Source organism: Erwinia piriflorinigrans CFBP 5888 (assembly GCF_001050515.1).
GTDB classification, from domain to species: Bacteria; Pseudomonadota; Gammaproteobacteria; order Enterobacterales; family Enterobacteriaceae; genus Erwinia; species Erwinia piriflorinigrans.
The window spans coordinates 1-359,859 of sequence record NZ_CAHS01000013.1 but is presented as its reverse complement, the minus strand read 5'-3'; the positions used below and the strand labels follow the sequence as shown (position 1 = coordinate 359,859).

349 protein-coding genes, 15 tRNA genes, 1 rRNA gene, 6 other RNA genes, 5 pseudogenes, 1 riboswitch and 1 other annotated feature are annotated in these 359,859 nt (G+C 52.7%); of the genes and pseudogenes, 169 read left to right on the top strand and 207 right to left on the bottom strand.

Going from position 1 to position 359,859, the window contains the following annotated elements; all coding sequences use genetic code 11:
• Nucleotides 1-42: 42 nt before the first annotated feature.
• The 28 genes from EPIR_RS06165 to sdhC all read right to left on the bottom strand — a co-directional run bounded on the left by EPIR_RS06165 (nt 43) and on the right by sdhC (nt 20,275).
• A tRNA-Val gene (locus EPIR_RS06165) sits at nt 43-115 on the bottom strand.
• 32 nt (nt 116-147) lie between these two features.
• Nucleotides 148-264, bottom strand: a non-coding RNA gene (locus EPIR_RS18115) — RtT sRNA.
• A 13-nt stretch (nt 265-277) separates the two neighbouring features.
• Nucleotides 278-402, bottom strand: a non-coding RNA gene (locus EPIR_RS18110) — RtT sRNA.
• Nucleotides 403-415: 13 nt separating this feature from the next.
• Nucleotides 416-491 (bottom strand) — tRNA-Lys (locus tag EPIR_RS06160).
• A gap of 4 nt (nt 492-495) precedes the next feature.
• Nucleotides 496-571, bottom strand: a tRNA-Val gene (locus EPIR_RS06155).
• Nucleotides 572-603: 32 nt separating this feature from the next.
• Nucleotides 604-728: non-coding RNA, RtT sRNA (locus EPIR_RS18105), on the bottom strand.
• A 13-nt stretch (nt 729-741) separates the two neighbouring features.
• Nucleotides 742-865: non-coding RNA, RtT sRNA (locus tag EPIR_RS18100), on the bottom strand.
• A 13-nt stretch (nt 866-878) separates the two neighbouring features.
• Nucleotides 879-954: transfer RNA gene (locus tag EPIR_RS06150), tRNA-Lys, on the bottom strand.
• A 22-nt stretch (nt 955-976) separates the two neighbouring features.
• A non-coding RNA gene (locus EPIR_RS18095) (RtT sRNA) lies at nt 977-1,101 on the bottom strand.
• Nucleotides 1,102-1,113: 12 nt separating this feature from the next.
• Nucleotides 1,114-1,189, bottom strand: a tRNA-Lys gene (locus EPIR_RS06145).
• A 163-nt stretch (nt 1,190-1,352) separates the two neighbouring features.
• Nucleotides 1,353-2,162: a cell division protein CpoB gene (gene cpoB / locus EPIR_RS06140; protein ID WP_023654454.1), complete on the bottom strand. Its 810-nt coding sequence runs from the start codon at nt 2,160-2,162 to the stop codon at nt 1,353-1,355.
• 9 nt (nt 2,163-2,171) lie between these two features.
• On the bottom strand, nt 2,172-2,690 hold the full coding sequence (pal, locus tag EPIR_RS06135; protein WP_023654453.1) for a peptidoglycan-associated lipoprotein Pal: 519 nt from the start codon (nt 2,688-2,690) through the stop codon (nt 2,172-2,174).
• 44 nt (nt 2,691-2,734) lie between these two features.
• Complete coding sequence (gene tolB, locus EPIR_RS06130; protein WP_023654452.1) at nt 2,735-4,027, bottom strand: Tol-Pal system beta propeller repeat protein TolB; 1,293 nt, start codon at nt 4,025-4,027, stop codon at nt 2,735-2,737.
• Between the two features lie 109 nt (nt 4,028-4,136).
• Nucleotides 4,137-5,387, bottom strand: coding sequence for a cell envelope integrity protein TolA (tolA, locus tag EPIR_RS06125; RefSeq protein WP_023654451.1), 1,251 nt, complete (start codon nt 5,385-5,387; stop codon nt 4,137-4,139).
• Between the two features lie 29 nt (nt 5,388-5,416).
• A complete protein-coding gene (gene tolR / locus EPIR_RS06120; RefSeq protein ID WP_023654450.1) occupies nt 5,417-5,845 on the bottom strand; it encodes a colicin uptake protein TolR in 429 nt (142 codons plus the stop codon).
• 12 nt (nt 5,846-5,857) lie between these two features.
• Nucleotides 5,858-6,544, bottom strand: a complete 687-nt coding sequence (tolQ, locus tag EPIR_RS06115; RefSeq protein WP_048697007.1) for a Tol-Pal system protein TolQ — start codon at nt 6,542-6,544, stop codon at nt 5,858-5,860.
• On the bottom strand, nt 6,541-6,945 hold the full coding sequence (ybgC, locus tag EPIR_RS06110; RefSeq protein ID WP_023654448.1) for a tol-pal system-associated acyl-CoA thioesterase: 405 nt from the start codon (nt 6,943-6,945) through the stop codon (nt 6,541-6,543). The genes tolQ and ybgC overlap by 4 nt, the downstream gene beginning before the upstream one ends.
• Before the next feature lie 243 nt (nt 6,946-7,188).
• Nucleotides 7,189-7,296 (bottom strand): cytochrome bd-I oxidase subunit CydX, encoded by a 108-nt coding sequence (gene cydX, locus EPIR_RS18090; protein WP_023654447.1) that lies wholly within the window; start codon nt 7,294-7,296, stop codon nt 7,189-7,191.
• A gap of 15 nt (nt 7,297-7,311) precedes the next feature.
• A complete protein-coding gene (cydB, locus tag EPIR_RS06105; protein ID WP_023654446.1) occupies nt 7,312-8,451 on the bottom strand; it encodes a cytochrome d ubiquinol oxidase subunit II in 1,140 nt (379 codons plus the stop codon).
• Nucleotides 8,445-10,025, bottom strand: coding sequence for a cytochrome ubiquinol oxidase subunit I (gene cydA, locus EPIR_RS06100; protein ID WP_023654445.1), 1,581 nt, complete (start codon nt 10,023-10,025; stop codon nt 8,445-8,447). The genes cydB (EPIR_RS06105) and cydA overlap by 7 nt, the downstream gene beginning before the upstream one ends.
• Nucleotides 10,026-10,641: 616 nt before the next feature.
• Nucleotides 10,642-11,514: a succinate--CoA ligase subunit alpha gene (gene sucD / locus EPIR_RS06095; protein ID WP_023654442.1), complete on the bottom strand. Its 873-nt coding sequence runs from the start codon at nt 11,512-11,514 to the stop codon at nt 10,642-10,644.
• Nucleotides 11,514-12,680: an ADP-forming succinate--CoA ligase subunit beta gene (sucC, locus tag EPIR_RS06090; protein WP_023654441.1), complete on the bottom strand. Its 1,167-nt coding sequence runs from the start codon at nt 12,678-12,680 to the stop codon at nt 11,514-11,516. Before sucC ends, sucD begins: the two co-directional genes overlap by 1 nt.
• A 96-nt stretch (nt 12,681-12,776) precedes the next feature.
• The gene (odhB, locus tag EPIR_RS06085) at nt 12,777-13,994 is read right to left on the bottom strand and encodes a 2-oxoglutarate dehydrogenase complex dihydrolipoyllysine-residue succinyltransferase (RefSeq protein ID WP_023654440.1); all 1,218 of its coding nucleotides are present in this window, start codon (nt 13,992-13,994) and stop codon (nt 12,777-12,779) included.
• A gap of 13 nt (nt 13,995-14,007) precedes the next feature.
• Complete coding sequence (sucA, locus tag EPIR_RS06080) at nt 14,008-16,815, bottom strand: 2-oxoglutarate dehydrogenase E1 component (RefSeq protein ID WP_023654439.1); 2,808 nt, start codon at nt 16,813-16,815, stop codon at nt 14,008-14,010.
• A gap of 229 nt (nt 16,816-17,044) precedes the next feature.
• On the bottom strand, nt 17,045-17,761 hold the full coding sequence (locus EPIR_RS06075; RefSeq protein WP_023654438.1) for a succinate dehydrogenase iron-sulfur subunit: 717 nt from the start codon (nt 17,759-17,761) through the stop codon (nt 17,045-17,047).
• Between the two features lie 17 nt (nt 17,762-17,778).
• Nucleotides 17,779-19,545: a succinate dehydrogenase flavoprotein subunit gene (gene sdhA, locus EPIR_RS06070; protein ID WP_023654437.1), complete on the bottom strand. Its 1,767-nt coding sequence runs from the start codon at nt 19,543-19,545 to the stop codon at nt 17,779-17,781.
• Complete coding sequence (gene sdhD, locus EPIR_RS06065; protein ID WP_023654436.1) at nt 19,545-19,892, bottom strand: succinate dehydrogenase membrane anchor subunit; 348 nt, start codon at nt 19,890-19,892, stop codon at nt 19,545-19,547. The genes sdhA and sdhD overlap by 1 nt, the downstream gene beginning before the upstream one ends.
• The gene (sdhC, locus tag EPIR_RS06060; RefSeq protein WP_023654435.1) at nt 19,886-20,275 is read right to left on the bottom strand and encodes a succinate dehydrogenase cytochrome b556 subunit; all 390 of its coding nucleotides are present in this window, start codon (nt 20,273-20,275) and stop codon (nt 19,886-19,888) included. Before sdhC ends, sdhD begins: the two co-directional genes overlap by 7 nt.
• 626 nt (nt 20,276-20,901) lie before the next feature.
• Between sdhC and EPIR_RS06055 the strand changes: the two genes are divergently transcribed.
• Nucleotides 20,902-22,185 carry a citrate synthase gene (locus EPIR_RS06055; protein ID WP_023654434.1) on the top strand — a complete coding sequence of 428 codons (1,284 nt, stop codon included), beginning with the start codon at nt 20,902-20,904 and terminating at the stop codon, nt 22,183-22,185.
• A gap of 80 nt (nt 22,186-22,265) precedes the next feature.
• On the opposite strand, the gene nei is transcribed toward EPIR_RS06055, so the two are convergent.
• From nei to EPIR_RS06005, 10 genes are all read right to left on the bottom strand, one after another.
• Nucleotides 22,266-23,060: an endonuclease VIII gene (gene nei, locus EPIR_RS06050; protein ID WP_023654433.1), complete on the bottom strand. Its 795-nt coding sequence runs from the start codon at nt 23,058-23,060 to the stop codon at nt 22,266-22,268.
• A gap of 17 nt (nt 23,061-23,077) precedes the next feature.
• Complete coding sequence (gene pcp, locus EPIR_RS06045) at nt 23,078-23,719, bottom strand: pyroglutamyl-peptidase I (protein ID WP_023654432.1); 642 nt, start codon at nt 23,717-23,719, stop codon at nt 23,078-23,080.
• A 7-nt stretch (nt 23,720-23,726) separates the two neighbouring features.
• Nucleotides 23,727-24,716 carry a DUF979 domain-containing protein gene (locus EPIR_RS06040; RefSeq protein WP_023654431.1) on the bottom strand — a complete coding sequence of 330 codons (990 nt, stop codon included), beginning with the start codon at nt 24,714-24,716 and terminating at the stop codon, nt 23,727-23,729.
• A gap of 1 nt (nt 24,717) precedes the next feature.
• Nucleotides 24,718-25,446: a DUF969 domain-containing protein gene (locus EPIR_RS06035; protein ID WP_048697004.1), complete on the bottom strand. Its 729-nt coding sequence runs from the start codon at nt 25,444-25,446 to the stop codon at nt 24,718-24,720.
• Nucleotides 25,447-25,505: 59 nt separating this feature from the next.
• A complete protein-coding gene (gene pxpA, locus EPIR_RS06030; protein WP_023654429.1) occupies nt 25,506-26,243 on the bottom strand; it encodes a 5-oxoprolinase subunit PxpA in 738 nt (245 codons plus the stop codon).
• The gene (pxpC, locus tag EPIR_RS06025; RefSeq protein ID WP_023654428.1) at nt 26,227-27,165 is read right to left on the bottom strand and encodes a 5-oxoprolinase subunit PxpC; all 939 of its coding nucleotides are present in this window, start codon (nt 27,163-27,165) and stop codon (nt 26,227-26,229) included. The genes pxpA and pxpC overlap by 17 nt, the downstream gene beginning before the upstream one ends.
• The gene (gene pxpB / locus EPIR_RS06020) at nt 27,159-27,815 is read right to left on the bottom strand and encodes a 5-oxoprolinase subunit PxpB (RefSeq protein ID WP_023654427.1); all 657 of its coding nucleotides are present in this window, start codon (nt 27,813-27,815) and stop codon (nt 27,159-27,161) included. The genes pxpC and pxpB overlap by 7 nt, the downstream gene beginning before the upstream one ends.
• Before the next feature lie 124 nt (nt 27,816-27,939).
• The gene (locus EPIR_RS06015) at nt 27,940-28,683 is read right to left on the bottom strand and encodes a type 2 GTP cyclohydrolase I (RefSeq protein WP_023654426.1); all 744 of its coding nucleotides are present in this window, start codon (nt 28,681-28,683) and stop codon (nt 27,940-27,942) included.
• Nucleotides 28,684-28,685: 2 nt separating this feature from the next.
• Nucleotides 28,686-30,119, bottom strand: a complete 1,434-nt coding sequence (gene phrB, locus EPIR_RS06010; RefSeq protein ID WP_023654425.1) for a deoxyribodipyrimidine photo-lyase — start codon at nt 30,117-30,119, stop codon at nt 28,686-28,688.
• Nucleotides 30,120-30,133: 14 nt separating this feature from the next.
• Nucleotides 30,134-31,090, bottom strand: a complete 957-nt coding sequence (locus tag EPIR_RS06005) for a YbgA family protein (RefSeq protein ID WP_023654424.1) — start codon at nt 31,088-31,090, stop codon at nt 30,134-30,136.
• 264 nt (nt 31,091-31,354) lie between these two features.
• On the opposite strand from EPIR_RS06005, the gene kdpE reads away from it, so the two are divergent.
• Complete coding sequence (gene kdpE, locus EPIR_RS06000; protein WP_023654423.1) at nt 31,355-32,035, top strand: two-component system response regulator KdpE; 681 nt, start codon at nt 31,355-31,357, stop codon at nt 32,033-32,035.
• Between the two features lie 51 nt (nt 32,036-32,086).
• Here kdpE and pgm read toward each other — a convergent pair whose 3' ends face one another.
• Together pgm and seqA are read right to left on the bottom strand one after the other, a co-directional pair.
• On the bottom strand, nt 32,087-33,727 hold the full coding sequence (gene pgm, locus EPIR_RS05995; RefSeq protein ID WP_023654422.1) for a phosphoglucomutase (alpha-D-glucose-1,6-bisphosphate-dependent): 1,641 nt from the start codon (nt 33,725-33,727) through the stop codon (nt 32,087-32,089).
• Between the two features lie 24 nt (nt 33,728-33,751).
• Entirely contained in the window at nt 33,752-34,282 is a 531-nt protein-coding gene (gene seqA / locus EPIR_RS05990; RefSeq protein WP_048697041.1) for a replication initiation negative regulator SeqA, read from the bottom strand.
• Nucleotides 34,283-34,547: 265 nt separating this feature from the next.
• Between seqA and ybfF the strand changes: the two genes are divergently transcribed.
• From ybfF to fur, 4 genes are all read left to right on the top strand, one after another.
• Nucleotides 34,548-35,312, top strand: coding sequence for an esterase (gene ybfF / locus EPIR_RS05985; protein ID WP_023654420.1), 765 nt, complete (start codon nt 34,548-34,550; stop codon nt 35,310-35,312).
• 149 nt (nt 35,313-35,461) lie between these two features.
• Nucleotides 35,462-35,743 (top strand): LexA regulated protein, encoded by a 282-nt coding sequence (ybfE, locus tag EPIR_RS05980; protein WP_023654419.1) that lies wholly within the window; start codon nt 35,462-35,464, stop codon nt 35,741-35,743.
• Between the two features lie 139 nt (nt 35,744-35,882).
• The gene (gene fldA / locus EPIR_RS05975) at nt 35,883-36,413 is read left to right on the top strand and encodes a flavodoxin FldA (protein ID WP_023654418.1); all 531 of its coding nucleotides are present in this window, start codon (nt 35,883-35,885) and stop codon (nt 36,411-36,413) included.
• A 393-nt stretch (nt 36,414-36,806) separates the two neighbouring features.
• Nucleotides 36,807-37,250: a ferric iron uptake transcriptional regulator gene (gene fur / locus EPIR_RS05970; RefSeq protein WP_023654417.1), complete on the top strand. Its 444-nt coding sequence runs from the start codon at nt 36,807-36,809 to the stop codon at nt 37,248-37,250.
• Nucleotides 37,251-37,304: 54 nt separating this feature from the next.
• On the opposite strand, the gene mtr is transcribed toward fur, so the two are convergent.
• The 4 genes from mtr to nagE all read right to left on the bottom strand — a co-directional run bounded on the left by mtr (nt 37,305) and on the right by nagE (nt 42,935).
• Nucleotides 37,305-38,549 carry a tryptophan permease gene (gene mtr, locus EPIR_RS05965; RefSeq protein ID WP_023654416.1) on the bottom strand — a complete coding sequence of 415 codons (1,245 nt, stop codon included), beginning with the start codon at nt 38,547-38,549 and terminating at the stop codon, nt 37,305-37,307.
• Between the two features lie 116 nt (nt 38,550-38,665).
• Nucleotides 38,666-39,055 (bottom strand): hypothetical protein, encoded by a 390-nt coding sequence (locus tag EPIR_RS05960; protein WP_023654415.1) that lies wholly within the window; start codon nt 39,053-39,055, stop codon nt 38,666-38,668.
• A 114-nt stretch (nt 39,056-39,169) separates the two neighbouring features.
• On the bottom strand, nt 39,170-40,837 hold the full coding sequence (gene glnS / locus EPIR_RS05955; protein ID WP_023654414.1) for a glutamine--tRNA ligase: 1,668 nt from the start codon (nt 40,835-40,837) through the stop codon (nt 39,170-39,172).
• 157 nt (nt 40,838-40,994) lie between these two features.
• On the bottom strand, nt 40,995-42,935 hold the full coding sequence (gene nagE, locus EPIR_RS05950) for a PTS N-acetyl glucosamine transporter subunit IIABC (protein WP_023654413.1): 1,941 nt from the start codon (nt 42,933-42,935) through the stop codon (nt 40,995-40,997).
• Between the two features lie 334 nt (nt 42,936-43,269).
• On the opposite strand from nagE, the gene nagB reads away from it, so the two are divergent.
• The 11 genes from nagB (at nt 43,270) to EPIR_RS05895 (ending at nt 50,072) form a co-directional block, all read left to right on the top strand.
• Complete coding sequence (gene nagB, locus EPIR_RS05945; protein WP_023654412.1) at nt 43,270-44,070, top strand: glucosamine-6-phosphate deaminase; 801 nt, start codon at nt 43,270-43,272, stop codon at nt 44,068-44,070.
• A 96-nt stretch (nt 44,071-44,166) separates the two neighbouring features.
• Nucleotides 44,167-45,315 carry an N-acetylglucosamine-6-phosphate deacetylase gene (nagA, locus tag EPIR_RS05940; RefSeq protein WP_023654411.1) on the top strand — a complete coding sequence of 383 codons (1,149 nt, stop codon included), beginning with the start codon at nt 44,167-44,169 and terminating at the stop codon, nt 45,313-45,315.
• 7 nt (nt 45,316-45,322) lie between these two features.
• Nucleotides 45,323-46,543, top strand: a complete 1,221-nt coding sequence (gene nagC, locus EPIR_RS05935) for a DNA-binding transcriptional regulator NagC (protein WP_023654410.1) — start codon at nt 45,323-45,325, stop codon at nt 46,541-46,543.
• 22 nt (nt 46,544-46,565) lie between these two features.
• Complete coding sequence (locus EPIR_RS05930) at nt 46,566-47,318, top strand: HAD-IIA family hydrolase (protein ID WP_048697002.1); 753 nt, start codon at nt 46,566-46,568, stop codon at nt 47,316-47,318.
• Nucleotides 47,319-47,582: 264 nt separating this feature from the next.
• A complete protein-coding gene (gene asnB, locus EPIR_RS05925; protein ID WP_023654408.1) occupies nt 47,583-49,247 on the top strand; it encodes an asparagine synthase B in 1,665 nt (554 codons plus the stop codon).
• 219 nt (nt 49,248-49,466) lie between these two features.
• Nucleotides 49,467-49,543: transfer RNA gene (locus EPIR_RS05920), tRNA-Met, on the top strand.
• Nucleotides 49,544-49,556: 13 nt separating this feature from the next.
• A tRNA-Leu gene (locus tag EPIR_RS05915) sits at nt 49,557-49,641 on the top strand.
• Nucleotides 49,642-49,660: 19 nt separating this feature from the next.
• Nucleotides 49,661-49,735, top strand: a tRNA-Gln gene (locus EPIR_RS05910).
• Between the two features lie 37 nt (nt 49,736-49,772).
• Nucleotides 49,773-49,849: transfer RNA gene (locus EPIR_RS05905), tRNA-Met, on the top strand.
• A gap of 7 nt (nt 49,850-49,856) precedes the next feature.
• Nucleotides 49,857-49,931, top strand: a tRNA-Gln gene (locus EPIR_RS05900).
• Nucleotides 49,932-49,997: 66 nt separating this feature from the next.
• A tRNA-Gln gene (locus tag EPIR_RS05895) sits at nt 49,998-50,072 on the top strand.
• Between the two features lie 143 nt (nt 50,073-50,215).
• Here the strand turns inward: EPIR_RS05895 and ubiF are convergent.
• Nucleotides 50,216-51,394, bottom strand: coding sequence for a 3-demethoxyubiquinol 3-hydroxylase (ubiF, locus tag EPIR_RS05890; RefSeq protein WP_023654406.1), 1,179 nt, complete (start codon nt 51,392-51,394; stop codon nt 50,216-50,218).
• Between the two features lie 190 nt (nt 51,395-51,584).
• Between ubiF and miaB the strand changes: the two genes are divergently transcribed.
• From miaB to EPIR_RS05845, 9 genes are all read left to right on the top strand, one after another.
• Nucleotides 51,585-53,012: a tRNA (N6-isopentenyl adenosine(37)-C2)-methylthiotransferase MiaB gene (gene miaB, locus EPIR_RS05885; RefSeq protein ID WP_048696999.1), complete on the top strand. Its 1,428-nt coding sequence runs from the start codon at nt 51,585-51,587 to the stop codon at nt 53,010-53,012.
• Nucleotides 53,013-53,271: 259 nt separating this feature from the next.
• Nucleotides 53,272-54,321, top strand: a complete 1,050-nt coding sequence (locus EPIR_RS05880; protein WP_023654404.1) for a PhoH family protein — start codon at nt 53,272-53,274, stop codon at nt 54,319-54,321.
• Complete coding sequence (ybeY, locus tag EPIR_RS05875; protein ID WP_023654403.1) at nt 54,318-54,785, top strand: rRNA maturation RNase YbeY; 468 nt, start codon at nt 54,318-54,320, stop codon at nt 54,783-54,785. The genes EPIR_RS05880 and ybeY overlap by 4 nt, the downstream gene beginning before the upstream one ends.
• A gap of 147 nt (nt 54,786-54,932) precedes the next feature.
• Nucleotides 54,933-55,811 (top strand): CNNM family magnesium/cobalt transport protein CorC, encoded by an 879-nt coding sequence (gene corC, locus EPIR_RS05870; protein WP_023654401.1) that lies wholly within the window; start codon nt 54,933-54,935, stop codon nt 55,809-55,811.
• A gap of 8 nt (nt 55,812-55,819) precedes the next feature.
• The gene (gene lnt, locus EPIR_RS05865; protein WP_023654400.1) at nt 55,820-57,358 is read left to right on the top strand and encodes an apolipoprotein N-acyltransferase; all 1,539 of its coding nucleotides are present in this window, start codon (nt 55,820-55,822) and stop codon (nt 57,356-57,358) included.
• A 450-nt stretch (nt 57,359-57,808) separates the two neighbouring features.
• A complete protein-coding gene (locus tag EPIR_RS05860; protein WP_023654399.1) occupies nt 57,809-58,738 on the top strand; it encodes an amino acid ABC transporter substrate-binding protein in 930 nt (309 codons plus the stop codon).
• 324 nt (nt 58,739-59,062) lie between these two features.
• Complete coding sequence (locus EPIR_RS05855; RefSeq protein ID WP_023654398.1) at nt 59,063-59,800, top strand: amino acid ABC transporter permease; 738 nt, start codon at nt 59,063-59,065, stop codon at nt 59,798-59,800.
• A complete protein-coding gene (gene gltK / locus EPIR_RS05850; RefSeq protein WP_023654397.1) occupies nt 59,800-60,477 on the top strand; it encodes a glutamate/aspartate ABC transporter permease GltK in 678 nt (225 codons plus the stop codon). The genes EPIR_RS05855 and gltK overlap by 1 nt, the downstream gene beginning before the upstream one ends.
• Before the next feature lies 1 nt (nt 60,478).
• A complete protein-coding gene (locus tag EPIR_RS05845; protein WP_023654396.1) occupies nt 60,479-61,204 on the top strand; it encodes an amino acid ABC transporter ATP-binding protein in 726 nt (241 codons plus the stop codon).
• Nucleotides 61,205-61,310: 106 nt separating this feature from the next.
• Here the strand turns inward: EPIR_RS05845 and EPIR_RS05840 are convergent, their stop codons facing one another.
• On the bottom strand, nt 61,311-61,793 hold the full coding sequence (locus EPIR_RS05840; protein WP_023654394.1) for a zinc ribbon-containing protein: 483 nt from the start codon (nt 61,791-61,793) through the stop codon (nt 61,311-61,313).
• Between the two features lie 217 nt (nt 61,794-62,010).
• On the opposite strand from EPIR_RS05840, the gene leuS reads away from it, so the two are divergent.
• The 13 genes from leuS (at nt 62,011) to lipA (ending at nt 75,633) form a co-directional block, all read left to right on the top strand.
• Nucleotides 62,011-64,593 carry a leucine--tRNA ligase gene (gene leuS, locus EPIR_RS05835; RefSeq protein WP_023654393.1) on the top strand — a complete coding sequence of 861 codons (2,583 nt, stop codon included), beginning with the start codon at nt 62,011-62,013 and terminating at the stop codon, nt 64,591-64,593.
• Between the two features lie 14 nt (nt 64,594-64,607).
• Nucleotides 64,608-65,207, top strand: coding sequence for an LPS assembly lipoprotein LptE (gene lptE / locus EPIR_RS05830; protein WP_023654392.1), 600 nt, complete (start codon nt 64,608-64,610; stop codon nt 65,205-65,207).
• Nucleotides 65,204-66,235: a DNA polymerase III subunit delta gene (gene holA / locus EPIR_RS05825; RefSeq protein WP_023654391.1), complete on the top strand. Its 1,032-nt coding sequence runs from the start codon at nt 65,204-65,206 to the stop codon at nt 66,233-66,235. Before lptE ends, holA begins: the two co-directional genes overlap by 4 nt.
• Nucleotides 66,228-66,908 carry a nicotinate-nucleotide adenylyltransferase gene (gene nadD / locus EPIR_RS05820; protein ID WP_023654390.1) on the top strand — a complete coding sequence of 227 codons (681 nt, stop codon included), beginning with the start codon at nt 66,228-66,230 and terminating at the stop codon, nt 66,906-66,908. The genes holA and nadD overlap by 8 nt, the downstream gene beginning before the upstream one ends.
• 111 nt (nt 66,909-67,019) lie before the next feature.
• The gene (gene rsfS / locus EPIR_RS05815) at nt 67,020-67,337 is read left to right on the top strand and encodes a ribosome silencing factor (RefSeq protein WP_023654389.1); all 318 of its coding nucleotides are present in this window, start codon (nt 67,020-67,022) and stop codon (nt 67,335-67,337) included.
• A gap of 3 nt (nt 67,338-67,340) precedes the next feature.
• Entirely contained in the window at nt 67,341-67,811 is a 471-nt protein-coding gene (gene rlmH, locus EPIR_RS05810; protein ID WP_012442067.1) for a 23S rRNA (pseudouridine(1915)-N(3))-methyltransferase RlmH, read from the top strand.
• Between the two features lie 34 nt (nt 67,812-67,845).
• Nucleotides 67,846-69,750, top strand: coding sequence for a peptidoglycan DD-transpeptidase MrdA (mrdA, locus tag EPIR_RS05805; protein WP_023654388.1), 1,905 nt, complete (start codon nt 67,846-67,848; stop codon nt 69,748-69,750).
• Between the two features lie 6 nt (nt 69,751-69,756).
• Nucleotides 69,757-70,869, top strand: a complete 1,113-nt coding sequence (mrdB, locus tag EPIR_RS05800) for a peptidoglycan glycosyltransferase MrdB (protein ID WP_023654387.1) — start codon at nt 69,757-69,759, stop codon at nt 70,867-70,869.
• Nucleotides 70,870-70,880: 11 nt separating this feature from the next.
• Nucleotides 70,881-71,993, top strand: coding sequence for an endolytic peptidoglycan transglycosylase RlpA (gene rlpA, locus EPIR_RS05795; protein ID WP_023654386.1), 1,113 nt, complete (start codon nt 70,881-70,883; stop codon nt 71,991-71,993).
• Nucleotides 71,994-72,092: 99 nt separating this feature from the next.
• Nucleotides 72,093-73,307 (top strand): D-alanyl-D-alanine carboxypeptidase DacA, encoded by a 1,215-nt coding sequence (dacA, locus tag EPIR_RS05790; RefSeq protein WP_048696995.1) that lies wholly within the window; start codon nt 72,093-72,095, stop codon nt 73,305-73,307.
• Nucleotides 73,308-73,472: 165 nt separating this feature from the next.
• Complete coding sequence (gene ybeD / locus EPIR_RS05785) at nt 73,473-73,736, top strand: DUF493 family protein YbeD (protein WP_023654384.1); 264 nt, start codon at nt 73,473-73,475, stop codon at nt 73,734-73,736.
• 79 nt (nt 73,737-73,815) lie between these two features.
• A complete protein-coding gene (gene lipB, locus EPIR_RS05780) occupies nt 73,816-74,487 on the top strand; it encodes a lipoyl(octanoyl) transferase LipB (RefSeq protein ID WP_048696994.1) in 672 nt (223 codons plus the stop codon).
• Nucleotides 74,488-74,667: 180 nt separating this feature from the next.
• A complete protein-coding gene (gene lipA / locus EPIR_RS05770) occupies nt 74,668-75,633 on the top strand; it encodes a lipoyl synthase (RefSeq protein WP_023654382.1) in 966 nt (321 codons plus the stop codon).
• Between the two features lie 52 nt (nt 75,634-75,685).
• On the opposite strand, the gene tatE is transcribed toward lipA, so the two are convergent.
• From tatE to ltnD, 10 genes are all read right to left on the bottom strand, one after another.
• A complete protein-coding gene (gene tatE / locus EPIR_RS05765) occupies nt 75,686-75,889 on the bottom strand; it encodes a twin-arginine translocase subunit TatE (RefSeq protein WP_023654381.1) in 204 nt (67 codons plus the stop codon).
• Between the two features lie 106 nt (nt 75,890-75,995).
• The gene (locus tag EPIR_RS05760) at nt 75,996-76,781 is read right to left on the bottom strand and encodes a deaminated glutathione amidase (RefSeq protein WP_023654380.1); all 786 of its coding nucleotides are present in this window, start codon (nt 76,779-76,781) and stop codon (nt 75,996-75,998) included.
• Nucleotides 76,782-77,134: 353 nt separating this feature from the next.
• Nucleotides 77,135-77,344, bottom strand: a complete 210-nt coding sequence (gene cspE, locus EPIR_RS05755; RefSeq protein WP_004156612.1) for a transcription antiterminator/RNA stability regulator CspE — start codon at nt 77,342-77,344, stop codon at nt 77,135-77,137.
• A gap of 150 nt (nt 77,345-77,494) precedes the next feature.
• A complete protein-coding gene (gene pagP, locus EPIR_RS05750; protein ID WP_048697039.1) occupies nt 77,495-78,064 on the bottom strand; it encodes a lipid IV(A) palmitoyltransferase PagP in 570 nt (189 codons plus the stop codon).
• A gap of 889 nt (nt 78,065-78,953) precedes the next feature.
• Nucleotides 78,954-79,037, bottom strand: coding sequence for a small membrane protein YohP (locus EPIR_RS19330; RefSeq protein ID WP_023654377.1), 84 nt, complete (start codon nt 79,035-79,037; stop codon nt 78,954-78,956).
• Between the two features lie 103 nt (nt 79,038-79,140).
• A complete protein-coding gene (locus EPIR_RS05745) occupies nt 79,141-80,490 on the bottom strand; it encodes a GntP family transporter (RefSeq protein ID WP_023654376.1) in 1,350 nt (449 codons plus the stop codon).
• Nucleotides 80,491-80,635: 145 nt separating this feature from the next.
• A complete protein-coding gene (locus EPIR_RS05740) occupies nt 80,636-81,412 on the bottom strand; it encodes an HPr family phosphocarrier protein (protein ID WP_023654375.1) in 777 nt (258 codons plus the stop codon).
• A 2-nt stretch (nt 81,413-81,414) separates the two neighbouring features.
• Nucleotides 81,415-82,038, bottom strand: coding sequence for a 3-oxo-tetronate 4-phosphate decarboxylase (gene otnC, locus EPIR_RS05735; protein ID WP_023654374.1), 624 nt, complete (start codon nt 82,036-82,038; stop codon nt 81,415-81,417).
• The gene (otnK, locus tag EPIR_RS05730) at nt 82,035-83,297 is read right to left on the bottom strand and encodes a 3-oxo-tetronate kinase (protein ID WP_023654373.1); all 1,263 of its coding nucleotides are present in this window, start codon (nt 83,295-83,297) and stop codon (nt 82,035-82,037) included. Before otnK ends, otnC begins: the two co-directional genes overlap by 4 nt.
• Nucleotides 83,297-84,211 (bottom strand): L-threonate dehydrogenase, encoded by a 915-nt coding sequence (gene ltnD / locus EPIR_RS05725; protein WP_023654372.1) that lies wholly within the window; start codon nt 84,209-84,211, stop codon nt 83,297-83,299. Before ltnD ends, otnK begins: the two co-directional genes overlap by 1 nt.
• 311 nt (nt 84,212-84,522) lie before the next feature.
• On the opposite strand from ltnD, the gene ygbI reads away from it, so the two are divergent.
• Nucleotides 84,523-85,284 (top strand): DNA-binding transcriptional repressor YgbI, encoded by a 762-nt coding sequence (gene ygbI, locus EPIR_RS05720; RefSeq protein WP_023654371.1) that lies wholly within the window; start codon nt 84,523-84,525, stop codon nt 85,282-85,284.
• A 163-nt stretch (nt 85,285-85,447) separates the two neighbouring features.
• Nucleotides 85,448-85,693, top strand: coding sequence for a hypothetical protein (locus EPIR_RS05715; protein ID WP_023654369.1), 246 nt, complete (start codon nt 85,448-85,450; stop codon nt 85,691-85,693).
• 154 nt (nt 85,694-85,847) lie between these two features.
• Here EPIR_RS05715 and EPIR_RS05710 read toward each other — a convergent pair whose 3' ends face one another.
• Complete coding sequence (locus EPIR_RS05710; protein ID WP_023654367.1) at nt 85,848-86,939, bottom strand: hypothetical protein; 1,092 nt, start codon at nt 86,937-86,939, stop codon at nt 85,848-85,850.
• A 948-nt stretch (nt 86,940-87,887) separates the two neighbouring features.
• Here EPIR_RS05710 and EPIR_RS05705 point away from each other — a divergent pair.
• From EPIR_RS05705 to EPIR_RS05695, 3 genes are all read left to right on the top strand, one after another.
• The gene (locus tag EPIR_RS05705) at nt 87,888-89,312 is read left to right on the top strand and encodes a cytochrome ubiquinol oxidase subunit I (RefSeq protein WP_023654365.1); all 1,425 of its coding nucleotides are present in this window, start codon (nt 87,888-87,890) and stop codon (nt 89,310-89,312) included.
• Nucleotide 89,313: 1 nt separating this feature from the next.
• Nucleotides 89,314-90,321, top strand: coding sequence for a cytochrome d ubiquinol oxidase subunit II (gene cydB, locus EPIR_RS05700; protein WP_023654364.1), 1,008 nt, complete (start codon nt 89,314-89,316; stop codon nt 90,319-90,321).
• Between the two features lie 186 nt (nt 90,322-90,507).
• On the top strand, nt 90,508-90,762 hold the full coding sequence (locus EPIR_RS05695; protein WP_023654363.1) for a glycine zipper domain-containing protein: 255 nt from the start codon (nt 90,508-90,510) through the stop codon (nt 90,760-90,762).
• Nucleotides 90,763-90,855: 93 nt separating this feature from the next.
• Here the strand turns inward: EPIR_RS05695 and fetB are convergent, their stop codons facing one another.
• The 9 genes from fetB to arnB are packed head-to-tail and all read right to left on the bottom strand — an operon-like array spanning nt 90,856 to nt 99,674.
• Nucleotides 90,856-91,614, bottom strand: a complete 759-nt coding sequence (fetB, locus tag EPIR_RS05690) for an iron efflux ABC transporter permease subunit FetB (protein WP_023654362.1) — start codon at nt 91,612-91,614, stop codon at nt 90,856-90,858.
• Nucleotides 91,601-92,266: an iron efflux ABC transporter ATP-binding subunit FetA gene (fetA, locus tag EPIR_RS05685; protein ID WP_023654361.1), complete on the bottom strand. Its 666-nt coding sequence runs from the start codon at nt 92,264-92,266 to the stop codon at nt 91,601-91,603. The genes fetB and fetA overlap by 14 nt, the downstream gene beginning before the upstream one ends.
• Nucleotides 92,267-92,311: 45 nt before the next feature.
• Nucleotides 92,312-92,695 (bottom strand): 4-amino-4-deoxy-L-arabinose-phosphoundecaprenol flippase subunit ArnF, encoded by a 384-nt coding sequence (gene arnF, locus EPIR_RS05680; protein WP_023654360.1) that lies wholly within the window; start codon nt 92,693-92,695, stop codon nt 92,312-92,314.
• Nucleotides 92,695-93,021 carry a 4-amino-4-deoxy-L-arabinose-phosphoundecaprenol flippase subunit ArnE gene (arnE, locus tag EPIR_RS05675; RefSeq protein WP_023654359.1) on the bottom strand — a complete coding sequence of 109 codons (327 nt, stop codon included), beginning with the start codon at nt 93,019-93,021 and terminating at the stop codon, nt 92,695-92,697. Before arnE ends, arnF begins: the two co-directional genes overlap by 1 nt.
• Entirely contained in the window at nt 93,018-94,679 is a 1,662-nt protein-coding gene (gene arnT / locus EPIR_RS05670) for a lipid IV(A) 4-amino-4-deoxy-L-arabinosyltransferase (protein WP_023654358.1), read from the bottom strand. Before arnT ends, arnE begins: the two co-directional genes overlap by 4 nt.
• Before the next feature lie 10 nt (nt 94,680-94,689).
• Nucleotides 94,690-95,580, bottom strand: coding sequence for a 4-deoxy-4-formamido-L-arabinose-phosphoundecaprenol deformylase (arnD, locus tag EPIR_RS05665; RefSeq protein WP_023654357.1), 891 nt, complete (start codon nt 95,578-95,580; stop codon nt 94,690-94,692).
• Nucleotides 95,577-97,559 (bottom strand): bifunctional UDP-4-amino-4-deoxy-L-arabinose formyltransferase/UDP-glucuronic acid oxidase ArnA, encoded by a 1,983-nt coding sequence (gene arnA / locus EPIR_RS05660; RefSeq protein WP_023654356.1) that lies wholly within the window; start codon nt 97,557-97,559, stop codon nt 95,577-95,579. Before arnA ends, arnD begins: the two co-directional genes overlap by 4 nt.
• The gene (gene arnC / locus EPIR_RS05655) at nt 97,556-98,533 is read right to left on the bottom strand and encodes an undecaprenyl-phosphate 4-deoxy-4-formamido-L-arabinose transferase (protein WP_023654355.1); all 978 of its coding nucleotides are present in this window, start codon (nt 98,531-98,533) and stop codon (nt 97,556-97,558) included. The genes arnA and arnC overlap by 4 nt, the downstream gene beginning before the upstream one ends.
• Before the next feature lies 1 nt (nt 98,534).
• Nucleotides 98,535-99,674 (bottom strand): UDP-4-amino-4-deoxy-L-arabinose aminotransferase, encoded by a 1,140-nt coding sequence (gene arnB, locus EPIR_RS05650; RefSeq protein ID WP_023654354.1) that lies wholly within the window; start codon nt 99,672-99,674, stop codon nt 98,535-98,537.
• A 588-nt stretch (nt 99,675-100,262) separates the two neighbouring features.
• Here arnB and EPIR_RS05645 point away from each other — a divergent pair.
• Nucleotides 100,263-100,730 (top strand): pyridoxamine 5'-phosphate oxidase family protein, encoded by a 468-nt coding sequence (locus EPIR_RS05645; RefSeq protein WP_048696981.1) that lies wholly within the window; start codon nt 100,263-100,265, stop codon nt 100,728-100,730.
• A 44-nt stretch (nt 100,731-100,774) separates the two neighbouring features.
• On the opposite strand, the gene EPIR_RS05640 is transcribed toward EPIR_RS05645, so the two are convergent.
• Complete coding sequence (locus EPIR_RS05640) at nt 100,775-103,156, bottom strand: glucose/quinate/shikimate family membrane-bound PQQ-dependent dehydrogenase (protein ID WP_023654352.1); 2,382 nt, start codon at nt 103,154-103,156, stop codon at nt 100,775-100,777.
• Between the two features lie 166 nt (nt 103,157-103,322).
• Nucleotides 103,323-105,464, bottom strand: coding sequence for a TonB-dependent receptor PqqU (gene pqqU, locus EPIR_RS05635; protein ID WP_023654351.1), 2,142 nt, complete (start codon nt 105,462-105,464; stop codon nt 103,323-103,325).
• Nucleotides 105,465-105,888: 424 nt separating this feature from the next.
• Here pqqU and EPIR_RS05630 point away from each other — a divergent pair, with 424 nt between their 5' ends.
• The 3 genes from EPIR_RS05630 (at nt 105,889) to EPIR_RS05620 (ending at nt 108,859) form a co-directional block, all read left to right on the top strand.
• Nucleotides 105,889-106,320, top strand: a complete 432-nt coding sequence (locus tag EPIR_RS05630) for a hypothetical protein (protein ID WP_023654350.1) — start codon at nt 105,889-105,891, stop codon at nt 106,318-106,320.
• Nucleotides 106,321-106,376: 56 nt separating this feature from the next.
• Nucleotides 106,377-107,153 carry an SDR family NAD(P)-dependent oxidoreductase gene (locus EPIR_RS05625; protein WP_023654349.1) on the top strand — a complete coding sequence of 259 codons (777 nt, stop codon included), beginning with the start codon at nt 106,377-106,379 and terminating at the stop codon, nt 107,151-107,153.
• Nucleotides 107,154-107,389: 236 nt separating this feature from the next.
• On the top strand, nt 107,390-108,859 hold the full coding sequence (locus tag EPIR_RS05620) for a leucine-rich repeat domain-containing protein (RefSeq protein ID WP_023654348.1): 1,470 nt from the start codon (nt 107,390-107,392) through the stop codon (nt 108,857-108,859).
• A 236-nt stretch (nt 108,860-109,095) separates the two neighbouring features.
• On the opposite strand, the gene EPIR_RS05615 is transcribed toward EPIR_RS05620, so the two are convergent.
• The 9 genes and pseudogenes from EPIR_RS05615 to EPIR_RS05575 form a co-directional block, all read right to left on the bottom strand.
• Nucleotides 109,096-110,697: an ABC transporter ATP-binding protein gene (locus EPIR_RS05615; RefSeq protein WP_023654347.1), complete on the bottom strand. Its 1,602-nt coding sequence runs from the start codon at nt 110,695-110,697 to the stop codon at nt 109,096-109,098.
• Nucleotides 110,698-110,700: 3 nt separating this feature from the next.
• Entirely contained in the window at nt 110,701-111,510 is an 810-nt protein-coding gene (locus EPIR_RS05610; RefSeq protein WP_023654346.1) for an ABC transporter permease, read from the bottom strand.
• A gap of 68 nt (nt 111,511-111,578) precedes the next feature.
• Nucleotides 111,579-112,568 carry an ABC transporter permease gene (locus tag EPIR_RS05605; RefSeq protein ID WP_023654345.1) on the bottom strand — a complete coding sequence of 330 codons (990 nt, stop codon included), beginning with the start codon at nt 112,566-112,568 and terminating at the stop codon, nt 111,579-111,581.
• A 6-nt stretch (nt 112,569-112,574) separates the two neighbouring features.
• Entirely contained in the window at nt 112,575-114,119 is a 1,545-nt protein-coding gene (locus EPIR_RS05600) for an ABC transporter substrate-binding protein (protein ID WP_023654344.1), read from the bottom strand.
• A gap of 57 nt (nt 114,120-114,176) precedes the next feature.
• A complete protein-coding gene (locus tag EPIR_RS05595) occupies nt 114,177-115,079 on the bottom strand; it encodes a homocysteine S-methyltransferase family protein (protein ID WP_023654343.1) in 903 nt (300 codons plus the stop codon).
• Nucleotides 115,080-115,213: 134 nt separating this feature from the next.
• Entirely contained in the window at nt 115,214-115,570 is a 357-nt protein-coding gene (locus tag EPIR_RS05590; RefSeq protein WP_023654342.1) for a hypothetical protein, read from the bottom strand.
• A gap of 272 nt (nt 115,571-115,842) precedes the next feature.
• On the bottom strand, nt 115,843-116,262 hold the full coding sequence (locus tag EPIR_RS05585; RefSeq protein ID WP_023654341.1) for an RcnB family protein: 420 nt from the start codon (nt 116,260-116,262) through the stop codon (nt 115,843-115,845).
• A 172-nt stretch (nt 116,263-116,434) separates the two neighbouring features.
• Nucleotides 116,435-116,866, bottom strand: a complete 432-nt coding sequence (locus EPIR_RS05580; protein WP_023654340.1) for an OsmC family protein — start codon at nt 116,864-116,866, stop codon at nt 116,435-116,437.
• A gap of 67 nt (nt 116,867-116,933) precedes the next feature.
• Nucleotides 116,934-117,080 (bottom strand): annotated as a pseudogene (locus EPIR_RS05575) (gluconate 2-dehydrogenase subunit 3 family protein); the annotation flags it as partial.
• Nucleotides 117,081-117,194: 114 nt separating this feature from the next.
• Between EPIR_RS05575 and EPIR_RS18675 the strand changes: the two are divergent.
• Nucleotides 117,195-117,293, top strand: a complete 99-nt coding sequence (locus EPIR_RS18675; RefSeq protein ID WP_023654338.1) for a YoaK family small membrane protein — start codon at nt 117,195-117,197, stop codon at nt 117,291-117,293.
• A 60-nt stretch (nt 117,294-117,353) separates the two neighbouring features.
• Here the strand turns inward: EPIR_RS18675 and ymcF are convergent, their stop codons facing one another.
• The gene (gene ymcF, locus EPIR_RS19280; RefSeq protein WP_420834757.1) at nt 117,354-117,494 is read right to left on the bottom strand and encodes a cold shock small protein YmcF; all 141 of its coding nucleotides are present in this window, start codon (nt 117,492-117,494) and stop codon (nt 117,354-117,356) included.
• A 207-nt stretch (nt 117,495-117,701) separates the two neighbouring features.
• Between ymcF and EPIR_RS05570 the strand changes: the two genes are divergently transcribed.
• Nucleotides 117,702-117,775, top strand: a tRNA-Gly gene (locus EPIR_RS05570).
• Nucleotides 117,776-117,808: 33 nt separating this feature from the next.
• Here EPIR_RS05570 and EPIR_RS05565 read toward each other — a convergent pair.
• Nucleotides 117,809-118,105 (bottom strand): hypothetical protein, encoded by a 297-nt coding sequence (locus EPIR_RS05565; protein WP_023654335.1) that lies wholly within the window; start codon nt 118,103-118,105, stop codon nt 117,809-117,811.
• Nucleotides 118,106-118,309: 204 nt separating this feature from the next.
• Here EPIR_RS05565 and EPIR_RS05560 point away from each other — a divergent pair, with 204 nt between their 5' ends.
• Nucleotides 118,310-118,615, top strand: coding sequence for a hypothetical protein (locus tag EPIR_RS05560; RefSeq protein ID WP_023654334.1), 306 nt, complete (start codon nt 118,310-118,312; stop codon nt 118,613-118,615).
• Nucleotides 118,616-118,734: 119 nt separating this feature from the next.
• Here the strand turns inward: EPIR_RS05560 and EPIR_RS19020 are convergent, their stop codons facing one another.
• Complete coding sequence (locus tag EPIR_RS19020; protein WP_023654333.1) at nt 118,735-118,995, bottom strand: hypothetical protein; 261 nt, start codon at nt 118,993-118,995, stop codon at nt 118,735-118,737.
• 568 nt (nt 118,996-119,563) lie between these two features.
• On the opposite strand from EPIR_RS19020, the gene EPIR_RS05555 reads away from it, so the two are divergent.
• Complete coding sequence (locus EPIR_RS05555; protein WP_023654332.1) at nt 119,564-121,711, top strand: glycoside hydrolase family 3 C-terminal domain-containing protein; 2,148 nt, start codon at nt 119,564-119,566, stop codon at nt 121,709-121,711.
• A gap of 578 nt (nt 121,712-122,289) precedes the next feature.
• Here the strand turns inward: EPIR_RS05555 and EPIR_RS05550 are convergent.
• The 10 genes from EPIR_RS05550 to EPIR_RS05505 all read right to left on the bottom strand — a co-directional run bounded on the left by EPIR_RS05550 (nt 122,290) and on the right by EPIR_RS05505 (nt 131,996).
• Nucleotides 122,290-122,880: a tyrosine-type DNA invertase gene (locus EPIR_RS05550; RefSeq protein WP_023654331.1), complete on the bottom strand. Its 591-nt coding sequence runs from the start codon at nt 122,878-122,880 to the stop codon at nt 122,290-122,292.
• A 496-nt stretch (nt 122,881-123,376) separates the two neighbouring features.
• The gene (locus EPIR_RS05545; protein ID WP_048696976.1) at nt 123,377-124,084 is read right to left on the bottom strand and encodes a helix-turn-helix transcriptional regulator; all 708 of its coding nucleotides are present in this window, start codon (nt 124,082-124,084) and stop codon (nt 123,377-123,379) included.
• Between the two features lie 207 nt (nt 124,085-124,291).
• Entirely contained in the window at nt 124,292-125,233 is a 942-nt protein-coding gene (locus EPIR_RS05540) for a fimbrial protein (protein ID WP_023654329.1), read from the bottom strand.
• Between the two features lie 17 nt (nt 125,234-125,250).
• The gene (fimG, locus tag EPIR_RS05535) at nt 125,251-125,754 is read right to left on the bottom strand and encodes a type 1 fimbrial minor subunit FimG (RefSeq protein ID WP_023654328.1); all 504 of its coding nucleotides are present in this window, start codon (nt 125,752-125,754) and stop codon (nt 125,251-125,253) included.
• 12 nt (nt 125,755-125,766) lie between these two features.
• Nucleotides 125,767-126,291 carry a type 1 fimbrial adaptor subunit FimF gene (fimF, locus tag EPIR_RS05530; RefSeq protein WP_023654327.1) on the bottom strand — a complete coding sequence of 175 codons (525 nt, stop codon included), beginning with the start codon at nt 126,289-126,291 and terminating at the stop codon, nt 125,767-125,769.
• A 22-nt stretch (nt 126,292-126,313) separates the two neighbouring features.
• Nucleotides 126,314-128,905, bottom strand: coding sequence for a fimbrial biogenesis usher protein (locus tag EPIR_RS05525; protein ID WP_048697033.1), 2,592 nt, complete (start codon nt 128,903-128,905; stop codon nt 126,314-126,316).
• 127 nt (nt 128,906-129,032) lie between these two features.
• A complete protein-coding gene (locus tag EPIR_RS05520; protein ID WP_048697030.1) occupies nt 129,033-129,719 on the bottom strand; it encodes a fimbria/pilus periplasmic chaperone in 687 nt (228 codons plus the stop codon).
• 108 nt (nt 129,720-129,827) lie between these two features.
• Complete coding sequence (gene fimI, locus EPIR_RS05515; RefSeq protein WP_023654324.1) at nt 129,828-130,367, bottom strand: type 1 fimbrial minor subunit FimI; 540 nt, start codon at nt 130,365-130,367, stop codon at nt 129,828-129,830.
• A 68-nt stretch (nt 130,368-130,435) separates the two neighbouring features.
• Nucleotides 130,436-130,984 (bottom strand): type 1 fimbrial major subunit FimA, encoded by a 549-nt coding sequence (gene fimA / locus EPIR_RS05510; RefSeq protein ID WP_023654323.1) that lies wholly within the window; start codon nt 130,982-130,984, stop codon nt 130,436-130,438.
• A gap of 451 nt (nt 130,985-131,435) precedes the next feature.
• Nucleotides 131,436-131,996, bottom strand: coding sequence for a tyrosine-type DNA invertase (locus tag EPIR_RS05505; protein ID WP_023654322.1), 561 nt, complete (start codon nt 131,994-131,996; stop codon nt 131,436-131,438).
• A 2,194-nt stretch (nt 131,997-134,190) separates the two neighbouring features.
• On the opposite strand from EPIR_RS05505, the gene EPIR_RS05500 reads away from it, so the two are divergent.
• From EPIR_RS05500 to EPIR_RS05485, 6 genes are all read left to right on the top strand, one after another.
• Nucleotides 134,191-135,516, top strand: coding sequence for a tyrosine-type recombinase/integrase (locus EPIR_RS05500; protein ID WP_023654321.1), 1,326 nt, complete (start codon nt 134,191-134,193; stop codon nt 135,514-135,516).
• Nucleotides 135,517-135,629: 113 nt separating this feature from the next.
• Complete coding sequence (locus tag EPIR_RS18070) at nt 135,630-136,088, top strand: hypothetical protein (RefSeq protein WP_084007837.1); 459 nt, start codon at nt 135,630-135,632, stop codon at nt 136,086-136,088.
• On the top strand, nt 136,085-136,309 hold the full coding sequence (locus EPIR_RS18065) for a helix-turn-helix transcriptional regulator (protein ID WP_072066013.1): 225 nt from the start codon (nt 136,085-136,087) through the stop codon (nt 136,307-136,309). Before EPIR_RS18070 ends, EPIR_RS18065 begins: the two co-directional genes overlap by 4 nt.
• An 83-nt stretch (nt 136,310-136,392) precedes the next feature.
• On the top strand, nt 136,393-137,142 hold the full coding sequence (locus EPIR_RS05495; protein WP_023654319.1) for a hypothetical protein: 750 nt from the start codon (nt 136,393-136,395) through the stop codon (nt 137,140-137,142).
• Between the two features lie 151 nt (nt 137,143-137,293).
• A complete protein-coding gene (locus EPIR_RS19015; protein WP_048696973.1) occupies nt 137,294-137,848 on the top strand; it encodes an ECF-type sigma factor in 555 nt (184 codons plus the stop codon).
• 275 nt (nt 137,849-138,123) lie between these two features.
• Complete coding sequence (locus EPIR_RS05485) at nt 138,124-138,738, top strand: inovirus Gp2 family protein (protein WP_023654318.1); 615 nt, start codon at nt 138,124-138,126, stop codon at nt 138,736-138,738.
• A gap of 43 nt (nt 138,739-138,781) precedes the next feature.
• Here the strand turns inward: EPIR_RS05485 and EPIR_RS05480 are convergent, their stop codons facing one another.
• The 5 genes from EPIR_RS05480 to EPIR_RS05460 all read right to left on the bottom strand — a co-directional run bounded on the left by EPIR_RS05480 (nt 138,782) and on the right by EPIR_RS05460 (nt 149,329).
• On the bottom strand, nt 138,782-139,693 hold the full coding sequence (locus tag EPIR_RS05480) for a hypothetical protein (RefSeq protein WP_023654317.1): 912 nt from the start codon (nt 139,691-139,693) through the stop codon (nt 138,782-138,784).
• Nucleotides 139,694-139,872: 179 nt separating this feature from the next.
• Nucleotides 139,873-140,154, bottom strand: coding sequence for an AVAST type 1 anti-phage system protein Avs1c (avs1c, locus tag EPIR_RS05475; RefSeq protein ID WP_023654316.1), 282 nt, complete (start codon nt 140,152-140,154; stop codon nt 139,873-139,875).
• A complete protein-coding gene (gene avs1b / locus EPIR_RS05470; RefSeq protein WP_048696970.1) occupies nt 140,154-145,973 on the bottom strand; it encodes an AVAST type 1 anti-phage system protease Avs1b in 5,820 nt (1,939 codons plus the stop codon). The genes avs1c and avs1b overlap by 1 nt, the downstream gene beginning before the upstream one ends.
• Nucleotides 145,958-147,118, bottom strand: coding sequence for an AVAST type 1 anti-phage system MBL fold metallo-hydrolase Avs1a (gene avs1a, locus EPIR_RS05465; RefSeq protein WP_023654314.1), 1,161 nt, complete (start codon nt 147,116-147,118; stop codon nt 145,958-145,960). Before avs1a ends, avs1b begins: the two co-directional genes overlap by 16 nt.
• A 444-nt stretch (nt 147,119-147,562) precedes the next feature.
• Complete coding sequence (locus tag EPIR_RS05460; RefSeq protein ID WP_023654313.1) at nt 147,563-149,329, bottom strand: hypothetical protein; 1,767 nt, start codon at nt 149,327-149,329, stop codon at nt 147,563-147,565.
• Between the two features lie 371 nt (nt 149,330-149,700).
• Between EPIR_RS05460 and EPIR_RS05455 the strand changes: the two genes are divergently transcribed.
• Nucleotides 149,701-151,728 (top strand): ATP-dependent nuclease, encoded by a 2,028-nt coding sequence (locus EPIR_RS05455; RefSeq protein ID WP_023654312.1) that lies wholly within the window; start codon nt 149,701-149,703, stop codon nt 151,726-151,728.
• 5 nt (nt 151,729-151,733) lie between these two features.
• Nucleotides 151,734-153,728 (top strand): UvrD-helicase domain-containing protein, encoded by a 1,995-nt coding sequence (locus EPIR_RS05450; RefSeq protein WP_023654311.1) that lies wholly within the window; start codon nt 151,734-151,736, stop codon nt 153,726-153,728.
• Nucleotides 153,729-153,937: 209 nt separating this feature from the next.
• On the opposite strand, the gene EPIR_RS19325 is transcribed toward EPIR_RS05450, so the two are convergent.
• The gene (locus tag EPIR_RS19325; RefSeq protein ID WP_476729622.1) at nt 153,938-154,039 is read right to left on the bottom strand and encodes a hypothetical protein; all 102 of its coding nucleotides are present in this window, start codon (nt 154,037-154,039) and stop codon (nt 153,938-153,940) included.
• On the opposite strand from EPIR_RS19325, the gene EPIR_RS05445 reads away from it, so the two are divergent.
• The 13 genes and pseudogenes from EPIR_RS05445 (at nt 153,995) to EPIR_RS05390 (ending at nt 161,197) form a co-directional block, all read left to right on the top strand.
• Complete coding sequence (locus EPIR_RS05445) at nt 153,995-154,831, top strand: GTPase family protein (RefSeq protein ID WP_476729623.1); 837 nt, start codon at nt 153,995-153,997, stop codon at nt 154,829-154,831. The genes EPIR_RS19325 and EPIR_RS05445 overlap by 45 nt on opposite strands.
• A 212-nt stretch (nt 154,832-155,043) precedes the next feature.
• The gene (locus tag EPIR_RS05440) at nt 155,044-155,745 is read left to right on the top strand and encodes a WYL domain-containing protein (protein WP_023654309.1); all 702 of its coding nucleotides are present in this window, start codon (nt 155,044-155,046) and stop codon (nt 155,743-155,745) included.
• A 4-nt stretch (nt 155,746-155,749) separates the two neighbouring features.
• Nucleotides 155,750-156,382 (top strand): hypothetical protein, encoded by a 633-nt coding sequence (locus tag EPIR_RS05435; protein WP_023654308.1) that lies wholly within the window; start codon nt 155,750-155,752, stop codon nt 156,380-156,382.
• A 31-nt stretch (nt 156,383-156,413) separates the two neighbouring features.
• Complete coding sequence (locus tag EPIR_RS05430; protein WP_023654307.1) at nt 156,414-156,866, top strand: YfjS/YafY family lipoprotein; 453 nt, start codon at nt 156,414-156,416, stop codon at nt 156,864-156,866.
• Nucleotides 156,867-156,904: 38 nt separating this feature from the next.
• Nucleotides 156,905-157,315, top strand: coding sequence for an IrmA family protein (locus EPIR_RS05425; protein WP_048697028.1), 411 nt, complete (start codon nt 156,905-156,907; stop codon nt 157,313-157,315).
• A gap of 111 nt (nt 157,316-157,426) precedes the next feature.
• Nucleotides 157,427-157,535 (top strand): annotated as a pseudogene (locus EPIR_RS18060) (DUF932 domain-containing protein); the annotation flags it as partial.
• Nucleotides 157,536-157,647: 112 nt separating this feature from the next.
• On the top strand, nt 157,648-158,118 hold the full coding sequence (locus EPIR_RS05420) for an antirestriction protein (protein WP_023654304.1): 471 nt from the start codon (nt 157,648-157,650) through the stop codon (nt 158,116-158,118).
• A 9-nt stretch (nt 158,119-158,127) separates the two neighbouring features.
• A complete protein-coding gene (gene radC / locus EPIR_RS05415; protein WP_023654303.1) occupies nt 158,128-158,601 on the top strand; it encodes a RadC family protein in 474 nt (157 codons plus the stop codon).
• Nucleotides 158,602-158,610: 9 nt separating this feature from the next.
• Entirely contained in the window at nt 158,611-158,832 is a 222-nt protein-coding gene (locus tag EPIR_RS05410) for a DUF987 domain-containing protein (protein ID WP_023654302.1), read from the top strand.
• A gap of 31 nt (nt 158,833-158,863) precedes the next feature.
• Nucleotides 158,864-159,232, top strand: a complete 369-nt coding sequence (locus EPIR_RS18865; protein WP_023654301.1) for a type IV toxin-antitoxin system YeeU family antitoxin — start codon at nt 158,864-158,866, stop codon at nt 159,230-159,232.
• 54 nt (nt 159,233-159,286) lie between these two features.
• Entirely contained in the window at nt 159,287-159,670 is a 384-nt protein-coding gene (locus EPIR_RS18860; protein WP_023654300.1) for a TA system toxin CbtA family protein, read from the top strand.
• Nucleotides 159,667-160,173: a DUF5983 family protein gene (locus EPIR_RS05395; protein ID WP_048696967.1), complete on the top strand. Its 507-nt coding sequence runs from the start codon at nt 159,667-159,669 to the stop codon at nt 160,171-160,173. Before EPIR_RS18860 ends, EPIR_RS05395 begins: the two co-directional genes overlap by 4 nt.
• 172 nt (nt 160,174-160,345) lie before the next feature.
• The gene (locus EPIR_RS05390; protein ID WP_023654298.1) at nt 160,346-161,197 is read left to right on the top strand and encodes a DUF4942 domain-containing protein; all 852 of its coding nucleotides are present in this window, start codon (nt 160,346-160,348) and stop codon (nt 161,195-161,197) included.
• 101 nt (nt 161,198-161,298) lie between these two features.
• On the opposite strand, the gene EPIR_RS05385 is transcribed toward EPIR_RS05390, so the two are convergent.
• Nucleotides 161,299-161,375, bottom strand: a tRNA-Arg gene (locus EPIR_RS05385).
• A gap of 181 nt (nt 161,376-161,556) precedes the next feature.
• Between EPIR_RS05385 and folD the strand changes: the two genes are divergently transcribed.
• The 3 genes from folD to adhP all read left to right on the top strand — a co-directional run bounded on the left by folD (nt 161,557) and on the right by adhP (nt 163,847).
• Nucleotides 161,557-162,423, top strand: coding sequence for a bifunctional methylenetetrahydrofolate dehydrogenase/methenyltetrahydrofolate cyclohydrolase FolD (folD, locus tag EPIR_RS05380; RefSeq protein WP_023654297.1), 867 nt, complete (start codon nt 161,557-161,559; stop codon nt 162,421-162,423).
• Entirely contained in the window at nt 162,423-162,635 is a 213-nt protein-coding gene (ybcJ, locus tag EPIR_RS05375; RefSeq protein WP_023654296.1) for a ribosome-associated protein YbcJ, read from the top strand. The genes folD and ybcJ overlap by 1 nt, the downstream gene beginning before the upstream one ends.
• 195 nt (nt 162,636-162,830) lie before the next feature.
• Entirely contained in the window at nt 162,831-163,847 is a 1,017-nt protein-coding gene (adhP, locus tag EPIR_RS05370; RefSeq protein WP_023654295.1) for an alcohol dehydrogenase AdhP, read from the top strand.
• An 83-nt stretch (nt 163,848-163,930) separates the two neighbouring features.
• Here the strand turns inward: adhP and cysS are convergent, their stop codons facing one another.
• Nucleotides 163,931-165,319 (bottom strand): cysteine--tRNA ligase, encoded by a 1,389-nt coding sequence (gene cysS, locus EPIR_RS05365; RefSeq protein ID WP_023654294.1) that lies wholly within the window; start codon nt 165,317-165,319, stop codon nt 163,931-163,933.
• Nucleotides 165,320-165,555: 236 nt separating this feature from the next.
• Here cysS and ppiB point away from each other — a divergent pair, with 236 nt between their 5' ends.
• The 4 genes from ppiB to purK all read left to right on the top strand — a co-directional run bounded on the left by ppiB (nt 165,556) and on the right by purK (nt 168,479).
• Nucleotides 165,556-166,050: a peptidylprolyl isomerase B gene (ppiB, locus tag EPIR_RS05360; protein ID WP_023654292.1), complete on the top strand. Its 495-nt coding sequence runs from the start codon at nt 165,556-165,558 to the stop codon at nt 166,048-166,050.
• The gene (lpxH, locus tag EPIR_RS05355; RefSeq protein ID WP_023654291.1) at nt 166,050-166,766 is read left to right on the top strand and encodes a UDP-2,3-diacylglucosamine diphosphatase; all 717 of its coding nucleotides are present in this window, start codon (nt 166,050-166,052) and stop codon (nt 166,764-166,766) included. The genes ppiB and lpxH overlap by 1 nt, the downstream gene beginning before the upstream one ends.
• Before the next feature lie 139 nt (nt 166,767-166,905).
• Nucleotides 166,906-167,415, top strand: coding sequence for a 5-(carboxyamino)imidazole ribonucleotide mutase (gene purE / locus EPIR_RS05350; protein WP_023654290.1), 510 nt, complete (start codon nt 166,906-166,908; stop codon nt 167,413-167,415).
• A complete protein-coding gene (purK, locus tag EPIR_RS05345) occupies nt 167,412-168,479 on the top strand; it encodes a 5-(carboxyamino)imidazole ribonucleotide synthase (RefSeq protein WP_023654289.1) in 1,068 nt (355 codons plus the stop codon). Before purE ends, purK begins: the two co-directional genes overlap by 4 nt.
• A 60-nt stretch (nt 168,480-168,539) precedes the next feature.
• On the opposite strand, the gene ybbP is transcribed toward purK, so the two are convergent.
• Nucleotides 168,540-170,957 (bottom strand): putative ABC transporter permease subunit YbbP, encoded by a 2,418-nt coding sequence (gene ybbP, locus EPIR_RS05340; protein WP_023654288.1) that lies wholly within the window; start codon nt 170,955-170,957, stop codon nt 168,540-168,542.
• Nucleotides 170,954-171,640: a putative ABC transporter ATP-binding protein YbbA gene (ybbA, locus tag EPIR_RS05335; RefSeq protein WP_048696963.1), complete on the bottom strand. Its 687-nt coding sequence runs from the start codon at nt 171,638-171,640 to the stop codon at nt 170,954-170,956. The genes ybbP and ybbA overlap by 4 nt, the downstream gene beginning before the upstream one ends.
• Between ybbA and tesA the strand changes: the two genes are divergently transcribed.
• From tesA to EPIR_RS05310, 5 genes are all read left to right on the top strand, one after another.
• Nucleotides 171,608-172,261, top strand: coding sequence for a multifunctional acyl-CoA thioesterase I/protease I/lysophospholipase L1 (gene tesA, locus EPIR_RS05330; RefSeq protein ID WP_157037499.1), 654 nt, complete (start codon nt 171,608-171,610; stop codon nt 172,259-172,261). The two genes, ybbA and tesA, sit on opposite strands and share 33 nt — an antisense overlap.
• 107 nt (nt 172,262-172,368) lie before the next feature.
• Nucleotides 172,369-173,142, top strand: coding sequence for an SDR family oxidoreductase (locus EPIR_RS05325; RefSeq protein ID WP_023654286.1), 774 nt, complete (start codon nt 172,369-172,371; stop codon nt 173,140-173,142).
• Between the two features lie 69 nt (nt 173,143-173,211).
• Nucleotides 173,212-174,069 (top strand): co-chaperone YbbN, encoded by an 858-nt coding sequence (locus EPIR_RS05320; RefSeq protein ID WP_023654285.1) that lies wholly within the window; start codon nt 173,212-173,214, stop codon nt 174,067-174,069.
• Nucleotides 174,070-174,192: 123 nt separating this feature from the next.
• Entirely contained in the window at nt 174,193-175,107 is a 915-nt protein-coding gene (locus tag EPIR_RS05315) for an SPFH domain-containing protein (RefSeq protein WP_023654284.1), read from the top strand.
• Nucleotides 175,107-175,559, top strand: coding sequence for an NfeD family protein (locus tag EPIR_RS05310; protein ID WP_023654283.1), 453 nt, complete (start codon nt 175,107-175,109; stop codon nt 175,557-175,559). The genes EPIR_RS05315 and EPIR_RS05310 overlap by 1 nt, the downstream gene beginning before the upstream one ends.
• Here EPIR_RS05310 and cueR read toward each other — a convergent pair.
• Entirely contained in the window at nt 175,556-175,966 is a 411-nt protein-coding gene (gene cueR / locus EPIR_RS05305; RefSeq protein WP_023654282.1) for a Cu(I)-responsive transcriptional regulator, read from the bottom strand. The two genes, EPIR_RS05310 and cueR, sit on opposite strands and share 4 nt — an antisense overlap.
• Nucleotides 175,967-176,061: 95 nt before the next feature.
• Between cueR and copA the strand changes: the two genes are divergently transcribed.
• The 3 genes from copA (at nt 176,062) to ybaK (ending at nt 180,114) form a co-directional block, all read left to right on the top strand.
• Nucleotides 176,062-178,569, top strand: coding sequence for a copper-exporting P-type ATPase CopA (gene copA / locus EPIR_RS05300; RefSeq protein WP_023654281.1), 2,508 nt, complete (start codon nt 176,062-176,064; stop codon nt 178,567-178,569).
• 80 nt (nt 178,570-178,649) lie between these two features.
• Nucleotides 178,650-179,453 (top strand): TraB/GumN family protein, encoded by an 804-nt coding sequence (locus tag EPIR_RS05295; protein ID WP_023654280.1) that lies wholly within the window; start codon nt 178,650-178,652, stop codon nt 179,451-179,453.
• 178 nt (nt 179,454-179,631) lie between these two features.
• Entirely contained in the window at nt 179,632-180,114 is a 483-nt protein-coding gene (ybaK, locus tag EPIR_RS05290) for a Cys-tRNA(Pro)/Cys-tRNA(Cys) deacylase YbaK (protein WP_023654279.1), read from the top strand.
• 9 nt (nt 180,115-180,123) lie between these two features.
• On the opposite strand, the gene EPIR_RS05285 is transcribed toward ybaK, so the two are convergent.
• Complete coding sequence (locus tag EPIR_RS05285; RefSeq protein WP_023654278.1) at nt 180,124-180,990, bottom strand: LysR family transcriptional regulator; 867 nt, start codon at nt 180,988-180,990, stop codon at nt 180,124-180,126.
• Nucleotides 180,991-181,078: 88 nt separating this feature from the next.
• Here EPIR_RS05285 and EPIR_RS05280 point away from each other — a divergent pair, with 88 nt between their 5' ends.
• Nucleotides 181,079-181,528 (top strand): multidrug/biocide efflux PACE transporter, encoded by a 450-nt coding sequence (locus tag EPIR_RS05280; protein ID WP_023654277.1) that lies wholly within the window; start codon nt 181,079-181,081, stop codon nt 181,526-181,528.
• Between the two features lie 66 nt (nt 181,529-181,594).
• Here EPIR_RS05280 and ushA read toward each other — a convergent pair whose 3' ends face one another.
• Nucleotides 181,595-183,298 (bottom strand): bifunctional UDP-sugar hydrolase/5'-nucleotidase UshA, encoded by a 1,704-nt coding sequence (gene ushA / locus EPIR_RS05275; protein ID WP_023654276.1) that lies wholly within the window; start codon nt 183,296-183,298, stop codon nt 181,595-181,597.
• A gap of 169 nt (nt 183,299-183,467) precedes the next feature.
• Here ushA and EPIR_RS05270 point away from each other — a divergent pair, with 169 nt between their 5' ends.
• On the top strand, nt 183,468-184,667 hold the full coding sequence (locus EPIR_RS05270; protein ID WP_023654275.1) for an MFS transporter: 1,200 nt from the start codon (nt 183,468-183,470) through the stop codon (nt 184,665-184,667).
• Between the two features lie 289 nt (nt 184,668-184,956).
• Entirely contained in the window at nt 184,957-186,639 is a 1,683-nt protein-coding gene (ybaL, locus tag EPIR_RS05265; RefSeq protein ID WP_023654274.1) for a YbaL family putative K(+) efflux transporter, read from the top strand.
• A gap of 176 nt (nt 186,640-186,815) precedes the next feature.
• Here ybaL and EPIR_RS05260 read toward each other — a convergent pair whose 3' ends face one another.
• The 5 genes and pseudogenes from EPIR_RS05260 to EPIR_RS05240 all read right to left on the bottom strand — a co-directional run bounded on the left by EPIR_RS05260 (nt 186,816) and on the right by EPIR_RS05240 (nt 191,592).
• Entirely contained in the window at nt 186,816-188,120 is a 1,305-nt protein-coding gene (locus EPIR_RS05260; protein ID WP_023654273.1) for an inosine/guanosine kinase, read from the bottom strand.
• A 91-nt stretch (nt 188,121-188,211) separates the two neighbouring features.
• Nucleotides 188,212-189,171 (bottom strand): ferrochelatase, encoded by a 960-nt coding sequence (gene hemH, locus EPIR_RS05255; protein WP_023654272.1) that lies wholly within the window; start codon nt 189,169-189,171, stop codon nt 188,212-188,214.
• Between the two features lie 117 nt (nt 189,172-189,288).
• A complete protein-coding gene (gene adk, locus EPIR_RS05250) occupies nt 189,289-189,933 on the bottom strand; it encodes an adenylate kinase (RefSeq protein ID WP_023654271.1) in 645 nt (214 codons plus the stop codon).
• A 94-nt stretch (nt 189,934-190,027) separates the two neighbouring features.
• A pseudogene (locus EPIR_RS05245) lies at nt 190,028-190,698 on the bottom strand (DMT family transporter); the annotation flags it as partial.
• 18 nt (nt 190,699-190,716) lie between these two features.
• Nucleotides 190,717-191,592: a DUF6024 family protein gene (locus EPIR_RS05240; RefSeq protein WP_023654269.1), complete on the bottom strand. Its 876-nt coding sequence runs from the start codon at nt 191,590-191,592 to the stop codon at nt 190,717-190,719.
• Between the two features lie 485 nt (nt 191,593-192,077).
• Between EPIR_RS05240 and EPIR_RS18050 the strand changes: the two are divergent.
• Nucleotides 192,078-192,385 (top strand): annotated as a pseudogene (locus EPIR_RS18050) (type 2 periplasmic-binding domain-containing protein); the annotation flags it as partial.
• 132 nt (nt 192,386-192,517) lie between these two features.
• On the opposite strand, the gene htpG reads toward EPIR_RS18050, so the two are convergent.
• The 6 genes from htpG to EPIR_RS05205 all read right to left on the bottom strand — a co-directional run bounded on the left by htpG (nt 192,518) and on the right by EPIR_RS05205 (nt 198,721).
• The gene (htpG, locus tag EPIR_RS05230; protein ID WP_193387536.1) at nt 192,518-194,386 is read right to left on the bottom strand and encodes a molecular chaperone HtpG; all 1,869 of its coding nucleotides are present in this window, start codon (nt 194,384-194,386) and stop codon (nt 192,518-192,520) included.
• A 106-nt stretch (nt 194,387-194,492) separates the two neighbouring features.
• A complete protein-coding gene (gene recR / locus EPIR_RS05225) occupies nt 194,493-195,098 on the bottom strand; it encodes a recombination mediator RecR (RefSeq protein ID WP_023654265.1) in 606 nt (201 codons plus the stop codon).
• The gene (locus EPIR_RS05220; protein ID WP_023654264.1) at nt 195,098-195,427 is read right to left on the bottom strand and encodes a YbaB/EbfC family nucleoid-associated protein; all 330 of its coding nucleotides are present in this window, start codon (nt 195,425-195,427) and stop codon (nt 195,098-195,100) included. Before EPIR_RS05220 ends, recR begins: the two co-directional genes overlap by 1 nt.
• 58 nt (nt 195,428-195,485) lie before the next feature.
• Nucleotides 195,486-197,411 carry a DNA polymerase III subunit gamma/tau gene (gene dnaX, locus EPIR_RS05215; protein WP_023654263.1) on the bottom strand — a complete coding sequence of 642 codons (1,926 nt, stop codon included), beginning with the start codon at nt 197,409-197,411 and terminating at the stop codon, nt 195,486-195,488.
• Nucleotides 196,086-196,147: a sequence feature (DnaX frameshifting element), on the bottom strand. It overlaps the preceding gene by 62 nt.
• Before the next feature lie 227 nt (nt 197,412-197,638).
• A complete protein-coding gene (apt, locus tag EPIR_RS05210; protein WP_023654261.1) occupies nt 197,639-198,190 on the bottom strand; it encodes an adenine phosphoribosyltransferase in 552 nt (183 codons plus the stop codon).
• Between the two features lie 153 nt (nt 198,191-198,343).
• Nucleotides 198,344-198,721, bottom strand: a complete 378-nt coding sequence (locus EPIR_RS05205) for a DUF454 family protein (RefSeq protein WP_023654260.1) — start codon at nt 198,719-198,721, stop codon at nt 198,344-198,346.
• 66 nt (nt 198,722-198,787) lie between these two features.
• Between EPIR_RS05205 and priC the strand changes: the two genes are divergently transcribed.
• The 3 genes from priC to rsmS all read left to right on the top strand — a co-directional run bounded on the left by priC (nt 198,788) and on the right by rsmS (nt 199,865).
• Nucleotides 198,788-199,324 carry a primosomal replication protein PriC gene (gene priC / locus EPIR_RS05200; RefSeq protein ID WP_023654259.1) on the top strand — a complete coding sequence of 179 codons (537 nt, stop codon included), beginning with the start codon at nt 198,788-198,790 and terminating at the stop codon, nt 199,322-199,324.
• Between the two features lie 106 nt (nt 199,325-199,430).
• The gene (locus EPIR_RS05195; protein ID WP_048697023.1) at nt 199,431-199,676 is read left to right on the top strand and encodes a GlsB/YeaQ/YmgE family stress response membrane protein; all 246 of its coding nucleotides are present in this window, start codon (nt 199,431-199,433) and stop codon (nt 199,674-199,676) included.
• Between the two features lie 39 nt (nt 199,677-199,715).
• Nucleotides 199,716-199,865 carry a pleiotropic regulatory protein RsmS gene (gene rsmS, locus EPIR_RS18045; protein WP_023654257.1) on the top strand — a complete coding sequence of 50 codons (150 nt, stop codon included), beginning with the start codon at nt 199,716-199,718 and terminating at the stop codon, nt 199,863-199,865.
• Nucleotides 199,866-199,872: 7 nt separating this feature from the next.
• On the opposite strand, the gene acrR is transcribed toward rsmS, so the two are convergent.
• A complete protein-coding gene (acrR, locus tag EPIR_RS05190) occupies nt 199,873-200,511 on the bottom strand; it encodes a multidrug efflux transporter transcriptional repressor AcrR (protein ID WP_048696959.1) in 639 nt (212 codons plus the stop codon).
• A 140-nt stretch (nt 200,512-200,651) separates the two neighbouring features.
• On the opposite strand from acrR, the gene EPIR_RS05185 reads away from it, so the two are divergent.
• The 4 genes from EPIR_RS05185 (at nt 200,652) to ykgO (ending at nt 205,562) form a co-directional block, all read left to right on the top strand.
• Nucleotides 200,652-201,845: an efflux RND transporter periplasmic adaptor subunit gene (locus tag EPIR_RS05185; protein ID WP_023654255.1), complete on the top strand. Its 1,194-nt coding sequence runs from the start codon at nt 200,652-200,654 to the stop codon at nt 201,843-201,845.
• A 16-nt stretch (nt 201,846-201,861) separates the two neighbouring features.
• Nucleotides 201,862-205,008, top strand: a complete 3,147-nt coding sequence (gene acrB, locus EPIR_RS05180) for a multidrug efflux RND transporter permease subunit AcrB (RefSeq protein WP_023654254.1) — start codon at nt 201,862-201,864, stop codon at nt 205,006-205,008.
• A 140-nt stretch (nt 205,009-205,148) separates the two neighbouring features.
• The gene (locus EPIR_RS05175) at nt 205,149-205,409 is read left to right on the top strand and encodes a type B 50S ribosomal protein L31 (RefSeq protein WP_023654253.1); all 261 of its coding nucleotides are present in this window, start codon (nt 205,149-205,151) and stop codon (nt 205,407-205,409) included.
• Between the two features lie 9 nt (nt 205,410-205,418).
• Entirely contained in the window at nt 205,419-205,562 is a 144-nt protein-coding gene (ykgO, locus tag EPIR_RS05170; RefSeq protein WP_023654252.1) for a type B 50S ribosomal protein L36, read from the top strand.
• A gap of 104 nt (nt 205,563-205,666) precedes the next feature.
• Here ykgO and EPIR_RS05165 read toward each other — a convergent pair whose 3' ends face one another.
• Genes EPIR_RS05165 through EPIR_RS05155 form a run of 3 tightly spaced genes read right to left on the bottom strand, consistent with a single transcriptional unit; the run spans nt 205,667 to nt 208,097 of the window.
• The gene (locus EPIR_RS05165) at nt 205,667-206,545 is read right to left on the bottom strand and encodes a metal ABC transporter substrate-binding protein (RefSeq protein ID WP_023654251.1); all 879 of its coding nucleotides are present in this window, start codon (nt 206,543-206,545) and stop codon (nt 205,667-205,669) included.
• Between the two features lie 2 nt (nt 206,546-206,547).
• Complete coding sequence (locus EPIR_RS05160) at nt 206,548-207,411, bottom strand: metal ABC transporter permease (protein ID WP_023654250.1); 864 nt, start codon at nt 207,409-207,411, stop codon at nt 206,548-206,550.
• A complete protein-coding gene (locus EPIR_RS05155) occupies nt 207,408-208,097 on the bottom strand; it encodes a metal ABC transporter ATP-binding protein (protein ID WP_023654249.1) in 690 nt (229 codons plus the stop codon). The genes EPIR_RS05160 and EPIR_RS05155 overlap by 4 nt, the downstream gene beginning before the upstream one ends.
• A 409-nt stretch (nt 208,098-208,506) precedes the next feature.
• Between EPIR_RS05155 and EPIR_RS05150 the strand changes: the two genes are divergently transcribed.
• From EPIR_RS05150 to EPIR_RS05140, 3 genes are all read left to right on the top strand, one after another.
• The gene (locus tag EPIR_RS05150; protein ID WP_023654248.1) at nt 208,507-208,860 is read left to right on the top strand and encodes a hypothetical protein; all 354 of its coding nucleotides are present in this window, start codon (nt 208,507-208,509) and stop codon (nt 208,858-208,860) included.
• 144 nt (nt 208,861-209,004) lie between these two features.
• Nucleotides 209,005-209,385 (top strand): Hha toxicity modulator TomB, encoded by a 381-nt coding sequence (gene tomB / locus EPIR_RS05145; RefSeq protein ID WP_023654247.1) that lies wholly within the window; start codon nt 209,005-209,007, stop codon nt 209,383-209,385.
• 29 nt (nt 209,386-209,414) lie between these two features.
• The gene (locus EPIR_RS05140) at nt 209,415-209,633 is read left to right on the top strand and encodes an HHA domain-containing protein (RefSeq protein ID WP_012442201.1); all 219 of its coding nucleotides are present in this window, start codon (nt 209,415-209,417) and stop codon (nt 209,631-209,633) included.
• A gap of 67 nt (nt 209,634-209,700) precedes the next feature.
• Here EPIR_RS05140 and ffs read toward each other — a convergent pair.
• An RNA gene (ffs, locus tag EPIR_RS18040) (signal recognition particle sRNA small type) lies at nt 209,701-209,797 on the bottom strand.
• A 133-nt stretch (nt 209,798-209,930) separates the two neighbouring features.
• Here ffs and EPIR_RS05135 point away from each other — a divergent pair.
• Nucleotides 209,931-210,245 carry an MGMT family protein gene (locus EPIR_RS05135; protein ID WP_023654245.1) on the top strand — a complete coding sequence of 105 codons (315 nt, stop codon included), beginning with the start codon at nt 209,931-209,933 and terminating at the stop codon, nt 210,243-210,245.
• 25 nt (nt 210,246-210,270) lie between these two features.
• Here EPIR_RS05135 and EPIR_RS05130 read toward each other — a convergent pair whose 3' ends face one another.
• Nucleotides 210,271-210,828, bottom strand: coding sequence for a YbaY family lipoprotein (locus tag EPIR_RS05130; RefSeq protein WP_023654244.1), 558 nt, complete (start codon nt 210,826-210,828; stop codon nt 210,271-210,273).
• Between the two features lie 223 nt (nt 210,829-211,051).
• Here EPIR_RS05130 and tesB point away from each other — a divergent pair, with 223 nt between their 5' ends.
• On the top strand, nt 211,052-211,912 hold the full coding sequence (gene tesB / locus EPIR_RS05125) for an acyl-CoA thioesterase II (RefSeq protein WP_023654243.1): 861 nt from the start codon (nt 211,052-211,054) through the stop codon (nt 211,910-211,912).
• Nucleotides 211,913-211,987: 75 nt separating this feature from the next.
• On the opposite strand, the gene amtB is transcribed toward tesB, so the two are convergent.
• The 5 genes from amtB to EPIR_RS05100 form a co-directional block, all read right to left on the bottom strand.
• Complete coding sequence (amtB, locus tag EPIR_RS05120; RefSeq protein ID WP_023654242.1) at nt 211,988-213,274, bottom strand: ammonium transporter AmtB; 1,287 nt, start codon at nt 213,272-213,274, stop codon at nt 211,988-211,990.
• Between the two features lie 32 nt (nt 213,275-213,306).
• Entirely contained in the window at nt 213,307-213,645 is a 339-nt protein-coding gene (gene glnK / locus EPIR_RS05115) for a P-II family nitrogen regulator (RefSeq protein ID WP_012442206.1), read from the bottom strand.
• Nucleotides 213,646-213,902: 257 nt separating this feature from the next.
• Nucleotides 213,903-215,657, bottom strand: coding sequence for a SmdB family multidrug efflux ABC transporter permease/ATP-binding protein (locus EPIR_RS05110; protein ID WP_023654241.1), 1,755 nt, complete (start codon nt 215,655-215,657; stop codon nt 213,903-213,905).
• Nucleotides 215,650-217,419: a SmdA family multidrug ABC transporter permease/ATP-binding protein gene (locus EPIR_RS05105; protein WP_023654240.1), complete on the bottom strand. Its 1,770-nt coding sequence runs from the start codon at nt 217,417-217,419 to the stop codon at nt 215,650-215,652. The genes EPIR_RS05110 and EPIR_RS05105 overlap by 8 nt, the downstream gene beginning before the upstream one ends.
• A 45-nt stretch (nt 217,420-217,464) precedes the next feature.
• Nucleotides 217,465-217,938 (bottom strand): Lrp/AsnC family transcriptional regulator, encoded by a 474-nt coding sequence (locus tag EPIR_RS05100; protein WP_023654239.1) that lies wholly within the window; start codon nt 217,936-217,938, stop codon nt 217,465-217,467.
• Between the two features lie 104 nt (nt 217,939-218,042).
• Between EPIR_RS05100 and EPIR_RS05095 the strand changes: the two genes are divergently transcribed.
• Nucleotides 218,043-218,969, top strand: a complete 927-nt coding sequence (locus tag EPIR_RS05095; protein ID WP_023654238.1) for a DMT family transporter — start codon at nt 218,043-218,045, stop codon at nt 218,967-218,969.
• 70 nt (nt 218,970-219,039) lie between these two features.
• The gene (queC, locus tag EPIR_RS05090; RefSeq protein ID WP_023654237.1) at nt 219,040-219,735 is read left to right on the top strand and encodes a 7-cyano-7-deazaguanine synthase QueC; all 696 of its coding nucleotides are present in this window, start codon (nt 219,040-219,042) and stop codon (nt 219,733-219,735) included.
• A gap of 33 nt (nt 219,736-219,768) precedes the next feature.
• Here queC and EPIR_RS05085 read toward each other — a convergent pair whose 3' ends face one another.
• The 6 genes from EPIR_RS05085 to clpX (EPIR_RS05060) all read right to left on the bottom strand — a co-directional run bounded on the left by EPIR_RS05085 (nt 219,769) and on the right by clpX (EPIR_RS05060) (nt 227,137).
• Entirely contained in the window at nt 219,769-220,167 is a 399-nt protein-coding gene (locus EPIR_RS05085; protein WP_023654236.1) for an acyl-CoA thioesterase, read from the bottom strand.
• Between the two features lie 105 nt (nt 220,168-220,272).
• Nucleotides 220,273-220,605, bottom strand: a complete 333-nt coding sequence (locus tag EPIR_RS05080; RefSeq protein ID WP_023654235.1) for a helix-hairpin-helix domain-containing protein — start codon at nt 220,603-220,605, stop codon at nt 220,273-220,275.
• 139 nt (nt 220,606-220,744) lie between these two features.
• Nucleotides 220,745-222,616, bottom strand: coding sequence for a peptidylprolyl isomerase (gene ppiD / locus EPIR_RS05075; RefSeq protein WP_023654234.1), 1,872 nt, complete (start codon nt 222,614-222,616; stop codon nt 220,745-220,747).
• A gap of 218 nt (nt 222,617-222,834) precedes the next feature.
• Nucleotides 222,835-223,107: a nucleoid-associated protein HU-beta gene (gene hupB, locus EPIR_RS05070; protein ID WP_023654233.1), complete on the bottom strand. Its 273-nt coding sequence runs from the start codon at nt 223,105-223,107 to the stop codon at nt 222,835-222,837.
• Between the two features lie 210 nt (nt 223,108-223,317).
• Nucleotides 223,318-225,672, bottom strand: coding sequence for an endopeptidase La (gene lon / locus EPIR_RS05065; RefSeq protein WP_048696951.1), 2,355 nt, complete (start codon nt 225,670-225,672; stop codon nt 223,318-223,320).
• Between the two features lie 190 nt (nt 225,673-225,862).
• Nucleotides 225,863-227,137 (bottom strand): ATP-dependent protease ATP-binding subunit ClpX, encoded by a 1,275-nt coding sequence (clpX, locus tag EPIR_RS05060; RefSeq protein WP_023654231.1) that lies wholly within the window; start codon nt 227,135-227,137, stop codon nt 225,863-225,865.
• A 311-nt stretch (nt 227,138-227,448) separates the two neighbouring features.
• Here clpX (EPIR_RS05060) and EPIR_RS05055 point away from each other — a divergent pair, with 311 nt between their 5' ends.
• Nucleotides 227,449-228,045, top strand: coding sequence for an ATP-dependent Clp protease proteolytic subunit (locus EPIR_RS05055; protein WP_023654230.1), 597 nt, complete (start codon nt 227,449-227,451; stop codon nt 228,043-228,045).
• Nucleotides 228,046-228,116: 71 nt separating this feature from the next.
• On the opposite strand, the gene clpX (EPIR_RS05050) is transcribed toward EPIR_RS05055, so the two are convergent.
• The 4 genes from clpX (EPIR_RS05050) to bolA form a co-directional block, all read right to left on the bottom strand.
• Entirely contained in the window at nt 228,117-229,391 is a 1,275-nt protein-coding gene (clpX, locus tag EPIR_RS05050) for an ATP-dependent protease ATP-binding subunit ClpX (protein ID WP_023654229.1), read from the bottom strand.
• Between the two features lie 98 nt (nt 229,392-229,489).
• A complete protein-coding gene (clpP, locus tag EPIR_RS05045; protein ID WP_012442221.1) occupies nt 229,490-230,113 on the bottom strand; it encodes an ATP-dependent Clp endopeptidase proteolytic subunit ClpP in 624 nt (207 codons plus the stop codon).
• A gap of 332 nt (nt 230,114-230,445) precedes the next feature.
• On the bottom strand, nt 230,446-231,750 hold the full coding sequence (tig, locus tag EPIR_RS05040) for a trigger factor (RefSeq protein WP_023654228.1): 1,305 nt from the start codon (nt 231,748-231,750) through the stop codon (nt 230,446-230,448).
• A 357-nt stretch (nt 231,751-232,107) separates the two neighbouring features.
• Nucleotides 232,108-232,422 (bottom strand): transcriptional regulator BolA, encoded by a 315-nt coding sequence (gene bolA, locus EPIR_RS05035; RefSeq protein ID WP_023654227.1) that lies wholly within the window; start codon nt 232,420-232,422, stop codon nt 232,108-232,110.
• Between the two features lie 268 nt (nt 232,423-232,690).
• Here bolA and EPIR_RS05030 point away from each other — a divergent pair, with 268 nt between their 5' ends.
• The 8 genes from EPIR_RS05030 to EPIR_RS04995 all read left to right on the top strand — a co-directional run bounded on the left by EPIR_RS05030 (nt 232,691) and on the right by EPIR_RS04995 (nt 241,588).
• Nucleotides 232,691-233,269: a lipoprotein gene (locus tag EPIR_RS05030; RefSeq protein WP_023654225.1), complete on the top strand. Its 579-nt coding sequence runs from the start codon at nt 232,691-232,693 to the stop codon at nt 233,267-233,269.
• Between the two features lie 44 nt (nt 233,270-233,313).
• Nucleotides 233,314-234,795 carry a muropeptide MFS transporter AmpG gene (gene ampG, locus EPIR_RS05025; RefSeq protein ID WP_023654224.1) on the top strand — a complete coding sequence of 494 codons (1,482 nt, stop codon included), beginning with the start codon at nt 233,314-233,316 and terminating at the stop codon, nt 234,793-234,795.
• A 532-nt stretch (nt 234,796-235,327) separates the two neighbouring features.
• The gene (gene cyoA, locus EPIR_RS05020; protein WP_023654223.1) at nt 235,328-236,266 is read left to right on the top strand and encodes a cytochrome o ubiquinol oxidase subunit II; all 939 of its coding nucleotides are present in this window, start codon (nt 235,328-235,330) and stop codon (nt 236,264-236,266) included.
• 4 nt (nt 236,267-236,270) lie between these two features.
• Entirely contained in the window at nt 236,271-238,262 is a 1,992-nt protein-coding gene (gene cyoB / locus EPIR_RS05015; protein WP_023654222.1) for a cytochrome o ubiquinol oxidase subunit I, read from the top strand.
• Nucleotides 238,252-238,866: a cytochrome o ubiquinol oxidase subunit III gene (locus EPIR_RS05010; protein ID WP_023654221.1), complete on the top strand. Its 615-nt coding sequence runs from the start codon at nt 238,252-238,254 to the stop codon at nt 238,864-238,866. The genes cyoB and EPIR_RS05010 overlap by 11 nt, the downstream gene beginning before the upstream one ends.
• Nucleotides 238,866-239,195 (top strand): cytochrome o ubiquinol oxidase subunit IV, encoded by a 330-nt coding sequence (locus tag EPIR_RS05005; RefSeq protein ID WP_023654220.1) that lies wholly within the window; start codon nt 238,866-238,868, stop codon nt 239,193-239,195. The genes EPIR_RS05010 and EPIR_RS05005 overlap by 1 nt, the downstream gene beginning before the upstream one ends.
• Nucleotides 239,196-239,208: 13 nt before the next feature.
• Nucleotides 239,209-240,096, top strand: a complete 888-nt coding sequence (cyoE, locus tag EPIR_RS05000; protein WP_012442230.1) for a heme o synthase — start codon at nt 239,209-239,211, stop codon at nt 240,094-240,096.
• Nucleotides 240,097-240,226: 130 nt separating this feature from the next.
• Nucleotides 240,227-241,588, top strand: coding sequence for an MFS transporter (locus tag EPIR_RS04995; RefSeq protein WP_023654219.1), 1,362 nt, complete (start codon nt 240,227-240,229; stop codon nt 241,586-241,588).
• Nucleotides 241,589-241,677: 89 nt separating this feature from the next.
• On the opposite strand, the gene EPIR_RS04990 is transcribed toward EPIR_RS04995, so the two are convergent.
• Nucleotides 241,678-242,169, bottom strand: a complete 492-nt coding sequence (locus EPIR_RS04990) for a YajQ family cyclic di-GMP-binding protein (RefSeq protein ID WP_023654218.1) — start codon at nt 242,167-242,169, stop codon at nt 241,678-241,680.
• 137 nt (nt 242,170-242,306) lie between these two features.
• Between EPIR_RS04990 and panE the strand changes: the two genes are divergently transcribed.
• Together panE and yajL are read left to right on the top strand one after the other, a co-directional pair.
• The gene (gene panE, locus EPIR_RS04985; RefSeq protein WP_023654216.1) at nt 242,307-243,227 is read left to right on the top strand and encodes a 2-dehydropantoate 2-reductase; all 921 of its coding nucleotides are present in this window, start codon (nt 242,307-242,309) and stop codon (nt 243,225-243,227) included.
• Nucleotides 243,181-243,777, top strand: coding sequence for a protein deglycase YajL (gene yajL / locus EPIR_RS04980; protein WP_023654215.1), 597 nt, complete (start codon nt 243,181-243,183; stop codon nt 243,775-243,777). The genes panE and yajL overlap by 47 nt, the downstream gene beginning before the upstream one ends.
• A 150-nt stretch (nt 243,778-243,927) precedes the next feature.
• Here yajL and thiI read toward each other — a convergent pair whose 3' ends face one another.
• Nucleotides 243,928-245,376, bottom strand: a complete 1,449-nt coding sequence (gene thiI, locus EPIR_RS04975; protein ID WP_023654214.1) for a tRNA uracil 4-sulfurtransferase ThiI — start codon at nt 245,374-245,376, stop codon at nt 243,928-243,930.
• 252 nt (nt 245,377-245,628) lie between these two features.
• Here thiI and xseB point away from each other — a divergent pair, with 252 nt between their 5' ends.
• From xseB to dxs, 3 genes are read left to right on the top strand one after another with little or no spacing between them, the layout of a single operon-like run.
• The gene (gene xseB, locus EPIR_RS04970; protein WP_023654213.1) at nt 245,629-245,871 is read left to right on the top strand and encodes an exodeoxyribonuclease VII small subunit; all 243 of its coding nucleotides are present in this window, start codon (nt 245,629-245,631) and stop codon (nt 245,869-245,871) included.
• Nucleotides 245,871-246,770, top strand: coding sequence for a (2E,6E)-farnesyl diphosphate synthase (ispA, locus tag EPIR_RS04965; RefSeq protein ID WP_023654212.1), 900 nt, complete (start codon nt 245,871-245,873; stop codon nt 246,768-246,770). The genes xseB and ispA overlap by 1 nt, the downstream gene beginning before the upstream one ends.
• An 18-nt stretch (nt 246,771-246,788) precedes the next feature.
• Nucleotides 246,789-248,654: a 1-deoxy-D-xylulose-5-phosphate synthase gene (dxs, locus tag EPIR_RS04960; RefSeq protein ID WP_023654211.1), complete on the top strand. Its 1,866-nt coding sequence runs from the start codon at nt 246,789-246,791 to the stop codon at nt 248,652-248,654.
• Between the two features lie 46 nt (nt 248,655-248,700).
• On the opposite strand, the gene pgpA is transcribed toward dxs, so the two are convergent.
• The 6 genes from pgpA to nrdR all read right to left on the bottom strand — a co-directional run bounded on the left by pgpA (nt 248,701) and on the right by nrdR (nt 252,763).
• The gene (gene pgpA / locus EPIR_RS04955; protein ID WP_048696947.1) at nt 248,701-249,180 is read right to left on the bottom strand and encodes a phosphatidylglycerophosphatase A; all 480 of its coding nucleotides are present in this window, start codon (nt 249,178-249,180) and stop codon (nt 248,701-248,703) included.
• Between the two features lie 4 nt (nt 249,181-249,184).
• Nucleotides 249,185-250,162 (bottom strand): thiamine-phosphate kinase, encoded by a 978-nt coding sequence (gene thiL, locus EPIR_RS04950; RefSeq protein ID WP_023654209.1) that lies wholly within the window; start codon nt 250,160-250,162, stop codon nt 249,185-249,187.
• A gap of 50 nt (nt 250,163-250,212) precedes the next feature.
• Entirely contained in the window at nt 250,213-250,632 is a 420-nt protein-coding gene (gene nusB, locus EPIR_RS04945) for a transcription antitermination factor NusB (protein WP_012442241.1), read from the bottom strand.
• Between the two features lie 15 nt (nt 250,633-250,647).
• Nucleotides 250,648-251,118, bottom strand: a complete 471-nt coding sequence (gene ribH / locus EPIR_RS04940) for a 6,7-dimethyl-8-ribityllumazine synthase (RefSeq protein WP_023654208.1) — start codon at nt 251,116-251,118, stop codon at nt 250,648-250,650.
• Between the two features lie 87 nt (nt 251,119-251,205).
• On the bottom strand, nt 251,206-252,309 hold the full coding sequence (ribD, locus tag EPIR_RS04935) for a bifunctional diaminohydroxyphosphoribosylaminopyrimidine deaminase/5-amino-6-(5-phosphoribosylamino)uracil reductase RibD (protein WP_023654207.1): 1,104 nt from the start codon (nt 252,307-252,309) through the stop codon (nt 251,206-251,208).
• A 4-nt stretch (nt 252,310-252,313) separates the two neighbouring features.
• Nucleotides 252,314-252,763 (bottom strand): transcriptional regulator NrdR, encoded by a 450-nt coding sequence (gene nrdR / locus EPIR_RS04930; protein ID WP_023654206.1) that lies wholly within the window; start codon nt 252,761-252,763, stop codon nt 252,314-252,316.
• Between the two features lie 174 nt (nt 252,764-252,937).
• On the opposite strand from nrdR, the gene lysM reads away from it, so the two are divergent.
• Both lysM and EPIR_RS04920 read left to right on the top strand, forming a co-directional pair.
• The gene (gene lysM, locus EPIR_RS04925; protein ID WP_023654205.1) at nt 252,938-253,381 is read left to right on the top strand and encodes a peptidoglycan-binding protein LysM; all 444 of its coding nucleotides are present in this window, start codon (nt 252,938-252,940) and stop codon (nt 253,379-253,381) included.
• Nucleotides 253,382-253,406: 25 nt separating this feature from the next.
• Nucleotides 253,407-253,964 (top strand): SadB/YajI family lipoprotein, encoded by a 558-nt coding sequence (locus EPIR_RS04920; RefSeq protein WP_023654204.1) that lies wholly within the window; start codon nt 253,407-253,409, stop codon nt 253,962-253,964.
• A 44-nt stretch (nt 253,965-254,008) separates the two neighbouring features.
• Here EPIR_RS04920 and secF read toward each other — a convergent pair whose 3' ends face one another.
• Genes secF through tgt form a run of 4 tightly spaced genes read right to left on the bottom strand, consistent with a single transcriptional unit; the run spans nt 254,009 to nt 258,340 of the window.
• Nucleotides 254,009-254,977 carry a protein translocase subunit SecF gene (gene secF / locus EPIR_RS04915; protein WP_023654203.1) on the bottom strand — a complete coding sequence of 323 codons (969 nt, stop codon included), beginning with the start codon at nt 254,975-254,977 and terminating at the stop codon, nt 254,009-254,011.
• A gap of 10 nt (nt 254,978-254,987) precedes the next feature.
• A complete protein-coding gene (gene secD, locus EPIR_RS04910; protein ID WP_023654202.1) occupies nt 254,988-256,835 on the bottom strand; it encodes a protein translocase subunit SecD in 1,848 nt (615 codons plus the stop codon).
• A 27-nt stretch (nt 256,836-256,862) separates the two neighbouring features.
• Nucleotides 256,863-257,192, bottom strand: a complete 330-nt coding sequence (gene yajC / locus EPIR_RS04905) for a preprotein translocase subunit YajC (RefSeq protein WP_023654201.1) — start codon at nt 257,190-257,192, stop codon at nt 256,863-256,865.
• 17 nt (nt 257,193-257,209) lie between these two features.
• A complete protein-coding gene (gene tgt / locus EPIR_RS04900; protein ID WP_023654200.1) occupies nt 257,210-258,340 on the bottom strand; it encodes a tRNA guanosine(34) transglycosylase Tgt in 1,131 nt (376 codons plus the stop codon).
• A 328-nt stretch (nt 258,341-258,668) separates the two neighbouring features.
• On the opposite strand from tgt, the gene EPIR_RS04895 reads away from it, so the two are divergent.
• Both EPIR_RS04895 and EPIR_RS04890 read left to right on the top strand, forming a co-directional pair.
• A complete protein-coding gene (locus tag EPIR_RS04895; protein WP_023654199.1) occupies nt 258,669-259,028 on the top strand; it encodes a GtrA family protein in 360 nt (119 codons plus the stop codon).
• Nucleotides 259,025-259,951, top strand: a complete 927-nt coding sequence (locus EPIR_RS04890; protein WP_023654198.1) for a glycosyltransferase family 2 protein — start codon at nt 259,025-259,027, stop codon at nt 259,949-259,951. The genes EPIR_RS04895 and EPIR_RS04890 overlap by 4 nt, the downstream gene beginning before the upstream one ends.
• A gap of 455 nt (nt 259,952-260,406) precedes the next feature.
• On the opposite strand, the gene queA is transcribed toward EPIR_RS04890, so the two are convergent.
• Nucleotides 260,407-261,477 carry a tRNA preQ1(34) S-adenosylmethionine ribosyltransferase-isomerase QueA gene (queA, locus tag EPIR_RS04885; protein WP_023654196.1) on the bottom strand — a complete coding sequence of 357 codons (1,071 nt, stop codon included), beginning with the start codon at nt 261,475-261,477 and terminating at the stop codon, nt 260,407-260,409.
• 103 nt (nt 261,478-261,580) lie between these two features.
• Between queA and EPIR_RS04880 the strand changes: the two genes are divergently transcribed.
• Entirely contained in the window at nt 261,581-262,162 is a 582-nt protein-coding gene (locus EPIR_RS04880; RefSeq protein WP_023654195.1) for an ACP phosphodiesterase, read from the top strand.
• Nucleotides 262,163-262,352: 190 nt separating this feature from the next.
• Complete coding sequence (locus EPIR_RS04875; protein ID WP_023654194.1) at nt 262,353-262,955, top strand: peroxiredoxin C; 603 nt, start codon at nt 262,353-262,355, stop codon at nt 262,953-262,955.
• Between the two features lie 238 nt (nt 262,956-263,193).
• On the opposite strand, the gene proY is transcribed toward EPIR_RS04875, so the two are convergent.
• The 6 genes from proY to phoB form a co-directional block, all read right to left on the bottom strand.
• Nucleotides 263,194-264,546 carry a proline-specific permease ProY gene (gene proY / locus EPIR_RS04870; protein WP_023654193.1) on the bottom strand — a complete coding sequence of 451 codons (1,353 nt, stop codon included), beginning with the start codon at nt 264,544-264,546 and terminating at the stop codon, nt 263,194-263,196.
• A 52-nt stretch (nt 264,547-264,598) separates the two neighbouring features.
• Nucleotides 264,599-265,921: a branched-chain amino acid transport system II carrier protein gene (gene brnQ / locus EPIR_RS04865; RefSeq protein ID WP_023654192.1), complete on the bottom strand. Its 1,323-nt coding sequence runs from the start codon at nt 265,919-265,921 to the stop codon at nt 264,599-264,601.
• A 458-nt stretch (nt 265,922-266,379) separates the two neighbouring features.
• Entirely contained in the window at nt 266,380-267,480 is a 1,101-nt protein-coding gene (locus EPIR_RS04860) for a cobalamin-independent methionine synthase II family protein (protein WP_023654191.1), read from the bottom strand.
• A gap of 269 nt (nt 267,481-267,749) precedes the next feature.
• Entirely contained in the window at nt 267,750-268,673 is a 924-nt protein-coding gene (locus EPIR_RS04855; RefSeq protein ID WP_023654190.1) for a PstS family phosphate ABC transporter substrate-binding protein, read from the bottom strand.
• A gap of 18 nt (nt 268,674-268,691) precedes the next feature.
• Nucleotides 268,692-270,008 carry a phosphate regulon sensor histidine kinase PhoR gene (phoR, locus tag EPIR_RS04850; RefSeq protein ID WP_023654189.1) on the bottom strand — a complete coding sequence of 439 codons (1,317 nt, stop codon included), beginning with the start codon at nt 270,006-270,008 and terminating at the stop codon, nt 268,692-268,694.
• A 22-nt stretch (nt 270,009-270,030) separates the two neighbouring features.
• A complete protein-coding gene (gene phoB, locus EPIR_RS04845) occupies nt 270,031-270,720 on the bottom strand; it encodes a phosphate response regulator transcription factor PhoB (protein ID WP_012442259.1) in 690 nt (229 codons plus the stop codon).
• A 176-nt stretch (nt 270,721-270,896) separates the two neighbouring features.
• On the opposite strand from phoB, the gene sbcD reads away from it, so the two are divergent.
• The 3 genes from sbcD (at nt 270,897) to EPIR_RS04830 (ending at nt 276,597) form a co-directional block, all read left to right on the top strand.
• A complete protein-coding gene (gene sbcD / locus EPIR_RS04840) occupies nt 270,897-272,120 on the top strand; it encodes an exonuclease subunit SbcD (protein ID WP_023654187.1) in 1,224 nt (407 codons plus the stop codon).
• On the top strand, nt 272,117-275,476 hold the full coding sequence (locus tag EPIR_RS04835) for an SbcC/MukB-like Walker B domain-containing protein (RefSeq protein ID WP_023654186.1): 3,360 nt from the start codon (nt 272,117-272,119) through the stop codon (nt 275,474-275,476). Before sbcD ends, EPIR_RS04835 begins: the two co-directional genes overlap by 4 nt.
• A 353-nt stretch (nt 275,477-275,829) precedes the next feature.
• A complete protein-coding gene (locus EPIR_RS04830) occupies nt 275,830-276,597 on the top strand; it encodes a hypothetical protein (protein ID WP_048696940.1) in 768 nt (255 codons plus the stop codon).
• Nucleotides 276,598-276,772: 175 nt separating this feature from the next.
• Here the strand turns inward: EPIR_RS04830 and qhpR are convergent, their stop codons facing one another.
• Together qhpR and EPIR_RS04820 are read right to left on the bottom strand one after the other, a co-directional pair.
• The gene (qhpR, locus tag EPIR_RS04825) at nt 276,773-277,840 is read right to left on the bottom strand and encodes an AraC-like transcriptional regulator QhpR (protein WP_023654182.1); all 1,068 of its coding nucleotides are present in this window, start codon (nt 277,838-277,840) and stop codon (nt 276,773-276,775) included.
• A gap of 147 nt (nt 277,841-277,987) precedes the next feature.
• Nucleotides 277,988-278,992 (bottom strand): phosphotransferase enzyme family protein, encoded by a 1,005-nt coding sequence (locus tag EPIR_RS04820; RefSeq protein ID WP_023654181.1) that lies wholly within the window; start codon nt 278,990-278,992, stop codon nt 277,988-277,990.
• A gap of 216 nt (nt 278,993-279,208) precedes the next feature.
• On the opposite strand from EPIR_RS04820, the gene eat reads away from it, so the two are divergent.
• Nucleotides 279,209-280,573, top strand: a complete 1,365-nt coding sequence (gene eat / locus EPIR_RS04815) for an ethanolamine permease (RefSeq protein WP_023654180.1) — start codon at nt 279,209-279,211, stop codon at nt 280,571-280,573.
• A gap of 172 nt (nt 280,574-280,745) precedes the next feature.
• Complete coding sequence (gene rdgC, locus EPIR_RS04810; RefSeq protein WP_023654179.1) at nt 280,746-281,657, top strand: recombination-associated protein RdgC; 912 nt, start codon at nt 280,746-280,748, stop codon at nt 281,655-281,657.
• 97 nt (nt 281,658-281,754) lie between these two features.
• On the opposite strand, the gene ppnP is transcribed toward rdgC, so the two are convergent.
• The 7 genes from ppnP to aroL all read right to left on the bottom strand — a co-directional run bounded on the left by ppnP (nt 281,755) and on the right by aroL (nt 287,484).
• Nucleotides 281,755-282,045, bottom strand: coding sequence for a pyrimidine/purine nucleoside phosphorylase (gene ppnP, locus EPIR_RS04805; protein ID WP_023654178.1), 291 nt, complete (start codon nt 282,043-282,045; stop codon nt 281,755-281,757).
• 86 nt (nt 282,046-282,131) lie between these two features.
• Nucleotides 282,132-282,818 carry an AroM family protein gene (locus tag EPIR_RS04800; protein ID WP_023654177.1) on the bottom strand — a complete coding sequence of 229 codons (687 nt, stop codon included), beginning with the start codon at nt 282,816-282,818 and terminating at the stop codon, nt 282,132-282,134.
• 5 nt (nt 282,819-282,823) lie between these two features.
• A complete protein-coding gene (locus EPIR_RS04795; protein WP_023654176.1) occupies nt 282,824-283,753 on the bottom strand; it encodes a DUF1177 domain-containing protein in 930 nt (309 codons plus the stop codon).
• Between the two features lie 22 nt (nt 283,754-283,775).
• On the bottom strand, nt 283,776-285,335 hold the full coding sequence (locus tag EPIR_RS04790; protein WP_023654175.1) for an OPT/YSL family transporter: 1,560 nt from the start codon (nt 285,333-285,335) through the stop codon (nt 283,776-283,778).
• A gap of 197 nt (nt 285,336-285,532) precedes the next feature.
• Nucleotides 285,533-286,324, bottom strand: coding sequence for an IclR family transcriptional regulator (locus EPIR_RS04785; protein WP_023654174.1), 792 nt, complete (start codon nt 286,322-286,324; stop codon nt 285,533-285,535).
• A 301-nt stretch (nt 286,325-286,625) separates the two neighbouring features.
• Entirely contained in the window at nt 286,626-286,817 is a 192-nt protein-coding gene (locus tag EPIR_RS04780) for a YaiA family protein (protein ID WP_023654173.1), read from the bottom strand.
• A gap of 142 nt (nt 286,818-286,959) precedes the next feature.
• Complete coding sequence (aroL, locus tag EPIR_RS04775) at nt 286,960-287,484, bottom strand: shikimate kinase AroL (RefSeq protein ID WP_023654172.1); 525 nt, start codon at nt 287,482-287,484, stop codon at nt 286,960-286,962.
• A 306-nt stretch (nt 287,485-287,790) separates the two neighbouring features.
• On the opposite strand from aroL, the gene EPIR_RS04770 reads away from it, so the two are divergent.
• Nucleotides 287,791-288,468 carry a DUF2076 domain-containing protein gene (locus EPIR_RS04770; protein ID WP_023654171.1) on the top strand — a complete coding sequence of 226 codons (678 nt, stop codon included), beginning with the start codon at nt 287,791-287,793 and terminating at the stop codon, nt 288,466-288,468.
• 55 nt (nt 288,469-288,523) lie between these two features.
• On the opposite strand, the gene EPIR_RS04765 is transcribed toward EPIR_RS04770, so the two are convergent.
• Nucleotides 288,524-288,973, bottom strand: a complete 450-nt coding sequence (locus tag EPIR_RS04765) for a YaiI/YqxD family protein (RefSeq protein ID WP_023654170.1) — start codon at nt 288,971-288,973, stop codon at nt 288,524-288,526.
• Between the two features lie 215 nt (nt 288,974-289,188).
• Here EPIR_RS04765 and proC point away from each other — a divergent pair, with 215 nt between their 5' ends.
• Nucleotides 289,189-289,998 (top strand): pyrroline-5-carboxylate reductase, encoded by an 810-nt coding sequence (gene proC, locus EPIR_RS04760; RefSeq protein WP_023654169.1) that lies wholly within the window; start codon nt 289,189-289,191, stop codon nt 289,996-289,998.
• Nucleotides 289,999-290,136: 138 nt separating this feature from the next.
• On the opposite strand, the gene EPIR_RS04755 is transcribed toward proC, so the two are convergent.
• Together EPIR_RS04755 and EPIR_RS18855 are read right to left on the bottom strand one after the other, a co-directional pair.
• Entirely contained in the window at nt 290,137-290,442 is a 306-nt protein-coding gene (locus EPIR_RS04755) for a PsiF family protein (protein WP_023654168.1), read from the bottom strand.
• A 277-nt stretch (nt 290,443-290,719) separates the two neighbouring features.
• Nucleotides 290,720-290,872, bottom strand: coding sequence for a hypothetical protein (locus EPIR_RS18855; RefSeq protein ID WP_023654167.1), 153 nt, complete (start codon nt 290,870-290,872; stop codon nt 290,720-290,722).
• A gap of 282 nt (nt 290,873-291,154) precedes the next feature.
• Between EPIR_RS18855 and EPIR_RS04750 the strand changes: the two genes are divergently transcribed.
• Nucleotides 291,155-294,235, top strand: a complete 3,081-nt coding sequence (locus EPIR_RS04750; RefSeq protein WP_023654165.1) for a beta-galactosidase — start codon at nt 291,155-291,157, stop codon at nt 294,233-294,235.
• A 143-nt stretch (nt 294,236-294,378) separates the two neighbouring features.
• On the opposite strand, the gene cspE (EPIR_RS04745) is transcribed toward EPIR_RS04750, so the two are convergent.
• The gene (cspE, locus tag EPIR_RS04745; RefSeq protein ID WP_012442280.1) at nt 294,379-294,591 is read right to left on the bottom strand and encodes a transcription antiterminator/RNA stability regulator CspE; all 213 of its coding nucleotides are present in this window, start codon (nt 294,589-294,591) and stop codon (nt 294,379-294,381) included.
• Between the two features lie 541 nt (nt 294,592-295,132).
• On the opposite strand from cspE (EPIR_RS04745), the gene EPIR_RS04740 reads away from it, so the two are divergent.
• Nucleotides 295,133-295,378 (top strand): biofilm development regulator YmgB/AriR family protein, encoded by a 246-nt coding sequence (locus tag EPIR_RS04740; RefSeq protein ID WP_023654164.1) that lies wholly within the window; start codon nt 295,133-295,135, stop codon nt 295,376-295,378.
• 103 nt (nt 295,379-295,481) lie between these two features.
• On the opposite strand, the gene EPIR_RS04735 is transcribed toward EPIR_RS04740, so the two are convergent.
• Nucleotides 295,482-295,778 carry an I78 family peptidase inhibitor gene (locus EPIR_RS04735; RefSeq protein ID WP_023654163.1) on the bottom strand — a complete coding sequence of 99 codons (297 nt, stop codon included), beginning with the start codon at nt 295,776-295,778 and terminating at the stop codon, nt 295,482-295,484.
• Between the two features lie 150 nt (nt 295,779-295,928).
• Here EPIR_RS04735 and EPIR_RS04730 point away from each other — a divergent pair, with 150 nt between their 5' ends.
• The 7 genes from EPIR_RS04730 to EPIR_RS04700 all read left to right on the top strand — a co-directional run bounded on the left by EPIR_RS04730 (nt 295,929) and on the right by EPIR_RS04700 (nt 303,455).
• On the top strand, nt 295,929-296,585 hold the full coding sequence (locus tag EPIR_RS04730) for a CPBP family intramembrane glutamic endopeptidase (protein ID WP_023654162.1): 657 nt from the start codon (nt 295,929-295,931) through the stop codon (nt 296,583-296,585).
• A 139-nt stretch (nt 296,586-296,724) separates the two neighbouring features.
• Complete coding sequence (locus tag EPIR_RS04725) at nt 296,725-298,293, top strand: ABC transporter substrate-binding protein (protein WP_023654161.1); 1,569 nt, start codon at nt 296,725-296,727, stop codon at nt 298,291-298,293.
• Nucleotides 298,293-299,348: an ABC transporter permease gene (locus tag EPIR_RS04720; RefSeq protein WP_023654160.1), complete on the top strand. Its 1,056-nt coding sequence runs from the start codon at nt 298,293-298,295 to the stop codon at nt 299,346-299,348. The genes EPIR_RS04725 and EPIR_RS04720 overlap by 1 nt, the downstream gene beginning before the upstream one ends.
• Nucleotides 299,345-300,196: an ABC transporter permease gene (locus tag EPIR_RS04715; RefSeq protein WP_023654159.1), complete on the top strand. Its 852-nt coding sequence runs from the start codon at nt 299,345-299,347 to the stop codon at nt 300,194-300,196. Before EPIR_RS04720 ends, EPIR_RS04715 begins: the two co-directional genes overlap by 4 nt.
• Nucleotides 300,186-301,034 (top strand): ABC transporter ATP-binding protein, encoded by an 849-nt coding sequence (locus EPIR_RS04710; protein WP_193387535.1) that lies wholly within the window; start codon nt 300,186-300,188, stop codon nt 301,032-301,034. Before EPIR_RS04715 ends, EPIR_RS04710 begins: the two co-directional genes overlap by 11 nt.
• Nucleotides 301,027-301,692 carry an ABC transporter ATP-binding protein gene (locus EPIR_RS04705; RefSeq protein WP_023654157.1) on the top strand — a complete coding sequence of 222 codons (666 nt, stop codon included), beginning with the start codon at nt 301,027-301,029 and terminating at the stop codon, nt 301,690-301,692. Before EPIR_RS04710 ends, EPIR_RS04705 begins: the two co-directional genes overlap by 8 nt.
• 182 nt (nt 301,693-301,874) lie before the next feature.
• Nucleotides 301,875-303,455: an ABC transporter substrate-binding protein gene (locus tag EPIR_RS04700; protein ID WP_023654156.1), complete on the top strand. Its 1,581-nt coding sequence runs from the start codon at nt 301,875-301,877 to the stop codon at nt 303,453-303,455.
• Between the two features lie 47 nt (nt 303,456-303,502).
• Here EPIR_RS04700 and EPIR_RS04695 read toward each other — a convergent pair whose 3' ends face one another.
• Nucleotides 303,503-303,697, bottom strand: a complete 195-nt coding sequence (locus tag EPIR_RS04695) for a hypothetical protein (protein ID WP_012442290.1) — start codon at nt 303,695-303,697, stop codon at nt 303,503-303,505.
• Between the two features lie 637 nt (nt 303,698-304,334).
• Here EPIR_RS04695 and EPIR_RS04690 point away from each other — a divergent pair.
• Entirely contained in the window at nt 304,335-304,589 is a 255-nt protein-coding gene (locus EPIR_RS04690) for a hypothetical protein (protein ID WP_023654155.1), read from the top strand.
• A 125-nt stretch (nt 304,590-304,714) separates the two neighbouring features.
• Nucleotides 304,715-305,701, top strand: a complete 987-nt coding sequence (locus tag EPIR_RS04685) for an acyltransferase (protein ID WP_048697018.1) — start codon at nt 304,715-304,717, stop codon at nt 305,699-305,701.
• A 76-nt stretch (nt 305,702-305,777) separates the two neighbouring features.
• On the opposite strand, the gene EPIR_RS04680 is transcribed toward EPIR_RS04685, so the two are convergent.
• Both EPIR_RS04680 and EPIR_RS04675 read right to left on the bottom strand, forming a co-directional pair.
• Nucleotides 305,778-306,008, bottom strand: coding sequence for a hypothetical protein (locus tag EPIR_RS04680; protein ID WP_023654153.1), 231 nt, complete (start codon nt 306,006-306,008; stop codon nt 305,778-305,780).
• Between the two features lie 75 nt (nt 306,009-306,083).
• Nucleotides 306,084-306,671: a class I SAM-dependent methyltransferase gene (locus EPIR_RS04675; RefSeq protein WP_023654152.1), complete on the bottom strand. Its 588-nt coding sequence runs from the start codon at nt 306,669-306,671 to the stop codon at nt 306,084-306,086.
• 236 nt (nt 306,672-306,907) lie between these two features.
• Here EPIR_RS04675 and EPIR_RS18035 point away from each other — a divergent pair, with 236 nt between their 5' ends.
• Nucleotides 306,908-307,096: a hypothetical protein gene (locus EPIR_RS18035; protein WP_023654151.1), complete on the top strand. Its 189-nt coding sequence runs from the start codon at nt 306,908-306,910 to the stop codon at nt 307,094-307,096.
• Here EPIR_RS18035 and iraP read toward each other — a convergent pair.
• On the bottom strand, nt 307,093-307,386 hold the full coding sequence (gene iraP, locus EPIR_RS04670) for an anti-adapter protein IraP (protein WP_023654150.1): 294 nt from the start codon (nt 307,384-307,386) through the stop codon (nt 307,093-307,095). The two genes, EPIR_RS18035 and iraP, sit on opposite strands and share 4 nt — an antisense overlap.
• Nucleotides 307,387-307,688: 302 nt before the next feature.
• On the opposite strand from iraP, the gene EPIR_RS04665 reads away from it, so the two are divergent.
• Nucleotides 307,689-307,886 (top strand): hypothetical protein, encoded by a 198-nt coding sequence (locus EPIR_RS04665; protein ID WP_023654149.1) that lies wholly within the window; start codon nt 307,689-307,691, stop codon nt 307,884-307,886.
• Between the two features lies 1 nt (nt 307,887).
• Nucleotides 307,888-308,658 (top strand): hypothetical protein, encoded by a 771-nt coding sequence (locus EPIR_RS04660; protein WP_023654148.1) that lies wholly within the window; start codon nt 307,888-307,890, stop codon nt 308,656-308,658.
• Here the strand turns inward: EPIR_RS04660 and crcB are convergent.
• Entirely contained in the window at nt 308,644-309,021 is a 378-nt protein-coding gene (gene crcB, locus EPIR_RS04655) for a fluoride efflux transporter CrcB (protein ID WP_023654147.1), read from the bottom strand. The two genes, EPIR_RS04660 and crcB, sit on opposite strands and share 15 nt — an antisense overlap.
• An 80-nt stretch (nt 309,022-309,101) precedes the next feature.
• A riboswitch (Fluoride riboswitch) is annotated at nt 309,102-309,173 on the bottom strand.
• Between the two features lie 87 nt (nt 309,174-309,260).
• Between crcB and EPIR_RS04650 the strand changes: the two genes are divergently transcribed.
• The 4 genes from EPIR_RS04650 (at nt 309,261) to EPIR_RS04635 (ending at nt 311,420) form a co-directional block, all read left to right on the top strand.
• Nucleotides 309,261-309,692 (top strand): YbaN family protein, encoded by a 432-nt coding sequence (locus EPIR_RS04650; RefSeq protein WP_023654146.1) that lies wholly within the window; start codon nt 309,261-309,263, stop codon nt 309,690-309,692.
• An 85-nt stretch (nt 309,693-309,777) separates the two neighbouring features.
• Nucleotides 309,778-310,605 carry a shikimate 5-dehydrogenase gene (locus tag EPIR_RS04645; protein WP_023654145.1) on the top strand — a complete coding sequence of 276 codons (828 nt, stop codon included), beginning with the start codon at nt 309,778-309,780 and terminating at the stop codon, nt 310,603-310,605.
• Between the two features lie 138 nt (nt 310,606-310,743).
• Nucleotides 310,744-310,995, top strand: coding sequence for a type II toxin-antitoxin system prevent-host-death family antitoxin (locus EPIR_RS04640; protein ID WP_023654144.1), 252 nt, complete (start codon nt 310,744-310,746; stop codon nt 310,993-310,995).
• Nucleotides 310,995-311,420: a type II toxin-antitoxin system VapC family toxin gene (locus tag EPIR_RS04635; RefSeq protein WP_023654143.1), complete on the top strand. Its 426-nt coding sequence runs from the start codon at nt 310,995-310,997 to the stop codon at nt 311,418-311,420. Before EPIR_RS04640 ends, EPIR_RS04635 begins: the two co-directional genes overlap by 1 nt.
• A 13-nt stretch (nt 311,421-311,433) precedes the next feature.
• Here the strand turns inward: EPIR_RS04635 and EPIR_RS04630 are convergent, their stop codons facing one another.
• From EPIR_RS04630 to proB, 3 genes are all read right to left on the bottom strand, one after another.
• Nucleotides 311,434-312,012, bottom strand: a complete 579-nt coding sequence (locus EPIR_RS04630) for a LysE family translocator (protein WP_048697015.1) — start codon at nt 312,010-312,012, stop codon at nt 311,434-311,436.
• 67 nt (nt 312,013-312,079) lie between these two features.
• Complete coding sequence (gene proA / locus EPIR_RS04625) at nt 312,080-313,333, bottom strand: glutamate-5-semialdehyde dehydrogenase (protein ID WP_023654141.1); 1,254 nt, start codon at nt 313,331-313,333, stop codon at nt 312,080-312,082.
• A gap of 9 nt (nt 313,334-313,342) precedes the next feature.
• Complete coding sequence (gene proB / locus EPIR_RS04620; protein ID WP_023654140.1) at nt 313,343-314,446, bottom strand: glutamate 5-kinase; 1,104 nt, start codon at nt 314,444-314,446, stop codon at nt 313,343-313,345.
• 297 nt (nt 314,447-314,743) lie between these two features.
• Here proB and EPIR_RS04615 point away from each other — a divergent pair, with 297 nt between their 5' ends.
• Nucleotides 314,744-315,898 carry a porin gene (locus tag EPIR_RS04615; protein ID WP_023654139.1) on the top strand — a complete coding sequence of 385 codons (1,155 nt, stop codon included), beginning with the start codon at nt 314,744-314,746 and terminating at the stop codon, nt 315,896-315,898.
• Between the two features lie 119 nt (nt 315,899-316,017).
• Here the strand turns inward: EPIR_RS04615 and crl are convergent, their stop codons facing one another.
• From crl to gpt, 3 genes are all read right to left on the bottom strand, one after another.
• The gene (gene crl / locus EPIR_RS04610; RefSeq protein WP_023654138.1) at nt 316,018-316,419 is read right to left on the bottom strand and encodes a sigma factor-binding protein Crl; all 402 of its coding nucleotides are present in this window, start codon (nt 316,417-316,419) and stop codon (nt 316,018-316,020) included.
• 56 nt (nt 316,420-316,475) lie between these two features.
• The gene (frsA, locus tag EPIR_RS04605) at nt 316,476-317,726 is read right to left on the bottom strand and encodes an esterase FrsA (RefSeq protein WP_023654137.1); all 1,251 of its coding nucleotides are present in this window, start codon (nt 317,724-317,726) and stop codon (nt 316,476-316,478) included.
• 116 nt (nt 317,727-317,842) lie between these two features.
• On the bottom strand, nt 317,843-318,301 hold the full coding sequence (gpt, locus tag EPIR_RS04600) for a xanthine phosphoribosyltransferase (RefSeq protein ID WP_023654136.1): 459 nt from the start codon (nt 318,299-318,301) through the stop codon (nt 317,843-317,845).
• A 262-nt stretch (nt 318,302-318,563) separates the two neighbouring features.
• On the opposite strand from gpt, the gene pepD reads away from it, so the two are divergent.
• Nucleotides 318,564-320,021: a beta-Ala-His dipeptidase gene (gene pepD / locus EPIR_RS04595; RefSeq protein WP_023654135.1), complete on the top strand. Its 1,458-nt coding sequence runs from the start codon at nt 318,564-318,566 to the stop codon at nt 320,019-320,021.
• Between the two features lie 728 nt (nt 320,022-320,749).
• Nucleotides 320,750-321,694, top strand: a pseudogene (locus EPIR_RS04590) (chitinase); the annotation flags it as partial.
• 119 nt (nt 321,695-321,813) lie between these two features.
• On the opposite strand, the gene dinB reads toward EPIR_RS04590, so the two are convergent.
• Nucleotides 321,814-322,869, bottom strand: coding sequence for a DNA polymerase IV (gene dinB, locus EPIR_RS04585; RefSeq protein WP_023654133.1), 1,056 nt, complete (start codon nt 322,867-322,869; stop codon nt 321,814-321,816).
• A gap of 214 nt (nt 322,870-323,083) precedes the next feature.
• Between dinB and dpaA the strand changes: the two genes are divergently transcribed.
• Entirely contained in the window at nt 323,084-323,818 is a 735-nt protein-coding gene (gene dpaA / locus EPIR_RS04580; protein ID WP_023654132.1) for a peptidoglycan meso-diaminopimelic acid protein amidase, read from the top strand.
• Here the strand turns inward: dpaA and EPIR_RS04575 are convergent.
• Both EPIR_RS04575 and lpcA read right to left on the bottom strand, forming a co-directional pair.
• Complete coding sequence (locus EPIR_RS04575) at nt 323,789-324,556, bottom strand: class II glutamine amidotransferase (RefSeq protein WP_023654131.1); 768 nt, start codon at nt 324,554-324,556, stop codon at nt 323,789-323,791. The two genes, dpaA and EPIR_RS04575, sit on opposite strands and share 30 nt — an antisense overlap.
• A gap of 233 nt (nt 324,557-324,789) precedes the next feature.
• The gene (lpcA, locus tag EPIR_RS04570) at nt 324,790-325,368 is read right to left on the bottom strand and encodes a D-sedoheptulose 7-phosphate isomerase (RefSeq protein WP_023654130.1); all 579 of its coding nucleotides are present in this window, start codon (nt 325,366-325,368) and stop codon (nt 324,790-324,792) included.
• Nucleotides 325,369-325,575: 207 nt separating this feature from the next.
• On the opposite strand from lpcA, the gene fadE reads away from it, so the two are divergent.
• Entirely contained in the window at nt 325,576-328,020 is a 2,445-nt protein-coding gene (gene fadE, locus EPIR_RS04565; protein WP_023654129.1) for an acyl-CoA dehydrogenase FadE, read from the top strand.
• Nucleotides 328,021-328,052: 32 nt separating this feature from the next.
• Here fadE and mtnK read toward each other — a convergent pair whose 3' ends face one another.
• Nucleotides 328,053-329,252, bottom strand: coding sequence for an S-methyl-5-thioribose kinase (mtnK, locus tag EPIR_RS04560; RefSeq protein ID WP_023654128.1), 1,200 nt, complete (start codon nt 329,250-329,252; stop codon nt 328,053-328,055).
• 114 nt (nt 329,253-329,366) lie between these two features.
• Between mtnK and mtnA the strand changes: the two genes are divergently transcribed.
• Nucleotides 329,367-330,398 (top strand): S-methyl-5-thioribose-1-phosphate isomerase, encoded by a 1,032-nt coding sequence (gene mtnA, locus EPIR_RS04555; protein ID WP_023654127.1) that lies wholly within the window; start codon nt 329,367-329,369, stop codon nt 330,396-330,398.
• A gap of 51 nt (nt 330,399-330,449) precedes the next feature.
• On the opposite strand, the gene EPIR_RS04550 is transcribed toward mtnA, so the two are convergent.
• The 5 genes from EPIR_RS04550 to EPIR_RS04530 form a co-directional block, all read right to left on the bottom strand.
• Nucleotides 330,450-330,992 carry a 1,2-dihydroxy-3-keto-5-methylthiopentene dioxygenase gene (locus EPIR_RS04550; RefSeq protein WP_012668978.1) on the bottom strand — a complete coding sequence of 181 codons (543 nt, stop codon included), beginning with the start codon at nt 330,990-330,992 and terminating at the stop codon, nt 330,450-330,452.
• Complete coding sequence (mtnC, locus tag EPIR_RS04545; protein WP_023654126.1) at nt 330,989-331,678, bottom strand: acireductone synthase; 690 nt, start codon at nt 331,676-331,678, stop codon at nt 330,989-330,991. The genes EPIR_RS04550 and mtnC overlap by 4 nt, the downstream gene beginning before the upstream one ends.
• Nucleotides 331,675-332,289 carry a methylthioribulose 1-phosphate dehydratase gene (locus tag EPIR_RS04540; protein WP_023654125.1) on the bottom strand — a complete coding sequence of 205 codons (615 nt, stop codon included), beginning with the start codon at nt 332,287-332,289 and terminating at the stop codon, nt 331,675-331,677. Before EPIR_RS04540 ends, mtnC begins: the two co-directional genes overlap by 4 nt.
• A gap of 420 nt (nt 332,290-332,709) precedes the next feature.
• Nucleotides 332,710-332,997, bottom strand: coding sequence for a type II toxin-antitoxin system RelE family toxin (locus EPIR_RS04535; protein WP_023654124.1), 288 nt, complete (start codon nt 332,995-332,997; stop codon nt 332,710-332,712).
• A gap of 5 nt (nt 332,998-333,002) precedes the next feature.
• A complete protein-coding gene (locus EPIR_RS04530; RefSeq protein ID WP_023654123.1) occupies nt 333,003-333,245 on the bottom strand; it encodes a type II toxin-antitoxin system Phd/YefM family antitoxin in 243 nt (80 codons plus the stop codon).
• A gap of 422 nt (nt 333,246-333,667) precedes the next feature.
• Between EPIR_RS04530 and EPIR_RS04525 the strand changes: the two genes are divergently transcribed.
• Nucleotides 333,668-334,828, top strand: coding sequence for a pyridoxal phosphate-dependent aminotransferase (locus tag EPIR_RS04525; protein WP_023654121.1), 1,161 nt, complete (start codon nt 333,668-333,670; stop codon nt 334,826-334,828).
• A complete protein-coding gene (locus tag EPIR_RS04520; protein WP_023654120.1) occupies nt 334,816-335,589 on the top strand; it encodes an amidohydrolase in 774 nt (257 codons plus the stop codon). Before EPIR_RS04525 ends, EPIR_RS04520 begins: the two co-directional genes overlap by 13 nt.
• On the opposite strand, the gene EPIR_RS04515 is transcribed toward EPIR_RS04520, so the two are convergent.
• The 10 genes from EPIR_RS04515 to hpxU form a co-directional block, all read right to left on the bottom strand.
• Nucleotides 335,573-336,898 carry a nucleobase:cation symporter-2 family protein gene (locus tag EPIR_RS04515; protein WP_023654119.1) on the bottom strand — a complete coding sequence of 442 codons (1,326 nt, stop codon included), beginning with the start codon at nt 336,896-336,898 and terminating at the stop codon, nt 335,573-335,575. The genes EPIR_RS04520 and EPIR_RS04515 overlap by 17 nt on opposite strands.
• Before the next feature lie 32 nt (nt 336,899-336,930).
• Nucleotides 336,931-337,266 (bottom strand): hydroxyisourate hydrolase, encoded by a 336-nt coding sequence (gene uraH / locus EPIR_RS04510; RefSeq protein WP_023654118.1) that lies wholly within the window; start codon nt 337,264-337,266, stop codon nt 336,931-336,933.
• Entirely contained in the window at nt 337,263-337,757 is a 495-nt protein-coding gene (uraD, locus tag EPIR_RS04505; protein ID WP_023654117.1) for a 2-oxo-4-hydroxy-4-carboxy-5-ureidoimidazoline decarboxylase, read from the bottom strand. Before uraD ends, uraH begins: the two co-directional genes overlap by 4 nt.
• On the bottom strand, nt 337,754-339,013 hold the full coding sequence (hpxK, locus tag EPIR_RS04500) for an allantoate amidohydrolase (RefSeq protein ID WP_023654116.1): 1,260 nt from the start codon (nt 339,011-339,013) through the stop codon (nt 337,754-337,756). The genes uraD and hpxK overlap by 4 nt, the downstream gene beginning before the upstream one ends.
• On the bottom strand, nt 339,013-340,248 hold the full coding sequence (locus EPIR_RS04495; RefSeq protein ID WP_023654115.1) for a pyridoxal-phosphate-dependent aminotransferase family protein: 1,236 nt from the start codon (nt 340,246-340,248) through the stop codon (nt 339,013-339,015). The genes hpxK and EPIR_RS04495 overlap by 1 nt, the downstream gene beginning before the upstream one ends.
• Nucleotides 340,249-340,280: 32 nt before the next feature.
• Complete coding sequence (locus EPIR_RS04490; RefSeq protein ID WP_023654114.1) at nt 340,281-341,018, bottom strand: amino acid ABC transporter ATP-binding protein; 738 nt, start codon at nt 341,016-341,018, stop codon at nt 340,281-340,283.
• Nucleotides 340,999-341,655 (bottom strand): amino acid ABC transporter permease, encoded by a 657-nt coding sequence (locus EPIR_RS04485; protein WP_023654113.1) that lies wholly within the window; start codon nt 341,653-341,655, stop codon nt 340,999-341,001. The genes EPIR_RS04490 and EPIR_RS04485 overlap by 20 nt, the downstream gene beginning before the upstream one ends.
• Nucleotides 341,655-342,320: an amino acid ABC transporter permease gene (locus EPIR_RS04480; protein WP_023654112.1), complete on the bottom strand. Its 666-nt coding sequence runs from the start codon at nt 342,318-342,320 to the stop codon at nt 341,655-341,657. Before EPIR_RS04480 ends, EPIR_RS04485 begins: the two co-directional genes overlap by 1 nt.
• 10 nt (nt 342,321-342,330) lie before the next feature.
• On the bottom strand, nt 342,331-343,116 hold the full coding sequence (locus EPIR_RS04475) for a transporter substrate-binding domain-containing protein (RefSeq protein ID WP_023654111.1): 786 nt from the start codon (nt 343,114-343,116) through the stop codon (nt 342,331-342,333).
• A 261-nt stretch (nt 343,117-343,377) separates the two neighbouring features.
• Nucleotides 343,378-344,217 (bottom strand): MurR/RpiR family transcriptional regulator HpxU, encoded by an 840-nt coding sequence (gene hpxU / locus EPIR_RS04470; RefSeq protein ID WP_023654110.1) that lies wholly within the window; start codon nt 344,215-344,217, stop codon nt 343,378-343,380.
• Between the two features lie 224 nt (nt 344,218-344,441).
• Here hpxU and EPIR_RS04465 point away from each other — a divergent pair, with 224 nt between their 5' ends.
• The 5 genes from EPIR_RS04465 to hpxZ all read left to right on the top strand — a co-directional run bounded on the left by EPIR_RS04465 (nt 344,442) and on the right by hpxZ (nt 349,258).
• Nucleotides 344,442-345,500, top strand: a complete 1,059-nt coding sequence (locus EPIR_RS04465) for a hypothetical protein (RefSeq protein WP_023654109.1) — start codon at nt 344,442-344,444, stop codon at nt 345,498-345,500.
• A 189-nt stretch (nt 345,501-345,689) separates the two neighbouring features.
• Complete coding sequence (locus EPIR_RS04460; protein WP_048697014.1) at nt 345,690-347,276, top strand: gamma-glutamyltransferase family protein; 1,587 nt, start codon at nt 345,690-345,692, stop codon at nt 347,274-347,276.
• A gap of 12 nt (nt 347,277-347,288) precedes the next feature.
• Entirely contained in the window at nt 347,289-347,477 is a 189-nt protein-coding gene (gene hpxX, locus EPIR_RS04455) for an oxalurate catabolism protein HpxX (RefSeq protein WP_023654107.1), read from the top strand.
• Nucleotides 347,474-348,868 carry an AtzE family amidohydrolase gene (locus EPIR_RS04450; protein WP_023654106.1) on the top strand — a complete coding sequence of 465 codons (1,395 nt, stop codon included), beginning with the start codon at nt 347,474-347,476 and terminating at the stop codon, nt 348,866-348,868. The genes hpxX and EPIR_RS04450 overlap by 4 nt, the downstream gene beginning before the upstream one ends.
• 6 nt (nt 348,869-348,874) lie before the next feature.
• Nucleotides 348,875-349,258, top strand: coding sequence for an oxalurate catabolism protein HpxZ (gene hpxZ / locus EPIR_RS04445; RefSeq protein ID WP_023654105.1), 384 nt, complete (start codon nt 348,875-348,877; stop codon nt 349,256-349,258).
• A 76-nt stretch (nt 349,259-349,334) separates the two neighbouring features.
• Here the strand turns inward: hpxZ and puuE are convergent, their stop codons facing one another.
• Genes puuE through EPIR_RS04430 form a run of 3 tightly spaced genes read right to left on the bottom strand, consistent with a single transcriptional unit; the run spans nt 349,335 to nt 351,794 of the window.
• Entirely contained in the window at nt 349,335-350,294 is a 960-nt protein-coding gene (puuE, locus tag EPIR_RS04440) for an allantoinase PuuE (protein WP_023654104.1), read from the bottom strand.
• 43 nt (nt 350,295-350,337) lie between these two features.
• Nucleotides 350,338-351,081, bottom strand: a complete 744-nt coding sequence (hpxA, locus tag EPIR_RS04435; protein ID WP_023654103.1) for an allantoin racemase — start codon at nt 351,079-351,081, stop codon at nt 350,338-350,340.
• Complete coding sequence (locus tag EPIR_RS04430) at nt 351,078-351,794, bottom strand: GntR family transcriptional regulator (RefSeq protein ID WP_023654102.1); 717 nt, start codon at nt 351,792-351,794, stop codon at nt 351,078-351,080. Before EPIR_RS04430 ends, hpxA begins: the two co-directional genes overlap by 4 nt.
• A gap of 145 nt (nt 351,795-351,939) precedes the next feature.
• Between EPIR_RS04430 and EPIR_RS04425 the strand changes: the two genes are divergently transcribed.
• A complete protein-coding gene (locus EPIR_RS04425; protein ID WP_023654101.1) occupies nt 351,940-353,436 on the top strand; it encodes an NCS1 family nucleobase:cation symporter-1 in 1,497 nt (498 codons plus the stop codon).
• A gap of 44 nt (nt 353,437-353,480) precedes the next feature.
• Here the strand turns inward: EPIR_RS04425 and EPIR_RS04420 are convergent.
• Both EPIR_RS04420 and dnaQ read right to left on the bottom strand, forming a co-directional pair.
• Nucleotides 353,481-353,557: transfer RNA gene (locus EPIR_RS04420), tRNA-Asp, on the bottom strand.
• A 110-nt stretch (nt 353,558-353,667) separates the two neighbouring features.
• Nucleotides 353,668-354,417 carry a DNA polymerase III subunit epsilon gene (dnaQ, locus tag EPIR_RS04415; RefSeq protein WP_023654100.1) on the bottom strand — a complete coding sequence of 250 codons (750 nt, stop codon included), beginning with the start codon at nt 354,415-354,417 and terminating at the stop codon, nt 353,668-353,670.
• On the opposite strand from dnaQ, the gene rnhA reads away from it, so the two are divergent.
• Nucleotides 354,410-354,937, top strand: a complete 528-nt coding sequence (rnhA, locus tag EPIR_RS04410) for a ribonuclease HI (RefSeq protein ID WP_338043463.1) — start codon at nt 354,410-354,412, stop codon at nt 354,935-354,937. The two genes, dnaQ and rnhA, sit on opposite strands and share 8 nt — an antisense overlap.
• A gap of 53 nt (nt 354,938-354,990) precedes the next feature.
• On the opposite strand, the gene EPIR_RS04405 is transcribed toward rnhA, so the two are convergent.
• Complete coding sequence (locus tag EPIR_RS04405) at nt 354,991-355,692, bottom strand: class I SAM-dependent methyltransferase (protein ID WP_023654098.1); 702 nt, start codon at nt 355,690-355,692, stop codon at nt 354,991-354,993.
• Nucleotides 355,693-355,738: 46 nt separating this feature from the next.
• Between EPIR_RS04405 and gloB the strand changes: the two genes are divergently transcribed.
• The 3 genes from gloB (at nt 355,739) to EPIR_RS19275 (ending at nt 358,317) form a co-directional block, all read left to right on the top strand.
• Nucleotides 355,739-356,494 carry a hydroxyacylglutathione hydrolase gene (gene gloB / locus EPIR_RS04400; RefSeq protein ID WP_048697011.1) on the top strand — a complete coding sequence of 252 codons (756 nt, stop codon included), beginning with the start codon at nt 355,739-355,741 and terminating at the stop codon, nt 356,492-356,494.
• A gap of 71 nt (nt 356,495-356,565) precedes the next feature.
• Nucleotides 356,566-357,948, top strand: a complete 1,383-nt coding sequence (mltD, locus tag EPIR_RS04395) for a murein transglycosylase D (RefSeq protein WP_023654096.1) — start codon at nt 356,566-356,568, stop codon at nt 357,946-357,948.
• 237 nt (nt 357,949-358,185) lie between these two features.
• Entirely contained in the window at nt 358,186-358,317 is a 132-nt protein-coding gene (locus EPIR_RS19275; protein ID WP_157037500.1) for a transposase domain-containing protein, read from the top strand.
• A 56-nt stretch (nt 358,318-358,373) separates the two neighbouring features.
• Here EPIR_RS19275 and EPIR_RS04390 read toward each other — a convergent pair whose 3' ends face one another.
• The 3 genes from EPIR_RS04390 to rrf form a co-directional block, all read right to left on the bottom strand.
• Nucleotides 358,374-359,159: an endonuclease/exonuclease/phosphatase family protein gene (locus tag EPIR_RS04390; protein WP_048697008.1), complete on the bottom strand. Its 786-nt coding sequence runs from the start codon at nt 359,157-359,159 to the stop codon at nt 358,374-358,376.
• A gap of 178 nt (nt 359,160-359,337) precedes the next feature.
• Nucleotides 359,338-359,414, bottom strand: a tRNA-Asp gene (locus tag EPIR_RS04385).
• Nucleotides 359,415-359,514: 100 nt separating this feature from the next.
• Nucleotides 359,515-359,630 (bottom strand): 5S ribosomal RNA (gene rrf, locus EPIR_RS04380).
• Nucleotides 359,631-359,859: the final 229 nt, after the last annotated feature.

Below are 359,859 nucleotides of genomic sequence, written 5' to 3'. Positions count from 1 at the left end.
TTCAATCCCCTGCTCTACCGACTGAGCTAACGACCCGATAGGTGGGTGATGACGGGCTCGAACCGCCGACCCCCTCCGTGTAAAGGAGATGCTCTACCAACTGAGCTAATCACCCATATCGAAACTATTTATTCAAACTGCTTGCTGTAACCGGTGGTACAACATGACTCGGCTAAGCCTCGCCCTGCGGGTCGTTGCCTCTGGCAACGCTGTCTCGCTCCCGCTCGACTCGACCGTTCGAACCCTGCACGGTTTATACCGTTTACTGCTTTGAATATGGTGGGTCGTGCAGGATGACTCGGCTTCGCCTCGCCCTGCGGGTCGTTGCCGCTGGCAACGCTGTCTCGCTTTCGCTCGACTCGACCTGCTGCAGGTTCGAACCCCGCACGGTTTACACCGTTTACTGCTTTGAATATGGTGGGTCGTGCAGGATTCGAACCTGCGACCAATTGATTAAAAGTCAACTGCTCTACCAACTGAGCTAACGACCCGATATGGTGGGTGATGACGGGCTCGAACCGCCGACCCCCTCCGTGTAAAGGAGATGCTCTACCAACTGAGCTAATCACCCATATCGAAACTATTTATTCAAACTGCTTGCTGTAACCGGTAGTACAGGATGACTCGGCTACGCCTCACCCTGCGGGTCGTTGCCTCTGGCAACGCTGTCTCGCTCCCGCTCGACTCGACCTGCTGCAGGTTCGAACCCTGCACGGTTTATACCGTTTACTGCTTTAAATATGGTGGGTCGTGCAGGATGACTCGGCTACGCCTCGCCCTGCGGGTCGTTGCCTCTGGCAACGCTGTCTCGCTCCCGCTCGACTCGACCTGCTGCAGGTTCGACCCTGCACGGTTTATACCGTTTACTACTTTAAATATGGTGGGTCGTGCAGGATTCGAACCTGCGACCAATTGATTAAAAGTCAACTGCTCTACCAACTGAGCTAACGACCCGAAATTCTGTAAATCTTTAAAGTGGTGGGTCGTGCAGGATGACTCGGCTACGCCTCGCTCTGCGGGTCGTTGCCTCTGGCAACGTTGTCTCGCTTTCGCTCGACTCGACCTGCTGCAGGTTCGAACCCTGCACGGTTTTCACCGTATACTACTTTAAAGTGGTGGGTCGTGCAGGATTCGAACCTGCGACCAATTGATTAAAAGTCAACTGCTCTACCAACTGAGCTAACGACCCACTTTTGTGCTGCTGGAGCCTCTGAACATATCCCCCGGCAACGGCGGCATATATTACTGATTTGAATTTCCAGCGCAACCACTATTTCAATACTGAGAGTCCAACTGCTTAGCTTTCATGCGGTAAGAGCATAATTCAGGCAAAAACAGGCCCTTTAGCGCTTTTAAAGCGTTGCAGATCGCTTCTCAGACAGTTTCGCGGCCTCGCTATTCGGATACAGCTTTATGACCTGCTGATAAACCGCTTTCGCTTTCGCCTTATCACCCTTTTCCTGCATGATCACCCCAACCTTAAACAGAGCATCAGCACTTTTAGGTGACTTAGGATATTTTTTTACCACGGTGGCGAAATAGTACGCCGCATCGTCTTTTTTGCCTTTGTTGTAATTCAGCTGCCCCAGCCAATAGTTAGCATTGGGTTGGTAGGTTGAATCCGGGTAATTCTTAACAAAAGCCTGAAAAGCCGAAATAGCACTATCGTATTGTTTTTTCTCCAGCACCAATGCAACCGCAGCATTATAGTCAGTGTTGGCATCGCCGCTCTGAACAGGTACAGACGCTGCTGCGGTGTTGCTACCCGCTTTGTTATCTGTTGTGGCGCTGTCCGTTGCAGATGCAGCCTTATCAACGTTTCCCGACGGTGCCGCAGCGGCATTTGAAGCGCCGCTGGTCAAACTGTCAATCTGCTGATATATGCCTTTCTGACGTTCAACCACCTGATTAAGCTGATAGCTGTTTTCCTGGATCTGCCCGCGCAAAGCGTCAATATCGTTTTGCGTTTCGGAAAGCTGCTGTTGAAGTTGCTGGAGGAGTTGAGCCTGAGCGTTCGAAATACGCTCAAGGGTAGTGACACGGTCTTCAACCGAGCCGGAGCCAACGCTACTGATTGATGCCTGGGCATTAGCGGCCCAGGGGGCCGCTACGCCAATCAGTAACGACAGACTCAGGAGATGAGTTCTGAAGCTACTAATCATGTGACTCTCTTAGTATACCAGTACGGCACGACGGTTTTTAGCATACGCTGACTCGTCGTGACCCAGTACTGCAGGTTTTTCTTTACCGTAAGAAACGATAGAGATCTGATCTTCAGCAACGCCTTTACCCTGCAGGTACATTTTGACCGCTGAAGCACGACGTTCGCCCAAGGCGATGTTGTACTCAGGGGTACCGCGCTCATCCGCATGACCTTCAATAGTCACTTTGTAAGATGGGTTGCTACGCAGGAAATTAGCGTGCGCATCCAGCATCCGAGCGAAATCAGACTGGATGTCATACTTGTCCAGACCGAAATAAACGATGTTGTTTTTCTGCAGTTCCTGCATTTGCAGGCGAGCCTGCTCATCAGAAGACATGTTGCCGCTGTTCATACCGCTGTTGGCAGAACCGTCCAAGCCCATTCCGTTAGTCTGGTCGCTGTTGTTGTTTTTGTGAGAGCTACATGCCGCTACTGCGATAACTGGCAGTGCCAGCATGAAGCCTTTCAGCACTTTATTCAGTTGCATTTTTTAATTCCTATTATAGTTTGCCATACATATTTACACATGCATCACAGATACGGCGACCAGGCAGGAAATTTTACCTGTCCATCAGTTGCCGGAAGACGCGCTTTGAAACGCCCATCCGTCGAAACCAACTGCAATACGGAACCCATGCCCTGAGTGGAGCTATAGATTACCATTGTGCCGTTAGGTGCGAGACTTGGCGTCTCATCCAGGAACGTGTCCGTTAGTTTTTGAACGGCTCCGGTTACCAGATCTTGTCGAGCGACGTGTTGAGCGCCGCTATTGGTGCTAATCATCACCATAGATTTGCCATCGGAGCTAACGTCCGCATCCTGGTTTTGTGAACCTTCCCAGGTAATGCGTTGGGCAGTGCCGCCGTTAACGCCGATTTTATAAATTTGTGGCCTGCCTGCCTGATCGGAAGTGTAAGCCAGGCTCTGACTATCCGGGAACCATGTAGGCTCTGTGCTGTTGTAACGGCCGTCGGTAATTTGACTAATCTGACCAGATCCAACATCCATTACATAAATATTCAGGCTTCCGGTTTTAGACAATGCAAACGCCAGCTTGCTGCCATCCGGTGAAAATGACGGTGCGCCATTGTGCCGTGGGAAAGAGGCGACCTGCCTGATTGCACCATTTGCCAGAGTCTGAATAACTAGCGCAGACTTGCCGCTTTCAAAGGTCACATAAGCAACTTTGCTACCGTCAGGCGACCAGGCCGGAGACATCAACGGCTGTGGCGAGCGGTGCACAACAAACTGGTTGTAGCCATCATAATCAGAAACACGCAGTTCGTATGGGAACTGACCGCCGTTAGTCTGCACAACATAGGCGATACGGGTACGGAATGCACCTTTAATTGCTGTCAGTTTTTCAAAACTCTCATCGCTGGCGCTGTGCGCAGCATAACGCAACCACTGCTTGGTGACTTTGAACTGGTTCTGAGCCAGCACCGCCCCCGGATTTCCAGATGTATCAACCAACTGATAAGAGACCGTATAGCTGCCGTCAGCCCCTGGCTGAACCTGCCCAACAACAACCGCATCAATGCCCAGCGCGGTCCAGGCCGCAGGCTGCACTTCCGCTACCGAAGTGGGCTGTTGCGGTAAACGTGCACGATCGATTGGATTAAATTTACCACTATTACGTAAATCCGCAGCAACGATGCCACCAATGTCTTCCGGCGCGGCACCTGGGCCGTCCCATTTAAATGGCACAACGCCAATAGGACGAGCGGTGTTCACACCCTGAGTAATTTCAATGCGTACTTCTGCATGCGCAACCGCCACAAACAGCATTAAAACGCTCAGCGCTACACGAAATGCCTGCTTCATTATTTCTCCCTTATCTGGGTATCACACCCACGATAATTAGCTATTTATCAACTATCCTAAGAGTACGACCTGTTTAACATAGTTCAACAGCACACAGGTTAGCAAAATCTTACGGCTTAAATTCGAGAGTGGCCTCTTTCACCGCCTGCCAAACATCCTGACTCGGGGGTTTGGGGATTTTAGCCATACGCGCCGCATTAATTGCCGCCTGACAAAGCGCTGAATCGCCTCCTGCCCCAGTGGCAGAAATGAGCAGTCCGTCAGGAGCCAGTTTAATGTGTACATCACAGGTCTTGCCTGCAAAGGTGTCAGCGTCGTAAAACTTGCTTTCGATCGCGCCTTTCACCTGACCCAGATAACTGTTAATTTCGGCACCCGATGCGCCCGCTTTCTTCTGCTGGCCCTGCCCTGCGGCACCGCCTCCGCCGGCAGCCTTGCCCGACTTCGGTGCGTTTTTGCCCGCGGTGAGATCGCCCAGAAGGTCACCGACGTCGCCGGATTCTTTCGCCGCTTCAGCAGCCGCTTTCTTTTTCGCATCCGCTGCGGCTTTTGCCTTCGCGGCAGCATCAGCTTTTGCCTTCGCGGCGGCTGCCGCTTTCTCTTTCGCGGCTTCCGCCGCTTGCGCTTTGGCCTCGGCAGCGGCCTGCTCTTTCGCTTCCTGAGCCGCTTTCGCCTCTGCCGCCGCTTTAGCTTTCGCGTCGGTAGCTGCTTTTGCTTTAGCGGCTTGTGCGGCCGCCTGTTTAGCTTCAGTCTCAGCCTGTTTCTTAGCGTCAGCCGCTACTTGTTTAGCTTCTTCTGCCGCTTTTTTCTGTGCATCAGCTGCAGCTTGCTTAGCTTTTTCCGCCGCCTGTTTCTGTGCTTCAGCCGCCGCTTTTTTAGCCTCTTCCGCCGCCTGTTTCTGCGCTTCAGTAGCCGCTTTTTTAGCGTCTTCCGCCGCCTGTTTCTGTGCTTCAGCTGCGGCTTGCTTAGCGTCTTCCGCCGCTTGTTTCTGTTCGGCAGCCTGCTGCTTCGCCTCTTCCTGAGCCTGAAGACGCTCTTTCTCGACCTGCTTCAGACGCTGCTGTTCAGCGGCCTGCTTCTGCTGCAACTCTTCCGCCTGCAGTTTCGCCTGCTTATCACGCTGTTGCTCTGCACGCTGGCTGTCGCTTTGCTGATTTTTCTGACGATTATACTGCTCTACCACTGCGCCCGGATCAACCATAACGGCATCGATATCGCTACCGCCGCCGCCACCGCCACTGGCATCTATATTTTCGTCAAACGAGCTCCATATCAGTAGTGCAATCAATATGATATGCAGGATCACTGATAGGGTTATGGCACGTTTTAACTTATCGTTTTGCTCGGTTGCCTTCGACACTGTCGGTTCCCAAAAACGGTTCGTATGAATTAAATCGGCTGCGTCATCAATCCAACAGACTTCACGCCCGCCTGATGCAGCAAGTTCAATGCCTTAATGATTTCCTCATAAGGAACCTCTTTGGCTCCGCCAATAAGGAATACCGTCTTAGGATTAGCCGTCAGGCGGCTCTGCGCTTCGGCAACGACCTGTTCTGCCGGCAACTGCTCCATCCGGTCATGATCGACAACCAGGCTGTACTGCCCTACGCCAGAAACTTCCACAATGACCGGTGGATTATCATTACTGGAGACGGTTTTAGAATCTGTTGCGTCCGGTAAATCGACCTCAACGCTCTGGGTGATAATCGGCGCTGTTGCCATGAATATCAGCAACAGTACCAACAGCACGTCCAGCAGCGGCACAATATTGATCTCGGATTTGACTTCGCGGCGACCGCGACCACGTCTTCTGGCCATATAACCTCCGACTTACTTGCCGACGTCGCTAGAAAACGCCTGACGGTGCAGGATAGCCGTGAACTCTTCCATAAAGTTATCGTAGTTCTGTTCCAGCTTATTCACGCGCAGAGTCAGTCGGTTATAAGCCATAACCGCAGGGATAGCCGCAAACAGACCGATGGCAGTGGCGATCAATGCTTCGGCAATCCCCGGAGCGACCATCTGCAATGTGGCCTGTTTGACCGCGCCCAGCGCGATAAACGCATGCATAATCCCCCAGACCGTACCAAACAGACCAATATATGGACTGATGGAACCGACGGTGCCAAGAAAAGGAATATGGTTTTCCAGCGTTTCCAGCTCACGGTTCATGGAAATACGCATCGCACGCGTCGCTCCTTCCACCACGGCTTCTGGAGCATGATTGTTAGCACGATGCAGGCGGGCAAACTCTTTAAACCCCGCATAGAAAATTTGTTCCGACCCGCCTAATTCATCCCGACGAGCCTGGCTTTCCTGATAAAGACGCGACAGCTCAATACCGGACCAGAACTTATCTTCGAATGCGTCTGCATCACGCACGGCCGCATTGAGGATACGTGTACGTTGAATGATCACTGCCCAAGAGGCGATAGAAAACCCGATCAAAATCAACATAATAAGTTTGACCAGAAGGCTCGCCTTCAGGAACAAATCAAGAATGTTCATGTCAGTCACTGCTTGAACTCCGCGACAATAGACTTAGGAAGCGCTATCGGCTTCATTAGATGTGGATTGATGCAGGCGATCAAAACCTCTGCCTCATTGAGCACACGCCCTTCTGCATTTATGATGCGTTGTGCAAATGTCATAGTAGTTCTGCTCATGGCAACAACCTCGCTTTGCACGTCAAGTAGCTCGTCAAGACGAGCAGCAGCCAGGTAATCGACCGTGATCCGCCGCACAACAAAGCCCACCTGCAGTTCAAGCAGAGCCTGCTGACTGAAATGGTGCTGGCGCAGCATTTCAGTGCGTGCCCGTTCATAAAAAGCGACATAGCTGGCATGGAAGACCACACCGCCGGCGTCAGTGTCTTCATAATAGACACGTACCGGCCATCGAAACAGCGTTGTACTCACTCTACATCCCGATATTGCTAAACGTTGGTCAGGAAAACGTTGCTACTATACGCAAGAGCATACGCCTTGGGAATGGGTTGCCATAGGGGAGTGAAAATAATTATTACACGCTTACAACTTCGTTAATTTTAGCATATTTGTTAAACAATCATTAACAAACAATCTAGCCACTTCCATAGACAGGGGCCCTGTACGGGCCCCGTTATACTTGCTAAAGACGAGAGCTAACCTTTGTCATCAGGATTATTCGTCACTCCCGGTCTGTGCTTCTGCTTGCTCCAGCGCCAGAGCCGTAATAATTCCGCAGCCGCAGGCCAGTAACGTGCCAAGAACCCAGGCAAAATACCACATAATGACGATCCTTTTTTAGTAGAGGGAATGGCTGTTATTTTCAATTTGCTCTTTCGTCAAACGACCAAACATCTTGTAGTAACACCAGGTTGTATAAGCCAGGATAATCGGTACGAAAATGAGCGCTGCCACGGTCATCACTTTCAACGTCAACAGGGTTGAAGTCGCATCCCACATGGTCAGACTCATCGCGGGGGACAGGCTGGAAGGCATGACAAACGGAAACATTGCCACGCCCGCAGTCATGATCACGCAAGCCAGCGTTAACGAAGAAAAGATGAAAGCCGCAGCGCCTTTTTCATATCGTGAACAGATGATGGTGAATACCGGCAATACCATCCCCAACATCGGGATGGCCCAAAGAATCGGAGTTGCATTGAAGTTCAGCATCCAGGCTCCGGCCTGGCGTGCGACTTCTTTCACCAGCGGGTTGGATGGCGCATTATGATCCAATGCTGACGTCAATAGATATCCATCGATGCCATATCTCACCCAGATCCCCGCCAGCGCAAAGCACAGCATCATGACCAGCGCCGCAATTTGCGCAGTCTTACAGGAGCGCTGATGCAGTTCGCCAACGGTACGCATTTGCAGGTAGGTTGCTCCCTGGGTCAGGATCATCGTCACACTCACTATCCCTACCAGCAGCCCGAACGGGTTCAACAGCTGAAAGAAGTTACCGCTGTAGAACAGACGCAGATCGTTATCGATATGGAAAGGCACCCCTTGCAGCAGGTTGCCAAAGGCAACTCCAATCACTAACGGGGGGACAAAGCTGCCAATAAAAATGCCCCAGTCCCACAGAGTACGCCAGCGCATGTCTTCAATTTTCGAACGATAATCAAAACCGATCGGACGAAAGAACAGTGCAGCCAGCACCAGTATCATCGCCACATAGAACCCAGAGAAAGCAGCTGCGTAGACCATCGGCCAGGCCGCAAACAGCGCTCCTCCAGCGGTAATAAGCCATACCTGATTCCCGTCCCAGTGCGGAGCGATGCTGTTGATCATAATCCGGCGTTCGGTATCGGTGCGCCCAAGAATACGCGTCAACATTCCTACGCCCATATCAAAGCCATCGGCGACGGCAAAACCAATCAGTAGAATGCCAATTAACAGCCACCAGATAAACCGCATCAGTTCATAAGTTAACATTTATAGGCTCCTGACTTAGCGTGGAGAGGGCTGGAAAGCTCGTAGTGATAACGTCCAGTTTTCAAGCTGCTCGGTCCCAGGCGGGCAAATTTAAACATCAGATACATTTCGGCGACCAGGAACAGCGTATAAAGACCGCAAATCAGCCCCATTGAAAAGAGCAGGTCACCCACCGTTAGGGAGGAGTTTGCTACTGCCGTCGGCAGAACTTCACCGATCGCCCACGGCTGGCGACCGTATTCAGCAACAAACCAACCCGATTCAATCGCAATCCAGGGCAAGGGAATGGCAAATAACGCGCACTTCAACAGCGTTGGACGCTGACCAATACGGTTACGTATCACTGACCAGAATGACAGGGCAATAATCAGCAGCATCAGCACGCCACATCCCACCATAATACGGAAGGAGAAATAGAGCGGAGCCACACGCGGGATAGAATCTTTTGTCGCTTGTCGTATCTGCTCCTCACTGGCAGCGGCCACATCAGGGGTATAACGTTTCAGCAGCAGCCCGTAACCAAGATCCTGTTTCGCAGCATTAAACGCAACACGCAAGGCGGGATCCTGATTTCCGCTGCGCAATTCCTGCAACATCACCCAGGCCTTGATACCATTACGGATACGTACCTCATGCTCTTCCATCAGTTGTTTAAGGCCGGTGACCTGCTTATCCGTGGAACGCGTCGCCACCAGGCCAAGCGCCCAGGGGATCTGTACCGCATAGTGATTCTGTTGCGCATTCTGGTCAGGTAAACCGAACAGGGTGAAAGCGGCAGGGGCAGGCTGGGTTTCCCATTCGGCTTCTATCGCTGCGAGTTTCGTCTTTTGTACGTCACCCACTTCATAGCCAGATTCATCGCCAAGCACAATCACAGAGAGGATCGCGGCCATGCCAAAACTGGCGGCAATGGCAAATGAACGTTTAGCAAAAGCCGTATCGCGGCCACGCAGCAAATAATAAGCACTGATGCCAAGAACAAACATAGCGCCGCAGGTATAACCGGCGGCAACGGTATGGACAAATTTCACCTGTGCAACCGGATTCAGCACCAGTTCAGAGAAGCTGACCATCTCCATACGCATCGTTTCGAAGTTAAATTCCGACGCCACCGGGTTCTGCATCCAGCCGTTGGCCACCAGTATCCATAATGCCGAAAGGTTAGAGCCGAGAGCGACCAGCCAGGTGACCGCCAAATGCTGTACTTTACCCAGCCTGTCCCAGCCGAAAAAGAACAATCCGACAAAGGTGGATTCAAGGAAAAAGGCCATTAAACCTTCGATGGCCAACGGGGCGCCAAATATATCCCCAACATAATGCGAGTAATAGGACCAGTTAGTGCCAAACTGAAACTCCATAGTGAGTCCGGTTGCCACGCCCAGGGCAAAGTTAATACCAAACAACTTGCCCCAAAACTTGGTCATGTCTTTATAAATTTGCTTGCCGGACAAGACATAGACACTTTCCATAATGGCTAATAAAAATGCCATGCCCAGCGTCAAAGGTACAAACAGGAAATGATACATCGCTGTTAATGCAAACTGTAAACGCGACAGTTCGACAATATCCAACATATTAACTCCTTGCTTAGCAAGTGGGTGCTGTCAGAAGCCATGCTGAGTCAACCACCTCAACAATATTCGGTGACTTCACAATGAATAACGAGAATTTTGTATTTTATAGTCGTTCCTGACCCAAAACAGAAAGCCTGAGCCAGATAACTCAAGAGCAACTTAATATTTCAAACCATCACTGTATCAATCATGATCTTCTCAGGACTCTGCCAGCCCCTGATTAAGCTATTTTATGAAGACCGTCTTATTTCTAACTAAATATATTAATTATTAATGAATTAATACCCCGATAATTATCACGACCCCATTTAATCGAATTAAGCGGTAATACGCCAGAAATATAGCCAATAAATAACTGGCGCAACATTGATATAGAACAATATTTGACGGGACAGATGTATGATAGCGCGAAGGTAATGTTAAGCAGGCGTGTACCTTATCTTACTCAAATGAAAAAAAATCAACGCAAAAAAGTTAAGAACGAAATTCCCGGCATGCATCTATTTTTATTCATCCCAGATCGGCAGTCTGATATGAATAATAATATGGCAGAGATTGACGTAAAAAAGCCACCCGAAGGTGGCTAATTGTTAAATATTTTTAATACCAGGCGAATTTACTGTGGTAGTACCGCTTTCACAGCATCACCGATATCGGCAAGGCTACGGACGGTTTTCACACCGGCCGCTTCCAGCGCAGCGAACTTCTCGTCTGCCGTGCCTTTACCGCCGGCGATAATGGCACCGGCGTGGCCCATACGTTTGCCCTTCGGCGCGGTCACACCAGCGATATAACCCACCACCGGCTTGGTGACGTGCTCTTTAATAAATGCTGCCGCTTCTTCTTCAGCACTACCGCCGATTTCCCCGATCATCACGATCGCTTCCGTCTGCGGGTCATCCTGGAACAGCTTCAGAATATCGATAAAGTTTGAACCGGGGATCGGATCGCCGCCAATACCCACGCAGGTTGACTGGCCGTAACCGATATCAGTGGTCTGCTTGACCGCTTCATAGGTCAAAGTCCCTGAACGGGAAACGATACCGATGCGGCCCGGCTGGTGAATATGGCCAGGCATAATGCCAATCTTACAGGCACCAGGTGTGATCACACCCGGGCAGTTTGGACCGATCATCCGCACACCGGCTTCATCCAGTTTCACCTTCACCGTCAGCATATCCAGAGTCGGAATGCCTTCGGTAATGGTAATGATCAGCTTGATGCCCGCTTCAATGGCTTCCAGGATACCGTCTTTGCAGAACGGAGCCGGAACGTAGATGACCGATGCGGTTGCGCCCGTCGCGTCGACCGCTTCGCGCACGGTATTAAACACCGGCAGACCAAGATGCTCAGTACCGCCCTTGCCGGGAGTGACGCCACCCACCAACTGAGTACCGTATGCCAGCGCCTGCTCGGAGTGGAAAGTCCCCTGGCCACCGGTGAAGCCTTGGCAGATTACCTTCGTGTTTTTATCGATCAAAATAGACATTATTTACCCTCCGCTGCGGCAACAACGCGCTGCGCCGCGTCGCTCAGGCTGGTTGCTGCAATAATATTCAGGCCGCTGTCGGCCAGTTTTCTGGCACCCAGCTCGGCATTGTTCCCTTCCAGACGAACCACCACCGGCACGTTAACGCCCACTTCCGCCACGGCACCGATGATCCCATCTGCGATCAGGTCGCAGCGCACGATACCGCCGAAGATGTTAACGAACACCGCTTTTACCGCGTCGTCAGACAGAATGATTTTAAAGGCTTCGGTCACGCGCTCTTTGGTCGCGCCGCCGCCAACGTCGAGGAAGTTCGCTGGCTGTCCACCGCTTAGCTTCACGATATCCATCGTGCCCATCGCCAAGCCTGCACCGTTTACCATGCAACCAATGTTACCTTCCAGCGCAACATAGTTCAGTTCCCACTGGGCAGCATGTGCTTCACGCGAATCTTCCTGACTTGGATCACGCATTTCGCGCAGATCCGGCTGGCGGAACAGCGCATTACCGTCGGCCGTCAGTTTTCCGTCCAGACACACCAGATCGCCCTGCTTGGTGATCACCAGTGGGTTGATCTCAACCAGAGCCAGATCGCGCTCCAGGAACAGCGTAGCCAGACCCATAAAGATTTTGGTGAACTGACCAACCTGCTTACCGGTCAGACCCAGCTTGAACGCCAGCTCACGCCCCTGATAAGGCTGCGGGCCGGTCAGTGGATCGAGCGCCATTTTGTGGATCAGGTGCGGGGTTTCTTCCGCTACCTTTTCGATTTCTACCCCACCCTCGGTGGAAGCCATAAACACCACGCGGCGGGTACCACGATCGACAACTGCGCCAAGATACAGTTCTTTGTCGATATCGGTAGCGGCTTCAACCAGGATCTGGTTAACAGGCTGACCGTTGGCATCTGTCTGATAGGTCACCAGACGTTTACCCAACCAGTTTTCGGCAAAAGCACGGATATCTTCTTTACTGTTTACCACCTTCACACCGCCCGCTTTACCACGGCCACCGGCATGAACCTGACATTTCACTACCCACGGGCCAGCACCAATCTTGGAGGCGGCTTCTTCTGCTTCGCGTGGCGTTGTGCAGGCATAACCGGTGGGTGCCGGTAAGCCATACCGTGCAAACAACTGCTTTGCCTGATACTCGTGTAAGTTCATGATGTTCTATCCATTCAGATCTGAAAAGACGGAGCTGCCATAAGCAGCCATACATAGGGTTGGGTGCGGCATCATTGCATGCCGCACGCCGGGTATTTAGACGTCCAGCAGCAGACGGGTCGGATCTTCCAGCAGCTCTTTAATCGCTACCAGATAACCGACAGATTCACGCCCATCGATCAGACGGTGATCGTAAGAGAGCGCCAGGTACATCATTGGCTGGATCACTACCTGTCCATTGACCGCCATCGGGCGATCTTTGATTGCATGCATACCGAGGATGGCGCTCTGTGGCGGGTTGATAATTGGCGTGGACATCAGCGAACCAAATACACCACCATTGGTGATAGTGAAGTTACCACCGGTCAGTTCATCAACAGTCAGCTTACCGTCACGTCCTTTCACCGCCAGCTCTTTGATTTTCTTCTCAATGTCGGCCATAGTCAGCGCATCAACATCCTTCAGCACCGGGGTAACCAGACCGCGCGGCGTTGAGACGGCAATACTGACGTCAAAGTAGTTATGATAAACCACATCCGTACCGTCGATTGAGGCATTCACTTCCGGATAACGCTTCAGCGCCTCAACAACGGCCTTGATGTAGAAGGACATAAAGCCCAGGCGAACGCCGTGACGTTTTTCGAATGCTTCACCATACTGCTTACGCAACGCCATAATCGGCTGCATATTCACTTCATTGAAAGTGGTGAGCATCGCGGTGCTGTTTTTCGCTTCCAGCAGACGTTCGGCTACGCGTTTGCGCAGACGGGTCATCGGCACGCGTTTTTCACTGCGATTCGCCAGCCCCACTGGCGCGGCGGCTTCTGCCGCTTTTGGTTCAGCTTTTGCCGCCGGGGCCTGCGCCAGATGCTTCTCCACATCTTCACGCGTGATGCGTCCACCGACACCGCTGCCTTTGATTGCTGCCGGATCGAGGCTGTGCTCGGCAATCAGACGACGGATTGCCGGGCTGAGAGCATCATTGCTCTCTTCTTCCAGTGAAGCCGTCTGCCGCTGGGCTGGTGTCGATTCATTGGCTTCGACTTTGGCAGAGGTCTCTTTGCCAGCGCTGTTGCCCTCTTTCAGACGACCCAGCGCCTGACGAGAAATGACCGTAGCACCTTCGTCTTCAAGGATGGCTTCCAGCACGCCATCGGCAGAAGCCGGTACTTCCAGAACTACCTTGTCGGTTTCAATTTCCACCAGCACTTCATCACGCTTGACGCTGTCGCCGGGTTTTTTATGCCAGGTGGCGACGGTGGCATCAGCCACGGACTCAGGCAGGTCAGGAACAACGATATCTACGCTACTCATTTTCTTTCCTTAATTATTCAACGTTCAGCGCGTCATTAACCAGGTCTTGCTGCTGCTGCTGGTGAACGGACATATAACCCACTGCCGGTGATGCTGAAGCAGGACGACCGGCATAACGTAATGAAGCCCCAAACGGGACGATTTCACGGAAGTGATGCTGACTACAGTACCATGCACCCTGATTAAGTGGCTCTTCCTGACACCAGACAAAATCATGTACGTGGGAGTACTGCTTCAACACATCCTGAACCGCTTTGTGTGGGAACGGATAGAGCTGTTCGATACGCACGATAGCGACATCGGTTTGCTCATTCTTGCGGCGCTTATCCAGCAGATCGTAGTAAACCTTACCGGAACAGAGCACCACGCGTTTCACCGACTTCGCATCAAGCGCGTCGATTTCGCCAATCGCCGGCTGGAAAGCTCCCTCAGCCAACTCTTCCAATGAAGAGACCGCCAGCGGATGACGTAACAGTGACTTCGGTGACATCACCACTAATGGGCGACGCATCCCACGCAGCGCCTGACGACGCAACATATGGTAAACCTGCGCGGGGGTAGAAGGGACGCAAACCTGCATATTCTGCTCGGCGCAAAGCTGAAGGTAGCGCTCGAGACGCGCGGAGGAATGCTCCGGCCCCTGCCCTTCGTAACCGTGAGGCAGTAGCATCACAAGGCCACACATACGGCCCCATTTCTGCTCACCGGAGCTGATGAACTGGTCAATGACCACCTGAGCACCGTTGGCGAAATCACCGAACTGCGCTTCCCAGATGGTCAATGTACGCGGTTCTGCGGTCGCGTAGCCATATTCAAACGCCAGTACCGCTTCTTCAGAAAGCACGGAGTCCCATACTTTAAAGGTGCCCTGACCGTTATGAACATGCTGTAGCGGGGTGTAGGTCGATCCATTGGATTGATTGTGAATCACCGCATGACGGTGGAAGAAGGTGCCGCGACCCATATCCTCGCCGGAGAGACGGCATGGAATGCCTTCATCCACCAGCGTGGCATAGGCGAGATTTTCCGCCGCGCCCCAGTCGAACGGCTTGTTACCAGCGGCCATTTCTGCACGATCGTTATAGATTTTGGTCACGCGCGACTGCATTTCTACCGCTTCCGGCACGGTGCTGATGCGCTTAGCCAGCCCTTGCAAGCGCTTGAGTTCAATGCGCTCGGGATAACTCTCATCCCAGTCGTGATTCAGGTACGGTGACCAGGTAAAGGAGTGCTGACTCATAGGACGCCATTCCGGCACCACACATTCGCCTTCATCCAGGGCATCACGGTACAGGTTGACCATTTCCGTGGCATCTTCCAGGCGGGTAACCTGCTCGGCTTCCAGCTTGTCAGCATAGATTTTACGCGGCGTAGGATGCTTTTTGATTTTCTGGTACATCACCGGCTGCGTGGCGCTTGGCTCATCGGCTTCGTTATGGCCATGACGGCGATAGCAAACCAGATCGATAAACACATCGCGTTTGAAGGTGTTACGGAAATCTAACGCCAGACGGGTGACAAAGGCTACCGCTTCCGGATCGTCAGCGTTGACGTGGAAGATAGGTGCCATCACCATTTTACCAATGTCGGTGCAATACTGCGTAGAGCGCGCATCTTTGGGATTTGAGGTGGTGAAACCGATTTGGTTATTGATCACGATACGCACCGTACCGCCCACTTCATAACCGCGCGCTTCGGACATATTAAGGGTTTCTTGCACTACGCCCTGTCCGATAACCGCAGCATCACCGTGGATGGTAATCGGCAACACTTTATTACTACCCGGCTGATCGAGCCGATCGAGACGGGCACGTACCGACCCCATGACCACCGGACTGACAATTTCCAGATGCGAAGGGTTAAACGCCAGCGCCAGGTGAACCATGCCGCCTTCGGTTTCCACATCGGAAGAGAAGCCCATATGGTACTTAACGTCACCCGTACCGAGATGTTCTTTATGCTTGCCGGAGAATTCGTCGAACAGATCCTGCGGCTTTTTGCCCAGTACGTTGATCAGCACGTTCAGGCGGCCACGGTGCGCCATACCCAAAACCACTTCGCGCGTGCCGCTTTTACCTGCATGGCGGATCATCTCGTTCAGCATCGGCACCAGCGCATCACCGCCTTCCAGCGAGAAGCGTTTCGCACCGGGGAATTTTGCCCCCAGATAACGCTCCAGACCTTCTGCGGCGGTCAGCTGCTTGAGGAAACCTTTTTTCTCTTCAACAGAGTAGGAAGCCCGCCCCACCACCGATTCAAGACGCTGCTGTATCCAGCGCTTTTCATCGGTGTTGGTGATATGCATATATTCTGCACCAATGGAGCCGCAGTAGGTTTGCTTCAGCGCATCGTACAGATCGGCCAGCTTCATCGTCTCTTTGCCGATGGCAAAAGAACCCACGTTGAAACTTTCCTGGAAATCAGCATCGCTCAGGCCATGATAGCCCGGATCAAGATCCGCTACTGATTCCTGTTTCCAAAGCCCGAGCGGGTCAAGGTTGGCCTGCTGATGGCCGCGAAAACGAAACGCGTTGATCAGCTGCAAAACCTTAACCTGTTTGGCGTTGGTTGCAGGGTCGCTGACGGAGGTGTTGTAACGCGAAGCATCTTTCGCCAGACGGCGGAAATATTCGCGAGTGGTGGAGTGGATTTGTTCAGGTCTAACCCCAGTTCCAGGAAGCTGCTGGAAGAGAGACTTCCAGGCCACATCGACAGAATCAGGATCGGTTAAAAAGTCCTCATAGAGCTGCTCTATGTAGGACTGGTTCGCGCCGGCCAGCCAGGAGGAGTCCAGCCAGGGTTTCATCGCGCTGTTCTGCATTGTGATCCCTTAAGCATATTTGTGCTTTTTTTCGCCGTGGTTGTTTAATGGAACCTTTGCAAGTCCCGCGCCGCGTTAACGGCTTACCGTGATACGGTTCTTCGATACGAGCGACCGGCCCGTAAGGGAACCTTTGTAAAAGGTTTCCGCTAACTTTCGTCTGGCGAACACCCCTTACAAAGATGGCCTGATAAAACGCCGGGAACCTTTGACTCCCGGCGTTTTGGCGTTAAGCACCCCGCTGCAGCAACATCGACTTGATATGGCCAATCGCCCGGGTTGGGTTCAGCCCTTTCGGACAGACGCTCACACAGTTCATGATACTGTGACAACGGAACACGCTGAAAGCATCATTCAGATTGTCAAGACGCGCATCTGTTTCGGTATCACGGCTGTCAATCAGGAAACGATAAGCTGCCAGCAGGCCAGCCGGGCCAATAAACTTGTCCGGGTTCCACCAGAATGACGGGCATGAGGTGGAACAACAGGCGCAAAGAATACATTCGTACAGGCCATCCAGCTTTTCACGCTGTTCTGGCGGCTGAAGATGCTCCCTTGCTGGCGGTTTCTGCCCATTATTCAATAGGTAAGGCTTAATCTTCTCATACTGCGCATAGAATTGCCCCATGTCTACTACCAAATCGCGGATCACCGGTAAACCGGGTAGCGGACGGATAACAATTTTCTTTTTGCCGTTGCCTAATGCAGAGACTGGCGTAATACAGGCCAGGCCATTTTTACCGTTCATATTCAGGCCATCAGAGCCACATACACCCTCACGGCAGGAACGGCGGAATGCTAGCGTCGGATCTTTCTCCTTCAGACGCATTAGCGCGTCCAGCAGCATCATGTCACGACCGTCTTCCGACTCCAGCTGATAATCCTGCATGCGCGGAGCATCATCGACATCCGGGTTATAACGATAGATGGAAAATTCGAGTCTCATGGTGTTATCTCCGCAAACTAGTAGGTACGCGCTTTCGGCGGGAAGGCCTCACGCAGTTTTGGCTGCATGTTTACCTCACGGCGCGTCATGCTTTCACTTTGCGGCAGATACAGGCTGTGACATAACCAGTTTGCATCGTCACGTTCAGGATAGTCAAAGCGGCTGTGAGCACCACGACTTTCGGTACGGAAGTTAGCCGACACGGCGGTGGCATAGGCCGTTTCCATCAGGTTGTCCAGCTCCAGGCACTCAACGCGCTGGGTGTTGAAGTCGCTGGAACGGTCATCCAGACGGGCATTTTTCAGACGCTCACGCAGCACCTTCAACTCGGCCAGGCCTTTTGCCATTGCATCGCCTTCACGGAATACCGAGAAGCTATGCTGCATACAGGCCTGTAGCGCTTTACGCAGCTCTGCCGGGTCTTCACCCGTGGTATTGTTATTCCAGCGGTTCAGACGCGCCAGTGAAGCCTCAATTTCTTCTTCCGTTGCATCCAGCAGTGCGCCCTGCTCCTGGATAGACTCCTGCAAATGCAGCCCAGCCGCGCGGCCGAAGACCACCAGGTCGAGCAGTGAATTCCCCCCCAGACGGTTAGCACCGTGCACCGATACGCAGGCAATTTCGCCTACGGCAAACAGGCCAGGGATCACCACATCTTCCCCCTGCTCGTTTACCGTCAGTGCCTGACCACTGACTTTAGTCGGGATACCGCCCATCATATAGTGACAGGTGGGTATGACCGGAATAGGTTCTTTTACCGGGTCTACGTGGGCAAATGTGCGAGAAAGTTCCAGAATCCCGGGCAGACGTGACTCAAGCACCTCTTTGCCCAGATGATCCAGCTTCAGCTTGGCGTGTGGTCCCCACGGACCGTCACAACCACGGCCTTCGCGAATTTCGATCATAATTGAACGAGCCACTACGTCACGCCCGGCTAGATCTTTCGCATTCGGCGCATAACGCTCCATAAAGCGCTCACCGTGTTTATTTAACAGATAGCCGCCTTCACCACGACAGCCCTCCGTCACCAACACGCCTGCACCGGCAATGCCGGTTGGGTGGAACTGCCACATCTCCATGTCCTGCACCGGTACACCGGCACGCAGCGCCATGCCAACCCCATCGCCGGTATTGATATGCGCATTGGTGGTCGACTGATAAATGCGCCCTGCACCGCCGGTAGCCAGTACCGTTGCGCGCGCTTTGAAATAAACCACTTCACCATCTTCGATGTTAAGCGCGGTGCAGCCAACGATTGCCCCGTCGGCGTTCTTCACCAAATCCAGTGCGTACCATTCGGAAAAAATGGTGGTTTTATTTTTCAGGTTCTGCTGATAAAGCGTATGTAGCAGCGCATGGCCGGTACGGTCAGCGGCAGCAGCAGTACGTGCCGCCTGCTCACCGCCGAAGTTTTTCGACTGCCCGCCAAATGGGCGCTGATAGATGCGGCCATCATCAAGGCGTGAGAATGGCAATCCCATATGCTCCAGTTCCAGAATCGCTTCCGGGCCGGTTTTACACATATACTCAATCGCGTCCTGGTCGCCGATATAATCGGAACCCTTGACGGTGTCATACATATGCCATTCCCAGTTATCTTCATGAGTATTACCCAGTGCAACGGTAATCCCCCCCTGAGCGGATACCGTATGGGAGCGGGTTGGAAAAACTTTCGATAACAGGGCGCAAGTCTGGCCCGATTGGGAAATCTGTAATGCGGCACGCATACCTGCACCGCCTGCGCCTATCACAACGGCGTCAAATTCTCTGACTGGCAAATTCATTACGCACCCCACACAACAACAGTTCCATAAATGGCATACACCAACAGTGCAACCACGATAACCAGCTGCAACATCATGCGCAGCGCCAGTGGTTTGATGTAGTCGGTCAGTACCTGCCACATCCCAATCCAGCCATGCACCAGGATGGAGAACAGCGTCAGAAGGGTGAAGACTTTAGTAAAGGAGGAAGCGAAAAAACCACGCCAGATATCAAAGGTCAATGGCCCGGACATCACGATAAAAGCGAGAATATAAAACACGTAGAGGGTCATTATCATAGCGGCGGCACGCAGCAGCAGCCAGTCATGAATGCCGTTGCGCCCCAGTGCAGAAGCGTTGCTTACCATACGAGGACTCCAGCCAGAATTGAAAGCACGACAGTGATACCGAATGCAATTTGCGCGGAAAGTTTGCCTGTTTCTAAGGTTTCACCCAGCAAGCCAAAATCCATCATCATATGGCGAATGCCACCGGCAATATGGTAAGCCAGTGCAGTCAAAATGCCCCACATGATAAATTTGGCAATAAAGCTATCCATCACGGCAGAAGCCTGGAGGAAACCTTCGGGAGAAGAGAGCGACAAACCCAGTAACCAGAGCAAAATTCCGATCGACACAAAGGTAATGACGCCGGAAACGCGGTGGAGAATGGACGCAATTGCAGTTAAGGGAAACCGGATCGTAGAGAGATCCAAGTTGACAGGTCTTTGTTTTTTCACGGTTTTGCCCACACAGCCTTTCTTATTTTGCTTCCTCCGGTCCTGAAGGGGGTCAGACAGCGTTAATGAAGGCAAGCATTCGCGACAGGCACTTAAACTTCAACGTCCAGTGTCAAACGGCGCGTATGAAACGCTGGGTGGCTCCTACGGCAGGGTATTTCCGGAGACCTGGCCGCAGTATAAGTGGATCACAATCTCATTACAATTCCCCTACAAACTCTTTGGTGAACTTTCGGCCGAACAGTGATCACCCTCACAATTTTGACAAAATAAGCTAATTTAATTATCTGATTTGACAAAAGTTAAACAATTTTGCTACAAACTTGGGGCTAAAGTTTTATGATGCACAAAAGTTATGGGGATACCCTTTCCCGTAAGCACAAGTTATGTAACATTGGTTAAGATTATCAAGAGTCTCAGATATTGGCTTTCACGTAAGCTATGTTCAGACCGGATCTTGTCATAACATGATACTCATCAGGTTGTTACCATCCCGGCCAGCATGCGCCCGTCACTCTGTACCCTGCACACAATAAGATGCCACAGAGTTGATTACCTTTTGCGTCAGGCAAGAGGCTGGGGAGATGTGGCTTTCCCGGTGATAAAGATCCCTCATTAAGGCGCTAAGGAGATTGTAAATGGCTGATAAAAAAGCAACGCTAACCCTCGATGGTGAAGCTCCGATCGAGCTCGATGTGCTGAAGGGCACACTGGGCCCGGAAGAAATTGATGTCCGTGCACTCGGCGCAAAAGGCTACTTCACCTTCGACCCAGGGTTTACTTCTACTGCCTCCTGCGAGTCAAAAATTACCTACATCGACGGTGACGAAGGCATCCTTCTGCACCGTGGTTTTCCCATTGACCAGCTGGCCTTACACTCTAACTATCTGGAAGTTTGTTATATTCTTCTCAATGGTGAAGCACCGAGCGCAGAACAGTTCCAGGAATTCAAGGTGACGGTAACGCGTCATACCATGCTACATGAGCAGATTCACCACCTGTTTCGCGGCTTCCGTCGTGACTCCCATCCGATGGCGGTGATGTGCGGCGTTACCGGGGCACTGGCCGCATTTTATCACGATGCCATGGACGTCAATATTGAACGACATCGTGAAATTGCCGCTTTCCGCCTGCTGTCGAAAATGCCCACTATGGCGGCTATGTGTTATAAATATTCTATTGGTCAGCCGTTTGCTTATCCGCGTAACGACCTGTCGTACGCCGGAAACTTCCTGAATATGATGTTTTCCACCCCTTGTGAAGAGTACGTGGTGAACCCAGTTCTGGAGCGTGCTATGGATCGCATTCTGATCCTTCATGCCGACCATGAACAGAACGCCTCCACCTCGACCGTGCGTACTGCCGGCTCATCCGGAGCCAATCCGTTTGCCTGTATCGCGGCGGGGATTGCGTCGCTGTGGGGCCCTGCTCACGGCGGAGCAAACGAGGCTTGCCTGCGCATGTTAGAAGAGATCAGTACCGTCGAGCACATCCCTGAATTCATCCGCCGTGCTAAAGATAAAAACGATTCGTTCCGTCTGATGGGCTTCGGCCACCGCGTGTATAAGAACTACGATCCGCGTGCGACCGTTATGCGCGAAACCTGCCACGAAGTCCTGAATGAGCTGGGTATGAAAGATGACCTGCTGGAAGTGGCGATGGAGCTGGAGCACATTGCACTCAACGACCCTTACTTTATTGAACGCAAACTCTATCCTAACGTCGACTTCTATTCAGGCATCATTCTGAAAGCAATGGGGATTCCGTCCTCCATGTTCACGGTGATTTTCGCGATGGCACGAACCGTTGGCTGGATTGCTCACTGGAAGGAAATGCACGATGATGGCGTGAAAATTGCCCGTCCGCGTCAGCTTTACACCGGCTACGATCAGCGTGATTTTACCTCAAAAATTAAAAAGTAAACCGTTGGCGATAAGGCCCGTTAACACATCCGGGTGCAACCACTAACCGTGGCCGGGCTGGTTTAATCAGTCCGGCCTTTTTATTTCTGACAGCCGGGACACTGGTAAAAAGGTCGGGAAGAGAGCATGATTTTTATAATGGTCTCACCGCAACGTTCACACGCTTTTCCCGCGCGATGAAAGACTTTAAAGCTGAACAGCGCGCCGTGATGATGGTTTTCATCCCCCCGGCCACGGGTGCGATAAGAAAGACGTGGGACTGACAGCAATGCTTCAGCAAGCACATCCAACTGCTTATCACTTAACGTTTCGGCTTTATGCTGTGCGGCAAGCCGCGCCTGCCAGAGAATTTCAACACGCAGATAGTTGCCCAGTCCGGCGAGAAATCCCTGGTCCAGCAGCAGCGCGCTGAACTGGCGGCGGCGGAAACGTTTCGACAACAGGCGCTCACGCACTTGCTCCACGGTGAGCGTCATATCGAGCACATCGGGGCCGACGCGCGCTAAAAAAGGATGTTCGGCCAGCCCTTGTGCATCAAGTAGCTGAATCTCCGAAGCGCTGTACAGCAACAGCGTCTTATCCGCCGCCGCCAGCCGTACCCGCAGTACGCGTTTGCTTTGCGCAGGTTCGCTGCCGCTGTTGATAATCCGCCAGACCCCGTAAAGCTGATTATGGCTGTATAACGTCAGACCATTAGAAAAATGGGTTAACAGCGCTTTACCACGGGTTTCAATAGAAATGATCCGTTCACCAACCAGCATCTGCTGATAAGTCTGCAATGTCGGGAAAGCGAACCAGACATCGGTCAGCACTTTCCCTTTTATCGCCTCTTCCAACCGATCTGCCGCCCGGCGGATCTCAGGACCTTCAGGCATCCGACGCTCCTTTAACCTTAATGATTCGCCCCGCCCTCAAGACGAATATCCTGTTCGACCGCCACGGCAATGCTCACGGCCATCTCCAGCGCCAGGGTTACCGTTGCCAGCGACATGCTGGCTGCCCCCGGATGATGCAGCGCCTGTTCGGGCAGATAAGGGATATGAATAAATCCGCCGCGCGTTTTGCGCCGGCGCAAATAGTGCAACAGTCCGTACATAACGTGATTACAGACAAAGGTGCCGGCGGTTTGCGAGACCGATGCGGGAATACCGGCTTCACGGATACCCGCCACCAGCGCCTTAATTGGCAAAGTGGAAAACAGGGCTGCCGGGCCGCCGACAACCACAGGCTCATCGATGGGCTGTGCTCCCGCATTATCCGGGATACGCGCATCGTCAACGTTTATCGCCACGCGCTCAATGCTGATATCGGCGCGTCCACCGGCCTGCCCCACTGCAATCACCAGGTCGGGCTTCACCGCTTCAATCGTGGCATATAGCACCTCCAGCGAGGTGCCAAATGCGCAGGGCAGCTGTTTAGCGACGAGCCTGACATCGCCAATCAATCGGTTATGCAGTTGGCTGACGGCTTCCCACGAGGGATTAATCCGTTCGCCGTCGAACGGCTCGAAAGCTGTGATCAATACCTTTTTCATTGTTCCCTCACAAAAACATCATGAAATACAAAAGGAAGATATTGGCAGTTAACAGTAGCACGCCGGTGGGGATCTGAGCCTTGATCACCGCATTCCTGTCCGGCAGCTCCAGCAGCCTGGCAGGCACAATATTGAAATTTGCCGCCATCGGCGTCATCAGCGAACCGCAATAGCCGCAGAACATGCCGATTGCCGCCATCACCGCCGGGTTGCCATGATGTTGCAGCACCAGAATGGGAATGCCAATCCCGGCGGTGACAATCGGAAAAGCGGCAAAGGCATTGCCCATGATCATGGTTAACAGCGCCATGCCGACGGCATACAGCACCACGGCGACGAAACGGTTATCCACCGCCAGCCAGCTCTCGGTCAGGTGGGCAATAGCGCTACCCACGCCAGCGCTGGTAAACAGCAAGCCCAGCGTGGCAAGAATTTGCGGCAGGATAAACGCCCAGCCAATCGAGTCCAGCAGGCGGCGGGACTCCTGAAGGGACTGTATGGGACTTTCCCTTGTCATTTTCAGCGCGACCAGCCAGGCCAGCAGGGAGCCTAGCGTCATGGAGAACAGGGTGATCAGCGTCGCATAGTTGCCCTCACCGAAAACCATCTGTTGCAGGCCGGGAATGTGATTAAACGCCAGCACGCCAATCACGGTGACCACAGGGATCATCAGCGCCGGTAAGAACAGGCGGTTGCCGAGGCGAACCGCGCTCTGTTCCCGCTGTTGCTCTGAGCGCTGAGAATAGCTGCCGAGCCTGACGCCACCGCAGCCGGCAATCAGCGCCATGACCACCACGCCAACGCCGACGCTGATATGCAGCGTGCGAACATTGATAAAGGCGGTTACCCAGTCGCCAATAAAAAACACCAGGCCATACAGCGCCCAAAATAGCCCGGTGGTCAGGCGTCGTGGATTGCTTTTGTCACACCATGACAGCAGCGCCACCACCAGCAGGACAGTACCGGCCAGCCAGAAAAGATAAGCCTGTTGAAACATATTATGCCTCCCTCTTCTGTTTCAGGGCGCTGGCATTCAGATCATCCAGCTCGGTAGCGAGGCGTTTATCCATACGATGCAGACGCACCGCGTGGATTAGAAAAGCACAAACGGCGGTAGGGATCCCCCACAGGGCAATGTGCAGCGGCTCGGTCTGGATCCCCGCCGACTCCTGCATAAAATTATGCATAAAGATGATTGCCCCGAATGCTACAAAAATATCTTCGCCAAAAAACAGGCCCACATTATCCGTCGCTGCGGCCATTGCCCGTAGCCGGTAACGCACCGCATCGGGAAGCTCGCCATAGCGATTGCCTGCCGCGCCTTCGGCCATCGGTGCCAGCAGCGGCCGCACCATCTGCGGATGTCCGCCCAGACTGGTTAACCCCATTGCCGCTGTAAGCTCTCGTGCCAGCAGATAAATAATCAATAACCGTCCGGCGGTGGCGCTGCGAATGCGCGCAATCCACGCCTGCGCGCGCTCTTTCAGACCATGACGCTCCAGCAGGCCAACGATCGCCAGCGGCAGCAGCAGGATAAACGGTAAATTGCGCGTATTAAGAAAGCCGGAACCGAGCTTTTCCAGAATATCGCCAACCGGCATCCGTGCCGCCAGCCCGGTGACGATACCGGCCACCACCACCACAATCACCGGATTAAAACGTAACAAGAAACCGACCACGATAGTGGCAATACCCACCAGCGGCCAGAGATTAACGGCAACATCCATTGTGACTCCTTCATCAAAAAAAAGCCCCAACGCCTGTCGGGACATGAAAACATGCGGGTTTAGCGGCTGCTGACTTCGATACCTTGCAGGCTGAATGCCTGACGCAGCTGGCGGGCAAAATCGAGCGCGTGAGGGCCGTCACCGTGCAGGCAGATACTGTCTGCCTGAACCTTCACCCAGTCCCCGCTTTGGCTCTGTACCTGCCCTTTTTGTATCATCCACAGCGTTTGTCTGATGGCCTGTTCATCGCTTTCGACCAGCGCACCGGGTTGACCGCGAGCAACCAGCGATCCATCGCTCTGATAAGCACGGTCGGCAAACACCTCCTGGCGCGTGGTTAACCCGTGGCGTTTTCCGGCGCGTATTGACTCACTGTTCGCCAGCCCAACCAGTATCAGCGCCGGGTCAATCGCTCTGACCGCGAGAGCGATGGTGTCGGCCAGTGCCGGATCTTTTGCCGCCTGGTTATACATCGCGCCGTGCGGTTTAACGTGTACCAGTTTCCCCCCCTCACCTTCTGTCAGCGCTTTCAACGCACCGACCTGGTAAACCAGCTGGGCGTAAAGGGTTTCCGGCGGCAGCTGCTGCGGGCTGCGGCCAAAGTTTTCGCGATCGGCAAAGCCTGGATGCGCGCCAATCGCCACGTTGCATTCCAGCGCCCACCGTACCGACTGCAGCATGGTTGTGGCATCACCCGCATGAAAGCCACAGGCGATATTGGCAGAGGAGATCAACTGCAACAGCGCACGATCGTCAGCACAGCCTTCTCCGAGATCGGCATTAAGATCGACTTTCATTGGCTAATCCCCACGCCATTTGTGCCAGCGTTCTCTGCTGCTCGCGTTTTGCCTGAAGCGCTTCCTCCAGCGTACAGTGAACAAAGTGAACCGGCTCGCCGAGACGCAGCTGGGCCAGATGGTAGAGATCGGCTTCGATCACACAGGCAATACGCGGATATCCTCCGGTCGTCTGCGCATCCGCCATCAGGACAATGGGCTGTCCGCCCGGCGGAACCTGTACCACGCCGGGAACAAGACCATGCGACAGTAAATCGCGCGTGTCATCGCGGCGCAGTTGACGCCCCTGCAAACGGTACCCCATACGATTGCTTTGTGGATTAAGCCGCCAGGCCGTTCGCCAGAAGGCTTCCCGGCTCTCTACACTGAATTGGTGATATTCAGGGCCGGGCATGGCACGCACCCGGTTGCCCCATAGCAGCTGGCGCACGCCGACAGGCTGATGAAATTCACCTTCGGGCCTGCCGAGCGCCAGGCGGTCACCGTCCTGTAGTTTACGCCCGGCGAACCCACCAAACCCGGCTTTCAAATCGGTGCTGGCAGATCCCATGACGGCTTCGATCCTGTAGCCACCGTTGACCGCCAGATAGCTGCGCATTCCGCGCTGGGGCACACCTAGCGTCAGCCGCTGCCCTTTTTTTACCGCAAAGCGCCAACCGGTCCAGACCGCTTTACCGTCCAGCTCGGCGTGGCAGCTGGTGCCCGTCAGCGCTATCCAGCCATCGCGCTCAAACTCGGCGCAAAAACCGCCAAGCGTGATTTCCAGCACTGCGCTGTCAGGCGCGTTACCCACCAGCATATTGGCGGTTTGCATGGCCGGATGATCAAGTGCGCCACACTGACTGACGCCAAATTGACGCCAGCCCGTGCGGCCCGCGTCCTGAATACTGCTGCTGATCCCTGCGCGGATAATATTCAGCATATGCCCTCCTTTTGCGGGACAAAACGCACGCGATCGCCGGGACGCAACAGCACCGGAGGCTGCTGTTCAGGGGTAAACAGCGGGATCTGCGTCTGACCAATCAGCTGCCAGCCGCCGGGAGCGGCCACGGGATATACCCCGGTCTGACTGCCGCCAATCCCCACCGAACCCGCAGGCACCTGCACGCGCGGTTCGGCACGGCGTGGCGTATGGAGTCGTTGATCCAACCCACCGAGATACGGAAACCCCGGTTGGAAACCAATAAAATACACCACGTAATCCATCGATGCGTGGCAGGCCACCACCTGAGATGCGCTCATGCCGCTGTGACGCGCCACCTCGTCCAAATCGGGGCCTGAATGACCGCCATAGACCACCGGAATGTCGACCAGGCGCGACGTCAGATCCAGCGCTTCACTCTCTTCCCAGTGCTGCTGTAACCACTCAATAGCCGCATGCGCATCCTGCTGTGGATCGCGCAGCAGGATGGTAATATTGTTCATTCCGGGGATAATTTCGAGGGTTTCGCGGCAATCCCGCAGGCATTGCGTCAACCCCCAGATACGTTGCTGGCTGGCAAGGGATATTGGAGGGTCTAATTCCAGTACCACCGCGCGTTCACCCAACAGGTAACAACGTGCTTGTTGCAAAAGAGGCCTCCTGAAACAGATATAAGTTAATCAGGTAGTTATGCGCAATTGTGTTGGGGCTGTCAACCACCAGCCAGGCCGAGCCGGCCGTGCTGATGGCAGAATTATGGCGTTTAAGCAGGGATCAGGCAGGGTTATCGATATCAATAAAAGTGACATCCAGCCCGTGCTGCGTGGCCAGCCAGTCACCCAACGCTTTGATGCCACCACGCTCGGTGGCGTGATGTCCGGCAGCGAAGAAATGAATCCCCTGTTCACGGGCGCTGTGTATCGTCTGTTCAGAGACTTCGCCGGTGATAAAAGCATCAACGCCGAAAGCGGCGGCGGCGTCAATAAAGCCCTGTCCGCCGCCGCTGCACCAGGCGACGCGTTTAATCACCGATGGGGCATTGTCGCCACAGTGCAGCGGTACACGTCCCAGCGCCTGGCTGATATGCTGCGTCAGCCCGGCTGCACTTATCGGCTGTGTTAATTCCCCCCAGGGAACCAGCGGCAACACCTCGCCCTTCACCTCAATGCCAAACAGCTCTGCCAGCATGGCGTTATTGCCCAACTGCGGGTGTGCGTCCAGCGGCAGGTGCCAGCCAAACAGGTTAATATCGTTTGCCAACAGGGTTTTGAGGCGCTGGCGTTTCATGCCCTTAATCGCAACCGCTTCATTTTTCCAGAAGTAGCCGTGATGAACCAGCACCGCATCTGCCTGGCGACGCACGGCTTCATCCAGCAGTGCCTGACAGGCGGTGACGCCGGTAATCACTTTTTTAATTTCGCTGCGCCCTTCAACCTGCAACCCATTCGGCGCATAGTCGCTAAAATCGGCGCTGCTAAGAAGCTGGTTAACCCGCTGTTCAAGTTCAGTATTTCGCATAATCAGTCCCGTTTTTTTCGTGCCGCCTCAAAAGCATCCAGCGTTTGCTGGCGTGCCTGCTTATGATCCACGATCGGCTGGGGATAATCGAGCGTTTGCTGATTTTTCCGCGCCCACTGATGCGGCTGATGAATATATTCCGGCGGGACCTGACGCAACTCCGGTAGCCACTGGCGGATAAACTCGCCCTCTTTATCGAAGCGCTCTCCCTGAGTGGTGGGATTGAAAATACGGAAATAAGGCGCGGCGTCGGTTCCGGTAGAAGCCGCCCACTGCCAGCCGCCGTTATTCGCAGCCAGATCGCCGTCCAGCAGCTGCGACATAAAATAGCGCTCGCCTTCACGCCAGTCGACCAGCAGATCTTTCACCAGGAAACTGGCGGTGATCATGCGCAGACGGTTATGCATCCAGCCCAGGCTGTTGAGCTGACGCATCGCCGCATCGACAATCGGATAGCCGGTTTTCCCCTGCTGCCAGGCGGTCAGATGTTGTGGTTCTTCGCGCCATTTCACGTTTCTGGTCCAGCGGGTAAACGGCTGATGGCGACACAGCGCGGGAAATGCCACCAGCAAATGGCGATAAAATTCGCGCCAGATCAGTTCGTTAAGCCAGACAAAGACCTTGCCGTCTTCCAATCCGCCCGGATGCTGTTTCAGCAGGCGATGCAGACACTGGCGTGGTGACAACACGCCAGTGGCGAGATAAACCGACAGGCGGCTGGTGCCGTCGCTGGCCGGTAAGTTGCGCTTGTCCGGATAATCGGTGACCGCCTGCTGGCAGAACTCGCGCAGCCGGGCAATCGCTGCTTTTTCGCCGCTGGGAAACAGGCTGGAATCAATGTCTTCACGCGGATAGTCAAATGGCTGCAGAGAATTTTTACCGGCTTCAATCGCCCCTCCCTGCCGCACGTCAGGTGCTGGCAGGCACTCCGGCAAGCCTTGTTGCAGGCGTTTGACGAAAGCTTTACTGAACGGGGTGAACACCTTGTACATTTCACGATTACCGGTCAGTACGCTGCCGGGCGGCAGCAGCAGGCTATCGTCAAAGCCCTGTGCCACCACGTCATCATCGAAGAGCGCCTGCTCGACCGCCGCATCACGCTGCCGTTCGTTGACTTCGTACTGATAGTTGTAAAACAGGCGGTCGACGCGGTGCTCACGGCAGAAAGCCTGTAGCAACGGGACGCTGGCGTTGAAGTCATCGCACTGTGCAACGTGCAGGGCAATTCCCTTTGCTGCCAGCGACTGCTGTACATCCTGTAAACTTTGCCAGATAAATTCGGCCTGCTTCGGTGCCATATGGTGCGCTCGCCACTGCTCCGGCGTGACAATAAATAGCGCAATGACCTTAGCCTGTTGAGAACGGCAGGCGGCATACAGGGCGTGGTTATCATTGATGCGCAAATCGTTGCGCAGCCAGACCAGATGAGTTGTCATAAAGCTCCCTGAAATTAGTGTCCGTAACGCAGACGCAGCGCTTCCGGGTAAGGCGCAAAATAGCGCTGCCCGGCCAGCCACGGATGTGGGAATTCTGTCATATAGTGTTTCAGCAGAGTGATGGGTGCCAGCAACGGTAGCAGCCCCTGACGATAGTCATCAATCACGCCGGCCAGCTCCTGACGCTGTGCGGAAGTCAGCTCACGGCGGAAGTAGCCCTGCACATGCATCAGCACATTGGTATGGTTAGTGCGCGTTGCCGGCTGCTGCATCAGATCCATCAGCCTCTGCCGGTATTCGTGGGCAAACGCCTCCAGCGATGCCCACTGGTCCATTTTGGCCACAAAAGGCCCTATCTGACGATAAGCAGGCTGGGAGTGGGCCAGCAGCAGCAATTTATATTGGGTATGAAACGCCATCAGACTGGCGCGCGTCAGCCCGGCGCTCCACAGCTGATTAAATTCGTGCAGGGCATAGACGCGTGCAACAAAATTCTCGCGCAGCAGCGGATCGTGAAGACGCCCGTCCTCTTCCACCGGTAGCCACGGCATCTGCTCCATCAGTTCGCGAGTAAACACTCCGGTTCCGGCCTTGCGGTTATTGTTATTATCTGGCTGATAGATACGTACCCTTTCCATGCCACAGCTGGGGGATTTAGCGCAGACAATATAACCACACAGATGATGCAAATGGCCCACTTTTTGCCGTGAGAATGCCTGCATCTTTTCCGTGACGGGTAAATCATTGCCGTTGCTGAAACAGAGTGATATCTCGCCCTGCGCCGCTTCGGTCAGACGCAGCGCGGGACGCGGAGTGGGCAGCCCAATCGCCATCTCCGGGCATACGGGTTCATAGTGAAGATAAGGTGCCAGCTGCTGCGCGGCAAATTCACTGCGTTTATGGCCACCATCAAAGCGTACGCGCTCGCCCAACAGACAGGCACTGATACCAACCGGGATCTTTTTATCCATAGTTATACAACCTCAAAAAACCTGTACACATTTAAGTGTAGCTCAAAACTCTGCCTCTCTGGCAAAAATATCCCACCCTTTGGCAGAGTTTTCGCTTTTAGCTGATATGCGGTCAGGTCAGTATCGCGGTTTCGTGAAGTCACAATGTGACAAACAGGGACAATATGCCCGGATGAATATCACAGACGCCATCCTCCCTTTTTTGCTAAATTAGGGTGGGTATGCGCTACGCAGTGCTGAAAATTGACCGATTGCCGAGGTTTTGTGACCACCATTCTGATTGTTGAAGATGAAAAAGAGATCCGCCGTTTTCTGCGCGTTGCGCTGGAGGGTGAAGGCTTTCGCATTGTCGATGCAGAAACCCTGAAACGTGGGCTGATTGAAGCAGCAACGCGTAAACCGCAGCTGGTTATCCTCGACCTGGGACTGCCTGATGGTGATGGCAGCCAGTTTATTCGTGAAATTCGCCAGTGGAGCCAGATACCGGTGATTGTCCTTTCGGCGCGCAGCGATGAGCAAGATAAAATCACGGCGCTGGATGCCGGCGCCGATGACTTCCTGACCAAGCCTTTTGGCGTGGGTGAACTGCTGGCAAGAGTACGGGTTGCTTTACGCCATCACCCGCAGAACGGGGAAAACAGGCAGGAGCGCATCGATTTTGGTAGCGTCAGCGTTGATATCACCGCTCGCCGCGTCACGCGCAACGGCGAGGCTCTGCACCTGACGCCGACGGAGTTTCGCCTGTTGGTAAGCCTGCTAAATCATCCTGGCAAAGTGATGACACAGCGCCAGCTACTGATACTGGTATGGGGGCCTAATGCGGTTGAACATCACCATTATCTGCGTATTTATATGGGCCATCTGCGGCAAAAGCTGGAACATGATCCGGCACGCCCCCAGCACCTTCTGACCGAAACCGGGGTTGGCTATCGCTTTATGCCATAAAAAAAAGGGCATTCACACCGGGTGAACGCCCTTTTTCACAACCTGTCAAATTCAGGCGTTGTTCAGCACCGCACTGACAATTTCTACCGCTTCTTTCTCAATTTTCTCGCGGTGTTCGGCACCGAGGAAACTTTCGCAGTAAATTTTGTAAGCATCTTCCGTGCCGGACGGACGCGCGGCAAACCAGCCGTTTTTGGTCATCACTTTCAGACCGCCTATCGCCGCGCCGTTACCCGGAGCCGCCGTCAGGCGAGCGGTGATAGCATCCCCTGCCAGCGTGTCTGCACTGACCATATCCGGTGACAGTTTTGACAAGGCGGTTTTCTGTGCCGATGTGGCCGGAGCCTGCAAGCGGTTGTAGCTGGGTGCGCCAAAGCGCGCGGCCAGCTCATCATAGTGCTGCTGCGGATTCTTGCCGGTTACCGCGGTAATTTCCGCTGCCAGCAGACACATGATGATCCCGTCTTTATCCGTAGACCACGGCGTGCCGTCGAAGCGCAGGAATGACGCGCCCGCGCTCTCTTCGCCACCAAAGCCGAAGCTACCGTCAAACAGGCCATCAACAAACCATTTGAAGCCGACCGGCACTTCCACCAGCTTACGCCCCAAATCATCCACCACGCGGTCAATCATTGCGCTGGAAACCAGCGTTTTACCGACGGCAACGTCTTTGCCCCACTGCGGACGGTGCTGGAACAGATACTGAATTGCCACCGCCAGATAATGGTTAGGATTCATCAGCCCAGCAGGGGTGACGATACCGTGACGGTCATAATCCGGATCGTTGGCAAACGCCAGGTCAAACTCATCGCGCAGCGCCAGCAGACCCGCCATAGCGGATTCCGATGAGCAGTCCATGCGGATCACACCATCGTGGTCCAGATGCATAAAGCGGAAAGTCTGATCTACGGCATCATTAACAATGGTCAGGTCAAGCTGGTAAAAATCAGCAATACGCTGCCAGTAAGCCATACCGGCACCGCCCAGCGGGTCGACGCCAATCTTCAACCCGGCTTTCTGGATTGCTGCAATATCAACGATTTGTGCCAGACCTTCGATATAGGGCTGGATCAGATCTTTTTCCTGCAAATGACCACTGGCCCAGGCCTGATCCAGCGTCACGCGCTTAACCTCTTTCAGGCCATCTTTGATCAGCGCGTTGGCGCGGTCTTCCACCACTTTAGTGACGTTGGTATCGGCCGGACCACCGTTAGGCGGATTATATTTGATCCCACCATCTTCCGGCGGGTTATGGGACGGCGTGATCACAATGCCATCGGCCAGTGGCCCGCCATTTTTATTGTGCTCAAGAATAGCATTCGAGATAGCTGGCGTTGGCGTATAACCATTATCCTGCTGCACGATTACATCCACGCCGTTAGCCGCAAGCACTTCCAGCACCGAGATAATTGCCGGTTCTGACAGCGCATGGGTGTCCTTGCCGACATAACAAGGCCCGGTCACCCCATTCTTTTTGCGTTCTTCAGCAATGGCCTGCGCAATCGCCAGAATGTGCATCTCATTAAAGCTATGACGACCTGCGCTACCGCGATGGCCGGAGGTGCCAAATTTTACCGCATGCTCCGCATTACCCTGTTCAGGTTGCAGGACATAATACTGCGAGGTTAATTGTGCAACATTAATCAAATCGCTCTGCTGGGCGGCTTGCCCGGCACGGGGGTGATTGGCCATTGGCGCTTCTCCCTGACGCTAAAGTTAGAGGGTACCGCAAACTTTTTCAGCCAGTTCCGCCGGGAACTGCATTGATTGCATGATGTGTTCCACCATGCTGCGTTTACGATCGGTATTTGTATTGGTGATCACCCAGTACGGCGTGCCGGGAACATGCTGCGGCTTAGTATGGGTACCACTCTCCAGCAGCGTTTGCTGATTACCCGCAAAGTAAACGCGGGTACGTCCATGCAGTGACTCTGTCGCTGCACCAAACGCTTTGGCATCCAGACTGTACAAAGTCGATAAAATCAGCATGAAGCGGTTCACTGCTCTTTTTTGCTCGGCATACTCATCAGACAGCAACAGCTCACGCACCGCGCGCACAGGGTTCTGCGGACGCACCTCCGCTTTAGCGGACGGTGAAGTGGCAGATATTGCGGCTGTCAGCGGGGCGCTTTGACCCGCAGTGAACTTCAGCATCCGGCGCAAGATATCCGATGCGCTTTCACCAATATGCTGAGTGTGGCTGGCAATATAGCGGTATAGCTCTTCGTCGACTTCTATCGTTTTCATCTTTATCCAATACGGTTTTTGCTTATCAGAACCCGGGTGGCCAGAGCCGAACATGAGCCTCATCGTCGTATTGAGAGCGCCAGCCCAACCTGTTCCAACATCAGGACTATAAAGTTAAATACTGCCAGAGTGTAGCGCCAGGCCCGTTTAACGGCAAAAGTCAGATTATGCCTTAATAAAGTCCGGAAGCACTCCCTCTGCCAGCAGAAGAAATTGTGGAATTCATGATACCCTAACCCCTCCTCTCAACTGTAAGAACTTCGCTATGAATTTGAATTTCCGCGTGCAATCTGAACAAACTGTGACCAACGATCTCCCGCTGGTGCTTATTCACGGCCTGTTTGGCAGCCTGGATAATCTCGGCGTGCTGGCGCGGGGATTGAAGGACGATCGCCGTTTGATCCAACTTGATGTGCGAAATCATGGCGTTTCCGGGCGCGCAGCCGAAATGGATTATCCGCTGATGGCACAGGATATCCTCGATACGCTTGACGGCCTACAGGTCGAACGCTTCGGGGTGATCGGTCATTCTATGGGCGGGAAGATCGCCATGACGCTTGCAGCACTGGCCCCCGAGCGCGTGGCGGGCATGGTTGTGATCGATATTGCGCCCGTTGCGTACCGCACTCGTCATCACGATCAAATATTTACCGCGCTACGGGCCGTGACGGTCGCCGGTATCACCCGGCGTAGTGATGCCGCCAAGCTGATGCGTGAAACCCTCGCAGAAGAAGGCGTTATTCAATTTCTCCTCAAATCATTTCATGAAGGCGAATGGCGCTTCAATGTCCCGGTGCTCTGGGAGTGCTACGACCGTCTTATCGGCTGGGGGGCGCAGCCAGCATGGCCCCATCCGGTGCTGTTTATTCGTGGCGAATTATCACCTTATCTGGACGATGAATATCGTGACGAGCTGCTGGCGCAGTTCCCACAGGCACGCGCGCATGTGATTGCAGGTGCCGGACATTGGGTTCATGCGGAAAAACCTGATGCGGTTTTGCGCGCAATTCGCCGCTTTTTTGCGCTGTAAAAACAATTATTTCCCGCTGCGGTGAAATGATTGTCGTCACCACTTTCGCTGGGGTATGATGGCGCGCTAAAATTTTGCCGCTGCTGATTTTTCAGGCGGCATGACGGACTCATTCATCAGAAATCCAGCCTTTCAGTATTACGATTCCTATGGCAAAAGAGAACACCGACCGCACAACGCTCGATCTGTTTGCAGATGAACGTCGCCCGGGACGACCTAAAACGAATCCGCTCACGCGTGATCAACAGCTGCGTATCAATAAACGCAACCAGCTTAAACGCGATAAAGTACGCGGGTTGAAGCGTGTCGAACTAAAAATGAACAGCGAAGCGGTCGAAGTGCTTAATCAGCTGGCTGAAGAACGCAACATGAGCCGCAGCGAACTGATTGAAGAGATGCTGCTTGATCAGTTACAGCGCCACCAAAGCTGAACGGTAGCGGGTGAGCACTCAGCAACAAATGTTGCCGTATTATAGATTTATCCGCCCGCGGCAGTCTGTTATCATTACGTCTATCTGCTTGTCATTCAGCAGTCACCATATCATTAAGATTCAAGAGGTTATTAAACTCATGGCACTTGTCGGCATTTTCTTTGGCAGCGACACAGGTAATACAGAAAACATTGCAAAGATGATCCAGAAACAGCTGGGTAAGGACGTTGCAGAAGTTCATGATATTGCCAAAAGCAGCAAAGAAGATCTTGAAGCCTTTGATATTTTGCTGCTGGGCATCCCTACCTGGTATTACGGTGAAGCGCAGTGCGACTGGGATGACTTTTTCCCTACCCTTGCCGAAATCGATTTTAACGGTAAGCTGGTTGCCCTGTTTGGCTGCGGCGATCAGGAAGACTATTCCGAGTACTTCTGTGATGCATTGGGGACCATTCGCGATATCATCGAGCCTAAAGGTGCAGTGATCGTCGGTCACTGGTCAACAGAAGGTTACACCTTTGAGGCATCAAAAGGTATGGCGGACGAAAACCACTTCCTCGGCCTGGCTATTGATGAAGACAGACAGCCAGAACTCACCAACCAACGCGTTGATCTGTGGGTCAAACAAATTTTTGATGAACTTCAGCTGCAAGAGATTATCGAAGCCTGAACAGTGTGATCTGGTGGGGGGTTAACTCACACCACTTTCACGGTTTTTGCTATAGATGCAATAGATTCAAATTTGTACCTTTCACCTGCGAAACGGTATAATACCCTTATCGGTTATCGGCTCTCTAAGCGCCCGTCTCATTTTTGACGACCCAGTCGGCTAATGAAAGATCGGTAGTGGCAGTTCGAAATGTTAACTTTGCACCACCCGGGCGCTAACTCCCTTGGAGGTAACGAATTTTATTCTTACCTCTGTCAGCGGTTTCTGGCATCCCTTTTGGTTTTCATTTCGACGTATCAGTTCTATACTGACTTTTATTCCGCTTTAGCGTCGACCGATGTTCAGGGCTTTACAGCCACTAAGTGACGAGCAAAGTAACAGGACAAAATCCGCATGACTGACAATAACACCGCATTAAAGAAGGCCGGCCTGAAAGTCACGCTTCCCCGACTGAAAATTCTGGAAGTGCTTCAGGAGCCCGAAGGCCATCACGTCAGTGCGGAAGACTTATATAAACGTCTGATCGACATGGGCGAAGAAATTGGTCTGGCCACGGTTTACCGCGTGCTGAACCAGTTCGACGACGCGGGGATCGTTACCCGCCACAACTTCGAAGGCGGAAAATCCGTTTTCGAATTGACGCAGCAAAAGCATCACGATCATCTGATCTGCCTGGATTGCGGTAAGGTCATTGAATTTAGTGACGAATCCATTGAGTCACGTCAGCGCGATATCGCCAAGCGTCACGGCATCAAACTGAGTAACCACAGCCTGTATCTGTATGGACACTGTGCTTTGGGCGACTGCCGTGAAGACGAGACCCTTCACGACCAGTGATCGTGCTTTCAAATGTTAAAACGGTGGCCTCTGTGCCACCGTTTTTTTTCCCTGCTACTGGGTATAAACCGGTAACCATCCGCCGTAAGACAGTATTGATACCACCGCATTCAAGGCCCCGAACACCAGTACCAGCACCACAGGCAACACGCCACCTCTTACCCGCCATGACGCCGTGACGAAGCGCTGACGCGCCCGCAAGGCGAGCAGTGCCGGAGTGATCACCGCCCAGACCGTTGCTGCCAGCCCGGCATAACCGATTGCCAGCAGAAAACCATTTGGCCAAATCATCGCAGCCGTTAACGGCAGGATAAACGTCAGAACCGTGGTTTTCAGCCGCCCGGTGGCTGAATTGTCCAGGCGGAATAAATCAGCAAGATAATCAAAGAAGCCGAGGCTGACGCCAAGAAATGAACAGGCGACGGCGAAATTAGAAAAAATGTCCAGCAGCAGATTCAGATTACGACTCTGCAACACGCCTGACAGGGCCGAGACCAGCACGTCAATATTGCCGCCCTGCGCGGCAATCGCCTTAAAATCAGCACGCGGAATATTGCCCATCGTGCCAATAATCCAGACAAAGTAAATCACCAGCGCCAGCAACGTCCCATAGAGCAGGCAGCGACTGATGCGACCAGCATCTTTGCCATAGTAGCCGATCAGACCGGCAATATTGCCGTGGTAACCAAAAGAGGCAAGGCAAAAAGGCACCACTATCCACAAATAGCGCAGGTAGTGACTCTCACCCGTGCCGCTGTCCAGCAGATTGGCCGGCTGGATATGCCATAGCAGCCCGCCGAAAATCATCAGAAAAGTGATCACCTTTGCGCCAAGAAAAATTAGCGCCATACGGCTCACTACGGCGGTCCCCAGCCAGATAAACAGCGCGACAAACAGCGTGAATAACAGCCCGGCGACGCGCGCCGATATGCCCACATTCAGCTGATTCAGACTGTGTTGAATGATTGCACCGCTGGCCGAGATATAGGCGTAAGTCAGGATGCTGAGGACAAATACCACCGAAAGGCCATTAAAGGCATTCCAGCCGCGCCCCATCAGATCGCGAGTGACGGTATTGAAACTGGCTCCGGCAGGATAGTGCAGGCTGGCTTCAAGATAGAGCAGCCCGGATAGCAACATGCAAAACCAGGTGACGATTAACATCATTGATGACCAGAGAAACCAGGCACCGGACATCACCACCGGCAGAGAAAACATACCGGCACCAATAATGGTGCCGCCGATAATTAGGGTACCCCACAGCGTGGAGGGGAGAGCAGCAGAAGCGGGTGCAGCCATAGCAAATCCTTAGCGAAAAACAGAATAAAAACGCCCTCGCCGGGATATTCCACTGGCTAAACGGCATTAACGCCGCACAGTTTACCTGCAATCACACCATCGAACTAGTACAGTAATTAGTTGACAACCATTGTTTCTTGTAAATAGTGCCAGCGCGGTGGATTGCAGGCGCAATCAATCACCGCTAAGGAAACACGATCGGTGCAATGATCCCCCTGCTGCTGTAGCTCGTGATACTGAATGACCGCCTGCTGGCCAAACTGCGCGATAAGCTGGCACCGCTCAATGGTGATAACCACACCCTTTCGTTCTCCTGACAAACGTGTAAACAACGCGGCAACCTCATCCAGCGACAGCGTTTTACCGGCCGGGGTAATCATGGTGAATTCTGGCGCGAAATGACCGAGCAGCTGCGGAATTTTACTGCCGTCGCCATTGAATACATCGGTAATGATCTCATGCAGCACGATAACGCTGTGACTGGCTTGTTCAGTTAATTCTGACATGTCATATCCTTAATTCCGGAGCGGTGAAGACAACGATATCAATCACAAGGACACCATGAGCAATGAACGAAAAAAAAGGGCGAATCATCGCCCTTTTCACACATGAAATCCGACTTATTCGCCGTTTTTAGCCCAGGTGTCGCGCAGACCCACGGTACGGTTAAATACCAGCTTAGTCGGGCTGGAATAAACGCTGTCAGCGCAGAAATAGCCTTCACGCTCGAACTGGTAAGGAGCAGATGCCTGCGCTTGTTGCATACCTGGCTCAACAAAGCCCTGGCGGATAACCAGCGAGTCAGGGTTAATGGTGGTGAGGAAATCCTCCGCCGCCGCCGGGTTAGGCACGTTGAACAAGCGATCGTACAGGCGAAATTCTGCCGGCAGCGCGTGTTCTGCTGAAACCCAGTGGATGACGCCCTTCACTTTGCGGCCATCGGCCGGGTCTTTGCTCAGGGTATCGATATCGCAAGAGCAGAACAGGCAGGTAATATTGCCCGCTTCATCCTTCGCTATCCGCTCGGCTTTAATAACGTAAGCATTACGTAAGCGCACCTCTTTACCCAATACCAGACGCTTATAGTGCTTGTTCGCTTCTTCGCGGAAGTCGGCACGATCGATATAAATCTCGCGGCTGAACGGTACCTGGCGCATACCCATCTCCGGCTTATTGGGATGATTCGGCATGCTAATCGTCTCTTCATGATGAGCAGGCAGATTTTCAATCACCACTTTGACCGCATCCAGAACCGCCATCGCACGAGGTGCGTTTTCGTTGAGATCGTCACGAATACAGCTTTCGAGCGCGGCCATCTCCACGATGTTGTCCTGCTTTGTCACGCCAATACGGCGGCAGAACTCACGAAGAGATCCTGCGCTGTAGCCACGGCGGCGCAGGCCGGAGACGGTGAGCATACGCGGATCGTCCCACCCCTCCACCACCTTCTCCGTCACCAGCAGGTTCAGCTTGCGCTTGGACATGATGGCGTACTCAAGATTGAGGCGTGAAAACTCATACTGGCGCGGGTGTACCGGAATAGTGATGTTATCCAGCACCCAGTCGTACAGACGGCGATTATCCTGGAACTCCAGGGTACACAGTGAGTGCGTGATCCCTTCAAGCGCATCGGATATGCAATGGGTAAAGTCATACATCGGATAGATGCACCACTTGTTACCGGTCTGGTGGTGGTCTGCAAACTTGATACGGTAGATAACCGGATCGCGCAGCACGATAAAATGGGAAGCCATATCGATTTTGGCGCGCAGGCAGGCGGTGCCTTCGGCAAACTCACCGTTACGCATTTTCGCGAACAGTTCAAGATTCTCTTCCACGCTGCGGTCGCGGTACGGGCTGTTTTTACCTGCTGATGTCAGGCTGCCACGGTATTCACGGATCTGCTCAGGTGACAGTTCGTCTACGTAAGCCAGACCTTTACCGATCAGCTCAACGGCATAGTTGTGCAACTGTTCAAAATAGTCAGATGAGTACCGTATTTCACCGCTCCACTGGAAGCCAAGCCACTGCACATCACGTTTAATTGACTCAACAAATTCCAGATCTTCTTTCACCGGATTGGTATCGTCAAAACGCAGATTACACTCTCCCTGGTAGTCTTGCGCAATACCAAAATTCAGACAAATCGATTTGGCATGGCCAATATGCAGATAGCCGTTTGGCTCAGGCGGGAAACGGGTGTGCACCGTGCTGTGCTTACCGTTCGCCAGGTCTTCGTCAATGATCTGACGAATAAAGTTAGTTGGGCGGGCTTCAGCCTCACTCATCTCAATTTCCTCAACAATGCATGGCATAAATTAGCGTCGAAATAACGGGGTATGATCCACCAAGCAAGAAAGTGAAACAACCGTTTGTTGCGGGAAATTCATAAAAAAAGGCGGGGAATGGCTCCCCGCCCTGCAACAACCGCCTTAACCGCGCGGCTTAGCCATTAATTTCATACAGACGCGTCTCACCGGCTACCACCGTTTCACCGGCAAGCAGCGTTAAACCAGCAAAATCATCCATGTTGCTGACCACGACCGGACTGACCATTGAGCGCGCATGCTCATTAAGGAATGCGAGGTCCATTTCCAGTATCGGTTGTCCGGCCACCACCTCTGCCCCCTCTTCAGCCAGGCGAGTGAATCCTTTACCCTGTAGCGCCACGGTATCCAGCCCCATGTGTACCACCACTTCTACCCCTTTAGCCGTTTCCAGGCAGAAAGCATGGTTGGTATTGAAGATTTTCACCAGGGTGCCGGCTGCCGGCGCGACAACGGTGCTGCTGGTTGGCTGAATAGCCAACCCATCGCCGACAGCTTTACTGGCAAAGGCTTCGTCCGGCACGCGATCGATAGCCACCACCGTTCCGCTGACCGGAGCCACCAGGGTCGCAACGATGCCTTTGGCGCTATTGGGTACAGCCTGTGGCGCTACTTGTGCGGTAACCGTACCACTCGTCGCTGCGACAGGCCCCCGATCGATCAGTTTTTTCATCTGTTCGGCGATCGATTCGGCTTTCGCGCCAACAATTACCTGAATCGTCTGCTTGTTCAGCTTCACCACGCCTGAAGCTCCCAACCTTTTGCAGGCGGCATCATCCACTTGTGACGCGTCTTTTACAGACAGACGCAGGCGGGTAATACAGGCATCAATGACGTTGAGGTTATCTGAACCACCTACCGCCCCAATATACTGGCGGGAAAGCTGGGCCAATCCTTCTTCGGTATTACTGTTGACACCTTTCATATTTGTCTGCTGTTCAGAAGTATCGTCACGCCCCGGCGTTTTCAGGTTGAAGATACGGATAACCGCACTAAACAGTAAGAAATACACCATGAAAGCAATCAGGCCCATCACCAGCAGAAGCCAGACGTTATGGCTCGCGGCAGGCAGCTTATACATTAATGCGTAATCAATCGCGCCTGCCGAGAAAGAGAACCCGCCATGAATGCCCAGCGCGGTTGCCGCAAACAGACTGATGCCGGTCAACAGGGCATGGATTAAATATAGCGCCGGGGCCAGGAACATAAACAGGAATTCCAGCGGCTCGGTTACCCCGGTCAGAAACGCGGTTACCGCCACGGAAAGCAGCATTCCACCAACCATCGACCGGCGTGCTTTAGGTGCTGCCAGGTACATTGCCAGCGCTGCGCCCGGCAGACCAAACATCATGATCGGGAAGAAGCCAGACATAAACATCCCCGCCGTACCGTCTCCGGCATAGAAGCGGTTGATGTCGCCGTGGAATACCGCACCGGCAGCATTGGTGAACTCACCAATCTGGAACCAGGCAATCGTATTTAATACCTGATGCAGTCCGGTTGGGATCAGAAGACGGTTAACCAGGCCGAAAATACCGGCACCCAGCGCACCTTCTGACACAATCCACTCACCGCCGGCATGAATAGCGGCCTGCACCGGAGGCCAGACGTAGCCGAATACCGCAGCCAACACCAGACAAAAGAAGCCGGTCGCGATCGGCACAAAACGTTTGCCACCAAAGAAGCTGAGGAAATCAGGGAGTTTAATATCAGCCCAACGGTTGTAGGTCATACCGGCAATCAGACCGGTAATAATTCCCGCTAAAACGCCCATATTTACTGTCGGGCTGATCGTCACCATCGCTTTTGTCATGATGAAGTAACCCACTGCACCAGCCAGTGCGGCCGCCCCAGCGTTATCTTTAGACCAGGTAGAGGCCACCCCGATAGCAAAGATAAGCGGAAGATTGTCGAAAATCGCTCCGCCGCCCTGAGCAATAAATGACATATTGAGTAAATCAGGCTGACCAAAACGCAGCATCAGCGCAGCCACTGGCAGTACCGCTATCGGCAGCTGTAATGACCGCCCTAATCGTTGAAAGAATCCCAGAATATTCACTTTTCCCCCCGCTGTGCCCGCTTAATTCAGGCGACATAAAACTGCATTAATTGCTGTGTGTTTTAACAACCCGTTTTACCATACAAAATACGAAACAGAGTCTAGAAACAATAAATTCGCATCGCAAATTAAATCACCGCTTATGTGATTTTAGTCACTCTAAAAGCCAACTCAATGGGTGAAGAGGCTGGCAAATAAGGCTCACTTATTTTATGATTCGAAAAATCAAAACAGATGTTCACTTCTTTCTGAAGGTTATAGCATTACGCTTTTTCAACAACAGTTTGAGCATCGGTTTTACACTTACCACCCTACTCTCAAAATGAGGTGCAAAATGAGACTGATCCCTCTGTTAACACCAGACCAGGTAGGCAAATGGGCTGCACGCCATATTGTCAACCGCATCAATGCGTTTAAACCCACTGCCGAGCGCCCGTTTGTACTTGGCCTGCCCACCGGCGGTACGCCGCTGCAAGCCTACAAGCATCTCATCGACATGCATAAATCGGGCCAGGTCAGCTTCAGACATGTTGTCACATTCAACATGGATGAATATGTCGGGCTGCCAAAAGAACACCCGGAAAGTTATCATAGCTTTATGCATCATAACTTTTTTGATCATGTTGATATTCCAAGTGAAAACATTAATCTTCTCAATGGCAATGCTGCCGATATTGACGCAGAATGTCGCCAATATGAGGAGAAAATCCGCGCTTATGGAAAAATACACCTGTTTATGGGAGGAGTCGGTAACGATGGCCATATCGCGTTTAACGAACCGGCCTCATCGCTGGCCTCCCGCACACGTATTAAAACGCTGACTCATGATACGCGCATTGCCAATTCACGCTTTTTTGGCGGTGATGTCAACCTGGTTCCTAAGTACGCCCTCACCGTGGGCGTGGGAACGCTGCTGGATGCCGAAGAGGTGATGATTCTGGTTACCGGTCATCTGAAAGCGCAGGCGCTGCAGGCAGCCGTAGAGGGCAATGTCAACCATATGTGGACCATCAGCTGTCTGCAGCTGCATGCTAAAGGCATCGTGGTCTGTGACGAACCCGCGACGATGGAATTGAAAATGAAAACCGTGAAGTATTTCCGTGAAATGGAAGCGGAAAATATTGAACATCTGTAGTGAGCGTCGGGCAATATCGTTATAACAGACCCACTCCTGCCGTGACCATCCGCTACCCGGCAGGAAAGGAATATGAGTAGAGTCAGGAGAATAATTATGTACGCTTTAACCCAGGGCCGAATTTTTACCGGCCACCGTATTCTTGAGCGACATGCGGTAGTGATTGCCAATGGCCTGATTGAACGTATTTGTCCGCTGGAAGAGCTCCCGGCCGGGATTGAAATTCATGAGGTGGGTGATGCCATTATTGCCCCTGGCTTTATCGACCTACAGCTTAATGGCTGCGGCGGCGTACAGTTCAATGATGATATGGCGGCGATCGGTGTTGAAACGCTGAAAATCATGCAAAAAGCCAACGAAAAATCTGGCTGCACCAGCTTTCTGCCGACGTTGATCACCAGCAGTGATGAGTTAATGATGCGTGCGGTAGAGGTGATGAGAGCCTGGCTGGCGCAGAACGCTAATCAGGCGCTGGGCCTGCATCTTGAAGGCCCCTGGCTCAATCCGCTGAAAAAAGGCACCCATAACCCGGATCTGATCCGCTCCCCCAGCCATGAACTCGTTGAATTCCTTTGCGCTAACGCCGATGTGATTAGCAAAATTACTCTGGCCCCCGAAAAAGTTGACGCTGCGGTTATTCGTCAGTTACGTGATGCGGGCATCGTCATCTCTGCTGGCCACTCAAACAGCACCTATGAGGAAGCCTTGAACGGGATTGATGCCGGGGTGACGTTCTCCACTCATCTTTATAATGCCATGCCCACCACCAGCGGTCGCGCCCCCGGTTTGATTGGTGCACTGTTCGATTCGCCTGACGTGTGGTGTGGCATTATCGCTGATGGTTTGCATGTCCATTACACCAATATTCGTAATGCTAAACGTATCAAAGGCGACAAGCTGATACTGGTCACGGACGCGACCGCCCCCGCAGGAGCTTGCATTGATCGGTTCATTTTTGCTGGCAAAACAATATACTATCGTAATGGGTTATGTGTTGATGAAAACGGCACTCTCAGTGGTTCGGCGCTGACTATGATCGAAGCTGTGGCTAACAGCGTCGAACATGTCGGCATCCCCCTTAATGAGGCGCTGCGCATGGCAACGCTATACCCGGCGCGTGCAATTGGCGTGGATAAAACACTGGGGACGATTGAAGCTGGAAAAGTGGCCAATCTGACCGTGTTTACCCGCGACTATAAAATCACCCGGACCATCGTTAATGGTAACGAGGTCTTAAGCGAGTAGATATTTAATGACCACCGGCGGCCAGGCTCAAATTGGAAATGTTGATCTTGTTAAACAGCTTAATAGCGCGGCCGTCTATCGGCTCATCGACCAGCAGGGCCCTATATCACGGATTCAAATCTCTGATCTTAGCCAGCTTGCGCCCGCCAGCGTCACCAAAATCACCCGCCAACTTATCGAACGTGGGCTGATCCGTGAGGTCGACCAGCAGGCTTCAACCGGAGGACGCCGGGCCATCTCCATCATCACTGAAACTCGCGGCTTTAATACCGTAGGCGTCCGTCTGGGACGAAGTGATGCCACAATAATGCTTTTCGATCTTAGCGGTAAATCACTGGCAGAAGAACGGTATCCCCTGCCGCAGCGCACGCAGGAAGCGCTGGAAGAGGCGCTGTTTAAGGCGATTGCCGACTTCTGCGAACAACATCAACGTAAGCTGCGTGAGCTTATCGCTATTTCGGTGACTTTACCGGGTTTGGTCGATCCGTTTAACGGTATCATCCGCTACATGCCGCACATCAGCGTCAACTGCTGGCCGCTGGTTGCTCATCTGGAAAAACGTTTCGGCTTAGCCAGTTTTGTCGGGCACGATATCCGTAGTCTGGCGCTGGCCGAGCACTATTTTGGTGCGTCACGCGACTGTTCGGACTCCATTCTGGTGCGTGTACATCGTGGTACCGGTGCCGGTATCATCGCCAATGGCGGTATCTTCCTCGGCAGCAAGGGTAATGTCGGTGAGATTGGGCATATTCAGGTTGATCCCTTAGGCGAACGCTGCCACTGCGGGAACTTTGGCTGCCTGGAAACCATTGCAGCTAACAACGCAATTGAGCACCGCGTGCGTCATCTTCTCACCCAAGGTTACCCGAGTACTCTTACGCTGGAACGCTGCCAGATGCCGTCGATTTGCCAGGCGGCCAATCGCGGGGATGCATTGGCCAGTGAAGTGATCGAGCATGTTGGCCGCCATCTCGGCAAAGCTATTGCCATCGCCATTAACCTGTTCAACCCACAAAAAATCGTTATTGCTGGCGATATTATCGCAGCTGATAAAGTGCTGCTGCCAGCGATTGAAGGCTGCATTAATGCGCAGGCTCTTAAAGCCTTTCGTAAAGACCTTCCGGTGGTACGATCTCAGATTGACCACCGCTCGGCAATCGGCGCTTTTGCTCTGGTAAAACGTGCGATGCTGAACGGTATTCTGCTGCAACGCCTGTTGGAAAGTTAATTAATAGATGGACTCTGAACGCATGACAATAAAGAACGTAATCTGCGATATAGACGGCGTGCTGATGCACGATAATACCGCCGTACCCGGTGCTCGCGAGTTTTTACAACGCATCCTGGGCAATGATATGCCGCTGGTGGTGCTGACTAACTACCCATCACAAACCGCAATGGATCTGGCTAACCGCTTTGCCTCCGCTGGCATTGAACTTCCTGACAGCGTGTTTTATACCTCCGCAATGGCTACTGCCGACTTTTTGAAACGTCAGGAAGGTAAGAAAGCCTTTGTTATCGGTGAAGGAGCGCTGATCCACGAACTCTATAAAGCGGGATTCACCATTACCGATATCAATCCTGATTTCGTTATTGTCGGAGAAACGCGCTCATTCAACTGGGATATGATGCATAAAGCAGCCAGGTTTGTTGCCAACGGGGCGCGTTTTATTGCCACCAATCCCGACAGTCATGGCCACGGGTTTTCACCAGCCTGCGGCGCGCTCTGTGCCGGCATTGAAAAAATTTCCGGCCGCCAGCCCTTCTATGTTGGTAAGCCCAGCCCGTGGATAATGCGTGCGGCGCTCAACAAGATGCAGGCGCATTCCGAAGAGACGGTTATCGTTGGCGATAACCTGCGCACCGATATTCTTGCCGGGTTCCAGGCTGGGCTGGAGACTGTTTTGGTGCTGTCGGGGGTTTCCACACTCAGTGATATTGACGCCATGCCATACCGCCCAACCTGGGTTTATCCTTCCGTCGCTGATATTGACATTTTCTAGCACACTGCCCGGTTCGCCGGGCATCGCCATGCCTCTTCGTACAATTTTCATCCTCACCTTGCCCTAAAATGAAGATTCATCAATTAAATTACCTAAAAATTGCATATCCGCTAATATTTCCATCCGGTCAACAGGCTAATTTTCATCAATTCGTTAAAATACTTGCATCACCTGCCGCGTTAGCGCATTTTCATAGACATCACGCGATCACTGTCGCGTAAACCCCATATTTTCACCGCAAATTAAGTCGTTAGGGAGCTGCATATGTGTTCTATTTTTGGTGTACTGGATCTGAAAAGCGATCCTGCTGAACTTCGTAAGAAAGCGCTTGAGCTATCACGCCTGATGCGTCACCGTGGCCCGGACTGGTCCGGCGTTTACGCTGACGACCATGCAATCCTCGCTCACGAACGCCTGTCTATCGTCGACGTTAACAACGGCGCACAGCCGCTTTACAACGCAGCACATACCCACGTTCTTGCGGTGAACGGTGAAATTTATAACCATCAGGCGCTGCGCGCTGAATTGAGCGACCGCTATGAGTTCCAGACCGATTCTGACTGTGAAGTGATTCTGGCTTTGTACCAGGAGAAAGGCATCGACTTCCTGGACGATCTTCAGGGAATGTTCGCCTTTATCCTGTATGACAGCGTGAAAAACACTTACCTGATTGGCCGCGACCATATCGGCATCATTCCACTGTATATGGGCAATGACGAGCACGGAAACCTGTTTGTTGCTTCAGAAATGAAGGCGCTGGTTCCGGTGTGCCGCAGCATCAAAGAATTTCCGGCGGGCAGCTACCTGTCCAGCACCGACGGCGAGATCCACCGCTACTGGCAGCGTGACTGGTTTGACTATTCGGCTGTCGAAAACAACACCACGGATGCTCATGTGCTGAAGAATGCGTTGGAGGAGTCGGTTAAAAGTCACCTGATGTCGGATGTTCCTTACGGCGTATTGCTTTCTGGCGGGCTGGACTCTTCTATTATCTCCGCAATCACTAAGCGTTATGCAGCGAAGCGCATAGAAGATGAAGATAAAAGCGAAGCCTGGTGGCCTCAACTGCACTCATTTGCCGTGGGCCTGGAAGGATCGCCGGATCTGAAGGCTGCGAAAACGGTGGCTGAACATCTGGGTACGGTACATCACGAAATCCATTTTACCGTGCAGGAAGGTCTGGATGCCATCCGTGATGTGATTTACCACATCGAAACTTATGATGTGACCACCATTCGCGCCTCCACGCCGATGTATTTGATGTCACGTAAAATCAAAGCGATGGGCATCAAGATGGTGCTGTCTGGCGAAGGTGCAGACGAAGTCTTTGGTGGCTACCTCTATTTCCATAAGGCCCCGAACGCCCGCGAATTCCATGAAGAGAACGTACGCAAACTTCATGCCCTGCATATGTTTGACTGTGCGCGCGCTAACAAAGCGATGTCCGCCTGGGGTGTTGAAGCGCGCGTTCCTTTCCTGGATAAAAAGTTCCTTGATGTGGCGATGCGAATCAACCCACAGGACAAAATGTGCGGCAGCAATGGCAAAATGGAAAAACATATTCTGCGTGAATGCTTTGCCTCCTACCTGCCAGAAAGCGTGGCATGGCGTCAGAAAGAACAGTTCTCTGACGGCGTTGGCTACAGCTGGATAGATACCTTGAAAGAGATGGCCGCAGCACAAGTTAGCGACCAGCAGCTGGAGACCGCGCACTTCCGTTTCCCTTACAACACGCCAACGTCGAAAGAAGCGTATCTGTACCGCGAAATCTTTACAGAGCTGTTCCCAATACCTAGCGCAGCAGAGTGCGTGCCGGGTGGGCCATCGGTGGCCTGCTCTTCGGCGAAAGCCATTGAGTGGGATGAAGCCTTCAAAAACATGGACGATCCGTCAGGGCGTGCCGTAGGCGTTCACCAGTCCGCTTATTAATAAGCAGCAGATTATCAAACCGATACGGGCGTTATCGCCCGTTTTTCTTTCTCTTTGCCCTGACCAACCCCATAATCCGTTGCTTTTATGGTCATGATGGTTACAAGGCAGTCAATCAGCACGGATCTGGTAAAAAACGGGAAAAAACTAGTTGACGCATTTGGGTCAACTTAGCATAATGCGCCCCGCAACGCCGATGAAGGTGACGCAAAAAAAGAAGGCTACTTAGCTCAGCTGGTTAGAGCACAGCACTCATAATGCTGGGGTCACAGGTTCGATTCCCGTAGTAGCCACCATCTTTTTTTTTGCGCGGGAGTGGCGAAATTGGTAGACGCACCAGATTTAGGTTCTGGCGCCGCAAGGTGTGCGAGTTCAAGTCTCGCCTCCCGCACCATTTCAGAAGCTTGCACGGATGGGGTATCGCCAAGCGGTAAGGCACCGGCTTTTGATGCCGGCATTCCCTGGTTCGAATCCAGGTACCCCAGCCATTTTTTTAGATTGATTTGTAGTACGCAGTAAAATTCAGGCTACTTAGCTCAGCTGGTTAGAGCACAGCACTCATAATGCTGGGGTCACAGGTTCGATTCCCGTAGTAGCCACCAATTTTATTGGGGTGTCGCCAAGTGGTAAGGCTCTGGTTTCTGATACCAGCATTCCGGGGTTCGAATCCCTGCACCCCAGCCATATTAAGACGGCTGGTTTTACGAGTCGCAAAGAAAAAGACGCCTGGTTCGCCAGTCGCATAAAAATTGGGGTGTCGCCAAGTGGTAAGGCTCTGGTTTCTGATACCAGCATTCCGGGGTTCGAATCCCTGCACCCCAGCCACAAAGTAAAAAAGCCCGCTTTCGCGGGATTTTTTACGTCTGCATGTCGGATAAAGAAAGACGAGCCTACTGTTTTGAACTGCCCCCAAAGGTAGGACACCCAATTGATTAAGGTGCAGTTCATTTCGCGGGCCTGCCGGAAACTTACAATCCCAACGCGTAGCGCAAAGCCTGACGTTTCAACACTCCCGAATGCTGCGCCACTATCAGCCCCAGGTTACGTACCACCTTCAACGGCGCCAGCTGATTGCTAAAAGTGAAATAAAACAGATCCATTCCGCTTTGCATCAGCAGGTTATCTTTAAGACGCTTACGTTGATAACGCATCAATACCGCAGCGGACGACCAGTCCTCCGCGCGCGAACGTGACTCGCTCAGCACCGCAATCAGGGCATCCACATCACGATAACCCAGGTTTACCCCCTGACCGGCTAATGGATTAATGGTGTGTGCCGCGTCGCCCACCAGGGCCAGCCCCGGCAGGATATAACGCGTCGCGTGCCGACGTACCAGCGGGAACGATCCCGCAACCAACGGCGTCACTTTGCCAATACGCGCCGGAAAATGCGCCTGAATCTCTTTTTTTAACTGCGGCATACTCATCGCCTGTAATTGGCGAATACGCGCTGGTGTGTCATACCAAACCAGCGAGGCCCAGCGATCAAACAGCGGCAGAAAGGCGCGTGGCCCCTGCGGCGTAAACTGCTGCCAGGTGGTATCCCCCGCCGGATGCTCACAGCGCACGCTGATTAGCATGCACGATTGCGCATAGTTCCAACCATGAATACCAATACCTGCCAGCTGGCGCACCTGCGAATTAGCCCCGTCAGCCCCAACGACCAGCCGCGCCTGCAACGCCTTGCCATTATCCAGCGTCATCTGCCAACCGCCATTTACCTGCTGTAAATCCAGCAAGCGCGTCGGGCAAAGCAGGTTTACGTCCTGCTGCTGCAAACGTTGCCACAGCGCACGCTGTAAGACGCTGTTCTCAACCATAAAGCCTAGTTCAGGTAAGCCCAGCGACTCAGCGTCAAAGCTCACCTGGGCCGTTTGCCACTCCCAGGTTTCCAACTGACGATAGGCGGCGCAACGCATATTCAGCACCTGCGGCCAGACTTCCAGCTGCCGTAGTAAGCCAACTGAAGCTGCACCGATCGCCGAGATACGCACATCAGGGTCGGCAGATGAATCAAATTCAGGCGGCTCCTCCTGTTCCAACACAGCCACCTGAAAGCCATGTTCCGCCAGGCCGCTCGCTAACGCTGCTCCCACCATGCCACCGCCGACTATCGCCACATCGACCTTTTGCTTTATTTCCATCATTTTTCCCTCACCGGCTGCATCAGACGCACCCTGCAGCTACACCTCACCGGCCGAATTCTGTTATCCTGAATGTTATTAAGTGTACCGGATTTTTCAGTAATATTCTGAACCCCGCTGCATCGGTTTAACAGGCTGCGCAAGACGACAATACGCGCCCTGCACTTCATTCTGCATGACAAATGGCAAGTCAATGACAAAAAAACTGCATATCAAAACCTGGGGCTGTCAGATGAATGAGTATGACTCATCCAAAATGGCTGACCTGTTAAACAGCACTCACGGTTACACACTGACTGAACAGGCAGAAGACGCCGATGTGTTGCTGCTCAATACCTGTTCAATTCGTGAAAAGGCCCAGGAAAAAGTTTTCGCTCTGCTTGGCCGCTGGAAAAAGCTGAAAGAGTCAAATCCCGACGTGATCATTGGCGTTGGCGGCTGTGTGGCATCGCAGGAAGGGGCTCAAATCCGCCAACGAGCCAGCTGCGTGGATATCGTCTTTGGCCCACAAACGTTACATCGCCTGCCGGAAATGATTAATAGCGTTCGCGGTACCAGAAGCCCGGTGGTCGACGTGAGCTTCCCTGAAATTGAAAAGTTTGATCGGATGCCAGAACCCCGCGCTGATGGGCCGACGGCTTTCGTCTCAATTATGGAAGGCTGTAACAAATATTGTACCTTCTGCGTAGTGCCTTATACCCGTGGTGAAGAGGTCAGTCGGCCTTCAGACGACATTCTGTTCGAGGTTGCCCAGCTGGCAGCACAAGGCGTACGTGAGGTCAATCTGCTGGGGCAGAACGTCAACGCCTATCGCGGAGAAAACTTTGATGGCGGCATTTGCTCATTTGCCGAGCTGCTGCGTCTGGTGGCTGCGATTGACGGTATCGACCGCATTCGTTTTACCACCAGTCACCCCATTGAATTTACTGACGATATCATTGAAGTCTATCGTGATACGCCAGAGCTGGTCAGTTTCCTGCACCTTCCGGTACAGAGTGGTGCTGACCGCATTCTGACGCTAATGAAACGTGCACATACTGCGCTGGAATATAAGTCTATTATTCGTAAGCTATTGGCGGCGCGTCCGAATATCCAAATCAGTTCAGACTTTATTATTGGTTTCCCGGGTGAGTCCCAGGCGGATTTCGAGCAGACGATGAAACTGGTAGGCGAAATCAACTTTGATACCAGCTACAGTTTTATCTACTCTGCCCGGCCCGGAACCCCGGCGGCCGATCTGCCGGACGACGTTTCGGAGGATGAGAAAAAGCAGCGTCTGTATATCCTGCAAGACCGCATCAACCAGCAGGTCATGGCATGGAGCCGCCGTAAACTCGGCACTATCCAACGTATTCTGGTTGAAGGTACTTCACGTAAGAATGTGATGGAACTCTCTGGTCGTACCGAATGTAACCGCGTGGTCAACTTTGAAGGGTCGCCGGAACATATCGGTAAATTCGTCGATGTGGAGATAACCGATGTCTACGCCAACTCGTTACGCGGTATTTTACTGCGCGGGGAACATCAGATGGATCTGCGTACCATAGAGACTCCGGCATCTGTGATTGCACGCACCCGTAAAGAGGATGAGCTGGGCGTTGCCACCTGGCTCCCTGAATAATGTGGATGACAGGAAGGCGGTGAATGGTGACATGCTGATAAACCCGCTCGGATGAGTGATGCGGATAAATGCGGCGAGGGTTCAGCTTTCGCCGCATGATTTCATGACAGGGCACTTGCTTTCTGAACGCCGCGCCCAAATAGTTATCCAGACGATTGCAGCTTTGCACTGCCTGCATTAATTTCCTCATGGCTCCGGCAATAAGCCTGGACTGACATTCATTTTCTCAACCTGGCCCTGTGTGACCCAAAGGATTAGTTTGAATATTGAAACGCGTGAAATAACCCTGGAACCTGTAGACAACACGCGGCTGTTGAGCCTGTGCGGCCCGTTTGATGACAACATCAAACAGCTTGAGCGCCGTCTGGGCATAGAGATAAACCGCCGCGATAACACCTTTAAACTGGTGGGTCGTGCGCTGTGCGTCCATGCTGCCGTTGATATTCTGCGCCATCTTTATGTTGATACTGCCCCGGTACGCGGCAACATTCCGGATATTGACCCGGAACACATTCACCTTGCGATCAAAGAGAGTCGTGTGCTGGAGCAGACTGCCGAAAGCGTTCCGGAATATGGCAAAGCGATACATATCAAAACCAAACGTGGGGTGATCAAACCACGCACGCCTAATCAGGCACAGTATCTGGCGAATATACTTGACCATGACATCACCTTTGGCATCGGTCCGGCGGGTACAGGTAAAACTTATCTCGCTGTAGCGGCTGCCGTTGACGCACTGGAACGCCAGGAAATTCGGCGCATTCTGCTAACGCGTCCGGCAGTTGAAGCCGGTGAAAAACTCGGCTTCCTGCCAGGCGATCTCAGCCAGAAAGTGGATCCCTATTTGCGCCCGCTTTACGACGCGCTGTTTGAAATGCTTGGCTTTGAGCGGGTTGAAAAGCTGATGGAGCGTAACGTCATCGAAGTTGCCCCCCTCGCCTATATGCGCGGCCGCACGCTGAATGATGCGTTTGTTATCCTTGATGAAAGTCAGAACACCACCATCGAGCAGATGAAAATGTTCCTGACGCGTATTGGGTTTAACTCCAAAGCGGTGATCACCGGTGACGTCACGCAAATTGACCTGCCGCGCAATATGAAGTCCGGGCTGCGCCATGCGGTGGAAGTGCTATCCGATGTGCCCGATCTGAGCTTTAATTTCTTCCACAGTGAAGACGTGGTACGGCATCCTGTGGTAGCAAAAATTGTTGTTGCCTATGAAGCCTGGGAAGCCGCCGACCAAAAAAAACGTGAAGCACAGGCGGAAGAACGTAAACGTGAAGCCCTGGCTATACAGGAGAATAAATGACCCAAGTAATTCTGGACCTACAGCTCGCCTGCGAAAGCGAACAGGGTCTGCCAAATGAAACCGACTTTCAGCGCTGGCTGGAAGCGGTACTGCCGCAGTTTCAGCCGGAAAGCGAAGTGACTATCCGGCTGGTGGATGAAGCGGAAAGCCATGAGTTGAACCACACTTATCGCGGCAAAGATAAACCGACTAACGTTCTGTCTTTTCCTTTTGAGGCACCACCAGGCATCGAGCTACCGCTGCTGGGCGATCTGATTATTTGCCGTCAGGTCGTCGAACAGGAAGCGGTTGAGCAGGGAAAAACGCTGGAAGCTCACTGGGCGCATATGGTTGTCCACGGCAGCCTGCATTTGCTGGGCTATGATCACATTGAAGATGATGAAGCTGAAGAGATGGAATCACTGGAGACCGAGATAATGCTTGCTCTTGGTTATCCCGATCCGTACATTTCGGAGAAAGAATGAGTTGTCTTTTACGGCGACTCAAACCGCGCTCCCTGCCATAATGGCGGGGATACGCTGATATCCGGCTGGTTCACCAGCCACTACGCCTGCCTTGGCTTTTGCCGTGGCAGCCGATCCCATTAGAAGAGAGACAAACTCAAAAACGCCATGAGCGATGACCATTCACAAAACAACGACAGTCCCGCGAGTAAAAAGGGATTTTTCACTCTGCTTCTCAACCAGCTGTTCCACGGTGAGCCAAAAAACCGCGACGACCTGCTGGAGCTGATACGCGACTCAGAACAGAACGATCTGATAGACCCGGATACCAGGGACATGCTTGAGGGGGTGATGGATATTGCCGACCAGCGTGTACGTGACATTATGATCCCCCGCTCCCAGATGGTCACCCTCAAGCGTAACCAGACGCTGGAAGAGTGCTTGGGCGTGATTGTTGAATCTGCCCACTCGCGTTTCCCGGTCATCAGTGAAGATAAGGATCATGTTGAAGGCATCCTGATGGCGAAAGATCTGCTGCCGTTTATGAGCAGTGGTTCAGAACCTTTCAGTATCGAAAAGGTGCTGCGCGCGGCCGTGGTCGTCCCCGAAAGCAAGCGTGTTGACCGTATGCTCAAAGAGTTCCGTTCACAACGCTACCATATGGCGATTGTGATTGACGAATTTGGCGGCGTCTCCGGGCTGGTCACGATTGAAGATATTCTTGAGCTGATCGTCGGGGAAATCGAAGATGAATATGATGATGTAGAAGATCGCGATATTCGTCAGCTGAGCCGCCACACTTACACCATTCGCGCCCTCACGCCAATCGAAGACTTCAATGAGGTTTTCGGCACACAATTCAGCGATGACGAGGTGGATACCATCGGCGGGCTGGTGATGCAGGGCTTTGGCCATCTGCCTGCTCGGGGTGAAAGCGTTGAGATTGATGGCTACCAGTTTAAAGTGGCGATGGCAGACAGTCGGCGCATCATACAGGTCCACGTCAGAATACCGGAAAATTCGCTTCAACCGACTCTGGAAGAATAATAAACGCTATGGCAATCGCCTCTATTTACCAGCGCCAGTGGGTTCGCCTGCTTTTCGCGTTGATGACGGGTGCCATCGGCACCCTCAGTTTTTCCCCCTACAACTTCTGGCCAGCCGCTCTTATCTCGCTGTTTGGCCTACAGGCGCTAACGCTTAACCGTAAAACACGTCAGGCATGCGCCATCGGCTTCGCGTGGGGTTTCGGGCTGTTCGGCAGTGGGATTAACTGGGTCTATGTCAGTATCGCCACCTTTGGCGGTATGCCCGGCGCAGTTAACGTCTTTCTTGTCATACTGCTGGCGGCTTACCTGTCGTTGTACCCCCTGCTGTTTGCCGGATTACTCAACCGCCTGTGCCCGAAGACTTCGTTACTGCGTCTCGCGCTCGCTGCACCAGTACTCTGGCAACTCACGGAGTTTTTACGAGGCTGGATACTGACCGGATTCCCCTGGTTGCAGTTTGGCTACAGCCAAATCAGCGGCCCGCTAAAAGGGCTGGCACCTTTGCTCGGGGTGGAAGGGATCACTTTTCTGCTGATGGTCATTGCCGGACTGGCAGTACATGCCGCGTTTCAGCGCCGGCTTACCGTCGCCGTGGCCGCGCTGGCATTTCTGTTACTGCCGTGGCCACTGCGCAATATCATCTGGTTCCAGCCGCTGCCGAAGCGAGCGGTCGAGGTGGCTTTAGTGCAAGGTAACATTGAGCAATCGTTGAAATGGGACCCAAATCAGCTGGTCAATACTCTGAAAACTTACACCAGACTCAGCCGCCCGTATGTCGGTAAAGCGCCAATTATTATCTGGCCGGAATCGGCTATTCCCGATCTGGAAGCCAATCAGCAACCCTTCCTGAAAACCATCGATGAACAGCTACGTGCGTCCGGCAGTAGCCTGGTGACCGGCATTGTTGATTCCCGTCTGGAGAGCAACCGTTACCACGATTACAACTCGATCATCGTGTTGGGCGGTACGCAGCCGTACAACTATTTCAGCGGCAGTCGCTATCAAAAAAATCATCTGGTGCCTTTTGGCGAGTTCGTGCCGTTAGAATCACTGCTGCGCCCGCTGGCACCCTTTTTCGACCTGCCTATGTCTTCATTCAGCCGTGGGGCATATGTCCAGCCCCAGCTACAGGTTGCAGGCTATAATCTGACGGCAGCCATCTGCTATGAGATTGTGCTGGGCCAACAGCTTCGTGACAACTTTCGTCCGAATACCCATTTCCTGCTAACGATTTCCAATGACGCATGGTTCGGTCACTCAATTGGTCCGTGGCAACATCTGCAAATGGCGCAGATGCGCGCACTGGAATTGGGCCGTCCCTTATTGCGCAGCACCAACAATGGTGTGACGGCGGTTGTTGATGCGAGTGGTGATATCACACAGATCATTCCACAATTCGAATCTGGTGTGTTGGCAGCAAAAGTCACTCCAACTACTGGTCTCACGCCCTATGCACGAGTCGGCAACTGGAGCATCTGGGTGATTTCGCTGTTGTTTGCTGTCACTGGCCTGCTCTGTGCCAGGTACTCACGCCGAACCCCATGATCCTCACCGAGCGCGCTTAATACGGTTCTACGCCGTATTAAGCGCATCTTTATCTCCGCAAACCTGACATTCTCCTCCCCTGATAACTCTCCCCTCCCCTTGCCAACTCAATGTCTCTTCCTGTTACAAAATTTAAAAATTGGCATGATGTTTGCTAAAAATAACGTGAAAACTGGCGCTGTCCGGACTGAACCTGCGGAGAAATAACTATCGCACCTTTAAAGCGCATCGTTCGCACCGTGACGAAACATTACCAGCAACGCTGCGCAAAATTGGTGCGGCTTAGCTCTCAAAAAAGAAACCTTTTTGTTTCATAACATTAACATTCAGTTATGTTGGTTGGGGATCACAGCGCTTTTAGTTCGAATTTAAAACAGATAATCAAACGCAAAATAACCATATCTCGTCGGCGTCGATTTAGTTAGCGCCATAACTGAAAGGAGTTTAAATATGAAATTTCGGAAACTGGGACTTTGCCTGGCTCTGGCAGGCGTTGCCTCCGGTATTGCTCATGCGGAGGATGCGAAAACACAAGCCGCGACCGATGGGCAGCAACAAACTTCCACTTTGGAGAAAATTGCTAAAACTGGCGTGATTGTGGTTGGCCACCGTGAATCGTCCGTTCCCTTCTCCTACTACGATAATCAGCAAAAAGTGGTGGGTTACTCTCAAGATTATTCCAACGCGATCGTAGCAGCCATTAAGGCAAAGCTGAACAAACCCGACCTACAGGTAAAAATGCTGCCTGTTACCTCACAAAACCGTATTCCTTTATTACAAAATGGAACCTACGACTTCGAATGCGGCTCCACCACCAACAATCTGGAGCGCCAGAAGCAGGCAAGCTTCTCAAACAGTATCTTTGTCGTCGGTACCCGTCTTTTGGTTAAAAAAGGCGGTGCAATTAAAGACTTCGCAGACCTGAAAGGGAAAACGGTTGTCGTCACCTCTGGCACCACCTCTGAAATTCTGCTGAACAAACTGAATGACGAACAGAAAATGGGCATGCGTATCATTAGCGCCAAAGATCACGGTGATTCTTTCCGCACGCTGGAAAGTGGTCGCGCGGTGGCGTTTATGATGGACGATGCTCTGCTGGCTGGCGAACGCGCTAAAGCGAAGAAACCGTCTGACTGGGAAATTCTCGGGACGCCTCAATCTCACGAGGCCTACGGCTGCATGCTGCGTAAGGGCGATAGCGAATTTAAAAAGCTGATGGATGACGCCATCGTTCAGGCGCAAAACTCCGGTGAAGCGGTAAAATGGTTCGATAAATGGTTCAAACAGCCTATTCCACCGAAAAATATGACCATGAACTTCGATATGTCAGATGACATGAAGACACTGTTCAAAACACCTAACGATAAGGCAATGAATTAATAACAAAAAAATCGCCCAATATAACTGGCGTGGCCACGGATTATCATACCCGTAACCCGGAATTATCAGTAAGGGGTTGCTGGGGATGGCGTCCTTTACACGTCAAGTATCGCGGGTTAAAGGGTGATACTTCGCCCTGCGATTGTTGAACTCGGGCTCGGACAGACACCGTCCGGCTGATATTGCTCAAGCCATACGGCCGGGCGAAGATGCAAACCGGTCGTTCCCCGGTGCGCATAGCTACCCTGACAGACGTAAGGGTATTGGAGCCGCTCATCAATCTTCAGGGTAGCCCTCGCTACCCTTTTTTTACCGGAGTGTTTTATGTCTATCGATTGGAACTGGGGAATATTTCTTCAAGAAGCCCCGTTCGGAAATACAACCTATCTTGGGTGGCTTTGGTCAGGTTTTCAGGTGACTATCGCCGTTTCAGTCTGCGCCTGGGTCATCGCCTTGTGCGTTGGCTCATTGTTCGGCATTTTACGTACTGTGCCCGGACGCCTGCTATCTTCTCTTGGTGCCTGTTACGTTGAGCTGTTCCGCAACGTGCCGCTTATCGTTCAATTCTTTATCTGGTATCTGGTCATACCCGAACTGTTGCCAGAAAAGATTGGCATGTGGTTTAAATCGGAAATCGACCCGAATATTCAGTTTTTTACCTGTTCGGTGCTTTGCCTGGGCCTGTTTACCGCTGCCCGCGTTTGCGAACAGGTGCGTGCAGCCATCCAGTCCCTGCCCAGCGGACAGAAAAATGCTGGCCTGGCGATGGGGTTAACCCTGCCACAAACCTATCGTTACGTCCTGCTACCTAATGCTTATCGGGTCATCGTACCGCCTATGACCTCGGAAATGCTTAACCTGGTGAAAAACTCGGCCATTGCTTCTACCATCGGCCTGGTCGATATGGCCGCTCAGGCGGGCAAGCTGCTGGACTACTCTGCTCATGCCTATGAATCTTTTACTGCGATTACCCTGGCTTATATCGCCATCAACGCGGTTATTATGCTGCTTATGGGGCTGGTTGAACGTAAAGTACGCCTGCCAGGCACGGGAGGTAAGTAATGTACCAATTCGACTGGAGTACGATTGTCCCTAATCTGCCGTGGCTATGGAACGGTATGGTGATAACGCTGAAAATTACTTTTACAGCGATAGTTTTTGGCATTATCTGGGGCACTATGCTGGCGGTTATGCGCCTGTCGTCATTTAAGCCGATAAGCTGGTTTGCCAAGATCTACGTCAACCTGTTTCGCTCCGTACCGCTGGTGATGGTGCTACTGTGGTTCTATCTGGTGGTCCCAAGCTTCCTGCAACAGGTGCTGGGGCTTTCACCCAAAACCGATATCCGCCTTATCTCGGCAATGGTTGCCTTCTCTCTGTTTGAAGCCGCCTATTACTCTGAAATTATTCGCGCCGGCATCCTTAGTATCGCTCGCGGTCAGGGTAATGCGGCCCTGGCGCTCGGCATGACCCGCTGGCAGTCTATGCAGCTGATTATCCTGCCACAGGCGTTCCGGGCTATGGTTCCGCTGCTACTGACGCAGGGTATCGTGCTGTTCCAGGATACGTCACTGGTGTATGTATTGAGCCTCGCCGACTTTTTCCGTACCGCTGATACCATCGGCGTCAATAACGGTACTGAGATTGAAATGGTGCTGTTTGCCGGTGCAGTTTACTTTGTTATCAGCCTTAGCGCGTCGCTGTTGGTCAGCTACTTAAAGAAAAAAAGGACTGTTTAAAATGATTACCCTGAAAAACGTTTCTAAGTGGTATGGTCACTTTCAGGTGCTGACCGACTGCACAACCGAAGTTAAAAAAGGGGAAGTCGTCGTCGTTTGCGGCCCTTCCGGTTCCGGCAAATCGACACTGATCAAAACCGTTAACGGACTGGAGCCGGTTCAGCAGGGAGTGATCGAAGTCAACGGCACGGCGGTTAATGATAAAAAAACCAATCTGGCGCAGCTGCGTTCTAAAGTTGGCATGGTGTTTCAGCATTTTGAACTGTTCCCTCATTTGTCTATCGTCGATAATTTAACGCTGGCGCAGGTGAAAGTACTGAAACGTGATAAGCAGGAAGCGCGCAGTAAGGGGTTAAAATTGCTGGAGCGTGTTGGTCTTGCTGCCCATGCCAATAAGTTCCCGGGGCAGCTATCCGGAGGGCAGCAGCAACGCGTGGCCATCGCCCGTGCACTTTGTATGGACCCTATCGCCATGCTGTTCGATGAGCCAACGTCCGCTCTTGATCCAGAAATGATCAACGAAGTGCTGGACGTCATGGTTGAACTGGCAAACGAAGGCATGACCATGATGGTGGTCACTCACGAAATGGGCTTTGCACGTAAGGTGGCTAATCGGGTTATCTTTATGGACGAAGGTAAGATCGTTGAGGATTCCCCTAAAGATGAGTTCTTCAATAATCCGCAGTCGGAGCGCGCAAAGGACTTCCTGGCGAAAATCCTGCATTAAGGTTGCCTGCTGCGGTGTGAGTTAGCCGCAGAAAAAATGTCAACGGTAGCCTGTACGTAAGGTATTTTCCGCACAGGCTGCACGCGATGTTGGGCAACCCGCAAAGCTAAGGTTCAAACGGCTGGCGCGCAAATTGGTCATGTCCACACTGCGCACAACGTGTCAGTACTTCCGGCGTATAAATGGCACGGGTAAACTGACACTGTTCGCAGACCAGATTCCCCAGCCCCACAACCTCACCACTGTGATACACCCCGTGGTGATTCAGATCCTGAAACACTTCGCGCCACTCAAGCTGGCTTCTGTCTGTAATATCCGCCAACTCTTTCCACAGACTCTGGCGGATAACCCGCATAAACACGCTTTCGCCGAGCTCCTGCTGATGCTCCGCGTAGCTACGGGCGAACTCTTCCAAATCGCGACGCACCGCATGAGTCACCTCATCAATTTCGTCGCGGGTTAATTCCCCACGGTTATACATACGCTGACGCGCACTTTCGACCAGAGCATCTATATCACGCTCTCCGCGCTCCAGGCGCACCGTCATCGAAGACACAAGCTCACGATAATACTGAGCGACCTTGTTCATAGACACTCCTTTTATGAATAGCGAAAGCGTTTCTACTCATTCTAGCGCCCGTGAGAAATTTTCAGTGATTTTGCATTCATAATTGCCAGCGTGATTCCAGCTTACAGAGAAATGCCCTTTAGCTGGCTGCTTCCTGTTGTTGCGCTGGGGACGGATCGGCTATGCTATGTGGATCTGAATGAACATAAAAAATTTATACAAAGGACCACTGGCTAACATGCAAGAGCAATATCGCCCGGAAGAGATAGAATCCAACGTCCAGCAGCACTGGGATGAGAAGCAAACGTTCAAAGTGACCGAGGAAGAAGGTAAAGAGAAGTACTACTGCCTCTCCATGCTGCCCTATCCTTCTGGCCGCCTTCATATGGGCCATGTGCGCAACTACACCATTGGCGATGTGATTTCACGTTACCAGCGCATGCTGGGTAAAAACGTGCTACAGCCCATCGGCTGGGACGCTTTCGGTCTGCCTGCAGAGGGCGCTGCGGTGAAAAACAACACCGCGCCGGCCCCCTGGACCTATGCCAATATCGACTACATGAAAAACCAGCTAAAGCTGCTGGGCTTTGGCTATGACTGGAACCGTGAACTGGCAACCTGCCAACCGGAGTATTACCGCTGGGAGCAGTGGTTCTTCACTAAGCTGTATGAAAAAGGCCTGGTCTATAAGAAGACCTCAGCAGTTAACTGGTGCCCGCATGATATGACGGTACTGGCTAACGAGCAGGTTATTGACGGCTGCTGCTGGCGCTGCGATTCCAAAGTTGAGCGTAAAGAAATCCCACAGTGGTTTGTTAAAATTACCGACTACGCTGACGAATTACTAAACGATCTCGACAAGCTGGAAAGCTGGCCGGAGCAGGTGAAGACCATGCAACGGAACTGGATTGGTCGCTCCGAAGGCGTGGAAATTGAGTTCACGGTTATCGATAGCGAAGAGAAGCTGAGCGTCTACACCACCCGTCCAGACACCTTCATGGGCGTCACCTATCTGGCGGTAGCCGCGGGCCATCCATTGGCCGCGCAGGCAGCGATGAACAATCCGGCGTTGGCAGACTTCATTGCTGAATGCCGCAATACCAAAGTTGCCGAGGCAGATATGGCAACGATGGAGAAGAAAGGCATGGCGACCGGCCTGTTTGCAGCACATCCGCTGACGGGTGAAAAAGTGCCGGTCTGGGTGGCAAACTTTGTGCTGATGGAATATGGCACCGGTGCCGTTATGGCCGTTCCAGGCCACGACCAGCGTGACTGGGAATTTGCCAGCAAATATAACCTGCCGATCAAACCGGTTATTCTCGCCACTGACGGCAGCGTGCCGGATCTTAGCGAATCAGCGATGACCGAAAAAGGCGCGCTGTTTAACTCCGGTGAATTTGACGGTTTGTCGCACGAAGCGGGCTTCGACGCCATTGCGGCTAGGCTGACAGATAAAGGCGTCGGCGAACGTAAGGTGAATTATCGCCTGCGTGACTGGGGCGTGTCACGTCAGCGCTACTGGGGTGCGCCAATCCCTATGGTCACGCTGGAGGATGGCACGGTGATGCCGACGCCGGAAGATCAGCTGCCGGTTATCCTGCCGGAAGATGTGGTGATGGACGGTATTACCAGCCCGATCAAAGCCGATGCTGAGTGGGCGAAAACTGTCGTTAACGGCCAGCCTGCGCTGCGTGAAACCGATACCTTCGATACCTTTATGGAATCGTCCTGGTATTACGCGCGTTACACCTGCCCTAATTATGATAAGGGCATGCTGGACCCGGCTGCGGCTAACTATTGGCTGCCGGTAGATCAATATGTAGGTGGCATCGAACACGCTATCATGCACCTGCTCTATTTCCGCTTCTTCCACAAACTGCTGCGTGATGCAGGCTTGGTCAACTCTGACGAACCCGCTAAACGTCTGCTGTGCCAGGGCATGGTACTGGCTGATGCGTTCTATTTCACCGGTAGCAACGGCGAGCGTAACTGGGTCTCCCCTACTGACGTTAACGTTGAACGCGATGAGAAGGGGCGTATTACCAAAGCCACTGATAATGACGGCCACGAACTGGTCTATGCTGGCATGAGCAAAATGTCGAAGTCGAAAAATAACGGCATCGATCCGCAGGTGATGGTTGAGCGCTATGGTGCCGATACCGTACGTCTGTTTATGATGTTCGCCTCTCCGGCAGAAATGACCCTTGAGTGGCAGGAATCTGGCGTCGAGGGGGCTAATCGCTTCCTGAAACGCGTGTGGAGACTGGCCTTTGAACACACGGAAAAAGGGGCTACAGAGGCCATTGACCCGGATGCACTGAACGATGAGCAGAAAACTCTGCGTCGCGACCTGCATAAAACCATCAGCAAAGTCTCCGATGATATCGGTCGCCGTCAGACCTTTAACACCGCCATTGCGGCAATCATGGAGCTGATGAACAAGCTGGCGCGCGCACCACAGGAAACTGAACAGGACCGTGCGTTAATGCAAGAAGCGTTACTGGCCGTCGTTCGCATGCTTAACCCGTTTACCCCCCATGCCAGTTTTGTTCTATGGCAGGCGCTGGGCGGCGCAGGAGACATCGACAATGCACCGTGGCCTCAGGCAGACGCAGCGGCAATGGTGGAAGACTCCCTGCTTGTCGTGGTTCAGGTTAATGGTAAAGTGCGCGGAAAAATTACCGTCGCCGCTGACGCGACTCAGGAACAGGTGCAGGCTCGTGCTGCGCAGGAGCATCTGGTGGCCAAATATCTTGATGGCGTCACCATTCGTAAAGTGATTTATGTACCGGGCAAGCTGCTTAACCTGGTTGTTGGTTGATGTCAGGAGGAATTGTGCGACATCCGATAGTCTCTCTGTTACTTAGCATGGCGGTGTTGATCACCGCCGGATGTGGTTATCATCTGCGCGGCACAACTTCGGTGCCGCCAGAAATGAAAACGCTGATTGTGGATACATCAGACCCTTATGGCCCACTGACTCGTGCGGTGCGTGAACAGCTGAGGCTGAATAACGTCACGATCCTCGACAAGCCGGGCATTCGTCAGGACGTGCCTTCGCTGCGCCTGCAGGGAGAAACCGTTAGCCGTGATACCGCTTCTATTTTCCAGGACGGTAAAACGGCGGAATATTCAATGATGATGGTTGTGCGTGCTCAGGTACTGGTGCCTAATAAAGGTATCTATCCGATCAGCGCCACCGCGTATCGTTCATTCTTCGATAATTCTCAGGCTGCTCTGGCTAAAGACTCCGAGCAGGATATCATCGTGAATGAAATGCGCACCCAGGTGGTAGAGAAGCTGGTGCGTCAGCTGTTAACGGTTCACGTTGCAGAAGCTAACCCGGCAGTCAACACACTCGACCATACACCGTCAGCCGTTGATCGCCTGCCCGCAGATGCGAACACCATCTCGGACAGCTCTTACACACGATGATCAGGATTTACCCTGAGCAACTCGGCGCGCAACTTCGTGAGGGGTTGCGCGCCTGCTATCTATTAAGCGGTAATGAGCCTTTACTGTTGCAGGAAGCGCAGGATACGATTCGTACTGCTGCCCAACAGCAGGGATTCACCGAACACTTTAGCGTGACGCTGGAAACCGGAACCGACTGGCAGGACATATTCTCGACCTGTCAGGCATTGAGCCTGTTCGCCAGCCGCCAGACGTTATTGCTTATTCTGCCCGAAAATGGTCCGAATGCGGCAATGAGTGAGCAGCTGCTCACCCTTTCTACCCTGTTGCACAGCGATATCCTGCTGATCCTGCGTGCATCCCGGCTGACCAAAGGGCAAGAAAATAGCGCCTGGTACAAAGCATTCAGTACCAATGCGGTCGCGGTTCCCTGCCAAACACCTGAGCACGCACAGCTACCGCGCTGGGTTGCCACCCGGGCTAAAAAGCTGAACCTGACCCTGGATGATGCGGCAAATCAACTGCTGTGTTACTGCTACGAAGGGAATTTACTGGCTTTGTCGCAGGCGCTGGAGCGGCTTTCGCTACTGTGGCCGGATGGCAAATTGACGCTGCCACGCGTCGAGCAGGCGGTCAACGATGCCGCTCACTTCACTCCGTTCCAGTGGGTGGATGCTTTGCTGGCGGGCAAAAGCAAACGGGCGCTGCACATTCTGCGCCAAATGCATTCTGAAGACAGTGAGCCGGTGATCCTGCTGCGCACGCTGCAACGCGATCTGCTGCTGCTGTTAACATTACAGCGTCAGATGTCACATACCCCGCTGCGTACTCTGTTCGATCAGCACCGGGTCTGGCAAAACCGTCGGGCGCTGTTTGGCGATGCCCTACAGCGTCTCAGCGCCTTACAACTGGCACAGGCGTTAAGGATGCTGACTCAGACAGAACTGACGTTGAAACAGGACTATGGCCAGTCAGTCTGGCCAGAACTGGAAACGCTGACGCTGATAGTATGTCTCCCCACTTTTCCGGCGAGTTTTTGTGATGTGTGACCTCAATACGCTACACGCGCTGTATGGCGGTACTTTTGATCCCATTCATTACGGTCATTTGCGTCCGGTAGAAGCGATGGCCGCCGTGGCAGGTCTGCAAAAAGTGACCCTGCTGCCCAACAATGTCCCACCCCACCGCCCACAGCCGGAAGCGACGCCGACTCAAAGGGCTGAAATGGTCAGGCTGGCTATTGCCGATAATCCGCTTTTTGATCTCGACCTGCGTGAAATGCAGCGTGAAACGCCCTCTTACACTATCGACACGCTGGCAGCCATACGCGCCGAGCGTGGAGACAGGCAACCGCTCGCTTTTATTATTGGTCAGGACTCGCTGTTGACCTTACACAAATGGCATCGTTGGCAGGATATTCTGTCGCTGTGCCATCTGCTGGTTTGCCAGAGGCCGGGATATCGCAACACGATGGAAACCGCAGAGTTGCAGCGCTGGCTGAACAGTCATCAGACGCATTCCCCTGAAGAACTGCAACATATTCCCGCTGGTAAAGTGTTTCTCGCGGCAACCCCACTGGTGGCCATTTCCGCCACGGAGATCCGTGCGCTGCGTCATCGCGGGGGATCCGATGCCGACCTGCTGCCGCCTGCGGTTAGCGCTTATATCGATCGCGAGGGTTTATATCGCAACCCTGCACGGCATGATATACTGCGCCGCTGATTTTTCTGGGGCATCTTCAGCCCTTTAAACACACAATGTTACGGTTATCATTTCAGCTCGCGTCGCGAATATGAGATAAACCCGCAGACTTAAATCCCAAGGGGGAACCTTTTGCAAGGTCAAGAACTCCAAGACTTCGTTGTTGATAAAATTGACGATTTAAAAGGCCAGAACATCGTCGCTATCGATGTACACGGCAAATCCAGCATCACCGATTGCATGGTAATCTGCACCGGTACTTCTACGCGTCATGTCGTATCGATTGCCGAACATGTGGTTCAGGAAGCCCGCCTCGCCGGTTTACGCCCGTTTGGCGTTGATGGCCGTGCTGCTGCTGACTGGGTGGTGGTTGATCTGGGCGAAGTGATCGTTCATGTGATGCAGGAAGAGAGCCGTCAGCTATACGAACTGGAAAAGCTCTGGAGTTAAGCCGTGAAGCTGCAACTGGTTGCCGTTGGCACCAAAATGCCTGACTGGGTACAAACTGGCTTTATGGAGTATCTGCGGCGCTTTCCGAAAGATATGCCCTTCGAACTCACGGAAGTGCCCGCTGGAAAGCGTGGAAAAAACGCAGATATCAAGCGCATCCTGGAGAAAGAAGGCGAAATGATGTTGGCTGCCACTGGTAAAGGTAATCGCATCGTCACGCTGGATATACCCGGCCAGCCGTGGGAAACACCGCAGCTTGCCAGCCAGCTGGAGCGCTGGAAACAGGATGGCCGTGACGTCAGCCTGTTGATCGGCGGCCCGGAAGGATTGTCACCCGCCTGCAAGGCAGCAGCGGAGCAAAGCTGGTCACTCTCAGCGCTCACCCTGCCCCATCCGCTGGTACGCGTGTTGGTCGCAGAGAGTTTGTATCGTGCATGGAGCATTACTGCGAATCACCCTTATCACCGAGAATAACCGATAAGGTCAACCGGACTGACACAGACAGCGGATGAAATTACAACGTAACTCCTTTCGTGACTACACTGCCGAGCAGACGCTGTTTGTTCGCCGGGCGCTTGTCGCCTTTTTCGGCATTCTATTGCTCTCCGGTATACTGGTGGTCAATCTCTACCACCTGCAAATTATCCGCTTTGACGACTACAGTACGCGTTCTAACGCCAACCGTATCAAACTCGTCCCGGTGGCCCCGAGCAGGGGTATCATCTACGATCGCAGCGGAACGCCACTGGCGCTGAACCGTACCATCTATCAGCTTGAACTGGTGCCGGAAAAAGTCGACAACCTGCAAGAAACCCTGCAACAGCTCAAATCCGTTGTCGATCTGAGCGATGACGATCTTGATGCTTTCCAAAAAGAACGTAAGCGCTCACGCCGCTTCACCTCTATTGCGCTAAAAACCAGTCTGACTGAAGTTCAGGTTGCTCGCTTTGCGGTCAATCAATATCGCTTCCCCGGCGTAGAAGTGAAAGGTTATCAACGTCGTTACTATCCTTACGGCTCCGCCCTGACCCACGTATTGGGTTACGTGTCCAAAATTAACGATCGTGACGTCGAACGCCTTGATAAAGAAGGTAAGTGGCCAAACTACGCAGCCACTCATGACATTGGCAAGCTGGGCATCGAGCGATATTACGAAGATGTGCTGCATGGCAAAACGGGCTATGAAGAGGTTGAGGTTAACAACCGAGGCCGTGTTATTCGCCAGCTGCATGAGCAAACCCCGCAGGCCGGGCGTGATATCCACCTAACTATCGATCTTAAACTGCAGCAGTACATTGAAACCCTGCTGGCAGGCAGTCGTGCTGCCGTGGTAGTGACCGATCCGCGTAATGGCGAAATCCTGTCGATGGTCTCTATGCCGAGCTACGATCCCAATCCGTTTGTTGGTGGCATCTCAAGCAAGCAGTACAACCTGCTGATTAATGACGAGAACCGCCCACTGATTAACCGTACGACTCAGGGAGCTTATCCTCCGGCGTCAACGGTGAAACCCTATATTGCCGTTTCCGCCCTTACCGCAGGGGTGATTACACGTAATACCAGTCTTTTCGATCCCGGATGGTGGCAACTTCCCGGTTCTGAAAAACGCTTTCGCGACTGGAAACACTGGGGTCACGGTCACCTCAACGTAACGAAATCACTCGAAGAATCCGCTGACACCTTCTTCTACCAGGTCGCCTATGACATGGGTATCGATCGCCTGAGTGAATGGATGGGCAAGTTTGGTTATGGGCAGCTGTCCGGCATCGATTTGACGGAAGAAACACCCGGCATCATGCCCACGCGTGAATGGAAAATGAAGCGCTTCAAGAAACCCTGGTATCAGGGGGACACGATCCCGGTCGGAATCGGACAAGGGTACTGGACCGCCACCCCTGTGCAGATGAACAAGGCGCTGATGACCCTGATCAATGACGGCGCCATTAAAACGCCTCATCTGATGATGGATACCATGCAGGGGGAAAGTAAAGTACCGTGGCGTCAGCCTCCAGGCGCCCCGGTTGCAGACGTTCATAGCGGTTACTGGGAAATAGCTAAGGATGGGATGTATGGCGTGGCAAACCGCCCTAACGGCACCGCACGTAAGAGCTTTGCGGATGCACCGTATAAAATTGCCGCCAAGTCCGGTACAGCACAGGTGTTTGGTTTAAAAGCGAATGAGACCTATAACGCTCACAAAATCACAGAGCGTCTGCGTGACCATAAGCTAATGACCGCTTTTGCTCCTTATGATCAACCGCGTGTGGCGGTAACCATCATCCTTGAGAATGGCGGAGCGGGTCCGGCAGTCGGCACCATTATGCGCCAGATCCTCGACCATATTATTCTTGGCGATAATAATACCAACCTACCTGTCGCGCCGCCAACGCCGCCAGGCTACGAGGGTGAATAACCGGTTATGAGTAGTAGCCATCAGAAAAAAACAATCTGGACCCGCATCCATATTGATCCCCTGTTTTGTCTTATTATCGCTGCGCTGCTTGTCTACAGTGCGCTGGTCATGTGGAGTGCCAGCGGGCAGGATCCGGGCATGATGGAGCGTAAACTGGTTCAGATTTGTATGGGTGTTGTAGTGATGCTGGTGATGGCGCAGATCCCGCCCCGCGTTTATGAAGGCTGGGCCCCCTATCTGTACATCGTGTGCGTTGTCCTGCTGATTGCGGTTGATACCTTTGGCCAAATCAGTAAGGGCGCTCAGCGTTGGCTGGATCTCGGCGTGGTCCGTTTTCAGCCTTCGGAGATAGCCAAAATTGCCGTGCCGCTGATGGTGGCACGCTTTATCAACCGCGATGTCTGTCCGCCAACGCTAAAAAATACCGCTATCGCCCTGGTATTGATCTTTATGCCGACCTTGCTGGTTGCGGCACAGCCCGATCTGGGTACTTCGATTCTTATCGCTGCTTCTGGCCTGTTTGTGCTGTTCCTCTCAGGAATGAGCTGGAAACTGATCGCGGTGGCGGTGCTGCTGGTAGCGGCGTTTATCCCTATTCTGTGGTTCTTCCTGATGCACGACTACCAGCGTGACCGCGTGATGATGCTGCTGGACCCGGAAAGCGATCCGCTCGGTGCCGGTTATCATATTATTCAGTCAAAGATTGCTATCGGTTCTGGTGGGTTACGCGGTAAAGGCTGGCTGCACGGCACTCAATCCCAGCTGGAATTTCTGCCCGAGCGCCACACCGACTTTATCTTTGCCGTGCTGGCGGAAGAATTAGGATTGGTCGGTGTGCTGGTTCTGCTGATACTCTACGTACTGCTGATATTGCGTGGCCTGATGATGGCTGCACGCGCACAGACCACTTTTGGCCGCGTGATGGCAGGTGGTATGATGCTGATCTTCTTTGTCTATGTTTTTGTTAACATCGGCATGGTGAGCGGCATTTTACCGGTGGTCGGTGTACCGCTGCCGCTAGTCAGTTACGGGGGATCGGCACTTATCGTCCTGATGGCCGGATTTGGCATCATCATGTCGATTCATACCCATCGAAAACTGTTGTCAAAGAGTGTTTAAGAGGCATTAACATGCGTAAGGATTGGCTTTGTATTGCGCTGGCATCAGCTTTGCTGACAGCCTGTACGACTGACAACGATCGGCAGGCGCCCGTTACACGGCAGCAGCCGGCTTATAACGGCCCGGTGGTAGAGATCGGCGGTGCTGAGCCGCGTTATGAACCGTTTAATCCGGCAACCTCTCAGGATTATAAGGTTAATGGTACTAGCTGGAAAATTGTTAAAGATCCGTCAAACTTTAGTCAAACCGGACTCGCCACCACCTACGGTGAAGAGATGGGTAGCAACCAAACCGCAACGGGTGAGCCCTTTGATGCCAATGCGTTGACTGCGGCACATCCTACGCTGCCGTTACCAAGCTATGTGCGCGTCACTAACCTGGCCAACGGTCGTATGATTGTCGTACGCGTTAACGACCGTGGTCCTTATACATCGGGACGCATTATCGATCTGTCGCGTGCTGCGGCAGACCGCCTCAATACCTCGAATAATACCCGGGTGCGCGTCGACTATATCAACGTTGCGCCGGACGGCACGCTTTCCGGCCCCGGCACCATCGGTACGACCGTGGCGAAACAGACTTATGCCTTACCACCGCGCCCGAATATTAGTGGCGGCATGACGGCGATGGGCGGCAGCGCGGCAGCATCTGTACCGGTGTCACCGCCGCCGCAAGATCCTGGCATGCAGCCGGTCGCGTCACGTCCGGTTGACAATTCAACGCTCAACACTCGTGATGGCGCTATGGGTGCCCCGGTTCGCAGCAGCGGCTTCCTCGGTGCTGCGCAGCCGTTGCAAGGCGGTGTGCTTGAAAGCAGCGAGCCAGAAGTCGCTACGCCCGCCCGCAACGTGCCCACTGCGAATGCTGCCCCGGTGGTCGCGGCGGCAGACGGCAACTATGTGGTTCAGGTTGGCGCACTCAGTAATGCCGACAAGGCCCATGAGCTGGCGACCCGTTTAGGCAAGCGCTTTGGTGTTCAGGGCGCGGTCGACGGCCGAGGCAACATTTATCGCGTACAGCTGGGCCGTTTCAGCTCACGTCAGCAGGCGGCTGCCCTACAGCTGCGGCTGGCGAATGAAGCACAGCAACAGTCATTTATCACCGTCGCACCTGCTGCAATGTAATTCTCCCGGCCTGCAAGATTTAAGCAGGTCGCGAATGGATGATTTTGCTATAGTGAGTCACTTTTATTAACCTGGCCAATGGATGTTATCGTCCTTAACATGAACACTTTGAACCCGTCCCGACTGCTTAAACGCCTGACCGTAGGCTCGCTGATTGCTCTCAGCCTCAACGTTGTCGCCTATGCTGACGATGTCAACATTAAAACCATGATCCCAGGCGTGCCGGAAATTGACGCAGAAGCCTATGTTCTGATCGATTATAACTCCGGGAAAGTGCTGGCAGAAAAGAATGCCGATGCGCGCCGCGACCCGGCAAGCCTGACCAAAATGATGACCAGCTATGTCATCGGCCAGGCTATCAAAGCGGGTAAAATCCATCAGGACGATATTGTTACCGTGGGTAAAGACGCCTGGGCTACCGGTAATCCGGTATTCAAAGGTTCTTCCCTGATGTTCCTGAAACCGGGTGACCGGGTGCCGGTTTCTCAGCTGACGCGCGGCATCGTGCTGCAATCAGGTAACGATGCCTGTGTGGCAATGGCCGATTACGTTGCCGGTAGCCAGGACACGTTTGTTGGTCTGATGAACAACTATGTTAAGGCGCTGGGGCTGCAAAATACGCATTTCCAGACGGTACACGGCCTTGATGCTGAAGGTCAGTACAGCTCCGCGCGCGATATGGCGCTTATCGGTCGCGCTCTCATTCGTGATGTGCCAGATGAATACGCCGTTTATCACGAGAAAGAGTTCACCTTCAACAATATTCGCCAGATGAACCGTAACGGCCTGCTATGGGATACCAGCCTGAACGTTGATGGCATCAAAACGGGCCATACCGAGTCAGCGGGCTATAATCTCGTCGCTTCAGCGACTGAAGGCCAGCAAATGCGCCTGATATCGGCAGTCATGGGCGGTCACACTTATAAAGGCCGCGAAACTGAAAGCAAAAAACTGCTGACCTGGGGCTTCCGTTTCTTTGAAACTGTAGCGCCGCTGAAGGCGGGTAAAGAGTTTGCTTCCGAGCCGGTATGGTTTGGCAACAGCGATCGTGTTCAGCTTGGCGTAGAGAACGATGTTTATCTGACCATTCCGCGCGGCCGGATGAAAGATTTGAAAGCCAGCTATACGCTTAGCAACACCGAGCTACATGCTCCGCTACAGAAAAATCAGGTCGTCGGCACAATCAACTTCCAGCTGGATGGCAAAAATATTGAACAACATCCGCTTGTGGTTCTGAATGAGATGCCGGAAGGCGGCTTCTTTGGCCGCATCGTTGACTACATCAAGTTAATGTTCCATCACTGGTTTGGTTAATCAGTCGGCATAAACAGGGCCGATCCGCGATCGGCCCTGTCTTAGCATCAACGTTCATCGCTTGAAATTAATCGCCTGTATCCCCATATTGTGAGTTATCAATCCCAGTTTATTATCTGCAACTCCCGCTAAAGCGGGGGGCTTAGTGGTGTCACCGGAGTCTATATGAAAACCAATCTTAAAGAACTGCTCGAATTCCCGACGTCTTTTACCTATAAAGTAATGGGTCTGGCACAGCCAGAGCTGGTCGATCAGGTGGTTGAAGTGGTGCAACGTCATGCCCCAGGTGACTACTCGCCGGAGGTCAAGCCAAGCAGCAAAGGCAACTACCATTCTGTGTCCATCACCATTAACGCAACACACATCGAACAGGTGGAAATCCTGTATGAAGAATTGGGTAATATCGAAATTGTGCGTATGGTGCTGTAACCGATAACAGGGGCAAGCTGGTTCTTGCCCTGTACCAACGTTATACTGCCCCCCTGTTTATCCAACCGGATTGCCCGTTTTGTCTCCAGATACTCTGATTATCCGCCAACTGGGCCTACAGCCTTGGGCTCCCGTTTCCCTCGCCATGCACCGGTTTACCGACCAGCGTCATGATGAAACGCCAGATGAAATCTGGCTGGTGGAGCATCTACCGGTGTTTACCCAGGGACAAGCGGGAAAAAGCGAGCACCTGCTCATGCCCGGCGATATTCCCGTCATGCAGAGCGATCGTGGAGGCCAGGTCACCTATCACGGCCCGGGGCAGCAGGTCATGTATGTGATGATCAACCTGAAACGGCGCAAGGTTGGCGTGCGCCAGCTGGTTACCGCGATTGAACAGACGGTCGTTGATACGCTGGCTGCGTTTTCCGTTAGCGCCAATGCACGCAGCGATGCACCGGGCGTATACGTGGATGGGAAAAAAATCTGTTCACTTGGCCTGCGCATTCGTCAGGGCTGTTCATTTCATGGTTTGGCGCTCAACGTCGATATGGATCTGGCCCCGTTTCTGCGTATTAACCCCTGTGGTTATGCCGGCCTGGAGATGACACAGCTGACGCAACAGCACCCGGGCGCGACGCTGGCTGCGGTGCAGCCGCTATTAATAGCCAGCTTTGCCCGGCATCTGGCTATTACCGACATTGACTGGAGCGAAGATTCGCCACTGCGGTTTTTGTCGGAAAGGCATTGAAGCTGTTTTACAATTCTGTAACCCTTTCTCGCAAGGGCAGGCTGAATCTGCCGCGAGGAGATGATATAATTTGCGCGCTTTATCAAAAAAAGTTGAAAATCACCAACTCATTGAGTGTTATGCGGCTGCGCTTTTTTAAAGTGAGCGACGACCGCATTCCAACCTGGAACCAACAAGAATATGAGTAAACCTATCGTGATGGAACGCGGCGTTAAATACCGCGATGCAGACAAAATGGCGTTGATCCCGGTGAAAACCGTGGTAACCGAGCGTACGGAAGTTTTACGTAAGCCGGAGTGGATGAAAATCAAGCTGCCCGCCGACTCCAGCCGTATCCAGGGTATCAAAGCTGCGATGCGTAAAAATGGTCTGCACTCCGTTTGCGAAGAGGCCTCCTGCCCTAACCTTGCTGAGTGTTTCAACCACGGTACAGCCACTTTTATGATCCTCGGCGCAATCTGCACCCGCCGGTGCCCATTCTGCGATGTGGCGCACGGTCGCCCGATGACGCCGGACGCCAACGAGCCGGGTAAACTGGCACAAACTATCGCCGATATGGCGCTGCGTTATGTAGTCATTACCTCGGTCGACCGTGATGACCTGCGCGACGGTGGAGCCCAGCATTTTGCTGACTGTATCAGCGCCATTCGTGAAAAAAGTCCGACGATCAAAATTGAAACCCTGGTACCCGATTTCCGTGGGCGTATGGATCGCGCGCTTGAAATACTCAACGCCACACCGCCAGATGTGTTTAACCACAACCTTGAAAACGTACCACGCGTTTATCGTCAGGTGCGCCCCGGCGCAAACTACGACTGGTCCCTGAAATTGCTGGAGCGATTTAAAGAAGCCCACCCGGAAATCCCCACCAAATCAGGTCTGATGGTTGGACTGGGCGAAACGAATGCTGAAATCGTAGAAGTGATGCGCGATTTACGTCGTCATGGCGTCACTATGCTGACTCTCGGCCAATATTTGCAGCCCAGCCGCCATCATTTACCGGTTCAGCGCTACGTCAGTCCGGCAGAGTTTGACGAAATGAAAGCAGCAGCCATAGATATGGGCTTTACTCATGCTGCCTGCGGGCCGTTTGTACGCTCCTCATATCACGCCGATATGCAGGCGAAAGGGCTTGAAGTCAAATAACGCCCGTCGTAAAAAAACGGATGGCTGGGTCATCCGTTTTTTTCCTAACCCACTACTCTTTATGAACAGTCGGCCCGACATGTTTATCTTCTGGCGCAGTTTTGCTCGTTGAGCCGCCATCGTCATTCATCGCCTTTTTGAAGCCTTTAATCGCCGATCCCAGATCCCCACCAAGAGTACGCAATTTTTTGGTCCCAAATAAAAGGACGATAAGTGCACCCACAATCAGCAATTTAGCAAGACTGATACCTTCCATTTTTACCTTCTGTCATCAACCTGACCGCAATGCGATCTTCACACGTACTGTATTAACGCCCGCTTCAGGAAGCAATTCAAGCCGATGCTGTAACAAAACATGTTGATCAAAGCTGCGGTGGAGCAAAACGCCGATTAGCCAGCACTGGCAGTACGCGACGAGCTTCGGCGATACGCTCCGCATCGATTTCAGCTAACACCAGCGCCGGTCCCTCCGCCGCTTTGGCAATGGCGACACCCAACGGATCAACCACCATGCTGTTACCAATGTTGCGCGGCCCGCACTCCCCTACTGCCACCACATAACAGGTGTTTTCCAGCGCGCGCGCGGTGACCAACACCTGCCAGTGCATCTCTTTAAGCGGTCCTCTTACCCAGGCAGAAGGCAGCACCAACAAATCAGCGCCGTCTAACGCCAATCGACGTGCCAATTCAGGAAAACGGATGTCATAGCAGGTCATCAGACCGACCTTCATCCCGTCGACATTCACCAGCGGAGGTATGCGATCCCCCGCATTAACATGAAGTGATTCCTGAATGGCAAAAGCATCATAGAGATGCAACTTATCATAGCGGGCGATAATCTCGCCTTTACGCATGGCTACCAGCACGTTAAAAACGCGCCCCTTGTCATCCGGCACGTGAATAGTCAACACCGTCGTCAGGGTGTTATGCAGGCTGGCAGCCAGTAGTAAAGTCAGAAAAGGGCCATCGAGAGGCTGAGCGGCTTTTATTCCCCATTCAGGGTCGGCGATATCACGCGCTAACACCGCCTCTGGCAATACCAGTAAGTGAGCACCCTGCCGGTAAGCCTGATCCATCAGGCTGATGCAGATATCGGCATTTTTCTGCCACTCACGACCTACCGCGAATTGTCCTAAGGCTACTTTCATAATTCATCCCCCCAGCCACGCTTACTGGACTTGTTAACATTTCGGCGCCGCCTCTCATTGACTGAAGAGCACGTAGCACGCTCAAACATCGCTTTAATGTTTCCTTAATCTTGTCGCCCTACACTGGATGCCATTTGACAAAAAAGGATAAGAGAGATGGTCTGGCTTCCCCGTAAACGCAACGAATATCTCGCGGTAATAATAACATGCGCGGTGACGGTTAGCTGGCTGATACTCTTCTTTAGCCGCTAACGTGAGTGATGGGTAGTCTTTCAACAATGGGCACCGTTTGACGGAGCGCAGGTAAAAAAAAACCCGCCATAAGGCGGGTTTTAAGAATTCTGTCTGATAACTTAAATAGCGGCAACGTTAGCAGCAGATGGGCCTTTGGCACCGTTAGTGATTTCGAACTCTACGCGCTGACCTTCAGCCAGAGTTTTGAAACCATTGCTCTGGATGGCAGAGAAGTGTACGAATACATCTTTGCTACCATCTTCAGGAGTAATGAAACCGAATCCTTTGGACTCATTAAACCACTTAACGCTACCTTTAATCTTAGACATCTATATTACCTTTACATGAAAAATGGACACTAAACTGTGTCGAGGGTTAGTACAGCAATTGCGAAGGCTTTTGTCCAGTCGCCAGGGGCGAAAAAGTGATAAATATCGTTTTTTTTTACCATACATTAACTTCTCGCCTCTGACGTGACGTCAGAACTGCCAGCGCAGCCAGGCAAAATATACGTTTCCGTTATTATAAGTTCCTGGAATGTAAGTCATCTGGAAAGAAGCGGAACCATAACCTATTGAAGCCAAGGGTAATATCACCGGAATAGGAATATAGTTCCAGTTATCGCGCATCGTCACTGCTGCGGTGTAGCCCAAACCGAGATGAAAATCAGGTTCAGCTAACGGACGCCAGGTTTTTTCCCAACCATAACCCCCTATTGGCTCCCACTTGTTAAAGGAGTCTTTAAAAGCCATCAAATAGATGCCGTTCCAGTTTCCCTTTTCGTTGTAGCGTGAGATGCCTCCGCCAGCCCCCCAGGGATGTTCGTTATATTTATCCGTCTTATCTGAATCGTATGCCCATCGGTTGTGCCAGGTGATTACCGGGACGTACAGGTCGAATGTTTGCGGTTCATTCCACGTCTGACTGACATTATCGCTGAAGCTGTGCCAGCCGTTGGCAACGCCATCTGCCAAAGTGGCCGCATGCACACTCGCTATGCACAGGTAGCAAGGCAGCATCAAAAAGTACAAGACAAGTTTACGTTTCATCGTCATTTTCACAGCTCCCTGATTAATGTGCGACATAGCGCACTTGAAATAGCCAGCCTGTTTCGACGGGCTCAAAGTATCAATTATAAAAGTTTTACTTCAACAGCCATTCAATGGCCGATTTTAAGACCATTACATGCATGCTATTTGATGATAAATCAATCGGCTCAACGTTAACGTTATGTAAAATCAATCAAATTAAGAAAAGCTGATATGACTGTAATTCTAAACCATCAGAAAAAAGTTTCCAAATAACGCGATATTTGTCCCCTTTGGAGCCCCTTTCCTCCACGCTACCCCCAACAAAATGCCCTTGTTCCAGATCATAAAACCTCACTTTTTTTATGTTAGACACCATCGATATTGAGGCATACTGCCTAATTAATTTAAAAAACACATAATAAACAACAAATTAAATGAGTTATGCGAAAATAATTTTGGTTAACATTATTTATGGATATCCACATAAATTTTGTTAAAATATTTCTAACGTAATAGTTCTCAGGATGAGTAAAGGTGATAAAGATGCTGAGATGTAGCAGATGTGGATGTCGCAGGTTTGTTTTTACGATACGTGGTGATAAATATGGTGAGCATCACGGTGCCATCTGTGCAGCATGCCGTAAGCGTCTGAATACGAGCGACCTTTTCGTTTTCGCATCAGGCATGAAAGTAAGCTGCTGCAAAAAAGAGGTGGTCAATATGACGAACGCCTGCTTCAAAACTAAATCGCAGCATCCGCGATGATACAGAGTGCCGGTGCAGACACCTGCTGAACGCCATCGTTGAAGAGTCGCCGGGCGGGTGAGCGTTAGCAAGCCGCACACTTTGCAGAAGGAAAAATGCGGGTTGAGACTGTATATGACACAACAGCCTTCCCGCATCAACTTTAGAAAATAAGTTTAAACACACCCGTAATTGTCAGCAAACCGACAATAAAAATAATCGCAATAATCCACAGAAAAATCTTCATTTCATCACCTCAAATCAATAAAAAGCCACGACAAAGTAGTCACCCAAGTGTAGAAGAATAATAGAGTTTTGCTCAATTGCTTTTTTTTCTGTCGGTACTTGCTCTACGTGAGCAAAGAGACGAGCCATACCAGCGCAAATCCGCTAAGTGCCATCACCGTGGTCAGCACTGTCCAGGTTTTAAGCCCATCAGCAACGGACAGGCCAAGATAACGCGTTACCACCCAGAACCCTGCGTCATTCACATGTGACAGTCCCAGGCCGCCAAAGCAGGCAGAGAGCGTGACCAGCACCAGCTGCCACTCACTGACTCCGCTAACCGCCTCAGCCAGCAAGCCGCTGGTCGTCAGTATCGCCACGGTGGCAGAACCCTGTGAAGCGCGTAGCGCCAGAGACAAAAGAAATGCGGCTGGGATCAGCGGCAGATGAATATTTTCCAGCGATAAAGCCAGCGCTTTACCCACGCCAGATTCTACCAGAACCTTACCAAATGCCCCTCCCGCACCAGCGACCAGAATGACGCCAGCTGAGCCGGGTATTGCGCGATCCAGCAAATCACTCAGCTTATCTTTACTCCAGCCCCGACGCAGCCCCAGCAGCCAGGCAGACAGCGCCAGGGCGATCAACAGGGCAATCGCCGGAGTCCCAATGAGCGTGAGCAGCTGGCGCAACGCATTCGACGGTGGCAAGGCGCTGTGAGCCAGCGTGCCGACGACAATAAGGACTATCGGCACCAGGATAAGTGATGAAATCAGCCAGGCTCCCGGCGATTGCTGCTGCTGGCGGACGCCATCTTGCTTTGCAAGCTGTAGCTGCTCCAGTACGGCGAGGGAGAGCTGATAATGCCGACGGTTCATTCGCTGGGCGATAACATAGCCCGCCACACTAACCGGAATGGAAATCGCGATCCCTGACAACATTAGCCACCCCATATCACTATGCAGCAACCCCGCCGCCGCCGCCGCTCCCGGATGAGTGGGTAGAGCAACATGCACGGTCAGCATCACTCCCGCCATCGGAAGCCCATATTTAAGCGGGGAAACGCGTGCCACTTTGGCAAAACCATAAATTAGCGGGATCACAATAATAAACCCGACTTCAAAAAAAACGGGAATTCCCAAAATAAACGCCGCTATCGTCAGCGCTGCAACGCTACGTTGTTCGCCCAGGCGATGATTTAGTCGCTGCGCCAGCGATTCCGCACCGCCGGAAGATTCAATGATGGCTCCCAGCATTGCACCCAACACAATGATAATGGTTATGGACCCCAGCAGACCGCCCATACCGGCTACGATCGTCGGCATGATTTTATCGGTCGGAATACCGGTTACCCATGCAACCAGCAGACTCACCACCAGCAGAGCAACAAAAGGATGGACTTTGGCTTTAATCACCAACAGCAGCAACATCAGTACGCTAGCTACGGCAATAGTTAATAACAGGGCGGTAGACATGATATTTAGCCTCGTCGGATTTTATTGTTTTTGCGCCTGAAGCGCGTTGATTGACAGCCTGTTTCCCGGCGTTGTGGCCTGTTTCAGGCCGCAAAAAACCGCGTAGCGAGCCAAAGCCCGCAACGTTAATCGTTATGCATTGTGCTTAATTAAATGCGGACAACCACCCCAATCCTGCCTGGGTTGTCGTGCGCGGAATATACTCGCAGCCAATCCAGCCCTGATATCCGCTGCGATCGATCAGCTCGAAGAGCCACGGATAGTTAATTTCACCTTCATCCGGTTCATGGCGAGCGGGCACTGAAGCAATTTGGATGTGTCGATACTGCCCAATGTAATCAGCGATCAGGTGAGTCAGATTGCCGTCTACCAGCTGTGCGTGATACAAATCGAGCTGGCTGAAAACGCCCGGACGATCGATCCGCTTTACCATTTCCAACACCTGATACTGACTGGAATAGAGATAGCCTGGTTTGGTTGCAGGGTTAAGTGCTTCAAGCAAAATGCGGATATCGTGTTGGGCAAAACGCTCTGCCGCATAGCGCACGTTGTCGATCAAGGTTCGACAGTACACTTCACGATCTGCAGCGGTTGGAACCACGCCTGCCATGATGTGTACCTGGCGACAATCGAGAACAAGTGCATATTCCAGCGCACGGTCAATATCACGTCGCGCATCGGCTTCACGGCCAGGAATAGCGGAAATTCCCCATTCCCCCGCTCCGGTATCGCCGGGTGCGGTATTAAACAACACCAGCTCCAGGTGATTACGGGTTAACGCCTGTTTCAATACTGCTGGCTCATACTCATAGGGAAACAGGCATTCAACCGCGCGAAACCCGGCTTGTGCCGCAGCATCGAAACGTTGCAGAAACGGCATTTCGTTAAACAGGGTCGATAAATTGGCAGCAAACTTGGGCATATTCAGCTCCGTAATTCGGCGACTTCGTCATTGTGAAGATAGCGTATCGGGCGATCGCCCAGGGTAAATATCAGTCGTGCGGTCTCTTCCAATTCTTCGGTATTCTCCGCTGCTTCACGCAGCGTTTTCCCCACGACAACCGGGCCGTGATTGGCCAACAGAAAAGCCTTATGGTGAGGAGCCAACTGTGCGAGATCTTTAGCAAGACGCGTATCGCCAGGACGGTAATAAGGCACGACGGGCACTGTGCCAACTCGCATCACCACATAAGGCGTGAACGGGCGAATGCAGTTTTTCACATCCAGCCCCTGAAGACAGGAGAGCGCGGTTAAATAGTGAGAGTGCAGATGGACGATGGCCCCGCAGGCAGGATTATTGGCATAGATGGCGCGATGGAAGCTTATCTCTTTTGAAGGTTTATCACCGGAAAGCCACTCCCCCTGCTCCGTCACTTTTGATAATCGCTGCGCCACCAGTTCACCAAGACAAGATCCGGTTGGCGTCGCCAGCAGCGTCCCGTCGGAAAGTCGCATTGAGAGGTTGCCAGCCGAGCCGGTGGCGTACCCGCGCTGGAAAAAAGAGGCACCCAGCCTGACTATCTCTTCCCGGGCTTGCTGTTCAGTCATACGGAGAATTCCTTTTGTGCTCGGGCGAAGAAATCCTCATCGCCAAAATTGCCTGACTTTAGCGCCAGTGATATTGGCTGCTGAACCGCGCGCACCCAGGGTACGCCGGGTGAAATCGCCGGGCCGATATGGAAAGCATCAATACCCAACGCCTGCGTCACCACGCCAGAAGTTTCCCCCCCAGCCACGATAAAGCGCTGCCAGCCACGCTGCTGTAACTCGCATGCAACGGTAGCAAACAGCCGTTCGACCGCTTCACTGCTACGTTGCACACCGTAACGCTGCTGGACGGATTGCAGCCTGTCCGGCCCTGAGGTGGCATAAAGCAGGGGTGCCAGCGCGTCCTGTTTATGTAAAGAAACCCAGTCACAAAGTTCACGCGCATACCGCTCCTGCTGGTAAAGGGCGCGCTCAATGTCGATACTTTGCGCGGCCGCCTGCTGACGATAGCGATCCACCTGGCGCTGCGTCATCTCCGAACAGGATCCTGACAGAACCACGGCATATTGCCCTTGCGGTGCGCCTGCGGCCTGTGAAACATCACTATCCTGCGTAGCATTTGCCCACTGACGGGCCAGGCCAATCGCCAGGCCCGCTCCTCCGGTCAGCAACCGCATATCTTTCAGCGCCTCACCCTGGATTAACAGATGCTGTTCATGGAGCGCATCGAGAACCACATAGTTTATGCCCTGCTCGCTCAGTGCACCCAGAGCCGCCTGAACCGCCGGTGCGCCCCGATCGAGCGTCTGGCTGCCGATCAGTCCCGCTTTACCGCTGGCCTGCCTTTCCATCAGGCGTAGCAGGCTGCTATCCGTCATTGGCGTTACCGGATGATGGCGCATCCCCGAGTCACACAGCAGCCTGTCCATCACAAACAGATGTCCCTGATACACCGTTCGGCCATTAACCGGTAACGCGGGAGAGATAACGGTTTGTGATTCGCCAAGCGCTTTCAGCAATGCATCGGTCACCGGACCAATATTACCTTTAACCGTACTGTCGAATGTCGAGCAGTACTTAAAGTAGAAGCGCTCACAACCCTGTTGTTGTAACCAGCTCAGCGCCAGAAGCGAATCGGCTACCGCTTTTTCCGGCGGGCAGGAGCGTGATTTCAGGCTGACGACCAAAGCGTCCGCACTCAGCTGGCGAGTTTCAGCAGGCACACCGTTTAACTGCACGGTGGACATCCCGTTTTGCACCAGGAAGCTGGCAATATCGGTCGCTCCGGTAAAATCATCTGCAATGACTCCCAGACGCATTATTCACGCTCCTGTTTACATGGCAGAGTGATCCCGCTGAAGATTTTGATGACCGCACTGTCATCTTCGCGTCCATAGCCCGCATTGCTGGCAGCGGTAAACATGTTTAAAGCCGTTGATGCCAGCGGCAGCGGGAAACGCAGCGCCTGGGCCGTGTCGGCCACAAGTCCGAGATCCTTCACAAAAATATCCACCGCCGAGGTTGGCGAATAGTCGCCATCAACCACATGACGCATACGGTTTTCGAACATCCATGAATTGCCGGCCGCGTGAGTCACCACTTCATACAGGGTAGCAAGCGAAATACCGGCACGGGCAGCGAGCGCCATCGCTTCCGCACCGGCAGCGATATGCACACCGGCCAGCAGCTGGTGAATAATCTTCACCGTCGAGCCCTGACCAATTTCACTGCCGATACGGTAGACTTTAGCCGCCACCGCATCCAGTACCGGCTGCAACAGCGCAAAGGCGCGATCGCTGCCTGATGCCATTACCGTCATTTCGCCCTTTGCCGCTTTCGCGGCTCCGCCGGACACCGGGGCATCCAGCATAACCAGTTGATAAGTATTGAGTTGTTTTTCAATATCTTGCGCATCCAGGGAAGAAAGAGTAGAAGAGACCATAACCGCCGTACCAGGGCTTAATCGTGCTGCAAGCCCGTTTTCTGCAAACAGGATCTGTTTGACTTGGGCCGCATTAACGACCAGCAGCAGCACCGCATCGAGTTCGGCGGCAAATGCATCGGCGCAAGTGTCCGCCGCCTGTGCTCCGCTGTCGCGTAGCGTTTGCAAAGCCTGCTGATTAAGGTCCACGCCCCATGTTTTCAGGCCAGCTTGAATACAGGATTGCGCCGCCCCCATTCCCATAGAGCCCAGGCCAATCACACAGACCGACATTGATGTTGCAGTTGTCATACGCCTCCATGTTAACTCTAGTGATTATTTGTTTATTATTGTTAACTATAACGGCGTGGTACGCTGTTTTTAGTGACAGTAATCACAACAATGAACAAACAACGATATTTTTCACAATAAATAACAATACTAAATTTGGCACAATCAGAATTTTTTCTGCGGTAATTCAGAGGGATAGAACATATACCTGACGGCAACACATCCTTTTTCCTACGCTGACACGCGACAATTAGCTAAAAATTGTGATGCACTGCGCAGGATGGCTCTTTACACTTTGACTCAGTTTCCCTGCTGAATTTTCAGGAGTAGTCATGATCCCGGTTGAACGTCATCAACAAATAGTCTCGCTGGTGCAGCTTCGTGGCGTGGTAAGTATTGCCGAATTGTCCGATCGGCTGGCCGTATCCCACATGACGATCCGCCGCGATCTGCAAAAGCTGGAAGAACAGGGGATGGTTCAGCTAGTTTCCGGTGGAGTGCGATCGACCGAGCGGCTCTCCAGCGAGCCATCACATCAGGACAAAACCGGTATGTGTAGCCTTGAAAAACAGGCCATTGGTACTGCCGCCGCGCGCAATATCCCGCTCAATAGCTGTATTTACCTTGATGCCGGCACCACCACTCTGGCGCTGGCTCGTGAGCTGGGAATGCGTGACGACCTGCTGATCGTCACCAATGATTTTGTTATTGCCAATTTCCTGATTGATCATAGCCAGTGTCAAATGATCCATACCGGGGGAAAGGTATGTCGGGACAATCGTTCCTGCATTGGGGAGGCGGCGGCTCAGACTTTACGCGGGCTGTCCCTGGATATTGCGTTTATCTCCGCTTCTTGCTGGGGTACGCGGGGGATATTTACACCGGATGAAGATAAAATTGCCATCAAGCGCACGGTGAGTGATATCAGCAGCAAACGCGTGCTGCTGGCCGATAGTTCAAAATATAATAAGTTAGCCACATTCCTCGCTCTGCCGTTGGGGAATTTTGAAAATATCATCACCGATGCACAGTTGACTGATAACGCACGGCAGGAGTTAAAAAGTCATAAATTTGAGGTAACGTTTGCCGGGTAATTTACCCTGTCTGCACAATAAAAATATTTATGCGACAGCGGTCAAAATTCTCTCTTTTTCTACCGCGCATAATGAGAGAAGTGTGAGCTAAGTAGCTCGGATGGGTTATGGATTCCACTTGCTGTCTTTTACGATTTTGACGGAAACGTTATCAGGACATCCTATGAACACTATCAACACCAGTATGGGTCGTTACTGTATCAAAGCGGATAACGCTGGCGACCATATCCAGGGATCGATTGCCATTAATGATGAAGGAGGAACTCAATTGACGCGCCTGGAATTCAGTGAAGATGATCTGGATGACGTTATTAATAACGTCATTTTTCCGGTGACAGGCGGTAATCGTCTTATCGCCAGCGCGATACGAGAAAAAATGATCGATGCAGGGTTTACGCGATCGCATTGAGAATGAGATTGCAATGAGTGATGCCGGGCGTTATCCCCTGCCCGGCAAGCCGTTCAACCTGGCCCCTCTTCACCGATGTCACCACCAATCAACTGAATCGAACCAAGAGTAACGCGTTATTCTGACGAGAAAACGTCCATCAACTATCCGTCTGCTACGCGATGTCTGTCGGTGGCTTCGCCGATTCCGGTGAGGGTTCATGTACAGGCTGTGCGTCCCGGCTCGCTGGATGCTTTGCTACGCGAAAAATTGGGGCGACCAGCATCAGCAGCAGACTGCCTGACATTGCACAAATCAGCAGACTGATCAACCCTACCCAGCCTTCTCCCACCGTCATCCCGGCAGCCACCAGTGAAAGTAGAAAAAAGAACATCAATGTGAAGCTCACCGCACCAAGGTTAACGATATCCATATCACCGATTGCCATTTTTTTTGGCTGCGCTGTTAACCTGGCTGCCTGCTGTTCGGCTGCAATCTTCTGCTGAAGCACATGTAGATCGATGCAGGGCGCAATAAATTCCTGCACAGGCTGCGGGTTATGCAGCTCGGCAAAGATGAGGTCAGTTGCCGGAAAGATGAGTGGCCAGCTGGTGCTGTGAACTCCATAACGGGCAAGTGCGGGCAACGTGATGCGCGGCCATTGAACCGCCTGTAGATAACGATCGTTCAACACCACCCAACTTTGTCGTGTAGCACCTTTAGAGACATGGTAAAGCTTAAAACGGTCAGCCGGCGGATAAGGCAGTTCTGTCACTCTGGCAGTGATAAAGGGGATATCACGCTGTCGGCAGTAATTTACCCGGCTTTGTCCCTGTGCCGCCAGCAGCAGCCCAAGCGCAGAAATAAAATAATAACAGGTGCCGTCGGCAGCATTGCCTGCGGCGAGATACTCACGCAATTTCTCTTCGCTACTGGCAGAGAGGTGTTCGGGCCACCAGCGCCAGCTGCGACCAATGACTCGCTCAACAGGCACCCGCCAGATACCTACAGGCGCAGTGTCAGAGGGAAGAGAAACAAAGGGAAAAATTTTGCTAAAGAAGGTCAACGCATCGTCCGGGCCATTCCACTCACCGCTGGCCTCCAGGCCGTGCAGGTTGCCCGTCAGTTCCCCCCAGCCCTTTTTTCCCAGCAGATCGATCTGATATTTTGTATCTGCCAGCCGTTTTCCGAGCAGCAGCATATCGCCTGGAACGGCGGTTAAATCCAGTAATGGGACAGGAGCGATGGTGCTGTGGTCACTTTCCATACTGCTTTTTATCCTGGAGGGGCGATTTTTAACTAAACGAAAATTTGACTTTAGTCAAAAAACACATGTATATCAATGGGATAATATACATAGCATCGGCCGAACTTAGCAATATCTCTGCGTAAAAACAGAGCCAATATGCCCTCAATTCTCCATCAACATGTAACATATTCCCTAAACATCAATGCGTAACCGCCAAACACCAGCAACGCCCATCATCGCGAACCACTGATGACGTCGGCCGCCAGTACCCGCATAAAAAATAATGCAACGTCACAATTTTTGATTTCCAACAGATAAAACTCAAATACTCTCGATTAATTTGTAACAAAATAATTCAAATTACACATTTTCGTTTATTACATCCTTAACATTTCAGGGCCAATTCTTAGCCCCCTGTGCATCGAAGAATTTTAAACAGAGGAAGAGAGGCGAAAATAAAAAGGAGATGTTTTACCGTCAAAAAAATAACAACCGGGCAACACGGTTGCCATAAAACAGTATAAATCGCAGGGTGAATATATCATTCTGGCGTTAGCATTCGATTTTAATAACTGACCACCCAAGAAAAAAAATAACCATGACGGGAATTACTTAAAAATCATCACTCCAGCTCACGGTGAAAAGAGTTTGATTGATGAGGCAATATGGGATTTAAACACCTGAAATAAACAAGCTGGTTACATTTTATCACCAACAGGTCAAGCCGCATTAACACAACGGCGCTCTGTTTTAACCTGTAAACGAAACAATTACCTGTATTAATCGCTACTGTTATACCTCGGATCAATATTATTGTAGCTACTTCTCGACCGTCTTTAGTTTTAAGATCGGAACTTCGATGAGAAGTCCCTGGTTAATAACACCGCTTATGCTGAATATGTCATAAACTTGTTAACCGTGGGTAAAAAAAAATAAAAGGCAGTTTATGTTAGAACGAGGTAAGCAATGTTCGGATTAGATGCGTTTCATCTGGCAAGGATACAGTTCGGTTTCACTGTCGCCTTCCACATTCTCTTCCCGGCCATCACTATCGGCCTTGCCAGCTTTCTGGCCGTGCTGGAAGGTCTTTGGCTGAAATCAAAAAATGAGGTATATCGCGACCTCTACCACTTCTGGTCGAAAATCTTTGCCGTCAACTTCGGCATGGGCGTGGTTTCAGGGATAGTGATGGCCTATCAGTTCGGCACCAACTGGGCCGGCTTCTCGCAGTTTGCCGGTAGCATTACCGGACCGCTGCTGACCTATGAAGTGCTTACCGCGTTCTTCCTTGAGGCTGGCTTCCTCGGCGTGATGCTGTTCGGCTGGAACCGTGTCAGTCGGGGCCTGCACTTTTTTGCTACCTGTATGGTGGCACTCGGCACCATTATTTCCACTTTCTGGATACTGGCTTCAAACAGCTGGATGCAAACGCCTCAGGGTTATGCTCTGCAAAATGGCATCGTGGTACCGACTGACTGGCTGGCGATTGTCTTCAATCCTTCCTTCCCGTATCGCCTGTTCCATATGTCCATTGCGGCATTCCTGGTCACCGCTTTCTTCGTCGGTGCTTCTGCTGCCTGGCATCTGCTGCGCAAAAATGACACGCCAGCAGTACGCAAAATGCTATCAATGGCTTTATGGATGGCACTGATCGTCTCCCCCATTCAGGCAATGGTCGGTGATGCACACGGTTTGAACACGCTTGAACATCAGCCAGCGAAAATCGCGGCAATTGAAGGTCACTGGGAAAACCCACCGGGCGAAGCCACCCCGCTCATCCTGTTCGGGATACCGGATATGCAGGAAGAGCGTACCAAATATGCGCTGGAGATCCCCTATTTGGGCAGTCTGATCCTGACCCACAGCTTGGATAAACAGGTTCCGGCCCTGAAGAGCTTCCCGCCAGAAGATCGCCCCAACTCTACCGTGGTGTTCTGGTCATTCCGCGTTATGGTCGCCCTGGGGATGTTAATGATCCTGGTCGGGGTGCTTAGCCTGTGGATGCGTCGTGGTCAGCGTATTTATACCTCGCGTCCGTTCCTGTGGTTCGTACTGCTGATGGGGCCATCGGGCCTGATTGCGCTGGTAGCAGGCTGGATAACTACCGAGATAGGTCGTCAGCCGTGGGTCATTTATGGCCTGTTGCGCACCCGGGATGCCGTATCCCTGCACAGCAATCTGCAAATGGCTATTAGCCTGATCGTATTCCTGGTGGTCTATTTCAGCGTATTCGGTATTGGCTACACCTATTTGGCTAACCTGATCAAAAAAGGCCCGCAGGAAGGTGAAGGTGGACACACGCCAGAAGGCGGTCCCGGTACATCCCATACCCCTTCACGCCCGCTGTCTGCGGTGCAGGAAAAATTAAATTCGCCGCAGGAGGATAAGTAAAGTGGGCATCGATCTCTCAGTTATCTGGTTTACTATCATCATCTTCGCCACCCTGATGTATATCATCATGGATGGCTTCGATCTCGGGATCGGTATTCTCTTTCCATTCAATAAAGATCCGATCGAGCGCGATATGATGGTGAATACCGTTGCCCCGGTATGGGACGGTAACGAAACCTGGCTTATTCTCGGCGGTGCCGCGCTGTTTGGCGCTTTCCCGCTGGCCTACGCGGTGATCACTGATGCGCTGGCCGCCCCGCTGACGATCATGTTGATCGGCCTGATATTCCGTGGCGTGGCATTTGAGTTTCGTTTTAAGGCCACCGAAGAGCACCGCCCCTTTTGGGACAAGGCGTTTATCGGTGGGTCTTTCGTTGCCACCTTCAGCCAGGGCGTCGTATTAGGATCCGTGATTAACGGCCTGGAAGTCACTGGCCGCACCTACAGCGGCCCGGAGCTGGTGTGGCTGACGCCGTTTAACCTGTTCTGTGGCGTGGGCCTGGTGCTGGCATATGCCCTGCTGGGTAGCACCTGGCTTATCATGAAAACGGAAAATGAGCTGCACCGCAAAATGACCGCGCTCACCAAACCACTGCTGATCGCCCTGCTGGTGGTGATCGCCGTCGTCAGTATCTGGACGCCGCTGGCGCACGCGGAGATTATGCAACGCTGGTTTAGCCGACCTAACCTGTTCTGGTTTATGCCGGTGCCGGTACTGGTTTTAGCGGCAGCCTGGGGGCTTTGGCGCGCGCTAAACCGCCACGCGCACTATACGCCATTCCTGCTGACGCTGGCGCTGGTATTTCTCGGCTTTACCGGTCTGGGCATCAGCATCTGGCCGAATATCATTCCACCGGCCATCACTATCTGGGATGCCGCATCTCCGCCGCAGAGTCAGGGCTTTATGCTGGTGGGTGGACTGCTGATCATCCCGGTTATCCTGGTGTACACCTTCTGGAGCTACTACGTGTTCCGTGGAAAAATTAAACCTGACGAAGGTTACCACTGACAGTTATTGGGCAGACCGCGAGGTCTGCCCTTTTTCTTCCCGCCGAATTCTCTGTAACAAACCGCTCTAACCAACAAAGTTCTTCTATCCATTCATATCTTTACACAAAATATCGCGGCAGAATCCCTGTGGTGGTCTACGCTTATAGTTCTGATTTAGAGAAGCCATGCCATCCAAGGAGGCACAATGAGTCTGTTTGATAAAGCTAACGATAAAGCACAAGAAGCCGTCGGCAAAGGTCAGGAAGAGTTGGGTAAAGCCGTAGACTCGCCAGAGCATGAATTCAAAGGCAAAGTACGCCAGCATGCGGCAAAAGCCTCATATGCGGTGGATGATGCGCTAGACTGCGTTAAGAATAAAACTCAGGATGCACCGCTGGTCTCACTGGCCATCGCCGCAGGCGTGGGCTTCCTGGCAGCGAAACTGCTCGGTCGCCGTTAAGCTCAACACGCTGTGATGATAAACGCCCTCATACGGGCGTTTTTTTTGCCCTTTATTTGCCTGCCGCCCGGCAGGATCATTCTCTTTAAGAGGCTATCGAAGCTGATCCCGCTGGTTGAAAAAGCGCTTAATCGCCATATAGCCTGCAATCATAGTCGACAGGCTGGCCGTGCCCAGCAACATAAAAGTCACCATAATTTGATACTTAATAGCTTTAACCGGGTCGATTCCGGCAAAGATAAGCCCGGACATCATGCCGGGTAAACTCACCAGCCCAACGGTTTTGGCCGCGTCGACGGTTGGGATCAACGCGGCACGAATACTGTCACGCACGATCGCCGCTGATGCGCGCCGGGTGCTGGCGCCAAGACTTAGCATCTCTTCAATGCGCTGACGGTTGTCGCTGACGCGCTGATTGAGATGAGTGAAACATAAACCGACCGCGACCATGGCGTTACCCGCAATCATTCCTGAAATTGGGATCACCTGCATCGGTATAAAGGCAATGGAGCCGGTCAACAGCAGAATAATCAGCGTCAGGATCGTGCCCAGGGTGATAGCGATAAACGCAATAAGGAAACCTTTGTCGATAGCCTGGCTGCGCTTTTTGGCATTCAGCGCCGCATTGACGCAAATAAACAACACCATCAGCAGCGTTAGCCAGCGGTTATCGAGGTCAAAAACAGACTTCAGCACATAGCCGACGATGACCAGCTGAACGATTGCTCGCAGCACACTCCAGACAATATCCTTTTCCAACCCCAGTCGCTCTCGATTGCTGAGTAGCAGCGCAATCAGCACCAGCGCCAGCGCCATTCCCAGAGACTGATTACTGATATTATGCTGGTCCATCATCACTCCCGTTAGCGACGGAGGGCAAGGTCAGTACGCGATGCCCACTGCGGATTTGATGCCCGTCGTGGCTTATCCAGATAGCCGCTGTCCCCAGTAGCAATTGCTGCTCAATCAGTTGCTGCACCGCCTGTTTATTCACTTCGTCTAGCGCACTGGTAATTTCATCCAGCAGCAAAACCTGCGGCGTAAACTGCAGATTACGCAGCAGCGCCACGCGCTGTTTTTCACCGCCTGAAAGCTGGTCAACAGGCCTGTCGAGCACCTCGGCGGGCAGGTTGAGCTTTTCCAGCCACGCATATAATCCCTGTCGATCGACAGGATGCTGGCGGATCTCATAGGGAAACGCCAGGTTGTCATAGACCGTGCGGCCAAAAAGCTGTGGTGTCTGAAAGACATAGGATACGCGCTGACGCCAGACTTCGGCCCTCATCCCGGCCGCACGCTGCCCGTCTAAGCACACTTCACCCGACGAAGGGGTGAGTAAAGAAGCGATGATTTTCAGTAAGGTGCTTTTTCCCGCCCCGGAAGGCCCGGTTAGCCAGAGAAATTCACCTTTGTTCAGATTCAACGAGACAGGTGCCAACAGGGTTTTTCCCTGTAGGGCAAAAGAGACCTCTCTGACCTGTAGGAGAGGGAAATGAGCGTTCATTTGTTGCGCTTAATCCTGGTGTTTAAAGGCGAGATAATAGCAATATTAGCGCCTTTTTGCCGCAGGCCAGCATATCAGCAGCAGCCCGCCAACGATCAGACTTGCTCCCGCTAGTTTGCCCCAATGAAAGGCTTCATTCAGGCCCGGCAACCAAAGCGCAGCCAGCCATACCAACAGATAGCTCAGACTCAGTAACGGGTAAGCCCGGCTTAGCGGTAAACGTTTAAGCGCCAGCAGCCAGCAAAGCATCGACAGTGCATAGGCCAACAGCCCCAGCAACAGAGCCGCTGTCGGCAAGGGTAGATGACTTAAGGAAGAAAGAAACTGCGGCAGCCGACTGATATTAGGCAGCTGCATCATTGCCCATTTCAGTAACAGCTGTGCGGCACTCACCAGCACTACGCTGCCTAACGCAAACAGCAGCCCCATCAGGTATAGCTCCCCATGATGGCGACGCCTGCGACAATCAGTACCACCCCCAACGCATGGCGCAATGACAGGGTTTCACGCCATAGCCAGCGTGCGGCGAGAGTCACGAAAATAAAATTGAGGCTCAGCATCGGATAGGCCACGCCAACCGGCACCGTCTGTAACACCCGTAGCCATATCACCATTGCCAACCCCAGCATCAGAATGCTGCCCCCCAACCACAACAACAGAGGGCGGCGACCCCCGCTCACGGTGGTCGCCTGCTTTTGGCACAGTTGCCCGGCGCAGCTCAACAGACTGGCCAGTATGATCAGCAGGATACTCATGGCTGCTGCGAATAGTACCAGAGCACCAGTCGGCCACGGTGATACTTCTGATCGGGCACCGGTATACGCTCATCAATATACTGGTCATCATTAGACAGCTTCATAAGCAGAGAGACGCCGCCCTCGCGCCGATGTGCACTCAACCAGTGGCTAAACGCTTCGAGGCCAACAAAGCGCCCTTTTGCATCAGGATAACTGAGTCCATACTCCAGTTCGCCATGACGATCGAAAAGCAGGATATCACTGCGTTTCAACTCCCATGCCACTGTGGAAGCCAGGCCAACTTCATTGGCCAGCACAAAGCGGCTGTGCTGTAGCGTTTCATCGTTAGCGGCAATGAACGACTGTGGCTGTTTTGAGTCGATAACCTTATCAGGAATGACCGCACCAACCAACAACGCCAGCCCGAGAGGACACAGTGCCGCCAGCCGCCAGTGCCTTGCGCCAGCAACCAGACTTGCCACACCAACCGCCGCCCAGAACAGAAACGCGCTCGCCCCCAGCAATACCTTGATGATTTCCGACTTAGCATAAAGCGGATGATGAGCCCATCCCCACGGCGCGAGCACCAGTATCACCGCCAGTGTCGCTATCACGCCGAAAGCGATATTTATTATCGCATTAGCTTTTAACGCCTTTCCTCCGGCGGACGCGGCTTTTATGCCGTGATGCGCCAGTAATATCGCTAATGGAGCAAAACAGGGCAGAATATAGGTCGGCAGCTTGCCTTTTGCCAGGCTGAAAAACAGTAGCGGCATCAACGTCCAACAGAGTAAATAGAGCGAGCCGCTGTTTTCGCCACGTTCCCGCCAGGCGCGCTGAAGAGCACCCGGCAAAAGCCCCACCCACGGCAGCGTCCCGGCGAGCAGCATTGGCAGGTAATACCAGAACGGTGCCTTATGCTGCGCATCGCTCTGTGCAAAGCGCTGAATATGCTCCACCCAGAAGAAATAATGCCAGAAATCAGGCTCCTGACGGGCGATGCTGATTGCCCAGGGAACGGAGATCAAAGCCGCACTGAGCAACGCCAGCGGCCCGAACAGCAACAGCTCTTTAAAACGCCGCTGCCAGATCATCCACGGCACGATAGCCACCACGGGAACCGCCAGCGCCAGGAATCCTTTGGTCATCATCCCCATGCCGCAGGCCAGCCCAAGCAATAACCAACCCGATACCTTCTGCAGCCTGCCCGCGCTTTGCGCCGCAAACCAGAAGCTGCACATTGCCGCCACCAGCCACAGCGTGACCATCGGATCAAGCACCGCATAACTGCCCACGCCATAGACCAGCAGGCAGGTCAGAAACACTACCGCAGACAGCAGTGCACTGCTGCGCTGCTGCCAAAGACGCAATGCCAGCCAGTAAACCAGCAGCGCGCTCAGTGTGATCGAAAAAACCGAACCGATACGCACGGCAAAGTTGTTACTGCCAAACAGCCACTGCCCGATGCTGTTAATCCAGTATCCGGCTATCGGCTTTTCGAAATATCGCAAATCGAGGAAGTGCGGCACGACCCAGTTGCCGTTCACCAACATTTCACGGCTGATCTCGGCATAACGAACTTCATCTGGCTGCCACAGCGCACGTATTTCCAGCGGAATTAAGTAATACAGCGCATAGAAAAGTGGCAATAAAAGTGCATAACGGGTGTATTTCATTGTTAATCACTCAGGATAGTTGCTGGCATCCAAGCCAACCTTCACGGCCGGGCAAATGCCCCCGTACAATTTTACCCACCGGCAGCTGCGTGATGTCCTGCGGCAGTAACTCGCTCAGTGGACAAAAACGAATACCCCGCTTTTCAGCCTCTACCAGCAGATTCTCGAACATCTCGCTGAGCACAATGCCTTCCACCTCTGCATGAATGGTGTAGACCGGCACGCCCTGATGATGGGTGATTTGATCAAGGATGAAATCGTTGTACCCCTCGCGCGTCACGTCGCTGCCAATCACCTCGTCCCATGTTGGCAAGGTCACCGGGATTTGTACCGTACCCAGACTGCCATCCGACAACTGCGGCCGAAACGGCCGGACGCCGCGACAGTCGCTGTTGTAGGTGAAGTCAAAAGGCTGCTTAGCGGCAACCACCTGACCATCCGCACGCCAACCCGCCACCGCCGAACAGTCAATCGGCTGACCCACGATGTGGGCCAAAGCGTCCACACCACGCCGGATTTCAGCGCTCAGGCGTTCAGCAGGCCAAACCCCTGCCCAGGTTTGCCAGGCAAAATGATCCCAGGCATGCAGACCAATTTCATGCTGCCGGGCAGTCGCGCGGATCACCTTAGCCAGCCCCTGACCAATACGCCGGCCAGGCCACGCCGTACCGGCCAGCAGAATGTCCCAGCCATACAGAGAGGCAGCATTCGAACGCAACATCTTCCAGAGAAAACGCGGTTTTAACAGCCGCCATAAATGGCGGCCCATATTATCCGGCCCGACGCTGAAGAAAAAGCTGCCGCGAGTTTGCTGACGTTGCAGTATAGAGAGCAGGCGTGGCACCCCGTCACGCGTACCGCGCCAGGTATCGACATCGATACGCAGGCCAACATCGATCATGCTTCAGCGTCTCCTGATTCAACGCTTTGCAAAAAGAAGTCAAGCGTATCGTCGATGGTCTTATCCATCACGACTTTTGGCTGCCAGTTCAGCAATCGCTTCGCATTACGAATAGAAGGCTTACGGTGTTCAACATCCTGATAGCCTTTACCGTAGTAGCTGCTGCTTTCCACTTCGCGGAAACCGGCAAACGGCGGGAATCGATCGCGTAACGGATGGCGCTCAAAACTTTCCAGCAGCTGTTCGGCCAGTTGTTTAATGCTGGCTTCATTTTCCGGGTTACCGATGTTGATAATCTGTCCATCACAGTTTTGCTGCTTGTTCTCGATGATAAGGAACAAGGCTTCAATACCGTCGTGGATATCGGTAAAGCATCGCTTCTGACGCCCTCCGTCAATCAGTTTGATCGGTGAGCCTTCCACCAGATTGAGGATCAGCTGGGTAATAGCGCGCGAACTGCCGATACGTGCCGCATTCAGGTTATCCAGTCGTGGCCCCATCCAGTTAAATGGACGGAAGAGGGTGAAGCGCAACCCTTCTTTATCGCCATAGGCCCAGATAACCCGGTCAAGCAGTTGTTTAGATACCGAGTAGATCCAGCGCTGTTTATTGATCGGCCCGACCACCAGATTGGAACTATCCTCGTCAAAGGTTGCATCGGTGCACATACCGTAAACTTCAGACGTGGAGGGGAAAATGATACGCTTTTTGTATTTCACACAGTCGCGGATAATTTTCAGGTTCTCTTCGAAATCCAGTTCAAACACGCGCAGTGGATTACGGGTATATTCTATTGGCGTAGCAATCGCCACCAGCGGCAGCACAACATCACATTTCTTAATGTGATATTCGATCCACTCCGAGTGGATGCTGATATCGCCCTCGACGAAGTGGAAACGCTCGTGGCCAATAAAGCGACCGATCGCATCAGACCCGATATCCAGCCCGAACACTTCAAAATTATCGTCTACCAGAAGACGCTCGGTCAGATGATTACCGATAAAACCGTTCACGCCGAGGATCAGAACGCGAGTGCGGCGTTTCGCCACGGCGGCGGGATGATTGTGTAGCAGTCCACCAGCGACCAGACCCAGCGTTTGAGCCAGCTGACTGCCCTGCATATACACGCCGCTATCGCTTTGTCCGGTCACAATTTCCAGCGCGCCTTCTGCGCAAGCCACCACGAACGGCGCGACAGAAAGTATCGTACCCGGCTTCGCTGCCGGACGGTCGTGATGCACTTTTGCCTGCCAGACGATAAATTTACCGGTTCCCACGTAGCTGAATGCACCCGGCCACGGATCGGTCACCGCACGCACCAGGTTGTAAATTCGCTGGGCCGGGAGATGCCAATCTATACGCCCATCTTCCGGGGTACGGCGGCCCACATAGCTGGCCTGGCTCTCGTCCTGCGGATGCTCACTAAAATCGCCTTTCTGAATGCCCGGCAGCGCTTCAGCCAGCAGTTCGCCCGCCGCTGCGCAGACTTTGCGATGCAACGTCAGTGCATCATCATGTTCGGCAATCTTGACTTTTTTCTGGGCAATAATCGCACCGGCATCGGCACGCTTCACCATACGATGCAGCGTGACGCCGGTTTCCTGCTCACCGTTGACTAATACCCAGTTCAGCGGTGCCCTGCCGCGATACTTAGGCAGCAGTGAGGCATGCAGATTGAAGGCGCCGAGGTTGGCACTGTTAATGATGTCGTCATTCAGCATATGCCGATAGTGGAACGAGAAGATGGCATCCGGGTTCATTTCCCGAATGCGCTCAATCCATAACGGATGGTTAGCATCTTCAGGCGCATAAACGGGAACACCTAACTCGGCAGCAGTGCGTGCTACCGAAGCAAAGAAGTGATTTTCTGCGGCATTGTCCGCATGGGTGAAAATAGCAGCGATCTCATAACCGGCTTCAGCCAGCGCGCGGATCCCGGTGCAACCAATGTCATGGTAGGCAAATACCACAGCTTTCATAATTTCTTATCCTTTGTGCAGTCTGCGTCGCGACTAACAACGCGTTGAATAAAATAGCGGGGGCGAGCGCGGACATCGTTATAAATGCGCCCGATATACTCGCCAAGCAGGCCCATACCGACAAACTGTGCGCCGATAAAAATAAACAGCACGGCGAACAGCACAAACACGCCGTCCCCCGCCCATTCCGCGCCGAGGAACAGGCGCAGGGCAATCAGTAACAGTGAAAAAGCAAAGCCCATTAAAGCGATGACGCTACCGAATACGCTGAGCAGTCGCAGCGGCGTGGTGGTCAGACAGGTGATCAGGTCGTACATCAGATTGATCAGGCTCATCAGACTGTATTTCGAGTCACCAAATTCACGCTCGGCGTGCAATACCGGGATTTCCGTCGCCTGACGGGCAAAGGTATTCGCCAGAATGGGAATAAAGGTGCTGCGCTCGTGGCAGTTCAACATGGCATCAATAATATGACGTCTGTAGGCGCGTAGCATGCAGCCGTAATCACCCATCGCTTTGCCGGTAGCACGCTGGATAAGGTGGTTGATCATCCGTGAGGCAAGTTTACGAAATCCGCTGTCCTGTCGATTCTGGCGCACGGTTCCCACAACGTCATAACCCTGTTGCGCGGTTGCCACCAGACGCGGGATCTCTTCCGGCGGATTCTGTAAATCCGCATCAAGGGTAATCACCAGATCGCCGCTAACATGGCTGAAGCCCGCCATAATCGCCGAGTGCTGACCATAGTTGCGGTTGAGCAACACGGCCACAATATGGCTATCAGGGGCTTCAGCGGCTGCCACCAGCATCGCGGCAGAATCATCGCTGCTGCCGTCATCTACCAGCAGAATTTCATAGTCGAGCGCCAGCTGTGCGCACGCAGCATCGGTGCGGCGCATCAGCTCGGGCAGGCTTTGCTGCTCGTTATAAACCGGGATCACTATCGAGACTTTTTTTATCAATTGTTCTGTCATATCAGCGCCCTGCCAGCGTGCGTAAGGCGGCAATGACGCGATCGCAGTCGCCATCGCTCATGCCTGGAAATAGCGGAATCGAGCAGATTCGCTCGGAATTCCATTCCGTCTCCGGCAGTGATAACTGCGGGAAGCGATCTCGATAATATTTCTGGGTATGTGCCGCCCGGAAGTGCAACCCGGTACCAATGCCCTGCTCTTTCAATTGCTGCATCAGCTCATCGCGGCTCAGGCCGCAAGACTCACGGTCAACGCGCAGAATGAACAGGTGCCAGGCGTGTTGATGTGGCCAGGCGGGACGTGCCAGCGGCAGGAACGGCGTGTCAGCCAGTTCACTAAGGTAGCGCTGGGCGATCTGCTCACGGCGGGCATTGTGCGCAGCCAGCTTATCCAGTTGCACCAGCGCAATCGCCGCATTGATATCGGCAAGGTTGTATTTGTACCCCGGCGTCAGGACTTCGGCCTGCGGCGCACGGCCATGCGTCTGACGGTCGAACGCATCCACGCCCAGCCCATGAAATTTCAGGCTGCGCATCCGGTCTGCCAGCGCATCATCATCGGTCACCACCATACCGCCTTCGGCACAGCTCATATTTTTGATCGCGTGGAAGGAGAAAATAGCAGTACCACTGTCACCAACATGACGGCCACGGTAGTAAGTTCCCGCCGCATGTGCCGCGTCGTCGATGACCGCGATACCGTGCCGTTTACCCAGCGCATGGATCGCATCAATATCCGCCGGAGCACCCGCATAATGCACCGGTACAATCGCGCGCGTGCGCTCGGTCATCGCCGCCTCAATACGTTCCGGAGTGACCATTAGCGTGTCGCGGTCAACATCGATCATCACCGGTGTCGCCCCCAACAGTACAATCATATTCAGGGTTGATACCCAGGTTAGCGATGGCGTGATCACCTCATCGCCAGGACCTATCCCCAGGGCCATCAGTGCCACATGCATACCTGCCGTTGCCGAGCAAACGGCAATCGCGTGACGGTTGCCGGTCAGTCGACAAAACGCCTGTTCAAGTTGCTGATTTTTCGGACCGGTAGTGATCCAGCCCGAGCGCAGTACTTCTTCGACTGCCGCCAGCTCTTCTGAACCCATCGCCGGGCGCGAGAAAGGCAAAAATTCCGACATTAATTAACCTTTTTAAACAGTTAAAAGTACTCACAGAGAGAGCTTCCCTTCTGCTATCTATAATCGGTGTGAAAAATGACAACAACATTTCCGTTAAGAGGAAACCATCCCTTACGCCTCTCACCGCACAAAAAACAAACACCCCTGCAGCATAAACGCTAAACCTAACTCTTTAAGGTTAGCAATATCCTGTTATATAGAGTCTAAATGAAATTGCTTAGGGCAAAATTAAGATATTCGTCAGCAGAAATAAGTACCATGAATCGGTTTAATAACCGTTTAACTAAAGTAAAGATACACAACTGTTTGAGAGCATAAAATCCTAAAATATAAATAAAACTAACAATTACGTTGTGCAGACAGCAGCCAGAGCACAGGCATCACTTTTGGCCTTACCCGATGATTGAGGTTGAATATTCGGATGACTGACGATGTCGGGTATTTTTTGACATTCCTCATGCGCACCTCAGATAAAAATGGCGCAGAAGGACAAGCCGGAGGTCATAAATGCTAAATCAGCGAAAGCGATGCTGCGAAGCCTCTTCAACACAGGATAAACTGGACGCCTCATTGCATAAGGAAAGAGATATGACTGATAACGGCACTCTGCCTACCAAACTGATGGAGCTACTGGACGGTTCGTTACCCGACAGTCACCTGCACCAGGCTATCCGCCTTTCGAGCGTGGGCGAGGATGGCTGGCCTTACGCTGCTCAACTCAGCCTGGGCGAGATTATCGCCCGCTCCCCCAATGAATTGCTTTTTGCCATCTGGCCGGACTCAACCACCACCCGCAATCTGAAGCGCGACGGTAAAATCACCCTGGCCCTGGTGCTGGACGGTGCCGTGCTGGAAATTCAGGCACGGGCGGCTTTGCGCCCGGAAACGTTGACGGCGTTAAAACTGGCGGTTTTCCGCGCCGATGTTAAACAGGTTCGTTTCCATCGTGCGCCCTATGCCACGGTAGTGAACGGCTTAACTTTTTGCCTACAGGATGAAGCTGCCGCTGTCGCCCGCTGGCGTGAACAGATCGGCGCACTCAAAACGCTGGCATAAAAAAAGGGCGACCCGTGTGGGTCGCCCTTGTCAGCCGTCAGCGTTTACTTGCTGTCCGGCAGTGCATAAGCCTTCACATAGTCGCCCATTTTGGTGCCGAATGAGCCATGCCCACCGGCAAAAATCAGTACGTACTGCTTGCCGTTAACTTCATACGTCATTGGCGTAGCCTGACCACCTGCGGGTAAACGTGCTTCCCACAGCTGTTTGCCGTTACTGACGTTAAACGCACGCAGATAGTTATCCGCCGTTGCCGCAATAAAGAACAGGTTGCCAGCCGTGGCAACGGGTCCACCCAGCATTGGCATGCCCATTTTAAACGGCAGCGGCAGTGGCGAACTGTCGCGCACGGTGCCGATACGTTTCTTCCACACGATGTCGTTGGTCTTCAGATCAACCGCAGAAATATAGCCCCATGAAGGCTGCTTGCACGGTAAACCGATCGGCGACAGGAACGGATTCAACGTCACGCCGTACGGCAGTCCGTACTGCGGCTGAATGCCTTTCTCACTACCGGTACCGCCTTTGTCATTCTCGTCCGGCTCAATCGGATTACCCGGCCCACGCGGGATCAGTCGGGAAACGAACGGCAGCGCCATTGGGTTAGCGATGGCAACCTGACGATTGCCATCCACCGCGATGCCGCCCCATTCAAACATACCGAGATTGCCCGGGAACACTAACGTGCCCTGCTCGGATGGCGGAGTGAATGGACCTTCATAACGCAGCTGGTGGAACATCACACGACAGACCAGCTGATCGTAGATGGTCGCGCCCCACATATCTTTACCCGCTAGATGGGCTTTCGGACGGAAGCTCAGTTCAGAGTATGGCTGAGTCGGCGAAAGACGATCGCCCTTAGCAGGGCCACCCGGCACCACCATTTCCGGCGCTGGCACCACGGGTTGACCGTTGGTACGGTTCAGCACAAAGATATCGCCGGTTTTGGTCGGGATATAAATCACCGGAACCTTGTGGCCATCTTTGTCGTCGATATCCGCCAGGGTAGGCTGTGCGGGAACGTCCATATCCCACAGATCGTGATGCACGGTCTGATAGAACCATGCCAGCTTGCCGGTGGTGGCATTCAGCGCCAGCATGCCGTTGGCGAAACGCTCCATTTCCGGGGTGCGGTGACCGCCCCAGATATCAGGCGTCGATACGCCCATCGGCAGGTACACCAGATCCAATTTGGCATCGTAAGCTGCCGGTGCCCATGAGTTAGGTGAGTTCGGCGTGTACTTCTGCTCGTCATGCGGCAGCAGATTCGGATCTTTCGCTCCGCTATCAAATGCCCACAGCAGTTTGCCGGTGTTCACATCAAACCCACGCACCACGCCGGATGGCTGTTTGGTGGAGTAGTTATCGGTGACCGCGCCCGCCATCACAATACTGGTGGCCGTGACGATCGGCGGTGAAGTCGGCTCGTAAGAACCCACTTTTGCATAAGGCATATTGCTCTGTAGGTTCAATCGGCCTTTATCGCCGAACTCTTCGCACAGAGCACCCGTTTCAGCGTCCAGCGCATACATGCTGCCGTCATTGACCGGCAACAAAATACGGCGAGAACAGAGAGCAGGCTCGGTTCCGGCCGGAGTCGCAGCCGCCTGCGGGGTTTGATAATAAGAAACGCCGCGACAGGTCACGTGCTGGAAGGTTGGATTCGGCTTCAACTTCGGATCGAACATCCACTTCTTCTTACCGGTGGCCGCATCCAGCGCGAACAGCTGCTGATGCGCGGTACACAGATAGAGTGCATTACCGATTTTGATCGGGGTTGCCTCATTGGTAAGCTCACCCGGATCGCTTGGGGATTTCAGATCGCCGGTCTGGAAGGTCCAGGCTTCCTGTAGTTCACCCACGTTTTTATCGTTAATCTGCTTCAGAGGAGAGTAACGCGTCCCGCCCTGGGTACGACCATAGGCCGGCCAGTCGCCTGGCGCCACGCCGTCTTCAGCAGGCACCGCTTCCGCCTGTTCAGCATTGAGCGACCCGTTGATTTCCTGCGGGTCGTTAAATACCGAATAGGCCAGAACCGCTACGACAAAGACCAGCACGGCAGAGAGAGCAACGCGTGAGAATGCCCCTTTGCTATTCAGCTCACGCCAGATAAACGGCAATACCAGCCATAGGCCGAGGAAGAAGGTGATATCCAGACGCGGAGTCAACGCCCAGAAGTCAGAACCCACTTCCCACAGCGACCATACTGTCGTGCCCAGCAGGAACAGCGCGTACAACAGTAGCGCTGAACCGCGACGGCGGTGCAGCAGGAATGCGGTGATCAGCAGAACCACACCAGCGATGATGTAGTAGAGAGAACCGCCAAGTTTAGCCAACCAGATACCGCCGATTAACAGATATAAGCCACTCAGCGCGGCGAATATAACCGTTAGCAGGATCAGTATTCTTGATGCTTTACTATGCATAGTTTGAACCTTATCCAAATTAAAAGTCTTCGTTGAAGCGTAAAGCGCGCCTGTAAAACCCGCATTTATGCTTACTTATCCATCCAGTATTGTTATTACGGGACTGAAGCAGGTGTCCCTGGCAGGCACCTGCTGGATTTATTGCCGGGCTGCGCCCGACGAAAATTTAAAACTGATAGCTTACGTTGGCGCCGCCACCCCAGTTACGCCCCGGTGCTGGTTCGAAGTAGCGGTTATTGCCTTCATTAACGATAACCGAGCCAATGTACTGGCGGTCGAACAGGTTATCGACGCGACTAAACAGATCCAGTGACCAGCGTTCCCAGTTAAAGCGGTAACCGCCGTTCAGGCTGGCAACGGTGTAAGACGGTGCCTGGGCATCGTTAGCATCGTTGGCCTGAATGTGACTCATGTAGCGGATATCCGCCCCGGCGTGCCAGCCGCTTTCCGGCGCATATTGCAGTGAAGCGTAGCCCATATTACGCGCGATACCCGGCAGACGGTTGCCCGCTGGAGTACAAACGCTTTTCGCACTACAGGTTTCATTGCGGTAGGTGGCATCCAGCAGCGTCCAGGCGAGCTTCACACGCCAGTCCGTGGCAAACTGCTGGTCAAAGCCCAGTTCCAGGCCACGGCGGCGCGTCTCCCCGGCGTTTTTGTATACGCTGCGGCCAGACTGACTTTGATCCACCACCAGCTCATTGTCGGTATCGGTCTGGAACAGCGCGGCGGTCAGCAGCCCGTAGCCGATGCGGGTTTTGCTGCCCAGTTCAATCGTATCGCTGGTGGCCGGTTTTAATCCGAGATTCAACCCGGTAACGCTGCCGTTAATTGAACGATAGGAGAGTTCGTTAATCGTCGGCGTCTCGAAGCCGCGACCGGCGGAGAGATAAACATTCCATGCGTCACTGACCGCATAATTCAGCGAGCCCATCGGCAGCAGTTTGTGATAGCGCGCGCTGCCGCTGTCGTCGCCGTTGCCCGTCGTGATGTAGTAATCGGTGGAATCAAAACTGACGGTGCTGTAACGCAGCCCGGCATCCAGCGTCCATTGCGGCGTTAACCGCCAGCTGGTCTGCAAATAAGGGTCCAGGTTCCACATGGTATTTTTTTCATTGCGCCGCTGTGCCCCTTTCTCACCGAAAGCAGGAACGCCACCCACCAGGTTGTAATTCTGGAACCCCTGGCGGCGCTCGGTCATGGTTTCATAGTCCACCCCACCGATTAGCGTCACCGGCACTGCGCCCAGCTGGCCGTCATGCTGCCAGCGGGTATCAATGCCCTGATATTTGCGCTCCAGCACAATCACGCCACCCGGATAGGCAGGGTTAAGCTGCGGTGCCTGCGGGATCGACTGATACTGGGTGGTGTGGCGTTCGCCGTGCCACGTGGTGAGCGTCAGCCGGTCGCTGTCGCTGAACTCGCGCTGATAGCGCAAACCCAGCTGCGTCTGGTCGAGGCTCTTGCGCGTATTAAATGCATCACCACGCGGCGACTGGCGCGGGTTAGCGCGGTACTCTTCTGCGGTCAGTCCGCCGGGATCGTTGGCATCCACCGATACGCTGTTAAACATCAGCGTCAGAGTGCTGACATCATCAAGCCGCACGCCGAGCTTGCCATTACCGAGGCTTTTCTGCGTGCCGCTGTGGTCGCGATAGCCGTGGGTGGTGAAACGCGATCCGGACAGGGTGTAATTGACATCTCCTGCCTGGCTGCCGTCGCCGGTTGCACCGCTGGCTTTTATGCTGTTACGCCACGAACCGTAGCTGCCGAAATAGGTTCCCGCTTCCAGCGTGGTGGGCTGGCTGCCAGTAAAGGTATCAATATTGACCACGCCGCCGGAAGCATTACCGTACAACGCGGAATAAGGCCCACGCAGTACTTCGACCTTGCCCACCGAATTCATATCAATATTTGACGTCTGCCCCTGGCCGTCCGGCATAGTAGCGGGGATGCCATCGACATACAGCCGCACGCCGCGCACGCCATACATCGAACGACTGCCAAAGCCGCGCACCGACAGCTGTAGATCCTGCGCATAGTTCTGGCGATTCTGGATTTGCAGCCCCGGAACGCTGCCTAAATTTTCAGAGAGATTAACCTGCGCGCTGGCGCGGCGTAGCTCGTCGCCGTCCACCACGCTAACCGCAGCAGGCGTATCCAGCTCGGACAATCCGCCACGTTGCTTTATCACCATCAGCGACGGTTCCTGCCCCGTAGTGATAGCAGAATCAGATTGCGCATAGCTGACAGCAGCAGGTGCCAGCGAAAAAGAGGTCAGAAAAAAACGTAAGATTTTATTATTCACGGAGATGATTCGATAAGTCTGTTTAGCACCCGAAAAAAAGCTTATCCAGCCCTACCCAATAAGCTCCCCTCTTCCCGAAGATCCACCAGCATCAAAGGCCGGCAAAGCTGAAAAAAGTATATACTCCGCACAATATTTTGCGCGTAAAAACACCAATTTTGAGTTTCTTGTAACATGAGGTTGCCCCGATGAAACGCGTCACTTTGGGGAAAAATCATTCAACAGTTGTGACACAGATCTCAATCTATTGGCGATTGTAACACTCATTAGTGAGCTTGCGAACTCGTGTTAACAAATTAGCTGAATTGATTCAGTTATTGTTATACCCATGAAAATAATAGGGTTAGGGAATGAACGGCTGCTATGCAAAATGCATGACGACGATAAGCTATACTCAACCGAATTTAACCCTACAGGATGTGCTATGCGCTGTTCAGGACTTTGGCCAATGCCCTATCGCTTCTCTCGTCCTGCTATCCAGCGGCTGCTGCTGGCTATTCTGACATTGCTGCTCAGCGCCTGTTCCTCCGACCAGCGGGGTGAAAAATGCTTCGGCGAGGTTAGGACATTGAGTGGCCAACCATTGGGAACGCTCCAGGCAAGAGTGGTTGACCGCTTCAACGCCTTTTCAATTTTTATGCCGTCACTGGAACTCGACAGCGGTCCCCTACATTCTAACGATCGCCAGTTGTATATCCCTTCGGCGGTAACTCGTGATGGTTGGCTGGTACAACGTATCTCCGGGCATCAGTTCAGCATCATTAACGCCCCCGGCGACCAGGCTATTACTTTCATCTGCCCTGTAACATCAGCAAGCGACTCAAACCAGCGTCGGTTACTTCCACCTTTGAGATAACCCGCAGCGAGATCCTGTCTACACTTATCCTGCTTAAGTAAAAACAGGAGAAAAAAATGCAGATCGATCTTCATGGCAAAACGGCCATCGTAACTGGCTCAACCAAAGGTATCGGTAAAGGTATCGCCCAGGGATTGACCGCAGCCGGTGCAACGGTAGTCATCACTGGGCGTAACCAACAGCAGGTTGATGGACTAATCGCAGAACTCGGTGGCGATGCACGCGGTTACGCATTTGACCTGGCAACGGATGCAGGTTGTAAAGCCTTGCTGAAAGCAGAGCCGCAGTGCGATATCCTGGTCAACAACGTCGGTATCTTTCCCGGCGGTGACTTCTTTGAGACGGATGATGAGCTGTGGCAAAAAATCTGGGATGTTAATGTGATGTCGGGAGTGCGACTCAGTCGCGCGTATATGCCGCAGATGATCAAATCTGCCTGGGGGCGGGTGGTGTTTCTCTCTTCCGAATCTGCCATCAATATTCCGGCAGATATGATCCATTACGGCGTGAGTAAAACCGCCCTGTTGGCACTGTCACGCGGGCTGGCGAAATCCGCAGCGGGAACCGGCGTAACGGTGAATGCCGTACTACCGGGACCCACGCTTTCTGACGGCTTTGCCGATAACGTCAAACAAAGGTTGGCAGAGGGCGAAAAGCTCGAAGACCTCGGCGTCGAGTTTGTCAAAGCCAACCGACCCTCCTCAGTGATCCAACGCGCCGCCAGCGTTGAAGAAGTCAGTAACATGGTGGTCTATGTCTGCTCTCCCCTCTCTTCTGCCACCTCCGGCGCGGCGTTACGCGTAGACGGCGGCGTGGTAGAAACGCCATTCTGATCGTCAGGCACCGCTGGTTGTGGTGCCAACATCATATTCCAAATAATCGTATATCATTTCTGATAAATCGGTTTAATATAGAAAATAACATAAGAAATTAACGCGTCAGAAATATATTCTGATGTCTTTACCTGAAAATATGACTTGTTCCCATCATCTTACCCCTTATATATTTAATGGGAGGTGAAATCACACCTCGCTTAGGAAAAACCATCATAATATATAAGGAATTACTCATGTCAGAACATACTAAAAACCCTGCATTTCTTTTAAGCACAGAACAGAAAATCGAATTTAATGATAAAAACCTTGAAACTGCCATCAAGGATTCATTGAAATTGGGGAGCAATGAAAACATTACCGCTCTCAATATATTGAAACTGACTCATTTCAGAGCTTTGGAAAAAAATATCTCAGACTTATCCGGTCTTGAATATGCAGAAAACCTGCAATTAGTAACGCTAACGGGAAATAAAATAACCTCTCTTGATCCCCTGAGGAATCTCAACCAACTTTATAGCGTTGGTTTTGCCTATAACCCCGACCTAAAAATGGAGGAAATCCTTAAGCTGGAACATCTCACTGAACTTGATCTGTCTGGCAATCAATATAGTGCTAAAGAGTTTACCCAGCTGGAAAAATATTCCGACATGGTCATTCTCTGGCTGAACTCGTGCCAGCTGGACTCTATCTCATTTATGTCAGGAATGAAAAAACTGGTTCAACTCCAGGTTCAAAATAATAATCTGACAAATATTGATGAGTTAGGCAGCAGCAGTCTGATCGGTATTTGGGCGATGAATAATCGTATAAAATCCCTGAAAAACGTGAGAAACCTGACAGGTTTGAAAAGACTGTGGATTGATAATAATAAGCTAACATCGCTGGACTGGTTGAATAAGTTGGATAATGTTTCACATGTGTATGCCAGCTACAATCAAATCGAAAAAGTGGTAATCTCAGGCCATAAGCAGATCTACCTCCTGCAGCTGGATAATAGTCAAGTTACTGATGTCGAACTGCATGACTTACCTTCACTGATGCAAGTTAGCCTGGACTACAATAAGCTAACCTCTTTTAATAAAGTCACTAACCTGCCCGCGCTACAATCATTAAGTTTAATCGACAACACTAAATTGACTGATATTGATGGCATTAGCGTAGCAACAAAACTGGTACGTTTAGTTCTACAGGGATGTACTGGCATCTCGGATTTCTCCCCAATTTCATCGTTGAAGAAAATCGTAGCGCTGTATTGTAACCATACCGACATGACTGATGAACAAATTAATGATATTGGTGTTCAGAATCAGCTTAGCCTTCTGGCCGTTGCTAATTGCAAACTCACCAATATCGATTTTATCTCTCATTTCCCTGCTCTTAAGCAATTTGCTTTAATGAGCAACCACATCTCCAATATCAGTCAAATGGGTGACAATATTTCTACCTATTCCGCAATTAATCAGACAATCAGTCTTGGCGATGTCGCGCTGGGTGAAAAAACGGAAATTCAGCTGAAGGGCAGGAATTCACAACGCGTTGACAATATTGAGTGGTTGACAGAGGGCAGTATCACCGCCGAAGGGGATAAGCAGAATCTGGTTTGGGCGAATAGCGGCGAGAATCAACTGACTTTCTCATGGCAAGAGGACACGGGTACAACCCCGGCATTCAGTGGGACAATCACTCAAACCGTCAATAAATAAAAGTGAATGTTTGCCAATGGTGACAACGATTTTGACGCTTTAGCATAAGACTCATGCTATTGGAAAACAGCCATATTTCAAACGGCTTGCATTAAAACCCGTCGGGTAACAGGGTGTTACCCGACAATCCATTGCCATCAAAGGGCTTAACACGCCTGCTTTTTCCTCACTGACAGAATACACCGCTCGAAAACAGGAAAAACAGAGCGCACATCCTTACCCTGTGCTCCAGCTTCCTAAATTAATGGCGTTAATACATCGTCAGTACTGACTTCTTGTAACCAGCCGGGCCGCATTTGCGGCACCGATGTCAGTAACCGCGCGGTGTAATCATCAAGCGGAGCGCTGAACACCTGCTCCAGCCCCCCTTGCCGCACCACGTTCCCATGACGCAATACCATCACCTCATCCGCAACTGCCTTTACGACATGCAGATCGTGAGTGATAAACAGCAGAGAAACACCGGTTTCCTGCTGTAATTTTTTCAGCAGGATAAGCACCTCACGCCCAACCAGCGGATCGAGCGCAGAGGTTGGCTCATCACAAACGATCAGCTCCGGCTCCACCGCCAGCGCACGGGCAATACAGACACGCTGTTTCTGGCCACCAGACAGCGCGTGAGGATAGCGGTCGGCGAGCAGCGGTGAAAGCCCTACCTTCACCAGCAGCTCATCAACACGTGCCTGCCGCTGTGATGCGGAGAGCCCGGTCAGACACACCATCGCCCGCTCAATTTGTAGACGGATGGTCAAACGCGGATTGAGCGCGGTATCGGGATGCTGATGGATCAGCTGCACTCTTTGCAGCTGCTGGCGCGTGCGCTGACGCAGCAGGGCGGGCAGCGGCCGATCGTTAAAATGGATTTCTCCATGAGATGGGGCAACCAGACCACATACCGCACGCCCGAGCGTTGATTTTCCTGCGCCGGACTCACCGATCAATGCCAGCGTTCGCCCACGACCAATGCTCATAGAGACCGTATTCAGCACCGTATCGCCATGATACTCAACGCTGACCTGCCGGGCGGTCAGTAATGGTGGCGTGGCACTGCGTGGCTGATGGGGTTTACCATGGCTGTGCAGCAGTTCGCGGGTGTAATCCTGCTGCGGCTGTCCCAGCAGCGCCTCCGTGGTGCCTGTTTCCACCTGTCGCCCACGGCGCAATACCATAATGCGTTGACTCAGCTGGGCGACAACCGCCAGATCGTGGCTAATATATAGCGCGGCAACGCCCGTTTGTTTGATAACCTGCTGGATAGCCTTCAAAACTTCCAGCTGGGTTGTAACATCCAGGGCGGTGGTAGGCTCATCGAAAATTATCAGTTCTGGCCCGGCGCAAATCGCCATAGCAATCATGGCGCGCTGGAGCTGCCCGCCCGAAACCTGATGCGGATAACGGTGGAAAAAACCCTCCGGCTGTGGCAGCTGTAGCTGGGAAAAAATCTCAATAGCGCGGCGGATTGCCTCACGGCGTCCCAGTAATCGGTGGCGGACGGCACTCTCTATGACCTGTTCACCGATTTTTTTTGCCGGATTAAACGCCGCACTGGCTGACTGCGCCACATAGGCAATTTTCGCGCCGCGAACCTTGCGCCACTGTCGCTCTGACAGCGCGGTTAGTTCGCGCCCGGAAAGGCGGATCTGCCCGCCGCTCAACGTCATACCGTGTCGACAATGACCGAGGATCGCCTGGCCTATAGTGGATTTCCCCGCACCAGATTCACCAATCAGCCCCAGTACCTCGCCCTTACGCAGGGTAAAAGAGATATCATCGACCAATACCGCGCTGCCTGCCGTCACCCGCAGATTTTCCACGCTTAACAACGGTTTATCGCTCATATTTTACTCCTGCCAGCTACGGGTATGCTGGCTTAACAGCGAGTCGGCCACGCTGTTTAACGCCAGCGCCAGCAGAGCAATTGCCGCGCCGGGGATCAGAGACGCCCATACGCCAAACAGAATGCCGTCTTTGTTATCTCGCGCCAGGCCGCCCCAGTCGGCGGTAGGCGGCTGGATCCCCAGCCCCAGGAACGAAAGCGCCGACAAAAACAGCAGGATAAAGATAAAGCGTAAGGCGAATTCCGCGACCAGCGTGGTGAACGCATTCGGCAGGATCTCGCGCCACAAAACCCAGCCTAGCCGTTCCCCACGCAGGCGAGCCACTTCAATAAACTCCTGTGCCGCAATATCCAGCGCCAGAGAGCGTGCAACGCGCAGCACACGGGTTGATTCCAGAATACCCAGCACGGCAATAATTACCGGCATGGTTTTCGGTAGCATTGCCAGAATCACTAAAGCGAGGATCAACGTTGGGATTGCCATAAAAATATCGTTGACGCGCGAGATCAGCGTGTCGACCCATCCACGGGCGTAACCGGCCAAAAAACCCAGAAAAATACCGATGGCAAAAGCCAGCAACGTCGCCAGGGCGCTCACGCTCAGCGAGGTACGGGTGCCCCAGATCAACCGGGAAAGCAGGTCGCGGCCAAGATTATCCGTCCCCAGCCAGTTTTGCGGCGTCATCCCGCTCCAGGCGCTGCCGACCACCTGGTCAGGTGCCCAGGGTGCCAGCCACGGGGCCAACAGTGCCACTAAAATAAACAGACTCAGTCCGATGGCTCCGGGGAGTACGGCAAGTTTTACTCTCAACATCCACGACAATTCCTGGTAACATCCCGGCGGCCTGTGTCAGGCCCAGGGATAAAAAACCACACCGCCAGTTAGCGGCCGTGACGCAGACGTGGGTTAGCCAACAGGGCTACCACATCTGCCAGAAGGTTTAGCAGGATATAGATACCTGCCAGCAGCAACGCGCAATCCTGGATCACCGGAATATCGCGTTTACTGATGCTGTCCACCATATATTGGCCCAGACCGGGATAAACGAAGACGTTTTCGACAATGACCACCCCCACCATCAGCCAGGCCAGGTTGAGGACAATCACGTTGATAATCGGCCCCCAGGCGTTGGGCAGCACATGTCGGAACAGGATCGCTGAGGGCGACAGCCCTTTCATTAAAGCAGTATCGACCCAGGCAGCATTCTGCGCGCTGACTAGCGCCGCGCGTGTCATATTGCTCATGTGTCCAAGAATCGCCAGAATCAGCGTTATACAAGGCAGGGCAACGGCCTGTAGTCGATCGCCGAGCGGCATATCGTCAGAGATACTGCTGTTGCTGGGTAGCCAAAATAGCGTGATGGAGAAAATCAGGATCAGCAAATAACCGGAGAAGAATTCCGGTAAGGAGACGGCGGCGCGTGTAAACAGGTTGAGCAGCCGATCGATCCAGCTGCCGTGATAACGTGCGGAGATAAAACCAATCACCAGCGCCAGCGGCACCGCGACGATTGCGGTAAAAAAGGCCAGCGACAGCGTGTTAGTCAGCCGGTCGATCAGCACCGGGGCAATCGCTTCACGGCTGGTGAAACTCTGTCCAAAATCGCCGTGTAGGACGCCAGCCAGCCAGGCAATGTAGCGGCTGAGCGCTGGCTGATCCAACCCCAGCTGTTGATTTAGCGCCGCCACCGCCTGCGGCGTTGCCGTTTGCCCCAGAATGGCGGTTGCCGCGTTACCCGGCAGCAGCTGAATGCCGATAAAAATAAGCATTGAGACCACCAGCAGCATAGCCAGCCCAGCCAGCAGACGCAGACCGATCAATTTTAACAGGGGAAAGTCTTCTTTCCCCCTACGTTCCCGAAATAGACTCATGGGGGATTATGCAAACCACACTTTTTCCGCTGCGCGGTTACCACTCATTGTGAAGCCCGGAATGGCAACGAACCCACGAATTTTACTGCTGGCTGCATCCAGCGCATCGGCATACAGCGGGATGATTTCGCTGCCCTGCTCCACCAGCATCACCTGAATATCGTGGTATATCTGGTGGCGTTTCTGCTCATCCTGTTCAGCGCGCGCCGCTTTGACCAGCTGATCGAACGCTGGCTCTTTCCACTGTGACTCATTCCACGGAGCGTTACTGGTGAATACCAGCGACAGCAGCGCATCTGCCGTTGGGCGAAGTGCCCAGTTGGAAGAGACAAAGGGCTTCTTCATCCAGACGTTGTCCCAGAAAGCATCATCCGGCACGCGCTCCACCTGTAGCGGAATACCAGCACGGGCGGCGGAGTTTTGATATAGCTGGCCTGCATCAACCGCGCCAGGGAAACCGGCTTCGGCGACCGACAGTACCAGGGGTCCATCAAAGCCGCTTTTCTGCCAGTGGAATTTGGCTTTATCCGGGTCATAGGGACGCTGCGGAATATCCTTAGCAAAGTACGGACTCGATGGGAAAATCGGATTGTCATTGGCCACACTACCGTAGCCGCTGAGGACGGTACTGATAATCTGCTGACGGTCGATAGCATATTTCAGCGCCAGGCGACCGTCCAGGATGTTAAAGGGTGCCGCTGTGGCTAAGCCTGGGAAGGTAAAGATCTGACTGTCGCGCGAGCGCAGCAATTGAATGGTCGGCATCTTTTTCAGACGATCGACAATACGCGGGTTGACGCGGTTAATCAGGTGCGCGGAACCGCTGGCCAATGCCGCAACGCGTGCCGTGGAGTCGTTCATTGCCAGCGTTTCAACAGAGTCAACATGACCACGCGCCGGGTTCCAGTGATTCGGGTTGCGCTTCACCAGCGTACGCACGCCGGGCTTGAAGTTTTCAAGAATAAAAGCACCAGTACCAATACCTTTGTCAAAGCTCTCGTTTTCGGCAGTAATCGCGAAATGAACATCGCTAAGCAGCGCGATAAACTCAACATTTGGCTCTTTCAGCTTGATGGTCACCTGATTTGGCGTCGTCGCTTCCAGAGATATCACTGGCTCCAGATAGCCTTTGACCGAAGAGCTGGATTTCTCATCGCGATGATGATTAAGCGAATAAACCACATCCTTCGCACTCAGAGTACGGCCATCATGGAACTGTACGCCCTGACGAATATTTACCAGCCAGGTTTTACTGCCGTCATGAGCTTCCCAGCTTTCCGCCAGCGAAGGGATAATCTTGCCCTGTTCGTCCACCTCGACCAGGCAGTTAAACAGCTGCGAACCGACGAAGTACATATAGGATTCAAACCAAAATGCCGGGTCCAGGCGATCGGTACTGGACGCATTATCGATGCCAACGATCAGGTGACCGCCCTTTTTGGCGGTCTCCGGTGCGGCTTCAGCCGCCCACAGTGAGGATAAAGGCCAGCCGCCGCAGGCAGCGGCAACCGAAAGTGCACCGGTAGTTTTGATAAAATTGCGACGATTCATGACGTTGTGTTTCCCTGTTTTTATTTTTTTTCCGCTGCGCGGTTGAGGAATGGGCGTTTATTTTAATGTACTTGCCAGGCGCTGGATATGTTCAGGGCCAATGCCGCAACAGCCGCCGATCAGAGTCGCGCCTGCCGCCACCCACTCTTGCGCCCAGCGTAAATAGCCTTCCGGGTGGGTATCCTGACGTAAGCCGCTCAGTCCTTCATTGGCACCACCATCATTGCTGTGGTGCTCAAATGCGTTGGCGTAGACACCAATCCCGGCCTCAGAGCCGAGGTGACGCAGAGTGGCAGCCGCTTGCTGCACCGCCGATAGGATCACTTCCGGGCTGCTACAGTTAAACAGAATATTAGCCGCGCCTGTCTCTACCGCCAGCGCAACAGCATCAGAGACACTTTCACCCGAACGCAGCGTGCTGTCTTGTCGTGTCTGGTCAGGATCATCCTGCAGGCTGAAAGAGAGCCATAATGGATGAGGCTGGTTTGCTACCGCCTGGTGGATTGCCCGCGCTTCGGCCAGTGAGCTAATGGTTTCACCGAGCCAGATGTCAACATAAGGAGCCTGCGCCGCCACCAGTACCTGATAGATCTTCAGCGCCTCCTGAGCATCAAACAGATCGGGCCGATATGAGCCTAAAGCGGGCGGCAGGCTACCCGCCACCTGCACCGGATGCCCGGTAGCTTCGGCGGCCTGGCGCGCCAGCTGACCTGCCAGTGTCGACAAGCGTTCAGCATCAGCGTTAAAACGCGCTTCGCCGATGTGGAAGGGAACGATGGCATAGCTGTTGGTGGTGATGATGTCAGCCCCGGCAGAGATAAAGCAATCGTGAACTTCGCGTACCCGTTGCGGAGCCTCATACAGAGCCAGCGCCGACCACTCTGGCTGACGGAAAGGGGCACCCACTCTGGCCAGTTCACGCCCCATTCCCCCATCCAGGATCTTAATCTGCTGCGTCATTGGTCTGTTCCCTTAAAGAAAAGTCTGATGCCGCCATGCTACATAAGTTGATGGCTACATGTCCAGACGTCCATAAGGTTTAATGCTGGATTGTTTTTCGTGCGGGCGAAATGAGTGGAGGCGATCTGCTGGGATCAGAAGAGGAGTTTCGCCAAGCCAAGCCCCAGGGCAAGTAATCCTAACTGCGATGTGGCAAACCACTTGGTTTGTGCGGCCAGAGACTGGTGAATCTCGCTACGCAGGCTCTCCATTTTACTGTCAAGGCGGAAGAAATCTTCTTTGGTCGCATAATTAGACTTGATTACCCCCACGTCAATCTTCAGGACGCCGACATCATCCTTCAGCTTACCGACGTCTTCTTTCAGCGTGCCAACATCATCTTTCAACCGGTCGACATCGACTTTGAGCATCCCTACATCTGTTTTTAACATCCCCACATCGGCCTGTAACAGGCCAACATGCCCTTCCAGTTTATCCATGCGATTTTCCATGTTCTATCCTTAGTCAGGTTTATATTTGCACTCTATTCATTCAGTTCGGCGTGACTCATCATAATTGAGAGAATGTCGGGTTAACAAGCCAGATACAGGCGATATTTTGCGGCCTGTGCCGAATAAATAAGATGTAACGGAATGCAAAATAACTGGCTGAAAAAAATAATAATTGAACGATTAAGTTGATCTGTTTAGCGTGATTAGGCGATTGAGAAAAGAGAAATGCCGGTGGCGGAAGCCACCGGCAGAGGGGGGGGTAGAGGGGGAGTTTAGTGCTGGCCTAACAGGCTGCCGACAATGATTGCAGTAACCACACCAGTGGCTGCCGCAATCAGCACATAATTGCCGTCAATGTAAGCCCAGTGAGCGCCGCGTGGAGGCATATCCAACCCACGATCGCGCCAGTCATTAACGCGGTAGTCGTCGCCGCGATAGCGCGGGGCAACGGCATGCCCACGGCGAAAATCATCACCTCGCCAGGTGAAATGATTACGCTCACTGCGGCCTGCCCGGTCATCATGACCGCGATTGTGGAAGTGGCGATCGTCACCACGATTATCGTGTCCACCCTCCTGCTGGTGCCACGACCTGTCCGGGCCATCGCCCGGACCTTGCGCATGCGACAGGTTAATAAAGAAACTGCTTGCTGTGAAAACGCTAATCATGACTGCAAGTGTTGTTTTTTTCATCTTGATATCCTCATTTAGTCCACGGCCTGCAAACTGCCGTCACGTCACTATCGGGGATAGCACAACACTTCCCTATCTCTTCAAATCCGAAATCAGGGAGATTAGCGCGTTATTTTCACATCCTTAACGGTTTCCTTACCTAAACCATCGCCCCCCTCACACTGAACCAGGATTAGTTATCAAGCTGGTAGTCGAGAGTGATTTCGGTGTTAAGCAGTTTAGATATTGGGCATCCTGCTTTTGCCTGTTGAATAATTTCATCAAAGGTGGGTTTATCAATACCCGGCAGTTTTACCTTGCTTTGTAACGCCACCTTGGTAATGGCAAAGCCACCATCCACTTTGTCCAGTGAGACATCGGCAGTGGTATCGATGCTTTCCGGCGTATGTCCGGCGTCACCCAGCATCAATGAAAGCGCCATCGAGAAACAGGAAGCATGCGCCGCGCCGATCAGCTCTTCAGGGTTAGTGCCCGGTTTGCCTTCGAAACGCGTATTAAATCCGTATGGCTGCTGGCTAAGTGCGCCGCTTTCGGTGGAAACCGTGCCTTTACCCTGCTTAATGTTGCCTTCCCAGTGTGCCTGTCCTTTCTTATGAATGGTCATTGTTCTCTCCGCTTGTTTAACATCAGCTACCAGTATAGACGCTGTGACAAAGCGTGCCGGTCGGGTGGTCGATAAAGATCGGTACGCAGGTTTCCAGCGCGCCAGGCGCTTTGCCTCCAGCGGAGAGCAGGTTGTCACAGGCGGCGAAGATAAACGGCCACCGATCGCGGGTGAAGAAGATTGGCTGATAGTCCATCAGTTCTGGAGCGGCCATTCCTGCCGCCTGGGCTACACTCTGCCCTTTAAGTACCCTCTCACCTGTCAGGCAATCTGCTGGGTATGTTACACTTTGCGCTTGGCGTTTATTGCAATGACAAGGTGACATAACGTGAATAAGAGAGCGATTGCTCCCGCGCTGATCTTTCTGGCTGCGATGGTGTTTTTAGTCTGGTTTATTGCCTCTGGCGCGGCAATGCCCGGGGGCTGAGGGGCGGGAAAAACAGAGGAAAAAGTCAACCATCGGCAGCAAGCCGACGGCAATTAATGATCAGCTGGCAAATGCCTTGTAGCTAACTATCATTTGAGCTTTACAGAAAATACAGTTGGCACCGTGAGGATTCTTAGCGGTAATGTTGAAGACAGAAAAGCGGAACTGGCATCCGTGACAAGACGGACACTGATATTTGATATTTTGGATGATAGACCTGCTTACTTTTAATAATTAGAAAGGCCAAGTTAACACGGCTTTCACATTCTGTCAGATTTATTTACGTTGGTCTTTGCTTCCGAACGGCATCAAGGCTTGCCAGCCCGGAAGATAGCCGCACGGTCGCGGCGGTTTAGCAGTGCGGAGTTCAGCAATTTTTATTAGCTGTGTTACACTGCGCCACACAATGCGGCCATCGTATAATGGTATTACCTCAGCTTCCCAAGCTGATGACGCGGGTTCGATTCCCGCTGGCCGCTCCAGCAATGCTAAAGGATCATCCGCAAATAACCCGCTCAACTTTGGCTGGCCGTGTAGCTTTTTACCTTGCCATGAAGTAGACGTATGGTTAGCGTTCTCCCTTGCGTGGTACTCATTGCCTTCGCCTGACTCCAGGTCCACATCATAATACTCTGCCCCTGCGGAAAAGGCGTTTCAGAAGAGGGCTGACCAAACAAGGCGATCAGATCCTGCTTTGTCGTGACGTCATTTTTTATCTGAGCCAGTTTGGCATCATCAAAATTCTGTCCCACCGAAGCCGTGCACGCGCTTAACAACGCCCATATCAGGCACGAAAACATTGTTTTTCTCATATCTAGCTTCTCTGCCGTTTTGTTCTATCCGAAGCTGCCTAAACTACAGTAAAAACCCCTAAAATAGCGATCGCTCCGAGATTATCGGTTATGACATTCAGTGCGCCATAGCCGCCGCCGACAGTAGATAATTCATTAGCAACACGAGCGGAATGAGCAGCATTGACTATAATAATTATTCATTATACCGATTGCAGGTGGTCTATGTTGTGGCTTGAACAAGGTTTATATCTGAGAGTGCATGAAATGGAAAATGGCCCGCGCCCGCTTCCTTTACAGAGTGGTTTCAGTAGTCACACGGCGTACCGCGCATTAGGCTGCTTCAACCCATCAGAAACATCTGACGCCTACTATATTCTTTCTAACGACCGTGATGAAATCTGGTTCATCTGTAACCGCCATTTGCGAACCGTATGTTTAATTAATGAGGGTAATGATTTCAGGGTTCCTCTTGCCGCCACCCCACAGATTTACAGTCGGGAACAGAATGGCTCTTTGACCTCTAACTGAACATCTCCATTTTCTTAAAAGAGAATGAGATTAAATATGACAGCGAAGAGCACTGTCGTTCGCTTCTGCGGGGGCCATTAAATTGGCCATCCGTTATCTCGAACTGATGATATAGCACGCTAGTTATTTTCAGCTTCATCCACAATTTCTACCAATACTAACGGACATTTTTTTACCTTGCAGGCCTGTGAGTATGCCAGACAGCATACGGAACAGAGATCCTTCGCCTCCGTTTCATATTGATACTCCATAAAGTAACGGAATCTCCCGCCACATGAATCTGTCCGGCAGAAATGTTGCGGCTCAAAAATCTCATTAAGCTGCCTGAATGTCAGGGCTGAAGGGTTATGAAACCCGACTCTTACGCGATATGTTGTCATACTACGATTATTTTCCAGCAGCGCCCCAGGTGCAAAACGTTGTTAATTCTCGCTGAGATAGGAAAAACCTTCACCAAAGCCTGACGCATAGCGGGCATATCCGCTCTGAGTTATGCCACACCCGCAATGATATTAACGGCACATGTGACATATTTTTTTATTTAAAAAAAACCAATTTTTATAAATAAATTCGTTTCGCCATTATAACGTTTTTAAAAGAATAGAAATGCACGCTCGGAAAGCGGGGTCAGTTGCCAGCCTATTTCGAAAACCGGATAAAAAGTGCCCTGTATCTGCCACGCTTTCGATTTTTTACTACCTTTGCTACGGGCACTCATTTTTGGCAAAGGGATATATCGCAGCCTTTGAACACCGTGAATTTACCCGGCCTTATGATGCCCCTTACGCGCGCGCGCATGTTAACTATGCGCTGGCGACAACAGATCACGGTTCATTCCGGCCCCGCAGCAGATACCGAACGCCGTTTTTTTCGGCCCGTATGGCCGTGAGACCTCCACCGCACGCCTGGCGTATCCAATCGGACAGCGCCGCCATATAAGGAGAAAGGATGACACATAACTGGCAAAGAGATGGCCTGACGGCTGATGAAAAAGCTGACATCGTGGTGAATGCGATGACGGAAGATGAGAAGTTTTCCTGGCTATCCGCACCGATGGCTATCCCCCTTGACGGTGAAGCGCTGCCGCCAGAGGCGATCGGCTCGGCGGCATGGTACCCGGCGATCCCCAGGCTGGGCATTCCAGCGATGCAACAGAGTGACGCCAGTCTCGGTATCACCGCGTTGGGAAATGTCCGACCTGGGGACAACGCCACCGCGCTTGCCTCAAGCCTGCTGCTCGCTTCAACGTTCAACCCTGAAATGGCCGAGCTGACCGGTAAGCTGGTAGGGCATGAGGCCTTTGCTAAAGGGTTTAATGTACAGCTGGCAGGAGGTGCCAACCTTATACGTGAGCCACGAGGAGGCCGTAATTTCGAATACCTTTCAGAAGATCCGCTACTGACGGGTGTGATGGCGGGAAATTCTGTGCGCGGTATCCAGTCAAAACACGTTGTTTCAACCGTAAAACACTTTGCCCTCAATCCTCAGGAAACCGGGCGCGTATTAATAAGCTCAGATCTCAAAGAAGCGGCCATGCGCGAGTCAGACCTGCTTGCTTTTGAAATCGCAATTGAAATAGGTCAACCGGGAGCAGTTATGCCGGGCTATAACCTGGTGAATGGTGACTGGGCATCCGAAAATTCCTTTTTGTTGAATGACGTCCTTAAAGGCGACTGGCAGTATCCCGGCTGGGTCATGTCCGACTGGGGCGCAACCCATTCAACCACCAAAGCGGCTCTGGCCGGGTTAGACGTACAGTCCGGCGCAAACCTGGATAATAAGGTTTGGTTTGGCCCGCTGTTGAAGCAGGCGGTCGCTGCGGGTGAAGTGCCGCAAAGCCGCATTGACGATATGGTGCGGCGCATTCTGCGCAGCCTGTTTGCCGTGGGTTCACCAGAGCAGCCGCCGCAGCCGCTTGGTGACATTGATTATATGGCGCACCGGCTCACCGCACAGCGTGAAGCTGAACAAGGCATTGTGCTACTGAAAAATGAAAATGAGACGCTGCCACTGCCACGGGGTTCACGCAGATTACTGGTCGTCGGCGCTCATGCCGATAGTGGTGTGCTCGCGGGCGGCGGCTCATCGGCAGTAACGCCCGTCGGCAGCCTGCGACTGCCGGGCGTCGATTTTATGGGTATTCAGACAGATAAAGTCATTCATCCCTCTTCGCCACTGTGGGCTATCCGCGCTGAATCGGGGGCGAGAGAAGTCAGCTTCCTCGATGGGGAAAATATTGCTCAAGCGGTCAGCCAGGCGCATCGTGCTGACGCAGTGATTGTTTTTGCCGAAGAATGGCGTTCAGAATCGCTTGATGCACAGGGTCTTTCACTCCCCGGGGAACAAAATGCGCTGATCCAGGCCCTTGCAGAAGCAAATCCCCAAACTATCGTCGTGCTGGAAACCGGCGGCCCGGTCACCATGCCGTGGCTTGATAACGTCTCTGCGGTGCTGGAAGCCTGGTATCCGGGGTCTGGGGGCGGTGAGGCGATTGCCGGAGTACTGTTTGGCCGGGTAAACCCATCTGGCAGGCTGCCGGTCACCTTTCCTGTGGCCGAAGCGCAGCTACCGCATCCGCAACAGACCGATCCCGAAACCACTACCTCACTCCCCGCCACCCCGCTTAAAGGTGGCATTATTCACATGGATTACAACGTGGAAGGTTCTGATGTGGGTTACCGCTGGTTTGCTCGCACTGGCCAGACCCCGCTGTTCCCGTTTGGATATGGCCTCAGCTATACCTCTTTTTGTTATACGGATCTGTCCGCCACCATCAATAACGGAAATATCCATGTCACGCTGACGGTGACCAACAGCGGTCAACGTGCCGGCGCTGATGTACCACAGATTTATATTCAGCCGGTAAGCCGCAGCTATGTCGCACGTCTGGCCGCATTCAGGCGGGTTTATCTACAGCCGGGAGAGAGTTGCCAGCTGGAACTAATGCTGGAACCCCGGGTTATTTCGTGCTGGAACTCGCAGAAAGCACAATGGGTAACTGAAGCGGGATGCTATAACATTCTGCTCGGCAGGAATGCGACAGATTATGTTTTACAGGCTCAAGTGGAACTGACTGCAACCGCTAAAGGCTACTAAAAAAAAGTACAGGCGGGCACAAGGGTGCCCGCCTGTTATCAGGCAGTGACAGATTATTAGCGGCAATATCAACACTCACTGATAAGGTCACCGGAGTAAAAACAAGATGAATTAACACAGACGTTCTATAGTGAATTTTCCTCTCGCCCTGAATTCCCGCCTGACAATCATAGCTATGGCTAAATTTTTTCAGCGCAGACCTGTTTCTGAAGCAGACTTTGGCTGGTGCGGCGGAGTGGCAGAAATTTATTTTAACAAGGTGACTGCAGAGGCAGTTTATTTTACATTCACAGCGCTAATTATTGTGCACTAAATAATTTTAGCCATTGCAACCAGGCGATAAAAGCGCAGCGAATCTGTCTTTAATACATTAGCTGTACAAGAGATTACAACGATAAAATAATCTGCATCTCATTTACCCGACAGGATTGGCTTCAATACATCGCAGATATATCGACTTAGTTTACTTCCCGTTTAGATTTCTCGATATTTTTTGGCGAAAACATTCTATCTGAAAGAGCGGTAGCCATGAAAAAACATAGGGGTGTGAATGCAACACTTCAATCCAGCCCGGACTTCTATTGGCCGTTTAACTCAAAAATGAAGCTTTTTTTCCACATACCGACAAACCTTGCGGAATTACTTGCCGTATATAAAACCGTATGGTGGATATTTCTATGCCCCAGGTAATCTTGTATCAGCCGAGTGTCAGCACCATTATTAGCCAATGCATAACCACATGAGTGTCTTAGCATATGGGGATGAAGGGGGACAGTGATCCCTGCCACATGGCCGTACTTGCGTAACAGGGTATAGACCTGCTGCCGCGATATTGGCCCTCCCTTTTGAGATAAAAACAGCTCTGAACAACTGCCCCCTGACCATGAATTTCTGACATTCAACCATTTCTTTAATAGAATGATCTCATTGGGTAGCAGTGGCTGCGTTGTTGCCAGCCCATTTTTAAGCCTTCTGATATGAATAACGCCATCTTCCAGATTGATATCTGATACCCTGAGCTGACAAATTTCACTTACTCTAAGTCCGTGAATGAAACATAAATTAATGAAGCACTCATCTCTCTCGGCGTAGCGTCCAGTTCTGGCAGCAGCCATCACATTTAGCAATTCACCCTGCGTCAGATATTTTCTTTTTAATGTATTACCCATTTAAATCACCCCCAAATGAAAATCGTTCAACATTCTAAGATAATCCCAGGAAAGAAAAACCATTGCAACAACAAATGAGATTATTCTTAAATTCACCAACCCATAAGAACGATTAACTACTATTCAGGATAAATCCCACCCAAAAAACAGAGTAAAAATCAATAAATTTGATTTTAGTAAGCACAAAAAAATGACCAATATAAAAAACCTATAAAGACAGAGCCATCCTTGTTTGCTAATTTAAGGTGGAAATTTGAACGTTTTTTTCAATTAAGAAAGAATAATTCTAATACAATAAATCATTATTCTGGGGGGATTAAAAGGTAGCTTTTACCGACGCAAATAGACCGTTGATGCGCATGGATGAAACGATTTTCTGTCTATCCCACTCTCCGTTAATCGGCTGTAAAAATGTGCACAGATTCGAGAAACCCGCTTTGCCTGTATGCCTGACCAGATAAACTTAGACTACAAGTAGCATAAGTGTCGTTTTTTCTTATAACCATACAGGTTCAGATATGTTAGTGATGTTGGGGAAACAACCCACTTCAGCGTTACTCACAGGGCATCCGCCCGTGAACAGGCTTCTGAGCTCTGCTGTCGTTGACAGATTCAGCTTAACCATTGCATTACGCTTGTGGGTGTATACTGTTTTACGACTAACGCGATATTCATTTGATAGTGCTGAAATGCTATATCCGTCCAGAATTCCGCTAATAATCGTAATTTCACTGTGGGTCAATGCGGGTAATTTTGATTCTGAATGCTTATTGATATGCATGGGAGACAGCACCTCCATACCAATTACATTAGAAAAAATCTGCAAAAAATGCTCTCTCTCTATTTTTTTATCAATCTGTAGAGGACGAATCTGCATATTTAAACTAATGAACTTGCTAATAAAAATACCTGGCTTTGATGACCAAATCAGACAAAATGAAGAGGGCGAGCTGATGGCTATAAAATCGGTAAACGCTCCCCAGTTTTTATAATTCTCTGACTCACCGAAAACTTCGGATAGAATGATATCCACGGGGTAATGGATGATGGATAGCCGCATAAGCTCCGATAGTTCTCCCGTGACGCCAACAATATCTATTTGGGAATCAAAGTAATCCACCAGCAACTCGACCATGCTATGGCGCAAAAATGCCACAGGCTCCATCACAATAACCTTTTTCTTTCGTTCTTTTAAAAAATCCATGAGGCACACCTTTGAACTGACGTTATTAACAATCAGTTCTTAATATCAATAATCTTTGATTACCCATAAATAATTAACGACTTAAAGCAGGGAGTGATTTCCATGCGATAAATTAGAGTAATTAAATTAACATCAGTTAATATATTCTATTAACAAGTCGAACACACGAACTCCTGCAATAACGCTTATTTCTCGACCTGTTCGCATTTATTCATAAACGAATGTGACACCAATCAGCGACTGAACATTTCCTGCCACTACCTGCCCTGTGGTACGGGCATAGGAAGCCGTTAATCCCAGGCTAACAGGATTGGTTCCGACAGTTCCTAGCGACACATTTTTGTTACTGGCAATAATACCGTTTCGGTTTGATAGCTGAACACCTATACCTTCAGCGGGATTTGAAGATGACGTGTTGGAAAAAACAGTGTTGGCGGTATCAGCAGTGGCTCCGGTTAAATAATATGACAGCTTCAGATTTTCCCCACAATGTACGGTCAACGGGACCTCTGCGGTTGCTGGATAATCAGGAAGTGTCACCGTGACATTGCGTGCAGACACATCACAACCACCGGTAGGAACAACCACAGAGTTTAGCGCGTATATGTTCCAAATATATGAATTGGATTCACCATAGTTGTTAGTCTGATGCATATTCAATATTGCCACTAAAGTACCTGCCTTAATCGCAACACCGTCCGCAGCAGACCCGATTGCCGTCAGGTAGAGCTTGGTGGGCCAGGGTGTTTCGGTCTTCGACTTATAGGTTATGTTTTTGGTTTCTGAGTCGGTAGGAAAAGGATAAGAGCTACCGGAATAATTGATACTCCCCTTGAAGTTTTCCAGCGCTCCGCCGTAGGCAGAGCCCTTTAAAAGAGAAACGTAGTCTGTGTGCGTGTTAGGGTAATCATTACGACAGGCGATCTGGGTTGAAAGATCAACGACCAGGTTTTGCCCAATGCCGACGGATGGCACTAAGTCAACATACACATTTTCGCTCCCCCCACCAATTGGGATCTCTGCACCAGCAGCGGTTTTGCAAGCGAATGCGTTTGCACCTGTTGAAAACATCATCAGCGAACACGATGCTAACAATGCCACAGCCTCTTTTCTTTTAAGTGTGCTTTTAATTTTGCGAGTAAGCTTCATGAGCAATTCCTTGATATTTAGGCATAGGTATACGTGACATTAATCACCGCCCGGATGCTGCCTTGTTCCGCATTACCATTGACCGACAACGCGCGAACCCTAAGTGGCATACTCGCCGATTGCGCGGAGTCGTCAACCTGAACGGTTTGTGTCTTGCCGTTATTCAGGTTATTACCACTGGTGTCCTGTAGCTCCAGCTGGAGGTGAGTTGCATCCCCCTGATTTTTGTAATAGCCCGTGCTGTCCGTTATACCGGTATAGGTCGCCGTCACTCTTGATGTGCCTATAGGACAATCCGTCAAATTTAGCGTAACCGGATACCAGGCAGATCCCGATCCCGCCTGCACAAAATTGAAGGCAAAAAGGTCACCTAAATTAACCGTTGCCGAAGGCGTCGATACCGTACAGGGCTTAGCCACGACGCGGCCATTGACCGTAATGGTGACATCAGCCGCATGAGCACTCAGTATTCCGTTGAACATTAAAATTACCGCCAGCAGCGCGGTGTTTATCCTGGTCATTTCCTGATTTCCTTATTGAAACTCTAAGGTGAAGTTCGCCGTGGCATTCACCAGCCCCGCCGTCACGGGGGTGCGTGTTGCCATCAGGCGCGCATGAAAAATCAGGGTGTTGGACTGGCCAGGCGTCAACGTGATCCAGTTGAGAGCTTCCTGAGCTGCATTTAACGGAATAGCGCCCCGATCTTTGTCCAGTATCTGAATTCCCATGCCGCTCGCGGCGTTATCTCCCGCATCGAGTTTTAGCAGAGCGGTGTTATCACTGTCGGAAGTCCCCGTATAACCGACTCTCAATCCCGTTACCGATTCGCCGCACGCATCGAGGACAATGTTGAAGGGAACGGCGGGAGTGACCGCTCCTGGACGATAAAGCTGCCTGGCGGCATTGCTCATCAGATCCACGGTAAAATCTTGCGAGTCCACCGCGACTGAACAGCCGCCGTCTTTTAAATATCCTGTAATCGTGATCGTACTGTCTGCCGCGTGGGTATCCCACGCCAAAAAAGAGAGTAAATACAGGATTGAAAGGGATTTAGTCATTGATTCATTTTCTCCTGTCCGATCACCGGCACACGGCTGAGGTATAGCTCAGCGCCTTTTTCTCGCTGTCTGCTGGCAGACTGTAAGTAGCCGTACAGCTCTCATTGGCATCATCACCCCACTTCACTTTGATTTTCCCATTGGGTGAAAGCCCGGTCAGATAAACCTGACCACCATCGGCAACAATACTGCCCGACCGCCCATCCCCGTAAGATGCAATGGAGCCAAAGGGAACGGGTTTTCCGTTATGAGTCAGCGTCATCAGGACTTTTAATCCGACCCGTGCTTTGAAATCAGCACGCACAACGGCACCGCGTGTTGGCACCACGCTCAATACAGCCTCATCGAGCTCGACATTATTTGCCAAAGAGTCCGTGTTAAGCGCTATTCGGTTCTCACGATAGTCCATGGCATAAGGGAGCACGGCATATCCTCGCCAGTCTGTACGCACGCCCGTCTGATTCTCTACGGCAACGTGTTTAGCCCCTGGCGCTTTTATCAATACCATGGTGTCGTTGAGGGGCTGGCTAAAGGTCACACCATCTTCATGTGCCAGTACGCCGCCACTGATACCGTAATAGAGCTGTTTGTAATTGCTACTGTGGCTGTAACCGATGTTGCTATTACCGTATGTACCCCGGTAGTTAAGAGCCGTATTGCCGGTTGCCCCTGTTCTACCCGATCCTCCGTTGGCATAACCTGTTTGTACGCTGTAGCTCAGGTTATTGTCTTCAAGCAGCGTTCCATAAAGTCCCGCAGTACCTGTCGTACGGCCTTTGAAGTCGGTTGATGTGTTGTAGCTGGCGTTGGCGTTTTTAAATGCTGAACGCGTGTCCGATCGCATCCAGTGGCTGAACGGGATGTTCATGTTGAATGCTAGCTGCTGATCTTTACCATCGGCCCATGCGTTTCTGGAAAGGCTATAACTCAAGCCCCAGCTGATATCCTTTATCGTGCTGTTATATCCGATCTGTAGCTGCTCATCCGAACGCCCCGTTTTCCAATAGCTTTGGTGGCTACCGGTCAGGTATACCGTCGATGTACGCCCGACTTGCTGCGTTAACGTTGCCTGCAGACGTCCGCGCTTACTGTAATTAAGGTTGTAGTAATCCGTTAATTTCGGCTCTACGTTGACAATGCCATCCTCACCGACCACGGTGTAACCGTTCATGCGGCGCCATGCGGTATCAGCCAAGGAGTAATACCCTTGTGTTGAATAGCGATATCCCACCAGCTGGAGATTGGTTCCCAGATCGTTAAGTGATTTACTGTAAAGAAAACGCAAAGATTGCCCTTGATGCCTGCTGTCATCGGGAAGGGTGGCGTTAGCCTGGGTGATATCGGTCGAAATCGCGCCCAGAGATCCCAAATTTTTGCCTAAGCCGAAATTGAATGAGCGGTAATCGTTGGATGCACGCGTGCCGCCATAAACTGTCCAGCCATCGGTCAGCCCCCAAAGGGCCGTTCCCTGGAAAAATGCCGGTTTGTCCTGTTGATCGCTCCCACTGCGATACTGCCCTGCCGTGAACGCGAACTTGACCTGTCCTTCTCGTTGCAGCATAGGAACTGACGAGAACGGCACCGTAAATACCTGGACTGAACCGTCCGCCTCTTTTACGGCCACCTGTAGGTCGCCACTGTTTCCAGCCGCGTAAAGGTCGCCGATGGTGAATGCACCCGGCGGTACGGTAGTTTGGTAGATTTCATAGCCATTTTGCTTAATGGAAACGCGCGCCGTACCGCGGGCGATACCATGAATAACAGGGGCAAATCCACGCTGACTGTCGGGAAGCATATTATCGTCCGAAGCCACCTGAATACCGCGAAAGTTGATACCTTCGAAGATATCGCCCGCCGTATAGCTGTCACCTATAGTCAGGCGGCTGCGCCAGGCAATGATGTCGCGCTCAAGCCACGTATTGACGTGCTGCCAACGATTTTCGTTATATCCTGCACCGCTGCTGTAGCTCCAGGTAGAGTTATCTCGCAGCCGCCACGCGCCGAGGTTGAGACCGCTTTGCAGATTGAGGTAAGAGTAGTTGCGCGTCCCGCCATTCCTGCTGCGCACTTCGCTACCGGTATAATTATAATTCAGCAAACCAGCGGGGATGCCATTATCCCAAAGTTCTGGGGCTATGTAGCCTCGGGCCTGGTTGCCCATAAATGCCTGGGGGATGCTAATATCCAGCCGCTGACGGCCCACGTCAAATGCACTTGATGATTCAGCAATCAGCCGCGTAAATGGCACACATGCCGTGCTCTTTATGGTGGCAATATCGGGCAGGATTAAAGTATTAACCCCCAGTGACGCCAGTTGGGAACGAGTCAGGCAGGGCTCCAGACGCATCCCATCATCCGAATGTTCGAAAGTGACATCCCGCGTGGTCATGTAGCCATCATTCATATAGATGTCGACACGATAGGTGCCAGGCGGAGCTTCAAGCCCTTTCTCAAAGCCGGACAGATCGGCGACCGATTCCGGGTCGTCAGACAAGAATCGGGGATTAAAGTAGTTGTCTGCACGCGCTGAAAATGTTGATAACACCAGTAGCAATGCCAGCGGCGTAACTATTGTTTTTTTTAGGGTCAGTCCCCGGATGTCGAGTGTTGTCATTTTATCGGTGCCTGCTCCATTATTCAGGTATGACATCGTCCCTCCCGCACTCAATGACTCTATGCCGGCCTTCTGTTTACCTGTGTTGTCCTGCCTGAATATCCCGTAAGGGAAAGCTGAATAGTCATTACTGCAAAGTTGCTTTCATCTTCGCCGTCAGTGCGCCGTAATCATTAATCGTTCGGTAAGATATTGCGCTGCCTGCATCCCCCGGCAAGTTCACACTGGCAGACGCCATAGGGGGAACCATGGTATTCGGCAATATGCGCGTCCCGGCATTTAATTCCGTGACCGTAATAAAGTAAGGTGTCGGATTATTCACGACCAGCGCACCTGCACGACGTTTGAACGTTAACTTTGATGGTGCCTGATCGGGTGCCATCGTGAGTTCCCCCGGACGATAAAACATTTTTATCCGGCTGGTTATTGCCAGCTGAAGGGTATTATCTTTCTGCTGCGATTTATTCATTGACGGAATGGCTTTGACATTGACCCAAAACAGACTTTCTTTGTCCTTAGGCAAGGCGTGATTGGTTGCATCTATAATGCGCAGCGTGTTCTCTTTTTTCCCCTTCATGACAAACAGAGGGGGCGTCATAACGAAACGGCTCTCTTTTTGGCCATCATCATTCTCGATCCAGGACTGGATGAGGAAAGTATCTTTATCATTGTTGTTGCTGACGCCGAGGGTAACCTGCTTCTGTTCAGCAGGATAAACGACGCGCGTCGCCCCGAGAGCCACACCAGCTTCAGCGCGGCTTGAGCATATGACTACCGACATTGCCAGCAGTGCCATCATGACTTTTAAAGTCATCTTCATATTTGTCACGTTAACCTCTTGAAGCGGATCACCGCCATGTTTCAGTCTGCGCAAGCGCCTGTCTCTCATGGGATAAACGTACAGAACGCGCGATAAAGAATGTTATTGATATGTCAGTGAAAACCAGGCCTGAGCATTCGCTGCACCACCAGTTACCAAATTCCCGGTTGCGCGATATTTAGCAACAAACTGGAGAACGCGCGATCCGTGGATCAGGGGCCTCCAGGCTTGGGGAACAGAATTGATGGGGATAATTTGCCCGTTGTCATCAAACAGGGCGATGCCAACACCGGTCGCAATGCCTTCCCCCTCACCGACAGACAGTACGTCAGGGTTTTTGCCGTCGGCCACGCCGTGGAATTCAATGCCCACGCGCTCGCTGACGTTGGGGTTGCAGTCCTGAAGGTGCAGGACAAAGGGAACCGGATCGGCGAGATCGCCTGCTGCACTGAACCTGTTGCTGCTCACCTGCCCCATATACACGGTCAACTGCCTGTCGCCCGCTTCAACCGTGCAGGCTTCGGCTATGAGCTCGCCTTGAAAACGCATCTGCCCGCCAGGCAAAGTGCTATTCCATTTATTGCCCGCTATGGATAGAGGTGCCAGTGCCATCAGGAAAAGTCCTAGTCTGATTTTAAGCATCGTCTTCTCCCTTTCGATTGCTGAAAACAGGCCATCCTGGCCTGAAAATGCATCCTTGCAGACCAGAATTACTCGTACTGAACTTTAAAGTTGGCGTTAGCGTTAGCAGAGCCTGCGGTGGCAACACCTGTTGCAACGTAACGAGCCTGGAATGGGAGGGTATTTGTGCCATCATTCAGAGTGGCAGCAGTACTGAAGGTTGCGCCATCGAACGCCAGCGCCTTGCCAGCGCTATCAAGAACCTGAACGCCCACGTTAGTCGCACCACCGGCAGAAGATCCTTCCAGAGCCAGTGCAGTGTTGTTGTCTGCAGCTACGGTCACACCAGAGAAGGCGATAGCCGCTTTGGTCGCTACGGTGGTATCACAGTCATTCAGCTGGATATTGAAACCAACAGAGGAGCTGGTTTTACCCGCTTCGCTCAGCGTAGCGGTTTTCACCTGGCCCAACTGAACGGTCTGGTCGACAGAGCCGGCGTCAACGGCGCAAGCTGCATTAACAACTTCACCTTTAAAGTGAACGGTACCGCCATTAACGGTTGTGGTTGCTGCCTGTGCCATACCAGCAGTAAGCAGAGAAGCCGCGATCAGGCTGTTGATTAAACGAATTTTACGCATAGGTCCAAACTCCATGTTTTGGAAGAGTAGCCATTAAGGCCATTGAATGTTGACTCACTGATTAACTGAATGACGCGTAATGAACCTGCACCAGGTTGGAGCAAATATTCCTTGTGCGTTATTCAGAAGTAGTCAAAATGAGCCAATTTGACTCATTTAGTGCATTACCTCTGTTTTTTTTAACATGTAATGCCACCAGCAGAACAAAACACCTTAAATGGCTTATTTAATGATTTTTTTAACTAACGAGAAGAGGCTACCTGGTTCAGGGCTTGCAGATTGGAAGAGAGTTATCAAGCGGGGGTGAAGAAAACAGAAAAACAAGACTGAATGATAATTTACTGAAAATTAAACTTTTTTAATTTTTTTTAATGATTCATGTTTTTTTATTTGACCTAAGTTTCAGTTTAGATAACAATATTTACAGTTTGGCTCATTTTGACCCATTTTTTTATAATTCCCCCTGCCACACACCAACAAATCTCGCAGAATTACTCGACGTGTATAAAACGGTATGTTGTATATTTCTGTGACCGAGATAATCCTGAATCAACCGTGTATCTGCCCCCCTGTCAGCTAAAGCATATCCGCACGCATGGCGCAGCATGTGAGGACTTAAAGAGACCGGAATATTGGCCTCCATGCCATATAATCGCATTAATTTATATATTTGCTGACGTGACAGCGGCCCCGCTTTTTGCGATAGAAAAACCCACTGCGTATCCGCTCCACGCCATGTGAGACGCTCTTTTAGCCATTTTCTTAAGAGAATGACCTCTGATTTAAGTAAAGGATGTGTCGTTTTCAGGCCATTTTTCAATCTGTTCACATGTATTATTCCGTCCTCTAAATTAATATCAGAGAATGTCAGGTGGCATAACTCACTAACACGAAATCCGTGGATAAAACACATTTTTATTAAGCATTCATCGCGAACTGGGTAGGTACCGTCACGAGAAGCCTGAAGCAGACGTTTAATTTCATCATGGGTAAGATACTTTCTTTTACTCACGGGACCACCTCCAGGTAATGGTTAATTTAAATACAGAAAACATAAGAAAGACGATAGTACATTCAATGACGGCAAGATGCTCTCAGGAAAGTATTAAAAGTGCAACATTAAATTGCGGAGTGAATAATTTACAGATACTGATAAAAATAGATCAAAACTTATCCCATCAATAATATTGTTTATAAAGAATACGATTAGTTTAACGTAGCTGCATTAGACAGGATTATTTATATTACAACGCATCCCCTTAGTCATCCCTGCCTGACCAGAACGAACCACAGCAAGCATCAACGAGCAGCACGATAACCTCCGAAGAGCCCTTACAACGCCGCCTCACAGCGCCTGAGAACCTGTCCGCCACCTGCCACGGTCTTACAAGCCCTGTCTGAAATCCACAAAGCACCGGGCGGCAGGAAAAGCAAAAATTAAAGAGTCAATTTATTTTAGCGACCTGTTTTTCATCCCCCCTCTCGCAGAGGACTTATTTCTACATCTGACATACGTAACTTTATATTTATAACCTCCAGCTATCAGGAGTAGAATGTTTGGCGTTATTTTTCAGCCACCCCTGACTCATCAGGATAAAAGCTGTCTGTATATCAGATTTAAATAGCCTTTATTTCTGAATATAATGCAACCGAAAAATAATTTTAGGGAATTTATGGGCAACTATTGATTTAACAGGCAAGACATAAAACAAAATCACCCAAACCAACTGCGTTTTCATCAACCATTTCGCACGATATAAAAGGCAAAGATACTTCCACAAATCTCCTGACTTTGATCAATAATCTCCGTATAGAGCTATCATAATGCTAAATCCTCACCTCGGAAAAATGGCAAAAACACATAGGCAATAACTAACGAAGTAAGATGAAAGCAGCTGTTATTTAACAAAAAACATAAATCCCCCTCCAACCTTTTCTAAATTTTCGCTCATAACAATCACCAATGGCTTGCTATATTTTACTTTCACTGGCATTAAGGTTTGTGAGATAAGGCTGCATATCGATTATTAATCTGGCGATTCACCGGGGTAGCCTCATCATACTCAACGGCAAAGAGAGGGATAATTCACTCTGTAAATGATACACGGTCAGGATCTTCCTGCTTATCTTGTGCAGGCCAGCGCTAATATCTGGATTCATTTGGATGCTATATTTTATAAGAATCAGGTAAGTTTCCGAAAATACACATTCACCTGGCATTGTGACCGCAAGCAGAAATAGGAGATAACTAGAAATAACCGGAGCGTACAGGATATTTTCAACGCACTTGCATTCTATTATCGCCAGTAGTAGAGCATTCTTCCCTCATATTGTTACCATACTTTACTTCCAGAGGCACCCTCTGCGAACTAACATCCAGCATCAGCATCTTTCCCAGCGACAGTGAATGCGAATGGTACCGCTATTTTAATCTCTGAGATGTGCCATCAGACGCCCCTTACCTCACAGAGGCTCAAAGGCTTAATCGGTTGGTTTTGCACTGCAAACTCTTACACCTGTAAGCGGTATTACTGAATGTTGTGATAAAAGCTGATTGACGAGGGTTTTACCTACATTGATACCAATCGATAAAGCCCGATATCGATAGACTTTATTGGAAATTGGGGAGAAAACGACCGTTCGCCTTCGCCATTGATTAAGCGGAATTGATGACCACTTCAGATACCGATCGCTTATCCTGAGCAGCCTATAAATCTACTTACTGCCAGTACGTTTCTGATACCGTTTCTCACGGTGTAAAGGGTGTGCCTGTACAGCGGCTCCCCGCTCTTGCGGGCGCTTAGCTTTATATTGGGGGTATCTCATTTCATTGAACAGGAATCTCCCCCCAAATGTATCCCCACATAACAGTGGATTACAATAGCCAGTAGTAGACCTTGAGATATCGCGATTAGGGCTAAAGCCTGATTTAACGGGATTTTGTAGACTTTGAGAGACGGTAAGAGAGGATAAAATGGTACGCCCTACAGGATTCGAACCTGTGACCTACGGCTTAGAAGTGCGAAGGTAATGCACTTTTAAGTCTTTAAATATTCGCACAGAATTCATTTTATTCCAATAAAAACAACATGTTATACAAAAACTTCATTGATGAAAATTGATGAGTGTTGATCTTTATAGCCTCAATTTACTTACACCAGCCGTTACATTAGCATCTGGTGTAAGTATTCAATAAGGAGCTACAAATGGCGTCTTCGAGACAAAAATTCACCTTCGAACGATTACGTAGATTTGAACTAACTGAAGGAAAATCGCAAGAGTTTCTTTGGGATTCAGACGTAACAATGCTGGCCTGCCGTGTAACTAAAGGGACAAAAGCATTCATCTTCCAGAGTGTGTTTCTGGGAAAAACTCTGCGCATGACGATTGGCAAGATTAGTGACTGGAAAATCGATGATGCACGTACTGAAGCACGAAGACTTCAGATGCTTATTGATACAGGGATCGATCCTCGCATTGCTAAGGCAGAGAAAATTGCTGCCATAGAATCACAACAGGCGGAATCACGCAGAGGGAAAGTTATGTTCTCTGCTGCCTGGGAAGAATATCTCAAAGAACTGAAAACGGGCATCAGCGCCAAAACTAAACGCCCTTACTCACCACGCTACCTTGCTGACCATATCAGGCTTTCAGATCGTGGTGGGAATGCCAAAAAAGTGGGTGATGGTTTAACAATTGCTGCACCATTAGCATGTTTCCTTGAGTTACCACTATCCGATATATCGCCCCTCCTCATTACTGAATGGCTTACTAGGGAGAGACAAACACGCCCGACGGTCACAGCCAACTCATACCGCATTCTTCGAACATTTTTGAAGTGGGTTGAGGACCACAAGCAGTTCCAGGGAATTATTCCTGTTGATCTCACCCAAGACCGTAATGTCAGAAAAATGGTGCCCGTATCTGCCAGTAAAGCAGATGACTGCCTTCAAAAAGAGCAACTGAAGTGCTGGTTCAGTGAAGTAAGGCGGTTAAGCAATCCTGTGATTTCAACCTATCTCCAGGTTCTTCTGCTCACGGGGGCACGGAGAGAAGAAATAGCATCTCTTCGTTGGACCGATATTGATTTCAAATGGTCCAGTATGCGGATCAGGGATAAGGTTGAGGGCGAACGTATTATCCCACTGACACCTTATGTCTCAACTATTTTGTCTGAGCTGGCTAGAACGTCAAAAAGTGATGTTAGTAAAGATTACTGGGTCTTCGCCAGTAAAAGTAAGAGTGGAAAAATTGTCGAGCCCCGAAAGGCACATAACCAGGCATTAAAGCAGGCAAACTTACCCCATATCAGTTTGCACGGCTTACGTCGGAGCTTTGGAACACTGTCAGAATGGGTGGAAGTACCAACAGGCGTTGTAGCTCAAATCATGGGGCACAAACCAAGCGCACTTGCGGAAAAGCATTACCGCCGACGCCCGCTAGATCTTTTGCGAAAATGGCATGAAAAGATTGAGGCATGGATCTTAAAACAAGCGACAATTCGCGAAAAAACTAGCGTAGATTTGCGTTGATTTAATTAAAAATCAAATAGTTGCGCGACACTTGAGATGGTTGACAGGAATGGATTTTCAGGTGAGAATTCCAACTGTATCCTTCATGACCACTTTTAAAACAGGAAATAAACATGATGATAGATTCAAGTCTTGAGTCCACAGAAATCAGCCAAGAGGCGATCAGAACTCGTTGGGGGTTGCATCCAACAGAATCGCATCAGACTGCCAACATATCAGAATCTTGGGAACAGGTTATCCATCATCTGAAAGACGTGAAGTTTGGTTTTCATAAATCAGTGGCGCATGCCAAAACAAAATGTTCATTACTGAGGAAAAGAATGCGCAACATTACGCTGCATAATGTTGTTGCACGTATTGTACCGTTCAAAAACCAGACATCAAGATCACATCGGAGTACAACAAAATCGATAAAAAGTACTTCATCTTCAGGCTCAAGTGATGGTAGTGACCCCGATCCTGAAACTGTTTCTCCCTCGCTCAAAGTAGCTTCTTTCAAAAAACTCCTCCAAAAATTAATACAACCCAATGCTTTCTTTGCCCGCATCTTAAACAATGAGGTGGCAAAATGAACGCATTCGAACTCTCAGATATTACCCAGCCACAACTCATTTCAACTACTGAGTTAGCTAAAATCATTAGCTATAAATCCCAAACCATTCGCAAATGGCTTTGCCAGGATAGATTACCTGAAGGATTGCCTCGGCCAAAACAAATCAATGGTCGCCATTATTGGTTACGTAATGAAGTCGCAGAATTTATTGCTACATTTTCTGTGCGAGGAAATCTGTAAGCACATAAATCAGGCGGCTATTCTGCATCATCAGATGCAGAATAGCTCTCCCTTTATCGAATCCTGAAAACTCTGGAGTTCACATGGCAAAGAAAATAACATCCCTGAATATCAGCAATGTATCAATAGAAACGGCTGACATGATTGGAGCCGCTTTAAATATATCACGCTCCGCTGTTTTTGATTACGTAATGAATGCGTATCGCCCCTTTGCGAGTCGAGTTAGCTATCACAATAATGAAGTAAAAAAACTCGGAGAGCTTTTATTAAATCAAACGATGGATGCGCATTTATCATCCATACGAGGCATACCAGAAATCACTCGTGAGGAATTTTTTTTAGCAGGCTGGAAGAGCCATATTAAAAGCCAACTTAACATACCCAGCTTTGAACATTATCGGCATAACACCAGTGATGGGACAATGAGCAAAGGCGAGAAAAAAATCATAGAGGAACAGCTTGAAGGTTTTGTTGATACCTACCGAATGAGAGGAGCTATTCACATTAAAACCGATCGTATCGTTGATAAAAATAGTCCTAACGTCAAAGGGTATTCCAACACAATACTCATTAAAGAGACTTCGTGGAATGGTTATTTTTTTGACTTTAACAATATAGTACTCCTACCTATTTCCGACCTTATCACTCATGGTGTCAAAGAGGTTTTAAAACGAAAAAAAATTTATTCAAATTCTCCTTACATTTGCTGGATAAACATTTACCACACAAATGAACTGGCAGTCATGGTTCCAATCATTCAGGAAGATGAGGTGTCAGATCACCGTAAAAATGAAAAAGTGATTATTGTCATCAATCCTTTTACAGGGGTGTAAAAAATAATTAATGACACCCAAGTTATTAAAAATCGACATTACTATTAGTGGGTTTAGACTAGCCACTATGACAGATGATAATTATTTTCAACAACAAAAGTGAGGATCGCTTGCTCTGCATGCACTCACCTTTGTCACGGAGATCATAGATGTGAATTTTTTCCACTATCAGTTATGCAAAAACTCAAAAGAAGTAAGAGAAATAAAGAAACACCCTACCTACCTAGAGATAAATAAGGAGTTTGCAATTCCAGAGGGAAATGTGGCAATTGAGATTGCTGGGTATGGGCGGCGAATATTAAAAGAACTCATAAAAAAAATAGGCAAAGGAGACACACTCGTTCTGACAGATTTAAACAGTCTGGGAGATACCATTGATGATGTGTTGGACACGCTGTTTTCTTGCTTCAAGAAAGATATCAACGTCTACTGTTATCATCCCTATAGCAGAATTGAACCATCTGCTGAAAGCTGTATGTCTTTTCTAATATCGGTACAAAAAGGGATAGACATTCAGAATCTTAAATCAAGCAGAAGCAAGCATAGAACAATCAAGAAACCGCTTGGACGAAAAGAAGGCAGTCAGCATAAACTCAGCATCTACACACTCAAGTTGAAAGGGTATAAACAATCAGAGGTAGCAAGAGAATTAGGAGTCAGCTTATCCACAGTTAAACGAAATTGGAGAAACGGAATTATCGGTTAATTCAGCAACCTAATTGCAGAGTAACTTTTAAACAGTCATCACAGGCTGGGGCTAACTTCATCTAAAATTTAGATGTAGGAAATGGTATTATAATGGCTGTATACCCTTACTCCCAGTTAATGGATAACTAAGGGTGCTATTAACAATCAGTGTCCATACTAAGATCTGATGCCAGTATATACCCCTAATCCTGGGTAAGTATAGCCCTGCCTGTGTGGTGATAACTAATACGGCCCCCTATAGACTGTAGGATCAATTACACAGGTATATATATTATGAGAACGTACAGAGGGACACACGGATTACACAACGAAGATAATCTTGATCAAATGATTGAGGTAATTGAAAACGCGAACAACGAATTTAGCAGCATAATGGCTTTGCGTGTTGATCTTCATTACCCCCCTAACCTTGAAGATACAGTTTGCTGCTTCCACAATCGCGAACCAGGAGCAATATCCCGGTTTATTAACTCATCGAATGAGATACTGGAAGCCAGCGAGCGGCGCAGGGAGCGTAACGGAGTCAGGGTTCATCCTAATACCTTACGTAGTATGTGGGCCAAAGAATTCAGTGGGTCAGGGAAATGCCACTTCCATACCTGTCTGGTGTTTAACAAGCAGGCGTATTACTACTTGGGAGACGACAAGAGCGAAGACTCGTTGAAAGGGATGATCACCAAAGCCTGGTACAGTGCATTAGGAATGGAACTGGATGACTACCCAGCGCTGGTTCATTTTCCTGAGAACTGCAAATATATTCTGGACAAATATTCACCTGATTATCTCTATAACTATGGCATGCTATTTGTGCGCCTGGATTACCTGACCAAGCTTGACAGTAAAATTTACGAAAAGGGTGAAAGGAACTTTGGCTGTAGCCGGAAATAGCAATTTGAATAGGCCTTCTCTGCGTGGGAAGGCTTTCTCAGGTTCATTGACGAGTGAAATGCCCCATAATTGCGCAAATTAGCCGGTAGTCGGTAACGTAGAAGATCTCGTGGTCATCGGCACTTTGCTCACCGATGAAGAAAACATGCGCCCTGTCCTTTAGCTTTTTCTTCCCCGCATCCTTCGCTTCTTCCTGGGCGGCTTCTAGTTCGTTCTGAAGCGCTGTACGTTTAGCCTGCGACCAGTTGGCCCACTCCACGTGGAGTTTGTAACTCCGCGAGGGTTTAAGTTTCCCAAATTCATCTTTAGCCCACTCGCCCGACAACGGGATAATAAGCCTGTTGTCATCATGTTCAAAATTCTGCCACAACAACTGTGAATAGAAAACTCGGCGATCAGGGTAGGATTGAATAGGATCTTTAAGTTTTTTAAAGACGGTCATGTAAGTATCAGCATCAATGCCCGGTATGTTTAATGACATACCATGATCATACGGGAAGCGAATAAACGCCCTACAAATCTGGCGAATAGCATTCACCGGACGACGGGATTGCCTTGCCGGGGCATTACCCTCACTGGATGTTGACGATGCTGAACGCGTCGAACTGGGTTTGTTTTCGCTGCCAGTAGCGTCTGGATCAACAACTGGTCGTCGTTCAATCAGTTTTAGCCCAGCGGGCATCAAACCCGGTGCGCTGTCCAGCAAGTGGCGGACGCTTTTCTTCTGACTCTGTTTAACAACCGTGCTTTCAGCATCAGCATCGCAGTTAATATGTTCATTTCCCGGAATTTTATTAAACGATGGTCTTTTCTTACTGCTTTTTTGCCAGGCGGAAGGGTACATCTCAATTCCACATCCCCAGCACACGTAGCCTTTAGTATCAACGCTATCAAGCAACCAAAGATCCTCTGCCTCAACAATCTCGTGGGTACGTTTATCACGAGCAGCTTCCATGACTTTCTCCTGTAAGCAGAATGTTTATATAAGCTCGTAGCCTGGCTTCAAACCGCTACTCACTTTCTTTTTAGCGTTCAACCAAATCAATCATTTTTCGTACACAACTTTGGCAACCTTAGCGTTCTAATTCTTTGGAAGCCCCTCTAAGATCCAAGCACATTATTCTATCGGCCAGCTCAATCCGTAGCCTCTTCATTCTCGTCATTTTCAGAGAGATCAAACTGCGGATAATTATCCCTGTTATAGTGGAAATCATATAACGAGTTCATCGAGAGGCGAGTCATGGTATCAATGTTTGCCAGATCAACTCGTCCGTTAGGGAGAAAAGGAACCTGCTCTTTGTTACCTTCACCCGGAATGCCATGATACCGTCCTAACTTGATCGCATTGAGCAGGTGAAAACAGCGAGCCTCAAATTCCTCTCGCGTTTTTGGCGTTTCCATTGAACTGTATTTCATTATCTCCTCCTCGGGGCATATGAAAATATATTCATCAACTTCCCATCGACAGTGACATACCACGCTAAGCCCAGTCCTGGAGGGAGGGTAGTTGTTCTTTTCATGAGTAACAGACTTCCTCTGCTTATTGGTTCCCCCCATCTGTTTTTACTAAGAGAACGCCCGCTTCGCCATTGCCTGCGAATAAAGTCTGAAGGCAACGTTCCAGTCATCTGCATAAACTTTTTCGACACTGCGGCAGGCGTAGCTCCCCCAAAAAGCAAAGGCTGCATTTTGACTCGCTGGCATGTAAGGTGCACACTAAGCGTCCGCTCTATATCAGGTGTCTGTGTTGCATTAAATTCGCTTTCTGCACCTGGTCTAAGGCTCTCATGACCATTATGAGCTGTCGTTAACACCGCTGAGATTTCCACCAGATGCGTTTGACCTTCTCGGGAAACCTCCACTTCATCAAGATAATGCAAGAAAAAGCCATCCTCTATGCCCGAAGCTTGCTGATGTCTACCTTCCATAACAGCGCAGATAATCTGTTTTGCCCGGTTACAAACCTCCCACGGCTCAACACACTCCTCTGACGCGGGGTTCCAGGCACGTAGCAAGGGTTCAATGTTTTGCAGTTCATCCTGTGCGGCCGCCTCATGTATGATCTGGTTTAATGCAAATCGCACCATCGTCTCCCAGCGATGGTGACTTGGTGTTCTATTCACAGTAAAACCACGCGCAAGTAACTTTTCCAGCTCAAAAGCCACCGTGATATCAGCCAATCCACTCTGCTGTAAAACCCGTTTTTCGAGTAAGGTAAGCAAAGCTGGGATATCTATTCCCTGCTTTTCCATCACGGCAAGGGTCTGCGACAAGGATTGCACCCATGTTGGTAAATTTTCTGGAATATTCCGTTGTCCAGAGGCTTCTGATGTCAGTAAAAGCTTTCGGGGTCGCTCAAATGCGGCAATCTCATTTCTTAAAACAAATCCCGCTCTGCTGGTTACTCGCTCCAGGAGATGGACTTGGCTTAGTGCAGTAGTGCCTTCAAGCCATTCAAAAAGGCTGCGCTCTTTAACTATAAAGTCCCATATTCGCTGAGGAGATCTAGCTGACACCCAGTCTGTCAATGCCATTAGTGCTTCAGCTCGTGAGGCAATGTCTGAAACGAGTGCCTCCGTCACGCATTGGCCCAGAATCTTATCATCGTCTGATGCAAGCCACTTCAGTACTTCCAGAGCCCGTTCGCGTCTGAATTTCAGTGGGTGTTCCAGCAGCCAAAACAGAAAATAGAGTGTTTCTTCACCTGCATCTGAGGTATCAGGTTCATTAAGAAAAGAAAAATGCGCAGCATCCGCTTCGGTATTCCCAAGCATGTGGCGGTTGTGTTCAAGTACGATCTGGTTAATAGCTTGGGCTTCTTGATCAGAGAATTTACTGGCTGCTATTTCGATGAGATGACTAGCAATTACCCATGCCGGGGCATAACGTTCTTTTTCTACAAGCGAAGCATAAGCACGAATGACCGAACCTGCATCCGCAGAGTTGTCCAATATGTACGTCCGTGTAAGTTCCGCCAGATGGTTGTTCTTTCTCCAGACTGACCAGTCACCATCCTGAATTATATGCAGGCTTTCAACGGCTAACTCACTTGCACGAACTGTGTTTCTGCGTGCTGCGGCTTTTCGGGCATTTTCCATGCAGGCTTCAGCCCTATTGATCGCAGAACGCTTCCCAAAAAGTCCTGGCTGCATTGCCACATCATCTGAGGTATCAGTACCCTTCTGGTTAGCATCACCAGAGGGGGGAGGCTTAACGTCGTTATCGCTAGTGTCTTCGGATAGCAAACTGATAAATTCAGCAAAGAGTGGCTTATGGTTGTCTGCAAGGTGCTCTGTGAAATTTTTGATAAAATTTCTGTGTTCTGAGAAAGGCACATCACCATGTAAAATGTTGTGCAACCTTTTGGGTATTTCATTAAGGTCTTCAGTGTCTGCAGAAAATTCATTGATAAGTTCAGCAAAGGGCACTGCAAGATTACCAATACTGCCAAAGCTGAATATTTCAAGAAGTCCCCAGCGAAGCCGCCAGTCGACTCTGTTTCGCAGTTCACTGACAATGCATTCTACAGCATGTTCCTCATCCAGCGCTCCCCCCGGGAACCGCATGCCTTTCAATGGATGAGGGCTATCTGCAGCTGGGTGGCTAAGTTGGGTGAGCATTTCCTCATGGGATCCGCAGGACTGCTGACGATAATAGTTAAACCCGTGTGCATAATTCCCACGACGAATAAGTTCGCCAATAAACTGTGATTTTTCCTGCCTAACATAACGCCTAAATGTCATTTCACCCGAAGCATGTTCAAGGAATCCTGCAACTTGTGAAAGTGTAGTATTTGTGTCTGTATGCTGTGGTATCACGCGCAGCATAGTTGTCATGAGGGCAAATTGGTCTTCTTTGTACCAGTCAGGGCCCATCGACACACCTAAAAGCTCAGTGTAAGTGTCCTGTGCCAGCTGAGGAGCATCAAGGCTAATATAAGCTGGAATAATATTCAGTAATTCAGGAACCAGCTCCTGCCGATTCTCAGTAAAAGCAGAAACAAACGCATGCAACGTCTCAAGTAGTTGAAATGTCGTATCAGATTGCCCCAAAAACCGATGCTCATTTAGAAGAGTCTGAATAACTCTGTTCAGTAAACGCCTGTACCCCTCGGAATAAAGTCCACATTGCTGAGGCGTATGAGCCAGAATGAAATCAGTGATCACTGATATCTTATCGGGCCAGCATGCGCCGAACATGTTTACTAACTCTTCGTAAATCATGGGGATAATCTGTTCAGGCATTGCCCATGAATTCGGCCATGCCATGCGCTCTTCCAGCGAGTACGAAAGAGCAGGGAGAATATCATTCTGCACCTTGACTAAAAGCAGTTCTTTTTTCTCATCGTTGCCGTCAATAACTGCCCGGCGCGCCTGCCCGCTGTACCAAAAAATAGCCTCAGTCAATGTCTTGAGCCATTCAGAACATCCCTGACTCGGATGTTTAATATCGGGACAGGGTTGCGTTTCATTAAGGTAGGCGCTCACCAGCCAGAGTTGTCCCTGTTCACTAACGTCAATGCTGTCTGCTGCTATCTCATTTTCTTCATTGAGCAACGTTATTTCGGGTACTACTTCGAAAGAAAATACCCCCGCCATCCTGATAATAAGAGCAGAAGGCGCATTGAAAAAAATAAGGCTACTTAATGAATTAAAACGAATTTCGTTCGAATACGGAATATCAGTATGAAGTAATCTGTCCAGATTGTACCAAACGGGTTGCAAAGCATGCTGGGGCATCGGCAACTGATGTTGCAGAATGATGTCATGTGCCCGCATAACTGAACTGAGCATCAGATCAAGAATATTTTCCGGTAAGCTACCAAACTTTTCTTTAACCGTCCGTAAAGATACGGAGCGGTCATTAAAGGCTATGTTCACGGCTTCCATTTCTGCCTGAAGAGGATAAAAAGCGCGTGTATATGCTGATTTACTATGCGCTGATTGTTCAAAATTATCGCGAACGACTTGCCCACAACCGTACAAATACTCAACAACCTCGCGTGTGCGTCCGTGGCCATCAACCACCCCAGCCATCAGCTCAGCTCTCACCCAAGCCAGGGAAAGGCCGATAAAATCAGATAGATTGACGGGATTGCGTTCAAATTCTTGGTCGACAGCTGACTTCACCTTTTCCAATAGCTTCAGCGCGTGTTCACTGTTTCCCATACGCGCGAGAGTCTGTGCGCTGACAATTGCATCAACTGCATCAACAACGAGGCTTCCAGATGGTATGAGCTGCTCAAGGGCCTCATCCGGTCTGCCAAGTGCAGCCAGGGCAAGGCCTGAGTGATAAGCTGACTGCAGAAACAAAAAATGGTGTCTGAAGGTCATGCGTTGGAAAAGCAGCAACAGACGAATCGATGCCACTGCATCGGCACGAATAAGCGTGTTCTTCAGGGTCTGACGGATATCGTGAATTAGAATATCCGGCTGAGCCCCCTTGACGATACAGGCGTCAGCCCATTCCTGCGTGCACACCAATGCGGCTTCAGGATGTCTGTCGTGAGAGGCTAGGAGCAGGTGATAAGCGCGATTAATCAGGCCATAACTCTCTCCACTGGTAAGGCAGAAGTCGGCAAGGCGTCCGTGCAGCAGCGAGTTAATTACCGCCGTTTTACTGTTGATAAACGCCGCAAATGATTGGTGGCACAATGCTGATGATTTATCATTAAGAAGCAGATGCTGAATACGGTCAAGGGTTGGAACAAACACCGTCTGTTCCTGCGGTGTTAGAACAGGGATCAGTGATGAAATATCAATGCCCCAGCGCATCCGCGAGAGAATACCGAGCAGATTTACAGCGCTCTCATCCTTAACCAGCCCCTGCCAGAGCCTTTCGTAGTAGGTTTCAATGCTGCCACTGAAAACCGGGAATATCTCCAGATTAACCTGATCCGGATTCGCTTTCAGATACCCAAGAATGTATCGGAGATAAAGTGGATGGCCCTGAGCTATATCACTAACTCGTGTGAGTAGTGACAAAGAAGGGGCGGAAGTTTTAAGCTCTCGAGCTGTTAGCTGTAACACCTCCCTATGGCTTAAAAGCGTTAGGCTGATACAATCCTGAGGTGTGAGCCAGTGCCGGAAAGCCTTACCAGCTGATGATAATGATGGTGCGGTGAAAACAAGTTTGACGTTCTCCGGAAGTGTCACCGGCAGTAATGCTGTAAAGCGCGATACTGCCTCATCCCCGCACTCGCTTGCCTCATTCACAGCATCAATGAAAATGACGCCATATTTTCCTTTGTGCTTCCAGTAATCTGAGAAAGTATGTAGAAGGTCAGACACCTTTTGGGTCAGATTGATCTTTTCTGTTTCCTCCCTGCGAGCAGGCCTACCTGAAAGCAGTATAGAAACCTGGTTATGCAGCCAATCGGCAAATACCTCAGGAAGAATTTTGAATGTCGTACCAGCACCGTCTTCCGGTGTAAATTCATAGACACCCGCCACTGCGAGTTGCTCACTACGGGGCTGATAATGGCGGCAGAAGGTAGTCTTACCAGAGCCGGGACTACCTTCCAAAAGCACTGCACGTCCCTTGTGCTCCAGGACGAACGATTCAAAGTTGTCGCGAAATTCTGTGCGGTTCAGGACAACTTCACCCGACAGTGATGAATCTGGCAGGGATGCAATGTCATCTGGGATGAGGCCGTTTCGAATCAGCAAACCGCTTAACTTATCAAGACTTACTGCACCTAGTCCACCATCCATCCTGATGCGCACCATCGCAATGCATTTATTTTCTGATAGAATGGCGGCACCAGAAACTCCACTGTACTCTTCCAGAACACAATCGGCACTGACCGACAAATCCATATCAACGCCATGGAAAAGCCTTGGTAAAATCTGACTTATAGTGCCATGAAGATAATGTGATGGCCCATTGCGTGATGCCGGATAGCCAAAGGCTTTCCATTGGCTTCCCTCTCGCTCCGGCTGTGTCATAAGTGTAATAGGCGGAATGTCGACAGAGTCAGAAAGTGTTAGCAGACAGGCATCGCACGATGTATCTATTTCTGAAATTGTCGCATTGACACAGACGTCTTCATCCGCACCAAAAAATGTCACTGTAATTGGTGTCTCAGGATCATCCGATACTACACAATGTGCAGCCGTAAGGACCTTGTCTGCTGCGATCAGGGTTCCGGAACCAGTGTAACCCGCGCATTCAATGAGTACAGTTGCGTTCCTTATTTCAGTTTCAGTAGCAGCATATCTCACAGTGTTATCCAATCCGTTGATCCTTCAATGATTCTGAATTGTGCACCACTTGCAGAAAGGTAATTTTTCATAAAAGCAGATGCGCTGTTGGCATAGTTAAAATAGAGCGTTCGCGTAAACGCCGCAGGTCTGTCCACAATCGCTTTCAGAACCGCCAGGTTAGGGTGTCTGGCATGCTTTTTTCCGTCGGTTGAGATCAGGTACACAGGAGCATCTATGATCTTTAAAAGATTCGGGCTTGTGTTTCTAATACTACCGTGATGTGAGATTTTAATGATATCAAAATGATGGGACGCCCCACTGGCACCCAGAGATGTCACAACTTCTTCCGCCCAGGCATCTCCTAGCATCAATATTCTCTTCTTATTGAGCACCAGACTGAACGCTATCGAACTGCCATTTGTTGGCGAGGTATCCCGTGCATAATCCCTCTCAAGCAACGGTGTTCTTGCATTGATGACATGCGGAAGAGGAACCTGAGATGCTTCCCTTTTACAAAAAAATTCGAAAGCATCATCAAATGCCTCACTCGAGGAGGACCGTCCCGAAAAGCCCAGCGATGCAAGTTGTCTGCGCCACCACAGGCAGAGCGCTGAAATTCTCTCCTTAGAGGGGCTCAGAATTGTTAGACTGTTATCGCACATCAAGTTGGGAATGGAGGTACCGGTGCAGATACACTGATACCCTTTTCCCTCATTCCAATGATAATCGCCAGCCAGAAGGCTGGCAGCCAGTGAACTCCCCTGACGCGCGCTGATTTCATGCGGTTTGGCTTTATCGGCTTCGACATGATATCTCCGTCTCAAAAAGTCAGTGATTTCTCGGGAATCCACTTTTTGTGCATTATTTTCGGGTCTCGTCATCGCCCTGAGGCTGTTGTGCCATACGCGGTCAACAGTAATCACTGCAGGCTCTGCTGCGTGTCCATTTACAAGAAAGAAGTCCACGAGACCACCAATGTGATCTGAATCAATATGTGTTGCCATGACCAGACGTAACCGGTAACCGTTAAAACTCAGCTCACGTAAGTCAGGCAAAATATGTTGCCTGAACGTTTCCGCGTAGCCTCCGTCAATCAGAAATGCACTTTTTTCCTCATCGCAAATAATAAGAAAAGCATCCCCATCCTTTGCCGGATACATTTTTATCGCTACCAATGAACCCTCCTTGATATCTGCCTGCAAGAATTCACAGGGTATCGTAACTTCTTTCTATCTGTTTGTTTTAGCTTAAAGCAGCCATGAGCGCAGGCTGTGTGAAAACCCTGACTAAAACTGAAGTGCGCGCGTCTACGCAAAATCTGAAATTGGTCGACTGGTTAGTTGAGCCGAATTTTACGTATGAGCGCGGTTTTCAGCCCTGTTTTGGTAATTTATGCGATCAAAAACGTTTTCACACAGTTTGAGCGAAAAGCGTAAGCGTACAGCGAAGGCGGTATTGACTGGAGTAAGGTAAGTTATTCTGTTGGCAGGGTTATACGCCATGGCAACACCTAAACTACAGAGCCTGACGAGGTAAACCAGACGGAGCTGAGTTGACGCTTACTCACGTTTCACGAAGTCCTTCGGAGTTGAGAATTGTGTGGTATTGAGTGTTTTTTTTTAAGCATTATCCTTCTTATCAAACAGTAGTTTCCCAATCCACCATATGGAGTGCCCAACGTTATGAATAAGCTGCTCCCCCTGCCGCAAAGGTGATCGGCTCTCATCAATACCAGCTAGCTTCAAGGCTTCACCAATCTTTGATCCAGTCGGATGCGCATCACCAAGTCTTAGCTCATAAGCGCCTACAACCGGACCAAGTACCAACCGGGCTCTCTCTTCTCCAACTTCGTTGGCCAATATGTCTTGGAGTAGCTTGTTAGAGCCAAGTTTCTCCCTTTCCGTATGAGTTGAGAGTTTGCGTAGCTCGCGAACATTTAAACGATCCGAAAACACGCGAATGATGTCCTTCGCGAGTCGAAGCAATGACGCTTGGTCTCTACACTGGAAGCGAGTGACCTGCTGCATAGCCTCTTCGTCATCTATGTTGTGATTGAACAAGTTAACGTCAAATTTTTTACGGAAGCCTTGTTCGAGCATCCGCATGCTCACAAAGAGCAGCTCTTCAACGGCATGTGTAGAAGCCACTTGAGCCTTGACTTGTGACGACAGCAGTTCCACCGAAACTTTCCCGTCCGGCGCAACATTGTGAGCTGCCCAAAGATGCTGTTCCCAAGCGGCAAGACGAGCGATGTCATACGCATAAACTGTTACCAAGTCGGCAGAGTTGATGCCGAAATGTGTGACGTATCCTGAGGTAGAATGAATGCCACCGGTTTCCGCTGTATACCACTTTAAGGCGAAACCGCGATGACTTAGAAGTTCAAGCACCACGCTTGAACGAAACCAAAGCCAACGACCAACATCTTCATTGTTGAGCGTTGAAGATGACGCTCTTGCTCCATCAGTTTCAACAATGAAATTCGGTAATGTTTGATCAGCATCGCCTCGGATACGTACACTTATACCTTGGTGATCAATCCACTCATCTCTCCAAAACTCTCCTTCAATGCGCACCCCATCGGGGCCAGCTCGAACTCCTTCGGATTGCTCAAACTCCGTATTTTCGTCATCCTCTGGACCCAGGACTGGAGCATCCTCTTCTTCATCAACATCAGTTCTCCAGACACGGAACGATGCCCAACTTCCTCCGTACACATCATTGAGGCTGCGAATAAGCAATTCGAAACGCCCTTGATCCCGCACGCTCTGATGATTTTCTAATCCTTCGTAGGTAGTGCCTTCAAGGGCGGAAACAATCTCAACGCGTTGCCGATAGTAGGAAAGGCGCAATGCGAGTCCCCTGGCGGCCAAGTAGTCAATGAGAAACGCCCGCTTTATCTCAATCAGCTGGTATTTTCCATTTTCGTCAAGAAACTCTCGAGCTACGACCACAAAATCCTCTTCGGGCCTAACCCAGTCGTTCCCCTCCTTAATGAGGCCAAGTGCAACGACCAGATCTGGGTTTAGTATCCATATCGTTCCGCCGATAACAGGTTGGTCATGCACGAATATAAGCTCAATTCCTATTGGCTCTTTGTCGTTATATTGGTATTCATCTATAGGCGAGTAGTGGCCATCCTCGTAGGCGTATGGCCTCGCGCTGTGTGCAATCCCTAGGTCACTCCAACTCAATTGCCCGGCAACTTCTCTGTGTTGTGGTGGGAATGCTATCGATCCGCACCCGAAGAACTCCCCGACGTAACCAATTTCGGTATCCCGCGTTATGTCGCGTACCTGATTCTGTGAAGCACGCAGAGGTACCCATGTAGCATTTGCGAAAGCTCGGCGAGTCTCGCTGGTTTGAAGAATCCAGTCTCTATTCATTAATAGTGTCACTCAAGAGTGTGTACGCATTCTGTAAGGGATGCATTGCTGAGGTAGCCGGAGTAATTCATCTTTCTCAATCTCAAAGATTGCCACTAAGTCGCGTTCCCCTCAGTAACACATTTTTTATCATACTTAGCGGTAAGCCATTAATCCATCCAATATGAGAAAGGATGCCCACAGGAACGCTTGTTGTGAACGACTGCCACTAGCACTTATTCGGGAGTTTATTTGTCAACTCTTGATGTCGAATACAAAAAAACGAGTTTGAAGAACAACGAAAAATTTGACCGCTTCGGTTAAAAAGAAACACGCTGGTTTCTTGACCACGATCTTCTTGCTAAACTCGGCGGCAGTAGAAGGGGCGTTCAATGTATATCTCAGAAATTCAAATTGAGAACTTTCGGCTGTTCGGATCCACCGAAAAAGCCTTTGTGCTGCCGCTAAATCCCGGCCTTACCGCATTGGTCGGCGAGAATGATGCAGGCAAGACGGCAGTGATTGATGCGATCCGGCTGGTGCTAGGAACCCGTGACCAGGATGTGCTGCGCATTGACCCGGATGATTTCCACCAAGCCGCGCCAGGCTCTGAACGCGCGGACCAGGTCGTGATCCGACTGACATTTTGTGGACTTACCACGGCCGATCGCGGTGCCTTTTCAGAATTTCTGACCTATAAAACGATCGGTGACGCAGTCGAAACCGTACTCATCATCACTTGGGTGGCAAAGCGCAATACCAAGGAAGGAAGCTCACGCCGGATACTTCCGCCCGAATGGCGCACCGGTGCTATGGGGGACGGACCATTGCTTGATCTTGGGGCAAGATCGCTGTTGACCGCAACCTATCTGCGTCCCTTACGCGATGCGGAACGTGCGATGAACGCAGGCCGAGGATCACGGCTATCACAAATCCTCCAGTACACAAAGGAGATACGCGACACTGGCATCGCATTCGACAAACATCTTGATCCGCCAGTCGATCCGAAAATGCTGAGTGTCCTTGGGCTCGGTGACTATGCCAGCCATTTATTTGGCGAGAGCGAAGGCATCAAACAAGCGCGCAAGCGTCTCAACGAAGACTATCTTGCACCACTGTCATTCGCCAACGATATGCTGTTGGCAAGGATCGGCGTCGCCGGTACACAAGAAGACAGCCTCAGGCTACGTCAACTACTGGAAAAACTTGAGCTTACCTTGACTGGTTCAGCCGAAGCTGATAGCCATCACAGTCGAGGACTTGGATCAAACAATCTACTGTTCATGGCCTGTGAGCTACTGTTGCTCGCAGCCGAAAGTGACGGCTTTCCGTTGCTCTTGATTGAAGAGCCTGAGGCTCATCTCCATCCTCAGCGCCAGCTTCGCCTCATGTCATTCTTGCAGGAGCAGGCTAAAAAAGAACGAGCCGACCATCAACGCATCCAGATCATCGTCACAACACACAGCCCTAACCTCGCCTCAGACTTGCATCTTGACAATATAGCGTTGATAGAAAGTGGTCGCGCTTTTCCTCTATGCAAAGGCAAAACTAAGCTCAGCCCATCTGACTATCGTTTCCTTGAGCGTTTCCTCGACGTGACCAAGGCAAATCTATTATTTGCACGGGCCGTGTTAGTTGTCGAAGGCGATGCCGAAAATATTCTGCTGCCAGTGCTAGCAAGACTGCTTGGCCGCGATTTCCATCTCCATGGCGTGTCGGTGGTAAATGTTGGCGGTCTCGGCCTTGGCCGCTATGCACGAATCTTCATGCGACAGGACCCTGAGAAGGACGGAGTGATTAACATTCCGGTTGCGTGCATCACAGACATGGACGTGATGCCTAACGTAGCACCATGGATCGTCGGCAAGCTCGAAGCGGGCCAACCAGTGCCAGTTAGGCCTCCGTCGAAGCGACAATGGCGAATCAAGGCAGATTTTCCCGGTGATGCATTAGAGCAGCACCGCACTAATCGCCGTGCTAAAGCTTCGGGTCAGAAGGTCGAGACCTTTGTTGCGAACGAATGGACGCTCGAATATGATCTCGCGTTCCATGGTCTCGGGAAGCATATGTACCAAGCGGCATCGCTTGCGCTTGCGGACGACCGGCTCAATGCTGGAACAGCCATCCAAGCCGATATCATCGCGGCTGCAGACACGGCCTATCAGGCTATCGCGGATACTACGCCCGACCAAGAGACGCTCGGGTCGCATGTGTATGCTTTATTTGAGTCTGACGGAGCATCGAAGGCGATCGCCGCGCAGTATCTGGCAGAGTTGTTAGAGAAAGATGTCGAGGCCGGTGAGCTTGACTCGGACACTTTGCGCAACCAACTGCCACCCTATACCGTAGCAGCTATCGCACATGTAACTACACCATTCGACGTACCGGTACCGGCCAACGGCCCCGTGGCAGAGGCCTAACCTCAATGTTCGATGACCTCATCCGCGAACAGGATATTGCTTGGGCAGCTGCACTTATGGGGTTAGGGCCCAACGGATTCGCTCCAGTCGGTGGCGACGATAGCCGGTTAAAAGCAATGCTAAATCTCGACACGGTCGATTTCGAAGCGTGTCCGGGCAGTGGGAAGACAACCTTGCTTGTCGCTAAACTAGCGGTATTGGCAATGCGCTGGCCATATCGCCAGCAAGGCATTTGCGTGCTTTCGCACACCAACGCAGCACGTAACGAGATCAGCGCTAAACTCAGCAATTCGGCCGCCGGTATCGCGCTCGCCCGCTATCCACACTTTGTCGGGACAATCCATTCGTTCGTCAATGAATATCTGGCACTGCCCTGGCTGCGCTCGAAGGGTATAGAGGTGCGTTGCATCGACACGCAGATCGCCCTTATGAAGCGCTGGAGTATGATCCCGAGGAATACTCGCTGGGCGCTGCAACAGAATCGATTAACGGAAACATGCCTAATCTACACCCAACCCGACTACTCTGGCGGCAATACTGGCAAATTCGGGCCACAGACGCCGACTTATCAGGTGCTACTTGAGGCGCGTCGCGCGCTCAGCGAGCAAGGCTATTTCTGCTTCGACGAGATGTTCGTGTGGGCCAATGAGCTGCTCGACAAGAGTCCAGAGACAGCAATGGATCTGCGTCGGCGTTTCCCACTGGTGTTCATTGACGAGGCTCAGGACAATAGCGAAGAACAATCAGCGCTGTTGCACCGCATCTTCTGCGCTGGCGATTCTCCGTCACGGCGGCAGCGATTTGGCGATTCTAATCAGGCAATCTACGCGCGGGCCGGACTCGAAGGTGCGAGCACCGATCCGTTCCCCGGCACTGCCGTCCACGCGCTTCCGCGCAGCTATCGCTTTTCCCAAGAGCTCGCAGATAAGGTGAAGGGCCTCGGCGTAACTCCACAAGCACTGATTGGAGCTGGTCCACCGCCCCGAATAGATACCGATCCGAAGGCACCAACGATCTTCCTATTTGACGATGTGTCGGTGCAATCAGTTCTCCCCCGCTATGGCGCGTATCTCATTGAATCATTCGACGCAACAGCTTTAGAAAGTGGCGAGTTTACCGCCGTCGCCGGAGTCCACGAACTTAAAGAGGATGGTCGGGTGCCCCACGCCATGGGTCACTACGTGCCGACCTATGATCCCAGCAGTATACGAAAGGAGGCAACGCCGAGTAGCTTCGCGCAATATCTGGCGCGCGCACGGTTCGAGACGCCTGGCAGTAGCAACAGTGACAAGCTGGTCAATGCGACAGCCTCAGCATTGCTGGCAGCAAGTGAGTTGGCTGGCGGCACACACAGCAGGATCTCACGAAAATCACCGCATCGCCGGGTGGTCGAGCTGTTGGCCGAGACCGAAGGACTTACAAGCTATCTCGCGCTGCAAGAGATGATCCTGACAAGTCGTGGAGAGATCACGCAAGTCAATTGGAAGACAGCAGCGCTCCCGCTCGTCGTGACTAGCGTCAAACAGCTGAGCGGCTCTGCTGTGCTTGATGCCGGTGTAGGGGCCTTCCTCGCGTGGCCACAGATCAACACACCGCAACAAGGGGAGGCAATTCTCACACGGAGCACCAATCTCTTAGCTTATCCAACCGATTCCCCTCAGGTCCGGATCCGACTGGGGTCAATTCATTCAGTTAAAGGTGAGACGCACACCGCGACGCTAGTTCTTGACAGTTTCTATTTCGATCATCATTTGAGTGAACTAAAACCTTGGTTGCTCGGGATGAAGACTGGCGGTTCGACAGTCAACAAGAGAGGTAGGACAGTATTTGAGGGCTCGCGCATGCTTGGCCGATTGAAGCTCCATTATGTGGCTATGACGCGCCCGACTCACCTCTTATGCATAGCGATGCGCAAGGATGCATTTGTCGAAGAAGAACTTAGTATCCTCGCAGATCGTGGGTGGACGATTATCGATTGCTGCACTCCTGTAGATTCCTAAAAATTAGTGCAATAGTGACCTGCTCCCCATAGATTAACATACCATGATGTTAGCAATGCCCGCTTCACAGAGCAGCCTGTCAGCCCCGACACTCTAAAACCGTTACAACTACAGCCACGGGCTTTCGACTAGCACTCCAAATAATTTCAGATAGATATTATCTCTGTGAGTCCCCCGCATCCTTACCGGATTGCGGGGATTTTTGTTTTTCACGCTGAGAACTCTGTATGAATAAACCTGACGGCCTTCTGGCCTTTGAGAAGCCTCTGGCTTCGCTTCCTCACGGCCTGTGTGATCTCATCCTTGACCATATTCAAAAACTTACCCACTACGAGCCGGTCATCGGCATCATGGGCAAAACAGGCTCAGGAAAAAGTAGTCTGTGTAATGCTTTGTTCCAGAGCGAAGTCACGCCCGTCAGCGATGTCAACGCCTGCACTCGTGACGTGCTTCGATTGCGTCTTAGCAGCGGCGACCATAGCCTGATACTGGTAGACCTACCCGGTGTGGGCGAGAGTGAGCAACGGGATAGCGAATATGAATCTCTGTATCGCAAAGTCCTTCCTGACTTGGATCTCATTCTGTGGGTTATTAAAGCTGATGATCGTGCGTTTTCCGTGGATGAACGTTTCTACCGTCGGGTGATGTCTGACCACCAGCAGCGGGTGCTTTTTGTCGTTAACCAGGCTGACAAAATCGAGCCATGCCATGAATGGTATGTCACCGGCAATGCACCATCCCCGCCTCAGTTGGTAAATATTGAGGCCAGGCTGGAGTCCATTCGCCAGCTGTTTTCACCGCATCATCCGGTATGTGTCGTTTCAGCGAGAACAGAATGGAATCTGCCTGCAATGGTAGAAACGATGATGCGCAGCCTGCCTGACCGTGCCACCAGCCCGCTGGTGACGCAACTGCACGGGAGGTTATGCAGTGAGCCGGTAAAAAAGCAGGCTCGTGAGGGCTTTGGTAATGTGGTCGGGGAGGTGTTTGATTCTGCGGAAGCGGCATCGTTTATCCCCGCACCACTAAAATCGGTCATCCGTACCGTCCGTGAGGTCGTGGTTTCCGTTGCCCGTGCCGTTTGGGACTGGATTTTCTTCTGACCTGGTTTACCTGCCATTATCACCGGGACATACCCTGTCCGTTTTGACGTTTTATACGCTATCGAATTTGGTCTGTTTTCTATCTACACCTCGTCACGGTTGATTACGGTAACCGTAAAAAATACGTCTTCGAGTGTCCATTCCCTGTCCCACCCCCTCGTTACAATAATCGTTTTATTTTCAGCCAATTATCCTGCTGGAGTAACAATCTCATGACTCAGGCTGAACGTCGCCATGACCGGCTTGCCGTCCGGCTGTCGTTAATTATCAGCCGCCTGGTGGCGGGTGAAACGCTGGATTTGCGAACGCTGGCAACTGAATTTGGTGTGTCGGTTCGTACCCTGCGTCGGGACTTTCGTGAACGGCTGATGTACCTGGACCTGGAGTATCGCAAAGGCCAGTGCCGTCTGTTATCTGGCAGCCGACAGCGGGAACTGGCGGTAATGACCTTTGCCCGTCAGTCAGGTGTTGAAGCTCTGTTTCCTGATATGGATAACCATCTGGTCAGTTCACTGTTGAGCGGTCCCGGTGAGTCCCCCTGTCTTATCTGGCAGGGGGCGGCCCTGGTGCCATCCCCGGACTCGGGCGTGTTCACCCGGCTGGTAAGCGCTATATCGGAACATCGGAAGGTGACGCTACTGGGAAGTGGTTGCCGCTGTACAGGCCTCGCGCCTTATCGTCTGGTGTTGCGTGAAGGCGAGTGGTATCTGACAGGCGAGCATCAGGCCCGAGTTGCCGCATTTCCACTTGCCGATATCAGGGCTGTCACGCTCCACAACGACAGCTTTACCCCGGATACTGCCGTGCGCGACATCCTGTCCCGCACAGATTTTCTTCAGGCGTTACCTCACTTTCGCTTTTTCCACTCATTGCTTGTCGCGACTGACGACGGGCTTATACCTCATAAGGAATAACCACATGAAATTTCTGACCACGACGGTGTTGGCTGCCTGCCTTTGCCTGGGTACTGTTTTTCCGGCTGACGCTGGAAACACCGTCGGCACTGTGAAAGCCTGGCAATACATGCAGGCCGACGGCTGGAAATCAGCCGATGGTATGGATGACAACACGCTGCACAACATGCTCTATCAGGCCAGCGTGATTGATAACTACCCATGGACAAAACAGTTCCTGTTACGCACCCGTGGCGGTGGTGCAATTTTCCTGGCCGATAAGAAAACCCACACTATTCGTCAACTAAAGCTGAATCCGCTTAGCGGTAATTACAACGATATTGAAACAGTCTACCAGGGAGAGAACAACGGGAATGGATGCTATTTCGCCATTATTGATAACAAATTCTGGGCAAGAGACGAGGCCGAGCGGAGTGTTCTCTATGGTTATCCTCGCGCCGATAATGTGGATAACGAGTTGGCTAAAGTCAGGCAACAATTCAGCCCTGAGGTTGTTATGGTCATGCCGGATAACTGTGTGAATAAACAACAGCAAGCGGCGCTGGCGGCTAAACGCTCGGCAGAAGACCAAAAGCTCCAGCAATGGGTGGCACAGCAGAGCCTGGCAGAATTATGTCGCCGCACAGGTAACTGTTGATACGACGTTTTTGGGAATGAAGGAAATTAACATGAGCAAGGATTATCAGAAGGTTACTGTAGCATTGATTCTGGGGCTGTCTGCGCTGCTCTCAGGCTGCGACAACAAAGATGATGCCGAAGTAAAAGCCATCAGCGGGTTTAAAGACCTGACAGCTCCCCGCTTTAGCGACGTGGTGTCAACCCAGAAAGATATTGCTAATCAGTGGGTGAAGAAAGACGCTTTCGGGGCGGAACAATACAAGGTTATTAAAACCCGCAAATCGCCGGAAGGATGCAAAGCGGGTAATTATTACTATCTGGTCGATATGCGGGAAAAGACGGTTCAGCCGCTGATGGCATCCCTGTGTCTTGCGAGCAATATCACCCTGAGCTTTCGCGAAGAAACCGACAGTTATACCGGCGAGAAGTACGTTGTTTATTCTCACGATGGCAAGGAAATGGGCAAAGTTTACTTACCTCAAAATCAGGAGCAACATCAGTGAGCCGATTCGCTAAAGCCTTATCTGTCATTACAGGTTTAATGCTGTGCCATCCGTCATCCGCTTACGCAGATGAACAACGCTATATCAGCATCCGCAACACCGATACGGTGTGGACTCCCGGTAACATCTGTGCGTATCAGTTCCGCCTGGATAACGGCGGTAGTGGTGTGGGTTTTGGCCCATTGGCTGTTTCGCTGCGACTGAAAGACAAAGCGGGTAACACGCTGGCGACAGGTACTATGGACGTTGCTCCGTTCGGCAACAGCGATGCAACCCGTACTCAGGAGGCTTTTCTGGAGCATGAATGCGTTGAAAACGTCAGTGCTGTTGAAATCATGAAAGCGACTGAAGAACGCAACGGCTATCAGTCTGACCTGCCGCTGTCTGTTTTTGACTCTCAGTATTACCAGCCACTACCGGTTTCAGTTGCCGGGAATAAAGCATCGTAACACGGTCGGACTTACATCCGCTTTAACACCATTATTCTGCCATACACCAGGCCATGCCTCCTTCGGGAAGCATGGCCTTTTTGTTTTTAATCGTCCAATAAGGAATCACCTATGACTCGTTTAGCCAGCCGCTTTGGGGCGGTCAATCTCGTTCGCCGTGACCGGCCACTCACCCGTGAGGAGCTGGCGGCATTACGTGCCAAGTGTCTTCAACGAAGATAACCGCTATATCGCCAGTTACGGTATCCGTAAGCCATAACCGGTTTCACTCAGACATTCACTTTCCCGCCAGCCCTTACCGGCTGGCTTTTTATTATCCGGAGATAACCATTATGAACACCGAAACTAACCACTCATCCGATGTTTTCACCCCGGTGGCTGATAACAACCCTGTAGCTCTGGCTGCCACTGTTGTACCCGATGAACAACGTCTCCGTTTCTGGCCGCAGCACTTCGGCGCTATCCCACAGTGGATTTTGCTGGAGCCGCGTATCTTTGCCTGGCTTGACCGCCTGTGTGTCGATTACGGCGGCGGCATCTGGCAGTTTTATACCCTCAGCAACGACGGCGCATTTATGGCACCTGAATGTGATGATGGTGAAAAATGGGCGCTGTTTAACCAGATGAACGGTAACGGCGCTGAACTGAGTGCGCAAGCTGCCGGTATCGCCGCCTGTCTGATGGCGTACAGCCACCATGCCTGTCGTACGGAGTGTGATGCGATGACGGAGCACTATTACCGTCTGCGGGATTATGCACTGGCACACGCTGAGTGCCGCGCCATTATGGCGATAATCGACTGAGGAGTATGTATGTCTGAGCTCGCCTTATCTCCGTGCTTTCCGCTTAACGAACAACGTATCATCCGCCGTGCCCTGCGTTTGCTGGAGAAATACCAGCGCCAGCCGGGGGAATCATTTACCTCCACCATCTTTACCAAAACCTGGTTGCAGCTGCAGATGGCTAACCTTGAAAGGGAGGTGTTTATCGTGATGTATCTTGATAACCAGCACTGCCTGATTGAATGGGAAACGTTGTTTACCGGTACGCTGAGCCATACCGAAGTCCATGCCCGCGAGGTGGTGAAGTCGGCTCTGCGTCACAACGCGGCGGCAGTCATCATTGCCCATAACCATCCGTCCGGTACGACCGATATCAGCCAGGCCGACCGGGCTGTAACAAAGCGAATAGCGGATGCACTCGGCCTGGTAGACGTCCGTCTGCTGGACCACCTTGTGGTGGGTGGCAGCGATATCGTGTCGTTTGCTGAATGCGGCTGGCTGTAAGGAAACACCATGAAAATCATCAGTAAGCGCCAGGCGATGACACTCTACCGTCAGCATTCTGATTCCCGCCTGTTTCGCTTTTGCACCGGTAAGTACAAATGGAGCGGAAGCATCTGTCATTACGCTGGTCGCGAAGTACAGGATATTACTGGCGTGCTGGCGGTATTTGCTGAACGCCGCCAGGACCGCAACGGCCCGTATGTCATTCTGCGTAGCGTCACGCTCAATTAACACTCCCTCTTCGTTATAAAGGAATACATAAATGAAATCTGTCGCCCTGGCCGGTACACCACCGGAGGCCAGACCCTGCCTGCAATGGGGATTGAATCGCGAAGTTACCCCCGTCTTTGGTGCGCGTCTGGTGCAGGAAGGCAATCGTCTGCATTTTCTGGCTGACCGTGCTGGCTTTAATGGTGCATTCAGTGAGGATGACGCGCTGCGACTCGACCAGGCATTTCCGCTGATGCTTAAACAGCTTGAACTCAGGCTGCTCTCGGGAGATCTCAATCCTCGTCGTCAACATTGCGTTACGTTGAACCACAATGGCCTGACCTGCGAAGCCGACACCCTCGGTTCTTACGGGTATGTTTATATTGCCATTTACCCGACCAGCCTGTGCTCACCTGTGTGACCTTCTTCGTCGTACTTACTGCACAAAATCGTTAATCTGAAGAGAACTCAACTCATGCAAACTTTACCTTTAACCCCGCAACGGACGGCTTCGTCCTGCCCGTCACCTGTTGAAATATGGCAAAAAATGCTGACGCATCTGCTCGAACAACACTATGGTCTGACGCTCAGTGATACTCCATTCAGCAATGAAATCACCATTCGCGAGCATATCGACGCTGGGATCTCCCTCAGTGATGCGGTGAACTTTCTGGTGGAGAAGTATGAACTGGTGCGCACTGATCAGCCTGGTTTCACCACTATGGAGCAGTCACCGTTTATCACCCCAATCGATATTCTCCGCGCCAGGCAAGCCACCGGTCTGATGAAGCGTTGTGGTTATAAAGTAGTCAGTGACATTACCCGTGGCAAAATGAGCCGGCTGGATCAACACCATTGAAAATCTCAATGAATGTTGAAGCTGATGGAATTAACGTCCTGGCGCTCAACATGGGCAAAATCGCCGTAGATGTGGACGGTGTTGAAATTGATGAGCTTATAATTGATGAGCTTATAAATGTGGTCAACGACAATGGTTACACACTTCGCATTGCCAGTACACCTGGTGAAATCAGTTTTGAAGATCCTCTGCCAGTGACCGCCAGAACTAACGGTATTCGGTGCAGTACCGCCCATATCACCGACGCAGACAATGCGTTGCTGCACACACTTTCCCAGCAATATCAGGATTATGGTGATGCAGAATGGGTCCACTACACGGGCTCGGGTTATCTGATACGCCTCGATGCCTGGGCATTCCCGGTTCTGCGCCTGAAACGCTGTGGGCTGTCGAAAGCCTGCCGTAAGTTGCTTGTGACGCTGATACGTCGCTATGCCATCAGCACCATTCACTTTGACTCCTTTGGCGACATTCTCCCCGGCTTTACCACCTTCGACTGGTAGTTCGCGCTCATTCTTAACCTGACGGAAAAACCAGACTCGTCCAGATACGGCTGTCTTCTTGCAGGCGAAAATCGACAACGCGAGCAACGATATCTCCACTCAAAACACATAACCTGCAAAGCGCCAGCCCTCATTCGGCTGGCGCTTTGCATTGATATAAAGGAAATAATCCATGTCTGAGATACAAGTCAATAACGACCCCGACGTAATAACTGGTCATACCGAAATCATCAACTCCACCAGCATTGAACGTATCGTGACAGGCCGCAATGCGGCACTGTTACAGATTGAAGAACTCATCCAGCAACTTGCCGACATCTCGACGCTGACCAGTAGTATCGGTGGCAAAACTGCCCGTGACTGGGCGATGCGTCAGGACTTTCGTTGTGGCTGCTGGCTCATGGAAAACGTGAAAACTGCAATGAGTACCATTACCTGTAATCTTGATCGCAGCATCTGGCGTGATCTGATGCAAAAATCAGGGATGATCTCGTTGATGGACGCTCAGGCGCGTAAGCAATGGGATAATAATCTCGACGGTGACGATATTCCTGAGATCAGCGAAGCCAACATTCTTAGCACTTTTGAGCAATTGCATCACAGTAAAGCGGATGTGTTTGAGCGGGGGATTATCAACGTGTTTAAGGGATTATCATGGGATTACAAAACGAACTCGCCTTGCCAGTTCGGCAAAAAGATTATTGTAAATAACCTGGTGGATCACAACCGCTGGGGATTTAAGCTCAACTGGGGATGGCGTAGGGATCAACTGGCTGACCTGGAACGCATGTTGTTTCTGCTGGATGGAAAACCCATTCCGGAAAATCGTAACGATGTGACGGTCAGACTAAGTGAGCACATTAACCATAAAAGCGCATCGGAGATCTTCGACGATGAGTATTTTTCGATACGCTACTTTCAGAAAGGAACCGCGCACATCACTTTTAAACGGATCGACCTGACAGAAAAGATGAATGATATTGTGGCAAAGCACTATCCAGGGATGCTGGCTAGTTCAAGATAACGTTGATTTGCGTTGAGAAATTTTACTTACACCAGCCGTTACATAAATTTTTGATGAATATGACTCAGGAGAGGGGGTTTAGTGTAACCGATTGATTTAATTGGTACGCCCTACAGGATTCGAACCTGTGACCTACGGCTTAGAAGGCCGGTGCTCTATCCAACTGAGCTAAGGGCGCATAGTGAATGCGTCGAATTATACGGCCAGCTTCTGCTGAGTCAACGATTTTACTGCCGCCTGGCGTCTGATGCTGAAGTAATGAGCAATATCCTGCCAATCTCTGCCTGACAGCGTCGCCAGCTTCTGACAAAATAGGGGCAATTCCCGATTTAACTTAACGCAGATGGATCCTCTCCCTGATGGTAGCAAAAATTATTGACGGTAAAACGATTGCGCAACAGGTTCGCAATGAGGTTGCCGGGTTAGTTCAGCAGCGCGTAGCCGCAGGAAAACGAGCGCCAGGTCTGGCGGTAGTCCTGGTTGGTGAAAACCCGGCTTCACAAATCTATGTCAGCAGTAAACGTCGTGCCTGTGAAGAGGTTGGCTTCCTTTCACGCTCGTACGATTTACCTGCGACGACCAGCGAAGCACAGCTTCTGGATCTGATTAGCGAGCTGAATAATGACGCAGAAATTGACGGCATCCTGGTGCAGCTGCCCCTGCCTGCCGGTATCGACAATACCAACGTTCTGGAACATATCTCTCCCGCTAAGGATGTAGACGGCTTCCATCCTTATAACGTCGGCCGCCTGTGCCAGCGCGCACCCACGCTACGTCCCTGTACGCCACGCGGTATCGTTACGCTGCTGGAGCGTTACAAGATTGATACTTTTGGCCTGAATGCCGTGGTGGTAGGTGCCTCCAATATCGTTGGCCGTCCGATGAGTATGGAACTGCTGCTTGCCGGTTGCACCACTACCGTGACTCATCGCTTTACCAAAAACCTGCGTCAGCATGTTGAAAACGCCGATCTGCTGGTTGTCGCTGTCGGTAAACCCGGCTTTATTCCCGGCGATTGGATCAAACCAGGCGCGATCGTGATTGATGTCGGTATTAACCGTCTTGAAAGCGGAAAGGTGGTTGGCGATGTCGATTTTGACGAGGCCTCTAAGCGCGCGTCCTGGATTACTCCCGTACCGGGCGGCGTGGGTCCGATGACCGTTGCCACCCTGATCCAGAACACCCTGCAAGCCTGCGAAAACAATGACGATGGAGTATCAGCATAATGGCAACTTTCTCTCTGGGCGATCATCCCTATGTCGATCTCTGTGACCTGATGAAGCTGGAAGGCTGGGTCGAGAGCGGCGCAATGGCAAAATCGTTTATCGCTGACGGCCATGTTACGGTTAACGGCGCGGTGGAAACCCGCAAGCGCTGCAAGATTGTCGTCGGTCAGAAGGTGGCTTTTGACGGTAATAGCGTAACCGTCACCGCCTGATTGAATCTGTCTTACGCGCGAAGGCTGTCCTTTTGGGCAGCTTTTTTTATGTCTATAAGCAAACTCAGCGTTTATCTCTTCATCATCCGATACCTCACCGCCGTCTATACTGTGGTGGCTTGATGTATATCAATATATGGCTGAACGCTAGCGTTAAGCTGGTGCTATTCACTTTATAAAATGAAGAGGTTCGCGATGAAAGCTGCTGTCGTCACTCACGATCATCAGGTTGATGTGGTAGAAAAAACGCTCCGTCCGCTACAGCATGGCGAAGCCCTGCTCACCATGGAGTGTTGCGGGGTCTGTCACACTGACCTGCACGTCAAAAACGGAGATTTTGGCGATAAGACCGGCGTTATCCTTGGACATGAAGGGGTTGGCGTAGTGAAATCTGTCGGTCCGGGCGTTACCTCACTAAAGCCGGGCGACCGTGCCAGCGTGGCGTGGTTTTTCAAAGGTTGTGGTCACTGTGAATACTGCAACAGCGGCAATGAAACGCTATGCCGCGAAGTCGTCAACGCCGGTTATACAGCCGATGGCGGCATGGCCGAAGAGTGTATCGTGGTGGCGGATTATGCGGTTAAGGTACCTGACGGTCTCGATCCTGCGATCGCCAGCAGCATCACCTGCGCCGGTGTCACTACCTATAAGGCGGTCAAGATCTCCGGTATTTCCCCCGGAAAATGGCTGGTTGTCTATGGCCTCGGCGGTCTGGGTAATCTGGCCCTTCAGTACGCAAAAAATGTGTTTAATGCCAAAGTTATCGCCGTTGACGTCAGCGATGCCCAGCTGAAATTTGCCGAAGAGATGGGAGCCGATATGGTGATCAACTCACGTCATGAAGACGCGGCACAGCTTATCCAGCAACGCACAGGTGGCGCACATGCTGCCGTGGTCACAGCGGTTGCCAAAGCGGCATTTAACTCTGCGGTGGATGCGATGCGCGCCGGTGGCCGTATTGTGGCCGTGGGCCTGCCGCCTGAATCGATGAGCCTGAATATCCCGCGCCTGGTGCTAGACGGTATTCAGGTCGTCGGCTCGCTGGTCGGCACGCGTGAGGATCTGGCTGAAGCCTTCCAGTTCGCGGCTGAAGGCAAAGTTGTCCCCAAAATCACCCGCCGTCCGCTGCGGGATATCAACACTATCTTCCATGAAATGGAGAGCGGTAACATCGTCGGCCGTATGGTGATTGATTTTAACAGCACCCATTAGCGCCGCGCTGCCCAGACTGAAGATGGCCATCCGCAAAAAAAAAGCCCTGACGTTATCAGGGCTTTTTACAGGCTTGTTTAAAATTATTTGCGACGCCAGCGAGTGCCACCGGCACCGTCTTCCAGCACAATGCCCATCTCGTTCAGACGGTCACGCGCCACGTCGGCCTGCGCCCAGTTTTTCTCTTTACGTGCATCGATACGCATCTGGATCAGCGCTTCAATCTGCGCCACTTCTTCATCATTGATATTGACACCGTTTTGCAGGAACTGCTCCGGGTCCTGCTCCAGCAGGCCCAGCACGCCGCCCAGCACGCGCAGGCGCGCCGCCAGACCATCCGCTGCCGCCGGATCTTCCGCCTTCATGCGGTTGACTTCACGCGCCAGGTCAAACAGCGCCGAATAGGCTTCTGGGGTATTGAAGTCGTCATCCATCGCCTCGCGGAAACGCGCCTCGAACTCTTCGCCACCGGCCGGTGTCGCGTGGGTATCGGTGTTACGCAGCGCAATATACAGGCGCTCCAGCGCCGAACGCGCCTGGTTAAGGTTATCTTCGCCGTAGTTTAGCTGGCTGCGATAGTGGCCGGACATCAGGAAGTAGCGCACCGTCTCCGCATCGTAGTGTTCCAGCACATCGCGCACGGTAAAGAAGTTGTTCAACGATTTCGACATTTTTTCACGGTCAATCATCACCATACCGGAGTGCATCCAGTAGTTCACATACGGCCCCTCGTGGGCGCAGGTGGACTGGGCAATCTCGTTTTCGTGATGCGGGAACATCAGATCAGAACCGCCGCCGTGAATATCAAAATGCTCACCAAGCTGTTTGCAGTTCATCGCCGAGCACTCAATATGCCAGCCTGGACGGCCGTTGCCCCACGGAGACGCCCAGCCCGGCTCGTCGGCTTTGGACATCTTCCACAGCACGAAGTCCATCGGGTTACGCTTCACATCGGCGGCCACCTCAACGCGCGCACCGGCCTGAAGCTGATCCAGATCCTGACGCGACAACGAACCGTAGTGCGGGTCGCTGTCGACGGAGAACATCACGTCGCCATTGCTGGCAACATAAGCATGTTCGCGGGCAAACAGCTTCTCTACCAGTTCGATGATCTCTGCAATATGGCGCGTGGCGCGTGGCTCCAGATCCGGTGGCAAAATATTCAGCGCGGTGAAATCCTTATGCATTTCGCCAATCATACGGTTGGTCAACTGCTCAATAGATTCACCGTTCTCTTGCGCACGTTTGATAATTTTGTCATCAATATCGGTGATGTTACGTACATATTTCAGCTGATAGCCGCTATAACGCAGGTAGCGCGCCACCACATCGAAGGCGGCAAAGGTTCTGCCGTGGCCGATATGACACAGGTCGTAAACGGTAATGCCACACACGTACATACCGATTTTACCGGCATGTATGGGTTTAAATTCCTCTTTTTGACGACTCAGGGTATTGTAAATCTTTAGCATTGAGACATTCCGTTTTAAGCGTGTGCGGGTTAACGATAAACTGGTTAATGAGACATTCTGACGTATTTTTTCGTGCAACGCTACGCAAAGCAGGGTTATCCCCCAGCCCCACGTTGCAGCGTTGCTGACGAGCCATCACAATTTGTGGTATAAAAGCCGTCTGCCGCCAGGGGAAGACTTTTGTCTACACTTCCGGCGCCCACTGTTAAATACTGCAACCCTGACAGGATGAGAAAATGGTTACTTTCCAGACTAATCATGGCGATATCGTCATCAAAACTTTTGATGACAAAGCCCCGGCTACCGTAAAAAACTTCCTTGAATACTGCCGTGAAGGCTTTTACGACAACACCATCTTTCACCGTGTGATCAACGGTTTTATGATCCAGGGCGGTGGTTTTGAGCCGGGCATGAAGCAGAAAGACACCAAAGATGAGATCCGTAACGAAGCCAGCAACGGCCTGAAAAACACCAAAGGCACGTTGGCAATGGCGCGTACTCAGGCACCACACTCTGCGACCGCCCAGTTCTTTATTAACGTGGCAGACAACGACTTCCTGAACTTCCGTGACGAAAGCCTCCAGGGCTGGGGTTACTGCGTGTTCGCTGAAGTGGTTGAAGGGATGGATGTGGTTGAGAAAATCAAAACCGTCTCTACCGGCCGCAGCGGCATGCACCAGGATGTGCCGAAAGATGACGTGATTATTCAAAAAGTTACCGTCAGCGAATAATGTCGCACGCGCTGTTTATCGCAGATCTCCATCTGTGTACTGAAGAACCGGCAATCACTGCCGGTTTTCTGCATTTTTTGCGCCGTGAAGCACAGCACGCTGATGCGCTGTACATTCTTGGTGACCTGTTTGAAGCCTGGATTGGCGACGACGATCCCAACCCGCTGCACGCAGAGATCGCCCATGCGCTGCATCAGCTCGACATTCCCTGCTACTTTATTCACGGTAATCGCGACTTTCTGTTGGGCAAGCGTTTTGCCCGTGCAGCCGGAATGACCCTGCTGCCCGAAGAACAGGTGCTGGAACTGTACGGCAAGCGCCTGCTGATTATGCACGGCGACACGTTGTGCACTGACGATGGCGGCTATCAGCGTTTTCGCCAGAAAGTGCAGCAGCGCTGGCTGCAAAAGCTGTTTCTCGCCCTGCCGCTGTTTATGCGCCAGCGTATCGCGTTAAAAATGCGCGACGGTAGCAAACAGGCTAACAGCACTAAAGATATAGCGATCATGGACGTTAACCCGCAGGCGGTATCTGAGGCGATGCATCGTCATAACACGCCGCTGTTGATCCACGGCCATACGCATCGTCCGGCGGTGCACCAGCTTGAGATTGACGGCCAGCCTGCGCAACGCCTGGTGCTGGGGGCCTGGCACCAGCAAGGCTCAATGATCAGAGTCAGCGATGATGAGATCAGGCTGATTTCCTTCCCATTCTGAAGCGCAATCTGGCGCTGTTTCGCGCTACGCAACCGTTTTCCTTCCCGCGCAGTCGTGATATTCTCTCTGCCCTTCCCACCCGGTAGCCAGTCTCTGCGCTGCCACGGTGACGTTTTACAATCACAGGAGTCAGACCCGCATGTCATCCAACGCCGCACCGGCCCGCATTGCTATTGTTATGGGTTCCAAAAGTGACTGGGCCATCATGCAATTTGCTGCGGAAATCCTCACCAGCCTGGACGTTCCGTTTCACTGCGAAGTGGTATCAGCCCACCGCACGCCGGACAAGCTATTCAGCTTCGCTGAGCAGGCCGCAGATAAAGGCTATCAGGTGATTATTGCCGGTGCAGGCGGCGCGGCGCATTTGCCGGGTATGCTGGCAGCGAAAACGCTGGTACCGGTACTCGGCGTGCCGGTTCAGAGCGCCGCACTAAGCGGGGTCGACAGCCTCTATTCCATCGTGCAGATGCCGCGCGGCATTCCGGTCGGCACGCTGGCGATAGGTAAAGCCGGGGCCGCCAACGCCGCCCTGCTGGCGGCGCAGATCCTCGCGCTGCATGACAGCGGCCTGGCGCTCCGCCTCACGGACTGGCGACAGGCGCAGACTGATGAGGTGCTGAACCATCCGGACCCGCAGGAGGAAGCATGAAACCGGTCTGCGTATTAGGTAATGGTCAGCTCGGGCGCATGCTGCGCCAGGCCGGTGAGCCGCTGGGGATTGCCGTTTATCCGGTCGGCCTGGACGCCGAGCCGCAGGCGCTGCCCATCGCACAAAGCGTGATCACCGCCGAGATTGAGCGCTGGCCGGAAACCGCGCTGACACGCGAGCTTGCCGATCATCGCGCCTTTGTTAATCGCGATATTTTCCCACTATTGGCGGATCGTCTGACGCAGAAGCAGCTGCTTGACCGTCTGGGCCTGGCAACGGCCCCCTGGCAGCTGTTATCCGCCGCCGACCAGTGGGCGCAGGTGTTCACCACCCTCGGCGAACTGGCGATCGTCAAACGCCGTACCGGCGGCTACGACGGGCGCGGCCAGTGGCGTCTGCGCGCCAGCGAAACCGCAACCCTGCCCGGCGAATGCTACGGCGAGTGTATCGTCGAACAGGGCATCAACTTCTCGGGTGAAGTGTCACTGGTTGGCGCTCGTGGCCATGACGGCAGCACGGTATTCTATCCGCTGACCCATAACCTGCATCAGGACGGCATACTGCGCACCAGCGTGATGCTGCCTGACGTCAATGCGCAGCACCAGCAGCAGGCGGAACGTATGCTGTCGGCCATTATGAATGAGCTGAACTACGTTGGTGTGATGGCGATGGAGTGCTTTGTGGTGCCGGAAGGTCTGCTGATCAATGAGCTGGCGCCCCGCGTGCACAACAGCGGTCACTGGACGCAGAACGGTGCATCAATCAGCCAGTTTGAACTGCATCTGCGCGCGATCCTCGGCCTGCCGCTGCCCACTCCGGTGGTCAATGGCCCTTCTGTGATGGTCAACCTGATTGGCACCGACATCAATACGGCGTGGCTCAGTGAGCCGCTGGTGCATCTGCACTGGTATGACAAAGAGGTGCGTGCCGGGCGCAAGGTTGGCCACCTGAATCTGGCAGACACCAGCCCGCTGGCACTTAGCACCGCGCTCAATGCTCTGGTGCCCATACTGCCTGCGGAATATGCCAGCGGTATGGCCTGGGCAGTGGATAAACTGGTTTAAGCCATCAACCCGGCGGGCCGAAAAACGAAAGTTTCAGGCCCGCCGCGGCAAATCTCCCCGTTAGCCTGACTCATATCCCCGAAACAGCGCCTTGCCCTTCAGCAGACGTACGCCCAGCCAGCCGCCGCACAGTGACAGCAGCAGCGCACCGGTTAACGGCAGCGCCAGCCACAGCGTAAAGTCCGGCTGCCACGGGAAGTCAAAGACCTTGCGCTGTAATCCCCACAGCGCCACTTCAGCCCCAATGGTCGCCGCCACGCCCGATACCACGCCAAGCATCGCAAATTCGCACCATAGCGTGCCACGCAGCAGCTTCTTGCTGGCACCCAGCGTGCGGTAAACCACCAGCTCCTGTCGCCGCTGGCGCATCCCCACCTGGACTTGTGCCAGTAGCAGCAGTACGCCGCAGGCGGTAACCAATACCACCATGATCTCCAGCGCCTGACTCACCTGCGCCAGCACCTGACCTATCTGACGTAAGATGGTGCCGATATCCAGCAGGCTTAAAGTGGGGAACTGACGGTTAAGCTGCGCCAGCAGTGCATTATTGTCATTGATGCGGAAGCTGGTCAGCCAGGTCTGCGGCTGGTTATCGAGCGCGCCGGGCGGGAAAATAATGAAGAAGTTAGGCTTCAGGCTCTCCCAGTCCACCTTACGCAGGCTGCTGATTTTAGCGCTGAACTGCTGGGTATCCCCGGTGAAGGTTAGCGTATCGCCCAGTTTTACCCCCAGCCGCTCTGCCAGCCCCTGCTCAATTGACACTTCGCCTTCCTTCGGCGGCCAGCTGCCTGCGGTAAGCGGGTTATGTCCCGGCAGATCTTTGAGCCAGGTCAGATTCAGTTCACGATTGAGCGATTCGTCCTGCGCCGGGTCCGCTGGCTGCTGATTAATACCGGTCAGGCGCGCACGCACCACCGGATAGAAGGTTTCCGGCTGCACCTGATGCTGTTGCAGAAATGACGCAACCTGCGGCACCTGCTGTGCGGTGATATTGAGCAGGAAGTAGTTCGGGCTGTCCGGCGGCAGCTGCTGCTGCCACCTGTCCAGCAGATCTCCGCGCATCACCAGCAATAACGCCAACAGCATAAACGACAGCGAAAACGCCGCCAGCTGGCTAAGAGTCGTCCACGGCTGGCGCAGCAAACGGTTGACCGCCAGGCGAAATGCCAGGTTGCGCAGCGTCAGCCGTCGGAGCAGCAGCAGACCTGCCCATCCGATGACTCCCAGCAGCAAGGACAGCAGCACAATACCCGCCACCAGCGCCCACAGCAGTTTACTTCCCCCCACCAGCAGCGCCAGCAGGCCGATCACCACCGCCAGCATGGCGGGCAGATAAAACTTCAGCGGCCAGATATTCGCCACCGTATCGCCTCGCAGCACGCGCAGCGGCTGGGTTGCCAGCAGCAGTCGATATGGGCGCAACCCAACCAGCAGTGAAATAGTCAATAATGACCCCAGCGCCCACAGCCACGGCCAGCCGCTGGCGGCCGGTAATTCACCCGGTAATACCGGGCGCAACATACGCAGCAGCAAGGTCTCAAAACCCAGTCCAATCGCGCTGCCCACCAGCGCGGCCAGCAGCAGTACCGCCAGCCACTGGCCGATGATCAGCTTGCGCAAGGCGTAGCGATTTGCGCCAAGCGTTTTCAGGACGGCCACCAGATCGTAACGGCTGCGGCAATAGTGGTTCATCGCCACCGTCACTGCGGCAATCGCCAGCATCAGCGTCAACAGGGCAGACAGCAGCAGAAACTGCTGGGCGCGCTGCATTGATTTACCTAATGCGTCGCCGGAGTTTTCAACGCTAATCCAGCGCTGTTCAGGGGTAAGCCGTGTGGCAATGTAGCTGTCATATCGCGCCAGCTGCGCCGGAGTTCCGGAAAATTTATAGCGCCAGGTGACCCGACTGCCGGGCTGGACAGCGCCGGTTTTTTCCACGTCGGCCAGGTTCATCAGCAGGCGCGGCGCGGTCTGAAACGGATTAAAGCCCGCATCCGGCTCCTGGAGCACCTCCCCGTCAATACGCAGTGTGGCATCGCCAACGTCCAGGTTATCCCCGGCTTTACGTTCGAGTAGATCCAGCAGGCGCGGCGCGACCAGCACCGTACCTACCGCCGGTTTTAGCCCGACGGGGGCGGTGGACAGCTGGCCAAACATCGGATAGAGATTATCCACCGCCTTCACCGAAGCCAGCTGCGGCGTATCACCGGCAAAGGTCATGGTCATAAAGGTCAGCTGTCGCCCTACCTGTAGCCCTTCGGCGCGCGCCTGCTCCAACCATTCCTCCGGTACTTCGTTGGCGCTGCGCAGGGTACGGTCACCGGCCATAAAGTCACGGCTTTGCTGCGTCAGCCCTTTCTCCATGCGGTCGCTAAGCGAGCCGAGCGCCAGCACGCAGGCCACCGCCAGCGTCAGCGCCAGCCAAACGATCAGCAGCGAGGGGGATTTCCACTCGCGCCAGAACCAGCGCCAGATCATGCTTCCTCCCACAGCTTGCCGTCACGCAGACGCAAACGCCGATCGCAGCGTGCGGCCAGCTGTTCATCATGGGTGACAAGGATCAGGGTGGTGGCGTGATCGCGGTTCATGCTGAACAATAGATCGACGATACGTTCGCCGGTTTTGCGGTCCAGATTGCCGGTCGGCTCATCGGCAAACAGCAGCGCCGGGCGACCGTTAAAGGCGCGGGCCAGCGCCACGCGCTGCTGCTCACCACCAGAAAGCTGGGCGGGTAGATGGCCGAGGCGCTCCCCCAACCCAAGCTGGCCTAGCAGCGTAGCCGCCTGTTCACGGCTCTGCCTGTCGCTCTCACCGCGCAACAGCGCCGGGAGCTGCACGTTCTCCTGCGCATTAAGGGTTGGCACCAGCATAAAAGACTGGAAGACGAAGCCGACATTTTGCGCGCGCAACTCCGCCCGCTGCTCCTCATTCATCTGATGCAGCGGCTGGCCGAGCATCATCACGTCTCCCGCGCTGCCGTCATCCAGTCCGGCCAAAATCCCCAGTAGGGTCGACTTGCCCGATCCCGACTCACCGATCAGGGCAATGGTTTCAGCCGGTTTGACAACCAGCTCAACTCCGGTAAGGATGGACAGTTGATGCTCACCCTGACCCACGGACTTACTAAGATGATGAACTTCAAGAATGTTTTCCGCTGGCATTACTGGTTCCTGTTTTTAATGGCTTTTATGACGCTGCGTGCGACGGCGGCAGATACGCTGCTGGTGCTGGGCGACAGCCTGAGCGCCGGTTATCGTATGTCCGCCAATGCCGCATGGCCCGCGTTACTCAATGATAAATGGCAAAAATCCCCTACTATCATTAACGGTAGCATAAGCGGCGATACGACGGCACAGGGACTGGCCCGACTTCCGGCCCTGCTAAAGCAACATCAGCCTCGCTGGGTACTGATTGAGCTGGGGGGCAACGATGGTTTACGTGGGTTCCCTCCGCAGCAGGTCGAACAGGATCTGAACCAGGCCATTGCTCAAATCCAGGCAGCAAAGGCGCAGCCGTTGCTGATGCAGGTGCGGCTGCCGGCCAATTACGGTAAACGCTACACGGATTCATTTGCCGCTATCTATCCCAGACTGGCCAGTCAGCATGCTATCCCACTGATCCCGTTCTTTATGGAACAGGTCTACCTGAAGCCAGAATGGATGCAGGATGACGGCATTCACCCCAATCCCGCTGCCCAGCCTTTTATTGCGGAACTTATGGCAAAACAGTTGGCTTCCTTAGTTAAGCATCAGGCATCGGGTAGCGTGGGGAATGATGGGTAATGAAATAGCGCACAAAACGTTGCCCCACTCTTACCAATAGCACATAAAAACCAGATCGGTTATCAGTCCATTGCGATGAACCAGGTTTATTAAGAGCACAAAAATTTATGCAAAAAAGTATCGTGATTACCGGCAGTTCCAGCGGTATCGGCCTGGTCGCCGCTAACGACCTGCTGCGCCGTGGCTACCATGTGATTGCCACCTGCCGTAAACCGCAGGACGTGGAGCGGATGACCCAACTGGGGTTCAGCGGCGTGCTGCTGGATCTTGATGATGCCGCCAGCGTTGCGCGCGCGGCGGATGAAATTATCGCGTTGTGTGATGGCCGTCTGTTTGGCCTGTTTAACAACGGGGGTTTTGGACTGTATGGCCCGCTGCAATCGATATCACGCCAACAGCTGGAGCAGCAGTTCGCGACCAATCTGTTCGGCACCCACCAGCTTACCATGCTATTGCTGCCTGCCTTGCTGGCTTCGGGCAATGGGCGCATCATCAATACCAGTTCGGTGATGGGGCTGATCTCCACGCCCAAACGCGGTGCCTATGCCGCCAGCAAATATGCGCTGGAAGCCTGGTCCGACGCCTTGCGTATGGAGCTGCACGGCAGCGGGGTGCGCGTCAGCCTGATTGAACCCGGGCCAATCAGCACCGGCTTCAGCGATAATGTTCAGCAGGCGCAGCAGGACAAACCGGTGAAAAATCCGGGCATTGCCGCACGCTTTACCCTGCCCCCGCAGGCGATTTTACCCAAGCTGCGCCATGCGCTGGAGAGCCGCCATCCACGCCTGCGCTACCCTGTGACTCTGGTCACACACAGTATGAATGTGTTACGCCGTTTGCTGCCGGGCTGGATGATGGATCTGATTTTGCGCCAGAATTAAGCGCCGGGCCTTGAAGCACCGACGCCCGCCCCAATACAGTACTAAACTTACGTAAAAAGAGACGAATTGATGTCATCACAAGCCCAGATTGTCGAGATTAATGAAACTAACCTGCACCAGACGCTGGAACAGTCGATGCAGATCCCCGTGCTGTTCTATTTCTGGTCAGAGCGCAGCCCGCACTGTCAGCAACTGACACCGCTGCTTGATCGTCTGACGCAGGAGTATGCAGGTCAGTTTATTTTGGCAAGGCTGGATTGTGATGCCGAATCGGCCGTAGCACAGCAGTTTGGCCTGCGTTCAATTCCGACCGTTTATCTGTTCCAGAATGGCCAGCCGGTTGATGGTTTTCAGGGGCCGCAGCCGGAAGAAGCGGTACGCGCCCTGCTGGAAAAGGTGCTACCTAAAGAAGAAGAGCTAAAGGCACAGCAGGCTATGCAGCTGATGGATGAAGGCAAAGCGATCGAAGCCCTGCCGCTGCTGAAAGATGCCTGGGCTTTGAGCAAACAGCGCAGCGATATCGGCTTTCTGCTGGCGGAAGTGTTAATTAACCTGAACCGCAGTGAAGAAGCCGAAGCCGTGCTTAACGTGGTGCCGTTGCAGGATCAGGATACGCGCTATCAGGGGCTGGTGGCACAAATTGAGTTGCTAAAACAGGCAGCGGATACCCCGGAGATCCAGCAGCTACAGCAGCAACTTGAGGCTGCCCCTGACAATGCGGAGCTGGCAACCCAACTGGCGCTACAGTTTCATCAGGTCGGACGTAATGAAGAGGCGCTGGAGCTGCTGTTCAGCCATCTGAAAAAAGATCTTTCCGCCGCCGATGGACAGGCGCGTAAGATGCTACAGGAGATCCTCGCCGCGCTGGGCACCGGCGACGCACTCGCGGCAAAATATCGCCGCCAGCTTTACTCTCTGCTTTACTAACCTGCGGGGGTTTGAGGACTGTTTCTGCTGAAATCGACGGGACGAACCGCCTTGCGGGTTCGTCCATCAATACGGACGCGAAGGAAAGCGACCGCTCCTGAATAAACAATGTGGAGGTTATTTATGCTGACTGCTATCCCCGTCCTTATCGTGCTGGCCCTGATTATCGTCTGGTCAGGCGTTAAAATCGTCCCACAGGGTTTCCAGTGGACGGTCGAACGTTTCGGCCGCTACATCAACACCCTGCAACCAGGCCTTAACCTGGTGGTGCCCTTTATGGACCGTATCGGCCGTAAAATCAACATGATGGAGCAGGTGCTGGATATCCCCTCGCAGGAGATTATCTCGAAAGATAACGCCAGCGTCACCATCGACGCCGTATGCTTTATTCAGGTCGTTGACCCGGCGCGGGCCGCCTATGAAGTCAGTAATCTACAAGTGGCGATCATCAACCTCACCATGACCAATATGCGCACCGTGCTGGGGTCAATGGAGCTGGACGAAATGCTGTCGCAACGCGACAACATCAATACTCGCCTGTTGCAGATCCTAGATGAAGCCACCAATCCGTGGGGCATAAAGATTACCCGTATTGAGATCCGCGATGTACGCCCTCCGGCAGAGCTGATTGCTTCAATGAATGCGCAAATGAAAGCTGAGCGAACCAAACGCGCGGATATTCTTGAGGCCGAAGGGGTACGCCAGGCGGCAATTCTGCGCGCCCAGGGCGAGAAACAGTCGCAGATCCTGAAAGCCGAAGGCGAACGCCAGTCTGCCTTCCTGGCAGCCGAAGCGCGTGAACGCAGTGCGGAAGCGGAAGCGCAGGCGACGAAAATGGTATCCGCAGCGATTGCTGCTGGAGATATTCAGGCCATAAACTACTTTGTGGCGCAAAAATATACCGACGCGCTGCAACATATTGGCTCTTCAACCAACAGCAAAGTGGTGATGATGCCGCTTGAGGCCAGCACTCTTATGGGGTCGATTGCCGGTATCAGCGAACTGTTAGGTGAAAGCAAACAGGAGCGTAAACGCTGATGCTCGACATGCTATTAGCGAATCCGTGGTGGTTATGGCTGACGCTGGGTGGTCTGCTGCTGGCTGCCGAAATGCTTGGTGCCAGTGGCTATCTGCTGTGGAGCGGTGTGGCCGCCATGCTGGTTAGCCTGCTGGTGTGGCTGGTGCCATTGCCGTGGGAATGGCAGGGACTGAGTTTTGCAGCGCTAACCATTCTTGCTGCCCTCTGGTGGTATCGCTGGCTGAAGAGCCGTGAGCAACGACATCCTCCTTCCACCCTCAATCAGCGCGGCCAGCAGCTTATTGGTCGCCAGCTGACGCTGGACGCGGCGCTGGTAAACGGTTTTGGCCATGTGCGCATTGGTGACGGCAACTGGCGCGTGCAGGCGGATGAAGACCTTCCGGCGGGCACGCGGATAGTTGTCGTGGCGGTGGAAGGAATTACGCTACGCGTGGTGGCAAGCAGCGTTTAATCGGCTTTCATCACGTGACCGCAGCCGGACAAATGGTTAATGATCGGGCACTCTGCACCGTTGTCGCCAGGACAACTGGCGGCAAGATCGAGTAGCTTTTGGCGCATTAGCTGGAGTTCGCTGATATGAGACTCGATTTCTGCCGCTTTCTCCAGCGTGCGTGCTTTCACATCCGCGCTGTGCCGCGCCGGGTCATTAAACAAGCTAACCATTTCCCGACACTGCTCCAGATTAAACCCCACCTGACGAGCCTGACGCAGCAGCGTCAGCTCCTCCAGATGCTTCGCGCTGTAGCTGCGGTAGCCGTTTTCAGTGCGCAATGGTGGCGTGACCAGACCTTTCTCTTCGTAAAAGCGGATTGCTTTACGGGTTAACCCGGTCTTTTTTGCCACATCGCTGATATTCATGATTGCTCCTTGACCTTCACCTTGATGGAAGGTTTAACCTTCATAACTAATGTAAAAACCGCTCCGGGTCAATCCGGATCAACAGGAGAGATATTATGCCGCACACCACCCTACTGACGCTGGACGGATTGTCCTGCGGACACTGCGTAAAGCGGGTAAAAGAGGCGCTGGAACAGCGCGCGGACGTGGAGCAAGCGGAGGTCAGTCTCTCCGAAGCACGCGTGAGCGGAACTGCCAGCGCAGAGGCGCTGATCGCTACGGTTACCGGGGCCGGCTATCACGCCAGCCTGGCTGACGCAGCAACGTCCCCAAAGACTGACCCGCTGACAGACTCAGACATACAGCCGGAAGCGCTGACAGCGGCAAAAACCGAGCTTCCGGCACCACACAATGACAGCTATCAGCTACTGATCGACGGTATGAGCTGCGCCAGCTGCGTGAGCCGTGTACAGAGTGCGCTGCAAGATGTCCCCGGCGTCAGCCAGGCGCGGGTCAATCTTGCCGAGCGTAGTGCGCTGGTACTGGGTTCCGCGCTGCCGCCCGTATTAATAGAAGCGGTTAATCGCGCTGGCTATGGTGCGGAAATCATTGAAGATGAGACAGAACGGCGGGAAAAACAGCAGCAAAGTGCACTGGCGGCGGTAAAGCGCTTCCGCTGGCAGGCGGCGCTGGCATTGACACTGGGTATTCCTTTGATGGTCTGGGGGATGTTCGGTGACAATATGATGCTCACCGCAGATAATCGCGGCAGCTGGCTGGTGGCAGGCATACTGACTCTGCTGGTGATGATCGTGGCCGGCGGCCATTTCTACCGCAGTGCATGGAAAAGCCTGTTAAATCGCCGTGCAACGATGGATACGCTGGTGGCACTGGGTACCGCCGCCGCATGGCTTTACTCGATCACCGTTAATCTATGGCCTGACCTGTTCCCGATGGCGGCACGTCATCTCTATTACGAAGCCAGCGCGATGATTATCGGCCTGATCAACCTCGGCCACATGCTTGAGCAGCGCGCACGCCAGCGCTCGTCACAGGCGCTGGAAAAATTGCTCGATCTCACGCCCCCCACCGCACGCGTGGTGACTGAAGCGGGCGAACAAATTCTACCATTGAGCGAGGTTCAGCTGGCGATGACGCTACGCGTGATGACCGGCGACCGCGTACCGGTAGACGGCACCATTATTCAGGGTGAAGCCTGGCTGGATGAAGCAATGCTCACCGGCGAAGCCCTCCCGCAGCAGAAATCAGTAGGTGATACGCTGCATGCCGGAACCGTGTTGCAGGACGGTAGCGTGCTGTTGCGGGCGAGTGCCATCGGCAAAAATACCACCCTGGCACGTATCATTCAGCTGGTGCGCCAGGCGCAAAGCAGTAAGCCAGAAATCGGCCAGCTGGCGGATAAAATCTCAGCGGTATTTGTCCCGGTGGTGGTGGCAATAGCGCTACTGAGCGCCACAGTCTGGTATCTGTTCGGCCCGGCACCTCAGCTGGTCTACACCCTGGTGATTGCCACTACCGTGCTGATTATTGCCTGTCCCTGTGCGCTGGGTCTCGCCACGCCGATGTCGATCATTGCCGGCGTGGGGCGTGCCGCCGAGTTCGGCGTACTGGTGCGGGATGCCGATGCGCTACAACGCGCCAGCACCCTGGACACGCTGGTTTTTGATAAAACCGGCACGCTGACCGAAGGCACGCCGCGCGTGGTCGAGATGGTGCTGTTCAACCATGCCAAACGCCAGACGGTGCTGCAACAGGCTGCCGCACTGGAACAGGGTTCCAGTCATCCTCTGGCACGAGCCATCGTTGAGCATGCCGGACTGCCCACGCTGCCGGAGGTTGCGCAATTTCGCACCATAGCGGGTAAAGGCGTCAGCGGCGTCCTCGACGGCACTCCCCTGCTGCTGGGCAATGTCGCGCTGATGGCTCAACAGCAAATTGCTACCGATAGCGTTGCACCAAAGATGGCTGAACTGGCTTCAACCGGTGCCACACCGGTCCTTCTGGCAGCGGACGGCGAGATAGTTGCGCTGTTTGCCATTCGCGATGCGCTTCGTCAGGAGAGCGTCAGTGCGCTGCAACGCCTGCGCAAACAGGGCTACCGCCTTGTGATGCTGACCGGTGACAATGAAATAACCGCTAAGGCTATTGCTCGCGAAGCGGGGATCGATCGCGTGATTGCCGGCGTGCTGCCGGGCGGTAAAGCGGCGGCCATTAGCGCCCTCCAGCAGCAGGGACAGCAGGTTGCCATGATTGGCGATGGTATTAATGATGCTCCGGCGCTGGCCCAGGCGGATGTTGGTATTGCGATGGGCAGCGGCAGCGATGTGGCGATTGAAACGGCGGCAATCACGCTGATGCGCCAGGATCTCAATGCGTTGGTGGATGGACTGGCCATTGCCAAAGCCACACTGCGCAATATGAAGCAGAATCTGTTGGGCGCATTTATTTATAATGCCTGCGGTATTCCGCTTGCTGCTGGCGTGCTGTATCCGCTAACCGGAACGTTACTTAGCCCGGTCGTGGCCGGGGCAGCAATGGCACTTTCGTCAATCACAGTGGTGAGTAATGCCAATCGCCTGATCCGCTATCGTCCGCCAAAGTGACCAATAGCGGCGCGTTTATTGCTGTCAGACAACGACCGTTCGCGTTAGCATGGTGGCAATAAGCGAAAGAGGTGAAACATATGGGAACACTGGTGCACAGGCTGCTACTGCTGTGGCGCGGGCTTCGCGCGGTACGCTATCGTTACCCGGCTGTGGACATCACCCTGGGAACACGGCAGCTACATCTGGTGGGAAGTATTCATATGGGAACGGGCAATATGAAGCCGCTCCCGGCGCTACTGACAGATCGCTTACGGCATGCCGATGCGCTGATTGTCGAAGCGGACATCTCCGCTGGCGCTTCGCCCTTTAACGACAGTGAAATATGCCTACCGCTGGCGCAACGTCTCCCGGAGCAGCAGCTGTACCTGCTGCAACGCCGCTGTGAAGAGTTGGATATCGATCCTCTGCGGGTAGATACCCTGCCAGCCTGGCAGATTGCCTTAATGTTGCAGGCGCAGCAGGCGCAGCGCCTTGGGCTGCGTGCCGATTGTGGCATTGATTATCAACTGCTACAGGCCGCACATGCGCAACAAATAAAAGTTGTCGAGCTTGAGGGGGCGTTAACCCAGCTGGCGCTGCTGAACTCACTGGCGGATAACGGCCTGCCGCTGCTGGAAGACACCCTGAAACACTGGCACACTAATGCCCGTCTGCTGCAAACGATGGTGAGTTGGTGGCTGGAAGCTCCGTCGGGTAGCATGCGCAAACCCGAGTTGCCCAACACCTTTAGCAGCAGCCTGAATGATTTGCTGATGACCCAGCGTAATCTGCAATGGAGCCGTTTCATGCAACAACTCCCGCCGGGTCGTTATGTGGTCGCCGTTGGCGCACTGCATCTGTATGGCGAGGATAATTTGCCTGGCCTGCTAAGCGGCGGCTAAAAAAAGGGCCGATATTGCTATCGACCCGTCAAATAAGGACATCATTATGATTTTAGTTATCGTTTCTGCATTTAGCCGAAACGGGCGCTAATTGTCGCTTAAACTGTAGTCATGCACCAGTGTTTTTATTTATCAATCGTTCATACTGTTCGCAGCACACAATGGAAGGCCTGTAATTATGACACCTGCGGTCAAACTCCTTGAAAAACAGAAGATCGCCTTTATGCTGCATGCTTACGCACATGACGGCAACGAAACCCACTTCGGCGATGAGGCGGTGCGCAAGTTAAATCTTGATGCAAACCAGGTCTATAAAACGCTGCTGGTCGCGCTGAATGGCGATAATAAAACGCTGGCGGTCGCGGTGACTCCGGTCGCTGGGCAGCTGGACTTAAAGCAGGTAGCCAAAGCCTTGGGTAGCAAAAAAGTTGAGATGGCCGACCCGCAGTTTGCCCAGCGCAGCAGCGGTTATTTGCTGGGCGGTATCAGCCCAATCGGCCAGAAGAAGCGCCTGCCAACGATAATCGATGGCAGCGCAGAACAGTTTGCCACCATCTATGTTTCAGGCGGCAAACGCGGACTGGATATTGAGATGGCACCGCAGGATCTGGCACAGCTGCTCAGCGCCCGTTTTGCAGATATCGCGGTATGCAAAAAATAACAGACACAATTAATCAGGACGCTGGGCGATAAGCCGATCGATCATCCACTGTCCTGCTGGCCCGGGAGGCGAACGGCGCGAGCTGACCACATCAACCTGAATGCTCTGCGGCCAGCCCGCCACCGGCAGTTCACGTAGCAGTCGGTGACCAAACTGCTCGGTGAGCCAGCGTGGTAAAATACTCCAGCCGAAACCCTGTTCGGCCATCTCCAGTAATAACAGATATGAGGGTGCCAGCCAGACTTTTCCGGCAGATATCGGCATCCGCTCCACCCAATTATTCAGCCGCAGTTCACGCACCTTGCTCAATTCAGCCTCATTCACCAGCGCCTGACGCGCCAGCGGATGATCCTGATGCAGGTAAATCGCCATTTGTGCCTCGACCTGGAGGCGCTGTACGTTAATGTCCGGTGGATAGTGCTGCTGCGCGCGGAGTACACCAATATGCGCCCGGCCACTTTGTAGCAGATCAATCACATCTTCGTTTTCCGCAATCATGCACTCAAACTCAATATCGGGATAGCGGCTGGCAAAACGTTGCAGCAGGAGTGCGTGGTAGTCAGCCTGCCAGAAATCGGTAGTGACCAGCCGCAGACAAGGTTCCACTTCCCCTGCCAGGCGCACCGCCAGACTGTCCAGCTGCGCCGAGGCGCTCAGGATCTCCTTCACCTGCACCAGCGCACGCTGACCGTTTTCGGTCAATACCGGGCTACGGGCGGTACGGTCGAATAAGATAAACCCCAGATCGCTTTCCAGATTCGCTATGGCGGTACTGATGGTGGACTGGCTTTTGCGCAGTGCGCGCGCCGCAGCGGAAAATGAGCCGCTTTCCACTGTCTGAACAAAGGCTTCCAGAGATTCCGGAGAGTAGCGCACTTATGTATCGCTTTTATCGATGGATGGTCATTTTATCTTAGCAAATAAAACGTGGAAAATGGTGCTCATAATAGATTAAGGAGGATATATGTCTGGTCGTACTCTCAAAGAACGTTTTTATCATGCGGCTGGCTTTGAGCTATTGGCTATTCTGCTGATATCACCGCTGGCTGCCTGGGCAATGGAAAAGCCGTTGTTCCAGATGGGTGCACTGGCGATCGTACTGTCGACGGTAGCGATGTTATGGAACATGGTTTATAACGCAGGTTTTGATCGGCTGTGGCCCCGTGGCAAGGTGCAACGCGGGCTGATATTGCGCGTACTGCATGCGCTGGGTTTTGAAGGGGGCTTTATTGCTATTGGCCTGCCGATTGCCGCATGGATGCTGGGGGTTACTCTGTGGCAGGCATTCCTGATTGAGGTGGCTTTCTTCCTGTTTTTCCTGCCGTATACAATTTTTTATAACTGGTTATACGACAAGGTTCGTGAACGCTTGATGGCATCATCCCGCAAACCCGCGCTGAACAAGCAGGCTTAAAACACACGGCGAACATTTCCTCAGGGCGGCCGACTTAACGGTCGGACCGCCCTTTTTATGCGGGTGCTAAGGCTTTATCGCCGCCGCGTTATCGCTTGCCACAGTATTTTGCGCCTTCTTCAGATACACAATTTCCCCGTCCGGCTGGTAGCTGGCCGCATCAAGAGGAGAATGGCTCTGAATGTACTGTTTTAAGACTTCAGCATCGACAAATCCGCTATTCACGTAGCCGGGTAGCTTATCCACCTGCGGATAACCGTCACCGCCGGTGGCGTTAAAACTCAACATCGCAATACGGTAGGTTTTATCCGCTGACAGCGGCTTACCATCGATCTTGATATCACTCACCCCAGAACCATCGGCCACCAGACTGACGCCGGAAAACTGCGCGTAGGCACCGGAATCGACCTGCTTGTTGGCGACGACCGCAAGATATTTTTCGACTTCACTGCCTTTCATATCAACCCAGGCCAGGGTATTACCAAATGGCTGCACTTTCAAAACGTCTTTATAGGTGATAGCACCGGCTTCAATCGAATCACGCACCCCGCCGCCGCTCATCAGCGCAAAATCGGCCTGAGCGCGCTCTTTCAAACCCGCAAGGATCAGGCGTGCCATACTAGTCTGCACAAAACGGACTTTGGTGCGGTCGCCTTCAAGATGACCGTTGACGCTGCCAATTTTCACGCCCAGCTGCTGTTGTCCCTTTTGCTGGAATGGCGTTAAGAGCTTTTGCACCCCAGGATTTTTGGGTATTTCAGTCGTGTAGTTTACCCAGCTGGTGCTACCGTCAGCATTCTTTAACTTGTGCTTCAGATTGATCGGCACCAGCTGATAATTAACCAGCGTCAGCTTGCCGTTACGGAAGGTAAAGTCAGCACGGCCAATATATTTGCCCCACTCATGGGCCTGTACGATCCAGGTGCCATTCTGACGATCCGGCGTGCAGGGGCTGCCCGGCACATAATCCACCTGTTTCAGGTTTTCTTTGGCCATACATACCGGGTTCTGTGAATGACCTCCGACGATCATATCCAGGTAGCCTGCGGGCAGCGCACGCGCCATCTCGACATCGCCCGGCGCGTTAGACCCGTGCTGGCCATTGTCATAGTGCCCCATATGCGTTGCGGCAATGATCACATCCGGTTTTTCGTTGGCACGCAGCTCGTCGACGACCGCTTTGGCTTCCGTAGCGGGTTGATGGAACTGCATATCGGTGAAGTATTCCGGGTTACCGATCTTGGCCGTATCATCGGTTGTCAGGCCGATAACGGCAATTTTCAGGCCCATACGGTTGAACAGCGCGTAAGGCTGGAACAGGCGTTTGCCGGTGCTTTTCTGGTAGATATTGGCCGAAAGCAGAGGGAATTTCGCCCACTTCTGCTGCTGACGCAGTACCGAAAGCGGGTTATCAAACTCATGATTGCCAATCGCCATCGCATCGTAGCCAATCATATTCATTGCGCGAAAATCCGGTTCGGCATCCTGCAAATCGGACTCTGGTACGCCGGTATTGATGTCCCCCCCAGAGAGGATAAGCGTTGCGCCGCCGTGAGTCTGCACCTCGTAACGTATCCGATCCATCATGGTTTTCTGTGCTGCCAAGCCATATTCATCATGTTCGTTCGGCCAGAAACGACCGTGGTGATCGTTGGTATGCAGCACGGTAAACTTGTAGGTTCGGTCTTTTACCCACGCCTGAGCCATCAACGGTGCGCTCAACAACGCAACCGTCACGACGCCGATAAGACTTCTTTTAAAAATGGCCACTCGCTTCTCCTTGTTAAATCCCCAGAATGTGAAAAATAATTAGTTTTTATGATGCCTGGCAGATTATGCCGCAGGAATGCTACTAAAAGGGCACCGCTCTGACTTATATTGTTGCAAATTGGCGGGTGACAGGCACTCAACAACGATAACTCAATGACAGGATACTATAATGACAGGCGTCAATACGGCCCTCCGGCCAGATCCTCCAATGAAACGTACCGCTTTTGGCGTGCTCAGCGCAATCAGTGTGGCCCACCTGCTAAACGATATGATTCAGTCGCTTATTCTTGCGATTTATCCTTTGCTGCGGGAAGATTTTTCCCTTAGCTTCGTGCAGATTGGCTTGATCACCCTGACTTATCAACTCACCGCTTCACTGCTTCAGCCGCTGATTGGTCATTTTACCGATAAACATCCGCAGCCGTGGTCACTGCCTGTCGGGATGGGCTTTACGCTTTGCGGTGTGATACTGATGGCCGTGGCCAGCCATTATGCGATGATTTTGCTGGCGGCTGCGCTGGTCGGGACAGGCTCCTCGGTGTTTCACCCTGAATCCTCACGAGTCGCTCGTATGGCCTCCGGCGGGCGTCATGGCCTGGCGCAGTCCTTGTTTCAGGTCGGCGGCAATCTGGGTAGCTCTTTCGGGCCGCTGCTGGCGGCGCTGATTATCGCTCCGTACGGTCGCGGAAACCTTGCCTGGTTCTCACTGGCGGCACTGCTGGCTATTATTGTACTGTTGCAGATTGGTCGCTGGTATCACACGCAGCATGTGACGGCCAAACGCCATGCGCCAGCAGCCAATCACGCGCTACCGCGCCGTCAGGTGGTGTGCGCGATGACTATTCTGCTGGTATTGGTGTTCTCAAAATACTTTTATCTCACCAGCCTGAGCAGCTTTTACACCTTCTATTTAATGCATAAATTCGGCCTATCGATACAAAATGCCCAGCTGCATCTGTTTGTCTTTCTGTTTGCCGTGGCGGCCGGGACAATTATCGGCGGCCCGGTTGGCGATAAAATAGGCCGTAAGCGGGTGATCTGGGTATCTATTCTCGGCGTAGCGCCCTTTACCCTGTTGCTGCCTTACGCCAATTTGTGGTGGACAGGAGTCCTGTCGGTGGTGATTGGGGTGGTGCTGGCTTCCGCGTTTTCCGCCATTCTGGTCTATGCCCAGGAGCTTATGCCAGGCCGTATCGGTTTGGTTTCCGGTCTGTTTTTCGGTTTTTCATTCGGGATGGGGGGGTTAGGTGCTGCCTTGCTCGGCGTGGTTGCCGATCGCTATAGTATTGAGCTGGTATATCAAATCTGCGCTTATCTTCCTCTTCTTGGCATACTGGCGGCTTTCCTGCCTGATAACCGCCATAAATAGCATTACCCCGGGACTAATGAATGAAATTAGTACCGGGAATTTCTCTTTGATTACCTGCTTTTCCTACTGATAAGTGGTTAAAATCACACACTGTGATGACTTTATCTGAATAATTGTTATTTTTTACGCTTATCACCCATAATGACAAGCGCCATGTTGCAATATGCCATACACTTATAAGAGACCATCACACTCATTTTACGCTTCGTCTGACTCGGGTTGCGGGGAACGGCAACTCTGCGCCTGATTAACCCGCAATATGACGAGTGCGCAGATAAAGGAGGCAAGCATGCACCACACCACACCGCTTATCACCACCATTGTGGGAGGCTTAGTTCTTGCCTTCCTGTTCGGTATGCTGGCAAACCGCCTGCGCATCTCTCCTTTAGTCGGCTATCTGCTGGCCGGCGTGCTGGCCGGGCCTTTTACTCCTGGCTTTGTCGCTGATACCAATCTGGCACCGGAACTGGCCGAGCTGGGGGTGATCCTGCTGATGTTCGGGGTGGGCCTGCACTTCTCACTGAAAGATCTGATGGCAGTCAAATCGATCGCTATCCCCGGTGCCGTGTTACAGATTGCCGCCGCTACGCTGCTCGGAATGGGGCTGTCGTGGGCGCTGGGATGGCCCCCGATGACCGGCCTGGTGTTCGGACTCTGCCTTTCAACCGCCAGTACCGTGGTGCTACTGCGTGCGTTAGAAGAGCGACAGTTAATTGACAGCAAACGTGGGCAGATCGCTATCGGCTGGTTGATTGTTGAAGATCTGGTGATGGTGCTGGCGCTGGTGCTGCTGCCTGCCGTGGCCGGGCTGTTCGAAGAGGGCAATGCCAGCGTAACGATGGTTCTGTTCGACCTGCTGATCACCATCGGAAAAGTGGTGGCCTTTATGGTGCTGATGATGGTTGTGGGCCGACGCGTAGTGCCGTGGATCCTCGCCCGGAGTGCAGCCACCGGCTCACGCGAGCTGTTTACCCTGTCGGTGCTGGCCCTGGCACTGGGTATTGCCTTTGGCGCAGTAGAGTTCTTTGATGTCTCCTTTGCACTGGGCGCTTTCTTTGCAGGAATGGTGCTCAACGAGTCGGAGCTAAGCCATCGTGCCGCACACGATACGCTTCCGCTACGTGACGCCTTCGCGGTGCTGTTCTTTGTCTCGGTGGGGATGCTGTTCGACCCAATGATCCTTGTCCAACAGCCGCTGGCGGTGCTGGGTGCGCTGGCAATCATCGTTCTCGGTAAATCACTGGTTGCACTGCTTCTGGTGCGCTTATGTGGTCACTCCAACCGCACGGCGTTAACCATCTCCGTCAGCCTGGCGCAGATTGGCGAATTTGCTTTTATTCTCGCCGGACTGGGGATTTCGTTGAACCTTCTGCCGGAGAGTGGGCGTAATCTGGTGCTGGCCGGAGCCATTCTGTCGATTATGCTTAATCCTATCCTGTTTGCCCTGTTGGAGCGTTACCTGGTTAAAACGGAAAGCCTCGAAGAGCAGGCGACAAAAGAGACCGAGGAAGACGAAAAACAAATCCCCGTCGATCTCTGTCATCACGCGATCATCGTCGGCTTTGGCCGCGTTGGCAGCCTGCTAGGCAGCCGCCTGATGGCAGCCGATATTCCGGTGGTCGTCGTGGAAAACAGCCGTGCCCGGGTAGAAGCCTTGCGCGAACGCGGTATCCCGGCGGTACTGGGTAACGCAGTGCTCAGCGATATCATGGATCTGGCGCGCCTTGATTGTGCCCGCTGGCTGCTACTGACCATCCCCAACGGCTACGAATCCGGCGAAATCGTCACCGCCGCGCGGGAAAAACGGCCCAATATTGAAATTATCGCCCGTGCCCATTATGACGATGAGGTGGCCTACATTGAGGAACGCGGTGCAGATCGCGTGGTGATGGGTGAACGCGAGATCGCCAATAGCATGCTGAATATCATGCTGCCGCTCCCGGATGAAAAACCGGCTGCGTGTCCGATTTAAGATAACTTGATGCGATTAGGGGCTGAATGGGTAACCGATCGGCCCCGATAAACCGCGTTCTGGTTTAATTTTTATCCCCCCTCCCCCTTCTTTTTACGAAAAAGTAGGCAATGCTTCTCCGGGTAAAAGAGTGATGTACAGGAAATGGTTAATCATCCTGTACATGTCGATAAATATCAGCGTTCCCAGTACGACTCTTCCAGGCTGTCTTCACGCTCGGGCAGGCCGCGCGTCAGACGGGGGGAGTGCTGGTTCAGTACCTGATAACTGACGCGGTTTGCGTACTTGCATACCTGCGCCAGTGAAGAATAGGTCAGATAGTTACGCGCATGTTTACTGGAATTGGGGACGTTAGCACGATGGAAATTATTGGCGGTAATATCGTGTAACACCGCCGCCAGTGCACCGTCGCCAGCCCCGTTGGTATTCATGATCTTTTCCGGCCCGCCCATATAAGGAGCGATGTGGGAAAAAATTCGCAGCGGTTGGCTACAGTCCTGACGGCGCATTGCCCGACTAAATTCATATTGGTTAAATTCAGGGATCGCACCGGGTAACAGCGGATGTTGGGTCACGCGTTTACCGGACTCTTCGGTAAATGCAGCCATATACAATCCGTTCGGGCCAGCGGTACACAACACCAGATCAACCCAGTCGAGAGCTACATTCGCCGCCTGAAGCGGATCTCGTTCGCCTGTCAGCTCAAAGGCTTCATCTTCATTCATCGCCACGACAGAGACGTGATCGCGGATAAAATCGCGCCAGAACTGCGGATTATCCGCAATTACGTATTTGGTGCCCAGCGTCAGCACGACCGGCACGTTATGCTTTTTCGCCCATTTAATCGCCTGCATGGTAGCAAGCGGCATCGGTTCGCCCGGGCTGCAACGTACCAGATAGGAGGTGAGTACCAGCGCCGAAGCACCGGCAATCACCGCTTCGGGAATGCTTTCCGGCTGCAGTTGGTTCATCATTCCCGGACTGATCGCAAAGGTACGTTCACCCTTTTCACCGATCAACGTAAAACAACGGCCAATCGCCCCTTCCACTCCCTGTAAGTAGTTGAGATCGGTACGACTGGAGGTATTGCACAGATAGCGGTAAGCATACCCCCCAATCTGCACGTTATTACACATTACGCCGAGGAGCACCGATCGGTCGTCCGCCAGTACCGAGTAGTTATGCAGGGTATTACCGATGGTGCCGCCGGCAAACTGATGGGTAATAAGATTGTCCCGTTGCAGTTCGCCGTATAGCGCTTCGGCGACATCATCGGTGATGACCAGTGAATGGCCGATACTCAGCCCATAGCGGTGGACAAACTCGTCATCTACTTTTGCTTCAATATCGACCAGGATCTGATCGATGCCGACGATCCAGCTGCTGGCAGCTTCATTTTCCGGCTGTACCGGTTGCAGTAGCGGGTCGCGCGCGCTGACGGGGAAATAATGTTTGGATTTACGTTGACCGGGGAATTTCATGATTGCGGATTGCTGGCAGAGAAACAGGGCGCAATGATAACACAATTGCACCCTGTCAGGATTGTCTCTGGGCGGGAGTAGCCCAAGACAATTAGCGGTACTGATTCACCAGTTCAAGCATCATGGTGATGTGAGCTTCATCATCATTAAGCGCCGGAATGTATTCAAAGCTCGTGCCGCCCGCGTGCAGGAAGATTTCGCGATTCTCTCCGTTGATCTCTTCCAGGGTCTCGAGACAGTCAGACGCAAAACCCGGACTCATGATCTGCACATGTTTTACGCCTTTGCCCGGCAGTGATTCCATCGTTTTATCGGTGTAGGGCATCAGCCAGGGCTCACGGCCAAAGCGTGACTGGAAAGTCAACATCGCTTCATCATCACCCAGCCCCAGAGACGCTTTCAACGCTTCAAAGGTTTCATAGCAGCGCTGTGGATAATCGTCGCCTTCATCCGCAAAACGCTGCGGAATGCCGTGGAATGAGGTGACTAACAGGTCAGGCTTACCGTGCTGCGCAAATGAGCGTTCGACAGAGGCTTTCAACGCCGCGATATAGGCCGGATGCTGCGCGTAGTCACGGATAAAATGGACCGATGGCAGGCTGCGGTAGCCGGCGAAAACCTGGGTAATACCATCCCAAACCGCTGCCACGGTCGAACAGGAAAATTGCGGATAGAGCGGCAGTACGATAAGCCGGGTGACCCCTTCGGCCATCAGGCTATCAATGGCACTCTTCAGGCTGGGATTACCGTAGCTCATCCCCAGCGCAACAGGCATATCCAGCCTCGCGGCCAGAGCATTGCGCTGCCGCTGGCTGTAGACCATCAGCGGCGATCCCTCATCCATCCACACCGAGGCGTACAGTTTCGACACGCGCGGCGATCGGATGGGCAAAATACCGAAATTCAGCAGCGGCCACCACAGCCAGCGTGGCGCATCGACCACGCGCTTGTCGCTGAGGAACTGTTTCAGATAACGTTTTACGGCTGAAGTGGTTGGGGCATCAGGTGTGCCTAAGTTCACCAGCAGCACGCCAGGTTTATCTTGCCTCATTGCTATTCCTTGATTGAGTGACAGGGTCAGTGATGTAAACCTGACCTATTTTAGCGGAAAAAGGCGTGGGTGGAACCGATTGCTGTAATCGAGCCAGGCCTGGCCTGGCTCACAGCATTAACCGAGGATATGAGCCAGCTCTGCGCTGACTTCGGTCACTTTACGGGTACCGTCGATTTTATGGTAAGCCGTGTTACCCGCCGCCGCCTCTTTGCTGTAATAAGCAATCAGCGGGGCCGTCATCTGATGGTATTCAACCAGACGTTTACGTACGGTTTCTTCCTGATCGTCTTTACGCGTGCTGAGCTCTTCGCCGGTTACGTCGTCTTTCCCTTCCACTCGCGGTGGGTTGAAGGTGACATGATAAACCCGGCCGGATGGTGTGTGCACCCGGCGTCCGACGATACGCTCAACAATCAACTCATCAGGGACATCAAATTCCAGCACGTTGTCGACCTTGATGCCCGCTTCCTTCATCGCATCAGCCTGTGGGATCGTGCGCGGGAAACCGTCCAGCAGGAAACCATTGCGGCAGTCTTCCTGCGCGATACGCTCCTTGACCAGCGCGATAACCAATTCGTCAGTTACCAGTTTACCGGCGTCCATAATCTCTTTAGCTTGCTGACCCAGCTCCGAACCGGCTTTCACTGCGGCGCGCAGCATATCACCCGTAGAGATTTGCGGAATACCGTATTTCTCCATAATGAACTGAGCCTGAGTCCCCTTTCCTGCACCCGGAGCTCCGAGCAGAATAATACGCATTGCGTAAATCCCCTTGCGAATTGCTTTAATAAGCACATTAATTTGAGGGCACGAACATACCATTATGCCCCGTTTTCCACAAGGAAGGGCATGGTTATGCCACAGGGGAGCAGTGCGTTGCAGACGCCTGACGGCCGGCGTATATCGACTGTGAAATCACCGTAATAATAATGATTACCCCCCAATAACTGTTTGAATTATCGGTATTTCACCTAAAAAAAGATACATCCAAAGCGGCGCTAACGCCGTTTCCAGCAGTCAAAACAGCCCGGCATGAGTCGGTGAGACGAATCGGGTTGATAAAGTGATTAGCCCCCTCGCCAATGGCATAATCAGAGCGCCTTCGGCAATAACCCAACCAACCTGCTCTGCCGACAGCATTTTTACCCCGCTGACCACATCGGGGCCGCTTACCAGCACGATCAGTACCGAGGCCAATAGCACTGCGAGCGAAGGCAGCCCAACCGTTCCGCCGCTAACGCGAGAACTGAAGATAAAGGCCAGCGCCATTGAGATTGCCGTTGCCAACGCATAAAGGTTAGCCTCGCCGTTGTGGCCCATGCCGCGCCCGGACATGACGGTAGCCACACCGATAATACCTGCCAACGCTGCCAGCATGACGCTGCGATCGATGGCCACCTTGAAGAACACACGAGAGATCAGCGCCGACATAAATGTCGTACCGGAGATGATCGCCAGTACCGTCGCCACGTTACCCCGGTTCAGGGCATTAACGAAACGGGCAGAGGCGATGCAGAAGGACAGCTACGGCCAGGGACGCTTTCATTTTTCCTCCCACAGTTTGATAAAATTCCGTTTCACCTGTTCGGTCATATCTACCGGCTGGCTGCCATCGCCACGTACCCAGCATGACAAACGCACCGTGTTGGTATGGGGGAAATAACTGCCCCCCGCTTCCTTAACCTGCTGTTGCCGTTCAGCACTCAGTGTTGATACTGGAAAGCAGCAAAATGGCAGGTCGGGCGCGCTGACTGAGCAAAAGTCTCTTCCTGCCGCATTTTTTACCTCTAGCTGGCGGATCTGAGCAACGTTAAACGGCTGCCAGCTCCCGCTACGCACATTTTCCAGCGCCTCTTGCAACGGTTTATCTGAAGAGGTGGACTCTTCGAACAGGCGCAGTTCACTACGCATCAGCGTGCTGAAGTGTTCAGAGCGCAGAGCAATAATTGCCAACCCAACGGTTAGCGAAGCGTGTTTATGTAAAGGTGCGACAAACGCCGAACTCTCTGCAATCAGCTCTCGGTGGCGATGAGTGGCAAAACTATGAGAAGCATCAACCACGCCCTTACCCTTGCAATCTTTCAGGCTGTTAACTTCCCCCGTGTAAGGATTAACATGGGTAATTATCGGCACGCTGCCCGGCGCGCTGGTATGCGCTAAAGATGAGTTAAACAGCTCTGAGACGGGTTGATAATGAGCATGCTTCGCCAGACACAATGCGGCTTCCTGTTTATAGAAAAGATGTGAAAGGATCACCAGGCCAACCCGTACCGACTGGACGAAGAACAGATCGTAATCATGTAGTTGATATATGCGCGTAAGCTCTTCACGAAGTTCGTTTTTTATCATATTAACTCGCTTATAAAACCGATCGCCATGCACCTGCTGCAACTGCGGGGAAAGGGAAGAGGCATCCATCAGTTGATTAGCCCTTGTTGAAATAACAATGGCATAACGTTGTTGCGCAAAATCGATCCGACCGCAATATCGCAAGGCGGTTGGCGAGAGTTAACCCACGTCATCTCTTCCATTTCATTATCCGCACGCGGCTGACCCATAATCTTAACAAAATAGAGAGGGTTCTCTATTGCCTGCGCTTCAGACAGCTTAGACGATCCTCTCCCGACTGGGGTTTGCCACCGGGGGAAATAAAATATCGCTCCCCCGTTTACGGGTCAGTAACAGCGAACGCTAACGAATGATAATCGCCGCACATGTCACTCTTGTTTTCATCTCAACTCCGGATGACATAATCCACCGATCGCGTCACGACTGTTCAATCAAACTCCGGTTGCAGTGCTGTTAATCAATGCCGGGGAATTGAGCGTTTCGCCAGCAAGATATCTCACTATATTATAAGTCACTGGCACTTTTTCGCGCAGATAAGTCAGGACGACATCATCAGCCACAGCTTTCACTATGAAACCAATTTCCACCCTGACGCTGTTACATGCCGATACCAAACTCAACGCCTGGTCTGAATGGGCGAAAAAAACCGGAGCACGGGGTGATTTTTGGGCTGGAACGCATTTTGACAATCTGACCCTGGCTATCCCGGATCATCATGACACCGCAGATGCTGGTGAAAAAAGAGATTTTAGACGGTTCACTGATTGCGCCACTGGGTTTTTCCGAGGCGGATCGCGCGACCTGGATGATGACTAAAGCCTCACGTCAAGCGGAAAAGACCATTGAGCTATTCCGTTGCTGACTGCTTGAAGAGGCGTCGATGGTGGAATGAGCAGAAAGGCAGGATGAATGTGCAATGGAAGGTGGTCGCTCTGTGGCGACCAGCTTAAATAGAGGGATCGGGTAGCTAAAAACACCCGATCCCTGGGCCTGATTATGCCAGCAGCAGCTGGTTCATGCGGCGAATAAACTGGTTCGGATCTTCCAGCGTGCCTTTTTCGGCAAACAGCGCCTGATCCAACAGCAGCTCGACCCACTCGGCGAAGCGTGCTTCATCCTGAGTGTCGGCAGCGCGTTTTACCAAAGCGTGATCCGGGTTCAGCTCAAACAGATATTTCACCTCCGGCACGTCCTGACCCGCAGCGGCAAACAGTTTCGCCATCTGGGTGGTCATTTCGTTGGCTTCGGTGGTGACAATCGCTGGCGTATCCGTTAAGCGGTGCGTTAAACGAACCTCTTTCACGCGCTCACCCAGCAACGTTTTCACTCGATCAACAAACGGCTCCAGCGCCTTCCCGGCTTCTTTCTGCTCTTCAGTCTCTTCGTCGGCCAGCTGACTTAGCGAGTCATCCGCCTTGCTGACTGACTGGAATGATTTACCGTCGAATTCGGTGAGATAACTCATCATCCATTCGTCAATACGGTCTGAGAGCAGCAAGACCTCAATGCCTTTCTTACGGAACAGCTCCAGATGTGGGCTGCTTTTCGCTGCGGCGTAGCTATCGGCAGTGATGTAATAAATCTTCTCCTGCCCTTCTACCATACGGCTGACGTAGTCTTCCAACGATACGGTTTGCGCCGCACCTTCGAAGCTGGTGGTGGCAAAACGCAACAGTTTGGCGATGGTTTCTGCATTGCTGCTGTCTTCCGCCGGGCCTTCTTTCAACACCAGACCGAACTGCTGCCAGAATTTCTGATATTTTTCTTCGTCATCCTTCGCCACTTTTTCCAGCATTTGCAGTGAACGCTTGGTCAGCGCCCCACGCAGCGTCTGGGTAATACGGCTATCCTGTAGGATTTCACGCGACACGTTAAGCGGCAGATCGTTAGAGTCAATCAGCCCTTTCACAAAGCGCAGGTAGTTAGGCATAAACTGTTCGGCATCGTCCATGATAAACACGCGCTGCACGTACAGTTTCAGACCATGTTTGTGATCACGGTTCCACATGTCCCAGGGAGCCTGGGCCGGAATATATAGCAGGCTGGTGTACTCCTGCTTGCCTTCTACACGGTTGTGACTCCAGGTCAACGGATCGGTAAAGTCGTGGGCAACGTGTTTGTAGAACTCTTTATATTCTTCTTCGCTGATATCAGACTTGTTACGCGTCCACAGCGCCTGCGCTTTGTTGATCTTTTCCCATGTGGTGGTGTCATCTTCTTCGTTATGGGTTTCGATCTCTACCGGCAGGGCGATATGGTCGGAATATTTGCTAATGATGCTACGAACGCGCCATGCGTCAAGGAACTCGTCTTCACCTTCGCGCAGGTGCAGGGTGATTTCGGTTCCGCGATCGCTTTTCTCAATATCAGCAATGGTGTAGTCACCTTCACCAGCCGATTCCCAGAAAACACCTTCATCGACAGCAGCACCTGCGGCACGGGTACGCACGGAAACGTTGTCCGCAACGATAAATGCCGAGTAAAAACCTACGCCGAACTGGCCGATTAACTGGCTATCTTTAGCCTGGTCAGATCCCAGTGATTCAAGGAAGGATTTGGTGCCGGACTTAGCAATTGTTCCCAGATTTTCAATGACTTCATCGCGACGCATGCCGATGCCGTTGTCACTGAGCGTCAGGGTACGTTTTTCCTTGTCGACCGCCACCCGTACGCGCAAATCGCCATCACCTTCGTACAGGTCAGGGGTGGATAACGCTTTGAAACGCAGCTTGTCAGCGGCATCGGAGGCGTTTGAGATCAGCTCACGCAGGAAGATTTCTTTATTTGAATAGAGAGAGTGAATCATTAGGTGCAGAAGCTGTTTCACCTCTGACTGGAAGCCACGCGTCTCTTGTCCTTTCATGGTCATTGCTACCTCAATAAAAACAGGTTGATGAACGTTGAAATAGGAAATGGGGATGTAAAAAGGAATTTCAAGACGGCACGAAGGATTCGTGCCATTTAATTGCTCAGTATTTGAACTTCTGACGTCCGGCCAGTGAATGCGACAGCGTGGTGCCATCGACCATTTCCAGTTCACCGCCTACCGGAACACCATGAGCAATACGGCTGGCATCCACGCCGTACTGTCCACACAGACTGGCGATGTAGTTAGCGGTCGCCTCACCTTCCACCGTCGGATTAGTCGCGAGGATAACTTCCTGAATAGGTTCCTTTTCCAGGCGTTGTTCCAGTCGGTCAAGGCCAATATCACCGGGTCCGATGCCATCCAGCGGCGACAGATGCCCCATCAGCACAAAGTATCGGCCGGAGAACTGCCCGGTTTGTTCAATGGCATGAATATCTGCCGGGCTTTCAACCACACAAATCAGCCCATTCTGCTGACGCCGTGGGTTGGCGCAGATGGTACAGATTTCCTGTTCGGTGAAGGTACGGCAGTCGGCACAGTGTCCGATTTCCGACATCGCCCGCGTCAACGCCTGAGCCAGACGCATTCCACCGCTGCGATCGCGCTGTAACAGCTGAAAAGCCATGCGCTGAGCCGACTTTGGTCCAACGCCTGGCAGGCAACGCAGCGACTCCATTAATGTTTCGAGGAGTGGGCTGGTTTGCATCAGAACGGCATCTTGAAGCCAGGTGGCAGAGACATCCCGTTTGATACCGAAGCCATTTTATCTTTTTGTGCTTCTGCAATACGACGGGCCGCATCATTGAAGGCCGCAGCCACCAAATCTTCCAGCATATCTTTGTCATCTTCCAGCAGAGTTGGATCAACTTCCACCCGACGACAGCTGTGCGCGCCGTTAATGGTCACTTTCACCAGACCTGCACCCGATTCACCGGTGACTTCCATCTCGGCGATCTCTTCCTGAACCTGCGCCATTTTTTCCTGCATTTGCTGGGCCTGTTTCATCAGGTTCCCTAATCCGGCTTTACCAAACATACGCTATCTCTCTCTATTAGTTCTGGCCACATCTTCCCTGATAGTGTGATGTGGCGGGTTAAACAGGGCGGATACTATCATCGTCTATTTCAGCATCGAAAAACTTGCGTAGCGTCTGAATATGTAAATCAGAGTTTATCGACTGACGCGCCTGCACAAGTTTCTCTTGATAAATTTTCTGCCGCCATTCCAGTGGCGTTAACACTGCCGGATTATCATCCTCCACCACTGTTAATTCAATGGGGCATCCGCCGGCCATATTCAAGGCATCACTCAGCGCTTTTTGTGCTGAAGGTGAATTCAGGTGACGCTGCGCAGAGCGTAAATGCAGGCAAATGCCGTTTTCAGTCGTCTCTTTCCACGCATTCAACGCCAACTGCTGAACCAGCTTAGGCATGGTGAGCGCTGCAATTTCAGCCGCCCAGGCATCACGCTCCAACGATTCGGCCACCAGCTTAACCACCAGCTCCGGGTGCTTTTCATATTCAAGCGCATTGCGCAAGGCTTTGGGCGTCGCGCAAGATTCCACTTTCACTTCAGTTGGGTTTTGCGCCTTCCAACGATAGGCTTCTGGTTTTACCGGAGCGGCTTCGGTTGCCGACGGCTGCTGGCGTCGCTGCCCGCGCTCGCTGACCGCAGCCAGGCGCTCCAGTGCCGAACTTGCCGGCCGCGCACTCTGCGCTGCCGGCTCACTCTTTTTTGGCTTACTCGCCCCCTGATGGCGCATCAACTGCGTTCGCGCCTGCAAAAGCTGGCTGGTGGCGTCCGAAAGCCCTTGAGCGGTTGGTGCCTGCGGTGAAGGAGGTGCCTCGTTGCGTGTTTCACTCTGCACCGGCACCGGCGCTGGAACAGCCTGCGGCGTCATCGTCGGACGCGCTATCGGTTCGGCAATCACCGCTTTTGGATGAAAAGCCAGCGCGCGCAATAGCGTCATTTCAACGCCCATGCGGCGATCCGGCGCCAACGACAGCTCTTTACGCCCCATCAACAGCGTCTGATAATAGAGTTGCACATCAACGGGGGGCAATACCCGCGCCAGTTCACGTAGCCGCTGGGCGACAGCCGCCATGTCATCACTTAACGCGGAAGGCAGCAGCTGTATCATCGCCACACGGTGCAGCAGCGTGATCATTTCGACCAGCAACGCTTCCCACTCGACCCCGCGCGCGGCCGCCTGATTAAGCAGCGCCATCACCTGTGCGCCGTCGGCATGCACCAGCGCTTCGATCAGCGCCAGCGGCTGTTCATCATCAAGTGTGCCGAGCATATCGTTGACGGTAGTCGTCGTGACCTTGCCCTGCCCCATCGCAATAGCCTGGTCGGTCAGACTCAACGCATCACGCATGCTGCCGTCTGCGGCACGCGCCAGCAGCTGTAGCGCGCGTGTTTCCGCGTCGATTTTCTCTGCCTGAAGAACATGCTCCAGCTGACCACGGATCTGCTCCTGATCCAACGCTTTCAGGTGAAATTGCAGACAGCGTGACAAAATAGTCACCGGCAGCTTTTGTGGATCTGTGGTTGCCAACAGGAACTTAACATGTTCCGGCGGTTCTTCCAGAGTCTTTAGCAACGCATTAAAGCTGTGCCGCGAAAGCATATGTACTTCATCGATCAGATAGACCTTAAAGCGTCCGCGCGCTGGCGCATATTGTACGTTATCCAGAAGATCGCGGGTGTCTTCCACCTTTGTGCGTGAAGCCGCATCGATCTCAATCAGATCGACAAAGCGCCCCTGTTCAATTTCACGGCAGTTATCACACTGACCACAGGGGGTAGCCGTGATACCCGTTTCACAGTTCAACCCTTTTGCCAACAGGCGGGCAATAGTCGTTTTCCCAACGCCACGGGTGCCTGAAAACAGATAAGCATGATGGATGCGGCCAAGGGACAAACCATTAGCCAGCGCGGTCAGCACATGCTGCTGTCCGACAACATCGGTAAACGCTTGTGGACGCCACTTGCGGGCCAGTACCTGATAGCTCATTAAGACTTCATCATCGAGTGGAAAGATTGTATTAAGGTTGTGGTAAACCAGACCGGGCAACTATAACAGTTAATCGCCGTTCTCGTCTTACTCCTGTCATTTTATCACGCCTGGTGCATCGGTTGGCAGCCAGAAGACAATCATCATGACAGAGAAGATAAGGAGGGATGAAAGGAAGAACAACCGGGCAAAGAAAAACGGGGCCGGTCTAAGCTGCCCCATTCCGATCAGTGGCCCGGGAAGTTCACCAGGCTGTAGCTTTCAACACCCAGTGCTTTCAGGCGCGCTTCGCCGCTCAGATCGTACAAGTTAATCATGAAGGCAGCATCTTTTACGCTGCCGCCAGCACGCCGGATCAGGTTCACCGTGGCTTCAATGGTTCCACCCGTTGCCAGCAAATCATCGACCACCAGCACGACGTCATCCGGCTGAATGGCATCGCAATGTAGTTCGAGCGTATCGGTGCCGTACTCCAGCGCGTAATCCTCAGCAAAGGTTTTACGCGGCAGCTTGCCCGGTTTGCGTACCGGCACAAAGCCAACGCCCAGTCCCAGAGCGACCGGAGCGCCGAACAGGAAACCACGAGCTTCGGTGCCCACCACCTTGGTGATACCTGCGTGACGATAGCGTTCAACTAACAGTTCAATGCTCAATGCATACGCTTTCGGATCTTCCAGTAGGCTGGTGACATCACGAAAGAGGATGCCCGGTTTAGGATAATCCGGGATGCTTTGGATACTGTTTTTAAGGAATTCAAGCTGCTGCGCAGTCGCGGTCATAATGTTATGCCTGATAAATACAAATCTGACTCACGCAGCTTCACTCCACGCGGCAATGAATGCTGCATGAAATTCAAACGTCGAGGGGAAGCCGCGCACGAAAACGACCAAATCTATGCAAATCGCCGGACAATTGCAACCGTATTCAGCAAATCAGGGCTTTTGTTGTCCTGCATCAGCCACCGGTAGTCGGATAATAAAAATGAGCAGTATGCAAAGAATCACCACTAAAAGAAGTCGAAGCCAAAAAATGTTGACCATCCACAGCGAAAAAGCAAATGTGAGCAAAATAAACAAGACTGCCCTGCCCTTAGCGCCCGGCGGCATGGCGTGATGCTGCTGCCAGTAGAGCAGGTAGCGGCCAAACACGGAACGGTGCAACAGCCAGTAATGGAAGCGCGGTGAAGAGCGCGCAAAACACCACGCGGCCAGCAGTAAAAAAGGCGTGGTGGGCAACAGCGGTAGGATTACGCCAAGAGTGGCTAATATCACAGCTAACCAGCCCAGAGTCATCAGGAGGTAACGTTGCATGGCACGCCCACATAAAAAGAGTCAGATGTCAGGTATCATACCGGGATTAATGCCCGGGAGAACCCAATGAAAAGCGCAGTTTTATTGCAACAGCTGGAAAAGCAGGTTGAAAAGCTGGCACAGGCCGTAGAGCCTCATGCCAATAAGCGTACGACACAGGCGCGCTTTGACCACCAGTTATTTCACTGCCACAGCACCCGACTTGGCGATTATTTGCTGGAAATCCGTCAAAATTTGGTACAGCTTACACAAAGCGTGAGTGATAACCGCACCGTGAGCGTCGCATGGATGGCCGAACGGGTTGTATTGCAGATAAGCGCGCTACAACGTGAAATCGCCACACAAAAAATGCGCAGTAGTGAAGCCCGGCCGGTTGCCGTCAAAGAAAATTTATACGAAAAGCTGGCAGAACATCAGGACTTTGAGCGTCGTCTGCGTGCCATGATAGGCGATCGTGAAAGCCTGTTAGCACAGCAGGAGACGCTGATACAGCAGCAGCAGTTACAGCGTGAGCTGGCGGCACTGGAGGGGCGTTTACAGCGCTGTCTTCAGGCGCTGAAGCGAATTGAGCGCGCCATTGAAAACCGTGAACGCGGGCTATAAGATAGCCAAAATCATCCCGGTTGCTGGACGGTGGCAAACCTGAGCTGTCATTGCGCCCACGGCCTGAAATATGGCGCTTTATCACTGGAGCAGCAATAACATGATGATGGGCCTGCTTTCCTGGATTGTTATCGGCCTGCTGGTGGGCTTTATGGCCTGGTGCGTTTTCCCCAGCCGACCCGGCGATCGCGTCAGCACGCTGGTACTGGCCGCCGTTGGGGCGTTAATCGGCGGTTATATCAGTAGTTACTTCGATTACGGTTCGCTAACGGCTATCGACACGCATGCCCTGCTGCTGGCACTGGCTGGCGCGCTGATCATGACCGGCATGGTGAAAATTTTGCGTATCTGAAACAGGCAGCACATGCTTTTCGCCTCACAAGGAAACCCTATGTCGCTGGAAAACGCGCCCGAAGAAGTCAAACTTGCCGTCGATTTGATTATGCTACTCGAAGAAAATCACATTACTCCGGAAACCGTGCTGGCCGCGCTGGCCATTGTGCAGCGCGATTTTGAACAAAAAGCCGCTGGGCAGTCATAATCCGCCATCAGGCCGATTTGCGCAGGGTTATGCTGTGGGTCAACATATCGATCAGGGTTTCCACCAGCTGCGGGGCATCTGTAGCCAGGTCAAAGCTCTCAGGCATGAACAGCCAGTTTTCCATGATACCGCTAACATAACCGCGCATGACCACCGCTGCGCGGCGAGTATCCAGGTTTTCAGGAAGTTGTTTTGCATCAATACACTCGGCCAGCACCTCTTCTATCTTTTCATAACATTCGAGATAGAGGTTTTGCTGCATCAGTTGGAGGGTCGTCATTTCACCGACAAACTCACATTTGTGGTAAATGATTTCCATCAGGGCGCGTCTTCTTGGGTCGGTTACGGTTGCTTCAAACACATACCGAAGCATCGCCCGCATCACGGAGAGTGGATCGCCAGGGTATTTTGATTGATACTCAATTTCCAGAGCCGAAAGACCGGACTCGGATTGAGCCCAGATTTCATTGAGTAAATCGGTTTTATTTTTGAAGTGCCAATAAATTGCACCTCGCGTCACGCCAGCGCCTGCGGCAATGTCCGCCAGTGACGTTTTAGCCACGCCATGTTCAGAGAAACGCTTGATAGCAGCATCTAAGATGTGATTGCGCGTTTCCTGCGCTTGTTGTTTGGTATTTCGTGCCATGGGGTATGATTTACAACGCGTTAGACTTACATACATTTGCGAATGTATGTACCCTATCACGACCATAATTTAAACGCAGCAATGGGTTTATGGATTTGCGATCCATTGAACAATCGATATCGGACACTCGAGGTTTATTTATGAAAAAAAACAGAGGGTTAACGCCTCTGACGGCCGTTATTATGCTTTCAGGCAGTTTAGTGCTCACTGCGTGTGATAACAAAGCCTCGCAGCAGAATGGACAACAGCAGGCTCCAGAAGTGGGCATTACGACGTTGAAAAGCGGCCCGCTTAAAATTACTACCGACCTACCAGGTCGTACCTCGTCGTTCCGTGTCGCTGAAGTTCGCCCACAGGTTTCTGGCATTATTTTGAAACGCAACTTCGTTGAGGGCAGCGATATCAAGGCGGGTGAGTCTTTATATCAAATAGACCCGGCGACCTATCAGGCAGCATACGATAGCGCTAAAGGCGAACTGGCACAGGCACAGGCTAACGCACAGATCGCAGCAACCACCGTGAAACGCTATAAACCTCTACTGGGTACCAAATATATCAGTCAGCAGGAATATGACACGGCTGCCGCTACGCAAAGCCAGACGGCTGCTGCCGTGGTGGCGGCGCGGGCGGCGTTGGAATCAGCACGTATAAATGTTGCCTATACCAAAGTGACTTCACCTATCAGCGGACGCATTGGTAAGTCTTCAGTAACGGAAGGGGCGTTAGTCACCAGTGCGCAAACCACCGCGCTGGCAAGCGTACAGCAGCTTGATCCCATTTACGTTGACGTCACGCAACCTGGTGAAGATTTTATGCGCCTGCGAGACGAGCTGACTTCCGGCAAGATACAACAGGCCAATGGCAAAGCTGAAGTTAAGCTGCTTTTGCAGAACGGTAGCGAATACGCTCAGAGCGGAACATTAGAATTTTCTGATGTTACCGTCGATGAGACCACCGGTTCTATAACTCTGCGCGCTATCTTCCCAAATCCAGATCATAACCTGCTACCGGGCATGTTTGTTCGTGCACGCCTGGAAGAAGGCACCAACCCGAATGCCCTGCTGGTTCCTCAGCAGAGTGTCACCCGCACGCCAACCGGTCAGGCAACTGCGATGGTGGTCGGCCCGGATAATAAGGTTGAAGTGCGTAATCTGACGGCAAATCAAGCCATAGGTGATAAGTGGCTGGTCTCTGACGGTCTGAAAGCCGGGGACCGCGTCATTGTCACGGGCCTGCAGCGGGTGAAGCCAGGTATAGCGGTGACGCCACAGGAAATCAGCGACGACAGTGCCAAAGCAACAACTCCGGCGCAGTCTGAACAACCCAAGTCTTAACAGGAGCCGCTGATACATGGCTAAGTTTTTTATCGATCGCCCCATCTTTGCATGGGTTATCGCCATCATTATTATGCTGGCGGGCGCGCTGTCGATCCTGAAACTGCCGATTGAGCAATATCCTAATGTTGCTCCACCGGCAATTGAGGTCACTGCGGCTTATCCGGGTGCCGATGCGAAAACCCTGCAGGACTCCGTCACGCAGGTTATCGAACAAAATATGAACGGCATCGACGGCCTGATGTATATGAGCTCAAGCAGCGACTCATCTGGCGCGTTACAGCTGACTCTGACATTTGAGTCAGGTACTGATGCCGATATTGCTCAGGTGCAGGTGCAGAATAAACTGCAGCTGGCAACGCCTCTGCTGCCGCAGGAAGTGCAACAACAGGGGATAAAGGTTCAAAAATCCTCCAGCAGCTTCCTGATGGTTGCCGGTTTCATTAATGATAATGACACCATGACGCAGAACGACATCGCCGACTACGTTGGGTCTAACATTAAAGACCCGATCAGTCGTGTTACCGGTGTGGGTGATACCCAGCTGTTCGGGGCGCAATATGCGATGCGTATCTGGATGGACCCCCATAAGCTGAATAATTATCAGCTGACTCCGGTAGATGTCATCAGCGCCATCAACACACAGAACGCCCAGGTGGCGGCGGGTCAACTGGGTGGTTCACCTCCGGTGAAAGGCCAGCAGCTGAATGCTTCAATCATTGCACAAACGCGTCTGACGTCGCCGGAAGAATTCGGCAAGATCCTGCTGAAGGTTAACAGCGATGGTTCTCGCGTGCGGCTAAGTGATGTGGCGCATATTGAACTGGGTGGTGAGAACTACGAAATTATTGCCCGCTTCAACGGTAAACCGGCCTCTGGTCTGGGGATTAAGCTGGCGACCGGCGCTAACGCGCTGGATACCGCAGCGGCAGTGAAAGCGGAATTGGGCAAGCTGGAACCGTTCTTCCCGTCAGGGTTGAAAGTTGTCTATCCGTACGACACCACTCCCTTCGTTAAAATTTCAATTAATGAAGTGGTTAAAACGCTGGTAGAAGCCATCGTACTGGTGTTCCTGGTGATGTACCTGTTCCTACAGAACTTCCGCGCCACGCTGATCCCAACGATTGCCGTGCCGGTGGTCTTACTGGGTACGTTTGCCATTATCAATGTCTTCGGCTATTCGATAAACACCCTGACGATGTTCGGGATGGTGCTGGCCATCGGCCTGCTGGTGGATGACGCCATCGTGGTGGTGGAAAACGTCGAGCGAGTGATGGCCGAAGAGGGCCTGCCGCCGAAAGAAGCCACGCGCAAATCGATGGACCAGATTCAGGGCGCGCTGGTCGGCATCGCACTGGTGCTGTCAGCGGTATTTATTCCGATGGCCTTCTTCGGAGGCTCCACCGGCGTTATCTACCGCCAGTTCTCGATTACCATTGTTTCTGCGATGGTGCTTTCGGTCATTGTTGCATTGATCCTGACCCCGGCACTTTGTGCCACCATGCTAAAGCCGATCGCTAAAGGCGAACATGGTAAAACCACCGGCTTCTTTGGCTGGTTTAACCGTATGTTCGACAAGAGCACTCATCATTATACCGACAGCGTGGGTCACATCGTGCGCAGTTCCGGTCGTTATCTGCTGATCTATCTGCTGATCGTGGTGGGCATGGCCTTCCTGTTCCTGCGTCTGCCCAGCTCCTTCTTACCGGAAGAGGATCAGGGCGTATTCCTGACGATGGCGCAGCTGCCTGCTGGCGCTACCCAGGAACGTACCCAAAAAGTGCTGGACCAGGTCACGGATTACTACCTGGATAAAGAAAAAGCGAACGTTAATTCCGTGTTTACCGTTAACGGCTTCGGTTTTGCAGGCCGTGGTCAGAATACCGGTATCGCCTTTATCAGCCTTAAACCGTGGGATGAGCGTTCCGGCGCAGAGAACAAAGTTCCGGCAATTGCCGGGCGCGCCATGGGCGCACTTTCGGCGATTAAGGATGCGATGGTGATCCCGTTCAACCTGCCGGCTATCGTTGAGTTGGGTACCGCTACCGGCTTCGACTTCCAGCTGGTCGATCAGGGTGGCCTGGGGCATGAAAAACTCACCGCAGCCCGTAACCAGCTGCTGGGCATGATTGCTCAACATCCGGATACGCTGGTCGGCGTGCGTCCGAACGGCCTGGAAGATACCCCACAGTTCAAACTGTCTATCGACCAGGAAAAGGCTCAGGCGCTGGGGGTATCGTTATCTAATATCAATACCACGCTGGCCGCAGCCTGGGGGGGGTCTTACGTCAATGACTTCATCGACCGTGGCCGTGTCAAGAAAGTGTACGTGATGGCGGCAGCGCCATTCCGCATGCTGCCGAATGACATTGGTAACTGGTATGTTCGTGCCACCAATGGCGAAATGGTGTCGTTTAACGCCTTTGCTTCCGCACAGTGGGTTTATGGTTCGCCACGACTTGAGCGCTATAACGGCCTGCCGTCAATGGAGCTGTTAGGACAGCCGGCTGCGGGTAAAAGCTCTGGTGAGGCGATGAACCTGATGCAGGAGCTGGCAGGTAAGCTGCCAACCGGTATCGGTTATGACTGGACAGGTATGTCATACCAGGAGCGTTTATCGGGCAACCAGGCTCCAGCACTCTATGCCATTTCATTGATTGTGGTCTTCCTCTGTCTGGCAGCGCTGTATGAAAGTTGGTCGATTCCATTCTCTGTCATGCTGGTGGTACCGCTCGGAGTTATCGGTGCGCTGATCTTCACTACCCTGCGGGGGCTGAGCAACGACGTTTACTTTGTGGTTGGATTGCTCACCACCATAGGGCTATCGGCGAAGAACGCCATCCTGATTGTCGAGTTTGCTAAAGACCTGATGGATAAGGAAGGTAAGGGCCTGATTGAGGCGACGCTGGAAGCGGTGCGTATGCGTTTACGCCCGATTCTGATGACCTCTCTGGCATTTATCCTCGGGGTTCTGCCGCTGGCTATCAGCAGCGGTGCAGGTTCCGGCGCGCAAAACGCCGTAGGTACTGGCGTGATGGGCGGCATGGTCACTGCAACCGTGCTGGCGATATTCTTCGTGCCGGTGTTCTTCGTGGTGGTGCGTCGCCGCTTCAGTAAGAACAAAGAAGATGTCGAACACAGCCATCCTGTGAATAAGCACTAAGCGACAACTGTCGTGATGAAATAAGAGGCCGCCCTGCGCGGCCTCTTTTTTTTGCCCTGAACAAGGCTTTTCTACGGTTGCAATATAAGGATCTGCGGAGCATACTAATGTTATATTATAACATTGCAATTGGAGTTAGAATGAAACAGGATATCCATCCCGCTTACCGCCAGGTTGTGTTCCATGACACAACGGCAGACGCTTACTTTGTCGTGGGTTCCACCATTAAAACTGACCGAACTGTCCAGTATGAGGGTAAAGAAATGCCCTACGTCACGCTGGATGTCTCTTCCGCTTCACACGTTTACTATACCGGTAAACAAAAAGATTTTGCCAAAGAAGGCAGTGCTGCACGTTTCAATCAGAGATTTGGCAGTTTTCTTGGCGCGATGAAAAAATAAGGAGATATGATGCAGGTTCTTAGCTCACTGGCTTCGGCCAAAAAACGCCACAAAGATTGCAAAATCGTTCGCCGTCACGGTCGCGTGTTTGTGATCTGCAAAAGTAACCCGCGTTTCAAAGCGGTTCAGGGGAAAGGCGGTAAAAAGCGCTGATAAATGCCGTTATAGCGCCCTAATGCGCGCCGCATCACGCTGAAAAAAAGGGATAGTGTAAGCTATCCCTTTTTTAACGCTCTTAGCAAAGTCGGGCTACCTTTTTACTGCATGCTGGCGACCATCGCTTTGACATTATGTTGAAATGCAGCAGCATAACTGTCCGCCTCCCCGCCCTTAACCGTCAGTGCTTCAGGATAAAGCTCTCCACCCGCTTTGGCTCCGCTGGACGCAGCAATTTGCTTCACCAGGCGGGGATCGGTTTGATTTTCGATAAACCAGGCATGGATATGCTCATGCTTCAGTTGAGTGATCAGTGCCGCAACGTCGGAAGCACTGGCTTCAGATTCTGTTGAAAAGCCGACGGGTGACAGGAATTTCACCCCGTAGCGCTGACCAAAGTAACCAAAGGCATCGTGACTGGTAAGTACTTTTCGTTTGGCCGGTGGGATAGCGCTGAATGCCTGCTGCGCCCAACCATCCAGCTGTTTTAACTGTTCAATATAAGCACTACCGTGGCGGCGGAAATAGTCTGCATCTTGCGCATCGGCGGCAATCAACGCATTCATCACATTAGTGGCATAGGTAACACCGTTGTGCATACTGTTCCATGCATGGGGATCGGTGATCGTCTGCCCCTCCTCCTCCATCTTCAAGGTTTCAATACCGGAGGACGCAACGACGGTTCGGCCTTTATAGCCGGACGCAGAGATCAGACGGTCCATCCATCCCTCCATTCCCAAGCCACTGACAAAAACAACATCCGCCTGTGCCAGAGCCTGGCTATCTTTTGGCGTCGGTTCAAAACTATGCGGATCGCCATTCGGCCCTACCAGACTTTTCACCACCACATGTTCCCCCCCCACATTCTTAACGATATCTGCCAGCACGGTAAAACTGGCCACGGCCTGTACCGTCTGCGCCATCGCCATCGGGGTGGTAATTAATGCTGACAAGGCCATCGCTATCGTTAACTTTTTCATATTTACTCCTTTGCCATAGAAAATCTTTTGCTGACGGCAAATATGCCGCCACAAGGGCCGATCAAAATAGAGATAAAGAACAGGATTGCCGCCCCGAGCACCACAGCAGGTCCGGCCGGTAGTGAGAGATAAAACGAGGCGATCAGCCCACCGAAACTGGCTATGCTGGCAATGATCATCGCCGCGCCCAGGGTGCCAGGAAGCTGGCGACTCCAGAACCGGGCGCTGGCGGCTGGTAACATCATCAAGCCAACGCTCATCAGCGTACCAAGCACCTGAAATCCGGCGACCAGATTGATCACGACCAGCACCAGGAAAACAGCGTGCACCAGCGGCGAGGCCCAGCGACTTTGCGCGCGCAAAAAGTTTGCGTCGAAAGCGTCAATCACCAGCGGGCGATAAATCAGCGCTAAAATCAGCAGCGTGCAGCCGCTTACGCTGCTCACCAGGACGATGGAGGGGTTGTCCACCGCCAGCAGGGAACCGAACAGCACATGCAGCAGATCCACGCTGGAACCCCGCAGCGATACCAGCGTTACGCCAAGTGCCAGAGAGCCGAGATAGAAACCGGCAAAGCTGGCATCCTCGCGCAGTGGGGTGTAACGACTGACGGCACCTGACAACAGCGCCACCGTCAGACCGGCAATGGCCCCACCTATTCCCATCGCCACCAGCGATAAGCCGGATAGCAGATAGCCAATTGCAGCGCCCGGCAGCACCGCATGCGACAATGCGTCGCCAACCAGGCTCATACGGCGTAACAGTAGGAAAACCCCAAGAGGCGTTGCGCTAAGCGACAGAGCAATACAGGCCACAAGCGCACGGCGCATAAACGCAAACTCGATAAATGGCTGGATCACCGTCATATGCCAACCTCTGCACCACGGGTTAAATCAGACGCGCTGACGCCGTGTACCGGGCAGTACCATTCGCCGCACTGTTGTGTCATATGCAATACCTGCGGAAAATGCCGAGCCACTCTGGCCATATCGTGCAGCACGACAATTAGCGTATTTCCCGCATGCTGTCGTTCGGCCAGCAATGCCAGGAGCAGTTCAATGGTGTCGCTGTCCACGCCGGTGAAGGGTTCATCCAACAGTAAAAGTTCAGCCTCTTGCACCAGCATGCGGGCAAAGAGCACTCGCTGTAATTGCCCGCCAGATAAGGTGCCGGGGGCAGAAGTGGCAAAAGACAACATATTGACGCGCTCAAGTGCGGACATCACCTGTAACCGCTGCTGCCGACTGAGGCCGCGTAGCCATCCACAGCGCCGCCAGAAGCCCATCGCCACCAGGTCAAATACGGTAACAGGAAAGTTTTTTTCAATTTCGGCGTGCTGCGGCAGCCAACCTATGGACGGGGATGGAACCGACAGGCCTATCGAGCCACTCACAGGTGGTAATATGCCGCATATGGTTTTTAGCAGCGTTGATTTTCCACAGCCATTGGAGCCTATCAACGCCGTCATGCTGCCCCGTGAAAACTCACCGGTCAGAGGCGGCGTTACGCCACGCTGCTGGTAACCAACAACAAGTTGATTCAGCACCATCATCCGTTGATCGCCCACCATGTCAGCGTAGCGAGCAGCATAATTGGAAGCAAAATTAAGACAAGGCGCTGCCAGGCCGGGCTGCTAAGCCATGTACCGAAGCGTAAAAAGCAGGAAGAAGTGGTCATGATAGCCAAATTGGTATGTTATAACATACAAATAGGATAACTCAGGAATGATGATGTCGATAAAAGTAAAATGTATCTAATTATGACTCCAGTTTTGTCTCCCCTCTCCGATAATATATAAAGGGAATTCAGCCACTCATTTATACAGGTGGCGCAAAAGATGCTGATGACCAATATTTAGCCGCCAAATCATGATGACAGGCTATACTGTAATTACTTGATTGGCATTTTCACCGCGCATAGCAATTATCCTGGTTAAGAAAAATTAACCCTCTGAGGAAAAAATGCACAAAACTTTACCCGTAAAGTACAGTCAAAGTGATGTCGACCCGATAGAATTAATGTCAGCAATCGAACAGATAATTCCCAAAATAGCGACTGAACTTGTAGGTTCTCTTGATTGGTATTCATCTAATGCGCGATATGTTCCCGACACTATCAGAATTATTTCCCTGGAACATCTAGGGCAATCGCGTTATAAAATGAACTACAGCTTTCGTTGGAACTTGTTCAATGCCTGTTTGGATATAGATGCCTTTGAGACAACCAACCAGTCGGTCAATTTTAGCTATAATCCTAATGAACTGGTGTTCGACTTTGTTGATAACGACCGTCAAACGATGTCAGACGAATTGTAATATTGAGTCACTTCCACACAGATGATTTATACCAGGTTATATTTTGTAATATTTTCATAGTCGCATCATAATTATCAATTCCTGGCACAATAAGTTTAAAAGTGCAGCTTAATGGTATGTTTAGCGAGCTATGGAGGGAAAAAGATGGACGAATACTCACCGAGAAGGCATGATATTGCGCAGCTGAAATTCTTATGTGAAAACCTTTATGATGAAGGTTTAGCGACGTTGGGCGACAGCCACCACGGCTGGGTTAATGACCCGACTTCAGCGTTCAACCTACAGCTTAACGAGCTGATAGAGCATATTGCGGCCTTCACAATGAATTACAAAATCAAGCATGTAGAAGACGCCGATCTGATAAGTCAGATTGATGAGTTTATGGACGACACTTTTATGCTTTTCAGCAATTACGGTATCAACATTCAGGACTTACAACGCTGGCAAAAATCAGCAAAACTTTTATTTAACATCTTTGCTAAAGAATGCGTAATGAGCCAAAATCAGGCAAGCCATTCATTTTAGCAGCCCATAACTCTTTCTACGGTTTAATAATGACTGAAAAACTTCTCACAAAAACGGATTATCTCATGCGCCTCAGACGTTGTCGTTCAATCGACACGCTGGAGCGAGTGATTGAAAAGAACAAGTACGAATTATCTGATGATGAACTTGCTGTATTTTATTCAGCTGCCGATCACCGCCTTGCCGAACTCACTATGAATAAACTGTACGACAAAGTCCCGGTCGCCGTATGGAAGTTTGTCCGTTAAACATAAAAGGGTTTGATTAGCAGAGATAAGACGGGAAGAAGCTGGCAACGGCAGAATTGGGTGGGGGCCCTGCCAGCTACATCCCGGCACACGCGTCATCTGTTACGGCTGCTTCCTTCCGGATCTGACCGAGTTCACAAATTAGCATTGCGGGAGAACCAACAGGGCCCCCATTGAGTGCTCTGGATAACCAGAACGCAGGCATTATCAATGAAGCCCCCGCCAATTGCAAGCCACCTCCGGGCGACCGCTGTTTTCTTGCACGATATCCCGCTTACTCCCCCGCACGGAGCCTTCATGAGTTTAGAAGCAGACAGCTTTCAACAACGAATCTGGCACATTGTCGCCGCTATCCCTTATGGCTCGGTCGCAACTTACGGCGATGTCGCCCGTCAGGCTGGCTCACCGCGCGCTGCCCGCCAGGTCGGCGGGGTACTGAAACGGTTGCCTGCAGGCAGCCAACTTCCCTGGTACCGGGTAATTAATCGTAAAGGTGAGATATCGCTGGTCGGTGAAGATTTTGACAGACAGCGCAGCGCACTGCTAAGCGAAAATATCGAGGTTTCTCAAGAGGGCAAGGTCTGTTTGCAGCGCTATCGCTGGCAACTGTGATAGCGCCCCTTACGGGGCGCTAAGGTTAAATCGACGTGGGTGCAGGCACGCTCGATGACGGGGCCACCTGAGTTGGCGACGTCGGAGGCACAGCCGTTGCAGCCCCACTCTGGGTCGGGATGGCGACGGAAGGAACCGGGATCAGCGTCAAATCCTGACGCGTAACACCGCCGGTGACAACTTGCTTCACCGTATCGGTAATAAACAATAACTTGCCATCTACCGTTACGGCCGCACTCAACAGAATGCGGGCTTGTGGTTTAATGTCTGCGGGATTGAATGGCAGGATAAAGCGGAAAGGTGCCTGTGCGCCTTCGGTGCGCACCACACGCTGCGCCAGAACTTTGGATGGAGCATCCGCCAGTGAAGCATCAGAAAGCGTCACCGTCAGTACGGCATTGGGTGGCAGAGCCACTTTCTGACGGATCCATGCCGTACCGCTCACATTAGGCATTCTCAGCGTCGATGACTGCCCGGCAACCTGAGATCCCAGTGTTGGAGTCGGCACCTTGGTGCTTTTATCGGCACAACCCGAAATGGCAACGGCCAGTGCTGCGCCACTTAATACTTGCCAGATTTTCATCAATCATTTCTCCTTAAACTCAGTGCATACGGCAAAACATTGCCACTGAATAGCTAATTTTTACGACTTTGGTGGGTTTAATACTGGCACAAGTTGCTGATTTTTTCCTGTAAGAAGCTATTTTCATGCTCAGGCCGTGTGAGATCGGGCTGTATAAACAGTCATTGACGCTATCTGGTCAGATCTCGCAAACTGCTTAAGTCACACTATTGAGGAAACGGGTATGAGTCAGGCATTGCATAATCTGTTAAAGCTGCTGGATCTGGAAAAGCTGGAAGAGGGTCTGTTTCGCGGAGAGAGTGAAGATCTCGGTCTGCGCCAGGTATTTGGCGGTCAGGTTGTCGGCCAGGCACTGTATGCCGCGAAACAAACGGTGCCGCAGGATCGCGTTATCCGTTCATTCCACAGCTATTTTCTGCGCCCGGGGGACAGTCAGAAAACCATTATCTATGATGTGGAAAATTTGCGTGACGGGCAAAGCTTCAGCGCCCGCCGGGTCAAAGCAGTACAGAATGGCCAACCTATTTTTTATATGACCGCCTCATTTCAGGGTCATGAGAATGGTTTTGAGCACCAAAAAGCCATGCCTGCTGTGCCAGGGCCTGACGGCCTGCCATCCGAAACGGATATTGCGCGCCAGCTGGCTCATCTTCTTCCTGAAAAAACACGTAATAAGTTCTTAGCCGAGAGGCCTTTCGAAATCCGCCCGGTGGAATTCCATAACCCATTGCAAGGCCACGTCAGTGAACCCGTGCGTTATAGCTGGCTGCGTGCCAACGGCCCCCTGCCCCACGATAAGCGTACTCATCAATATCTGCTGGGCTACGCCTCTGATTACAACCTGCTACCGGTCGCATTGCAGCCACACGGTAAGGGCTTTCTTGAACAGGGGATGCAGGTAGCCACTATTGACCACTCAATGTGGTTTCACCGTCCGTTCGACCTAAACGAGTGGCTGCTCTACAGCATGGAAAGCACTTCCGCATCCGGCGCCCGGGGCTTTGTGCGCGGCGAATTCTACAATCAGCAGGGGATTCTGGTGGCTTCCACCGTACAAGAAGGCGTCATACGTCAAAACTCATGACGCCTGTGCAGCATAAAAAAAGCGGGCTTTGAGTGGCCCGCTTAATTCTATGCTTCCGGCTTTTATTGCCAAACCTTAATGGTTATAGGCATTTTCGCCGTGGCTGTTAACATCCAGGCCTTCACGCTCCTGCTCTTCAGGAACACGCAGACCCACAACCATATCCGCCACTTTAAATCCGATGAAGGCAACCACGGCAGTCCAGACAATGGTCAGACCCACGCTGAACAGCTGTACCCAGACCTGATGGCCCATAGTGACTCCTGCGGCATACCCCACTCCGCCCAGTGAGGATGATGCAAATACGCCGGTCAGAATGCATCCTACGACCCCACATACGCCATGCACGCCGAACACATCGCAAGGATCATCAACACGCAGCCATTTTTTCAGCGTGGTCACACCCCAAAAACCAGCCAGTCCACCCACAATGCCAATAATCAGGGCACCGCCGACGCCAACGTAACCACAGGCGGGTGTAATCGCCACCAGCCCAGCGATGACACCAGAGCTGACGCCAAGTAAGGAGGGTTTGCCGCGCAGCGCCCACTCACCAAAGGTCCAGCTTAACATCGCGCCGGCCGTTGCAATCACCGTATTCAGGAATGCAAGGCCCGCAATTTCGTTAGCCGAGCTGGCAGAACCGGCGTTAAAGCCAAACCAGCCAAAGTAGAGGATCGCCGTTCCGGTAAAGACCATCGGCAGATTATGGGGTTTGAAGGCTTCTTTGCCGAAACCGGCACGTTTACCCACAAGATAGGCTCCGACCAGAGCAGCAACAGCGGCGTTGATATGAACCACCGTTCCTCCGGCGAAGTCCAGCGCGCCATCCTGAGCAAGTAAACCACCCGCCCACACCATATGAGCAATAGGCAGATAGGAGAAGGTCAACCAGATAACGGCGAAGATCAGCACCGCAGAGAAACGGATGCGTTCAGCTATAGAGCCGACGATCAACCCAACGGTGATACAGGCGAAGGAAGCCTGGAAAGCCACATGAATATACTGATAAAAAGAACCCATCAACGTAGTGGGCGCGATATTTTTCAGCATCGCCCAGTTAAAACTGCCAAAGAAGGCGTTGCCTTCGCTGAAGGCCAGAGAATAACCGTAGACCACCCACAACACGCAAACCAGGGCGAAAGTCGTGGCAACCTGAGTGAGCATTGACAACACATTCTTGGCACGAATTAAACCGCCGTAAAAGAGTGCTATGCCAGGAAGGGTCATAAAGAGCACCAGCGCGGTACAGATCATCATAAAGGCGTTATCGGCTTTGTCGGCAACTGCTGGTGCAGCCGCCATTGCCAGCGTCGGTAAAAAAGCCGCACCGGTGAGGAAAAAAGTAGCAAGTTTTTTCATTTTATCCCATCCCATCAAATTTTAGCCTCGGATTACAGCGCAGCTTCGTCAGTTTCACCGGTACGAATACGGATGACGCGCTGTAGCTCTGCAACGAAAATTTTCCCGTCACCAATTTTTCCGGTATAGGCAGCCTTGCTAATCACATCCACCACTTCATCAAGCTGGTCGTCTGCAATAGCAATATCAATTTTTACTTTTGGCAGGAAGTTAACACTGTATTCCGCTCCGCGATATAACTCCGCATGCCCTTTCTGACGGCCAAAGCCTTTAACTTCAGCGACGGTGAGCCCCTGAATACCGATAGATGACAGCGCTTCACGCACGTCTTCCAGTTTGAACGGTTTGATTACCACGGTAACCAGCTTCATACGATCCCCCAGGGTTAAAATATAGCTGTTTCAGCATCACGAAAGGTATAAAGCAAAGGCTGTGCCATTGTTGAAAAGCTGAATATTTCGTACCCCTGATGCATATCGGGCTGATTACAGGCTGAAACGCCGTTCGAAAGAGGGAGTGAGGGAGCAGAGTAAGATAAAAGACGCACCAATTCAGTGCGTCATGCATTAACTCGGTGCATCTGTGCCACCGTTAGCCGATAGCGTGCCTGCATGTGGTGCACGGAGCCTTATGTCACTGCCAGCTCTGCGCCAGCCTGCTGTAGCTGGTACATCTGCCAGTAGCGTCCGCGCGCAGCCAATAGCTGTTGATGGCCGCCACGCTCCACCACCCGCCCACGGTGCAATACCAAAATAGTGTCTGCTTCGATGACCGTCGACAGGCGATGAGCAATCACCACCAGCGTGGTGCGCTGGCGCACCGCCAGCAGTGCCTGCTGGATCGCCTGTTCCGTCCCGGAGTCGATATTGGCGGTAGCTTCATCCAGTATCAGTATCTGAGGCGTTGAGACCAGCACTCGCGCCAGCGCTAATAGCTGCTTCTGCCCAACGGAAAGCGAGTTGCCCTGCTCACCCAATCGGGTATGAATACCTTCAGGCATTGAGCGTGCAAGATCGGCCAGCCGTACCGCTTCCAGCACGTCCCAAACCCGATTCTCACCGATCTTTCTTCCTAAGGTCACATTGGCGGAAAAGGTATCGGCCAGCACCACAGGATCCTGCTGAACCATCGCGACGCTATTGCGTAATGCGTCATGACTCAGTGAAGAAAGTGGCCTGTTGTCGAGCAGGATCTCACCCTCATTCAATGGATAATAGCCCATCAACACATTGGCGAGCGTACTCTTACCACTGCCGGTGTGCCCGACCAGCGCAACAAAATGGCGCGGCGGTACTGACAAATTGATATTTGTCAGTACCGGACGGCCTGGGCGATAAGCAAACGTCAGATCGCGAATGTCTATCCTGCCACTACCGAGCGGCTGGATATCTTCGCCATAAGGCTGGCGTGGTGCGTCCATCAATTGGAAAATTCGCTCACCTGCCACCACGGCCTGTTGTAGCATCGACTGCTGCGTGGTCAGTTCGATCAGCGGCTCATTAAGCCGACCAAGATAGTTAATAAACGCATACAGCACGCCAACTTCAACTGTTCCCACAGATGAAAAACCATAAAGCATCATCAGCCCGCAGAGTATCAGTGCGGAAAACAGGCTGAGCAGCGGCCGCAGCAGGAAGCCGTCCAGGCGTAGCGTCTGCATACGCGCCAGATAATGTGAACGGCTGACCTCGCCCATACGCTCACCAAAACGGGCCTGCTGGCGAAATTGCTGTATGACACTCATACCGCTGATGACTTCATTAAAACCGTTATTGATCTCCGCCAGATAACCGCGTACCCGCCGCACAATGGGGGTACTGTAGCGTTGATAGATCAACATCACGATTAACACCGCTGGAAAGATAGCGATCGCCACCAATGCCATGCGCCAGTCGAGACTGAACATTGCCACCAGCATTGCCCCGACCAGGGCAGCACTGCGCAATACGGTAGCGACCACGGTCACATAGAGATCGCGCACAACTTCGGTATCATTGGTTACCCGGGAGATAATTTGCCCCACCGGTTGGGTATCGAAAGCGCTCAACGGCTGGCGCAAAGCCGCATCCATCACATCAGTACGTAAACGCTGGACGACGCCAACCGCAGCCTGATTAAAGCGCAGCGCCTGCCAATAGTGCAGTAGAGCGGCCAGCAGCTGTAACAGCAAGTAGCTGGTTATCAGCCCGGCGGCCAGCGCGACAGGCATATGATGTTTAGCCACCATTTTGTCGATAAAATAGCTGATCAGCACCGGCCCAAGCACTTCTGCCGCTGCGGCAACCCACAACATCAGTACCGCCAGACCGAGGGATTTACGCCACGGCTTACCGTAGGAAAGCAGCCGCCTGATCGTCGGCCATAGCCGGGTAGTATTAGCCATGAGGCACTCCCTGTACGCTGTCATCTTCATCTAACGCCGCTTCCAGCTGCTGATAGCGATACATTTCTCGATACCAACCTTCAACAGCGAGTAGCTGCTCATGGTTACCACGCTGGGCAACGCCACCATGCTGTAATACCAGGATTTCACTGGCTTCGTACAATGCAGAAAGACGATGGGCACTGATGATGATCGTGCGTCCTTCGCCCCAACGCCGCAAATTATGCAAAATCTGATGTTCTGTTCTCCCGTCTACCGCAGACAGGGCATCGTCAAGCACCAGAATTTCAGCATTTAGCAGCAGTGCACGCGCAATGGAAATGCGCTGCTTCTGCCCGCCGGAAAGCATCACCCCGCGTTCGCCGACTTCCGTCTCGTAGCCCTGCGGCAATCGCAGGATATCTTCGTGCACATTAGCAAGCTGCGCCGCATGCTCAATCTCGCTCTGGGTCGCGGCAGGACGGCCTAACGCGATATTTTTCGCCACGCTGTCTGAGAACAGGAAAGGCGTCTGGCTGACCACCGCCAGCCTGCTGCGCCAGACGTCGAGACGTAACTGCGGCAGAGGGATGGTATGAAAACGAATATCCCCCCGATCAATATCAAAATGGCGCTGAATAAGACTCAATAAGGTACTTTTTCCTGAACCGGTAGGGCCGCACAGCCCCAGCATCTGTCCGGGTTTGATATTGACATTAAGGTTGCGCAGCGCAGGCTGATGTGCGCCAGGATAACAAAATTCCCGGATAGCAATTTGCAACGGGCCACGTTGTTCAGGCAGCACTTTATGACCATCAACGACGACCGGGGCTTCGGCCAGCAGTGCGCGAATACGGCTCCAGGCCGCGCTACCGCGTTCAACGATATTAAACATCCATGCCAGCGCCAGCATTGGCCAGATCATCAGGCCGAGATACATCACAAAACTGGTTAGCTGCCCAAGAGTCATCAAACCATGCCAGACCATCCAACTTCCTCCGCCGATAGCCAGCAGGTTAGACAGGGCGATGGCAATATAAATTGTCGGATCGAAACGTGCGTCAACGCGCGCCACGCGCAGGTTTTTTTCCCCGGTATCTTTGGCAATGGCAGCAAACTGAGCCGACTGGTGGTCTTCCAAACCAAATGCTTTGATCATGCGAATGCTGCTCAGGCTTTCCTGGGTTTGATCGTTCAACGAGGAGAAGGCGGCCTGTGCGCTTTTAAAACGATGATGCAACTGGTCGCCGTAACGTTTGATCACCAGCGCCATGACCGGCATAGGCAGTAGGGCCAGTAGCGTGAGCTGCCAGCTGATTTGCGTACTCATTACCACCAGCACTGCCATACCCATCACCAGTGAATCCACCAGCGTCAGGACGCCCTCTCCGGCAGCAAATACCACACGATCGACATCGTTGGTTGCCCGTGCAATCAGATCGCCGGTACGGTGACGTAGATAAAATTCTGGGTGTTGACGGCTAAGCTGGCGATAAAAGTCTTCACGCAGCTCAACGGCCAGATGGTAGGAGGCACCGAATAGCAATACACGCCACACATAGCGCAGTAAATAGACGATTACCGCAGTGACCAGCATCGCGCCGATCCACATCATCAGCTGACCGTGGCTCATACCGTTGCGGCTAACGCCGTCAACAATTTTACCGACAACCAGTGGTGGCAGCAGTTGCAGTAAAGCAATAACGATCAGCAACAGCACCGCCCCAAGATAGCGGCGCCATTCGCGTATAAAATACCAGCTCAGTTGGCTAAAAAGTCGCACTCAAACATCCTGATTATCGGCCGAATAAGTTGGCGGCAGCCCGTATCAGGGTGCAACCGGTAAAGCAGTCGTATATTTTATCTCTTCCATCGCAAAGCTCGAGGTCACATCAAGCAGGCCAGGAACGCCATTGACCAACTTTTTATAAAATCCATCGTAGCTTTTCATATCCGCTACCTGTACCCGCAGAAGATAGTCATATTCACCCGCCATGCGATAGAAGCCCATCACTTCAGGCATTGCCTGTACCACACTGACAAATTGATGGAACCAGTCACTGCTGTGCTGATGAGTTTTGATGAGTACAAAGGCGGTGAGATCCAAACCGAGCTTCTCGCCATCCAGCAGCGCTACCCGGGCGCGAATATAGCCTTCATCCTCAAGCCTTTTCAAGCGCTTCCAACATGGGGTTGTCGTCAGGCTGACAGCATCTGCCAGCACCTGCAACGACAAAGTGCAGTCCTGCTGAAGCAAATTCAAAAGCATACGGTCTTTTTTATCCAGCGCAGATAATAGCAAAATTTTCTCCCTCAACAGGCATACGCAGCAATATTATAGCAACCTTTTCTCTCAACGTTTGGTTAATCTGGTTACCTCTCATTTGGATTTCAAGGATGACCGGCATGAACAGTAAAACTACCCATAACCTACTGATAATTGGATTATTCATCGCCGTTTCCCTTACCTGGGGCACGACCTGGATGGCGATGAAAATTGCCGTCGCCAGCGTTCCGCCGATTTTCGCTACCGGGCTACGCTTTCTTTGCGCTGCGCCACTGCTTTTACTGCTGGCGCGCTATAAAAAAGCCCCACTGCTGTTCCCCGCTGGGCAGCGCGGTTTCCAGCTATGCGTTACGCTGTTCTACTTTGCCATTCCGTTCACCCTGATGATCTACGGCGAACGCTATACGTCCTCCAGCCTGGCATCCATTATCTTTGCCACGATGCCCGCAGCCGTTCTCGCAGCATCTCTGCTATTTCTGCGTGAAAGAACGACGCTACAACAACTCATTGGCCTCGGCATCAGTATCGGCGCACTCTGTACCATTCTTTGGCATGAAACCCAATCCGGCGCGGAAAGTCAGCTGCGGGGGATTCTGGCACTGGTCGCGGCGGTGTTAATCCATGCGACCATGTATGTACAGTGCAAAAAACGCTGTGCGGGTATCTCGGTACTGAGCTATAACGCACTACCCTGCCTGGGTGCCGGGATAATTCTGACGCTTGCCGGACTTGGTGAAACACCCGATTACACAACTTTTACTCCTCAGGCATTACTGGCGATAGTCTATCTTGGCGTAGTGGCTGGAGTGGGGGGGATTCTGGCCTACTTCGCGCTACAGCAGGCGGCCAAACCCTTCCAGGCATCGCTGGTATTTTTGGTGTTCCCGCTGATTGCCGTGGCGCTGGAAAGCGTGCTAAACGGCAGTAGTATTAGCCCCCAGTCACTGATGTTGTTACTGCCGTTCCTGCTGGGAATTATGCTGACGCTGTATCGTGGCACTCGCCAACCAGCCGTTGTTCAATCAGAACGGGCCATTCAGCGTTAAGCATCAGGGATACCTTTATCTGTCGCCAGGCATTACCATAGACCCCGGAAAATAATCGGGAAGATAAATTATGAAGCGTGCAGTGGTCGTATTCAGCGGTGGACAGGACTCAACAACCTGTCTGATTCAGGCTTTACAGCAGTATGACGAGGTGCACTGCGTCACCTTTGATTATGGTCAGCGTCACCGTGCTGAAATAGATGTGGCTCAACAGCTGTCAGCATCGCTGGGTGCAAGAGCACATAAAGTGCTCGATGTCACCATGCTCAATGAGCTAGCCGTCAGCAGCCTGACGCGTGATAATATTCCGGTTCCGGCTTATGATCCCGCAGCCAGCGGCCTGCCCAGCACCTTTGTCCCTGGACGCAACATCGTGTTTTTCACCTTCGCTTCAATATATGCCTGGCAGATTGAAGCAGAAGCGATCATTACCGGTGCCTGTGAGACTGACTTCTCCGGTTACCCTGACTGCCGCGATGAGTTTGTCAAAGCGCTTAACCGGGCAATCAACCTCGGGATGGCGCGTGAAATGCGCATTGAAACTCCGCTAATGTGGCTCAACAAAGCAGAGACGTGGGCACTGGCCGACTACTGGCAGCAGCTACCGCTAATACGTCATAAAACGCTCACCTGCTATAACGGTATTATTGGTGACGGCTGCGGGGATTGTGCTGCCTGCCACCTACGCGCTCGCGGTCTTAACGAATATCAGCAAAACCTTGCAGCGGTCATGCTGGAGATGAAGCGCAAAACCGGGCTGATGTAACGAGCTGGAGCAGAGAGAACTGACCTGTGCCCTCTAAGGCTGTAATCCTGCCAGATGTGCTTGCAACTCTCCTTCCAGCGGCTGCGCTTTCTGCGTTTTGATGTCGATGCAGACAAAGGTCAATAAGGCATCTGCGATTTCAGATCCGTCAGTTGCTAATGAAACCTGCTGGGCGATAGTGCCGCTTTTGTCGCCAAGCTTGACCAGCTGACAGTCTATCTTCAACATGTCGCCCAAGATCGCCGGGCGACGATAGTTGATATTGATGTTAACCACCACCAGCGCAAGCCCTTTCTCACTCATCCAGCTGAAGAATTCGCCCTTATCCAGCCAGGCCCAGCGGGCCTCCTCAAGAAACTCCAGATAGCGAGCATTATTTACGTGCTGCCAGACATCTAAATGGTAGCCACGCACTTTTATAAGGGTTTGCATAATGATGTTCTCCAGGCTGAAAGGCCACCCAAACTGGTATGACCTCTCAGAGACTAGCAGTCAGATATTCGACTGACAGAATTAATTAAGGACTCTGGATGCGGATCACAGTTTAAGGTTAGCCAGATTTCGCTCAACCAGCGCATTGCCCATTCCTGGTACCTCCTTCAATTGGTCTACCCCCGTAAAAGGACCATATTTTTCCCGGTAGCTGACTATCGATTCTGCTTTTTTCAGGCCGACACCACTCATCACCGCCGCCAGTTCCTGCGCACTGGCGCTATTGATACTGACCTGCCCGCGGCCCACCTCCTTTTCCGCCGACGTTGTGTTGACCGTAGCGCTGCCCTTTTCTGGCGCTGTGTTAGTCGCTAAAACAGGCATTGCCAGCCCGATGGCCAGGGCAAATGCGATTTGCTGTAATCGATAATTCCTCATGCTGTTTTCCTCCGTGTGTTTGACAGCACGGCTACCGTACGCCCGTCATGACAGCGCAGCAAACGGCCTGTTACAGAAATGGAAAAGGCCGCATAAGCGGCCTTTAAGAGTTGCAAGCAGTTGCAAAAATTTACGAGGATTACTGCGCCTGAGCAGCCGTTCCGTATTTGATTTTTGCTTCCTTGCGCAGGTTGCTGAGCATAGCGGCAAAGGCGAGCTGAGCATTATTCTGGGTAATGCCCTGCACCAAAGATTGTTTTTGCGCTTCCGGTATCTCACCTTTCTGCACTTTGTCGAGCGCAATCAGCACAACGTTGCCCTTATCATCTTCACTGACGCCATAAGACGGCTTACCTTCTGATGGCAGTGGCAGTGAGAATGCGGCCTGGGATAACGCATCCTGACCGGTACGCGTTAACGTCTGCTGAGCGGCGAACTTGAGATCGGCCGCCTTCAGAGCATCGTCACCCTTACCTGCTTTCAGTTCAGCCAACAGTTTGTCAGCCTGGGCTTTCGCCTGCTGTAATGCTTTCTGCTGCTTTAGCGTGTTGGTGATTTGCGCAGTCACATCCTTCAGGGCTTTCACCGCTTCCGGTTTGTGCTCATGAATGCGCAGAACAAAGGCACTATCGCCATCAACGGTGATAACGTCCGAGTTGCTACCCGGTGCACCGTTTTCACCTAACAGAGCGCCATTAAAGATAGCGTCCTGCACCGCTTTAAACTTCAGTTCGGCTGGCAGATTATCTCGGGTAAACCAGTCAGTATCGACCGCCTTCACACCGGCAACCTGCTCTGCACTCGCCAGAGACTCATTATCATTGCTGGCTGCGTCGCTGATTTTCTGTTGCAGCTTATAGAAATCAGCAATGGCTTTTTCCTGCTTCAGTTTAGCTGAGACATCATCATGAACTTCGCTGAGCGGCTTCACTTTTTCTGGCAGAGTATCGTCAAGACGCGCAATGATAAAGCCCGGAGAAGACGCGATGACACCCGACAGCTGGCCTTTCTCTTTCAGGGAGGCACCTTTTAGCTCATCCGGCGTGGTCTCTGGCTCCAACCAGCCCATATCGCCACCGTTACGGGCAGAGATAGGATCGACGGATTTCTCTTTCGCCAGCTTGGCAAAGTCACCGTCTTTCTTCAGCGAATCCAGTACCGACTGCGCTTCAGCTTCGGTATTGGTCTGGATAATGCTGTAGCGGTTGCGCTGTGGCTGGGTGTAATCACCCTTATGCTTTTCATACCAGCTCTGAATATCGCTTTCGCTAACCGGCTGCTGCATAGCCGCCGCATCCATTTTAATGTAGCTAACGCGGAACTGCTCAGGAGACATCAGGCTGCTCTGGTGCTGCTGATAGTAGTTGCCGATCTCTTCCTGCGTAACGTCCTGCTTAGCAGCCAGGGCATTCACGTCAATCGTCACCTCACGCACCAGACGCTGCTGTGACACCAGCCCCGCCAGTGAATCGGCTTCGTTACCAAGAACAAAGTCAGTTCCGGTGACAGAATTAATCAGCTGTTGGGTAGTGAGCTGTTTACGCAACGCTTCTGCATACTGGTCTGCACTGAATCCCATATTATTGATAAGAGCTAAATATCTAGCGTTATCAAATTTTCCAGCGGTCTGGAAAGCAGGCTGCGTGAAGATTGCCTGTTTGATCTGATCGTCGCCGATAGTCAGGCCAATATCTTTCGCATACTGTGTGAGCAGCATTTCATCAATCAGCTGGGAAAGTGCCTGCTGACGTATCTGCTGCATATAGCCTTCGTTACCCGCCAAAGCGGAAAATTGTTCGCCCAGCATCTGCTGCTGGCGAGCACGCTCGCTGCTAAAAGCACGCTCAAGCTGCGCCCGGCTGATTTCCTGTCCATTTACCTTTGCGGCATAATCACCGCTTCCACCGGTGAGATAACCACCTACTCCGGTAAGAACAAAAGACAGGATGATCAGACCCAATATAATTTTGAGCACGACATGGTTCGACGCCGCGCGTAAATTGTCCATCATGGTGTGACAACACTCCGCTGTAGTGTGAATGTAAACCTTGCGCTGTCGTCCCGCATTCACGAGAACGTGCTTAGCCTGTAAGACAACCGCTTACGCGTTTGTCATTGAAACATAAAAAAAGCACATCAATCTGCTGATGTGCCCCGTATGTTACATGAGAACGCATTGGCGATCCTCAATACACCGCAGAAATCTGCCGCTGCGATGCTTCAACACACTTAATTTACAGCGTCTTTCAGAGCTTTACCGGCACGGAAGCCCGGAACTTTTCCCGCTGCGATAGTAATTTCTTTACCCGTTTGCGGGTTGCGGCCAATACGTTCAGCCCGATCGCGTACTGAGAAGGTGCCAAAACCAACCAGAGCAACCTCGTCACCAGCTTGCAGAGATTCAGTGACAGAACCAATAAACGCATCCAATACACGTCCCGCTGCGGCCTTAGAAATATCAGCATCTGCAGCAATTTTGTCGATCAACTGTGACTTATTCACTCACTCATCCCCTATTTATTGTTTGCACCTCGTACAGCCATTCGCCGCACATGCACATATCAGTTGTCATTTATGGCTGTTGAGCCCCGGCAATCCCTGACCGTTGCCATCAATGGCCTGACTGCTTTCTAAAGTTAGCTGTAGCCTAAAAGGCTGGCAAGTACCAATTCACTTACCAGCCTTAGTTTAGGGTGAGTTTACCTTAGATCACTATTTGGCCGTGGCAACCTGCATGCCATAAGGCGCATTTTGCAGCGCCAAGGCTAACACTTCTTCGATACGTTTCACCGGGTGAATGTCCAGATCGGCAATGACGTTTTCTGGGATCTCTTCAAGATCGCGCTTGTTTTCATCCGGGATCAGCACCGTTTTAATTCCACCACGGTGGGCGGCCAGCAGTTTCTCTTTCAATCCACCAATAGGCAGAACCTGGCCGCGCAATGTAATCTCACCGGTCATGGCAACATCGGCACGTACCGGGTTACCGGTAAGGCAGGAAACCAGCGCGGTACACATGGCAATACCCGCGCTTGGGCCATCTTTAGGGGTCGCCCCTTCCGGTACGTGTACATGAATGTCGCGTTTTTCGTAGAAGTCACCGTTAATACCCAGTTTCTCCGCACGAGCGCGAACGACTGTCAACGCCGCCTGAATCGATTCTTGCATCACTTCACCCAGTGAACCGGTGTAGGTGAGCTTTCCTTTGCCCGGAACGCAGGCCGTTTCGATAGTTAACAGATCGCCACCGACTTCTGTCCACGCCAGACCGGTAACCTGACCCACGCGATTTTCGCTGTCGGCACGGCCGTAGTCATAACGCTGCACGCCGAGAAAATCTTTCAGGTTATCCGCGTTGATTTCGATATGCTTAACAGACTTGTCCATCAGCAAGGTTTTGACCGCCTTACGGCACAGCTTGGACAGTTCACGCTCCAGGCTACGCACGCCCGCTTCACGCGTGTAGTAACGAATAATGCCGACGATGGCGCTATCGTCAACGGTCAGCTCGTGTTCCTTCAGGGCGTTGCGCTCAATTTGCTTCGACAACAGATGCTGCTTAGCGATGTTGAGCTTTTCGTCTTCGGTGTAACCGGAAAGACGGATCACTTCCATACGGTCCAGCAGCGGAGCCGGAATATTCATTGAGTTAGATGTCGCAACAAACATCACATCGGAAAGATCGTAATCGACTTCCAGATAATGATCGTTGAAGGCAATGTTCTGTTCCGGATCGAGCACTTCCAGCAGTGCGGATGCGGGATCACCACGCATATCGGATGACATTTTGTCGATTTCATCCAGCAGGAACAGCGGGTTTTTCACCCCGACTTTGGCCATTTTCTGGATCAGCTTGCCCGGCATCGAACCAATATAGGTACGACGATGGCCACGGATCTCGGCTTCATCACGCACTCCACCCAGCGCCATGCGCACATATTTGCGCCCGGTCGCTTTGGCAATAGACTGCCCCAGCGATGTTTTACCCACGCCAGGAGGTCCAACCAGGCACAGGATAGGGCCTTTAATTTTGCTGACGCGGCTCTGGACGGCCAAATATTCGAGAATACGGTCTTTGACACGTTCGAGACCAAAGTGGTCAGTATCCAGCGTTTCCTGCGCTTTCTGCAGGTCTTTTTTGACCTTGCTGCGTGCATTCCACGGCACCTGCACCATCCAGTCAATGTAGCCACGAACCACGGTCGCTTCTGCTGACATCGGCGACATCATTTTCAGCTTTTGCAGTTCAGCTTCGGTTTTTTCACGCGCCTCTTTCGGCATCTTTGCCGCATCGATTTTGCGTTTCAGCGCTTCATTTTCGTCAGGCGCATCGTCCATCTCGCCCAGCTCTTTCTGAATCGCCTTCATTTGCTCATTCAGATAGTACTCGCGCTGACTTTTTTCCATCTGCTTTTTAACGCGATTGCGGATACGTTTCTCAACCTGCAACAGGTCGATTTCCGATTCCATCATCGCCATCAGATATTCCAGACGCTCATTTACGTCTGACATTTCCAGTACCGACTGTTTGTCCGCCAGCTTTAACGGCATGTGGGCAGCAACGGTATCAGCAAGACGTACCGCGTCTTCAATGCTGTTAAGCGAAGTCAGCACTTCCGGCGGGATCTTTTTGTTCAGTTTGATATAGCCCTCAAACTGATTGATCGCCGTGCGCACCAGCACTTCCTGCTCGCGTTCTTCTATCTCCGGGGACGTCAGATACTCGGCCTGGGCCGTAAAATGATCGCCGTTATCGGATAAGGTTGTGATGCGCGCACGCTGTAATCCTTCCACCAGCACTTTAACGGTGCCATCCGGCAGCTTCAGCATCTGCAAAATAGAGGCAACGGTTCCGACTGAAAAGAGGTCGTTAATACCAGGCTCATCCGTTGAAGCTTCTTTCTGAGCGACCAGCATGATCTTTTTGTCATGATCCATGGCGGCTTCAAGGCAGCGAATTGATTTTTCACGACCGACAAACAACGGAATGACCATGTGCGGATAAACCACCACGTCACGCAACGGCAACACAGGGATTTCAATGCGTTCAGAACGCTCAGGATTCATAGAGCTCTCTCTTAGTTTAATTTCCGCCAGGGTAAGGGGAACCGCATCATTAAGGAAAGGTGCAGTACAACCCACAGGTATCTGAGTATATGGGGATGAATGGAATAGATTCAATGTCGAGGTAATGAGAAAAGCAAAAGGGGAGAACATTTCCCCCCTGAGCCTTAACTCACTGGAATGATTTGGTTATTTATTCACCGGATACTTGCTGCACGTCCGGTTTTCCATAAATCAGCAGCGGCTCGCTTTCTCCGGCAATAACCGATGCGTCAATGACCACTTTTTCCACATCATCCACTGACGGCAAATCATACATGGTGTCCAGCAGCGCGGCCTCCACGATAGATCGCAGCCCGCGTGCGCCGGTTTTGCGCAACATCGCCTTGTTAGCGATAGCCTTCAGCGCGTCTTCCCGGAATTCCAGCTCCACACCTTCCAGATTAAACAACGCCTGATACTGCTTGGTCAGCGCATTTTTCGGCTCGCGCAGGATCTGGATCAGCGCGTCCTCGCTCAGTTCGGTCAGCGTGGCCACCACCGGAAGACGTCCGATAAATTCCGGGATCAGACCGAATTTAATCAGATCTTCAGGCTCCACCTGCGCCAGCAGCTCCCCTTCCGTCGCCTTTTCTGACTTGCCCTTCACCGATGCACCAAAGCCGATGCCGGTGCCGCTGTCCACGCGCTGCGAGACCACCTTGTCCAGTCCCGCAAAGGCGCCGCCGCAAATAAACAGGATCTTTGAGGTGTCCACCTGCAAAAACTCCTGCTGCGGATGCTTGCGTCCGCCCTGTGGCGGAACCGCTGCCACCGTGCCTTCAATCAGCTTCAGCAGCGCCTGCTGAACGCCTTCACCCGACACATCTCGGGTAATCGACGGATTGTCCGACTTGCGCGAAATCTTGTCGATTTCATCAATATAGACGATGCCACGCTGCGCCTTCTGCACGTCGTAATCGCACTTCTGCAACAGCTTCTGAATGATGTTTTCCACATCTTCACCGACGTAACCCGCTTCGGTCAGCGTGGTGGCATCTGCCATCGTAAACGGCACGTCAAGCAGGCGCGCCATCGTCTCCGCCAGCAGGGTTTTACCGCTCCCCGTCGGGCCGATCAGCAAAATATTGCTTTTACCCAGTTCGATGCCGTTGCTGGTATCGCCGTTACGCAGGCGTTTGTAGTGGTTATATACCGCTACCGACAGCACTTTTTTCGCGCGCTCCTGACCGATAACGTAGTCGTCTAGATGCTGGCGGATCTCGTGCGGCGTGGGCAGTGAACTGCGTTCGCGGTGCGGTGCAATCTCTTTGATCTCTTCGCGAATAATGTCGTTGCATAAGTCAACGCACTCATCGCAGATGTATACTGACGGGCCGGCAATCAGCTTACGCACTTCATGCTGGCTTTTGCCGCAAAAAGAGCAGTACAGCAGCTTCCCTGAACCGTCTTTGCGCTTCTCAGTCATCAGTTATCCTCATACCGGGTTCACAACGGAACTGAAGTGTTTGGTCGCAATTAACTCCTGTTAAATCTTAATATAGCCCATTTTGCCGTCAAGCAGGGAGAACAGCACCCTATTCCACCGTTCACAGTGAGCAGAAAGCTCATTTTGCCTGTGCCTAGGCGGCATTACGTTAAAGAGGAAAAATCAGAGGGAAATCTGATTTAACATACTGTTTTAAATAATAAACAGGTGATGCTTTGCGTCTTGATTTAGCTGCTAACTGGATTATGCTAAACTCTGGTCACTTTAAATGAATCCGACGGAGTGTAAACATGTCTGAAGAGCCAGAGAAAAAAGAAGAAAACGGCCAGGAAGAGAAGAGCTCAGCGCTGGCAGTGAATAAACTGTTGCAGTCGCGCTCTATTATTATTTCAGGTGAAATTAATCAGGCGCTCGCCGAGAAAGTGACCGCTCAGTTACTGATCCTACAGGAAATGGGCGATGAACCGATCAAGCTGTTTATCAACAGCCAGGGTGGCCATGTTGAAGCTGGCGATACCATCCATGACATGATTAAGTTTGTCAGACCCGAAGTGCTGGTTATCGGTACCGGTTGGGTGGCCAGCGCCGGTATCACTATTTTCCTGGCGGCCAGCAAAGAGAACCGTTATACGCTGCCAAATACCCGCTTTATGATCCACCAACCGCTGGGTGGCGTGCGTGGTAAGGTTTCAGATATTGAAATTGAAGCGAAAGAACTGCTGCGCGCCCGTGCGCGTATCAATCAGCTTATCAGTAAAGCGACAGGTCAACCGCTGGAGAAGGTGGAAAAGGATACGGACAGTAACTACTGGATGAGTCCTGAGCAGGCGATTGATTACGGAATTGCAACCCACGTTATCACTCAGTGGAACGAGCTGAAGGCATAATACGCTTTAGCCCGATATAAAAACGGCCCGCTTCTGAAATGCGGGCCGTTTTTATAGGCAAAACATGTGGATTATTCTCCAGATGCCTGCTGCGTATCTGCCTTACGGTAAATCAGTTGTGGATCGCTTTCTCCGGCAATAACCGATGCATCAATGACCACTTTTTCCACATCATCCACCGACGGCAAATCATACATGGTGTCCAGCAGTGCGGCCTCCACGATAGATCGCAGCCCGCGTGCGCCGGTTTTGCGCAACATCGCCTTGTTAGCGATAGCCTTCAGCGCGTCTTCCCGGAATTCCAGCTCCACACCTTCCAGATTAAACAACGCCTGATACTGCTTGGTCAGCGCATTTTTCGGCTCGCGCAGGATCTGGATCAGCGCGTCCTCGCTCAGTTCGGTCAGCGTGGCCACCACCGGAAGACGTCCGATAAATTCCGGGATCAGACCGAATTTAATCAGATCTTCAGGCTCCACCTGCGCCAGCAGCTCCCCTTCCGTCGCCTTTTCTGACTTGCCCTTCACCGATGCACCAAAGCCGATGCCGGTGCCGCTGTCCACGCGCTGCGAGACCACCTTGTCCAGTCCCGCAAAGGCGCCGCCGCAAATAAACAGGATCTTTGAGGTGTCCACCTGCAAAAACTCCTGCTGCGGATGCTTGCGTCCGCCCTGTGGCGGAACCGCTGCCACCGTGCCTTCAATCAGCTTCAGCAGCGCCTGCTGAACGCCTTCACCCGACACATCTCGGGTAATCGACGGATTGTCCGACTTGCGCGAAATCTTGTCGATTTCATCAATATAGACGATGCCACGCTGCGCCTTCTGCACGTCGTAATCGCACTTCTGCAACAGCTTCTGAATGATGTTTTCCACATCTTCACCGACGTAACCCGCTTCGGTCAGCGTGGTGGCATCTGCCATCGTAAACGGCACGTCAAGCAGGCGCGCCATCGTCTCCGCCAGCAGGGTTTTACCGCTCCCCGTCGGGCCGATCAGCAAAATATTGCTTTTACCCAGTTCGATGCCGTTGCTGGTATCGCCGTTACGCAGGCGTTTGTAGTGGTTATATACCGCTACCGACAGCACTTTTTTCGCGCGCTCCTGACCGATAACGTAGTCGTCTAGATGCTGGCGGATCTCGTGCGGCGTGGGCAGTGAACTGCGTTCGCGGTGCGGTGCAATCTCTTTGATCTCTTCGCGTATGATGTCGTTGCATAAGTCAACGCACTCATCGCAGACATATACTGACGGGCCGGCAATCAGCTTACGCACTTCATGCTGGCTTTTGCCGCAAAAAGAGCAGTACAGCAGCTTCCCTGAACCGTCTTTGCGTTTATCTGTCATTTACTTCCCTCTCATTGTCGCGCTTCTCTTCCCACCGTGGGGGAGGCAAGCAGACCGTCACCTGCGAAGGTAACGGTTATCTGTCAGCACTGACTTAATCAATTACGCTGGGCCAGGACTGAATCCACTAAACCATATTCCACGGACTCGCTGGCCGACAGGAAGCGGTCGCGATTCGTGTCACGCTCAATAGTTTCAATCGTCTGGCCGGTGTGTTTTGCCATCAGCTCATTCATCATCTGCTTGGTTTTGATGATTTCACGTGCATGAATATCAATATCTGAAGCCTGGCCCTGGAAGCCGCCCAGCGGCTGGTGGATCATAACCCGCGAATTTGGCAAGCAGTAGCGCTTACCTTTTGCGCCAGCGGTCAGCAGGAAAGCGCCCATAGAACAGGCCTGCCCCATACAGATGGTGCTGACGTCAGGCTTAATAAACTGCATTGTATCGTAAATCGACATACCTGCAGTGATCACGCCACCGGGAGAGTTGATATAAAGATGAATATCTTTTTCTGGGTTCTCCGCCTCCAGGAACAGCATCTGCGCGACGATCAGGTTGGCCATGTGGTCTTCAACCTGACCGGTCAGGAAAATAATGCGCTCTTTGAGCAGGCGCGAGTAGATGTCGTACGAACGCTCTCCGCGAGAGGTTTGTTCGACCACCATTGGCACCAAAGCCATATGAGGTGCAGTTAATTCACGTTCGCCACTGTATGACATTACCGTCTCCTGGATATATTTCATTAGGCAACACTCTGTCGCGATTCTACTTGAGAGCGTTCAGGAACACTATGATTCCTGGCCTGACTACCCGATGCCATCCGGACAATGATCGGGCCCGATGACTTCATTGTAACCATTTGGGGGTCTTCCCCTGCTATTTCAAGCATAACAACGTTTTTATCAACTGCTAACCTGGAAAATAGCTTAGCGGGTAATTTGCGGATTAAATGCGCAAATAACTGGCAAAAGTGCCAGTTTGTCGCACTATAAAAAACAAAAGCCCGCAACCAATGGGTTGCGGGCTTGAGTGACTAGCGGAAAGACTTAAATCAGGCCGTAGCGGTCTGGTTCATCAATTCCTGGAAGTTTGTTGCTTTTTCAGTCACTTTCGCTTTTTCCAGCACGGCTTCAACAGCCTGCTCTTCCAGCGCAACGTTACGCATATTGTTCATCAGCTCAGTGTTTTTGCTGTAGAACTCGATCACTTCTGATGGATCTTCGTATGCTGAAGCCATCTCTTCGATCAATGCATTAACGCGGTCTTCATCAGCTTTAAGCTCGTGAGTACGAATCACTTCACCCAGCAGAAGACCAACAACTACGCGGCGTTTAGCCTGCTCTTCGAACAGCTCACGAGGAAGTTCAAGAGCCTGCTTCTCATCGCCACCAAAGCGCTGTGCTGCCTGACGCTTAAGAACATCAATCTCACCGTCAACCAGAGCGGCAGGAACGTCGATGTCGTTAGCTTTAACCAGACCGTCAATGGCCTGAGTCTTCACGCGGTTACGTACCGCTCCCTTCAGTTCACGCTGCATGTTCTTACGAACTTCTGCACGCAGACCATCCAGTGAACCCGCTTCAACGCCGAAACGCTTGATGAATTCTTCAGTCAGTTCTGGCAGTTCACGTTCTTCAACTTTTTTCAGCACGATGTCAAACTTCGCTGCTTTACCTTTCAGGCTTTCAGCGTGGTAATCTTCCGGGAAGTTGACGTCGATAGTGAACGTTTCGCCCGCTTTATGGCCAACAACACCTTCTTCGAAGCCTGGGATCATGCGACCCTGGCCCATCGCCAGTACGAAATCGGACGCTTTTCCGCCTTCGAACTCTTCACCATCTACAGAACCGCTGAAATCGATGGTTGCACGATCTTCAGCAGTCGCTGCTGCGTCGGTTTCTTTCCAGGTGGCCTGCTGCTTGCGCAGAGTGTCCAGCATGGTATCAACGTCAGCTTCGGTGACTTCAACAACCGGTTTTTCAACTTCGATTGCATCCAGCCCCTGCAGCTCAACTTCCGGATACACTTCAAACTCGGCAGAGAATGTGAAGTCTTCACCGATTTTATACTCGCCCGGCACGTACTGAGGCGCGCCAGCCGGGTTAATTTTTTCTTTGACGATCGCGTCGACAAAGTTACGCTGCATCAAATCGCCCAGCACGTCCTGGCGAACGGAAGCACCGTAGCGCTGTGCCACAACGGTCATGGGTACTTTACCTTTGCGGAAACCGTCGATGCGTACTTTCTTAGCTACGCTGACCAGCTCATTTTTCACCGCATTTTCGATCACATCTTTATCAACGGTAATCGTTACGCGACGGCCCAGGCCCTGAGTTGTTTCTACTGAAACTTGCATCTTATTACCTCAAAAAATCACGTGCTCGGTCAACTTCAGACGCATCCTGTGTTTAATTTGACAAGATGAATCTAACAACCGGGACGGCTTCTGATGCCAGAACCGCATTCCCTGTTAACAAAAGCGTCCCGAAGACATAGCGGAAAAATAGACGCAGCATTATAGCGGCAACATCTTAACGAGTCGAGGCTACACTGTGAGTGGAACCGCGCAACTTCTTACATTTTTGTCATTTAATCGCAATATTTTACTGTCGGCCGCTGTTTTTCTGCTGAAGCACGAAACGGGCACCTCAAAAGCCGATAGCCAAATGGATAATAAAGTCGTTACGTGGTGCCAGTCAGCGTGCAAATCCTGCTAGGCGAGGATGCCAGCACCACGGCAGTTGGGCGATGGAGGAACGCTACCCGGCAATTCGCCCCACTCTTTCGGCGTATAGCTATGTAGCGCCAACGCATGCACGCTGCCTGCAAGTTCATCAGCCAGCACGGCATAAATCGCGCGGTGCCGGGCAAGCGAACGCTGGTCATTGAAGCTTTCACTGACAATCACCACCTTAAAATGGCTCTCCGTACCCGCTGGCACATTGTGACGATAGCTTTCATCTTGCACCTCAAGTTGCAGTGGAGAAAAAGCCGTACGTAACTTCTCTTCTATTTGTTCACGGATCATACCGGGACTCCTTTGATGCAGAAGGTCAGGCTTCATCCCTCTGGCTGGTCATCATCATTTTCAGATAAAGCCGACTACGCATAACGTGTTTTTTTTATGCACAGTGAAAGGCGAGTTAACGCGGTGCCGCGCTGTCCTGACGTCAAGGTTAAACCTCCGATGACCGGGCTAGCAATTTACCCGCCGCAAGGGGTTCCTCTGCTGGCAGGCAATGATATGATGGCGGCAGTTTTGTCAGCAATACTTTTCACGTAATCGAGAAAAAAGCATGTTAAAAAAAGTCATTTTCCCTCTGCTGGCCATCTTTATTCTGGCTGGTTGTGCAAATAACAGCAGCACGCTTGACGTTGCTCCGAAAATTCAGTTACCGCAGCGCGACCCTGGCTTAATGGCTATCACCGTTAGCATCACTGGTGCCGACAGGCGGAGCGATCAGGCACTGGCGAAAGTGAATCGCGACGGTCAGTTAGTCACGCTTACGCCTTCGCGCGATCTGCGTTTCCTTTTGCAGGAAACGTTGGAAAAACAGATGACCGCGCGCGGCTATATGGTCGGACCAAGTGGTGCAGTTGACCTGCAAATCGTCGTCAATAACCTATACGCCGACGTCACCCAGGGCAATGTTCGTTACAGCATCACCACTAAAGCAGATATTTCAATTATCGCCACCGCCAAAAACGGCAGTAAGCAGGTGAAGAACTATCGTCAGACTAACAGCGTTGAAGGTGCGTTCTCGGCGACAAACGATAAAATCACCAATGTGGTCAACAACGCCTTGGGCGATGTCATTGCCGACATGGCACAGGACACCAGCGTGACCGAATTTATCAAACAAAACGCGCGCTAACTCTCTGCGGCCCGGCAGGACGCCGGGCCTGATTTAAGGTTCGTATGCCCAATCAATATCTGCAGATTTTCACGCGCCGTAATAGCGCCCTTCTTTTATTACTCGGTTTCGCTTCCGGCCTTCCGCTGGCGCTGACTTCAGGTACGTTGCAAGCCTGGATGGCGGTTGAGAATATCGATATCAAAACTATCGGCTTCTTTTCCCTGGTCGGCCAGGCCTACGTCTTCAAGTTTCTCTGGTCACCGCTGATGGATCGCTACACGCTGCCGTTTCTTGGCCGCAGACGTGGCTGGCTGCTTCTCACGCAAATATTACTGACGGTCGGCATTGCCCTGATGGGTTTTATGCAGCCATCTCACGATTTGACGCTTTTGGCAGCGCTGGCGGTGCTGATCGCATTCTGCTCGGCATCTCAGGACATCGTATTTGATGCATGGAAGACCGACGTACTATCAGCGACCGAACGCGGCGGCGGTGCCGCAATCAGCGTACTGGGATACCGACTTGCGATGCTGGTTTCCGGCGGTCTGGCGCTGTGGTTGGCGGATCGTTTTCTTGGCTGGCAGGCTATCTGGTGGCTCATGGCGGCGATGATGCTGCCCGGTATCATCGCCACCCTGCTGGCAAAGGAGCCGGACACTACGATAGAACGGCCGCGATCGCTGGAAGACGCCGTGGTTGCTCCGTTACGCGATTTCTTCAGTCGTAACAATGCTTGGCTGATCCTGTCACTGATCGTGCTGTATAAGCTGGGCGATGCCTTTGCAGCCAGCCTGACCACCATTTTTTTAATACGGGGTGTCGGGTTTGATGCGGGGGATGTTGGACTGGTCAACAAAACTCTCGGCCTGGTAGCGACCATTGTCGGGGCTCTGGCTGGCGGCGTTTTGATGCAGCGTCTTAGCCTGTTCCGGGCTTTAATGCTGTTCGGCATTTTGCAGGCAGTTTCTAATCTGGGTTACTGGATACTGTCGATCACCGATAAAAACCTTTATAACATGGCCGCTGCCGTCACCGTCGAAAACCTGTGTGGTGGTATGGGCACTGCTGCTTTCGTGGCGCTATTGATGACCCTGTGCAACCGATCGTTTTCCGCTACCCAGTTTGCCCTTCTCTCAGCGCTCTCTGCGGTGGGTCGCGTTTACGTTGGCCCCGTGGCAGGTTGGTTTGTAGAAAGCTGGGGCTGGCCAACCTTTTACGCTTTTACCGTAGTGGCCGCACTGCCAGGGCTGTTGCTGCTGGCCGGTTGCAAATCTACGCTGGAATATGCACAGAATCACAGTGACTTTCCGCCGCGTAGCACCAGGCTTTCAGGCTATCGGTGGGCGCTGCGTGCACTGATGTCCGGCTTCGCCCTGTTGGCAGGCTGGTTAGTGTTACTGATACTCGATGCGCTGGGATGGCGGATCGTTAGTGGGTTAAGTACCGTGCTGTTTGAAACCGGTATTATATTGCTGCTGGCGGCCATCGTTCTTGGAACCTCGCTCGACTATCTTGCCGCGCGAAAAACTCTGCCAGGGCAATAAGCTAGCATCCCTTTTACCAAGAAAAGCTACGGTCAAGTCAGCCTCGGCGCGATGGCTGACTTGACCCATACAGGTGGGTTGCTGCTACCCAGCGTGAGCACGAACCAATGCCATCCGATGACCGATGTTAAATTTAACGAAAGAATTTATTGTTTCACTTCAAATAAGATTTCCTAAAGAAAATTTATCATTTGTCATTTACTACTGATTTATTAATAACCGGTGCGTAACTAAATTAGGTTAAAAACAATAACCAGTATGATAATTTTTTGTTAAATAATTGGTGCATTAACTGACTGGTTATAGCAATTACAATTTCTGTAAGGTTATTTAAATCAGATTTTGTTATATTAGCGCCAACCCTTTGCCAGCATTCATATTTTGTCACTTCCGGCAACAGATGTGACAGCGTTTGCAAAAGGTGTCAACACCCTGCTGACACAACCTGTTGCAGGTTTACAGTACAGAAACCTTCCCGTAAAATGCCGCCACACTTAAACGACAATAGAGCCCTTGTCATTGAGGTCGTTAAATGAGACTCAGTAAATACAATAAAAGTTTGGGGATTCTGTCATTAATCGCAAGCATGGTTTTGTTAAGTGGTTGTGATAGTGCGTTATTGAATCCCAAAGGACAGATTGCGATGGAGCAACGTTCGCTGATTTTGACGGCCTTCGGCCTGATGATGATCGTCGTTATCCCAGCAGTCTTGATGGCCGTGGTGTTCGCCTGGAAATATCGGGCATCCAACACTAACGCGAAATACAGCCCTAACTGGTCACACTCGAATAAAGTGGAAGCCGTAGTTTGGACCGTTCCCATCTTAATCATTGTTTTCCTTGGTATTCTGACGTGGAAATCAACTCACGCCCTGGAACCAAGTAAGCCACTGGAATCTGATGCTAAACCTGTCGTGATCGAAGTGGTATCGCTGGACTGGAAATGGTTGTTCATCTATCCGGAACAGGGTATTGCCACCGTTAATCAGATTGCTTTCCCGGCTAACCGCCCTGTGAGCTTCAAGATTACCTCGAACACAGTTATGAACTCCTTCTTTATTCCAACCCTCGGTAGCCAGATTTACGCTATGGCGGGAATGCAAACTAAACTGCATTTGATTGCGAATGAAGCCGGCACGTTCGACGGTATCTCTTCCAACTTCAGTGGTCGTGGATTCTCTGGTATGAAGTTTAAAGCGATTGCTACTCCTGACGAAGCTTCTTTCGACCAGTGGGTTGCAAAAGCAAAACAATCTCCAGAAACCCTCATGACAATGGATGATTTTAAAAAGCTGGCTGCGCCGAGCGAAAATCACCCGGTGGAATTCTTCTCAAGTGTGAAACCTGAGCTGTTCAAAGATATTATTGGCCAGTTCCAGATGAATCACGGCGGAAGCATGGAAATGTCTCACGGCGCAGGCCATGAAGGCATGGATATGAGCAACACCGCTCACGCGGGAGCCGAGGAATAATACGATGTTAGGAAAATTAACCCTGGATGCCGTTCCTTACCACGAGCCGATTATCGTGGTAACGGTTGCCGCCATCATTCTTGGCGGTCTTGCCATTGCCGGAGCACTGACCTACTTCGGCAAATGGAAATATCTCTGGACCGAGTGGTTGACTTCTGTTGACCACAAAAAACTCGGCATCATGTACATCATCATGGCGTTTGTCATGCTGCTGCGCGGCTTTGCCGATGCGGTAATGATGCGTAGTCAGCAGGTACTCGCTTCGGCGGGTGAAGCTGGATTCCTGCCGCCGCATCACTACGATCAAATCTTCACTGCCCATGGCGTGATCATGATTTTCTTCGTAGCGATGCCGTTTGTTGTTGGTCTGATGAACATTGCTGTTCCGTTACAGATCGGCGCACGCGACGTGGCCTTCCCGTTCCTGAACAACCTCAGCTTCTGGTTCACCGCTGTAGGTGTGGTACTGGTTAACCTGTCACTGGGTGTGGGCGAGTTCGCGCAAACCGGCTGGCTGGCTTACCCGCCACTTTCGGGGGCGGAATACAGTCCGGGGGTCGGCGTCGACTACTGGATATGGAGTCTGCAGCTCTCCGGGATTGGTACAACCCTGACGGGTATCAACTTCTTCGTTACCATCATGAAGATGCGCGCACCTGGCATGACCATGTTCAAAATGCCGGTATTCACATGGGCTTCCCTGTGTACTAACGTGCTGATCATCGCCGCGTTCCCGGTTCTGACCGTGACGCTGGCTCTGCTGACCCTTGACCGTTATCTTGGTTTCCATTTCTTTACCAATGATATGGGCGGCAACATGATGATGTACGTCAACCTGATCTGGGTTTGGGGTCATCCGGAAGTGTACATCCTGGTTCTGCCGGTCTTCGGTGTGTTCTCGGAAGTGGTTGCTACCTTCTCTAAAAAACGCCTGTTCGGTTACACCTCACTGGTATGGGCAACGGTAGTCATTACCATCCTGTCCTTTATCGTGTGGCTGCACCATTTCTTCACGATGGGTGCAGGAGCGAACGTTAACGCCTTCTTCGGCATTATGACGATGATTATCGCCATTCCGACCGGTGTTAAAATCTTTAACTGGCTGTTCACCATGTATCAGGGGCGCATCCAGATGCACTCTGCGATGCTGTGGACTGTTGGCTTCCTCGTCACCTTCTCTGTAGGTGGTATGACCGGAGTTCTGCTGGCCGTGCCGGGTGCGGACTTCGTGCTGCACAACAGTCTGTTCCTGATTGCTCACTTCCATAACGTGATTATTGGCGGTGTGGTGTTCGGTTGCTTCGCCGGTGTTACTTACTGGTTCCCGAAAGCATTCGGCTTTACGCTGAATGAAACTTGGGGTATCCGGGCATTCTGGTTCTGGATTATCGGCTTCTTCGTCGCCTTTATGCCGCTGTATGTACTGGGCTTTATGGGTATGACGCGCCGTCTCAGCCAGGATATCGACCCGCAGTTCCACCCAATGCTGGTTATCGCCGCGTGCGGTGCTGCGCTTATCGCCTGTGGCGTTGCTTGTCAACTGATTCAGTTCTACGTCTCGGTACGTGACCGTGAGCAGAACCGTGACCTGACCGGTGACCCGTGGGGTGCACGTACTCTGGAGTGGGCAACCTCTTCTCCACCGCCGTTCTATAACTTTGCTATTGTTCCTGAAGTTCACGAACGTGATGCGTTCTGGGAAATGAAGGAAAAAGGTGAAGCTTATAAACGCCCGGCTCACTACGCTGAAATTCACATGCCGAAAAACAGCGGTGCTGGTGTGGTTATCGGTTTCTTCAGCCTGGTCTTCGGTTTTGCGGCAATCTGGCACATCTGGTGGCTGGTAGGCCTCTCATTCCTGGGCATGATCGTGTCTTGGATCGTCAAGAGCTTTGACGAAGACGTGGATTACTATGTTCCTGTTGCCGAGATCGAAAAAATCGAGAATCAGCACTTTGACGAAATTAGCAAAGCAGGTCTGAAAAATGTCGACTGAAACTCTCACTAAACACCACGACGCCCATGCGGAGCATGGGCATCACGATGCAGGAGCCAATAAAGTATTTGGCTTCTGGATCTACCTGATGAGCGACTGCATCATCTTCGCAACGCTGTTTGCGACTTATGGTGTAATGGTTAACAACACCGCAGGCGGCCCGGCAGGGAAAGATATTTTTGAACTGCCGTTCGTCCTGGTGGAAACCGCCCTGCTTCTGTTGAGCTCCATTACCTATGGTTTTGCCGTCATCAACATGAACAAGGGCCAGAAAGGTGCGGTCATCGGCTGGCTGGCGCTGACCTTCCTGTTTGGTCTCGGCTTCATCGGCATGGAAGTCTATGAATTCCATCACCTGATCGCCGAAGGCTTCGGCCCTGACCGCAGCGGCTTCCTTTCCGGATTCTTTACGCTGGTGGGTACTCACGGTCTGCATGTAACTTCCGGGTTGATCTGGATGCTGGTATTGATGTACCAGGTGGCTAAACGTGGTCTGAACGACACTAACCGTACGCGTATTATGTGTCTGAGCCTGTTCTGGCACTTCCTGGACGTGGTGTGGATCTGCGTATTCACCATTGTTTATCTGATGGGGGTGATGTAATGAGCCATCCTGCAACTGAACATGGCGCTTCTCATGGTAGCGTGAAGTCTTATATGATCGGCTTTATCCTGTCGATCATTCTGACCGGTATCCCATTCTGGATGGTCATGGACGGCGGCGCTTCCAAAGCCACCATCCTCGCTGTCGTTCTGGTGTGTGCAATTGTCCAGGTGCTGGTGCACTTGGTGTACTTCCTGCACCTGGACAGTAAGTCTGAGGGGGGCTGGAACCTGATTGCTATCGTGTTTGCAGCACTTATCATCCTGATTGTTGTTGTCGGCTCGCTATGGATCATGTGGAACCTCAACTACAACATGATGAGCCATTAACCGAGTTACTGTGATGATTAAGCAATACCTGCAAGTGACAAAACCAGGAATTATTTTCGGGAATTTAATTTCTGTTATCGGGGGATTCCTGCTGGCTTCTAAAGGCAGCATCGACTATTCCCTGTTTCTCGCCACTTTAGTCGGTGTATCTCTGGTGGTCGCATCAGGTTGTGTTTATAACAACTTTATCGACCGTGACATCGACAAAAAAATGGAGAGAACCAAGAATCGGGTGCTGGTTAAAGGCCTCATCTCTCCGAAATTAAGCCTGGTTTATGCAACCGTGTTAGGTATTGCTGGCTTCGCGCTGTTGTATTTCGGAGCAAACCCGCTGGCGATGTGGCTGGCGGTGATGGGGTTTGTGGTTTATGTCGGCGTTTACAGCCTGTACATGAAACGCAACTCCGTTTACGGCACGCTGATTGGCAGCCTGTCGGGAGCCGCACCGCCGGTCATCGGCTACTGTGCGGTTTCCGGACAGTTTGATGCGGGTGCACTGATCCTACTGGCTATCTTTAGCCTGTGGCAGATGCCGCATTCGTATGCGATTGCTATCTTCCGCTTTAAGGATTATCAGGCAGCTAACATCCCTGTTCTGCCCGTAGTGAAGGGTATTTCGGTAGCTAAAAACCATATCACTGTGTACATCATTGCGTTTATGGTTGCCACTTTGATGCTGACGTTAGTGGGCTATGCTGGCTACAAGTATCTTGTGGTGGCATCCGCAGTGAGCGTCTGGTGGCTGGGAATGGCACTTTCAGGTTACAAAACCCAGAACGATCGTGTCTGGGCGCGTAAACTGTTTGTGTTCTCGATTGTGGCTATTACCGCGCTAAGCGTCATGATGTCCATCGACTTTATGACTCCAGCCTCGAAAGACCTGCTCACCTACATCGGTTAACAGCAAGCCATATCACTGCACAGGGCGCGATTTCGCGCCCTTTCTTCTTGTCATAAATGCTTAAAAAGTAATATTTTACCCGCCCTGCCCTGACGCATAAAATAAAGCAACTAAGAGTATTGAGGTAGTCATGAACGATAATAAAATGACTCCGGTTGAGCTGCGTGCAACCTGGGGTTTGGGGACGGTTTTTTCCCTGCGCATGCTGGGAATGTTTATGGTACTTCCCGTCCTGACCACCTATGGCATGGCATTGCAGGGAGCAAGTGAAACGCTTATCGGGCTGGCCATCGGCATATACGGTCTGGCACAGGCCGTTTTTCAAATTCCTTTCGGGCTTCTCTCCGACCGCATTGGCCGTAAACCATTAATTATCGGTGGACTGCTGATCTTCGCCATCGGTAGCGTTATCGCTGCAATGACAACGTCTATTTGGGGAGTGATCCTCGGGCGCGCATTACAGGGTTCCGGCGCGATTGCCGCCGCCGTAATGGCGCTGCTGTCAGATCTGACGCGTGAACAGAACCGCACTAAGGCGATGGCATTCATCGGTATCAGTTTTGGCATCACCTTTGCCATCGCTATGGTTCTGGGACCAGTGATCACGCACGCACTTGGCCTGCATGCGCTATTCTGGATGATTGCGCTTCTGGCCGTATGCGGGATTGTTATCACCCTGCTGATCGTACCTTCGGCGTCAAACCACGTGCTCAATCGTGAATCTGGCATCGTCAAGGGCAGCATTCGTGACGTTCTCGCCAACGGCCGCCTTGTTAAGCTCAATATAGGTATTCTCTGCCTGCATATTCTGCTGATGTCGAGCTTTGTTGCCCTGCCCGGCCAGTTTGAACAAGCAGGGTTCCCCGCCAGCGAACACTGGAAAGTTTATCTTTTTACCATGCTGATCGCGTTCGCTGCCGTACTGCCCTTCATTATCTACGCCGAAGTAAAACGCAGGATGAAGCGTGTGTTTGTCTGCTGTGTGGCGCTAATGCTGGTGGCTGAAATCGTCTTGTGGGGATCGGGTAATCATTTCTGGACGCTGGTTCTCGGCGTTCAGCTGTTCTTTATTGGTTTTAATCTGATGGAAGCGATACTGCCATCGCTGGTCAGTAAAGAGTCCCCGCCAGGTTATAAAGGCACCGCGATGGGTCTCTATTCCACCAGCCAGTTCATTGGCGTGGCGATTGGCGGTAGTATGGGCGGTTGGGTATTTGGCCATATTGATGCGCAGAGCGTATTCCTGCTCGGCGCGCTGATTGCGGTCGCCTGGCTGTTGCTGAGCCTGAGCATGAAGGAGCCGCCCTATGTCAGCAGCCTGCGGATCACTCTTGAGCATTGTGGTCTGGATAAATTGAGCCTGGAACAGAAATTGAAATCACATAATGGCGTGTCAGACGTGTTTATCGTGCCTGAAGAGCAGAGCGCCTACGTCAAAATTGACAGCAAGGTCACCAACCGTACCGAGCTGGAGAAACTGATTGCGGGATAACCGCCACAGGGTGTGAGTTCCCTGTCAGTCAACATCCTGACATACGCAAAGTATGTCAGGATGAACACAGCACCTGTCCTGAACAGCGGTTAATCGCGGAAGTTCTTGAACTGGAACGGCTGCCCTAATTCTCCCTTGCGTACCAGCGCCATTGCGCCTTGCAGATCGTCGCGTGATTTACCGGTCACACGCACTTCATCACCCTGAATCTGCGACTGTACTTTCAGCTTGCTGTCTTTAATCAGCTTAACCAGCTTTTTGGCGATATCGGTTTCGATGCCTTTCTTCATTTTCGCATCAACAATCCAGCTTTTACCGCTGTGCTCAATCTGCTCCGGAACCTCAAGTGCTCCGCCTTCTATTCCGCGTTTTAACAGCTTTTCGCGCAGGATATCAACCAGCTGTTTTACCTGGAAATCAGATTCGCTAGAGACTTTGATCGACTCATTTTTTTCATTTAGCTCGAAACTGGCCTGAACACCGCGAAAATCAAAGCGTGTGGATATTTCACGGTTAGCATTGTCTACCGCGTTACGCACTTCCTGCATATCAATTTCAGAAACGATATCGAAAGATGGCATGATCTATTCTCCTGATACTAAAGTGACAGGCATAATACCTGCTTGCAGCGGGTAAATAAAACCACCGAAGCTGAAAGCTAAAATAATCAGCAGGCAGGCATCAAGCTGGTCAAGCAACCCGCAGGCGGGGAGGAACAATGAAAATTACCGTACTTGGATGTGGGGCCTTAGGGCAGATCTGGCTGGCCGCGCTTGAACGGCAGGGGCATGACGTTCAGGGCTGGCTGCGGGTTCCGCAGCCCTATTGTTCGGTGAATGTTATTGGTCTGCACGGCGAGACAATTAACAAGACCTTTATCGCAAATGACCCGGTTTTTCTCGGCGAGAGTCAGCTCCTGATCGTCACGCTGAAAGCCTGGCAAGTCTCTGAGTCTGTGAGAAATCTGCAATTTATTTTGCCTGAACGCTGCCCGATACTGCTGCTACATAACGGTATGGGGACGCTGGATGAGTTGAAAACCCTTCGTCAGCCATTATTACGTGGTGTAACAACCCACGCCGCAAAACGTGATGGCACGGTAATTATTCATGTCGCCTCTGGCATTACCCATATAGGCCCTGTTACGACTGCGGGAGCGGAACTGAGCGATTTAGCCGAGGTGCTGCACTGCGCGCTGCCGGATGTGGCCTGGCACAATAATGTGGCTTCCGCTGCGTGGCAGAAACTGGCCGTTAACTGCGTCATCAATCCCTTGACGGTGTTTTATAACTGTACCAACGGTGAGCTGAATGAACATCGCGAGGAAATTGAATCCCTGAGCGATGAAGTGGCTGCCGTGATGGAGCGTGAAGGCCAGCATATATCGCGTGAATGGCTGATCGACTACGTGCTGGAGGTGATACGCACCACTGCCGCCAATACCTCGTCTATGCTTCAGGACATTCGCGCCCAGCGCCGGACTGAAATCGACTATATCAACGGCTACGTCATTCGTCGCGCGCGCGCGCAGGGTCTGAACACCCCTCATAATAGCCGCCTTTATGAATTTATTAAGCGAAAGGAACAAAATTATGATCGAGAAACCATCGGTTCTGGTTTGCCTGGCACCTGGGAGTGAAGAAACCGAAGCCGTCACCACCATCGATTTACTGGTACGTGCCGGGCTGAAAGTGGTCACTGCCAGCGTTGCAGATGACGGCAACTGTGAAATTGTCTGTTCACGCGGGGTCAAACTTCTGGCCGATGCGCCGCTAGTGGAAGTTGCCGATGCGGATTTTGCCGCTATTGTTTTGCCGGGTGGCCTTAAAGGAGCTGAATGCTTTCGAGACAGCCCACTACTGGTGGAAACCATCCGTCATTTCAATCAGTCAGGACGCATCGTTGCCGCGATCTGTGCCGCCGCCGCAACCGTGCTGATCCCGCATAATCTGTTCCCGGTTGGAAATATGACCGGCTATCCGGGGCTGAAAGATCATATCCCCCAAGAGAAATGGATGGACAGACGCGTGGTGTGGGATCGCCGGGTTAATCTGCTCACCAGCCAGGGGCCAGGTACTGCCATTGATTTTGCCCTGAAGCTCATTGATTTGCTGGTAGGGAAAGAAACAGCGCGTGAGGTAGCCGGGCAGCTGGTCATAGCTGCCGGGATATATGATTACTGCGACTGATAGGGGTTGATTCGCCGGTGCGCGCATCTGGCATCGGCGGCGCGCCAGTTCTGCTTTCGGCCAGCGCGCAGTCACCGCAACATTGAACCCAAGTGAGGATGACAGGTCTGGCCGGGCACAACATGCCGGGAAGCCCGGACGGAACTCGGACTAAGGGCGATAAACCTTGACGTTTTTGAAGCCCTGTTCGTGCAGATAGAGCGCCTGTAGGCGGCTCATTACGCCGCGTTCGCAATACAGTAGCCAGCTTTTGCTCTGGTCAAGATCGCCGAATTTCGTTGCCAGCTTGTAAAAAGGCAGCGATTTTACCACGATGCCCTCTATCTCCAGCGGACGCGCTTCCTGCTCATCGTTCGAACGAATGTCCAGTATCACATCATTGTCAGAAAACGAGGCAACGGTCTCCACTTCAACCACTTCCTCTTCCGTCTTCTCGGCGATTTCGCGAATATCAACGTTGGTCGCCTCTTCAACCATCCGGTCAAGAATGGCGAAATCGAAGTTCTGCTCTTCCTGTTCGATCTTTGCCTTGACCGCTTTGACCGTTGGGCTTTTCGAGATGACGCCACAATACTCGGGCATGGTACGTGCAAAATCTTCGGTGCCGATTTCACGCGCCAGTTTGATAATGTGCTCTTTATCGTGGGAAATGAGCGGACGCAGGATCAGCGTGTCGCTGGCATTATCGATCAGGCGCAGGTTAGTCAGCGTCTGACTGGAAACCTGCCCCAGCGCTTCACCGGTCACCAGCGCCTGAACGCCGTAGCGCTCGGCAATTTTGGACGCGGCACGCACCATCATACGCTTGAGCACGACGCCCATCTGACCATCGTCCACCTTTTCCAGGATCTCGCCGACCACTGGCTCAAAGTTGATGGCCACAAAGCGCACACGGTGAGTGCTGCCGAAGCGTTTCCATAGATAATGGGCAACCTGGCGAACACCGATCTCATGGGCAGCACCACCGAGATTAAAGAAGCAATAATGCACGCGGCAGCCACGGCGCATCAGCATATAGCTGGAAACGCCTGAATCAAAACCACCGGAAATCAGTGACAACACATCTTCCTGGGTGCCGATAGGATAACCGCCGATACCTTCGTAACGCGCGGTGACGAGGATCAGGCGATCGTCTTCGATCTCCAGATTAACCGTCACCTGGGGGCGATTAAGCTGCACCTGAGCGCTGGCCACATGCTGATTCAGGCCGCCACCGACATAGCGCTCAACGTCCTGTGAACTGAATTCATGCTTACCTCGACGCTTCACGCGCACGCAGAAGGTCTTGCCTTCAATGCGTTCACGGTTCATTTCAAGGGTTTGCTCAAAAATGTGGTGCACGTCGGTGTAAGCGCGATCTTCCACCGCCAGCACATGGTGGATGCCCGGAATGCGCGTCAGTTCTGCAACAATAGCCGCACGCTTGCTTTCGTCTTTGGCGCGAACTTCGATATTGTCCCAGTGGCGAACCACGGCAAGGGTTTCATCGTAAGGTTTGAGAACGTTGCGAATATTTCCGGTAAGGATTTTAATAAAACGCAGGCGTACCGACTGGCTTTTAATCGTAATTTCAGGGAATAACTTAATGATAAACTTCATGGCGGCATTTATTCGTTAGGCAATTAAGTGCTGATGGGGGGGCACTTAACTGTTAAAATCAGAGTCTCGCAAATTGGCCTGCGCCCTTTGCATCCGCCACGAGTATACCATCTTTGTCTGACGGCTGCTGATCCATCTGCCGCCAGCAGGGCCGTCCCCGATAACATGAAATTTGCAGGGGATATTTTGCTAATCATTTAGAGTCGGCTACCATGAGCATTCGCTGATGAAAATGCACAGTCAGGATTAGAAATGCCAAAAAAAACTCAACAGTCTGTCAGTTTCGAAACCTCCCTGCAGCAGCTGGAGCAGATTGTCAGCCGCCTGGAAAGCGGCGATCTTGCGCTGGAAGAAGCGCTGAATGAATTTGAGCGCGGCGTTCAGCTAACGCGGGCCGGGCAGCAGATGCTACAACAGGCCGAACAGCGGGTACAAATATTACTGAGCGATGATAAAAACGCTGAGCTGACGCCCTTCATGCCGGAAAAAGAGTAATGGATTTTAACGAATTACTCACCAGCCACTATCAGCGGGTGAACGCGGCGCTTCGGGAGTTTATTTCACAACTGCCTTTTCAGAGTACTCCGCTGGTTAACGCGATAGAATATGGCGCATTATTGGGCGGCAAGCGTTTACGCCCCTTCCTGGTGTACGCAACGGGCAACATGCTGCACGCCGACGATGCCGCGCTGGATGCGCCGGCGGCAGCGATCGAATGTATTCATGCATATTCTCTTATTCATGACGATCTGCCCGCGATGGATAATGACAGCCTGCGTCGCGGCCTGCCGACCTGCCATATCAAGTTTGGTGAGGATTCGGCAATTCTGGCAGGAGATGCGCTACAGACGCTCGCCTTCTCGATACTTGCCGACACCCCGATGCCAGGGGTGATGGCGGGAAGCCGTGTTTCTATGCTGTCCGAACTGGCCCAGGCTAGCGGTGTGGCAGGCATGTGCGGCGGTCAAGCGCTGGATCTTGCGGCGGAAGGCAGACAGGTCACATTAGACGAACTTGAACAGATACACAGGCATAAGACCGGAGCGCTGATCCGTTCAGCCGTACGACTCGGTGCCCTTACCGCAGGCGCACCCGGTCGTGCCGCTCTGCCCGCTCTCGACCGTTTTGCCGATGCGATTGGCCTGGCCTTTCAGGTTCAGGATGACATTCTGGATGTTATCGGTGATACCGTGGTGCTCGGAAAACAGCAGGGTGCCGACCAGCAATTGGGCAAAAGTACCTACCCGGCATTAATGGGGCTGGAAAATGCGCGGCTAAAAGCATGGGATCTCTATCAAGAATCCCTCAACGCATTAGAAACGCTTTCCGCACAGTCTTACAACACGACCGCGCTACGAGCGCTGGCAAGCTTTATAATCGAACGCGATAAATAACCTCTAAATGAGTCACTGATGAGTTTTGAAACTGCAAAATACCCGACGCTTGCTCTGGCAAGTACGGTGCAAGAATTACGTTTGCTGCCGAAAGAGAGCCTGCCAACACTCTGTGACGAGCTGCGACAGTATCTGCTCGACAGCGTTAGCCGCTCCAGCGGTCATTTTGCTTCCGGGCTGGGCGTCGTAGAGTTGACCGTTGCTCTGCATTACGTCTACAACACGCCGTTTGATCATCTGATTTGGGACGTTGGGCATCAGGCTTATCCTCATAAAATCCTCACCGGACGTCGTGACCGGATAGGTACTATCCGGCAAAAAAACGGGCTGCATCCGTTCCCGTGGCGTGAAGAAAGCGAATATGATGTGCTCAATGTAGGCCACTCATCAACCTCTATCAGTGCAGGGTTAGGCATGGCGGTTGCCGCCGGTAAAGAAGCGCAAGGCCGCAGAACCGCCTGCGTTATCGGCGATGGCGCGATCACCGCCGGGATGGCGTTTGAAGCGATGAATCACGCCGGAGACAGTAAGGCCGATTTGCTGGTGGTGCTGAATGACAATGAAATGTCCATTTCAGAAAACGTCGGCGCGCTAAACAACCGCCTTGCGCAAATTCTGTCCGGAAAGACCTACTCACGTCTGCGTGAAAGCGGCAAAAAAGTACTGGGCGGCCTGCCCCCCATCAAAGAGCTGGTGAAACGCACCGAAGAACACCTGAAAGGGATGGTGGTGCCGGGTACGCTGTTTGAAGAGCTGGGTTTTAACTATATCGGCCCGATAGACGGCCATGACGTCTTAGCATTGGTGCATACACTGGGCAATATGCGCGCGCTGAAAGGCCCGCAGTTTCTGCACGTCATGACCAAAAAGGGGAAAGGCTATGCCCCGGCGGAAAAAGATCCGATCAGCTGGCACGCGGTACCTAAGTTCGATCCGGCCAGCGGTCTGCTGCCAAAAAGTGTCGAGGGCCTGCCAAGCTATTCAAAAATTTTTGGTCAGTGGTTAAGCGAAACCGCCGCCGGTGATGACAGGCTGATGGCGGTGACGCCGGCAATGCGTGAAGGCTCCGGCATGGTCAGCTTCTCGCGCGATTATCCCCAGCAATATTTCGATGTGGCCATCGCCGAACAGCATGCGGTGACGTTTGCTGCCGGACTGGCCATCGGCGGTTATAAACCGGTGGTGGCAATCTACTCCACTTTCCTGCAACGCGCCTACGATCAGCTGATCCATGATGTCGCCATTCAAAAACTCCCGGTACTGTTTGCCATCGATCGTGGCGGTATCGTCGGTGCTGACGGGCAGACTCACCAAGGGGCATTTGATATCGCCTTCCTGCGCTGCATCCCTGATATTGTGATCATGACGCCAAGTGATGAGAATGAATGCCGTCAGATGCTGTATACCGGTTATCATTATCAGGAGGGGCCAAGCGCGGTGCGCTATCCGCGAGGCACTGGCACCGGTGCAACGCTTGAAGCGCTGGCCTCACTGCCGCTCGGCAAAGGCGTGATGAAACGACGGGGTGAAAAGCTGGCGATCCTCAACTTTGGTACGCTGCTCCCGCAGGCAGCGGCGGCGGCCGAAGCCATCAATGCTACGCTGGTTGATATGCGTTTTGTCAAACCGTTGGATGAGGCGCTGGTGCTCGAGCTGGCGGCACAGCATCAGTCACTGATCACCATTGAGGAAGGGACAATTAAAGGCGGTGCCGGTAGCGGCGTTAATGAGCTGTTGATGGCAAAACGCCAGGCGATCCCGGTGCTGAATATTGGCCTGCCGGATGAATTTATTCCTCCGGGCGCACAGGACGAGATCCGCAGCGATTATCAGCTGGATGCTCGCGGTATCCAACAGCAGATCGCCGACTGGCTGGCACAATAACTGTTAACCTACTCCCTGCGGGGAGTAGGTTAACGCTGACGGGCAGCTAAACCAGCCAGTAGTGCCCGGCACAGTAAAGAATAACCGCAGAAATAATTCCCGCGATAATATCATCCACCATAATGCCCATACCGCCATGCACGTTGCGATCGAACCAGCGAATTGGCCAGGGTTTCCAGATATCCAGCACGCGGAAGAGCAAAAATCCTGCCAGTACCCACTGCCAGCTGTTAACCGGAATGGCCATCAGCGTGATCCACATACCGATAAACTCATCCCAGACGATGCTGCCGTGATCGTGCACACCCATATCCTTCGCCGTGCGATGGCAGAGATACACCCCAATACTGATGCCAAGCAGCACCACTAACGAGTAGAGATCCTGCGGCAGAAAGCTCATCAGATACCAGAAGGGAATGGCTGCCAGCGACCCCATCGTTCCCGGCATCCAGGGAATTAAGCCGCTGCCGAACCCGGTGGCCAGTAGATGCCACGGGTTGCTCATTTTGAGACGACTCTTAGCCATATCCTTAGCGCGTACCAAAGTGGTCGAATCCTTTCAGGTTGATTTCAACAGGTCGGTCGTTTTGCAACAGCGTTAGCCCATCTGACTGCGGGGCAATCTGCCCGATGCAGGTATAGGGAACGCCATGATACCCCAGCGCTACGTCCAGCGCGCCACGGTTAATCTCTGGTACGGTAAAGCAGAGTTCATAATCTTCACCGCCGCCCAGCGCCCAGCGCAACGCCTGCTGCGCGGGGAAGTGTTGCTTCATTACCGCAGACAGCGGTAACGCGTCAAGATTAAGCCGTGCACCACATACACTGGCCTCCAGGATGTGACCGAGGTCAGAGATAAGCCCATCGGAAAGATCGATGGCGGAGCTGGCCAGATCGCGCAACGCCTGCCCCTGCACAACACGGGGCATAGGCCGCAGATGACGTTTGATAAGGGCTTCATAAGCCACCGGATCGTTGATTTTCACATGATGCTGTAACAGTGCGAGTCCGGCAGCACTGTCCCCTAGCGTCCCTGTGACATAGATCCAGTCGCCGATGCGTGCACCGCTGCGCTTCAACGCTCTTCCCTGTGGCACCAGTCCATGAATGCCCAACGTCATGCTAAGCGGCCCACGTGTGGTATCGCCGCCGACCAGCTGCATATTGTAGTAATCCAGTAGTTCAAACAGGCTGTCGCTAAAGGCTTTTAACCAGCTTTCATTCACTTCTGGCAGCGTCAGTGCCAGCGTTAACCACGCAGGATCTGCGCCCATTGCCGCCAGGTCGCTAAGGTTAACGGCCAACGCTTTATAAGCGAGATCGGCAGGATGGATATCACGCAGGAAATGCACGCCTGATACCAGCGTGTCGGTACTGATAGCCAGGGTCTGTTTTTCCGGCACGCTGAGTAGCGCACAGTCGTCACCGATGCCTTTTTCCACATCGCGACGGGAGCATGTCGCGCGATCAAAATAGCGCGCAATCAGTTCAAATTCGCCACATGACATAATGCATTCCGGGGGTAAAAGAAGAGGCCGGATTGAGCGGCCTCTGAGGATTATTTGCGGTTAGGGCGGATCTGAGGAGCGGCTTTGTCCAACACGCCGTTGACAAACTTATGACTGTCTTCAGCACCGAACACTTTTGCCAGCTCGATCCCCTCATTGATGGCCACCTTGTAGGGCACGTCTGAACGCTTACTAAGTTCAAACAGAGAGATACGCAGGATGGCCTTTTCCACCTGGCCCAGCTCTTCAAGCTGACGCGACAGGTAAGGTTTCATCAGGCCGTCGAGGTATGCACTGTTAGTTGCAACGCCGCCGACCAGCTCACGGAAATAAGTAATATCGACGTCTTTAACGTCCTGTTCCGCCAGAAACTGGTATTCAACATCCGCGATGTCGTTTTTGGATATCTGCCAGGAGTAGAGTGCCTGAACAGCACATTCACGGGCGCGGCGACGAGCAGCAGGTTTCACGAAATTCCCCTTAAATCAGGCTTTAATGGCTTTCAATACGTTAATCATTTCCAGAGCGGTCAGGGCTGCTTCAGCACCTTTATTACCCGCTTTGGTTCCGGCGCGTTCAATGGCCTGCTCTATATTTTCAGTAGTCAGCACGCCAAAGGCAACCGGGATTTCGCTCTGCATGGCAACGCTGGCAAGACCAGAACTGGCCTCACCTGCCACGAATTCAAAATGGGCAGTACCGCCACGGATCACGGTGCCGAGTGCCACAACCGCATCATGCTTGCCGGTTTTCGCCAGCGCACGAGCCGTCACGGGCAGTTCATAAGCACCAGGAACCCATACTACGGTGATGTTCTCATCTTTGACCTGACCAATACGTTTCAGGGCATCGAGGGCACCGCTCAGCAGGCTGTCATTGATAAAGTTGTTGAAACGCGCAATAACCAGAGCAACGCGCGCGTCAGGAGTAGCAACAGCAGCTTCAATAACGTTCATAATCTTCCTTCCAGGGTTCTGTTTGGCCCCGCAGGGGGGCGGATTCTATCATACTCTTTAACGGCCTGCTTGTTTTTGCGCAAGCCATCACAAGGGGGTCAAGGTCAGCCTGATATCAGGCCCCACCTGACGAATGTCACTAAAGGTAAAGGCAGGTGCAGCGGCCAATGTTTCCAGCCCCGGCAGCTGACACAGACCGCGTCCGGCATCGCCGAGGAGTTTAGGAGCCAGATAGACGATCAGCTCATCGACGACGCCCGCCTGTAATAATGCGCCAGAAAATTGTGCCCCGGCTTCCACCCAAACGCTGTTAATCTGTTTTTTGCCCAGCAGCATCAGCATCGAGACCAGGTCAAGGCGTTCTTGATAACGTGGTACGATCAGTTGACTGACGTTTTCCGGCCACTGCCGTTCGTCACAGGCAGTGCGCGCCAGCCAAGTTTCTCCCGGCTGGGAAATGAGCCGATGCTGTGGGGTCACGCGATTCTGACCGTCAACGATGATGCGTACCGGCTGGCGCAGCAAATCGGCCGGGTAGTCCGCTAAAGTGGCGCTGTCCAGTTCATCATGACGTACGGTCAGGGCCGGATCATCTGCCAGCACGGTGCCGCTGGTGCTGAGAATAGCCGAGCTTTGCGCGCGCAGTCTTTGCACATCGCGTCTTGCTTCGGGGGATGTTATCCACTGGCTTTCCCCGCTGGCCATCGCCGTGCGCCCATCCAGCGAAGCGCCAAGTTTAAGCTGCACCCAAGGGAAGCCGGTACGCATACGTTTGAGAAACCCACGGTTTAACGCTTCCGCTTCCTGCATCATCAGCCCGTGGCTGACCTCGATGCCTGCCTGCTGCAAACGATACAGCCCGCGCCCTGCCACCTGAGGATTCGGATCCTGCATCGCGGTAACGACCCGCTTGATGCCAGCGGCAATGAGCGCATCACAACACGGTGGCGTACGCCCGTGATGGCTGCAAGGCTCCAGCGTCACATAGGCGGTTGCGCCACACGCATTCTCACCGGCCATCCGTAACGCATGAACTTCGGCGTGAGGCTCACCGGCACGCAGATGAAAGCCTTCACCGACAATCTGACCATCACGCACCAGCACGCATCCTACATTGGGATTCGGCGTGGTGGTAAATCGGCCACGGCGCGCCAGTTCCAGCGCCCGGGCCATATAAACTTCATCGCGCATCCTGTCAGTCCTGTAAACGGGCGATCTCTTCGCCAAATTCGCGGATATCCTCAAAGCTGCGATATACCGATGCAAAACGGATATAGGCCACTTTATCCAGTTTTTTTAGTTCATCCATCACCAGGCTACCAATCAATTTACTGGCAACTTCGCGCTCACCGGTGGCCCGGAGTTGGCTCTTAATGTGGCTGAGGGCATTTTCAACCGCGTCCGAGCTAACCGGACGCTTCTCCAGCGCCTTCATCAATCCGCTGCGCAGCTTGTCTTCATTAAAGGGTTCACGCACGTCGTTGCTCTTGACGACCCGTGGCATCACCAGTTCTGCCACTTCAAACGTCGTGAAACGTTCGTTACAAACCACACACTGGCGGCGGCGGCGCACGGAGGAACCTTCCCCAACCAGACGGGAGTCGATCACTTTAGTATCCACGGCGCAACAAAATGGGCAATGCATAAGTCTGTCCTGATTATTCAGCAGAGAGCGAGCAGTGTACCCTGGAGTGGGTAACAACTGAATCATTCACGCGGGCTTGCTTTAGCTGAAATAAATGCCCACCCCGACAAAAGTGAAAAATAAGTCTATGCTTTGTATACCCCCATTCCGGGGTTTCACCAAAAGGAGTCAAAAATGGGACTGTTTGATTTTGTTAAAGATGCAGGTGAGAAGATCCTGGATGCGTTCGCTGGAAATGCACACGCTCAGGGCACGGCCATTGAAGATAGTCTGAAAAAGCAGGGTATCCCGGGTGCTGACAAAGTGAAAGTTGAAGTCAACGGTGACAAAGCCGTTGTCACCGGCGAAGGCCTGACCCAGGAAGAAAAAGAGAAAATTCTGGTCGCAGCAGGAAATGTCAAGGGCATCAGTAGCGTGGATGACAAGGTTGCCACTAATGCTCCCGCCGCCAACGAATCTGATTATTACACGGTAAAATCAGGCGATACGCTGAGCGCCATTTCTAAGTCCGTCTATGGCGACGCCAATCAGTACAACAAAATCTTTGAGGCGAATAAGCCAATGCTCAGCCATCCGGATAAAATCTATCCAGGCCAGAAGCTGCGTATTCCTCAGTAATCGGGTCGACCAGGGAGAGGACGCCATGATCACACTGCGAGTAACGGCACTGCCAGTCGCCCTACTCCTGTCGGGATGTATGTCCTCTTCGCCCGACCTACAGACACAACAGCTTCACCAGAAGGTGAGCGCGTTGAATCAGGAATTAAGCCAGCTTACGCTTCAGGCAACCGCGCTTGAACGTCAAAGCAAGCTCAATCAGAACTCGATTCACGGAGCCTGGTTAGTCCCCGCCGCCAAAACCCCGGTGCTATTGCAGAGTCAGGCAGGCCAACTGCGCCTGTCGTTAAGTAACATCATCGGGCAAGACGGAGGATCTGGCATGTTGCTGCATCTGAGCATGGCGGGTTCTGAGCAGCCTGGCGCACTCGCCGGTCGGGTCGAATGGGGCAGCCTTGACGACATCAGCGGAAAACCGCAAAGCGCTGAAAGCCACAGTAAAAACTTCCGGATTGAACCCGCTTTACTGCCACGCCGTGAAGCGACAGTCCGGCTGTATTTACAGGGCTTCCCGCCAGAGAAACTCGGTTATGTTCGTATTCATGACCTGGTCTTGGGCGACTCCTCAACTCCTGCACCATAAAAAAACGGCCACCCTGAGGTGGCCGTTTTTCATTCCGCATCCTGTTAAGGCAGAATCGAAGGCTGGTCCGCGCCCTCTTTTTCCACTTTCTGCTGGATCATATGTTCGCGTTTCATGCCAAGCTTCAGCGCCAGAGCTGAAGAGACATAAATTGACGAAATGGTACCAATGGTAATACCGATCAGCATAGTCAGCGAGAAGCCTTTTAACAATGCACCGCCAAAAATGAACAGGATCAGCACCATCGCCAACGTCGTCACCGAAGTAATGATGGTTCGGCTCAACGTCTGCGTAAGCGAGACGTTGGTGATATCGTAAGAAGAACCGCGACGAATTTTGCGGAAATTCTCGCGGATACGGTCCGATACCACAATCTTATCGTTTAGCGAGTAGCCGATAACTGACATCAGCGAGGCAATAATAGTTAGGTCTACCTCAATCTGGAACAGAGAGAGCAGGCCCATAGTAATCACCACGTCGTGTGCCAGCGCCAATACGGTGCCTAACGCCAAACGCCATTCGAAACGAAAACCGATATAGAACAGGATGGCAATCAGTGCCGACAGCAGTGCCATACCCCCCGCCTGCGCCAGATCGCTCCCCACGCTGGGGCCGACAAACTCGATACGTTTGACGGTCGCATTTTGTCCGGTTGCTTCGTTGATAACACTCAGCACCTTACTGCCCAGCGCTTCACCCGCATTGCCTTCAGCGGGTGGCATACGCACTATCACGTCGCGGCTGCTGCCGAAGTTTTGCACCTGCGGCTCGGCAAAACCGGCTTTCTGTAAACTACCGCGCATCATATCCAGATCGGCTGGCTGTTCGAGATTGATCTCAATAACCGTACCGCCGGTGAAATCGAGCCCCCAGTTGAAGCCTCGAACACCAATGATGGCTACTGCTACTATTAACAGTATTCCAGAAATGATGAACGCCAGTTTATCCCAGCGCATAAAGTCGATGACTTTACGCCCGTGATTCATTTGTTCAACACTATGTTCCTGTGCCACAACGCACTCCTCAGATAGACAACTTGTTAATGCGTTTGCCGCCATACATCAGGTTGACGATGGCACGGGTGCCGATAATCGCGGTAAACATGGAAGTTGCCACACCAATCGCAGTCGTGATAGCAAACCCTTTAATTGAGCCAGTACCCACTGCGTAAAGAATGATAACTTTAATTAGCGTGGTCACGTTGGCATCAACGATACTGGAAAACGCGCCTTTGTAACCCTCATGGATCGCCTGCTGTACGGAACGCCCGTTACGCAGCTCCTCCTTGATACGCTCGTTAATCAGCACGTTAGCATCAACCGCCACCGCCAGTGTGAGCACAATACCCGCAATACCCGGCATGGTCAGCGTCGCGCCCGGGAGCAGCGACATAATGCCGACGATCAGCACCAGGTTAGCCAGCAGTGCGCTGGTAGCCACCAGGCCGAATTTCTTGTACCACACCACCATGAAGACGATAGAAGCAATCAGCCCCCACAGGCAAGCTTCCAAGCCCTGGGTGATATTCTGCGCGCCCATGGTTGGACCAATAGTACGCTCTTCCACAATCTGAATAGGCGCAATCAACGCACCGGCACGCAGCAACAGCGAAAGCTGGCGGGCTTCATTCGGGTTGTTGATGCCCGTTATACGGAAGCTGTTACCCAATCGAGACTGGATATTGGCGACGTTAATCACCTCTTCATGCTTCTCAAGAATCGCACGGCCGTTAGCGTCTTTCTTCCCGCTGTCTTTGTATTCAACAAAGAGGGTTGCCATCGCTTTACCGACACTGTCCTTCGTAAAGTTGGACATGATATTACCGCCAGCGCTGTCCAGGGAGATATTCACCTGTGGCTGATTGTATTCATCGGTGCTGGAAGTGGAGTCAGTAATGTGGTCACCAGTGAGGATTACGCGTTTATACAGCACCACCGGCTGCCCTTCACGCGTATCTTTCACTTCCGAGTCGCCCGGTATACGGCCATTTGCGGCTGCGGTGGCGTCCACGCTGGTATTCACCAAGCGGAACTCCAATGTTGCAGTCGCACCAAGGATCTCTTTGGCACGAGCCGTATCCTGGATACCCGGCAGTTCAACCACAATACGGTCAGCGCCCTGACGCTGCACCAGCGGTTCCGCTACGCCAAGCTGGTTAACACGGTTGCGCAGAATATTGATGTTCTGTTGAACAGCGTATTCACGAGCTTCACGCAGACGCTCGTCGCTCATTACCGCCGTCAGGGCATTACTGCCGCTGCTGTTGATAACCATATCGCGGTGACGAGTGACCAGATAACTGACGGCAGCATCGCGCGCTTTGTCATCACGGAAACGAATTTCCAGACCGTAATTAGCGGTTTTACGCACGTTCACGTAAGGAATACTTTTCTCGCGCAGATCGCTGCGTAGATTGTCGATGTTCTGGTCCTGAAGTTTGCCCAGTGCGGTATCCATATCGACTTCCATCAGGAAGTGAACACCACCACGTAGGTCAAGGCCGAGTTTCATCGGCTCTGCGGACAACATCGCTAACCAGGTTGGCGTTGCAGGAGCGAGGTTAAGCGCCACCACGTAATTTTCGCCAAGGACTTTCATTATCGCTTCACGCGCGCGCAGCTGCACGTCGGTGTTAGCGAAGCGCGCCAGAATAGCGCCATTTTCCAGAGCAACGGATTTGCTCGAAATATTATCTTGTTTTAAAGCGCTTTGGATCTGGACCAGCGTTTGCTCACTGGCCGCGCTTCCGCGCGCACCAGTGACCTGAACAGCCGGATCCTCACCATAAAGGTTAGGCAGTGCATACAGCAGACCGACGAGTAACACGACGATCAGCATGATGTACTTCCATAAAGGATAACGATTTAACACGGCAGTTCCCTTAGGGAAATCAAAAAATTAAAGCGCCTTCATCGTACCTTTCGGCAGAACGGCGGCAACAAAGTCACGCTTGACGACAACTTCGGTCGTATCGTTAAGTGCAATAGCCACGTAGCCCGTTTCAGCGACTTTGGTTACGCGTCCGACTAAACCACCGGTAGTCAAAACTTCATCGCCTTTGGCAATTGAGTCCATCAGTTTTTTGTGCTCTTTCGCACGTTTTTGCTGAGGACGCAGGATCATAAAGTAGAAAATCAGACCAAACACTACCAGCATGATCACCAGAGAATACGGACTTCCCTGAGAAGGAGCTGCAGCTGCCACGGCATCGGAAGTGAAAAAGCTCATTAAAATTCCCTCATTGTTTAATTATCAGACGTTAATGGCGGAACCGCCGCTCCCGTCCGTTGGTAAAATTCGCTAGCAAAGTGCTCTAATCTACCCTCTTCAATAGCCTGGCGTAAACCCGCCATTAAGCGCTGATAATAGCGCAGGTTATGAATGGTATTCAGACGTGCACCTAAAATTTCATTACAGCGGTCAAGATGATACAGATAGGCGCGACTGTAATTGCGGCAGGTGTAGCAGTCACACTCGGCATCAAGCGGCGACGTGTCATCTTTGTACTTCGCATTACGGATTTTCACCACGCCGTCGCTAACAAAGAGATGCCCGTTACGTGCATTGCGGGTCGGCATAACACAGTCGAACATATCAATACCGCGACGAACACCTTCCACCAGGTCCTGGGGCTTACCAACCCCCATGAGATAACGTGGCTTATCCTGTGGGAGTTGTGGACAGACGTGCTCCAGAATACGGTGCATGTCTTCCTTTGGTTCGCCGACCGCCAGGCCGCCCACAGCGTACCCATCAAAGCCAATATCTACCAGCCCTTTAACCGACACATCTCGTAAATCTTCGTAAACACTTCCCTGGATAATGCCAAATAATGCATTTTTATTACCGAGGGAGTCAAAACGATCGCGGCTGCGTTGCGCCCAGCGCAGCGACATTTCCATTGAACGCTTGGCGTAATCCCAATCGGCCGGGTACGGCGTACATTCGTCGAAGATCATCACGATATCAGAACCGAGGTCGTACTGAATCTCCATCGATTTTTCCGGATCGAGGAAAATCGCATCACCGTTGATCGGGTTACGGAAATGCACCCCTTTCTCGGTAATTTTGCGGATATCGCCCAGGCTAAAGACCTGGAAACCACCGGAGTCCGTCAGGATTGGGCCTTTCCACTGCATAAAGTCATGCAGATCGCCGTGCAGCTTCATGATCTCCTGCCCCGGACGTAGCCACAAATGGAAGGTGTTGCCGAGAATAATCTGAGCGCCGGTATCCTGCACTTCTTCCGGGGTCATGCCTTTTACCGTGCCGTAGGTGCCTACCGGCATAAATGCCGGGGTTTCTACTACGCCACGCTCAAAGACCAGACGGCCACGGCGCGCATGCCCATCAGTTGTGTCTAATTCAAACTTCACATTGCCTCCACCAGAAATACAGTCTGATGATTAGTAAAAAGGAACGCATTCTAACAACCCATGAAGCTGCGATACAAGCCAGCCGCAAAGTGAATGTAAGCAACTTTTCACTGTGTCCGCTTGCTGCGTTGCGCCGTTATGGCACATAATTTGTATAGCGTAACCTGATTGATTCCATGATCACAGACGGTCAGCCTTAACTCTTCCTGCAACGCGCTTATCCTTCATGTTGAAATTGAGATATTTCTCATGTCTTATCATTACAAACTCTTGCGATTGGCATCATGTAGTGACATGATCGAAAAACTCAAATTCTAAGATCGATTTCATGATTAATTTATTCGTAAGATATTCACTGGTCGGCATTGTGAACACCCTTATCCACTGGGGGGTTTTTTCAGCGCTTTATATGAATGGCTATCTCCAGTCGTTATCAAATTTTACCGCATTTTGTGTCGCAGTCACCTTCTCATTCTTTGCAAATGCGAAATGGACCTTCAACTCAGAGGCAACCACGGTAAAATATATATTGTATGTCCTGTTTATGGGAGCAATGGCTGCTGCAGTGGGTTGGTACGCTGATTATTTATCCTTGAATCCGGTTATCACTCTAGTGTCGTTCTCTTTCGTCAGTCTGCTTTGTGGATTCATCTACTCTAAACTCATCATATTTAGTGAAAAGAAATGAAAATATCTCTCGTTGTTCCCGTCTTCAATGAAGAAGAGACCATAAATATTTTTTACGATGCGGTACGTGAAACGCTGACCGATTATGAGATGGAAATCGTTTTTATCAACGACGGTAGCCATGACAACACAGAGTCAATCATTAAAAAACTCGCTGACTCCGACCGTCTCGTAAAGGCAATTAACTTCTCAAGAAATTTTGGTAAAGAACCGGCGCTGTTCGCGGGGCTGGAACATGCAAGTGGTGATGCCGTCATACCTATCGACGTCGATCTGCAGGATCCTATAGAGGTGATCCCGCAACTCATAGCCAAGTGGTTAAGCGGCGCAGACGTTGTTCTGGCAAAACGCGCAGACAGAAGCACCGACAGCCGTTTGAAAAGAAAGACTGCCGGGTGGTTTTATAAAATTCACAACAAGATAAGCTCCCCAAAAATAGAAGAAAACGTGGGAGACTTTCGACTTCTGTCACGTTCCACCGTTGATATTATCAAGCAGCTTCCCGAACGAAATCTCTTTATGAAGGGCATCCTTAGCTGGGTGGGTGGCCGCGTAGATATTGTCGAATATACCAGGGCTGAGAGGATTGCTGGCTCATCCAAATTTAACGGTTGGAAATTGTGGAACCTTGCGGTTGAAGGCATCACGTCTTTCTCAACGCTTCCGCTCCGTATCTGGACATATTTAGGTCTTATCGTTGCCTCATTTTCATTTTTATATGCAATATTTATGATTATAGACAAGCTTCTTTTTGGTAATCCGGTTCCGGGATATCCATCAATCATGACGGCCATTCTCTTTCTGGGCGGCGTTCAGCTGATTGGCATCGGGGTGCTGGGAGAATACATAGGAAGAATCTATGTAGAAGCCAAACAAAGACCAAAATACATCATTAAAGATCTTTCAGGATCCACCGATGAGTAATAACATTATATGCTTAAAAATAAAAATCTTCAGCATAACCAACGCATTTTTCCTGATAATATTAGCCAGCACAATTTCTCGTGCTCACTCATACACTCAAGAAAATAATTTATTTTTCCATTTTTTTTAGCAATAAATCCAATTGCTATATTACATCAGTGGGAGCCAATCCCACGAGCTATATTCTCCATATCATTTTTCTATGGGACCTGTTTTGCTATTCTTTATAACGATCGATTTGAAAAGCACAAGGTAGTTTTATTATAAAACGGAGTTTTTTTTCCTGACGGACAGGCATCTTCAATTATCCCCATAGGTACAGGCCCCCTGGTGGCCTGTACCTGCTTCACATTTCGTTGTGAAAAAACCTTTTGGCAAAGAAATTAAGTGTCGACAAATATCTAGATAACGTTAAATTCAATTTAATTTTCAAATACGCCATCCGGTAAAAGCAATCACTGCCCCGGAACCTCGGAAAACGCCTGCGGGTTGCGGGTGATAAACATCGCATCACCGTAACTGAAGAAACGGTACTGTTCAGCAACAGCCTGCTGATAAGCATGCATAGTGTGCTTATAACCGGCAAAAGCGGATACCAACATAATCAGCGTCGACTCTGGCAGGTGGAAGTTGGTCACCAACGCATCAATCACCTGGTAGTGATAGCCAGGATAAATAAAGATTTTTGTATCGCCAAAAAACGGTGCAATCAGCGCATTTTCAGCGGCCTGAGCCGCGCTCTCTAATGAACGCACTGAAGTCGTCCCAACCGCTATCACCCGATTACCACGCGCCTTACAGGCTAGCACCGCATCAACCACATCCTCCGGCACTTCAGCATACTCGGCATGCATAATATGCTCTTCAATGGTATCCACACGCACCGGCTGGAACGTTCCGGCCCCAACATGCAGGGTGACAAAGGCCGTTTCAATGCCTTTTTCGCGCAGCGCTTCCAGCAAGGGTTCGTCGAAATGGAGTCCTGCCGTTGGGGCCGCTACCGCGCCCGGTTTCTGACTGTACACCGTCTGATAAAGCTCACGATCGGCATCTTCGTCAGGGCGATCGATATAAGGAGGTAACGGCATATGGCCAATACTGTTCAATATGTCCAGCACCGGACGCGCATCGTTAAACTCGATCTCGAACAGCGTATCGTGGCGAGCCAGCATGGTGGCCTGTACGCTTTCATCATCGCCCAGCAGCAGATCGCTACCGGGCTTGGGGGCTTTCGATGAGCGCACGTGTGCCAGCACGCGCTTTTCATCCAACATGCGCTCAACCAGCACTTCAATCTTTCCGCCGCTGGCCTTGCGACCAAAAATACGCGCCGGGATCACCCGCGTATTATTGAATACCAGCAGATCGCCAGGATTGAGTTTGTTCAATAAATCGGTGAATACACCATGCGTTAACGTCCCATCGGAACCATTTAGCGACAGTAGTCGGCATCCGCTCCGCTGGGCCTGCGGATAGTGGGCAATCAAAGATTCGGGTAACTCAAAAGCAAAATCGGCAACGCGCATGGTCATTCACAGTCAGAGAAATCAGGGCGCACATTCTAGCTGAAAATTGAGCATAGCTAAACAATCTGCGTCATATCGCCAGCATCTGAGCTAGAATAGCGCTATGAACTATCTTGCTCACCTCCACCTTGCCCACATTGCCAACAGCTCACTGCTCGGCAATCTGATGGCTGATTATGTACGTGGCAACCCTTATCAGCAGTGGCCCAGCTACATTGCTGATGGCATCAGCCTGCACCGCCGCATTGATGCCCGGACGGATGCGCTTCCGCAAGTTCGCCAGGCTCGTCAGCTTTTCCGCAACGAAACCCGTCGGGTGGCACCGATTACGCTAGATGTTATCTGGGACCATTTTTTGTCACTTCACTGGAATAAACTGGTGCCGGATATCTCTTTGCCAGCCTTTTTGGCGCATGCCAGAAACCAGATCGAGCCGGAGCTGAAAACCACCCCAACGCGATTTCAGACACTTAATGCCTGGTTATGGCGCGAGCAATGGATAGAACGTTATGCAGACGCGGCGTTTTTATCACATGTGCTGGACGGCATGGCAAGCCGCCGACCAAAACTGGCCGCGCTGGCAAACAGTTATCATGATTTCACCGATAACTATCAAAAGCTTGAGGATCTGTTCTGGCAGCTATACCCACAAATGATGGCGCAGGCAGCGCGGTGCGAATTGTGATCGGTGGATGGCTTTATCCTTTCGCTGAAACAGGCTATCTTATGGGGTGGCTATATGCTTAACCTTAGATATGATAGGTATACCCTATCTCAATAATCGGCGTGTTTCGCTGGTTCAGGGCTGGCCGCCCCTCGTATAATGCTGGCGTCTTGTCTCCCCCCTAATTTAATGACTTCAACAGGAGTGAAAAATGGTCCTGGTTACTCGTCCAGCCCCTGATTTTACTGCCGCAGCTGTGCTGGGCAACGGTGAAATTGTAGAAAACTTCAACTTTAAAAAACACACCGCTGGTAAAGCCACCGTTGTGTTCTTTTGGCCAATGGACTTCACCTTCGTCTGCCCTTCTGAGCTGATCGCTTTTGATAAGCGCTACGCAGAGTTCCAGAAACGCGGTGTGGAAGTTATTGGTGTCTCCTTCGATTCTGAGTTCGTACATAACGCATGGCGCAAAACGCCGGTCGACAAAGGCGGCATCGGCGAAGTTCAGTACGCAATGGTTGCGGACATCAAACGTGAAATACAGAAAGCCTGGGGCATCGAACATCCGGAAGCGGGTGTTGCTCTGCGTGGATCTTTCCTGATCGACCAGGCGGGCGTTGTTCGCCACCAGGTGGTTAACGATCTGCCACTGGGCCGCAACGTTGATGAAATGCTGCGTATGGTTGACGCGCTACAGTTCCACGAAGAGCATGGCGAAGTGTGCCCAGCTCAGTGGGAAAAAGGCAAAAAAGGTATGGGCGCATCTCCAGAGGGTGTTGCTAAGTACCTGTCCGAGAACGCTTCCAGACTGTAACACCTCTGGTTCGTCAGATAAAAAGCTCGCTACGGCGAGCTTTTTTTTATCCCCACTCACGCTCCCCGCATCTTTAGTCACTCTTGCTGTCAACCACAATGGCTGTTAGTACACTCTGCCCTTACAACAGAATGTTGAAACGCGTCAGGCAGAATATCGGCAGGGCATGGCCTGCCTCACTCGGCTACTGATATAAAAAGGGCGAACCACTGGTTCGCCCTTTTCAGATTGCTACAAATTAACACTCTCTGCGCTTAACCCACTGCCAGCTCACCAGCAGCAGCACTATCCAGGCGCAACCGGCATAAAGCGACACGCGAGTATCCGGGAAGTAACCGATAAGGCCGATAATAAAGGCGAGGAAGACAATGCCGATAGCAGCGGTAAGAGAACCTCCCGGCAGGGCAAACTTCAGCTCTTTTTGCTGCTCTGTCGTCAAAGTACGGCGAAACGCAATTTGAGAGAACAGGATCATTATCCACACCCAGACGGTGGCGAACGTCGCGAGCGAAGCAATGACCAAGAACACTTTTTCCGGCATCAGATAGTTAAGATAAACGGCAACCAGCATTGCCAGCATCATTGCCAGCACCGTCACCCAGGGAATGCCTTTTTCCGATACGGTGGTAAACACTTTTGGCGCATGGCCCTGCTCTGCCATGCCGTACAGCATACGGCCGACGCCAAAAACATCGCTGTTAATCGCCGACAGTGAGGCAGTGATCACCACAAAGTTAAGCACCGCTGCCGCTGCTGCAATCCCCATATGCTGGAAAGTCAGTACAAACGGACTTCCGTCTGTGCCAACCTGATTCCACGGGTAGATCGACATAATGACAAATAGCGTACCCACGTAGAACACCAGAATGCGCAGTGGCACGGTATTAATGGCGCGCGGAATCGATACTGCCGGATCTTTCGCTTCACCGGCGGTGATACCAATAATCTCTATCCCACCAAAGGCGAACATCACCATTTGCAATGAAAGCACCACGCCAATCCAGCCATTGGGGATAAAGCCGCCGTGGGTCCACAGATTGCTGATGCCGGTTGCCTGGCCGCCGTTGCCGATGCCCCAGAAGATAATACCGATACCCGCGACAATCATCACAATGATGGTGGCAACTTTGAACAGCGACAGCCAGAACTCGACCTCGCCGAACACTTTCACCGTAGCGAGGTTGATTGCACCAATCACCAGCACCACACTGAGTACCCAGATCCAGTGCGGCACATCCGGGAACCAGACGCTCATATAAATGCCGAAAGCCGTCACATCGGCAATGGCAACAATCAGGATCTCAAAACAGTAGGTCCAGCCGGTGATATAGCCAGCCAGCGGACCGAGATAGTCCTGGGCATAGCGCGAAAAGGAACTTGCCTGGGGGTTGTTAACGGACATTTCGCCGAGCGCACGCATAATGATATATGCCGCCACGCCGCCGATAAGATAGGCGAGCAGTACGCCAGGACCGGCCATTCTGATGGCATCGGCCGAACCGTAAAACAGACCGGTACCAATTGCTGAACCCAACGCCATAAAGCGAATATGGCGCGTACTCAATCCCTTTTTTAGAGTCATTTTTGTCATTTTTCCACCTGTCGACCCCTTACCGCAGGGGGTAAGGGGTGGTTTTACAACGCTATTGCTGGTGCGCAGTAACTGACTGGCGGCCTGAAACGCGATCGTAAACGGCCACCAGTGCCAGCATCACCAATGAAGGTGGCAACCATGCCAGCCCCTGATCGGCCAACGGCAGATTTTGGGTAAATTCTGGAATTATTGCCTTTAAATTGGTGGTTTTGATTGCGTCAACTATACCAAACAGCAGGCTGACCAGCATAACTGGCGCAACAATCCTTGTGCTTTTCTTCCACCAGCTCAGGGTAAAGCTTAACAGCACCAGCACGATACACGGCGGGTAGATCGCGGTTAATACTGGAATTGAGATCTGGATAAGATGGCTAAGACCAAGATTGGAAACCACCATCGAAAACGCTCCAATAATAAACACCAGTTGACGGTAACTGAAAGGCAAATAATGCTCAAAGAACTCTGCGCAAGCACAGGTCAGACCAACGGCAGTCACAATACAGGCGACAAAAATGAGCGAAGCAAGGAAGAAGCTGCCCATTGTACCGAAGGTATGCTGCACATAAGCATGCAGGATGGCTGCACCGTTAGCACTCTGATCGATAATGCTTGCGCTGTCAGCGCCGAGTTTAAATAGAGCCAGATAGACCAGCGTCAAGCCGACACCGGCGATTAACCCGGCAATCACGGTATAACGCGTCAGCAATTTTGCTTCGCTGATACCACGCGACCGGGCGGCATTGACAATCACAATACCGAACACCAGCGCACCGAGGGTATCCATCGTCAGATAGCCGTTCACAAAACCGTTGGAGAATGCCGCACGCTGATATTCAGCACTGGCAGGAGCAATACCGCCAGCCGGCCAAAGCAGTGCCGCCAGTCCCAGTACAGTCAGGGCGAAAATTTTCAGCGGAGCCAGGATATGCCCCACGGTGTCCAACAGTTTGCCCGGATAAAGAGAGACGCCAATCACCAGGGTAAAATAGACCAGGCTGTAGATAAACAGCGGCAATGGGCCATCCCCGGTCAGTGGGGCAATACCGACTTCAAACGAGACGGTGGCAGTGCGCGGCGCTGCAAATAGCGGCCCGACAGCCAGATAGCAGACGGTCGCCAGCACCACGCCAGCCACTTTGCCGATGGGCGAACTGAGGGCATCAATCCCGCCACCAACGCGCGCCAGCGCAATCACTGAGATAACCGGCAGGCCGACCGCAGTAATCAAGAAGCCTGAAGCGGCATGCCATACATGCTCTCCGGCCTGGATGCCTACCATTGGCGGGAAGATGATGTTCCCGGCCCCTACAAACAGGGCAAAAGTCATAAAGCCCAGTGCCAGAATATCTTTTGGAGTTAAACGATGCGTCATAAGAAACGTGTTGCCTGTGGTGGTGTTAAAAGTGGTGATGTCAGTGCTGCTCGTCAAACTTCAGCAGCAGGTGCGCGCCCTGCTCACTGAATAATGTTACAGCCAATCACCCTGTATGCTCTTAATACGTCACAAAATCAAAACGATGCAGCTTAAAACACTGATTACATCGCGACAGACAGTGAATATAAGATGATTATTTTCTATATTCAGGGGAATGACGAGAAACGGGCCTAAGTAGAACGTTTATAGCGGGGAAAGGCAATACGGGATTGAAAAAGTAGATGAATATACCGTAAAAAAATGCATAACCAGTGCATATCGTTAGCTGATACCAAAAAAGCGTTACATGATTTGTATTTTTTTTGCACTATAACGGCATCACTTTTCGCGATAAGACGGTCGCAGAAGCGCAAAAGGCGCATAGATATGCGCCCAATGCACAAAGTGACGTCATTTTACCAAACGCGGTTTACCACCTCCACCACCAGGCGTAGTTTGGCCCACTGCTGCTCTTCTGTCAGGCTGTTACCCTCTTCGGTTGAGGCAAAGCCGCACTGCGGGCTGAGGCAAATCTGCTCAAGGCTGACGAACTGCGCAGCCTCGCGCAGACGTTTTTCAATCGTCTCCGCCGCTTCAAGCTCTCCGCTTTTGGTAGTAACAAGGCCCAGCACCACCTGCTGCTTGCCTTTTTTGATAAAGCGCAGCGGCTCGAAACCGCCCGAACGCTCATTATCATATTCAAGAAAGAAGGCATCAATGTTGACGCCGCCAAACAGAATTTCCGCCACCGGCCCATAGCCCCCTTCGGATATCCAGGTTGAGCGAAAATTGCCCCGGCAAACGTGCAGGCCGATTTTCAAATCGTCCGGCTTACCCTCGATGGCTTTATTCAGCACGCGGGCGTAGGTGCGGGCCAGTTCCTCCGGGTTGTCACCGCGCTCACGGATCTGCTGTTGCTGATCGTCAGAACAGAGATAGGCCCAAACGGTATCGTCCAGCTGTAAATAGCGACAGCCTGCATCGTAGAAGGCTTTGATTGCATCGCGCCAGGTTTGTGCCAGGTCGTCAAAATAGACGTCGAGATCGGGATAAACCTGCGCATCAATTACCTTACGCCCACCACGAAAATGCAGCACGCTGGGGCTGGGGATGGTCATTTTGGCCACGGCATCCCCGCTGATACTTTGCAAAAAGCGGAAATCTTCCAACATCGGGTGATGGCTGAATCCCAGTTTGCCGGTCACTTTCACGCCGCGTGCTTTTGTCTGCACGCCGTTAAACTGAATGCCCTGCTCAGCTTCGTAGCGCTCTACCCCATCCAGGCCGTCAAAGAAGTCGAAGTGCCACCAGGCTCGACGGAATTCGCCGTCGGTGACCACCTGCAAACCGCTTGCACGCTGGCTGGCAACCACTTTACGGATCTCTTCATCTTCAATGCTACGTAGTTCGTCTGCGTCAATTTCACCGGCTGCAAACTGCTGGCGCGCCTGTTTAATCGCCGCCGGGCGTAGAAAACTGCCCACTACTTCGGCACGATAAGGTACGGATGTTGTCATGATAGCTCACTCCTGGCCTGCACACGGGCGCATCATTGCGTCGCGCAATTGTCACCGTTAGTTATTTTTGGACTTCTGGACGTCTAAAACCATGCCGATGACTGTGTCATGAGAATGACAACGCCGCAAACGAGGAAACTTCAAGGCTCGTGAAGAAAATTCATGATGTTGGAAATTGGCAGGTTAGATGAAATACCAACGGCACTTCATTGACAGAAGGCTGTTCAATGACAGCGCGACCGTCGCATCTCTGATTTCAATTCATTAAGTTATTGCGCAATCATCGCCAGCGCCTGCTCTCTTTGCGCTTCGGATAACGGCAGATAGCCAGCCTGACCGACCAACGCCTGACCAGCGCCTGATAACGCCAGCCGAAGAAACGCAGCGGTAAGCGGCTCCAGCGGTTTTCCCGGTGCTTTATTGACATAAATATAGAGCGGACGTGCGTAAGGATAACGGCCGCTGCGGATATTTTCAGCCGTGGGCGCGACCCAGTTATCTTCATCCCGCGCCACCGGCAGGACTTTCACACCGCTAAGATGAAAGCCAGCGCTGGCATAGCCAATTCCGTTCAGTGAACCGGCAACCGCCTGGATCACCGCAGCGGAGCCAGGATATTCACCGACATCCTGGCGTAAATCGCCGTTGCACAGCACCTGCTGTTTGAAAAAACCCCATGTACCGGAAGCGGAATTACGACCAAATCGCTGTATGCCGCGATGCGCCCAGCCGGACTGTGTCAGCTGTAGGTCGCCCCAGGTTTTTGGCGTAAACAGCGCACCGCAAAGGCGGGTCACGGAGAAAATAGCATCCAGCTGTTGAGCACTCAGTCCGGCTAACGGATTATCCTGATTCACTACCACCACCAGCGCATCAATGGCCACCGGTACTGCCAGCGGGGGATAACCGTAACGATCCTCAAGCAGCTGCCGCTCTGCCGCCTGCATCGGCCTGCTCATCGCCCCCAGCTGCGCTGCCCCGGCGGCCAGCGCTATCGGCGCTGTCGACGATCCCGCCGCCTGAATCTGCACATTCACCCCCGGATACTGGCGGCTGAAATTATCGCCCCATAGCGCCATCAGATTGCCGAGCGTATCGGATCCGACGCTGTTAAGATTGCCCGCCAACATGTCCTCTTTGGCATTAGCCAGCAGGCTGACCAGCAGCAGCGCCAGTGCGATAAAATTTTTCATGCTGTGGGTTCTCTATGATTAACGCCGCGCGATCTCGCCCGCCTCTGCATCGACAATCAGCCTGGGTGCCAGCTGAAAGCTGAAACAGGTTTCGCCCTTACCCGGAGCGCTACTGATATTCAGCCGCGCGTTATGGTGGCTCAGGGCGTGTTTTACAATCGCCAGCCCCAGACCGCTTCCCCCGGTCTGCCTTGAGCGAGCCTTATCAACGCGGTAAAAGCGCTCCGTCAGTCGTGGTAGATGCTCTGCCGCAATGCCCGGACCATTATCTTCGACCCTGAACTCCGCCCCCTGTACACTGCGTTGCCAGCTAACCGTGATCCGGGTGCCGTCCGGCGTATGATTCACCGCATTGTACACCAGGTTAGAAATAGCGCTGCGCAACTGTTCGTCATTGCCAAACACACGCAATTGCGGATCGCTGGAAAAGCGGATTTGATGACGTCCCTGGCTCAGCGTTTCCGCTTCACGCTGCAACAATCGTAACATCATGGGGACATCGACAATTTCCTGTAGGTCAGGAGCAGGGGCCGCCTCAATGCGTGACAGCGTCAGTAGCTGTCCCACCAGGCTATCCATACGTTTTGCCTGTTCCTGCATGGTTTGCAGCGCTTTATCACGCAGGCCGCCATCCAGCGCCGAATCACTCATCATCTCCAGATAACCTTGCAACACCGTTAGCGGCGTGCGCAGCTCATGACTGACGTTGGCAAAAAAGTTGCGACGCGCTCCTTCAAGCTGGTGCATTTGCGTCACATCGCGTGCCACCATTAGCCACTGCCCTTCGCTGTAGGGCATGATGCGCAACTCCAGATGGCGCTGGCTGTTCAGTACCAGCGTCAGCGGATGTGCGAAATCACGCTGGCGCAGATAGCGGGTAAATTCCGGGTAGCGCAGCAGGTTGAGGATATTCTGGCCATTATCTTCCGGCCAGCGCAGCCCCAAAATCTGCTGGGCAAGCCCGTTACACCAGAAAATCGTGCCCTCTTCGGTGGTCAACACCACCGCATCCGGCAGCGATTCTGCGCCACTGCGAAAGCGCTTGATCAGATGGCCCAGCTCACGGCGTCGGCGTCGGTTGCGCGCCTGCATCTGGTACAGGCCGTAAAAAAGAGGTTCCCAACTGCCGTGCCCGCTGGGTGGCGTCATACTGCGATCGACCCACAGCCAGTGCGAAAGCCGCAGCAGGTTGTTGAAATGAAAGCCCAGCACGCAAAGCACGGATACCAGCAGCAGCCAGGGCAACCCACCCACCATGAGTCCGACAATCAGTGCAGGCAGGCCGGCAAGCAACAGCTCAAACAATAATCTCTTCCAGGAGAGGCGTTCCAACACGATTCAGACTCCGTGCGAGCGATCAATAACGTGCAGAGAAACGATAACCTGTTCCGCGAACCGTCTGCACCATACGATCGTGCCCACTCACTTCCAGCGCTTTGCGCAGGCGGCGGATATGAACATCGACGGTACGGTCTTCGACATACACGTTAGTCCCCCAGACATGGTTTAGCAACTGCTCACGGCTGTAGACACGCTCTGGATGAGTCATAAAGAAGTGCAGGAGCTTATATTCGGTTGGCCCCATTTCCAGCGGCTGGGTAGCCGACATAACGCGGTGTGACGACGGATCCAGGGTCAGCCCCTGCATCTCAATCACCTCTTCCACCGCCATAGGCGAAATGCGCCGCATCACGGCCTTAATGCGCGCCACCAGCTCTTTCGGCGAGAACGGCTTGGTGATGTAATCATCGGCGCCCACTTCCAGTCCGCGTACGCGATCTTCCTCTTCGCCGCGTGCGGTTAACATCATTACCGGGATGTCGCGCGTCATCGCTTCACGTTTAAGGTGCTTAATAAACTGAATGCCCGAGCCCCCCGGCAGCATCCAGTCCAGCAGGATCAGATCCGGCCAGGGTTCAATCAGCAAACTGACCGCGCTGTCATAATCTGCGGCTTCTATCGGATGATAGTCATTTTGCTCCAGAACGAAACACAACATCTCACGGATGGGTGCTTCATCTTCAACCACCAGAATGCGCTTTGCCATTATTGCTCCTGCTGCGGTGACAGATTGTCACGGGATATGCGGCGTCATTATGCGTCAGTTTTATGACAGTTTTATGAAAAAAGCACGCCCTGGAAGGGGTGATGAAACGAATTAAATATCTGCACGGCAATATGTTTATAATCATGGCTTCGCGTTTCTGCCATGAAGGGAGCACCATGCGCATCATTCATACTGCCGACTGGCATCTTGGCCAGTTTTTCTACACCAAAAGTCGGGCGGCCGAACATCAGGCATTTCTTGACTGGCTGCTGGAACAGGCAGAAGCGCAGCAGGTCGATGCCATCATCGTTGCCGGTGATATTTTCGATACCGGTTCCCCGCCCAGCTACGCACGCGAACTCTACAACCGCTTCGTGGTCAAGCTACAGCAAACAGGCTGCCAGCTGGTGGTGCTGGGCGGCAATCACGATTCCGTCGCCATGCTCAATGAGTCGCGTGAGCTGCTGGCCTGCCTGAATACCCGGGTGATTGCCGCCGCCTGTGAGGACGTCCGTCAGCAGGTGCTGGTACTGAACCGGCGCGACGGGCAGCCGGGCGCTCTGCTGTGCGCCATTCCGTTTTTACGCCCGCGTGATATCTTGCGCAGCCAGAGCGGGCAGTCAGGGCGCGAAAAACAGCAAAGCCTGCTGGAAGCCATCAGTGAACACTATCAGCGCTGCTGGCAGGAAGCACTGGCGCAGCGCGATATGCTGGGTCTGGCACTGCCTATTATCGCCACCGGCCATTTGACTACCCTGGGCGTGACCAAAAGCGATGCGGTGCGCGATATCTATATTGGCACGCTGGACGCCTTCCCGGCGCACTGCTTCCCCCCGGCGGACTACATCGCCCTCGGTCATATTCACCGCGCCCAGCGCATTGCCGACAGCGACCATATTCGCTATAGCGGCTCGCCGATCCCGCTCAGTTTTGACGAGCTGGGCAAAGCGAAAAGCGTGATGCTGGTTGATTTCAGCGCGGGTCAGCTTAGCCAGGTGAGCGCCCTACCAATCCCGTTGTTTCAGCCGATGCAGATGATCAAAGGCTCTCTGGAGCAGATAGAACAACAGCTGGCAGGACTGAAGCCTGATGCACAGGGCAAAACCATCTGGCTAGACATTGAAATTGTCACCGATGCTTATCTTAGCGAACTACAGCGCCGTATTCAGGAACTGACCGCCGCACTGCCGGTGGAAGTGGTACTACTGCGCCGCAGCCGCGAACAGCGCGAGCAGGTGATAGCGCGCCAGCAGAATGAAACGCTCAGTGAACTCAGCGTCGAAGAAGTATTTGCACGGCGGCTGGCGTCAGAAACAGAACGGCCTGAGCGGCTGCAACGCGCCAGCGCGCTGTTTGCACAAACGCTGGAAGCGGTGCGCCATGAGGAGCAGCCATCATGAAAATTCTCACCCTGCGCTTTAAGAACCTCAACTCGTTGAAGGGTGAGTGGAAAATCGATTTCACTGCTGAACCCTTTGTCAGCAACGGTCTGTTTGCCATTACCGGACCAACGGGTGCCGGGAAAACCACCCTGCTTGATGCGATCTGCCTTGCGCTTTATCACGAGACCCCGCGCCTGAAAAGCATCACCCAGTCACAGAACGACCTGATGACGCGCGATACCGCCGAATGTCTCGCAGAAGTGGAATTTGAAGTAAAAGGCGTCGCCTGGCGTGCTTTCTGGAGTCAAAACCGCGCACGCGGTGCTGTCGATGGCAACTTGCAGGCACCGCGCGTCGAACTGGCACGCTGCGAAGACAATCACATCGTCGCCGATAAGGTGAAAGACAAGCTGGAAAATATCGCCAGCCTGACCGGACTGGATTTCGAGCGCTTTACCAAATCAATGATGCTGTCGCAGGGACAGTTTGCCGCTTTCCTTAATGCCGATGCCAACAAGCGCGCCGAGCTGCTGGAAGAACTGACCGGCACCGAGATTTATGGCCGCCTGTCGTCGGCGGTATTTGAGCGCCACAAAGAGGCGAAGACGGCGCTGGACGCACTGCGCGCGCAGGCTGCCGCGATGGATCTGCTGGACGCCGGGCAGCAGCAGATCCTGACCAGCCAGCTGGCACAGTTGCTAAGCGATGAGCAGGTACTCACTTCACAACAGCAAAGCCAGCAGCAGGCGCTACAGCAAGTGCAACAGCTGGAGAGATTACAGCAGGAGCAGCAGCAGCTTTCCCGCCAGCGCCAGCAGCTGGATGAACAAATAGAACAGGCAAAGCAGCAGCTTGGCGCGGCAGTGCTTGAACAACAGCAGGCGCAAAAGAACCATGAGCATCATCAGCTGCATCGTAGCCAGCAGGAAACGCTGATCGCCGAGCAGGTTATTCCTCTGGATCACCAGCTCGCCACGTTACAAGAACAGTCTGCACAGCTGGCCCGAGAGCGAAGTGAGCACCAACAATTACTCACAGCGCGCCAGACGGAAAACGCGAAAAACCGGCAGATCCAGCAGGATAAGCAGGCGCAGCAAGAACAGCTAAACCGGTGGCGCGAAGCGCATCCTCATTTTTCTCACTACGGCGAATATTTGCCATTATGGCGTGAACGTTTCAGCCAGCAGCAGCAAAGTGAGCAGTCACTTTCAGTGTCAGACCAGCGGGTTAAGCGGCAACAGCAAACGTTGCAGCAGCAGGAACAGGCTCACCAGCAGCTCATTCAGCAGGCAGTCCCGCTTCAGCAGCAGCTTGATGCGGCGCAGCAGAGCCTGAACCAGGCGCAGCAGGCGCTGGCCCCGTTACAACAACAGCACTCGCCGGAGAGCCTGCGCAACAAACTGGAACAGTTTAACCGGCTGCGTCCGCAACGCCTGCTGCTGGCTACGCTGCTACCGCAGTGGCGGCAGCTCGGTGAACGCCGCAATCGGCTACAACAGGAACAGCAGGCGTTAGCACAACTGATACAGCAAAGTAGTGAGCAGTTACAAACCTTGCGCACCCGCTGGGCAGATAAACGCCAGCATGAGCAGGATCTGGACAAACGATGCAGGCTGGAGCAGCGCATTGCTGACCTGGAACAGCAGCGCGCCCTGCTGGAACCGGGCCAGCCCTGCCCGCTATGCGGGTCAGAAAATCATCCGGCGATTGCCGCATATCAGGCGCTGGAGCTATCGGAAAATCAGCAACGGCTCAACGGCCTGAAAGAAGAAGTCCGGGTACTCGGCGAACAGGGCAGCGCCTGTGGCGCACAGTTAAAGCAGCAGCAGGAACAGCAGCAGCGCCAGCAGCAGGATGACGCCGACCTTGCCCGTCAGGCAACGGAGCTGGAACAGCAGTGGCATAGCGCCGCCTCCATGCTGGGACTGGAGTTCACCGCCAATCAACATCAGCAGGCCCACGACTGGCTGGCACAGCAGGAGCAGCAGGAAAGCGAACTTCAGCAGCAGCTGAACCGGCTGGAGCAGGCGTTGCGTCACTGCCAACAGCAGCAGGAGGTGTTATATCAGCAGCAGCAGGCCTGGCAACAGCTGGCACAGCAAACCGCCCTGTGCCAGCAGGAGATGACGGCGTCACGCCAGCATTTGAGCGAACAGCAGCAGCAGTTGGAGCAGGACAGGCAGCGCGCACGCCAGCAGCGCAGCGAACTGGCCGCAAGCCTCGCGCCGCTCGGGCTTCAGCTGCCGGAAGATGGTGACTATCAGGGCTGGCTGCAAATCTGTGAGCAGCACTGGCAGCAGTGGCAGCAGAACGCCAGTGAGCTGGCCACGCTGGCAACGGAACTGGCGGCGCTCGGCAGCCGTCAGCAGGCGCTGGAAGAAGAGCGGGTGCAGCAACAGGCACGCCTTGAAGCACTGGATGCCCGCAGCCAGCAACAACAGCAAATTCTGAACGAACGCCAGCAGCAGCGCCGACGGCTGTTTGGCGATGCGCGGGTCGCCAGCGTCAGGCAGCAGCTCAACGACGAGTCAGAACAACATCTGCAAACCCTGCGTTTACACCAGCAGCAGTGGCAACTGCGACAGGATCGGATAAATACCCTGACCGGGCAGCATAAATCACTAAATGAGCAGTTGATTGGTCTACAGTCGCGGCTGGATGAAGCAGTAAGACACGTTGATCAGGCGGAAAACCTGACTACGCAGCAGCAGACCCTACAGGCCAGCCTGGAGGCGCTCAGTCTGCAACTGCGCGAACTGGCCAGCCAGCAGGGGCAGCTGCGCCAGCAGCTCGACCACGATGCAACACGCCGCTCACAGCAGCAATCTCTGCTGGCGCAGGTGGCCGCCAACGAGCAGCAGCTGGATGACTGGAGCTATCTCAACCAGCTGATTGGCTCCAAAGAAGGTGATAAGTTCCGCCGCTTTGCCCAGGGATTAACCCTCGACCATCTGGTATGGCTGGCAAACAACCAGCTCAATCGCCTGCACGGTCGCTATCTGCTCCAGCGCAAGTCGCAGGAAGCGCTGGAGCTACAGGTGATCGATACCTGGCAGGCCGATGCACAACGCGACACGCGCACGCTGTCCGGCGGCGAAAGTTTCCTCGTCAGTCTGGCGCTGGCGCTGGCGCTTTCCGATTTGGTTAGCCATAAAACCCGCATTGAGTCGCTGTTCCTTGATGAGGGCTTTGGCACCCTGGATGCCGAAACCCTCGACAGCGCGCTGGATGCGCTGGATGCGCTCAACGCCAGCGGCAAAAACATCGGGGTGATCAGCCACGTTGAGGCGATGAAAGAGCGTATTCCGGTGCAGATCAGGATAAGAAAGGTTAACGGGTTGGGTTACAGCAGGCTGGAGCTGCCCGGCATGTGATCGTGGCCGTGCTGACAGTCTGATAGGCTTATCAGGCGGCAATGTTCAGCATTGCTGCTGCCACCCATAAAGATGATGATTAGCTTTAACTTCATCTTTATGGGTATTTCAAATCAGGGTAATAGTTGCTCAAATCTGACTGCCAACGTAGTGGGACAGGATAACGTCGAGATCCAGACTTTCACAGCCTCTTCAGGATAAATGAATGTCATCGGATGGTTGTATTGCTCATCTTAAATCATCGGCATAGCAAAAGTGTCTTTCTGACAAATATTTGAACGTTTTTTGAAAGAAATAAGCCACTCTTTATTCTACGCTAGATCCTCCTGGATTAAGAATATAGAATCATTACGATGACTGTAGCAAACGCAAGAAACATAAGAATTGACGGTATATTACTAATCGCTCATGAGGTTAAGTTAAAAGAAGAAATTTTGAATCGCCTTCTCTCTGTAAAACAATCCGTGGCTTCGCTTAATAGCCACGGAAATATGTTCGAGGGGTTAATTCATAGGATCACCACCAGGCCAGGGATAATCAAAAACATCCATAATTCTTATATAGCGAAAGAGAGCTCCGCTAAACCAAAAACATATAACCCACTGAACAAACACGGAAATACGTTTCAGGGGCTCCCGCATGGGGGCATCACCAGACCGGGGCTAATCCAAAATATTCATCAGCCTGATATAGCAAAAGAGATTTCTGCAAAGCCACCAATGTATAACCCACTGAACAGACATGGAAATACGTTTCAGGGACTCCCGCATGGGGGCACCACCAGACCGGGGGTAATCCAAAATATTCATCAGCCTGAAAGAGAAAAAAATATTGCTGCAAAAAATCCGGTGCATTTTACAACGAATAGACATGGCACTCAGTATCAGGGGATCCCTTTCAATTTGAGTAAAGAAGAATTAGCTTTCCCGACATCTGATACAAGACGACTGAGACCATTAAAAAATGAAGAGCCGATAGATATCGCAGAAGAAATGCCCGAATACCCAATTTTAAAAATAAAGAATTTATCCAGAGAAGAATTGAATCGCTTTTATACTCTCGTTTATTTAAACGAAGATCGGCACACTGACTGCAATAGCCCTACTCATTTTAAAAAATAGGATATTACGAAAACAGGATAGCAGAGATTGAATGGGGATTATGATGAACGCTATCTGGTGCTGCATACCCCAGCGCTGCCTTAAAGCCTGGAGCGTGCTCGCCACGGCAAACGGATTACCGCCGTCCCCATTTGAGCTGCCCAACGGCGTAGTACGCGGTTTTCAGCCTTAAACCTTAAACGCCGCGCTCTTCCTGACGCCACTGGCGCGGACTGATGCCAAACCAACGGCGAAAAGCGCGGGAAAATGCGCTGACTTCCGAGTAGCCCAGCAGCAGCGCCATTTCAGAGATGGGCAGCTGGTGCTGCTGCAAGTAGTGCTTCGCCATTTCGCAGCGCACGTTGTCCACCAGCGTGGTAAAACTCAGCCCCTCTTGCCGCAGGCGACGTTGCAGCGACCAGCTCGATAATCCTATTTTGTCCGCTACCTCCTCCAGCACCGGCTCACCCTGCAACAGAGCCTGATGCACCTGAACTCGTGCCCGATCGACAATATTTTGCTGCCCGGAACGGCTGTTCAGGCGACGTATCGCATCCTGCATCACGCCCAATAAAAGCGGGTCGCTGTCGGGCATGGTGCGCGCCAAATCGCGTTTGGCAATAATCAGCGAGTTAAAAGGTTGGTCGAACCAGACCGGGGCATCAAAAACTTTACAGTGCTCGTGCCACTGGGCGGGCCGGGGATGTTCAAAATGCACCTCACGCGGCGCCCAGTTCTTTCCAGCTACGTGACGGATCAGATTCAGAAACATCCCCAGCGTCAGCTCGGCATCCTGGCGACGGCAGAGGATGGCACCGTGACGCACCTGGTAGTCAAGACGCCAGCTGTCCCCTTTATCCACCAGACGCGTCAGAGTATCGTGCTGGTGCCAGGGAAAGGCATTGGCGACATTATGCAGCGCCTGTTCCAGCGTCGGGCTGCACAAACCGATATAACCAATCAGCCCTAATGACTGCGGTTTGAACTGCTTGCCGTAGTGCAAACCGAAGTTATCACAATCCGAGTAGCGTGCCGCTTCCTCCATGACCCGGCAGTAGTTAATCAGACCGAGGCTAAGCGTTGGCTGTGCCAGCAGCTCCGGATCGATGCCGCTTACGCCATAAATGCGGTCAACGTCGCCACCATTATGAGTGATAAAGTCGCTTAGCCCACTGGCAGCGGCGGCCAGCACGCCACGGTTACAGCCGCTGCCGCCATTCAGAACATGACTGATTTCCGCTTTGGACAGATTACTTTGCATCATGGTGATTGCCTCATACTGCGGTGGATAGGCTAATCACAGCAATTTTCGTACCAGTTACCCCGTCAGGCATATTGAGCGCTTTTAGCGGGTATGAGCAACGGATGAGCACCGCCGCAGCGCAGGACTGCCCACCAGCGGTGCAGAAGGCTACACGCCGACCGGCAGCTGTTGAGTTTCCAGGTAGCGACGGCACAAGCGCACCGAATGAGCCGCCCACTGCGGGCCGAGGCTCTGCGCCATTTCGGTTTCCGCATGAGAACCCGCCCACGCCAGCAGCTGAATGCGGCGCTGGATCAGTAACGACGGCACCCTCGCCATTTCAGCGTCGCTGATATGCCCAACCTGCTCATAGCCACGCACCCAGTGCTCAATCCACTCGGCGGCACGGGGATGGTGTTCAACAAAGCTGATCGCCGCCGCCAGATCGTGCAAATACCAGCCGAAGCCACAGTCGTCAAAGTCGATCACCCGGGTTTCCCCCTTGTGCAGCAGTAAATTAGTGAGGCGCAGATCGGCATGGATCAGCCCGTAGTTGCGTGGATCCTTGCCGAATTCAGCCAGCGACGCCCCCACCCTTTCTATGGTCTGTTCAACAATTTCACGATCCGCCACACGCAAATTAGGCGCATCGCGCCAGTCTCCCCAGTGGCTCTGCGGGCTCACCATCGTATGATGATCCCAGATAATCCGCCGAAAACCTGCCGGACGCTGCCAGCTACGGCTGTGCTGATGCAGGCGGGCGGTGATATTGCCCAGCTGCTGAAACGCGCGCGGATCGACATCCGTCCCCGGCATCTCGCCCTCAATCCAGTGAAACAGCACCGCATGTCGCACCGATCCATCTTCCAACATCAGGCTTTGCACCGTACCTCCTTCGCTGTCTGCCACCGCCTGCGGCACTTCGATGCCGCCTTCGCGCAGGGCGTCAAGCCAGTGCAGCTCACTCTCGATATCGGCACGCTGGTGGTAATCCGCCCGATGCAGGCGCAGCGCATAGCGTTTGCCTCCCGCCTGTAGCAGAAAAGTGGCATTTTCCGAGCGGCACAGCAGGCTGAGCCTGCCCTGTAAGGCCGCCGGATAGCGTGCCAGTGCCCGTTCAGCCAGACGCAACAGCGCGGCGTTATTCAGGGTGTCATATTGTTTGGCGCTCATAGTCTGGCTCCTGGATCGGTATTAGGCTGTCCTCACAGCATCCGATCGTCGCTCTTTTTCAGCTTGACCGCAGACGACCCAATTTTGACCGTAGCGTACAGCTGGCGCTTTTTTTGCTTCTCAGTTGACAGCAGAGCGCAAAATCATCGCGCCCGCGTCAAGTTTCCCCCTGCGGGCAGCTGCATTATCAAAAGACAAACAACACGGGGATACGATATGACAACCACATTAAAGCCCACGCTGGGCACCCTGCATTTATGGGGCATTGCTGTAGGTCTGGTGATTTCCGGGGAGTATTTTGGCTGGAGCTACGGCTGGGGCGTGGCGGGAACACTGGGGTTTCTGCTGACCACGCTGATGATCGCCACCATGTATACCTGCTTTATCTTCAGCTTTACCGAGCTGACCACCGCGATCCCGCACGCCGGTGGCCCATTCGCCTACAGCCGCCGTGCATTCGGTGAAACCGGCGGTTTGATTGCCGGTATGGCGACCCTGATTGAATTCGTCTTTGCTCCCCCGGCCATCGCGATGGCGATTGGTGCCTATCTCAACGTGCAATACCCTGAACTCAACCCCAAATATGCCGCCGTGGGGGCTTACGTGGTGTTTATGACGCTGAATATTCTCGGCGTGAAGCTGGCCGCCATGTTTGAACTGGTGGTGACCATTCTGGCGGTGCTGGAACTGCTGGTGTTTATGGGCGTAGTGGCACCGGGCTTCAGTATGGCGAACTTTGCTGCTAACGGTTGGGCGGGTGGAGAACACTTCGGCATGCCGGCACTTTCCGGTATTTTTGCCGCTATCCCTTTTGCCATCTGGTTTTTCCTCGCAATTGAGGGCGCAGCGATGGCGGCTGAAGAAGCGAAAGATCCGCGACGCACCATTCCGCGCGCTTATATTGCCGGTATTCTGACGCTGGTGGTGCTGGCCATTGGCGTGATGCTAATGGCAGGCGGTGCCGGTGACTGGCGGGCGCTGTCCAATATCAACGATCCGCTGCCGCAGGCGATGAAAATGATCGTCGGCGAGCACTCCAACTGGATGCATATGCTGGTGTGGATTGGCCTGTTTGGTCTGATCGCCAGCTTCCACGGCATTATTCTCGGCTATTCACGTCAGTTTTTTGCTCTGTCCCGCGCCGGTTATCTGCCGGCCGGTCTGGCGAAACTGTCACGCTTCCAGACCCCACATCGCGCCATTATCGCCGGTGGGGTGATTGGCATCGCGGCAATTTTCAGCGACAGCTGGATTAATTTGCAGGGGATGACGCTGACGGCGGCGATGATCACTATGGCGGTGTTTGGTGCCATCGTTATGTACATCATGAGTATGCTGAGTCTGTTTCGCCTGCGCCGCAGCGCACCGCAGCTGGAACGTACATTCCGTGCGCCAGGCTATCCGATTGTTCCAGCGATAGCCCTGCTGTTGGCGGGGGTTTGCCTGGTGGCCATGCTGTGGTTTAACCCACTGATTGGCTTAGTCTTTGTCGCCCTGATGCTGCTGGGTTATCTGTGGTTCCTGATGACCAAAAATCAGCGCGATAACGCCCCGCATGATGCGATGTTACAGGGAGAATAATCGTTGCGGTGCGGGCTCTGTTCCGCACCGATCTTTCCCGCTCGCCCAACACGAATAGGGCGACCTGGGCCGTCAGGTGCGGAAAGGCAATGAAACGTCGTCGCCGATTCGCTATCATGCGCGCTGACTTTGAACTCGCGCGCCTGGTGCGCGCCCGGAGAGGGAATGCAGCATGCTGTGGTTTAAAAATTTGATGGTTTATCGCCTTAATCGCGATATTCCGCTGGTAGCAGACGAAATGGAAAAACAGCTCGATGCTTTCTCCTTCACTCCCTGCGGCAGCCAGGATATGGCCAAAACCGGCTGGGTTTCGCCGCTTGGCGCACGTGGCGAAGATCTGACCCACGTCACCAACGGCCAGATCCTGATTTGCGCACGCAAAGAAGAGAAGATGCTGCCTTCACCCGTGATCAAGCAGGCGCTGGAAGCCAAAATCAGCAAGCTTGAAGCCGAACAGTCGCGCAAACTGAAGAAAACCGAGAAAGACTCGCTTAAAGATGAAGTGTTGCACAGCCTGCTGCCGCGCGCTTTCAGTCGTTTCAGCCAGACGTATGTCTGGATCGATACCGTCAATAACCTGATTATGGTCGACTGTGCCAGCGCGAAAAAGGCGGAGGATACGCTTGCCCTACTGCGTAAGAGCCTCGGTTCACTGCCGGTGGTACCGCTGACGCTGGAAAGCCCGATAGAACTGACGCTGACCGAATGGGTGCGCTCTGGGGAGCTACCGGCCGGTTTCGCCCTGATGGATGAAGCCGAACTGAAGGCAATTCTGGAAGATGGTGGTGTGATCCGCTGTAAAAAGCAGGATCTGGTGTGCGATGAAATCGCTAACCATATTGAGGCGGGCAAGCTGGTGACCAAACTGGCTCTCGACTGGCAGGAACGTATCCAGCTGATCCTGTCTGACGATGGCTCAATTAAGCGCCTGAAATTTTCCGATATTCTGCGCGAACAAAATGATGATATCGACAGAGAAGACGTCACCGGACGTTTTGACGCAGATTTTGTCTTAATGACCGGGGAACTGGCCGCATTGATTAGCAATACCGTGGAAGCGTTAGGTGGAGAAGCACAGCGTTAACGGCTAAGCGGGCAACATTGAATCAACGGCATCCCTGAGCGTTAAAGATGACACGGGCATCGGGGACGCCGCTGATTTTCAGACCAAGGCTGTCACATCAGTCTTTCAGATAACGGCAAAGGTACGCAGTCGGTTCCGCCACCTGGAGGTAAAACTCGCTATGGCCCGGTACGTTAAATACCTCACCGGCCTGATACCATTTCCAGTCGGTTTCCCCCGTCAGTAATACTTTCAGCGAACCGCTAACGACGGTCATCTCTTCAGCCGAAGCAGTGGCAAAAGTGTACTCGCCTTCCGCCATCACACCCACGCTGGCACGCCCTGCGCTGGCGCTTTCGAAACCAATCGACTTCACTTTACCGTCGAAATATTCACTCACATTGAGCATATAAATTCCTTGTAATCAGAGACAAAGGTGAACTGACAGTGTAGAGCCGATATCAATCAGCTGTCACGTACAATTGCGCAGCATGTTCAGGACGCATCAACCAGCAGCTCTGCAGCCAGCTTAGCGACGATAACGTTCGGCAGCAGGATCGGGATACCCAATATTTTTTGCAGCAAATCCTGATGCTTCTGGTGATAGCCGATGCAGTCGAGAACCACCACATCCGCTCCCTGATCCTGCAATGACAGCGCCGCATCCAACAATGCTCCTTCACTGGCCTGATAGGGGCTGGCAACGGCATAACAGGGTGGACGGGACATATCCTTCCACTTGCTGGCCTGCTCTACAGTTTGTCCCGCCACCGGCACCATCACGCCAACCTGTCGATCGCCAACAATCGCTGCGATCAGCGGTGGGACGATGCGATCCGGCTCAAGCAGCATTGCCCTGTTAGCATACAGATGACCAAATTCACCGGTACATAACAACAGGATAGTCGCAAATCCTCGATCCTCCAGCTGTAAAATAGACTTTTGCAGGCCACGCTCCACTTTGTCAGAGGCCAGCAAAACCTGACTGCCATCGTTAAGCCTGGATACCAGAATTTTATCGCCATCTTGCGCACCGAACTCCTGTTCGATTTGCTGGCGGATCAGGCCATCCAGAAGCCCGGCGTGGGCTATCTGCTCTTCTGGCAAATGTTTCAATAGCATCGGCAGAATGTCAGTGCGCGGAGATTGACCGATGGTTAAGGTGACAAGATTTGGATTCATCGTGCTTATTTCCGTGTACTCAAATCGCTCATGCTGCCGTAAAGCCCCAGCAGGCGCGCGTACTCCTCACCGTCGTAGAATGCGCAGCAGCCAGCGCCGAACGCTTTTGCCACTTCCAGCGCAAACTTTACGGCCACGGCAATATCAACTTCGTGGCTCGCGCCAGTGCCACAGCCGGGAATCACCGACTCGCTAGAGATTGCCAACCCCACCACCGGTACATCCGTGGCCGTGGCTGGCTGCATGATACTGTTCAGGTGATACACCCCATTATCGTAAGGCGTAATATCTTGAGTGGTGACAGGGAAGGTGACGGCCGGACGCCCGGTTGTCATTTCCATAATACGCAGCAGATCTTCCGACACGCGCAAAATATAACCCTGCTTAACCGTAGGCGACAGCGCGCAGCCCTTATGATTGAGGATGCGATTACCTTTAGTGGTATCGATAGAAAGGATAGCATCCACGTCCGGCACCACTTCATGTTGATTCATGGTGACATCATCTACGGGCGACCCCATAAAATCGACAGGTTGATGTGCACGCGTAGGGGCATGAGGGCAAATATGGGTGGAGATAATCACGTCGCCGGGCAGTACATCGCCTTGACGTTGCATCTTTGCCAGCTTCAGCGCGCAGCTCACGGCGGCAATCGCGCCATCGGCATCGGAAACCAATCCGATTCGCGCGGGACGGGCGCCTATGCCGCCCAGCCGGCCGATGATACCCAGTGTCGGGGCTGTACCGCCGTGGATTTTCCCGTGGCTGCCGGGCAGAGTGATATGTATAAAATCGGTATAACATTTAGGCCCGCTCACGCGCCAGTTTTTCACTTCGACTGCCGGATAATCGGTAAACAGATCGACCACATCGGCACCACTGACGCTGGCACTATCAAGCAATTCAAAAACCTGCAAAGTCTGTTGCAAACTCATTGATTTTTGTTCCCGTTGGTCATTATTTTTTGACACTGCTGGTGAAAAGGGAGCTGAAGAAGCTGTAGAGCGCATCACCGGCAATCAATCCTGCGGCCATCACTTCCATAGGCGTACGCCCACGCTCACCCCAGATACGCGAAATAATCAAACGTAGAATAATGCCGGTCACTACGGCCCAGCCTGCCATCACATTGAAAATGAGTAATCCTGTCGCTAACAGCACGCCGAGCTGACGCCTGGGCCCGCCGATAAGTTGGAGCAGCGCCCCGGGGACCGCCCATAAAAGCAGGCTGTGTGCAATCCCCGGTTCCGCTCCGGCCTGGATGGTCTTGGCATAAACGCGTGCTACCGGCGGGATCAGATCCTGACTGAAGAAACTGGTGTGGGCGTACCACACCACCGGGATCGACACCACAAAGGCGATCAACGCAGTAAACAGCTGGACGCGTCGACCCCAAAGCTCCTGACGAATATCCTGACCATAGCCGCGCAGCACAAAACCCGCTTTGAGATCGTACCCCATATCGGCAAATGCAGGGCCGGTGGCGGCGGTAAACCCCGACAGTACGCAGAGTGCAGATGGCGGAAACCCCAACAGGATACCGATAATCAGAGTAATCAAAGCAACGGCAAATGCAGGGAACCAGCCGGAGTGCATGGCCGCAATGCCCACCAGCAGTTCGTGAACAAATGCGGAAAAAGCGGCGTAAACCACAAAGGCCAGCAGAATGGGTAAGGACATCTCTGCCCAAAGTCCGGCGCCCAGTGCCAGCAGGCCGGCGATGAGCAAGTAACCAACCGATCCCAAGCCGAGCGCTTTTCGCACTTCGCTATCCGGAGTGGAAAATCGTGTGCTGTCATTTTTCTTACTGCGAATGGCCTGCCCAACCTGAACGAGTGCCACCAGCCCTGCCCCGACCATCACGCCATGAGGGATATAGTTAGCACTAATATCTACGCCGGCAACCGGTTGCGCATAGGCGCGCAGTAACAGGCCGATGCCAAACATACCGAGCGCCCAGATATTACCAATGAATGCAGTACCCAGCGCGGCCATCGGAATTTTCAGCACCGAGCCAACAATGCCGCTGGCCACGCCAATCAGCAGTAGCCAGGCGTGGCTGCCGCCCTTATCCCCCGCTTTAATCGCTTCTGCGGCAGCGACACCCGGCGGCCAGGCATTGCTGGCAGGAAAAACACGGGTATCAAACAGGCGATACAACAGATAGGCATCCAGCAACATGGCTACACTGACACCGACAAACATAGGTAAAATCAGCTGCGGCTGCCCCATGACCCAAGGGACGGCAATCGGCATAAGCAAGCTGTTGGCCGCACCAAAGGTGGCGGAGGAGATGGCCGTTTGAGCTAAGTTTTGCGTATGGACAGAACGATAATGTCGAAATGCCTGTAACGGTATTCGCGCCAGTAGCATCGCTAACAGTGCGCCAATGATGGATGTATTCGGCGTCACGCCCAGGGTCGTTAATAGTTGTACGCCAATAATGGCACCCATAACTGAAAGTAAAATCAGCATTAACACAATATTAAAATCTTTTAACGGATCTATCTGCTGCATATTTTCTCCTGCGGATATCCTTATCAAATTTCTTTAATTTCCGTATATAACAGAATTATCCCCCTGACCGTCCAAGGAGATATCCTTTTTTATTTTAGCCAGCCTCTTTTGGACTTTTCCAGATATTAACTTTCAAAAAAAATTACTGCTATTGCCCTGGTGAGGCGTACTCCATATCCATCAGGAATATGAGGTAATTACTGCTCGGTGGAAGTAACATGAGCTCCCGAATATCCGTGGTCATCATATTGACCGGCTAACTTATGCGTGACGTTTTGTAACGCATCCAGTGTGGCAGGCAAATAAGGCCGTTCTTGAGTCAGGGAAGGAAACGACAGGCACAGCGCCACGGTTTCCCCCAGATGTTTGTTGGTCACAGTGGTCGACAGGGAACTGATACCTTGCAACGTTTCATTGCGTGCCAATGACCATCCCCGCTGACGAATGCGATCCAGCTCTGCCAGCAGTTGCTCAATCGTCTGAGGGGAGTTGGGCGACCCCACCTGCCAGTCATCCTGATACAACTTGCGCACAAAGCCGTCGCTGTAACGAGCCATCAGCGCCCGGCCTACCGACGTCTGGGCCGCAAGCATACGGCTACCGGGAGGCGTGACTAACTGAATAAACATCCGTCCCTGAAACAGGCGCATAACCATTATTTCGCGCCCATCCAGTATCGAAATATACCCCGTGCAACTTGATTCCGCCGCCAGCCTCACCATCATTGGCGAAGCACAATCCACCAGCGGCGTGGAAAGATAGTGGCTGGTCAGAGACAACAACATTCGACCGAGGCGAAAACAGCGGCTTTCAGGGTCGCGTTCCAGCAAACCTTCACTTTCCATCGTCGACAGCAGGCGGGAAACGGTGCTTTTAGGGAGTCTCAAAGCCTCAACAATAGCCGTAAAAGTCAGCCCGCACTGCCCTTGAGTCAGATCGATACGCTTAAACAATTTAAGAATTGCGACGGAATTCCCCAGAGTGCTCATATCGACGAGTTCCACTATAAAGAACAAATGTTCCTGTTTGATTTATTTAAAATTAAAGACAGAGTGCCTTGAGGTCAAGGAATAATTATTCACAAAGTTGCGTGAATGATAAATAGCGTGGAGGGCAATTAAAGGAGGTACACAATTTCAGAATTCAAAATTCTTACTAACGAAAATAATAACCAACGTTTAGTCGAAAAAGAGTTCTCTTATAGTCAATTATTCTACTGAAGGAAATATAATGTAATTAATGATTTTGTGCGTTAGTTAGCATAAAACATGGCGTCCCTGCCATAGACCGTCATTCTTTGGACTTATCCTCATAACGCTCTTTCGCATCCAGCGCTTCCCGCTCGCTTTCATGTTCGCTAATCAGCGAGTCAGGCTTTGGATGATCGGCACGTAATTCATACCACGTGACGGCTTTCTCGGGTGTGCCCTTTTTAACCGGCACAATAAACGCTTGGCGTGGATAGGGCGGTTTGCCTGGCATAATGTTTCCCTCTTCAGTGTCAGTCTCATTTATGGCGCGTGGCCAAACAGGGTAAGTATAGACAATCACAGCGTTTTATCTTGATGAATGGCCGAAATGAAGCAGGGCACCCGGTAAAACAGGGAAAAAGCATAAGCGGGGTTTAGCTGGCGCGGGCGAGAGAAAGAGAGCTAACGATTTGATTAACAACCGCATCTGGCGTTTGCATGGCATCGATAATATGGTGTGCTGCCTGCTGATACAGGGCATCGCGAATCGCCAGCACTTCAACCATCTCTTCGGCAACAGGGCGTCCCGTTAACGTTGGGCGCTGATCTGCCAGCGGATAGGCCTCAAGGCGAGCCGCCAACACCAGGGCATCGGCATTCAGGTAAATCACCCTGCCGTGTTCGCGCATATACAGCCGATTCTCTTCTGCCAGCACCATGCCGCCACCGGTAGCAATCACTTTACTGACGGCGGTCACCGCTTTTAAAGATTCGGTCTCATACGCACGAAATCCCGACCAACCTTCGATTGCCACAATCTCAGCAACAGTCTTCTGACGAGACTGTTGTAAGTAATGATCGGTATCACAGAAGTCGTACCCTAATGTCAGAGCCAGTGCCTGCCCAACGGTAGTTTTCCCGCAGCCGCGTGCGCCGATCAAATAAATGGGTAATGACATATCAGGCGCTTCCTTAAACGAATACCGCTAACGTTTATCGCGTAGCAGAGGGGCATAAAATAATCCAGCGGATAGCATAATACCGGACATTTTCCTTCAGAACCAGCAGTAAGGTTTTATTTACAGCCGGGTAGAATACGCTAGTGATTAACATGAGATTTAAAGGCTAAGATTAAGTCACACTCATTCATTTACGCGGGTTAACATCGTTAAGTATTATCGCAACATTTCCTTACTCCAGAATTATTTACTTTCCTGACGGTATTGACACTATGGTGTACATCGCACGTTTTCGGAGAAATCTTTATGCAGAACCAAGAGCAACAGTTAATTGAAAGCCTGTTTAGCCGACTGAAACAGGCTGAATCTCAGTCCGCCGCGCGTGACATTGCGGCTGAAAAATTGATTCAACAGCAGGTACAGCAGCAACCCGGCGCGCCCTACTACATGGCACAAACTATCCTGATCCAGGAAGCGGCGCTGAAACAGCTGAACAGCCGCATCAGTGAGCTGGAGGCTCGGCTTAACCAAGCTCAGCAGCAGCAGCCACAACAGAGCAGCGGCGGCTTTCTTTCCGGGCTGTTCGGTGGCGGCAGTCGCTCTCAGCCGCAGGCATCGGCTCCCTCTTCAGGCTGGGGCTCTCCGCCTGCCCAGGCTCCTCAACAGCAGCCCGCTGCGGCGGCACCTTCCGCCGGACGAGGTTTCCTCGGCGGCGCGCTGCAAACCGCTGCGGGCGTAGCAGGCGGTGTGGTCTTGGCAGATATGCTGACCAGCATGTTCCACCATTCGCAGCCGGAAGAGATCGTCAATATCATTAATGAACCCGCTATGCCCGAGACAGATTTCAGTAACAATCTGGATACCTTCAACGGCAGCGATAGCGCCTCTTTCCTGGATCAGAACAGTGGACAGCAAGATTACGCTAACGACATCAGTAACGACGGTTTTGACGACAACGATTTCGACGACGACAGCTTCGTCTAAAGCGGGTAGTCCCTCTCCTCCCGCAAAGCGGGAGGAATTTTTCTCTTTGTAATGACTATTTACGCTGCTGTTGTAACCACTTATCAAGCTCATTGGCAAACTGCTGGCGGTCACGTTGATTCAGCGCAGGTGGCCCCCCGGTCTGTACCCCACTGGCTCGCATCGTATCCATAAAATCACGCATCGTCAGCCGTTCGCGTATTGTTGCCGCACTGTAGCGCTCACCCCGTGGATTAAGCGCTATGGCACCTTTTTCCATCACTTCTGCCGCCAGCGGAATATCGGCGGTGATCACCAAATCGCCGCTTTGCGCACGCTGGACAATTTCGTTATCCGCCACGTCAAAACCGGCCGCCACGCGCAGGGTTCGCACAAACTTCGAAGGCGGCACGTTGAGGGACTGGTTAGCCACCAGCGTCACCATTATCTGCTCACGCTCAGCGGCACGGTACAGCACTTCTTTGATTACTTTCGGGCACGCATCGGCATCTACCCAGATTGGCATCAGTATTTCCTTTTCTAAAGTCGGGGATCCCGGTGATCTTCCCATTCTTTAGCAGAATGGCAAACTTAATCTGCTTCCGATCCGACAAATTGATGCCCGGCCTGCTAAGCCGTTCAGTGGATAAAGGAGTGCTTTTAGGGTTTGAGCATCCGGGCTGCTGGGTTAAGGTGACGTCATGGCATTCATTAGCTGTTCACGACAATAGGGAGAATAGGATGGAAAAGAAAATTGGGTTCATTGGCTGTGGCAACATGTCCAAAGCCATTATTGCTGGCATAATTGCGGCCGGACAGGTTAAAGCAGAAAATATCTGGGTATTCGACCACAAACCAGCGACGAATCAGGCTATGCAGCAGCAGTACGGTATCACACCGGCAGACAGCGCACGCCAGGTGGCAGAGCAGGCAGATATTCTATTTGGTGCGGTAAAGCCTAATATGATCCTGTCAGTACTCAAGGATGTCGTCGGCAGCCTGAACAAAGAGACACTGGTGGTTTCTATCGCTGCAGGGATCACCCTGGATTCGCTGGCTTCCGTACTCGGGCATGACCGTAAAATCGTGCGCGTTATGCCCAACACCCCGGCTCTGGTGAACGAAGGGATGACCTCGGTTACGCCAAATGTGCTAGTGACGAAAGAAGAAGCTGATGATGTGGTACAAATCTTTAGTGGTTTTGGCCAGGCGGCACTGGTGCCTGAATATCTCATCCACGCGGTCGTGGCCGTGAGCGGCTCCGCTCCGGCCTACATCTTTATGTTTATCGAAGCGATGGCCGATGCGGCAGTGCTGGGTGGAATGCCCCGCGCCCAAGCCTATCAGTTTGCTGCCCAGACGGTAAAAGGTGCCGCGCAAATGGTGCTGGAAACCGGAAAACATCCGGGTGAACTCAAGGATATGGTGTGCTCGCCGGGCGGAACGACCATTGAAGCGGTCAAAGTGCTGGAGCAAAAAGGTTTACGTTCTGCGGTGATTGAAGCGATGCAGCAATGTATGGCTAAGTCAGAACGGATGAGCAAGCCGTAAGTCTGACCACGCCGCCTGCCGTGCGGCGTAGGCTGTTAAAGGATCGCACTGGGGATCACATTCAGTGCCAGATTCCATTAACACCGGACAAACTTTTGATAACAGGATAAATGGGCGGGCCGTTTGACCCGCACCATTTTAGCTTTTTTTCAGGCAGCTGCTCATAAATGTTTTACGCGCATCACCTTTCAGCATTTTTTCACCGGCCTGAGAATTACAGGTCTTCATCTTGAGTTGCTGTGGCGTCATTCCGCCAGCCTTACTGTCTTTTTTCAAACAGTTGCTCATAAAGCCCTTCCGGTCATCACCTTTCAGCGACTTCTCTGCCGCCTGCTGGTTACATACGGTCATCTTTTGCTGTTGAGCGGTTTTCTCTGCGGCTCCTGCGTAGCCCGCAACCGTCATTGACAGCAGAGCAGCCGTCATCAATAACTGAAGTTTCATTTATATGCCTTCCCATAATTGTTATAAGTGCACTATAAAGTGTGGCATAGATTTTGTGTTCGGCGAGTAGAAAAACGAGATTTGGCCGGTACGCGTTGGAATGATGGGAGATACAGAGAAGCGCCAACGCGTTTTCCTGTTCACAATCCGCTGACGGAAATGATAACGCAGGTGCTGTTTGCTGTGACTGGATATATGGCGTTGCGCCATAAATAGCAATACTTTACTGTGCGGACGGCGATTCGCAGGGCCAGTATCTGGCCCTGACAGACGTGGTCTAGCGCCCCTGCTGCATAAATCCACCGCGTGGGCCACCGCCCCCCCAGCCGCCACCGCCACCACCACCGCCACCACCCGGAGGCGGAAACAGGCATCCGCTCAAGGTTGCCACCAGCGCAATAATGCTCACTGCTTTAATCATACTCGCCATAATAAACCTCGTAACAACATGAACAACCATTCGCGCTGATACTAAGCGTGCAGCGTACCGCTCACAATGCAGAATTGTCCGCTTTCACGCGCTTTTTACCTTTAGTAAGTATACTTAACGCTTTCCTGCTCATTTCCCAGGAAAAACCTGCATCAACCCCCTGTTTTACAGATTATCTTTATCCTCAATGTTGCGATAACCATCACATCCTGATCTCTTTTGCCTTTATATCAAACGGTTCCAGCCTCAATCTTAATGCATAACACTTATGAGGTATAAAAGATGGCAAAACCTGATCCCCTGTCCTTGCAGCAGCTTTTAGCCCAGCGTCACTGGGAAAACCCCTCAATCACTCAGCTTAACCGCCTGCCCGCCCACACCCCGCTTGCCAGCTGGCGTAATGCGGATGCGGCGCGCGGTGATTTGCCCAGCCCGAGTCAACGGCTGCTGGACGGGGAATGGGGTTTTAGCTATTTCGATCGTCCACAGGCAGTGCCGGAAGAGTGGATCAATAGCGACCTGCCACAGGTTGGCAGCTTGAGCGTGCCGTCTAACTGGCAGCTATCAGGTTACGATGCCCCCATTTATACCAACGTGCAGTACCCTATCCCGCCAGATCCGCCACGGGTTCCTGACGACAATCCAACCGGTTGCTATTCGCTCACCTTTCGCTGCCAGTCCGAATGGCTTCAGAGTGGCCAGACACGAATTATCTTTGACGGCGTTAACTCGGCCTTTTACCTGTGGTGCAACGGCGAATTTATTGGCTACTCACAGGACAGTCGGCTGCCTGCCGAATTCGACCTCAGTCAACACCTGCTGGCGGGGGAAAACCGCATTGCCGTGATGGTGCTACGCTGGTGCGATGGCAGTTATCTGGAAGACCAGGATATGTGGCGCATGAGCGGAATTTTCCGCAGCGTCAGCCTGCTACATAAACCGAGGGTAAGGCTGAATGATATTCATATTGACACCCATCTCAGCGCTGAATATCGCAGCGCACAGCTCCGGGTTATGGCATTAAGTTCTCTGCTTGACGCCAGCGCCTATCAGTTGAAGGTGACATTATGGCGTGAAGATATGCTGATTGCGCAGCACCAGCAGCCATTTGGCACGCCGGTGGTTGACGAACGTGGCCGCTATCTCGATCGCACGCGCCTGTCCCTGCCTGTTGACCAACCGCTGTTGTGGAGTGCCGAAACGCCGCATCTTTACCGAGCGGTGATCGCGCTGCTGGATGCTGATGGCACACTGATTGAAGCAGAAGCCTGCGACGTTGGCTTTCGTCAGGTAGAGGTGAGCGGCGGCCTACTCAGGCTCAACGGCAAAGCGCTATTGATTCGCGGCACCAACCGTCACGAACATCACCCGGATCGTGGTCAGGTGATGGATGAACCCTCCATGATCGCCGATATTTTGCTGATGAAGCAGCATAACTTCAACGCGGTGCGCTGCTCCCATTACCCGAACCATCCGCTGTGGTATCGCCTGTGCGACCGCTACGGACTGTATGTGGTGGATGAAGCCAATATTGAGACGCACGGCATGCAACCGATGAACCGGCTGTCGGACGATCCTAACTGGTTTCCTGCTTTCAGCGAGCGGGTGACCCGTATGGTGCAACGCGATCGCAACCATGCCTGCATTATTATCTGGTCGCTGGGCAACGAATCGGGGCATGGCAGCACCCACGATGCTCTTTATCGTTGGATAAAAAGTCACGATCCCAGCAGGCCAGTGCAATATGAAGGCGGCGGAGCCGATACAGCCGCCAGCGACATCATCTGCCCGATGTATGCCCGGGTCGATCAGGATCAACCTTTTGAAGCTGTGCCCAAATGGTCGATTAAAAAATGGATCTCCCTACCGGAAGAGACGCGCCCACTGATTCTCTGTGAGTACGCCCATGCCATGGGTAACAGCCTGGGCGGTTTCGACCGTTACTGGCAGGCTTTCCGCCAGTATCCCCGCTTACAGGGCGGATTTGTCTGGGACTGGGCCGATCAAAGCCTGACGCGCCATGCAGCCGACGGCAGCAGCTGGCAGGCCTACGGTGGTGACTTTGGCGACCTGCCGAATGACCGCCAGTTCTGCATGAATGGACTCCTCTTTGCCGACCGCAGCCCGCATCCGGCATTATTTGAGGCACAGCGCGCCCAGCAGTTTTACCAGTTTCAGCTGGAGAATACCGCTCCGATAACCCTGGCCATCACCAGTGAATATCTGTTCCGTCACAGCGACAACGAGCGGCTAAGCTGGCGCATTGAGCATCATGGGGAACTTATTGCCGAAGGACAGATTACGTTGGATCTTCCCCCGGAAGGCACGATCGGCCTGACGCTGGGTGAACTTCCATCGTTGACCGGTGAATTGTGGCTGCGGGTCGCGGTGATCCAGCCCGAGGCCACCGCATGGTCGCCAGCCAACCATCGTGTCGCGTGGGATGGCTGGCAACTCCCTGCGGCAATGCCACTGCCACTGCCTGACAGACCGGGTGAACAACCTCATTTACACCCGTTGCCGCAGCTGATTGAGATTGCGCATGCCCGGCAACGCTGGCAGTTCTGTCGTCAGAGCGGTGAACTTATCCAGTGGCTGCAAGAGGACAAACCGCAGCTGCTATCCCCGCTGCGCGATCTGTTCGTGCGTGCGCCGCTGGACAATGATATTGGTATCAGTGAGGCCAACCGCATCGACCCACATGCGTGGGTAGAACGCTGGCAACGGGCGGGCTACTACCAGCTTAAAAGTCAGCTGCTGCGACTACAGAAAGATATCCTGAGCGACGGTGTACAAATACGTAGTGAGCAGGCCTGGCTGGCCGGCGGCGAACTGCGCTTTCTCAGCCGTAAATGTTATCGAATAAATCGACAGGGTGAGATGCTGCTGGAGGTCGAAGTAGATATTGCAGCCGGGCAGCCAGAACCGGCGCGCATTGGCCTGCACTGCCAGCTCCAGGAGGTGGCAAAAGAGGCCAGCTGGCTGGGCCTCGGCCCGCATGAGAACTATTCGGATCGCAGACTGGCGGCAGAATTTTCACGCTGGCAGTTGCCGCTTGAGGCATTGAGCACACCCTATGTCTTCCCGAGTGAGAACGGGCTGCGCGGAGGAACCAGGGAACTGACATTTGGTCACTGGCATATCAGCGGGGATTTTCACTTCTCGCTAAGTCGCCATAGCGTAGAGCAGTTGCACAAGACTTCGCACCGTCATTTGCTGCGCGACGAAGCGGGCTGCTGGCTCACTCTTGACGGCTATCATATGGGCGTGGGCGGTGATGACTCCTGGAGTCCAAGCGTTAACGCGGAATTTTTGCTCAGCGCTCGCCAGTACCGTTACCGGCTGATGCTGGCACAGCGCTGAATATTCCACTTCGCATCAGGCTGGCGGCGATGGAAATGACCGCCGCCTGGAACGCAAAAAACCCGCCATAAGGCGGGTTTTTCGTTTTCGTGTCATACCGTTAAAGGTTAACCTATCACGGTAATAACGAAGGAGTTTCTATCTTACAGCGCAGTTACGTTAGCTGCTGCTGGGCCTTTCTGGCCGTTTTCGATAGTGAACTCCACTTTCTGACCTTCTTCCAGCGTCTTGAAGCCGCCGTTCTGAATTGCAGAGAAGTGTACGAAAACGTCTTTGCTGCCGTCGGTTGGGGAGATGAAGCCGAAACCTTTCTCAGCGTTGAACCATTTTACCAAACCAGTCATTTTGTTAGACATAAGTCTTTCCTTCAATATTGTAGTAAGCCACGGGGGCACAGGGTTCGTCAACAGGGATTACTATGAGGCACTCAAGAAGGAAGTCAGGAAGAAGCTTAGGCTAACGCTTGAACTGAAGACTGCTTTACTAAAATTGCTCGCATACGTGGGTCTGTATCAAAACCGACGGGCACATTTACTCATAACCGGGCTTGCAGTACAAGTGGGGATTGAATAAAACCGAAAAATAGATACTAACCTATTGGTTTATATCATAAAATAATTTCACATTTCTTTCACCCGCTTTACCTGTCAGACGACTCGCAACGGTCAAACAACAATAAGCTGACCAGGAAGGTCAATATTTAGCCCGTTCACATCTGAACATCAGCCCGGTGGCATGTTAAATATATTTCTATAAGTTACTGGCATTCCCGTGCGCGCCACCTAGAGTAATAAAAAGCCACCTATGGATTGTTCAGAGGTTCGGGCTGTCTTGCTCTCAGCCCAAACCGACGTTGTGGCTTTGTGGCCACTAGTGGCATGTTTTAGGAGGTTCGTCATGGATCATCAGTTACAGGGCGCCGGGCGCGCCATTACCGACTATTTTAACAGTCCATCTTTTCACACGGTGAAAGAGAGTGAGCTACTGGAGGCAATTATGGTCGAACTGATGCAGGCGGGCACGCCAGCCAGTAATACGGCGATTATCGCCAATGTTATCGCTCGACTGGATCAGGTACAGGATCCGTCGGTGCTACTGGAGTGCCGTAAGCTGCTGGCAGAGATACTGAAAGTTCAGGAGTAGGTGCGGCAAGTCGCAGTGCGGTGATAAACCGACTGCGGGTTGAAGGTCACGCCATGCCTGAAAAATAGGAACAGCAGGTTATTGCCTCCTGTTCCGACAGCATTTATCCGCAATACACCTGGCTGATATTGCCCTGCTTATCGCCCATAAAGTTGATACGGTTCAGATTGAAATCCATTGTTACGGCGGAGTTGTAAGGTATGGCACGCACCGCATGTTCGAAACGAAGAGATTCAATGGCCGCCAGCGGCTTGCCTACATACGGTTGATATTCCGCTGCGCCGCAGCGGTCCATCTCCGGGTCAACCGCCGCAGAGGACACGCTTTTTTTATCTGCTGACTGACAACCTGACAGCACCATTAAAGCCAGCATTGCGGCAACTTTTCCATAATATTTCACTATGACTGCTCCTCTCTGGGTTTAGGGTAGTTAATGCGTGGGAAGGTTAGCAGATATCACCGCCTTTGCGCTGCCCAGATACCATGCATTTGCGGGAGGGGCCGATAGCTTGTTAACATCGCCGCCTCTCTGCCGCTCAAGATACTCACCATGACACCAGCATCTGACAACGTTAACCATACCCTGCTTTGCTGCGGCGCGTTTATGATGTGGTATTCGATTGCGCTGCTGGTCAATCACTTTCCCTGTATCGATACGTTAAAGAGCCAGGGCTTGCTGATGCCGGTGACTTGTCTGCTGGAGTTTGCCGCACTGGTGCCCATTTATCGTTGGTATACGCGGCAATTTGCCGAGATCCCTTTAGGCATATTGCGCACGCGCCAGGTTCTGCTGTTCAGCGCGCTGCTGCTGGCGGCAATTGGCAGCCAGTCGTGGTATTTACGCCCGGAAACCTGGGCCCTCAGTCAGACAGGTAACTCGCAACTCGGCCTGATAAGCTTCTGCCTGGCCGTGGTGATCCTGGCGCCGATATTTGAAGAAATTCTCTTCCGTGGTTTTATCCTGCACGCTTTTCTGCTGTGGGCACCCGCCCAGCGCCTGGCCTGCTCGCTGGTGACATCAATCATTTTTGCCCTGCTCCATACCCAGTATGCGCATCTGCAAACCCTGATTGCGCTCACCGTATTGTCGCTGTTGCTATGTGCCGCCCGTCTGGTATCTGGCGGGTTGAAACTCCCCATCTACCTGCATATGCTGAACAATTTTCTCGGCGTTGCCCCGCTTCTTTGGCAAAACATCATCCGCTAACTCTGTTGCATCAGCCTTCATTATTATAACTAATTGGCCGGGCTTATACCCTTTCTTCATAACGATAGTGAATAATCTACTATTATTCTTATTCGTTGTTCACTTAAACTCGCGAAAAATCCTAAGGCAAGGAAACGTCATGAAAAATATCATTCCCTCTGTTTTCGCTCTGACTTTGGCGTCACCGTTTGTTGCCTCTGCCGCAACGCCTGCGGATACACTGGTTATTGCCCAGTCAATCGATGACGCGAACAGTTTCGACCCGGCAGACGGCTTTGAACTGACTTCAGTTCAGGCTTTCACCAACCTTTATCAGCGCCTGGTTCAGTCAGACCCACTGAACCCAACCAATCTGCAACCGACTCTGGCAACCCGCTGGCAGGCGGGTAGCGACAACCGCAGCATGATATTTACCCTGCGCGAAGGAGCAAAATTCGCCTCCGGCAATCCCGTGCGCCCGGAAGATGTCATCTTTTCACTATCACGCGTCATCAAGCTCAACCTCGATCCGTCGTTTATTCTGTCACAGCTGGGTTGGACCAAAGATAACGTCGATGCCCAGCTGAAAAAGATTGATGACCAGCATGTGCAAATTAGCTGGAGCGCCAACGTCAGTCCGACCTATGTTCTCAGCCTGATGGCCGCCCCCGTTTCATCCATCGTCGACGAAAAAATCGTGATGGCAAACGAAAAACAGGGCGATTTGGGCAATAAGTGGCTGGCCCTGCACTCGGCAGGCAGCGGCCCTTATCAGATCCGCAAATATATTCCGCATGAAGTGGTGCTGTTCAGCGCAAATCCTGGCTCTCCGGGCGGCGCACCAAAACTGAAAAACGTGTTGATCAAAAACGTGCCGGAACCTGCCGCGCGCCGCCTGTTACTGGAGCAGGGCGATGCCGATATCGCGCGTAACCTGGGGGCTGACCAAATCGCCTCGCTGAAAGACAAAACCGGGGTAAAAACCCTCGCAGTACCGATGGCTTCGCTCTATTACATCCAGTTTAATATCGACGCCGATCCGGTACTGAAAAATCCGGCGTTGTGGGAAGCTTCGCGCTACCTGTTTGACTACAAAGGCATCGCCAATGACCTGTTAAAAGGGCAGTTCCAGGTTCATCAGTCGTTCCTGCCAGAGGGCTTCCTCGGCGCGGTAAACGACAATCCGTTCACCTACGATCCGGAAAAGGCGAAGGCAATACTGAAGAAGGCTGGCCTGACCAACGTCAGCTTTAAGCTATCTACCAGTAATCAGCCTCCCTATCTGGATATTGCTCAAGCTTTACAGGCCAGCTTTGCCAAAGGCGGTGTCAAGGTAGAGGTTCAGCCCGGTATCAGTTCCGAAGTGGCAACGCGAGTGAAAGCACATCAGTACCAGGCTACCCTGAACGCCTGGGGAGCAGACTACTTTGACCCGAATACCAATGCCGCAGCCTTTGCTTATAACCCGGAAGATGGCAGTAAAACCCTGGCGTGGCGCTCCAACTGGCATATTCCTGAGCTGAACAAGCAGACGCTGGCCGCCACGGCGGAAAGCGATAAGGCGAAGCGCATTGAGCTTTACCAGAAAATGCAGCGCGAAGTGCTGCAAAGCTCGCCGTATGTGATCGGTATGCAGGCGCGTAATCTGGTGGCGCTGCGCGACAATCTTAAGGGCTATGTACAGGGCATTAACCCGGACATGGTCTATTACAGTCAGGTCACCAAGTAATGGTTGCATCTTTACGCAATGCCGGGCCATCTGCCCGGCTGTTTTGGCGGCGAAGCGGCGGGTTACTGAGCGCGCTGATCTCACTGGTGGTTACCCTGTTGGGGCTGCTACTCTTCACCTTCGCCCTGTCCCACCTTTCTCCGGTTGACCCGGTGCTGCAAATTGCCGGAGACCACGCCAGTGAATCGACCTACGCCCAGGTGCGCGCCCGTCTTGGGCTGGACCAGCCGCTACCATTGCAGTTCTGGCACTATGTGCAAAATCTTGTGCATGGCGATCTCGGTATTTCCAACATCACCAATCAACCGGTCGCCAGCGACCTGGCACGCACCTTCCCGGCCACCATTGAGCTGGCCACCTGCGCCATGATCTTTGGCGCGCTGTTAGGTATTTTGCTGGCATTATTGGCGGTGTGGAAACCGGGCAGCCTGCTTGACCATCTGGCTCGCCTGATTTCCCTGCTCGGTTATTCGGTGCCGGTATTCTGGCTCGGCCTGCTTGGGCTGTTGCTGTTCTATGCCGTGCTTCACTGGTCTGCCGGGCCGGGCCGACTGGACGATATCTGGATCTATACAATGGAGCCGAAAACCGGGCTGGTATTGATCGACAGCTGGCTGTCCGGCGACAGGGAGATGTTGCGTAATGCCATCGCCCATCTTTGGCTACCGGTGGTGGTGCTGGGGTTGCTATCAATGGCAACCATTACCCGGCTACTGCGCGCAGCATTGTTGGAAGAGAGCAGCAAAGAGTATGTGACGCTTGCCCGCGCCAAAGGAGCCAGCCGTGGGCGCATCCTGCTGCTACATATTTTCCCTAACGTGCGCGGCACGCTAATAACCGTGCTGGCGCTCTCTTACGCCACACTGCTGGAAGGCTCGGTTCTGACAGAAACCGTGTTCGCCTGGCCAGGTGTAGGCCGCTATATGACCACCGCGCTGTTCGCCTCGGACACCCCGGCTATCCTCGGCTCCACCCTGCTGATTGGCGGCTGTTTTATCGCCATCAATGCGCTGGCGGATGCGCTAACTTACCTGACTGACCCGAGAACCCGATGACGCCCTCTCTCCCCAATGCGGAAAGTGTTAAACCGCGCGTGCGCCGTAATATCACGCTAGCTATTGGCCTCGGCCTGGTCGGGCTGCTGATTTTCGCCGCCCTGTTTGCCCCACTGCTGGCACCAGACGATCCGAATGCGCAGGAGATGGCGGCGCGACTGATGCCCCCTTCCGCCGACCACTGGCTGGGAACGGATGGCTTTGGCCGCGACCTGCTATCCAGAGTGATTTACGGCGCGCGGCCCACGCTGCTGCTGGTGTCGTTGATCCTGGTACTAACTATTCCGGTAGGCATGCTGATTGGCATCAGCGCGGGCTACCTCGGCGGCTGGGCCGAGCGCGTGCTGATGCGCATTACCGATATTTTCCTCTCTCTGCCCAATCTGGTGATTGCGCTGGCGCTGGTGGCGATGATGGGGCCGGGACTGATGAATGGTGCGCTGGCACTGGCGCTGACCAGCTGGCCGCCGTTCGCCCGCCAGGCGCGGGCTGAGACACTTGCACTGCGCCGCAGCGACTATCTTGCCGCCGCCCGCATGCAGGGGATCAACGGTTTGCGTCTGATGTTCGGGCATATTTTACCGCTCTGTCTGCCGACGGCGGTAGTCCGCGCCGCCCTTAGCCTTGGCGGAATTATCCTCTCTGCCGCTGGCCTGGGCTTTCTCGGCATGGGCATTCAACCGCCGACCGCCGAATGGGGCTCAATGGTGGCGGAAGGCAGCAAGGTGATATTCGATCAATGGTGGGTCGCGGCCGTTCCCGGCGGTGCGATCCTGTTTGCCAGCCTGGCATTTAATCTCACGGGCGATGGCCTGCGTGATCGACTGGACACCCGAAATGACAACTGATCCTTCTGCACAGATTGTGGTGGATAACCTGACTATTCGCGCGGCTGGCGGTGCGACGCTGGTGGAAAATATCAGCTTTACGCTTGGCCGTGAGCGTGTCGCGCTGGTCGGAGAATCCGGCTCCGGTAAGTCGCTTACCGCCCGCACGTTGATGGGCCTGCTGCCCCCTTCGCTGCAAGTAGAAGCCAATACGCTGGATATTGCTGGGGAAAATGCGCTGACGCTCAGCGAGCGTCGCTGGAGCAGGTTGCGCGGTAGCCAGCTCGGCATGGTGATGCAGGACCCCAAATATGCCCTCAACCCTCTACGCACCATTGGCTGGCAGGTCGCCGAGCCGTTGAAACTCCACGGCCGCTTTTCCCGCGCTGAAATCAAGGAAAAAGTGTGTGAGATGCTCGACGCGGTCGGATTGCCGCAGCCAGCAGAACTGATGCAGCGTTATCCCCATCAGCTTTCAGGTGGAATGGGGCAGCGCGTGATGTTGGCAATCGCGCTGATCGCCGAACCCCGTTTCCTCATTGCCGATGAGCCAACCTCCGCACTCGATCACGCCATGCGCGACCAGGTCCTGGCGCTGATCCGCCGTCTGGTTGAACAACGCAATATGGGCCTGTTGCTGATCAGTCACGATCTGCAACAGGTTTCTGAACACTGTGAACGGGTGATGGTGATGTATCAAGGTGAATTGCTGGACCAGCTGCCCGCAGAGGAACTGCCCCGCGCCACCCATCCCTACACGCGCACTCTCTGGTCCTGCCGCCCAAGCAAGGCGACCCACGGAAAGCTGCTACCGGTGCTGGATCGCGCCGCATTGATAAAAGGAGACCGCCGTGATTGAATTATCCCAACTGAGCGTGGCCCACAAACAGGGCTACGAGCTGCGCAGCGTAGTGCATGATGTCACGCTGGCTGTCAGTCCCGGCGAGTGCTTTGGCCTGGTCGGGCCTTCCGGCTGTGGCAAGTCGTCGCTGCTGTGGGTAATGGCCGGTCTCAATGGCTACTGGCGTGGCGGCATGAAACTGGCAGGACATCAGGCTTTACCAAGTAAACCTTTTACCGGGCAGCTACGCCGCGATGTGCAAATGGTGTTTCAGGACCCGTATGCCTCGCTGCACCCGCGTCACCGCCTGCGCCGCACGCTTGCCGAGCCGCTAAAACTGATCGGTAGCGATCGGATCAATGAGCGAATCGAACGGGGTTTCCAACATGTCGGTTTAGATCCGGCGCTGGCGGATCGTTATCCGCATCAGCTCTCCGGCGGCCAGCGCCAGCGCGTGGCGATTGTGCGCGCGCTGCTGCTGGAACCGAAAATTCTGCTGCTGGATGAGCCTACTTCCGCACTGGATATGTCGGTGCAGGCCGAAATCCTCAATTTGCTCACCCAACTGAAACAGCAAGATAACCTGACGATGGTGCTGGTCAGCCACGATCCTGATGTGATCGACCATATGTGCGATCGTGCGGTACATATGGATGGCGGAAGGCTCGTGAGCTAGCGTACGCAAACGGGGCGCACTTTGCCCTTTACCGGGGGCTGTTGCGCCAGCCCCTGGACTGCTCAATTTCTCAATCCGACTGCGGGCTATCTCTTAAACAGCTAACGATAGTCAGATCCGGCATTTCTGATTTCTACATATCCCCCTATCATCCTGATATCTCAACTGAATCGGGATTTATTATGCGGAAAATTTTTACTTTATTGTTGGGCACTACACTGCTGCTTTCTGCGGGTGTTCAGGCTGCGACGCCTGCCGATACACTGATCGTTGCCATTTCCCTCGACGGCATTATCAGCTTCGATCCGGCTGAAAGTTTTGAAACCGTCAGCACCAGCAGTTTGCGTAACGTCTATCAGACGTTGGTATCCGCAGATATTGACAATCCTCGTAAGCTGGCACCTGAACTTGCCGCCCGCTGGCAGCCTGGCGCTGGCGAACACAGTCTGCTGTTTACCCTGAAACCGGGAATGAACTTTGACAGCGGTAACCCGGTAACCAGCGATGACGTGATTTATTCACTGACCCGGTCGGTGAAGCTTAATAAAACGCCGGTATTTATTCTGAATGAATTTGGCTGGACGCCTGAAAACATCGATGCTCAATTTATTAAACACAGCGACAGCCAGATAGAAATTCGCTGGGTCTCCCACATTGGGCGCGATCTGGCGCTACGACTGCTGACGTCCTCTGTTGCCTCCATCGTCGACGGTAAGCTGACACGGCTGCATGCCAGCACAGGCGATTTTGGCAACGGCTGGTTACGTACTCATTCGGCCGGCAGTGCCGCCTACAAAATTAGCCACTATGTGCCACAGCAGGCGCTGGTCCTTGAACAGAACCGCCAGGCCCAGCCTGCACCGCATCTTAAAAGGATCATCCTGAAAAACGTTGCCGATCCCGGGTCACGCCGTATGCTGTTGGAGCAGGGTGATGCCGATATCGCCTACGATCTTGGTGCAGACCAGTTTGCCGCGCTGAAAAAGCAATCCAGTGTCACCGTCGCCAGCTTCCCCTCCGGCCTGGTTTATTACCTCGGCTTCAATACTCAGGACAAGCAGCAGCCCACTCTGGGCAACCCAGCCTTTTGGCAGGCGGCACGCTGGTTGATTGACTATAACAGTCTTTCTCAAAAGCTGTTGAGAGGGCAATATTCGGTACATCAAGCCTTCCTGCCCGCCGGATTTGATGGCGCGCTAAACACTCTGCCGTTCCATTACGATGTCGCTAAAGCTAAAGCGATTCTGGCACAGGCCGGGATCAAGCCGGGCACACGTTTTGCCCTGACGATCGCTAATCAGCCGCCGTACAGAGAAGTGGCACAGGCGCTACAGGCCAGCTTCGCTAAAGCGGACATTCAAATTGATATTCATCCGGTGGCGGAGTCCGAACTGTGGAGTAAAATGCGCGGGCGCGATTTCCAATCTGTTTTTATCTACTGGGGGGCGGACTATGTCGATGCCAACAGTAATGCCAGCACCTTTGCCTGGAATGTTGATGGCGGGCCTAAGACCCTCGCGTGGCGCGTTGGCTGGAACATTCCAAAGCTCAGCGCACAGACCCGCGCTGCTGCCGCTGAAAGCGACGTTAAAAAACGCAGCGCGCTTTACCAACAGTTGCAGAGCGAAATCCAGCAAAACTCGCCGTTTGTGGTCATGCTACAGGGGCAACAACAGGTTGGTTTGAGCAAGCATGTGCGGGGAGCATACGGGGGGATTGGGATTAGCCTGCTGTATTTCGACCGGGTGAGTAAAATCTTGTGAAGGTCGGCTGCGCGCATGGCGCGCAGCCGATGCGCTTAGTGAGCGAGTCAGGAAATTGCCGACTCGGAAGCATGCTTATGCTTTTCAGCTTCGAAATGCGTTTTAAACTGCTCATAGATGGAGATCATATTGGCTGCATCACCTTGCAGCGGGCTGAGTTTTCCTGCACGAACCAGTTCAATCACCAGCTGTAAGGCGGCCTGCTTCGGACTATTAGAAGGATGTGCAATTTCGTTCGACATATCAAATTCCGTTAACGAATAAACCCGCACTCTAGCAAGTTTTTCTAGCTGCCGTCACGCTTTTTGCCAACAGAGAGTTACCGCCCTAAAGTTGTACATGAAAATATACTTGTACAACTTTATCAAAGCGGATATAGTCACTTACGTAACGAATTATGCATTTGCATGGCCTCTGGAAGTGTTGCTGGGTTTCCCACTTCCCGAGGCTATTTTTTTCGCCCCCTGATCCCCCCTTCCCTCTGCTGCTTTTTGCTTTTCGTGCTACAGCGTAAATTAATTGTTTTTTTAATAAGGTAAGACGGGAACTTCCAGGGTAGATTTTAAAACATGCCGATAAATTGGAATCATAGCGCCAAAAAAATCCTATAACCGCGCGGCGCTTCTTTGACTATCTGAACTTTTTTGCAGGCAGCGCATTAAGACTCGTTTAGCAGAACCCATCCGTTTACCTGTCAAAGTGTGCTCGCGTAAACGGCTTTGTATCAACAGGGTAGTATCTAAAGCATTCCGATGGAGCAAATCGCCTGTTAGCATCGATATTGCCCGGCGTTAATCTGAAATACTGGCTGTTACCAGCGGCTGATGGTCGTCGATGTGCTCTCAACATCGGCGCCAAAAGCATTATGGAGTGTACTTTATGTCACTATCTCAAAGCCCTTCAGCCCTTGTCCGCTACCTGCTTCTGGTGGGTCTTTTCAGTTTTTCCCCTTTTTCCCAAGCAGATACGGTCACCATTCCCCTGTCGCAGGAACAGGATGGTGGAGATACGGGCCGTGCATGTATTTATATCTGGCATGGTTCAGCACAATATCGCGTGATTAAAGCCGACGAATCATGCGCCTCCGCAATCACCATTGATAGCGAATCAAGCGCCGCTGACGATAATATTTGACGGTAAAGCATCTGGCAGGCACAGAGATATGTTATTTTATCAGCATTGAACGCCTGCAGATGCCTTGCAGTGCTGCCCTCTGGCAAAGGAACCCGTCCTTGAAAACCCTCAATATTAAGTTGTTAATGCCTGTCGCCACCTATCTGGTGATCCTGCTACATACCGCAGCGGTGCCGTTTAACACTTTTCATAATGCCTGGTCAGTCGCGGTGATGTATGACGCTCTGGGCCGAATTTCCTTTCCGTTGTATTTGCTGATTGCTGGCTATATCTCGCTTAATAAAAATGAATCGCTACTCAGTACGCTGAAAACCCGCGTGCTGAATCTGCTCATGCCGCTGATCGCCTGGACGGTGATTTATTTTATTTATAACCGCATGGTTAATGGTAGTACCGTCTCATTCAGTCTGCTAGAAACGCTCAGCACTCCGGCCTATCCACATTTGTGGTTTATTTATACGTTGATTCTGCTGTATCTGGTGACTCCTCTGCTGAATACCTTTATTCAGAACGGTAGCCAACAGAGGATTAATTACATTCTCACCGTGTGGTTTGCTCTGGCCTGCGTCTATATGCTGTTTGATAATTTCAAGGATAGCGTGCTGGAACACCATCCCACATCAGCGCCAAGTAATATTGATATGGTGGTTTATCTGTCCGGGTTCTATATCATTGGCGGCGTTGCTCGACGCTATAAGCTGGCGCCTAAAGTCCCTATTGCGGCCATTATCTTTATACTGAGTGCGGTATTAACCGCCGCGATGTGCTATTCGTTATCAATCAGTATCAATCAGCCAAATGATATGTTCCTGTTCTACTCTGCACCGACCATCGTCACGCTTGCGCTTGCCTGCTTCTTTATGTTGCTTAATGCGCAGCTGCAATTTAGCCGACGCATTAATTTGGCCATACGCGCACTTTCCAGACTGAGCACGGGGATTTTCTTTCTTCATATGTTGGTACTGGAAACGTTGCTCCGGCTGTGGCCGGTCAATTTCGAAAACTATTACGCCATCCTGAGTATTCCGGCGGTGGCGTTATTAAGTTATGCCGTATCAGCCGTGCTGGTCGCGGCGCTGCAACGGATTCCGGGGATTAAACGCCTGGTGTGACCGTCACGGTCGTTCAGCGATTTTCTGAACGACCGTAGACTTCTCACCGCAGATGCATAGGTTAAAAGGCGGTGATTCAGAACCTTGCGTCTGCAAATTTATGCGGTTGGTTAATCGCACGGCGGGCAATCCAGTACAGTAAAATACGTTCGTCATCATGGTCCTGATCGGCCATAGCCAGAAGCTTTAAACCAAGCGTTGCTTTGTTCACTGGCTGCCCAGTAATACTGAGATCAACCACCGCTTTGCCGATGATAGTACACACTTCTTCGTCACTTGAAATCGGTACTTCTGTATGACTGCTCATTTCCCCCTCCTCTTTGCTCAAAGGTTAAGCATAGCAGGCCTGTGTCACTCACCACCGTAAGAGAGTAACAGCGTATTAACGAACGGCGCTGGGATGGGGTAACGCCGTGAGTGGGTTCCCCTGATAAACCCATGCTGGGGGCAGGTTCGCCAGCACACGTTTACGGCTCCATGCAAAATAAGAAGAAAGTAGCGGTTCACTTAACGAGGTGTATTGAAATTGGACAAAGATGCCGCCTGGAGCAAGCTGAGTCGCAGCGCGCTTCAGAATGCGATGGCGAAGCGCATACGGTAGGGACAGCAAGGGCAGGCAAGAGAAAATGGCGTCGAACTGGCCATGTAGATTTTCAGCTGATTTCGCCATCACCTGCAAACGAGGGTCCCGATCCTGCATGCTGTTAAGGGAAGAATAAAAACGTGGATTGGTTTCAAACGTCTGCAAACGCGCATCCTCACGCATAAGGCTCAGAAGATGACGGGTTAGCACTCCGTCCCCCGCGCCCAACTCGGCAATGTGCAGAGCGCGCTGCCAGTCCACCGCTTCCGACATGGCTCTGCATAGCGTCTGTGATGAAGGGGCGATGGTGCCAGTATTACGGGGATCGGCAATAAACTCCTGGATATAGCCGACTTTGTTTTTCAGATACGATAGCGCTGAAAACACAATATTCATCTCCTGATTAATACGTCATACCTCATCAGGCCCCGACTCACTCGACAAGTTCTGTAAATCTGTCCATATGCGGCAAAAACCAGGATTAATCCCGATAATTTCGGCCCTGATACCAGAGCTTAATCAAGCTGCCAGCCAGTCCCACTGGATGAGCGAAACCAACCACATTGCCATCCGGCCTGTCGCCTATACTGAAAAAGACGCCGCCACGGCCCGAGGAGTGAGTGATGTTAATTGGCTTCGTACTACTGGTCAGTGCTTGTGGACATGATGACTGCGACGCACTTCCGGTATCAGAACATATCTATCCTACCCGATACGCCTGTGAGCAAATGGCGGAGCGTATCCACCAACGCCGCCCTAAGGCGGTGTTACTGTGCGGTGAGGTCTACCGAGAAGTCGACAGCTCTCCTTAAACATCTTCTGCTGGTGCAACTTCATCAACATATCGCGTCACCGCCAGCAGACGGTTGACATGGGTGAGCAATAAATCCACGTCGGTTTGCAGAAAATCCTCGCCCCCGCGCGATACGGAGAGTATCGCATTCTGGATATTTTCCGCTATGGATGAAGAACCCTCTTTGCCAACGGTAAGTAGCAGCGCGGCAAGCACCAGTGACTGGGCCTCGACCTGAGCCGTCAGCTCTTTCGTATCCAAATCCATTCTGGCAAGCTTCAATAAAATATCGATAACCAGCTGCTTCATATCAAGATTTCCTCATAAATTATTGTTATGAAACTACTACTCTGTCTGATCGGGTAAACAGGATTTCTTCTTGTGACAGTTATCCCCGTTCTGCTGGCAGAGAATACTTGCATCTGCCTGTTTATAAAAATCATTTCCTCATTTTTTCCAACCTCAGCAGGAATAAAGCACTGTAAGACTCTCCTGAGACATTGGACGTATCCCTGCCCTTAACTGACTCCAGACGATTTGCTTAGCCCGAATCTGATAGCGGGAACGCCATTTTACTGCCAAGCTTGGCCTAAGCCCATTGAGGAGTTTCTATGTTTCGTTTTTTTCTGGCTCTCTTTTCCAGTCCTGAATCGCTACTACAGGTTATGAGCAAGCGCGATATTGCCGAGTCGATCGAGGAAGGCGAGTGCATCTTGATTGATGAAGATGGCAGCGCCAGCGTCAACTTTTGCAGCCCGCAAGTTCGGGAAGATTTCGCCCGTCATGTCGCGGCACTAAAGAGGGTTTGACATGGGTACGGCGATTTTTATGGTACTGATGGTTTGTGGCTACTGGTATACCAGCCGCGATCTCTCCACCCGTTTCAAAATCAAACGTTCTTTTGGCTGGGATGTGTATTTCCTCGTCGCACTGTACGGCTGTATTTTCGTCTTGCAGGGCGTTTTTGCCACAGGAATCATCTGGTTACTGCTGCTGGCCATATCCGCAATATTCAACGTTATTCCTCAACTTGCCGATGGTCTGCACCACCAGTGGCAGATCGAGTTTATGAACTGGAGTTTTTTGGGGATTCAGGCTCCGGTAGTGATTATGCTCGCCTTTGCCGTTATCTTTTGCATTTACCGCTCCAGCTGGTCGGGCAGCGCCCGTCTTGACAGTAGCGGCAGGAAAAAATTGTATAAGGAACTCTCACGGGCCAACGGCGTGGAGGGCCTGCTGTTTCAATGCATGGAGGAAGGCGAACTGGTCGTGATCACGCTGAAATCGCGCCATATCTACATAGGGATGGTGCATGCGGCGGCATACGATAACCTGACCACCGCCAACGTCGTATTGATCCCGATGTTGAGTGGCTATCGCGATAGTCAGACGCAAAACTTGAGTATTGAACATAACTATAGCCGCTGGTACGCGGAACATGGCATTACCCCGGTATCGCAACCCACATCGGCGTTAGCGTTCCGCAAGGTGATTATGCTCAGTCAAATTGAGAGTCTGTCACTCTTCGATGCCACCAGCGCCAGCGCATTGCCGCTCGGCAATACCTCAGAAAAGCAGTGATACCAGCCAGAAACCGGCCATCGTCATCAACAGTGAACCTGTCACGTGGGTCATTACCGAGATCATGGCCCACAGATAGTTTCCGGCCTGAAGCAGTGTCACTACCTCCAGTGAAAAGGTGGAAAAGGTCGTCATCCCACCGCATAATCCGGTAGTGATCAGCAACTTCCAGTTTGGGTCGATGCCCGGATAACGGGCAAACCATGCCACCGTCGCACCAATAATCAATCCGCCAACCAGATTGACCAGCAGGGTGCCTGGCGGTAAATTCGGAAACCAGGCATTCAGGCGCACGGCCAACAACCAGCGAATGACGCAGCCAGCGCAACCACCGGTCATCACGGCTAATAACGGTTTTATCATAAAATTCTCAGTGATTATTGAGGAGGGTGCCAGCAGGTAAAAACATCGCCTGACCAACCGACCTCCTGTTAAAAGAGTCAGTTTTATCAGGCGTCATCAACCCGAAAAATCAGGGCGGTTGGGAAAGGTGGATCGCCATCACCTTGTGATAATTAAGATAATCAGCCGACATGGATTTTGCAAGCCGTCACTCAAAGGGTAAGATAATTCTAACATGGCTGCCCTCAGGAGCAGGTAAAATGAGCGTTCGCAAAGATTCACTGCCCTCCACCACTGTACCGGAGCGGCACAGAACGAAACTGGTACGCTATTTATATCAGCTGCTGGCCATCATCAGCCTGGCATTGGCGGTCGCAGGATTTATTTTGCCTGGTTTGCCCTGTACCGAGTTTGTGCTACTGGCGGCCTGGTTCGCTTCTCGCAGCTCACCCTCATTGCATCGCTGGATATTACGCAACAGGATTTTTGGCCCCCTGCTGACAAACTGGCAGCAGGGGATCTTACCGCGCCGCGCCAAGTGGGCCGCTACGCTGGCCATGAGCATCACCGCGCTGATTATGGTTATCTGCGTGGCACATAAGCCCAGCGTGGTGATCTCCATCTGCTGCATGGCAGCAGTGCTGGTTTGGTTGTGGCGTCGTCCGGAAAAGCCCCCCTCCCCGCCAGCGTAAAAGGGGAACGTTTTATCTAAATCCAGCCGTTTTTAATCGCGTCTGTTTGGTACATGCTGGTCTGCCCCCAATCAGAGGATCCCAGATGACCAAAAATCTTAATAAGGATACCCAGGTCTGCATGTCGCTGGCAGCACGTCCCGGCAATTTCGGCACCCGTTTTCATAACTATCTGTATCACGCCCTCGACCTCGACTACCTGTACAAAGCCTTTACCACTCAGGATTTGACCGCCGCCATCGCTGGCGTACGCGCTTTGGCGATCCGTGGCTGTGCCATTTCAATGCCGTTTAAAGAGGACTGCATTCCCCTGCTGGATGAAATGGATGACTCTGCCAAAGCCATCGATTCAGTCAATACCATTGTGAATAGCAATGGCTGGCTAAAAGGCTATAACACCGACTATATCGCCATCATGACGCTGCTGAAGCAATACCGGGTATCAAGCGGACTCACCTTTGCCCTGCGCGGTAGTGGCGGTATGGCAAAAGCGGTGGCCTGTGCGTTAAAAGACAGCGGGTTCAACCAGGGCTATATTATTGCGCGCAACGAAACCCGTGGGCGTGAACTGGCGGCGCTATATGGACTGACATGGCGCGCCGATCTCAATGGCCTGCAACCTGAGCTGCTGATCAATGCCACACCAACCGGCATGGCGGGAAGTGTCGATGCTGACAGGCTCTCTTTCAGCCAGGAAAGCATTGCCGCCGCCAGCGTCATCTTTGACGTCGTGGCATTACCGGAGCTGACGCCGCTGGTGCGTATGGCACATGAACTCGGGAAAGTCGTCATCACCGGCGCACAGGTATTTGCTATTCAGGCGGTGGAACAGTTTGTCCTGTATACCGGCATGCGCCCCAGCGACGCGCTGTTCCGGGAAGCGGCTGAATATGCGCGCGAGTCGAAAACTTAACCTGCTATTTTGATCATCAGCATCAGGATACCGGCGATTTATCGTACAAATTGCCGGCATCTGTTGCTTCCGCGCGCTCAAATTTTGTGCTAAATTCGAGAAGTAGCAACCTATCTACATTTGGTGCGGGAGAGCAATATGACCAGTAAAACCTATACCAGCCGTCTATTTAATCAGGATGTTTCTGGTGCAAAAAAAGCCGCAGAAACTGCCCCGGTATATATCACGGTGCGCGGCAGGCCGTCTCACGTTTTAATGACGTTTGCGCAATATCAAAAGCTGTCTGGTGCCTCGGTAAGCCTGGCCGATGCGCTTTATATGCCCGGAGCCGGGGAGGTCGATTTTGAGCTTTCCCGCGAGGATCTTATTGTCAGGGATGTGGATTTCTGATGCTCTATTTACTTGATACTAATGTTCTTTCTGAACTACGCAAGGTAAAAAGTGGACGGTGTGCGCCGCAGGTCGTTGATTGGGCAGAGTCAGTGAGTATCAGCGATACCTTTATCTCTGCGATCAGCGTACTGGAAATCGAACGCGGAATATTGTTGAAGGAAAAAAGCGACAGTCGTCAGGGTAAAATCCTGCGCCGGTGGTTTGAGGAATACGTCCTTAGCGAATATCAGGGGAGAATTTTGGCTGTCGACAGGCAGGTGGCCCGTCATTGCGCCCGGCTGCATGTGCCGGACAAACGATCGCTTAATGATTCACTGATTGCCGCCACCGCATTTATCAACGGCATGACGGTCGTCACCCGAAACATCGCAGATTTCACCCATATGGATATCCCCTTACTCAATCCCTGGGATGATGTCTGAACGAACCCGCTCACTAGCGCTTATCCACCAGCATTTTCAACGCCAGTCCGGCCAGCACCGTGCCCATCAGCCAGCGTTGAGCCTTTTGCCAGCCGGGCCGATCGGCAAGAAAGCTGGCGATACTCCCGGCGGTAAAGATAATCCCCCCATTGACCAGCATGCTGATAACGATTTGACTGAAACCAAGCGTCAGGGATTGCCCCAGCACGTTACCCTGCGCCGGGTTGATAAATTGCGGCAGCAAGGTCAGATAGATCACGGCAGCTTTCGGGTTGAGCAAATTGGTAAGCAACCCCATGGTGAACAGCTTGCCGGCACTGTCCGGCGGCAGGTCGCGCAGCTGAAACGGAGATTTCCCACCAAATATCGCCTGCCACGCCATCCACAGCAGATAAAGCACGCCAGCGAAACGCAACGCGTCGTAAGCTATTGGTACCGCCATCAGCAGCGCGGTAATGCCCAGCGCAGCGCAGAGCATATAAAACATAAAACCCAACGCCACGCCGCAGAGAGAGATATACCCGGCCCTGCGCCCCTGACATATGGAGCGCGAGATCAGGTAAATCATGTTGGGTCCGGGGGTCAGTACCATACCCAGAGCGATAGCGGCAAACGGCAAAAGCTGGGATAGCGTCACCCGATGATCCCCCTGTTATCGGTTAAACGCGCACGGTATCGTCACCGAACGCGACCCATTTATAGGTCGTCAACGCTTCCAGCCCCATCGGGCCGCGCGCGTGCAGTTTCTGCGTACTGACCGCGACTTCAGCCCCTAAACCGAACTGGCCGCCGTCAGTGAAGCGGGTGCTGGCGTTAACGTAAACTGCTGAAGAATCCACCTCATTAACGAAGCGGTTCGCATGCTTAATGGTGCGCGTCAGGATGGCATCGGAGTGCTGGGTGCCGTATTCACGAATATGCGCAATCCCCTCATCGAGATCGTCCACCAGCTTAACGTTCAGATCCAGCGCCAGCCATTCGTCCCGGTATTGGGCATCAGTGACTGCACTGACGCAAGCCGGGCCTTGCTGTAATAGCGGCAGCGAACGCGCATCGGCGTGCAGGATAATCCCCTCCTGCGCCATGCGCGCGCTGAGCGCAGGCAAAAAACTGTCGGCTATCGCCGCATCAATCAGCAGGGTTTCCACCGAGTTACAGGCGCTCGGACGCTGCTTTTTGGCATTAACGATCACCTTGAGCGCCGCTTCCTGTTCGATACTGCGATCGACGTAGATATGGCAAACGCCGATACCGCCAGTGATCACCGGAATGGTCGACTGTTCACGGCACAGTTTGTGCAGTCCGGCGCCGCCACGAGGGATCAGCATATCGACATAACGATCGAGCTTCAGTAGCTGATTGACCAGCTCGCGATCCGGGCTTTCAATCGCCTGTACCGCACCCGACGGCACGCCATGCCGTTTCAGCGCATCCTGAATGACGCGCACGGTGGCGGCATTGGTGCGGTAAGTCTCTTTGCCACCGCGCAGGATCACCGCATTACCGGTTTTCAGGCACAGGCTGGCGACATCCACGGTGACGTTCGGGCGCGCTTCATAAATCACCCCGACCACGCCGAGCGGCACGCGACGACGTTCAATGCGCAACCCGCTATCGAGCTTACCACCGTCAATCACCACCCCAACCGGATCGGCCAGGCGGCACACCTGACGTACGTCATCGGCGATACCTTTCAGACGTTGCCGATCCAGCATCAGACGATCCAGTAGCGCCGCGCTCATGCCGTTTTGCCGTGCATCGGCCAGATCCAGCTGGTTGGCCGCGAGGATCTCTGCGCTCTGCGCTTCAAGACGATCGGCGATCGTCATCAATAGCTGATTTTTCTCTGCGGTGGAGAGCACCGACAGCTGATAAGAGGCGGCCTTTGCGGCCTGACCCATTTGTTCAAGCATGAACGTTCCTTAGCTGACAATCATATCGTCTCGGTGAACAGCCACCGGACCATATTCATAACCTAAAATTTCGCCGATCTGCTGGGAATGGTGCCCGGCAATCATGCGCATCGCATCGCTGTTATAGCGCGATACGCCGTGAGCGACATCGCGGCCCTGCAAGCTGCGGATGCGGATCACTTCACCACGGGAGAAATTACCGCTGATTTCACGGATGCCTTTTGGCAACAGCGAACTGCCACGTTCAAGGATCGCCGATAATGCGCCGTCATCCACCACCAGTTCACCGGCGGGAGGCGCGCCGAAAATCCAACGTTTGCGATTTTCCAGCGGCGTTTCAAGAGCGTGAAAACACGTCCCTACCGGGTTAGACGCAATAACATCAGCGATGACCCCAGTGCGGCTACCCGCCGCAATAATGGTATCGATACCGGCACGGCAAGCAACATCTGCCGCCTGTAATTTCGTCGCCATCCCGCCGGTGCCGAGACCGGAAACGCTGTCACCAGCCAGCGCACGCAGATCGTCATCAATGCCCCTGACATTGCGGATCAGCTCCGCCTGCGGATTATTACGCGGATCGGCGGTGAACAGTCCCTGCTGATCGGTCAGAAGCAGCAGCTTATCGGCTCCGGCGAGAATAGCGGCCAGCGCCGACAGATTATCGTTATCCCCCACTTTGATCTCCGCAGTGGCGACAGCGTCATTCTCATTAATCACCGGGACGATATGGTTATCAAGCAGCGCTCGCAGAGTATCGCGGGCGTTGAGGAAACGCTCCCGATCCTCCAGATCGGCACGCGTCAGCAGCATCTGACCGATATGAATACCGTAAATGGAGAACAGCTGTTCCCAGAGTTGGATCAGACGGCTCTGCCCCACCGCAGCCAGCAGCTGCTTCGAGGCGATGGTGGGTGGCAGTTCCGGATAGCCAAGATGCTCACGCCCGGCCGCCATCGCGCCTGAAGTAACAATCACAATCCGGTGTCCCGCCGCGTGCTGCTGGGCGCACTGACGCACCAGCTCGACGATATGTGCCCGATTGAGCCGACGTGAACCACCGGTCAATACGCTGGTCCCCAGTTTCACCACCAGGGTCTGGCTGCTGCTCATCATTTCCTGCCGTTTCGTAAAAAAGAGTACAAAGAAACGTTTTAGCAGTTGTTGTGCCTGAAGCCAACAGCCAGCAGGGGAAAAGGGTGAAAAAGCCAGACCCTTGACGGATGCAAAAGTTCACGACCAGCAAAAAATGTTTGGAAGTGTAATAAATATTACATAGAAAAAGGGTAAAAAGTCGGTGCTTTAAGAAGAGCCTTCGGGCCAACATTAGCCAAAAAATCAGGTTAGCAGCTCCCGTAACCCGAAATAAGGCGGCAATTTATTTTTTACTCTTTTGGGATTGATAGCAAAATGATGAAGAAACGCACACTGGCAATTTTAACCGCAGCTCTGACCATCACCAGCGCGGCTCAGGCCGCAGAAATTTACAATAAAGACAGCAACAAACTGGATTTCTACGGCAAAATCAAAGCGATGCGCTACTTGAGCGATGCGGATACCAATGCCAGCAACAATGCTGATAAATCCTATACCCGTATCGGCTTCAAAGGGCAAACCCAGATTAACGACCTGCTGACCGGCTATGGTCAGTGGGAATACAACTTCAGCCTGAGCAATTCAGAAGGCAGCAACGATGCGCAGTCAGGTAACAAAACCCGTCTCGGCTTTGCCGGTCTGAAACTGAAAGATTTTGGTTCCATTGACTACGGTCGTAACTATGGCGTGATTTATGACGTCGAAGCCTTCACCGATATGATGCCAGAATTTGGCGCAACCGGTTATACCCGTGCCGATACCTATATGCTGACTCGTGGTAACGGCATGCTAACCTGGCGTAACAACGATTTCTTCGGTCTGGTTGATGGCCTGAAATTAGCCTTGCAATATCAGGGTAAGAACGAAGGTTCAAGCACTCGAGCCACCAATGTGTCAAACGGTGACGGCTACGGCGCTTCATTGTCTTATAAAATCATTGATGGCCTGACCATTAATGGTGCCATGTCTTCAGCTAACCGTCTGAATGCCAACAGCGCCACCTCAACCACCAGCCAGAAAATGGCTGCCTACGGTTCTGGTGAAAAGGCGGAAGCCTGGGCAACGGGATTAAAATATGACAACAACGGCGTCTATCTGGCGGCAACTTACGCTGAAACGCGTAACATGAATCCACTTAGCGGCGCTTCGTATACCTTTGCCGGTAACACCAGTCCAACCACCATTTCTGGTTACGTCAACAAAGTGCAGAATACTGAACTGGTTGCCCAGTATCAGTTCGATTCAGGCCTGCGTCCATCGCTGGCTTACGTGCAAACCAAAGCTAAAGATATTGAAAACGGCATTGGTGATGCCGATCTGGTCAAATTCGTTGATTTCGGTGCCACTTACTACTTTAACAAAAACATGTCGACCTTCGTCGACTACAAAGTCAACCTGCTGAACAAAAACAATAAGCTGAACCTGAATAGTGATGATATCGTCGCTGTCGGTCTGATGTATCAGTTCTGATTGATCTGATACGTTGACGGGGCATTGGCGGGTCAGCGTTGACGCAACTGACATGGCCTGTCGGGCTGAACGACAAATAACCCGGGCTGGAGCAATCCAGCCCGGGTTATTTACGCTTGTCAGGCGGTAAGTTTCACCGGCTGGTCTGCAAAATCCGTCGCCGGGATCAGTTCGAGATCCAGCTCAGCCAGTAGCGCTTTCAAACGCTCGTGGAAGTTACGTAACGTCTCTTCGAGACGGGCATTATTATCCTTACCCTTGACTGTCGTCGGCTTCCAGTTGCCTTCTTTATCGAACAGGCCAAAGTGGTACTCATAGGTAAAATGGTCCGCATGGGCTTCAAGCTCCATCCACCATCCCCAGAATTCACGCAGTTCCGGTTGCGGTTTTACATTGACGCAGACTGCCAGACAGTCAAAGAAGAAACGGTCGCCTTCGCACTTACTTTCACGGATGTAAGGACCTAAAGAGTGAAAACGCTTAATTATTCGACTCTTAGGGTGTCCACTCGGTAACGTCATCGCTTAACCTCCTTGGTTGAGCCTATAGTTGTAGCAAAAACATGAGTTTTAGCAACTTATAGCGTTAATTTAGCTAACAGCCAGTCAGACATATCGCGCAAAGCCTTGTCGAAGCGGCTCCCCGCCGGGGAAGTAGGGATTTTTATCAGTCGTCCGGCGCTGGATGAGTTAACGATCAGCCGCGACTCTTCTTCCGGGCTGAAAGGATCATCCGCCCAGCAGGCAGAAAGCATTGGAGTGGGTGAACGACGGCCCAGCAGGCCCTGTGTTTTCAGCGAAAAGCGACTCAGTTCAGTTCGCAATGTGCTGTCAGAAGTCCCGGACATCCCCAGCCTGCTGGCCAGCATATCCATATACATATCCGGTACTCTGTCTTGTAAGTCGGTATCAGTCAGCAAACGATGCACTATTGGCCCGAGGCAGGCCACCGCACGCAGACGATGCGTTTCCAGACAGGCGAGCCTGACCGCTACATTAGCGCCAAAGCGGTAACCAAAGGCCGCCACGCGGGTATGATCAACCCAGGCGACGTTTTCCAGCTGGCGCAGCACCTGCTGGTGCAGGAAGCTGGTATCCTGGGTGAGTTTCCATTTAGCAGAAAAGCCCACCGAAGGCATATCCAGCGTCAACAGAGCGATACCGTGTGGCGCAAGGTAGTCATGGAAAAGCCGATAGTGATCGCTTTGCAGCGAATCGAGGCTGCCACACATCAGCACCGTGGGATAAGGTGGCCGCGCGTCAGGCGGCATGTGAAGGAATCCGCTCACGGGACTGCCGTCAGGGATAGCAAACTCCAGCTCTTTCAGTTCGCCGGGCAAAAGCAGAGTGGCCTGCTGATAAGCGCGGCTGGCCAGTAATTGTGCCTGTTCTGCCAGCGGGTCCTCTTTCAGGTGCGGATAACTCGCCACGCTGTAAAAGTTAGCGGCTTGAAGCCAGCAGTGGCCAGCCTGCTGCTCATCGACGCCCTGGCTGGCTTTCTGCTGCCACAACGCCCCCTGGTTTGACCACTCATAAATCCAGTTGCCTCCACGGTAGCCAATCACCGTATCCAGCAGCTGCTCGTCAGTATGCTCACTGGTGCTTGCCGCAATACGCGACAGAACCTCGACGACCTCCTGTGGAGACAGGCCTCGCCAGACCCAGAGCAGGCGCTCGATCATGCGATACCAGCCGACTGAATACTCTCCGCCCAGCGCAGAATGAATGGAAAAAGGATGATGGTGATGCACACGGCGTACCAGTGATGAGGTTTCCGGATGCTTAAAACGCGGCTTGAAGAGTTCTTCGCTGAGATTTTTCGGTGGCATAACAGGCGGATCCTCCGGCGTACTATCGGCTACTTAGTCTAGCGTAGCGCGCGACTTCACGCGAAGGGTAAAACAGACGCGCCCGGCATAACCGGGCGCGCTTTGATCGATATCAATCAGCTTTTGACCAGGGGAGGAATATAGGCGATACCCATATCCCACGGCTGCTCGATCCAGGTATTCTGCGGAATATCGATGATATAATCATCGACCAGTGGACGGCCTGCCGGTTTGGCAAAGATGGTAACAAAATGCGCTTTCGGATACATATCGCGAATAGCCTGCGCAGTACCGCCGGTATCCACCAGATCGTCAACCACGATAAAACCTTCACCGTCCCCTTCAGCACGCTTCAACACGCTCATTTCACGTTGATTATCATGGTCGTAGCTGGAGATACAAACGGTGTCCACATGGCGGATACACAGCTCACGCGCCAGCAGCGCAGCCGGCACCAGGCCACCACGGCTGACGGCAATAATGCCTTTCCACTGTTCAGCAGGCAGCAGGCGCGCGGCCAGTTTACGGGCATGAATTTGCAGCATGTCCCAGGTGACGACGTATTTTTCACTCATAAAAGAAATCCCAACCAAGAAAATTGGCTCAAAAAATGTGCAGTGGCAGCGGTTGCGCGGAATTATAGAGACATGGGCCGCTAAACACCAGCCCGCCACGCCCGGTAGCGCTATTTTTCCCTGGGCGAGAGGAGCATGCACCCACAAACGGTGATATTCTTTGGCAACCGCGCCAGATGCGCTGGCGTGATTTTTTAACCGCTATCCACGCACGCCCCCTGCCTGTCAGACAGGTCGGTGATGCCGACACAGGAGAGTTAACGTGTCTGAATTGTCTCAGTTATCCCCGCAGCCGCTGTGGGACATTTTTGCAAAAATCTGCTCCATTCCCCATCCTTCATACCATGAAGAACAGCTGGCATCCTATATTACCGCCTGGGCGACAGAACAAGGGTTCTGGAACGAGCGTGATGAAGTCGGCAACATTTTGATCCGTAAGCCGGCCACGTCAGGTTATGAAAACCGTAAACCGGTGGCGTTGCAGGCGCATCTGGATATGGTGCCACAGAAAAATAACGACACGCGACACGACTTTACGCAAGACCCTATCCAACCCTGGGTTGACGGCGAGTGGGTGAAAGCCCGTGGCACTACGCTGGGCGCAGATAACGGTATTGGTATGGCTTCCGCGCTGGCGGTGCTGGCTGATAACAGCCTGCAACACGGCCCGCTTGAGGTACTGCTCACCATGACCGAGGAGACCGGTATGGCTGGCGCGTTTGGCTTACAGCCGGGCTGGCTACAGGCGGATATTCTGATTAATACCGATTCAGAAGAGGAAGGTGAAATCTACATGGGCTGTGCGGGTGGCGTCGACTTCACCAGTACTCTTGAACTGAATCTTGAAGCGGTTCCGTCTGACCACCAGACGATAAAACTGACGCTGAAGGGCCTGAAAGGCGGGCATTCCGGCTGTGATATTCATCATGGTCTGGGCAATGCCAACAAGTTGCTGGCACGTTTCCTGTTTGCCCATGCGCAACAGCTGGATCTGCGTTTGGTTGACTTCAACGGCGGTACGCTGCGCAATGCAATTCCTCGTGAAGCTTATGCCACGCTGGCCGTCTCCACCCAGCACGCGGACAAGCTGAAGTCTGTGGCGGCAGGTTATCTGTTGACGCTGCAAAACGAGCTGGGTTTGGTAGAGAAAAATATCGCGCTGGTGGTGGAAGATATCGCCCACGCGCCACAGGCACTGGGTGCCTCCAGTCGTGATGCCTTTGTTGCGCTGCTGAACAGTACCCCGAACGGGGTTATCCGCAATTCAGACGTCATGAAAGGCGTGGTGGAAACCTCGCTAAACCTCGGCGTGGTAAAAATTGACGGTAATCAGGCGAAAATTAACTGCCTGATCCGCTCACTGCTCGACAGCGGTAAGCAGTCAGTCGTCGAAATGCTGACCGCGTTGGGCCAGCTGGCTGGCGCGCATACCGTCGCTAAAGGCAGCTATCCTGGCTGGCAGCCAGACGGCAGTTCGCCGGTGATGGCGCTGGTACGCGAAACCTATGAAAAACTGTTCAACAAAACTCCAAGCATCCAGGTGATCCATGCCGGTCTGGAGTGCGGGCTGTTCAAGGAACCTTATCCACTGATGGATATGGTCTCTATTGGGCCGACCATCACCGGAGCCCACTCTCCCGATGAGCAGGCACACATTGCCAGCGTAGGGCTTTACTGGCAATTACTGACCGCGCTGCTAAAGGCGATCCCGGTTAAATAATTGCTCCACCGCCGGGGCCAACCGAAAAAGAAGGTCAGTCCAGGCGGTGTTATTACTGGTGCGAACAGATGCCAAACTAAAAAATAAATCACTCTAACGTTAATAATCAATTTTATCGTTATCTTGCTATTTCTAAAACATGACCTATTATCAACCGTCTCAAGCCAATGCCTTAAAATAACAACATCACGTCCCTTTATCATTTCCGCAAAATAATAGTCACCCTGACCAGTATCTCTTGTTCAGTCTTAGCCACAACCCCCATTGTTCACACCGTTTATTCATGCATTACTTTTCGAAGAATAAGAAATAAAAATGCTTTTCTGTTGTGCTTGCTAAAGCACACCTCCTGAATCACTATTAACCAACAAGAAAACTCTTAGTTATTAACTTACACAATACGACACTGCGCTCATATTATCCTGAAAACCGAATGCAGTTAACAATGGAGGGCAACCAGCCAAAGATAATTAATGGAATAATTGCACCTGCTGATTTATACATCGGCCGACACATCAACACTTAATAACCTTTCATAAATAGCACTCTTAGCCTGTATCGGCAGAGGATTATTTTATGCAATAGCGGTTCATCTTATTTAATAAGGTGCCGCGTAATGATAAAGAGTATTCAAGGAGCTAAAAATGTACGGATCCAAACAACCAGCCGAACTCAATCCAGAAGTTACGGCTACACTAAAAAATCACATCGATGATGCTGCTTCTGACATGCCCGATATGAGCGGGAAGCAATTTATCATGGGATTCTGGCATAACTGGGCAGCGGAAGGATCTCAGGGGTATCAGCTTGGCCGCTTTAAAGAAATGAATCTGACCGATATTCCTGAGCAATATAATATTGTCGCCGTTGCATTTATGAAAGGACACAATATTCCGACCTTCAAACCCTATAATATGACGGATGAAGAGTTCCGCCGTCAGGTAGGCGTACTCAATGCTCAAGGTCGCGCAGTGCTGATTTCTCTGGGCGGTGCTGACGCTGAAATAGTGCTGGTCAGTGGACAGGAAGAGGCCCTGGCAGTTGAAATTATTCGCCTGGTCGAAACCTATGGCTTTGACGGTCTGGATATTGATCTGGAGCAATCCGCCATTATCGCTAAGGACAACCAAACGGTGCTGCCAGCAGCCCTGCGTCTGGTTAAAGATCATTACCGTAAAGAAGGTAAGCACTTTATTATCAGTATGGCGCCGGAGTTTCCTTATTTACGCACGGGCAGTCATTACGCAGCTTACATTAGCGCTCTGGAAGGATATTATGACTTTATTGCGCCACAGTTTTATAACCAGGGTGGTGACGGTCTTTGGATCGATGAGACCAATGAATGGCTGACGCAGAATAACGATAACAGGAAAGAGGATTTTCTTTATTATCTGACCGACAGTATTATTAATGGTACACGCGGCTTTATCCAGATCCCCAATGATAAATTTGCCATAGGTCTTCCCTCTAATATTGATGCCGCCGCCACCGGCTATGTAATTAATCCCTCAGATACGTTGAATGCCTTAAAGCGTCTTGAGGATGGCGGTCAACCTGTCAGGGGCCTGATGACATGGTCAGTCAACTGGGATGCGGGTTTTGATAAAAACGGTAAATCTTATGACTGGGAGTTTATCAAGCGCTACGGCGATATGATCAGTGGTGACGGCACAATATCTGAATAAATACCCTCCGGCATAGACGAAGGTTTTTCATATGCGCCTGTAAGGCTCTGTGACCAGCAGCCCCCTGACAGGCGCATCGCAATCTGACATTTGCATCTATGGGTGACTTACAGCCCTAACAGCAGCTGCCGTTCCAGCTGTGGATCCAGCAGTGTGACATGCAGCCCAATCAGCCTGACTCCGCGCCCTGCCCTCCGCTCATCCCAGCTTTTGCGCGCCACCTCAATCAAATCCGCTTTATTCAGCTCCGGCCAGACATGTTCCTGTGTGGTTTGCTGGAAATCAGTAAATTTCAGCTTAACCCCCTGACGTGCAATCAGCCTGTCCGGTTTTATTTTACTTAACCGCCGCTCCAGCTCGTCGTACAACAGATCAATAATGTCCAGACAGGCTTCCCAGCTATGAATATCCTGCGACAGCGTGCGCTCTACGCCGAGAGATTTGCGCTCGCGCTCGACGATCACCTCGCGGTCATCAATGCCGTTGCAACGCTCCCAAAGCACGCGACCAAACTTGCCAAAGCGCTTCAGCAACATCGACAAATCGGTTTTCTGTACATCGGTGCAGGTGGTAAGCCCCAACTCCTCCAGCTTGCGCGCGGTGACCTTTCCCACCCCTGGAATTTTCGCCAGCGGCAGGCGCAGCAGGAAGTCAGGCACTTCCTCTGGCGTAATCACAAACTGACCGTTGGGTTTATTCATATCCGAGGCAATTTTTGCCAAAAATTTTATGGGTGCGACTCCGGCGGAAGCCGTCAAATTCAGCTCCCGGCTGATGGTGTCACGGATTTGACGTGCAATCAGCGTAGCAGAACCCTGGCAGTGCGGACTGTCGGTAACGTCAAGGTAGGCCTCATCCAGCGAGAGGGGTTCAATCAGTGGGGTATAGCGGGAGAAAATATCGCGAATTTGCACGCTGACTTCTTTGTAAGCTTCATAGCGGCCACGGACCACCGTCAAATGGGGACAGAGCTTCAGCGCCATCGCCGTCGACATGGCGCTACGCACACCATATTCTCGTGCCGGATAGTTGGCGGTACTGATTACACCGCGCTGCGTCTCACTGCCGCCAATAGCAACAGGAATGTCGCGCAGGCTGGGATTATCACGCATTTCTACCGCAGCAAAAAAGCAGTCCATATCCACATGAATGATTTTGCGCATATCCCTCCCCCGACAATACTGTATAAGTATACAGTAGATTTAAAAGAGTTCAACTATGGTGAGGCTAAGACGCATAATAAGATTTTGTGATCAGCGATACTTGATAAAAAAACAGACAATGTTAATGTGACGCGGCAATAGCGGAATCTTCCGATATTGTATTTAACAGGCGCTTTTCGGCGCTGCTTCCCCCCCTACTTTCAAGAGAAACAGAATGGGCAAATTCGCACTGCTGATTGCGATGATTTTCCTGCCAGCAGTTGTCTTCGCCAGCGTACCTGATACGGTTACACCTCTGGCGCCGGTAAGCAAAGAACTAAGAAAACAGTTAGTGGGTGTTCCCGTGTATCTGCAAATCTTTAAGGAAGAGCGTACGCTGGAACTGTACGGCAAAATTGGCAATGAATACCGTTTAATTAACAGTTACCCCATCTGCAAGTTTTCCGGTGGACTGGGTCCGAAACGCGTACCGGGTGATTTCAAAAGCCCGGAAGGGTTTTATAACGTGAGTTTGTCCCAGCTGAAGCCTGACAGTCGTTTCTATCGGGCGATTAACGTCGGTTTCCCCAATGAGTACGATCGCCAGCAGGGCTATCAAGGTAAATACCTGATGATCCACGGCAACTGCGTGTCGATCGGCTGCTACGCGATGACGGATGCTTATATGGATGAGATCTATCACTATGTAGAAGCCGCGCTGCGCAATGGGCAGCCGCGTATAGCGGTGAGTATCTATCCGTTCCGCATGACCGAGAGCAACATGCAGCGCCACCGCTACTCAACCGATATTAGCTTCTGGAAGCAGCTACAGCCTGGCTACGCGCAATTTTTGCAGACCAAACAGCCCCCGGCCGTTGCCGTGAGCAACGGTAAATATGTGCTGGGCCGCCCGCTGACCAACGGCTCGGCAGCGCCGACATCAGCCCTCGCGCTCTCCCAGGTAAAATAATGCCCATTCCCCTGGCGCAATCTTGTGCCAGGTTTCATTCGCCGTCAGCGGCTGAGTCGCCACCACGGTAACCACGTCATTCGGCGTGGTCTGCTGCTGAAAATCAATTTCCACGTCCTGATCCAGCAGCTTGGCTTTACCGAACGGCGCACGTCGGGTGATCCAGAAAAGATTGGTTGAGCAGAAAGCCATCAGGTAGCGACCATCTGACAGCAGCATATTGAATACGCCTTTTTCACGCATCTCCTGCGCCAGCTCGGCAATATAGCGGAACACCGCAGGCCAGTTTCCCGGCGTACGCGGATAGCGCGTGGTCAGCTTATGCAGCAGCCAGCAGAATGCCAGTTCGCTGTCGGTTTCACCCACCGGGCGATACGGGCCGGTATCCAGGTTTTTATACCCTCTTAACTGGCCATTATGCGCATAGGTCCAGTTACGTCCCCACAATTCACGGGTAAATGGATGGGTATTCTCCAGCGAAACTTCACCCCGGTTAGCTTGGCGGATATGTGCCACCACCGATCGCGATTTGATGGGATAGTCCTGTACCAGACGGGCAATGGGTGACTGAAAGCTGGGCTGCGGATCTTTGAATGTGCGGCAGCCTTTCCCTTCATAGAAGGTAATGCCCCAGCCATCTTTATGTGGACCGGTTCCACCACCGCGCTGCACCAGCCCGGTAAAACTAAAACAGATGTCCGTCGGGACATTGGCGCTCATCCCGAGCAGTTCGCACATAGGGATTCCTCATAACCGATACGGTAATAGCATTAAAAATGGGCTTTTACGGTTGATATCGCCTGACATTACAGGGGGCCTCGACCATATCCACCAGCTTACCTTAGTCGGCGCAGCGGTTGACAATAAATTTGCTGGAATGACATTTAAACGGCCTTAATAACAGGCCTTCAGCCAACGGAAGCGCTTAATCAGGCAGCTCTCCCGTCAGTATCCATCAGCAATAATAAAGATTATTTCACCATCTCTTTTTCTATCAGCAGCATCAGGATATGGATTACTTTAATGTGAATTTCCTGAATACGGTCAGCATAGCCGAAGTGCGGCACGCGAATCTCCACATCCGCCAGGCCATCCATTTTCCCGCCGTCTTTACCGGTCAGGGTGATAACCTTCATGCCCTGGGCACGCGCGGCTTCAACCGCCTTGATAATGTTCGCAGAGTTACCCGACGTTGACAGCCCCAGCAGAACATCTCCAGCTTTACCCACCGCTTCGACATAGCGCGAGAAAACGTAATCATAGCCAAAATCATTACTGACGCAGGAGAGATGACTGACATCAGAGATGGCAATCGCCGGATAGCCAGGGCGGTTTTCACGGTAACGACCGGTCAGTTCTTCCGCAAAGTGCATGGCGTCACAATGCGAGCCGCCATTACCGCAGGAGAGGACTTTGCCACCCGCTTTGAATGAATCAGCCAGCAATAGCGCCGCTCGCTGAATGGCCGCGATATTCGCCTCGTCACTGAGAAATTTATTGAGCGTATCTGCCGCTTCGTTCAGTTCGCTACGGATAATGTCCTGATACATAGGGGGATGTCCTTTTAAGGAAAAATTCTCGCCAGAGTCTATCAAGTTGCCGCAGAAGCGGAAAGTAATAAGCCTGAAGGATGCGGGGATCTCACCGCTTTGTGAGCCAGGTTGTAATTATTATGTAAACAGATTGCAGCCAGCGAGAGGGTCATCTAAACCTGTAGCTAACAGGTCAGACCACTTACTACTCACGGAGCACAGGTTATGATGGTTCTCAGCATGATGGCGACGATTATCGCGCTCGGTTTCCTGTTTTATCACCGCGTCAACCTTCAGGCTGCCAGCGCAATTCTGCTGATGTGGACTGCAGCTCTCGGCTTTACCGGACTGTGGACGTTATGGCTGTTACTGCCGCTGGCCGCCATGCTGCTGGCGCTGAATCTGCCTTCCATACGCCGCCCACTGCTGACAAAACCGGCGCTGGCGGCCTTCCAGAAAGTGATGCCACCGATGTCACGCACTGAAAAAGAAGCTATTGATGCCGGAACCACCTGGTGGGAAGGCGATCTGTTTCGTGGTAAGCCGGACTGGGAAAAGCTGCATAACTACCCGCAGCCGCGCCTGACCACGGAAGAACAGGCGTTTATCGATGGCCCGGTGGAAGAAGCCTGCCGCATGGCGAATGATTTCCAGATAACTCACGAAATGGCGGATCTGCCGCCAGAACTGTGGGCATACCTGAAACAGCAGCGCTTTTTTGCGATGATTATCAAGAAGCAGTACGGCGGGCTGGAATTCTCCGCTTATGCCCAGGCTCAGGTGCTGCAAAAGCTGGCGGGCGTTTCCGGCATTTTAGCGATCACCGTCGGCGTCCCCAACTCTCTGGGGCCGGGGGAACTGTTACAGCATTACGGGACAGAGGAGCAAAAGGATCGCTATTTGCCACGCTTGGCGCGTGGCGAAGAGATCCCCTGCTTTGCGTTGACCAGCCCGGAAGCGGGTTCCGATGCCGGTGCCATCCCGGATACCGGTGTGGTATGCATGGGCGAGTGGCAGGGTGAACAGGTTCTCGGCATGCGCCTGACCTGGAACAAGCGCTATATCACCCTGGCCCCAATTGCCACGGTGCTCGGCCTGGCATTTAAGCTCTCCGATCCACAACATTTGTTAGGGGAAAATGAAGAACCCGGCATTACCTGTGCACTGATCCCCACGCAAACCCCCGGCGTGGAGATCGGCCAACGCCACTTCCCGCTTAACGTGCCCTTCCAGAACGGGCCGACGCGCGGCAAGGATATTTTTGTGCCGATCGACTTTATTATCGGTGGCCCGGCGATGGCCGGTCAGGGCTGGCGTATGCTGGTCGAATGCCTGTCGGTGGGGCGCGGCATCACCCTGCCGTCCAACTCCACCGGCAGTTTGAAAAGTATTGCCCTGGCAACGGGTGCCTATGCCCATATCCGCCGCCAGTTCCGCCTATCCATTGGCAAAATGGAGGGGATTGAGGAACCGCTGGCACGCATTGCGGGCAACGCCTACGTGATGGATGCCGCCGCGTCGCTGATTACCAGCGGCATCATGCTGGGTGAGAAACCCGCCGTGCTGTCAGCCATCGTGAAATATCACTGCACCCATCGCGGCCAGCGGGCAATTATCGATGCGATGGATATCACCGGGGGGAAAGGCATTATGCTGGGTAACAGCAATTTCCTCGCCCGCGCTTATCAGGGTGCGCCGATTGCCATTACCGTGGAGGGAGCCAATATTCTCACCCGCAGCATGATTATCTTCGGCCAGGGGGCGATCCGCTGCCATCCGTACGCGCTGGATGAGATGGCGGCAGCACAGAATAATGACGTGGCGGCATTCGATAAAGCCCTGTTCAGCCATATTGGCCATATCGGCTGCAACAAGGTGCGCAGCCTGTGGCTGGGATTAACCGGCGGACATACCAGCGCCACACCAACCCGTGATGCGACTCGCCGCTACTATCAGCACCTGAACCGCATCAGCGCCAACCTTGCGCTGCTCTCGGATCTGTCGATGACAATCCTGGGCGGCAGCCTGAAGCGGCGTGAGCGTATTTCAGCCCGACTGGGGGATGTTCTTAGCCAGCTCTATCTGGCATCGGCGGCGCTCAAACGCTATGAGGATGAGGGACGCAATGAGGCGGATCTGCCGCTGCTGCACTGGGGCGTACAGGACGCCATGCATCAGGCAGAAACGGCAATGGACGATCTGCTGCGCAACTTCCCCCACCGGCTGCTTGCAGGGTTGATGCGCGTACTGATTTTCCCAACCGGGCTGCACTGCCCTGCCCCCTCCGATCGCCTCGATCACCAGCTGGCGCAGATCCTGCAAGTCCCATCGGCGACCCGCACCCGCCTGGGGCGTGGCCAGTATCTGACGCCGAGCGAGCATAATCCGGCAGGGCAGCTGGAAGCCGCATTACAGGATGTGATAGCGGCAGAGGCGATCCACGATCGCCTGTGTCAACAGCAGAAAAAACACCTGTCGTTTACCCGCCTTGATGCGTTAGCCGCCAAAGGCTTACAGGAACAGTGGATCACACAGGAAGAAGCTGACATTTTGATTCAGGCTGAAGCCAGCCGCCTGCGTTCGATTAACGTCGATGAGTTTGAGCCGGGCGCACTGGCTGCCCGGTCGGAGAAAGAGGCTCAGGTCGCGCCGAAAATTGCCGCAGCATAACCGCGAGGGGGACATTGTCCCCCTGCACTTTCCTAGCCGTTCTGGCGAATACGCGCGATCAGCGCCTCAACATTGGGTACATGGTCAGCCAGCAGGATCAGGGTGCGCCCCAGGGTTATTGCCTGGCGCACACACTCAACGCGCATCGCTTCATCTTGAATGTTTTTAATATCCGCCACCTGCGACATGCCCACGGTGCGACGAATAAGCTCGGTGCCGCTGTAGCCAATGGTATCGCGCCATATCTTAGCCAGGAAAGTACTGGCATAGCCCGGCACGGCCAGCGCTCTGTCGCGGCTCTTCCCGACCGCCAGCGTAAGGAAACCTTCAGCAAAGCTCTGCCACAGCTGGCGTACGTCGTTCAGCCGTTTTTCACGCGCGTCGGCCGCCTCACGCGGTGGCAGCAGCCCCGGCGCGGCGCAGTAGCTAATCAGCAGATTGCCCAGCGCGCTGCCGATATCAAAGCCCATCGGGCCGTAGAAACCAAATTCGGCGTCGATCACCTTGAGCTTACCTTCAGCGACAAAGATTGAACCGCTGTGCACATCGCCGTGCAGCAGCGCCTCGGCGTTGCTGTAAAAACGGTGTTTTAATCCGGCCACGGCTACCCGCAGCTCGTGGTCTTCACGCAGCGCTTCCACCAGTGGCTCCAGCGCACGCGGATAGCCATTACGCGCATGGACTTCATAAGGTTCATTAAAAAACAGCTCTTCGGTAATGTCGCAGAGCTCCGGGTTAGTGAAGCGGATAACGTCTGCTTTTTTCTGATGGGGATGCTGGAAGAAATCGGAGGTATGGAACAGCGTCTGCGCCAGATAATCTCCAAGCTGACGTGCCGCCTGTGGCCAGTCGACGCCTTTTACCAACTCAGTGCGCCAGATAGCATGATCGGAGAGATCTTCCATCACTGTTACCGCCAGCAGCGGGTCGTAATGCAAAATCTTGACCGTATGCTGTGGGCAGAACTTTCCATGCTCAATCAGCACTTCGGCCTCCAGCCGGGCGCGATCGAGAGTCAGCGGCCAGGATTCCCCTACACAGCGCACCCAGGGCAGCGCCTGCTTGACGATCACCCGACTGACGCCGGTCGTATCGAAAATTCTGAAGACCAGATTCAGGTTACCATCGCCCACTTCCAGAGCGTCGACCAGACTGTTGGGATTATCCACGCCGCCAAACTGGCGAGCATATTCCACGGCATCAGCTGCGGCAAACGTACGGTATTGCGACATAACCTGTCCCTCAAAAATAAGCGATGATTCGTTATAATAAGCCGTTCAGACGTCTATACATCCGCTGGACATGTTGGCACAATAAGCCGCAATAAATCAACCGGGATTTAATCGATGCAAACACTTAGCACCACCAGCCTGGAGATACGTGACAATCAGCTCTGGATCCTCGATCAGCAGGCGCTGCCGCAGCAAAAAATCTGGTGCCCGACGGCCGATGTCAATGCACTGGTTGGCCATATCAAAGCGCTGCGCGTACGCGGTGCGCCGCTGATCGGCCTCTCTGCCAGCCTGCTGCTGGCGCTGCTGGCGGAAAACGGTATGGCTAGAGCCGCGCTGGCTGACGCGCTGGAAGTGCTGCGCGCTGCGCGCCCAACGGCGGTGAATCTGATGAACAACCTTGACCGCATGAAGCAGGCGCTGGCGCAGAACGACTTTGTCAGTGCGATGGGCGTAGAGGCGCTACGCCTGATCGACAAAGATAAAGCGCTGTGTGAACGCATCGCCACCGCTGGCAGCGCACTGATTACCCCAGCAAGCCGCCTGCTGACCCACTGCAACACCGGAGGACTTGCCACAGCGGGCGTGGGGACAGCATTAGGCGTGATTGCACGCGGCTGGCAGCAAGGCAACGTCGCCAGCGTTTGGGTAGATGAAACCCGCCCACTGTTGCAGGGTGGCCGCCTGACGGCCTGGGAGTTGGGCGAACTGGGGATCCCCTACCGCCTGATCTGCGATTCAATGGCCGCCAGCCTGATGGCGCGCGAGGAGGTAGATGCGGTTTGGGTGGGCGCGGATCGTATCGCGGCGAACGGCGACGTGGCGAATAAAATTGGTACTTACAGCCTGGCGGTGTTGGCTAAATACCACAACATTCCATTCTATGTTGCAGCCCCGCATACCACGCTGGATCGCGCCTGTCCGAACGGTGACGCCATCCCCATTGAGCAGCGGGCAGCAAGCGAAGTCACCGGGGTAAGCGGCAGTTTTGGCAACGTGCAGTGGGCGCCTGAAGACGCGGCGGTGTACAATCCGGCATTTGACGTTACCCCCGCCTCGCTGATTAGCGGCTGGGTGTTGGATAGCGGCGTGGTGACGCCAGAGCAGGTCAGAGCGGGTGAATTTTCACCGCATCTAGAGGGGTAACGAACCGGAGCAACCGTGCAGATACCTCGGTTGCCCCGCATTTTGTCCCGTTTAAGGCAGGCGCGGATAGCCGTCCGCAATCGGATCGCCGGTAAATTTGGCGATCCAGCCCTCCTGATTATCGAAGATGCGGATGGCCGTAAAGTGCGGTGACGATCCCATATCAAACCAGTGCGGAGTCCCTGCCGGAACCGAGATCAGGTCATTTTTTTCACACAGTACCTGGAAAATATGCCCGTCAAGATGCAGGCAGAACAGCCCAGCCCCTTCGACAAAGAAGCGCACTTCATCTTCGCCGTGAGTATGTTCAGAGAGAAACTTGCTGCGCAACGCCTCTTTCTGCGGGTTGTCGGCGCGCATGCTGATCACATCCCAGCTCTGATAGCCTTTCTCCGCCACCAGCCGATCGATAGCATGCTGATAAGCGTCGATGACCGTCTCTGAGTCAGGGTTATCCCCCAGGTCGCGGTCGGCATGCCAGCGTTCAAAGCGCACCCCTTTGCTGCGCAGCTTTTCTGCCATTTCCGCCGCATCCATGCTGTACCACACCGGGGTAGTCGCTTCACTATCGGTAAAAATAGTCAGTGCACTCATGAGTTCAACAGCTCCTGGTTAATCCGATCAAAATCGGTGACCTGACGATGGCGGCTTGCGTTATCCGCCGCGCCGCGTATTAACTGCACGGTATGCCAACCCGCATTGTGTGCGGCGTCCAGCTCCTGATGGATATCGGACAAGAACAGCAGCTGCTCTGCGGGCAGGCCAATCTGGCTGGCGATATTGTGATAAGCATCCACTTCGCGTTTGGCACCCACATGGGTATCAAAATAGCCGCTGAACAGCCCGGTGACATCACCAGCATCGCTGTAGCCAAACAGTAATTTCTGCGCCGCCACCGAGCCGGAGGAATAAACATACAGCGCCAGCCCCTGCTGCTGCCAGCGCTTCAGGGCGGGTAGCACATCCGGATAAAGATGGCCGGTAAAACTGCCGTTGATATAGCCGTCACGCCAGACCATCCCTTGCAGCGCCTTCAGCGCGGTGGACTTACGATCTTCATCCATAAAGCCAAACAGCACGTCGATAAGCTCCTGCACCGTTGCCTCAGGGCGCTCAACCTCTGCCCGCAGCTGGTCGAGAGCCTGTGCCACCGCGGGCTGCTGCTGATTGCCGATGATAAAGGACGGCAAATTTTCGCGGGCGTAAGGGAACAGCACATTATGTACGAAGCGGATATCGCTGGTGGTGCCTTCAATATCTGTGACGATGGCGCGGATCATAGTTTCTCCAACAGACGGCGTTGTAATTCACACTGGAACAGAAACTCCAGCCCTTCAAGGTGGCGGCGTGCTTCATTCACGTCTTTGCCCCAGCAGGTCAGCCCGTGACCGCGCAGCAGAAAGCCGTAGCGCAGTGGTTGTGCGGCGGCAAACCGTTCAATACGCCGTGCCAGCGCGTCAATATCCTGGTCGTTATCGAACAGGGCTATGGCTACGCGGTCAAGGTGCGAATGTTGCCCGGACAGCGTCTTCTGCATTTCGTAACCCTGTAGCACCAGCGCCGCGCCCTGCTCTACCCGCGACAGCACGGTCGAGTTCACCGTATGGGTATGCAGCACCGCTCCGGCGTCAGGGAACAGACGATAGATTAAGGTATGCAGGCCGGTTTCCGCCGAGGGTTTTCGTCCTGACGGCACGCGGTTACTGGCAATCTCCACCTGAATAAAGTCATCCCGCGTCAGGCTGCCTTTGTCCTTGCCGGAGGCGCTTAGCAGGCAGGTTTGCTCATCCTGGCGCAGCGACATATTGCCGCCGGTCGCCGGGGCCCAGCCGCGTTCGCCGATCCAGTGACAGGCGGCAACCAATTGATCTAACTGTTCGCTTTGCGTCATCCCACTTCCTTAAACCCAGGCTGAAGCGTTTATGCCATCAGCGTGAAACAGTCACTATAGACGTCCAAACGTCTTGATTGCCAAATACTATCATCCTGTTGTGGTGAAATGAAGGGAGAATTATTGAGTTGGGATGAGTGATAGCAACACCCGCTGGGAACGGTATATCCCTTCCTCTGGCTCCGCAAAGGTGAGCGTTATCAAAGCAACGTGGTTTACACCGTTCTCGCACTGTGGAGGTCAATGAATGCGTAAGAAAATGGACGATACCGGACCAGAGCTTGAATGTAACATTGTCCGGTTGGCGATTTATTTTGAAAGTTGACCCTATAAGGTAACAATATTGTAGTGATTTTTTAACATGACGCAGAATGATTAACGCTCTCTGATAAATATCAAGACGATCGGGATCGGCCTCAATCACCGCAACCTTTCGCTTGCAAGTTTATATGCCTGGCTGCGCTCTCTTTTTCCAACAGCTACCACAGCTATAATCAGTTCTTCATCAATAACCTGGTATACAAGCCGAAAGCCGGAAGACCTGAGTTTTATATTGTAACATCCCGCGATCCCCGTTAGCCTGGCTGAAGGTACATGCGGGTTTTCACGCAATTTTTTAAGTTTTTTACTAAATTGCTCCCGAACGGCGCTGTCCAAACCATTCCATTCTTTCAGGGCTTCTTCCCTGATTTTAACCTTGTAAATCACCTTTGTTAGTCCAGATCGAGATCTATCAGAGGTTGATTTTCACGCGCTTTCACCAGCTTGACCAGCTCCTGATCGTCTATCACTTCCAGCATGCGCTCGTACAGTGGTGCAGGGATGCAGTAGAAAGCGGGCTGATTGCGGTTAAGGATCGCGACAGGAAAGCCGCAACCGGCATCGACTGTAGCCATTGGATTCTTTTTAAGCTCGCTGACGCTTGCACTGGTATCGCAAAGAATGAGATTTGCCATGATGCTACCCTAAAAGACCTGTTAAGAGATCTTAACATAGTTGCTATAAGACCTGTAAACAAGTCTCCAGGTAACATTTAATTCTTTCGGTAGAGTGGGCGTTTTACTGGAAAAGCCCACCGATTCACCCGCTCTCAAAGAGCCTGTTATCCTGCAAACGCGTGAACACCGCCTGTCTGTTCGCAAAGTCTGTGCAACGTTCACTATCCCTGCCTTTTCCCGGCTAATCAGTGGTAACGATCGTATGATGAAGGGGGCTTAACGCTCTCCAACTTTATGATATACGGGCTGATATACTCGAAAAGGTTAAATCCAGTCATATCCATATACCTCATTGATTTAAGTCAGTTTACTGACAGCATGTTATATTGCCAGCAACACCGACCTTCCCCCTATTACCGCGTTGCATAAGGGTATTACAGATGAGCCAGACGTCGTTCACCCCGGAGAGCAAACTGCCTGCGCTGGGAACCACTATTTTCAGCCAGATGAGCGCACTTGCGCAGCAGCACAACGCCATTAATCTGTCGCAGGGTTTCCCGGACTTTGACGGCCCGCACTATCTTCAGCAGCGTCTGGCGCATCACGTCAGCCAGGGGGCTAACCAGTATGCGCCGATGACCGGCGTGCCTGCCCTGCGCGCAGCAATAGCGAAAAAAACTGCCGAACTATATGGCTACAGGCCCGATGCCGACAGCGAAATCACCGTTACCGCCGGGGCGACGGAAGCCCTGTACGCGGCGATCACCGCGCTGGTACGAACAGGCGACGAGGTTATCTGTTTTGACCCGAGCTACGACAGCTATGCGCCAGCCGTGACGCTGGCAGGCGGCGTGCTGAAACGCATCGCGTTGCAACCGCCAGAATTTCGCGTTGACTGGCAGGCATTTAAGGCGCTGCTGTCACCACGCACCCGGCTGGTTATCCTCAATACGCCGCACAATCCTTCTGCCACCGTCTGGCAGCAAAGCGATTTTAACGCCCTGTGGCAGGCGATTGCCGACCAGGAGATCTACGTGCTCAGCGATGAGGTGTATGAGCATATCTGCTTTGATGCCAACGGCCACGCCAGCGTATTGGCGCATCAACAGCTGCGTCAACGTGCTATTGCCGTCTCTTCCTTTGGTAAGACCTTTCATATGACCGGCTGGAAAGTGGGCTACTGCATTGCGCCTGCCGCGTTAAGTAGCGAAGTGCGCAAAGTTCACCAGTATCTGACTTTTTCGGTGAACACCCCGGCACAGTTAGCGATTGCCGATATGCTGGAGCAGGAACCGGCGCACTACCGCGAACTGCCGGAATTCTATCGCGCGCGTCGTGACCGTTTTGTACAGGCGCTGGCGCGCAGCCGTTTTAAACTTCTGCCCTGTGCAGGAACCTATTTCCTGCTGGCGGACTACAGCGCCATCTCCGATCTGGACGATGTGGCGTTCTGTCAGTGGCTGACGAAAGAAGTGGGCGTGGCGGCCATTCCGCTGTCGGTCTTCTGCGCTGACGCCTTCCCGCATAAACTTATCCGCCTGTGCTTCGCCAAACAGGAAGCCACGCTGGATGCTGCCGCGGAGCGCCTGTGTCAACTTTAAAACTGAGCGTATTACAGCAGCCGCTGGTATGGATGGACGGCGCGGCAAATCTGCGCTTTTTCGACCAGCTGCTGGCGGATATCCACCGGCGCGACCTGATCGTACTACCGGAGATGTTTACCAGCGGTTTTGCAATGGAGGCCGCTGAACATTCGCTGCCGCAGTCAGAGGTGGTTGCCTGGTTACAGGAAAAGGCGCATGACGCCAATGCAATGGTGGCCGGCAGCGCGGCGATCCGCACCGAAAAAGGCGCGGTTAACCGTTTCTTTCTGGTGGAGCCTGCTGGCACGGTGCATCACTACGACAAGCGCCACCTGTTCCGCATGGCGGGTGAGCATCAACACTATCTGGCGGGCAACAGCCGTGAGATCGTCACATGGCGTGGCTGGCGTATTTTACCCCAAGTGTGTTACGACCTGCGTTTCCCGGTGTTCTCGCGTAACCAGGATGACTATGATTTAGCGCTGTACGTGGCCAACTGGCCAGCCGCGCGCACGCTGCACTGGCAGACGCTGTTGCAGGCGCGGGCGATTGAGAACCAGGCGTACATCGCCGGATGCAACCGCGTCGGCAGCGACGGCAACGGGCATCAGTACAGCGGCGACAGCCGCATTATCAGCCCGCAGGGTGAGATTCTGGCGGCCGGGGAAGCCCATCAGCCCGCGCGTCTCGACGCCGACCTCTCGCTGGACGCGTTACGCGACTACCGTGCGCGCTTCCCGGCATGGCGCGATGCCGACCGCTTTAGCCTGCCGGAGTAATCACCTTTTCAGCATCCGGGGCTTTTACCCGATTAAACAGCAGGTTCAGCGTCACCGACACTAGGCAGGCAGCGCTGATGCCGGAGTGGAAGATAGTGCGAACCCAGCCGGGGAACTGGTCATAGAACGACGGCATCACGATCGGGATCATGCCAAAAGCAATCGAGGTGGCGACAATCACCAGATTCATATTGTCTTTATAGTCGACCTTCGCCAGGGTACGGATACCGCTGGCCGCCACGGTGCCAAACAGCACCACTCCGGCACCGCCGAGCACCGGCATCGGGATTGATGCGACCACGCGTCCGAGTATCGGTAAAAAGCCGAGCAGCACCAGGATCACGCCCCCCGCCGCGACGACAAAACGGCTTTTCACCCCGGTCATCGCCACTAGCCCGATATTCTGGGCAAAGGCACTTTGCGGGAAGGAGTTAAACAGCGGAGCCAGCGCGCTGGTCAGCATATCGGCACGCAGACCACGGGTGATGCGCTTGCCGTCCACCTCACTGCCAATAATGTCGCCAATGGCGAGCAGGCCAGCGGTGGTTTCAGTCAGCAGCACCAGTACGATCAGCGTCATCGACACAATCGCCGCCACGTCAAATACCGGCAGACCAAAATTCAGCACGCCCGGCAGCGCCAGCCATTGCCCCTGCGCCACCGCGCTGAAGTCAGCCTGCCCGGTGAACAGGGCAATCACCGTCCCCGCCGCCATTGCCAGCAGCACCGCCAGCCGTTTGATTGCCGCATTGCCCACCCTGTTAAATAGCAGCACCAGCGCCAGCGTCAGCGCCGCCAGGCCAATATGATGAGGCGATCCCCAGCCGGGTAACTGCGGGGAGCCTCCCATCGCCCAGCGTGCCGCTACCGGCATCAGCGACAGGCCGATTACGGCGATCACCGTGCCGGTCACCAGCGGCGGAAAGAAGCGAATAACATGAGCAAACAGCGGCGTAATCAGCAGGCCAATCAGCGACGAGGCGATCACCGCCCCAAATACCACCGGCAGGCCACCACCGCCCGTCACCAGCGTAACCATCGTGGCCACCCCGGCAAAAGAAACGCCCTGCACCAGCGGCAGACGCGCGCCAAATCCCGGCAGGCCCAGCGCCTGTAGCAGCGTGGCGCAGCCGCTGACAAACAGCGCGGCGGTCACCAGCATTCCCAGCTGGCTGGCATTCAGCCCGGCGGCGGCACCAATAATCAACGGAGGGGCAATAATGCCGCCATACATAGTCAGTACATGTTGCAAACCCCAGGCAAAAGATTTACCCGGCGGATAACGCGTATCTTCTGGCCCGACGCTCATAGTTTGCTGCCTTCTGTTGGTTTATCGCCCGATCAGCTGCCGCGGTAAGTTGACCATGACCAGGGGGAGATCAAAAAAGGTAAGTGGTAATGGCCGCCGTGCGCCGCGATAGCGAAATCAATCTGCGCGCTGAGATACAGCGCCTCGCGTCGGTCGGCGGCAAAGTAATCGCCAATCGCCGCCGTCAGGCGATAGTGTCCGGCAGACAGCGGTTGCGGCGTCAAATCGCCGAGACGACCGTCGGCGTTGGTCACGCCCTGCGCCAGCGGCAGCCAGCCGTCGGCGATCTTCTGCTCTAGCTGGATGGCAACCCCGGCGGCCGGTTGTCCCAGCGCGGTATCAAGAATATGCGTACTGATGGTGCTCACAAGAAACTCTCCTTCAGTCGTAATAAGGTGATTTCGCGAAGCTGGTCGATGGCTTCCCGCTGCTCCTGCTGTATATCGTTTTGCAGGCGACGTTGTAGCTCAGCCAGCATCTGCTTGCCGCTGCGCCCTTTAGCACGGATCAAAAACACCCGGCCAAAACGCTGTTCGTAGGCGGCATTGCCCGCTGCCAGCGCCTGTGTCAGCGCAGCGTCCGCTTCGTTCACCTCGCCCTGTTCCTGACGAGACAGCCGCGCCTCTTTGCCTGTACCCGCCGCACGTTCACCAATACGCGGATGCGCGGACAGCGCCTGGGAAAGCGCCACACCGTCCCATCTCTGCGCCAGTCCGTCAGCAACGGCCAGTAGCGCTTCCAGCGAACGATACGGCCGGGCCGCCACCAGCGAGGCAGCCCAGTCCGGCAAGGCCACACAGTGAGAAATCGCCCGCTGTGCATCGGCGGCGCTGGCCTGATTAAATTCGCTCAGGTTCATTTTCCCGCCACCTCACTCACTACCTGCACCCAGGCCTGTAGTGCTTTTGCCACATCGTCCACCGCCACCGACTCTGCCGGATGATGGCTGATACCGCGATCGCAGCGCACAAACAGCATGCCCACCGGCCAGCGTTCTGCAATGGCAATCGCATCATGGCCCGCGCCGCTCGGCAGTAACAGGCTGCGCCCCTGCACCGCCGTCACCGCACGCGTCAGGGCGCTTTGCAGCGCCTCATCACAGCGCGTGGCCGGGATCTGATAGTACTCGTCCGCGCTGAAACTGAGACCGCGCCTCTGGGCGATCGCCTCTGCCTGGATCAGCAGCTCGGAGAGCAGTTCAGCCAGCGGCTGATCCTGTGGGCCACGCACATCAAGCGTCAGGGTGACTTCTCCGGGAATGACGTTTACCGCGCCGGGCTGGCACTGCAACGTACCGACCGTTGCCACCAGCTGCGGGTTAACGTGCGGGGTACGCTGTTCAATAAACACCATCCATTCGGCGGCGGCGGCCAGCGCGTCTTTGCGGTGGCTCATCGGCAACGTCCCGGCATGACCAGCCTCACCGACAAAGCGGCAGTTGAGGCGACGAGCACCGTTGATCGCCGTCACCACGCCGAGCGCCAGCTGCTCCTGCTCCAGCACCGGCCCCTGCTCAATATGCAATTCCAGGTAAGCAACGAAATCTTCGACGTCACGCGCCGCCTGCCAGATACGCCCGGCATTTAGCCCGCAATCCTTCATCGCCTGCGCCACGGTAATGCTGTTACCGTCCGGGTGCGTGACCCAGCTCTCCGGCCAGGTGCCGGTCAGGCCACGGCTGCCCAGCAGGGTAATGCCAAAGCGCGTGCCCTCTTCATCGGCAAAGCCGATAATCTCAATGGCCAGCGGCAGCCGTTCACCGCGATCGTGAAGAAACTGTACGGCTTCAATCGCCGCCAGTACCCCGAGCATGCCGTCGTAGCGCCCGGCGTTGCGCACGGTATCAAGATGAGAGCCCAGCAGCAGTGCCTTCGCTTCCGACCGCTGCCCTTCATAACGACCACAGATATTGCCCACGCCGTCCTGCCACACCTGCATCCCCGCCGCCTGCATCCACTTACCCACCAGCGCATTGGCGCGCAGATGCTCCGGCGACAGATAAACGCGGGTCAGGTATTCCGGGGTTTCACTGATTTCGGCCAGCGCATCACAGCGGGCCATAACGCGCTCAGCCGCCGCCGACGCCATCTGATCATTCATCAGGCAGTCGCTCATCAGCAGCTCCCGCGATAGTGATCCCAGGCAGCCTGTAGAGCAGCCCCCTGTGTGGCGCGGAAACCAAGATGGGTCAGCACCGATTCCAGCGCGCTCAGCGTCAGCATCACGCAATCTTTACGGGCGTTGTAGCCCATGGTGCCAATGCGCCAGACCTTGCCGATCAGCGGGCCGAACGAGGTGCCGATCTCAATGCCGAAATCCTCCAGCATCAGTTTACGCACCCGCTCGCCATCGATACCGGCCGGGATCATCACGCCAAGCACGTTATTCATTTTGTGTTTCAGGTCGCCGAAGGTTTCCAGCCCCATGCCCTGTATGCCTTTCAGCATGGCGTCACCGTGCAGCTTATGACGGGCAATGCCGTTATCCAGCCCCTCTTCGAGGATCAGGCGGGCGCATTCGCGTGCGCCAAACAGCGCGCTGGTGGCTTCAGTATGGTGATTAAGGCGCTCCGGGCCCCAGTAATCCATGATCATGCCGAGATCGAAATAGTTGGAGTAGATCATCTCATCCTCACCGTCCTGGTGAGCCGCCGTGCGTATCCCTGCCTCCACGCATTTACGCTGACGGATAGCCGCTTCCATTGCCGGGCTGAGCGTGATCGGAGAGGTTCCCGACGGGCCGCCAAGACATTTCTGCATCCCAACCGAAACGGCATCCAGCCCCCAGGCATCGGTCTCCAGCGCGTTACCGGCCAGAGAGGCGGTAGCATCGGTATAGAACAACACGCCATATTTGCGGCAGATAGCCCCCAGCTCTTCCAGCGGTTGCAACATGGTGGTGGACGTATCGCCCTGCACCGTCAACAGCAGGCGCGGCTTCACGCGCTTAATGGCATCTTCAATGTGATCAGGGGTAAACACCTCGCCCCAGGGCACTTCGATGGTGTGTACTTCGGCACGGCAGCGGCGGGCAATTTCGCACAGCAGATGGCCGAAACGGCCAAACACCGGCACCAGCACCTTATCGCCGGGACGGATGGCTGAAAGCAGGATAGATTCAATTCCGGCACGTGAGGTGCCGTCGATAAGCAGCGTCCAGTGGTTTTCCGTACGGAATACCGCGCGATACAGCGCCATCACCTCATTCATATATTGGGTCATCGCCGGATCGTACTGACCAAGCAGCTGGCTAGACATAGCGCGCAGCACGCGCGGGTCGGCATTGATCGGCCCCGGCCCCATCAGCAGGCGCTGCGGTGGATTAATTTGCGAATATTTTGATAAGTCCATGCGTTCAGTCCTTCTTGTCAGTCACGGCACGCTTAGTTCAAACCACGCACCGAGGAGATAAATTGTTTCAGTTCCGTGGTTTGTGGCGCGGCAAACAGCGTCTGGCTATCGCCCTGTTCCCATACCCGCCCCTGGTGCATAAACACCACGCGGTCGCCGACTTCGCGTGCAAAATTCATTTCGTGGGTCACCAGGATCAGCGTCATGCCTTCCCGGGCCAGCTGTTCCAGCACCTTCAACACCTCACCGACCAACTCCGGGTCAAGGGCAGAGGTAATTTCATCACACAGTAACACCTTAGGTGACATCGCCAGCGCACGGGCGATCGCCACTCGCTGCTGCTGTCCGCCGGACAGGCTGGCCGGATAGTAATCGATGCGGTCGCCGAGACCGACTTTTACCAGCATGGCGGTAGCCAGTTCGCGACACGCTGACTCGCTCTTTTTCAGCACCCGGCGCGGGGCCAGCATCACGTTTTCCAGCGCGGTCATATGCGGGAACAGATTAAAGTTCTGGAACACCATTCCCACCGAACGGCTGATTTCCCGCGCCTGGCTGTCACGGTCGGTAATCGTCATACCGCCGAGTTTAATACTGCCTTCCTGATAACCTTCCAGCCCGTTGATACAGCGCAGCAGGGTGCTCTTGCCCGATCCGCTGCGGCCAATGATTGAGATCACCTCACCCATTTCTATATCAAGATCCACGCCTTTTAATACGTGGTTGTCGCCATAATATTTCTGCACCTGATTAATGGTGATGAGCGGCATTGAATTTCTTCTCCAGATACTGGCTGTAGCGCGACAGCGGATAACACATCAGGAAGTAGCCGAGGGCGACTAACCCGAAAACTTTAAACGGTTGGTAAGTCACATTGTTGAGGATGGTGCCCGCTTTGGTCAGTTCGATAAAACCGATAATCGAGGCCAGCGCCGTGCCTTTCACCACCTGTACAGCAAAGCCAACGGTCGGGGCGATGCCAATACGCAGCGCCTGCGGCAGCACCACGCGAAACAGAGTCTGACCGATGCTCAGGCCGAGGCAGCGGCAGGCTTCCCACTGCCCTTTTGGCAATGCCTTAATACTGCCGTACCAGATATCCACCAGAAACGCGCTGGTGTAGCAGGTGAGCGCCAGCGCGGCGGCGGCCCAGGGCGAGAGATCGATGCCGAACAGCGCCACGCCAAAGAAGGCAAGGAACAGCTGCATCAGCAGCGGGGTGCCCTGGAACAGCTCAACATAAGCGCGGATAATCCGGTTCGGCCAGCGGCGACCTGACAGGCGCAGCCTCACCAGCGGCAAGGCCACCAGAGTGCCGCCAAAAAACGCCGTCACGGACAGCGCCATCGTCCAGCGCGCTGCCAACAGCAGGTTACGCAGAATGTCCCAGTCGGTAAAAGTGTTCATCAGGGCTGTTCTCCAAACCATTTGCGGCCTGCCGCCAGCAGCAGCTGACGCATGGCGATCGACAGCGCCAGATACATCAGCGTGGTCACCAGATAGACTTCGAAACTCAAAAAGGTGCGCGACTGGATCAGGTTGGCGGCAAAAGTCAGCTCTTCATAAGAGACCTGTGACACTACCGATGAGCCAAGCATCACGATAATGCACTGACTGACCAGCGCCGGGTAGATACGTTTTAGCGCCGGTGGCAGCACCACGCGCATAAAGGTTTGTCGGCGCGTCAGCCCCAGTACCCTTGCGGCTTCCCACTGGCCTTTCGGCGTCACCTGAATGCCCGCACGGATAATTTCGGTGCTGTATGCGCCCAGGTTAATCAGCATCGCCAGCAGCGCCGCTTCCCCCGCCGTCAGTTTCAGCCCCAGATTGGGCAAGCCAAAGACAATAAAAAACAGCTGCACGACAAACGGCGTATTACGGATCAGCTCAACATAAACGCCCCAGATGTGGCTGAGTAGCGAGGGTTTGCCGCTGCGCAGCGCCGCGCCAACGATCCCCAGCGCCACGCCGCCTGTCGTCGCCATCACCGTCAGCTGAATGGTGACCCACAGCCCGGAAACCAGTTCAGGCCAGTAAGGCCACAGCGCCGGAAAATTCAGTTGCCCCATCATCCATTCGCCCTTACGCGCCGAGATCGTTCGGCAGCGGTGCCTTTAGCCACTGTTCTGCAAGGCGGTTCAGGGTTTTATCTTTCAACGCCTGCTCAATCAGCGCGTCCACTTTGGCTTTCAGCGCCGGCTCGCCTTTCTTCATGCCGATAAAGCACGGCGAGTCTTTCAGCATAAACTGCGCCACTGGCGCTTTATCGGCCTGCTGGCGCGCTATCGCTGCCACCACCAGGTTGCCGGTCGCCACGTACTGCACCTGACCGGAAAGATAAGCAGAAAGCGTGGTGTTGTTGTCTTCGTAACGTTTTACCTGCGCATCTTTCGGCGCCACGCTGGTCAACACCATATCTTCTACCGCGCCGCGCGTAACCCCGATAGATTTACCGCTGAGTTCGGCGGCGTTCTTCAGCGTGCCCTTTTGCGCGCCAAACACGCCGAGGAAGAACGGCGCATAGGCACGGCTGAAATCAATCACCTTCTCGCGCTCCGGGTTCTTGCCGAGGCTGGAGATCACCAGATCGACCTTATCGGTTTGCAGGTAAGGGACGCGGTTGGCGCTGGTCACCGGCACCAGCTGCAATTTAAGTTTCATCTGACGCGCCATCCAGGTCGCCATATCAATATCATAGCCCTGCGGCTGCAAATCGGTGCCAACAGAGCCAAACGGCGGGAAGTCCTGCGGTACGGCAACGCGAAGAACGCCACGCTTTTCAATGTCCTGTAGCTGGTCAGCCCGTGCCACGCCGATCTGAGTGAACAACAGCGCAGCGGTCAGTAATGCAAATAAGCCTTTGTTCATTTTCCCATCCCCGGTTAATAAATCATGAAACGAAAGATTCTTAAAGAAATTAATTGCAACTAATGTGCCAGAGCGATGCAAACAGCGTTATTTTCATAACCAGGCGCGTAACAAGATGATTAAAAGGGTTTATTATGCATATACAGTGAGGGATAAAACCCGTGACGCGCGGTGATATCAGCGCGAGCAGCAGACAAACAGCCTGATAAAGGGCGCACATTCACGCCCCAAAACCATGCAAAGCACCAGTTTGGTGCCCCATCAGCGTTGCTCCAGCTCGTCCAGCTGGCTATAAAGGTCGGCAATGCGATGAATGCGCTGTCGCCCGTCGCTTAACAGATGATGCAGTAAAGCATTGGCCAGCAGATTGATCAGGCTGTTAGCGGCGGCATAACTGTCAAAGGCGGATACGCTGTCGAGCGGCGCGCACAGCTGCCAGCGCGCCAACGCGATCACCGCCCGTGCCTGCGGCTCACACAGGGCCAGCGTAGGAATGCCCTGCTGTTGCAGCTGTTGCAGCAGCGGGCGGATAATGCGCGGACGGCGGCGGAAGGCCATGACCACCACCATATCCTGCGGCGTCAGATCCACCAGCTCTTCAGATAGCGTCTGCCCCGGCTGTGGCAACACCTGAACCTGTTGACGCGCCTGTAACAGCTGCTGTCGCAGATGTAATGCCACCGGATAGGCATTGCGCATGCCGATGATAAATATGCGTTTACTGTCTGCCAGCGCCTGTACCACCTCAGCAAACTGACCGCTGTCCAGGCCGTTCACCCACTGGGTAAGGTTAGCCATCTCCTGCTTATAGTGACGTGCCAGCAGGGTATTGCCCTGTACCGCATCACGGTTATCGGTCAGAGGCATACCGCTCTGGCGTAGCGTCCGCAATTCGTCACGCATATCTTTATATTTTTCATAACCTAAGCGTTTAAACAGACGGCTGACCGTCGCTTTAGAAACCCCGCTCAGGCGCGCCAGGTCGGCGCTGTTATAGCCGATCAAATCGTCAAAATGGTCGAAGGCAAAATCGGCGACGCGCTGTTCCTGCGGCGAAAGCTGCCCATAATGGCTGCGCAGGCGTTCATCAAGCTGCTTCATCAGGTTTGTCCTGTAACGTTTGTTTCATCCTACCGATGATATACAAATTACGTGCCCGTCTGTATCAGACAATCTGGAAAGCATAACTTTTGTTCGCTAAGGCTGTTTTGGCGTTTTCGGATGTGCCGATGGCATCTGCTGAATACTGCCTCTTCTTTTATCGTTTTTTGATACAAAAAAAGATACGTTTATTTAAACTAACTCCCTCAATAAGGGAGATTTGAATGACCGTAAATTTTATTAATAAAGACATTATTAAGGTTCACCTCACAAATTTCACCAGGGGTAACATTTCAAGTAAAACATTTCATAGTATTCTCGACCAAATAAAAAAAGTAGATAACATACCAAAGTCTGTTGAAAAAGCGTTGAGCAAGAAAGCGGAAAGACACCCTGATTTAAAGGCAAGAATTTCATACGCCTACCATAATAGAGCCGATAACATATACAACGCCGGAATCGAAAGACAGAATGAAATATTAAAAAACGAAACAACTAATACAGACGACTCTGAAAGGAGATTATATAAACTTTCAAGAGAAATGTTTAACAATAGCTCCTTTCTTTTCAGGATAAAGGTTTCATCTATGTTTGAAAAGGGTTTTTCCTATTTAACCCCTGGTGAAACAAATGCTGAATTATGTAAAGCTAAAAGCAAGTTATCAATAGCAAAAGGAATAATTTCCAAAGATACATATCATCAAACTGGATACAATCGTGAAAAAATTACTGCCAAAATTGAAAGACTCACGCAGGAGGTGTCAGATCTTGAGAATAAATATTTAGAAGATAAATACACCCTAACTAAAGCCATTATCTCTACGGCCGAAGCGAATCCGCACCTGTTATCACATAAAATGGAATCCTGCCTGAAAAACATCGAAGATGAGATTAACAAATACCTTGCAACACCTTACATTAGTAAACAGGTGAAAAGTAACATAGAAAAACTGACAAGACTTAAAAATGAAAACCAAGAACAAATGGAGGGAATTGATGGTTTGATTTCATTAACAGCCGCCAACGCTGTTATTCGAGATACAAATACAGTGCTAAGGGGAACATATGGTCATCATAATAAGATGAATGAGAAAATAGAATATATAATGACAACAGAGAACAAAAAAAGAAAGGAGATGGCCGATAAAATATCAAACCATTCTAAAATGAACGCGAAAAATACAGCAGTCAAAGATGAGGTTATTAAACTGCCAGATGTACCAACGCATAAACCGAATTTAACCCGCAACAATTGGGTAAAGATTAAAACTCCTGAGGGATAGGCACTTACCAGAGCGGTTTTCTTGCAGGCAGCTAGCTGTATAGCGATGATAACAGCCCCTGTACCAGTTTGTCATGCAATGCGTATTTTGCTGGCAGACGGGTTTACCCCTGTTATCGCCCCTTCATGCAACAAACTGGAACAACTCTTGCTTGATAAGCCAATCAGTTATCCAATGGACGAGAATGGCATGAATCAAAGCAATATGGCTCCACTAGGGATGGCCGTTACGCCTCACCACCTTGCCAGCGAAACGGCGCTGGGGATTTTACGCGAAGGCGGCAACGCCATTGAAGCCATGGTCGCCGCTGCGGCCAGCATCGCCGTGGTCTATCCGCATATGAACGGACTGGGCGGGGATGGCTTCTGGCTGATTTTGCCACCGGGTGCCGATCCAATAGCCATTGACGCCAGCGGCGCGGCGGGTTCCCTCGCCACCGCCGAATTCTACCGGGGCAGTAAAACCATTCCTCATCGCGGCCCACGGGCGGCGCTCACCGTACCCGGCACGGTAAGCGGCTGGTCACTGGCGCTGGAGATTTCCCACGAACTGGGCGGCAAACAGCGCCCGCTGGCGCGCCTGCTGACCGACGCTATCCGCTATGCCGCCGACGGTATTCCGGTCACCGCATCCCAGTCCACCGCCACCGCCAGCAAATATGCCGAGCTGTACCAGCAGCCCGGTTTTGCCGCCACCTTTCTCCCAGATGGCACCATTCCGAGCCCCGGAAGCCGCTTCACCCAGCCCGAACTGGCCAGTACCTTGATTCATCTGGCGGAAGCCGGACTGGAGAGCTTCTATCGCGGCCCGCTGGCACACAGGCTGGCGGATGAACTATCCCGTCTGGGGATGCCGATAACCTTGCAAGACCTCAACGCACAGCGGGCGAAACGCGTTAAGCCGCTGCACATACGCCATCAGCACGGTGACATTTACAATATGACTCCGCCGACCCAAGGCCTGGTCTCACTGGCAATCCTCGGCATTACCGATCGGCTGAAACTGGCCGAAGCCGATGAGGCGCAAACTATTCATCGCATCGTCGAGGCAACCAAGCTGGCCTTTGGTCTGCGCGATCGTTACATCACCGATCCGCGCCATATGAGCGAAGATATGCAGGCGTTACTCGACAGCGATCGTTTAGCCCAGCTGGCGGCTCAGATTGACCCGAACCAGGCCGCCCCGTGGGGTAGCGGTAAGGGTCCGGGAGACACGGTCTGGATGGGCGTGGTGGACAGCAGCGGACTGGCGGTGTCCTTTATTCAGAGTATCTATCACGAATTCGGCAGCGGCGTGGTGATCCCCGGCACCGGCATCACCTGGCAAAATCGCGGCGCGGCGTTCAGCCTCGATCCCGATCATTTACTGGCGCTGGCTCCGGGCAAACAACCTTTCCACACGCTCAATCCTGCGGCGGCGCGCCTCAGCGATGGCCGCACGATGGTTTACGGTTCGATGGGCGGCGACGGCCAGCCACAAACCCAGGCCGCGCTGTTTACCCGCCACGTTGTGCAGGGTATGCCGTTGCAGCAGGCGGTCAGCGCCCCGCGCTGGCTGCTGGGGCGTACCTGGGGACAGGCCTCGGACTCGCTGAAGCTGGAAGGCCGTTTTTCACCACAAACCCTCACCGCCCTGCGTGCGCTGGGACATGAAACAGAGATACTGCCCGACTTCAGCGAGGCGGTTGGCCATGCCGGTGCCATCGTGCGCCATAACAACGGCATGCTGGAAGGCGCTTTCGATCCGCGCAGCAATGGCAGCGCGGCCGGTTTTTAACGGGAGAAGATGATGAAGCAAATGAAACCCGACTGGGCAGTTTATGTGGCACAGATGGAGCAGATACTGGCGCTGGAACTGGATGACATGCGCCGCGCCGAACTGCTTATTCAGTTTAGTCGTATAGCCACGATGGCCGATCCGCTGATGGCGTTCCCACTGGACGACAGGCTGGAAGTGGCGGGAGTGTATAAAGCATGAATCTGGCATCATTATCGATTAGCGAGCTAAAACGCGCGCTGGCGGCGGGCGAACTGAGCGCACGCGAGATTGCCAGCCAGACGCTGGCCACCATTGACCAGGCTAACCCACAGCTTAACGCCTGGACCGGGATCACTGAAGATCGCATGTTGTGCGAGGCCGATCGTCTGGATGACCGTCAACGTCAGGGACAGCCGCTACCGGCGCTGGCGGCGGTGCCTTATGCGGTGAAAAATCTGTTTGATGTCGCCGGGCATACCACGCTGGCTGGAGCCAGCCTGTTGAGCGATCGCCCGGTGGCAGCGCATGATGCCTGGGCGGTAGATAAGCTGGCCGCCAGCGGTAGCCTGCTGTCCGGCATGCTGAATATGGATGCCTACGCCTACGGTTTCACTACTGAAAACAGCCATTATGGCGCAACCCGCAATCCGCACGATATGACACGTATTGCCGGTGGTTCATCCGGCGGCTCAGCCGCCGCCGTTGCCGCCGGGCTGGTGCATTTTTCCCTCGGTTCGGATACCAACGGTTCGATTCGCGTGCCGGCATCGCTGTGCGGCATTTTCGGCCTGAAGCCGACCTTTGGCCGCCTGTCGCGCTCCGGCACCCATCCGTTTGTCGCCAGCCTTGATCATATCGGCCCGTTTGCCCGCCGCGTTAGCGATCTTGCTCAGGTTTATGATGTTTTGCAGGGGCGCGATGCCAGCGACAGCTTCCAGGCCGACAAGGCGGTGCAGCCGGTCACGCCATTGCTGGATCACGGGCTGGAAGGATTGCGCTGCGGGGTGCTCGGCGGCTGGTTTCAGCAGTGGTGTGATGACGATGCCCGTGCGGCGGTAGCCAGCGCGGCACGGGCGCTGGACGCCTGCGAAGAGATCGTGCTGCCACAGGCGGAACTGGCCCGATCTGCCGCCTTTATTATCACTGCGTCAGAAGGTGGCAACCACTATCTGCCCGAACTGCGTCGCGCGGCGGAACGTTTTGAACCGCTGTCGCGTGAGCGCCTGCTGGCCGGAGCGATGATCCCCGCCGCCTGGTACGTACAGGCACAGCGCTTCCGCCGCCATTTCCAGCAGCAGGTGCTGCCGCTGTTTAAGCATGTGGATGTGCTGATCGCCCCGGCGACGCCCACCAGCGCCACGCTAATTGGTCAGGAAACCATGCGCATTAACGGCTGCGACCTGCCGGTACGCGCCAACATGGGGATGCTGACGCAGCCCATTTCCTTCCTCGGCCTGCCGGTCACTACCGTGCCGCTGCGCACTGCGGGTGGTATGCCCATCGGCTTACAGCTGATTGCCGCGCCGTTTAAAGAAGAAGCCTGCCTGCGGGTGGCTCGCGTACTGGAACAGCTTGGCATTGCCCAGGCCTTGCCTGCACATAGGGGATGATAAAAGATGAAAAATGAAGCCATCAACCAGCCGACGACCGTTGCCGAAGTCACGGCGGCGTTTTTTCGCTATGAACAGGCGCTGGTGAGTAACGATATTGCCGTGCTGGATGAACTGTTCTGGCACGATGAACGTACCGTGCGCCTCGGGGCCGGAGAAAATCTGTACGGCATTGAGGCGATACGCGCCTTTCGTGCCGCTCGTCCGTCAGCCGGGTTAGATCGCCGCTTGCAGAACACGACGATCGCCACCTTCGGCGATGATTTCGCCGTTTGCAGTACCGAGTTTACCCGCGCGGGCAGCGAGAAGATTGGCCGCCAGCAGCAGACTTGGGTCAAGCTGCCCGCCGGCTGGCGCATTGTCGCGGCACAGGTGAGTGTGATGGGGTGAATGAGCGCCCGGCGCAGATACGACAATAGTGGTATTGCGCCTGTTTCACGGGCTGGGATCATCCAGCCCGCTATTATTAGACTTCAGCTGGCGGATGCGTTTCCATCCAGTGGTCGGCAATCTGCTGACGGGTACAGATCCATACCCGATCATGCTTCTGAATATGATCAAGGAAACGCTGTAACGCGCGGAAACGACCGGGACGACCCAGCAGGCGGCAGTGCATCCCTATCGACAACATCTTAGGCGCGCGCTCCCCTTCTTCATACAGCACGTCAAAACTGTCCTTCAGATAAGTATAGAACTGCTCGGCGGTGTTAAAACCCTGCGCCGTAGCAAAGCGCATATCGTTGGTTTCCAGGGTGTAGGGAATAATTAAATGCGGTTTGACCGTGCCGTCCTGACAGGTGACGCGTGTCCAGAAAGGCAGGTCGTCGCCGTAGTAGTCGCTGTCATAGGTTAAGCCCCCCTGTTCCACCACCAGCCGTCGGGTATTGGGGCTGTCGCGCCCGGTGTACCAGCCGGTCGGCGTTTTGCCAAACAGGTCAGTCAGGGTATCCAGCGCCAGCTGCATATGCTGACGTTCGGTTTTTGCATCCATCCCCTGATAGTGGATCCAGCGCCAGCCGTGGCTGACCACATCGTAATCCGCGTCTTTGATCGCCTCGACAATCTCCGGGTGGCGCGCCAACGCCATTGCCACGCCAAATACCGTTAGCGGCAGACCCCGCCGCTGGAATTCATGGTGAATGCGCCAGAAACCGGCACGGGAGCCGTATTCATACAGCGACTCCATCGACATATGGCGCTCAGGGTAGCTCGCGGCACCGATGATATCGGACAGAAACTGCTCGGAACCGGCATCGCCATGCAGTACGTTGTTCTCTGCGCCCTCTTCGTAGTTCAGGACAAACTGTACCGCGATTTTCGCTTTAGCGGGCCAGGCGGCATGCGGTGGTTCGCCTGCATAGCCGCGCAGATCGCGCGGGTAGTTTTTGTTGAAGCTGTACTCTTTCTTTTCCGGGGGATGACTCATGGTATCGGTCCTTAACGGCGGAAAAACAAACGGGTGCGAACTTTCAGTTCAGATACTCGAACTGGCCCGACAGATTTTTTCTCAGTGGGAAGGCAAGATCGCCATGCTTACTGGTGGAGAGACCTAACGCGACCAGCGACTCCACCATTTTGACCGCAGCCGTGACGCCATCAATCACCGGCAGGCCCAATTCACGCGTTAGTGCCTGGGCCAGATCGGCCATACCGCCGCACCCAAGAACAATAGCGCCGCTGCCATCTTCACGCATTGCCTGTATACAACGTTGACGAACTTTCTCCTGCGCCAGCCCGCTGCCATCTTCCAGCGCCAGCACCGGCAGATCGATGGCGTGCAGCGCCGCACAGTGATGCTCAAATCCGTACTGTTGCAGCAGATGACGCGCGATAACCAGCGTGCGCGGCAACGTCGTGACGATGGAAAAGCGCGTGGCGACCAGGGTTGCCATATGCATCGCGGCTTCGGCAATGCCGACTACCGGGCCTTGTGCCAGCTCACGCGCCGCCAGCAGGCCCGGATCGCCGAAACAGGCGATCACATGCCCGCAAACTCCCTGCGCACGCCCGGCTTTAACCTGTTCCAACACGCCGATAGCGGCTATCGCTTCATCAAAATGCCCTTCAATGGAGGGCACGCCCTGACTTGGGCATACCGCCAATATCTCGGTATCTGCCGCCGCCACTGCGCGCGCTGCCGTGCCGATGGTTTCCGTCATCGCCCGGCTGGTGTTCGGGTTAATGACCTGAATGATCCGTTTGTTACCCATCATCTTACTCCTTTAACTGCGAACAGCCGGGCAAAGTCCGGCAGCGTTTCACCACCGCGTTCAAAACGCAGGCTGGCGATAATATGATCGAAATGTTGCCGTAGTGCGTCAGTCAGTTTAGCCAGGGATTTTTCCCGCAGCAGCACGACCAGTCGATCGTGGTCGTCACAGCGACAACCCTGCTGCCAGGGTGCGCCGTAAGCCGCTACCACCAGCGAGGATCGGCGGGCGAGGCGCGAGACCATGTCGGCCAGCACCTGATTACCGGCAATCGCCTGTAGCTGAATGTGAAAAGCGGCCGACAGACGAATGGCCGCTGCACCATCATGATTGTCATGCGCCTGCTGCTCTTGCTGATTGAGCTTTTCCAGCGCGGCCAAGTGCGGGCTTTGGCAGTGAGCCAGCACCTGCGGCAAATTTGCACATTCAATCAGGCTGCGCGTGCGGAAAATATCCTGCGCCTCTTCGACCGTCGGCGTGGCGACCTGTGCACCGCGTTTGGGCGTCAGGGTGACCATCTGCACCGCCGCGAGGCGCTGCAATACTTTGCGAATGCCGGTACGACTGACGCCAAACACCTCGCACAGCGCTTCCTCCGGGAGTTTGCTGCCCGGCGGCAACTGATGTTCAACGATCGCCGTCATCAGTGCCTGGTAGATAGGCTCATCCCTGTCGCCCAGCTCTGAGGCCGTTTTCAGCCCGCTTACACTCTTCATTGCCTACCTCACTCAACCTGATTGATCGCCAGAATCGTACACACTGATTATTGTTTTTGTATACATGAAATTTCAATCTGGCCCGGTTCCTGCAATGTCTTTGTTAAGTCAGTTTACAGATAGCTCAATCAGAGGAGCAGGTTTCATGCCAAACAGTCAACGTTCTTCCACACCACCGGCGTCCGACGCCCCTGCTAACTACAGTCCGCGCTTGTGTAATGAGGATCTGGCACCGACCCGTGACCAGCACTGGAGTTGGTACAACATTTTCTCTTTCTGGATGTCTGACGTACACAGTATGGGCGGCTATATGGTTGCCGCCAGCTTCTTTACCCTCGGACTTGCCAGCTGGCAGGTGCTGCTGTGCCTGCTGGGCGGCATCTGTATTGTTCAGCTGTGCGCTAACCTGGTGGCCAAACCCAGCCAGATGACAGGGGTGCCTTATGCCGTGGTCTGTCGCCAGGCATTCGGCGTATTTGGCGCAAATATTCCGGCGGTGATCCGTGGCCTGATTGCCTTTGCCTGGTACGGCATTCAGACCTGGCTGGCATCTAATGCGCTGATGCTGGTATCCCTGAAGTTCTGGCCGGGGCTGGCAGCGCTGACGCACACATCATGGCTTGGACTGTCGCAACTTGGCTGGATCTGCTTCGCAACGATGTGGCTGCTACAGGCTATGGTGTTCTGGCATGGAATGAATGCGATCAAACGCTTTATTGATGTGGCTGGCCCGGCAGTCTATGTGGTGATGGGGGCGCTGGCCGGTTGGATTGTATACAAAACCGGTTTTGACGGCATTTCGTTGACGCTGGCGAGCAAGACGCTGTCCGGCAGCGAGCAGGTGTGGCAGATGATTACCGCTACGGCGCTGGTGGTTTCGTATTTCTCCGGCCCGCTGCTGAACTTCGGTGATTTCTCGCGTTACGCTAAAAATATGGCAGAAATCCGCCGGGGCAACCGCTGGGGGCTGCCGTTTAACTTCCTGCTGTTCGCTATCGTGACCGTCGTTATCGTCTCGGGTACGCAGTCGCTGTTTGGGCGGATGATTACCGATCCCATTGAGACTGCCAGCATGGTCGGCAACGATCTGGCGGTGGCGCTGGGTCTGCTGACCATGATCACCGCCACAATCGGCATCAATATCGTCGCCAACTTTGTCTCTCCGGCGTTTGACTTCTCCAACTGTTCGCCGCAGAAAATCAGCTTCCGTACCGGTGGCATGATCGCCGCCGTGGGTTCTGTGCTGCTGACCCCGTGGAATCTGTTCCAGTCGCCTGAGCTGATCCACTACACGCTGGATGTGCTGGGGGCATGTATCGGACCACTGTTTGGCATCCTACTGGCGGACTTCTATCTGGTTAAACGCAGCCAGATTTCCGTCGATGACCTGTTTAATGATACGCCGCAGGGCAAGTACTGGTATCGCGGAGGTTTCAATCCGAAAGCCATTGCGGCGCTGTTGCCTGCGGTAGCGATGGGGCTGGTGATTAGCTTTACCCCATCCCTGCACACGGTAGCCAACTTCAGCTGGTTTATCGGCGTGGCGCTGGGGGCCGGTATCTATCGCTGGGTGGCACGTCATGAGATGGCCGGACGCGTAACGCCGGGTTACGCCCGTGGCGCGGCATTGCAGGAAGAGTAAAACGACGAAAGGCCGATTCTTTCGAATCGGCCTTTCTGGATACTTGGCGGAACGGACGGGGCTCGAACCCGCGACCCCCTGCGTGACAGGCAGGTATTCTAACCAACTGAACTACCGCTCCGCGCTGTGTTCCCCGTCGGGAACGAGGCGGATATTACGGTGCTGGGTGAACTTCGTCAACGATTTTTCGTTTGAACACAATCAACTGCTCTTTTTTTCGACGTAACTCGTTTAGTCATCCCTCTCCTGTGGACGCCACAGGCAACTGCCGCCTTTTTTCGCCACCAGATCGAGACGTGCCTCATGCGCGAAAAGCTCCTCTTCGCTGGCGCGCACCACGCGCAGGCCGGAAGATGGGCGCGCAATGCGGTGAATAGTTTCGCCATCTTGCTGCTTTTCCCGCTCGCCTTCCATTGAGAATGTCAGCGAGGTCTGCCCGCCGGTCATCGTCAGGAACACTTCTGCCAGAATTTCGGAGTCAAGCAGTGCGCCGTGCAGGGTACGTTTGCTGTTATCTATTTCGTAACGTGAGCAGAGCGCATCAAGACTGTTGCGCTTGCCGGGGAACAGCTTGCGCGCCATCGCCAGGCTGTCGGTGATTTTGCAGAAGGTTTCGGTTTTGGCTATCCCACGCTGCAATTTGGCAAACTCATAATCCATAAAGCCAATATCGAACGAGGCATTATGGATAACCAATTCCGCACCGCTTATATAGGCAAGGAATTCATCAGCGATCTGCGCAAAGGTGGGTTTATCCAGCAGGAATTCATCCGCAATACCGTGTACGCCGAACGCTTCAGGATCGACCAGCCGGTCGGGTTTGAGATAAATATGGAAGTTATTGCCGGTCAGACGGCGGTTGATCACTTCAACAGCACCGATTTCAATAATGCGATGCCCCTCATAGTGGACACCGATCATGTTCATACCGGTGGTTTCGGTATCAAGTACGATCTGACGCGTTGTATTTACTGTGCTCATAGGACCCGTTTATGTCAGACTTGGCTTTTTTTCTACAGGGAGTCTACCAGAGATGCTCAAGCAGGTAGAAATTTTCACCGACGGTTCGTGTCTGGGCAACCCAGGCCCCGGGGGTTACGGCGCGATTATGCGTTATGGTAAACATGAAAAAACCTTCAGCGCCGGTTTCCGTCTTACCACTAATAACCGCATGGAAATGATGGCGGCGATCGTGGCACTGGAAGCGTTGACACAGCCCTGTGCCGTGGTGCTGAGTACCGACAGCCAGTATGTTCGCCAGGGGATAACCAGCTGGATCCATAACTGGAAGAAACGCGGCTGGAAAACGACCGACAAAAAACCGGTGAAGAATGTCGATCTGTGGAAACGGTTAGATGCAGCGCTCAGCCATCACGACATTACCTGGAAATGGGTAAAGGGACATGCTGGTCATATTGAAAATGAGCGCTGCGATGAGCTGGCACGAAACGCCGCTGGAAATCCGACCTTCGATGATGTCGGCTACACGTCTGAGGCGTAATATTTTTTTTCATAGATCAGGGCTGAACGATATTGCGCTGCGGCCGGGGCGCGCTATTGGCTGGTGACGCCCACGGCGTGCAGACGTCGTTTTTGCGCATTTTTTTTCGCCTGATTCTTGGTCAGTGGGAAGGTGCGTTTGCGTGCCACGATCAGATTGATGCAGCCCAGTGCCGGGAGATGCGTGGTGATCATCTTCCCTCCCTGACGATTCCACGGTAACACCTGCAAACGCGTGCATTGCATCACCTCGTAATTTAGCAGGCTAAGCCAGTCCAGCAGACGCATCTGGCTGTACATTTTGCTATTCCACGGAATGCGGCAGTGGAGGCCCGGTATCAATTTCCCGATCCCCAAGACGCTGAAAAGATTAAAACCGCTGATAATTATCCAACCATCATCAACCAACACGCGATCCACTTCACGCAGAAGACGATGCGGATCTGTGCTCCATGCCAGAGTATGTGCTAACAGGCAGGCATCCACCGATTTTGACTCGAATGGCAGATTCACCGGATCGGCAAGCACCTGCATGCGCTCCCCGCTCATGCCAACGTTGACCTGATGGGCTATCGCGCAGCTTTCTGTCTCAATTTCTGCACTGAGCCTGCCAATCTTCAGCAGGTGAAATCCAAAAATCTTAGCGAGACAAGGGCGGAGATGATGCGACAACGCATCACGATAATACTCGCCGCAGGGTATCTGCGACCAGGATTCAGGCACATGGCGGATTTGGCGTGTTTTAGCAGGCTTCATGCTTTACCATCTTCTTTTCCATCGTGCGCATATGAAAGAGGTGAATATGAATCTTACCAGCATTCCCGCCCTACAGGATAACTACATCTGGACCTTAAATGATGATTCTGGCCGCTGTCTGATTGTCGACCCCGGAGAAGCGGCTCCGGTACTGCGTGCGATAACACAAAATCATTGGCAGCCGCAGGCGATTTTGCTTACCCATCACCATCATGATCATGTGGACGGAGTCGCGGAACTCTTGTCCCACTATCCTGATTTAACCGTCTATGGCCCACAGGAAACAGGTGATAAAGGTGCCAACACTCTTATCGGCGATGGCGATCGGGTCCGTGTTTTGGGCCTCGATTTTACCATCATCGCCACACCTGGCCACACTTTAGGACATATCTCATATTTCAGCGAACCTTACCTTTTTTGTGGGGACACGCTCTTTTCAGCAGGCTGCGGCAGACTTTTCGAGGGCACAGCCAAACAAATGTTTGAATCATTTCAGAAACTTAATCAGCTACCCGATGATACTCTGGTATGTTGCGCGCATGAATATACCTTATCGAATCTGGCCTTTTCCCATGCTCTTTATCCTCAAGATGCAGAGATAGACCGCTATTACCATGAAATTAAGGAGTTACGCTCGAAAAATGGCATAACATTGCCGACAAAACTCGAGCATGAACGCAAAATAAATATTTTTTTACGCACCAAAGATGTTGAATTACAAAGGTTAATTAGCCAATATCCCGCTCAACTTGCCGAATGGGAGATTTTTGCGACTCTACGCGAGAAGAAAGACAGTTTTTGAGATTTTAGGTTGTGTTGTCGGGAGCGACCACGTATTATTGCTCGTCTTTTAAGCGAACTATTGACACAAACATGAAGGCTAAAGCGATCATACTCGCCTCGGTCTTGCTGGTCGGGTGTCAGGCGTCAAGGCAAGATGCCAATATCCCGGAACAGCATGCACAGAGTTTGTCTTCGGCAAGTCAAAGTGAAAATGGACAGTACACAGATAATATGTTGTCGCCGCGCTGGCAGGATGATGGGACCTCCCTTGCGCAAGACAAAGATTTGTGGAATCTCATTAGCGACGAGCTGAAGATGAAGGTTCCGGATAATTACCGGATACGCGAACAGAAACAGAAGTACCTGAGTAATAAGAGCTATCTCCACGATGTAACATTACGGGCAGAGCCGTATATGTACTGGATAGTCGAGCAGATTAAGCAACGTAAAATGCCGATGGAACTGGTACTACTACCCATAGTGGAGAGCGCTTTTAACCCACATGCCACATCATCTGCAAATGCCGCAGGCATCTGGCAGATTGTGCCGCAAACGGGACGAAATTATGGTCTGAAGCAGACTCAGTGGTACGACGGACGACGTGATGTCGTTGCATCGACTAAGGTCGCTCTGGACATGATGCAACGCCTTAACGATATGTTTGACGGTGACTGGCTACTGACCGTCGCCGCTTATAACAGTGGTGAAGGGCGCGTGCTCAAAGCGATGAAGGCCAATAAGGCCAAAGGGCGACCTACGGACTTCTGGTCACTTGCTCTGCCAAAAGAAACGACAGTTTATGTGCCGAAAATGCTGGCATTGGGGCAGATCCTCAAGAGCAGTAAGCGTTATGGCATTAGTCTGCCGACTCCAAACAGAACGCGTGCTCTGGCACGGGTTGACGTCGGGCAGCAGATTGAACTGACGCAAGCAGCCGAAATGGCGGGTATGTCGCTGAGCAAACTGCAAAGCTTCAATACCGGCTACCGCCGAGGCACTACGGCACCTAATGGCCCCCACTACATTATGGTGCCTAAGTCCAACGTGGCTAAACTACGTGACTCATTGGCAACCGGGGATATAGCTGCAGTGCAGCCGACTTCGTTGGCCAGGAATAGCGTTTCTGCGGCATCTTATAAAGTGCGTAGCGGTGATACACTTTCAGGCATTGCTAAACGTCTTGGCGTCCCGGTAAAAGACTTGCAGCGTACAAATAATTTACGCGGTAGCAGTATTAAACCAGGTCAGACTCTGACTTTAGGTAACAATACGAGTAAGCAGCTGGCAGATAACGGCGACAGCATCACCTATCAGGTACGTAAGGGTGATTCTCTGGCCAGTATTGCGAAACGTCACGGCGTTAACATCAAAGATGTTGTGCGCTGGAATAGTGACACCAGTAATGCGCAGAATATTCGGCCCGGAGACAAGCTGACTCTGTTTGTTAAGGACAATGCGACACCAGATAGCTAATCATTCTGTGTTTTGCATCTATATGCTGTTATAAAGCCAGGCCATACGTAATGTCTATCGTTTAAGGATCGGTTGACCGATACGGTGGCTGGTGTAAAAAGGGTTCATATTCATCATGGACCCTTTTTAAATTGAACGTCCACAAGCCCCTCCTCATAGCCCCCTTAGCCTCATTCCCGCTGAATTCATTAAGAAGGCGTTAACGTTGACTGACACGGTCACACCCCGCAAGCGCTAATTTCTCTTGAATTCACGGTCTGGCTTGTTGTTGGCATCTCCATCTTCTGCAATCGCTCCATGACCGAGATCGTGAGTCTGATGGATATCACTGACAGGACCGGTGAGCCTTTCACCGCACACAGGCCCTGAAACAGTGACCTCAATAAACAGCGACAGAAAGTCTCTTAACTCACACTATCTGGGGATTAAAAATCAAATTCAACCAGCAGGGGATTGTGATCGGATGCGCGTGTTACCAATACCGATGCTTCTGCTACCCCCATTCCGCGATAGAAAATAAAATCCAGCGGGCGGCCAAAAGCTTTACGACGATGATCGTCGGTAAAGCGTACTTCACGTAATCCCATTTCACGAGCGAAGCGATAGAGCGCATTGATCCGCTGACGACTCCATGCGTTGAAATCACCGGCCATAATTACTGGGCCCCTGTGATGAATTATTTGCTCACCTATCGGCCCCAACTGCTTACTGTACACATCAATACCCAGACTAAAATTCACCGCATGGATGTTGACGACCATCAGCACTTGCTCGTTTGGAAGGGGGTAGGCAGTGACAAGTGCTGATTTAGACAAGCGCAACAGCGGCTCGCGTTCGCGTAAAGGACAACAGTAAACCGCATGTGCTGAAGCCAGCGTCATAACCCCTGAAGGGTGTTGTGGCAGTACATAGGCAGGTACCTGATCGGCAACCAGGTAATTTGTGGTGGCAAAACGCACCAATTGTGGGGTTGTTTGTGCTTCCTGTAAAAGAACGAGATGGGCATCTTTACCAAAATCTTGCAAAACCGAAAGCCATTCAGCACGCTGCTGCTTAAAGATATTCCACACCAACACCCTCAGGCGGGATCCATTGGTTAGCGGCATGCACGGTGCTAACGCCTTTCCAACATGCAGCAACGCCACTGGAGGAAATATGCGCTCCGCTGGCTGGCCTGCTACATATCTCATGGCATAGGTTTTTTTTCGCACGTTACCGCCTGAACTGTTACAGCTGAATGGACTCACTATCCTTCAGTTATAGGGGCTTTATGGTCTGGTTTCAATCGGTGGCTGCTGAATGAAATGGGATAGTGCTCAAGAAGACGAAAAACCTGATTCTGAATACAAAAAAACCCTGACTCTTATGAGTCAGGGTTTCCTGTTTTAGTGGCGGAACGGACGGGGCTCGAACCCGCGACCCCCTGCGTGACAGGCAGGTATTCTAACCAACTGAACTACCGCTCCACCGATTCTGTACTGATATCAGAAACCGTCTGATTTCAGGTGTATCACCTTTACCTTGTCAGGGGTAAAGTCACGACCAGATAACTGGTCTTAATTTGATGCCTGGCAGTTCCCTACTCTCGCATGGGGAGACCCCACACTACCATCGGCGCTACGGCGTTTCACTTCTGAGTTCGGCATGGGGTCAGGTGGGACCACCGCGCTACAGCCGCCAGGCAAATTCTTGGTGCTCTGTCCTTCGTCTTTTACGCCGCTGCTGCGTTGGCTTCCTTCGCTCGCAACGGTCACATACTGGTGTATGCTCCCGCCGACTCGGCTCAGTTGCCGCCTTGCCGCAACGTAAAATACTCGGACATAGAAACGAATATCGGGTGCTTATTCAGCACAACATCTTTCGTTTCCGCTAATTCTTTTATCCGGTACAAGCTGAAAATATCTCTGTCTC

Excerpts from the sequence above, each read along its gene's own strand:
- cpoB (WP_023654454.1), bottom strand. The coding sequence starts at position 2,162 with ATGATTAGTAGCTTCAGAACTCATCTCCTGAGTCTGTCGTTACTGATT.
- pal (WP_023654453.1), bottom strand. The coding sequence starts at position 2,690 with ATGCAACTGAATAAAGTGCTGAAAGGCTTCATGCTGGCACTGCCAGTT.
- tolB (WP_023654452.1), bottom strand. The coding sequence starts at position 4,027 with ATGAAGCAGGCATTTCGTGTAGCGCTGAGCGTTTTAATGCTGTTTGTG.
- tolR (WP_023654450.1), bottom strand. The coding sequence starts at position 5,845 with ATGGCCAGAAGACGTGGTCGCGGTCGCCGCGAAGTCAAATCCGAGATC.
- cydX (WP_023654447.1), bottom strand. The coding sequence starts at position 7,296 with ATGTGGTATTTTGCCTGGGTTCTTGGCACGTTACTGGCCTGCGGCTGC.
- cydB (WP_023654446.1), bottom strand. The coding sequence starts at position 8,451 with ATGTTAACTTATGAACTGATGCGGTTTATCTGGTGGCTGTTAATTGGC.
- cydA (WP_023654445.1), bottom strand. The coding sequence starts at position 10,025 with ATGTTGGATATTGTCGAACTGTCGCGTTTACAGTTTGCATTAACAGCG.
- sucD (WP_023654442.1), bottom strand. The coding sequence starts at position 11,514 with ATGTCTATTTTGATCGATAAAAACACGAAGGTAATCTGCCAAGGCTTC.
- sucC (WP_023654441.1), bottom strand. The coding sequence starts at position 12,680 with ATGAACTTACACGAGTATCAGGCAAAGCAGTTGTTTGCACGGTATGGC.
- odhB (WP_023654440.1), bottom strand. The coding sequence starts at position 13,994 with ATGAGTAGCGTAGATATCGTTGTTCCTGACCTGCCTGAGTCCGTGGCT.
- sucA (WP_023654439.1), bottom strand. The coding sequence starts at position 16,815 with ATGCAGAACAGCGCGATGAAACCCTGGCTGGACTCCTCCTGGCTGGCC.
- EPIR_RS06075 (WP_023654438.1), bottom strand. The coding sequence starts at position 17,761 with ATGAGACTCGAATTTTCCATCTATCGTTATAACCCGGATGTCGATGAT.
- sdhA (WP_023654437.1), bottom strand. The coding sequence starts at position 19,545 with ATGAATTTGCCAGTCAGAGAATTTGACGCCGTTGTGATAGGCGCAGGC.
- sdhD (WP_023654436.1), bottom strand. The coding sequence starts at position 19,892 with ATGGTAAGCAACGCTTCTGCACTGGGGCGCAACGGCATTCATGACTGG.
- EPIR_RS06055 (WP_023654434.1), top strand. The coding sequence starts at position 20,902 with ATGGCTGATAAAAAAGCAACGCTAACCCTCGATGGTGAAGCTCCGATC.
- nei (WP_023654433.1), bottom strand. The coding sequence starts at position 23,060 with ATGCCTGAAGGTCCTGAGATCCGCCGGGCGGCAGATCGGTTGGAAGAG.
- pcp (WP_023654432.1), bottom strand. The coding sequence starts at position 23,719 with ATGAAAAAGGTATTGATCACAGCTTTCGAGCCGTTCGACGGCGAACGG.
- EPIR_RS06040 (WP_023654431.1), bottom strand. The coding sequence starts at position 24,716 with ATGTTTCAACAGGCTTATCTTTTCTGGCTGGCCGGTACTGTCCTGCTG.
- EPIR_RS06035 (WP_048697004.1), bottom strand. The coding sequence starts at position 25,446 with ATGGATGTTGCCGTTAATCTCTGGCCGCTGGTGGGTATTGCCACTATC.
- pxpA (WP_023654429.1), bottom strand. The coding sequence starts at position 26,243 with ATGAAAGTCGATCTTAATGCCGATCTCGGAGAAGGCTGTGCTGACGAT.
- pxpC (WP_023654428.1), bottom strand. The coding sequence starts at position 27,165 with ATGCTGAATATTATCCGCGCAGGGATCAGCAGCAGTATTCAGGACGCG.
- EPIR_RS06015 (WP_023654426.1), bottom strand. The coding sequence starts at position 28,683 with ATGCGAAATACTGAACTTGAACAGCGGGTTAACCAGCTTCTTAGCAGC.
- phrB (WP_023654425.1), bottom strand. The coding sequence starts at position 30,119 with ATGACAACTCATCTGGTCTGGCTGCGCAACGATTTGCGCATCAATGAT.
- EPIR_RS06005 (WP_023654424.1), bottom strand. The coding sequence starts at position 31,090 with ATGGATAAAAAGATCCCGGTTGGTATCAGTGCCTGTCTGTTGGGCGAG.
- pgm (WP_023654422.1), bottom strand. The coding sequence starts at position 33,727 with ATGGCCAATCACCCCCGTGCCGGGCAAGCCGCCCAGCAGAGCGATTTG.
- seqA (WP_048697041.1), bottom strand. The coding sequence starts at position 34,282 with ATGAAAACGATAGAAGTCGACGAAGAGCTATACCGCTATATTGCCAGC.
- ybfF (WP_023654420.1), top strand. The coding sequence starts at position 34,548 with ATGAATTTGAATTTCCGCGTGCAATCTGAACAAACTGTGACCAACGAT.
- ybfE (WP_023654419.1), top strand. The coding sequence starts at position 35,462 with ATGGCAAAAGAGAACACCGACCGCACAACGCTCGATCTGTTTGCAGAT.
- fldA (WP_023654418.1), top strand. The coding sequence starts at position 35,883 with ATGGCACTTGTCGGCATTTTCTTTGGCAGCGACACAGGTAATACAGAA.
- fur (WP_023654417.1), top strand. The coding sequence starts at position 36,807 with ATGACTGACAATAACACCGCATTAAAGAAGGCCGGCCTGAAAGTCACG.
- mtr (WP_023654416.1), bottom strand. The coding sequence starts at position 38,549 with ATGGCTGCACCCGCTTCTGCTGCTCTCCCCTCCACGCTGTGGGGTACC.
- EPIR_RS05960 (WP_023654415.1), bottom strand. The coding sequence starts at position 39,055 with ATGTCAGAATTAACTGAACAAGCCAGTCACAGCGTTATCGTGCTGCAT.
- glnS (WP_023654414.1), bottom strand. The coding sequence starts at position 40,837 with ATGAGTGAGGCTGAAGCCCGCCCAACTAACTTTATTCGTCAGATCATT.
- nagB (WP_023654412.1), top strand. The coding sequence starts at position 43,270 with ATGAGACTGATCCCTCTGTTAACACCAGACCAGGTAGGCAAATGGGCT.
- nagA (WP_023654411.1), top strand. The coding sequence starts at position 44,167 with ATGTACGCTTTAACCCAGGGCCGAATTTTTACCGGCCACCGTATTCTT.
- nagC (WP_023654410.1), top strand. The coding sequence starts at position 45,323 with ATGACCACCGGCGGCCAGGCTCAAATTGGAAATGTTGATCTTGTTAAA.
- EPIR_RS05930 (WP_048697002.1), top strand. The coding sequence starts at position 46,566 with ATGACAATAAAGAACGTAATCTGCGATATAGACGGCGTGCTGATGCAC.
- asnB (WP_023654408.1), top strand. The coding sequence starts at position 47,583 with ATGTGTTCTATTTTTGGTGTACTGGATCTGAAAAGCGATCCTGCTGAA.
- ubiF (WP_023654406.1), bottom strand. The coding sequence starts at position 51,394 with ATGATGGAAATAAAGCAAAAGGTCGATGTGGCGATAGTCGGCGGTGGC.
- miaB (WP_048696999.1), top strand. The coding sequence starts at position 51,585 with ATGACAAAAAAACTGCATATCAAAACCTGGGGCTGTCAGATGAATGAG.
- ybeY (WP_023654403.1), top strand. The coding sequence starts at position 54,318 with ATGACCCAAGTAATTCTGGACCTACAGCTCGCCTGCGAAAGCGAACAG.
- corC (WP_023654401.1), top strand. The coding sequence starts at position 54,933 with ATGAGCGATGACCATTCACAAAACAACGACAGTCCCGCGAGTAAAAAG.
- lnt (WP_023654400.1), top strand. The coding sequence starts at position 55,820 with ATGGCAATCGCCTCTATTTACCAGCGCCAGTGGGTTCGCCTGCTTTTC.
- EPIR_RS05860 (WP_023654399.1), top strand. The coding sequence starts at position 57,809 with ATGAAATTTCGGAAACTGGGACTTTGCCTGGCTCTGGCAGGCGTTGCC.
- EPIR_RS05855 (WP_023654398.1), top strand. The coding sequence starts at position 59,063 with ATGTCTATCGATTGGAACTGGGGAATATTTCTTCAAGAAGCCCCGTTC.
- gltK (WP_023654397.1), top strand. The coding sequence starts at position 59,800 with ATGTACCAATTCGACTGGAGTACGATTGTCCCTAATCTGCCGTGGCTA.
- EPIR_RS05845 (WP_023654396.1), top strand. The coding sequence starts at position 60,479 with ATGATTACCCTGAAAAACGTTTCTAAGTGGTATGGTCACTTTCAGGTG.
- EPIR_RS05840 (WP_023654394.1), bottom strand. The coding sequence starts at position 61,793 with ATGAACAAGGTCGCTCAGTATTATCGTGAGCTTGTGTCTTCGATGACG.
- leuS (WP_023654393.1), top strand. The coding sequence starts at position 62,011 with ATGCAAGAGCAATATCGCCCGGAAGAGATAGAATCCAACGTCCAGCAG.
- holA (WP_023654391.1), top strand. The coding sequence starts at position 65,204 with ATGATCAGGATTTACCCTGAGCAACTCGGCGCGCAACTTCGTGAGGGG.
- nadD (WP_023654390.1), top strand. The coding sequence starts at position 66,228 with ATGTGTGACCTCAATACGCTACACGCGCTGTATGGCGGTACTTTTGAT.
- mrdA (WP_023654388.1), top strand. The coding sequence starts at position 67,846 with ATGAAATTACAACGTAACTCCTTTCGTGACTACACTGCCGAGCAGACG.
- mrdB (WP_023654387.1), top strand. The coding sequence starts at position 69,757 with ATGAGTAGTAGCCATCAGAAAAAAACAATCTGGACCCGCATCCATATT.
- rlpA (WP_023654386.1), top strand. The coding sequence starts at position 70,881 with ATGCGTAAGGATTGGCTTTGTATTGCGCTGGCATCAGCTTTGCTGACA.
- dacA (WP_048696995.1), top strand. The coding sequence starts at position 72,093 with ATGAACACTTTGAACCCGTCCCGACTGCTTAAACGCCTGACCGTAGGC.
- ybeD (WP_023654384.1), top strand. The coding sequence starts at position 73,473 with ATGAAAACCAATCTTAAAGAACTGCTCGAATTCCCGACGTCTTTTACC.
- lipA (WP_023654382.1), top strand. The coding sequence starts at position 74,668 with ATGAGTAAACCTATCGTGATGGAACGCGGCGTTAAATACCGCGATGCA.
- tatE (WP_023654381.1), bottom strand. The coding sequence starts at position 75,889 with ATGGAAGGTATCAGTCTTGCTAAATTGCTGATTGTGGGTGCACTTATC.
- EPIR_RS05760 (WP_023654380.1), bottom strand. The coding sequence starts at position 76,781 with ATGAAAGTAGCCTTAGGACAATTCGCGGTAGGTCGTGAGTGGCAGAAA.
- cspE (WP_004156612.1), bottom strand. The coding sequence starts at position 77,344 with ATGTCTAAGATTAAAGGTAGCGTTAAGTGGTTTAATGAGTCCAAAGGA.
- pagP (WP_048697039.1), bottom strand. The coding sequence starts at position 78,064 with ATGAAACGTAAACTTGTCTTGTACTTTTTGATGCTGCCTTGCTACCTG.
- EPIR_RS19330 (WP_023654377.1), bottom strand. The coding sequence starts at position 79,037 with ATGAAGATTTTTCTGTGGATTATTGCGATTATTTTTATTGTCGGTTTG.
- EPIR_RS05745 (WP_023654376.1), bottom strand. The coding sequence starts at position 80,490 with ATGTCTACCGCCCTGTTATTAACTATTGCCGTAGCTAGCGTACTGATG.
- EPIR_RS05740 (WP_023654375.1), bottom strand. The coding sequence starts at position 81,412 with ATGCCCAAGTTTGCTGCCAATTTATCGACCCTGTTTAACGAAATGCCG.
- otnC (WP_023654374.1), bottom strand. The coding sequence starts at position 82,038 with ATGACTGAACAGCAAGCCCGGGAAGAGATAGTCAGGCTGGGTGCCTCT.
- otnK (WP_023654373.1), bottom strand. The coding sequence starts at position 83,297 with ATGCGTCTGGGAGTCATTGCAGATGATTTTACCGGAGCGACCGATATT.
- ltnD (WP_023654372.1), bottom strand. The coding sequence starts at position 84,211 with ATGACAACTGCAACATCAATGTCGGTCTGTGTGATTGGCCTGGGCTCT.
- ygbI (WP_023654371.1), top strand. The coding sequence starts at position 84,523 with ATGATCCCGGTTGAACGTCATCAACAAATAGTCTCGCTGGTGCAGCTT.
- EPIR_RS05715 (WP_023654369.1), top strand. The coding sequence starts at position 85,448 with ATGAACACTATCAACACCAGTATGGGTCGTTACTGTATCAAAGCGGAT.
- EPIR_RS05710 (WP_023654367.1), bottom strand. The coding sequence starts at position 86,939 with ATGGAAAGTGACCACAGCACCATCGCTCCTGTCCCATTACTGGATTTA.
- EPIR_RS05705 (WP_023654365.1), top strand. The coding sequence starts at position 87,888 with ATGTTCGGATTAGATGCGTTTCATCTGGCAAGGATACAGTTCGGTTTC.
- EPIR_RS05695 (WP_023654363.1), top strand. The coding sequence starts at position 90,508 with ATGAGTCTGTTTGATAAAGCTAACGATAAAGCACAAGAAGCCGTCGGC.
- fetB (WP_023654362.1), bottom strand. The coding sequence starts at position 91,614 with ATGGACCAGCATAATATCAGTAATCAGTCTCTGGGAATGGCGCTGGCG.
- fetA (WP_023654361.1), bottom strand. The coding sequence starts at position 92,266 with ATGAACGCTCATTTCCCTCTCCTACAGGTCAGAGAGGTCTCTTTTGCC.
- arnF (WP_023654360.1), bottom strand. The coding sequence starts at position 92,695 with ATGGGGCTGCTGTTTGCGTTAGGCAGCGTAGTGCTGGTGAGTGCCGCA.
- arnE (WP_023654359.1), bottom strand. The coding sequence starts at position 93,021 with ATGAGTATCCTGCTGATCATACTGGCCAGTCTGTTGAGCTGCGCCGGG.
- arnT (WP_023654358.1), bottom strand. The coding sequence starts at position 94,679 with ATGAAATACACCCGTTATGCACTTTTATTGCCACTTTTCTATGCGCTG.
- arnD (WP_023654357.1), bottom strand. The coding sequence starts at position 95,580 with ATGATCGATGTTGGCCTGCGTATCGATGTCGATACCTGGCGCGGTACG.
- arnA (WP_023654356.1), bottom strand. The coding sequence starts at position 97,559 with ATGAAAGCTGTGGTATTTGCCTACCATGACATTGGTTGCACCGGGATC.
- arnC (WP_023654355.1), bottom strand. The coding sequence starts at position 98,533 with ATGACAGAACAATTGATAAAAAAAGTCTCGATAGTGATCCCGGTTTAT.
- arnB (WP_023654354.1), bottom strand. The coding sequence starts at position 99,674 with ATGTCGGAATTTTTGCCTTTCTCGCGCCCGGCGATGGGTTCAGAAGAG.
- EPIR_RS05645 (WP_048696981.1), top strand. The coding sequence starts at position 100,263 with ATGACTGATAACGGCACTCTGCCTACCAAACTGATGGAGCTACTGGAC.
- EPIR_RS05640 (WP_023654352.1), bottom strand. The coding sequence starts at position 103,156 with ATGCATAGTAAAGCATCAAGAATACTGATCCTGCTAACGGTTATATTC.
- EPIR_RS05630 (WP_023654350.1), top strand. The coding sequence starts at position 105,889 with ATGCGCTGTTCAGGACTTTGGCCAATGCCCTATCGCTTCTCTCGTCCT.
- EPIR_RS05625 (WP_023654349.1), top strand. The coding sequence starts at position 106,377 with ATGCAGATCGATCTTCATGGCAAAACGGCCATCGTAACTGGCTCAACC.
- EPIR_RS05620 (WP_023654348.1), top strand. The coding sequence starts at position 107,390 with ATGTCAGAACATACTAAAAACCCTGCATTTCTTTTAAGCACAGAACAG.
- EPIR_RS05615 (WP_023654347.1), bottom strand. The coding sequence starts at position 110,697 with ATGAGCGATAAACCGTTGTTAAGCGTGGAAAATCTGCGGGTGACGGCA.
- EPIR_RS05610 (WP_023654346.1), bottom strand. The coding sequence starts at position 111,510 with ATGTTGAGAGTAAAACTTGCCGTACTCCCCGGAGCCATCGGACTGAGT.
- EPIR_RS05605 (WP_023654345.1), bottom strand. The coding sequence starts at position 112,568 with ATGAGTCTATTTCGGGAACGTAGGGGGAAAGAAGACTTTCCCCTGTTA.
- EPIR_RS05600 (WP_023654344.1), bottom strand. The coding sequence starts at position 114,119 with ATGAATCGTCGCAATTTTATCAAAACTACCGGTGCACTTTCGGTTGCC.
- EPIR_RS05595 (WP_023654343.1), bottom strand. The coding sequence starts at position 115,079 with ATGACGCAGCAGATTAAGATCCTGGATGGGGGAATGGGGCGTGAACTG.
- EPIR_RS05590 (WP_023654342.1), bottom strand. The coding sequence starts at position 115,570 with ATGGAAAATCGCATGGATAAACTGGAAGGGCATGTTGGCCTGTTACAG.
- EPIR_RS05585 (WP_023654341.1), bottom strand. The coding sequence starts at position 116,262 with ATGAAAAAAACAACACTTGCAGTCATGATTAGCGTTTTCACAGCAAGC.
- EPIR_RS05580 (WP_023654340.1), bottom strand. The coding sequence starts at position 116,866 with ATGACCATTCATAAGAAAGGACAGGCACACTGGGAAGGCAACATTAAG.
- EPIR_RS05565 (WP_023654335.1), bottom strand. The coding sequence starts at position 118,105 with ATGAGAAAAACAATGTTTTCGTGCCTGATATGGGCGTTGTTAAGCGCG.
- EPIR_RS05560 (WP_023654334.1), top strand. The coding sequence starts at position 118,310 with ATGTTGTGGCTTGAACAAGGTTTATATCTGAGAGTGCATGAAATGGAA.
- EPIR_RS19020 (WP_023654333.1), bottom strand. The coding sequence starts at position 118,995 with ATGACAACATATCGCGTAAGAGTCGGGTTTCATAACCCTTCAGCCCTG.
- EPIR_RS05555 (WP_023654332.1), top strand. The coding sequence starts at position 119,564 with ATGACACATAACTGGCAAAGAGATGGCCTGACGGCTGATGAAAAAGCT.
- EPIR_RS05550 (WP_023654331.1), bottom strand. The coding sequence starts at position 122,880 with ATGGGTAATACATTAAAAAGAAAATATCTGACGCAGGGTGAATTGCTA.
- EPIR_RS05545 (WP_048696976.1), bottom strand. The coding sequence starts at position 124,084 with ATGGATTTTTTAAAAGAACGAAAGAAAAAGGTTATTGTGATGGAGCCT.
- EPIR_RS05540 (WP_023654329.1), bottom strand. The coding sequence starts at position 125,233 with ATGAAGCTTACTCGCAAAATTAAAAGCACACTTAAAAGAAAAGAGGCT.
- fimG (WP_023654328.1), bottom strand. The coding sequence starts at position 125,754 with ATGACCAGGATAAACACCGCGCTGCTGGCGGTAATTTTAATGTTCAAC.
- fimF (WP_023654327.1), bottom strand. The coding sequence starts at position 126,291 with ATGACTAAATCCCTTTCAATCCTGTATTTACTCTCTTTTTTGGCGTGG.
- EPIR_RS05525 (WP_048697033.1), bottom strand. The coding sequence starts at position 128,905 with ATGACAACACTCGACATCCGGGGACTGACCCTAAAAAAAACAATAGTT.
- EPIR_RS05520 (WP_048697030.1), bottom strand. The coding sequence starts at position 129,719 with ATGACTTTAAAAGTCATGATGGCACTGCTGGCAATGTCGGTAGTCATA.
- fimI (WP_023654324.1), bottom strand. The coding sequence starts at position 130,367 with ATGCTTAAAATCAGACTAGGACTTTTCCTGATGGCACTGGCACCTCTA.
- fimA (WP_023654323.1), bottom strand. The coding sequence starts at position 130,984 with ATGCGTAAAATTCGTTTAATCAACAGCCTGATCGCGGCTTCTCTGCTT.
- EPIR_RS05500 (WP_023654321.1), top strand. The coding sequence starts at position 134,191 with ATGGCGTCTTCGAGACAAAAATTCACCTTCGAACGATTACGTAGATTT.
- EPIR_RS18070 (WP_084007837.1), top strand. The coding sequence starts at position 135,630 with ATGATGATAGATTCAAGTCTTGAGTCCACAGAAATCAGCCAAGAGGCG.
- EPIR_RS18065 (WP_072066013.1), top strand. The coding sequence starts at position 136,085 with ATGAACGCATTCGAACTCTCAGATATTACCCAGCCACAACTCATTTCA.
- EPIR_RS05495 (WP_023654319.1), top strand. The coding sequence starts at position 136,393 with ATGGCAAAGAAAATAACATCCCTGAATATCAGCAATGTATCAATAGAA.
- EPIR_RS05485 (WP_023654318.1), top strand. The coding sequence starts at position 138,124 with ATGAGAACGTACAGAGGGACACACGGATTACACAACGAAGATAATCTT.
- EPIR_RS05480 (WP_023654317.1), bottom strand. The coding sequence starts at position 139,693 with ATGGAAGCTGCTCGTGATAAACGTACCCACGAGATTGTTGAGGCAGAG.
- avs1c (WP_023654316.1), bottom strand. The coding sequence starts at position 140,154 with ATGAAATACAGTTCAATGGAAACGCCAAAAACGCGAGAGGAATTTGAG.
- EPIR_RS05460 (WP_023654313.1), bottom strand. The coding sequence starts at position 149,329 with ATGAATAGAGACTGGATTCTTCAAACCAGCGAGACTCGCCGAGCTTTC.
- EPIR_RS05455 (WP_023654312.1), top strand. The coding sequence starts at position 149,701 with ATGTATATCTCAGAAATTCAAATTGAGAACTTTCGGCTGTTCGGATCC.
- EPIR_RS05450 (WP_023654311.1), top strand. The coding sequence starts at position 151,734 with ATGTTCGATGACCTCATCCGCGAACAGGATATTGCTTGGGCAGCTGCA.
- EPIR_RS19325 (WP_476729622.1), bottom strand. The coding sequence starts at position 154,039 with ATGGTCAAGGATGAGATCACACAGGCCGTGAGGAAGCGAAGCCAGAGG.
- EPIR_RS05440 (WP_023654309.1), top strand. The coding sequence starts at position 155,044 with ATGACTCAGGCTGAACGTCGCCATGACCGGCTTGCCGTCCGGCTGTCG.
- EPIR_RS05435 (WP_023654308.1), top strand. The coding sequence starts at position 155,750 with ATGAAATTTCTGACCACGACGGTGTTGGCTGCCTGCCTTTGCCTGGGT.
- EPIR_RS05430 (WP_023654307.1), top strand. The coding sequence starts at position 156,414 with ATGAGCAAGGATTATCAGAAGGTTACTGTAGCATTGATTCTGGGGCTG.
- EPIR_RS05425 (WP_048697028.1), top strand. The coding sequence starts at position 156,905 with ATGCTGTGCCATCCGTCATCCGCTTACGCAGATGAACAACGCTATATC.
- EPIR_RS05420 (WP_023654304.1), top strand. The coding sequence starts at position 157,648 with ATGAACACCGAAACTAACCACTCATCCGATGTTTTCACCCCGGTGGCT.
- radC (WP_023654303.1), top strand. The coding sequence starts at position 158,128 with ATGTCTGAGCTCGCCTTATCTCCGTGCTTTCCGCTTAACGAACAACGT.
- EPIR_RS05410 (WP_023654302.1), top strand. The coding sequence starts at position 158,611 with ATGAAAATCATCAGTAAGCGCCAGGCGATGACACTCTACCGTCAGCAT.
- EPIR_RS18865 (WP_023654301.1), top strand. The coding sequence starts at position 158,864 with ATGAAATCTGTCGCCCTGGCCGGTACACCACCGGAGGCCAGACCCTGC.
- EPIR_RS18860 (WP_023654300.1), top strand. The coding sequence starts at position 159,287 with ATGCAAACTTTACCTTTAACCCCGCAACGGACGGCTTCGTCCTGCCCG.
- EPIR_RS05390 (WP_023654298.1), top strand. The coding sequence starts at position 160,346 with ATGTCTGAGATACAAGTCAATAACGACCCCGACGTAATAACTGGTCAT.
- folD (WP_023654297.1), top strand. The coding sequence starts at position 161,557 with ATGGTAGCAAAAATTATTGACGGTAAAACGATTGCGCAACAGGTTCGC.
- ybcJ (WP_023654296.1), top strand. The coding sequence starts at position 162,423 with ATGGCAACTTTCTCTCTGGGCGATCATCCCTATGTCGATCTCTGTGAC.
- adhP (WP_023654295.1), top strand. The coding sequence starts at position 162,831 with ATGAAAGCTGCTGTCGTCACTCACGATCATCAGGTTGATGTGGTAGAA.
- cysS (WP_023654294.1), bottom strand. The coding sequence starts at position 165,319 with ATGCTAAAGATTTACAATACCCTGAGTCGTCAAAAAGAGGAATTTAAA.
- ppiB (WP_023654292.1), top strand. The coding sequence starts at position 165,556 with ATGGTTACTTTCCAGACTAATCATGGCGATATCGTCATCAAAACTTTT.
- lpxH (WP_023654291.1), top strand. The coding sequence starts at position 166,050 with ATGTCGCACGCGCTGTTTATCGCAGATCTCCATCTGTGTACTGAAGAA.
- purE (WP_023654290.1), top strand. The coding sequence starts at position 166,906 with ATGTCATCCAACGCCGCACCGGCCCGCATTGCTATTGTTATGGGTTCC.
- purK (WP_023654289.1), top strand. The coding sequence starts at position 167,412 with ATGAAACCGGTCTGCGTATTAGGTAATGGTCAGCTCGGGCGCATGCTG.
- ybbP (WP_023654288.1), bottom strand. The coding sequence starts at position 170,957 with ATGATCTGGCGCTGGTTCTGGCGCGAGTGGAAATCCCCCTCGCTGCTG.
- tesA (WP_157037499.1), top strand. The coding sequence starts at position 171,608 with ATGATGAACTTCAAGAATGTTTTCCGCTGGCATTACTGGTTCCTGTTT.
- ybbA (WP_048696963.1), bottom strand. The coding sequence starts at position 171,640 with ATGCCAGCGGAAAACATTCTTGAAGTTCATCATCTTAGTAAGTCCGTG.
- EPIR_RS05325 (WP_023654286.1), top strand. The coding sequence starts at position 172,369 with ATGCAAAAAAGTATCGTGATTACCGGCAGTTCCAGCGGTATCGGCCTG.
- EPIR_RS05320 (WP_023654285.1), top strand. The coding sequence starts at position 173,212 with ATGTCATCACAAGCCCAGATTGTCGAGATTAATGAAACTAACCTGCAC.
- EPIR_RS05315 (WP_023654284.1), top strand. The coding sequence starts at position 174,193 with ATGCTGACTGCTATCCCCGTCCTTATCGTGCTGGCCCTGATTATCGTC.
- EPIR_RS05310 (WP_023654283.1), top strand. The coding sequence starts at position 175,107 with ATGCTCGACATGCTATTAGCGAATCCGTGGTGGTTATGGCTGACGCTG.
- cueR (WP_023654282.1), bottom strand. The coding sequence starts at position 175,966 with ATGAATATCAGCGATGTGGCAAAAAAGACCGGGTTAACCCGTAAAGCA.
- copA (WP_023654281.1), top strand. The coding sequence starts at position 176,062 with ATGCCGCACACCACCCTACTGACGCTGGACGGATTGTCCTGCGGACAC.
- EPIR_RS05295 (WP_023654280.1), top strand. The coding sequence starts at position 178,650 with ATGGGAACACTGGTGCACAGGCTGCTACTGCTGTGGCGCGGGCTTCGC.
- ybaK (WP_023654279.1), top strand. The coding sequence starts at position 179,632 with ATGACACCTGCGGTCAAACTCCTTGAAAAACAGAAGATCGCCTTTATG.
- EPIR_RS05280 (WP_023654277.1), top strand. The coding sequence starts at position 181,079 with ATGTCTGGTCGTACTCTCAAAGAACGTTTTTATCATGCGGCTGGCTTT.
- EPIR_RS05270 (WP_023654275.1), top strand. The coding sequence starts at position 183,468 with ATGACAGGCGTCAATACGGCCCTCCGGCCAGATCCTCCAATGAAACGT.
- ybaL (WP_023654274.1), top strand. The coding sequence starts at position 184,957 with ATGCACCACACCACACCGCTTATCACCACCATTGTGGGAGGCTTAGTT.
- EPIR_RS05260 (WP_023654273.1), bottom strand. The coding sequence starts at position 188,120 with ATGAAATTCCCCGGTCAACGTAAATCCAAACATTATTTCCCCGTCAGC.
- hemH (WP_023654272.1), bottom strand. The coding sequence starts at position 189,171 with ATGAGGCAAGATAAACCTGGCGTGCTGCTGGTGAACTTAGGCACACCT.
- adk (WP_023654271.1), bottom strand. The coding sequence starts at position 189,933 with ATGCGTATTATTCTGCTCGGAGCTCCGGGTGCAGGAAAGGGGACTCAG.
- EPIR_RS05240 (WP_023654269.1), bottom strand. The coding sequence starts at position 191,592 with ATGGATGCCTCTTCCCTTTCCCCGCAGTTGCAGCAGGTGCATGGCGAT.
- htpG (WP_193387536.1), bottom strand. The coding sequence starts at position 194,386 with ATGAAAGGACAAGAGACGCGTGGCTTCCAGTCAGAGGTGAAACAGCTT.
- recR (WP_023654265.1), bottom strand. The coding sequence starts at position 195,098 with ATGCAAACCAGCCCACTCCTCGAAACATTAATGGAGTCGCTGCGTTGC.
- EPIR_RS05220 (WP_023654264.1), bottom strand. The coding sequence starts at position 195,427 with ATGTTTGGTAAAGCCGGATTAGGGAACCTGATGAAACAGGCCCAGCAA.
- dnaX (WP_023654263.1), bottom strand. The coding sequence starts at position 197,411 with ATGAGCTATCAGGTACTGGCCCGCAAGTGGCGTCCACAAGCGTTTACC.
- apt (WP_023654261.1), bottom strand. The coding sequence starts at position 198,190 with ATGACCGCGACTGCGCAGCAGCTTGAATTCCTTAAAAACAGTATCCAA.
- EPIR_RS05205 (WP_023654260.1), bottom strand. The coding sequence starts at position 198,721 with ATGCAACGTTACCTCCTGATGACTCTGGGCTGGTTAGCTGTGATATTA.
- priC (WP_023654259.1), top strand. The coding sequence starts at position 198,788 with ATGAAAAGCGCAGTTTTATTGCAACAGCTGGAAAAGCAGGTTGAAAAG.
- EPIR_RS05195 (WP_048697023.1), top strand. The coding sequence starts at position 199,431 with ATGGGCCTGCTTTCCTGGATTGTTATCGGCCTGCTGGTGGGCTTTATG.
- rsmS (WP_023654257.1), top strand. The coding sequence starts at position 199,716 with ATGTCGCTGGAAAACGCGCCCGAAGAAGTCAAACTTGCCGTCGATTTG.
- acrR (WP_048696959.1), bottom strand. The coding sequence starts at position 200,511 with ATGGCACGAAATACCAAACAACAAGCGCAGGAAACGCGCAATCACATC.
- EPIR_RS05185 (WP_023654255.1), top strand. The coding sequence starts at position 200,652 with ATGAAAAAAAACAGAGGGTTAACGCCTCTGACGGCCGTTATTATGCTT.
- acrB (WP_023654254.1), top strand. The coding sequence starts at position 201,862 with ATGGCTAAGTTTTTTATCGATCGCCCCATCTTTGCATGGGTTATCGCC.
- EPIR_RS05175 (WP_023654253.1), top strand. The coding sequence starts at position 205,149 with ATGAAACAGGATATCCATCCCGCTTACCGCCAGGTTGTGTTCCATGAC.
- ykgO (WP_023654252.1), top strand. The coding sequence starts at position 205,419 with ATGCAGGTTCTTAGCTCACTGGCTTCGGCCAAAAAACGCCACAAAGAT.
- EPIR_RS05165 (WP_023654251.1), bottom strand. The coding sequence starts at position 206,545 with ATGAAAAAGTTAACGATAGCGATGGCCTTGTCAGCATTAATTACCACC.
- EPIR_RS05160 (WP_023654250.1), bottom strand. The coding sequence starts at position 207,411 with ATGACGGTGATCCAGCCATTTATCGAGTTTGCGTTTATGCGCCGTGCG.
- EPIR_RS05155 (WP_023654249.1), bottom strand. The coding sequence starts at position 208,097 with ATGATGGTGCTGAATCAACTTGTTGTTGGTTACCAGCAGCGTGGCGTA.
- EPIR_RS05150 (WP_023654248.1), top strand. The coding sequence starts at position 208,507 with ATGCACAAAACTTTACCCGTAAAGTACAGTCAAAGTGATGTCGACCCG.
- tomB (WP_023654247.1), top strand. The coding sequence starts at position 209,005 with ATGGACGAATACTCACCGAGAAGGCATGATATTGCGCAGCTGAAATTC.
- EPIR_RS05140 (WP_012442201.1), top strand. The coding sequence starts at position 209,415 with ATGACTGAAAAACTTCTCACAAAAACGGATTATCTCATGCGCCTCAGA.
- EPIR_RS05135 (WP_023654245.1), top strand. The coding sequence starts at position 209,931 with ATGAGTTTAGAAGCAGACAGCTTTCAACAACGAATCTGGCACATTGTC.
- EPIR_RS05130 (WP_023654244.1), bottom strand. The coding sequence starts at position 210,828 with ATGAAAATCTGGCAAGTATTAAGTGGCGCAGCACTGGCCGTTGCCATT.
- tesB (WP_023654243.1), top strand. The coding sequence starts at position 211,052 with ATGAGTCAGGCATTGCATAATCTGTTAAAGCTGCTGGATCTGGAAAAG.
- amtB (WP_023654242.1), bottom strand. The coding sequence starts at position 213,274 with ATGAAAAAACTTGCTACTTTTTTCCTCACCGGTGCGGCTTTTTTACCG.
- glnK (WP_012442206.1), bottom strand. The coding sequence starts at position 213,645 with ATGAAGCTGGTTACCGTGGTAATCAAACCGTTCAAACTGGAAGACGTG.
- EPIR_RS05110 (WP_023654241.1), bottom strand. The coding sequence starts at position 215,657 with ATGGCTAATACTACCCGGCTATGGCCGACGATCAGGCGGCTGCTTTCC.
- EPIR_RS05095 (WP_023654238.1), top strand. The coding sequence starts at position 218,043 with ATGAACAGTAAAACTACCCATAACCTACTGATAATTGGATTATTCATC.
- queC (WP_023654237.1), top strand. The coding sequence starts at position 219,040 with ATGAAGCGTGCAGTGGTCGTATTCAGCGGTGGACAGGACTCAACAACC.
- EPIR_RS05085 (WP_023654236.1), bottom strand. The coding sequence starts at position 220,167 with ATGCAAACCCTTATAAAAGTGCGTGGCTACCATTTAGATGTCTGGCAG.
- EPIR_RS05080 (WP_023654235.1), bottom strand. The coding sequence starts at position 220,605 with ATGAGGAATTATCGATTACAGCAAATCGCATTTGCCCTGGCCATCGGG.
- ppiD (WP_023654234.1), bottom strand. The coding sequence starts at position 222,616 with ATGATGGACAATTTACGCGCGGCGTCGAACCATGTCGTGCTCAAAATT.
- lon (WP_048696951.1), bottom strand. The coding sequence starts at position 225,672 with ATGAATCCTGAGCGTTCTGAACGCATTGAAATCCCTGTGTTGCCGTTG.
- clpX (WP_023654231.1), bottom strand. The coding sequence starts at position 227,137 with ATGACTGAGAAGCGCAAAGACGGTTCAGGGAAGCTGCTGTACTGCTCT.
- EPIR_RS05055 (WP_023654230.1), top strand. The coding sequence starts at position 227,449 with ATGTCTGAAGAGCCAGAGAAAAAAGAAGAAAACGGCCAGGAAGAGAAG.
- clpX (WP_023654229.1), bottom strand. The coding sequence starts at position 229,391 with ATGACAGATAAACGCAAAGACGGTTCAGGGAAGCTGCTGTACTGCTCT.
- clpP (WP_012442221.1), bottom strand. The coding sequence starts at position 230,113 with ATGTCATACAGTGGCGAACGTGAATTAACTGCACCTCATATGGCTTTG.
- tig (WP_023654228.1), bottom strand. The coding sequence starts at position 231,750 with ATGCAAGTTTCAGTAGAAACAACTCAGGGCCTGGGCCGTCGCGTAACG.
- bolA (WP_023654227.1), bottom strand. The coding sequence starts at position 232,422 with ATGATCCGTGAACAAATAGAAGAGAAGTTACGTACGGCTTTTTCTCCA.
- EPIR_RS05030 (WP_023654225.1), top strand. The coding sequence starts at position 232,691 with ATGTTAAAAAAAGTCATTTTCCCTCTGCTGGCCATCTTTATTCTGGCT.
- ampG (WP_023654224.1), top strand. The coding sequence starts at position 233,314 with ATGCCCAATCAATATCTGCAGATTTTCACGCGCCGTAATAGCGCCCTT.
- cyoA (WP_023654223.1), top strand. The coding sequence starts at position 235,328 with ATGAGACTCAGTAAATACAATAAAAGTTTGGGGATTCTGTCATTAATC.
- cyoB (WP_023654222.1), top strand. The coding sequence starts at position 236,271 with ATGTTAGGAAAATTAACCCTGGATGCCGTTCCTTACCACGAGCCGATT.
- EPIR_RS05010 (WP_023654221.1), top strand. The coding sequence starts at position 238,252 with ATGTCGACTGAAACTCTCACTAAACACCACGACGCCCATGCGGAGCAT.
- EPIR_RS05005 (WP_023654220.1), top strand. The coding sequence starts at position 238,866 with ATGAGCCATCCTGCAACTGAACATGGCGCTTCTCATGGTAGCGTGAAG.
- cyoE (WP_012442230.1), top strand. The coding sequence starts at position 239,209 with ATGATTAAGCAATACCTGCAAGTGACAAAACCAGGAATTATTTTCGGG.
- EPIR_RS04995 (WP_023654219.1), top strand. The coding sequence starts at position 240,227 with ATGAACGATAATAAAATGACTCCGGTTGAGCTGCGTGCAACCTGGGGT.
- EPIR_RS04990 (WP_023654218.1), bottom strand. The coding sequence starts at position 242,169 with ATGCCATCTTTCGATATCGTTTCTGAAATTGATATGCAGGAAGTGCGT.
- panE (WP_023654216.1), top strand. The coding sequence starts at position 242,307 with ATGAAAATTACCGTACTTGGATGTGGGGCCTTAGGGCAGATCTGGCTG.
- yajL (WP_023654215.1), top strand. The coding sequence starts at position 243,181 with ATGATCGAGAAACCATCGGTTCTGGTTTGCCTGGCACCTGGGAGTGAA.
- thiI (WP_023654214.1), bottom strand. The coding sequence starts at position 245,376 with ATGAAGTTTATCATTAAGTTATTCCCTGAAATTACGATTAAAAGCCAG.
- xseB (WP_023654213.1), top strand. The coding sequence starts at position 245,629 with ATGCCAAAAAAAACTCAACAGTCTGTCAGTTTCGAAACCTCCCTGCAG.
- ispA (WP_023654212.1), top strand. The coding sequence starts at position 245,871 with ATGGATTTTAACGAATTACTCACCAGCCACTATCAGCGGGTGAACGCG.
- dxs (WP_023654211.1), top strand. The coding sequence starts at position 246,789 with ATGAGTTTTGAAACTGCAAAATACCCGACGCTTGCTCTGGCAAGTACG.
- pgpA (WP_048696947.1), bottom strand. The coding sequence starts at position 249,180 with ATGGCTAAGAGTCGTCTCAAAATGAGCAACCCGTGGCATCTACTGGCC.
- thiL (WP_023654209.1), bottom strand. The coding sequence starts at position 250,162 with ATGTCATGTGGCGAATTTGAACTGATTGCGCGCTATTTTGATCGCGCG.
- ribH (WP_023654208.1), bottom strand. The coding sequence starts at position 251,118 with ATGAACGTTATTGAAGCTGCTGTTGCTACTCCTGACGCGCGCGTTGCT.
- ribD (WP_023654207.1), bottom strand. The coding sequence starts at position 252,309 with ATGCGCGATGAAGTTTATATGGCCCGGGCGCTGGAACTGGCGCGCCGT.
- nrdR (WP_023654206.1), bottom strand. The coding sequence starts at position 252,763 with ATGCATTGCCCATTTTGTTGCGCCGTGGATACTAAAGTGATCGACTCC.
- lysM (WP_023654205.1), top strand. The coding sequence starts at position 252,938 with ATGGGACTGTTTGATTTTGTTAAAGATGCAGGTGAGAAGATCCTGGAT.
- EPIR_RS04920 (WP_023654204.1), top strand. The coding sequence starts at position 253,407 with ATGATCACACTGCGAGTAACGGCACTGCCAGTCGCCCTACTCCTGTCG.
- yajC (WP_023654201.1), bottom strand. The coding sequence starts at position 257,192 with ATGAGCTTTTTCACTTCCGATGCCGTGGCAGCTGCAGCTCCTTCTCAG.
- EPIR_RS04895 (WP_023654199.1), top strand. The coding sequence starts at position 258,669 with ATGATTAATTTATTCGTAAGATATTCACTGGTCGGCATTGTGAACACC.
- EPIR_RS04890 (WP_023654198.1), top strand. The coding sequence starts at position 259,025 with ATGAAAATATCTCTCGTTGTTCCCGTCTTCAATGAAGAAGAGACCATA.
- queA (WP_023654196.1), bottom strand. The coding sequence starts at position 261,477 with ATGCGCGTTGCCGATTTTGCTTTTGAGTTACCCGAATCTTTGATTGCC.
- EPIR_RS04880 (WP_023654195.1), top strand. The coding sequence starts at position 261,581 with ATGAACTATCTTGCTCACCTCCACCTTGCCCACATTGCCAACAGCTCA.
- EPIR_RS04875 (WP_023654194.1), top strand. The coding sequence starts at position 262,353 with ATGGTCCTGGTTACTCGTCCAGCCCCTGATTTTACTGCCGCAGCTGTG.
- proY (WP_023654193.1), bottom strand. The coding sequence starts at position 264,546 with ATGACAAAAATGACTCTAAAAAAGGGATTGAGTACGCGCCATATTCGC.
- brnQ (WP_023654192.1), bottom strand. The coding sequence starts at position 265,921 with ATGACGCATCGTTTAACTCCAAAAGATATTCTGGCACTGGGCTTTATG.
- EPIR_RS04860 (WP_023654191.1), bottom strand. The coding sequence starts at position 267,480 with ATGACAACATCCGTACCTTATCGTGCCGAAGTAGTGGGCAGTTTTCTA.
- EPIR_RS04855 (WP_023654190.1), bottom strand. The coding sequence starts at position 268,673 with ATGAAAAATTTTATCGCACTGGCGCTGCTGCTGGTCAGCCTGCTGGCT.
- phoB (WP_012442259.1), bottom strand. The coding sequence starts at position 270,720 with ATGGCAAAGCGCATTCTGGTGGTTGAAGATGAAGCACCCATCCGTGAG.
- sbcD (WP_023654187.1), top strand. The coding sequence starts at position 270,897 with ATGCGCATCATTCATACTGCCGACTGGCATCTTGGCCAGTTTTTCTAC.
- EPIR_RS04835 (WP_023654186.1), top strand. The coding sequence starts at position 272,117 with ATGAAAATTCTCACCCTGCGCTTTAAGAACCTCAACTCGTTGAAGGGT.
- EPIR_RS04830 (WP_048696940.1), top strand. The coding sequence starts at position 275,830 with ATGACTGTAGCAAACGCAAGAAACATAAGAATTGACGGTATATTACTA.
- qhpR (WP_023654182.1), bottom strand. The coding sequence starts at position 277,840 with ATGATGCAAAGTAATCTGTCCAAAGCGGAAATCAGTCATGTTCTGAAT.
- EPIR_RS04820 (WP_023654181.1), bottom strand. The coding sequence starts at position 278,992 with ATGAGCGCCAAACAATATGACACCCTGAATAACGCCGCGCTGTTGCGT.
- eat (WP_023654180.1), top strand. The coding sequence starts at position 279,209 with ATGACAACCACATTAAAGCCCACGCTGGGCACCCTGCATTTATGGGGC.
- rdgC (WP_023654179.1), top strand. The coding sequence starts at position 280,746 with ATGCTGTGGTTTAAAAATTTGATGGTTTATCGCCTTAATCGCGATATT.
- ppnP (WP_023654178.1), bottom strand. The coding sequence starts at position 282,045 with ATGCTCAATGTGAGTGAATATTTCGACGGTAAAGTGAAGTCGATTGGT.
- EPIR_RS04800 (WP_023654177.1), bottom strand. The coding sequence starts at position 282,818 with ATGAATCCAAATCTTGTCACCTTAACCATCGGTCAATCTCCGCGCACT.
- EPIR_RS04795 (WP_023654176.1), bottom strand. The coding sequence starts at position 283,753 with ATGAGTTTGCAACAGACTTTGCAGGTTTTTGAATTGCTTGATAGTGCC.
- EPIR_RS04790 (WP_023654175.1), bottom strand. The coding sequence starts at position 285,335 with ATGCAGCAGATAGATCCGTTAAAAGATTTTAATATTGTGTTAATGCTG.
- EPIR_RS04785 (WP_023654174.1), bottom strand. The coding sequence starts at position 286,324 with ATGAGCACTCTGGGGAATTCCGTCGCAATTCTTAAATTGTTTAAGCGT.
- EPIR_RS04780 (WP_023654173.1), bottom strand. The coding sequence starts at position 286,817 with ATGCCAGGCAAACCGCCCTATCCACGCCAAGCGTTTATTGTGCCGGTT.
- aroL (WP_023654172.1), bottom strand. The coding sequence starts at position 287,484 with ATGTCATTACCCATTTATTTGATCGGCGCACGCGGCTGCGGGAAAACT.
- EPIR_RS04770 (WP_023654171.1), top strand. The coding sequence starts at position 287,791 with ATGCAGAACCAAGAGCAACAGTTAATTGAAAGCCTGTTTAGCCGACTG.
- EPIR_RS04765 (WP_023654170.1), bottom strand. The coding sequence starts at position 288,973 with ATGCCAATCTGGGTAGATGCCGATGCGTGCCCGAAAGTAATCAAAGAA.
- proC (WP_023654169.1), top strand. The coding sequence starts at position 289,189 with ATGGAAAAGAAAATTGGGTTCATTGGCTGTGGCAACATGTCCAAAGCC.
- EPIR_RS04755 (WP_023654168.1), bottom strand. The coding sequence starts at position 290,442 with ATGAAACTTCAGTTATTGATGACGGCTGCTCTGCTGTCAATGACGGTT.
- EPIR_RS18855 (WP_023654167.1), bottom strand. The coding sequence starts at position 290,872 with ATGGCGAGTATGATTAAAGCAGTGAGCATTATTGCGCTGGTGGCAACC.
- EPIR_RS04750 (WP_023654165.1), top strand. The coding sequence starts at position 291,155 with ATGGCAAAACCTGATCCCCTGTCCTTGCAGCAGCTTTTAGCCCAGCGT.
- cspE (WP_012442280.1), bottom strand. The coding sequence starts at position 294,591 with ATGTCTAACAAAATGACTGGTTTGGTAAAATGGTTCAACGCTGAGAAA.
- EPIR_RS04740 (WP_023654164.1), top strand. The coding sequence starts at position 295,133 with ATGGATCATCAGTTACAGGGCGCCGGGCGCGCCATTACCGACTATTTT.
- EPIR_RS04730 (WP_023654162.1), top strand. The coding sequence starts at position 295,929 with ATGACACCAGCATCTGACAACGTTAACCATACCCTGCTTTGCTGCGGC.
- EPIR_RS04725 (WP_023654161.1), top strand. The coding sequence starts at position 296,725 with ATGAAAAATATCATTCCCTCTGTTTTCGCTCTGACTTTGGCGTCACCG.
- EPIR_RS04720 (WP_023654160.1), top strand. The coding sequence starts at position 298,293 with ATGGTTGCATCTTTACGCAATGCCGGGCCATCTGCCCGGCTGTTTTGG.
- EPIR_RS04715 (WP_023654159.1), top strand. The coding sequence starts at position 299,345 with ATGACGCCCTCTCTCCCCAATGCGGAAAGTGTTAAACCGCGCGTGCGC.
- EPIR_RS04710 (WP_193387535.1), top strand. The coding sequence starts at position 300,186 with ATGACAACTGATCCTTCTGCACAGATTGTGGTGGATAACCTGACTATT.
- EPIR_RS04700 (WP_023654156.1), top strand. The coding sequence starts at position 301,875 with ATGCGGAAAATTTTTACTTTATTGTTGGGCACTACACTGCTGCTTTCT.
- EPIR_RS04695 (WP_012442290.1), bottom strand. The coding sequence starts at position 303,697 with ATGTCGAACGAAATTGCACATCCTTCTAATAGTCCGAAGCAGGCCGCC.
- EPIR_RS04690 (WP_023654155.1), top strand. The coding sequence starts at position 304,335 with ATGTCACTATCTCAAAGCCCTTCAGCCCTTGTCCGCTACCTGCTTCTG.
- EPIR_RS04685 (WP_048697018.1), top strand. The coding sequence starts at position 304,715 with ATGCCTGTCGCCACCTATCTGGTGATCCTGCTACATACCGCAGCGGTG.
- EPIR_RS04680 (WP_023654153.1), bottom strand. The coding sequence starts at position 306,008 with ATGAGCAGTCATACAGAAGTACCGATTTCAAGTGACGAAGAAGTGTGT.
- EPIR_RS18035 (WP_023654151.1), top strand. The coding sequence starts at position 306,908 with ATGTTAATTGGCTTCGTACTACTGGTCAGTGCTTGTGGACATGATGAC.
- iraP (WP_023654150.1), bottom strand. The coding sequence starts at position 307,386 with ATGAAGCAGCTGGTTATCGATATTTTATTGAAGCTTGCCAGAATGGAT.
- EPIR_RS04665 (WP_023654149.1), top strand. The coding sequence starts at position 307,689 with ATGTTTCGTTTTTTTCTGGCTCTCTTTTCCAGTCCTGAATCGCTACTA.
- EPIR_RS04660 (WP_023654148.1), top strand. The coding sequence starts at position 307,888 with ATGGGTACGGCGATTTTTATGGTACTGATGGTTTGTGGCTACTGGTAT.
- crcB (WP_023654147.1), bottom strand. The coding sequence starts at position 309,021 with ATGATAAAACCGTTATTAGCCGTGATGACCGGTGGTTGCGCTGGCTGC.
- EPIR_RS04650 (WP_023654146.1), top strand. The coding sequence starts at position 309,261 with ATGAGCGTTCGCAAAGATTCACTGCCCTCCACCACTGTACCGGAGCGG.
- EPIR_RS04645 (WP_023654145.1), top strand. The coding sequence starts at position 309,778 with ATGACCAAAAATCTTAATAAGGATACCCAGGTCTGCATGTCGCTGGCA.
- EPIR_RS04640 (WP_023654144.1), top strand. The coding sequence starts at position 310,744 with ATGACCAGTAAAACCTATACCAGCCGTCTATTTAATCAGGATGTTTCT.
- EPIR_RS04635 (WP_023654143.1), top strand. The coding sequence starts at position 310,995 with ATGCTCTATTTACTTGATACTAATGTTCTTTCTGAACTACGCAAGGTA.
- EPIR_RS04630 (WP_048697015.1), bottom strand. The coding sequence starts at position 312,012 with ATGGTACTGACCCCCGGACCCAACATGATTTACCTGATCTCGCGCTCC.
- proA (WP_023654141.1), bottom strand. The coding sequence starts at position 313,333 with ATGCTTGAACAAATGGGTCAGGCCGCAAAGGCCGCCTCTTATCAGCTG.
- proB (WP_023654140.1), bottom strand. The coding sequence starts at position 314,446 with ATGAGCAGCAGCCAGACCCTGGTGGTGAAACTGGGGACCAGCGTATTG.
- EPIR_RS04615 (WP_023654139.1), top strand. The coding sequence starts at position 314,744 with ATGATGAAGAAACGCACACTGGCAATTTTAACCGCAGCTCTGACCATC.
- crl (WP_023654138.1), bottom strand. The coding sequence starts at position 316,419 with ATGACGTTACCGAGTGGACACCCTAAGAGTCGAATAATTAAGCGTTTT.
- frsA (WP_023654137.1), bottom strand. The coding sequence starts at position 317,726 with ATGCCACCGAAAAATCTCAGCGAAGAACTCTTCAAGCCGCGTTTTAAG.
- gpt (WP_023654136.1), bottom strand. The coding sequence starts at position 318,301 with ATGAGTGAAAAATACGTCGTCACCTGGGACATGCTGCAAATTCATGCC.
- dinB (WP_023654133.1), bottom strand. The coding sequence starts at position 322,869 with ATGCGCAAAATCATTCATGTGGATATGGACTGCTTTTTTGCTGCGGTA.
- dpaA (WP_023654132.1), top strand. The coding sequence starts at position 323,084 with ATGGGCAAATTCGCACTGCTGATTGCGATGATTTTCCTGCCAGCAGTT.
- EPIR_RS04575 (WP_023654131.1), bottom strand. The coding sequence starts at position 324,556 with ATGTGCGAACTGCTCGGGATGAGCGCCAATGTCCCGACGGACATCTGT.
- lpcA (WP_023654130.1), bottom strand. The coding sequence starts at position 325,368 with ATGTATCAGGACATTATCCGTAGCGAACTGAACGAAGCGGCAGATACG.
- fadE (WP_023654129.1), top strand. The coding sequence starts at position 325,576 with ATGATGGTTCTCAGCATGATGGCGACGATTATCGCGCTCGGTTTCCTG.
- mtnK (WP_023654128.1), bottom strand. The coding sequence starts at position 329,252 with ATGTCGCAATACCGTACGTTTGCCGCAGCTGATGCCGTGGAATATGCT.
- mtnA (WP_023654127.1), top strand. The coding sequence starts at position 329,367 with ATGCAAACACTTAGCACCACCAGCCTGGAGATACGTGACAATCAGCTC.
- EPIR_RS04550 (WP_012668978.1), bottom strand. The coding sequence starts at position 330,992 with ATGAGTGCACTGACTATTTTTACCGATAGTGAAGCGACTACCCCGGTG.
- mtnC (WP_023654126.1), bottom strand. The coding sequence starts at position 331,678 with ATGATCCGCGCCATCGTCACAGATATTGAAGGCACCACCAGCGATATC.
- EPIR_RS04540 (WP_023654125.1), bottom strand. The coding sequence starts at position 332,289 with ATGACGCAAAGCGAACAGTTAGATCAATTGGTTGCCGCCTGTCACTGG.
- EPIR_RS04530 (WP_023654123.1), bottom strand. The coding sequence starts at position 333,245 with ATGGCAAATCTCATTCTTTGCGATACCAGTGCAAGCGTCAGCGAGCTT.
- EPIR_RS04525 (WP_023654121.1), top strand. The coding sequence starts at position 333,668 with ATGAGCCAGACGTCGTTCACCCCGGAGAGCAAACTGCCTGCGCTGGGA.
- EPIR_RS04515 (WP_023654119.1), bottom strand. The coding sequence starts at position 336,898 with ATGAGCGTCGGGCCAGAAGATACGCGTTATCCGCCGGGTAAATCTTTT.
- uraD (WP_023654117.1), bottom strand. The coding sequence starts at position 337,757 with ATGAACCTGAGCGAATTTAATCAGGCCAGCGCCGCCGATGCACAGCGG.
- hpxK (WP_023654116.1), bottom strand. The coding sequence starts at position 339,013 with ATGAGCGACTGCCTGATGAATGATCAGATGGCGTCGGCGGCGGCTGAG.
- EPIR_RS04495 (WP_023654115.1), bottom strand. The coding sequence starts at position 340,248 with ATGGACTTATCAAAATATTCGCAAATTAATCCACCGCAGCGCCTGCTG.
- EPIR_RS04490 (WP_023654114.1), bottom strand. The coding sequence starts at position 341,018 with ATGCCGCTCATCACCATTAATCAGGTGCAGAAATATTATGGCGACAAC.
- EPIR_RS04485 (WP_023654113.1), bottom strand. The coding sequence starts at position 341,655 with ATGAACACTTTTACCGACTGGGACATTCTGCGTAACCTGCTGTTGGCA.
- EPIR_RS04480 (WP_023654112.1), bottom strand. The coding sequence starts at position 342,320 with ATGATGGGGCAACTGAATTTTCCGGCGCTGTGGCCTTACTGGCCTGAA.
- EPIR_RS04475 (WP_023654111.1), bottom strand. The coding sequence starts at position 343,116 with ATGAACAAAGGCTTATTTGCATTACTGACCGCTGCGCTGTTGTTCACT.
- hpxU (WP_023654110.1), bottom strand. The coding sequence starts at position 344,217 with ATGAAGCAGCTTGATGAACGCCTGCGCAGCCATTATGGGCAGCTTTCG.
- EPIR_RS04465 (WP_023654109.1), top strand. The coding sequence starts at position 344,442 with ATGACCGTAAATTTTATTAATAAAGACATTATTAAGGTTCACCTCACA.
- EPIR_RS04460 (WP_048697014.1), top strand. The coding sequence starts at position 345,690 with ATGAATCAAAGCAATATGGCTCCACTAGGGATGGCCGTTACGCCTCAC.
- hpxX (WP_023654107.1), top strand. The coding sequence starts at position 347,289 with ATGAAGCAAATGAAACCCGACTGGGCAGTTTATGTGGCACAGATGGAG.
- EPIR_RS04450 (WP_023654106.1), top strand. The coding sequence starts at position 347,474 with ATGAATCTGGCATCATTATCGATTAGCGAGCTAAAACGCGCGCTGGCG.
- hpxZ (WP_023654105.1), top strand. The coding sequence starts at position 348,875 with ATGAAAAATGAAGCCATCAACCAGCCGACGACCGTTGCCGAAGTCACG.
- puuE (WP_023654104.1), bottom strand. The coding sequence starts at position 350,294 with ATGAGTCATCCCCCGGAAAAGAAAGAGTACAGCTTCAACAAAAACTAC.
- hpxA (WP_023654103.1), bottom strand. The coding sequence starts at position 351,081 with ATGATGGGTAACAAACGGATCATTCAGGTCATTAACCCGAACACCAGC.
- EPIR_RS04430 (WP_023654102.1), bottom strand. The coding sequence starts at position 351,794 with ATGAAGAGTGTAAGCGGGCTGAAAACGGCCTCAGAGCTGGGCGACAGG.
- EPIR_RS04425 (WP_023654101.1), top strand. The coding sequence starts at position 351,940 with ATGCCAAACAGTCAACGTTCTTCCACACCACCGGCGTCCGACGCCCCT.
- dnaQ (WP_023654100.1), bottom strand. The coding sequence starts at position 354,417 with ATGAGCACAGTAAATACAACGCGTCAGATCGTACTTGATACCGAAACC.
- EPIR_RS04405 (WP_023654098.1), bottom strand. The coding sequence starts at position 355,692 with ATGAAGCCTGCTAAAACACGCCAAATCCGCCATGTGCCTGAATCCTGG.
- gloB (WP_048697011.1), top strand. The coding sequence starts at position 355,739 with ATGAATCTTACCAGCATTCCCGCCCTACAGGATAACTACATCTGGACC.
- mltD (WP_023654096.1), top strand. The coding sequence starts at position 356,566 with ATGAAGGCTAAAGCGATCATACTCGCCTCGGTCTTGCTGGTCGGGTGT.